Genomic DNA, 461,373 nt, shown 5'->3' on the forward strand with positions numbered 1-461,373 from the left:
GGGCGAGCATGTTGTGATTTTGCATAAAATACCTGCAATTGTTAAATTATTATAGTGATGTATCTTTTATAAAGTTGTACCAAATCCAACTATACACTAGTGGAATGGGCGGTCATATTAGCGGGATCTTAGAGGGTGTCTAGGAATAGTTTACTTTTAGGGTGATTGTTTGCGCCATGTGGTGTTTTTAGAGCTAAATGTTAAATAATTGTATTTTGATTGGGCTATAAATCTGCAGAACTACATTTATTAGACCTAATGTACTGTAAGTTTAGAAATGTAAATGCTCATAGGTAAGAACATTGTGTGCATAAATAGTCGCTTTGCTACCAAATTGAAACAAAAAGCCCCATGTGTTTAACACGGTGGGGCTTCGTCGTTTTAATAAAGCGTATTGTGATTAACTTGATTGGTTTAATCAGTCGCTTTTTTTATGTTTCGGCTTTCTGACTGTACGGTTTTGTACATCTTGGAAAGTTGTTTGCTGTTCGCGCGTTGCTCTGCCAATGAGGCGCCATTTCTGGCTTGCTCTCTCAATAACTTTTGATAGTTAGTAAATCGTCTTTCAGACAAATCACCATCCTCAATGGCTTTGCGTATCTTGCATCCCGGCTCGGATTCATGATGACAATCAGAGAAACGACAATGCATGGCTAACTCTTCGACATCAGAAAAGGTTTCACTCACGCCTTCAGCACAGTCAGCAAGTTGTAGCTCTCGCATTCCTGGAGTATCGAGCAGTAAACCACCCGATGTTAGCAAGTGGAGCGATCGTGATGTGGTTGTATGACGACCTTTACTGTCGTCTTCGCGAATGCCACCCGTCGCTTGCTGAGTTTCACCGAGCAATGAGTTTACTAGCGTAGATTTGCCCACACCAGATGAGCCCATCAAAGCGACGGTTTTGCCTGTTTTACACCAAGGTGACAATACTTGAGTTGATTCTTGGTCAAGGCTGTTCACTGCTTCGATCATCAGCATAGAATCTAAGCTTTGCACTTGCTGTACTTTGTCTTGGTGGTCGTCACACAAGTCTTTCTTAGTCAGTACTATAACGGCTTCAACTTGAGCTTCATTGGCGAGTGCGAGATATCGCTCGATGCGGCTCAGATTAAAGTCATTGTTTAACGAGACCACGATAAAAACGGTGTCGATATTGGCTGAAATATATTGTTCTGCGACGCGACTGCCCGCTGCTTTACGGCTGAAGAGCGATTGACGCTCTAGCAAACGGTCGAATTGAAGCTCAGAGCTCAAGATTACCCAGTCGCCAACCGTCATTGCGGGTTGGTTTTGATGGATAGGCAGAACGATTTCGCCCTGTTCTGACGGCAGTGTATAGCCGCTGCGATGATGTGCGACGATACGAGCAATGACGGAATGATCATAGTCTTCGAGTGTCAGTTGTTGTTGGAATACAGGTTGCCATCCAAGTTGTTGAAGTGACATTGGATGAGAAAATGCGTTTTGTGAATTCATGTTTATTTACCCAGACGTGCGAGCTTTCTTTTCTTATGAGTGCATTAAAGTCTTATGAGAGCATTAACATCTTGTGAGATCTCAGTTTGTTGAGGAGATCAAAAAGTGTTGATGAGATAAAAGCATCGAGACGTCAAAAATGTTTTGAGCTTGGGTCGAATTCAAATAGATAGGACCCCGGATTTAGTCATGCATTGCTGAGCATGCAGGTATTGATCACTTACAGATCAATAGTAAACCGGGTAAAAGTGTGCGGTAGCCAGTCGATGGCTTAAGTTGGTCGTTCGAGATTAAAGTTTGCTTAACCAAACAAATTAACGCGTTACTTTTACTGCCAGTTTTAGTGTTTTCATTACAATCATCTTCTATTCTCCTTGGTTATTAATGTGGTCAGGCTTTGAATAAAAAGCGAGCTCAGTTTAGCAAAAAGCCACGATGGCGAGAAGTCATCGTGGCTTAATTTGTTTCATTGATTGTGAATCCGATTAGTGATGATCGTGATTCATCTTTTTCATGCCGCTCATTACTTTCTTAACTGGCGCTTCAAAGGTTTGCGTTTCACCGTTAGCGAAAGTCAGAGTCATCTCGATCTGCTCACCTTCTTTTAGACCCTCTTTTAGGTCGAACAACATAATGTGCAGGCTGCCAGGTTTAAGTACCGCTTCACCATTCGCAGGAATTGTGATCTCTTGAACTTGGCGCATCTTCATTACGTCGCCATCAACGATAACATCATGAAGCTCTACCTTGCCTGCAGCAGGTGTCGTTGCAGAAACAATAGCGCGATCTTTATCGCTGTGGTTCATCAGAGTCGTGAATACTGCGCTGTTCACTGCTGAAGGTGGTGTTGCGCGAGCGTACGCGTCGTGAACCATAATGTCGCTATTCGCGTGAGCAAAGGGAGTGAGCAATAAGCCTGCTAGAGCAAGTGCTTTTAACTTCATGTTGTTGTCCTTATTTTTATGTTTTGGTCTGGGACCTGACTTTATGTTTGAACTTTATTGGTTAAGTTCTTTGTTGTTGCGTCTTACTGCGTCAGCTTGTTGATAGCCTCAACAATTGGCGCTGGCGTTAACGTGTGCGGTACTTTAGTTATCAAGGTACCGTCGGGCTTTAAAAAATAAAAATATGAGCTGTGGTCAAGGGTATATTCCAATTCTGAACCTTCAAGCTTGGTCTTTCTGAAAATAACACCGTAGTTATGTGCAAGCGTGGTTGTCACGTCTAACGGGCCACTTAATCCTTCCATCATTGGGTGGAAGTATTGTGCGTATTCGTAAGAAGCTTCTGCGGCATCGCGCTCAGGATCAAGAGAGACAAACATTGGGCGAATATTTGCTTTTGCTTCGTCAGAGACTTGGTTAAGTGCTCCAGCTAACATTGCTAGTGAGGTAGGGCATACATCTGGGCAACGTGTGAAACCGAAGTAAACGATACGAATTCTGTCGTCGGTTTCGTCAAAGATTTCCGTTGGCTGATTATCTTTACCAAAAAGGGTTGTTGCGGAGAACTCTTGCTTTGCAGCGTGCTGTTCTTGAGCTTCGTTTTGCCCATCAAGGTAGCTTTTGACACCAAAGCCAAGTACAAACGCTACCACTAATGCTAACGACCAATTCTTACTCATCTTGCCATCCTTATTGCAGGGTTTACGGTTTCAACACCATCGGTGAGTTCGCCAAGCCAAGTCATTTTATCCATGGTACACACAGGTAAAATTACATCACCTTCATAGGTATTGTTGCCAATATTCTTTAATTGAAAACGTGCTGATCCCATTTCCATTTCTAAGCCCGTGAGTGACAGCATTAATGTGTCAGATGCTGCCCCTTCCCAGACTACTTTGATTTTACTTGGAACGAGTGGCTGAGCCGTCTCACTATCGAGTGTCATCGCCACCGCATTTTGCTCACACGATGCGGTTGAAAGCATGCAGTAATCATCCAAGTTGACGTCGGCAGTTGAGTGCTCCATCGCTGATTTAAACTGCTGAATTGCTTGTGGCCCATAAAAGCCTGCCACGAGAGCGATCCCAAGAGCAGCAACCTTTAATGCAGAGTGCATGTCGTGTTCTCATCTAATTTTATAAGAGCCGCGATGTTATCATACCCCTCAATACGTGCTTGTATCAAAAAGCAATTTTGTGCGTATGGTAGATATAAAAAAGCGAAGCCATAAGCTTCGCTTTGATTCATTTCACAAGGTGCATCGCTATCTGAGCTCGGCACCCTAAATGCTAACTTAAGCACGTTTGTTAGATATTAGTCAGCATTACGCTCTGCAAACTTTTCTAAACCTAGCACTAGCGCGATAGCCACCAACATCATGATCACCGATAAAGTGAGCTGAGAAGGTTGAGACGTTACCGCTTCGAAATTGAACGGAGATAGGTTCTCTTGAATCAGTGGCACTTGCTCACCTTTCGAGTTGATGCGCCAGCTGATGGTCTCTTTCCAAGGCCAGATCTTAGGCAGCGTACCGATCATCAAACCTGTTAAGAATACCAATGTGAAATCGCGGAATGAGCGCAATAACCAAGAAAGTACGTGCGAGAAGGTCAGTAGGCCGATCACACAGCCACCAAGGAATAGGGCAAGTACATCGATTTGAAACGATTTAACAGCGCCAAGCACTGGGCCATACATACCAATCAGAAGCAGAATAAAGCTGCCTGAAATTCCCGGTAGAATCATCGCGCAGATCGCAATCGCACCCGCAATGAGAACGTTGATGCTGGTCGGTTCCATTTGTAGCGGCTTAAGCACGGTAATGCTGTAAGCGAAAGCAACGCCAAGCAGCAAAAACACGAATCGAATCATATCGCGCTTCTCTACTTGCTTAAGAATATGGAAAACCGACACCAAGATCAGGCCGAAAAAGAAAGACCACAGCGGAACAGGGTGGGTGACCAATAACCAAGAAATCAGTTTTGCGAATGTCGCAATGCTGGTGAATACGCCTGCGAACAGTGAAATTAGGAAGAAACCATTGATGTGATTAAACGCGGCTTTGAAGCCTTCGCGTTTCCATAAGCCAAGTACGCTAGGGTTAATTCTTCGAATGCTTTCTAGCAGCGTATCGTAGATACCAGTGATGAATGCGATGGTTCCGCCCGACACGCCAGGGACAACATCGGCTGCGCCCATTGCCATGCCTTTGAAAAAAGTACTTAAGTAGTTCATTGCTTCATAGAGTTGAGGATGATTTTGTGCAGTATACAAACTTTAGTGTAAAAAAAGTATGAATATGCTTTTGGGGAAGGGCTTTTATTACTCTATTAATTGTAAGGCAATAAGTTGAAGTGAATATTTGCCTAACATTTAGATAACAACCACTTAGTGATTTATCATTAAGAACAGAGATGAAACTGATCTCTTATCAATATTGCATCTTGGTTGCATTATGCAAATGCACTTTGCAATTCGCATGATGGATTAACGGTTTTTATGCGATGCAGGGCTTATAAAACGTCGAATAAAAGTTGGCACGCTAACTGCATTATATACATTGACCCTTCTTAAGCCGAGGGTCACCTAGCCAACTGACGTTGTTAGTGAACTTATAATTTGTTCACAAATATATAGAGCCAATCGCGATTATTGCGGTTGGCTATTTTTTTGCCTGTCGTTTGGCCATCTCTAATTTCTATCGCTTATTCCCCAATCTCCAAGCGGAAAAAAAGCCAGCCACCATCGGTGACTAGCTTATGTTTTCTCGAATCAATCTTGAATCGTGAACCTGTTTTAGTACCCCATCAACTGCAGCAAGTTCTCTGCCGTGCTGATTGCTTCTTTACGGTTAGCAATATTGAGCTTTTGGTAAAGGTTACGAATGTGAGTCTTGATCGTGGTACCCGCTACATCGAGTTCTTGAGCGATCTGCTCATTACTGAATCCTGAATAGATCAGACCAAGTACTTGCCATTCACGCTGTGTGAGTGGGCTAGTACGCACCAGTTCAGGAATGTTTGGGTGATTAACCAAGTTCTCAACAAAGTCTTCATCGAAGTGAACCGAACGGCTACGTTGGGTGGTCGAGATATCTTTCATGATCTGCTGAGCACGGTGGCGTTCTAAATCGCCCAGACCTGGTTTGTTGCTCAACTTATCTAGGATATGCCCGATAGTCCCACCGTCGACTAAGAAGTTACCGACCATACCGGTTTGGTTGGTCATGTGTAGGGCTTCTTCTAGCAATACGCGCGCACTGTCTTCATCGTTGATCTGGGTGCGTAATACCGCTTCAACGATCAAGTTGCGGTTGGTGTCTGTAATCAGGTGTGAACGTTGGGCTTCACTCTTAAGGAAAGTCAGCGCTTCTTCCGCGTCTTCATATTGCTCAAGGATGATGTGAGCACGAACGATGTTTCGCCACTGAAGTTGGCAGAAGTGGTTGCTTGCCGATTCAGGTCGAACAGCCACACTCAGCCAATCACGAATGGCTTCTTTATCGCCTTTTACTTGCCAAAATAGGATCAGAGAAAGAGAAGCGTTCGCCGTCCAGTCTACATGGTAGGTGGATTGGCGTAATAGGTGCTGAATCTGGTCGATAAATTTCGACGCTTTATCTATCTCGCCGCGGCTCAATGAAATACGAGCCAGCATCGAATAGCTGTGCAGGTGCTTACTTGGTGAGTGGTGGCCAAGGATATCTAAGCCTTTGTAGCAACACTCTTCCGCTTCATCTAGTCGGTTCCAACACCAGAAGATCTGAGCGCGAACACGCAGCAAAAATTCATGCAGAGGCACGTATTGAAGCTGATGCTCTTCAATCAATTTGAACGCACTGTCTTGTAGCTCGAAGGCTGCTTGAACATAACCTTGAGCAATCAAGATTTCGCTTTGTTGCAGAATCGCCCACAGAGCCTGATGGTAAACCTGATACTGACGTGCAAGTTTTTCTGTTTGTTGCATCATCGGTAGTGCGCGGCTTAGGTTACCCATTACGTGATTCACTTCGCCCACAACCGAGGTTGCGACAATGCGGCTACGATAAACGGTGGTGTTCAGTTGGCTCAACGAAAGCTCAGCCAGTTCTAATGCTTTTTCAGGTTCATTGCTGTTAATGGCAACTTGTGCACGTAAGGCGTTGTATTGGCCTTGCTGCTGAGTATCGAGTTCAATGTTTCGAGCTTGATATTGAGTCTCAGCCTCTTCCAACAAAGTACCCACTTGATCATAACGGTGCTGACTTTGTGCAAGCCATGCACGCAACATGGACAGTTTAGGCTCACTGTAAAGTTGATCGGTAGTCAGTTGTTTGATCGCCATCTCTAGTGATGAAAGCTCACCTTGGTTGAACATCGGCCAACCGTGTTCAGTCAGGATTTGAATGATCAGTTCTGGATCTTCAGCGCGTTGCGCATGTCGTAAAGCTTGGTGTGGTGTGTTCTGTTTTATCCACGCTTTTGCAGCACTTCGATGAAGTTCAGCTTCTTGCTGAGGAATTCGAGCTTGGCGCTCATGTGCGAGGAATTCACCAAACAAGTTATGGAAGCGATACCAGTTCTTTTCACCTTCAAGAGGGTAGATGAATAAACCAAATCGGTTGAGTGACTCGATCATCCCTAGCGCGTCTTCACGTTGTGTAAGTGCACATACAAGCTCATCGTTGAAGTGATCAAGCACAGAACATTGCATCAAGAACTGTCGGGTTTCTTTGTCTAGCAGGTCGAATACTTCTTCAACCAAGTAGTCCCAAAGATGGGCGTGGTTAAAGTGAGAGAACGACTCTGCGGACTGTGCAAGGGTGCGTTTTTGGTGCTGTGCTTGTAGCGCGATAAGTTGCAATGCAGAAGGCCAACCCTCTACATAACTACAGATGCTATCTGCCGTGGTGTCATCAATGCCATCCGCTACGCGTTGGTTGAAAAAGCGTGTGGTTTCTTCGGTATCAAACGCCAACGAATCATTACCTAATTCGATCATTAAGTCACGAACGCGTAGGTTTGCTGTACCAAGCGGTGGCGTACCTCGACTGGTGACAACCAAGGTTAGGTTGTCGGGCATGTGTTTGAGGAAGAAGCGCATGGCTTCGTGGATGTCGTCATTGTTGACCAAGTGATAGTCATCCAACACCAGAAAACACTCGTGATGGAATTCCGACATCTCGGCGAACACTTCACTCAATAAAGAAAGCAGTGATGAAAACTGTCGTTTTTCTGCCAGTTTCTGGGCATTAGGACAGGCATTTTGAGTCGCTTTATTAAGTGATTGAAGTAGGTAGTTGATAAAGCGGAAGGCATCGTTGTCACTATCATCAATGCTGTACCAACCCACATTGGGTTTATCTATCAACCATTGTGCAGCCATGGTGGTTTTGCCGTAGCCCGCAGGAGAGCGGAATAACACAAGCTTATAGCAATCTGCATTGTGAAGCAGATCGAGAACCCTAGGTCGTAGGATTGCATTATGTAAGCGGCCGGGACGAGTCAGTTTCGAAGGGATCCACATATCGAAGTTTTACACCTATTCCGTGGCTATGTTCTGGAATATCCCAATCTATCGTTGAGTGCACTCCAATGACACTAGCCTAATTACTTAAGTCTTTACTCATACTACGTGAAGCAAAACGTTACCGACTATGATCCTCCTCAGAAACCTTGCGCTCCTGCATGTTTTTGGGTGTCTACGCCCTTTATTTGAGACCTTGCTCACATTAAGGGTTGGTTTGGGAATGTGACTTCGTTCATCTCTACACGGGAATCTATGCAAAAGATGAGAGCTAGAAATTATTTTCGTGATCTGAATATCAGATTTGACAATGACTTTCATTTGGTTAAATAAAAGTCACATCAATTGAAGTTAAGTTATCGAACGGGAGCTTGTGATCTTAGTCACTTCAAGTTTTTGTTCGAAGTCAGAACATGAGAGTCAGATCACTAACCCTAAGTCGGTACGCCCCCTACGCCCTCCCATCTACTCCTAGTCAGTTGCGTTAGCGGGAGGATGTTTAGTTTATGGTGACCATGCACGATATGTCACAGATGAATTAGAACTATTAAAAGCGAGATTTCTGAAATGAAACCAACTCAGCAAAAAACTTTCGATAAAGTGTCATTCCAAGAGAGTGTTAAGAAACATTTATCTGCAACCTACGCAACAACCGTTGAAACAGCAGACAGCCGTTCATGGTATCTAGCAATGGGTCGTGCTCTTGCAGAGCTAACGACTTTTGACCTGCTAGAAACTGAAAATGATGAAAAAATTAAGAACGCGAAGAGCGTTAACTACCTATCACTAGAGTTTTTGATTGGTCGTCTAACAGGTAACAACCTGATCAGCATGGGTCTGTACGAACAGATCACTCATGCCATGGAAGAGTTAGGTCAAAACCTAACTGATCTTCTAGAAGAAGAACGCGACCCATCATTAGGTAATGGTGGCCTTGGTCGTCTAGCCGCTTGTTTCATGGATTCTTGTGCCGCTCAAGAATACCCAACAGTAGGCTACGGTCTTCACTACGAGTACGGCCTATTCAAGCAATCTTTCCAAGATGGTCGTCAACAAGAAGCACCTGACGCATGGCGTGGTGTTGAAGGTTACCCATGGGAAGTCGCTCGTCCAGAACTAGCACAGCACATTGGTTTCTACGGTCACGTTGAAGTTGAATACATCGACGGTAAAGAAGTACGTACTTGGGTTCCAGGTATGGAAGTGAAAGCAATGCCTTGGGATCTGCCTATCGTAGGTTACGAGTCAAACACGGTTTACCCGCTGCGTCTTTGGGAGTGTCAGGCAATTGCACCATTCTCACTAGCAAGCTTTAACAACGGTGATTACTTCGAAGCGCAACACTCGCTAATCGATGCAGGTAACATCACTAAGGTTCTTTACCCGAACGACAACCACGAGAAAGGTAAGACACTGCGTCTAATGCAGCAGTACTTCCACTCAGCAGCATCGGTTCGCGATATTCTACGTCGCCACGAAGCAGCAGGTTTCTCTTTAGAAGATCTGCCTAAGCAAGAAACGATTCAGCTTAATGATACGCACCCAACGATCGCTATCCCTGAATTGATGCGCATCCTGATTGATGAGAAAGGTTTAACTTGGGACCAAGCTTGGGAAATCAGTGCTCATACGTTCGCATACACGAACCACACACTACTTCCTGAAGCGCTAGAGACTTGGTCTGAATCTCTGATCAACCGTCTTCTTCCACGTCACATGGAAATCATCTTTGAAATCAACCACCGCTTCATGCAAGAAGTTCGTAAGATGTGGCCTGGTGACGGTGAGAAGCAAGCGAAGCTTTCTATCATCCAAGAAGGTTTCCACCGTATGGTTCGCATGGCAAACCTGTGTGTGATTGGTTCTTACAAAGTAAACGGTGTAGCTGCACTTCACTCTCAATTGGTTAAGAAAGACTTGTTCCCTGAGTTCAACGAAATCTTCCCAGGCAAATTGACTAACGTAACGAACGGCATCACGCCACGTCGTTGGTTGAAGTTCTGTAACCCAGGTCTATCTACGCTAATCACTGGCAAGATCGGTACTGAGTGGCCTGCAAAACTTGAGCAGCTTGAAGGCATCGCTAAGTTTGCTACAGACGCGAAATTCCAAAAAGAATTCATGGCTGTTAAGAAAGAAAACAAACAGCGCCTTGCTGATTGGGTTCAAGAGAACATGGGTATCGAGCTAGATACTAACGCTATCTTCGACGTGCAAATTAAACGTCTACACGAATACAAGCGTCAACACTTAGATTTGCTACACATTCTATCTCTGTACCACCGTATTCTTAACGAACCTGGTTTCGAGTGTGAGCCACGCGTATGTTTCTTCGCAGCGAAAGCAGCACCGGGTTACCACCTAGCAAAAGAAATCATCTTCGCGGTTAACAAGATTGCAGAGAAGATCAACAACGATCCTCGCATCGGTAACAAGCTTAAAGTGGTATTCATCCCTGACTACCGTGTAAGCATGGCTGAAATCATCATCCCTGCAGCAGACGTTTCTCAGCAAATCTCACTGGCTGGTAAAGAAGCATCGGGTACGGGCAACATGAAGATGGCTCTAAACGGCGCTCTAACTATCGGTACGATGGATGGTGCAAACGTTGAGATCCGTGAAGAAGTTGGCGATGAAAACATCTACATCTTCGGCCTAGACGTTGATGGTGTTGTTGCATTGAAAGCTCAGGGTTACAACCCATACGATTACTACAATGCAGACCCGCTACTGAAAGCATCTCTAGACCTATTGACTGGCGATGAGTTTTCTCCAGGTCAACCAGGCCTTCTGCGTGCAACGTTTGACAGCCTACTAGACGGCGGTGACCCATACCTATGTCTTGCTGACTTTGCTTCTTATGTGAAGGCGCACGAAGAGATGGGCACGCAATACAAAGACCAAGCAGGTTGGGCTAAGAAAGCGATTCTTAACACAGCATTGGTTGGTAAGTTCACATCAGACCGCTCAATCCGCGACTACGTGAACAACATCTGGAAGCTAGAAGCGGTTAACCGTTAATACTTTCAAAGTAGCCAAGGCAGTTTCTGCCTTGGCTCAATTAGCTTGTGAGCAAACGAAAGGCTTAAAGGTTTGTCGTTTATAAACAAGCTGCTTACAAACCGATTGTCACAAGCTAATTGATTAGTAAAAATTTAAATTAACAACCCTACAAAATAGAAAGCGTCAGAACGTTTTCGGAGAGAGCGATGAAAGAACAGACCGTATTAAAACAAGTCGCAGAAATGGCAAACATTGCCGACAGTTACGTTAGTGCGTGGGGCGATGAAGCACAAGTATCAGACGAGACGATCACGTCTCTATTGGCTTCGTTGGGCTACGATACAAGCAGCGATGATGCATTGCTTAAGTCAGCAGAAAGAAAACACAAAAAAGATGTACTAGACCCAGTTCTTGTCTTGCGTGACGGTGAGCCAGTAGAAGTGGCGCTTAACCTAGGTGTAAGTGCTCGTGAAAGTGAGTTCAGCTGGCGCTTAGAAACCGAGCAAGGAGAGGTACTTGAAGGCTATCTTCAATCTCAAGTCGTTCGTGACGAGCGTGCCGAGGGTGGCCCTTTAGTGTTTGCATTGCCAAGTAATTTGGCATGGGGTTACCACAAGCTCATTGTGAGCCGTAAGCGCCGTAAGAAGCCTTACGAGATGACACTGATTATTACGCCAAAAGCATGTTTCAAGCAGTCGCCAATCGAGCAAGGCAAAAAGCTTTGGGGACCAAGCGTTCAACTTTACACACTAAGAACTCAGCACAACTGGGGTATTGGTGATTTCGGTGACCTAAAACAGCTTGTTGCGGATATCGCATCTCGCGGTGGTGATTTCGTTGGTCTAAACCCAATTCACTCATTGTTCCCTGCGAACCCTGAAGGTGCGAGCCCATACAGCCCGTCTTCTCGTCGCTGGTTGAACATTCTATACATTGATGTGAGTTCAGTTCCTGAATTTGCATTAAGTGCTGAAGCACAACAAACGGTCGGCAGCGCAGAGTTCCAACAGCGTCTACAAAAAGCGCGTGAAGCACACTGGGTAAACTACACCGAAGTGTCTGAGCTTAAGATGAGCATCTTGCCTCTGTTATTCGCAGAATTTAAGACTCGTCATCTAGACAAGAACAGCGACCGTGCTCAAGCGTTCTTAGCCTTCGTAGAAGAGGGTGGCGATAGCCTGATGCATCAAGCCGCGTTTGATGCTCTACATGGTGAACTGCACGCTGAAGATTCTGGCATGTGGGGATGGCCGGTATTCCCTGAGAAGTACCGTACATTCGACAGCCCAGCGACACAGAAATACATCAAAGAGAACCTAGAAAACGTTCATCTGTACATGTACCTACAATGGCTAGCAGATTGCCAGATCAACGACGCACAGTCTCTTGCTGAAGAGAAAGGCATGGCTGTTGGCCTGTACCGTGACTTAGCGGTAGGTGTTGCAGATTCAGGCAGCGAGACTTGGGCTGACGAAGGCAACCTAGTGATGGATGCGAGCATTGGTGCTCCACCTGATATTCTTGGTCCTTTGGGGCAGAACTGGGGTCTACCTCCGTTAAACCCAGAAGTGCTTCAAGAAACAAGCTACGACGCTTACATCAAGCTACTTCGTGCAAACATGAAGCACTGTGGCGCACTGCGTATTGACCACGTTTTAGGTCTACTGCGTTTGTGGTGGATTCCAAAGGGTGAGAACGCAACTAAGGGCGCGTACATCTACTACCCAGTCCAAGATATGCTGTCTATCTTGGCGCTTGAGTCTCACCGTTACCAATGTAGCGTTATCGGTGAAGATTTAGGAACGGTACCGGATGAGATTGTCGACATTCTAGCGGATGCTGGCGTGCATTCTTACAAAGTGTTCTTCTTCGAAACATCAGAAGACGACGGTGGTTTCATCTCACCAAAACACTACGCATCACAATCTATGGCGGCACTGTGTACTCACGATATGCCAACGCTTCGCGGCTTCTGGCACTGTGATGACCTGAAAATGGGCCAAGAGATTGGTTTATATCCAGACGCAGCACAACTAGAAACTTTGTTCGATGACCGTCTTGAGTGTAAGCAAGGTATCTTAGATTCAGTAGCATGGCACGGTTTCCTACCTGAAGGTGTTGGTCGCGATGCAAGCCAAGTACCGATGGATTCTTACCTTGCTGAAGCACTTCAACTGCACGTCGCAGCTGGTGGTTCAACATTGCTAAGTGTTCAGTTGGAAGACTGGCTAGAGATGGATAAGCCAGTAAACATTCCTGGTACTGTCGATGAGTACCCTAACTGGCGTCGTAAACTATCAATGAACTTGGACGAAATCTTTGCTCACGAAGGCGTTAATCGTATCGCTTCTAAGCTGACAGACGTTCGAGAAAAAGCAGGTAAGTAATGACGTTGAGTGACTTGAAATTAAGTGGTTTTTTGCTTACGCGGTACGAAACTATAACCTCGGTCACTCAATAATGAATGCTCATCTGGTAGAATAAACCGTCGTTATATTGCCCGCACTAATAGCGGGCATTTTTGTATTATGTTTTTTGGATGTTTGGTTAGGGAGAAACGTTTTGGAACTAAGTTCGATTTCAAAGCAAAAACAAATATATACCCAACTATCACAGGCTTGCTTCACAGACCCATTTGCGTTTTTAGGGCCATACCTACCTTCTGAGCAAGGTGCATTACGTGTGTGGATTCCTGGGGCAGATAAAGTCGAGTTGATTGTTGGAAAGGAACCTCGTATTGAGTTAGCGCGAGAGGGTGAAAGTGGTTTCATTCTTAAGCAAGAGAGAGACTTACGTTTCACTCACTATAAGCTTGCGGTTGATTGGGCTGGCGTAGAACAGATCATCGATGATCCGTACCAGTACCACGATCTATATGCGAGTTATGAAGATCTTCATACACCGAAAGATATGTATCATCACATGGGGGCTCAGTTTATTACTCTAGAGCGTGATGGACAGACGATCTCAGGTACGCGTTTCTTGGTGTACGCACCGCATGCAACTGCGGCGAGCTTGGTGGGTAACTTCAATGCTTGGGATGGTCGTCGTCACCCAATGCAACGCCTAGATTACGGTATGTGGGGTCTTTTCATTCCTGAACTGGAAGAAGGTGCTCAATACAAGTTTGAATTAAAAGGACCAAATGGCGAAGGCTTACCACACAAAGCTGACCCATGGGGTTTCTACTCTGAGCAATACCCTTCGTTCTCATCTGTGACTTACGATCACGCTCGTTACGAGTGGCAAGATGCTAAGTGGCAGAATCGCCCTGTAACGCAAAAGCGTAAAGAAGCGCTTTCGTTCTACGAGCTGCACGCCGGTTCTTGGAAGCGTAACGCTGAAGGTGAATTCTTAAATTATCGCGAGCTTGCGGCTGAGCTGATCCCATACCTAACTGATCTTGGTTACACGCACGTTGAGCTAATGCCAGTTTCAGAGCACCCATTCTACGGTTCGTGGGGCTATCAACCTGTTGGTCTATTTGCACCGACTAGTCGTTTTGGTTCTCCAGATGATTTCAAATACTTTGTCGATCAATGTCACCAAGCGGGTCTTGGTGTAGTACTTGATTGGGTTCCTGCTCACTTCCCAAGTGATGATCATGGCCTAGCAAACTTCGATGGTACGCCATTGTTCCATGATCCGGACCCGCGTCGTGGTTGGCATCAAGATTGGAACTCGTACATTTACGATTTAGGTAAAGAGCATGTTCGTCGTTTCTTAGTTTCTAATGCACTTTACTGGTTCGAACAATTCCATATCGATGGCATCCGTGTTGATGCGGTTGCTTCGATGTTGTACCTCGATTATTCGCGTAGCCATGACCAATGGATCCCGAACGTAGACGGCGGCAACGAAAACTACGACGCTATCGCAACTCTTAAATGGATGAACGAAGAAGTGTACAAGCACTTCCCGAATGCGATGACGATTGCCGAAGAATCGACGGCTTTCCCAGGTGTTTCTGCACCCACTTTCATGGGCGGCTTGGGCTTTGGCTTTAAATGGAACATGGGTTGGATGCATGACAGCTTGTCTTACATTCAAGAAGACCCAATCAATCGTAAATATCACCACGATACAATTACTTTCCCACTGGTTTACGCACACAGTGAGAACTACGTCTTGTCTCTGTCTCACGATGAAGTAGTTTACGGTAAGGGCTCTATCCACGACAAGATGCCTGGTGATGAATGGCAACAAACGGCCAACTTACGTGCTTATATGGGTTACATGTATGCGCAACCAGGTAAGAAGCTGAACTTCATGGGCGCTGAGTTTGGCCAGACGGCTGAATGGAATCACGATGATCAACTACAATGGTTCTTGCTGGATTACGAGCGTCATCAAGGTGTTCAGCGTTTAACGAAAGACTTGAATAACCTGTACCGCTCTGAAGCTGCAATGCACGATCTTGATTTTGATCCGAAAGGTTTTGAATGGCGTTTACAGGATTCTGCAGAAGCGAGCATCTTAGCGCACGAACGTATCAGTGAATCTGGTGAGCGTATATTGGTAGTATCTAACTTTACGCCAGTTCCTCACGAGCACTTCCGTTTAGGTGTGCCAGTACAAGGTAAGTACTCACTATTGTTGAATACAGACTCGACTGACTACGCCGGTAGTGGTTTTGAAGTGAAGCAGACCGCTGAGATCGAATCAGTAGAAAGCGAAGGTCTGGATACATCGATTGAGTTACGTTTACCGCCACTATCGACTGTCTTCTATAAACTGAATTCGTAATATAATTCACGTAGTAGAAAGTATAAAAAAAGGAGCCTTCTGGCTCCCTTTTTGTATTGAATATAAATGTTCGTTTAGCTTAATGCTGCTTGAAGTTCGTAAGATAGAACATTGAGCGTCCGACGACTGTTTCAAGAATACGAACCGAGTCGGTACCAAAGTTCTCAAACATCTTCTCTCGAAATTCGCCATTTGAGCTGAGGTCGAACTCTTCAGGGCTCTTAACCTGAGATGCGTGGAAAAACATGAGTTTGATCACGTAGCGGAATTGCTCATCACCTAGAGCATCTTGCCAAGATTGAACAAACGCCGCTTCTGACGAGAAGTCTAAGCTTTGGATAACAATCGATAACATGTGCTTGTGAAGCACTGAACGAATAGCGCGGGTCGACGGATAATAGCCCTGAAGCGTCGTTAAACTAATGCCAATTTCTTGAGCAATCCTTGCATAAGTTAGTGCTTCATGTCCTTCAGCCAGAAAAAGGTTTAGTACGATGTTATCGTAGTTTTTTTGATTTTCTAATTTCTGTACTTGAGTTATTCGAGCCATTACAAATCTCTATTGAGTGTAACATTCTGTAAACACAGTATATTAAGAGTTTCTGAATTAAATCTCAAACTCCAAGGGTAAATAACTGGTCAATTTATCGTTAAATATAGTCAGTATTGTGTCATTGGTTCAATTATCAATCAGATCTTGGCATAAATAAAAACACCGCCCTATTGAGCGGTGTGTTATTTAAAGTCTTTGTTTATATTTGCTAATTCAGATGACTAGAACGGATACCAAAATAACTGCGGCTCTAGAATACGTTTCGCAATGGCCAACACCACGATAAAAGCGATGACACTCAAACAAACAAAGTCGATACGTTTCAAGGGTGCATAGCTATACCAAGTGCGTGCTTTGTGTCGACCAAAGCCTCGTAACGTCATTGCGTTAGAGATCTCGTCTGCGCGGTCCAAACTAGAGAAAATGAGCGGGCCTAGAACTTTAGCTACATTTTTAATTCGAGTAATTAGGGGAGCCTTCTTTGAGAGCTCTACACCACGAGCCTGTTGAGCATGCATGATATTGATGAAGTCTTTTTTAACTTCAGGCAAGTAACGCAATGTTAGACTCACCGCATAAGCAATTTTGTAAGGAACACCGATACGGTTGAGGCTCGCTGCAAACTCCGTTGGATGCGTTGTGAAGACAAAAATCAACGCTATCGGGAACATGCTCATGTATTTGAGCGTGACAGTGACTAAGTAAAACAGAGTCTCTTGGCTCAACGAGTAGTTACCCGGCAATGTCAGCAGTAAGGTTTCGCTGCCGATGAGCTCAGTACCTTGCTGTGGGGCCAGCAGATACATGAACAGAGCATTTAGGCTTAATACACTCGCCGTACCCAATAACAAAGGTTTATACACACGTACAGGCACATTGGTCAGCTTTAGCAGGTATAAACCAGTCACAATAAGCAGTGTAATCAATCTTAGGTCGAACGTAGTTAAGACCACGGTTACCCAAGCTAAGAAGAGCGCAAACTTGGTGATGCCGTTGAGAGCATGAAGCGGTGATTTTGTATCAATGTAATTGATGCCGAATTTTACTTTTGATGCGTTCATTGAGCGCTTCTCTCGTAGTCGATGAAGTACTGCATGAATGCATTGGTGTCGTCGATTTTCATCATAGTCGCGAGTTCATAAATGCTGGTGGTACAAAGATTTGCACGTTCTAGAAGTGATGGTTGGCTAAACACTTCCGTCATCGCTGCATTGGCAATCAACTTGCTATCTGCGATTACGATTGAACGTGTGGTGTACTCGAGAACGAGGTGCATGTCGTGTGAGATGATCACAACGGTAATACCCAAATCACGGTTAAGCTTTTGGATGAATGCTAGCATGGATGTGTAGTTGCGGTAATCTTGACCCGCCGTTGGTTCATCCAAGATGAGGAGTTCAGGTTCCAACACTAAGATAGAAGCGATGGTTACACGTTTTTTCTGGCCGTAGCTTAGTGCTTCGATCGGCCAGTGGCGGAACTTACTCAGCCCACACAGCTCGAGAACATGCTCTACTTTTTCTGTGATCAGTTCTTCTGCAATGTTGCGGTTACGAAGACCAAAAGCAATCTCGTCGAAAATCATATGATGCGAGATCATATGATTTGGGTTCTGCATCACGACACCGACTTTCTGACTTCTTTCAAAGATAGAAAGCTCAGATAGGTCTTCACCATTTAGATAGGAAGAGCCTGAATCGGCATCGATCACACCCATGATGAGTTTAGTGATGGTAGATTTACCCGAACCGTTTTTGCCTAGAATCGAAACAAACTCACCTTTGCCAATCTTGAAGCTGACATCTTCGAGTGCGTTTTTCTCGCCGTCGTAAGAATAAGTCAGACCATGAACTTCAAGTAAAGGTGGATATTGCTTATCTGCTACTGGGGCAGGGCGCTCAGCAAACCAAGCTTGAACAGCAGGGCGGAACCTTTTGTAGTCTAAAGCTTTGAGGTTTGACAGCTTGTCTTCGCTGGTTAGTGGGGCTTTCGCCGCCTTAAGCGCCGACAAGTAAAGCGGTTCACGAATACCGTGTGTATCAAGTAATTCAGAAGCCAAGATTTCATCGGGTGTCATGTCTGCAACGATTTCACCACGTTCCATTAAGATCACACGGTCGATATCGCGATGTAGGACATCCTCAAGGCGGTGCTCGATAATCACGATGGTCTTGTTGGTTTCTTTATGCAGCTGGTCGATGATCTCAATCGTTGCCTTACCTGTTTTAGGGTCAAGGCTTGCTAGAGGTTCATCGAACAGCAAAATATCAACGTCATCAACTAAGATACCCGCTAAGGACACTCGCTGTTTTTGACCACCTGAAAGGTCATGAGGTGAACGTACAAGCATGTCCGCTAGATCGACCATTTTTGCAGTCGACTTAACTAACGGGTACATGTCAATGTTCGACATCAACTGGTTTTCGAGTGCGAAAGCGATGTCTTCGCCGATATTTAACCCCACAAATTGGCTATCAGTATCTTGTAATACCGTGCCGATTTGCTCGGTATAGTCGTGCATCGAAAACTCAGAAATGTTCTTGCCGTTGATCTCTAAAGAACCTGTGACTTCACCTTTAATGGCATGAGGTATCAGACCGTTAAGACACTGACCTAGGGTCGATTTACCACTACCACTTGGTCCAATAATGACGATTTTCTCTCCTTTCTCTATCCTTAGATTGATATTTTTTAGCGTCGGTTTATCCAGCGACTCATATCTAAAAGAGAAGTTCGAAAATGCTATAGTCATTATCGCTTATGCCTCAGTCAGGTTGCGGCTTTGTTTGTTGCGCTTAGCGACTGATTTTAGGATCAGGAAGCCCACAACAGCGATCAGAACGGTGTTACCCGCTGCGATGATAGACAGTTGAGTGAAGACTTTAGTAAACGGTTCTGCGTATAGGATGGTGTCAAGGAACGCAGAGCAGCCATAGCCTACAACGTTACCTGCGAGGGCCAGTATCACGAACAACACAAAATCTTTCATTGGCAGCTCGCCTTGTTGAAGGCGGTTCTTAGTCATCATAGGGAATAAGCCGATAACCATACCTACGATACCTGAGCCTAGTACCCAAGTTAACCACACGCCCCAGCCTGCGAACAGATCCGTTACCCAGTGACCGATAAAGCCAACTAAGAAGCCAACAATTGGGCCGAACAAAACAGAAAACAGTGCTAGGACTGCCATCGCTGGTTTCAATGTCGTGTTCGCAAACACTGGGACACCAAACATAGGTAAACCACCAATGCCGTACAGTGCCGCGCCAATGGCAATAACGACCACTGTTTTAGCTGAAAAGTTCATAGATAACCTCGAATACTGAAAGATAAAGCTTAATAAAGAACGAATATTCGCCATTATTAATATGTGTCTCAATGAGAACGTTTTTTGGGCAAATATAAAAAATAAGGCGCGCATTATACAGTAGAACCCTTCCATAAGGGAAGGTAAGTGTCTAGATGTCTAAAATTCCATCTGAACACCGAAATATCGTGTAAAAAGTGCAAGTTTGTGGTTAATCAAGCAACAAAAAAGCCAGGGTGTGGACCTGGCTTTTCATTCCTATTAACAATGTGTTAAGTCATTTATTGACCTATATACACTTGTCTTAGTGATCTAGGTACAGATAGTTCTGCCAACTCTTCATACGAATAAGCACTTTACGCATGATAGAGACGTGGGTGAAGCTGTCAGAATAAACAGCAACCTCTACCGCTGTACCCATAGGCAAATGGTATGGAGCTAGGTCATCTGTGATGCTTAATGTAACAAATACACGACCGCTGGTACGCAGGGCATCTGTACCAAGTAGCGCACCTCGAGCTTGGAATTGGCTCTCACCGATAGCTGGAATCACTTCGTCAATACGTCCTTTAAATACCTTTCCTGGTAAAGCTCTGAACAAAAACTCAGCTTCGTAGCCCGGTTGTAGGCGTTGTAAGGAGTTTTGTCTAAACGCGGCGGTATAGAACTGCTCCTCTGTGTGAACAAACGTCATCACTGGAGCCAGTGGAAGTGGTACTGCCATTACACCTGGTCGCAACGCCAATTGTGTCACGTATCCAGCCGTTGGAGCGCGAACCACGGTCTGCTCTAAATCAAACTGAGCTTTACGCAATTCAGCTAATAGGCTTAACACAGCTGTGTTCTCACCACCAATTTCAGAATCTAAGGCTATTTGGGCTCTTTCTAGACTTGCATCCGTTACTTTTACCGCAGCTTCTGATGCTTTATATGCTTGTCTGCGAGTATCAAGTTGTTGCTCAGTGAAAGCGCCACTTTCGTAACCACGCTTGTAACGAGAGAATTCACGTTGCGCTTTATCCCTTTCGGCGATAGCTTTAATTCTCGCAGCTTCTGCTTCAGCGACTTCTGATTCCATCCCAAGAGCACCTTGACTCGCTTCTTTTACTTTCGCTTCTAACCTTGCCACTTCAGCTTGGAATGGGATCGGATCAATTTTAAAAAGAATATCCCCTTTTTTAAGAGGTGTGTTTGGTTTGACGGGAACTTCAATGACTTTACCTCGAACCCCAGAAACGACTGGTGTTGTTGAGTAAACCTGATTACCAATTTGTGTGAAAGGGTGGTTGTAGTTCATCAGTAAGATCAAAGTACCAATGATGATGACACCACCAAGAACGGCAGTGGGTACAGTCCATTTGTTTAGCGGGATATTGAACACCTTGAAAATGGTGATACAAAGTGCCGCATAGGTCATTATCAGCAGTAAATCCATTACTTAATCTCCTGATCTTGAGCGTTATTCTGATCGTTCTCTTGCTTATTGTGCGTCGGAGCTGCTTGCTTGAGTTCTGAGAGTTCTTCCTGTAGCGCATTAACCTGGTCGATTAAGATATCAACACGGTGATGAATGTCATGTTGTTCTTCTTCGAGCTTGGCAAAGCCCCAGCCGCGATCTTTGCGCCATAGGGTTGCCCAAATCCACAGGAATGGCCAGATAGCGTGTAAGGTGAATAGGCTGACCCAGCCTGAGACGTGAATGGCATCTTGATGAGGGTGGTTGCGTTCTTTCGCAATTTCATAGGGAATATCGTGAATAACGATGATGCCGTAAAAGATGACTAATGCTACGAAAATCAGTAGACCGAGTGCAAAGTAGTCTAAAAACATAACAGATCCTTGTAATGTTAGATATTAGTTATAAATATACTACGCTATCATCCAAGTAATTGTTATAAAAATGATTTACCGAGTTGAAAATAATGTGTTGTCGCTTCTAATGCGAATAAAAGCATTGATGAATCTTATAAAATCTCATCGCGTTTGAAGAGGTTATTTCGGCTTTCTGGTTGGTATTTCAGCTGAAATGATGACAATTACGATTCTAAATGACGTGCATAGCCATAACCATAACAACAAAAAATAAAGGACAAATACGGATGTATATAGGTGAATTGGCCGCTATTGGCGCTGCGATTGTGTGGGCGTGTGCGACATGGATCTATGGGCAATTTGGACATCGCTTCTCTGCGATGCAATTGAACATTGTTAAGGGGGCTGTGGCGTCAGGGATGATGTTGCTGGTGATGCCTCTTATCCCGATGCCGGAGTTTGAACTGAGTACCAACCATTTTCTGATATTGGCAATTTCAGGAGTGATTGGCATTGCGATTGGAGATAGCGCCTATTTTGCAGCGTTGAAAAGAATCGGTGCCAATAAGACGTTGTTACTGGAGTCTTTAGCCCCGCCTCTTTCTGGTGTGTTGGCATTAATGTTCCTTGGCGCTGTATTGACAGTGCAAAGCTGGCTCGGTGTCGTGATTACAACACTGGCGGTGACCTTCGTTGTCTTCCAGCCATCAAAATCGGCGAGCGGTGAATCGAATGACAAAGCGCAGTGGGGTGGCATTGGTTATGGGCTTGTGGCGAGTGTCTGTCAGGCATCTGGTGTGGTTATTTCCCATTATGCTTTGGTGGCTGGTGATATTCCCCCATTGTTAGGGGCGCTGATTCGGCTCACGATAGGTGTGTTTGCCGTGATGCTGATTATCCCTTTTGTTGAGAGTAAGCCTTACTCGTCTATGAAAAGAGATTTATGGGAGATGACCAAATTCGACAAGCTTTGGCTTTTAGGGGCAATATTTGTCGGAACATTTTTGGCGCTGTGGCTTCAGCAGGTTGCGTTGAAAAATGCTAACCCTGCGATTGCACAAACGTTGATAGCGACCAGTCCGGTCTTTATTTTGGTGATTTATGCACTGAATGGAGAAAAGATATCGAAGCAAAGTGTCATAGGGACACTTACTGCGTTAGGTGGAATCTCTCTTTTTTTCTATCAGTAGTTTCGCTTCAATTATTCGGTACAAATCTGGTTACGACCGTTAGCTTTAGCTCGGTACAGCGCTTTGTCTGCTCGGTAGAAGGTACGTTGAGTATTTTCTCCGTCACGATGCAAAGTGATACCAATACTCACGGTCAAACCGCGCTCCCCAAGTATCTCATGCCAACCGAATTGGAAGATGCGCTCTCGATAATTTTCAGAGTGCATTTCTGCTTTAGGAAGATCAGTGTTCTCAAGAATGACGAGGAACTCTTCTCCACCAAACCTGACACACGACGCGCCCCTAAACTTAAAGTATGAGCGCAGTTCTTGAGACACACTAACAATCGCTTTATCACCCACTAAGTGACTCAATTCATCGTTGATGGACTTGAAGTGGTCAATATCGATAACCATGAGTGCAAAAGAGGTATCGTGCAGCAGCATGTCTTTCAGTTTCACATCTAACCAGCGACGGTTGTGTAGCCCTGTTAATGGATCGGTGAATACGTCTTGTTGAAGCTGAGCAACCGCATTCTTGTGTTGCTCAGTCGTCTCTTTCAGCTCTTTGTTCTCTTGTTCAGAGAGAATGAGTTTGAGCTGTAATTCAAAGCGGGACAGGCGGCGTAGCTGGCTTGCACCGAGTTCACTGATCGGGATCCGCTTCATCAGATCGGTTTCAATTCGGTAGCCTTTTTTCTCATAGCTTAGTGCTTCTTGAAAGCGCCCTTGATTCATACACACATCACTTAGCGAATCGTAGAATCGTTTTGCAAGTACTGGCGACGAGTAGGCTTTCATTCGTTTGTCTGTACTCGACAAAATCATACTTGCGTAGTCTTGCTTGCCGGTTGCACTTAGGCAATGTGCTAGCTCTAGACGAGTCATGGTCGCAAGCCAGCTTGCTTGAGTGCTGTTGGCTGGGTATTGAACCTTAGACAGACAACGTAGCGCTTCATGGTATTTTTTCTTAGCGCGCAGCACCTTCGCTTGGTAAAGCAATATTTGAGTTGTGAGCAACTTGTCACTCACCAAAATACTCAGTTCTTCGCACTCATTTAGTAAATCGCTAGCCGCAGTAATACGGTTGAGCAGAAGCAAGCTGGCTACCATATGCAGCTTGAACTTGAGGCGAAGTGAGCGGCTGCTTATCGCATGGTCTATGCTGCTAATTTTTTGATAGTAGCGAAGGGCTTTGTTGTGGTCGCCATAGGAATCACATAGGTTCCCCATGCCTAAAATGGCTAACACATACTCATCGATATGGCCGTGTTCAACCGCGATTGTCGATGAACTGACGAATTCGTTGAGTGCTGACGTGTAATCACCAATTTCAACTAAGCGGTCACTTAAGCTGGTTTTGACTGTCAGAATGTCTTCGATATCGGCAGGAAGGTGGAGCAGGTCGAGTGCAAGTCTCAACTCTTCGATGCTGGTTTGATTTTGTTGTAACTCGGCGCGATATTCAGAGCTGATGATATAGCAGTGCGCTTGTTCTGTTTGCGTTGTCGACACATGCTGACGAATGTGGTTCCAGAAGATGATCGCTTCTTCACCTGATACTGATGAAGGGTCTAAACCGGCGTCTGTGATCTTGCTTAATAGAGTTTCCATTATTCTATGACCTCAGCATCGTCTTCTTCTAGTTGTTCAAGCGTGAACGGGAACGTCAAAATATCATTGAGGCTGACGGTCGGTTTGGAACCCTTTAATCCTTTTCTATGCCATGGATAGATATCGAGCATGGTGCTAAGCGTTTGGAAGGTTTGCTCTGCGGCTTCGCCTTTTTCGGAAAGCATAAGGGCCACACGTTCAGAACTTAGCCTTGCGATGAAGTCATTCTGGTTACATAAAGCATGAGCAATCTCAGTACAGACATCTAAGTAATCAGTATCGACATGATGGAACATGATAATGCTGTGGTTCGAGCGTTTAAGCTCTGTCTTGAACAGCACCAGTTTTTCCCACCAAAAGGTTTCAGAGACAACATAAGAGAGGTGCTTTTCAGGATCGTACTCGTGCTGACCACGAATACGGTTAATCAGTTTTCGTGCTCTCTGTTCAAGCTGGCGCTTGGAGCTACGCGCTTTATCTAACCCAACACGTGTCGTTTGCTCTTTGAGCATTCCGGTAGAATATTTACGGTACTTTTTAAAGGCGACGAGTGCGGCTTGGAAATCTTGGTTTTCTTCCGCCACTAAGGATTGTTGGTAACAGATTTGGCTCAGTAATTCGCCATTATCGAACTCGTTTGCGGATTGTTCCGCGAGCCTTAGTAACTCCGCCGCTTGTTCTGGTCTTTTTCTCAGGAGCTCCAATCGCGCTCGGCTGATGTATGAGTGCGCCTTCATCCAAACTAGGTTGTGTTCAACTGCTAGATTGTGCGCTTTGGCCGTGGCTCGCTCTGCATCATCTAAGCGTTCAAGGCCAAGTAGAGCAAGGCCTCTAAAATCCCACACCTCAGCATGCCAAGTGTTATCTTTATGGTCTTTTAATGCTTCTTCTGCACCGTCCAATACCGACAGCATTTCAACATAGTTGTTGAGCAGGTAGTAATCCCACGCGAGCAGTATTCTGGCTTTGCCCTCTAACCAACCAATGCGACTATTGTTAGCCACTTTGACGGCAAGCTGGTGGGTAGATCGTGCAAGTTTATATTCGTGGGTCATTCGCCAAATATTGCCAAGGCCAATGAGGCATTCAATTTGAATTTCGACTTCATCAACCAACGCGGACTGCTCTAGGGCATTGATCCAGAACTGTTGGGCGGAGTAATACTTGGCTTGTCCCCAAAACTGGAGCGCGTGTAAATGGAGGATTTCAGGGAGAAAAAGGTCGGTATCTAATCGGTTTTGGCGCTTGTAGGCTTCCTTGATGTACTTTAAACCTTTTTGGTAATCCATCAGGTTCCAGCTACACTTTGCCATTAACATCAATGACTGTATAGCACCCTCTTCAAACAGAATTTGCTCTGATCGGACTAGGCATTGCTGCGCAATCTCTAGGATCACCGATGGCTCAGAGTCGACACGAGTTTTGAGTTTTTCTAATTCGGTTTCAAGAAGGTACTGATTTTTGTCCAAGACTTAGATCCATGATTATCGAACATATTGATAACACAATCATTATAAGAGTGTAATTTGAGATAAGCACCAATTATCTTTCTTAGAGCGTCAAAGGAACATCGATCTTTTCTAATTATGGGTGTTACCTCATGTTGTCGCTTTAAAATCAATGAGTTCCCGAATAATTACCTAGAGACTTTGTTGCTATGAAAGTAGTTGCTTTAGAGTTAATGGTCGCTCTGCTACGTCTAAGCGTTGTGCTGCCGTGAGCCCTTGCTTATCTTGGTAGCACAGATTGTGCCAAGCTCTAAATATGTCGAGCAATGGAAGAATGCCTCCAGGACGAAGCTTACGTCTGGGCTCATTAATAAAACTATCAAATAACAGCTGAAAGCGTTGTTGATAGAACTTAGTTTGTTGAATTGAGGCCGTGTTAAGCCACTGTTTTGGTTCCGGATTGTTACCTGTTAGGTAGCAGATGCCTTTCTGGTTATCACCTTGATTCGCAATAGCCCAACGATCTCGCCACCAACTCATGTGAACGATGTCGATTTTTTCAAAACTTTGATCGTCTTGCCAGCCCGAATCTTCTTCTACATACATAAGGTCAATATTTTGACTCTGAATGCGCGGTAAACATACGCTTAAAGCGGCAGATCTTAGTAATGGATCTTGTGGCATATAGATGGTGACATGCTTGTCTTCGTTACACATATCCAACACATGTAGAAAGTGAGCATAAGAGGTATATGGCGGTCGAATTAATGCGCCTTTTGAAGGATAGTTAAATGTGGTGAGGTTACCCATAGGGTCCTCAACGTTACCTCTCGCAAGAATCACTTGGTACTGCTGTTCAATGCGCTCTTTTAGTTTGTCAGAGGGTTGAGGCAGTTCGAGATTCGCTTCTGAAGAGTGGTCTTTGGATACAAAGCGAGCCACATCATCATAAGGGTTGTGGTCAACGTTCCCCGATGGTTCTTCATTTTGAGAGTAGTTAACGTGTTGGCAAAGGATATAGCCAGAATGCGCTTCGCCCGTCGCTATCCAGACAACACCGTTATTACTTTGTGGTTGCAGACGCTGGTAGTGAGATGCGAATTCGTAATCTTTAGCATGGTTAACCCATCGTGCATCGATCATCGCTAATTTACGACGACAACGGCTCGCGATATGGTCAACATGATCATAGAAAGTCTTTGGGTTGATCTCTAATTTTCGGCAGATTTCACGTACGGAATAGCCCATGAACAGTAAGCCCATGAGGTTCTCTTGAAATTGGAGTTTTTTATTGGATCCAGACCATTTATCAACGAAGGTTGATTGGCAGTCTTTGCATCGATAACGCTGCCTGTCGCCACTGTAGCCGAAGGCATGATAAAGATGTTTATGGGTATGAACCGATAAGCCGAAGTTATCGCAATCATCATTACGACAAGCGGGGAGCCCGTCGCTGTGAAGTTGTCTTAGGCGATGAAGTTCGCTTAACACTTCACGATTGTTAAGTAAGGGGGGGAAAGCTCCACATTCACGACAAACCATCGCTGGACGCTTAGGGTTCGCGTGTTGCAAAACATACCGTTTTGCATCGCTCAAGCCAAAGTTGTCACACGCCAATGTTTTACAAAAGTTGAGTTGCAAACCATCCGCATCTTTTGGCAGCTTGTCGTTAGACACGATCTCCCCCTCGGGATTATTTGAGCAGCCAAGCGAGCCTGGCTGCGGGGTAACGCTTTTCAATGTATCTTTTATCAAACTATTAGATGTTGATTGCTGTCTCTAGAGCAACTTTCATCATGTCGTTGAAAGACTTTTGACGCTCTTCAGAACTTAGCTTTTCACCACGGATGATGTGGTCAGATACTGTTAAGATAGTTAGCGCTTTTGCACCAAGGTCAGCAGCAACACCGTAGATACCAGCCGCTTCCATATCAACACCCAGGATGCCTAGTTTTTCCATTTTTTCGAAAAGGTCAGCTTCTGGAGTGTAGAAAAGGTCTGCAGAGAATACGTTACCAACTTTAACTGGCACTTCTTGTGCACGTGCTTGGTTTACTGCTTCTTCTAGAAGACCGAAATCAGCGATAGCAGCGAAGTCGTGGTTGTTGAAACGAATACGGTTTACTTTTGAGTCAGTAGAAGCACCCATACCGATAACAACGTCCATCAGTTTAACGTCGTCACGCACTGCGCCACAGCTACCTACACGAATAACGTTTTTCACGCCGAACTCAGCGATTAGCTCGTGTACGTAGATGCAGCATGATGGGATACCCATACCGTGGCCCATTACAGAAACTTTCTTACCTTTGTAAGTGCCTGTGTAACCAAACATGTTGCGAACGTCACAAACTTGCTTCACGTCATCAAGGAATGTTTCTGCAATGTATTTTGCGCGAAGCGGGTCGCCCGGCATAAGTACTGTTTCTGCGAAATCACCAGCTTGAGCATTAATATGAGGTGTAGCCATGGTCGTTCTCCAAAGTTTAAACAGTAATTGTAGGAACAGGATTTAATCAATTACCGATTCTGTTGAATTGAATTCGTTTTGTTGCGGCAATATTAGCGAGTTAGAACGTAACTCCATGAGACTTTAGTCACAAAACAGGTCTGCCATTATAGTTTTATTAATATTGATAACTAAATCTGTTGAAAGCTTAAAGGCAATCGATTTTGTTTGGTAAGATCGTTGTATATAAAGAGAAGAACGCGCTGATTAGCTCAAAACAGGTTGGCTTTTAGTTGTAACTAACCGTTGTAGAGACATTTGATCAGCGATAATCTAAACTTTGATAAAAGACAAACCAAGGATTTGTATGTCGTATTGCGCTAACTCGACGCCTTTGCCGTCAATAAAAACACGACTACACAGGCTTGCGTCGCTTGTTGTAAGAACTACTTTGCTTGCCAGTGGGATAGCTTCATCGTGGGTGTCTGCGGCGACCTTTGAGCTGCCTCCAGCGGAAAGTCGTATTGTGGGCAGAATACAACACCATGAAGTGGCGGCGGGTGAAACCTTGGCTATCATTGCCAAGCAGTACGATATTGGCTTTCTCTCTTTAATGGCGGCCAACAAAGGGGTCGATCCTTTTCTTCCAGCTGAAGGTTATGTGCTAAGTATTCCTAGCCGTTTCATTTTGCCTGACACCCCAAGAGAAGGGATTGTCATCAATCTTGCTGAATTAAGGTTGTACTATTTTGAACCCGAGAAAAACCAGGTGCATGTATTTCCTGTCGGCATCGGTCGAGTGGGCCGCGATACTCCCGAGATGATCACTAAGATAAGCCAAAAAAGACCAAATCCAACATGGACGCCACCAAATTCAATCCGCAAAGAGTATCTTGAAAAGGGTATTGAATTACCGAGAGTAGTTCCCTCAGGGCCGGAAAACCCATTGGGTGAGTTTGCTTTGAGGCTTGCTTATGGCGCAGGTGATTATTTAATACACGGCACCAATAAGGATTTCGGAATAGGTTTGCGAGTGAGTGCTGGCTGTATCCGAATGGAACCTAAAGATATTGAGTGGCTTTTTGAGCAAGTGAACCGTGGTGAACAGGTAACCATTATCAATGAGCCGATCAAGGTGTCATTAGAACCAGATAGAAGCGTGTTTGTTGAAGCGCACGAACCATTAACCCGAAGTGATGGTTCAAAGAAATCATTACAGATTCCGTTGGAATTAAAATGGTGGCTTGAAGAGGCAGAACTGCCTAATTCAAAAGCGAAAGCGGTTATTTTTGCTCAAAATGGTGTACCTGTAGAAATTGCACCACCGATTATTGAGTTCTAATTCGATTGCCTCTTCTACAATAGGGGCGTTTTTCTCTTCTTTACTAGAATTAATGCCTTCTACTCGAATTAGTATCGCCCAAAAAAAGCACCACATCCTTTAAGAAGTGGTGCTGTCTATATACTGCTTTTTGCGACTTATTTAATCTAAAGCTTAATCGCGATTAGATATCAAACTACTTAGTGTAAGACTCAGCGATGTTGTCGATACGTTCGTTAGCACGATCCGCTTCTTCTTTCGCTGCCATAGCGGCTGCTTCTGCTTCTTGAGCCTTCATTTCTGCGGCTGCTTTGTCACTCTTAAGAGCTTCTACTTCGCTACTTAACTCAGCAACTTGATTAGTTAGTTGATCCATTTCTGATACTGCAGCTTCTTCTGGCTCTGAAGAACAACCGGCTAGAATGAAAACTGAGGCTGCAGCTGCGATTAACGTCTTATTCATAAGAACTCCTTGCTTATTTATCATCAAAAGATGCGCTATACATTCTTTATCATATAGTCGCTTCATTAATGATTGTAGCGACTAATTTTTTAACTGCAAAAACAATAACTAAAGAAATTGCTAAATTTTTGAGGGAATTAGCTAAGCATCACGTTCTGTCTCACTTATGAGATGAAGAATTTAGATACAACTTTGATGTGTTTTTGGAGGGGCATCCTTTTACTAGCAATGCATACGATGTTCTAGCTAAAGATAGATTAAGGGATAAATTTACTGTGATCTATATCCTATAAAGTACTTTCGCGGTATCATGTCACGTTAAATTAATTTTATTCAATACCATCATGACTGGAGAGTCCTTTGCACTTTAAAGATTTAGGCTTAGATAACCGCTTACTGAAGAACTTAAAACATTACGACTTCAAGAAGGCGACAGAGATCCAATCAAAAGCGATCCCTGTTGCTATTGCTGGTAAGGATCTATTGGCTTCATCAAAAACGGGATCAGGAAAAACATTGGCGTTTGTGTTGCCAATGATACATAAGGCATTAAAAACAAAAGCGTTTTCTGCTAAAGATCCTCGTGGTGTAATTTTGGCTCCTACTCGTGAGCTAGCGAAGCAGGTTTACGGCGAATTACGTAGCATGCTTGGCGGTCTGTCTTACGAAGCGACACTTATCTTGGGTGGTGAAAACTTTAACGACCAAGTTAAAGCTCTACGTAAGTACCCTCGTTTTATTGTTGCGACTCCAGGCCGTCTTGCCGATCACCTTGAACATCGCTCACTGTTTTTAGATGGTGTTGAAACGCTAATCCTTGATGAAGCTGACCGTATGCTGGATTTAGGTTTCGCACCTGAATTGCGTCGCATTGCGAATGCAGCTAAGCACCGTCGTCGTCAGACACTAATGTTCTCTGCAACGCTGGATCATGCTGAAGTGAACGGTATTGCCAATGAAATGTTAGACGCACCTAAGCGTATCTCTGTGGGTGTTTCTAACGAGCAGCACCTTGATATCACTCAAAAATTCTACCTATGTGATCACCTCGATCACAAAGAAGCGATTTTAGATCGTGTATTAGAAGAAGCTGAATACCGTCAGGTGATGATTTTCACTGCAACTCGTGCCGATACAGACCGTTTAACGGATAAGCTGAACGAGAAGAAACTTAAAGCGGTAGCACTGAGTGGCAACCTAAACCAAACGCAGCGTAATGCGATCATGAGTCAGTTCGAGCGTGCGGTTTACAAGATTTTGGTAACAACCGATGTTGCTTCACGTGGTATTGATATTCCAAACGTGAGCCACGTTATCAACTTTGATATGCCTAAGCATACGGAAGAGTACGTGCACCGTGTAGGTCGTACTGGCCGTGCGGGTAACAAAGGCGATGCGATTTCTTTGGTGGGTCCAAAAGACTGGGACAGCTTCAAGCGTGTTGAGCTTTACCTTCAACAAGATTTGACCTTCTCTGTACTTGAAGGCCTAAAAGGTAAGTTCAAAGGCATTAAGCCTCGTAAACCTGCGTTTGCTAAAGGCGGCCCTGCGAAGAAGAAAACCAGCACTCAAGCTAAGAAAACGCCGAAGAAACCAGTTAAGCGCGATAAGAGCTTCCACCAGAATGTGGCAGTAGGTGATACAGTATTTATCCCTAAGAAGAAAGTTGCGCCAAAAGTGGACGACGAGTAATCAACTTGCGTGACTTAAAAGCTTAGCTTTGAAAGGTTGATGCAAATAAAAAACCGCCGATGATGGCGGTTTTTTTGTATCTGTACTTTGTGTAAGCCTTAGCTTGCGGTATTTACAGGTAGTATTTGATGATACTCGATGAGCTCTTCCTAGCTAGAAATTGAACGTCGAGAACGAATACGCCAAGATGTGGTCGGCAATGTATTTATGAGCAGCAGTCGTTGGGTGTGTCACGCCCCAGAATACATAACTGTCTGAACCATAGGTCGCGCAATCATTAGTTAAGCTGTGGCTTCGTAAATAGTCTGCAGCTGAGCTTCTATTGAGATCAAGACAGGCGTCACTCGCGTTTCGAAAGCCGTGTTGTCCTGGGTTATTGGTAATGCTGGCGAACAACGCACTTGCATCGAACAACACCACGTTTTTCCCTTGGCTCTGGTAATACTCGGCCTGCGCCTTGATGAATTGGTTGAACTCTAAGATCTTGCCACGAACTTTAATGATCTCTTGCTCCGTCGAGTATTTGAATTGCGGCGCTTTGGTCGCATCGGGCAATGTGAACAGCAAGATATTACTCGCACCAGATTCCGTTAATCGGATCAGAGCGCTGCCGAAATCAGCTTTAACATCGGCGACTTCTCGGTCGTAATTCATAAAGTCATTGAGGCCAAACTCTAGAGTAAACAAAGAGTTTTCTGGGCGATAGTTTTTAGCGACTTTCATGTAGATTAGATAAGAGGTGACTTGATCATAGACGCCAGTCAGTGCGACGTATTGATTGGTACCTGCTGCGCCACCCACGGCCCAGTTATAAAGAGGAACGTCTTTCGCTTTTGCTAAGTACTCAGTCCAGACTAAACCATTCGAAAAGTGCCCTAAAAACCATGAATTCGCATTGGGGAAAACCCATTGAGAGCCATTAAATAGGTTGCCAGTGTCAGAGAGGCTATCACCAAAAGTGACAATGCGATTAATGGTACTGGCTTGAACCGCGTTATCGTTGGTCCAGATGGAGTGATTGTAAGAGAAGCGATTGTCTGCGGCAAAGTAGGTGATGTCTGCGACTTCATGTTGTATGTCGAGCGTCTGTTCACAACGTTGCTTGATTTCAGGTTGTGGAACATCGCTGTAGAACATATTTTTGAAGGAAACAGAAGACCACCAATATCCATTGATCGTGTAGTAATCACCATTCTCTTTCTTTGCCCACTTCCAGTCGGTGGCTGGGGAGTCATGAGACGCATCGGTTCGATACCAACATCTAACGTATGAATAGGTCTCTGAGCCTTGTGTACTCAGTACTTTTGCGGATGTCATCGATTCTAGTGTCGGTATTGAGTCTTCAGCGGCATAAGCGCCAAAAGGCATGGTTAACGCGAGTATTAAAGCCGTATTTTTCATCATTGTGTTCTCTTTTTTATTTTGAGGTGAGCCAATGGAAACGTTGTTGCTTGTTGATAAGTGAATAACTAAATGACTGGTACGACCTATACATAAAATTAATAATTTACGTCAATACATTAAAACTATTGGAGTGTCATTACTGGCATAAATATCAAATTTCCAACGGGTTTATGGTTGATAAATAACGGTTTAAAAGCTCGAACGTTTGCCATCGCGCTTTTGAATTTTGCGAATGTTAGGTTGATATTTTAGTTAGTTTATTGAAAGTGCGAGTTCATTTGATTGCTTTAAATATTAATTTAATCAATTAGTTAATATCTTGACTTCAGGTCTTAATCTGTTTGTGTCGATGTTAATCACTACTGTTTAATTCCAGTTCAATCTCACAAATATTAAGTCGCTATTTTCTGTTTTATAAAATCATCAACTACGGTTCTTTTACTCATCAGAGGTCTAATCTGTTTAAGGAAAGAGCATTGAAAAAGATATTAATTTGGACGATAGCCTGCCTATCCAGTTTTGGTGCCTATGCAGGAACGAGCGCCTTGGCATTAGAAGCCAGCGGATACACAGAAACGAAATATCCCATTGTGTTGGTACATGGTTTGTTTGGTTTCGATACATTGGCAGGCGTCGACTATTTCTATGGCGTACCTGAATCGCTGACAAAAGATGGCGCGAGCGTATACGTCGCTCAGGTTTCTGCAACCAACAGCTCTGAAGTTCGTGGCGAACAGTTACTGGCTCAAGTTGAAATACTTTTAGCGGCAACCGGAGCGAGTAAGGTGAATCTGGTTGGACACAGCCATGGCGGACCGACTGCACGCTATGTGGCATCAGTTCGACCAGATCTGGTTGCATCAGTAACAAGTATTGGCGGTGTTCATAAAGGCTCTAAGGTGGCCGATTTAGTTCGTGGAACCGTACCTGAAGGCTCAGCCACGGAAGGTATTGCGGTCAAACTTGCTGGTGGATTGACTACGCTCATCAACCTGTTATCTGGTGGAACGGATCTTGACCAAGACGGTCTTGCATCTCTTGAAGCTCTTACGACAGAAGGTTCGCTTGCATTCAATCAGTTTTACCCTGAAGGCGTTCCAACATCTGAGTGCGGTGATGGTGAATGGCAAGCCAATAACGGTGTTTATTACTATTCATGGACAGGGTCATCCACTTTTACCAACCTTCTTGATCCTACCGACGGAGCAATGACAATCCTTGGCTTAGCCTTCAATGAACCGAATGATGGGTTAGTAGGCGCGTGCAGCGCACACTTGGGCAAAGTGATTGGTGATGACTATAAAATGAATCACCTAGACGAAATTAATGGGTTGCTGGGGATTCACCATCTCTTTGAGACCGATCCTGTGACGCTCTATCGTCAACATGCTAATCGATTGAAGCTGGCCGGCCTTTAGGTTGTCTACCCATTTATTAAGACCTTAAGGAACACATAATGAAAAAGACCGCTATTTTGTCGATAACCGCGATAGCCCTGATGAGTACAGCGGCGGTCTTTTTGTATCCAACCTTTTTTCCTGTTAAGACAGGCGAGCTAAACTCAAACAAAAAAATGGAACACAGCGCCTCCTCTTTGAAGGCCACCTCTCAACAAGATACCGAAATCGATAATGCATCAGCCAAAGACATGATGGAATATTTCGTCTCAGGCAATACAGAATTAACCCTCGAAGATATTCGTGACAACGTGGCAAAGCACCACGAACAATCACAAAGTGCCGTTGTCGATGAAGCACTGTTTGCCAAATACATTGAATATAAATCGGCACTGACCTCGTTGGATGTTCAGTTCGACACTACATCAATCTCAGCCGAAGACTTACAAGCACTAAATCAAGCGCTGCTCGATCTCCAGGCTCAATTCTTTAGCCCAAGCGAGATAAGTATTCTGTTTACCCATGACAATCGCATGAGAGAGATCGCTTTAGAAAAGTTACTTCTGAAACAAGAGGGCTTAGGTGAGCAAGACTATCAACAAAGGATGGATGCTTTGATGTCAGAACAGCCTGATTACGTTCAAACGAGCCATCAGAATCAGGTCTTGCTGCAACAACTATCAAGTTCTGAAGGGCTTGACCAGCAAGACAAATACTTACAGCGAAATGAACTTGTTGGCGAAGAAGCTGCGCAAAGGCTTGAAGCGCTCGACCAACAAAGAGCTGAATTTGAAGATGCCTTGGAAGTTTACCAAGTAGAACGAAATGACATTCTCAACGATGCTGCGCTGTCACAGGTAGAGCAACAAGAAACGATCGCTGATCTTAGGGTCGCACACTTCCCTTCAAAGCAGATTCGAAGAGTAGAAGCGATAGAAAGGATCTGGGACAAAGATCTTGGTGAGTAGGTTTGCTGAGCCAACTTGTTAGCCAATCTTATAGATTGAGCTTGTTGAATTAAGTCGTTGCTTAAAATTAAGTAAACGATTGCTTATTCTGTAATTGGCCATAAATTTACCGCCAATAAACATTATTGACTAAGTTATCACTCTTATTTGAATATAAATTTTACCTATGGTTGCAATAGCAAGCCATCATTAATTGATGCATTCCTCGTGATTCAAGTTACATTTTCATGTGAATGATAATTGATCTCATTATCGTTTGGGTGCAGTATACGCGAAATTTATTAAATTAGCGTATGGATTTGTTGTATTTATGAAAGCGTTTGTGTTGTTAGTTTTTGCTCTCTTGCTGACGGGAGAGGTTAGTGCTTCTGATCAATTCTCCTGGCTCAGAGATGATTCTCGTAGCGGGAGCAATGTGCTCAAGTATCTTGAACAACAAAATAACAAAACTCAACAGTATCAAGAACGTATCCAATCTTTGAGTGAATCCCTACAAGAAAATTGGTACGACAACCTCCTAATCGAGCTGACAAACCATGGCAAGAAATTAGTGGGTATGAATATGCGATCCTAGAGCGCGATGGTAAGAGATCCTTGCTATCACGGTTAGTTGGGAGTGAAGATTTTACTGAGTTACTTAACATTAATGCTCGATCTGCTGAATTTGACTATTACCAGTTAGGCGCTTGGACACTAGACCCAACCAGAAAAAAACTTGCGATCGCTGAAGATGTTACAGGGGCAGAACAATATCGAGTGAGTGTTATTGATCTTCAAACTCATCAAGTTATCTCTGTAGCCCAAAATGTAGACAGTTCACTGGCATGGTCCAAAGATGGACTGTCTCTGTATTTGATTCAACTTGAAAAACAGACCTCAAAACCTTATGCGTTAGCGAAATACTTTTTAGATCAGTCAGATCCCATTCAGCTACTAGAAGAATCAGATTCTGCTTGGTTACTGTCGTATTACCTATCAAGTGATACTCAATTTGCTGTGGTACAGGCAAACAGTGGTAGTTCAAGTGAGCAGCGCTTATTAAACCTTGATTCTGGCGAAATATCTCAACCCGTTTTGCCACGTAAAGTTGGTGTGGAATATTATGTTGATGTTTCTGGCTCTCGTTTATTCGTCAACAGTAACCATGCACGCAGTCATTTTGCATTTTATTCTGTACCGCTGAACCAAGCTTCACAAGCAGAACAATGGACCACCGTCTTTGAGCCTACAGATGAATCCAGAATCAACAACTTTTATCTGTTTGAATCTGGCCCTGTGGTTATTAGTCAGAGTGGTGCAACTCAGTCTTTACATTTCTTTGATAGCAGCAACAAATATCGTTTAAGCCAACCAATAACAGAGGTGGACCAGGTTGCTTGGGTGAGTCAAGTTGGCGACTACGCGAGTAATAAACTGCATATTAGAAGTATGTCTCTTACCCAACCTGCTACGTGGGAAAGCTTAAATACGGGTTCTCTAAAACGAGAATTACTTTCTCAAGATCATTACCCTCAATACCAACAATCAGCGTATCAAACTGAACAAGTTATGGTGAATTCTGGCGAGGTATCGATCCCCGTTACTCTGGCTTATCGTAAAGATAAACTCACTCAGGATGCTCCTGTATTTTTGTACGGATACGGGGCGTATGGCGTGACGATGAAGCCCTACTTTATGCCTCAAATTATCAGCTTACTTGATGAAGGTGTAATTTATGCGATTGCGCATGTTCGCGGTGGTGGTTTCTATGGTGACTCTTGGTATCAAGCTGGTAAGGGGATTAAAAAAGAAAATGCCATCTTGGATTTCATCGCCGCTGCTCGTGATTTGACTACATACAATCTAGGTCAGCGTTCTATTTATGCGATGGGTGGCAGTGCTGGTGGAACTCTTGTTGCGGCGGCTCTAAATCAGGCTCCTGAATTATTTAATGGTGCAGTCCTCAAAGTGCCGTTCGTCGATGTAGTAAACAGCATGTCTGACTCCTCTTTACCGTTAACCTCTCAACAGTACGGTGAGTGGGGTAACCCTAGTATTGCCGATGAATTAAAGGTGATGGAAGAATACGACCCTTATTTGAATCTTAGAAAACAAAATTACCCACCAATATTAATTCAAGTTGGCCTCAATGACCGCCGCGTTCCTTATTGGGAAGGGGCTAAGTATTACGCGAAACTTAACGAGCTTACGACCGGAAGTGGGCCCTATCTGTTAGCGACAAACTTTACTCAGGGGCACTCGACCGACAGGCGGCGCTCCCAGTCACAACAAGCGTTTGAGTACGCATTTCTTTTATCACTTACCCTGAAAGACATTAAAGCGGAGCAGTAAATGAAGCTTTCCCCCCTATCAGCGGCAGTACTGAGCGTACTTGCTGCCAACCTCGTGCACGCCGAATCCGAGGTTTATCACTTTGAAGAAGTGATCGTAACAGCGAATAAAATTGAACAGCCACTATCTGAAGTTGTAGGTTCAGTTGCCGTGATTACTGGTGAAGAACTCGAAAAAAAGGGCGCAACAGAGCTTTATGATGCAATAAAGAGCGAACCGGGAGTCAGTGTTTCTGGGGGTGCGGGGCGACCTCAAAATATCACTATCCGCGGAATGACTGGTAACTGTATCTTGATTGTTAAAGACGGAATAAAGTCTGCTGACGGCTTTGGCGCCAATGACCTCAATGACAAAATTGGGCGTAACTCGTTTGATATGTCTAACCTCGAAAGTATTGAGGTTATACAAGGGGCGAGTTCGTCTGTATTTGGTTCGGGTGCTATTGGTGGTGTGGTAGTGGTTCGGACTAAAAAGCCGGGGGATTATCTCGACAACGAAGACTTATATAGTGATGTCTCAGCAACCTATACCGGTATCAGTAATAAATACAAAGGCGCGACAAACCTTGCTTTTCGTTCGGGAAAGTTTGAAAGCTTGATAAACCTTTCTTATTGGGAAGGTGAAGAAACTCGTAATTTTGACGAAGACTTATATAACCGAGACATAGATGGTGTCGGTGGTGGTTATACGCTGAATTACTGGTCAAGTGATGGATTGATGCTGAAAGGGAATGTTGAGTACTACAAAGAGAACTTAGGTCGAAAAGAGGGCACCTCTAAGATCCAAAAAGATGGCAAGTGGGATACTGAAGATTTTGAACAACAATCCTATACCGAGACTTTTTCTGCGTATGCGGGCTTTGAGTACCTTCCTTCCAATACTTGGTTCGAGGAATTGGATGCCAAGATCTATTGGCGTGATATGACTAATGAAGATACCACCAATCGTTTGATGTCTCGAACCAACAACAACGTTTCTGAGTTACGCAGAACGATTGATGTACGTGGTTTTACCGATCAGCTTCTTGGTGTAAACGCCGATTTTATTAGTGCATTCCAACATCACAACATGAATCATACCTTGTCTTATGGTGTGAATATGGAAACCAACCTCCATGAGCGTCCAAGTCAATCCTCTGTTTTAGATTGGAACGGAGTGTCACTTAACACGGATGTGCCTTTTGCTCCCGCTCGCTCGTACAATTTTGCCGCCTTTATTCGTGACGCGATTGAAATTGACCATTGGACTGTGACGGCAGGTGCTCGTTTTGATTTACACCAGTTGAAACCTGAGTCACAGAACACGATCAATGGTTATGAAGTGAAGGAACAAAATTCGAGTGAGTTTTCTCCTAGCTTATCGGTGAGTTATCAGTTGACGGACTCGTTAAATACATACCTTTCTTACAATCACGGCTTTAGAGCTCCGGGTTATGACAAAATTTATGGTTACCAGAACCATGATTTTGTCCCAATCACCCCATTTGCCATTGTGCCGAATATGGATCTAGAGGCCGAAACCAGTGATTCGTTCGAATTAGGCAGTAAGTTTGATAATGGACAAACGCAGCTTTACGCGGCCGTTTTCTATCAAAAGTTTGATAATTTTATCGACGTTAAACAGATCACGTTTGTGCCGGACTCAAATACAGGTAACTACTACAAGCAGTATCAAAATGTGAATGGAGTCGAGACGTATGGCATTGAGGCTTCAATTGCGCATCGTTTAAGCGAGTTTTGGAGTGTAAGTACCAAGGTTGGTTACGTTGATGGAGAAGACGAGGATGGAGAAAAAGTTCGTACACTCACACCTTGGGAAGGTAATGCTGAGATAGCTTATGACAACAACGCTATCTCTGCTTATGCGCAGGTCAATTGGGCACAAGCTATGGATAACGTACCTCAATGTGAAGATGACTTAGGTATCGTTACTGATTGTGCGATGACCGCTGGCTGGGCGAGTGTCGACTTAGGTTTGAGTTACTCTTGGAACTTTGGCTTGGATGTTAGCGCCAATGTGATCAACCTATTTGATAAAGAATACATCCGATACCAAGATGTTGCGGGTATTGCGGGTATTGCGGACAGCAATAAACTTTACTCTACAGAGCCTGGTCGTTACTTCACTGTTAACGCCAAGTATGAGTTTTAAGGAGGACATATGAAGAAGAGTTCTCTTTATCTCGCTTTGTGCCTAGCTTCTGCAATAAGCAGTGCCGCTGAGTGGGATTACCCAATTGGCAGCACCGTTGTGACAACGCAACAAGAAGCTAAGGCTTATTTGGAAAATGCTTATCCTGAGGTTGGTACGCTAAGGTTTCGCTATGAAACACAGTCTAAATTGGGGAACCACTACAATTTCGATGTATTGATCGAAGGTGATTATCAACAACAGAAGTCTATGGTTCTTTCCACGAATACTGACCAACAGGTGTTACGTGTTTTCAGAAGCTTAGAAAATACCGTGTTACTCAACGGAAATCCGACAACGGCTGCTGAGTTAGAAGCGCCTCGTTTATTAGAAGCAGAACGTCCGCCGAGCTTAAGCAGTGGGCAAGTTGTTTCGACTCATGTGAACGTGTTCAGTCCAGATTTGAGAACTATGGATAGGTCTGCGCCACCAGAAACGCTATTAACGGATGTGAGCCAGTATCCGAACTCTCCGAGCTATGTCCAAACGGATGTGGAGGTGTTGAACCATAGTGATGGAATCTACCTTACCAATGATCGTGTCTCTCAGGTTGATGCAGCTGCCTTATACTCGATTGACCCTGACTCGGGTGCTGTAACGAACCGTGATGCTTCAAATTTCCTTGCAGCTGAAGGTGTCACTAAGTTTACTGACCTGGCTGATTTACAAAATGTAGATTGGCAAGACACGCGATTCCCACAGTTGATGGTTTTTGCTCACCTTGATCAGTCTTTGCGTTATATCAGTAGCTTGGGCTTTGATGTGTTTGATGCACCTCTTGAGTTCGACGGTAGAGGACTATCTGCAGATAACTCGACTTACTACTACGGCCCTAAAGCAACTCTGTTTGGTGTCGGTGGTGGTTCTCCAGATGCATTAGACGGCGATGTGATTCTACATGAGCTTGGGCATGGGATTCATTATCACATAGTAAAAGATTGGGCTTATGGTCATACCGGTGCAATCGGTGAAGGTTTTGGTGATTACTGGGCGGGTAGCTTTAGCTTTCGTACTCAATATGAAAATGCACAAACTCGTGGACAAGAGTTCGAGATTGATACCGTCTTTAATTGGGATGGCTACTTTGGCGTAAGAAATACCACTCGCAGCCTTTGGAACCAAAGAGCACGGTACTTTAGACAAGCGGAATATCGCCCCCATGAAAGTGTTGCGGGTGAGCTAGGTGATGAGCTTTGGTCAACGCCGTTGTTCCAAGCTCTGAAAGCCGCGGTTGAACAGTATGGTGAGCTCGCTTTTAAAGAGTTCGATTCAATCATACTTGAGTCTATGTACGGGCTCGGTCGAGGGATGAAAATGCATGATCTAGCTGAGAGCACGCTGTTTGTGGCTCAACAGCTCTATCCTAATCGAGATTATGCTGAAATATTGAAGCAAAAGTTTGATATGCATGGACTGATCATCGAACCATTTAAAGTAGAGGTCCCTGATCATTATGTTGATCCAAAGAAGCCGCTGACCATTGAGTTGTACCCGACGTTAAGACAGGCTCAAGTCGATGGCGAAATCAATATTTCAGAACTGGTGAAGTCGTTTGTTACTCCTCCGGTTAACCAACTAACGATCGAAGCGACACTTCCTACAGGCGAGGTGTGTGGTTCTTCTGTCACCATGAATACGAATGTCGATTATCGATACAGCGACACCCTCAAATCACAAAAGTGGCAGCATGATTTGCCCTTTGTATATGGCTTGCCTGTACTCGAATCCGATATCAAAGAGTTGGATAGCTATCTTCCCGATAGCCGATTTAGCTCGACTAATCAGCCGATCGTTGGCTTTAAAACATTCAATTTCACACTAAGTGGAACGGATCAGATCGCAGACGAAAATTTCGGTATGTATTTAGAAATCGAGCATCCTCGTTTAAGCGACTTAGTGGTAACTCTGATTTCACCAAAGGGAACTCGAGTTGATTTACTTAACCATAAGTCGACACGCTTTTCTGGCTTTGAGGGCTACTTCACACTCAAGCATGACTCGGTTCTTGATTCGTTTAAAGGTGAGCCTATTAATGGGGCTTGGCGTTTAGAAATTGCCGATTATGTAAATGGTGAAACTGGGAGCTTAAAGCGTTGGGGTCTCGGTACTATTTCGAAATACGAATGTGGAGAAACGACGACTTCACCTCAAGAACCAATAGCTACCAATAGCTCTTCTGGTGGCTCAACTTCACCTATCTTGATTCTATTTATGTCCTTGCTCGCGTTAGGCAGGTCATTTGCTACACGTTACTTGCCTCAAATGGCAGGGCTCTTTAAAAACAAAACAAGAAGATAACTCTATGAAACCTCAATTGACTATTTTGGCCATCTCTTTGGCCCTAGCTGGCTGTGGTGGTTCGGGCGGTTCCGATACCTCTGCAACGGTAGCACCAACCTACACAGTTTCAGGTACTGTGACAGCACAGAATGTAGATTTACAAAGTAAGGTCTGTGCAGACATCAATCAAAACTACATGTGTGATAGTGGAGAGCCAAGTTCGACGGCTAACGCGAATGGCGAATTTAGTATTACCAGTACTAAGAAGTCGATTTTATCGGTTCCTTTATTAGCTCAAGTGGATACGGGGATTGCAGCCAATAACACGAGCGGTTCTGCATCTTCTTACGCTTATATTGCAGCTCCCGGTCTTCAAAAAAATACGGGAAATGAGATTAATGGTATTAGTTCATTGCTGGCGGGTTATGTTGCAGATGGGCTGACGGTTGCTGAGGCCAACAGCAAATTAAAAGCACAGCTTGCGAAAAGTGGTATCTCTATTTCTGGTGACATACAAGACGATTTATCTGCGTCTGAGCTCGCGAGTTTGGAGCAAAATATCGTATCAACAATCAAGGCGTTTAAGCACTCGAATCGTGCATTCATGCTGGCTCAGTTGAGTGCGAAATTTGATAAGAGTGCGGCTGATTATGTAAATGGCGTGCTCACAAATGATGAAGTTACCGCTTTTGCTAATTTCTTAGAAGGTGAATTGAAAGCTGCCACAGCATTGAATGATACTGGTGTTCTACGCTATTTCTCAGATATCGATGATACACAAAATGTCGCTGAGCCACAGAGTTCATTCCCAGGTCAAGATGTAGAATACGGCTTTGATAAAACAGAGCTGAATAGCAATACGGGCAATGGTTTCCAGTTTGCAAAGTTAGATTCAAGTGGTCAGGTGCTTGCTGATGATGCTGCACAGTGGTCTTGTGTCCTCGATCAACGCAGTGGCTTGATTTGGGAGTCAAAAACGGATGATGAAAACTCTGTTCAATATAAAGATCGGATCTTAGCGCTAGAGTTACCTGGATTAGTAACGCCTTACGATCAGGATGTTGATCTAGCGACGTGTAAAACGAAAGGTGATGCGATATGTACCACTCAAGATTACGTTGAGCATATCAACGCAATGAACTTATGCGGTAAGTCAGATTGGCGTTTACCAACGTTCCATGAGTTCTACAACTTGCTCGACTTCGGTGAAACGGAGATCAACTCAGATGGTGAAGTTTATGGTTTAACTTACAAGTACTTCCCGCATCAAACTCTTGGTATTGACTACACAACTTACACTGGTTCGGTGTGGACTCAATCCATTACTTATAGTCAATACACAAATAGCGCTGTCACGGGTGGCTTCTATTATAACGAGATTGGAAATCAGGGATCAGATAGAAGGGTTGTTGGTTCTATAGAGATCTATTCAGGTGATGTTGATTCTTCAGATAATTATGATTCGTACCAATTCCCAGTTCGTTTAGTTTCACTACAAGGTAAATAGATATGAAAAATTTACTCACTATCACTTTAATTGGCCTATTTTCTGCGGGTGCAATGGCACAAGAGTGCAGCTTAGATATGGAAAAATCGGCGCCGAGCACGCGTTATGTTGCGAATGATAATGGGACGTTTAGCGATGAACTGACAGGGTTAACTTGGATGCGTTGCCAACTGGGGAAAAGTTGGGATACAAAGACGTTAGCTTGTAGTGGGCCGGCTGAAACCTATCATTGGCAGAGTGCGCTTGCTATGGTCGAATCAATCAATGATCAGAGTGGCAGTCATGCGTTACATCAGTTCGGTGGTGAAAAAGAGTGGCGCATGCCAAACATCAAAGAATTAGTGTCATTAAAAGAAGTGGCTTGTCACTCTCCAGCAATGAGTCACAAGGTGTTTGGTGATACGTTTAACGTTGAAGCTGGAAACTTAGCCGTTTATATATGGAGTTCAACTCCTGCGAGTGATGGTCAAAGCGTGATGACGTTTGATTCGATTAATGGTGAGGTTTACCAGTACAACGCTGCGCAATACAAGTTTAGTGTTTTATTAGTTGCAGAGTGATTTAGTTCTTAAGACGTAAATAAAAAGGTTCATCGCGGCTTTCCGGGGAAAGCCGCTTTTATCTTCAAGAAGAAGTAGTCTGTATCTCGATATCCATACCCCATTCGCTTGATTAACTTTATTTTGTTGTTTATCCCTTCCAATGTGCAGGTGTTGAGCGGATAAGTTGCCGATGCAATAATACCGTGAAGATAAGGCCTCAGTTTTCGTGCAAACTCTTTCAATGGCTTAATTCCACTCTCTTGCACTTGTGCCCACCATACCTCCCAGAGCCCCTTAGCATGTGCTTCTGATTTACAGTACCAAAGCTCTTTGAGTTGTGAGCCGAGTATATAAGTGGCCATCAAGTCCTTATTGATATTCAATATTTCAGTAAGATAGCTATCTTGTCGTGCATTTAAATTACCTCTGTTTTTCAGCAGTACCCAGCGTGAGCGCTTCACCCATTGCCTCGCTTTTTTATCCTGCTTGAGTTTGTTAGCTTGGTCGACTCTGACTCTATCCATCACCTCACGACCGAACTTAGCAACAACATGGAATAAGTCGTAAACGATTTTTGCATTCGGGCAGTGCGCTTGAACTTCAAGGTCAAAAGCCGTATTCATGTCCATTGCGACCGCTTCGATATTGTTACCATGCTTGCCTAACTGCTCGAAAAACGGTCGTATGTCCTTGCGGCTACGACCTAACCCTATCCAAATGACTTGGTGAGTCTTAGCATCAGCGATGACTGTGGCATATCGGTGCCCTTTAAAGATGGCGAACCTCGTCCATGACGAGTTGCCTTAGCCCTTCCCATTTCACTGACGGTACCACTTGGCGAAGTCGACGTTTATCTATCTCTTTAATGGTGTGCCAATGAACGCTCGTTAACTGGGAGATATGCTTAATGGGAAGAAGAGGCAGTAGTTGTTCTATATAGCTTTTTAGACGCGTCGTTATACGAGCATAAGGCTCTAACCAAGATAGAAACTCTGTTTTTATGCCGCAGTCACGACACTTGATCCTTCGAGTTTGAACGGAAAGCTCAACAGGAACATTGAACAACATGGCCTCTTTCACATGACGCCATTGATACTCATGGATAGCCTCAGCTTCAAGACCGCAAAGGCATTTAGCCTCAGAATTAGGTTTAAGAGTTAGTGTAACAAGTGATGCTGTCTGGTGAGACTTTACTATTTTAAAGCCTTCCCAGAATGAAGATAGGAAAGTATGATTCGGCATGAAAACGGTAGTTTGTGTATGATTTTTGTTTGGCGACTAAACCATATCACTTACTACCGTTTTTTTGTTTTTAGTTCCCGCTAATCCGCGATGAACCAATAAAAAGGCCGTGGTTTTCCACGGCCTTTTAGGTTCTGGTATATAGGTCTTAACTTAGATCTTGAAGCTTAAACCTTAAACTTTGAAGCTGACACCTAAACCTTAAAATAGTCCAACTGCTGCTTTTGTTGCTCAGCTAGGTTAGATAGCTCGTGGCTTGCTGCTGCAGCTTGAGTGATACCGGTTACGTTCTGGCTTACCAAGCTGTAGATGTTTGAGATATTACGGTTGATGTCTGACGTTACTTGGCTTTGCTCTTCTGCCGCTGAGGCTACCTGAGTGTTAATCTCCGTCATGTCTGTTACTGAGTTAGCAATGCCGGAAAGGGCCGCGCTTACTTCCGCTGCCAGTGTTTGGTTGTGCTCTAGCATTGCTAGTGAGCTGCTCATGCTCTCGTTAGCGTTGCCAGATTGAACCTGCAAACCTTCAATAATGGTTTGGATCTCTTTGGTTGAATCTTGAGTGCGTGCTGCTAGCATTCGAACTTCATCGGCAACAACCGCGAAACCACGGCCACTTTCACCGGCACGCGCTGCTTCAATTGCTGCATTAAGCGCAAGCAGGTTGGTCTGTTCTGAGATGCTTTGAATCACCTCAATAACTTTACCAATTTGCTCTGATTGTTCTTTTAGCGTGCCGACAACGTTCGCTGCTTCGCTCAGTTGAACCGCCATTTGCTCGTTAGCTTGGTTGCTCTCATTAAACAGGCTCATGCTGTGTGTCGCCATTTCGTCAGCTTGCTTAGACGCCGAATCAGCTTGTACTGCGTTCTCGTTCACGTTTGCAGCTGTGCTTTCTAACTGGTTTACGGCAGAAGCGACTTGTTCCACTTCTTGCTTCTCTTGGTCTGAGTTAGCGCTTGATTGTGTCATTACTGCCGCCAGTTCTGTAGATGCAGAAGCGACTTCGATACTGATTCGAGACAATGAACTTACCGTGTCACGCAGTTGCTCAACGGATTTGTTTACGTCTTGGGCAAGGCGTGAAATCTCGTTATCACCATACTCTTCCGCTTTAACCAGTAGGTTACCTTTGGCTACTTCACGCATGGTTTCTTGAATATTGCTCAGCGGCTTAACAATGATACCTGCTAGCGTCCAGCTAATGACTAATGCGATAGAAAGAATCACTAACAGGGCAATGGTCGCCGTACCCAGTGTGCTGGTATGTTGTTGGCCATTGATGTCGACTTCTTGAATGGCAAGCAGGTTGAGCTTCTTAGAAAGTGTGTTGATTGCTTGCACCATGTCATTACCCGCGTGACGGTATTGATCGATGGCAACTTGGTAGCGAGCCTCAAAATCAGACGATAGCGCAGTATCGCCATGCTTTGCTTTTAATAGAGGCAGCATAGTGGTTCGAGAAAAGTCGACATAGTGATTCATCGCTTTGCTCATTGCGGCTACTTCATCTTGCATGCCTGGCACTGTGTCTAATGAATTCAGTAAACGAGTATTCTGGTCACGCTTTTCATTGAGCGTTGCAACCAGTGTCTTCACATCATCAGCATTGAATAGGCTGTAGATCGCTTTGATGCGCATGCCATAGCTGTTGTCGACGATTTCGCTGAGTTCTTCTTTATGTAGGATGAGTTGATCGGTTGCTGTTGATACGTCTTTAAAAGCGTTTTCCAGTTTGTCACCACCGATGATGACACCCGTCAAAAGTAATACGACAGAAAAGAGTACTGGAATGAGAATTTGTATTTTTATCGATAAGCCACTGAGAAGTTGGCGCATGTATTGTCCCTCTTTGAATAAGTAAATGAGCAGAAGCAATTGTTATTATTGTAATTAGCAGGTGATTCTAACTTCTGAGAATGACAATTCAATCAGTAATAGATTCGATTTTGATATATGCGATAGGTATTTGATAAATATTGAGTATTTATTGTGCAATCAAGGCTTTACCCTTGGTTTAAGTGGGGTATTTAATTCAGATAAGAGGCTGGTAGTCAGTAATGACAAGGGGTGGTGAGATATTAAGCGTTTTGGTCTGAAGACGTTGCAATTAATATTTTTCGCCTATGAATTCACTCGTTCTATTAGCTCAATGCTATTTAGTAAGGGAAAACCAAGAAAATAAATTGCAGTTGTCATATAGGCTTCAATTTAGTGAAACACAACTGTCACATTCAGATTCTAAAGTGGGCACCGTTCAAGCAAAACACAACATTACGGCAATAACGCCACTAAAGGAAATTTGTGATGAAAAAGACAGTTATCGGTGCAATCGCACTACTAGGCGCTCTAACAGTGAATACAGCTTCAGCTAAAGAAACTATCTCTGTAGTTGGCTCTAACAGTGCTTCTCCACTGGTTGAAGTTTTTGCAGAAACCTACATGAATAAAGGCGAACCAGTGTTCATCGAAATTCAAGCACCAGGTTCTTCTGCAGGCATCAAAGCAGCAAAAAATGGAAGTGCTGACCTTGGTATCTCTTCTCGTGACCTAAAAGAAGAAGAGAAAACAGCTGACCTGAAAGAGCTAGTTATCGCTCGTGACGGTATCGCAGTTGTTGTTAACCCGAACAACGAAGTATCTGCTCTAACTGCTGAGCAAATCACTTCAATCTACAAAGGCGACATCACTAACTGGAAAGATGTTGGCGGTGCTGACAAGCCAATCGTAGCAATCACTCGTGATACTGCATCTGGTACACGTGGTGCATTCGAAGACATCATGAAGCTTAAGAAGACAATTGGCGATAAGAAAGTATCGGCTATCTCTCAACGTGCACAAGTTGCAAACGGTAACGGCGCACTTAAAGTTTCTGTAGCAAGCAACCCATACGCTATCGGCTTTATCTCTCTAGGTACAGTTGACGAATCTGTTCAAGCTCTAACTATCGACGGCGCTGCTGCGACTGTAGACAACGTTAAGAACGGTTCTTACAAAGTTGCTCGTCCTTTCCTAGTTCTTTACAAAGCAGGCGCTCCAACAGCTGAAACTCAACAATTCCTAGATTGGATGGTTGCAGATGAAGCTCAAGCTATCGCTGACAAAAAAGGCTACATCACAGTTAACTAATCTTAACTGACCAACACTTAATTATTGCTCAGCCTAACTTAGGCTGAGCCTTTTCTTTCAACTTTGTCTATTTCGAGCTCTTGTTGAGCCACAAAGTTTGAGATTTTATATATGACCATCGCAAATAGTGAAAAGCTTATGAATACTGAAGCGACTCAAATCAACAAGCCAAGTCTACGTGCTAAGAAGCGCATCGACTGGAGAGAAAGAATCTTCCACGGCTTGTTCTTATCGAGTGCTGTAATCGGCATCGTATCACTAGCCGTTATCGCTTACTTTATCGTTGCAGAGAGTATCCCTGCATTCCAAGAGGCGGGTGTTTCTGGCATCGTTCTGGGTGTTGACTGGTTACCTCCAGCTCTATTCGGTGTTGCAACCATGATCGTTGCCTCGATCGTTTCGACACTTGGAGCTGTAGTTGTTGGTGTGCCGGTTGGTGTATTAACCGCTATTTTTATTGCTGAGATTGCTCCAAAGCGTCTGGCAGATATTATTCGACCAGCAGTTGAGCTTCTAGCTGGTATCCCGTCGGTAGTTTACGGCTTCTTCGGTCTGGTAATTATCGTTCCAATGATTCAGAACATTTTCCAAGTACCAGCCGGTAATACTATCCTGGCAGGTATCATTGTTCTGGGTATCATGATTCTTCCTACCGTTATCACGGTTTCTGAAACTTCGATTCGTGCTGTACCTCGTACATACAAAGAAGGTTCACTTGCACTGGGCGCTTCGAAAATCTACACAATTTTTAAGCTACTCGTTCCTGCTGCACGTTCAGGCATTATGACTGGTGTGATTTTGGGTATCGGTCGCGCACTTGGCGAAACGATGGCAATCATTATGGTTATGGGTAACGCTCCAGCAATGCCAGAAGGTATTTTGGACTCGGCTCGTACGCTAACAGCAAACATTGCTATTGAAATGTCTTACGCAAGTGGCGTTCACGCTAACGCACTGTACGCAACAGGTGTTGTACTTCTAGTGTTCATCATGATGTTAAATGGTGCTCTACTTTATCTTAACCGTGAAAAATCGAAGTAGGCGAGGATAAGTAATATGGATCTCGTAAAACTAAAACAAGCACGTCAAACCAAAGATAACATCCTGAAAGGTTTTATCTGGGCTGCAGCAGCTGTAACCGTTGGTTTCTTATTCTGGATTATTTGGTACATCCTATCGAACGGTCTGCAATACGTAGATTGGAACTTCATCACTGACGATTACACTCGTACTGGTGAAGAGCGTGGTATTTTCCCAATGATCATCGCCACGATCTACATGGTCATTGCATCGATTGCAGTCGCAGCGCCACTGGGCATCATGACGGCAATCTACCTAACAGAATATGCGAAAGTAGGTAGCCGATTGGTGAAAGTGATTCGATTCTGTACTGAGTCGCTCGCTGGTATCCCATCGATTATCTTTGGTCTGTTCGGTATGACTTTCTTTGTTTCGATTCTTGGCCTTGGCTTCTCGATTCTGTCGGGTGCATTAACGCTAAGTATCTTGATTCTTCCTGTAATCATCCGTACTACAGAAGAAGCATTGATGGCAGTACCACAAACTTACCGTGAAGGCTCATACGGCCTTGGCGCTTCAAAAATCTACACTATCTGGCGTTTGATCTTACCAAGCGCAATGCCAGGTATCTTAACTTCGGTCATTCTTAGTATTGGTCGTGTAATTGGCGAATCAGCACCTGTATTTTTAACAGCAGGTATGGTGGCACGTGTTCCTGAATCGGTATTCGATTCTGGCCGTACACTAACGGTTCACCTATATAAGCTGACAACAGAGCTATTTACTATCGATGAGTGGAACCAAGCCTACGGCACGGCGACTGTCCTAATCGTATTGGTTCTCTTGATCAACATGGTTACAAAACTGATTGCAAGACGCTTCAACACGGCAACTTACTAAGCACATTAGCTGGCTCAACAACAAAGAGAGCCTCCGTGATAAAGAAAGCATCAAGCTAGACACGAATTTAAGAATTTAGAGATTACGAAAATGAACAAATTTGATATTGAGAACCTAGATCTGTTTTATGGCGACAACCAAGCGCTTAAATCTATCAACCTGCCAATTCCAACTCGTCAGGTTACAGCACTGATTGGCCCATCTGGTTGTGGTAAGTCAACGCTACTACGTTGCTTGAACCGCATGAATGACCTAATTGAAGGCGTTACTATCAAAGGTAAGCTGGATATGGATGGCACAAACATCTACGGCAATATTGATGTGGCTGACCTACGTATCCGTGTAGGCATGGTATTCCAAAAGCCAAACCCATTCCCAATGAGCATCTACGAGAACGTGGCTTACGGCTTACGTGCTCAAGGTATCAAAGACAAGAAGCACATTGATGAAGTAGTAGAAAGCTCACTGCGCAGTGCGGCACTTTGGGACGAAGTAAAAGACCGTCTTAAAGCACACGCATTTGGTTTGTCTGGTGGTCAGCAACAGCGTCTATGTATCGCTCGTACCATTGCAATGGAACCGGATGTAATCCTAATGGATGAACCAACATCGGCTCTAGACCCAATCGCGACACACAAGATTGAAGAACTGATGGAAGACCTGAAGAAAGACTTCACTATCGTTATCGTAACGCACTCAATGCAGCAAGCGCGTCGTATTTCAGACCGTACTGCTTTCTTCCTAATGGGAGAGCTTGTAGAGCACAACGAAACGAGTGTTATCTTCAGTGAGCCAAAAGATGATCGTACTAAAGGTTACGTAAACGGTGACTTTGGTTAATTGATTATTCAAGTGCTGTGTTTGGCCCTTTAGCAAAACCAGCACGCTAACTGATACGCAGGTTAGATAATCGAATAGATCGACAGAATTATCACTATAACTATAAGCGATGGAAGTTTTGCCCCACTTTAGGTGGGGCTTTTTTATGGTTCATCGCGGATTAGCGGGAACTAAAAACAAAAAAACGGTAGTAAGTGATATGGTTTAGTCGCCAAACAAAAATCATACACAAACTACCGTTTTCATGCCGAATCATACTTTCCTATCTTCATTCTGGGAAGGCTTTAAAATAGTAAAGTCTCACCAGACAGCATCACTTGTTACACTAACTCTTAAACCTAATTCTGAGGCTAAATGCCTTTGCGGTCTTGAAGCTGAGGCTATCCATGAGTATCAATGGCGTCATGTGAAAGAGGCCATGTTGTTCAATGTTCCTGTTGAGCTTTCCGTTCAAACTCGAAGGATCAAGTGTCGTGACTGCGGCATAAAAACAGAGTTTCTATCTTGGTTAGAGCCTTATGCTCGTATAACGACGCGTCTAAAAAGCTATATAGAACAACTACTGCCTCTTCTTCCCATTAAGCATATCTCCCAGTTAACGAGCGTTCATTGGCACACCATTAAAGAGATAGATAAACGTCGACTTCGCCAAGTGGTACCGTCAGTGAAATGGGAAGGGCTAAGGCAACTCGTCATGGACAGGTTCGCCATCTTTAAAGGGCACCGATATGCCACAGTCATCGCTGATGCTAAGACTCACCAAGTCATTTGGATAGGGTTAGGTCGTAGCCGCAAGGACATACGACCGTTTTTCGAGCAGTTAGGCAAGCATGGTAACAATATCGAAGCGGTCGCAATGGACATGAATACGGCTTTTGACCTTGAAGTTCAAGCGCACTGCCCGAATGCAAAAATCGTTTACGACTTATTCCATGTTGTTGCTAAGTTCGGTCGTGAGGTGATGGATAGAGTCAGAGTCGACCAAGCTAACAAACTCAAGCAGGATAAAAAAGCGAGGCAATGGGTGAAGCGCTCACGCTGGGTACTGCTGAAAAACAGAGGTAATTTAAATGCACGACAAGATAGCTATCTTACTGAAATATTGAATATCAATAAGGACTTGATGGCCACTTATATACTCGGCTCACAACTCAAAGAGCTTTGGTACTGTAAATCAGAAGCACATGCTAAGGGGCTCTGGGAGGTATGGTGGGCACAAGTGCAAGAGAGTGGAATTAAGCCATTGAAAGAGTTTGCACGAAAACTGAGGCCTTATCTTCACGGTATTATTGCATCGGCAACTTATCCGCTCAACACCTGCACATTGGAAGGGATAAACAACAAAATAAAGTTAATCAAGCGAATGGGGTATGGATATCGAGATACAGACTACTTCTCCTTGAAGATAAAAGCGGCTTTCCCCGGAAAGCCGCGATGAACCTTTTTTATGCCTTTAAAAAAGTCCCAATGTCGATGAAATTTTGGGCAGGAAATCCCATTTTTGTAGTCCTTCTCATGCTTGTGATAATGTAAAAAGTGAAATTGCGACCCGCTTAACATCTCATTTTTAGATACATTGATTGCATATCAAGGCTTCTGTATTTTTGCTGTATTCTCAATAGCCAATGGACGGAAGCTGTGCCTGTAAAAGCCTTTGCAAAACAAATATCTGCTACGCGCGATCACCGTTTGTTGGCAGAGTCTCTTTTCGACTACTTAGCTAAGATGCTTGTTCCTAAAGGGGTTGGGATATTTGCTGAGCCAATTCCGGAAAGCGATTCGTTACCCTTGTTTTGTCATGGCGAATTAACCTCTCTTGAGAATTACCCCTCTACATTTTGGCCTTGGGTTTCACAGTTTGATACCGCAGACGGCGTGTTACCTATGGCAATCAATACCTGTAATTGGGAACACATGAAAGTGCTGGGTGGGGAGTCGTTCATCATGATGCTCGACAACGCGCCTGCCTGTAGAACTTATTTAATTGTTCAAAATTGCAATGCTGAGAAGGTAAATCAAACCTTCGACCAAGATCTTGATGTCTTACAGCTCGCGGCTGCCCGTTGGCAATGTATTCGTGCCGAAAAAAATGCGGCCCTTGAGATAAAGCACCGAGACACACGCGAAGCACAGTACCTTGATGAGATAAAGTTACGAGAGCTGTTTGTTGAGAACATGAAACTGGTTCATCAAGTCGCGTTAGAGCTTTCTAACCCTGAATCATTAGATGCCTTGTACAAGGCTTCGGTTGAAGCTGTCCGTGACCGTTTAGGTTTTGATCGTGCGATCTTCATGTTGCTCGATATGAAAAAGCGTTGCTTCAGCGGCACCTATGGCACTGATGAAGCGGGTAAAACAAACAGCGAGCATCATACTCAATACGACTTGCATCAACTTGAAGCCGAATACATTGAAGCACTGTCCGATAACCATACCAATCTCGTCATTATCGAGAACGCGCCCCTATACACAGAAGGGAAGGTCGTTGGGCAAGGCTGGAACGGTATGCTTATCTTGCGTGAAGGGGACAAACCTGTCGGTTGGATCGCCATGGATAACTACATCCATCGTTCTCCCATTACCAATTATCAAAAGCAGATGCTTGAGTCTTTTGGCTCTCTGCTTTCTCAGATCTACATCCGTAAGCGTCAAGAGCAGAACATACGCATGTTGCATTCGAGCATGGTGGAGCTGTCTCGCTGTGACAGCGTCAGTGAAGTTTGTAAGTCCGCGGTCAGTTTTGCTATTCAGCACTTAGGCATTGATCGATTAGCGGTGTTCCTCACTGATAAAAACTGTAGCTACATGCAAGGTACGTGGGGCACAGACATTAAAGGCGATATTGTCGATGAGTCTTATTATCGCTCAGAGCTGGTGGAGCGAGACATTGTAGCCGCAGCGCGTGCTTGCCCTAACCAAGTGGCGTTTGAAGAATCAGTCCCTATTTATCACGATTTTAATATTGTTGGCGTCGGTTGGACTGCAATGACCATGCTCACTACAAACACGGGTGAGCCGATTGCGTTTATCGCAGCCGATAACCTGTTAACTCGCAGTCCTTTAACCTCACAGCTTCGTGAAGTAATTCGTATCTTTGCTTCAAGCCTTGCTGAGGTGCTGCAAAGAACCATGGCTCAAGAAGAGTTGAAAAAGCTCAATGAAACTCTGGAGCAGGAAGTCAGTAAGCGCACTCAAGAGCTAGAGTTGGCCAATGAGCAATTGGATATCATTTCTAAACTAGACCCTCTGACACGACTTGGAAATCGTCGTATGTTGTCGCAAGTCTTAGAAGATTTGAACTGCGACGATCAAGGTGCTTTTGCCACACAACATGAAATTACATTTGGGTTGATCCTAGTCGATTTAGACCATTTTGGTTTGTACAACAGCGTCTATGGGCATACTGAAGGTGACGCGGCTCTGCGAACCATCGGCAAGATACTTAATGCACATGTTTATAGTGATAAGGAAACCTTCTGTCGTATTGGGGGAGAAGAGTTTATGTTGTTGATGATCGGCACTAATCACTCTGAAACGAAGCAGCGTGCCGAGTCTATTAGAAAGTGCATAGAAGAGGCGAAGATCCTTCACTGCGAAAGTAGCACTAGCCCATATTTAACTGCATCGGTTGGGTATGCTTCGATAACTTCTGACCAACACCAGTTCGATTTTGACCTGCTTTATGGCAAGGCAGATAAAGCCCTATATCAAGCCAAAGACTCGGGGCGAAATAGAATTGTCTCAGCCTTAAAGCGAAAAAAGGTCGCAGTTTCAATTTCCTAGTTCGGTATGATTTCTTTTTATCGTAAAAACGAACAAAGCCGTGATGCTCACAAGGTGGTCATCACGGCTTCTTTTCTTCTACCAAATTAGACTTTTCTATTAACTAAAGTGTTTCTAGTGAGCTTTTTCGCGTTTTGCTAGAGACTCGCTTTGGCTTCTTAACTGCTTTGATTGCCTCAGAAGGATCCCATGACGGGTTTGTCGAGCCAGTTTCACCATAAAGGCTTTGGTTTAGCTTGCCTAGCTCAGCTTCAACGGCTTCTAACGTCTCATCACTCAAGTCTGGGTTTTCAGCTTTCCATTGCTCAAACAAGGTTCTGGTCTTCACGCCATCTTTCGTTTTAAGAGCTTCAATAAGCGCTTCTGTTGTATCTGATTGACGTTCAACAGTGTGTGTTGGTTTTGTCGTTACACCACGGCGTGACCAGAAGTAGAAAGCCATTGCTGAGCTAACCAACCATAAAACAGCAAACAGAGCGGTGAGATAAGGCCAGAATCCTGGGTTATCAACAGTCACAACCGTCGGGTTTACTTGTTGGGCTGGTGGTGCTGTAACTGGTGGTGTGCTAGACGTCGCACGGTCACTTGCTTTTACCGCTAACTCTAGTCCAAATGCTTTACTGGTTTGCTTCGATTGTGAATCGGTGTTGAACCAAGCTTGAGAGACCTTCGGAAGCGAGATATTTCCAGCTTCTTTCGGGATCAATACCTGCTTGTAAACCACCACAGCATCGCCTGACTGCGTTGTGCCAAATTGCGGCTTTTCTTCATATACACGAACCGATTTAGGGTAGGTGATATTCAGCTTCGGCAGTTGGTGCTGGGTTAGGTTGCTAGCCGTCATAGTAATGGTACGAGTTAACGAATCACCCGCTTCCATTTCAATGGTTTGCTTGTCGCTTTCTAAACCATTGTTACTGGTTAGCTCGTTACCTTGGCTATCAGACCATTTTTGAATCAACTTGAAGTTCGATGTTGGTAACCACTCACCTTGGTAGCCTTTTGGCACCTCTTTGACGGTTACATCTAGGGTTTCAACGGGAGTGTCGAGTTGAAACAATCGTGTTGTGCTTGAGTTGTTGGTCGAATAGACAACAGCTCCAGTCAGCTTCGGTCCGTTCAGCTTAAACTGTCCGGCCTTTTGTGACGAGATGCGGAAAGACTGTTGAACGACCGTCACTTCTTGTCCATTAAGGACATCTTGAAATTGCTTTGATTCACCAATAGGTTCCACGTCTAAGCCCTGTGAGCTCGGTGGCGCTATTTTAGGATCTTGCAGCCTTCTTGGGTCAGCTTTAATGATGAGTTTTACATCAAGTTCAGCGACTTCTTGTGGATATAGCGAGTCTTTACTCAGATTAAGCTGGAACTCAGCCATATCATGTTGAGTGGGTGCAGCTTCATTAACGGCAACATTGATGGTGATTGGCTTAGTTTTCGCGCCTTCAATATCGAAGCTAGGAATCTGAACCTTGCCCAAACGAAGAGGTGCAAGGCTGATGTTCCATTCACTTGACACCGAACGGCTACCATTGACGATTCGCATCGACGTGCCAAAGCTTGGTGTGCCGACATAGAAATCCTGTTGGAGCGCCGTTAAATCTAAAGCATCAGAAGAGACTTTTTCATCGGTCGCGACTCTAAGTAGGAATACTTGATCTTTGGTGACATTGTTTTGTGAAACGCTCGCTACGGCAGTCGCCGCCAATGCAGAAAAGGACGAGAAAGCGCCCAACAGCAGCGTTAGGAATATGGATAAAAATGGCTTGTTAAGAAATCGCATGGTTACCACTTTTTGTTTTGGTTGTTAGGGGCACTTTTTTGTCGTGCTTGTAAAATCATTTGCGCTTTAAGCAGCTGGCTTGGGTCACGGGCGCTTTCTACTTGCTCAAGTTTTCGCATATCTGGGTCACTTGATAGCGGTTGCCCTGAGGTTTGTGCTACAGCTTGTTGAGCATCTTCTTCACCTTTTTCGCTTGAAGCTTGCTGTGCACTCGCACTTTGAGGTGTTGATTCATCTTGATCTCGTTCCTCTGACTGCTCGGCTTTGCTTGGTTGTTTAGACTGAGCTGTTTGCTCGCCTTCTTGTTCACCTGCATTTGCATCCGGTTGGTTTTTGGCTTGCCCTTGGTTTGCGCTTTCAGCTTGGTCGTCTGTTGGGTTCTGTGATTTTTCACCGCTTGCAGATCTTTGCTGTTGATCCGACGAGTCTTGAGAAGAATCATTTTGCTGACCTTGCTGACCTTGCTGACCTTGCTGACCTTGCTGACCTTGCTGACCTTGCTGACCTTGCTGACTCTGCTGGTCTTGGTCTTTTTGATCTTTGGATTCAGAATCACCTTGCTGTTGCTGTTGCTGTTGCTGTTGCTGTTGCTGTTGCTGTTGCTGTTGCTGTTGGGCTTGTTTGACGATCTCTAGATTCTTCTTGGCATAGGCATGCTCAGGGTTGTTTTCTAAAATGCGTTGATATTCTTCTATTGCTTGATCGTACTTGCCTTGTTGCGCTTGTGCATTCGCAAGGTTGTAGCGAGCATCTTCGCCAGTCAAACCTTGCAGTGTCTGCTCTGCAGCTTCGAAGTCTCTCGCTTTGTATTGTGAGATGCCTTTCCACTCCTGTTGTTGGAACTGCTCTGCAGCTTGTTGGAAGTCTTCATCTTGATAAAGCTGATAACCCACCTGGTCGTCGGTTTTCCACGGATTCGCAAACGCAGTATTCGGTTGGCTGAACGACAAAACCACAGCTAACCCGCACCAAATAACCCCTTTCCTGAACAGCCCAAGTGCAGGGAGTAATAGGAACGGCAGTAACCAAAAGCCATTGTTGACTCTGGTGTTGAGTGAGTTATTGGTCTTGGTCACTTCAGAGGTTGTGGCAACACGGTCAAGATAACTCGCAATGTGTTCAACATCTGAGTTATCAAATTGAACCTCAGTGAACGTGCCACCATAACTGCGAGTAAGGTCTCGCATGTTCTCTAAGTGGGTTCTCGCGACCACGGTTTGCCCTGAGTCGGTTTGCAGCATTGAGCCTGTTGGCAAAGAGATGGGTGCGCCACTTTCAGTGCCTACCGCTAAAATAGATAGCGTCCAATTGCTCCCAGATAGAAGCGAGTCGATCTCTTTCTTCTCTTGGTCATCGATATCATCAGCAATCAATACCAAGTCACCTTGATAGATCTTCGCGCGAGTCATCATCTCAATCGCAAGCTTAACCGCAGCGGGAGCGTTACTGCCTTGGTAAGGCATGATATCCGGGGAGAGATTCGGCACTTGGCTCTTGATGGTGTTGATGTCTGACGTAAGCGGACTAATGGTGTAAGCATCGCCAGCGTACGCGACCATCCCTGTTAAGCCTTCTTTCCACAACGAAAGCAGGTCAAGTGCTTTGTATCGCGCTTGAGTCAGGCGATTTGGTTTTATGTCGGTAGCGTATAGAGACATCGACATGTCCATCATCACAACTCGCGCCTGCGTTTTTTCAAAGCTCGGCTGTTCATTGTTTTGAAAGCTTGGTCCGGCTAGTGCAATAACACCGACTAACCACCAAATACCAAAGTAAGTGCTGCGGTCTTTCGATGGCTTACTTGATTCTGGCGCCAAGTATCGAGCGATATGAGACGCCAATAACCCTTGCTTAGATTGCTTCTTGCTAAGCCACCAAATAGCGGGCAGGGCAGCAAGTGCCAACAACCAATATGGGTAGATAAAAGTAAAGTTAGACATTGTTTCTCCTAATGGCTAACAGCATAAATGCGAAGAACATAGCAGTAGACAAAGGCCATACGAACCACTCTTGTTGTGGTCGCCAAACCTTAGTGGCATTTGTTACGGGTTCTAACTGGTTGATGGTGTCGTAAATGGTCGCCAGCTCTTTACTGTCACGCGCTCGGAAGTATTGACCGCCTGTGCGTTTCGCAATTTCCATTAGCGTGCGTTCATCCAAATCTTGAGCCGTGTTTACTTTGCGAGTCATGAAGAACTCTTTAACCATCATTTCGTCTGCGCCAACACCGACGGTGTATATGGTCGCGTTGTATTTCTTGGCAATGTCTGCAGCCTCTAATGGATCTAATACCCCAGCGGTATTACTGCCGTCACTGAGTAGCACCATCACACGTTGAGGCGCATCGCTATCAACAAAGGTCTTGGTCGCAAGGCCAATGCCATCGCCAATCGCAGTTTGATTACCGATTAGTCTCAGTACTGCTTGATTGAGTTGTTGTGACAATGTGTCTCTGTCTAATGTCAGCGGTGTTTGTAAATACGCATGATCGGCAAAGAGTACCAACCCAACTCGGTCGCCTTTTCGGCGCTCAATAAAGTCACTCAACACATGTTTGACTGCCGATAAGCGGTCGATGTATTCGCCATTGAACTGCATGTCCTCTTGGCTCATCGAATAAGAGAGGTCGACAACCAACATCAAGTCACGGTGCTTCGGTTGAAACTCCACCGGTTCGCCATACCAAACGGGGCGTGCGAGTGCTGTCACCAATAAAAGCCAGATAATTACGGACAACGCCTTTGGCAAGCGAGTGCTTGGCGTTTTGGTATTACTGTCCTCTGGCAGAAATGGAAGCTTGAGGGCGCTGCTTGATTCTGCTTTAGGCGAGAATAAGTAAATGAGAAACGGCAGTGGTGCGAGGAAAAACATCCACCACCAAACGAATTCAATATTTAGTAAGCTCGTGTTTAAAAGATCAGTCATGGTTACCTCGCTTTGGAGGAAGGGCTTTACGAAGCCATGTTTCGCAGTCATCAACCAATTTCTGCTGAACCTTGCGCTGATCGTCATTCATTGAAGTTGGATCTTGATAGAGCGACTGTTGCCACTGAGATTGTTTTTCTACAAACAACGGCTTTTTTAGTTGTGCGTCTAAGAATTTCAACCAATCATCACCCGCTAGACCTGCTACTTTCTCACGTGGGAAGTAGCTCAATGCTGCTTGACGAAGGATGTGTTGTGCTTCGCTAGGTGATAAGCGCTTTGAAGGCTGATTATTGTTGAAGTAAGACAGCGCTTCTTGCTTCGCCTGTTGATTGTTTATTCTGCGTTTTAGAATAAAAAACACCAAGGCAATCAGGATAATGGCTGTGATAATTACGGCCCACCAACCCCATGCTAAAGGCCACCATGTTGGTGCGTCTGGCGCAATAACAGGGCTTAAATCTAAGGGCTGATTCATGACTGAGCTCCTGATATCTGGCTCATCAATGGCTGCGCACTCGACAGCGAGCTATAGGGTATCGCGAGAGATAATCCCATCTGTTGTAGCTGTTGCTGCTTGGCCGAGAAGGCGTGGTTGAGCTTTTCCTTTTCTTTATTTGAGGAGAAGTTGAACCACTGTGTTTTACTGCCATCAGTGACTTGTTTCGAGCCTTTATAGGTCGTTTGACCTTGCTCTAGCGGGTCGTAAAAATGCACTAGACGTACTCGGTTGTGTCTGCGAATTTGACTGATAAGTGAGTAATCACTTTCTTGGTAACGCACAAAATCACTGAGCATAATAATATCGCTTCCTTTAGGGCAAAGCTGGTGCAGAGATTTCAGTCCATGCTCTAAGGTTGTGTCACTATGATTTTCGTGTTCAATCAGTGCTGCATTATTGATTTCTATGACTTTTTGTAAAATACGCAGCGGAGCATGGTTACTTGCACTGGGTTTAATCTCAATGATCTCTTTGCCCGTATCAATCACAGCACCAATTCGGTCTTTTTGAGCTACGGTTAACCAGCACAGTTGGCTAGCAAAGTGGGCAAGTTGAACCGATTTTAGCAATAAGGTTGAGCCGAAAATCATGCTGCTTGATAGGTCCAAGAACAAAATGACAGGCTGTTCTCTTTCTTCAGAGAACAGTTTGGTATGCGCCTTGCCCGTCCTAGCAGTCACGCGCCAATCAATGCTGCGAATGTCATCGCCCGCTTGGTACTGACGAACTTCTGAGAAATTCATTCCGCGTCCTTTGCGGTTGCTCTCATGTTGGCCATTAAGCTGTGACCAGAGGCTTTTTGCCGGAGGCAACCATCGAACAGACTGCGCCTTGTATTGCAGCAGCTCATCCAGATTCAGCATCACGCCGTCACTGTGGTTTGGTAGTTGATTATTCATGCGCGTATCCCTATGCGCTACCAACCAGTGAAATAAGGTGTGCGATCACTTGGTTTGCAGTGACACCTTCAGCTTGTGCGTGGTAGCTACGAAGTAGGCGGTGACGCAGTACAGGGAATGCCATCGCTTGAACGTCTTGTGGAGTAACATAATCTCGGCCAGCAAGCCAAGCGTGCGCACGAGCGCAGCGGTCTAGGGCAATCGTTGCACGCGGGCTAACACCCATATCTAGCCATTGATCCAGTTGGTCGCTGTACTGTTTAGGTTGGCGAGTCGCCATTACCAATCTGATGATGTACTGCTCAATTGTATCTGCCATGTGAATATTGAGCACTTCTTGGCGCGCTTCAAAGATCGTTTGCTGAGATATCTCTTGTGGCTGAACCGATTCGTTGCCTTGAGCTTCACCACGGTTGAGTCGCAGGATCTCAAGTTCACTCTCCATATCTGGGTATTCAACTTCTAGATGCAGTAAGAAACGGTCTAGCTGGGCTTCTGGCAGTGGGTATGTGCCTTCTTGCTCAATTGGGTTTTGTGTTGCCATGACTAAAAACAGTTCCGGCAGAGCATAGGTTTTTCGACCTGCAGTGACTTGTTTTTCAGCCATCGCTTCTAACATCGCGGCTTGTACTTTCGCCGGAGCACGGTTGATCTCATCCGCTAGAATTAGTGAGTTAAAAATCGGGCCAGATTGGAAGGTAAACTCTCCAGTCTCTGGTCGGAAAATATCGGTACCCGTTAAGTCTGCAGGCAGTAGATCCGGCGTAAATTGAATGCGGTGGAAATCCCCCTCAACGCAATCAGCCAGTGACTTTACGGCGCGAGTTTTTGCTAAACCGGGAGGTCCTTCAACAAGGATATGACCATCCGCCAACAGGGCGATCATCAGCTGTTTAACGAGCTCTTGCTGACCAATGATTTGAGACTCTAAATAGTTTTGAAGGACTTCGAAATTTGTTTTGTGCATTTTGGACTCTCTGGGTATCCATTTGATTTTTATTTTGAGTATTGGTCACTTATCCGTAGCAAAAAGTTCCAGTACATCTGCGTAATTTATTTTTTCAAATTTGGAATGATTTACAAGTAGTTAGATAAAAGCACCACTCGATTATGATTTTTACCATATCAACTGGTTTTTACATACTAAAGCTCAAAAGGAGGGGGCTCGTGAGAATTAGGTGAAATCTCAATGCTCAGATAATAAAAACAAATACCAAACCTCCCTGCATTTGCTTGGTTAATAATACCTCCAGCTAAGTTAATTCGGTTGTTACATCACATTTGCAATTTTTTGAGAGAAAAGTCTCTAGTTTTATTGGTTGTGGTCGATACATAACTTAGATTGTGCACTTCTGATTGGAGTGCACTAAAAAAGTCCTGTTCAGGGTACACAAATAACGAGCGATTCTTTTTGAAGGTCCAAATATGTTGAAAACTAACTCTCTGAGTATTAAGCAAAAGGTTGTACTTGGTATTACTTTTGCGGTTCTTGCCTCTACGGTCATTGTTGGCGCGATGGCGCAGCAACAAGCAAGAGATGTCTTGAGTCACCGATTGGTTGATATTGAACTTCCTGGGATGCTTGAGCGAATCAATGGTGAAATTGACCGTGAAGTCTCTCAATTGTTGTTAGCGGCGGAGCAAATTGCGTCAAACGAATTCATCTCTGATGCGATTGAATCGACAGAACGTGACCCTGCATTAGAGAACAAGTTAGTTAAACAACTGAACAACGTTCGTAACCAATATCAGTTAAACGATGCTTCAGTAGCGAACCGTCAAACGGCTTACTACTGGAACCAAAATGGTTTCCTACGTCAGTTAAACCAACAACAAGATGGCTGGTTCTTTGGCTTTACGCAGTCTGGACAGCCAACCATGGTGAGTATGTTCCAAGAAGCCAATGGTGAAGTGAAAATGTTCGCTAACTACCAACAGCCTTCTGGTTTAGCGATGTCTGGTCTATCAAAATCGATGGACGACATGGTGAGCCTACTGAACGGTTTCAAGATTGAAAATACTGGTTTTGTATTTTTAACGGATAGCCAAGGTGATGTACAAATTCACCGCGAACGCTCGCGCAGTGACTCTTCACTTCAACAACTTTATGGCCCTCAATCAAGCCAGCTTTTGAACAAGTCTGGCTTCAACCTGATTACCACAGAAAGCCAAGGCCAAGAGTTGTTCGTGGCAAGTTTATACGTGTCGTCGATGGACTGGTTTGTTATTGGTGTAGTACCAACAGGCGAAGTATTTGCTGAGCTAGATGAGACTGCACAAAAGATGCTGATCATGACTGCGGTTGTAGCGCTAGTGTTCATCCTAATGGGCGTAGTACTAGCAAACAGCATTACTCAGCCGATTAAACTACTGGCTAAACGCTTTGGTGACCTAGGCGAAGGTGATGGTGACCTTGCACAACGTATCGAAGTGAAAGGCAACGATGAAATCGCGCAGCTTTCAAAAGGATTCAACGGATTCATTGAAAAGATTCACGAGTCGATGAAAGAGGTATGTTCAACAAGCCAAGCGCTTCAAGTGGCAGCAGAGAGCGTTTCTAACAAAGCGCACATCACCCACGACAACAGCCAAGAGCAACGTGATCAAACCCTTCAAGTAGTGGCGGCAATCAACCAAATGGGCATGACCATCAGTGAGATTGCATCAAACGCGGCAACAGCAGCAGAAACAGCAACACAAGCTTCGGGTAATACTGAAGTAGGTCGTTCTGTTGTGAACAAAGCAAAAGACGCGATCAGCCGTTTAGCTCAAGACATTGAAAGTACAGGGCAAGTGGTTGAGCAGCTTGCTTCAACAACGCAAGACATTGGCTCTATTCTGGGTGTTATTCGTGATATTTCAGAGCAAACTAACTTGCTTGCACTGAACGCTGCGATTGAAGCCGCACGTGCCGGTGAGCAAGGTCGTGGTTTTGCCGTAGTAGCAGATGAAGTACGTAACCTAGCAAGCCGCACTGCAGATTCAACGGAAGAGATTCAGAAGATGATCAACCAACTGCAAAGCGATGCGAAAGATGCGGTAACGGCAATGAGTGCAGGTAAGGTTATTACCCTTGAGGGTGTATCTGCATCGGATGAAGCGGTAGACGTACTGGGTGGTATCTCAGACCGTATCGTTGATATTACCGACCGTAATACGCAAGTTGCTACGGCAACGGAAGAGCAATCGACTGTAGTTCACACCATCAACCAAAACATTGAAGAGATCAACGCGATCAACGAAGTGACGACAGGTACCGCTGAGCAACTTGCAGAAGCAAGCCAAGAGCTTCGAGACCTATCTTCTCGTCTGGATAAGATGGTTGGTTCATTCAAGCTTTAATGTCTTTAAACTTTAATATCTTTAAGCTTGAATACCTTAGGCCATAGCATGGCTTAGATGGTTACATAGACTAAGAGCTGGATTCATTTAATCGTGGACCCAGCTCTTTTTGTTTTGTGGTTTTATTTTCTTCTAACTGACCTTGGCTTGATCTGGTTTCGGGCTTTAAACTCAATCACCCTAGCATCACAGGGCGTAAATGAGTAAAATCTGATTAGGTTTAATATTTAGGTAAGTATCATGAGCGATTTTGAAAAAGAGCTAGAGCAGATGACTCAAGAGATGGGCGATGAGCCAGAGGTAAAACTGCCATCACTTGAAGAGCAAAAAGCGATCGTTGCTGAATTTAAGCGACTAGAAGCGGAAGGCAAACTGACTCCAGAAGTGTTGGAAAAGCATTTTGGCCAGTTCAACAAAAAAAGTGATACACCAATCCACTAAGCTTAAGATACGTCCTCTCTTTTAAGTCATGGTTTTAAGTAATGGTTTTGAGTGACAGTTTGAAGTGATTGGTTGAGCCGAGGCTCTAACTGAACAGATAAAGGTCTAGCACATGCTAGGCCTTTTTTATTGTCTGTCGATAATGTAATAGTGAAGGCAATGCGTATTACTGATTAAGAGCTTACAGAAAGAAAAATCCCCCTTACAAGGTAAGAGGGATTGGATTTGGACAGTTATCGATTAACAGAGAATCGATTAATCAGTACCGTACTCTTTGTATAGACGACGACATGCTCGGCCATCGCTGTGGAACAAGTGACAACGGTGCGCTGGAATGCCAATCGCTAGTTTGTCGCCAGGTTCAACCGTTAGCGTGTCTGGTTGACGGTAGATAACGTCAGCATCTGCGCTTTCAAGGTTTAGGTAAACTTGAGTTTCATTACCTAGCTTCTCGACGATCATTACTTCGCCTTCAATCGTTGCATCACCTGCTTCAGCAGACATCAAGTGCTCAGGGCGAACACCTAGAGACATACGGTCGCCAACGTTAACGGTTGTACCATCAACAGGGATCCAGAAAGTCATGCCGTTTGAAAGCTGAACCAATACGCGTTCTGCTTCAGCCTGTTCAATGTGTACAGACATAAAGTTCATCTTCGGCGAGCCAATAAAGCCAGCAACGAAACGGTTTTGAGGGTAGTGGTATAGGTCAAGTGGCTTACCAACTTGAGATACGTAACCGCCATCAAGAACAACAATCTTATCGGCCATTGTCATCGCTTCCACTTGGTCGTGGGTAACGTAGATCATGGTGCAACCAAGTTGACGTTGTAGCTTAGTGATTTGTGAACGCATTTGAACACGCAGCGCAGCATCTAGGTTAGATAGCGGTTCATCCAGTAGGAATACGTTAGGTTGAGAAACCAGAGTACGACCAATGGCAACACGTTGACGTTGACCGCCAGAAAGTGCTTTTGGTTGACGCTCTAGTAAGTGACCAAGCTGAAGGATTTCAGCGGCATGCTCAACACGCTTATCAATCTCAGCTTTATCTGCGTTCGCTAGCTTAAGACCAAAAGACATGTTGTCGTAAAGGTTCAGGTGAGGGTAAAGCGCGTAAGATTGGAACACCATACCTACGCCACGCTTTGATGGCTCAACGTCGTTCATGCGTTGGTCGCCAATGTACAAATCACCAGACGTAATGTCTTCTAGACCTGCGATACAACGTAATAGCGTCGATTTACCACAACCTGATGGTCCAACGAATACTACGAATTCACCTTCGTTGATGTCTAAGGTTACGTCCTTAGAAATCTGTACATCACCATATGATTTATAAACGTTTTTTAACGTGACACTCGCCATCTAGCTTGTCCTCGATCGATCAAATTTTAAGTTTTACTGCTTATCATTATAAGAAATTTTTGGGTCAGCAGTAACTGTAGGAATTGGTAAGTATTGAGTGAGTAAGAAAAAAAGTGGGTGAGACTTGGATTCTGTAACCAAGCCCACCCGTCATAGCCAAACTGGTGCCTATTTCCCCCACATCCAGCTAAACCTCCCCCGTGATTCAATCACAGATTTAGCTCGATGCTTAATAAAGACAACAGCGGGCAGTGAAGCCAGCTTAATGAACAATGTGGTTACACACGACACTTGCTGGTAAAGGGTTCTTACTATCCACTCTTGGATGAATGCAGTTTCCGTGAATTGGCGGAAGGGTACATCCTCCTAATAGAAAATTAACTAGGGGGAGTAGGAGGGGAGGAGTAGATATAGGGGGTTAATAATAATTGGCGATCCAGTTCAAATAAATCCACCACATAACGGTGATGTTGATCACGATGAGTATGTGTTTTGTGATTCTAGTCTCTAATCTGACCGGATGGCGATCACGAATTTAAGCCATAATAGCTAGGGCGTAGTGGCTAGGATGATGAGCTAGGGTCTGTTTTCTCAGATCATAACCTCCGAAAACTGGCTCGTCTTGGTAGATGTGCCCTACGTATAAATATAAAAAGGATATTCACATGAAAAACGCTCTAAGCGCTGTAGCTCTAGGTACATTGGTTGCTCTGGGTTCTTTTGGTGCAAACGCTGCTATCGAAGAAGGACAACTAACAATCTGGGTAGGTGGTGACAAAGCTTATGAAGGCATGGCTGAAGTAGGTAAACGCTTCGAAGAAGATACTGGTGTTAAAGTAACAGTTGCTTTCCCTGACAAGCTAGAAGAGAAATTCCCTCAAGTAGCAGCAGCTGGCGACGGCCCAGATATGATCTTCTACGCACACGACCGTTTTGGCGGCTATGCAGAAGCGGGTCTTCTTGTAGATATCAAACCTTCTAAAGAGACTAAAGAAGGTATCGTAGACTTCGCATGGGACGCTGTTTCTTACGAAGGTAAAACAATCGCATACCCTGTTGCCGTTGAGTCAGTTTCTCTAATCTACAACAAAGCACTTGTTCCTAACCCACCTAAGTCTTGGGAAGAAATCCCAGCACTTAATGCTGAACTTCAGAAAGACGGAAAGAAAGCGATCATGTGGCCTCTACGTGGCGGCGCTTACTTCACATGGCCTCTACTTGCAGCTGACGGCGGTTACGCATTCAAACAGACTGCAGAAGGTTACGACATTAAAGATGCGGGCGTAGCGACTGACGGTGTTCAGAAGTCTCTAGGTTTCATCGAGAAGATGGTACAAGACAAAGTTATCTCTGCAGACATGGATTACTCAGTAGCTGAGTCTGAATTCGTTGCAGGTAACGTTGCAATGACAATCAACGGCCCTTGGGGTTGGGAAAACATCAAGAAAGCTGGCGTAGACTACGGTGTAACAACGCTACCTAAGTTCAACGGTAAAGCGTCTAAACCTTTCGTTGGTGTATGGGCTGGTGGTATCAGCACTGCTTCTCCAAACCGCGACCTAGCTGTTGAGTTCATGGAAAACTACCTACTAACTGATGAAGGTATGAAGAGCCTGAATGACGACAAGCCACTAGGCGCTGTTGCTCTTAACTCTTTCCAACGTCAACTAGACAGCGATACTCGTATTGCAGCAACAATGGACAACGCGATGAACGGCGAAATCATGCCTAACATTCCTCAGTTCACAACGTTCTGGTACAGCATGGAAGAAGCGATCGGCAACGTAGTTGACGGCCGTCAATCAGTAGACGAAGCACTAAAAGCTGCTGAAGGTCGTATGACTAAATAACAACCAAGCACTACCTTTTAAGGAGAGGGCAACCTCTCCTTACTTTTCTATTTTTTATCTATATCGCTAGCAGGTTCCTCTATGCAGTCAGTTCAAGGTACAGATGCTATCCCAGCACCATCAAGCCTTCCAGGCAGTAAAAGCGTCTTCATCAAATGGGGGTTGCTTGGTAGCGTTGGCTTAATTAACGGCTACGCTACAATTCTAATGTATTCTCGCGGTGAGCTCGCTTTTGCGTTGCTTACAGTGATCTTAACGGCTTTGGCACTTTACATTTTTGGTAGTAAGAAAACTTACGCCCACCGTTATATTTACCCAGGTATTGCCGGAATGATCTTGTTCATTCTTTTCCCATTGGCATACACCGTAGGGCTTGCGTTTACAAACTACAGCGCAAAAAACCAGCTTTCTCTAGAACGTACTCAAACCGTTCTTTTAGACCGCACTTTCCAAAGTGGTGATAGCTACCCATTCACTTTGTACAAGACTGACGACGGTCACCAGATCGTGGTTAAAGATGGCGATCAACTATTAGCGACTGACGTATTCTCTTTAGACAATATGACAGCGACAGAAATGGACCTATCTGCAATCGAGTCTACGCAAGGTGAAAAAGAGAAGATCAAAGCGATCATCCAAAACCGAGCAGCGATCAGTGGTGTTGATTTCAATCTACCGGACGGTGGTGACATCCGCATGAGTGGCTTACGTAAGTTCGCTTCTGTTGCTCCGCTTTACACCCTTCAGGATGATGACGAAACGTTAATCAACAACGAAACGGGTGATGTTCTTAAGCCAAATATGGACTTAGGTTTCTACCAACCTGTTGATGCCAATGGTGAGTTTACAGGTAACACAATCTCTCCGGGCTTCGTTGTTAGCATTGGTACACATAACTTTGAACGTGTGTGGAAAGATGAAGGCATCAAAGAACCTTTCATCAGCATCTTTATTTGGACGGTTATCTTCTCTGTATGTACCGTAGTGTTCACACTTGTCATCGGTCTTGTACTGGCGAACATCGTACAGTGGGAAGAATTGAAAGGCCGCTCTATTTATCGTGTTCTACTGATTCTGCCTTACGCAGTACCAGCGTTCATCTCGATTCTTATCTTTAAGGGTTTATTCAACCAGAGCTTTGGTGAGATCAACATGGTGCTCGAGAATATCTTCGGCTTAAGCCCGAACTGGTTCTCAGACCCAATTCTTGCGAAAACCATGGTGTTGATTGTTAACACATGGCTAGGTTTCCCTTACATGATGATTCTATGTATGGGCTTGCTGAAAGCGATTCCTGATGACTTATACGAAGCGTCAGCAATTGACGGTGCGAACTTCCTTGATAACTTCAAGCGCATCACATTCCCATTGATGATTAAACCGCTTACACCGCTACTGATTGCAGCGTTTGCCTTTAACTTCAATAACTTCGTAATGATTCAACTATTGACGAACGGTGGCCCGAACATGATTGGTACTTCTGAGCCAGCGGGTTACACAGACTTGCTTGTAAGCTACACGTACCGAATTGCATTCGAAGGCGGCGGCGGTCAAGACTTCGGTCTAGCAAGTGCAATCGCAACGCTTATCTTCCTATTGGTTGGTGCACTAGCGTTACTAAACCTTCGTTTCACTAAACTGTCTCAAGATTAAGGAGCACGACAATGGCTATGGTACAAGGTAAAGGCCTTAAATACCGAGTGTGGGCAACGCATGCAGTGTTGTGGTGCTTCTTGGCAATGATTATCTTCCCACTTCTGATGATCATCGCGATCTCATTCCGTGAAGGTAACTTCGCAACGGGTAGCTTGATTCCAGACAATCCATCACTGGAGCACTGGAAACTAGCACTGGGTATTTCAGTAACAAACGCAGATGGCTCGGTAACGCCACCTCCATTCCCTGTTCTAACGTGGTTATGGAACTCGGTTAAAGTAGCGGGTGTGACGTCTATCTTGATTGTGGCACTGTCTACGACATCGGCTTACGCATTTGCTCGTATGCGCTTCAAGGGTAAAGAAACTATCCTGAAAGCGATGATGATTTTCCAAATGTTCCCAGCGGTACTTGCTCTAGTGGCTATCTACGCGTTGTTCGACAAACTTGGTCAATACATCCCGTTCCTAGGCTTGAACACGCATGGCGGTCTGATCTTCTCTTACCTAGGCGGTATCGCACTGCACGTTTGGACGATTAAAGGCTACTTTGAAACGATTGATAACTCTTTGGAAGAGGCTGCAGCACTGGATGGTGCAACGCCTTGGCAAGCATTCAGACTGGTTCTACTGCCATTGTCTGTGCCAATCCTAGCCGTTGTGTTTATTCTGTCGTTCATTGCAACAGTAGGTGAAGTACCAGTAGCGTCTATCCTGCTTACAGATGTGAACTCTTACACGCTAGCAGTAGGTATGCAGCAATACCTATACCCTCAGAACTACCTATGGGGTGACTTTGCGGCAGCGGCTGTACTTTCAGCACTTCCGATTACTATCGTGTTCTTACTTGCTCAACGTTGGTTAGTTGGCGGTTTGACGGCAGGTGGTGTAAAAGGATAAGCTGTATCCCATAAGAAAGAAAAAGAGCGACCTTCGTGGTCGCTCTATATTGGCATTTTTATTACATCATTTGGTTTGGCCGCCGATCAGTAATAAAAATAACCCTCAGGTTACGCATAGCTGGCTACTAATCAGGTTCCTTACGCTATTAATGATTAGTGGTTTTTGTAACTCTAACCCAGGTATTTACTTGGGTTTTTTTATGCCTGCTACTTTTTGCTTTGTCTTTGCGTCTGCTTTACTCGTCAACTCTTGTATCCATCACCGTTACTGTGCTGATAACCGCTTTAATATTAAAAGCTTCGAGTCACTTCTCTCCTACACCTTTCTTGACTCATTCCTCTTACTTGAAGGCATGAACGAGTCTCACAAATCAGACACTCAGTATAAGGGGCTGTTGATCTATTGATATATTGCTAATAATCCAATGCGTGATACTTCAATGATTTGTATGCAACAAGTGCTGAAATTGCAGAGAAAGTGCATATAGGAACGGGATGTGGCTGTGAGTTTTGAAGAGTCATAATTCAGACTAATTGAATGGTGTTAGATCTATAGCTGAAGGTTAACAATAAAAGCACTAGGCTGGATTAACTTGAAATGGGTAGCGATAAAATGTGAGTAATGAGTTCTAGCCACTAGAACTCTTTGCTTGAAGGTGCACACCCTAGATGCTGCAGCAACACATAGATGCTTTCTTGATCGAGTGCGACACGACGAAACAGATCCGCAAACGTTGGATCACCACCGAAGCACGTCTGGATGTAGTGATTAATTTCATTACTGTCGTAACCCTCGACGTACAAGGTTCTAACCCATTGATACTCAACAGCCTTCAAATTGTTCAGTGTAGATTCGCTAAGAGTGGGGCGTGTGACGCTCAAGTGTGGCTCCGGGAAATTCAAATACATCCATTATGATTGGCGGTATTTAATCAGAGCTAAATGACGACTTTATGACAGTCAAAATAATTCTTTGAACTCGTGTCGATTCATTTCAACCTTTGGCTGAGTATCACGCTCTAGAAGCTGTATTGAGTGCTTCGCCGTTAATTGAGAACGTTAGATAAATAAATGCCAAGCGGCGGCTTGGCATTGAAATAGTGGGTATTGAAAGAGCTTGGTTGCAAGGCAGGGCTAGTGATTAACCCTATTTAAGGTACTTCACGTGCGCTTCCATCTCTTCGCCGATTTGCTTTCGCATGTTCATTAGGCGGATAGCGGAATCTCTCAATTCGATGTCTTCTGGTGTTTCTGGCACCCATTCAGGCACCTTAGTCGGGTTACCGTTTTCATCAACTGCCACCATAATCACGATACAGTGAGTGGTTAGACGGTTATTCAACTCTTTAGGGTCGCTCGCTTGTACATCTATCGCAATGTGCATAGAAGACGAACCGGTATAGATGACTTTCGCACTTACCTCTACTAGGTTGCCTACATGGATTGGGGCAACAAATCGAATACCACCAGCGTAGGCCGTAATGCAATATTTGCCACTCCACCCAGCAGAACAAGCATAGGCAGCTAAATCGATCCACTTCATTGCTGCGCCACCATGAACTTTACCACCAAAGTTCACATCCCCGGGTTCAGCTAAAAAACGCAGAGTAACGTCTCGTTTACCATCTTGTCGGCTATTGTTACTGCTCATCTATCTTCCTTCATTATTATTGTGCTGCATAACATGCTTGTTACTTGCTAATAACAATATACATAAGATGATAGAAATTAAAGCGGATAATCTCACGGTTAAGACTATTTTTTTCAAACGGATGACGAACCGATGAACATTGATGGTTATTGAGTTTCAAGGTGAGAGATAAACACGGAAAGACAATCGAGAGTACGCCAAAAGAAAGGGGTGATTGCAAAAAAAAACACCTAGCGTAATGCTAGGTGTTTCTAAGCCTTTAGGTACTCATGTCGGTACCTTTTATTGTTTGCCAACTAACCGTTGCTTGTTTGGTTTAGTTAAAGTGACTTTATCGTAATTACCACCAAAGTGGTAGCCAAAACTATTTATTCTTCAGCTCACTTTTACTCTTTTATGAAGTATAGATCCTTCGCGTAGATATTTCCTTTCGGATTGTTGTTAGGGAAGCCTTTGAGTGTATTTCGCACTAATCGAGTGTGATTGTAGTGATATAAAGGCATAACTGCTGCTGATTCGTTAAGTAGTGATTCAGCATGCTGGTATAAAGCAAAGCGATTAGCCTGATCTTCCGTTTTGCTCGCTTTCTGTAACAGCTCATCAAAATCAGTGTTACAGAAACCACTCTCGTTAGCTGTGTGGCCACATGTGAAGGCTTCTAGTAGCGCTGAGGGTTCTGGGTAGTCACCAAATGCCCATGAGCGAGCAAGCTGATAATCTCCCGCTCCTTTAGCTGCGACATATGCCTTCCACTCCATATTCTCTAGTTCTACCTTCACGCCAAGCGGTTTCCACATCGAAGCAATCGCGATGGCGATCTTTTTGTGGTTCTCGCTGGTGTTATACGTGAGTGTGAATGTAAGTGGGTTCTCTTTGTTGTACCCAGCTTCTTCGAGTAACTGTTTGGCCTTTGCTTGGCGCTGTGAGCTATCAAGCGCTTCGAATAAAGACTTAGGCGCCGTGTAATTCGGGATATTATTAGGTGTCACGCTGCAAGCTTGAGGTTCGCCTTGGCCTGTTACTTTATCGACCAATATGTCTCGGTCGACCGCCATACTCAGCGCTTGTCGAACTCTGACATCATCAAACGGAGCTTGACGAGTATTGAACGAATAAACATACGATCCTAATAACGCTTGCGCCTTAATCTGTTCAGGGCTCTCTTTGACAAGCTTTTGGTAATACTCAAGCTGAACGCGGTTCGTCATATCAATCTCACCAGACTGATAACGAATCAGCTCTGCGTTTTGAGAGGATAAACCTAGGTAGGTCACCTTATTGATGACAGTTGAAGTGTTATCCCAGTAATTTGAGTTTCTGGTGACTTCGACGTATTCATTGGGTACCCATTTGCTGAGCGTGTAAGCGCCATTAGTCGCGATATTTTCCGCGCGAGTCCATTGGTCTCCCTTCTCTTCAACCAACTTAGAAGGCAGAGGGAAGAAGGTCTTGATACTCATTAAACTCATGAAATAGGGCGTAGGCTTTGAAAGCGAGATCTCTACCGTGCGATCGTCTAGTGCTTGAATACCAAGCTCTGATGGATCTTTATCCCCAGCAAGAATCTCGCTGGCATTAACGATATTTGCCGTCGAGAACACAAATCCGGTGTTGTTACCCGTTTTCGGAGACACGGCACGCTGCCAACCAAACACAAAGTCTGATGCGGTGACTGGTTCGCCATTCGACCACTTAAGGCCGCTTTTTAAAACGAACGTAACCGTCTTACCGCCGTTGCTGAATGTCCAACTTTCAGCTTGTCCTGGAATGATCTGCCCATCGCTGTTTTCGATCACGAAGCCTTCAAACATGTCATTGACGATGATGTCTCCGGGCATGCCTGAATTGACGAAACTTGGGTCGAGAGTATTGGGTTCGGCGCCATTACCACGAACAAAATGTTGCTCTTCAGCTAACGGAGTATCAGCTGTGATAGAGGCAGCGAAGCTTGAAGCAGACGTTAAAGCCAGCAGTGACGATATGATCACAGGCAGCGTTGGTTGGGTCATTGTAATTCCTTTTACAACTTAAACAGTACTCAGTGCATTAAACATGAATCGGTCGTTGGTTGCAACAACAGTAAGTGCGTATTAAAGGAATTTGAAAGTGTTGTGAATAAAATAAAAATGCCTGCGATAAAGCAGGCACTGTGGTGAAAGGTTGATTAGCGCATTATTGGTCGCCTAATTTACTCTACTCTACTCTAATCTAATCTAATCTAATCTAACCTAAGCGAAGTTTAGTTAGCTTGCTGAGGCAGGGGCGCTTCAAGCCTTGGTTTTCGTTTAATTTGAGCAAGAATAACGCCTGAAATCACCATCACACCACCAATGATATGGAACTGGTTAATCTCTTCACCTAGCCAGGTTGCAGCCAATACAATCGCAACAACAGGCAGCAAGTTCATGAACATCGCACTGGAATCGGCACCAATGGTATCAATCGCTTTTACCCACATCCAAGGCGCCAGAATAGAAGCCGCAACCGCTGCGTACGCAATCAAAGGAATTGCTTGTTGCGAAGGAATCAGTTGGTCGCTGGTCAGCCAAAGTGGTGCCAACATTGCGACTGCGAACATCCCCTGCACATAGATCACCACCCAGCTACTGATTGGCATTTTCCAACGTTTCAACAGCACACAGTAAGAGGCGTAAACAAATGCCGCGATTAGCATGTAACCATCGCCTTGAGTCAGTTCTTGATGAATAAAGAACAGCGGGTCACCTTTACCAAGCATTAGGGCTAATCCAGACAGAGACAACACACCGCCGACAATACTTAGGCTAGAAATCGACTTGTTGAGCAGTGGAACGCTCAGGAATACGCTGATCAACGGCACTAATGAAGTGATCAATGCCATGTTAGAAGCTGTTGTAGTTAGGCCCGCGTAGTAACCCAATGATTGGTTTAGCACCATGCCCAAAAAGCCAAGGAATGCCAATTTCGACAAGTTAGGTTTAATGATTGGCCACTGCTTGATAACCGAGCGGATACAGAAAGGCGTCAGGATTAACATTGCAATGAACCAACGGTAAAAACTCATCGCGCTCGGTTCGATAGTGCTTGCGGCCAGCTTATTGACGATCGCATTAGCACCCCAGATACAGACTGTGAAAAATGGTAAAAGATAATGCATGTGGTTTCCGTCGCAAATGAGTTGATGCGGCTAGTTTGACAGGTCGTTATACTTACAGATATCTTTAAAAAGACATCAGGCGCGATAGGAAGACAAGATTGAAAAAACACTCAAGAAACCTTCACCCATCCTTATCAATCGACAAGGCACCATCCAACGTATTTATGAATTTCGAAGCGTTCTTATCGAACACCGAAACTCGTGTGCATAGCCACCCTTGGGGACAGGTTCAGTTGATCAGCGGTGGGATTCTTGAAATGGAGGCAGAAGGAACACGCTTTCTCGCACCGCCACATCTAGCGATTTGGGTACCCGCCGGGGTCATGCACTGCAGTTATAACCGTAAACCATTGGACTACTGTTCTTTGAATATTGCACGTGAGTTAACTCAACATCTGCCTGAGAAAACCAGCCTTATTAAAATTACGCCGATCGTATCTTCGATCATCGATGACTTTCGCCAGCGTGACATCAATGTCGCACAAAGCGAACAAGATCAAAGGCTTGTACAGGTACTATTGGACCAATTGGCAGAGCGCCAAGTCGAGCATCACTTCTTACCCTCAACCGATAACAAGTATCTTGCGCCTATTCTGGCGGCCATCGAAGAGAACCCAACAGACGATATCTCTCTAAAGGATTGGGCAGAGAAAGTGCACGCAACCGAGCGAACTTTGTCACGTCATTGCCAAAGTGAATTAGGGATGAGCTTTACTGAGTGGCGACTGCGAGTGCGTTACTTGTACTCAATGGATCTGTTAAGAAACGGCCAGTCGGTTAAAGAGGTCGCCCTCACATTAGGCTACAACCAAGCGAGCCCCTTTATTAGCATGTTCAAGAAGTATTCCGGTCAAACGCCGGAGCAATATAAGAATCGCTTGTTGTAGGTTTTGTTTCGGTAGACATCAACGTCGAACACTGGATATTTGCTTTTTGAATAATAAATATCCAGCCGGATATTTTTATAAAATAAACAGATTGCATATAAACCCTGTTTTGTAGAGTATGAGTGGCACTCACCAGCGGTGGGGCATTACAACAATAATAAGGATACTCAACACAATGAAAATGCGTTTAAATCTCAGCGTTCTGCTGATTTCAACCGCTCTTAGTCCAGCTTCGCTTGCGAATACTACATACCCTAATGGTTACTACTTAGAAACTGAAGGACTGAGTGGAAATGCGTTAAAAGACATGCTTGGTGTGATTGCTGCTCGCGGGCAAAAGCAATTATCGTATAACCAAGTTTGGTCTGCATTGAAAGACACGAATGAAGATCCGAACAATTCGAATAACGTTATTCTGTATTACAGCGGTCGCTCACAATCTAAAGATTTTACCTCGTCGGGTAACAACGATAAAAATGCTTGGAACCGTGAACATCTTTGGCCTAAATCTTTTGGTTTTAAGCGTAAAGACCAATGGGGTTATACCGACATTCACCATCTACAATCAACCGATGCTGAGATTAACTTAATCCGTTCGAACAAAGACTTCGATTTTGGTGGGGCGCCATTGAAAAAGTCACCGCTTAACAAGACGGGTTACGACAGCTTTGAACCTAGAGATGCTGTTAAAGGGGATACCGCTCGTTCGCTTTTCTACATGGCCGTGCGCTATGAAGGAAATAACGCGAAAATGCCTGACTTGTATCTGGTTGATGATATGTCGAGTACGTCAGGTCAGCCTAAGGTTGGAAAGCTATGCACCTTACTTAAATGACATAATGCGGATCCAGTGGATGATTGGGAACGTAACCGCCACGAAAAAGCCGTTAAGTGGCAAGGCAACCGCAACCCCTTCATTGATAACCCAAGCTGGGTAAATGACATCTATAGCAGTAGATGTAACGGGTAATTGGTCGTTTAAATAAAACTCATCGGTAGCTATACTCCTGAAAAATAAAAAGGCCATCTTAGAGATGGCTTTTAATCAATAGCCTAAACATCAGCTCGATAAACACAACCCTCAATCTGAATGGAATTGCCGAACCTTGAGCGTCACATTGATAGCGGCTCGAACGTTTATTGCGGACTCTTTAACTATAAGAGGTTAATTCCAAAATGTTTGGCCAGCGTATTTACGACACCAAAACAGACAAACGATATAAGACAACTGAGCAATAACGTCGCCCAAAAGGAATATTTGCTCAGCAAATAAGGAAACAGTAAGAACATTGGAAGTGTTGGCACCACAAACCAGAACGTATAGAAAGCGTGGTTTGATAGTTTGTCGGAACCTTGGCCTTCGATATACATCCATATTAACGCGAGAATTGTGACTGTTGGCAAGGCTGCGACCAAAGCCCCAAGCTTGTCGCTACGCTTGGCAACTTCAGAGATAAGAACAACAATTGCAGCTGTCGTTAAATACTTGAAAACAATCCACCACATGTTGCGCTCCAAGCATAAATTAAAAGTTTAGCTGACTGAGTCTAAGTCGTGATACGAATTAGGCCGCTCGAAGCGTTACTAACGTGAGGTAGGAGACAAATTGGTGCTAAAAAGTAGTCTATAGCACCATAGCTATTGATATGTCTAATACCCGGTCAGCTCCATATACCCCGTGCCAGAATGTGTTCCTTTAATTGAGATAGGGCCTTCCCAATAGGGAACCGATAGTGGCATTTTTGCTTTGGGATTGAGTGCCGAGACTGTCAGTTCTATTTGCTGGCTTGGAATTGAAACCTGCCACTCTGTTGGGTAATCGCGTCCGTCGATTTCTGTTTGATTGACGGCAGTTAGGCTGATGTCTTGCTGTGAAATGGCAAGGCCAGAACCATCTTGTTGCATCAACCTTGCGCTAGCATAACTGGCTTCGCCTGTTGTTGAATTTCGTAGTTGGAACGCGACTAAGCTAGTCTCATCATTGAGCCTCAGTGCAAACCAATCCCAGCCTTGTTGTGAGTCGAGCAAGAACTGCGAGCTCCACTCTCTGTCTATCCAGCCTTTGCCTGAAACTTGATGGGTCACGCCATCAATCATCACGTTGCCCGATACATCGATGAATGGTTGGCTGTAGTAGTAGGAGGCGACTTTTCCATCGCTACTTTTGGTGCTGTAGCCTTGCTCACCCTGTTTTTGATAGGGAGCATCGCTGGTGAGTGTCAACGAGTAGCCAAACTGTTCTGACTTGGCGTTCAACGTGGCAGGGAATAGATCATTGCTTGATGAATTCCACTGCCAATCATCAAGATAGACTCGAAATGGTGAAGCACTTACGCCTGCCAATTCTGCTTGGTCGCGCGACCATTTTTCATCGGCATAGTGTTTCTCTTTGGTGGTGACAGCACTGTGCGCCATATAGATCTGCTGGCTTTGCCATACTGTTTGCTTAGGCAGCTTGGTTTGATTATCGTTTTCTTCTGAGGCAGAGGCAAAGCGGAATTGTGTCCATTGCACGCCTAGTTCATTGCCATTTTCATCAGTGAGGTTAGCGGTTAAATACCACCATTCATGGCGAAAGCTTGGGTGCGCTTGGTGGTCAGCAGGGAATTTGATTTCTACGCCTTTGACTACCGGTGTGAATTGATCATTCTGCTTTTGCTCATTGTTACTGCCGAGTATTGAACCCATATTTTGAGCGGATTTTGGATCGGCTTTGTCACAACCCCATAGAAATAACAGGTTAAGCAAGACTACGGACATTTTGATTAGCTTACTCTTCATATCAATGTTCATCACAACACCTCACTTTGCAAGCTAGACACCACAGGTTTACTGACCAAGCGCCATAAGGGGATGAGTGTCGCAATCACCGCCACAACAATCGTGATGAAGGAAATGCTGAGCGCATCGCTCCAATTCCACTGATAATTTAAGCTCCAACCAAAGGCTCGTAGGGTAACGATGTCGGTGAGCACGTAGCCCACCATCGCGCCTAGTGGAATGGCGATAACCAGAGTAAAGGCCACAAGCACAACGATTTGCCCGAGCACCATCACCATCAGTTTTTTTCGACTCACGCCAAGCGCATACAACCTTGCAATAGCGGCCTTACGTGCATCGAGCAACATAAAGCACGCACAGAACAAGCCAATGACGGCGACCATTAAGGTGACGCCATTAAGTGCTCGAGTGATGGCGAAGGTTTGTGAAAAGATATCTAAAGCGAGGGACTTGATCTGTGCTTGATCGTATAGCTGACTTGGGTGCAAATTCAGTTGTTGACGCAGATTTTCGTATACCTGTTGCTGGTCGCCAGATACTTTAATGCCTAGGCTAGTGGGCAAATCCGTAAAGCCGCTTTCAAGCCACAAATTAGGGGCAAGTAACACTTCGCCATTGGGTGAGCCGTAATCATGGAAAATTGCGCCAACCACCAGTGACTTGTCTGGGATGGAATCGAGCTTAAATTCGCTACTCAGTGATAAGCCAAGCTTCACTGCGGTAGGTTCGCTGATCGCCACGAGTTCACCTTGATAAAAACGCTGCCAAAAGTTATCAAGCTGCGACTGGAACACCATGGTTTGCTCTAATGTATCTTTGTCTTTAGTACCAAGTAACGTGGGCAGGCCCTGCAAGTTATCGTCGACATAGTATTGTTTATATACGGTTTCAACGTTCTCAAATTGTTCTAATGCGCGCTCGACATTAGCGATTTCGCCTTGAGCGGGGCTAACGTAAATGTCGGCATGCAAGCGTTGCTCTAACCATTGCTTTAGAGTGGATTCAAAGCTTCCAACTAAGGTATTCATTCCCATGTTGGTGGTAACCGCAAGCAGCAGTGCCATCATCGCGAGGGAGAGGGGAGATATTAGCTCTCGCAGTTCAGCAAACAGGTACTGCATCAATCCCGATTGGGTTCGCTGTTCACTCCAATTTGCTAACACACTGAGCGTTTTAGGTAGATATAAAGGAATCGATACTACTAATACACCAAGCCACGCCATAGTGAAGCGGTGATGTTCACTGAGCCACAAGCCCGCCAATGCGATAACGGTTAGCGTTAAACCAATAACAAACAATTGGTTTTCGTTCGAGTTTTCTGGCGCTTGGTAAAAACCGCCATGAGAAGAAAGCGGTTGTCTAACGCGTTGCTTAAAGTGCTGCCAGCATGCAACAAGCGTAGCCGCTAACGTAAGCAATAAGGCCTGTGCTAACCATGACCACTGCCATGTACCGGGCAAAAGTGTCGCGCCATAAAGTTGTTCAAGGGTTATCGCAACGGTGGGGTGGAGCCAATGGCTTAATTGAATCCCTAAAATGAAACCGAGTGAAGCGCCGAGGGTTACCAAAACGGTAAGCTCAACGAGCAAGGCAGAAAATACGATGCTTGGTGCAACGCCTGCTTGCTGAATTTGTACTAACAGTCGATTACGCTTCAGTAAGCTGTATTTCACGCCATTATAAGCGATGAACAAACCAACCAAGAACGCCAGTAAGCTCATGGCAGTGAGGTTGAGGTGAAAGCTGTCGGTAATAGAGCCGAGATCGGTACTCTGGTTATTGGTGATCCATTGCCCTTGATCGGCGAGCAGATTCTGCCATTTGTCTTGCGCATGGGTCTTGGTATCAAAAACAGCGATGTAGCTCAGTTGTCCTTGCTTGTTAAGCAATTGCTGGGCGAATCCAATGTCCATCAACATCCGACTACCTAGCTGCCATTCATCGGGCAGCACCACAACTTTTGTGATGACTTCATCGAGAAGGAGTGTTTCTACTTCGCCTAAGCTTTGATGTTGCGATTGGCTCATCATCACGATGGGCTTGCCAGCTAACAATAGAGGAAGGGGTAAGGCGCTGTTGAACAGAGATATGTTTTGACTATCTTCTGACGTACCATCGTTTTCGGCTGGCTTGTCGGTAGAATAGCGAGATCTTGAGGTGAGAGCTGCGATTAACTCACTGCCTTGTATCGACCAACGACGACCTTGCTCGTCTCTCACACGCCCTTCAATCACAGGTAGTATTGCGCTGAGTCCGTTTTGTCTTAGCTTGAAGTAGAGCGATTCTGGCAAATAGTTTTGCCCCGCTGGTGGAATTATAAGGTTTTGCGCTTGAGCACTCAGTTGCTCGGTGGATTCCGCATAGCTGCGTTTGGCATTGAGGTTGATCGCTTGCACTGCGACAAACAGGGTGACCGCTAACACGATACCAACCAAGATCGCAGCAGCTTGCAAAGGGGATTGTCGATAGTGCGCAGCGAATAGGTTTAGCGTAAGTTTTGTGTGAGCGATTTTGAGGCGATTTGATTCGGCTGCCCGCTTAGCTTTCAACATAAGAAATGTCACTCGCTTGCTTTTGGTTTAGATAGGCTCGCTTCAGCTTTCCATCATCTAACACCAGTCGTGTCTGCATAAAACTGGCACATTCCGGGCTGTGTGTCACCAGTAGTACCGCGGTGTTGCCTTGTGTGGTGATTTCGTTCAGTAGCCTCATTACTTCTAAACCGGCTTTGTGGTCGAGGTTACCGGTGGGTTCATCAGCAAGCAGCAGTTTCGGTTTATGAGCTAATGCACGTGCGATCGCCACTCGTTGTTGCTGGCCGCCAGAGAGTGCTGATACATGTCTATCGAGCAGTTCACTGATGCCTAGTGCTTCCACTAAATAATCACACCAGTCCCCCCATTTTTGTTGATTCAAATGCAACGGAAAGGCGATATTTTGTTTTACGTTGAGTGGGGTTAACAAGTTGAACTGCTGGAAGATAACGCCCAGTTTTTGATGGCGGAAGCGGCTCCATTGTGGGTCTTTCCAAACCGATGTGTTGTCACCATCGAGCCACAATTCACCTCCCGAAAGCGGTTCAAAGCCCGCGATGAGATTGAGTAGAGTACTTTTCCCGCTGCCACTTGCTCCTGTCAAAGCCACACTAGCGCCTGTCGCCAAAGTGAAGTCGACACTATCCAACACGCTATGGGTGTCTTTGCCGTCAACAAAGCTTTTACTGGCCTGTTTTAGCGTGACAACTGGGTTTTCCATTTCCTCTCCTTGTATCCAACAATGACTATCAAACTGTAGACAACAATTTCAAATAATAGAGCGATTTATATCGAATTATTAATAACTTGTACTTTGATAAGAGAGAAATAGATCAGTGAGAGGTGGAATTCGGACTCTCGTTGGGACTTTGAATTATCACATCGCCTTGGGTTATTTATTAGACGGTTTTTTACGGCATCTAAGGGTAGCCAATTCCAACGCTTGGTATCTGATGGAGATTATTTTGTGTGAGGATAAGGCGAGTGAAAGCTGTATCCCTAACATATTTTTCCCATAGCTTGTTAGTGTTTTTAATACTCAGGTAGAGTGACATATTGAAAATCTCAATCTTTCATTCAACAATAAAGGTGACATTACATGTGTGTAATGTCACCTATAAGGCATTGAGTTGTGAAACGAAGAGGTTTGCTAAAAAGTGTGTATTACTTAGATACGACCGTCCATTTCATTAGAACTGGCTCTGCTTCCTCACACTGAATCAGTTCAAGTGGACGTTTTACCCAAGGACCGGCTTCTTGAGTTTCTGATGTCACAGCCAAACAGTAACTAGAATCCGCTTTCAATCGAATAGTCTGATCATTTTCGCTATAAACAAAACCTTGGTGTTTTGCATCGCTGCACTCTAGTAACGCGAGTTCGCTCTTTCCTTTAGCTAAAAGACCTTGCATACATAACCCTTCAAACGCATAAGATTGAATCTTATTTGTTTCATTGTCGTATTCAAATCTCACATCATGACCAGAATAGTTACGAGGAGAACCTTCGGGCGCTTTGGGCTTACAGGTGTGGGTCTGCATTAATTCGGATTGACCAGGGCCGTAGGTATCAATACAAAATCCATAACCGTTTGGCTCATCTAAATTATCACTTAATACAATGTATGGAGGCTCTGTCGGCACATTCGGCTCTGCTGCAAAGAGAAATGAAGGGGCAGCAACTAAGCTAGATGCCACAATGACTTTGGCTACATTTTTCAGTTTCATATCTATTTCATCCTTTAATAAATTTCGGTGTTGTAACTAAAACGGCTTACTGGTTAAAACTTTCGGTGAACTCTACAATTCGAGCTGCATTGACTCCTTTATCACTGCGACCGATTCGAGACACACTACGAATGTCGACGCGGCTCTCGCTGTTTATCGGTGTGACTTTAACGACCACATCGTCTATAAAGCCAAAGAAAGTTGTTTGAGCTGTCGCTTCAAAGCGTAATGCTTCAGGAAATCTTGCAACAATTTCCCAACCTTTGTTCTGCGCAACATCCAGAGCTTTTTCGTATGCATCTTCAGCAGAGAGGCTAGACGGAATTGGCTTAATGTATGGGTGCAACTTCCTCTGTACTGCTGCAACTTCCTCTCCTGCATAAATCAGAGAGTTTTTGGCACCGGCACGCGTATCATCCAGCACCAAAAATTTAGGTGGGTTTATGGTATCGGTTGTAATGTCATGAATTGCAGGTCCACGTTTCACTGGTTGAATCATGCCGTGGATCATTGGCGCGGTGAGGCTAAGCCCTATGAATACAGCGACCAGAGACTTGAGCGCACCAGTGCGATTACGAGTAATCCATTGGTAGATGAACCCGAGTGTACTTATAGCGAGTAAAGATAGGCCGATGGGGTTGAGATAATTTCGAATGTAGCCAAAGCCAATTATGGGATCCCACAAGCCCAAACGCGCCCCAAAGATCATCACGGCAACCGCTAGCACAGCGGAAAAAGCGATGACTAATAATAGTGTTCCAATACGAGAGGTACGGCTGTTCGTCATTTTCTATCCTTTGAAAGTGTTCAGCGAGTAATGATGAGCCACTCCGAGGCTCATCATCTCCTCATTTTGTTAGTACTCAGTTTGGCTGTTCGGCGTTGTTCGCTATTGCTGCTTTATCATCTGATTTGAACAATTTGCAGATCAAGACAAAAAATAGCGGAGCGAAGTAGATTACCAATAATGTCGCACCCATCATGCCGCCCAGAACAGACGTACCTATCGCGTTGCGAGCATTAGCACCAGCTCCCGTACTTAGTACCAATGGCAACACGCCGAGTCCAAACGCCAGTGATGTCATGATTATCGGGCGCAGACGCATTTCACAGGCTTGTACCGTTGCATCAATAATGTTGACGCCTTTTTCATAAAGCTCTTTTGCAAACTCAACAATCAGAATTGCGTTTTTGGCGGTTAAACCAATCGTAGTCAAAACGCCCACTTGGAAGTAAACATCGTTCTCTAGCCCTCGCAACATGATTGCAGCCAGTGCGCCGAGTATCCCTAATGGAACCACCAGAATAATCGCAATTGGAATACTCCAGCTTTCATACAAAGCGGCTAAGCAGAGGAAAACCATCAAGATGGAGATCGCGTACAGAATTGGCGCTTGGTTTCCAGCTTCGATCTCTTGATAGGACATTCCCGTCCAGCTCACCTGTACATCGTTTGAAATCTCTGCGGCTAATCTATCGATTTCATCCATCGCTTCACCAGTACTGTAACCAGAAGCTGCTTCACCGACGATTTCTACTGCAGGGTTGCCGTTATAACGTTGTAACTGTGGTGAGCCTTGACCCCAGTGATAAGTACTGAAAGCTGAGATTGGCACCATCTCACCGTTGTTGTTACGCACAAACCATAAGTTCAGGTCTTCTGGTGTCATGCGATATTCGGCATCGGCTTGAATGTAAACCTTTTTAGAGCGACCACGATCGATGAAGTCATTCACGTATGACGATGCCCAAGCAATTGACAATGATTGGTTGATGTCATCAATTTCTAGACCTAGCACTTTGGCTTTTTCATAGTCGACATCAAGGAATAGTTGCGCGGTATCCTCAAGGCCGTTTGGTCGTGTACTTTGCAATAATGGACTTTGAGCCGCCGCCGCCAGTAACTGGTTTCTGAACTCAATCAGTTTGTCATGGCCAACAGCACCCACGTCTTCTAGGTAGAAGTTAAAACCCGTTGAAGTACCAAGTTCTCGAATTGCTGGACTACTAAAAGCAAAGATCTGTGCATGTTTGTAATTTGAAAACTCACCCATTACACGGCCGATAATGGAATCAACATCAGTTCCGGGTTCAGTCCTTTCTGACCAATCCTTCATGCCGATGAACGCCATCGCTGCGTTTTGTCCAGAGCCTGAAAAGTTGAATCCAGACACGGTAAACACGTGGTCGACAGTGTGTGATTCGTTATCTTCAAAATAATCTTTGATATCCAACATCACTTCTTGTGTCTTTTGTAACGTGGTCCCCGTTGGTGTGGTCACCATCACCATGAAGTCACCTTGGTCTTCATTTGGCAAAAATGAACTTGGCAGCACGTTGTATAGGTAAGCCGTGCCGGCAAAAAGCATTAGGTAAACAAAAACGAAGCGCAGTGGACGTTGTAAAGCGCGTTTAACTGAACCTCGGTATTGGTTGGATAGCTTGTCGAACCCTCGGTTAAACAGTGCAAAAAACTTATTGCTCGACGTTTTATCGACAGGCTTTAGAAGTGTTGCACACAATACAGGAGTAAGAATCAATGCGACGACAACGGATAGCACCATTGCCGAAACAATCGTCAAAGAGAACTGTTGGTAGATAACGCCCGTTGACCCTGACATGAAGGCCATAGGAATAAATACAACCGACAACACCATCGTAATACCGATTAAGGCACTGGTAATTTGTCCCATTGACTTCTTAGTTGCTTCAAGAGGAGATAGATTCTCTTCATGCATCAACCGCTCAACGTTTTCCACCACAACGATGGCATCATCAACTAACAGGCCGATAGCCAACACTAGACCAAACATGGTGAGTGTATTGATCGAGAAACCCAGCATGGCCATGACACCAAAGGTACCAAGTAGTACGACGGGTACGGCGATGGTTGGGATTAAAGTTGCTCGTAAGTTTTGCAAAAACAGCAACATTACGACAAATACAAGCCCAACCGCTTCAAAAAGGGTTTTGACCACTTCACTGATGGATAAACGGATAAATAAGTTATTGTCGGTGGTTTTAACCAGTTCTAGTCCATCCGGAAAACCTTTTGAAAGTTGTTCAAGTTTTGCATCAACCGCATTTTGTGTGTCTAACGAGTTCGCGCCGGTAGCAAGGGTGATAGCAATACCAGAAGAGTCCTTACCCATGTAAGCAGGAATAGATGAAGATTCTTCACTGGCTAACTCGACACGTGCGACGTCTTTGAGCTTAATTTGAGAGCCGTCACTGTCGACCTTAATTAAGATGTCTTCAAACTCTTCAACGCTGGTTAGTAGGCTTTGCGCTGTGATACTGGCATTAATTAACTGAGAATCAACAGCAGGCGTTCCGCCTAATTGTCCAACCGTGACTTGGCTGTTTTGAACCGATACTGCATTCGAAACGTCAACGGGCGTAAGGCTATAGCTGTTCAACTTTGCAGGGTCTAACCAGATACGCATCGCATAAGATGGGCCGAAAATAGTCACTTCGCCCACACCGTTCACACGGCTTAGGATGTCCTTAATGTTTGAGTTAGCGTAATCTTGAATATCTCCCGCACTCATGCTGCCGTCAGGAGAATATAAGTTGGTTACCGACATAAAACCTGACGTACTCTTGGTGACAGAAGTACCTTGATTTTGTACCGCTGTCGGCAGGCGATTACTCACTTGCTGTAAGCTGTTCTGCACCTGTACCTGAGCGATATCGGGGTCTGTATCTGCACTAAACGTCAAGGTAACGCTCGCACTACCAGAAGAGTCACTTTTAGACGCCATGTATAACAAGTTATCTAACCCTGTCATGCCTTGTTCGATGACCTGAGTCACGCTGTCTTCAATTGTTTTTGCTGAAGCACCAGGGTAAGACGTTGAAATGGTCACGGCTGGCGGTGCAATTGTAGGGTATTGTGCGACAGGCAAAGAGACGATAGCCGCAATGCCTGAAAGCATAATGACAATGGAAATCACCCAAGCAAAGATCGGTCTGTTGATAAAAAAGTTCGATAAGGACATGGTTTATTCCTCGCTCGCCAAAGCAGGAACAGCGCTGTTTGTACTGCTATCGACGACAACCTCAATATCATTTTTCATGTTGATGATATTGGTGATTACGATTTTCTCACCGCTAGATAGTCCTTCTTTAACTACCCAACCGTGGCCAACTTCATTACTGAGAACCACTGATTTTTTTTCTGTCTTGTTGTCTTGGTTGACCACAAAAACGGAAGGCTCACCAGACTGACTTCTTACCACAGCAGATTGAGGAACGACAAGGTAACCACGAGCTTCTGGCATTGAAATATGGGCGCGTACGTACATGCCTGCTAGTAAAGTATTGTCAGGGTTTGGAATAATGGCGCGTAGCGTTACCGTACCTGTTGAGTCCGAGACTAGCGTGTCGGAAAATTCTAAATGGCCTGCTTCATCATACGGACTGCCGTCTTCTAACGTGATTGTTACTGGGATCTCTGCATCTTTGTCTGTGAAGGTCGCAAATTCTTTTTTGATTTTGGTAATCGCTAACGAAGATTGCTGCATATCCACGTAAACATTCGCGGTTTGCACAATTGTCGTCAGGTAAGAAGACTGTTCAGAGGTCAACAAAGAACCTTCCGATACCAAAGAGAGGCCCGCTTGACCTGAGATAGGTGCTTTGATTTTGGTGTAAGACAGTTCAATGTTGGCATAATCCAATTCCGCTTGGCGGATCGCGACTTCAGCTTGAGCTTCTTTGTAAAGAGCATCGGCATCATCAAAATCTTGCTGACTGGTCAGTTTTTTTCTTAATAGTTCTTTATAACGAAGTGCCGTTTTTCGAGCGGTATCTTCGCTCGTGAGTGCTTTCGCTAATTGGGCTTGTGCGCTATTAACGTTGGATTGATAAGTGGTTGGGTCAATTTCATAAAGTACTTCATCGGCTTCTACCTGAGAACCCTCTTTGTATAGACGGCTTTTGAGAATACCCGTTACCTGAGGTCTCACTTCTGCTTGTTTAAACGCAGCAATTCGCCCTGGCAACTCGGTCGTTAAACGCAGTGTTGTTGGGGTCAAGTCTAAAACGTCAACATGAATCGGACCTGGGGCTGGTCGTTGTTCCATAGCTTGTTCGCCACAGCCCAATAATAGAGAACTGGAGAGAAGTAAACCCAAAGGTAATCTTAACGCGTGGGGTAGAGACATAATGAAACCTTATCCTAGAAGCATAATTACAAACATAAGAAAAAGAATAGCAGCTACATGGTTAAGGCAGGGTTAAGACCGAGGATTGTTGTTACTAATAATTTGGGGCTCTGGAAGAGTCGCTTCTTTACTGAACAAAAGCTTAGTATTACGAAAATGTATTGAATACTAATTCAGTAAAGCCACGGACTCACAACTATCCGTTACTTTGGTCTGGAATTAGAAGACGCACTGTTATTTTTATAAGACATTGATTGTAAGTAGAAAGAGACCCAATTTCGTAGGACTCCCATCCATCACCGACAAGCTGCTGCCTCATTGAGTGTTCGAGTGTCTATATTGGCACTTGCAATGAATTTCCCCATTTATCGTAAGGTGCAGCAACTCACGCTCTGTAAATACCGTCTGTCGCAATTATAAGAACTATAGCTAAAGCAGCTTTATCATAGAACTTAAAATAACAGCAGAAGGAAAGCATCATGAATGGTAAGAACATAAGAATAATTTTGAGATGGGTACACATCGCGTTAGCACTATTAGTTGGTGCGGCTTTCTATTCGCTCTTAGGAAACTTTGAAGCATATATTACAGCTACGTTATGGGGGCTAATGCCAGCGCTTGCTTTAACCTGTGTGGGTATGTGGAAACAGTCGTCAGTTATGAAAGCTTTAAAGCCGGTAAGCAAGAAAGTGCACCAGTAAGTGGAAAAGGTTACGCGAGAATCAGTAGATCTCGCGTTTGTTCTTTAGGTTGCTGACTCATTGCTGTCCAAAAACGTTACCCCCCAATCTTTCTCCGGCGACACTTCGATATAAAAGTGCCTCTTTTACCTAAACAGGAAGCAAGATGATCTTGCCATCTAGCCGTGTGGTTTTCGACTCAATAAGATCAATCGCGGTTTGCACCTCATCTAACGGAAGACAGCGGTCGACATCGAGTTGTATGTCGTTCCCGATAAAATGCTCCAACATCGATTCGAACTTGTCGCGGCGAATGTCTTTACCCTCTGCTTCTTCCCAATAGCGCAGGAAGAAGGTACTGAAATCGATAGCTTGGTTTTTTGCGTATTCGAAGAAGCGTGGCTCGTAAAAATCCAGAGAAAGCGTTCCATAGTTGATAAAGCGGCCTTGATTACCCAGAGTATGGATAAGCTCGGTTCCCGGTGAACCGCCAATCGCATCGAAGGCCACAGTTGGTTGAGGCAAACCGAGTCGCTGAATTTGTGCAACCAAATCACTGTTGGCATCCAGCACATAACATGAAGTCGTTTGAGTGCGCTCAGGTTGTGACGTCACGGTAATGATTTGAAACCCAAGTGATTCCGACAACTGAGAGAAAATCTTGCCAATGGCCGAACTGCCAGCATTGATGATCAACACATCTTCTTTGGTCAACTTCGCCACTTCTGTCGTCAGCACCCACGCGGTGAGCGCATTAATATATAACTGACAGGCGTAGCCATTATCTAGGTGTTGAGGAATGTGGAAGAGGTTGTCTGGTGACACATCGACATAGTTCTGCCATGTACCACTTGTAGCTACAAGCACTCGCTGGTTTAGAGGAAACTTAGAATGGCCAGACTCCACAACCCTTCCGACCGCTTCAAACCCCGGAACTCTCGGTGGCTGGTGGCTGTGTTTGTATTGCCCCACACCGTAAATCGACAATAGATCACTAGGGTTGATGTTGGTCGCTTCAATTCGTACTCGCACCTTATCTTTATCAAGTGCGCCTAAAGCGACATGTTCTAGCTTGAGAGACTCTTTCGGCTGCCCGAAACGGAACTGGCTAATTCGGGTATTTTGCTTAGTGTCAGTCATGGTTCGGGCACCTTTGTGGTTTATGAGTACTGCATCGACTTTAAGTGTAGCGTGTTCATAAACAGTCTTGGATCGGTAATATTGCTTAGCATCGCTGGTGTTGGTAAGCAGTCGTCATCAACGTAGTCGGCATAGTCTGCCGCCGAGTCAAAGATCAAAATATCCAATGCTAAACGATCCAGCCCGTATCGACCTCGGTGGATCATATCCGCAGAAAAGACTAATAAGTCGCCCGCCTCTAACGGTATCTGTTTACCGCCAGAGATGTTATCGCTGCTTACCTTTCCATTTACTTCTTGGCGAACGTTGTATTCTTCTTCGTTGTCCCAGCGTTTGTGTGTTCCGGGGATAAGCTCCATCCCAGGCTCATCAAATATTGGTACGCGGAGGTGCAATACTTGGGTTTCCATGATGACTTTCATTTGGTCATCAATGTCGTAGTCGTATTGACAGTCGCGATGCCAGAAGTCTTTTTGTTGTGGGTTTACAGGGTTGAAGAATAGTTGCGTGTTCATGAATGCAGGTTTGTTCGGTATGACCGCATCGACCACTTCCATGACTTTTTTTGAGCTGATGAAGTCAAACAGTACGGTTCTATCGTCGGCGGGTAGATACTCGCTGCCTGTAATCAAAGATGAGTTAAATGCTTCTTCTTGATAGAACTCTTCGTTGTCTGCTTTCCATGATTCATGGAACTTCAGCACCACTTCTCTAAGCGATGCTATCTGAGCTTCATCGAAATAATTTCTGATAACAAAGTAACCATGCTCGTCGTATTGGCTACTTAATTGTTGGCTGTTTTCTACCACTGACTACCTTCGTTCATTCTGTACCGCGTAATAACCACGGATTTCTTGAGCGCATAATGCCAGACAGTCGTCATTCGACCAAGTAACGAGTGCAGAAGCCTGTAGATTCCGTGATGCTATGAAGCCATGTGGGCGAGTTTTACATGCCTATCCAGATCATGGACTCATGCGAAAAAATCTCTGCATATGTGATCTATCCCTTATTTTATAAAATACAAAGATTCATATAGTGAATGTTTCTTTGGTTTGTATGATTATTAACCATGTTGTGATTTGGTTTGCGTATGGAAGATAGAAAATCATGGATGGTTTTTCGCTGGATATGAGAACACTTAATTTCATTATTATTTTGTTCTCTTTCATTTACTGTATTGGCTTATTGTTATTTCAATTCACTCAACAGCCGATTAAAGGGCTTTCAATCTTTTCCATTTCAATATTTGTTATCGGAACAGGGCCGTTGATGTTGAGCCTAAGAGGGGAATTCCCTGATTGGGTCACCGTTATTGGTGCCAATATGGTCATTGCGCTTGGTTTTCATCTCGCCTTGTATAGCTTATGTCTGTTTCGAGAATATTCTCTCAAATGCACCTACCTCAGTAGTCTAATGATGTTGGCTCTTTTGCCATGTTTTATTTACTTCACGTACTATGAGCCTTCCATCAAGGCTCGAATTATCCTCATTAGTTTATATCTGGCTTTTGTGACTTTTTGCACTGCCTTTGCGGTATTAAAGGGCCGGCGTGATGACTTGACCCTAGGTATTCGGATGATGGCCATGTCATTTACGATATATGGCGGGTTTATGGTTTTCCGAGTAATGGTGACGTTGTTTTCAGCTGAGCTGCAGGATTTCATGGCGGCCACTCTCATTCATCAACTTGCCTTTTTAGTGAGCATCGTTCTTATCGTGTCGATGAGCTTTACAATGCTTTGGCTGATTAATGCAAGGTTGCTTAGTTCTATTCACGAGCTGTCCTACAGCGATCCCTTAACAGTACTGGGAAACCGCAGAGCATTAGATGAAATGGTACCAGTCATCATGAAGCAGGCGGGTACTACGCCTGTCAGTGCCATTATGATGGATATTGATAATTTTAAGTCGATCAATGATCAACACGGGCACATTGTGGGTGATCTCGTCATCAAGTCTTTTGCTGAAATTGTTCAAGGTGCGATAAAAACATCGCCCAAAGCCAGTGCGTTTCGTTTTGGCGGAGATGAGATAATGATTTTATTGCCCAATTTTAATTTTCTTCAAGCACAGGCTATTGCCTGCAAGCTGCGATTATCTATTTCAGAGGTATCAGCAGTACAAGAACATGAGATGTTTCTGACATCGAGTTTTGGTGTTGCTCAGCTTCACCCGCATGAGAGTTGGAATGGGTTTATTAGCCGAGCCGACAAAGCGTTATATCAAGCGAAGACAAACGGTCGCAATATGACTTCAATTTGTCCTAGTCATATTAACGAGCTCATCACTGCCACATAACCAATACCGCTGCGATAGAAAGCAAGATGAGCGCAAGAATGTCTTTGCGCGCGATGCTTTGTCCCAACCAGAAATAGGATATCAATACCATGAAGATCACTTCGACTTGCCCGAGTGTCTTTACGTACGGCACGGCTTGAAGCGACATCGCACTAAACCACCCCAGAGAACCGATAACACTCGCTAGGCTTGTCATCACGACCAGTTTAGATTTCTTGAATATCTGTCGCAGCGTGTCTCGCTCTCTGAAAAAGAGATACGTACAGATAATGCATGTCTGAAGAGTAATCACCAGAAACAGCACCCAAGCAGCGCTATGAGGGAAGGGAAGCCCTATGCTCAAGCTTGCTTCACGTACCCAAAGAGACGTTAAAGCAAAAGCGGTACTACACGCCATACCTAACAAAAATACTTTCGGAGACAAGCTTCGCCAACCAGAAGAACTACTCATGATTAGTACGCCTAACGTGCCAATAAGCACGCCGACCCAACCTGTTAGTGTCAAAGCTGTACCAAAAAACAGCACGGATAATACCGCTGAAACTGGGGCTTCACATTTGGCGAGCCCAGCTCCAATCGCATAGTTCTCTAGCTTAAACAGCGTCACCATCAAGCCGGTCGCTAGGATCTGCATAATCGCAGCAGCAACAATGTAGAAAACAAACTCACCGGAAAAATTAGGCACGGAGACTGGTTGCCATTGGTACAGCGAATAGAGATAAATAAGCGCGATTGGCCCTGCCCAAATAAAGCGAGCTAACGTCACGCCAGCCACACTCATTGTGCCGGCTAGCTTGCTTTGAAAGGCATTGCGCCAAGATTGGCTGAAGGCAGCAAGCAGGGTAAAGGCGATCCAACTAAAAGACATGACGCTTCCATGAGTGATGTAATTTGATGATAATACTAACAAAAAATCACATGATAAGAAGTGTCATGATCTGTTTATAGCCACAGGCTCACTTTTACTCTCTATTCAGTATTAGAACGCTCTTCAGAAGATCGGCTGTTTCTTGTTTTTGAAATAGAACAACGCGCTAATCAAAACGAACAATAAAGCGAAGTAGTAGCAGAACGAAGATAGCGATGCTAGGAAGGCGAGGTTCTGTTCTATCTCTTGCTCGGTGTAATTATTAGAGACCAACTTGTAGTAGTAAGCATACAAAATACCGATCAGCCCGTATCCGAGATTAAACATCAAACCTTTAAAGCTGAGAACGGTCGCTCGGTTGTGTGATTCCGTCTTTTTGTTCAAGTGGTAACTGATGAATATGTTCATCGTCATGATGATAAAGATCAGCACCAGTGCAGGAATTACTCCATAAATTGACCACCCTAAACTGATCCAATAATAGGTCGCGATACTTGCTAAGCCCATGACAATAATAAAGGTTTTAGGCTCGATGCTTTCTGCCAATCTACGGCTTTGTCCTGCCAATATAATCTTAAGCAAACTGATACCCGCGCCAATAAAACCGAAGTAGATAATAGGAATATCGATCGCGAGATAGTATTGGCTGTTCATGGTTAGGAACATTCGCGAGGTGTGTTCGAACAGGCTGTAGTACAGCAAGATGAACAGCACATAAGGCGTAGCAAGTACCCACTTACCTGTGTCAGCCGTTAATTTAAGGCTGGCGATGGTGGCTGCTAATTTGGTTTGGTCGCTTGGCATCACCTTTTTCTCTTCGCGCATATTAATCGCGGCATAGATAGCGATCATCGCAACAAATAAAGTGGCGAACACGGGAATACGCATCAGGTCTTTAGTGCTTTCTGGCTCTGCTAATCCGAGGGCATGAAAGATGTTCGTCATAAACTTCACATCGTACATCGCCGCACCAATTAGAGTGACAAAGATACCGACAGTTGAGGCGACACGAAGCTGGATTTGCAGCACTCGAGGCCACAACTCTTCATTGCCTTGTTCTTTCAAGGTGTCGTAAGCCAATGCCTCGTCGGCTCCACTGGCCAACGCCATCGCTAAGCCACTTAATATCCGGTTAACCAGAAAAACAATGAAGACTAGATTGGCATCTCCAGTTGGTACAAGAGCGATCATGGCGATCTCAATGAACATCACAATCGAAGACAGCACTACAAGCTTTTTGCGCCCCAAGGTATCTGCGAATGCTCCTGATGGAACCTCTGCAAGCACAATGGTCGCCGCCCAAACCACATTAAGCATGGCAAACTGAGAAAGGGTTAATCCGTAATCTAAATAGAGTAGGGTGAAAATAGGGTAATAAAAACGCGCAAAGTAGCTGCTTCTAAACATCAAGAAGTAGCGGACATTGGGAATTTTCAGGATTTCTTTGAGCGTCATGATAATTTCAGTACTTTAAATAACACATTATTATGTATAAACCTTTTTACCTTATAAATCATGGAATTGTTGTCATAATTCCAAATCATCTGATTTAGATGATTTTTTAGATTATCTTTCATGGTGGGTTATAGGCTTGATGGTCTGCGTATGATTGGTGGAAGGGGGGACGAGTTTATCTGAAGCTATATGTCGTTCTATTTACGCATAACATGACTTGTCGATGATTCTTAGGCTATTAATTGAAGGGGACAACTCGCAATAAAAAAGCAGCAATAACTGCCGCCTTTATCATTATTTTATTGGGTAATCATTAAACCCTAATTGCTTAGATATATTTTTGCCTGCGTTGTGCAGTAACTCCACATAATGAGCTTTTTTCTCTTCATCAAATCGAATGGTAGGAAATGAAATTGAGACACCAGCAATTACGGTACCAAAACGGTCGTAAACTGGAGCTGCGATACAACGTAAGCCTGGCTCTTGTTCTTCATTATCTTCGCCAAAGTGCTGCAGTTTAACCGCTTTCAGTTCATCGATAAGTTGGTCGACGTTTTCGAGGGTATTTTTTGTGCTTTTCACAAATTCGGCGTCTGCCAGCTGAGTGCGAACGAATTCTTCGTCACGTTCTGCCAATAACACTTTACCAATCGCAGTTGTATGTAGAGGATTTCTTCGACCAACACGAGAATGCATGCGTAGAGCGAAGCTAGAATCGATCTTGTGGATGTAGATGATCGAGCCATGGTCCAGCGCACCTAAGTGAATGGTTTCATTAGTCTCTTCTGAAATCACACGCATCTCTTTCTCTGCAATTGTGATCATATCAACCCACTCGAGTGATTTTGAACCAAGTTCGAACATCTTTAATGTGAGTGAGTATCGGTCAGCTTCGCCTTGTTGAGACACATAGCCAAGCATTTTCATTGTTTGTAGAAAGCGGTAGGTAGTGGCTTTAGACATCATTAGACGTTGTGAAAGGTCTGATACGCCTATTTCCTTTTGTTCCCCCAGAGATTCAAGAATATTAAAAACTTTTAATACCGATGAAACGGCTTCTGGCTGGGTGGACTTCTCCATTTTTCTTCCTTTGAGCTATCTAGTATCAAGACAAAATACCACTTTTCGTAATTTCTAAAAAGCCTTTTCAAAAAAATAAAAAACGAGAACGATCAACTTCAAAGTTTTAAATTAATCAGAAATTATTTTTGAAATGTCGTTTCAAAAATAATTGTCAGCAACGAATTTATGTTTTATTGTATGACTAAATCGAGTGGGCGACATTACAGAAATGCCACAACACTAAACGTAATTGAGGAAGCGAACATGATGTTAGAGTCATTCAATCTGGAAGGTAAAGTAGCGATAGTGACGGGTTGTGATACCGGTCTTGGTCAAGGTATGGCAATTGGTTTAGCTGAAGCTGGATGTAAAGTGGTTGGCGTAAATCGTGTTGAGCCAACAGATACCATCGAGAAAATGAATGCAGCGGGTCATACGTTTTTAGACGTACGTGCTGACCTTCTAAAGCAGGAAGATATTCCTGGAATTATAGATAAAGCGCTGACTGAGTTTGGTCACATCGACATCCTTGTTAATAATGCCGGCATTATTCGCCGAGAAGACGCGATTGAGTTTTCTGAGCAAAACTGGGATGACGTAATGAACATCAATACTAAGACCGTTTTCTTTATGTCTCAGTCGGTTGCGAAGCAGTTTAAAGCGCAAGGCACTGGCGGAAAGATCATTAATATCGCATCAATGCTCTCTTTCCAAGGTGGTATTCGTGTTCCTTCGTATACTGCGTCTAAGAGTGCTGTAATGGGCATTACCCGTGCGATGGCGAACGAATGGGCGAGCGATAACATTAATGTTAATGCGATTGCACCTGGATATATGGCAACCAACAATACTCAAGCACTGCGTGAAGATGCTGCTCGTAACCAAGCTATTCTTGAGCGTATTCCTGCTGATCGCTGGGGTACACCAAAAGATGTCGCTGGCCCATGTGTGTTCTTAGCATCACCTGCATCGGATTACATTAATGGTTATACCATTGCTGTTGATGGTGGATGGTTAGCACGATAACGATTTTTGTAATATAAGATGGTTAACGAGATCGTTGCACAAGCTGTAGGGCTAGTAAGTTTCCTTTTGGGCCTTTCGACCTTTTACCAGAAGGACGACAAAAAGCTCAAAGTGGTTATGTTGATGTTGAACGTTAACCATCTTATTCATTTTTTATTATTGGGTTCCATTACATCGGCAATCGGTGCTTTGATTTCAGCACTCAGAACTGGCACCGCGATGTAAACCAAATCGCTGTGGGCTGCAGGGTTATTTATTGCCCTCGCGGTTGGCAGCGGAATCGGTTTTGCTCAGTATTGGTATCAACTTCTGCCTTTAGCGGGAACGATTATTGGAACGTACTCAATATTTAGATTGAACGGTATTGCACTAAGAGTCGGCTTTTTATTGGGAGCTGTATGCTGGCTAACTAATAATCTGATCATTGGTTCAATTGGTGGCTCGCTAATGGAAATATCAGTGATAGGGATTAACCTCGTTACTATTTTTCGTCTATACCAAGATAACGCCAAGTGCAAAATTACGCCGCAACAACAGGAATAAAAACGACATGTTTGTGTATAACGAAGACGTGAAAATGGAAGATCTTGGCGCGGGAGTTTCTCGCAAGGTGCTTGCTCATAGCGAGAACGTGATGGCTGTAGAAGTTCATTTCGAAACAGGCGCTGTTGGTGCGTTGCATACCCATCCTCATGAGCAGCTCACATACGTTTTGTCGGGAGCCTTTGAGTTCACGATTGGCGATGTAACGAAAGTAGTGCGCACAGGCGACACTATGTACAAAGAGCCGGGTATCGAACATGGCTGTGTTTGCCTAGAAGCCGGCGTATTAATTGATAACTTTACGCCAATGCGTAAAGACTTTGTTTAAGCTCTAAATTTTTTAGAACGAACATTTGAGCACTAATTTTTAAATTTGCAGTAATGCTGCGGGAGAAAGTAAATGAAAATCGCACTAATGATGGAAAACAGTCAAGCAGGCAAAAATGCAATGGTATCAGCTGAACTAGAGTCAGTTGCTGGTGGTTTTGGTCACGATGTCTTCAACTTAGGAATGACAGATGAGAACGATCACCACTTAACGTATATTCATCTAGGTATTATGGCGAGCACTCTGATTAACTCAAAGGCAGTTGACTTTGTTGTGACAGGGTGTGGCACTGGCCAAGGTGCTTTGATGTCGCTGAACTTACATCCAGGCGTGGTTTGTGGTTACTGTTTAGAACCTTCTGATGCGTTCTTGTTTAACCAAATCAACAACGGCAACGCTATCGCGCTCGCTTTTGCGAAAGGTTTTGGTTGGGCTGGTGAACTAAACGTTCGTTACATCTTTGAAAAAGCGTTCACAGGTGAGCGTGGTCAAGGTTACCCGTTAGAGCGAGCAGAACCACAACAACGCAATGCCGCGCTTCTTAACGAGGTAAAAGCAGCGGTAGTGAAGGATAACTTTATTGATTCACTGCGCGCTATCGATCAAGATCTAGTGAAGACAGCTGTGGGTAGCCCTCGTTTCCAACAGTGTTTCTTTGATAACTGCCAAAACCAAGAAATTGCTGATTATGTTCGTTCGCTTTTGGACTAATTCTAACGCTTGACTTTAGAGAGCCAGCCCAATGAGGCTGGCTTTTTTATATCCGGTGTTTGGATAATTAGTGGCTGATATTCAGTCAATACCAAGCGATAGGCGCCTGAGTCATGGCTTGGTATACCTCCTAGGCTCGTAATTTGGTCGCTATATCCCTAGGTTACTTGATCTATTTTTGCCCCTTCTCGCCACGATGTATCCAAATATCCATCAATGAGCTTTTCAACCTAAAAAGCGCCGATCTCAATAATCCAACCTCGATCTCATTTGTATGACTTTTGCATTCTTTGGATCACAAAAATCACAGATTACCCTTAAATAAAATATCGTTAATGTAATAATGAAACGGTATTTTAAAAATTAAATCATTTAAACAGAACAATAATGAAAAGGGGTTCGTAATGAATATCGACATGCTCGTTGTTGGTGTCTACTTTATCTTTATGATAGCGATTGGCGTCATCTTTAAACGTTTTGCAGGCAGCTCTACCAGTGATTACTTTCGTGGAGGAGGCAAGATGTTGTGGTGGATGGTTGGCTCTACCGCATTCATGACGCAGTTTAGTGCTTGGACATTCACTGGCGCTGCGGGTAAGGCTTTTACCGATGGGTTCCCAATCATGGTTATTTTCATGGCGAACGCATTTGGCTTTCTACTTTCTTGGTTGTTCTTTTCATACCGCTTTCGACAAATGCGTGTTGTTACACCTATTGAAGGTGTGCGTCGTCGCTTCGGTGCAACTAATGAACAAGTGTTTACGTGGGCGACAATGCCGACAAGTGTGGTTTACACCGGTATCTGGCTAAATGGTCTCGCACTCTTCGTTAGTGCTGTGTTTAAAGTTGATATCGAAACCACGATTATTGTCACTGGTTTGATTGTTCTCTTTATTTCCGTACTGGGCGGAGCATGGGGGGTGGTTGCTTCAGACTTTGTGCAAATGGTTGTGATCATGGCGGTGACGGTGGTTTGTGCTGTGGCTGCATTGGCAAAAATTGGTGGTCCAACGAATCTTATTGAACAGTTTCCTACCGACAGTGTAATGGGCTCTGATATGAACTATCCATTGCTGTTCATATCTTGGTTTATCTTCATGTTCGTTAAGCAGCTGCAAAACATCAACAACATGCAAGATTCATATCGCTTCTTATCGGCGAAAGATTCAGTTAACGCACGTAAAGCAGCACTCCTAGCGTTTGCATTGATGTTGATAGGACCGGCAATTTGGTTCTTACCACCTTGGGTAACGGCGATTATCTATCCTGAAGCGGCAACTGTGCACGCAGCTGAGCTTGGTAGTAAAGCAGCTGATGCAGTCTATCTAGTGTTTGTCGAAAACGTCATGCCGGTTGGTATGGTGGGACTGCTTATGTCGGCTGTATTTGCGGCAACAATGTCTTCAATGGATTCAGGTTTAAACCGAAATTCAGGTGTGTTTGTGCGTAACTTTTATGCGCCAATCATGAACAAAAACGCGGATGACAAGAAGTTGATGAGAGTGAGTCAGTTTATGACCGTGGTCTTTGGCATATTGATCATCATGGTCGCTCTGTTCATTAACTCCCTACGAGGTCTAAGCCTTTTCGACGCAATGATGTATGTAAGTACGCTATTACAAATGCCAATTCTAGTGCCATTGTTCTTCGGTATGTTTATTAAGAAAACACCTGACTGGGCAGCTTGGGCGACATTAGTGGTGGGTATGATGGTGTCTTACATCGTGAGTTTTGTGCTTACAGCAGACGTCGTTGCCAATCTATTAAACCTAGAAGTTCCGTTCACAGGACGTGAAGCGAGTGACCTAAAAGTTCTGCTTGGGGTTATTGGTCACCTTGTGATTACGGGTGGTTTCTTCTGCCTAACGACTAAGTTCTACAAAGAGCCAGTGGGCAAACGAAACACAGAACTTAAAGAGTTTTGGAGTGATGTTGCGACTCCTGTTATCGAAGAGGAAGGACAAGATGAAATGGATCGCCAACAACGCGACATGCTAGGCAAACTCATTCTGGTTTTCGGTGCACTTGTAACGGCGATGGTACTAATCCCGAACCCATTCTGGGGTCGCATGGCCTTTATCTTCTGTGGCGCAGTGATTGTTACTGTGGGTTCTCTGTTATTGAAGAGTGCGAGGAAAACGCCTCGGTTAGAAGTATCTACATCCAAGTAATCGGCAATAACTAGTTATGTAGAAGTAACAAGAGTATAGGCCAGAGGGGACGCTCTCTGGCTTATATGAACCACCTCGTTGAGGGGCTTTAGGAAACAATTTCATGATTGAATTTTTCCCTAAAGTTTATCAATACAGTTTTCTACAAGAGTTTGAATTATGTCTTCATACATACATAAAGATTTTCTATTGCAGGGGGACACTGCCAAGCGTTTATATCACGATTACGCGGCAGGGCTTCCTATTATTGATTATCACAATCATTTAGATGCCAAAGAGATTTATGACAACCACCAATACGACAATATTGCTCAGGCTTGGTTGAGTTGCGATCACTACTTGTGGCGTGCATTACGAAGTAACGGAGTCGATGAGCATTACATCACAGGTGATGCGAGTGATTATGAAAAGTTTCAAAAGTGGTGTGAGACCATGCCGTATCTTATCGGCAACCCTTTGTATCACTGGTGTCATTTGGAGCTTAAGAAATACTTTGGTCTCGATTTACTGCTCAACCTAGATAATTGCGAGGCTATTTGGCAACACTGTAATCAAAAACTCAGCCAAGAGTCTCTCCGATTCCAAGCTCTGCTTAAAGAGAGCCGAGTCGATACCTTGTGCACCACTGATGATCCACTGAGTGATTTGAGCTATCACGATAAGCTCAATCGTTCAGAATTTACTGTACAAGTCTTACCGACATTCCGTGCTGATAGCCTGATTGAAATAGAGAATCAAAATAGCTTTTTAAAGACGCTCAATTCACTGGCTTCGATCACCGACACTGACGTGGTCGATTTTGCAACCTACGCTCAAGCAATTACCTCTCGCGTGGATTATTTTGCACAGCACAACTGTTGTTTATCTGATTTAGGGTTAAAAGTTGTGGATTTTTCACACTATCACCCTGACGTACTTGATCAAGCTATAGCGAAGGTCAAACGTGGTGATGCGTTGAATAGTGGAGAAATTTCGCAGTTTAAGACGGCCGTTTTTGAAGTGCTTGGTAAGGCTTATCATAAACATGGTTGGTCGATGCAAATTCATATTGGAGTGTTAACTAATGTAAATCAGCGCCGCTTTGATGATCTAGGCGGCGGTACGGGTTTCAGTGTTATCAGTGACAACCCAATTGCAGAAAACCTTAGTCATTTATTGAGTTTGTTAGATCAAGACCGCCAACTCCCTCAGACCATCGTATATAGCCTTAACCCGAAAGATAGCGCAGTGCTTGGGTCAATCATCGGCGCCTTTCAAGACAGTGATGCGCAGCCAGGTAAAGTGCAGCTTGGTTCTGCGTGGTGGTTTAACGATCATAAGGCGGGTATGGAAAAACAACTTCAAGATCTAGCAAATTTAGGGGCTCTAGGACGCTTTGTCGGAATGTTAACCGACTCTCGCAGCGTGTTGTCACTCTCTCGTCATGACTATTTTCGTCGCATTCTATGTAACTTACTTGGTAAGTGGGTCGATGACGGGGAGCTACCGAATGATGAGCCTTTGCTTAAACAGAGTGTCGAGAACATCTGTTATCAAAACGCCAAACAATACTTCAATTTTCATTCATCTAAAGATTTAGTATAGGTATCCATTATGCTGCAGTTTACCTCTCAGGAAATGGCGGTCATTCGTCAAAATGCCAGCCAAGAGATCATCGAACAAATTATTCAAGATAATCAGGTTGTGCTTACTTCAGACATTCTCGTTCCACCTGATGCCCGCGCAACATGGAATTTATATTATTTTTGTCCCACGCATGGAGTTCGCTTAAGTTGGGATAGAGAGCGACCCACTGAACATGTGTGCCCTGTTGATGGGGAAGTGCTTACTGGGGAACCATATGACGGAGCATGGTGGCGTTGGCTTAATGGGCTCAATTCGAAAGCGTGTAATGACCTAGGCTTACTTTGGCACATTACTCAAGACCACAAATACTTCGAAAAAGTTCGTGAGATCTTATTAGGTTATGCAGAATACTACCCGAATTACGAAGAACATGGCGGTATTCCATACAATGGTCCAGGCAAAGCAAACGCGCAGACTCTTTGCGAAGCGAATTGCAATATTGATTTTGCCCGAGGCTATGATTTCGTTAAAGAGCAGTTGAATACCGAAGAGCAATTGTTTATTGAACAGCGCTTGTTACGCGAAGGCGCTGAGTTCCTGATGCAACATCGAGCTGATCAATTGCATAACCATGAAATGAAAATTTCTGCGACTATTGGTGTGATAGGCTTGATACTTGGTGACCGAAAATTCATCGACTTTGCGGTGAGCACACCTTATGGCTTGAAGTATCAGTTAGAGCATGGTGTAAAGGGGGAGGGCTTATGGTTTGAAGGTTCTATCCATTATCATTACTACGCTTTACAAGCACTTCTGAATTTCGAAAAAATGGCATGTAAAACAGAGTACTCACTACAATCGGTGCCAAACTTCCACACCATGTTGGCGTTCCCGCTCAAGCTACTCATCAATACGGGTGACTTTCCACGTCTGAACGATTGTATTGCGGGTCAAGAGAAGTTAACTCATAGCCACCTGTTCGAATTCGGGTATCGCGAGTTCCGAGACCCTTTATTTGCATCTGCGTTACAGAGTATCTATCAAGATAAGCCACGCAACAATATCGACGCGCTGTTGTACGGTGTTGATGCATTACCTGTGGCAGAGCCTCTTATGTGTCAGTCTATTCATGCAGAACAATCAGGCGTCACGATCATGTACGATCGAGAGCACGATAACATGATATTGATTAAGCACTCTCCATATGGTGGTGAGCACGATCATTATGATCGACTTGGGATGATCATTACTCGAAATGGTAAAGAAATTTTGCCTGACTTGGGAACAACAGGGTACGGTGCTGAACTGCATTACGGGTATTATAAAAACACGGTGACGCACAACACCTTGGCGGTGAATCAGAAGAATCAACCGCCAGCCAACCCTCAGGTGAATACGTTTGTAAAAGAACAGTCCTACACATGGTTAGACACACAAACAAATTGGTGTGGTGAGTTACCGACGGTCGATAGCCATACTATTGTTCAGTGGGATTTAGCCGCGTACAAAGACGTTGTGTTTCGTCGTCAAGTTTTATGGTTAGGGGATGTGGCGATTGAATTTAACGCCGTTGAAAATCCTCACCACCAACAATTGGATTTGGTTTGGCATATCAGAGGACAACACAGCGCTTTGGCACAGGCGCAAGGTTGCGACAATCCACTAGATGGGCCTTTAGCAAGAATGACGAGCTGCCATGAGACGCCACTTAAAGCGTCCACTAATTTACGTTATTCGATTGATGAACAAACCGAATTCAATCAACAGCTGATAACGGATAGTTCAGCAACTCTGTTGTTGGGGTATGCGCCAGACAACCCAGCAACCAGTGATTTAGCTTACACGATTTTGCGTAGCCAAGAAGCGGTTCTTAAAGTTGCCACGTTACATAACTTGACGCAAAACGATGAGGTTCGAGTTTCTGATATCGAGTGGCGATCGGACGTTATCAATTTAAAGTTGATAAGAAATGGAGTGGCACAATCCATTTCAATTAACCAAGAAACGGGTGTTACTTTATTCGTTTGATCTGATAATAATATTGAAGATTCATAACCCATTGAATTGCAAGAGTTCACATTAAAATTAAAAGTCCCCTTAAGATAGGTTCTTGAGGGGACTTTTTACGTTTCTTTCTTAATCAATGGCTAACAGCTAACAGCTAACAGCTAACAGCTAACAGCAAGTGAGCGAGTCGCTACTCGTTTTCTGTTTGCTTAGAAGCGTTGGATGTTTTGCCTTGCTTCAACCAGTTGTCGAGTACATGTTGCAGCGCATCCAATGACGTTGGCTTTTCTAGGCGGCCATCCATTAACTTGCTGATCATGTCGAGTTCGCGTTGTCCCGATTCGCCAGACAGAGCAATGATTGGCGTATTAGGCGAGCGTGCCTTGATGATCTGGCTTGCGTCAAAACCGTTCATGACTGGCATCTGCACATCCATCAAGATCAAATCAACTTGATGGGTTCTAAACAGTTCAACCGCATTCTCACCATTCTTGGCTTGTAAGCTGTTTACGCCGAGCCTGCTCAAGTACATCTGAACAAGTGTACGTTGTACCTCTTTGTCATCAACGATCAGCACGGTTGGCGCAAGGTGGTTTGATGCTGGTGGATTTGTTGGTTGCGCCTTTTCTGGCTCAGTTTTGGGTGCAGGTGCTGAGCCAGAAGCGTTATCAGCACTTGGTGTTGGGTTCTCTGGTTGCACTTCTGGTTCGGTTTGATCTTCCGTCGGTTGGTTGTGTTTCCAATCGTTGAAGTAAGGCGTACGCAGGTCATCCGCTTTTGGCGCATTCGGCACAACAGGGAAGTACAGGTGGAATTCAGTAAATTCACCAAGCTTAGATTTGCACTCGACTCTGCCACCAAATGAACGCATCACACGTTGGCAATAACCTAAACCTAAGCCGCTACCGCCACTCTTTTGGTAAGAGAAAAAGTCATCGAAGATCTTATGGGCGATGGTTTCATCAATCCCTGGACCGGTATCTCTGAAAACGAGCACGTTCTCGTAAGAGCCAGTTTTGGTACTGATTTCGATTTGGCTGTCTGGATACGAATCAAAGTAATAGATTGCGTTACGAATCAGGTTAAAGATAACGAAGTTAAACAAGGTCTCGTTCAGCTTTGCCACAAAATCAGCGTGTTGTGGTAGGCGAATTCGCTCAATGATCTTTTCGTTCTCAAAACCATAATGACTCACTGCTTGATCTACGGCTTTGTGGATTGAGGTCATAGTCACGGGGCCATGCTCAGGTGAGCTATCACTGACCTCACGCAAGATGATATCAATCAGCTGTCGGCCGCGTTGAATTGCAGCTTGGCCGTTTTCGATATCAAGTAGGATCTGTTTCGCTGGCGCTTGGTTATCGATGTGCTGTTTTAGTACTTCGAAATGCAGTTGCACTTGAGCAAGCGGGTTACGCATCTCATGGGCAATGGAGTTCGCCAGAGCACGACTTTGGCGAATGCGTCTATCCGCTTCGATGGTACTTTGCACACGAGTTAACAAGGTTTGCAGTGCAGAGATCTCTTCGTTAGAGAACATCTGATCGTTGCTCTTGTGTGATGATACCAACACGTGCGTGACCGATTTCCCCTGACCAAACAGAGGCATTACCAAGGCCGTGTTGTTCGAACTCATCTTCTCATAGAGAGCCTTGATCGAACGTTTTGCTGGCGCAGTGTAATCGAGCTCTTCAGACAGTTCGTCGAAGACCAAAACAGACTTGTTGGTCGATAAGTAGTCTTCGTAGAAAGTCTCGTTGTAGTTGCTGTTAACAAGGCGCAGTTTGTCTTCTGGGATTTGCAGTAGGCTACCCAAACGACGCATCGCATCATCAATTGATAGCTTGAAATCTTCTTCTAAAGCAAGGATTTGCTGTACTGGTGTTTTCTTGTTCCCGTAGACAAAGAAGGAGGCATAACGGCTCACGCGTTTATAAAGTACATGCCAAGTAATGCCTATTAGCGCGCAGATTGGAATGGCGATTAGCCATTGATTATCTTCGGTCAGCGGGATGAATATCGCACCAAACGGTATCACTAAAATAGCACACACTAACAGGGCGTTCAGGCTCATGTACGCAAGGTATTTCACGCTGTAGAAACGAGATGTCAGCAGGGCATACCCAACGAACAACATCTCACTAATAGACAAGGCGGGTGGTAGCCAAGTCAGTGAGAAATCACGCAAGAAGTAAGTCATACCTAGGTGGATCGTTGCTGTAGACAGCATGAACACCAAGATACCTGCAATCATATAGTTGGTTTTGGTCAGCGTGAGCTTACTGCTGTTAGCGCGCATTGCTACTAGGTTACCCAGTGTCAGTACCACAAAGCTGATCATACCGATGAAGAAGTACGAAGTGTGCGGGCCAAATTCAATCACGAACTGACTTGGGCCAACAATGATAACGTCTTCAACGGTTAAGCCCGGGCTTAAATTAATAAACAGGAGTAGACGGTTAGAGTGACGAAAATCGCTTGTTGCCACAGGCGCACCTTACCGTTGCGTTGCTCGGCGGCAAGCTGACACGAGAAGTAATACGCAAAGGCAAACGCAAAGAAAGAGGCGAGGTTGGCAAATTTGGCTGCAAACACAGCCGCTGATGGCCCAAGCTCTGGCAACAAGTCAGTATGGAAGTAAGCATTACTGCTTATCCACGCAACAATACAGACCGAGTAGGCGATGTAGGCAACGTGATGTGTCCCTGCGATCGCTTCGCTTTTTAGTTTCAGACGGTAGCAATAGTAGAGTAACCACATCACGACCACAGCAACCGTCGCAAGAAGCGTTATCGCTTTGGCGTGGATGATGGCTTCTAAGCCGAAATCAAACATGTTCGTCCTTATTTACCGAGCTTGGCTGTTGCAGAGAGTCTGGTTGTTGAACAGAGCTTAATTTTTCTGCTGAGCCAAACTTTCTGCTGTTACGCACGGCGCGTTTGTAGCCCTTAAAATCGGTGTCATTGAATACGTTGACCATCAATTCGAAATTCCAAAAGCCACGGTAAATGGTGGTGCCATCATCGTTCAATTCGCAATATCCCGAATGGAAATACGCTTTTGGGTCAATAGCTTGATAAAACTGAAGCATGAAAGGTTGTTCAATGATGGTGAAGCCAATTTTGTAGCCAACTTGATGTAAGACGCTCATCAGCTCTTTTTGAGCGAGATAGAGGAAGTAGAGTTTTTGTTGGGTATTTCCACTGACGGTTAAGCGCAGAACTTCACATATGGCTCGAGTTTCGGATAGTTGTAACTGAAACTGATTATCGAATTTTGGCAGAGAATCACACTTTGACAATATCGGTGGCGTGAATAGCTGTAACCCTGAAAGTGAATCGTAACCATGATTTGGTAAGCAGTATTGCCAGTGATCATTGCTGAACGGCGGCGCGTAGCTTAGCCAGGTTTCATTTTTTGACCAGTCTTGAATCAATGCGGAAGAGACTAATGTCGGGAAGGCTTCATCGTCTGGGTGTTTGAGCAGAATAAAGTGCTTACCCGTTTGTGACAGATGTAATAAAGGCAGCATCTCAAACCATTTTTCACCCTTGATGAAAACCTCAAGGTTGCTCAAAGCGATGGCATCACTGATAGGCATCCCTTGTGGGTGACTGGGTGTTTGCACCACAAGTTGATCATCTTCTATCTGATCGATGATCGCACTGTAGTAAGCGCTGTCTTTAATCGGCAGAACGATACCAGAGGGGGAACGACTATCGAGCGGCGACTTTGCCTTAATGGCAGCAATTTCGCATTCACACCAAAAGTCTAACCAATGCATGTAACACTGACTTGCCGCTTTCTCTAACAATGCCATCTCGGTCGATAAGCTACTTGGATAGCGTTGAATGAGATCGCGATAGTCCATCAATTCAAATAAAACGGAGAGGCTTTTGTGTTGATGTTCTGGGAAGAACGATTCCAATAGTCGTCTACGGTAGTCTGTGACGGTTTGGAAAAGCGCAGTGCGATCTTGTGGCTGATAAGTGTTGATCACGAGCTCGATCAGCGCGTGTTGTTTCTTTTCGATAGCCAGACTGCTAGCCAACAGTGAGACTAAAGACGACGTTAATTCCATGGTGTTAACCTAGCCTAGGTTTATAATTATTTTTATTGGATTTGCACTCGTTAACCAGACACGAATTGTTATTAAGTTATTTGATATAAAGTTACCTTGTTGAGATTGAGTAACTCTAATTGTGTCTATTGTTTTTAAAAACAAGTTGCATAATCGAGCGCAAGTTTACTACTTGCGCATCCCCTTAACAACAGAACATTCACTAGTTTATAAATTGCTAAATTAGAACATTCTCAATCACTTAGAGCCTAACCTTGCTCCGATTCTGACCTGTATCAATTGAGCATAATCCTTTGAATTTATAAATTAACGTAAAATATCTATTTTTTGAACCAAGCTCATAAATCATACGCAACTGAATTCACCTTGTTAATCGTAAGGAATATAACGGCGAGCCAAAATATATAATTAACTAATGAGTGTTGTATGTCTCATAACCGTTTATTTCCACGTCATCGTTTGGCTCTCGCTTGCATGCTGGCCAGTGTTTCCAGTTTCTCCTTTGCTCAAAGTCAGTGTGAGGTGCTTGATCTTCAGCAGGCGTCTGACCTTGCTCTCGCTGTCTCATCAGCTGATAACAGTTGCTATGGCGCTTGGTTCTCTGCTCAAGAGAGTTCGTTAAACAATATCTATAGCGAAGCGAGCCTAAGCCGTATTCAAGTAGCACTTAACCTAGAAATTGCCCGTTACCGAGGTGATGCTGAACAGGCTCGTAAACTTGAAAACCTTGGCGAATTTGTTCGCGCCGCTTATTACGTTCGTTATAACGCGCGAGCGCAGGATTTTTCCGAGGCGTTGAGCCAGCGTTTCGCTCAATCTATTAATGCTTTTCTGGCGAACCCTAATGCATTCGATCAAGGCCGCGAGCAAGTTGGAGCGATGAAAAGTCTGACGTTGATGGTCGATAATGTTAAGCAACTTCCACTGACTATTGATGCGCAACTTGCGGCATTGAATCACTTTAACCGCGAAACAGCGCAGGATTCACAATGGGTCGATGGTCTTAATAATCTATTCCGAGCAATGGCAGGGCACGCCGCTCGAGATGACTTCTACGATTACATGGCAAACCACACCCAACATATCGATACGCTGTCGGCATTCGCTGGTGATAACACGTGGGCGTTGAATACAGAGGCGAGCTTTCTGGTTTATAACGCCGTGCGTGAAACAGGCCGCTTGTTAGCCAGTCCGGATAAAGCGACCAAAGACAAAGCGATGCGGGTTATGCAGCAAGTGATGGCGCAAAACCCACTGGGCACCGAGCACGATAAGCTATGGCTAGCGGCCGTTGAAATGATGAGTTACTTCGCACCCGAAGGTTTGAATGGGTTAGACCTAGAACAAGCGAAACGCGACTTGGCAACGCGTGTACTTCCCCATCGTTATGAGTGCCAAGGGCCTGCGATTATTCGCTCTCAAGATCTTACCGAGTCACAAGCGGTGGAGGCGTGTGATGTGTTGGCTGCCAAAGAGGCCGACTTCCACCAAGTCGCGAATACGGGTCAACAACCTGTCGCTGATGATAATAACGAGCGAGTTGAAGTCGCGGTGTTTGGCAACAAAGGTAGTTACATTGATTATTCATCGTTCTTGTTTGGCAATACCACAGACAATGGCGGTCAGTATTTAGAGGGTAATCCTGCAGAAGTCGGCAACGTCGCACGTTTTGTGGCTTATCGCCACGCCAATGGTGATGATCTTTCTATTCTCAATTTAGAGCATGAATACACTCACTATCTTGATGCGCGCTTTAACCAATACGGTTCATTCAACGACAACCTAGCACATGGTTATGTGGTGTGGTGGTTAGAAGGCTTTGCCGAATTTATGCATTACAAACAAGGCTACGATGCAGCGATTAGTTTGATTAGCAGCGGGAAGATGAGCCTGTCGGATGTGCTTGCGACTACTTACTCCCATGATTCCAATCGAATATATCGCTGGGGATACTTGGCGGTACGCTTCATGCTGGAAGAGCATCCTCAAGAGGTGCTAGGTTTATTGGCATTGTCTCGCACTGGTCAATTCTCCGAATGGGCACAACAAGTAAAAGTGCTAGGGCAGCAATACAACGGCGAGTTTGAGCGTTGGTTAGACGCGGTTTCAAGTGAACCCACAGAGCCTACAGAACCGACAGATCCTACGCAACCAACAGACCAAGCCATAGTGCTTGCAGCAAACCAGAGTGTGGTGTTGAGTGGCGAGGCGTATAGCGAGCAGTTGTTCTATGTTGATATTCCAGACAACACGACGCATTTTGAAGTGTCTATACAGGGGCAAACTCAAGGTGATGCTGACCTCTACATGAGCTACAACAAATCTGCACATTACTACGACTTTGAATTCAGTCAATACGGCAATGCCAGTAATGAAGTGGTGACGTTTGAACAAGAATCTTCGGGTTACATCAAGTCGGGTCGTTACTACATGAGTGTTACGGGGCGTACCGATTTTAATGAGGTGTCGCTAACGGCATCGGTAGTCACAGAAACGCCAACGCCTCCAACTCAACAGCAAGATGATTTAACGCCCGTGGTATTGGAGTCCGGTCAGGCTCAATTGCTTACGGTGCACCAACGACGTTATGCCGCTGTCTATGTACCAGAAGGCGTACAAGAGGTGCGAGTGTGGCTGCACGATAAGAGCGACAATACGGAAAACGAACAGTCGAATGCGGGTAACGTTGATCTGTTCGCTAGTCATTCATACTGGCCAACAGCAGGGCAGCATGACTACGCGTCTGATTACCGTGGAAGCAATGAGTACCTGCAAATTCCTGTAACAGAAGAAGGCTATATACACTTCTTATTGAGTGCAGAGCAGCAAGGGGATGATGTCGAGATGTTGGTGTATTTTCACTAACAGAACAGGCATTAGGCAATAACACTAGAAAAGAGGCATTGCCCTAAACTGCATTAACGACAACGTCACTAAACTAAATGGTTAAATATCAATAAAGTAGACGGATAAAAGCCGGGCATCAGTGTCCGGCTTTGTTTTTCTGACAATCTTCTGTGTTTATAGAGTAGTTACACCATAATCTCTGATGAAGTGATGACATTCGAGGTTTAAGCTGGTCTGCATATGAAACATCATTGCGAGTAACCTATCGCAAGTGATAGAGGTAGAGATAACTTATGAAGAAAGTACTATTGGTAACCATATTTAGTGTCGCTGCGTTAGCAGGGTGTAGTCAGAAATCTGAGGTCCCAGAACAGTCACAAGAGACTCCGAATCCGATCTGTAGCACTAAGAACCTGACAGGTGGTTGGTCACAAAGCGATATCACCCCAGAAGCCAAGCAAGCTTTAGATGTGGTTCTCGGACAAATGAATACATCAGCAAAGCTCGAAAAAATCTTGAGCGTTCGCACTCAAGTAGTCGCGGGTTTGAACTACGCGATCGAGTTTGAAATGGATAATGGTCAGGTGTGGAATACTGTTGTTTATCGTTCACTTCAAGGTGATCTCGAAATGATGCAGGCTGCACAGCAAGGTCGTTTGTGCCAATAAGCTCGCTTAACGAATAAGAAAAATGGCTCCCAATTGGGAGCCATTTTTGATTCTAATTAAGGTCAGCTTATTACGTCCAATAGAAGACGTTCCTAATCCGTTAGCGCTGGTTCAGAAAGCTCTGGTTCAGAAATATTGGGCTCAGACAGTTCTTGTACACACGCTCGGCTGATATCTTCATCAATGTAAGCCATTCCCAGCTTGTTCAAGTAATCCATACGATCAGCAGTGCGAAGCTCAATATCAGGGCCTGCGACGTTGTTCTCTTGATAAACCTTAGCCATGTGAGCCATGAATTGCTCGCCCACACTCATCATTAACAGGCTCATCGCACCCACGTCCGGTCTTACTTTGGCATGCTGTTTTTCAGACAGGTTTACCGCTAACACGATAGGTTGTTCTTCTCCTTCGAAACGAACACTGCGCTCACGAACGGTTTGTTGCGCCCAGTAATACGCCAGCTCTTTACTCTGAGTCAGGAACACAGGTTCAACCGACTCGGTGTAGTTATTGCCAATCGTTGCCATGGTTTTTGAAGCGGCCTCATTGAGTGCTTTGTCTCCAGAACGTTTCAGTCCTTGTCCTTTAATTGAAGTAAGCAAGGCTGAAGACGTGCCGTGATACCAAGTATCACCCGTTGCGAAACCATTTTCTGATAGCAGCGTTTTTGCATCTTGTAGGTGTTTAGGTATTGAAGTCATAGGCACTCTCAATCAAAAGAAATATCAACAAACAGGAATCTCAACAACATGAATACAGTTAGCTTAAACAGATGTTGCTTAGCTGACCGTGGTGTAGAACACAATTCTTAGACTTTGAGATAAAGCCGGCAGTACAAGCTTTATCTCAAAGCCTTCCCCCGGATCTTACCTAAGTAAGAGAGAAGGGCGGGGGAGGCTTTAGTGCTAGCGATTAATCAAATTGGTTAGACGTATTCGCTTCGCCCGCTGCTTTTAGTGCATTCTCACCAGCGAAGTACTCTTTGTGGTCATCACCGATGTCTGAACCAGACATGTTTTGGTGTTTAACACATGCGATGCCTTGGCGGATCTCTTTACGTTGAACATTTGCAACGTAACCCAACATGCCTTGGTCGCCGAAGTACTCTTTCGCAAGGTTGTCGGTAGACAGCGCTGCAGTGTGGTAAGTCGGTAGCGTAATCAAGTGGTGGAAGATACCTGCTTCACGAGATGCGTCCGCTTGGAATGTACGAATCTTCTCATCAGCACTTGCAGACAGTTCAGTTTCATCGTATTCCGCGCTCATTAGGTTTGCACGGTCGTAAGCAGATACATCTTTACCTTCAGCAACCAATGCATCGTAAGCTTGTTGACGGAAGTTTAGCGTCCAGTTGAATGATGGAGAGTTGTTGTAAACCAGTTTCGCGTTAGGGTGAACTTCGCGAACGCCGTCCATCATCTCTTTGATTTGGCCAATGTGTGGCTTCTCAGTCTCAATCCAAAGTAGGTCAGCACCTGCGTTGATTGCTTCAATACAGTCGAATACACAACGGTCTTCACCAGTACCTTGGCGGAATTGGTACAAACCTGAAGGTAGACGCTTAGGTCGAACTAGCTTACCGTCACGGTTAAAGCAAACGTCGCCTTCTGCCATATCTGCAACATCGATCTCTTCAACATCTAGGTATGAGTTGTAGATATCACCTTGGTCGCCCGGCTCTTTCACTACTGCGATTTCTTTTGTTAGGCCAGCACCTTGAGAATCGGTACGAGCAACAATAACGCCGTTGTCGATTCCCAGTTCAAGGAAAGCGTAACGAAGTGCGCGAAGTTTTGCGTGGAAGTCAGCGTGTGGAACCGTTACTTTGCCGTCTTGGTGACCACATTGCTTCTCATCGGCAACTTGGTTTTCAATTTGTAGACAACATGCGCCCGCTTCAATCATCTGCTTAGCCATTAGGTAAGTCGCTTCTGCGTTACCGAAACCAGCATCGATATCGGCAATGATTGGCACCACGTGTGTTACGTGATTGTCGATTTTGTCTTGGATAAGGTCTTGTTGGTTAACATCGCCCGCTTCACGTGCAGCGTCTAGCTCACGGAATAAACCACCCAGTTCACGTGCATCAGCTTGGCGCAGGAATGTGTATAGTTCTTCTACTAGGCCAGCAACCGATGTTTTTTCATGCATTGATTGGTCTGGAAGTGGACCAAAGTCTGAGCGAAGTGCTGCAACCATCCAACCTGATAGGTATAGGTAGCGGCGATCTGTCTTGCCATCAAAGTGCTTCTTAATAGAAATCAGCTTTTGTTGACCGATAAAACCATGCCAGCAACCTAAAGACTGAGTGTATTGAGAGCTGTCTTTATCGTAAGCCTCCATATCCGCACGCATGATATCTGCCGTGTATTGCGCGATATCTAGACCTGTTTTGAATTTGTTTTGAGCTCGCATACGAGCAGCAGATTCAGCATTGATTGCATCCCATGGAGCACCTGCAGCGCTTTTTGCAACTTCTATCATTTCGATATCTTGTGTAATTTGCGACATAACTATTCCTTAGTTTCACGTGGGGTATGGTTGCCAAATTGGCTTGGATTAAAACTTTGCTATGGACAAAGAATAACCATGCATGTGATAATTTTGTTAATTTATAGTTATTATATTCGGTATTTTTCTTATGAATATTGCTCGTATAGACCTTAATTTACTTGTGTATTTAGACATGTTGCTACGTGAAAGAAACGTTACACGAGCGGCAAATCAATTAGGAATAACTCAACCAGCCATGAGTAATGGACTGCGCCGATTGCGTGATCTGTTTGAAGATCCACTATTGGTGAGAACCAGTGAAGGGATGGTACCGACCGAGCGAGCGCAAAAGTTGCAGCCACTGATTCGAAACATCTTGGCGAATGTAGAGAAGACACTGCAGCCGACCACAGAGTTTAACGCAGAAGACAGTGAACGCGTGTTTCGTATCATGGCGAGTGACTATGCAGAGTCGACCATTATTCAACCTCTTCTGAAAAGGTTAAGTGAGATCGCACCGAAAATACGACTGGATATCATGACGCCAAGTGACGTGAGTTATCAGGATGTAGAGCAAGGTACCGTTGATATAATTATCAACCGATTTGACGATATTCCTCAGTCTTTTCACCAGATGAGCCTTTGGCACGACGGGTTTTCTTGTCTATTTAGTTGTGACAACCCGATAGCCGACAACTTCGATATTTTGTCTTATTTAAAGGCGCAACATATTTGGGTAAGTAAGACCGGCATGGGAACGGGAGTGGGGATCAACCCAAGCGAAGCACAAAAGCTTGGTTGGATAGATGAAGCACTAATGCGCATTGGTAAAACCCGTAACATCACGGTGTTTACGCGACACTACTTGTCGGCGATTCTCTTCGCACAACAGAAGAACCTGATCCTGACTATTCCTACCAAAGCGGCTCAACTGCAGCGCAATAACCCTAGATTGTTGATCAAGCCTGCGCCATTTGCGATTGAACCCTTTGAGGTGAAGATGGCGTGGAGTCCATTGTTACAAACCAATCCAGACCATCAGTGGATGCGTCGTTTGATTAAAAGTGTCGCTAACGAAATCGAGAGTGGAGTGACGGAATAACACAGTTTGTAGGGTATTTTTTATATGAATATCCAATATAACCGGCATAAATTAGCTAAATTCATGTCCGTTAAGTAAGTTTAATTCAGTAAAGTAAATTTGAGCTAGTCACGAAAATTTATTGAGTAGCCATCAGTTAGTTTGAGAGAGATTTTATGAGCAGTCGTATTCAACAGGGAAGCTTGAACATTGATAGCACCCTCTACCAATTAATTAATGAGCAGGTAATTCCTGGAACAGGCATTGTCGCTGAAGACTTTTGGCAATCATTTGCAACCATCCTTGAAGATTTGGCGCCAAAGAATCGCGCATTGCTTATCAAGCGCGAAGATCTTCAACATCAAATTGACGTTTGGCATCAAGAGCGTGCTGGGCAAACGCTAGATCTTGTAGAGTACAAACAGTTCTTACAGCAGATCGGTTATTTGGTTCCTGAAGGCGATGACTTTCAAGTGACGACAGCGAGCGTAGAACCTGAGATCGCAACACAAGCTGGGCCGCAGCTTGTGGTGCCAATCATGAACGCACGTTTTGCACTTAACGCAGCCAATGCGCGTTGGGGCAGCCTATATGATGCGCTCTACGGAACGGACGTGATCAGTGAAAGTGATGGCGCGGAAAAGGGCGGAAGCTTTAACCCTGTTCGTGGCGCTAAAGTAGTGAGCTATGCTCGCGGGTTCCTTGATGACGCCGCGCCGCTGAATGGTGTTTCTCATAAAGACGTGACCAAATACAGCATCAGCAATGTGAGCATTGGCAACACGCTGACAGCAACGCTAGATAATGGCGAAGAAGTCACGCTAATTGATCGCAACCAATTTATTGGTTATCAAGGAGACGCAAGCTCGCCTTCTTGTATCCTGCTTAAACACAATAATCTCCATATCGAAATTCAAATCGACCCGAGCGCACCAATTGGTAGCGTTGATGTGGCGGGTGTTAAAGATGTGCTGGTGGAATCGGCACTGACCACGATTATGGATTGCGAAGATTCTGTAGCCGCAGTTGATGGTGAAGACAAAGCATTGGCTTACCGCAACTGGTTAGGCTTAATGAAGGGCGACCTGCAAGAGTCGCTAGAGAAAAACGGCAAAACCATCGTTCGTAACCTAAACCCTGATCGTCAATACACCAGTGTGACGGGTGGTGAAATCTCACTTAAAGGTCGCAGCATGTTGTTCATACGCAACGTGGGCCACCTAATGACTAACCCTGCGATTATTGATGCCGAAGGTAATGAAGTGCCTGAAGGTATCATGGATGGCATGGTGACATCACTTATCGCAATGCACGATTTAAAGGGTAATAGCCCTTACCAAAACTCGACCGCGAACAGCATCAATATTGTTAAACCTAAGATGCATGGCCCTGAAGAAGTGGCTTTCACCAATGAGTTGTTTGGTCGCATTGAAGATGCATTAGGTTTAGATCGCTTCACCATCAAAGTCGGCATCATGGACGAAGAGCGTCGTACCTCTGTGAACTTGAAAGAATGTATTCGTGCAGCTAAAGATCGTGTTGTGTTCATCAACACAGGTTTCTTAGACCGTACCGGCGATGAGATTCACACCAGTATGGAAGCGGGTCCTTTTGCTCCTAAAACACAGTTGAAAACCATGACATGGATTGGCGCATACGAAGATCAAAACGTTGATCTTGGCTTAGCTTGTGGCCTGCAAGGTAAAGCCCAGATTGGTAAAGGTATGTGGCCAGAGCCAGATAATATGGCCAAGATGATGGACGCGAAAATCGGACACCCACAAGCCGGTGCAAATACCGCTTGGGTTCCTTCTCCAACTGCGGCGACTCTGCATGCCTTGCACTATCACAAGGTGAGTGTTCCTAGCCGTCAGAAAGAGCTTCGTGAGCGTGTGAGAGCAAATGTTGACGATATTCTTACTATCCCGCTGCTAGGCAACCAAAAGCTTACTGCTCAAGATATCCAAAAAGAACTGGACAACAATACGCAAGGTATTCTTGGTTACGTAGTTCGTTGGATAGACCAAGGCGTAGGTTGTTCGAAAGTGCCTGATATTAACGATGTAGGGTTAATGGAAGACCGTGCGACGCTGCGTATTTCAAGCCAACACATCGCTAACTGGTTACGTCATGGTATTTGCGAGGAAGCCCAAGTAATGAAAACCATGAAGCGCATGGCAGCAGTGGTTGATGAGCAAAATGCAGGGGATCCAAGCTACCAAAACATGACGCCTGATTTTGAAAACAGCATTGCGTTTTCAGCAGCGTGTCAGTTGGTATTTGAAGGCTGTGCTCAGCCGAGTGGTTATACCGAGCCAGTGTTACACGCGATGCGTCTAAAGCTGAAAGCGCAGAGTGCTTGAGTCGGAAAGTGCTAAATCGCAGATAAGCGAAAGCACAAAAAGCCTAAATCACTGAAATAGCAAAGTGACCTAATAATAAAAATAGAGAAAGAAAAATACTAAAAAAAGACCCCCCCTTTAACCGAGCCCAAGGTGCCGCGCTTCATAGCGCGGCTTTTTTTTAGCTTTTAGTTAGATACAGGATCTGAGATTGAATGCGGGATCAGAGATTAGAAGTGAAAAACAGTTATCTTTCTCCCACCAAACCTAATTTTCGCCAAAACCTTAGTTACCACCGAAACATAGATACTTAATATCCATGTACTCGTCGATGCCTTCTTTAGCACCTTCACGGCCAATGCCTGACTGTTTAACCCCACCGAAAGGTGCAACCTCAGTTGAGATCATGCCGTCATTAATGCCAACCATACCGTACTCAAGTGCTTCTGCTACCTTCCACACTCGGTGGATATTCTGGCTGTAGAAGTAAGACGCCAAGCCATAAATGGTGTCGTTCGCCATTTCGATCAGCTCTTCATCGCTGTCGAACTTCATAACCGGAGCGACAGGGCCAAAGATCTCTTGTTGAACGATGTCCATATCGTGCTTCACGTCTTTGAGAATGACAGGCTGAATGAACAAGCCCGCAAGCTCTTGAGTTGGGGTGACAGGTTGTGCACCTTGTTCAATGGCACGATCAATCAAACCTTGAATGTTTTGTTTCGCTCTTTCACTGATCACAGGGCCAATGTTGACGCCCGCGTCTAAGCCGTTACCAATTTTAAGTTGCTGTACCGCTTGGTCAAATTTAGCCACAAACTCATCGTGCACTTTGCTATGAACATAGAATCGGTTAGCACAAACACAGGTTTGGCCTGCATTACGGAATTTCGAAGCCATTGCGCCTTGAACCGCAGCATCGATATCGGCATCGTCAAACACGATAAACGGAGCATTACCGCCAAGTTCCATCGAGGTGCGTTTGATGCCTTTTGCCGCTTGAGCCATCAAGATACTGCCGACGCGGGTCGACCCAGTGAAAGAGATTTTTTTGATAAGCGGATGCGAAGTGAATAGGTTGCCCACTTGTTCAGGGCTTTCACCAAGAACGACTTGGAGCAGATCTTTAGGGATACCCGCTTGATAAGCCAGTTCAACCACAGCAAAAGCAGAAAGCGGTGTCTCATCCGAAGGTTTCACTACAAAGCTACAACCCGCTGCTAAGGCAGGAGCCGCTTTACGAGTGATCATTGCAATCGGGAAGTTCCATGGCGTAATCGCACATGCGACACCAATAGGCTGCTTGATGGTCACCAAGCGTTTGCCAGCGACTGTGCTAGGAATGGAATCACCATAAGTGCGCTTCGCTTCTTCCGCAAACCACTCAATGAAGCTCGCGCCATACACGACTTCACCTGTCGCCTCGGCTAACGGCTTGCCCTGTTCCATTGTCATGATTCGAGCAAGGTCATCCTTGTTTTCGAGGATCAACTGGTGCCAGCGATGAAGCAGTGCTGCACGAGATTTAGCAGGAATTTTTGCCCACTCTTTCTGCGCTACATTAGCTCGTTCAATCGCGCTCGCTAACTCTGTTTCTGATGATATCGGTGCGTGCCCGATGAGTTCATCCGTTGCTGGGTTTGTGACTGCAACTGCGTTGTTCGCTTCTGTCACCATAAAAGAGAGTAAGTGCTGGTTATCAATGTTTAGCATCGTGATTCCTTTGTCGTGATTACTTTAGACGTGTTGCTGATGTGCGGGTTGGCGAGTGTTCAGATCACTTCGACCAAATGTTGATTAGTCGCAGATTGTGGTCGTTAATTCGATAGTTTTGAAGCCCTTGTTTGCGCAAGCATTGTTTACCAAAGTAGGGCCTTCGAAATCCATGATCAGCTAAGTCATGGACTTCGAAATTCTTTAAGAAAGTGCTTACTGCTGACTCCAATTATCAGCTTCGATCTTCGCCAGCGCTTTTGCTGCTTTTTGAAGTGCGGGCAAGAATTTTATTGCTTCGTCCGGTTTCACTCGAATCACAGGTGCTTGTATCGCTAAACCTAGGTTTGATTGACCTGTTGGTGAGGGGATCAGCACAGCGATACAGACTAAGCCTGGTAAAAACTCTTCATCATCAATAGCAAAACCTTGGATTTTCGCTTCTTCAATGTCTTTCTCTAGAGTCGAATAGTCGGTAATCGTGTTTACGGTGTATTGAGTTAGCGGCACATTTTCAATTAATCGTCTGCGCTGCGACTTAGACATATGAGCTAAAAACAGTTTGCCAGTAGCCGAGCAGTGCACGGGAACGCGAGAGCCGGGGTGAAGGTGAAAGCGAAGGGGAGCTTCAGTTTCTGCACGATCGAGATAGATGATCTCACCGCTCGATAGTGCGGTTAGGTTGCAGCTCTCGCCGACTTCTGCTCGAAGGTTTTCAAGAATCGTGCGTCTTGCGCTGTGCATGGTGCTGTTGAACAGTAGGTTTTCAGCCAGCTTTCTGAGTCGAATGCCAGAGCTGTAATGTTTTTCATCACCGTCTCTTTGAATGATGCCTGCGGATTCTAATTGTTGCAGCATACGGTGCAGAGTGGGTTTCGGTAGTCCTGTTTCTTCGACGAGCCCTTGAAGGGAAATAAACTCGTCTTTTTGCGCTATCACCTCTAATAGTGCAAAAAGTCGGAGAGTGGGCGTATCTCCTTGAACTTGTGGTGTTTCTGTTTGCATACAGTGATTCATCCTTGCGATATGTCTATGTGTAAGAGTGTACATACCAAATCAATATTCTTCAATTATCTGAATAAAATTTGACCTTTTTTATTATTTCAATAATATAAATGTAAATTATGGAACAATTAATCTCAATAAATGGAATTTTAAGATGAAAGCAATTGGACTGATTATTGATAAGGCGCACTTAGATCGTAAGCGTGTGGTTTTGAGCGAAGCGGAAGATCCTCGTGTACTCAAGGCTGCACGATTAGCGATAGATAAACAGCTCGCTTATATCACGCTGGTGGGCGATGAAAAGGCGATTATCGAAGCCGCTCAGTTGCATCATATTAACCTTGCGGGCATTCATATTGTTTCACCACAAACATCAGCACTGAAAGCTGTGTTGGCTGAACGACTGTATGAGTTAAGAAAAGCCAAAGGCATGACTTATGAAGATGCATTGGAGAAGGTCAAAGACCCACTGATTTTTGCCAACTTGATGGTAAGAGAAGGGCTGGTCGACGGCACGGTCAATGGCGCGGTTTATACCACGTCAGATGTGGTGCGAGCTGCGCTGCAGATCATCGGGCCAGCGCCAGACAGTGAATTAGTATCGAGCTTCTTTTTAATGATGTTGTGCGAGCCTTTCCATAACCTTAAAGGAGGCATGATTTTCAGTGATTGTGGCTTGGTGATTAACCCCAATGAAACCGAGCTTGCATCAATTGCAGTGGCGGCATCAAACAGTGCACAAACGCTGTTGATGGAAGAACCGAAAGTGGCAATGTTGTCGTTTTCGACCAATGGCAGTGCCAAACACGAATCAGTCGATAAGGTGCGTAATGCCGCCCAGTTAGTGAAGCAACGTTGCCCCGGAATTGCGGTTGATCAGGATGTTCAACTCGACGCGGCGATTGTCACTGAAATAGCAGCGAAAAAATTGCCCGATTCCGAGGTGAAGGGCGAGTCTAACGTGTTGATATTTCCTAACTTAGAAGCTGGCAATATCGGTTACAAGCTTGCTGAAAGGCTAGGTGGTGCGGTCGCGATTGGTCCGTTGTTGCAAGGGCTGAATCAACCCGCCAATGATTTATCCAGAGGGTGCAGTGCCGAAGATATCTTTAATGTAATCGCGGTGACTGCCGTGCAAGCACAGCAAAGTAAAACGGCAAATCCAACGACGGATATTGAAGCTGGTGCTCAAAAAGCTCCAGAAGATCAAAACGCAAAAGAAGAGCAAGAAGCTAAAGAGAGAGAAGAATCAAAATTTGAGTTTAGGTACTAAGGCTCAAACTTAAAGCTCGCACTCATACTAAGTAAAAAACACCTAATTAGGATTGCCAATGGAGTTACCTGTTTTACTCGCCATTCTTGCCACCATTGCGGTAGGTACCTATTTCCAAACCGTCACGGGGTTTGGGCTTGGTATCATAGTGATTGGTCTTACGGTCAGTCTTAATCTGGTTTCGTTGCCCGTGATTGCCGCCGTGGTCAGTATCGTGACCTTGTTTAATTGTTTGGTCGCGTTGATGGGTAAGCCGCTGCTTGGGGAACTCAAGATTCTGGTGGTGTTGGTGATCGGTATTATCCCCGGCGTGTCACTTGGGGTGTTTTTACTGGACGAGTTGAGCGAGTCGGCGACGCATATTCTGCGAGGGCTATTGGGGGCAATGGTGTTATTCGCAGGTCTGAGCTTTATGTTCAAACCTAAAACTAGAAAAGACCGCTCGGCAACCGTGTCGTTTTTGTTATCTGGCTTTAGCTCTGGCTTAGCGGGAGGGTTGTTTGGGATGGCGGGTCCACCAATTGTGTATCACCTCTATCGACAGCCTTTTACGCTCGATCTGGTACGAAGTACATTGCTGATGGTGTTCGCTTGTACGTCGATGTCTCGTACCGTCAATGTCTACGCGGCAGGTGACATGGAAGCGAGCATACTGTGGTTGTCTGCGATTGCCGTTCCCTTGGTGGCGCTTGTCACTATGTTTGCTCGGCGCTTCCCGCCGCCATTGTCGAATGACCAACTCAGAAAGTTAGTATTTATGGTGTTGATGTTGATTGGTGGGTATTTGATGGCTGTTTCTGCGTGGGCGTTGTTTGGCTTTTCGTAAAACCACTTTCGGCAAAGGAGGCTAGTGATTCGCTAGCCTAAGCCTCTCTGTTTAAACACGCTTTAGCATCTCAAAGATACTCCTAGATAATCCAAACAAGCAGCTTTCCTGTACATCTAAAGTAATGTTACTGCGGTAGTACGGGCTTAAATCGACGTCCATTCCCACGCCATGAATCTCAATACCATTTTTGGTCGACTCACGCTCAATCACTTGTTTGAGATGGTTATCCAAATAGAACTGATCATTGGCTGTGCTGGTGGCGGTATCCATCGGACAGCCGTCTGAGAACACAATCAACACCTTTCGCTGTGCGCTATGTTGCTGCAAGCGCTGGCTAGCGAACTGAACCGCTTCTCCATCAATCCCTTCTTTAAAGATGTCTGCTTTGCGAAGACTGGCAATGCCAAGGCGAGAGCGTCTCCAGTGGGTATCAAAATCCTTAAACACAATGTGTCGAACTTCGTTTAAACGGCCTGGGTGTTTCGGTTGACCTTGCTTGAGCCACTGTCGATAGACCTTGCCACCATTCCAGTTGTTGGTGGTGAAGCCGATAATCTCGAAAGGGATATTGGCGAGTCCAACGGATTTGAGAATCGTATCCATCAGTAGACTCAGTTTGTGACTGTGTTTTTGCATTGACCCTGAGCAGTCCATTAGAAACGTGATGGCACATTGATGAGATGCGCCAATCTCTGGCTGATAAAAGACAGTACGATCCAACGGCGAAGTGATGAGCTTGGTGATCGTAGTGGCGTTAACAATGCCTTCTTCTAAATGATCCTGACGTCGGTTCCTTTGTGGCGTGGCAACAAAGCTGGTGAGTATAGCGGCCAAGCGGCGAGTGTTTACTTGTCTCGCCATGATGTCATCGGTGAGCTTTTGTCTCAGTTCGAGTAATAGGGCGCGCCTGACGAGTTTGTCTGCCGCGATCACTTGGTCAAATTCTGAATTAAAGACCTGATAATTGGCACCCGACAGTTCAAACACCTTGCTGCTGCCTGTGATGTCGGTATCGACGTCTTCATCTTGAATGTCGCTATCAACGATAAGGGCAAGTTGCGCGAGGATTTTGATGTCTTCTTCAACCGTAGGTGTCGGCGAGTTATTACTCTCTTGTTTTTGGTTGATGAGTTCTTGCGCTAAAGAGGCGAGTTCATTGGCGCAGTGAGCAAATTGCTGTTGGTTTACTCGATATTCCTTCAAGCGTTTCAGGCTACTTCCGAAAATAGGCACGATGCCCGCACGAGTTGATTCAATGGTTTCAGCAATCGGCTCTGAAACTGGAACACCGGTTAAGCGGGTATGGATAACCTGCATCAGTGTGAACAGCAACATACCAATTCGTGATTCAGTAAAGCCATTCTGATGGTACTGATCACTCCAATACGCAAAGTTGAACTGAATACTCTTAGTCACGCCTTTTAGGTAAGACGGGACTTGTGACTCGATTCGTACCTGTTCGCAAAAATCATATAACAGACGTTCGACTTCGTTTGTTGGTCGTAATGAATAGTGAAGATCAGTATCTGAAAACAATAGTCTCAGTGCCGATGAATCGATCTTGCCTTGCATTGAGAGCTTGCTGTTTGTTAACTCATGGCGAGACACAAAGGTGAGATCGTTGGTGTGTGCAGACTGATAATAGCAGGGGCTATTGCCGTTATAGAGACGCTCTCCCCGATAATTCAGGTTCAATTCTCCACTGATCGCTCTAGCGACAGACACACCAAGGTCGAGGATCTTTTTCTGCTGAGAAGAAACATTGGCCATGGTTTACGACTCCGACTGCGCATAACTCTGAGTAGGCGTTTCTAGGGCCTCACCAAAGCAGCGGAAGTAATATTCGTTTACCAACTCTTTCTCTTCGTCTTCACAACGGTTTAGGAATGAAAGCCTAAATGCCGTGGCTACGTTATCGAATATTCGGATATTTTCGGCCCATGTAATCACGGTTCTCGGAGACATTACCGTCGACAAATCACCTGCTCTAAAACCATTTCGCGTTAAACCAGCGGTTGCGATCATTTTCTCAACTAATTGCTGACCACTTTCATTGTTCAGCTCTGGGCGCTTTGATAACACGATCTTGATTTCATGTTGCGGATCTAAATAGTTAAGCGTGGCGATGATGTTCCATCGGTCAAGTTGGCTATGGTTAAGCACCTGAGTACCGGAATACAAACCCGAGAAATTACCCAAACCAAGTGTGTTACAGGTAGCAAAGAGGCGGAAAGAAGGGTGAGGCGTGATCACTCGGTTTTGCTCTAAAGAGGTGTATTTGCCGTCTTGCTCTAAGAGTTGTTGAATCACAAACATCACATCTGGTCGTCCTGCATCGTATTCGTCTAATACCAGAGCGATGGGCTGCTGGATGCTTTGCGGAAGAATGCCTTCTTTAAACTCTGTCACCTGCATTCCATCTTTAATGACGATGCTGTCCTTTCCTATGAAATCCAATCGGCTTAAGTGCCCGTCTAGGTTGATCCTCAAACACGGCCAGTTCAATCTCGCGGCGATTTGCTCAATGTGGGAAGACTTGCCCGTTCCGTGTGTACCTTGTATCAACGTGCGGCGATTAGAGGTGAAGCCCGCCAATATCGCTAGCGTTACTTCAGGATCAAAACAGTAGTTAGGATCGACCTTGGGTACATACTCTCCCGCATGCTCAAACGCCAATACCGTTAGGTTGCTGTCGATGCCAAAACACTCTCTCACACTTACTGCTTGCGTTGGTATCAATTCCGCATCATTCATTTTTCTTCTCTCTTAATAGCTTCCATTGACTGCCGCGATGGGCGATATGTCATCGATTATTAACAGCTCACTCTAAGTTAACGGCACTTTTTGTACAAAAAACTATCAATAATGTGATCCAGTTTTATTAATTAGAATGAATTGTTCCAATTTAACATAAAAAGTTGACGCGCAAAAAATCTACTACTAAGGTGAAAATGAATTCGAAAAAGAGACAATTCATTCCGAAAAATGAAATTTTGGTTAACTCAAGGAGAATGGAAGAATGAGTGAGCAAGAAAAACGTACGGTTGTTTCCGGCACAGTAACAATGACACCATCAGAAGCGTTCGTTGAAACTATGGTTGCTAATGATGTTACTGACATGTTCGGCATCATGGGGTCAGCATTTATGGACGCAATGGATATCTTTGCTCCAGCTGGCATTCGATTGGTCCCAGTGGTACACGAGCAAGGTGCTGCTCACATGGCAGATGGCTACTCTCGTGTATCTGGTCGCCATGGTGTGGTTATCGGGCAGAATGGCCCAGGTATTAGTAACTGTGTAACTGCGATTGCAGCGGCATTCTGGGCACACAGCCCGGTCGTGATTGTGACGCCAGAGACTGGTACTAAAACAATGGGCTTAGGTGGTTTCCAAGAGTGTAACCAACTTCCAATGTTCCAAGAGTTTACTAAGTATCAAGGACACGTAACGCACCCAGACCGTATGGCGGAATACACGGGCCGATGCTTTGACCGCGCAATGAGCGAAATGGGTCCGACTCAACTGAATATCCCACGTGATTATTTCTACGGCGAAACTCAAACCGAGATCCCTAAGCCAGCGCGTTTAGACCGTGGCCCGGGTGGTGAGAAGTCTCTGAATGAAGCGGCAGACCTAATTGCTGAAGCGAAATTCCCAGTCATCATTTCTGGTGGCGGCGTGGTAATGGCTGATGCAGTTCAAGAGTGTGCGGCATTGGCAGAAAGACTAGGCGCACCCGTAGTAAACAGCTACCTACACAATGACTCTTTCCCTGCTAGCCACCCATTATGGTGTGGTCCTTTAGGCTACCAAGGTTCGAAAGCAGCAATGAAGTTGATGGCTCAAGCGGATGTGGTTATCGCTTTGGGTACACGTCTTGGTCCATTCGGTACTTTGCCTCAACATGGCATGGATTACTGGCCGAAAGACGCGAAAATCATCCAGATCGATGCAGACAACAAGATGCTTGGCCTCGTTAAGAAGATCTCTGTTGGTATCTGTGGCGACGCAAAAGCAGCGGCTGTGGCATTAGCTGAAAGACTGGAAGGTCGTGCACTGTTGTGTGATGACAATAAAGGTGCTCGCCAAGACACAGTGGCAACAGAAAAAGCGTTGTGGGAAAAAGAGCTTGATGAGTGGACGCACGAACGTGACTCGTTCAGCTTGGATATGATTGAAGAAAACTCGCATGAGACTCCGTTCTCTGGTGGCGAATATTTACACCCACGCCAAGTACTGCGTGAACTAGAAAAAGCGATGCCAGAAGACGTTATGGTCTCAACGGATATCGGTAACATCAACTCGGTGGCAAATAGCTACTTACGCTTTGAAAAACCACGTAGCTTCTTTGCGGCAATGAGTTTCGGTAACTGTGGTTACGCGTTCCCGACCATCATTGGTGCGAAAGCGGCAGCTCCTCATCGTCCAGCTATTTCTTATGCAGGCGACGGTGCGTGGGGCATGAGCTTGATGGAGACCATGACATGTGTTCGTCATAACATTCCAGTGACAGCCGTGGTATTCCACAACCGTCAATGGGGAGCAGAGAAGAAGAACCAAGTCGACTTCTACAACCGACGCTTCGTTGCTGGTGAACTGGACAACCAAAGCTTTGCGGAAATCGCACGAGCAATGGGCGCTGAAGGTATCACGGTTGATCAGCTAGAAGATGTAGGTCCAACTCTGCAAAAAGCCATCGATATGCAAATGAACGAAGGCAAAACAACCATCATTGAAATCATGTGTACTCAGGAATTGGGCGACCCGTTCCGCCGAGATGCACTATCAACGCCGGTTCGTTTCCTAGATAAGTACAAAGACTACGTATAAGTCATAGGAAGTTTGCCCGACCAAAACCGTCTCGTGAATGCTAGATAAAGAGTTATCGAGAATGTGGTTGGGCAAACAAATTAAGCTCTAACACTAGCCACTAATTTTAAATTGGATGATGAAACAGAACGGGTCAACGACCGAGTTGTTTTTAAAGATTCTTAATAGTGCAGATATCTAAGTATTGGGTCATATATTTCTATTATTTCGCTCTAAATATTAGAGCCCTAATGAAATAACCAAGGTGAATAGGTGTTCGGTTTCATTAATAGAGACTTATCAATAATTATTATGAGTTGCTTTTAAATAGTAATTACCGATAAGTCGATAGAGTTATTAGACTTTAGTCTGTGTATTTTATTACACGTCAGTTTTTAACGAATAAATTTTAATTTAGTTATTTATATTGTCGAGTGGTTGGAACCAAATATGAACAATAAACGTTATATCAGCACACTCGGAGAACTGTATAAAATAATCGATTCATTAATGACTGAATGCAGTGACCAACTTGGTTTGATGTATAACGTGTGTGATTATGAAAATAATAATCTAATGCCAAGTTTAGGGCGTTCCAATCGTAAGAACATACGCCGTGTCGAACAAGAGCTGCTTTCAACGGTGAGAGTTTACGGTGGTCACTCGCTGAGTTCTAACGACATAAATGACTGGTTATTGATGTGTTTAGCCAAGAAGCAGGGCTTTCCCACCCGCTTACTGGAATGGACCGATAACCTGTTAAATGCGCTTTGGTCGGTGTGTCACAGCCAAAGTAAAGACTGCATAAACATAATTCAAGCTATTGATTATCAGAGGGTTAGTGTTTTTCACTCGCCGTGTGATCTCAACAAAACTCAGATATTTAATGTGGCGGATTGCGATCAGCAAGAGCCACGTAAGGACAAGTGGTATTCCATTCACCCATTTAAGGAAGGTGGCAATGATGCCATTCAGCCTTTGTACGATGAGAAAGAATATTCAAACGGTCTAGTGTCCGTTCATATTCTTCCATCAGTGAAAGTAAACCTGATAAAGGAGTTAATATCCATGAACGTTTTAAATGAACCGACAGAGTATGTCGAAGAGAAACTAACGGATTTAAAAAACGAAGCACATGCAGATAACAACCAAGTCATAAATAAAGGTGACGGCAATATCGAATTGCAAGTTAATACTCATGATCGTCAACTTGAACAGTATGGTCGAAAGTATCATCAAGACTTTGATTTCGACTAAAGGCTAACACGTTCTAATTTAATTATACCTCTTATATCGTGAGCGAAAAATCGAGTAATTAAAATTAGAACACTAATTAATTTATAAAAAGATGAAATCTGTGAGCTTAGAGATTGTTTATAACCTAACTCGAAGTTAGAGTGACGAACCTTGTTATCAAGTTGTTAAATTTTCACAGATCTAGTTTAAACACTCTAATAAAAAAGTGGCGCAAAGCTACTGAAATTTAAACCAATAACGAAAACATAAAGGATTCTGGAATATGAATATGCAAACCAATGCAGCGACATTCGTGCTGGAAAACCAAGTCGATACCGCCTTTTTACAGTCTTTTAGTGATGCGTGGAATAACCATGATATTGAAGCGCTGATGTCTTTCATGACAGAAGACTGTGTATTCCACACAGTGGCAGGAGAAGGCTTGCTTGGAAACACTATCGAAGGGTACGAAGCGGTTCGAAATAGCTTTGAGTTGGTTTGGCAGAACTTTCCAGATGCGGCTTGGAGCGACCCTGTCCACTTTGTATGCGGTGACCGCGCAGTGAGTGAATCAACGTTTTCTGCGACGAACCCAGATGGCAGCGTCATCGAAGCTCGCATGGTCGACGTGTTTACTCTGAAAGATGGAAAAATCAGCGTAAAAAATGCCTTCCGTAAAACACGACCTCTTTTGACTCCTAACAACACTCCCAAGAGCTAGACACGAAACCACAACCCGTTCACGTGTTATGACTAGGAGAGTCGAATTATGAGTTTAGTAATTGAACAACCGGCAGCCGATGTGCCGCCAAAGGTGAAAAGCACCCAAGCAAAAGATAAATACGATCCAAAATACGATCCACTTAAAGACAAGAGCCCAGGTCACGGTAAGGAATACGCCCCGACTTATTGGGTAGATACCGCTGGCGCACCACCTGAAGATGATGGCCCAATCACGTCAGACATGGATGTCGATGTGGCAATAATCGGTTCAGGCTACACAGGCCTAAGTACCGCGATACACCTTGCAGAAATGTACGGCATTAAAGCGACTGTGATTGAAGCTAACCGTATGAGTTGGGGCTGCAGTACCCGAAATGGTGGCCAAGCACAGTGTGCTTCTGGGCGTTTGAAGCGTTCTCAGTGGATTGAACGCTGGGGCTTAGAAACGGCGCTAAAAATGCACCGCGAATGCGTCGATGGCATGAACACCTTTAAGTCTCTAATCAAAGACATCGATTGTGACCCACAACCGGGAGGCCATTTATATGTCGCTCACCGTCCAAAAGTGATGGCAACACTCGAGAAAGAGGCCAAGTTGCTGCGTGACACGTTCGATTACGATGCGCAGATCTTAGATGCGGAAACCGTAAAGCGTGATTACGTTGGTGACCAAGAAGCGGCAGGCGCAATGCATGAGCCAGAAGGGATTGGTATTCATGCAGGGAAATTGGCGTTTGGCTATCTAAGAAAGGCGCGAGCACTCGGCGTGAAAGTTCACCCGTCTAGCCCGGTTATGGGATGGGAAACTCGTGGCGGTGTGCATTACCTGAAAACGCCTGGTGGAGTTGTGAAGGCGCGCTCAGTCGGTGTTTGTACGGGTGGGTACACCAGTCAAGGTTTGCATTCCGAGCTTAAGAATCGCCTGTTGCCAGTGCTTTCGAACTCGATGGTGACACGTCCCTTAACTCAAGACGAAATCGCCGCGTGTAACTTCAAAACCAATCAAGTGATTACTGATACTCGAATTCTGCGCCACTACTACCGTTTGTTGCCAGATAACCGAGTACAGATTGGTACACGCAGTGCCATCAGTGGCAAGAACGCACCTGAAAAGAAATATGAAGACATGTTGCGAGCGGATTTAACCCGAAAATTCCCGTCTCTCGATCAGATCCAAATCGATTATTCATGGTGGGGCTGGGTGGATGTTAGCCACGACATGATGCCGAGAATTTATCAGCCGAATCCGAAACAATCCATCTTCTACGCACTGGGTTATGGCGGCAATGGTGTGATGTACTCCGCTCAAGCAGGTAAGCGCCTTGCTCAGTGGATAGCAGGCGAAGGTCACAAGCTCGACCTACCAATATTTGAATCAAAACTTCCGTTCCCCAACGTGAGGGAAGTGGTGGAATCAGAGATGTTTGCACCGTTTCGAAGAATGGGGCAGCGGTTCCTTTATCAGTGGTATTCGTTAAAGGATGAAAGGCTGTAACTACCCGAACATTGTTTCCAAAATAGGGAAATAGAATTACGACCAGGAAAGTTGTACCAGGTCACCTTGTGAGCAAAGTACAGGCAGGAAGTCTGTATGATAGGAAAGGTTAAGACTATGAAATTGATTAAAAATAAAATTATTGCTGGTGTCACTATTGTAGCAACAGCGGTGCTATCTCATACCGCGGCAGCTGCGAATTTTAAAATGGCCATCGGCGATGCTGCTGGTGGTACGCAGTGGGAATTAGCGACCTCATTCTCTGAACTGATGGAGCAAAAAACAGACGGTAAAGTAAAAATCGATCTGTTCCCGAATGGCCAATTAGGCAACGAGCAAGACACAGTCAACGATGCGGCAATCGGGCTTCTCGACTTCTCTGTACTGGCGATCAACAACGTGACGCCTTTCTCTCCAACCGTTGGTCTATTGACCATGCCTTACGTGATTCAAAGCGCAGAAGAAGCAGTGCTACTGACTCAAGGTCAGGTAGGCCAAGACTTAGTCGATAACACGATTCGTGATGCTGGTGTTCGTATTGTCGGTTGGGCTTATTCTGGCTTTAGGGTTTTGACCAACTCGAAAAAGCCTGTTGCTTCACCAGAAGATTTGAAAGGGCTAGTGATTCGTGTTCCTCGTAACGAAATCATGATCGCATCTTATCAAGCATGGGGTGTAAACCCAACGCCAATGGCGTGGTCTGAGACTTTCACTGGCCTGCAACAAGGCGTGGTAGATGGACAAGATAACCCTTACATCACAGTCCACGCGATGAAGTTCAACGAAGTACAAAAGTACGTGACCAACATTCGCTACATTTTCTCTCTAGAACCTCTAATCGTGAGTGAAACGGTCTTCCAACAACAGACACCTGAAATGCAAAAGATCATTCTTGAAGCGGGTCAGGAAGCGACAGAGCACAGCTTTGCTTATCTAGAAAACACGGAAAACAAGATTCGCGAAGAGCTACAAGCGAAAGGCATGGTATTCACAGACCCAGCAGACAACGAGCAAGAGTGGATCAGCAAGGTGACCAAGTCAGTTTGGCCTAAGTTCTACTCAAGCATTGGAGGCAAAGACAAGCTAGACGACGTTCTTGAGTTACTAGGTAGAAAGTAACGATTAGATTCGCCCTATCTGCTGTTCTCCGCTACTTAATCACCTAGCGTTAGAACAGTGAGATAGGGCATTTACATGGCTGTACTCGTTGATCTGTTCTGTACCTGATCTTTTTAGGACCGTGAGCGACTGGTTGTCATGTGGAAATCAACATTGGAGGTTATATGTCAGTCGCTAAAACAATAAAAAAGCACCTAAACAACATTGAGGAATATACGTGTTGTCTGCTGCTCGCAAGCTTTGTCCTATTGCTGTTCACACAAATCCTTACTCGCCAGTTCTTTGATTACTCCATTCCTTGGGGGGATGAGGTTGCTACTTACATGTTCGTTTGGTTTGCCTATCTAGGGGCTGTTGTTGCGGCCAAGATGTCGGCGCACAACCGAGTAAGCTTTCACTTTAAATTTTTTCCGCCAATCGTGCAGACCGTGAGTGAAACCATCGCTGACTTCTTATGGCTCTGTTTCAACGGCTACTTCGTTTACCTCAGCTACGACTTCGTGTTCAACAAAATGAATCTGTTTTGGAAGTCTCAGACTACAGGTATCCCGATGAAGTACTTCTACATGATTTTACCTATCGCGTTTTCACTGATGATGATTCGAATTATCTGGAACAACTATGAGCGTCTATTCAAAGGCGCAACCAACGAAGATCCAGAAGTCAAAGAATTGCGCAAAATGACGGCACAAAAGTCCGCGCAATAGTCATCACAGAGAATAGTCGTAATAGAGAGATGTAATAATGGAATCCTATTTAACTCTAATTTTATTTGGTGGCTTCTTAACCCTGTTAATTCTAGGTGCACCAATCACAGTATCACTGGCCGGCGCTTCAATGGCGGCCTATATGTTGCTCGACAAAAATCCCATCGCTTTAGTACAAATTGCGTTTACTTCGGTGGGTAACTTCCCATTAATGGCGCTGCCAGCCTTTGTTCTTGCTGGCGCGTTAATGGAGGCGGCGGGGATCTCCAAACGTCTGGTGGATATCGCCGAAAGCTTGGCCGGGCCCGTAACGGGTGGCCTTGGCGCGGCAACGGTAATGGCGTGTCTTTTCTTTGGTGCTATCTCAGGTTCTGGTCCTGCAACAACCGCAGCGGTAGGCATGCTAATGGTGCCCGCGATGGTTAAGCGTGACTACGATAAGAGCTACGCATCGGCAGTAACGGCCGCATCAGGTGGCTTGGGCATCATCATTCCTCCATCCATTCCCTTAGTTATTTTTGGCATTTCTGCGATGGGATTAATGGCACCGCCAGAAGCCATTGCTCAGCATGGGCAGTTTGCTTCTTTGTCTATTCCAAAACTGTTTGTTGCTGGGGTTGTGCCGGGTTTCATTATGGCGTCGACGCTAGTGGTCACTAACTATTTCATTGCTAAGCGTGAAGGCTATAAAGGGCTTACCGAAACATGGTCGTTTGGTGATGTAAGGCATTACTTGCGCCGCGGTTTATGGTCGATATTAGCGCCATTCTTGATTCTTGGTGGTATCTACAGCGGTATGTTTACACCAACAGAGTCTGCGGTTGTGGCGATTTTTTATTCGCTATTTGTGGGTGTGTTTATTCACCGAGAGTTGTCGTTCAAAAGCGTGATGAAATCTTTGTCGACCACCACATGGATCACCGGACGCGTATTGTTAATCCTCTTTGCTGCCACTGTGTTCGGACGCCTGTTGATAGAACAAAAAATCCCAGTTGTTGTGGCGGAATCGCTACTTAGTTTTACCGACAACATGTACATGGTGTGGGCACTAACGATTACCTTGCTGCTGTTCATCGGCATGTTCATGGAAACCTTGGCGGCGATCATGATCATTGTGCCTGTTCTGCTGCCAATCATGTACATGCTGGGCGCCGATCCTACCCACGTTGGTATCGTGGTGGTGTGTACCTTATCGATAGGTTTTGCGACACCACCGCTCGGTGAAAATATCTTTGTCGCCTCGGGGATTGGTGGCTCTACGGTTGAGCAAATCACCGCGAAGATCCATCCCTTTGTTCTTGCTTCTGTTGTGGGCGTTTTCGTAATCGCTTTCTTCCCACAAATTACGCTTTGGCTACCGTCCTTAGTCGGCTATTAGGAGAGATAACCATGAATTTATCCAGAATCATCCTCATTGGTTGTGCCGTGTTTGCAGTGGTGAGTGGCATTAGTTTACGTGCCGAACACTCTGAAACAGAGAAAGAAGCCAAGCCTGTTAATGTGCTTGATATTTCTGAACCACATGTTGTTAGTAAGGCTGAAAGAAGAGCTAAAACCTTGTTGGCAAAAGCGGTGGTGCACGTTCAAAAAGAAGGTGACGACAGCGTCAAAGACTTCATGAGTGATGCCGAATATATAGACGGTGAGCTCTATGTGTTTGCTCTTGGTATTGATGGCCAATTCCTTGCCAGTGGCGGCTCTTCCATGGTGCTGGTGGGCGACAGTGTGTTGGATACCCAAGACGTTTACGGCAATCCTTTTTTCCGTGAAATGATCACCAAAGCGGTACACAAGGGTTTTGGTCAGGTGAAGTACCACTGGACTAATCCTACTGACCGAATGGGCGAACCTAAAACCACTTTTTTCGAGCGTGTTGGTGATGTGATCGTGGCCGTGGGGTATTACCCAGAACGTTCCAGTGCTGCAGAAGCTAAGCGATTATTGGCGAGAGCCATGACTGCGATGGTGGAGTCTGAGCAAGACAGCATTACTGAATTTAATGATACCGAAGGCAGTTTTGTAGAAGGGGACTTGTATGTGTTTGTGATGGATATGAGTTCAGGAAAGCTGCTCGCACATGGTGTGTCTCCTGAGCTTGTTGGGCGTTCACACAACGAAATTCTAAGTCCTGACGATAAGCCGATTCTCACTGAGATGTTAAACCTAGCCAAAGAAAATGGTCGTGGCGTTTACACCTATCGATGGTTAAATCCGCTGTCGAGCAAAGTGGAAACTAAGCACACTTACTATCGAGTTATCGACAATAAGTTAGTTGGGGTGGGTTATTACACAAATTCAAACAATACGTAAACGCGTTTCTACGGAACCCTCAACCCAGTTAAATAAAGGGCTGGGGGCTCGAAATGCCGGTTTGTGTAAAAAAGCAATTTAGTAAAATTCACACTGTGTAATTTTTGTTGTGAAATTGTTTCAAAAATAACAGTAGTATGAAAAACATGGAAACCACACAGTAAAGAACAATTTTGAAAAGGGTCTATTGGGATGTTTGACCTAAATGAAATTTAAAGCCGTACGAGGGATAGACTATGAATATGCTGACACTAGACAAAACAGAACTTCACAGAAACCATTCAACATTTATTGCTGAAGCTGTCTTTGCCGTCGAAATGGTGAAAGCAGACAAGCAACTCGAAAAACAAAAAATGGCGAAACAGTTGCTTGATACTCTATTTCCTCTAGAGACGGGTTCACATGAAGATGTAGTGAGCTACGAGATCGATTACCGACACGTTCAGGTTTACTTCAAGAATGGCGAACATACTGGACTGAAACGCGCTAAACACTTTGTGGCTTACACAGGTGATAAATCTAAGCCTTCAGCAATCCTATTCCGTGATGAAAGCGGTACGCACGTTGAAGTGACAATCGGTGCTCGTAAAGGCACTGGCCGCCTGGAGTTAGTTGATATTCAAGATATCCAATTAGAGACATGCACCACGTTTGGTCAAACTGAGGCCAGCCGCTCTTCAGGTATTCGTCACTGGGTGAGTTTAGTAAAAGGCGATGAAAGTGGCCGCCCGAATGCATCAAGTGAAGACAAAGAGTTCACGGCGAAAAATGGTGAAGACTATAACCTCGGTTTTTGCTTCGCGATCTAATGTACTGTCTTTGAAATGTGCAGTGCTGATCTGCGAGACGCAGCACTGATATTTGAACACTGATTTCTCTTTTACCTTTGGTAACTTTCCCCGCCCCTATAGCGGGGCTTTTTTATTAGAGCTATAAGTAAATTGGGTGGTTATTAAAATTATCTGTAGAAACTTTGAATGATATTTTACGGTGCGTTATTTTAATTTAATACTCTGTATTTAAAGGTTTTTATTTGTTTATTTTATTCTGTTTTTATTGCCTCAACTATCATAATTGACGGTGGTTTGGGTGACTATTGAGCGAAAACTCAGTCAAAATGCTTCGTGCTGTGCTATTATGCGCGTCCTGGGATTGAGCTAGTAAGTCCATTTATCACCTTGCTCGGTGGTTTTTATCACGTTTTATTTTTGTGAAATGGCGAGCCAATCAAGTTGTAGTTGGATATGGAGAGCGTCCTTATATTCGTTGATTCGGATATGCGAACATCATAATTTATGAGTTTTAAATCAAAAAAATACAGTATCGATTCTACTGATTATCAAGTTGGTCAAGATAACGTCAGTAAATGGGGCATGGATGTCCATAACACCGTCTTCGTAGCCTCAGTAGGCTTATCTCTTCTCTTCATCATCACTCTTCTTGCTCTTCCTCCTGCAGACGCTAAAGCTGCGATTGATTCTATCAAGGGTGCTGTTTTATCAAAGTTTGACTTCCTCTTTATGTGGGGAGCCAACATCATGTTAGTTTTTGCCGTTATTCTTGCATTCTCACCTCTAGGTAAAGTTCGCTTAGGTGGCGAAGACGCGACTGCGGACTATTCAATGTCATCTTGGATTGCGATGTTATTCGCAGCCGGTATGGGTATTGGACTTATTTTCTGGGGTGTTGCAGAGCCAACCGCGTTCTTCTCGAACTGGTTCGGAACGCCGCTCGATGCAGAACCTTTCACTGCAGCTGGTCGTGAACTGGCACTCGGTGCGACCGTATTCCACTGGGGATTCCATGCTTGGGCTATCTATGGCATGACGGCACTTTGTCTTGCGTATTTTGTTTACAACAAAGGCTTACCGCTATCAATGCGTTCTGTGTTCTACCCAATTTTGGGTGAGCGAGTATGGGGCAAAACGGGTGATGTGATCGATGTACTAACGGTACTGGTTACTCTGTTTGGTCTTGCGACCTCACTAGGCTTAGGTGGTACACAGGCAGCAAGTGGTATCAGCCACGTGTTTGGTTTGGATAACAACATCTTCCTTCAGCAATCTATCATCGTTCTGATCATGGGCTTAGCGATCATCTCAGTACTACGTGGTATGGACGGTGGTGTTAAATTCCTAAGTAACCTGAACATGGTTATTGCGTTTGTATTCCTTGGTCTGATCGCTGTTTTGAACTTCACAACTGTGCTTGATTCTGTCGCGACTGCTGTGACGGGTTATGCGAAAAACATCATTGCACTGAGCCAAAGCTCTGGCCGTGAAGACACAACATGGCTGCATGGCTGGACAGTGTTCTACTGGGCATGGTGGGTTGCGTATGCACCATTCTTCGGTATGTTCGTAGCGCGTATTTCTAAGGGCCGTACGGTTCGTGAATTCCTACTTTGCGTATTGATTATCCCAACACTGGTAACGTCTGCTTGGATGTCTATCTTTGGTGGCGTGGCTATCGAGCAAGTGATCAGTCATGTGGGGCAACTTGGCCTCGACCAAGGCATCACAGACGTATCTCTAAGCTTGTTCTACATGCTAGATGCTTACCCGTTTGGTAGCATCCTATCGGTTATCGCTGTGGCACTGATCATCGTGTTCTTCGTTACAACCCTAGATTCAGGTTCTATCGTTATCGATGGCATGACGGCGGGTGGTAAGCTTGAAGTTCCTGTTAAACAGAAAGTGGTTTGGGCGGTTATCTCAGGCGCTATCGCAATGGTGATGTTGTGGATTGGTGGTACTCAATCAATTCAGGCACTGCAATCTATTACGATTATTGCAGCACTGCCGTTTACGATCATTCTTCTGCTTGGCTGTGTAAGCTTGCTGAAAGGCCTCCTGACTGAAGTCGGTAGAGGGCAAGAAACGGTTACTCCGGCAACTAAGTAAATCGCGAACTGAGTAAGTTTCTAGATAGGGACTTACTCGAGTCAGCAGATTCAAAGCTCTCTTGCACCGCGTGCAAGGGAGCTTTTTTTATGCCGTAGAAGAAATTAGCGAAAGAGAAACAAAAAAGAGCCACAAGTGAATAGTCACTTGTGGCTCTTTTAGTTCTTAGCTCTTGCTATTAGGTACTGATTAGCGGGTTTGCGCTTAGGCGTTCAATTCGTGCTGAATAACGTAATCTAAAGCACCAACAACAGCAGCAACTTGAGCATCGTTACACTCTTCGTCTGTTACTTTGTCGCTGTCTGGGTAAACCTCAGTAGTCGTGCCGTACTTACAATCCGTCACACCGCCACATAAACCAAGCTTCTTCATTGGGTAATTGATTACGCCGTGTTGAGTGACGTCTGAACCAATGATCTTGCCTTCGTCATCCGCTGGTGCGATGTGCGTTACTTTTTCAACTGAAGCGATGACAGCGGCTTGGAATTCAGGTTGAGGGTTTTCAGTGTCACCCACTGTGTAGAAACCGTCTGGGATCATACCTTCGATGTACTCAATACCATCACGTGCAGCGAGTGCAGGGCGGAATTCAGTTTCATCAGAGTCGGTTGTCTCGTGAAGATCAACGTGAACCAATACTTCTGGCAGAGACGCCACTAATGCACGTAGGTTTGCTGATTCTTCAGCAGGCGTACCGTCATAGAAAGAGCGGTTTGGATCAACTGCATTTGGGTTCCAGCGGTTGATGACTTCGTAACCCCAAGGGCTCACACAAGGTGCAACAACAATGTTGAAGTGCGCTGTGTACTTTTCCGCTTGAGTTGCAGCGAATTTGATTGCGCCATGTACACCACTGGTTTCGTAACCGTGAACACCACCTGTTACGAGGATAGTTGGCTTTGATGCATCCCAGTTTTTGCTCTTGATAGCAAAGAGTGGGAAGCGAGCTTCGTCGTAGCTCAATGCACCGTATTGCTCGATGTCAAAGCGGTCTGCAAGTGCTTTAATCTTTGGCACGACTTCTTGTTGGTATTCACGCTTAACCGTTCTTTGAGCAAACCATGCTTGACGCTCTGCTTCTTGCCATTTTTTTCCTGGCTCACCAATAGGGTAGGTGTAGGTACTTTCCATTGTTTTATCTCTGTGGGGTACGTTGTGATGAAGTGAGAATAATCAGCAGAATGGCATCGTGCAACTCTTATTGAACCTGTGTATGTAAATGACGGCCAACATTCCAAATAACATATGTCAGTACAAGTCAGGTTGATGACTATGGAAGAGGAACTTTTGATATGCTTGATAGCAATGTTTGGGTTAAGCCGAGACAGTTCCTTCGAATTCGCCTTTACATACAGTGTTCCGACCTTGTTCTTTTGCGTGGTACAAGGCTTTATCTGCGCGCTCAATCAGATTAGTTCGCTGGTCATTAGGGTGTAATTGAGCGACCCCAAAGCTCGCCGTTAATGGCTTCTCTTGTTGTTTCCAGAAGGTGTGACTTTCTATTAGTACTTTTAGTTTCTCTGCTGCTGTACATGCATCATTAATGGCAGTGTCTGGCAGCATGATTAAAAACTCTTCACCACCGTAGCGAAATGCCACATCATGTGCTCTTAGATTGTTGATGAGTATCTCACCTAGGTTATGTAACACACGATCACCCACTTGGTGGCCATAAACATCATTAACCTGTTTGAAGTGGTCGATGTCTAAAATGATCACCGACAGAGCGTGTTTATGCCGCAGGCTACGTGTCAATTCTCGGCTGGTCATCTCGTTCATCGCTCTTCGATTATAAAGCTGTGTGAGACTGTCTTTTAATGAAGAGCTATAGAGTGACTCCATCAGTCGAGCATTAAGAATCCAGTTGTAAGTAAAGCCAAGGGTACTTAGAAGAATCGCAGTCATGATGATGGCGAGCTGGTGGACATTACCGGCATGAAGGAAATCGCCGATATTAGGCTCGCGTAGGGTGCACCAGATTCTAAACAGCATAAACAGAGAGTGAATAATAAGCACGCCTGTGAGCAGCATGATCGGCAGTTTCAGGTCTTCTACTTGGTTTTTATTGACGACAATCGCACTTGAAACCGTACAAAGAGTGGCATACACAGAGATGACAACCACACGCGCATTGGTAGAAGGTTCGATGACGGAGTAATAGATCAACGCAGCTAACGCCAGTGGTAAACAAGAGAAAACAACCAGTGGGTAGATTAAGGGAGCATGTCTGATTTGATGCAAACTGAGTACGACCAGAGCGAACCCTAAAGCAATACAGAAATTGGCAGCGACTTTTGAAAGCCAGAAGGAAATATCATCGCCAAAGCTGAGCAGGGAAAATCCTGCCATTAAAAAAAATACGGCATAGAACAGGCTCCGAGTACCTTGAGCCGGTGCTTGATTTCTTTGTTTAATTATTAGCCCGATGCAATAGGTCCCAGAAAGGAACACCATAATTAAACATAGAGTACGAACGTCTAAGCCTAAACTCATCACTATCCATGTAAATTTATGCATTGTATGGAATAAGATTAGGCGCTAATGGCCTAGAATCAAGGGAATTAAGACATAATTAAAAAAGGTTCATCGCGGCTTTCCGGGGAAAGCCGCTTTTATCTTCAAGAAGAAGTAGTCTGTATCTCGATATCCATACCCCATTCGCTTGATTAACTTTATTTTGTTGTTTATCCCTTCCAATGTGCAGGTGTTGAGCGGATAAGTTGCCGATGCAATAATACCGTGAAGATAAGGCCTCAGTTTTCGTGCAAACTCTTTCAATGGCTTAATTCCACTCTCTTGCACTTGTGCCCACCATACCTCCCAGAGCCCCTTAGCATGTGCTTCTGATTTACAGTACCAAAGCTCTTTGAGTTGTGAGCCGAGTATATAAGTGGCCATCAAGTCCTTATTGATATTCAATATTTCAGTAAGATAGCTATCTTGTCGTGCATTTAAATTACCTCTGTTTTTCAGCAGTACCCAGCGTGAGCGCTTCACCCATTGCCTCGCTTTTTTTATCCTGCTTGAGTTTGTTAGCTTGGTCGACTCTGACTCTATCCATCACCTCACGACCGAACTTAGCAACAACATGGAATAAGTCGTAAACGATTTTTGCATTCGGGCAGTGCGCTTGAACTTCAAGGTCAAAAGCCGTATTCATGTCCATTGCGACCGCTTCGATATTGTTACCATGCTTGCCTAACTGCTCGAAAAACGGTCGTATGTCCTTGCGGCTACGACCTAACCCTATCCAAATGACTTGGTGAGTCTTAGCATCAGCGATGACTGTGGCATATCGGTGCCCTTTAAAGATGGCGAACTCGTCCATGACGAGTTGCCTTAGCCCTTCCCATTTCACTGACGGTACCACTTGGCGAAGTCGACGTTTATCTATCTCTTTAATGGTGTGCCAATGAACGCTCGTTAACTGGGAGATATGCTTAATGGGAAGAAGAGGCAGTAGTTGTTCTATATAGCTTTTTAGACGCGTCGTTATACGAGCATAAGGCTCTAACCAAGATAGAAACTCTGTTTTTATGCCGCAGTCACGACACTTGATCCTTCGAGTTTGAACGGAAAGCTCAACAGGAACATTGAACAACATGGCCTCTTTCACATGACGCCATTGATACTCATGGATAGCCTCAGCTTCAAGACCGCAAAGGCATTTAGCCTCAGAATTAGGTTTAAGAGTTAGTGTAACAAGTGATGCTGTCTGGTGAGACTTTACTATTTTAAAGCCTTCCCAGAATGAAGATAGGAAAGTATGATTCGGCATGAAAACGGTAGTTTGTGTATGATTTTTGTTTGGCGACTAAACCATATCACTTACTACCGTTTTTTTGTTTTCAGCCCTAAACCACCTACTTCAGTAGGTGGTTATCATTCAGTTTGGCTTTGCCTGTGGTTTCTACCCATGTTAAATGCTCCCTTGATTTTTAGCGAAGTCAAAGAGGACAAATAACATGAGCAGATATAATCAAGCTTCCACGTATTTTGGAGATGTCAATATCACATAGTGTGGACACCAAAGTATCGATTTAGGATTTTGAAAAACAATGTAGGTAAAGAAGTTTATCGATGTATAAACGTTTACTGTAATCAACTTGGATGTGAAGTCGTTGAATTAAACGTTCAAGTTGACCACGTGCACTTGGTAGTAAAAGTTCCGCCTAAGTTATCGATATCCAAGTTGATGGGCGTATTGAAAGGCAAAATAGCTTTAAAACTCTTTAGTAAATTTCCATATTTAAGGAGAAACAAACTCTGGGGTAACCACTTTTGGCAAAGGGGCTATTTTGTCGATAGCGTAGGGGTTAATGAAGAAATCATTCGACGCTATGTAAGACATCAAGAGAAAAAAGAGCGCGTGGAGCAGCAGCAATTGGCGTTGGACTAAACAAAGGCCCCCTTTTAGGGGGCTCACATAAAGCCACCTTCTTTAGAAGGTGGTAATTTACTTTTAGTTCCCGCTAATCCGCGATGAACCTTAAAAAAGCCCCTCACTTAATGTGAAGGGCTTTGAAGTTTTTGATTTAAACAAGAAATATCGTTTAAAACGGTGCTGCGCTATTTAACTGTCCAAGCAATCGTCTCGCCGCCACGGATTGGCACAACAATGTCTGAACCGAAAGGCATTGTCTCAGATACATTCCACTCTTCTTTTACTAGAGTGATGGTATCTGTGTTACGTGGGATGCCGTAGAAGTCAGGGCCGTTGTGGCTCGCGAAACCTTCTAGGTTCTCAAGCTTACCTTCTAGCTCGAATACTTCTGTGTACAGCTCTACTGCAGCGTGCGCAGTGTAAGAACCCGCACAACCACATGCTGACTCTTTAGCGCCTTTCGCGTGTGGTGCTGAGTCTGTACCCAAGAAGAACTTCTTGCTGCCGCTTGTTGCCGCTTCAATCAGTGCTAATTGGTGAGTGTTACGCTTAAGGATCGGTAGGCAGTAGAAGTGTGGCTTGATGCCGCCAACCAACATGTGGTTGCGGTTGTAAAGCAAGTGGTGAGCGGTGATAGTCGCAGCAACGTTGTCGTTCGCGTTTTTCACGAAAGTTGCAGCATCTGCTGTTGTGATGTGCTCTAGAACAATCTTAAGGTTAGGGAAGTCGTTCACAATCGGTGCTAGTACTGTGTCTAGGAACTGCTTTTCACGGTCAAAGATATCAACATCGTGAGTCGTTACTTCACCGTGTACCAAAAGTAGCATGCCAACTTCCTGCATTGCTTCTAGTACGTGGTAGATGTTCTTAGCAGAGGTTACGCCTGAATCAGAGTTTGTGGTTGCGCCAGCTGGGTAAAGCTTAGCTGCAACGACAGCGCCAGACTCTTTCGCTTTGCGAATTTCATCAGGTGTTGTGTTGTCTGTCAGGTAAAGTGCCATTAGAGGCTGGAACTGTTCACTTGGTTGCTCTGCCATGATGCGTTCACGGTAAGCAAGAGCCATTTCGGTATCGGTTACCGGTGGGATGGTGTTTGGCATGATTAACGCTCGACCATTGTAGCGGCTGATATCGCGCACTGTATCTTTTAATACGTCGCCATCGCGTAGATGAACGTGCCAGTCGTCAGGACGAGTAATCGTAAGTTGTGTCATTGAAGGCTCCCACCATTTGAAGTGTTATGTAGTTGGAGCCTAAACTCGGCGAAATCTGTGAAAGCAATCGCTTACGTTTAGGCGACAGGATGATAGTGGAAAAGCACTTTCATTTCATCCTATTTTTAACTCTTCAGGGTTAGGAGCTTGTTTTTCTAAGTATTTTATTCGGTATTTATTTTTGAAGACGGGTTAGCGGGTGGCTACCCAGAGCCCGTGAATCATTCCTGGTACCCAGAAGAAGAAGGTAAGGACAATGTTGATCAGCAAATCTTTACCTGCGCCACGAGCGAAAAACACCCCAACAGGCGGAAGCAGTACACATAAAATGATAATGACGAGTTTATTCATGATAAATCCTTTTTATTCAATGAAAGTTCAATGCGGTAACCGTGTTCATATTATAGAACGTCTGGAGAGTGTTAATGCATTGCTGTCTTTATGTATAGAAGACAGTCGTTTAAACATCTCAAGATATTAGCTTAGTATCAAGTGTTTAATGCCTGCCAGTTTATCTATTTATAACCATTTGTTAGCATTGGGACAAACAACAAAACATTGGAATCGTTATGTCGCAGCTATCTTCAGGTCAAAGGGCTTTAGATCAAAAGGCTTCAGGTCAACAGCCTTCCTTATCTCAAATCAATGTGTTTCCGGTAAAATCAGTGGGCGGCATCTCGCTCTCTTCTGCTTGGGTTGAAAAACAAGGCCTTACCTTCGACAGACGTTTTATGTTGGCATTGGCTGATGGTTCAATGGTCACGGCACGTAAGTACCCGAAGATGGTCAAGGTATCTTCAAGCTTGCAACCAGACGGTTTGATTTTCACTTACGAAGGCAAAGAACCGCTGCGCCTAAAATACGCGAACTTCAAGATGCAAGAAGCGCCAGCAACGGTTTGGAAAGACAGCTTCACCGCTTACACCACTAATGATGAAGCCGATGATTGGTTCAGTGACGTGTTGGGTGTTCGTGTTGAGTTACTGTTCTCTGGTGAACAATCGAATCGTGTTCGTGAAAAGCTCGGCCAGAATGTCAGTTTCGCTGATGGCTACCCAATGTTGGTGATCAGCCAAGCATCCCTTGATGAGCTGAACCGCCGCAGTCCTGAAGTCCATTCGATGGATCAGTTCCGCACCAATTTTGTTGTTTCCAATACAGAAGCATTTGCTGAAGATGGTTGGAAGCGTATTCGAATCGGCGAAGTTGAGTTCGAAGCAGTGAAACCTTGTGAGCGCTGTATTTTGACGACAGTTGATGTCGAACGTGGCGAATTTAGAGCAACAAAAGAGCCGCTGAATACCTTCTCGACTTTCAGAGCCAATGAGCGCGGTGGCGTGTTCTTTGGTCAAAACCTAGTGGCAAAAAATGAGGGTTTAATCAAAGCCGGTGATGGGGTTGAGGTGCTCGAAACCAAAGAGAAAGAGCATTACGAAGACACTTGGGTTGAGTCGCTGCACTTAACTTGTGTTGAACGAGAAGAGATCGCTCGCGACTTTACAACGTTTTGGCTAGAGCCTGCGAAAGAGAACCACTCACTACCCAGTTATCAGCCGGGACAACATCTACCGATTGAAATGGTGATTGATGGCGAGAAGGTCTCTCGTCGTTACACCTTATCTTCTAGTCCGTCACGAGCGGGTCGCTTAGCGATTTCAGTGAAGCGTGTCGATGATGGCCAAATCTCTAATTGGTTAAATGATCAATTCCAAGTAGGTGATACCTTAGTCGCTCAAAATCCAGATGGTGCATTCTATTTGGAAGATAACCCAAAACATCCATTACTACTGTTGTCTGCGGGAAGCGGCATCACACCAATGTTGTCGATGCTTCGTTACTTAGCCGACCACGGTCAAATTGATGATGTGGTGTTCTATCACCAATGCAGCAGCGAAGAAGATATCCCGTATCAAGCTGAGATTGATAAGATCGCTCGTGAACATACTGGGCTTCGCGTGATTTATTCACTAAGTCAACCGACGAAAGAGTGGGATGGTCTGTCTGGTCGTTTGAGCGTATCTCATGTCGCCAAAATTGAAGATCTTCATAAGCGCCAAGCATTCGTATGTGGCCCTGACGGCTTTATGGATAATGGCAAGAAACTGCTGATTCAAATGGGGCTTAACCCTCAGCATTATCATCAAGAAGCGTTTGGCGTTGCTCAGTCTACCGAAGAGGCGGTGAAGCAACTGCAGTTGAGCGTTAACGGCTACCTGTTCGAAGGCAATAACCAATCAACACTACTAGAGCAAGCTGAATCGGCAGGTGTGTCTATCGCATCAAGCTGTCGCGCGGGTTTCTGTGGTGCTTGTAAAGTGACCCTTGAGTCTGGGCAAGTTCATCAACCGGATGTACCGGCGTTGCAAGAGCATGAACGCAACATGGGGCAAATACTGGCGTGTTGCAGCGTGCCTCAAACTGATATCGAAGTCGTAGACTAACTCGGTAGGTCGAAAGACCAGAAAGAAATACGCATTTAATAGAAAGGCCGGAAGTTCACTGAAATGAACTTCCGGCCTTTTTGATTCTGAGACTAATCCAGCAAATTAATCGTAGATCGTTGGGATCGGTTGACGCTTGTGCTGTGTTGCTTTGTAGATACCTACTAAGAGGTCAGACACGTCTTGAGGGACTTCTTTACCTTCAAGGAAATCATCGATTTGGTCGTAAGAAAGGTTCAATGCTGCTTCGTCGGCTTTCTGTGGATCAAGCTCTTCTAGGTCGGCAGTAGGCACTTTCTTAACCAATAGCTCTGGCGCACCTAGCGTTGCTGCAAGTTCACGAACTTGACGCTTATTAAGGCCAAACAAAGGCGCTAAATCACAGGCACCGTCACCGTGTTTGGTGTAGAAGCCAGTGATGTTTTCTGCTGAGTGGTCAGTACCAATCACAAGACCGCCAACGTAACCAGCAATTTCGTATTGTGCGATCATGCGAGCGCGAGCTTTCACATTACCTTTCACAAAGTCGATCTTTGCTGAGTCTGTTGGTAGTAAGCCTGTACCTTCAAGCGCCACGTGAGATGCAGCATGAAGCCCATCAACACCTGCTTTAATGTTTACAGAAACAGATTGAGAAGGCTGGATGAAAGAGAGAGCAAGTTGTGCTTCATCTTCATCTTTTTGCTCGCCGTAAGGTAGGCGAACCGCAATGAATTGGTAGTCGTTGCTGCCAGAGTTTTCGTTCAGGCTATCAACGGCCATTTGTGCCAAGCGGCCACAGGTCGTTGAGTCTACACCGCCACTGATACCAAGGATCAGAGACTTGCAGCCTGACTGCTGAAGTTTCGTTTTAATAAAGTCCACACGACGAGTCACTTCGAAGTGAGGGTCAATTGAAGGTAGTACGCGCATTTCGTCACGAATTAACTGTTCCATTCGTATTCCTTTCCTGCAAGCAAATTAAAAATCTAGTGTTATCATACCTAAATCATCCGATTTAAAAACCTCTTTGCACAAGCTTAGAAAGAGAAGGCAGTAATAAATAATGGAAAAAATAGCCATTTTCGGTAGTGCGTTTAATCCACCGAGCCTAGGGCATAAAAGTGTGATTGATTCGTTGGCTCACTTTGACAAAATTCTACTCGTTCCAAGTATTGCCCATGCTTGGGGAAAAGAGATGCTAGACTTTGATACGAGATGTCAGTTAGTTAACGCATTTATCAGTGATCTTTCACTGGATCAAGTTGAGCTTTCGTTGATCGAAAAGAGCCTATTTACACCCGGTGAAAGCGTAACGACTTTTGCTGTGCTCAGTGAACTGCAAAAGTTACATCGTGACGCTGAACTGACGTTTGTGATTGGGCCGGACAACTTCTTTAAGTTCTCGTCTTTTTATAAGTCCGATGAGATTACTGAACGGTGGTCTGTAATGGCTTGCCCTGAAAAAGTGAAAATTCGCAGCACTGACATACGTAATGCGCTGATAAGTGGAAGCGATGTTGCAAAATTGAGTACTAAGTCAGTTACAAAGATGTTGCAAGATAGTGGACTGTATCAGATAATGTGAGCTCACTAATCAAGAGGTCAGAGGACTATGCTAAAGAGCGCGATACCAGCGACGTTGATCATGGCAGCATGCAGTATGCCTGCTTATGCTGAATGTGATTTTTTTAGCTTAGATTCGATCATGCTGACTTCTGATGACGACAACTGTTTGGATTTTTCTTCGAGCATTGAGTCTTTTGGCCAACGTATGATGGAAATTAGTGGGCTGAGCGATGAAGAAGCGCAGAGTACACCTGACTATTGGTCTGACTGGGTACTTCAAAGTAAAGACGCACCGCTACTGACACAAAGTATTGAATCAAACTATGTAGGTTTGGGGATGTGGTTTCCTGAAGATCTGGAAGACGAGCAGTATGATATGTCTACAGAGGAGTGGCTGCTAAACCATGGCTTACAACTCAGCATTGGTTTTGGTGAGAAGGTCGAAGGGCAACCTCGTATGCGCTTTGACTACCGTTGGCACGACTCGCGTGATGCTGACCTAATGATGCAGGTTGAATTGCCTTTTTAAGGGAAGAAGCCGAATGTTTGCTCTGAAGCTAGAGCAGATATTAAAGAATTAAAAAAGGTTCATCGCGGATTAGCGGGAACTAAAAACAAAAAAACGGTAGTAAGTGATATGGTTTAGTCGCCAAACAAAAATCATACACAAACTACCGTTTTCATGCCGAATCATACTTTCCTATCTTCATTCTGGGAAGGCTTTAAAATAGTAAAGTCTCACCAGACAGCATCACTTGTTACACTAACTCTTAAACCTAATTCTGAGGCTAAATGCCTTTGCGGTCTTGAAGCTGAGGCTATCCATGAGTATCAATGGCGTCATGTGAAAGAGGCCATGTTGTTCAATGTTCCTGTTGAGCTTTCCGTTCAAACTCGAAGGATCAAGTGTCGTGACTGCGGCATAAAAACAGAGTTTCTATCTTGGTTAGAGCCTTATGCTCGTATAACGACGCGTCTAAAAAGCTATATAGAACAACTACTGCCTCTTCTTCCCATTAAGCATATCTCCCAGTTAACGAGCGTTCATTGGCACACCATTAAAGAGATAGATAAACGTCGACTTCGCCAAGTGGTACCGTCAGTGAAATGGGAAGGGCTAAGGCAACTCGTCATGGACAGGTTCGCCATCTTTAAAGGGCACCGATATGCCACAGTCATCGCTGATGCTAAGACTCACCAAGTCATTTGGATAGGGTTAGGTCGTAGCCGCAAGGACATACGACCGTTTTCGAGCAGTTAGGCAAGCATGGTAACAATATCGAAGCGGTCGCAATGGACATGAATACGGCTTTTGACCTTGAAGTTCAAGCGCACTGCCCGAATGCAAAAATCGTTTACGACTTATTCCATGTTGTTGCTAAGTTCGGTCGTGAGGTGATGGATAGAGTCAGAGTCGACCAAGCTAACAAACTCAAGCAGGATAAAAAAGCGAGGCAATGTGTGAAGCGCTCACGCTGGGTACTGCTGAAAAACAGAGGTAATTTAAATGCACGACAAGATAGCTATCTTACTGAAATATTGAATATCAATAAGGACTTGATGGCCACTTATATACTCGGCTCACAACTCAAAGAGCTTTGGTACTGTAAATCAGAAGCACATGCTAAGGGGCTCTGGGAGGTATGGTGGGCACAAGTGCAAGAGAGTGGAATTAAGCCATTGAAAGAGTTTGCACGAAAACTGAGGCCTTATCTTCACGGTATTATTGCATCGGCAACTTATCCGCTCAACACCTGCACATTGGAAGGGATAAACAACAAAATAAAGTTAATCAAGCGAATGGGGTATGGATATCGAGATACAGACTACTTCTTCTTGAAGATAAAAGCGGCTTTCCCCGGAAAGCCGCGATGAACCTTAAAAAAGCCGCAAAAACTCAGTTTTTGCGGCTTTTTAGTATCTGGACGTGATTTTCGGCCTTCTTAGTCTCTTGGCGCTTATAGATCGTCACCAAAAACAAGCATGCACAACTGTTCGAACTCTTCTTCTTTTCCTGAGAACAAATCATCGATCACAGCTGCTCGCTTCTGACCTGACTGCATACGCTTCTTCGCTTCACGCATTACCATCACCAAGGTATGCTCTTGGGGCAGGTTAGAGTCATCAATATTCCATTGATTGAATCGCTGAGACAGGGCACTTTCACAAAGCAGTGGCTTAAACGACAACACTTCTTGCTTCAATACAGACAGCATATCTTTACAGGCTTGCTCGGTATTGTTGGCACTTGAAGTACGAGACTTAGTCAGTTCTAGCTTTTCGAGTAGTGCCAAAGATAGGTTGGTTTGCGTGATGTAACCCGCTTGTCTCGGGAATGAATCCGTCAAACGCACAGAAAAATCGACACGGTTAATCTGAGTGTTTGGAAAGTAGGTCAGTGATGTTAAGCAGTCGTATGGGATCCAGACGCTTTGCCCTGGTTCAACGGCGTACTCTTGTTTACCCAGCTTTATCAAAACCAAGCCACTTTGAACCGATACAAGGCTATGTTTAAGTACTTTCTTGCGTGGTGTGATCACCAAGTGTGAAAAGTAAGCCGATGTATATTCAATAGCGAAGTTCATAGATAGTACCTTAATTTTGGGGCGTCAAGATTACCGTTAATCTCAAAGAATGCCAACAATAACAGGGGATTTTCAATGTTTCTGGTCTGACCTTGTCAAAAGTATGGGCTCTGTAGCTGCGAGAAGTCAAAACAACGCGTAGAATGAGCCAGCTTTTTATTATATGAATTAAAAAATGACCTCTCCAACCGATCCATATGTTGATATTCGTCCTTACGGCGATGATGAAATTCCAGCGGCACTAAACCGCCTTATTAATGATGAAGAATTTATCAGTGCGATACTGCACTACCGTTTTTCAAACCATGCGTCTTGGTTCAAAGCATTAATGAGTCCAATTTTACGTGTGTACTTAAAAATGAAATGGAGCAAGCTGACTAGCGTTGAGTCCATTCAGATTGAAGTGAAAAAGTACTTACGTGACACGCTTGCTAAAACTACAAACGGTGTGACGTACACGGGTGTAGAGTCACTGGATGCGAATCAAACTTACCTGTTTGTATCAAACCATCGTGACATTGCTATGGATCCGGCGTTAGTAAATTACGCTCTGCATCAAAATAATCATCAGACTTGTCGCATTGCAATTGGTGACAACCTGTTGAAGAAGCCATGTGCGACTGAATTGATGCGTTTGAACAAGAGTTTCATCGTTAAGCGTTCTTTGAAAGGACCGCGTGAAATGATGAAAGCGCTAGGCCAACTGTCTTCTTACATTAAGCACTCTCTAGAGACAGGTAACTCTATCTGGATCGCTCAAAAAGAAGGCCGAGCGAAAGACGGTAACGATTTTACAGAGCCAGCTATCTTGAAGATGTTCCATGTTGAAGGACGTAAGCAGAAGATCGCTTTCCCTGAGTATGTGAAATCATTGAAGATCGTACCAGTCGCTATTTCTTACGAAAACGATCCGTGTGACACGGCTAAAGCCATCGAACTTTTTGAAAAAGACGTTAACGGCAGCTACGAAAAAGGTGAGTTTGAAGATATCGAAAGTATCATTCAGGGCATCATCGGTAATAAGGGGCGCGTGCACGTTGGTTTTGGTCAGGTAATCGACCAAGATTTTGATACGCCAGAAGCATTGGCTGAAGAGATCGATCGTCAGATCCACGAAAACTACAAGCTGTTCCCAGTAAACCTATTGGCGGCAGAAAAAGAAGATGAGTTGATTACCGCGGCGGTTAAGCAAGAATTTGAAGAGAAACTATCAAGCTTGCCAAAAGGTGCGCGTCAGTATCTGATTGATAGCTATGCGAACCCAGTGAAGAACATTGGTTAGCGGAGCTCTTGCTTAATAAGCATCAGTTGATTGAACGGAAAAAGGAGCCTTGAGCTCCTTTTTTGTTTTTGCTGCTTTATCTTTGCATTAAAGATGCTGAATTATCGGATAGATTAGCGAGCGACTGCGCCACCTAGCTCTAGATTGGTTGGCCATGTGGTCACGGTGTTTCCACCTAGGTAGATATTGCCTCTGACTGTCATGGTATCGGGAAACGCGGTAATAGCTGAGCCTCCGATGTATAAATCACCGTCAATCACGATTCCATTGGGTAGCTCTGTTAAAGGAGTACGAATTACGCTCAAGTCACCTTTTACTCGAAAGCCGTTTGGTAGCCTTTGCAGCGGGGTGTCGGTTAGGTTAATGAATCCGCCCACTCGTACACCTCTGGGCCAGCTTGTGATTTGGCTGCCAATCAAGTCGGCATAGCCTTTTATCTTAACCCCAGTCGGAACTCTTGCGAGTTGGCTGTTAGAGGCTTTTAGGCTGCCGTTAACTTCTAACCCTTTAGGTAGGCGTGTGATCGCCGTGTTTTCGATATTGAGATTGCCATCGACCACTAAGCCCGTTGGAAGCGAGGTATAAGGCTTATTACGTAGATATAAGTTTCCGTAATTATCGAGATGGTTCAATATATGATAGTGATCGAGTGGTTCAGCACTGACATTTGTTATGGTTAGAGAACCAATAATAAGTGCAATTATTCTGAGCATAACGGGCTTCTTATTACGATAGACACTAACACTATAATGGAAAAATTATTCTCGCATAGTGTTTTACCCATTTGGCGGTAGGTGGAAGAGGAATTAAGCGACAATGGCAGGTAAATCAATGATTAGAGTAAACACACAAATAATTAAGGTCTTTCTGGTTACAGCTTCGATGTTTGGCTCTATGTCTGTAAGTGCGAACAAAGTAATTTCAACACCCGCAAAGGCTGCGGTATTGGTGACTCAAGGTGGACAACAGCAACGAGTTTGTTATTACGATGATAAGGCTTATAGCATTGGTGCAGTGTTAGAGGTTGGGGGCGTAGTGATTCGATGCGCTGCAGAAAACGATTTTGAGCAAAACGGTTCACTGGCTTGGGTTGAAATAAAAAAAGACGAGTAAAGCTACTCGTCTTTTAATAAGAATATGAATGCTTATATTAACGCGCTAGAGAGCGAGTCTTAAGTTCAAAAATAATCTTTTCAGCGCTGACTTCAAATTTAAAGCGAGCATGCAATTCCGTGCTTTCTTCAGTCATCTCTGACGTTTCAAATTCAACGTTGCTAGACACTTGTTTAGCAAGCTCAACGTACTTAGCAAACTCAGATTCAATTAGTGCTTTTGAGTTTCCGTAAACCGTTACTTCAGCAACATCGTCGCCTTCTTTGATGATGAACCCGATTTCGCCTGCACAGCCGCAAGCCTCACATACATCGTTGTTACCATTATCTTGGCTCATAAATAATCCTCTTACAAAGTCTGAGGTTATTCTAACGAGCAATTTGAACTGTATCTACAAAAATTAAAATCTTTGAACTAATTTATACTGGTATGCTATGTTGTTTGTTGAAGGGGTTAAATGAATGTGTACATTCGCGTCGCTAAATATGTATGTGATCTATCTCATGTTTTGTTGATAAGCCGTGTCATTAATTTGTTAGAATATCATTCAGTTAGTTGCGCCATAACTAATTTTATAAGACTATCTATTGCTTGATAGGTATTTATACAATGAATTTATTGTTGGGTATTTGATATTCTAAGTTGTTATTTTAGATTAACCACTTAGAGAGGTAAGGTAACTTTCGAAGAATAATTAGACAAAGTGCCCAAAGAGGCAGCACTGTAAAATTGTTCGTACAAAGTATTTGTAGGTATTTAATGGAAATACTTGCGAAAAAATACCTTGCTCACATAATGCTGATAACGATTTTCATACTGACTTCATTTGATTGAGTTAGATGGATTTACAAAGAGAAGAGCCTGAATATGCCAAAGCGTAGTAAAGAAGATACAGAAATCACGATCCAGAAAATCATGGATGCCGTTGTAGACCAATTACTAAGATTGGGTTACGACAAGATGTCATACACGACGTTAAGTCAGCAAACGGGCGTTTCTCGTACAGGTATAAGCCACCACTTTCCAAAGAAAACAGATTTCACAGCTGCTCTAGACGGTCGAATCTTCAAGATGTTCATGGAGCACATTGATTTCGAAAACGGTCTGGATGCATTCTCTGCTAGCTGGGTTACAGCACTTGAAGACGCTGAGTTCCTAGCAATCTTACGTTTACTTTTCCACCATATCGTTACTGCTGAAAGCGCACATGAGTTCGCGGCAAACGGTATTGATCGTCTATATAAACTGACCGAAACTCAGTTTGGTGATACTAGCGGTAAAGAACTTGAGTGGTTGATTGGTAAATCATTGATTCGTATGAGCCAATAATCAACACACAATGAAAGAAGCTCCCAAGGGGGCTTTTTTTGTGGTTCATCGCGGATTAGCGGGAACTAAAAACAAAAAAAACGGTAGTAAGTGATATGGTTTAGTCGCCAAACAAAAATCATACACAAACTACCGTTTTCATGCCGAATCATACTTTCCTATCTTCATTCTGGGAAGGCTTTAAAATAGTAAAGTCTCACCAGACAGCATCACTTGTTACACTAACTCTTAAACCTAATTCTGAGGCTAAATGCCTTTGCGGTCTTGAAGCTGAGGCTATCCATGAGTATCAATGGCGTCATGTGAAAGAGGCCATGTTGTTCAATGTTCCTGTTGAGCTTTCCGTTCAAACTCGAAGGATCAAGTGTCGTGACTGCGGCATAAAAACAGAGTTTCTATCTTGGTTAGAGCCTTATGCTCGTATAACGACGCGTCTAAAAAGCTATATAGAACAACTACTGCCTCTTCTTCCCATTAAGCATATCTCCCAGTTAACGAGCGTTCATTGGCACACCATTAAAGAGATAGATAAACGTCGACTTCGCCAAGTGGTACCGTCAGTGAAATGGGAAGGGCTAAGGCAACTCGTCATGGACGAGCCATCTTTAAAGGGCACCGATATGCCACAGTCATCGCTGATGCTAAGACTCACCAAGTCATTTGGATAGGGTTAGGTCGTAGCCGCAAGGACATACGACCGTTTTTCGAGCAGTTAGGCAAGCATGGTAACAATATCGAAGCGGTCGCAATGGACATGAATACGGCTTTTGACCTTGAAGTTCAAGCGCACTGCCCGAATGCAAAAATCGTTTACGACTTATTCCATGTTGTTGCTAAGTTCGGTCGTGAGGTGATGGATAGAGTCAGAGTCGACCAAGCTAACAAACTCAAGCAGGATAAAAAGCGAGGCAATGTGTGAAGCGCTCACGCTGGGTACTGCTGAAAAACAGAGGTAATTTAAATGCACGACAAGATAGCTATCTTACTGAAATATTGAATATCAATAAGGACTTGATGGCCACTTATATACTCGGCTCACAACTCAAAGAGCTTTGGTACTGTAAATCAGAAGCACATGCTAAGGGGCTCTGGGAGGTATGGTGGGCACAAGTGCAAGAGAGTGGAATTAAGCCATTGAAAGAGTTTGCACGAAAACTGAGGCCTTATCTTCACGGTATTATTGCATCGGCAACTTATCCGCTCAACACCTGCACATTGGAAGGGATAAACAACAAAATAAAGTTAATCAAGCGAATGGGGTATGGATATCGAGATACAGACTACTTCTTCTTGAAGATAAAAGCGGCTTTCCCCGGAAAGCCGCGATGAACCTTTTTTTGTGCCTGTCGTTTGTGCGTTTGCTCCTTTTCTATCGTACTCACCGCGCTTTCTTCATCTGTTTTTTGTGTCCAAGGGCGTTATTTCTTTTCTTTTTAACCGCTTACATTCATGCCCTTCCTTCGCCCTTAATGTAAAAAACTAAGTAACCCTAATTGATAATGTTTATTTATAGAGCCTCAAACGTTTGGAGTGAGGCGTTTTGGAGTTCATTGCTATGGTAGCTAGTAAAATTAAGTTTAAGGCGTGAGAGAGGCTATGAGACAATAAAAAGCCTCGAGAAAATCGAGGCTTATAATGACTTAATTGTTATTAGGGGCGAATGCTCAAAACGAGCAGGTTCTAAATCGAGTCTATTGGGCGGGATGTACCTGTGGGAAGCTCATGGTTGGGTGCTTTTCTACAATACTTTTGTAGCCGTACACACCCTCAATCATAGAAGGTTCAAGCGCCTCCCAAGGGCTGCCATCGCAAACCAAGTTACCGTCTTTTAAGACTACGAGTCGATCAGAATATTGAGCGGCTAGGTTTAGGTCGTGCAGAACCACGATAACGGCAGCATTGTGGTTGTCGGCTAGTTCTCTCGCAATTTTTAAAGTGTTGTGCTGGTGGGCGAGATCCAGTGCTGATGTCGGTTCATCGAGCATTAATATGCATTGATCACCAGAGTGGTGAAGCTGAGTTAACACTCGAGCCAAGTGAACACGCTGTTTTTCACCGCCAGATAGGGAAGGGTAGAGCCTTTCACTCAGGTGAGTGACATCAGCCACATCCATTTTTTGGCTAGCGATGCTCGTGAGCTGTTTGTTTGATTCTTGTAGAGGAATACCACCAAGCTCGACAACTTCGTGCGCCAGAAATGGGAAGGTTAACGTACTGTGTTGAGGAAGCATCGCCAAGTGTTTCGCCAACTTCTGCGAAGGCCACTTGTCTTTGGTGTGTCCAAAATATTGGATATCACCCGTGCTCGATATCTCCTGACATAAAGCTTTAAGCAGTGTACTTTTTCCTGCGCCGTTTGGCCCAAGCAGTGTGGTTACCTTTCCTGCTTCAATCTCAATAGATACGCCATCTAAAATCACATTGCTGCCGAATTTCACTTCGATGTCTGTTGCTTTTAACGCTGCAGGAAACATTAAAGGATTCTCCCTTTCTGTTGGAATAGTAGATACAAGAAGAATGGAGCGCCGATGATTGCAGTGACAATACCCACTGGCAATTCAGCTGGTGCCAGTGCCACGCGAGAGAACATGTCTGCAGCCGTTAGTAGTAATGCGCCTAGAACCGCTGACAGGGGAAGTAGCACTCGATGATCTGGACCCGCTAACATGCGACCTAAATGAGGGATAACAAGCCCGATAAAACCAATCATGCCTGATAAACTAACGGTGATACCAACGCCTGCAGCGGTTAATAGAATCAGCTTTCGTTTTAGCTTTTGTACTGGGATGCCAAGGTGTTGCGCCTCTGATTCACCCAGTAATAGAGCATTCAAAGACATCGCTTGGCGATAAAACACGACAAACAGACCAACGAGTGTAATCGCAGCAAGCAAAATACCCGACCACTTTGCTCCTGCCAGTGAACCCATTGACCATAGTGACAGATCACGCAGCATTTGGTCATCTGCAATGAAATTTAAGAAGCCAATACCTGCGCCTGATAGTGCACTGATTGCCACACCTGCAAGCAACATGATGGTTACTGAAGTGCCGAATTTGCCAGTACCCAGTTTGTAAACCAGCAGCGTGGTTAAGGCACCGCCCAGAAAGGCAAACACAGGTACCGCTGCAAAGTTCATGAAGGCAGGGTATTGAAGTGAAAGCTCAGAGAAAAGAACGATAGCCAGTGCAGCACCTAATGCTGCGCCCGCAGACACACCTATGATGCCAGGTTCGGCAAGTGGGTTTCGAAACAAACCCTGCATTACCGCGCCACATAAGGCGAGGATTGCACCAATCAGCATGCACAAGATGGTTCTAGGTAAGCGAATTTCTTGAATGACTAAATTGATGTGAGGTGCTAAGTCATTGTTTGGTCGAATTAAGCTCGTAGCGCTGTCGGCTAAGCTAATGTTCATTGGCCCAACAGTGATCGAGTACAGTGCGACAAAAGCTAAGGTAGCACCTAGGCCTAACATCGATGTTTTCAGTGGGACGGATCGTAACAACATAAAGGGCCTCAATATCTATCGCTAATTTTAATCACCTTCACCAACAGCGTGAATCAGTTGGTGAAGGGAAATGAACTAGCGATAGCAGAAATAGGATGGTTGAGTTATAGCGGGTAGATAAGTGCGTTTAGACGCTTTGCTTCAGAGAGGCTTTCTAGGCCAAGCCCGCCAACCAAAGCACTGCCATTTACGGTAATGATTTGCTTGTTCATACCTGCAGGCGTTGCCGCTAGCATCGGAAGTGATTTCAGGATGGCATCCGCGCCGCCCATTTTTTGATAGCTACGGCCGCTTACTAAAATGACATCAGGTTGCATCTCAACGAGTGATTCCATTGAAAGTGGCTTGTAAGACGTTAGGCTCTGAGCGGCAGGGTTGATTCCGCCAGCTAATTCGATGATTGCGTTTGGTGATGTTTCGCCACCAGCAACGTTCGCAGGGCGACCTTCATGCAGTAACAGGAACAGAACTTTCTTCGCTTCGTTGCTTGGTACTTGGTTCGCTTTCAGTGCTGCGATCTTTTGATTCACTTCAGTTTTCACTTGCTGTGAGTGGTCTTCGGTATGGGTGATCTTGGCGATTTGGTCGATACGCTTCAATAACCCTTCAACGTTTGCTTCAGTGTTCACGATCTCGACATCGACGCCTGCCGATTTTAATTGAGAGATAGCGTTGTCTGGCCCCATTTCATCAGAGCCAATCAGAGTGGTTGGCTCTAGGGCAAGCAAACCTTCAGCAGACAGGTTTCTGTGATAGCCAATCTTTGGCAGGTTTTCAGATTGAGGGAAGCGACTGGTTACATCAATACCCACTAATTGTTCTTCTGCGCCAAGCGCCAAAACTAATTCTGTAACAGCACTACCGGCACTGATGATACGAGGTTGTTCAACATCGTTTGCCATCGCGGTTGGTGCAGTCAATGCCAAGCTCATAGCGGCCACTGAAAGGAGATGTGTCTTGGTCTTTAATTTATTGAGCACGTTTAAGTTGTTCATAATAAGTTCTTTATATTTTCTTTTTGTATCGCGAAGATACTCAGTGAGCAGTCCGTTCGCATTGTGAGTTCGAGTCGATAGAGAGGCTTAGCTCTGATTGTTTAGTCTTATCGGTCAGAAGCCAAACCTCGTGAAAATTGAGTCTTGTTCTAACCATCGTCAGTGAGCAGTTGAGTTGCTGGAATTCCGTTCTCTTGAAGGAATGAAAGCAGCTTCACTAGGTTCTCCACGTTGGCGGCTTTGTCCGCGCCAATGATGATCGGCTTTTTATCTGTTGAGCCTGTCTCTTCTAACAAGGCAATCTTGAAGTTTTCCCAGTCGATGTACTCTTGGCCGTTAATCGCCCAGTAGGGTTCATGGTCTAGGATGTTGACGCTAATCGAGTCTTTGTGGACTTCAGAAACGTTTTTAACGTCAGAACTAGGCAGTTCAACTTCCAGTGACTCCAGTTTTACTGATGCCGTAAGTAATAGAAAAACCATCACGATAAAAATGATGTCGAGCAACGGTGTTAAGTCCGGAACTAGGCTTTGTGTGTGAGATGAGTGGGGCGTCTTAATCATGCTTGGCTCACATCACCAATAGAGGTTTTGTTGACAGGCTTACCTTGAGCATCATCAGATTGATTGGTTTGAATCGACATACCTTCTAGCCACACATTCACATAGTTCAGAGTATGTTCTAGCTGAGCAAGCACTCGGTCAGCCCAAAGGCCTAATAGTTGTGCACCTGAAATTGCTGGAAGTGCGATCATCAAGCCAGCAGCCGTCGTTCTCATTGCTAAACCAAGACCGTCTGCTAGGTCGTTCGGTGTGATGCTGCCAGTAGTCGCGGCAACACCTTTGAACATTTCAATAAGGCCAAGTACCGTGCCAAGCAGTCCAATCAGCGGGCTAATCACACCGATTAAACCAAGCAGTCTTAGACCAGCGTGCAATTGGTGGCGTTTCTCTTGTAGCCAGATCCCAGCTGCATCTTCACGTAAACCTTTTGAGAAAGAGTGGTGAGCAAGCAACATCGACACGCCCTTGTACAATAGCGGTCGTTTACCTGAAATCGACTGAGCGAGCGCTTCAATCTCTTTGCTATTGGTTGGCGAGATCTGATTGAGCTCACGACGAATGGCACGTTTGCCAACGCCAATGCTTAACATAACTTGGAATATACGTTCTGCGATGATCATTGCTGTTAATGCAGAGCAGATAAGAAGAGGCCAAGTCATTAAGCCCAGTTGATCTTGTAAGTGACTGATTTGTTGCATGATTAATCCAACCTAAAACGAACAGGTATTTGTACTCGGTGAGCAATCGCTCGACCATTGACAGTATGAGGTGAGAATTTCCATTGTTTAATGGCGTCTAAAGCGGCGTTATCGAGCATTTGTGCGCCTGATGAATTTACTAATGCTTGTTTAATTTGTTTGCCTTCTGCGTCTAACCAGATCTCATAAGTTGCGACACCTTCAACGCCACGACGTCTGGCTTGGCGAGGATAATTCGGCGGTGTAGGGCGTGCAGAGAAAGAAGGCTTAGTGACTAGCACCGGCTCTTGGTTTGATACGCCTTGGTTTACTTCCTGAGGCTGGTTGGCAGACTCGTCCATATTCTTATCGACTTTTTTGTTGGCCAGCTTCTCTGGTTGCGGTGCTGGTTCAGGGCGTTCTTTCTTCACGACCTTTTTCTCAGTCACCGGTTTCTTTTGAACCGGCTTCTTCTCGACTTTCTTTTCAACAACCTTTTTCTCTACTTTCTTAGGTTGAGGCTTATTGGTGATCGCTTTTTTCTTTGGTGTCGGTTTGGCTTGCTTTGGCTCAACGACCTTCGGCTCGACAGGTTTAGGTTCAGCTTGTGAGACAGTTTCCTCAATTGGTTTTGGTTCAACGGGTTCTGTAACCGTTTTTTGCTGAGCTTGAGAAGGAGCGCTTTTAGGTGTGAAGTTGATCGATACCGTGTTCGATTGGCTACCTGCAGGCATCGCAAATACTTTGGATTCTTGAGCGACAAACAATAGCGCCGCATGAATCACCAACGATGCACCGCCTGCAATAACATATCTAGGAACGTTCACAATCAATCCTTTACCAAATCAAAATTCTGTATCGGATTATCGCTTAGAATCTAAATAAGATCAATTATCAATTGCATTATCATTTGGCTCTATTTATGATTCTCTCAGTTTTTAGCGAATAGTCTTCCAGACTTTGCTATGTAAGTGTTTAGAGAGATTATATGAGTCTTAATATTTATAAATTTGACGAATCAATCTTGGGTATTTCTAGCCCTGATCCGCTTCGTTTTGCGTTTGCGAAAAAGCATTCTGCACATGCCGGAGGAAGTTCAATTCCGGTCGACCCGAGCAAGAAGTTGGAGCTCTTTGATGAACTGATGCTAAGCGAAGGGAAGAAACAGGATAAGCGTTGCCTGTATATCCACATTCCTTTCTGCCGTGTGCGCTGTACGTTCTGCAACTTCTTCCAAAATGCCGCAAGCCGCAAATTAGTGGATGAGTACTTCGATGCTCTGATGGTTGAGTTGAAGCAAAAAGCCAAAACGCCTTGGGCTCAGTCTGGATTATTTCACGCCGTCTACATTGGTGGCGGAACACCTACCGATCTATCGCCTCAACAGGTAGAGCAACTAGGTAAGGCTATTCGCCAATATTTCCCGTTAGCAAACGATGTGGAAATGACCTTAGAAGGGCGCATCAATCGCTTTGGCGACGAGATGTTTGATCGTGCGCTTGAAGGTGGTTTCAACCGTTTCTCCTTTGGTATTCAAAGTTTCAACACTCAAGTTCGACGCAGCGCCAAGCGCTTAGATGACCGAGAGGTTGTGCTAGAACGTATCAGTTCACTAAGTCGTACAGAGCAAGCGCCCATCGTTCTGGATTTACTGTACGGATTACCATACCAGTCTATGGAAGTGTTCCAACAAGATTTAGAAGACTACATGTCTACTGGTGCGCACGGTATTGACCTCTACCAACTGATTGTTGGGGGTAATGCACCTATGCTTAATCTTGTTGAGAAAGGAAAAATCCCACCACCGGCCAATACGCCTGATAAGGCGAGCATGTACCTGGCGGGTGTTGAATTCATGGCTAAGCACAAGGTTAAACAGCTGAGCGTGAATCACTGGACTCGCGATAACCGCGAACGCAGCATTTACAATAGCTTAGCGAAAACTTATGCCGAAGTGCTGCCAATTGGTTGTGGTGCTGGTGGCAACATTGGCGGTCATGGTGTGATGCAACATCGAACTTTAGACAGCTACATGGAGTCTATAAAACAAGGTCAGTTGCCGATTGCCATGATGACGAAGCAAAGCTCATTAGAGCCAATCTTCTCGACATTAAAGGCAGGCTTTGATTCTGGTGTTGTTAGAAGAAGTACGTTGCCGACCTTTATGGGACAAGACACGTTCGATTACTTGAAGCCTCTGTTCTCACATTGGGAAAAGAATGGCTTGGTTGAGCTTTCAGAGGATTACTTGAGCCTGACTATTGCAGGCAGCTTCTGGGCAGTAAGCCTGGCTCAGAGTGTGATTCAAGTGCTTAACGCTGAATACCAAGCAATGCACCCAGCACCGAAAGCATCAGGTTCGGGCGTTCACCCGCATGCAAGCTTGAAGCACGCTTAATATCGAATTTTTAATTTAAAACTTACGTAAATTACTCGTTTATACGGAAACATATTCAATGACAGATACAACATTAGAAATGACAGAAACTCTAGAACAACGTGTCGCTCGCATTCTAGAAGAAGAACCAAAACTGCTTCCTACTGCGATTGCTGAGAAGCTAGGTGTTTCAGAGGTTGAAGTGGTTGCTGCTTTTCCAAACGACATGGCAGTGATGCTAGATGGTAGCCGTGCTCAAGAAATTCTAGAAGGATTAGTGGGTTGGGGCCCTGTGACCACAATCGTGCATTCATTCGGATCAATCTTCGAAGTAAAAGCGCCGTTCCCTAAAGGTAAAGTAGCACGTGGTTACTACAACCTGATGGGCAAAGAAGGCGAGCTTCATGGTCACCTAAAGTTAGACAACGTTAAACAGATCGGTTTGGTGAGCAAAGCGTTCATGGGCCGTGAAAGTCATTACTTCGGTTTCTTCAGTGAAACGGGCGAGAACATTTTTAAGATCTACCTAGGCCGCAACGAAAAGCGTGAGCTAATTGCCGACCAAGTAGAACGCTTCAAAGCGCTAAAAGCACAAGCTTAAACAGAATCAGCAGTAACAGTTAATAAGACATCAATGCTCGAGGATCGTTTAGTTCGCTAATGATCGCTCAACCTCGGGCAAAAATAATAAATCAGAGAAAGTGAATAAAGGAATTACCCATGGAACAGCAAGTAAAACAAGAACGTCTACAAGGTCGCTTAGGTCCAGAAATTAAAGAGTTTCGCCAAGAGCGCTGTACCCTTCAACTTGCAACGGTTGATGAAGAAGGTCGTCCAAACGTAAGTTACGCACCTTTCGTTCAGAACCAAGAAGGTTACTTTGTTCTAATTTCTGATATTGCTCGTCATGCTCGTAACTTGAAAGCAAACCCTCAAGTGTCTTTGATGATGATTGAAGACGAAGAGAGCTCGAAGCAGCTTTACGCACGTAAGCGTCTAACGTTTGATGCGCAAGCGAGCGTTGTAGAACGTGAAACGGAGCTTTGGACTCAAGTGATCGGCCAGATGCAAGAGCGTTTCGGCGAGATCATCGATGGTCTGAGCCAGCTTCAAGATTTCTCTCTGTTCAACCTTAAAGCAGAGAACGGCCTGTTCGTTAAAGGCTTTGGTCAGGCATACCAAGTATCGGGTGACGATCTAGTAGATTTCGTTCACCTGCAAGAAGGCCACAAAAAAGTATCTAACGAGTAATCTCGTTTAACTGGTTATTTAAGAAACCCTCCAATGTGAGGGTTTTTTTACGTCTAAAAATCGTTATAAACACACTAGCGTTGATGTGAGAAAAAGCAGACTAAATCAAAGAGTTTGGTATATTGGCGTTTGATTAATATTTATGTGTAAGGATCGCTACGTGAAGCCAATAAGTCGAGATTGGGACGAGTTCTGTTACCCGTTCATTTATGAAGACAGTCCTATCTGTGATTTTGAGATTCTATCGGACGAGCTTTGCTGCCGAGTTGGATTGGTTCTTTCATTGGAATTGGAACCACAAGTTCGCGAGATCCTGCAACGCCTGCAACCGAACATCTATCATTTGAATGGTTCCGTGCGTGGGAAGTTAGCGATTACTGAATCCGAATTGGTCGAGCTTAAGCAAGATTACCACCGTATCCGTGAGCAGCTAGAAGGTGGCTTCAAAGGGTTTGTATTACCGGGTGGGCATCGAGTGTCGAGCGAGCTTCACTTGTGTCGTTGCCAGGCTAAGAAAGTGGTGCGAGCTTTGGTGAGCATTGAGCATCATGAAAGTAAAAAATCACCGGACCCGATTCTTTTTAAATACGCTAACTTAGTCGCGAACACACTGTATGCATTGGCATCTTTCACTAATCATGTCAATGAGGTAGAGGAAGTGGAATTCGTGAGTAAGAGCTATTCGATGCCCAAAAAGAAAGACTAGCTGCGAGCTCTATTTGGGTTAAGAGATGAAAAACTACGAATTGAAGAAGCTAAACCATTGAACTTGATGTTGGCTTAGCTTCGTGAATAGCCCTAAGCAGCCGTAGAGGCGTCGTTTAAGACTTTTGCGCCGCGTAGCATGGCTTCGATTAACTCACCCGCATTGAACTTCTCAAGCGCTTCGTGGGCACCTACCTGATTAGCACGATCCACACAGATCTCACTTGAAAGTGAGGTATGCAAAATGCAGTAAGCATGGCTCAATGCACTGTCGTTCTGTACTTCAAATGCAAGTTCGTAACCATCCAACCCCGGCATCTCAATGTCACTCACAAGAAGGTCAATCGCTTTGCCTACGCTAGCTTGGCGTCTCATCAGGTCAATCGCATCCAAACCGTTATTGCAGATGCTATAAGGAATGTTGATGCTGTCTAGGGCATCAGATAACTGCTTACGTGCAATCAAAGAGTCATCCACTAATAAGATGTTTAGCGCTTTGAGGCGCTCCCTTTCTACGTCGGTCAGCATTGGAATATGCGCATTCTCGTAATCTGGGTAGATCTTAGAGAGCAGCAGTTCGACATCGAGCATTTGGACGATGCGATCTTCAAAGCGAGTAATGCCTGTCACAAACACGTTGCGACCGACACTCGCTGGCGGTGATTCAATACTCTTCCAATCACATTCAATGATTTTATCGATTGAGCGAACCAAGAATGCCACGACCGTTCTTAAGCAGTCGGTCACGATGAGCACACAGTCATTGTATTCAGCTGGGGTGATCGGGCGAAAGCCAATCGCGGCAGACATATCAATCACAGGCACCGTAAGATCGCGAATGGTCACGGTACCAATCACATGGTGATGAGAGTAGGGGATTTGAGTCATCGGTTGAAAAGGAACGATTTCCCTGACTTTAAGCGTGCCAATCGCAAAACTTTGAGTGAGGGACAATTTGAACATCAACATTCCCTGTGACTGACTCGCTTTACTGATCGGTTTGGCCATAATTGGCTCCTATTTACTACACGCTTAATTTATAAAGAATAATTTAAAGGGAAATAGCAGTCGCGGCAAGTAACTCTACTGTTTTTAGGGGCTTTAAGACGGTTGTTTTCGGTTATAGAGTGAAGAATGGTGTTTCTTGGGTTAAAATCACGCTAAATACTCGCTGTCGATGGTTAGTCGACAAGCAGACAGCAACAAACTGAGAATTATCATGGCAAGAACAGCAGCAGCGCTTCATATTCTGGTGAAGCATAAAGAACTAGCAGAAGACATCATGACGCAGCTTAAAAAGGGCGCTAAATTTCAAACGCTAGCGAAGAAACATTCAACCTGTCCATCTGGTAAAAAGGGCGGCGACCTTGGCGAGTTCAAGAAAGGTCAAATGGTGCCTCAGTTTGATAAGGTTTGTTTCTCTGGCGAGACGCTTGTACCACATCTTGTAAAAACTAAATTCGGTTGGCACGTAGTTAAGGTTCTTTACAGAACCTAGTGTAAGATATGTGTTAGATGGAATAAAAGGAGCGTATATACGCTCCTTTTTTGTGACTTTTTGGTGCATTTAAAAGCACGATGGCTGAGTGTTCATCCCAGACGTTATGCGATAATTGGTGCTACGCCCTCAACTATCCACCGTGAGTAATTGGTAGGAGGAGGAGGGTTTTTAATGAGTAACTCATATAATAAATGCCATTCTTGAGGAAATTTATGCAGCTTTGCCTTTTAGCCTTTGCCTTTTCTAAAAAGCTGTCAACGAGTTTGGTAGGAGAACAACATGGAGAGTTCAGCTATGTTAAGCAACCCAGCGACAGATGTCATATTGCATGCCTTTGACTGGTGCTACGCTGACGTAATGAAGAACGCCCCACTGATCCAAGAGTTGGGTTATAAATCTGTTTTAGTTTCACCGGCAATGAAGTCGTTACGTGGCCCTAAAGGTTGCGACCGAGATTCTGGTACTCAATGGTGGCAGCGCTATCAGCCACAAGACTATCGTGTGATCGATAATCAGTTGGGTGACACGCAAGATTTTAAAGCGATGGTCGACACGTTAAAGCAACATGGGCTTCGTACCTATGTGGATGTGGTGTTCAACCACATGGCAAACGAATCTGGCATTCGCAGTGACTTAACGTATCCGAACCTTCAAGATATGGCGTCTTACCAAAAAGACGCTGATTATTATGAATCGATCCGCTTGTTTGGTGATCTTTCTAAGCCTTTATTTGATGAAAACGACTTTGTGGAAGCGTTTGGTATCAAAAACTGGAAAGACACTTGGGAAGTGCAGAACGGGCGTATTACTGGCGGAGCCAGCGATCCTGGTTTGCCAACGCTGTTAGACAACGACAATGTGGTTGCACAACAGCGAGCGTACCTAAAAGCCTTGAAAGCGATTGGTGTGAAAGGTTTCCGCATTGATGCTGCAAAACACATGACACTGTCACACCTGCGCAAAGTATGGACTGATGATATCTGCGAAGAAATGCACATCTTTGGCGAGATCATTACCGATGGCGGTGCGACGGAAGAAGAGTACGAGCTGTTCCTTGAGCCGTACCTGAAACACACGCGCTTAGGTGCGTACGATTTCCCTCTGTTCAATACCATCTTCAAAGCCTTTGAAGAGCAGGGCAGCTTTAAGTCTCTGATCAACCCTTACTGTTTTGGTCAGGCTCTATCGAACATGAGAGCCATCACTTTTGCCGTGACCCATGACATTCCAAACAACGAGGTGTTTTTGGAACATGTGATGGACGAAGTGGACGAACGATTGGCTCACGCCTTCATTCTTGGTCGAGATGGCGGTGTACCACTGGTTTATAGTGAATTAAGCACGAGCGGTATTTTGGACCAGAATGGTCAGCCTCGTTGGCTTAACGACTGGCAAGCGCCTTACATGAAAAGCATGATTCAATTCCATAATCATGTTCATGGCGAAGCGATGCGTGTGGTTGAAGCGAATGATGATTTGTTGGTATTTGTCCGCGGTGACAAAGGCATTGTGGTGATTAACAAGTCGAAACGCAGCAAAACCGCCTCATTAAGTTGGACAGGTGCGGTAACCGATTTATTGTCGGGTGATGTGTTTGAATGTGTGGGTGAGGATTTAACCATCAAGGTGGAATCGAACCAATGCATGATGTTGACGACGAATGAACTGAAACCTGTCACGAGTTAACTCTGTTAGGTTACAAAAAGAAGCCCCGCTTACTGGCAATCAGTAAGCGGGGCTTTTTATTTTAAGCTATTGCTCGGGAGCTAAAACGATCGGTGACTCAACCAAACGGCGACTGAGCCAAACCGTGGTTAAACCGTAAACTTATTCAATAGCTCGTCTTGTTGGCGAACATTGTCAGTTTGCTGCTGCATTGCCGTGTTCGCTTCTTGAGCTGCTGTAGATACTTGTGTCGAAAGGTCTTTGATCTTAACGGTGTTGTTGTTGATCTCTTCCGCGACTAAGCTCTGCTCTTCTGCTGCTGAAGCAATCTGAATATTCATATCAGAGATACGCTGAATCGCGTCACGAATACGGTCAAGTGAAGAGTTCGCTTGCTGAGCACGTTCAACGGCGTCAGTTGCGGTGTCTTTACTTTGGTTCATCGCATTCGATACTGAGCTTGCGCCTGCTTGAAGCTGCTCGATCATGTTACGAATTTCAGTGGTCGATTCTTGAGTACGTTGCGCCAGAGTACGAACTTCATCGGCTACGACTGCGAAACCACGACCCGATTCACCCGCACGCGCTGCTTCAATCGCTGCGTTTAGTGCTAGTAGGTTGGTTTGGTCTGCAATGTCGTTGATTACCTTAAGAATCGTTTCGATGTTTGCAGTTGCTGATTCAAGTACTTGTACTTCTGCAACGGCTTGGTCGATACGCTCAGATAAGTTATCAATCGCTTGAGTGGTTTCACTAACTACAGAGGTGCCGTCTAGCGTTGCTTCGTCAGCTTCACGAGCCGCAGCCGCAGCACCTTGAGCGTTGTTTGCTACTTCTGTTGCGGTAACCGCCATCTCGTTCATTGCGGTCGCGAGCTGTTCAAGCTCTTGCAGTTGCGTGTTCATCGCATTTGCAGATTCGCCAGCACCTTTCACTGTGAATTCCGTACCACGTTTAATCTCAACGCCAATCGCTTTCGATTGAATGATTTGATTTTGCAGGTTTTCGGTAAAGGTGTTGAAGCCTTTCGCTAGGTCAGAGAACTCTTGGTCTGTGTTGGTATCCAGACGCTTAGTTAAGTCACCTTGTCCGCTCGCCACATCTTGAATCGCTTGGTTAAGTGCATCCAGTGGACGCATCAACACGCGGATCAGAACCGTTAGCGCAACGACACTAAGAATTACAGCAAGCAAAGAGTAGATCATTGAACTGTTTTTCAAGTCTTCGACCGTTTGGTAAGCGATCTCTTCATCTAGGATTGCGCCGATGTACCAATCTTCACTTGGGATGTGTGTGAAGTTAACTAGGAACATTTTGCCGTCGACTTCAATCTCCTGAGAGCCTTCACGAATAGTCGCTTGAGGCATGTAGCTTGAAAGCGTTTCTCCGTTGTTTTTAGCATTCGGGTGAGCAATCGTTGTGCCGTCGGCTGTCACTAGGAATAGGTAGCCCGCATCAAACAGGTTTACTTGGTTCACCAAGGTGGCAAGGTTGGTCAGTTCTAGGTCGTAGAACATACCTGCAGTAAAGCGGCCGTTGTCTTTAACTGGAGTACCCACTGAGATAATGACCTTCTTACTTGATGCATCCACATAAGGCGCGGTAACAACTAAACTGTTTTTGGATTTAGCATCAATGTACCAAGGACGAATTCGTGGGTCGTAATCTGGCCCCGCTTCCCAGCCGTCATCATTTTCAATGACGAAACCGTTTGCTTCATAACCAAAACCAACCGCAAGGAAGCTGTTTTTAAGCTTTGGCTTTTCTAAAATTTCTTTTACGTAAGTACGATCTTGAGGATTGATCTCGATGACTTCAGTCGTCGATTGCGCCAAAGCTTTCTTGGCATTCATCTCGGATACTACTGTATTTTTTACGCCCGAGACCATCTCTTTAAGACTCGCATTGACGTGGTTCTCTACAGCACTTCTAACGGTGTAAAGTTGTTGTATTGAAAGCAATGATACTGTCACTAGCAGCAAGGCTGATGATGCAGCAACCACCTTATGGCTAAATTTCATTGAGTTTTCCCCTTCTCACAGGCTTTGCGAAGACTAAAGTTAATCGTGTTTTTCTAATTATATATATCGACGAGATTGAAATTTACTTGAATGTAATTTCACAAAATAGACTACAAAAATACAACAACCCAAACAATACAAAATTCACTAAATCACATATTTGTTACTTTTATTATTGGGTTCAATGAGTTGGGGAATGGCGCTAGACGGGGTTTAAGGGGGAATTAAGAATGTATTAATTTGCAGATTATGCGTTCAGTTTTCTATTAACACGAGGTGATGTGAATAAACAATATGAAATTAAATGATATGCAGAACTTATATATTGATTAGAATCCAAATAACGCTGTGTATATATTTTGTGCAAATAAAAAGCCCCACAAAAGTGAGGCTTATAATTCTATCTGCTTATTTACTTATATAAGTAGCATCTAATTTAGAATATTAGGTGAGCTACACCAGCGATAACTGGGAGTGTAATTAGAGTACGCAGAATAAAGATGATAAACAGTTCTAAGATGTTTACTGGGATTTTACTACCTAGAAGCAGAGCGCCTACTTCAGACATGTAAATCAGTTGAGTTACCGACATTGCTGCAATAACAAAGCGAGTCATCTCGTTGTCGATAGAAGCTGCAAGGATTGCTGGGATAAACATATCCGCAAAACCAACAACGATCGTTTCAGAGGCTGCAACGGCTTCAGGTACACCAAGTAGCTCTAGGAATGGGATGAAAGGCTGACCTAGGAACGAGAATACAGAGGTGTATTCCGCAATCACCAACGCCATGGTACCAAGGCCCATAACAACAGGCAGTACACCAAAGACCATATCAACAGCGTTACGAACGCCTTCGCCAAATACAGACTTAGCCGACTTCACTTGTGATGCTTTGTTTACTGCTAGCTCAAGGCCCCAAGAGAATGTTGAGTGACCTGCAGGAATCGCGTCAGCGTCTTTGTGCGGCTTGCTACCATCAATGAAGGTGTCTTTTTTCATGCTTAGTGGTGGAAGGCGAGGGATGATTACCGCTGCTACAATACCCGCTAGACAGATTGCTGCGTAGAAAGGTAGGAACAAGTGCTCTAACTCTACTTGTGCAATGACCACAAGGCTGAACGTAATCGATACTGCCGAGAAAGTCGTACCAACAACCGCAGCTTCACGTTGAGTGTAGAATTTCTTTTCGTACTGTTTGCTTGTAAGCAGGATACCAACGCTGCCATCACCTAACCAAGAAGCCATACAGTCGATAGCACTACGACCTGGTAGGTTGAAGATTGGGCGCATGATTTTGCTTAACAAGGTGCCAAACAACTCTAGCAAACCGAAGTTAAGTAGAAGAGGTAGTAGCAAACCCGCAAAGATAAATACTGAGAACAGTGTAGGAAGTAGGCCTTCTAACACTAAACCACCGGTGTTTTCTTCCAAAATAAACTCTGGACCTACTTGGAAGAACGCCATGAATGCCGCAGCACCACCAATCAAACGAACCAACAACCACAGTGGAGATGGGTTGAAAAGGCCGTTTAAAAATGAATTCGATGTAATGAATGTAGGCTTGAAAATGGTGCTTAAAACGGAAGCTACAGACATGAAAGCGACGATCGCAGTGATAATAGAGACTAGGTACTCACCGAAAACCGCTTGAATTGACTTGGCTAAGATCGCTACAGGGATGGTGAGATCGCCTTGATAGCTGATTGGTGCCATGAAAAGGAATAAACCAATCAATGATGGGATTAAGAAAACCCAGAAACTGCCTTTAGATTTCTCTGTTTGAGCAGTATTCGTGTTGTTAGACATGTTATTGTTCTCGAATTTCTACACGTAAAAAAGCCACATCCTTGGCATTTTTATTCACTAAACGTCCGTATTTTCTCATTGGGTGCAAGATTACCCAGTATTAATATCGCTTGCAATACTATTCATCAAATATCGCTAAGTATTCACACTGGTTATTCTGCAACTCCTTAAGAGTTTAGAATAAAGTGTTGCGGATGTTACGTAGTTTGAGGATATATTGCCAGATATTTATAAATTTACTGGCGTTTCAGTTCGATAGGTCAAGTATAGCCAATAGCTAAACGCAATGATGAAGGCGAAAGAAGCAGGGAACGCCAGAGCTAATATTTCGAAGCGTTGGAACAAGCAAGCGCCCGTTAAGCCTCCAAATAGAAAACCGACAACGATGAACATCAGCAGTTTGGCTTTGCGGCGGTCAAAGGGCATGCCTTTAAGGCGAGCACCAATCATGATCCCAAGATCCGTGATGATCCCGCTCATGTGTGTGGTACGAATGATCGCACCGCTATAAGTCGTGATCATTGCGTTTTGCAACCCACATGCGGCTGAAGCGAAGTATTGGCCTGACATGTAGCCTTGTAATAGTGCCCAAAGTGCCAAGAATAACAACCCACCTTCAATACATAGCGCGACACCGTAGCGGCGTCCTAGCTTTAGTGCTTGGTTTTCAATAAAGAACCCACTAAAGGCTGCGCCTAACATAAAGCTCATGATCACCAATAGAAGGTGCACTGATGCCGAAGTTGGGGTGAGTAGGCTGCTGCCGAGTAAAGACATGGTGCCAGAGATGTGCGAGATGGCTTGATGTTGGAAACCAAGTAACCCAATAGCATTTACGCTGCCAGCAAGGCCTGCTAGCAGTAGCGCGCCGTATTCAACCCAGCGAGGTAGCTTAGAAATCATGTGGTTCACCCTGGGTTAGAAAGAGGAGCAGATTATAACGCTAGCGAAAAGATACGCTAGCGTTGCGGGGCTTTCATATTTGATCTTGGGCAACAGTATTGCAGTTTGTTTCTTTACAGGTGTTATCGCAATACTTGAGGGTTGTAGCCACTAATTATAGTGACTCATTTGATGGTCAAATTTGACCCAACCATGTTTGCGCTCTTCATAAACTGAAAAACTTGGCAGTGGAAAATCTTGTTCTTTAAATAGCCCGAGAGGGACGATATAAAAATCGGCAGCGGCAACAGATTGTAAAAGCATAGTGGTGCCACATTGAGGACAAAACTGATAGGTGACTTCATTGCCTGTATCGCTAATGCGTGAGAAAGAGGTGATCTCCCCGCTGAGTGTGACTTGTTCAATTGGGAACCGAGCTTGAACGCCGAACACGCTTCCTGTGCGTTTTTGGCATTCATAGCAATGACACACAGAGGTGCGTTGAGGCTCACCGCGGCATACGAGATTGACGGCTCCACAGCGACATTCGCAACTTCTGATATTTCTGTCTTTAATATGATTGATATCCATCCATGCTCCACTTCTGGTTAACCCTGTATTGATAATTATACTAAAGCCCTTTATGGTCTGCACAACTGGATGAAAACAAAAGAATATAATTGCTCATGAAAAAGAAAATCTTGCCTATACCTCTGATTTTACTGATTCCAATTGTCATGCTGGTCGTGGTGATATTGGCGGGTGTTTATCGTTTTAGTTTAAGTGATGAAGAAATCTTAGCTAAGTTTCCTTCTTCTCAAGTCAGTTATGACCCAGTCGTAGAAACCGTTTTTGATTTGAAGACAACCAACCCATGGACAATCAAAGTACCTGAAACCAACGCATACGCCTTTATTAATGAAATCGATGCGCCAAAAGCAATCGCGTTTGGTCGTTATGATTCTGGAGTAGAGCGTGGCGTGGTGACTGTTGATACGAAAAGCCTTTCTGCGGTGACCTTGGGCAACGCGAGTTTTTTCGTTGCGCCAATGTGGATATCAAACCAAGGCAGTGGCGTATTCTATTACCTTGGTCTGTTTAAACATGATCAGCAGCGAAGCCGTGTGGTGCTAGTTGACCAGCTTTTCTTGGGCGACCGCGTGCAAATTCAGACTTTGGATGTCGTTCAGCAGCCAGATTCGCAATCACAGAAAAAACTCACAGGGGAAGGTTTTATCGGCTTTACTCAGCATTCTGCGGAACAATCATTTGCAGAACCCCCTTCTGAAAAGGTGTTGATGAGCTTTTCTTTTGATACGCAATCAATTGGTAAGCAATAGCGTTTTCGTTAGTGCAAGGATTTGTTGTTTATGTGAGCCAAATTACATATTATCTTAATAAGATGAATGAAATTTAGACACTTTTTTGTGCTTGTGTCTGCTTACTTTTACAAATGGAGCTTGCGAATGATTAATAAACGTTTTTTTAAGACGAAAGATGAAGTGGAAGTGACCTTCGAGCTAGAAGCTCAAGAGGCGAACTCTGTATCCATTGTTGCTGACTTCCTTGACTGGAAAGCCACGCCAATGAAAAAACTGGCGAAAGGAAAAGTCTACAAATTCAAAACTCGCTTACCTAAAGATGGCGAGTTTCAATTTCGCTACCTAGTTGATGATCAGCAATGGGTAAACGATTCGAATGCCGACCGTTACATTCCAAATGAATTTGGCGAAGACAACTGCCTAGTGTCGACGGTTAACGCTTAATCGCGATCGTTTGTTTTAGGTAAAAAGTCGCGTTTTTCGAACTCAGCCGTCTTGCTTCAATCGTGATAATGGATTGAGTTGTTTAAGCGCTTCATTTTCTAAAAACGGCGACTAATTCGCTTCGTTTATTAATTATTCGAAACGGAATAACGTAAATTAATAGAAAGCAGAAACTAGCCGTTTCTGCTTTTTTATTTTCAAATTTAGCGGTTAATTTTATTTGGAGAGAAGTGAACGTTCACTTACGGCAACTCAATGACTTAGCTCTACGTAGACAGATTCACGTCATATTATGACAATGCATTGATGATTTATGCGTTTGAAAAGCATATCCTATGCCTTTATATCGTAGAAAGACCTGTTTACCGTGTATTCAAAAATATTTCCCTCTCCGTTTGCTGAGCTTTCACCTGTAAAAAAAGTAGCTATTTTGGGACTGCCACTTATTGCTGCGATTGGTGTTGCTTTGCAATCGTCACAATCGGATCTGACGAAAACGATCGATCTTGATTTACCCGACTCAACTGTGATTGAGTCTATTCTGTCACCTTCTTCTGTTACTGTTATCGAGCCGCCAACGTTTGAGTACCAAATTCAAACGGGTGATAACTTAAGTAGCATCTTCACTCAGCTTGGGTTTTCTTATAAATCGATGATGAGCGTGATGGAAACCGATTTAAACTTCCTTGCGTTGGACACGCTTCGTCCAGGTAACACATTGCGTTTTTGGCGTGATGAGGCGACGGGCGATCTTTCTAAAATGGAACTTCAATTTAGTGTTGCGGATAAAGTGGTTTATCGACTGCTTGAAGACGGCACATACGAGTTTGAAGATATCTCTATTCCGGGCGAATGGAAGCAGCGACCTCTCGTGGGTGATATCCATGGCAGCTTCTCAATGTCGGCGAATAAAGCTGGCCTGAACAGCCTTGAGATTGACCATATTGTGACCCTTCTTAAAGACAAGCTGAACTTCAGCCGTGACTTACGTGCCGGCGATCAGTTTGAGGTGCTTCAGAAAGCGCAATTTGTTGATGGTGTTGCTACGGGCAAACGCGAAATTGAAGCAATTAAGATTATAAACCGCAATCGTGTTGTGTCTGCGTACCTTCATACTGATGGTCAATACTACGACGCAGACGGTGATAGCCTTCAACGTGCTTTCCAACGTTATCCTGTAAACAGCAGCTGGCGTCAGAGTTCTCAATTTAACCCTAAACGTCTACACCCGGTGACTGGCCGAATCTCACCGCACAATGGTACGGATTTCGCGACACCAATTGGCACGCCTGTTCAATCAACGGGTGACGGCAAAGTGATCATGACCCGTAAACACCCTTATGCGGGTAACTATGTGGTGATTCAACAGGGTAGCACTTATAAAACGCGTTACTTGCACTTAAGCAAGATCCTTGTTCGTAAAGGACAAACGGTATCTCGTGGTCAACGTATTGGTCTATCGGGTAAAACGGGTCGAGTGACAGGTGCTCACTTGCACTATGAACTGATCGAACGTGGTCGCCCTGTTGATGCGATGAAAGCGAATATCCCAATGGCCGATTCTGTGCCTAAAAAGGAAAAAGCGACATTCACAGCCGCGAGAGATGAAGCCGACAAGCTATTGAAGGCAGCGTTAGAAACGCGCAATCTAGCAATGGTTAATAATGCTAGTAAGTAGCTAACCATTAAACTGTTTTAAAGCCGCAAGAGCATCACAAAGCACAGTCAGTGTTTAATGAAGATCTTGCGGCTTTTTTAGTTCTCGGTAGAAGAGTCGGCAAGGGTTTTAAACTAAAGGCTCTGAGTGCGCGACATAGCTAACGATAGCTTCAGGTCGCATTGGAGGTGAGTAGAGGTAACCTTGGATCTTGTCACATCCCATCGCGTGCAGTTTTTCTAATTGCTCACGTTTTTCAACCCCTTCCGCAACCAAAGATACATCGAGCCTATGGGCCAATTGAACAATCAGCCACACTACGCTCTCTGAGGTCGAGCTAGTCAACAAGTCTCGAATAAAGGTCGCATCAATTTTAATGCAATCGATAGGGTAGCTGTGGATGTAATTCAAACTGGAGTAGCCTGTACCGAAGTCGTCGAGGGCAATCGTGAAGCCTTGTCCTCTCAGAAAGTTAAGAGCGGATTTAGTCTCTTGTGTTGGCGATAACAGAACTGTTTCGGTTAACTCGATAACAAACTCATTCGCCTTAAAATGGTGCTGTTCAATGGTCCGAGTCAGGTAGGAGATATAACGTTTCGAATCAGTAAGCTCATGCGCAGAGCAGTTGATTCCAAGCTTAACCTTATAGCCTAAACCTTGCTCTAGTGTGGTTTTAGCGCGGCACACCAGTTCAATAATGCGTTCGCCTAATTCGACAATCAGCCCCGATTCTTCAGCCACTTGAATAAACTCTACGGGTGAGATGTCACCATGTCTGGCTGTTTTCCAGCGAGTCAGTACCTCGAAGTACTCCCATTGCGTTTCACCTTGACCCACAATTGGCTGTACCACCACGTACATGCCATTGCTGTCGGGGATATAGCTTTGTGAAATTGGGTTTTCCAGTTCACTTCGTAGCGCAGCGACTAGCTCGGTTTTTCTTTGGTAACGAACTCTTAAGTGAGTGTCATAACATTGAATATGGGTATCTTGGCTGTGTTTACACTCTTTAAGCGCCAAGCTGGTATTGAAGATTATCTGCTCAACGTCTTTGTTGTCTCCATCCGAACTGGCAATTCCGATGCTGATGTCGAAATCTATCTTGATATCAACGCTACTGTAGCCTTGTTTAATTTTGGCCAGTATTTGTTCGCACACGGCTATCGGGTCGGAATGGTAGGTGATGAAGGCGAACTCATTACCCGCAGTTCGAAAAGTCAGGTTGCTTTCAGGTAAAGTTCGGCGCAATGTTTCTGCGACAAACTGCAGCACCTTGTCACCAATATAATTACCGTACATATCATTAATGGCTTTGAAGCTATTGATATCGAGTAAGGCCAACGTAAAAGGGGTAACACTCTGTTGAGTGATTGATTCTAAGGTATCGGATAAGCAGCTGCGATTTAACAAACCAGTTAAGCTGTCGTGTGATACCTCGTAACTCAGCTGATTTACCAGTTGTTCAGAGCGATCATTGAACCACATCTCTCTTAGCGTGTGGATGATGATGTCAGCAAATAGCTGATGGTGCTTGATCACATCATTTTGTTGGTCTGGGCTAAGAGGAGAGGTGAACGTTGAGAACAGCACTCCCATGACCTCACCACTTTGGGTACGAGTAGGAATTGCGATCGAGTTTTGTGAGGTGATTTCCTGCCTAAACGCCGACGTAGGAAGCGACTGAATGACATATTGCGCAAACGAACAATCTGGGTGACGTTGATTCACCGCCTGTTGGTAGATATGACCATGACGCGCGTTGATCTTGTCATGCAGTACATGGTCGGAATGGGCAATCACCAAGGGAACCGTTTGGTCTGGGAAGTACTTCTTCTCAATGATACTGGTGTATTGAGTACCAAATGTTTGGTGCAACGTGAGCACAGCCGACTCTAAAAGGTCGATACCTTCCAACTTAAGTAAACGCCCAATGCGCTCTGTATCTATCATGCTGTTGTGGGTATGTTGAGTCATAGTCACCATCCATAGCTAACCAGAATCATTGTGTAAGCTGTTTATGTAAGGTCTTGTCTATCTGTGCATACAAAACAATATGCGTCTAGTTTATTATTGGTCGTGTTGTATAACTTTTCAAATTTAAATGTGATTTATTTCACAGAATCTGAGTGCTTCGCTCTCGATCCAGCCTCTCTTTGAGGTGGTCCAAAAACAGCTTGGTTCGAGTGTGTGAGTAATCAAGCTTAGGGTAGTACGCGTAAACCATCACTTCGTCTGCTGTTATATTTGGCAATACTGGAACTAATGTCCCTTGTTTTAGATCTTCTTTGATCATCGCTTTGATGGTTAACAACACGCCCATCCCACGCTTCGCCGCATGAAATAACGCCTCTGGATTGGTAGTGGCAAAGTTACCGTTTAACGTGATTCGCTGCCCTTTGGTGAGTGCTACTTCACGGGTCGGACGCTCTCCCCAAATCAACGAGTTGTGTTGCTCTAAATCTTGCTCACAAGTGGGGTAGCCGTACTTGGCGAGATAGCTTGGTGCTGCATAGAAGCTGGCTCTATGCTCGAACAATGGCGTTTTTTTGAAGCTTAATGAGTTGAGTTGTTCTAGTTCACGACTGATTACCAAGTCCAAACCAAGCTCGGGTAATTGACCGGGCGTAGTGGTGATGAGTTGAACCTTAATATCAGGGTACTTTTCTAAGAAGTCGTCCATGTATTGCACAAGAAACTTAGAGCCAACCGCAATGGTCGCGCCTATCTTTAGCAAGCCCGCAGGGGTTTGGTTGACCGAGCGAGTTTCATCAATGATCGACTGCCAATTGTCGAGTTGATCTTTTGCTCTTTGATAGAAGAGTGCGCCTGCTTCGGTCTGGCTAATTGAGCGAGTGGTGCGCTTTAAAAGTTGAGTGCCGATGCGTTCTTCTAGCCAGTTTACTCTTTTGCTAATTGCTGAGCTGGTGGTATTGAGTTTACGCGCAGCGCCATTAAAACTGCCTTCTTCAACCACTCTAACGTAGCTTTTTACGTTGAGAATCCAATCCATATTATTTCCTGTTGGGACTTAATTAAATTCCAATTTGGTTAATTATCAATTACTGGTTTTGAATATAGACTTATATCATGAACAAATATCAAACGAATAGGGAATTTTTTGAGCCAATCGACCTTTAAAAAAACGCCATTACTGTTAGCAATGATGATCATTGCGACGGGACAAGTGGGTGTCAGCATCTACTTGCCAGCACTGCCGCTGATTGCTACTGACTTAAGTGTTACCCAAGTGGATGTGCAACTGCTCGTCACACTGTTTCTTGTGGGTTTCGGCTTATCGCAGCTGTTTTATGGACCGATGTCCGATGCGGTGGGAAGAAGACCTATTTTCTTGTTAGGTCAGGGTGTTTATTTGATTGGTACTGTCGTTTGTTTTGCTTTTTCTGACAACATGACTGCGTTGGAAGTAGGTCGATTACTGCAAGGATTAGGGGCGGGCAGTGCCTCGGTGCTAGGGCGAAGCGTACTTCGTGACAGTTATGATGGCCCTCAGCTGACTAAAGCCTTGTCCTACATTTCCCTAACGGCTTCGATCATGCCGATCATTGCACCTGTATTTGGTGGCTGGATTTCATTCCACCTTGGTTGGCAGGCTGTGTTCCTTTTCGTTCTATTGTATTTATTGGCGATATTCACATTGGGTTACTTCGTGTTGCATGAGACTCTGCCATATGGGAAGAGCCGTTTTGAAGTAAGCCAAGTGGTAAAGAACTACGGACGCTTGTTAACGAATCGCCAAGTGATAAGCAGCGCCAGCTATAACTGGATGAGTTATATGGCGAGTTTGGTATCGTTATCTCTATTCCCATTTTTAATGCAGGAGCAACTAGGGCTGACAGCGGCTGAATATGGATCTTTGATGATTGTGCCTTCGGCAGGATTGTTGATTGGTAGCGTGGCGTTGAACATACTCAATCGTCGATTCAGTACGCCTCAGTTAATGAGCCTCGCGATTTTGATTATACTGGCGTCTGGCTCTTGGTTGTTAACACATGAACTCTCCATCTTTAACCTAGTGTGGGCATTTACTTGGCTGGCGATCGCACAGGGTATTTCTTTCCCTCTTTCTATCAGCATGTTGTTGGAGCCCCACAAGAAGCAAGCGGGCGCGGTGTCTGCTCTATCCGGTTCGATTCAAATGTGTTTGGCGGGTTTGCTAGGTGGATACTTGGTTGAAAGTTGGGTTACGACTCATCTACAACTTGGCGTGTTCTATCTTATCATCGGCGCAGGTATGGGCAGCGTGCTTTGGTCTTCAGCGAGAATGAACAAGAAAGCGGACAACGCGGAAGTAGAATTCAGCTAAATGAATAAGTGTGGCTCGGTTACTCAGCTCTAAAAAGATGCGATACTTTAAGTAACTGATTGATAGTGAGCTGAGATACTTATGGAAATCAAAGTGCTTCGTAGTTTTGTGGCCGTAGCAACCCACCGTAGTTTTTCGAGGGCAGCGAAAGAGCTGCATACGGTACAGCCTGCTATTAGTCGCCACATTACCAGTCTTGAAGATGAGTTGGGTGTTAAGCTTTTCTTCCGCACATCGCGAGAAGTCACGATTACCGCTGCGGGTTCAAGGTTGTTGCAAGATGCGCTCCATCTGATTGAACAAACCGAGAGCACCAAACAAGCCGTCATCCAAGCCGCCTCAGGTGTGGTAGGTAGCCTCAAGATAGGGTATCTAGGAGGAGCAACGCTCGGCTTTCTTCCTGCTTTAGTTCGAAACTATCTCCAACATAATCCAAATATCGATGTCGGTTTGTATGAAATGACCGTGTCTGAGCAAATTGAAGCGCTTGAGAAACATGACATTGATATCGCTTTCTCGCGCGTTTTGCCTGCTGGTTTCGAAGATAGCTATATATCGACCAATATCTACACCGACAAACTGGTGGCAGCGGTTTCTATCACGCACCCTTTAGCAAATCGGAATGAAATCAATCTCAGCGAACTAAAGTATGACCCTTTTGTTGTGTTCGAGCGCGAGCAGGCTGTTGGGCTATTTGACTCGATCATTACTCAGTGTCAAATGTCAGGCTTCTCACCCAACATCAAAAAACAGCCGAATCAGATGCAGGCCGTGCTTACTCAGGTCGCTGCTGGGTTAGGGGTGACCATTGTGCCTTATTCGGTAAAAGACCTTAGGTTCGATGAATGTTCATTTATCTCTATTAGATCCAATCAAGCTATTGATTCAAAGCCCGTTGAGATCCCTTTGGTCATGACGCATCATCGGCATACTCTCTCCCCAACGGCTCGAGTGTTTGCCGAACTTGTATACAGCGAGATTGATAATATCCGTCGTAAAATGACCTAAAATCTATCTATGCAATAACGGTATAGATTCTAGATTAAATGGCTATTTCTGTTATTTTAAGCGTCCCCTTAAACTCTACTCATCAACGCAATGAGACAGAATTTAAGGGTTAAACATGAAACAAACTCAAAGAGAATTATTAGGCACAGGTCGTTTACTGTTAATGTCTAGTGCAGTATCTGCAACAGCTGCCAACCTTTACTACAACCAACCAATATTGCCGAAAATTGGTACTGAACTGGGTTTATCAAGTGAACAGCTCGGCTCTATTCCTGCTGCGGGTCAGATAGGATATGCAGCGGCATTATTGTTTCTCTCGCCATTAGGGGATAAGTTACCGCGTAAGCAACTCATCTCGATTCTCTCTGTATTACTTGTTTTCTCTTCATTAGTGGCTTCAAACGCTTCCAGTTTGTTGGCAATGGTGCTTGCTTGTTTTGCTATTGGTCTTAGCGCCAATATTACTCAACAACTCATCCCTTTTGCGGCCTCTTTAAGCACACCTGAAACTAAAGGTCGAGTAATCGGTACCTTAATGACCGGTTTAACTGTTGGTATTTTGCTTTCTCGTACAGTCAGTGGCTTTGTAGGAGAGCAATATGGCTGGCGCGCGGTGTTTATTATGTCTGCCGTTTTAGCATCATTGTTTGGTGTATTGCTTTACGTGTTTTTACCGTCCAATAAACCGACCAACAACATGCCTTATCTAAAGTTAGTAGCGAGCATGGCGACGTTAGTAAAACAGCATGCGATTTTACGAAAATCAGCGCTGACTGGTGCGTTGTGGTTTGCTTCTTTTAATGCGCTTTGGGCAACGTTGGCACTGCACGTAAGTGAAGCTCCGTTCAATTACAACGCTCAACAGGCGGGTTTATTCGGTGTGGTGGCACTGGCAGGTGTGATTGGTGCAAAGGTATCTGGCGCGATTGTGAGTAAGTTCGGCTCTCGCAAGATGATCAATATGGCGTTAGTTTTGATTGTGGTTGGCTTTGCGGTTTCAGGTATGTTCGGCGATCACTTAATGGGTCTCATTGCTGGCATCATTTTAATCGACTTAGGTGTGTTCAGTGCACAGGTCTCTAACCAAGTTCGCGTGTTTTCTATCGACCCGCAAGCGCAAAGTCGTATCAATGGTATTTACATGCTGGGTTACTATTTAGGTGGCGCGTTTGGTTCGTTTGCTGGCGTGTTGTCGTTTGAACACTTTGGTTGGCATGGCGTTGCGGTATTCAGTGCTCTGATGGTCGTCGCAAGCTTGGTGGTTAACAACCGAAAAGACAAAGGCGCTGCGATTCAGGCGGAGCTTAGTGTCTAAGTGAGGTCGCTGAGTCTAGATGAATAGAGTTCGTGGTATGAATAGAGCTCTTCGGGATAATAAGAAGTGCTTTATCGTTAAGACGTTGTATTTGTCTGACTGGTTTTCTACAATACTGGCGTCCATTTAATAGGTAAAACAAAATGCAGCAAAATGAATTTGAAGTACTGGTAAAAGCTATCTGCGCACTAGATGGCCTACCTCAAGCACTTGAGCTATTGAAATCCAATGAGGATACTGAAGTTGCTGAGGCTGCCGCTTCACTGACTGGTCAATTTGCGCTAGCGGAAGTGGAAGGCGAAAAGCGCATTTACCACGTGACGCTTCAAGAGAATGAACAAGGCGAAGAGCAAGAGTACATCGAACATGTAATGAATGAAGGCGATGACTTAATCAAATTTGCAGCTTGGTTCTTCGAAACTATGTTCGAACTAAAGCAAAAAGATACTTACCAAATTGCGGGTAAAACTTACCGTCAGCCAAAGCGTAGCTAAGGCTTTAGTTATCGTTAATGACTTCAGTATCAAAGCATGAAGTTTAAGCGAAGCATTTAAAAAAGCAGCTCACATGAGCTGCTTTTTTTATGGGTGTTTCAATCTAGATCCCAAGAGACATTACATGTATTGCACCAAAGTCAAAACGAGTAATAGCTTAAGTTATTGATATATAACTATACTTTTGATTGTGATTACAACGGGAATACTCACGCTGTAATAAAATTCATCAACTTGCATTAAAGTGTGATTTAGATCTTGTTTTTGGGTGTTTTAAGTGTAGAATCCGCGCTTAAGAAAGTTGATTATGTGCGGAGATAAGCATGAACTACGAACTAGGCCACGTATACCTTGGTCAAATGGCAGCAAAGAACATGATGCACGAAGCATTGTATGGCAAGTCAAAGCCAAAAAAAGTATCATTCTTTAAGCGAATGATGAAGAAAATGGCTAAGTAAGCATTTTCCAAAACGGAATTTTAAAAGGCCTTAAACTCATTGAAGTTTAAGGCCTTTTTCGTTTTAGCGATTGATGACTTTCATCGCTTTGTTTTGTTGTGGATGGACACAAGAAAACACTGATTAGTAAATGATCGGAAGTTTAACTCTATCTAAGCGAGATCAGCTTGCCGATTGATTGGATAAGTCGACCACATTGTTTGGAATGGAATCTAGACCATTTTCTTTCATCCATGCTTCCAAGTTGTCTGCTCCGCCGATGTATTTGCCATCAAGCCAGATCTGAGGAACGGTCACCGGTGTTTTTTCACCAATGTGTGCTTTCACTTCTGGAATCATGCGATATAAGGCAGCACTGTCTTTAACGACATCGTGATAGGTATATTCGACACCCGCTTCATCAAGCATTTTCTTAGCTTTCACACAGAATGGGCAGGTCGCTTTGCCATAAACGATATTGCCTTTTAGGCTGTCTCGTTTGGTCCACTCTTTGATTACTGATTGAACCAATACACCACGATTGAGTGCTTCACCTTGGCTAACAACCTTGCCTTCAACAACAAGGATAGGCGCATGCCAAGAACCTAGTTTTAGCGGTTCCCACCAGTGAGATAACCAATCTTTCACTTCTAGTTCGACATCAACGTCAGCCAATTCATTCTCAAAAGTATCCTTAAGAATGTCTTTGGTAAGGGTACATTCTCCACATGGGATGTTTACTTTAAATGGACCCCAGCTGCCTGCCCAACGGTATAGTGTAATCTTGACTGGTTTCTTCATGGTTACGACCTCGCTTAAAATTCTCTTATCAATATAGAACGGACAGTAGAACTATTTATTTCATCGACTTTAAACTTTCTTAACTTTCGTCGGTTTTTTCGTTTCCCAATGGGTAATGAACGCAACAGACGCAATGATAATCGCAGCCCCTAGCCATAAACGACCTGGTGGAACCCAACTGAATACCAGCCAACCAGCCAAGACATTAAGTGGTAATTTCGCGTGATCAAACGGTTGAACGAAAGAAGCATCAGCCACCGAGTACGCTTTTACAATAGCCCACTGAGCCAATGCTGTCATAACACCGATAACGATTAAGATAGCCCAAATAGTGCCGCCACTTGGCATTTGCCAATCAGGAACGGCCAGTAAGATGTTAAATGGTGTAATCAATAGCAGAAGGTAAACCACCATGGTTGAAGGGCTGTCTTGTGAAGAGAGCTTTTTCACCATCAGTGAGTAGCATGCCCAGAAGAAAGCTGCACCAACGGGTAGCAACGTCGCCCAGCTAAAATCTTCAGCCCACGGTTCGAGAATGACCATAGCACCTGCAAAGCCTGCCAAGGTTGCACCCCAACGAGCTGCGCCAACTTTCTCTTTTAGGAAGAGACCAGAACCTATGGTTGCAAACAGTGGCGAAGTCATAAGAAGGGCTATGCCTTGCCAAATCGGCACAGGGTAAGCCAGAGCCCAAATCCAAAGTTGGATACCAATAACTGATAGGAAGACACGGAATACGTGTAGCTTGAGATTATCAGTTTTTAGTGCGCGGCGAATTCCTAACGTTTTCAGGTAAGGAAGGATAGCGAACAATGCGATTGAATACTGAATGACGGCAACGGTAGTAGAAGTCAGTCCGAAATGAATGCTAGCGATTTGAGTTAGGCTGTTGATCAAAGCAAAGGCTAAACCTGCGGTTAGCATCCAGCTAGCGCCTTGGATCGGATGGTGTTGTGACATGATGCTTCTAATTATTTGATGTGGTTCACCTATGATACGGATTTAACACCACTTAACCAGAAAAAGCATTGATGAAGTTAGTCAGAATATTTGAATATGAAAAAAGGTTGAGCGATTGCCCAACCTTTTTAGCACTTATCTAAAGTAAATTTAGATTAGAAGTCGTAGCGTAAACCTAAGCGAAGAGAGTCTTCACTTTGTTTTTCTAAACCTGCAACTTTAAAGTCGTCTAGGTTGTTTAATTGGTAAGCAACGTATGTACGGATAGATTTGTTGAACTTGTAAGTACCAGTCAGCTCAAAGAAGTCAGCTGTGTCTACAGTTAAGTTCTGTGTCACGTCTTTTTCTTGTTTTTGGTACAAACCTGCCAGTTCAAATTGGTCTGTTAGCTTGTACTTAGCAGCAACTTCCACACCAGAGAACTCAGTTTTTGCTTTGTCGTCTAGGTCACCCATTGTGTAGGTAGCACCTAGGTATAAAGCATCCATTTTGTAGTTAATACCAGCAATCAATGCTGTAGCTGAACCATTACCAGTACCGTTGTCGTTACCTGAGTAACCAAGACCGAAACCTAAGCCCATAGGTAGTGTATAAATGCCAGAGATACCGTAACCGTCAGTATCTTTGTCTTCACCAGCAATCAAACTTGCTTTAAGAGAAAGTGCGTCTGCGTCGTAAGCGTATACAAACGTGTTATTGATTTGCTCGTCACCTGCATTGATGAATGCTTTTTGGTCACCAGAGTAGATAGTAACATCCGACATTTCTGATATTTGAGCTGCAGCTGTATCTTGACGACCTACTGATACTGCGCCGAAGTTACCTTCAAAACCTGCATACATGTAACGTTGCTTAAAGTTTTCAGTCTTACTGTTATCAGCAGAAGATTTTACGCTTTGTTCTGCTTCGTAGAAACCAAAACCAGATAGGTCGCTAGTGATTTCTGTAGTACCACCAACATTCAAACGAAAACGGCTTTTGTTTTCCATTGTACCTTCGATTTCTTCACCACCTGAACCAATGAAGTCACCACGGAATTCAGCACGACCGCCAATCTTAAGCTCAGTACCGTCAGAGCTGTAAACTGTTGCTGCTAGAGATGAACCTGAAACTAGTGCTGCTACCACTGCAGAAGCTAGAACTGCCTTTTTCATAATCACTTACCTTGTATTTTAAAATCCGTGAGCAATGCGCTCTCCGTTTCGATATGAAGCTAATTTAGAGCAGATAAATTAAGCTTTCATTTCTATAAAATTACATTTCCGTGAATAGGGAACTTTTTTAAATGTTGATTTTATTGCACTTTTATTTCATTTGGCTGAGTGGCTTGTGAATAATTATCTAAATTGGAAGTTTTAGAACAGCCATTTGTGCAAGTTTCACTTTGAAAGAGGTGAGGATGTTATGAGTGAGTTTTACGGGCTGAACTGTACTTGTTAAATCGATTAACTGCTTGTACTGGTTAAGATATCCTCTATGATGCAAAAACTTACAAGAGAATAGATTTTGCTCAACAAGATGGAGTAGTTGGATGAAAACAGAGTACTTAGGCGATGTTTTACAAGGTAGACAGGTTATTGGCTCCTTGAATGTTGAAGACTTACATGTTGGAGAGCATCAGTTTTGGTTTCAAGTGACCAGTGATGGACTCGGCCAACCTAAAAACATGCCGGTTTCTGTTTTCAAAGGCAGCCAAGATGGCCCTAAGTTGATGATCACAGCAGGTATTCACGGCGATGAACTGAACGGTGTATTGGCTGCTCAGCAAATTATCAGAGATTTGGTGGGAAAAACACTGAAAGGTACGGTGACAATTGTACCTACGGTGAACTTATCCGGTTTGTTAAATCACAGTCGTGACTTCATCTCTTCCGATCCGGGTTCATGCCCTGCAAATCTCAATCGCCTCTTTCCCGGTGATGCTCACGGACTAGCAGCAGAGCGCTTTGTTGCGTCACTTTGGGAGCGCTTACTCAAGCACAATGCCACCTTCGCCGTTGACCTTCATACCCAAACTCGCGGTGCAGTATACCCACTTTATGTGTTTGCAGATTATCGGATAGAGCAATGTTTAAACATGGCGAGGCTGATGCAACCCGACTGTGTACTTAATGATCCTGGCGACCCTGGAATTCTTGAAACGGTTTGGAATCGCAGTGGTATACCTAGCATCACCGTAGAAGTAGGGATGGGGAAGTTCACTCAACCTGACATGATTCAAAGAGCGGTAGACGGCGTTTTGAATATGCTTTCCTATTACGAGATGCTTGAGGTCGATGGACAAGATCCGTCAGAGGAAAAGCAACTGCCGAGCATGGATTGGATTGAAGGTAACAATGTCGTGTCTATTCGAGCTGATATTGGTGGTTTTGTACTGCCTCAGGTCGAGCTTTTGCAAAGCGTGGAGCAAGATGATCTGTTAGCCATTCAATATGATGCGTTCGGCAATGAATGTCGTCGTTATCATGCGCCATCTTCTGGTCGTGTACTCAGTTATAACGTGGACGCATTAAGAGAGCCGGGGGCGTTGGTGTGCCGTTTATTGAGCTAGTAATTAGTTAGATGGTCGCTAGGTTTGCTATTTGAAATGCCCCAAAAAAGACCGAGCTAGGCTCGGTCAAAGGACAGTTGTCTAGAGTTAACACGTCTTGGACTCGTCGACAGAACTGTTTTTAGAGTAAATAGGATAAATTAAGAACCCATTGCGAGATGGTGACACTTCGACTGCTTTTTTGTTTCAAAACGATTATTTCAAATCCTGACCTGAAATCGTTGTATCTTAAAATCTAGTATTCAAAGCCATAAAAAGCCTACTGCGGGTTAACGCAAGTAGGCTTTATCAATTTCGTCTTCAATTTTAGCTAAGGCTCACAACCTTAGTAGATTGGATTAGAAAGCGTCATCCACAATGTCTTTTAGTCGGTCGTAAGGCACATACCCCGGTAATACCTGACCATTCATCATTAGCGTTGGTGTACCTGTTAAGCCGAGTGCGCTAAAGGTTTGGTGGTTAGTCATTAACGTGTTGCTTTGTTCTGTCGTTGTCTCTAACTGCGCTTCAGTACCTGTTTTTTTCGCTACCGCTTGCAGTGACGATTTTGTGTGACTGCCGCTTTTCGCCATCAGTAATCGATCGACTTCAGGGAAAGCTTCTGGGTTGTCTTTCCATACTTTCATCGCGTATAGCGCTGCATTGGTATTAAGGCCGCTCACTTGTTGCTGCTTAAACGACAGGTAGACATTGATGATCTTGATGTCACTGTTTTCAGAGGCTAGTTTAACCAAGCCTTTCTCCAAGCGTTTACAGAAAGGACAGTTGTAGTCGGTGAAGTTGATGATTACCGATTTGCCGTCAGGGTTACCCGTTATTGGGTGAGCGTCATTGTTGTACAACCAATCATGGCTTTCTGCTTGTGCTTTCTTCGCTTGTTCTTGGCCGGCCACATACTGCTCTAGGCTGGTATGCAAACCCGATATAGTCGAAGGGTTTTCCTTCAGAAACTGATTAATTTCTTCAAGTTGTTGGGTTTGTTCTTTGCTTAGTTCAGCGAAGGCATTGGTGCTCATTAGTGAGCTTAAAATCAGTGCGCTAATCAGATGTTTTTTCATGTTATTTGTTCTCTAATTCTTGATAATCGTGAGCGCTCATTAGGTCACGCTCACGGTATTATTGTTTGTTAAATTGGCTTAAGTCGGTTCATTTGCTTGGCTTTTTCTTGGTAAGCGAGTTATGCAAAATAGGTTCTTAACCACAGCCCGATTGGAGAAGTCACGCCAGTTGCGATACTGCTGATCTTTCCGTCTTTGATGATGACGATACTTGGAGTGACATTGACGCCCCAACTTCTGCTGATTGCCCCAGAAAGATCATTGATCACAGGGAAGTCATACTCTTTTGCATCCAAGTAGCGTTGCACTCGTTCATCGGGTCCTGATGAAAGGGCGACCGTAACGACTTGGTGAGAGTCATTGAAGCTATTGACGGTTGGACTCACGAATTTGCACGCACCACACCAAGTTGCCCAAAAATAGACAATGACGGGCTTACCGTTTTTACTGAGCTCGATAACATCAATATCCTCACCTTGCAGTGACTGACCCACGATTGGAATCGCATCTCCTTTAGGCATGCTTCTGCTGTGATAAAAATCCATAGCAAACGAAACCAGGCCAACGATCAGTATCATTGAGACCAGTTCCTTTCCCCACTTCTTAAGACGACTTGGCTTTCTAGCATCACCTTTTATAGGCTGGTCTTTGGTCGTGTGAGGCTTCTCTTCATTGTTGGGAGTCTTCATCACTTATCTCGCAGCATCGATGGCTTGAACGACAGTGTCACTGTCCAGAATCACGGGCAGTGGAATACCGCTTTTATAGCTTGGGCCATACACGATATTAAATGGCACACCAAATCGTCCGTTACTTTGTAAGTATTGAGTGACGCTTTCACTTGGTGTTGTCCAATCGCCTTTCATCAAAACAATGTCTTCTTGTTGCAGGTGGCTGTATACAGGATCTTGAAGAATCACGCCGATCTTGTTCGCCTTACAGGTGATACACCAGTCAGCAGTCACATCGACAAATACGGTTTTACCTTCATCGACCAATTGAGGAATTTGTTTCGCATCCAGCTTTTGCCAAGCAAGATCATCAACGATAGGCGTTGCCCAGTTATCTGCAGTAACACTGCCGACAATAAGAGCTGCACCAAACATCAAGGTAGTGGTTGCCATGATAGGTATGAGTACTTTACGTCCCAATTTCATGCCAATCCAAACCAGTACTGAAATCACGATAAACAGTGACAACAAGATGGTTGGAAACTTGCCAATGAATGGGCTAAGTAGGCTTGTTAACCACAGGCTGGTGATGAACATCATTAAGCCAAATACCAGCTTAACCTTGAACATCCACGCGCCCGGCTTTGGTAGCAGTTTGGTGAGGCTAGGGAACAGCGCGAAAATTAGCCAAGGTGCACTCATACCAATACCAAGCGCGATGAAGATAGCCCACAACTCTTGGTAGCTTGCGCCCAGCGCGTAAGCCACGGCGGTACCAAGGAACGGAGCACTACAAGGCGTTGCTAACAGCGTGGCAAACATACCTTGAACAAAGTGACCTGAGTATGAGTCATCGCCTTTGGTTGCCATCCAAGTGTTTAAACCCGATGGCAGTCTGAACTCGAATAAACCAAGTAGGTTAATTGAGAACAGTAGGGTAATGATCAGCATAAACCCAATAAACCAAACGTTTTGGAATTGGATTCCCCAACCAATCGCATTACCGCCCATTTTGAGCACTGTCATGCCTAAGGCTAATAGCGCAAACGAGGTGATGACACCCATCGCCGATGCTAGGAATGAGATTCGGATGTGTCGGTTTGATGCTCCTTGATTTTGAATGATGCTGTTTAGCTTCATTCCTAATACAGGTAAAACACACGGCATGATATTAAGGATCAAGCCACCAATTAAGGCAAAGCCAATCATCGCAATAAAGCTGGTGTTACTTGATTGATAGGCGATAGGCTCTGAGCCAACCTGAGCAGTCATCTCTTCAGCAAAGTTAGTATCTGAAACCGTGACGCTAACGGTGCGATCCGTTAAGTCGACGTCACCAATCCAGTTACTCACATCGAAAACGGCCGTCATTGTGTTGTCTGTGATATGAATGGCTGGCTGAGAGAAGAAGTCGTCAATTACTTCTTGGCCATCAATCAACACCATCGGCTTATCCCAGCCTTCTATACTTGTTAGCTGAGTCACCAGTTGCTGCTTGCTCTTGTCCCAAAACAAGCCATTTACTGAAGTTCGGTTTGCTTCGCGCGGTGACTGGCTCATGCCTTGATTGAACAAGAACATGGCTTCTTCATCGAGCTCTAATGTTTGTGGGTCGATCGGCAGTTCGATGTCGTAATCGGTTAACACACAAATATTCGTGCACGACGGAAAAGTGAACGAAGCCTTGAAGATGGCTGGCTTAGTGTTGTCTTTCAGTGTGAGTGTGACCGGAAAGCTGACGTGCTTTTTGTAGCCCAACGTCATTACGTCTAGCTGCTCGTAGTACTTCGGAATTGGCCAATGCCACTCTACCGACTCAATGTTTGTTGAACCAGACCAGTCCCAGCTTGGAGGTATGCCACCTTCGCCTGGGCTGCGCCAATAGGTTTTCCAGTCGCCGTCGAGCACGACATCCAGCACGGTTTGAATCTTAGAACCGTCATCCGACTGTTCACCTGTCGACATCATTCGCATTTTGACCGGTGGGTGTTCAGGCACGCTGAGCCAGCCTGTAGTCTGTGCTAAAGCATTAAATGATGTCATGACCAAAATGGCAGTGACTAAAGTTTTCGCGCATGTACGCATGCAGAATGCCAATGAATCGACAAACTTAGTTAGTAGTGTGTTGTACACAAATGTATCTCCAAAAAATAAATAAAAGGGTGGAATAGCCCGGTTATTTACTCTCTAAATATACAGTGCTTTAGGTGTAGGCGGTGTTTTGTTGGTCGAGTAGAGCGATGGTTGTCTCTAGATAATCTCGATATATGAGGTGAAAGGCTGAATGCGACAGCAATAAATAAAATGAAAGGGATCAACCAGCCTGTTTTCGGCGTGGCGAAGATGAGCATTTTTGAGCTCAGGTCACAGGCGCTAGAATTCGGTGCCGTCAGTGATTTAGACGCATCTGAACCAAAAACGCTGACATAAAGCTCAGACATTTTTTTAAATGAAGCGATAGTCGCTTGTGGGTCGCTGGTTTCAGAACCTATGTGTGTTGATTGGCTAACCGAAGCCTTAGAAAACGTCACTTTATTTGCAGACAGCGTACTTGCCAAACAAGTTACGATAACCAGTCCGGTAAGAAGAAGCGCCCAAAGCGATTGCTTTTGTTGGCGGTTCTGTTGGGATAAAGAAAGTAGCGATGTATTCAGCAAATCAGTCAGTAATCGAATCAGTTAGTATTTAAAACGGGTTAGAAGCAGGCTAGCTTAGATAACTTTGCTGCGTGCCACAAGTCATAAAATTGTCAAAGTCAAAGGGGCACATAAACGCCAAACTCAGAGGCTAAGGCATCGCATTTTCACTTAAGTTCATAATAATCTGTTCTTTTTTTCTATTCGCTGTTTTGTTGACCAAAGCCGTGACTTCCCTTGAGCAGTATATAATTAGCAAAGGTGTTCGATTGAATAAAAAAGAGCGATAAAACAGAGACAAAAAAGCCCAACCGTTCGTTAGGAACTCGATTGGGCTTCTTTCGCTAGCATTGAAGTTCAGAACTCCAACGCCTTCTAATGGGTAATCTTAGTGACTACGACGTGGGCCGTTACGCACTAGGTCTTTACCATTTTCAAAGACTTCTTGAGTGATCCAACGAGCAAGTAGAACTTTGTGGCTGCTGTTGAATACAGCAACGAAGTGACGACCATCTGAATTATTGGTTGCCATGCCTACGCCTTCAACCCCTTCAAGGCCCAAACCGCCAGCTTCCACTGAAATTAGGAATTTTTCTAGCTCTTCTAGAGACTCAATAACATCAAGTTCGTTGTTCATTTTTCTATTCTCTTGCTGTGAGCCAACATCGGATTCAAGGCATTTTAATGCATGTACCTAGGTGAAGATATTGGCCGTTGTTCTTTGTTGGTTGCGTACTCTACAGGTCATAAGAGGGGATTGGAACTCTCAAATATTAGATGCGGACTGATATTTTGCGAATTTTTAACACAACATACCTTTAAATGCTTGTTATCCATATTCTTTTTACTACTATTTATAGGGTCAATTTAGACAATAATAGGAATTAATATGATGAAGGTTTGGCGTTGTCTATTGTTAATGTTGGCGTTTGTCGCATTTGGAAGTTATGCACAAAGCGTCGAGAAAATAGCACAAGTACAAGATCAGTTGATGCTCGATTTGGCAACACTAGAAACGGCGCACGATGCTGAGAAACCCTTTCTTGAAGATATATTAAGGCGTAAGAACCAAGGCTTGCGCGAAGATATATTCACCCAGTTATCATCCGATAAGAAAGAAGAGCTCAATATTGTTCTTGCTCAGCAGGTTGAACTATTACAAAAATTATTGTCATTGAATGATATTAAAATCGTTTCAATGAGCAAAGAAAACCGTTCGACAGAGGGTGATGCTAAGAAACGTCTTGAGCTTCGCATTCAAAAACGAATCGGGATGATGGATGTTTATTATCAGCAATTGGCTAAGACACTCGACTGGTCAAAAGAGCGTGGTATTGATGTAGCCGTCCCTGAAGCTGATCTCAAAACGGCGCTGGTGGCTCGTTCTAAATATCTGACTAATGCCATTCTTTACACTGATACACAGCGACAAGATCTTGAAGCGCGCCTGTCTTTCGTGAATGAAGAAGAGAAAGCGGTCATTAAAAAAGAACTGGAACGCTTCAGCGAACGTACCAGCGTTATGGTGGCGAGCTTAGAAGAAACCATCACCTTGATGGAACCGTTTGGCGTCGATGTGACCTCTTACAAGCGTGTGCTACTAGCAACGACGGGCGACATTAACGCCGATGTATTGGATGTCGATGTCGCACTAGAGCTACTAGACGGTTGGCTACGTTCCTTCAGTTCATGGGCTTTTGAAAATACCCCTTCTTTTATCGTTAAACTCGCTCTGTTTCTCGGTATTTTGTACGTCACTCGCCTAATTGCTAACGTAGCTCGTAAGACGGTTCGCAAGAGCGTTTCGCACTCTAAAATGGACTTTAGTGTATTGATGCAAGACTTCTTTGTATCAATCGCATCCAAAGCGGTCGTGTTTGTTGGCCTGCTTATCGCTTTGTCTCAAATAGGGATTGAGCTAGCGCCGCTATTAACAGGTTTCGGTGTCGCGGGTGTCATCATTGGTTTTGCATTGCAAGATACGCTGTCTAACTTTGCGTCTGGTTTGATGATCTTGATTTACCGTCCTTACGATGTCGGTGACATGGTAAAAGTCGCGGGCGTTCAAGGCACAGTAAAAGACATGAGCTTAGTATCGACAACGGTTCAAACCATCGATAACCAACGCTTGGTGATCCCGAACAACAAGATCTGGGGTGACGTTATCAATAACATCACGGCAGAGCGCGTGAGACGTGTGGATATGGTGTTTGGCATCGGTTATTCAGATGACATCGATAAAGCAAAAGCAGTATTGAACGACATCATTATTGCGCACCCTCTAGTGCTTAAAAAGCCTGAGCATATGATTAAGCTGCATACCTTAAATACGTCTTCTGTAGACTTCGTGGTAAGACCGTGGGTTAAGACAGACGATTACTGGGATGTATATTGGGATGTGACGGAAACTGTGAAGAAACGCTTTGATGAAGAAGGCATCACGATTCCATTCCCGCAACGAGATGTGCATATTTACAATCACGAAGAGAGTTAATTCGTCTAAAAGTCGATTTTTTCATGTGACAATCAAATGGACGCCAAATAGGTGTCCATTTTTGTTGGAAGCCAGTTTATCTGAATCTCGTTCTTTTATGTCACTCCACGCTAGTCAGAATTGCGTTATCATGGGGCAGGCTCAGTCTGGATAGTTGAAATCGAATGGATGATTCACAGCAAAACCCAAAAACGAGAAATACAACGGTAAGAAAAGCGACGCGAATCGAAAGTGTCATGAACTCGGCGATGTGGCATTTAACCCAGAGGGACATGACGGAAAGCGAGTTGATTGCGAAGTTAAAAGTGAAAACGGACAATCAAGATTGGATCAATGAAACCTTGAGCAACTTGAAAGGTTACGGCTATCTTAAATCCGACCAAGATTTTGCTGAGCAATTCGCAGAACAAGCCTTCTTTGGCGAATTTGGATCTCGATACATCGTAGAGAAATTGAAGAAGAAGGGACTCTCTGATTCGATTATTGCTGATGCTATTCACAAGGTTTCTTCAGAAAAAAATATCGACGAACAAACTATATTGATAGAGCGAATCAACAACTACTATACAAGCTTTACCATGAGCCGTGAAAAGTTGGTCGCCTCACTGCAAAAACGTGGCTTCAGCTATCAACAGGTCAAAGTTGCCATCGAGCAGCACCCACAAGCGCATGAACTGAAAAGCAATATCCAAATCAAGGCCGACAAAGCGGATTTGGAGAAGGAAGTGCTCAAGTATGCTCGCAAAGGGAAAGGCTTAACCGCTATCCAACAAGAACTTAGACAGCGACAAATCGATACCACTGAACTTTCAACGTTGATCGACCGATTGATCAATGAAGAGCAATTGGACTTTTACTCTTCTTGTTTGGAACAGCTTCAGAAAAAATCTTATGACCTTAACGATCATAAGGAACGCTCAAAGGCTTACGCCATGTTGAGCCGCAAAGGCTTTTCATCCGATGAGATTAAATTCGCATTAAGTGAAGGCAACGAATAAGCCAGATACAGACTAAATAAGCTTAACGAGTGGTGTGTTGGTTTTCAGTGATGCCTAATCCGTTACGTAAGGCGAACTGCACTAACTCGTTGTGATTATTGAGCTCCATTAGCCCAAGCATTCTGTATTTATGGGATTCAATGGTACGTGGGCTCAAGTGCAACCTATCGGCACACTCTTTGGCGGTAAACCCCTGAGCAATAAGAGAAAGCACGGTGGTTTGCTTCTTCGTCAGTAACAGCAATTTATCGCTATCATCTTCCCACAAGTTTTCGCTTTGATTCAGTGTTCTCGCTAAGGTTGAATGCTGCCAATAACAAAGCCACATTTCACAGACTAGTTTCAGGCGTTTGATGTCTTCGAAACCCAAGGTGGTTTTGTTGTCATGAAAGTTGGTAAAAGAGAGAGCGCCCCAGCGTTGATTGAACAGTTGCAGAGGGATAATACAGTGCCATTTTCCACCTTGTTTATGTATTTGACTCAACACATCGTTTTGGCTGATCGCGAGTTGTGCCTCTGAAAACTCCAAGTAGGTTTCGGACGTTTTAAGAAGTTTTAGATATTCAAGGTGGTTACAACCAACAAAGTCTCTTTTGTTGATTGAAGGGATGTGCGATTTGGAAACGGAACAGGTTTTCCCATCTTCCAGTAACACCATCGAATTCGGGTAAAGTGTGAGCCTATCAATATCGAACCAGTCTAGAACATCAAAGCTTGCTGTGGACCAAGTCGCGTTAAAATCCCTTGGGTCACTATTGATCAAAGTTGCAGACTGACTCATCAACAATTGCTCAAAGCTCTGGTTAGAGGCGTTCACATTTTATCCTTATTAAAAATTTGGCTATTCATTCACGCGGTGAAGATATTCGCTAACTCGTGGCAGCGCAAGTTAACGGGATAAGATAACTAAGGTGTTCTTAATTCTCTTTTTTTATAACACTTTGTTCTATCTATTCTAGTCAAAAGCAGTACATTTTCTGCATAAATCAGCCTGTGATTTTAAGAGAATCGGACGTTTTATATCATCGAGCAGAACCGTGATAGCGTTTAGAGTCTTACTCACTTCATCCATACTGATCCTCACTTTTCCTAGCGCCATAGCGTCGCCAATGTTTGTTTACGCTCAGTCTCCAATTCATTCAAACGTTCTCTCAACTCAGCTGCGTTCTGCCCAACCGAATAGAGCCGGCACTATAGAGTTCAAGTCATCTTATACACAGGCCAGTATATGGGCTCATACGGAAGCCTATTCTCTAGACTACTACCAAAACCAATCCAATATTGCTGTTGAGTGGCAAGCGTCTCCCATTTGGAAAACAGAACTGGATTATCGTGTCGTCACTGCCAAAGATAACGGCTTAGATAGTTTTGTGATGGGGTTTCATGACCTATTTGGCATTGGGCAGAATGGACGTGATGAGGTAGCAGAAGATCAATTCACCATGGATTTTCATAATGCTGGCGTTCATGTCTCTGATTTTGAAGGTGATGACTTAACCAATGCACTGACTTTTTACAATGAGCTGTTGCTGTATTCCAGAGGGCCTATGTCGCTCTCTGCTGGTGGTTCTTTGTATTACAACAACGTAAGAATTGGCCAATTTGCGAGAACAAGTTTTGAGCAAGGCATTCAACTTAACTACAGCTATATCACACCCAAACACAGTATTTTTTCGACCGTCGGTTTAGTGCATCGAAATGGCGATAATTCTTTTGTTGGCCTAGAAGACTTAAGTTTTGAAAACGTAAGCGCGAGTTGGGCGATAGGGTATGAGTATCGACTGAATCAGCGTCATAGTTTGCTTATTGAATCTCTCAACTATCAAGGGTGGGCGAGCAACGATCCAGATTTTTCTGAACCTTCCAACGAAGTGGTCGTGGGTTACCGTTATCGCCTACATCAACTTGCGATTGAGGCTTTGATGATCGAAAACATCCGTAACATGGACAACAGTACCGACATCGGGTTTACGCTCGGGTTGCGTTTCTCAATATAAAAGCCATATCAACATATCATTATGTAATTTAATTCATCAAAGCTATAAAATTTCAGTAAATTTACGGTATATCAATAACGTGATTTTTTGAACAATAGTGCCACTCCAAAAGGCCGGACTAACAAGGCCGAATCAATATATAGGTAGTGGTAACCATGAAAAAAACATTAGTAGCACTTGCGATTGCAAGCATTTCAACTTCAGCATTCGCTGTAAACACAAGCAGCCAAAACAGCCAGAATGAAGAGATGTTTGCTTTTGATTCTATGCACAAAGATCAATTCTCAGTAGCAGGTTCTTTCGGTGTTGGTGGTTACTACGACACAGGTTCTAAAGCATTTTACGATGATTGGGCGACAGGCCTAACGCTTGCGGTAAGTTACCGTAACAACCGTTTTGTTGGTTACTTCGAAACTGACATGATGCTGAACTACACAACTGACAATAACGTTGCAGCGAACGACGCAGCGACATCTGCTTGGGTGAACGGTATTGATACTGGCCCTGCGACAGACGTAGATAAAGCGTGGTTAGGTTTCGACACTGGTTACGGTATCGCTTCATTTGGTTGGGAAAATGACACGGCGCTAGATAAAGTCGATGGCGCAGGCGACAACACTTATGAGTTTGGTGCTTCTGCTGGCGATGCTTCTGATGCATTCAACGTAGTTAAGTTCCAAGGTGCAACAAGCGGCATTGCTTACGGTATCTCTTACTTTGAAACGAAAGATTCTCGCAACGATGATAATTTCGACAAAGGTGTGAACGGCTACATCGGTCTAGAGCAAGAAGTATTCAACCTATACGCTGGTTACGAGAACCGTGACTACGAAGATGATTTCGAAGTTTACACAGTGACAGGTAACGTTAAAGTTGGCGCGCTTAAGTTAGGTGTGAACTCTTGGATTGAAGAGAGTGATTCTGAGAAAAACACAGGTTACTACCTATCTGGTGGCTTCACAGTTTCTGAAGACCTAACGCTTGCTGCTGGTTACGCATCTAGCAACAACGAACTTGACGGACAAGCGGATGTAGATGCTTCTTACATCAACATCGCTGCAATGTACCGTATCGCAGAAAATGCAGACATGGGCATCGATATCAAACAAGACATTGAAGGCTCTCGCATTGGTTCTACTGGTATGCAATACGACGAAGAAACACACGTATTCGCCGCTGCTTACTACTACTTCTAAGAACATAAGTAATTCTAAGAGCTTAAATTTACTTAAGAACTTAAGCCCTTAGAACTCAAATACTCGAAATTGAACGCTATGGTGTAATTGCTGCCCGGTCTTTACACCATATTCTCTTCTTTGTGCGGCTTAAGCATCCACTGTTCGACATGTGGTATGCCACTCAAGTTTGACGAGTGGATTATTATCTGGAGAAATACAATGGTTAAGAGCATGACTGGCAAGGGTGTCATTTATGGCAATGACACCCTGTTTACGTGTAAACCTAATCGCAATGGATTGTTTGAATTAGCACGTAAGCACGGAAGAGTTGCTGGTACTCGCCCGCAAGATTCGCAAAACAAGGTGTACGTTGAATCTCTAGATGAAGCGTGGGAGCTACTTAAAACTGAGAAGTTTTATATTGTTTTGACGGGGCAGGTGTACGGCATCCATAGAAAGTCTTTGAGAAGCATTGAGTCAGTTGATATTGAGTTTGATACCGAAATTCTGTCAGCTTGCGTTTCGATGTAGTGCCAAGATTTAAAAGAAAAGGACGATGAAATATCGTCCTTTTTGTTTTTTGCTTCTGATTTTTGAGCGTAAGGCTTACTTAACTCGCCCGCTGATTATCGTCCGTATTGTTCTACAATAAATTGCTCAAAATCATCACACATCTGGTCATTCGACTTTGCGTTGTTCGCTAATTCAGTTGCACCATCAACGATCGATATCTTCGCATTTAAATCAGCTACTTGTGCACGTTCACGAGAAGACAGTTTTTTGATCTTTTGCTCTTCAATCGCCCATGCCTGTTCTGGTGATAAGTTACACTCGTCAGCAAGGTATTTGGCATTGAAGCCTTCCCCAGTAAGGCTTTGTATTGTCCCGTTATGGTTCACGCTATTGCCTTGATGCCAATAGTGCTCAGCCAACAAAGGCCCGATCTCTGGGTTATCTGTTAAGTAGCCAAACTTCTCGGTGAAATATGCACGCGTTTGGTACACCGCCATATGAGCCAATAAGTAACCTTGATATGCGCAAGATGCTTCATCAGACAATAAGTGCGGGATCGCCATCAGTGGGCGAGGGCTGCAATCTAATCCTAGAATCTTCTTTTCACTGCTGCGAGCAAGCGCCGTGATCTTTTCAGGCGTCAGATCTTCATCAGCCATCTCGTATAGAGCTCGCTCAAAATACGGAACCACGAGAATGCTGCGTTCTTGGTAAGCGCGGAACGGTTGTTTGTTATCAATGATGGCCTTTATTAATTCATCTGGTACAGCTTGGCCTTCTGAATTAAGCGCGTACTGTTTTAGCCAATCAGCATCATTCAACAAGCTATCGCAGAACATCGATTGAGTTTCCGCATAAGCCATTGACGTTGGGGCGAACTCTTGAGAGAAACACGGAGCGTTCATTTTTACGTTGGCAAAGTGCGCAGCATGACCACCTTCGTGGAACAAGGTGTTAATCCCGTCATAACCACTACCTATTTGATCGGGTTTAGCATTGCTAGTGAGGTTCACTTGAGCGGCAACCCATTCACCTTGATCATAGAAAGAAGGGATTGGTCCATGACAGAAGCCATTTGGGTATTTTCCTTTGCGATCAAGCAGGTCCAATTTCAATGTTGCTTGAGAATATTCGATGTTCAGTCGGCCGAAAGATTCTATCCAGCGTCTCAGTGATTTTGAAAAGGGAACATAAGGGTCTAAGTCATTCATAACGTCACCAGCAAAAGAGTAGGTAAAGTTATGCGCTTCGAGTGCACTTGTGCCTTTCTGCTTAGCTAAGTTCGTTAGACTTTTTTGATGGCTATCGCGTGTACGAGCTTCAAAATCATACAGAATCGTAAACAGTTGCTCGGTCGTCATCTGTTCAGTTTTCACGACGGAGTAATCAAAAAAGGTCTTAAAGCCAAGTGATTGAGCAAATTGATTACGCTTTTTGATGAGCTCAATGAAACCATTAGCCAGAAGCCATTGCTCAAGTCCTAATAGTGTTTGATGCGCTGATAGCCTCACTTTTTCATTGTTATTCGTTCTTACTGTTGAACCTAGAACCGGTAACGATCCTTCTGTTTCCTCACCCGCTTCATTAACGTATGTCATCACGTGATTCTGTTTTTTCTCAAACAGCTCTGCCTCGAACTTGATGAGATCTGCTTTTAGCGCCTGAGATTGTTGGGATTCGATAGCGTGAGATTTAAAGGTCGCTAACCAGCCATTCAGCCCTGTTAATGTGCTCTCTTTTTCTTGAACGTCTTGAATCTCGTCAATGGCAGAAATGTGCTTTTTTATAGCCGTAATTTGTTCAGCTGCACTAAGAAACTCGGTCCACTGAGTTTGCGCTTGTGTCGAGCCATCATGGTCGTCACTTATTCCCATGTAAGTATCCCAAAAGAAGTCTTCTTTTGCTTTATGAGTCGCAAGATACTTTTGATTCAATTCGTTGAGATAGTTCGTAGCAGTCATGATATTCCTTGAAAATAACGCTTGAATTTCAAGATTATGACACATTCATACGATGTATTTTGTGACATTGCGTATATCGGAATGTAAGTCACAAGATGTCGGTTTACATTACGGCGTATGAGTGATAATTAATGAACTGTTAATGTTTTGTTTTTTGCTAGTATTGTTTAGGGAATGTTCGCTGATTTTTCTCCCCTTTTATTGAGTAAATTGATGTTCTCAATGTCAGCGTTTTTGTAAGGAAGAGGTTTAGGATGGATCCTATTTTATATATCGAAGTTGGTGGCGTTGTATGGCAGGTGCTGGCTGATGGTACTTGGCTTCAAGTGCCCGCATCACAACCCAAAGTTGAAGGTGTGCAAGTTGTGAGCATTGAGCCTCAGAATTTGGACCAAACTCAACCTCTTACTGAGCCGCAAATAGCCGCTGTAGAACAACAGTTGGAAGAGGTGGTGACTCAGCTTGTCAATAATATCGAAAGCGCGCCTCAGCAACAGAACTCTGCCAACGATCAGCCTAGCTCCAGTGCTTCTTTTATTGCTTATGTCCGCTCTACATTAGACGAAACGCTAGCGGAAGCTGGTTTTGACACTCGCCCGACTGAATATTTTGAAGAAGATACAACATCCAACGATGGCGAACTCGATGTATTGTTACCTAGCGCAATATTAACCGTCGATATTTTGGATGGTGGTGACGGTTATGAAAACCAATTCGAAGTACCTGCTGTCACGATTACGGGGACCGCCGTTGATGTTCGAGATGGACGTACGGTTGTTCTGACTATCACAGATGTTAATGGCAACACAGTCACCACGACCGCAATCACAAATGACGAAGCCTATGTCGTCAACGGTGTTGATCTTTCTTCGCTGGCGGAAGGTGACCTTAAGGTTGACGCGATCATCGCCGATGACTTTGGCAATAGCATTACTGCTAACGATTCCACAATCAAAGACACCCTAGCCACAATCGATGTCGATTTTGATGGTTTTGGTGATGAGTTTTATAACCAGTTCGAAATTGCTAACGGAGCGCTAGTCGGCACCGTTGCCAATGTTGAAGATGGTCAGACGATAAGCATTTCCATTACTGATAGCCAAGGCCTCACGCAAGAATACACAACGACCGTATCAGGTGGTACATGGACTCTCACCCTTCAAGACTACTCAAGTTTTGCGGAAGGGGAGCTGACGGTTATTGCTAACACCATAGATGTCGCTGGAAACCCAACCACAGCGACTGACACCATAATCAAAGATACGTTAGCGAGTATTACAGCAAGTGTTGATGATGGCGGCGATGGTGTTCTCAACAGTTTCGAAGTTCAGTCTGCCAAGTTCTTCGGTACCGTCCAAAATGTTGAGAATGGCCAAACGGTCAATATCCGTATTTCAGACAGCACCACCAACGTGCTCGTGCTGACGGCAACGATAGTCAATGGTGCTTGGTCTGTGGAAGGAGTCGATCTAACGAGCTTTGCTGATGGCAGTATTACCGTCGAGGCTGACACTATTGATATCGCAGGTAATCCAGCGACTGCAGTTAATAGTGCAGGGGTCATTGTTATTGATACCGTTTCGCCAGTTATTGATATTGATACGTTAGATGGTTTTAGTATCTTGGCATTTCGTAGTGGCCAACTTACAACCATGCAGGGTACAACCAATGTTGCAGAAGGGCTGCCAGTTTACATTGAAGTAAGCGACGGGGTTCAGACTCTAGTCTTTGAAGGCGTTGTTGATTCTGCGGGTAACTGGCTGGTGGCGAATATTGATATTTCTGCCCTAGATTCGTCTTTGGAATGGACGATTGACGCAAAAGTTTTCAATACAGTCGGCAATGAAGCCATCGATGACATGCCAACGATTATTCTTCCAGAGTCTGTGGTGTTTTCGGAAAACGTCATCGGTATTTTTGGCGATGAAACACAAACATCCGATATTCGCATCGATTTTGCAGACTTCTCGTTTGGTGATGATCAAAGTCTAGCTGAGTCATTAACCTCTCAAGACTTAACGATCACTGTCGCGGTATCGGCTGACAAGCAAAGCCTAGTTGGAACACGAAGCGATGGCCAAATTGTATTTGATGCGGCTATTTCAGGTAGTAACGTAAACATCAACTTTTATAAGGCGATCGACCAAGAGGCCGGTTTAGATTCAATTCAGACCGCGTTGGTCATTGAGGGTTTACAAACGGATGCGGACGGCACCACAGAGCTCGTTATTGGTCATCTGCCTATTGTTATTAAAGATTCGGACCCACTCATTTTTGATGAATCTTATGAAGTTATTGAAGGTGAAGTGGTATCTGGCAATGTACTTAATAACGACATCGATCTTGATACCCTGCTAACTATAAGAAGCGTTGAAGTTGATGGGACGACACAAACAATATCAGGCAGCGCTCCAGTATCATTTACTCTTGATGAAGGTGTTTTAACCGTCTTTGCAAATGGACACTGGACGTTTGTCGCCAACAGAAACTTAGATCACACGGTAGCTCAAAATATCAGTTTCAACTATGTCGCTGGCGATAGCAGTAACGACTTCGGAAATGGCACTGCGGTTATCGATATCTTCGATGGTGATGCGGGATTAGTGGTAGATGGGATAACGACCAGTACGGAAGGTGACGTATCTGATGGAGTCCAAACTGTAGTCGGTCAGTTTACTGTTTCCGCAGGTTCAGACAATCCAGATCCCGCCTCGATTGTATTTAATGCCAATACCCTTGTGCAGCTAGACGCCTTGGGCTTAACGACTGGCGATGAGGAATTTCCTCTAACTTACACGTTAGCCAATGATGGTAAAACGATTACCGCACAAGCAAATGGTGAAACGATATTTACACTAACGTTGAGTGCGGTTGCTAGTGGTATTAATGTTCTAGCAGATGTCACATTAGTTCTAGAGCAGCCTATAAACCACCTGATCAGTAACGATTCTATTACCCTACCACTTATTATTGATGGGGAAGATTTAGATGGTACTACTATAGAGCAGGGGCAGTTTGATTGGATTATCCAGGATGGGGTCGACCCGGTACTAACTTCAACTAGCAATGCTGCTGTGGACGAATCTGATCTTATTAATGGCAGTGTTTCTGATACTGGTCTGTTTAATCTCAACGTCGGGAGTGACTTTGTCGAGTCCGTATTTTTCGATGCTGCAGATCAGCCGCAGTTATTTAGTGGCGGTGTACAGATCATTTATGTGGTCTCTGCGGATGGAAGTGAACTTACTGGCTATGTTGGTTCTGAAAGTGCTGACAATAAAGCATTCACCCTGAGCTTTACCTCTCCTTCAGGTGAGGCGGATACTGATGTTACTTATACCTTTGAACTCTTTAAGGGGCTCGACCAAGATAACATTACAGACGAACTTCCATTCGTTGTTACCGCTAGAGATGATGACAACGATGAAACCAAATTAACCTTGAATGCATCAGTGACTGATGGGGGTGAACCAACGATTGGTTCAGGAACGGTTGAACTGAGTGAAATTCCCGTTGCTGATAGTACTCCATCGGGAGTTGGGTCAACAGCAAACGTGAGCTTAGCCGTTACCGCAGGGAATGACCCTCTGGTTTTCTTAGGTTTGGATGTGACCACGGGCCAAGCTGTTCTTGATAGCGATGGTGTAGCAGTAACCAGCAATGGTGAAGCACTGACTTGGCGTGATAATGGTAATGGTACCTTTGATGCGGTTCTTGGTAATGGCGATGCTGTTTTCAGAATCAAGTTACCAGATAGTTTCAGCCTTGAAGCCAATGATTCAACCAGCGTTGATGTCGTTATTGAGCTGTATCAGTCCATTGATCATGGCTTTGGTTTTAAAGACACCGAGCTGACGATTCCTGCTTCTATCGTCACCATTGATTCCGATGGTTCGAGAGACACGCAAGAGTCTGATATAAAAATCTATGACGGTAAAGATCCTGAAATTTCGGTGACTGGAAGCATCTCAGTTGATGAGGATGGTTTGCTAGGAGATTGTCAGCAAGTTGGAGTTGAAGATAGCAGTCCTTCTTTGGGTATTATTGAAGGCTCTGATGATGTTGTTTCTGTCACGGTCAACACCGCTGCTTTTGATTCACTTGGCTACACCAGTGCCGGTAAGGCGATATCCCTTCAAGCTGTTGATTCTGATGGTTGGTATTACGGCCAAGATACTGATGGCAATAACGTATTTAGAATTCGCTTTAATAATGATGGGACCACTGAGTTTGATCTCTATGCACCACTAGATCACGAATATGGAAATAATGGTGAGAACGAGTTAGATCTGAATTTTGAGTTAGTGGTTAACGATGCGGATGGAGACAGCTCAGATCCTGCTACTTATTCCGTCAACGTAAAAGATGATGTGCCGACTGCTCGAGATGGTTCTATTGAAATAGTTGAGGGTGATAACCTTACTGGGCAATTCTTAACCGAAGAATTTGCAGGCGCCGATGGTGCAGAAATAATTAGCTTCACTTATCGTAATGTCACTTATACGTTTGATAATGCAGGCACGCCAATCACGATCGACCTGATTAATGATTATGACAATGGGTCAATTTACGGTCAGTTTACGCTTTCACCTGATGGTAGCTACCAGCTAACGACGAACCCGAATGTAACGACTGACCCTGCCGATCCCAAAATCGTCGATGACATTGACTATTTGGTGCGAGATGCCGATGGCGATGAAGTTATTAGTAACGCTGAGCTTTTGTTGGACGATAACGAAGGCTTTATTCGTTATGAAGATTCTGAAACCACAGAAGATAACGACGCGATTATTGTCGTCAGTGTCTCAACAGGAGATATAGACCAAAGCGAAACCGTTACGGCTATCGAGTTCTCAGAAACATCGTTAAACGGTGGTAGCTTGTATCTTGATGGGGTATTGCTTCAAGTTGTCGACGGCAAGGTTACCCTATCTGGAAGCCAGCTGACGATGATTGATAGTCAGTTTACGGGGCCGAACGGGCAGTTAACCTATCGCCCTGCGCTTCATGAATCGAATACTACGTCGACGGTTATTTTGGCAATCAATGCCATCATTAGTACCGACACGGTACCAAAAGAGCTTACCGCTGATATTGCTGTTTCCGTCTTACCCGTGGCTGATGCACCGGATTGGTCTGATTCGGTCTTTACTTATCAATCTGTGGAAGATGACGCCGACCCTATCAAGCTCGATATTACCGCTCAACTCGTTGACCAAGATTCGTCGGAAACATTGACTTATACGATAAGTGGAATTCCAGATGGTCTGAATATCACCTTGAACGGAAATGCCGTTAAAGAAGGTAAGGAGTACACTCAGAATCAAATCGACAAAATGGAAATCAGAGCCGATGAAAACTTAGCGGGTCGATTTGAATTTGAAATTACTGCAATTGCCACTGAATCCGGAAACTCCTTCGCTGATCCTGCCGATAAAACGGCTGATAATGTTCATACTGTCATCGTAGAGATCTCTCCTGATGCGGATAAACCAACTCTATCTGTCAAAGATTACAAAGGTCTTGAAGATGAAAACATCTTCTTAAAGAACGTAATCAATGGTGCGTTGACTGATACCGATGGTTCTGAATCGTTGAGTTATCAAATTGAAGTACAAGACGGCTGGGCGATTCAAGGTGGATTGTTTGACCTAATTGGTCCTAATACTTATCTCGTTTCTGCTGAAGCGATAGAGAACGGCACCGCTTATTTAATACCAAAAGAAGACATCAGCTCTTTTACAGAAGACCTATTCATTAACGTGACTGCCGTTTCTTATGAATCGACCATTGACTCATTAGCCCCTGTTAATGTGACTGCGCTTAGCGACACTAAAACCATTAATATTTTCCTCAAAGGTGTGGTGGATGAGCCTGTTGTCGTGGACGGAGGTAATGCACACTGGGAGTATGATAGCGATACCAAAGTCATCAGCAATCAATCTGTTCTCAATGAAGATGGTTTGATTCGACTCGACTTTGTTGTTCAAACCTCAGATGACGATGTTTCAGAAGAGATCAACATACTTCTGACCAACATCCCTGAAGGCACTTTGCTGGTGGATGCATTAGGTGAACCAGTGTCGCTGACGATTGCTTATATCGATGATGTTACTGGCGCAGTATTCCAAGTCTCTAATGCACAATTGAATGATTTGTATCTCAAGCCAGTTGCTGATTTCAGTGGCGAACTGGAACTTACCGTTATCGCTATCTCAACTGAACCCGATGGTGATTCGGGCGAATTCCCGATGACCTTAAAGGTGGAGTTAGCACCTGTTGTCGATCAAGAAGATGGCCAAACGGTGAGCACGCAAGGTATTGAAGACAGCCAAATTGGATTGAACCTTGAGCCATCTGTGAATCAAGATGTCGATGGCAGCGAGTCTTTAACTGGGTATGTGATTGATAGCCTTCCTGCTGATCTGACTCTCTATTTCGATAGCAGTGTGATTGCCGTTCCTGCTTCAGGTTTGGATTTAGAAACCCTATTGGATAGCACGACGCCAACATTATCGGAGCTTTTAAACAGCGGCAGATTGTCGGTAACGGCAACGGAAGATTTGAGCGGCACGTTCTCAATCCCAATTACTTATGAAGTTACTGATACATCGCCAACGGGCGCGACTGACGTAGAAGATATCTCGGGATCCATTAGTGTTACCGTTGATGCGAGGGTCGAGTTAGATACACGTTTAGAAAGTTCGGGGCAGTTATACACCAGTGATGACGGTTCTCCGGTCAACGTGTCAGATGCGGTTACTTTTGTTGACGCAGATATGGATGGCTCTGAGTACTTAGATTATATCTTGATCGATGTACCTGATGGTTATTCTTTGATTATCGACCACCCTAACGGAGCCGCTCAAGATATTTCAGGAAACTGGATTATCTCGGCGAACGGCCTAACGAGTGATTCTATCCAAGAGTTGGCGCAAGAAATCCTGAGCGGAATGACGATCTCCAGCCCAAGTGACACCCCTGTGTTAGATATTGTGGTTCGTGCTCGGGTTATTGATGGTGAAGATTCGAAATATATTGATACCTCATTCCAAATTCAGATTACAGGTCATGACGGCGGGGGCGGTTCTTGTGACCCAGTTGGTCCACCAAGTCCAATCCAACCAGATGGTGATATTAAAATGCCAGAAGGTGAAGATATCGATCTAACGGGTTTATTAAATACTGATGTTGCTAGTGACCCAGACAACACCATCTCTTTCTATATTCCGGCCGATTCTCTGCCTGAAGGCGTTGAGATTTCAGGTGATGGTGTTATTGCAGAATATGATGCAGCTGGCGAAGTCGTCGGTTATTCGATTACGGCTGATGGTCTATCGAAGTTAACGCTAACTGGGTTAGATGAAGACTTTGCAGGGTGCATTGATTTTACTATAGAGACGGTCGAAACCTCACCGTGTAATGGTGACACAGTCACGACAAATCAAACGATCAGCATTCAAGTGCTGCCTGTTGTCGATGACATTACGGTTGCAACGGATTCGACAACAATCCAAGAAGACATCACTACGGATCTTAATCTTGAGCTTGTTCTTGGAGATAGCGTTGAGGAAGGACAGTTAATCACGGGTGAAGGCAACAGCGCTACTGGTAAAGAGACCGTTAACTCTCTGACCATCACAGTATCAAATGGTGTGACACTGTCGGAAAGCCCTGCTGATACTGGCTTGTTGGTTGATAACGGCAATGGTACCTGGACGGTAACCGATCCGAGCCGATTGAGTGATGTGTTGGTGACACCACCAGAACACTACAGCGGTGAAATTACTTTGACGGTAACGGCCAATATTACCGATAAAGCGGATTGCGTGACTGAAACGGATACACAAGATAAAACGGCCGTAGTGACGATCACCGTTGAACCTGTCGCTGACGCGGCAAACTTGGTAACACAAGACATTGTCGGTGATGAAGACAACTATATTTCATTGTCTTCACTTAGCGCAGAGCTGATTGACCAAGACGGCTCTGAAAATATGTCTTTGGCATTGAAAGGTGTACCTGAAGGCGCAATTGTCGCGATAAAAGTGGGCGATGGTTACGAATTGGTACCGAATAATGGCGTCGATGGCGGTACCTTTGATGGTAATCCAACTTATGAGTGGCAGCTGGATCCGAGCCAGCTCGCCGATCTCGTTATCATGCCGCCACGGGATTTCAGTGGTGACATGAATCTTGTTCTTGAGGCGATTACCCAAGAAATCGGCACCACAGAAATTCGTTATACCGAATCTGAATTTTCGGTTGGTGTGAACCCTATTGGTGACAAGGTTGAGTTCTTTGATTTACCTGAACAACTGACGGGCAGTGAAGATGAAGGCATTGTTATTCCGCTTGATGCGAATAGCTTTGAGACGAATAGTGATGAATTCTTGTCAATTACGGTAACGGTAAATGGGACTTCGGACCCATCAGGGTTAGTTGGGCTAGACCGAATTCGAATTGGCTCTGAAACCAGTTCTTTCACCAATGTTGGTGGCATCATACAGGCGACATTGGTGAAAGCAAGCTCTGTCGATGAGCTCGAGTTCTTTGCAGGCGATGCGTTTGGCAATCTCGATATTACGATTACAGGCCGAACGGTCGACCAAAACACTGTACTTGGTGAGTTAGTGGTCGACACGGGTGACCCAAGCTCGCAAGACATGACGCTTATTATCACACCAGAACCTGATGCTCCGTTACTGAGCGTTGAATACCCATCGATAGTCGCGGAAGCGAGTGACACGATTCCTCTAGGCTTAGATCTATCTTTGGTTAACCCAGCGGATTCAGAAGAGGGTTTTATCACCATCTATGACATACCTGCAGGTTTGACCTTCTCACATGGTTCGATGGTCGGCGGACAGTACGTGGTTGACCTGGCAGATGTGCCTAACCTAGCGATAACAGGGGGCTACAACAGTGGTGATCAATTTGAGCTAACGATTGAGCCGTCGGCAGAGATAGGCAACAACCAAGCGGTAGGTTTGCCTCAAACAGTATTGGTTGAATTTGTCGCTGAAGGAGACTCTACGATTACCGCAACAGAGGATAACGATCTGCTGATTGGTGGCACAGGCTCGGATAGCTTTGTATTTGAATCGTCTGGTTTAGGGAGTGCAGAGGCCCCAAGCTACGATGTGGTTCAAGATTTTGATGCGTCTCCAAATACGGATGCAATTGACCTATCAGGTATTCTAGGCAGCCTTGGACTGAATACCGGAGTAGGGGCAACACAATACCTAGATCTAGAAGAATCTGGAGAAGGCGTGACCATTTCAATCAAACCGAATGGCGATGAAGACGTTCAACAAAACATCTTACTTGCCGATGTCACGTACGACGATCTGTATCAAGGTAACAGCAGCAGTGCATTAGAAGCACAAATTTTGCAAAAAATGATAGAAGACAATAATTTAACGCTGTAAGTTAGATGTACAGTCTATAAAAGGAAGTTTAGATTGGTAGAACAAAAAGACAGCTGGCTAGATTGTGTTGAGTGGCTGTGTGAGCATTTTAATGTTCGCAGCCACCCTTCCAAAATAGTGTCTGGCCTACCTTTAGATGAAGGCCGGCTCAATGAATCCCTTTTTCCAAGAGCGATTGAGAAGTCGGGGTTAACGCTGAGCCACGTTAAGAAAGAATTACTGACTCAATGTCAGTTCCCTGTTGTTGCCATTAATTCTGCGACAGGGACTCCTCTTGTCGTAACCCAAAGTTCCGGTGGCGACTTTCATGTATTGGATTGCGAAACCAATTCAAGCCAACAAACCCTCTTAAAAGACTTGGTTACTCAAGTGGAACCGTATGTGTGGCAAGTGGGTGCTCAAGCGCTTGATGATGCCCGTGTTCAATCCCATGAACGTAGTGACAGTAAATCCAATACTCGTTGGTTATGGCGTGTCGTCAAAGAAGTGAAGCCTTGGTATCGAGACCTGTTTATCGCTTCATTCTTGATCAATTTACTCGCGTTAGTTGTACCTCTGTTTACCATGAACGTGTACGACCGCGTGGTGCCAAACCAAGCGTTTAATACCTTGTGGGTGTTGGCGGCAGGCGTTGGTATTGTCGTTATTTTTGATTGGGTTTTGAGAAGTTCACGAAGCTCTGTGACTGACATGGCTGGGCGCTATATTGATAACAAGTTGTCTTCTCAACTGTTCTCTAAAGTACTCGGTATGAAGTTGGAAAATCGACCTCAATCGGTAGGTGCATTTGCCAGACAACTTCAAGATTTCGACAGCGTTAAAGATTTCTTCACTTCCATATCTTTGGTCACGTTAGTCGACTTACCATTCACCTTGTTGTTCCTTTTCCTTATCGGTTGGCTTGGTGGTGCGATGATGTTCATCCCAGTTGCAATCATGTTGGTGTTGATTGTGTTGAGCATAGCGATGAAAGGCAAAGTCGAGAAAACATTCGACGAAACCGCACGGTTATCAACACAAAGACAAGCGCAGCTGTTTGATTGTTTAACAACGCTTCCGGACATCAAGCAAAACAACGCGGAAGGTATTACTCAAAAGCGTTGGGAGCAGACTATTTCATCGCTCTCTCAATGGCAGACTCAATCTCGCCACTATTCGAATATCGTGACGCATTCCATCCAGTCGAGTCAGCAGATTGTTACCATCACGCTGATCATCTTCGGCGTTTATCAGATCTCTGAAGGCTTATTGAGCATGGGGGGCTTGATAGCTGTGGTGATGTTGAGTGGACGCGCTGCAAGCTCGGTGAACCAACTTTCTCTTTTAATGCTGAGATTCCAACAAACACGGTCGGCCGTCGAAGGCCTGAATCAAATCATGGAGCTACCTCAAGAAGAGTCTAAACACCAAGTGATCGATAAGGGGGACTTTGATGGCGGGGTTAGGTTGGATGAAGTCACGTTTACTTATCCAGAGACTCAAAGCCCAGCGCTAAAGGAAATCTCTCTTGAGATAAAACCGGGTGAACGAGTTGGCCTTGTGGGCGCGGCTGGCGCGGGAAAAACAACCCTACTATCGATTGTTGCTCGTCAGTATTTACCCACAACAGGCCAAGCTTTCTATCAAGAAATCGATGGGCAATTATGGCCAACCAGTGTGCTACGCAGTGGCATGGGCTGGGTAGGACAAACCACCAACCTTATCTTCGGCAGTGTTTACGACAACGTTACGCTTGGAGCGACTAATGTTGATGAAGAGAAGCTAAGACAAGCGCTACAACAGTCGGGTTTGAATGGCTATATGGGGCGCTTAAGCAATGGCTTAGAAACGCCAGTTGGTGAAGGTGGCCGATTGCTTTCAGGAGGCCAACGCCAAGCTGTGGCTATCGCAAGGGCGCTTTATCGTTGTCCAAAACTATTGATCATGGATGAGCCGACCAGCGCACTTGATAATCAAGCTGAGATACAGTTCTTCAATGCACTACAGAGTATGCCGAGAGAAACGTCCATGCTGATCAGTTCGCACAAATCTTCGTTCTTGATGATGTGTGACCGAGTGATTGTGTTGGATAAAGGTCAGATCGTGGCTGAGGGTGAGCCAAAAGATATCCTCTCTCTACAGAAGAAAAGCGCTCCGAAAGGAACAAGTCGCTTTAAGACGGTTTCAGTGGTGAAGGGAGGTCGTCATGAGTAATGATATTCAGTGGACCAACAATCACTTGGCGTTCCGCTCTCGCAAGCTGATCTGGTTAAGTGCGCTATTGATTGTGTCTATCATCGGTTGGGCGACATGGGCAACATTAGAAGAAGTGGTGATCGGTGAAGGCAAAGTTGTGCCGAGCCTTTCAGTTCAAACCATTCAGAGTTTAGAAGGCGGTCTTGTCCAAGAAATCATGGTGCGACAAGGCCAATCAGTGGTGAAAGGACAGCCTCTGGCTAAGCTGGAAGACACGCGTTTTAAAGCCGCGTTTTTAGAGTCGGCCCAACAAGCGGATACCTTACTTGCTCAACAATTAAGATTAAAGGCTGAACTGTCGACGGTTGTTTTAAACAACGATGCGAAAGAGTGGTATGAGCGAGTGGTCTTGGTGCCACAAGATATTACTGTTGATGTATCAAGCCACCCCGCGTTAATGAACGCAAAAGCGAACTACCGAGAGCGTTTAGGTCAGTTGAAATCGGAACTCGAAGAGGCGGCACTTCGTATTGAGCAACAAGACCAAGCGCGTGTTGATACGCTGAATAATATCCAGACCTTAGAAAGTAGTCTCGATATCGTTATTCGTGAGCGCAACATGCTCAAAGACGTGGTCGCGAGCGGCGCAGTTGCTGAGGTTGAACTGCTGAAGCTTAATCGTGATGTGGTGAAGCTTAAAGGTGATATTGCCAGTTCAAAAGTAGCGGCTCAAAAACAGATAGCCGCCTACTCAGAATCGATAGCGGATCATCGCAGTATCGCACTCGATTTTCGTGCCAAGGTACAAGGTCAATTGAATGAAGTGACCAGTAAAATCGCGCAATTGAACGAAAGCCAACAGGCGATTGCCGACCAGTTGAAACGAACTGAAATCTTAGCGCCTGTCGATGGCACGGTGAAAGAGATATTTGTACGTACTATTGGCGGTGTAGTAAGGCCGGGTGAGCCGATTATTGAGCTGATTCCGTCGAACAGTCAGTTGATTGTGGAAGCCAGAATATCGCCACAGGATATCGCCTTCGTACATAAAGGTTTGGGCGCCACGATTAAATTCACGGCTTATGATTTTGTCATATATGGCGGGCTTAAAGGCGAGGTGACTTATGTCAGTGCTGACGCCTTGCAAACGGAAGATGGCAACGCCTATTACCGTGCCCATATTCAGTTAAACGAAGACCAGCAACAAAACTCTGCCTTTAGCATTATCCCAGGGATGCAAGTCGCGGTTGATATCTTGACCGGCGAAAAAACAGTATTGAGTTATTGGTTAAAACCTATTTTACGAGCTAAGGAAAACTCACTTCGCGAACGATGAAGTGGGTTAAAGCATAAATATAAAAGGAAGTGTAATGCATTCAAAATTCTTACTCTCTTCTTGCTTACTGATGAGTGGACTGTCTCAAGCAGCCTCATTAGAAGAGTCCGTGGCCTTTGCCATAGACTATAGCCCAGAGATATTGGCGCAGTACTCCCGATACCAATCGGTTGTCAGAGACGGAGATGCTGCAAGTGGTTTGTATATGCCACAAGTCAATTTGTACGCGGCAGCAGGTTATGAAGAGACGCGCTATAACAGCGGTAGTAAACTCGACACTGATGACCGTGGGCTAACGCGAACAGAAGTTGGCGTTAAGGTTTCTCAGTTACTATTCGACGGTTTTAAAACGACCTCGAATGTCGACCGACTAACGTTCGAAGCTGAAGCCGAACGATTAACCCTGATTTCACGCGCTGAAAATGTCTCGTTAGATGTGGTGAGAAACTATCTCGATATTCTTAAGGCAGAGACGTTACTTGAACTGTCTAAACGTAACGTAAAAGAACACCAAGAGATCTATCAAGATATCCAAGACAAGAAGAGCAAAGGTTTGAGCAGTAACTCGGATCTGGCTCAAATCTCTGCTCGTGTTGCGACGGCGCAATCTTCATTGATAGCTGCTCAGAATAACCTGTTTGATTTGCAAACTCAGTACCTACGTTTAGTGGGCAAGCCTGCTGTGAACTTGGTTTATCCCCGTTTTGATTACGCTCTATTACCAAGCTCAGCACAGGTCGCACTTGAACAAGCTGTCGAGAATCACCCAGAAATCAAAGCCTCCTTGCTTGATATCGACGCAGCTCGTAAAGAGATGCGTAGAGAGAAAGGCGATTACTATCCAGAAGTAAAACTGGAACTTCATGCCAACAAAAATGACAACGTGTCTAACCCACCGGGCGGTGTTGATGAAGACGCGAGAATCATGCTGACCATGGATTATGATCTGTTTAACGGCTTCTCTACCGACTCTCGTGTCGAATCGTCAGCGTGGCGTGTCGAAGAGGCAAGAGCAATTCGCGTGAGAACCGAGCGTGAAGTGAAAGAGGGTACCCAGCTTGCTTGGAACGCTTACAAGATGCTTGAACAACAAAAGTCTCTACTTCAACAGAACGTAGATGCGGCCAAAATTGCAGAACTGGGTTACATCCAACAATTTAATGTAGGCAGACGAAGCCTATTAGATGTGTTGGATGCAAAAGTGGAAGTGTTCCTGGCTCGAAGAAACTTCATCAGCACAGAATACGACCAAACGTTAGCGGCATACCGCGTACTGAACGCGATGGGCATGTTGACCTACGCATTAAGGGTTGAACACCCAGAAGAGTGGCAAGGGGAGAACAAGTAATGAGATATTTTAAACTAGCGCTACTTAGTTCTATCTTGCTAATGGGTTGTGCAGAAACGCCCGACACGACAATGACTCGCCATCAAATTGATGATCTAGCGGATGACGACCGTGACGGAGTCATTAACCAACGCGATCTTTGTGCCGATACTCCAGAAGGCGTGACGGTAGATATTAAAGGCTGTGCCAATTGGAAAATCGTCGAAGATGTTGAAGTGTTAAGCGTGGCATTTGATTTCGATAAGTATGACCTTAAATCTGATCATACCGCTGTACTAAATGAATTGGTGCGTTTACTAGGAGAGCAGCCTGATGCTTCGGTTACCTTGGTCGGAGATACCAGTGCTGAAGGTACAAACGTGTATAACAAAGCATTGGCCAAGAAAAGAACGGGCGTGATTCGAGATGCATTGATTGATAGAGGCATCAATGGTGAGCGAATCTTCGAACAAGAGTTTACTCAAATAACCAGCTTAACTCAGCATCTTCACAAGCGTAAGCGCAGAACGATTGCGGTGATTAAGACAGAAAGCATGGAAGTGAACCCATCTTGGAATATCTTCACTTCAGAGATGCAGCTCGACAGTAACAGCGATGTTGAATCTAAGACATCGATTGATCCAGTAGGAGGCCAGTAATGAAACGTCTATCGAATAAATCGGGCTTACTGCTTGCTGCTGTACCTATGTTGTTCTCTGCAGCGACGCTTGCGAATGATGCCAGTGAAATGGGCTTGGTCGCGATTGAGCCGAATATGCAGGGCCTTGTTGAAGACTTACTTAAGAGCCAAGAGATCGACCTAGAGATCTTGTTGAGTGACAGCGTACCAGAGCAGATGATCATGCAACGCTCACGTGTTGGTATTACTTCCAAAAAGTGGACTGACAAAGAGATGGCTAGGTTCGACATGCGCTACGGCTATAGACCGACAGAGCTAATGTTTACCGCTGACGTGATTGCGATTCTAGCGAATGAGAATAACCCAGCAACATCCATCAGTGTCGCTGAACTTATCGATGTGTTTGGTTGCTCTAATGACCCTAAACATCCCAAATGGTCACCAAGCAGTGATATCCGTAATGGTGAAAGCCTAGATACTCATATGCTGCCCTTCGCCATTGATCATAACCTTAAGGGGCATACCACCTTTTCAAGTTGGGTCGAGTGTGGAACGGAGGGAGAATATGCCCATACTCAATTCTTAGCGGATCTGCCTGACTTGATTAACAAGATTGAAGACGAGGATGCCGCCATTGGTTATACCGTCTACTCAGATCAAATCTCGGATGTGAAATGGCTGAGTGTGGTTGATAATCTAGGTGTGAACTACGACTTAAACAAAGAGACGATCCTCTCTGGTCGTTACCCATTAGCCACGGTTTATTACATGTACCTGAATATTCCAGCGCATCGTAAAGGGTTTACTGAGCAAGAGAAGTTCTTTGTTGGGCTTACTTTGTCGGAAGAGCATCAAAGCGTGTTGAATCAATACGGCTTCATCAGTTTGCCGCCAGAAGCCATTCAACGTAATAAAGTAAGACTATCGCTTGAAGAGCCAGCAATAGAAGGTGGCTATAAATAATTGATATGATGTGTTTTATGTGAGTCATCGGAATGGTATTGTTAGTTCCGTAATGGTTCTCAACGTGACGGATTACGTTATTCGGCGATAGAATTTATCTAGCGGGCATGTATGCCCGTTTTTTTTCGCCTGAAATTTGTGGTTCAGGGGTTTGTTTACTGATCGGTCGCGTATAATGGACGGTTCTTATCGCGCAAAATAAGCACAATCAATGAGAACTTTTCCTGTCTTAATCTTACCTTTGCTACTGGTTTTGAATGCCATAGCATTCTCCGCACAAGCAACCGAAAGCTGGTGGCTGCGAACTGTGTTCAATACGAGTTCAGCTCAGCCAAGTTCTCAAAACTATATCAACGATATCGATCTCATGGATTGTGGTGACATAGAAGGCACTCTGCTTTGTAGCGACCAAACCAAATATTACGATCTGGATGTTTATGTTGAACTGGAGCTAGGTGAATCAAGCATTGAAGTGGTTCGCTTAAGCTTGCCGTATTCAAACTTAAGTTATACCAAGCTTCAGGCTTACCTTCGCCAAGATGGCTTTGCTCTCAGTTCAATTCGTATTGGGGAAGATGGGTTCGATGTCGTCACTCAACTTGAACATGCAAAACGCGAGGGCGTTGGTTTTGATGAGGTAGATAAGCAGCTCGTTGAATTTATTAATGCGCCACACCATTCATCCGATCAAGTGAGTTTATGGGACGTTCCTAACTCATCGTCTGCTAGTTCGCCTTCTCCTTGGGTTCAGTTACAGAGTGATGGTGATAACTTAACGGTTGAACTAAATCGCTTTTAATTGCTCAAATTTATAGATGCTTTCGTAATTCATTAGAGAGAACAAGCCTTTTGGAATAACGGTTCACGGGTAGACAGCAAGTTATTATTCATTTAAGTGTTCGTTTTTCTGTGGCTCTCACATTTTTGGCAAGCGTTTACTTTTGCCATTTGTTATACGTTGAGCCTTCGGTAAAACGAGCTTAGGATACGTTCAGTATTGATAAAGGAGACAACCCATGGTTGCAAGAGTAACGACAGCGCCACAAGGCCCAGAACTTTCTGAGTTGGTGCAAGGATACTGGCGTACAGCAGAATGGGGTATGACCCCGCAACAACGCCTGACTTTCCTTAAGCAGCACATTGATCTTGGTATCACAACTGTTGATCACGCGGATATTTACGGTAACTACCAATGTGAAAAGTTGTTTGGTGAAGCATTAGCGCTTGAGCCAAGTCTTCGTGATGATATTCAAATCGTCACCAAGTGCGATATCAACTTGTGTGGTGACCACACTCCTGATCGTAAGATCAATCACTATGACACCAGCGCGCACCACATTTACCAATCAGTGAATAACTCACTAGAGCGCTTAGGTGTTAACGATGTCGACGTATTGCTGATTCATCGCCCAGACGTACTGATGGATGCAGATGAAGTAGCTGAAGCGTTCGCAGAGCTGCATAAGGTCGGTAAAGTTAAGCACTTTGGTGTTTCTAACTTTTCACCGCGTCAGTTCGAACTGCTTCAATCTCGCCTTGGTAAGCCATTAGTAACCAACCAAGTTGAAATTAACCCACTGAACTTCGAAGTTGCCCATGACGGTACTTTAGATCAACTGCAGATGAACCGCATTCGCCCAATGGCGTGGTCTTGCCTTGGTGGCGGTAGCATCTTCAGTGGTGATTCAGCACAAGCGGTTCGTGTTCGTGATGAACTCGAAGCGATTCGCAAAGAAGTGGGTGCAGACAGCATTGATCAAGTGATTTACGCCTGGGTTCGTCGTTTACCGTCTAATCCAATTGCGATTATTGGTTCAGGTAAGATTGAACGTGTGAAGACTGCCGTTGATTCACTGAAAATTGAACTGACTCGCGAGCAATGGTACCGCGTATGGGTAGCATCTAAAGGTCACGGTGTGCCATAGAAAGCAATTCGTATTGAAGTAAAAGCCAGCTAAGAAAGCTGGCTTTTTTGTTTTGAGGTGAGTCTATTTTTTGAAGAGTAGCGAGTTATCAGACAGTTATTCGTTGTATGGCGGGGGAGTCGCTACCGAGTATTCTTGAAGCTCATTAGCCCAACTAAATCCGTTCGATAGGTTCTTTGTCCCCGAGACCATAGTTCCATCAACTGCATTGTAAAGTAGATAAGGTGCATTGCTTAAGTCACCTTCAATGTTGTAGTAGTGGCAGTATGAAAAGTATTTCGATCTTTGATGGATATACACTTGATAACCAGCATCACGAGCAGCTATCAACTCACTTTCTTTAACCGTTTCCCCATTTTTCCAACCACCATTACCAAAATTGATATCTTCGAAGTGATCACTGTTGACGACATCTTGGAATAGCTCGTAACAACCTCTCGCATTGTTAATGTCTCTACGAACGCCTGCGTTGCTATTGCGAACTGGGTAACAGCTTCCTGAAAAGTTAGAATAGATACCATCAATATTGAAATCTGATGTGTTTTGTCCTTGAAGCTCAGTGACATCTCCGCCTCGCGCTAAACAAGCTCCTTGATAGATCTCTGCTCCTGCACGGAAGTTGTCAAACAGTGCTCGGCTAGTCGCTTCTCTAGCGTCATCAGCAATAGATAAAAAACGTGGTGCCGTAACGAGAGCGATAACGGCGAGTATGACAATGACAACGATCAGCTCTAATAGTGTGAAGCCTTTGTGCCACGAAGTTTTTTTCATACTGATGAATCCTAAGGAGTTTACGAGTTTCTAACTATTTTATAGTATCCCGTATTTTATTATTAATTAACACTGTTAATTGATAAATATTTGTTATGGTTGTTTGTTTCTTCAAAACTGTGATTAAGGTGGAATAATTTTCAAAAACACTCATAATGCACTCTGTTTTTCACCAGTTGGATATTTCCATTGAGCACTTCAAAATTCTCTTCAATCGCCCTTAAACCAGAGCTTCTAAATACGTTAGATTCTCTTGGTTATACTGAAATGACGCCGATCCAAGCGTTAAGTCTTCCTACTATCCTAAATGGCAAGGACGTTATCGGTCAGGGTAAAACGGGTTCAGGTAAAACAGCTGCTTTTGGTTTAGGCGTGCTGCAGAACCTACGCGTTAAGCGTTTCCGTGTTCAATCTTTAGTGTTATGTCCGACTCGTGAGCTTGCAGACCAAGTAGCAAAAGAGATCCGTACTCTTGCTCGTGGTATTCACAACATTAAAGTGCTGACACTATGTGGCGGTATGCCTATGGGCCCACAGATTGGTTCACTAGAGCATGGCGCACACATTCTTGTGGGTACTCCTGGCCGTATCCTTGACCACCTAGAGAAAGGCCGCATTGACCTGTCTGAGCTGAACACACTTGTGTTAGATGAAGCGGATCGCATGCTAGAGATGGGTTTCCAAGACGCTTTGGACGCAGTGATTGAAGCGGCGCCAAAAGAGCGCCAAACTTTGCTATTCAGTGCCACTTTCCCTAAACAGATCAAATCTGTTGCAGACCGCATTATGCGTAACCCAGAAATGGTGAAGGTTGAATCAACGCACGATCACTCAAGCATCCAGCAACACTTCTACAAGCTAGAAGGTTCTGAAGCTCGTGATGACGCTCTAGAGTTGCTGCTACTTCATCACCAACCGGAATCTGCAGTTGTGTTCTGTAACACGAAGAAAGAAGTACAGAACGTAAACGATGAGCTAAGCCACCGTGGTTTCAGCGTTATCGAACTTCATGGCGACATGGAGCAGCGTGAACGTGACCAAGCTTTGGTTCAGTTCTCAAACAAAACGATCTCGATTCTAGTCGCGACAGACGTTGCGGCCCGTGGCCTTGATGTTGATAACCTAGACGCTGTATTCAACTTTGAATTGTCTCGCGACCCTGAAGTTCACGTACACCGTATTGGTCGTACTGGCCGTGCAGGAAGCAAAGGCGTCGCTATCAGCTTCTTTAGCGAGAAAGAGGTGTACCGTGTTGCTCAAATTGATGAGTACATGGATATGCCGATTGAGCCATCTGAGCTTCCAGCAAAACCTATTGCTAAGCCGTACTACTCAAACATGGTAACCATTCAGATTGATGGTGGTAAGAAAGCTAAGCTTCGTGCAGGCGATATTCTTGGTGCATTGACTGGTCAAGGTGGTATTGATGGTAAATCAGTAGGTAAGATCAACTTGTTCGCAATGCGCGCGTACGTTGCTGTAGAACGCTCTGTCGCTAAGAAAGCACTGAACAAGATCGAATCAGGTAAAATGAAGGGTCGTCAATTCCGCGCCCGAATCCTGAAGTAATTCGAGACTGAAGCCCTTTACTGCGATATGTCTAATTAACGACATTGCTAATTCATGACATTGCAGTAAAGGGTGTTCCACAAAATGCCACTCAAGTTTCTTCTCTTAGGTTTATCGACCTAGTCCTCTAGATCAAAGCATTATTCATCGGGTCTTATCGAATAAAGATCGTTGATATGTTTTCCTTCGCTAACATACCAATTCATCGCTTCCTGTCGATTGTGAACGAATATCGTGATTGTGGTTATTGAACCATCGTCAAAATAACAAAGCTCATATTCTAAATCGCTCGGGTGCTCAGGAATAGCGGCCATAGCTTGCCTCCCAAATATCAATCATTTGAAAATACGCTAACCCGTTTTCTTTTATAGGGGGCGTATTACGTCAAATGAGTAATAAAAATCAAGTTATATCACTGCCGTTAATTATTTTTAGTTTAATCATTTGCCTAAATAGACGGTTTAGCAAGGTGAAGTCTCAATTTATCTGAAAGTTTTTACGATCAGCTGCTTTTATAGCTAATGTTATAAGATCAAGAGTGAAACTGATAAAGCTGTCTACAGGTTCGCAGATCAGTAAAGGGTTGTGAGAGGGTGTAATGAGAAGATGCCGTTGGTTAATGTTATTGCTGTGCTTTCTATTTGCTGGGTGTGGAACGAAATTCGCCTATAACAATATCAGTTGGTTTGCGGTCAGCTATATCGAAGACTTTGTTTCGTTATCCAATAACCAAGAGTCTGAACTAGAAGCCCGCCTAGACTCATTGCAAGCTTGGCATAAAGAAACTCAACTCCCATTGTACATTTCGCAATTAGAAGCGATTCAAAGTATTACTCGTCCTGATATGAACTCTGCGTTTATCGTCGACCAAAGTGAGCAAATTAAAAATCATATTCGCGCGATCGTTAATGAGTTTGCACCTGATGTTTACGCGTTAAGTATGCAACTTACCCCTAAGCAAGATAGCGAGTTCTTAAAAAACTTTAGAGAAAAGCAGCAAGACTATTACGAAGAAAGATTGTCGTTGAATGACGAAGATTCCAGAGAGCGATATCGAAATCGAATAGAAGAGAGACTAGAGCGATGGCTAGGATCGGTCTCGAAAGAACAAAAGCAGATTATTTACACTTGGTCTCTAGAGTGGGTAAATACCAACGATAACTGGCGTCAATATCAAAATAACACCTATCAAGATCTCACAACACTGATGGAAAAGAAGAGCGACCTACATATCGCTCAGCCAATTATTATGAACTTGCTTCTGAATAACGAAGCTTATTATCCAGACGAATTGGAATCTAAGCTTAATAAGAATATGCAGACATCAGCCAAATTCTTGGTGGATATCGCCGCAATCAGTAGTGATAAGCAATGGTCTTATTTCATGAATGAATTAGAGAGTCTCAAATCAACGCTGGTGACACTGCAGGAGTAGGGCTCGAGTAAGCTTCGTTAATAACTAAAAAGGCTGATCGTGTTAAACCCATCAGCCTTTCAAACATCATCGTATGGTAAGGGTTTTAACCTCGGTTACTCATCAACAGCTTTGGAATAGAGCCTTTCGCTGTCTTCGATATTTTTTGCATCAGTTGAAAGCTTGGCTGTTGAATGCCGTGGTCGCTTTGCAGTTCATCAATCATTAACAACCATAAGCGTGCTGTCATTTCTGAATCGGCTAACGCTCTGTGGAAAGTGCCATCGTTGTCGATATTCTTGAAACGCACAAGGTCGCCTAGCTTATGAGTCGGTGCATCTTGGATTAGACGACGAGCAATTAGCATTGAGCAGGCAAATTGTCCATTGTAATCACGACCAATATTATCTAATTCTGCATCAAGAAAGCGCTTATCAAATGAAGCATTGTGAGCGACAAGTTGGCTGTCTTGAATGAAGTCTGCAAACTCATCCATCACTTCACTGCAACTGGCCGCAGTGCTCAGCATACGGTTAGTAATGCCGGTGTAGCTTTCAATGAATCCACTAACGCGAAATCCTGGGTTCATCAGTTGTTGGAAGGTGTCGACGACTTCGCCGTTAACGAGTTTCACCGCACCGATTTCAATCGCTCGATCGCCCATATTGGGTGATAAGCCTGTGGTTTCGAAATCGAGAACGATAACGGAGTCTGCGGAGTTTGGAGCCATCGTGTTTCCTAATTGCTATTGGGTGGTATCGCTTTATATGAGGCGTTTGGTAGTGCTATCAGTGAAGCTATTGCATGTTACTGCTGATAGTGAGCTCAGTGTAACCCGTCGAATCATCATGCTCTCTGTTGAAGGTCAAGGTATCGTAACGGTGAACAATCAATTCAGCGGTGGTCGCGATAATCGTTCCCTCCAACAGGTGCCCGCCAATCACGTAGCCATTCTCATCAGCAACGGATATATGAACGTGCTGGTGGTTAGGCGTTAGCGTTGCCATCACAGATACGATTTCGAACGGAGCTTGAACTAGCTTGGTATTGTTGGCATTAGCTAAGCGAATATTGAGTTGAGAAACACACCCGACACAAGATGCGATAGAGCCTGCCGAGATATTGTGCGCTGCCACTAGCCTCTGGATCTCAAGCTTTAGGTCTTGGCCTCGGGTTAATCTCGTTACGATAGGAGTAATCATCTCAATACCTCTGTTTTATCTGTGTATCAAAGAACAAAACGAAGCCACATGGGGCTTCGTTTAAGTAATTCGTCGGCTAACACGTTATCGCTGCTAGTTACGCTTTGATAGTTTACTTGCCTTCTTTCTCTTGCTGTTCTCTTTTCTTCTTAGGAACGAAATTCAGCACTGAAATCGGCACTTCTTTACGTGGCTCGAAACCTTCCACTACACGGCGCTCAATCAGGTGACCAAGACGCTTTTCAATAATACACAGGTTTTTGAAGTTGTCTTTTGATAGGAAAGAGATCGCTTCACCAGATGCATCAGCACGGCCAGTACGACCAATGCGGTGAACGTAGTCGTCTGCTGGGAAAGGCAGGTCGTAGTTCACTACGCGGCTTAGGTTATCGATATCGATACCACGAGCAGCAACGCCAGTCGCTACCAAGTATTTTAGGCGACCTTTCTTGAAGTCAGCCAAGATCTTTTCACGGATCGCTTGGCTGCGTCCACTGTGGAAAGCTTCAGCCTGAATGCCACGTTTTTCAAGTTGAGCAACCAACTTAGCCGCGCCGTGCTTGGTCTCGATAAAGATAAGCGCTTGATCCCAATTACCTTCGGTAATCATGTGGCTCAATAGTGCTGATTTGCGGTCTTTATCTACCGTTACCAACCATTGCTCAATGTTCGCTTTAGACGCGTCAGTTTTGGCAATCGAAATCTCTTCCGCTTCACTGATAGCACTTTTCGCTAGCGCACGAACTGGCGTTGAAAGCGTTGCTGAGAACAGAAGGTTTTGGATGTCTTGTGGTAGACGCGCAATGATCTTGTTGATGTCTTCAATGAAACCCATGTCTAGCATGCGGTCTGCTTCATCAAGAACCAATACCTCAACTTCATCAAAGTGAACGGCACGTTGTCCGTACATGTCGATCAAGCGACCTGGAGTTGCAACCAGAATATCAACACCTTCAATCAGACGATCTTTTTGATGTTGGTAAGACACGCCACCGTACATCGCTAGTGATGTGAGGTTTAGGAACTTCGCGTACTTAGTGATGTTCTGTTCAACCTGAACAGCCAGCTCACGAGTTGGTGTAAGAATCACGGCGCGAATACGTTTTTTACGCTGCGTTTCACCTTTGCTTAGCATTTCTAAGATAGGGAGAACAAAGCTCGCAGTTTTACCTGTACCTGTTTGTGCTGCCGCAATAAGGTTCTTACCAGAAAGTACAATTGGAATTGCTTTTTCTTGAATCGAAGTTGGCTTTTCATAGCCTTGTTTTGCAACGGCTTTAACAATAGGTGAGCTTAATCCAAGCTTGGAAAATGGCATAAGTTTCTCGGTATGATTTGGCTAAATAGCGATGGAAAGTTTCAACAATCTTATACAAGGATAAGATTAATGGCGGCATTCTACCATGTTGCTTGTGTACCGCTAGTGACATAGACACTTTAGTTGGATAATACTGGCTCAAGTACGCTATATAGGGGCTTTCAGTGATATGTAAAAACAGTTAGATGTGGTTCAACCAAAGTCTGTAATGCTCTCTCTATAACTTTAATCACTTATTGTTATTGAATATGGACAAGTGGTTGGAACAATTGTCGTTGTTAACAATACTATGATTTTCAGTCATTCAGAAATCTCGGAGTTGCTCAAAGAGCCCGACTACTTTGGGGTTTAAGACTTGCTAGAAGTCAGTAAGATAGCCAGTGAAAAGGTGTTTGAGGTCATTGAAAGTGCAGCGTTTAGGATAAGTTAACCAAAGAATCGTTGATTTGGATATAGAGATTACATTAATTTGGATGATTTCTTTTGTGTTTTTGAGTTGCGTGGTATTGTTTCTGAAGAAAACTTTTGTTGAGTTTAGGTATATGATTACGTTGTAGCCACTCATAGTACACAGTTCTAGGTCGAGCGTTGAGCTATCAGATACTTAGAAGGACATTATGTATAACAAATGTTGACAAGTGAACGTGAATTTAAAATGCTATATGGTGGATTGAATACTGTGTAGCTTCACTACTTAAGTAGGCGTTAGGCGTAATCAGGAATCAGGAATTAGGATTTATTGTGTATATATCAAATGTCGAGATATTAAACCTTTGGGGCAAAGAGAAGATTAGTATCCCTTTTAATGAGGGGTTACATTTCTATATGGCCCCAATGGTGTGGGTAAAAGTACAATTTTGAACCTTATTTCTGATGTTGCGAATGGTGACTCAGATATAAATAATGCATCGTCATCAAAAGAAAGATTTGTTTCGACTAAGCTAATCTTTAATCGTGATGATGAGTTTTATAAAACCGGCGTTGTCATTCCAGCAGTAACTAAAACCATGGAAAAGGAAGAAAAGTTATTAGATTCCATTTTAGAAAATAAAGACTCAACTATTGTTGCCCATGATATAAAAACGTTAAAGTTGATAGAAAGTGAAATTTCTAAAATAGATGAAGGTAATAATATTTTCATTTCATATGAAAACCAGCCTTTAGGTGAAATAGCAAGATTTAAAAATTCAGCACCTTCTAATTTAAATAAAAATATAGCCCCATATAAAACCTATCTTTATCAAGAGGATAGAAACGCAAATAAAATAAAGTTATTGCGTGATAAAAATGTAAATACAATATTTAATTATATGTACGGGGTAAATATTGATGACATATTTTTAAATATTAGGAAGGAGTTTCATTCATACGAATCGGTAATTAATGACACATTACTGGGAGAGAATGATTTACTTTTTGAAAGTGATATTACTCTCGAAGATGCGAAAGAAATAAAATCAGAAATAATTATTTTATTCTCAAAGATGAATGAATACTTTAATTATTCTGGGAAGAACATAAGAAAAGACAAAGAAGGTCGCATAACTCTTTCAACGAAGGATAAATTAATCCCATGTGATAAATTATCTCGTGGAGAAAAAACAGTTATTTATTTGTTTCTTTCAATATTCTTAGAGCGTAATAGTGAATTGTTTATAATTGATGAACCTGAGATTGGTTTGCATATAGACTGGCAGTTTAAATTGATTAAAGATCTTATGTCAATTGTTCCCGGTAAGCAGTTCATTGTTGCAACTCATTCGCCAAGTATTATTGAAGATGACTGGTTCGACAGTTGTGTAGAGTTGACACCGGAGAACAGTTAATCATGAATGCGTTTCCAGCTAGTACTAAAACTCAGCGAAGGTATATTCGATCAACTTTCAGAAAGGGCAGCAGTTTGATGTCGCAAGACAAAACTCGTCGTGGTCATAGAACTATTTGGGTTGAGTCGTATGCTGATATACCTTTTTGGGATGGTTTGTTTCATTCCCTTGGAATGAAAAAGGTTACAGTTAAAGCAATTAGAAAGCACGATGAAGCAAAAGCTTTCGGAAAAGATGCAATTTTGTCAGTGCTAAAAACAGAGGATGACAAAAAGGTATTAGGCGAGTATTCACTTTTTTGTGTCGATAGTGATTATGACTATTTGCTTAACAAAGATCATGAACTTTATCAAAAAGGCGGCGAAAAATTTACACTTTATGGGAGTGTTTTTTGTTTTCAAACTTATTTTTATGCAATTGAAAGCTACTATTATGCGCCTGAAAGGCTAGTTAACTTAACGAAAAAAGCAGCCTGTAGTGATGCACAACATATTCCAGATAACTTGTATGAAGTGATGCTTGGTAATTGGTCAAGGCAGCAATATGGTAGCTTTATAAACCTTATCGAAATGTTATCTAATGGGCATGAGACAGAAAAAGAAACTCTAGATTTTAAAAAACCATAGTCAAATCCTTAAAGCTCATCAAAGATTATGACCATGAAATAACAGGTGAATTTACCGAGGTTCATAATAAAAAATATGAGCAATTCCTAAGAGGTAATCACGGCCTAGACTATGATAATGTTCATAGCTATTTTTGTGGTCATGATATTGAAGATGCTATTAAACCTACGTTATTAGGGGATAAAAAACTTAAGATCAGTGGCTTATTTAAGGACCTTCAAAATTTAGAAATATCCGAGATTCAGAATGCTGCTAAAGATGATAAAGATGAAAGTAATAGACGTGGACATTACTTTAACAGCTGTAGTAAAGATTTAATAGCGCACTTGAAGGAAAATACTAACCACTCTGAAAGTCATTGTTTTAATCGTTTGAAGCAAGATTTAATTAAGTTTAAAGCGGATTTTTATGATAAAGAAAGTCAGGTCAAACAAGTACGAATCTAAAATTTCTTGCTTTCTTAATCGGGTGTGGCGTAATTGCCGCATTATAGCCCCTCGCCTAACCAGCGTTTTTTCATTTCGACTATTTATAACTGACAAAGCACTTATTTTCATGTCAAGGCTAGGTGCTTTTTTTGGTTCATCGCGGCTTTCCGGGGAAAGCCGCTTTTATCTTCAAGAAAAAGTAGTCTGTATCTCGATATCCGTATCCCATTCGCTTGATTAGCTTCATTTTGTTGTTTATCCCTTCCAATGTGCAGGTGTTGAGCGGATAACTTGCCGATGCAATAATACCGTGAAGATAAGGCCTCAGTTTTCGTGCGAACTCTTTCAATGGTTTAATTCCACTTTCTTGCAATTGTGCCCACCATACCTCCTAGAGCCCCTTAGCATGTGCTTCTGATTCACAATACCAAAGCTCTTTGAGTTGTGAACCGAGTATATAAGTGGTAATCAGTCCTTATTGATATTCAATATTTCGTAAGGTAGCTGCCTTGCCGTGTATTTAAATTGCCTCTGTTTTTCAACAACACCCAGCGTGAGCGTTTGACCCATTGCCTCGTTTTTTATCTTGATTGAGTTTGTTGGCTTGGTCGACTCTGACTCTATCCATCACCTCACGACCAAACTTAACAACAACATGGAATAAGTCGTAAAGGATTTTTGCGTTCGGGTAGTTCGCTGAACTTCAAGGTCAAAAGCCGTATTCATGTCCATTGAGACCGATTCGATATTGTTGCCTAGCTGCTCGAAGAACGGTCGTATGTCCTTGCGGCTATGGCCTAACCCTATCTAAATGACTTGGTGAGTCTTAGCATCAGCGATGACTGTGGCATATCGGTCCTTTTAAATATGGCGAACTCGTCCATGAAGAGTTGTCTTAGCCCTTCCCATTTCACTGACGGTACCACTTGTCGAAGTCGGCGCTTATCTATCTCTTTAATGGTGTGCCAATGAACGTTCGTTAACTGGGAGATATGCTTAATGGGAAGAAGAGGCAGTAGTTGTTCTATATAGCTTTTTAAGCGCTTCGTTATACGAGTATAAGGCTCTAACCAAGATAGAGACTCTATTTTTATGCCGCAGTCACGACACTTAATCCTTCGAGTTTGAACGGAAAGTTCAACAGGAACACTGAACAACATGGCATCTTTCACATGACGCCATTGATACTCATGGATAGCCTCGGCTTCAAGACCGCAAAAGCATTTAGCCTCAGAGTTAGGTTTAAGAGTCAGAGTAATAAGTGATGCTGTCTGGTGATACTTTACTATTTTAAAGCCTTCCCGGAATGAACATAGGAAAGTATGATTCGGCATGAAAACGGTAGCTTGCGTATGATTTTTGTTTGGCGACTAAACCATATCACTTACTACCGTTTTGTTTTTAGTTCTCGCTAATCCGCGATGAACCTTTTTTTGGGTGCTATATGCAAGGTAAACTCAGTGCATTTTTTCATACGTTAGTCTCTTTATCTGTGCGGGCTTTGGTGTACTAACACTGAAAGTTTGGGTGAGCGTTATCGGTTTGTTAATTGTGAACACCACTTATTTTTCCAATGGTTATTACAGCAAAAAGACCCTAGGCCTAATGAAAGTTAACTCCAACCTTAAAGTGCAAACTAGCCAATGAGGCTTTAAGCACATTACCATCTTAGAAGGGGGTCGAAACCAAGCCTATCAATGTAACGTACATTGAAAACACGCCGTTCGATTATACTCAAACGATAACGTCTAGATATTCTCAAGGTAACTGGACTAAAGGTTATTACTACCAGAATGGGACAAGTCGATTTGAGTGTTCAGATGATGGTGTTAACTGGTCAAAAGAAAGCTGCGAGTAAGGCTACTCGAGTGAGTTCTTAGCACCGATAAATTGTTCCCAATAAAAAAGCCAGTGTCTACCGACACTGGATTTTTTGTTTTGGTTAATCGCTGTTTAGTAGCTTTGAAGTGAGACCTTAAGCGATTTCAATCTTCTCAGCTTGGTTCTGTTCTGCCATAGATAGCGCAAGTGCTTCCGCAACCTTAATACCGTCGATACCAGCAGACAGGATGCCACCTGCGTAGCCTGCGCCTTCACCTGCAGGGAAGAAGCCCTTAAGGTTGATGCTTTGGTAGTCTTTGCCGCGCTTGATACATACAGGAGAAGACGTACGAGTCTCAACACCTGTTAGTAGGCCGTCTGGTGTAGAGAAACCTTTAATCTTCTTCTCGAACGCTGGGATGGCTTCACGAATCGCTTCGATAGCAAAATCAGGTAGCGCTTTTGAAATGTCTGTTAGGTGGATACCCGGTGTGAAAGACGGTTGTACTTCACCGATTGCACTTGGATCGCGACCTTTCAGGAAGTCACCGATTTTTTGTGCTGGTGCATCGTAGTTTTCGCCACCAAGAACATAAGCGCCGCTTTCTAGTTCACGTTGTAAACGGATACCAGCCAGTGCGTCACCTGGGTAATCGCGTTCTGGGTCGATACCAACAACGATCGCACTGTTTGCGTTACGCTCTGCGCGAGAGTATTGGCTCATGCCGTTTGTTACTACGCGGCCTTCTTCAGACGTTGCAGCAACCACAGTACCACCTGGGCACATACAGAAGCTGTATACAGTGCGGCCATTCTTACAGTGGTGAACCAGTTTGTAGTCCGCCGCACCTAGAATTGGGTTGCCTGCGTTCTTGCCGAAACGAGCTTCATCAATCATTGATTGCTTGTGTTCGATACGGAAACCCACAGAGAAAGGCTTCGCTTCCATGTAAACGCCACGGTCGTGTAGCATTTCGAACGTGTCACGAGCACTGTGACCAACTGCTAGTACAACGTGGCGAGACTTAATCTCTTCACCATTAGAAAGCGTTAAGCCAGTGATTTGACCGTCTTCCATGTGAACGTCATCTACGCGAGTGCTGAAGCGAATTTCGCCACCTAGCTCAATGATAGAAGCTCGCATTTTCTCGATCATGGTAACCAGTTTGAAGGTACCGATGTGCGGCTTACTTACGTATAGAATTTCTTCTGGTGCGCCAGCTGCAACGAACTCTTCGATTACTTTACGGCCGTAGTGTTTTGGATCTTTCACTTGGCTGTAAAGCTTACCGTCAGAGAAAGTACCTGCGCCGCCTTCACCAAATTGTACGTTTGATTCTGTGTTCAGAGTACGCTTACGCCAGAAACCAAAGGTATCTTTAGTACGTTCACGAACTTCTTTACCACGTTCAACGATGATTGGGTTGAAGCCCATTTGAGCAAGCACTAGACCAGCGAACAAACCACAAGGGCCAAAGCCGATAACAACAGGGCGCTCAGTTTGGTTCTCAACGGCTTTAGCAACGAATTTGTATTCCATGTCTGGAGTCACTTTTACGTGCGGGTCACTGATGAATTGCTCTAGCAGCTCAGCTTCGTTTTCAACGAGAACATCCAGCGTGTAGATAAGTAGGATCTTCGATTTCTTACGAGCATCGTAGCCACGTTTAAAGATATTAAAAGAAAGTACCTGATCAGAGTTAATACCAAGCTTCGCTTCAATCGCGTCTTGAATGGCAGACTCTTCGTGGTCTAGTGGAAGTTTAATTTCGGTTAAACGTATCATTTCGATGTCTCGTTTTTTATAGGTGTCTTAGCTAAACCACTTCTAAACTCAGGTTTGATGAAAACGCTGAGGTTGAAAGAAGCGATAAGCTCACAATGGCGCGCATTTTACGAGAAATTGATTTATCTGTCATACTAATTTGGAAACATGGAGCAAATAGACACGATATTAGAGCCGTATGGTGTTGAATTTTGCTTTGGGATGAGTATTATCCCCATTCTTCAATTTTGACTAACTTATAGAGCAGAGCATCATGGCATTTGTCGTAGGCGATAATTGTATTCAATGTAAATACACAGACTGTGTGGCCGTGTGCCCCGCAGATGCGTTCCATGAAGGCCCGAATTTCATGGTAATTAACCCAATCGAATGCATCGATTGTGGTTTATGTGTACCTGAATGTGATGCTCAAGCGATCTTCCAAGAAGACGAATTACCAGAAGATCAAAAGATCTTTATTGAAGTGAATGCTGAGCTTGCTGAGATTTGGCCTGTGCAAACGGAAGTCAAAGCACCGATGGATGACGCTGAAAAGTGGAATGGCGTGTCTGATAAGTTGGCAATGCTAGAAAAGTAATTGTTGAAAAGAACTCAAATAAAAAGGCGTACTGATTTAATCAATACGCCTTTTTTAATATCTGAACACTGTCGATTGGCTCGTTAGCCTAGAGGTCTAGCTATGCTGACGACGCATGTTATCGAGGATGATACCTGTCGCCATCGCCACGTTTAGAGATTCTGCGCCACCGAATGCTGGAATCGTAATCTTATCGGTCACGAACTTAGCGGCGTGTTCACGGATACCGTGAGACTCGCTGCCCATCAGCAAAATACCGTTGGCAGTGAAGTCAGTCTTATGAACACTTTCACCTTCTAAGAAAGCACCGTAAACCGGTAGGTTCGCTTGCTCTAAGTAAGCTGGTAAGTCCGTTTGGCTTACGTGTACTCGGCCAAAGCTACCCATAGTTGCACTGATCGTTTTAGGGTTGTATGGGTCTGCGCAATCGCTGCTCGCAACGATATGCTTAATGCCATACCAGTCTGCCACGCGAATAATCGTACCTAGGTTACCTGGGTCAGAAACACCATCCAGCGCAATCATTAAGCCTGTCGCTTCTGGTAATTCAACCTTTGGAATCTCAACCACAGCAATCGCGGCATTGTTACTTACTAGAGTGCTTGCTTTGGTTAGGTCGTCTAGCGAGGCTTCAACACAATCAAACTCAATCAGTGATGCGTGATTCTCGGATAAGAAATCAGCAGTAGCAAAGACGTTCTTTACGACTAAGTCACTATTGAACAGTTCAAGAACGTTCTTTTCACCTTGAACTAGAAACAAGCCGTGGGCTTTACGTTGTTTCTTTTGGCCCAAAGCACGAAGGAGTTTTAATTGGTTTTTTGAAATCATGTTTTTATCCTAGATATAAGCCCGCGCATTATAGAGCAAAGGTTGGATAACCAAAAGCGTGATGACTCAATGCGATCTACATAAAAAGCAAAAGCAACCCACTTAAAAAAGAAAAGCGCACTAAATAGCGCGCTCTTATGGGATTACTTACCTAAGTTACGTTGAACTGACAGCTTAATACGGAGCAGGGTAGCGCTTAAACACCGTGTTGATATCAGTCAGAATCTCTTCTGATAGCGGTTTGCTGAATGCTGCTACGTTTTCTTTCAACTGTTCCATGGTGGTTGCGCCAATAATGGTCGAGGTAACACCGTCGACTTGATTACACCACGCTAATGCCAATTGGCTTGGTGTAAACCCGTGTGCGTTCGCCACTTCCACGTATCCTTTAACCGCTTCGTTTGCAGATTCAGTGTCACGGAAAATGCCTTTACGCTGCATGTACGTCCAGCGACTGCCTTCCGGTCTTGCACCATCAATGTATTTACCACTCAACATACCTGCAGCCAAAGGTGACCAAGGCAGGTAAGCGACATCTTCGTGCACACAGTTCTCAATCAGATATGGCCAGTCTTTTGCGTGCAGTAGGCTGAATTCATTCTGAATAGAGACTATACGTGGCAAATCGTGCTTCTCACTCAGTTTAAGGTAGGTGTTAATGCCCCAAGTCGTGTCATCTGAAAGGCCGACATGACGAATCTTACCCGCCTTAATACAGCTCGCTAATGCTTGAAGGATCTCCAACATCTCCGCTTCATGCTGCTTTCGGTCGATATCGTTGAATCGAATGTGATTAGGAAAGTGCTTACCAAAGTGAGGTGTAGTGCGATTTGGCCAGTGAAGTTGGTAAAGATCAATATAATCGGTTTGTAGGCGTTGTAATGACGCATCAACCGCGGCGATTACGGCTTCACCCGTTATCGGGCCGCCATCTCGAACCCAAGGCAGGCCTGGCCCCGCAATTTTACTCGCAATGAGTAATTCTTGGCGGCGCTGCGGATTACGAGACAACCAGTTACCGATAATCGCTTCTGTTTTGCCGTAGGTACCTGGAGAAGGCGGAACCGCGTACATTTCTGCTGTATCAATAAAGTTAATACCTTGGCTTAGTGCGTATTCGATCTGTTGGTCGGCTTGCTGTTGCGTATTTTGCAGCCCCCAAGTCATGCTACCAAGACAGATTCGGGAAACGGGAATTTGACTACTTCCTAGTTTTGAATATTCCATTGAATTCGGGATTCCTGTGGTTAAGTTCTCTGGTGCTCGCATAAAAGTATTTGAAAAGAGGGCGAGTGAGGAATGAAAACGAATATGAATTATTAGCACAAAATGGCACGACAAGGTATGGCTTGGGGAAGTTTAATGAGTCATTTCTCAGCGTGTGAACTGAGATGGCTATGTACTCGAGTAGCTATAGATACAGGTATAGGCGAAGGTCGGAAAGCAAAAGAGTGCGGATAGGCTGACGCCTGAATAGGGCTAATCGGAAATAGAGAAAGGTCTAAAGACAAAGAGCTCTACATCATAGAGAAGTAGAGCTCTTTATTAGGTTCATCGCGGATTAGCGGGAACTAAAAACAAAAAAACGGTAGTAAGTGATATGGTTTAGTCGCCAAACAAAAATCATACACAAACTACCGTTTTCATGCCGAATCATACTTTCCTATCTTCATTCTGGGAAGGCTTTAAAATAGTAAAGTCTCACCAGACAGCATCACTTGTTACACTAACTCTTAAACCTAATTCTGAGGCTAAATGCCTTTGCGGTCTTGAAGCTGAGGCTATCCATGAGTATCAATGGCGTCATGTGAAAGAGGCCATGTTGTTCAATGTTCCTGTTGAGCTTTCCGTTCAAACTCGAAGGATCAAGTGTCGTGACTGCGGCATAAAAACAGAGTTTCTATCTTGGTTAGAGCCTTATGCTCGTATAACGACGCGTCTAAAAAGCTATATAGAACAACTACTGCCTCTTCTTCCCATTAAGCATATCTCCCAGTTAACGAGCGTTCATTGGCACACCATTAAAGAGATAGATAAACGTCGACTTCGCCAAGTGGTACCGTCAGTGAAATGGGAAGGGCTAAGGCAACTCGTCATGGACGGGTTCGCCATCTTTAAAGGGCACCGATATGCCACAGTCATCGCTGATGCTAAGACTCACCAAGTCATTTGGATAGGGTTAGGTCGTAGCCGCAAGGACATACGACCGTTTTTCGAGCAGTTAGGCAAGCATGGTAACAATATCGAAGCGGTCGCAATGGACATGAATACGGCTTTTGACCTTGAAGTTCAAGCGCACTGCCCGAATGCAAAAATCGTTTACGACTTATTCCATGTTGTTGCTAAGTTCGGTCGTGAGGTGATGGATAGAGTCAGAGTCGACCAAGCTAACAAACTCAAGCAGGATAAAAAGCGAGGCAATGTGTGAAGCGCTCACGCTGGGTACTGCTGAAAAACAGAGGTAATTTAAATGCACGACAAGATAGCTATCTTACTGAAATATTGAATATCAATAAGGACTTGATGGCCACTTATATACTCGGCTCACAACTCAAAGAGCTTTGGTACTGTAAATCAGAAGCACATGCTAAGGGGCTCTGGGAGGTATGGTGGGCACAAGTGCAAGAGAGTGGAATTAAACCATTGAAAGAGTTCGCACGAAAACTGAGGCCTTATCTTCACGGTATTATTGCATCGGCAACTTATCCGCTCAACACCTGCACATTGGAAGGGATAAACAACAAAATAAAGTTAATCAAGCGAATGGGGTGTGGATATCGAGATACAGACTACTTCTTCTTGAAGATAAAAGCGGCTTTCCCCGGAAAGCCGCGATGAACCCTTTATTAGGGGTTCTATAAATACGTTCTGAGTATTATCAAGTTACGAGGTCGCGTTGGTATCAAATCCACCTTGGGATTGCGCGAGCCTTAGAGCTTCCTGCCTTTGAACTTCTTTCTCAGTCAATACTGGTTGAAGTGCTTCCTCAGAGGCTTGAGGAGAAAAAATAAAATACTTATTAATCGTCATAACTGTGTCTCCGTGTAACGTATGACAGATTCTGCATCAGGGATAAATTGTGATCATCATCCACTTTGTACTTTTTTTAGGCTGAGAGCGAAGGGCGTAGAATGCGTACAAAGCGATCGCTTATCATCCGTATGCAATATTGGAACTGACGAAACCCTCTGATTTCAAGTATAGGAAGCTCGTCTAATTTCGCACAATAATGATTTAGAGCAATTACATTGATGGTCAGGGGCGTAAGATGAAAAACCTCGCTACTGACTCTGCGTACGTATTTATTTAACAATACATCGCCTATCTACATAATAATTAGGTCAGTAAATCAATTACTTAATCCATGGTGAGATGAATTATGGAAAAGCTAGTAGAACGTTTTCTGAATTACGTTACTTTTGATACCAAATCCGATCCTTCTAATCAGCAGTGCCCAAGTTCACCGGGTCAAATCACCTTCGCTGAAGCCTTGAAGTCAGAATTGATCGCATTAGAGTTAGTGGATGTATCTTTAGATGAAAATGGATATTTGATGGCGAAACTGCCGTCGAACGTCGATTTTCCAGTACCTGCAATTGGTTTTGTCGCGCACATGGATACCGCTCCTGATGCATCAGGGGCGAACGTGAAACCGCAGGTGATTAAAGATTACCAAGGTGGAACGATTGAGCTAGGCACAAGTGGAGAATGCTTAAACCCAAGCCAATATCCAGATCTTGATGCTCTGCATGGTCATGACCTTATTACAACCGACGGCACGACGTTACTGGGTGCCGATAACAAAGCGGGTATCGCTGAAATCATTAGTGCGATTGCTTACTTAAAGGCGAATTCTGAAATTAAACACGGTGACATCTGCATTGGTTTCACGCCAGATGAAGAGATCGGCCGTGGTGCAAACCTGTTTGATGTTGAGAGGTTTGGCGCTGAGTGGGCGTACACCATTGATGGTGGTCCAGTCGGTGAGTTGGAGTTTGAGAACTTCAATGCCACAAGTGCTGATGTTATTTGCCATGGCGTAAACGTTCACCCGGGTACTGCGAAAGGTAAGATGGTGAACTCGATGAACATTGCAGCGCAGTTCCAGTTGATGATGCCGGCGCAAGAAACACCGGAATGCACAGAAGGCTATGAAGGTTTCTACCACCTGAAATCGGCTGAAATGGGCGTTGCTCGTTCCGAACTAGGCTACATCATCCGTGATTTTGAGCGTAAGGGTGTAGAAGCGCGTAAGGTGTTCATGCAACAGAAAGTCGATGAACTGAACGAGCGCCTAGAGAAAGGCCATGTTGAGTTGGTACTGTCTGATAGTTACTTCAACATGAAAGAGATGGTTGAACCTCATCAGCACATTATTGAGTTGGCGAAGCAAGCGATGATCGAGTGCGATGTAGAGCCAATGATCAAACCGATCCGAGGTGGTACAGACGGTGCTCGCCTATCGTTCATGGGGCTACCATGTCCGAATATCTTTACTGGCGGCTACAACTTCCATGGTATTCATGAGTTCATTACCATCCAAGGTATGGAACAGGCGGTAAAAGTGATTGTGGAACTGTCTCAGCGTACTGCTCTGCATTACCAGAAATAGCAGCCTATAACGCGATATCTCTTTGTATTTTTGAGAGTATTCAATAATACTCTCTTTAAGCATAAGGGAGTACGCGATGAAAAAGTTAGTTTTATTTTGCACCCACCTAGCTGTGGGTGCTGTTGGTTTTGGGCTTGGTGTTTATGCACTGCCTATCTTGATTGAGCCTGATTCTCCATCTTCGAGTTCAGTTGAAGCGATTTCACAACAAGCTATTTATACCGGCGAATTCAGTAAAGATCGCCAAGACAGTGATTTCTTGCATTGGGGAGAGGGCATCGTCTCGGTTTCTGAAAGTGCGATTGCGTTTGAAGGCGAGCTGGCGCCGGACTACAAGGTTTACCTCTCTCCTAAGTTTATTGAAACCGAACAAGCCTTCAATGACAGCAAGAGCGAGTTATTGAGAGTGGGAGATGTGAAAACATTCGACCGATTTATGGTTGAGCTTCCAGAAGGTGTTGATCTTAATCGCTTTAATACCGTTGTGATTTGGTGTGAAACTTTTGGCCAATTTATTACTTCTGCCCAGATAAAATGATAGCCTTAGCTAGGCTGATTTAAGCACGTAAAAAAAGCGCTCTATTTTTGAGCGCTTTTTTATAATGCTGTTTACGGCTGCTTTGTTGTTAAAGCTAACTGTTGTAATGCTAAGGATTAAGTAATGGAAAAAGTGTGGCAAGTAATAGATTTCCTACTCGCTCATAAGTTTATTTTTAGTGCGCTGATTATCAGTCTCATTTTAATCATCCGCCGAATCACCCTGTCTCGAATTAGAGGTGATGTCGCTTTCCTTAGCGAAGACCAACGTAACTGGATGTCCCGTACCAAAAATGGCACCTTTGCGATTATTGTTATTACGCTGTTTATTCTCTGGAAATCTGAAATCAGTGAGTTTGCTCTGTCTGTGACTGCGATTGCCGTTGCGATAGTTGTGGCTTCGAAAGAGATCATCTTGTGTTTTACTGGCTCGATTCAACGTGCGAGTTCACGTTCATTCCGAATCGGTGACTGGATTGAGGTGGGTAAAATCAGTGGTGAGGTGATTGAACACAATCTGATGGCGACTGTGATTCAAGAAATCGACTTGTATCATGGGCAATACCACTTCACTGGCAAGACCGCTACGCTGCCTAACAGCATGTTCTTTACTTATCCTGTAAAGAACCTCAATTTCATGAAGCGTTACGTTTACCATAGCTTTACAGTGACAGTGAAAGACTTCGTTAACCTGTACCCAATGGTGCCGAGTCTTATCGTCAAAATTGAAGAGCATTGTGAAGAGTTTATCGATGTTGCACGTCGTTATAACGGTGTAATTGAAAAGCACGCTGGCGTCGACCTTCCGGGCTCTGAGCCGCACATCCACATCACGAGCAGTTCAACGGGTGAACAAGAAGTCCACTTTATGATTTTCTGCCCGACGGAAAAAGCGATTCACCTAGAGCAAGACATCCGCAAAGACTTCATGGAAGCGTACGCTGAAGAGTTTCCAGCTATCGCATAATCCTCGCTTCATTTGTGAATGAACTAGCCGAATAAAAAGAAAGCCGAGAGCGATATTATCGACTCTCGGCTTTTTTGTATCTTCTTTATCAATCAATAAACAGATTAACCAACCGAAGCTAGTCTAAGTCTGCAATTGGCAACCAATCGACTTGCACGCCAGCTTGTTCAAACATATCTTGGCTTACCTTGATCTTGTCTCCCCAACGAGAAAGGAAATCTTCACTTTGCTCAGGGCAGTGAACCGCAGAGATACCTGTTTGAATGATCTTCGCTGCACAGTTTGGACAAGGGAAGTGAGTCACCCAGATTTCACAGCTGTCTAAATCACGCTTAGCAAACAAGATTGCGTTTTCTTCTGCGTGTAAGGTTTTTAGGTATTTCATCTCACGATCATCAGTATCAGCGCTATCTGATACACCATGAGGATAGCCGTTAAAGCCTACTGAAACGATACGGTTGTGTTTGGTGATCACAGCGCCAACTTGAGTGGATGGATCTTTACTCCAAGAGCCAACCAGCTCCGCCATTTGATAAAAACGTTTAGCCCATTTTGAAATCATGTGAATTACCTTAAGTAATTAAATATGAATACTTATCTACGAAGATACATGATGTTAATCAATATACCTAGTTTCTAAATGTGAGAAAGGCTCATTTGAGGTAATTTTGTTATCTACTTGTAAGTGTTTTATAAGCATCAGGTTTCTCGTTACACGTTGAAACACTTTTCAAGTAATAATTGATATTCCTCGGACATTGTAGATATTTGTGTTACGTAACTTTTATGCTGTTCAATTTCTCATAAGTGACGGTATAACCATGCGTAAAAAGTTAATCCTTACGGCTCTTGCAAGCTCTCTTATTCTTGCTGGATGTGGGCAAGATGCTCAGAATGCCAAGCAAGCGCCTTTACCTCTCGTAGCTGTACAGGATGTTAGCGTTGTTTCTCATCAGCAAAGTAAGTCGTACATCGGTCGTATTGAAGCCGTAGAAGACACGGCGATCACGGCGCAGGTTTCTGGCTATCTACAAAGCCGTCACTTCAAAGAAGGCCAAATGGTCGAGAAGGGTCAATTGCTTTACTCAATTGAGCCTTCATCATTTGAAGCAGAAGTAGCAAGCGCGAAAGCGGCTGTTGCTCAAGCGAATGCCAACCTTAAAAAAGCCGAACTTGATTTCAACCGTGGTAAGAACCTACTTCCTAAGGGCAGTATTTCTCAATCGGAATTTGATGCATTAACGGCAAACCTATTAGGTTCTCAAGCACAGCTAGAAGCAAGCCAAGCTCAGTTAAACGCCGCGAATGTCCAACTTTCTCACACCCAAATTATCGCGCCTTTCTCTGGAAGAATCAGTGACACTAAAGTAAGTAAAGGTGACCTCGTTTCACCGTCTTCAGGTGTTCTGACAACTTTGGTTAGCCTAGACCCAATCCATGCATCGTTCAGCATCAGTGAGCGTGAGCGTATTGAGTTAGGTATGGACCGAATTGAAGGTGACGGCAGCAGCGATTCTGATCGTGTTGAAGTGCAAATCATGCTTGAAAATGGTGAAGCATTCGAACACTTAGGTCAGCTCGATTTCTTGGGTAACCGTATCAACTTAAACACTGGTACGATCGCGATGCGTGCGATTGCCGATAACCCAGACCAGCAACTTCTTCCTGGCCAGCACGTTCGTGTTGATCTACGTGAGAAGCAATCTATTGATGTTGTCACTATTCCTCGCCGCGCGGTTCAAACCGACCTTGAAGGCGACTTTGTTATGGTGTTAGTTGAAGGTGAAGCGGCACCTGTTGCTGAGCGTAGAAACATTGAGATGGGTCGTCAGGTTGAAGGTGGTGTGATTGTTCACTCTGGACTAGAGAAGGACGATGCAGTTATCACCCAAGGCTTACAGCGTGTACGTAATGGTATGTCTGTTCGTATTCAAGTTTCTGCTGAACAAGCTGGGTAGGGGGACTATTTATGTTAAGTCGTTTCTTTATTCAAAGGCCTAAGTTTGCCCTTGTAATATCCATAATCTTGACGCTGGCGGGTGCGATCTCTCTCGCTATCTTGCCAGTCGCGGAATATCCAAAAATCAGTCCGCCTTCTGTGAGTGTTACCGCATTCTACACAGGCGCAAGTGCTGAAGTAGTCGAACAGGCGATAGCCGACCCCATAGAAACGTCGGTTAACGGCGTTGAAGATATGATCTACATGTCTTCTAAGAGTGCTAATGATGGTTCATACAACCTTAACGTGACCTTTGATGTTGGTACTGATCCCGATATGGCTCAGGTCAACGTTCAGAACCGAGTTGCTCAAATCGAATCGAAGCTTCCTCAAGAAGTTCGAATGGTGGGCGTTACCGTTAAAAAGCGTTCACCAGACCTTTTGATGGTATTGAACTTCTATTCGCCAAACGGTGAGTACGACGACCAGTTCCTGATCAACTACGTTAACCTAAACATTAAAGACCAACTGGCTCGTGTGAAGGGCATCAGTGAAGTTAACGTGTTGGGTGGTGGTGAATACGCGATGCGTGTTTGGTTAGATCCTGAGAAAATGGCTAACCTGAATATTACCACCTCTGACGTGAATCGCGCGTTGGCGGAACAGAACGTTCAGGTTGCTGCTGGTCGTATTGGTGCTGCACCTTATAACAACGCACAAGAAGTACAATTCAACTTGGTAACAAAAGGCCGACTAGAAACGGCGGATGAATTTGAAAATGTCGTTCTTCGTGCAACTCAAGACGGTTCAACGGTTTACCTAAAAGACATTGCACGTGTTGAGCTTGGTAAAAAATTCTACGATGGTAATGGTAAATACCGTGGTCAAGATGCGTCGATCGTAACGCTGTCACTTCAATCAGACGCTAACGCACTGGAAAGTGGTAAAGCCGTAATGGCGATGCTCGACAACCTAAGCAAAAACTTCCCTGAAGGCGTTGCTTATGAAGCGAGCTACGACACGACAGTCTTCGTTGCTGAGTCGATTAAAGGGGTAGTAAAAACGCTGATCGAAGCGATCTTGCTGGTTATCGCCGTTACTTACCTGTTCTTGGGTAGTGCGCGTGCAACCTTGATTCCAGTAGTCGCGATTCCAGTATCTTTGATCGGTACGTTTGCCATCATGCAGATGACGGGCTTCACCATTAACACGGTAACCCTGTTCGGTCTGATATTGGCGATTGGTATTGTAGTAGATGATGCGATCTTGGTTATCGAGAACGTTGATACCACGATGGCCAAAGACCCAACGATTTCACCGCGTAAAGCCACGCTTATCGCGATGAAAGAAGTAACGGGTCCGATCATTACGTCTACCTTGGTTCTACTTGCGGTATTCATCCCAGTGGCGATGCTGCCAGGTATTACCGGCATTATGTATCGTCAGTTCGCCCTGACTATCTGTATCGCCGTTGTTATCTCTTCTATTAACGCACTAACGTTGTCACCAGCATTGTGTTCATTGGTTCTTAAGCAGGGTGGTGGTAACACAGCTCGTTGGTACCAAGCGTTTAACCGTGGTCTAGAATCCGTTACTAACAAATACGGTCAAATTGCTGGCTTCTTGGTTAAGAAAGGCGTTCTGCTGTTCACTTTCTTCGTTGTTGCTTTGGCTGCTGTTACTTACTTCGCGAAAACAACGTCTACGGCGTTCGTACCTCAAGAAGATAAAGGCATTTTGCTGGTTAACGTGCAGCTTCCTGACGCGGCATCACTGTCTCGAACAGAAGATGTGACTGCGCAATTACTAGAGATGGTTGAACAAGAGCCGGGTGTTGATGGTGTAACACTGGTTAACGGCTACGCATTCATGACAGGTGCATCTGCATCGAATGGTGCGTCGATGTTCATCAAGCTTCACGATTGGGACACACGTAATGCACTGGATGGTCAACATTCAGCGCAGGCTATCTCACAGCGTATAAATGGTCGAGCGGCCACTGAGCTGCCTCAAGCGATTGTATTTGCTATGGGGCCGCCAGCGGTACCGGGCATGGGTGCAGCGTCTGGTTTTGAGTTTGTGCTTGAAGATACGTTAGGTCGTAGCCGTACAGACCTTGCGATGGTAATGAATGATGTGATTACTGAGGCGACGAAACAGCCTGAGATTTCACACACATTCAGTACTTTCCGTGCGAACGTACCTCACTACTATGTCGATATTGACCGTGAGAAAGCGCAGCAATTAGGTATTCCGCTGTCGGAAATTTTCCAAACACTACAGGGCAACCTTGGTTCGTTGTACGTGAACGACTTCACCATGTTTGGTAAGAACTTCCGCGTAACCATGCAAGCTGACAGTGATCACCGTAGCAGCATGGACGATCTACAACGATTCCACGTACGTTCGTCTAATGGTGAGATGATCCCGCTAAGTACGCTTGTGACTTACGACCAGATCTTCGAACCTGATGTAGCATGGCGTTACAACATGTACCGCAGTGCAGTAATCCAAGGCCAACCAGCACCGGGTTACTCAAGTGGTGATGCGATTGCGGCGATGGAACGTGTAGCTGCAGAAGTTCTGCCACAAGGTTACCAGTACGAATGGACTGGTATGGCTTACCAAGAAGTACTCGCCGGTAACCAAGCGATCTTTGCGTTTGCATTGGCACTGATCTTTATCTACTTGTTCATGGTGGCTCAGTACGAGAGTTGGACCATACCGATTGCGATTATCTTAGTAGTACCGGTCGCAACCTTAGGTTCTTTCTTGGCGTTGAACCTAACAGGCACACCGTTGAACCTATATGCACAGATTGGTTTGGTTCTCTTGATAGCCTTGGCCGCGAAGAACGCAATTTTGATTGTGGAATTCGCGAAAGTTGAGCGTGAAGAGAAAGACGCACCAATTGAAGATGCGGCAGTGAAGGGCGGTACGTTGCGTTTCCGTGCTGTAAACATGACGTCTTGGTCGTTTATCTTAGGTATCTTCCCGCTTATCTTCGCTGCGGGTGCCGGTCACGTGAGCCAGAACTCTCTGGGTATTTCACTGATTGGTGGTCTGCTATGTGTGTTACTAGCGGGTACGTTCCTAATCCCTGGCTTCTACGCATTCGTGCAGCGTAAGCGTGAGAAGGCACACGGTGGTAATACCAAACTGATTCCACTGGATGACGAATAGGATAAGTTAATTTCAAGGGAGGTGGCTTGCTTGTAAAAGTAAGCCCCCAACGAATCCCTTGTGAAAATTAATCCCTTATAAAAACTGAGGCTTAGTATCGCGCTAAGCCTTTTTTATTCCACTTGTGAATAAAAACGCTATTTATATAATCAAATGTTTATTATGTGATAGAGCTAACACTCTAAATTGGGTTTTGTAATAAAATGATGTTTTATTAGTAAGTGCCTGTTTATTATGAAAATAGCAAGGTTCAGCTAACGGGTGTATGCTCGAAAACATTTGCACAATAGTGTGAAGTGTTTCAAAATTACGAAGTTATATTGAAGTTTTTTGTGCATTGAGGTTCTTATGAAAGTCATTGATTTATTTAAACACCGAGGCGACAGCGTGTCTTCGCAACACTCAGAGTTTATGCAATGGATGTCTCCAGCTCTTAGAGATTACTGGGGTGACTTTCTTAATCGTACGCAAAATAGCCATTTCTTTGCGTGGGTTCGTGATCACCACAAACCTGCAGTAAACGAAGATGCACCAGAGATGCCTGTGGAGCAACCGATCGTATTAAAGCCTGAAGCACAGCTTGTGTTTGACGAGCTTAATCAGCAGATCGGTGAAGTTATCCATACTGGCGACTGGATCAATGTAAGTCAAGACCGTATTAACCAATTCGGCCTTGTGACTGAAGACATGCAGTGGATCCACACTGAGCCTTCTAAGGCTGAAACAGACTCTCCGTTCAAAACAACCATCGCACATGGTTTTTTAACTTTGTCTCTGCTTCCTCGCCTTACTGACAGCGTTGATCCTGACAAGTCTCAATTCCCAACAGCGAAGATGGTTGTAAACATTGGTCTTAACCAAGTACGTTTCCCATACCCTGTGAAATCAGGCAGCAACGTTCGTGCTAAAAGTACGTTAACAAAAGTGACGCCAATTAAGAAAGGCCTAGAGATTGAGCGCGAAATCCGCGTAGAAATCGAAGGTATTCGTCGTCCTGGCGCTGTTATCGTTTCGGTGATTCAACTTCACTTCTAAGTGATTTGTAAACAAGCGATTCATAAAGATTCAAAAAAAGAGAGAGCATTATGCTCTCTCTTTTTGTTTTCATTAGATAAAACTCACTCACTCACTTATTTAATGCGAGTGTAGCCGTACTCTTCGATAAGATCTTGCCCTTGCTCTGACTTCACGAACTTAATGAAGTCTTTGCTTTCTTCAGAAACAGAGTCTGTTTTGTGCAGCAATAAGAATGGGCGAGCTAATTCATAGCTGTGGTTGGCAATGTTCTTAGATGTCGGCTCTACGCCTTCAAATGTGATTGCTTTAATTGAACGGTCGATAGAACCTACAGAAATAAAACCAATCGCGTGTGGGTTATGGTTAACAATCGTCTTTACCATGCTGTTGCTGTTCACAACCAAGTTATTTGGGTTGATGTCAGACACTAGACGGTCGTTAATGATTTTTGTTAAACCAAGCAGGCTTTCGAAGCTGTAACGTGAACCAGAAGACGCTTCACGAGTCACAACCGCGATAGGCTGATCTGCACCACCTACGGCTTTCCAGTTGGTGATTTTGCCCTTATAGATATCGAATAACTGTTCGCGAGTAACGTTACTTACACCGTTCGAACGGTTAGTTACGACAGCTAGGCCATCAAAAGCAATCGGGAACACTTTCAGCTTGTCGCTCTGTTCACGGTCCGTTAAGTAGCGTGAGCTCATACCGATATCAGACACACCTTTATTAACCATGGTAATGCCCGCTGTAGAACCGATGCCCTGAACCGCAATATAGTTATCAGGGTGAGTCTTGTTGTACTCCTCAGCTAATACATCCATCACTCGTGATACCGAAGTGGAGCCCGAAATATTGGTTTCTTGTGCAAAAGCAGCGTGAGAAGACAGGGCTAAGGATAAAAGAGAGGCAAGCGCGACTCGTAACATAAACAACTCCTAGTTAATAACATTTGTCGCATATGATAGGTCGGTTATATGACACTTTTGTGAAATTCTATATGCTCGATGTATAGCTGGCGGGTTCGTCTTTGAAAGTAAGATAACTTTGGATAAGAAGGATTCGTTTCTGGGAGCAGGGAGGGTATTTTGTTTTCGCTGGTTCGCTAAAATGTTCGTTGAGTCCTAAGCTAAGTAGAGGAATTCACTACTTAGAAGTTTCTATGAAGTTACAAGGGGTGTTATGTCCGTTATTCATATAGAACTGAATCGTCTTTTAATTGGAGCTGAGAGGCTCTGTACTTCTCGAAGTAGCAATTTACCGGTAGAGCTAGGCAAATCCCTATATGAAGAGTGTGAGGGCGGTGTGCTGTTTTCTCAGGCCCATTACCTGCTCGACTCATCTCATAGTGATTACACAAATGAGATCGCCTGCGTGACCTTTGATGAATCGTTATCTTGTTGGTTGGTGATGGTGCCGCTTGAAGACGATGCCGAAACTGATTCCGTGAACTGGGGACCTTATCCCTACCTTCCTAAATCGAAGGAGCTTGATGCTATTCTGGCTGAAATAGAAAAAGATCCTAAGTCATATTTTTGGTCATAACCGATCATTTTAACGTCGTTGGTGGCTTGACCTCATAGTAAGTGGCGCAACGCCAAAGCTTTACTACTTGCGCCTTATTAACTTGTTTCCCTACACATTAGACTGGCGGTTTAATGCCTTGTTGTTGCGCTCGTGCAATTAACGAACGGAAGTCCTTTGGCGTTTTTCCGTGATAAGTTTTAAAGGCAGTACTGAAGTGAGCGGCGCTTTTAAAGCCAGATTCATACGCAATTTGAGTAATCGACTTATCCGATGTTCTTAACTGCGTAGCGGCGTGGGCAATTCGCTTGATCTTCAATAGATTCGAAAACGAAAGGTCTTCAGCCGACAAACGACGTTTGAGCGTTGCTGGCGACATTCCCATGTAACTCGCGAGTGTGTCCAAAGATATGTTGTTTTCTATGTTTTGTTCGATGTAGTGAATGACTTTTTGCGTCACGGTTAATCTCGAAGCTCGAGCAATGATGACCAAAAGAGCAGGATATTGCTCTACCATCAGTGACAGCAAACTTAAGCCTAATTGAGTGAGTGCGTAGTCATTCTGAGAAGAAGAATTGGCGAGCGACATGATGAGCTCTTTCAACTGGTAGATTTCAGTATCAGTTTGATTGAACTTGATGTATTTGTCTGGGATTCGAGTGGATTCTAAATCGCTGAACTGATTGATGAACTTCTGAAAAATAGCCAAGTCGAAATCTAAGCAGGTTGCGCTAAATTCGCCATTTTCAGTGTTAACCGTGATGTCTTTAATCTGACCAGAATTGTAAAGTGTGAAATCGCCCGCTTGTAACGAGGCTTCAGTGCCATTAGGTAGCACGAAAGAAATGCTGCCCTTCGATACCATGAAGATACCGTTTTTAGAGGCGGGGTAGCGTTCTCGTTTCCTGGGAATGAAGTTTCTGAACTGAGTAACTGTGATTGATGACATAGTGCGCTTCTTTGACGTTGTAAATTGGTTGCTTATTGATTGTTTTTTTAAGTATTGTTTAAGCATGAGACATTTACAAAAAAGGCGCTAATAATTAGCGCCTTTAGAAGTGAACCTTGAAGCTTTAAAGCTTTTGACCTTGAAGGCCCTAACCTTGCAAGCTGTAACCGTTAAAGGTCTTAAGCTTCGGTTTCGTTGGTTGTTTCAGGCTCGCTAGGCAAGTCCGCAAATACTTGAGTCGGTTTTGCGACTAAGTTACGGTTTTCCTGATTAACTTCTGAGAGAACTACTTCTAAAACGTCTCCCAGTTTGTATACCATTTCTTTATCGATAGATACAGTGCCCATATCACTGTTGCACTCGATTCTCTCTTTATTATCAAGAATGAGAGAACCAGGGATAAATGCCGCAGCACCATTCTCTAGTAAACGAACACGCATACCCGCACGGTTAATGTCGAAGATCTCTGCTTGGAAGCGAGTTTCTTCTGCTGGAGCGTTCGCTAGAGTGCGAGCATACAACCAATCGCCAACATTACGCTCAGCCATACCGTGGTGACGGCGGTGCAGGGCAAGTTCATCACCGATGGTTTCATCTGGTGTTTGAATTGGCGCTTTACCTAGGATGTGCGCCTTAAGCATGCGGTGGTTAATCATGTCGCCGTATTTACGGATTGGAGATGTCCAAGTCGCGTAAATGTCTAAACCCATTGCGTAGTGTGGTGCAGGCTCATTGCTGATCTCGCTGTACGCTTGGAATTTACGAATACGGTTGTCGTAGTAGCTGTTGTCTAAAGAACCCAACCAACGACGTAGCGTCGCGAATCCTTCAAGAGAAACAATTTGCTCTTCAGTGAATGGTGTTTCCGCTTGTGGGTTAACTAGCTCAAGAACGTCAGCGACTTTCTCAGCCTTGAAACCAGAGTGGCAGTTGAACACACCTTGGTTGAAGCTCTCTTTTAACACGCGACCTGCACAGATGTTTGCGCTGATCATCGACTCTTCAACTAACTTGTTCGCGCTACGACGCATGTCTGCATGAATAGCAACAACATCGTTATCTTCGCTAAGTTCAAAGCGGTAATCAGGACGGTCAGGGAACACAACAGCGTTTGCTGAGCGCCATGCTGAACGTGCTTGAGCGAATTGGTGAAGGTCAGAAACGATCGCAGCGATCTCTTCTGATGGCTGCCACTTCTCTGATGCACCTGTTTCTAGCCAGTCTGATACGTTGTCGTAAGCAAGACGAGCGTGAGACTTGATGTTTGCAGCGAAGAAGTTGATGTCGTCGCCGATAACGCCATCTTTAGATACCGTTACTGTGCAGCAGAGAGCAGGACGAACTTCGTTTTCGATCAGTGAACACAAGTTGTCTGCAAGATCACGAGGTAACATTGGGATGTTACGACCCGGAAGATAAATCGTGAAACCGCGCTCACGAGCCACTTTATCCATTGCATCATCAGGAGAGATGTAAGCCGTAGGATCAGCAATCGCAATCGTCAGTTCAAAATCACCGTTCTCTTTCTTCTTCGCGTAAAGCGCATCGTCCATATCTTTTGTGCTTTCACCATCGATGGTCACAAAAGGTACGTGCGTCATGTCTACACGTTCAAGATCAGCATCGTCATTGATCTGCCAGTTGTCGATGCCTGCAGGCTCGCTGTTTGGTAGGTCGTTCTGTGCCAGCGTTACCCACCAAGGTGCGATCTTGTCATCAGCGTCTGTTATTTTTTCAGAAATCTGAGCCAAGAAGCCGTTGTCACCCTTTAATGGGTGCTGAACGATGTGAGCAACAACCCAGTCACCTTCTTTAAGCGTTTCAGGGTTTAACCCCTTCATTGCTTTCGCTTTAAGTTGCAGCTTTTTCAGTTGCGGGTGATCAGGAACAACGTTCAAACGGCCTTTGAAAAGCTTAACTCGGGCAATAAAGCGAGTAAGACCTTGTTCCACCAATTCCTCTGGCTCTGCTACTTCGCGCTCTTTCTCGGTGCGAATGATGGCAATCACCTTGTCACCGTGAACACATTTCTTCATGTATGGAGGCGGGATAAAGAAGCTTGTTTTGCTATCAACTTCGAGAAAACCAAAGCCTTTTTCAGTAGCTTTGATAGTACCTTCCTTTTTAGGGAGGGTTTCTTGGATTTGCTGCTTGAGCTGAGCGAGTAGAGGATTATCTTGAAACATCTTACTTTTATCTAACGAGAACAATTGAGCACACTATAATCATTGCGAGACCCGATTACTACTTAAAGCCGAAGTGAGCGTAAATTAATTGTCGGCTTATTTAACTAGGTCAATTTGGTGGATGTCCTTCGCTATGACGAGATATTCATCAAGTTTGACGATATGATAGCCAGTATTGATATAAAACCGAAAAATATGTGATGTATTTCAATTTTTTCTGGCTTTTTTTATGCATTTAGGGAATAATCCGCCTCCCTTAGACGTCCCTAATGGCTTGAAGTGTTTTATTACTGCTTCGTAACTCTGAATGGAATCAGTATCTGATTGGATCAGTATTGGAATTGATAGAGCTCCCGGGACCTTTTGTTTACTTATATATAGTGGGATCCCAATGTCCGAATCTGTAATTCAATTTAATGAATTAGCCCTAAACGATAACATTCTTTCAGCTCTTGATAGCATGGGTTTCGTTTCTCCGACTCCAATCCAAGCAGCAGCTATTCCTCTTCTACTTGAAGGCCGTGACGCACTAGGTAAAGCACAGACTGGTACTGGTAAAACAGCAGCATTCTCTCTGCCTTTACTTAACAAAATCAACCTAAACCAACACAAACCACAAGCAATCATCATGGCTCCTACTCGTGAGCTAGCGATTCAAGTTGCTGCGGAAATCAAAAACCTTGGCCGTGATATCAAAGGTCTTAAGGTTATTGAAATCTACGGTGGTGCTTCAATCGTTGACCAAATGCGCGCTCTAAGCCGCGGTGCTCACATTGTTGTTGGTACTCCAGGTCGTGTTAAAGATTTACTAACTCGTGACCGTCTACACCTAGATGAAGCACACACATTTGTTCTTGATGAAGCAGATGAAATGCTAAAAATGGGCTTCGTAGATGACGTTACTTGGATCCTAGAGCAAGCTCCAGAAACTGCACAACGTGTACTTTTCTCTGCAACTATGCCTCCAATGGTTAAGACTATTGTTGATCGTTACCTACGTAACCCTGCAAAAGTTGACGTTGCTGGTACTAACCACACAGTTGACAAAGTAGCGCAGAACTTCTGGGTTGTTAAAGGCGTAGAAAAAGACGAAGCAATGTCTCGTCTTCTTGAAACTGAAGAAACTGACGCGTCAATCGTATTCGTACGTACTCGTCAAGACACTGAGCGTCTAGCTGATTGGCTATCTGCACGTGGCTTCAAAGCTGCTGCACTGCACGGTGATATTCCTCAGTCTCTACGTGAGCGCACTGTTGATCACATCAAACAAGGTGTTATCGACATCCTAGTTGCAACTGACGTTGTAGCACGTGGTCTTGATGTTCCACGTATCACTCACGTATTCAACTACGACATCCCATTCGATGTTGAATCTTACATCCACCGTATCGGTCGTACTGGCCGTGCTGGACGTAAAGGTAAAGCGATCCTATTAGTTCGCACTAACCAAATTCGCATGCTTCGCACTATCGAGCGCGTTACTAAGTCATCTATGGAAGAAATCCAACTTCCTCTACGTGACCAAGTTGCTGCAGCACGTGTTGCTAAGCTTGGCGCTGAACTTGAAACAGAGAAAGAAAGCAAAGCTCTAGAAAACTTTGCAGGTCTTATCTCTACACTTCAAGAGTCTCTAGAAGTTGATGCTGCTACTCTAGCTGCAATGCTTCTTAAGCGTCAGCAAGGTAAGAGCCCACTATTCTACGTTGGCGAAGACCCAATGATTGCTGCTATTGAGCGTGACAAGAACCGTCGCAAAGAGCGTCGTGAAGACCGTGAAAATGGTCGTGGCGATCGCAACTTCAATACGCAAGATTGGGATACTTACCAACTACAAGTTGGCCGTGAGCAAGGCGTTCAGGTTAAAGACATCGTTGGCGCACTAGCAAACGAACTTGGCCTAACTAAAGGTTCTATCGGTGCTATCAAGCTAGACCAAGGTTCTACTTACGTTCAACTGCCAAAAGCAATGAACTCTGAAACTGCTGGTAAACTAAGCAAACTACGTATTCGTCAAAAAGAAGCTGGCGCTGTTGTTGTTGATTTCAACGACTTCCGTGAGCCTCGTCGTGGCGGCGGCGGTCGTGATGGCAACCGTGGTCGTGGCGGTCGTGATGGCGGCGGCTACCGTGGTAACCGTGATGGTAACCGCGAAGGTGGCAACCGTGAAGGCGGTCGTGGTGGATACCGTGGCAACCGTGATGGTGCACGCGATGGTAACCGTGAAGGCGGCCGTGATGGCGAGCGTCGTTTCGACCGTAACCGTGGTGGCGATCACCGTGGTAACTACCGTGGCGAACGTGGCCATGGTAACGGCAATGGCGGCGGTAACCGTGGTCGTCGTCCAGAGCGTAACGAAGGTTAATCAACCTTTCGCTTAGACGCTTTAGTCTAGACACTGAATTTAAAAGCCGAGCGTAATGCTCGGCTTAATTATATGGTCCGCCTCACTCTCAAGCCCTTAAGCTTAGAGTAGGCTCTCAGAATGAGGTGAACCATATGTCTTCTATTCATATTTTAGGTATCGACCTAGGTAAACACTGCTTCCATGCTATCGAACATAACCGTTGTGGGGTGGAGGTGCTTCGTCGTAAATTTAATCGCAATCAACTCTTAATCTTTCTTAGTAAAATAGAACCAACAACTATTGCTTTCGAAGCTTGTGGCGGTGCTCATTGGCTTGCTCGAAAGTGTGGTGAGCTTGGTCATCAACCCCGACTTATTCCTCCTCAGTATGTAAAGCCTTATGTCAAAGGCAATAAAAACGATTTCATCGATGCTTCAGCGATCGCAGAGGCTGCGAGTCTACCGACCATGAGATTTGTGGCTGTAAAAAGTGAAGAGGCTCAAGTCATCGCAGCGATTCATCGAGTCAGAGATAGTTATATCAAGGAGAGAACCGCCACTATGTCGCGGATCGGCGCGATCTTACTTGAGTTTGGCCTTAGCTTTCCCAAAGGGCATGCAAAGATGAAGTCTCTGTTTCAATGGTTAGCAGAACAAACAGTATCACTACCAAAAAGCTTGCTATGTGAATTGATATCTATCCATGAACACTACAAGTACCTCAATGAACAAATCAAAACCCAAGATATCAAGCTTCAAACTATTGTTTATAATAACGAAAGTGCTCAATTATTAAAAACTATCCCTGGAATTGGCGATCTTACCTCCACATTGTGTATTGCTGATGTAAGCTCTCCGAGTAACTTCACCAATGGCCGCGAGATGGCGGCTTGGTTGGGACTTGTACCAAGGCAATTCTCAACGGGAGGAAATACCAAGCTACTTGGTATGAGTAAACGAGGAAATAAGCACCTCAGAACTCTGTTTATCCATGGCGCAAGAGCTGTACTCTCTAGGCTAGAGACGACAGGGAAAGTGTTTGGAGAGTGGCTTGTGAACCTACGAGCCACCAAACCATTTAATGTAGTGGTAGTTGCATTAGCCAACAAGCTAGTGAGGATAGCTTGGGCGGTGTTATACCACCGCCAAGCTTTTAAGGCTGTTTAGCTATAACCAAGTTTGCAACGCCAATGAACGTGATGACAAAACGGTCAATCGGCCAGATTAAGAACCTGACACAAAAATAGCAATCAATGCTTTGGGCTTTTAAGGATAATCTGGCGCGGATATCATCGTGGAGCTGGGAAGCTAGTGCTCCCAACAAGGACTCCGAATACATTAGCGCAAACCAACTCCGTTATTACTTAATTGTAGTTGCAATAACGGGGCGGACCATACATTTTTGTGCCTGCTCATTCATCTTTCCGATTGTGCTGCCCGCATTTAAAGCAAGCCATTCAAACTCCGCGATTGACTGCTTTCATCGATAGTTCAGCTCAAAATGATTAAACCAACTTCAAGACGACGTGAAGTGAGCATCAACTGCCGTTAGCGTGGCTGTATGGCGTTGTAAGACTATACTTAAATCACGTGCTACAGGTTTTGCCGAAATGTATGAAAGTCACTTAATTTGCTGTGTAGAAGGTTTATTGGAGCGGGGGAGTTTTTGGGAGTCTCAGGTGTTTAATGGGGGGGGGGATTTTACTGTTTTCTCTCGTGAAATGAGCTTACTCACCGAATCCGCCAAATCGAGCAAATCAAGTTAAAAATAACGTTAGCATTCGTTTGCGGTACTCGTTTATCAATTTTCTTATTCAACTATTTTTTAATTTCGCTCTCGAAATAAATAAATTAATGACTAAGATCAACTTAATTGTGTTCATTTAGTGATTTTTTCAAAACAAAAGTTGAAAGATTCAAAAATTATTGAATAATGGGCTTAACTAAAATTGAAGTAAACACTTCATCCAATTCGTACTGAAACAGGATCCATATCCAATGTCTAATTCGTTTGTTCTGGTTATTAACTCGGGTAGTTCATCCCTAAAATTTGCTGTAATCGATTCTGTTTCTGGTGAAGCAGTATTAAGTGGCCTAGGGGAGTGTTTTGGTCTTGAAGATGCTCGCATGAGCTGGAAATTCCAAGGCGAGAAAACTGAAATTGCCATTCAAGGTGAAGATAACCACCACAAAATTGCCATTGGCAAATTGGTTGGCCTGATGGAAGATCTAGGCTTCACGGCAGATATCGTAGCTATCGGTCACCGTATCGTTCACGGCGGCGAGAAGTTCACTCAAACGGTTCGCATTACTGAAGAAGTAACGAACGAGATTGAAAGCCTATCTGACCTAGCTCCACTTCATAACCCAGCAGGTGCTATCGGTATCCGTGCTGCAGTTGAAGCTTTCCCTTCTCTACCTCAGTTCGCTGTATTTGATACTGCTTTCCACCAAACAATGCCACAGCGTGCATTCACAGGTGCAATCGCAAAAGAGCTATACACAGATTTCGGCGTACGTCGTTACGGTTTCCACGGTACTAGCCACTACTTCGTTAGTCGTGAAGCTGCGAAAATGGTTAACAAGCCAATCGAGAAGTCGAGCTTCATCTCTGTTCACCTAGGTAACGGCGCATCTGTATGTGCTATCAAAGACGGTAACAGTGTTGATACTTCTATGGGCTTCACACCGCTTTCTGGCCTAATGATGGGCACACGTTGTGGTGATCTAGACCCAGGCATCATCGAGTACCTACTTAAGAAAGGTTGGTCACAAGAGCAAGTCTTCAACTCTCTTAACAAGGAGTCTGGCTTCTTAGGCGTGTCTGGTCTTACGAGCGATGCTCGTGGCATTTTAGAAGCAATGGAAGAGGGCCATGAAGGCGCTAAACTGGCTTTTGAGGTGTTTACTTACCGTGTAGCTAAATACGTTGCTTCTTACCTAGCAACGCTAGATTCTTTAGACGGTATCATCTTCACAGGCGGCATCGGTGAGAACTCTCTACCAATTCGTCGTGAGATCTTAAACAACCTTAAGATTCTTGGTTTCGTTGAAGATGTAGCTGGTAACGAAGCTGCTCGCTTTGGCGCTGAAGGAATCATCGCGAAGTCTGAAATGCTAGATGCTGTAGCAATGGTTATCCCAACCAACGAAGAGTTCGTTATTGCTCAACAGTCGGTAGAGCTTCTGTAATCTAGGCTCAAGCCTAAGCAAGACAAATATTTAAAAGCGAGCCTAAGTGGCTCGCTTTTTTGTTTGCCCAGCGAAGCTGGCAAACCCGTTAGGTTGAAAGAAACCTGAATCACCCCGACTGAGGGGAAGATAATCCGAATCGCAAGGGCGTTGCTGGCTAACGGCAGGGTCTGAAGGAAGCGATAGGAAGTTAACAGTACACAACGCAAGTAAACCTGCTTCGGCAATATAGGTGGGTAAGCGTCCGAAATAGCGCGAAGCCCTATACTCAGTCAGACCTATGCTGTGCTTGAGGTGGCATTGTTAACAGGGAGCCAGTGCAGTAACTGGGGAAGCCTGACACCACAGCCAAAGTCTGGAAGCACAAACTCGAAGCGAAAGCTAAGAGCTGTGTTGGTGCGAGGTGGCAGATGAATCCGTAGTAGTGAGTAAGGCTAAGCCCGAGAAGCCCAGTAATGGTGTGGAGGAGAAAACTTAGCTGACCATCAGCATCAAGTCTGATGGAGCACTGAAATGCCAAAAGCACTCAGTGCTGCGAAGGGAGGAAGTACACTTTAAGTCTGTGATGAACAGATGTTTTTTTCAGTGATACCCAAACCGAATCGCTATCGGGGTATTCCTAGTTTGGTTGATTGTGGAAGCAAGATACTGAGCTAAGAAACCGTATAGGGGAGTAACTCTGACACACTTCAGTAAATTGCCATTGAGCTAGAAGGCTGAATAGCAGAGAGAAATAACACCCACACTGGACATGAAACACTTGTCCCCACACAGCACACAACCCAAGGAGAGAAAGTGCGAGTTTATTACAGTTTATATGGTCATCTGCTCAACAAAGAGAGGCTGTATAAAGGGTTTAAAAAGGTAAAGAAAGCGAAAGGCGCGGCTGGAATAGATGAGCAGAGCCTGAGCGACTACGCCGAAAATCTGAGTGATAACCTCGATCAACTCCTCTCTGAACTCAAAACCAAGCAATACAAACCTCAGCCAGTCAAACGAGTAGAGATACCCAAAGAAGACGGAGGGGTACGATTGCTTGGGATCCCAACCGTTAGGGACAGAGTTGTCCAACAAGCACTCAATGATATCCTCACTCCCATCTTCGAAGAGCAATTTCACCCATCAAGTTTTGGGTATAGACCGAATCGAAGTTGTCACGATGCAATCAACAAATCCACGATGTTTATCCGCCGATACGGATTACAGCACGTCGTAGATATGGACTTGTCGAAGTGCTTTGACAAACTCGACCATGAGTTGATCCTCAAGAGCATCAGAAGGCGAGTCACAGATAGCAGCGTGTTAGAGCTGATAAAACAGTTTCTGAAAAGTGGCGTGATGATAGACGGTAGTTGGCAGGAGACAGAGCTAGGAAGTCCACAAGGTGGTGTTATCAGTCCTTTGATTGCCAATATCTACCTTGATGCGTTCGATCAGGAAATGCGAAAGCGTGACCATAGGCTCGTTCGTTATGCGGATGACATACTCATCTTCTGTCGTAGCAAGGCAGGAGCAGAGAATGCCCTTGCACAAGCGACGAAGATCCTAGAAGGAGAGCTTAAACTCACAGTGAATCAGACGAAATCACATATAGCGCACAGCCGTGATGGCGTGAAGTTCTTAGGTGTAGAAATCGGGAGTCAATTTACCCGCATTCAAACTAAGAAACTGAAAGGGTTCAAAAGTAAGTTAAAGCGACTGACAAAGCGAGGGTGCGGTAAGCCACTTGAGCAAGTCATAAAAGCTTTAAACCCAGTGTTAAGAGGGTTCAGTCAATACTTCAGGATCACCAATAACAGCAGAGAGTTCTCAAGGTTAGCAGGGTGGCTACGAAGAAGACTTCGTAGTATCCAGTTGAAACTTTGAAGAAGCCTCAACGGTTACACCGAAGGTTAAAACAGTTAGGGTATAAGCCGCCGTTCCAACATATCTCAATGACAAGTTGGGTCAGTGCAGCGAGTCCCCTATCAAGCTATGCGATGCCAAATCAATGGTTTAATGACCAAGGATTGGTAAATCTTGGAACAATAAGGACAGGGCATGTGTTCAGCCAATATGCTGAATGGAAGTGTGCATGAGCCGTATACGAGGTCCGTACGTACGGTTCTGTGAGAGGGATGAGGCGGTAACGCCTCACCCTACTCGATGTGTCTTTTGTAGTTAGTTGAAAGCTATTTAACTTCGTACCTTAGAAGTACTTCATTATCGAGAACAACGTTCGTAGACCAGATAAAGCTTGCTCCGGCGCCACTGAATTTTTCAATGAAGTTCATGTATGCCTTTTTATTGTTTACGCCAATATCGTCTTCTGAGTAGACCGATGCTTGAGGCCATGAGGCTGAATCAAACTCTTGATCCATCCAATTACTTGGCGTTTCCCAGTGAGCGGCGTACGCATCTTGCCCGTGATCAGTACCTTCGGTAGTGCAACTTTCAGAAAGACGTTTTCCGTCTACTTCACTCAAGCAAGTTAGGTCGTAAATCGGTGCGGTATAGAATGTTTGAGCTTGCCAATCTGCGCTTGTAACGGTTCCATCACTAAAGCTCGCGATAAAACCACCATCACCCGCGTGATACGCTTTACCACGGTTGTCTTCTGTACCTAGGCCTAGGTTTTCTTCCCAATCAATCACCTTTACTGCAATCGTGTAGGGCTTGTTAACTTTGAACTTAACAAGGTTTGAGTTAAACGGCGTAAAAGGAACCGTATCGACTGCGACTAGCGTGCCGTTGATGTACAGTTCAAAATAATTATCGGCAAAAATATAGCCTGTCACTTCTTCGCCGTCAGGGTCAATTTCGACTACCGGAACCAAAGTTTGGTCAACATCCGCTAGGCTGCTTGGTGTGTTGTTTGAACACTCTTCATAAAGATCAAAGGCTTTTGGACCGCTCGCAAAGTTGTTTTCGGCAGGAACTGTCCAAACCTTTCCTTCAGAGTCTGTAATTTCCCCAACACCGGCGACTCGGCCGCGCCCGTTTTCACATTCAAATAGATTCGACTCAACGGTAGTGGCTCTGCCTTGAGTAATGCTTGCTAAGCCTTGGTAATCGTTGATGTTGCTGACAGACGGTGTGTCTGATGATGGTGAGCACCCTGTCACGAGTAATGCGATAGATGAAATGGCAAGAGCCTGATGTTTTGTGTTGATCATTGATAGAGATCCAATGTGGGATGATGTAAGTAAGCGTGGTTCAAAATAAGCCAAGTGCAAGTAAGTTAAGCCAAATACAATTAAACTGAGCAGAAGCTAGATCATCTGCTGGGATGCCATGCTTGTTCTTGAATAGGACTTATAATAACGGCACGAATGTAAACAAGCGTAAAGCTGAGTAATAAATGGTAAAACAGCGTTTGCTTGGATAATGGCACCGGCTTGCGCCGTGTTCGTAAAAATAACCCTCACGAATCAGTCTCTGGTTGTGATTGAGATAGTATTTTGCTACAAAACGCGCATAATCTCGCTATACAACATTTAAAGAAGAAATTACCTATGACTACCTTTCAATACTACTTTCACCAACTGCCTTGCTTCGATTGTAAAAAGACATCTGTAAGTACTGATCTTGGTTGGTTAACGCCTGCGATGAAAGATGCTGCTGTAGCACAAGTCACTGCGACGCTTGCTCAAGGTGAAGTTACGCCAGATCTTTCTGCAGATGTGGTTTGTACGAAAGAAGAAGCTCGCGAATATTTGCTGCTGAACTTCTTTGGTTATTCAGAAGAAGAGCTAGCAAGCGGCATCGAAGCGGATGATGAGAAAGAAGTCGCTGATGAAATCGCAGAACTACTAGAAGAAGGTAAAGACACAATCACTTTCGAGCATGAAATTGCACTTCAGTGTTGTGCTGACTGTGATGTTGAAGACGAGTCAAACTAAGCACTCGTATTAGACGATACATCCATCAATAGGGTGTAATGTTCAAATGATTAAAGGCGTTAGTGGATTAAAGTTCACTAACGCCTTTTTCATCTTTAGGTCGTTAAGACTTTTGAGCTTCTATAATGCCTTGCTCACTCAGTTGAGAAAGGATCTCTGCGGTTTTCTCGCGGAATAGATCTCTTAATAGGCGAACGGTCGGAGTGATGGATTGACGACTCGGGCACACTAACCACAGTTCGGTTGAGGTTGGCTTGAACTCAGGCATGACTTTAACCACTTCGCCAGAAAGCAAATGACTCGACATATCTAAACAAGACTTTATCGCCACGCCTTTCCCAGCCACACACCAGCGCCTAACAAGGTCAGCATCATTCGAGGCGCGATTCCCTTTTAGCTTCACTTTATGATCTTGTTTACCGTCGTTAAACACCCATTCGTCTTGCAACATATCATGCAGCTGATACAGCAAACCATTGTGATCAGCTAGGTCGCTTGGTTGATTTGGTGTTCCTATCTCGGTCAAGTATTCAGGCGCTGCACACAATATTCTCGGCACATCGCAGATCTTAAAGCCGTACATGTTGGCATCATTCGGAGAACCATAACGCAAAGCCATGTCTACAGAATCACGGTAAAAATCGATGTTGCTGTCACTGATGCTGGTACGAAGCGTTGCCTTTGGGTATTCAAGCAGAAATTCATCAAGCCAAGGAGTAATGAGATTACGTCCTAAATCTGAAGAAAGCGCGATACGGATTTCTCCGTCCAAGATACCAAGCTCTTCACGCATGTTGAGCTTTGCTTGCTCTAACATCTTCAAGGCTTGCTCACACTCAGGTAAATAGCGTTCGCCAGCAGAAGAGAGCCTTAAATGGCGAGTGGTTCTTACAAACAGTTCAGCACCCAGTGCGGCTTCGACACGTTTGACGGCAGCACTCGCGGTTGCGGTACGCATGTCTAGGTTGGTGGCTGCTGCGGTGATACTACGAAACTCCGCTACTTTTAAAATGACCTGCAAGTCTTCAAGAAGCATATTATCTACCTGTGTTTGATAATGTTCTAAACATTGTATTGAAATATTTTCTAATCACAAAGTGGGTTGATCCCAATTCATCTCTTTTAAGCTAGTTTTATACGCTTGATTGTCAAAATATATTTGAGAATAATTCAAATATTAGGCTGTTTTTCGCTGATTTTTAGCCGTGTACTATCTCTATCAAGCCGAACAAAAGGGGATAACAACATGACTAAGAAAATCACAATTGGCGTTACAGATTTGTCGTTTCACCGCACTACAGCATCATTGGTTGCCAATGTATTAAACGCAATGGGCTTCGAGGTGGAGCGTGTCTTTTCTCCTCATCAAGAAAATTTCGAAAAGCTAAAAGCGGGTCAAGTAGACATGCTCTCTTCGGCTTGGTTGCCATCCAGCCACGGTATCTATAAAGCGGACGTTGAGGAAGTTGAACCACTTATCGAACTTGGTCTTCACTATGAACCTTACGCGTTGTGGGGCGTGCCTGATTATGTCCCTGAAGAAGCCGTTTCTGAAGTCGCTGATCTATTAAAACCTGAAGTTATCGAGAAAATGAACTCTACCATTCAGGGCATTAACCCCGGTGCAGGCATTACGCGCTTCTCTATTCAGATGATGAAAGAGTATGGCCTGAGCGACGCGGGTTACGAGTTTTTCCCTGGTAGTGAAGACGATTGTTTTAATGCTTTTGAAAGCGCCGTAGTGAACAGTGAGTGGGTTGTTGTACCGCTGTGGAAACCTCAATTCTTGCACTATCGCTATGACATTCGAGAGCTCAAAGAGCCAAAAGGCTTACTCGGTATTGTTGATAGAGCGGTACTTCTTTTACGAGATGACAAGAAGCATTTGTTTAACGAACAACAGATCCAGACGTTAGATTCATTGCGCTTTTCGAACGATATTATCGCAGAGCTAGATTATAAAGTTTGCCGTGAAGGTAAGTCGCAAGACGAAGTAACGCATGACTGGTTGGTTGAGCAAGGTCTAATTTAACCTCTATGCCTCTATGCCTCTATGCAGCAGCTCACAGAGTTACTTGTTCGTGTTGTTCAATCAGTGGCAACACGATTATCAAAAAATAATTGAATATGATTCAAACATTAGGCGGTTTATCTAAATTGAGAGTCAACTAAGATTAACTTGTCTAATTCAAGGAGAAAGCACAATGTCAGTACCATCAAAAATGAAAGCTATTGGATTTACTCAGTCACTTGCGATTACAGAGCAAGACAGCTTAGTTGAGTTTGAAACAAACCTTCCACAACTAAAAGAACATGATCTGCTTGTGAAAGTGAGCGCAACGTCTATCAATCCAGCAGATGCAAAAATTCGAATTCGTAGTGCTCAAGATAAAACACTTGAGCAACCAAAAGTCCTTGGTTATGACGCGGTTGGTGAAGTTGTCGGTAAAGGTACAGACGTTGAAGGCTTTGAACTAGGCGACCGTGTTTACTATGCAGGTGACATCACTCGCATGGGCGCTAATGCAGAATACCAAGCCGTGGATTACCGTATTACGGCGAAAGCACCAAAGAGCCTTTCTGATGAAGCAGCTGCAGTTATGCCGCTAGCAACACTTACTGCGTGGGAAGCCTTGTTTGATCGCCTACGTGTACGTCCAGAAGAGAAAAAATCGATTCTGATCATTGGCGGTGCTGGTGGTGTGGGGTCGATTACTATTCAGCTAGCGAAGCAATTAACCAACCTTAATGTGATTGCGACAGCTTCAAGACCTGAAACTGAACAGTGGGTAAGGGATATGGGAGCCGACCATGTGGTGAATCACCGTAACTTGGTAGAGTCTGTGCGCGAACAAGGCATTCAGCATGTCGACTACATCTTCAATGTTGCCGATACCAAAGGGCACTGGGAATCGATGGTCGAGCTTATTGCACCTCAAGGCATGATCAGTTCTATTGTTGAGTTTGATGGCGGAATAGATCTGTCTGCACTGCAGGGTAAGTCTGCAGGGTTTGTGTGGGAGTTGATGTTTACACGTTCACTGTTCAACACAGACGATATCCAAAAACAGCAAGATATTCTGTTCCAAGCAGCGAACCTGATTGATGCTGGCCGTATCAAATCTACGCTTACCACCACATTGAATGGCTTTAGTGTTGAGACACTGAAAGATGCGCACCAACGTATTGAAAGCAGCGCCTCGATTGGTAAAACAGCCATCAAATACTAAGTACGGTTGATTTAGATCTTTGAAGCGTTGAGCTTTTTAGCTGTTTGAGCGCTTGAATAGAAAGCCCCTGATACTTGTCGTAAATCGGTAAGATATCAGGGGCTTTTTTTATTAAGTGATTTACTGTGTTTATTCCAACAAAGCTTTACTCAGTTTATTGCGAGGCTTTGAATTGAATCTGAATGAGATTTAACTCAAAGGGCAGAGGTTGTTTATCTGCAATCAAAAAGCCGACCTGTTTGATGTCTTGAGCTTTGAGTTCTGGTGCTCCGCTGAGTAATCGACCTCTGAACACGGCTTGAAAGTCCGTTAGTTGGAACACTTTCTTGAGTTGCTCGCCTTTGATGGTCTCAAAGTTGTGCTTGTAGTTGGTTCGATAACCGTCTTTCCATGTGGTGAACCTTAATTGGTAAGTGCGACCATCACCAACAAATGTCAGTTCTAGGTTGTCTGCTTCAGATTTTAGTGATTCAACCGAGCGGTTGATTGAGCTAAAGCCACCATTATTCTCTAGTGAAAGCTCGCCCTTGAACTGACTCATACCACCGTCATAAATAAGCCCGCCAGTTGAGATTCCACCCATCACGTTGTCGTTGGTTGCTGTCCAGTTCTTATGTTCGTTCGCTTGTGTGAAATCAATCATCTCTGTTCCTGCTGTTGACCCTTTAGACCATAAAAAAGAAAGGCTGAGCATCAGCCATAAAGGAGCTGCCCGCGTACGTAATGAAGATACTTTAAAAGCCGTTTCGCTCATGATTTTCTCTGATAGCTGATAGCTGATAGCTGATAGCCGTTAGTAGTGATGAGTCTATTCGCGTTTTATGGAGAAGGTTCAGTGGCTAGCATACCCAGACAGTGTTCGATGAATTCAGAGTAGTTTGCAGCGTTGTCGTACTCAATTTTCAACGAGCCATGGAACATCAACGTCACAGTAACGTCTTTATAGCTTAGCCAACAGGTGTAACCATCGTAATCATGCCACGCTGTCATTTCGCCAACTTGATATTTATTGTCCCGTTGCTCACCGGAAGAGCGAATAAACTCAAACACTCTGAGAAACTCAATAATGGTGATTCTATTGTCCATGTGTTGCTCCCGCTGCGTCATCTTTGAGAATAGGTTGATCTTTGGTGTTTAGACTAACTACGTCTTTCATATCCTTACGGATTACCTCTGTGTCCCGATCACTGAAAGGGACTTATCTTCGCGATAAACCGCTGTTTTGTAATATTTTCATCGTCATTCCATACACTCAATCAATCCAGAGCAAAACGGGCGTAACAAACTCGAATAACGATGTTAACCCTCAAGATAAAGACGAGCTTAATTTGCGTTTATGGTGGTTAATTAAAATTAGAGTCGATAGGATAAATGGCATCGGAGCCGAGTTATTGGCTGAAATGGAATCTACAGAAAGTGCGTGTCAACATGATAGAAAAACTGAAAAAGGAATGGTTTCTTGTAGGGATGGTGGTGGCTATGGTCGTTGCTGTTTTTACGCCAGATTGGGGTAAATCGGGTGGGGTACTTCATCTCGATACGGTGACTGTTCTCGGCATCGCTTTGGTGTTTTTCTTACACGGTTTGGGTTTGTCACCAAAAGCTATTCTTGAGGGGCTTTCGAATTGGAAGCTGCATGTTTTTGTACAAAGCGCGACCTTCTTAGTTTACCCGCTGCTTTGGGTGATATTCGGGCAAGGCTTTGTCACTTATATGCCTGCAGCTCTGGCCTTTGGTTTCTGTTATCTCTTCGTTTTGCCGAGTACGATTTCGTCTTCGGTCGCGATGACGGTGATCGGTAAAGGAAACCTACCGGGTGCGATATTCAATGCATCGCTTTCTAGTATTTTAGGTGTGTTCATTACGCCTCTGCTGATCCAACTCTTTATGGGTTTGGAAGGTGCAGAGCTAAACTTGATGGAGTCGGTGGTCTCTATATCTAAAATGCTGCTATTGCCAATGATTGTCGGCCAGTTGATGCGCCCGTTACTTTTTGAATGGACTCAGAAATACAAGTCAGTGGTCAATAAATTAGACAAATACGTGATACTTCTGATCGTCTACAGTGCTTTCTGTGACTCTATTGAACACGGTATTTGGAGCGACTTTTCACCAATGCTGTTGCTGGTGTCTGCGGTGATTTGTTTAGTGGTGTTGATGGTGATGGTACACGGCATTCAATGGAGTGCTCGCAAGGTTGGATTCAATCATCAAGATGAAGTGGCGGCTGTGTTCTGCGGTACCAAGAAGACCTTAGCGGCTGGTATTCCTATGGCTAAGGTGATCTTTGCTCACAACCCTAATCTAGGGATGATATTACTGCCAATCATGCTTTATCACCCGATTCAGATCTTTTACTGTGCAGTGCTAGCCAATCGTTATGCCAAGGTTGATACTCAATCTAGTTAAACTTGTTTGTTGTTACAAGTACAACAGAAAAACGCCTTTCACTTCGCAGTGAAAGGCGTTTGTATTTGAATCTATTTCACTTTAACCAATGTACTTGAATCGGTATGAGCAAAAGCGTTGTCGTAGATCTCTAAGCCAGTTGTTTGAGAGTAAGTCAGCGTGTCGTCTGAAATACTGATGTTCATTGTGAAGCCAGTAGTGGTTGCGTTGTCTGTCATGTATTCAGACTCAGCGATACCGCGCTTAGACGCGACTAACGTCATTGTATCGCCAGCAGGACCTTCTGCCGTGACACATGTGGTGCGTGGTACACAGTAAGAGTTGTACACGACCTGATTTTCTTGGTCGTAGATGAAGTAGCCACGTTGATCGTGGAATTTAGAATCGTCGGCCTTTCTGAATACTTCCTGCTTGTAGTACAGAGCAACAAGGTATTGGTCGCTGGCATTGGTTGCGTCTGCGGCAACCTCGAACGTCATCACTTCATAAAACGGTGTGACCGCAGGGCCACCCGCACCCACTTCGGTGCCTTCTTGACCTGGGGATACATCAACGCCGCCAGTTTCGACTGATTTCCATGTGCCGACTAGCTTTGCCAATGGACCGAAATCCATTCCGTTGATTGTATTGTGGTCGGCTACTGCTGGAACCGAGATTACTGCTGCAATACTAAGTGCTAATAATTTTTTCACTGTAACTTCCTTTTTTGTAATTATCTGACCTCATTAAAAGTAAAGTTATTGTGAAACCAGTTTATTAACCCAGATCAGTGTTCTTGGTTAATATGAAAGCGATTTGTAACTTGATGTATCAGTCAATAAGAGAATATTAACGTGATTAAATATTGAGCGGAGAACCGTAATTTGCTCATCGAGGTTTAATTGTTTTCAGCCCTAAACCACCTACTTCAGTAGGTGGTTATCATTCAGTTTGGCTTTGCCTGTAGTTCTACCCATGTTAAATGCTCCCTTGATTTTTAGCGAAGTCAAAGAGGACAAATAACATGAGCAGATATAATCAAGCTTCCCACGTATTTTGGAGATGTCAATATCACATAGTGTGGACACCAAAGTATCGATTTAGGATTTTGAAAAACAATGTAGGTAAAGAAGTTTATCGATGTATAAACGTTTACTGTAATCAACTTGGATGTGAAGTCGTTGAATTAAACGTTCAAGTTGACCACGTGCACTTGGTAGTAAAAGTTCCGCCTAAGTTATCGATATCCAAGTTGATGGGCGTATTGAAAGGCAAAATAGCTTTAAAACTCTTTAGTAAATTTCCATATTTAAGGAGAAACAAACTCTGGGGTAACCACTTTTGGCAAAGGGGCTATTTTGTCGATAGCGTAGGGGTTAATGAAGAAATCATTCGACGCTATGTAAGACATCAAGAGAAAAAAGAGCGCGTGGAGCAGCAGCAATTGGCGTTGGACTAAACAAAGGCCCCCTTTTAGGGGGCTCACATAAAGCCACCTTCTTTAGAAGGTGGTAATTTACTCAAAATTGCATTAATCTGAGCCTTAGTAATTTTGCTATTACACATTTTAAATTCTCATGTATGATGTGCGCCCATAATTGTATGACAAATGTGTAATCTTCCTTCTGTATGAATAAAGCTGTTAACCACGCCATTTTGCTTTTGGTGTTCGCAAACCTACTTGCGTCCTTTTCAGATGTATCGTTGAAGATACTGAATGGCGAAGTCCCTACGTTCCAGTATGTGTTTATCCGTCAGCTATTGAGCGTGATCTTGTTGCTTCCATTTTGGTTAAAATTACCGAGAGAGACACGTATGCAAGGCGGTTGCCGAATCAACTTCTTAAGGGCTCAATTTATCTTGGTGGGGAGTGGCTGCGCGATGATCGCCATTACACACCTTACTTTGGCGACAGCAAATGCGATGTTCTATGTTGGACCAATCCTTATGCTGCCTTTGTCGATCGTGCTGTTGAAAGAAAGGCCAACATCATCAAAAGTGATCGCAACCCTGATTGGTTTTGTGGGCGTGTTGATCGTGTTACGCCCTGAACAATTTCACTGGGCGGCGATTGCTGGGCTAGGCAGTGCGCTAGCGATGGGCGTGGGTAACATCTTGATCAAACGCTTGAACGCAGAGCAACACATCATCTCCACTCTGTTCTGGACCAGCATTATGACTCTGCCACTCGCGCTGATATTCGCACTGCCAACTTGGTCTGCGATTGAATGGCGCCATGTGGGTTGGATCATGGCAATCAACTTGTTCGTACTTGGCTACCATGCGCTTGTGGTGGTGGCTTACAAAAAAGCACCGGCCAACCAAATTGCGCTCGCAGAGTATTCCGGGTTGGTGTTTGTGACACTGTTTGGTGTTATGTGGTTCGATGAGATTCCAGACATCTTGACGCTGGTGGGCATTAGTCTCATCGTTATTCCAATGATGCCGATTAAATGGAAGAAGGTTTTCAAGTGGAGAGACCGAGCCGCTTTAGAAGTTGAGGTTACTCAGTCGAAATCATAGTAGCTTGTCTCTCAGTTATTCTGGATTCCAAATAACTCACATAGGGAAGGTCGTCTAAACTTAAGGTTTGTATCGCTTCAAAATACGACAATTTGGGCTCTAAAAACGTTCTCGAAATAAATGGTAATTAGTGCTTTACCTCAACTTAACTTGAGGTATTAGGATGTGCAACGTTGCTTACGAGAATACTTTAAGGAGAGAAGAATGATCCAACTTGAACATGTGAATTTAGTCGTTAAGGACATCTCTGAAATGCTGACTTTCTACAAAGCGGCGTTTCCACACTGGTATGTTCGTGATGAAGGAAAAGGCGAATGGTCAGGCAAGCCACGTAACTGGCTGCACTTTGGCGACGAGTACCAATACATTGCATTGAGTGATCACGGAGAGGGTGAAAATAGAGATTTGGCAGGGCACTCTGTTGGCCTCGCACACTTTGCTTATGTGACCAATAACATCGAAAGCGTCACTCAACGCCTTATCGATGCGGGCTTCCCGATTGCTAAACCCGGCGCTGAAGAACCTTACCGTAAAAATGTCTACTTTGTGGATCCGGCTGGCTTTGAAATAGAGTTCGTTGAATACCTAAGTGATGACCCTAAACTGCGTAATGCTACAAGCTAATAGCGTCTCTGGGTTGAAAGTAACAAAAAGGGCATTGTGGAATATTCCGCAATGCCCTTTTTAGATTCTATTTATTAGCTGATATTGAGTGGATTACTTACTTAGCCTTGAACGGAACTAATAGTTGTTTACCAAACACGTTAATGAGTGCGCCAGTGACAATCAGGCCACCACCTAGATAAGTCCAAACTGATGGGATTTCATTAAAGATCCACACGCCTAATAGTGCTGAGAAGACAATTTGAACGTAAGAGTAAGCCGAAGCCTTACCCGCTGCTTGTGTCTGCATTGCCTTGGTCAAACCGTATTGGCCGATTTGCGTGAAAATACCGACGAGCACCAGCATCACGGTTAAGAATAGGCTCGGCCACACAAAGTCGTTCCAGATAAGGGCTGTTGAGATTGGTAGAGCAACCAATGGGAAGTAGAAGATGATGACAGAGCTGTCTTCCGTTTGGCTAAGCTTTCTCACAATCACATAAGCGATTGAGCTAGCAAACGCGCCACATAACGCCACCATAATGCTGAATAACGGCAGTTCGCTGCTCGAACCGCTGTTCATACTTGGTTGTACCATCACCAACAAGCCCGCAAGGCAGAATGCAATGCAGATCATGGTCGACTTTTGGACGCGCTCTTTTAGGAATAGCACACCGAGCAATGCGGTAAATACGGGATGTACGTATTGTAGAATGGTCGCCTCGGCTAACGGTAGTGTGGTCACAGCGTAGTAAACACACATCAATGCAGCGGTGCCGACTGCGCCTCGAACGAACAACAGAGGTTTGTTATTACCCCAGATAGAAATGCCTTTTCGTTTTACGTCGATGTAGCTGATGATCAAAGACACCAACGCCCTTGCTGCAACAATTTCAAATACCGGTATGCCGTAGTTGCTGATGTATTTCACACAAGCAGACATCAGTGCGAATCCAAAAGCAGAAAGGATCATGAATCGAACCCCAACAGGGATCATTGAAAAAGAGAAAGAAGGCATAAAAATATCAATCGGTTGAGGGAGAAGGAATGATAGCTTAGTTTAAGAGAGGCGACCAAAGTCTTTGTCCTGTTCTCGTCAACTTGATTCATTTAATTCTCATTTCCACTCTTTGCGTATACGAGAACAACACCGCAAAACGCACATCACATTTTTTCCCACATAATATCGGCTATAGCTCAATTTTATAAAATCAACATCAACAGAAGGTGACGCTAATTCAACTCTGTTCTATCGGTCGTTTTAATTGTCTCTATCGCTCATATCATTCTTGTGAATTTATAATGAGAGATATGTACTATGAAACCAATAAATACCCTACTCATATCCACGCTCGCGCTTTGCTCTTTTAGTTCAGCGACTTACGCCGACACCATTTTGCATGCTTTCAATTGGAAATACTCAGATGTGACAGCCAATGCCAACCAAATAGCCGAAGCTGGCTATAAGAAAGTGTTGGTTGCTCCGGCAATGAAATCCAGTGGTAGCCAATGGTGGGCGCGTTACCAGCCACAAGATCTGCGTACTATTGATTCTCCGTTGGGGAACAAACAAGATTTAGCTGCAATGATCACTGCACTTAAAGGTGTGGGTGTTGATGTTTACGCGGATGTTGTACTCAACCATATGGCAAATGAAAGCTGGAAGCGAAGTGACTTGGATTACCCGGGCACAGAAGTGCTAAATGACTATGCCAGCCGTTCAAGCTACTATGCCGACCAGACTCTGTTTGGCAACTTAGCGCAAGGTTTTGTCTCGGCTAACGATTTCCATGCCGCAGGCTGTATTACTGACTGGAACGATCCGGGTCATGTTCAATATTGGCGTTTGTGTGGTGCCGACGGTGATGTGGGTCTTCCTGATCTAGACCCAAATAACTGGGTCGTGTCACAGCAACGTTTATATCTAAAAGCGTTAAAAGACATGGGCATCAAAGGTTTCCGTATTGATGCGGTGAAGCACATGAGCCAGTACCAAATCGACCAAGTATTTACCCCTGAGATCACCGCGAACATACATGTGTTTGGTGAAGTGATCACCAGCGGTGGAGCCGGAAACAGTGGCTATGAGTCGTTCCTAGCGCCTTACTTGAACAACACTAATCACTCTGCGTATGATTTCCCGCTGTTTGCTTCAATTCGATCAGCCTTCTCTTTGAGCGGCGGTTTAAACCAACTGCATGATCCTAAAGCGTACGGCCAAGCATTGGATGATAACCGCTCGATCACTTTCGCGATCACGCATGATATTCCGACCAATGACGGCTTCCGTTATCAAATCATGGATCGACAAGATGAGCAGCTCGCTTACGCTTATATCCTTGGTAAAGATGGTGGTACACCGCTGATCTACAGTGATGATCTTCTTGATTCTGAAGACAAGGATAACGGTCGTTGGGGCAATGTTTGGAACAGTTCGACAATGAAGAACATGCTGAGTTTCCATAACGCGATGCAAGGCAAAGCAATGACGATGATTTCGAGCGACCAGTGCACCTTGTTATTCAAGCGTGGTAAAGAAGGGGTTGTGGGTATCAACAAGTGCGGTGAAACTCGTGGAGTTACTGTAGATACCTACCAGCATGAATTTAACTGGAATGTTCAATACCAAGATGTATTAAGCAGAGCGACAGAAACTGTGACTTCTCGTTATCACACCTTCAACTTACCACCACGCAGTGCGCGTATGTTTAAGCTTTAGTGCTTATTTTATAGAGCGAACACGACTGGTAAAAAGAATAAGCCGCAGCACGAGCTGTGGCTTATTCGTATCTGGGCTTAAGGTCTATCGCTCTTGTTAATCGGTAATTACACCAAACCAATGGTTCTGATGAGATAGTGCCTTCAACAATTCGATCTCTTTCGCCGTCTCTATTTTAAGCCAATCAATCAAACCACTGATCACAGGTGAGTGAGTGCGCTGGTGGATGAAATAGGTCCACGCACTGTGTTGGATCTTGGCATTCTCTGGGCAGTGCAAGAAACCGCGTTGCAGATCCTGCAAGACCAACAGCAGATCCGTCACCGTGACACCTTCACCAGATAAGCACGCACTGAGCGCCATATCCAAAGACAAGAAGCTGGTATTTCTGACGGGCTTTTTCGGAGGCGATTCGACATCGGCTAGCCATACTTTCCAGTCATGGTGATCTAAAGTCGGGTGCAGCCGTGGCATGGTTAAGATCGAATCGAGGTCGGTATCTTTCTTAGTTAAACCAGCAGCATTCGTTAAGCTCGTGGAGCATACGGGCGCCATAAACTCTTCACGCAAGAAAGTGATGTCAGGAGCGTTGTCATAGCGTTTTTTGAATCGAGTATGGAAGATCAACAAGTCGTATTCGCTGCTGTTGATCGCTTCATCTTCTTCGATCACAGGAACGATTACGATCTCGTAATCTGGGTAACGCTCGTTTAATTCACGAACCTTAGAGATCAACACGCGCGTAGCAAAACTCAGGGTTGCTTTGATCACTATGCGTTTCTGTTTCGGCTCACTCCAAGAAGCGATAACCGATTCGATATTGCCGTAGCTTTCTCGTAAAGCGACATACAAATCATGACCTTGCACTGTTAATTCAATCGCTCGATGTTTCCGAATGATCAAAGATGCGTTCAGCTCATCTTCAAGCTGTTTGATCTGACGGCTGATCGCACTCTGTGTCACGTTGAGCTCATCGGCAGCCAGCGTAAAGCTCATCAGCCTTGCAGCTGCTTCAAAGGCTTTTAAGCCATTATGGGAGGATGGCAAGCTAGGATATGGGGTCATAATTCGTTCGCATGAGTTTTTGGAATGTTAGAGTCGCAAATTTATCAATTGAACGCCAGCCCCATCGATCGTATTTTGGGCGAAATTAACTGAGGCGCTCATGAAAAAAATACTCACTCTTGCATTCCCTTTGATCATTTCACAGCTGATATCCATGGCTTTAGTCCTTACTGATGTTTGGATGATGTCGCGAATCAGCGTGTCAGCCCTTGCGGCTGGTGGCTTAGGTGCCTCTATTTACTTCTTCATCTTCATTATTGCGAGCAGCACCGTCGGTTGTGTCGCAAACCTGATCGCTATCGCTTATGGTCAGCGCGTGGCTCGCCCAGAGTTTGGTAACACACAAATTAGATTGGCGGTGAAAGGTGCAACCATGCTGGCGTTCGTGCTCAGCGTGACCTTAATGGCGAGTTTCTGGTTTGCGCCACTTGTGTTGGAAGCTGCGAAACAACCTCAAGAAGTGATTACCTTAGCGATGGAATATGTGCACGCCCTAAAATGGGTGATGTTGCCTTCACTTATCTTGTTGGTGTTGCGTGGCTTAACCAGTGCGTTTGGTAACGTGCGTTCTATTCTGGTGATGTCGATTATCACTGTGATTTTGAATGTTCCCGTGAGCTACTTCCTCACGTTCCAGCTCGATATGGGACTAACAGGCTTAGGCTTAGGCACGGCTATCGCGGCATTTATAGTGATGGTTGGATATACGGTTTGGGTGTTTAAACGTGACGAGTTCAAACAGTTCGCCCCTTGGCTCAATACCGAAGAGTACTCCATTAAGCTAATGAGCCCATTGTTGTTAATGGGTTTACCTATCGGCTTAGCGGCCTTGCTTGAGCACGGTTTAATTTACGGCGGAACCTTGATGGCGGGAACGATCAGTATTGCCTCTTTAGCGCTGCATCAAATCTTACTGCAATGCTTAAGCTTTACTTGGAACTTCAACTTCGGTTTCTCGCAAGCTGCCGCTATTTTGGTTGGTCGTGATTTTGGCGCGGGTAACTATGAAGGAATCAAAAGAACCTCGATTCAAAGCTTTATATTAGTTTCGGTGTTGAGTGTGGCCTTGTCTGCGGTGTTCATCCTATGGCCTGAAATGATCGCTTCTATCTTCAAGTTAGATGACGGCACTGGCACAATGACATCGCTATTGGCTTCAGTTATCTGGGTCGTCGCTCTGTGCTTTATTGTTGATGCTTGGCAACTGTTGGCGATTAACCTGCTTAGAGGCATGAAGATTGTCTCTATGCCAACGGTGATGACAGCCATTGGTTACTGGATGTTTGGCCTGCCTGCCGCTTGGTATTTGATGCCAGAATTCGAGCTAGCAGGGATCTGGGGTGGAATCGGCGTTGGTTTGGGTGTGACGGGGATTCTGCTGCTTATTCATTTGATGGTCGTTCTCAATAAGAGCAGCAAGACACCAGACTTAGATTGTTCAGCTTACTCTTAAGTGAGTTAATAAAGAAAAAGCCGTAGTCATCATAACGACTGCGGCTTTTTCGTTTTTAAATGTGGGATTCTTTTAGGTGGTTAATAGCCATTGAGCATGAACTTCATTGAGGCTTTGAACCTATTTTTTTGTTCGTTCGTTAGAACATTGTATATCTTGTTTTTCAAACGCATGTCATCCATAGCAATAGCTTTCTCTTCTGCTTGGACTGAATCAATGATGGCTTCAAGTTCCGACTCATCAAAGTCTGGTTGCGTTACGATGCGTATTTGCTGTCTTTTAACCTCTAGCGCACGATCAATGTCAGCGGGAGAGCGGTTTGATTGATACTCGTCTACTAAACGGAATATTTCAGCTTGTTGCTCTGCCGTTAAGTCCATCGAAGCTATGACCATCTGGATCGGGTTGAGTGCTGGCATTGAGTGTTGTGTATTTGATGCGAATGCAAGGGGAGCCATAAGTAGTGCTGATGCACTTAAAGCACAAAACGATCGTTTTAGTAATTTCATGAGTTCATCCTCTTAATGAACTTTCGATTATAAAAGTTCAAATTGAAATCAAAATGATTTACCTTTCTGATTTTGTAACTAAGTGTTTGTTTATCTGATTAGTTCTTTGAAATTTTCGATGACTTATCACCTTGGGAGGTAGGTTAATTCGAGAAGAATGAAGGCTCGCTATAGACCTTGGTCTTACAGAAACATCGAACAAAGGTGACTAGAATGATTTGAGTTGCTCACCGTTTTATCAAGGATTACACAAATGGAAGTTGGATTGTTCTGGGCTGAAAAAGGGATGCTAGTGCTTGGCGCACTGTTTGTTTTGACGAGCATGATGCAGTACGGAAGACGCAGTAGCGATTGGAAAGGCGTAATTACGATGTTCTACAAGCGTATCCCAATGAATATTGCGGAATACAAATGGTACCGACTCGGTATCGCGTTATTGGTTTTTGCCGTGATTATCCGTTTCGCCTTGCTGATTCTATGGCCTACCTACCAGTTCTAGCTTTTTTGTATTTGCTCTGATGTATAAGATACCTGGCATTCGCTCTCACGTGTTGGATATATAGAAGCGAAAAATGCATGAATAAACCGAGCCTTAATAAACTCACTTATTGAGGCTATTATTTAATAAAATAGTGCTAATACTCAATAATGTTGAGTTGCTATTGTCTTTGTAGCATATTGTTTTTCATAAAGAATAATGCGAGATAATAGCTTACCTACTTGTTTCATCATTCTTACTAATAATCTACACATAAATCCATTCACTCCGTACCTGATACCATAATGATCTGTTACACTCGTCCGAATTAGCTTTAATTTGTCGGTGGTGCATTTATGTCGTTCCCAGTTCTTATATGTGATGATTCTGCGTTAGCAAGGAAGCAGATGGCTCGATCACTGCCTAGTTCTCTAAATGCAGATATAACTTTTGCTGTTCATGGGCTTAATGCACTTGAAGAGTTAGCTCAAAACCAGTTCAAACTGATGTTCCTCGACCTCACCATGCCGGAATTAGATGGCTATGGCACATTGGAAGAAATGCAACGTTTAGGTGATACCACGCCTGTTGTGGTGGTTTCTGGTGATATCCAACCAAAAGCGCAGCAGAAGGTCATGGACCTTGGTGCCAAAGCGTTTTTGCAAAAGCCGATTGATAAAGAAGCGTTAAAAGCCATTTTACGTGAGCATGTTGAGCCGCCAAAACAGCCTCAACTCATTACGCCTTCACCTTTAGAACTCCCAATACTTCGCCGACGTGATATCTACATGGAAGTCGCGAACGTTGCGATAGGCCGTGCAGCCGATGCATTGGCGCGCCACTTTAATGTATTTGTGCACTTACCATTGCCTAACGTGAACATCTTCGAAGTGAGTGAATTGCACATGGCACTTCGTGACCTAGCAGACAACGACCAAGTATCGGGTGTTTGCCAAGGCTTCAGCGGAGAAGGTATCGCAGGTGAAGCATTAGTATTATTGAGCGACTCCAGCGTGAGCGATCTTAAGAAGCTCATGAAGGTGCCAACCGAAAGCGAACAGCTTGAAGAACTAGAACTGCTGATGGATGTGTCGAATATCCTAGTCGGCTCATTCTTGAATGGGCTAGGGGAGCAATCTGAGGTTCGCTTCTTCCAGAGTTCTCCTGTTCTGCTAGGGCAACACATCTCGATTGATTCTGTGATTGAGAATACCAGTGGCTCGTTCAAGAAGACCATGACCTTCGAAGTCAGCTATAACATTGATGGCACTTCCATCCGTTGTGACCTTCTGTTTATGTTCGTTGACGAATCTTTGCCTCTTCTAGACAACAAATTGGCCTACCTAATGGAGGAATTTTAATATGCTGAATCTTCCTGCTGAATTTGAACAGTTCCACTGGATGGTGGACATGGTTCAAAACGTCGATATGGGGTTGGTGGTCATTAATCGTGACTTTCAGGTACAAGTTTGGAATGGCTTCATGACGCACCATAGCGGTAAGCAATCGCATGATGCTATTGGTAAGTCTATCTTTGAACTGTTCCCTGAGATTCCTGAAGAGTGGTTTAGGCTCAAAACTAAGCCCGTTTATGATTTAGGCTGTCGTAGCTTCATTACATGGCAACAAAGGCCTTATCTGTTTAAGTGTCGTAACGTTAGGCCTGTAACTCAACAAGCCGATTTCATGTATCAGAACGTGACGCTAAACCCAATGCGCTCGCCAACAGGCCAAGTCACTTCATTGTTCCTGTCTATTCAGGATGCAACGGCAGAAGCGCTGATGTCTCAAAAGAGCTAACCCATCTTGCGATGACTAAATAGCTTTAGAAGAGCAATCCAAACATCGAATAAAAATGGCTAAGGTGAATCACCTTAGCCATTTTTTTGTTTGCCCAGCGAAGCTGGCAAACCCGTTAGGTTGAAAGAAACCTGAATCACCCCGACTGAGGGGAAGATAATCCGAATCGCAAGGGCGTTGCTGGCTAACGGCAGGGTCTGAAGGAAGCGATAGGAAGTTAACAGTACACAACGCAAGTAAACCTGCTTCGGCAGTATAGGTGGGTAAGCGTCCGAAATAGCGCGAAGCCCTATACTCAGTCAGACCTATGCTGTGCTTGAGGGTGGCATTGTTAACAGGGAGCCAGTGCAGTAACTGGGAAGCCTGACACCACATCCAAAAGTCTGGAAGCACAAACTCGAAGCGAAAGCTAAGAGCTGTGTTGGTGCGAGGTGGCAGATGAATCCGTAGTAGTGAGTAAGGCTAAGCCCGAGAAGCCCAGTAATGGTGTGGAGGAGAAAACTTAGCTGACCATCAGCATCAAGTCTGATGGAGCACTGAAATGCCAAAAGCACTCAGTGCTGCGAAGGGAGGAAGTACACTTTAAGTCTGTGATGAACAGATGTTTTTTTTTTTCAGTGATACCCAAACCGAATCGCTATCGGGGTATTCCTAGTTTGGTTGATTGTGGAAGCAAGATACTGAGCTAAGAAACCGTATAGGGGAGTAACTCTGACACACTTCAGTAAATTGCCATTGAGCTAGAAGGCTGAATAGCAGAGAGAAATAACACCCACACTGGACATGAAACACTTGTCCCCACACAGCACACAACCCAAGGAGAGAAAGTGCGAGTTTATTACAGTTTATATGGTCATCTGCTCAACAAAGAGAGGCTGTATAAAGGGTTTAAAAAGGTAAAGAAAGCGAAAGGCGCGGCTGGAATAGATGAGCAGAGCCTGAGCGACTACGCCGAAAATCTGAGTGATAACCTCGATCAACTCCTCTCTGAACTCAAAACCAAGCAATACAAACCTCAGCCAGTCAAACGAGTAGAGATACCCAAAGAAGACGGAGGGTACGATTGCTTGGGATCCCAACCGTTAGGGACAGAGTTGTCCAACAAGCACTCAATGATATCCTCACCCCCATCTTCGAAGAGCAATTTCACCCATCAAGTTTTGGGTATAGACCGAATCGAAGTTGTCACGATGCAATCAACAAATCCACGATGTTTATCCGCCGATACGGATTACAGCACGTCGTAGATATGGACTTGTCGAAGTGCTTTGACAAACTCGACCATGAGTTGATCCTCAAAGAGCATCAGAAGGCGAGTCACAGATAGCAGCGTGTTAGAGCTGATAAAACAGTTTCTGAAAAGTGGCGTGATGATAGACGGTAGTTGGCAGGAGACAGAGCTAGGAAGTCCACAAGGTGGTGTTATCAGTCCTTTGATTGCCAATATCTACCTTGATGCGTTCGATCAGGAAATGCGAAAGCGTGACCATAGGCTCGTTCGTTATGCGGATGACATACTCATCTTTTGTCGTAGCAAGGCAGGAGCAGAGAATGCCCTTGCACAAGCGACGAAGATCCTAGAAGGAGAGCTTAAACTCACAGTGAATCAGACGAAATCACATATAGCGCACAGCCGTGATGGCGTGAAGTTCTTAGGTGTAGAAATCGGGAGTCAATTTACCCGCATTCAAACTAAGAAACTGAAAGGGTTCAAAAGTAAGTTAAAGCGACTGACAAAGCGAGGGTGCGGTAAGCCACTTGAGCAAGTCATAAAAGCTTTAAACCCAGTGTTAAGAGGGTTCAGTCAATACTTCAGGATCACCAATAGCAGCAGAGAGTTCTCAAGGTTAGCAGGGTGGCTACGAAGAAGACTTCGTAGTATCCAGTTGAAACTTTGGAAGAAGCCTCAACGGTTACACCGAAGGTTAAAACAGTTAGGTATAAGCCGCCGTTCCAACATATCTCAATGACAAGTTGGGTCAGTGCAGCGAGTCCCCTATCAAGCTATGCGATGCCAAATCAATGGTTTAATGACCAAGGGTTGGTAAATCTTGGAACAATAAGGACAGGGCATGTGTTCAGCCAATATGCTGAATGGAAGTGTGCATGAGCCGTATACGAGGTCCGTACGTACGGTTCTGTGAGAGGGATGAGGCGGTAACGCCTCACCCTACTCGATGCTTTCTATTCTTGAATTGACCTTAAAGTCTTCGATCTTTTTCGTCTGCTCACTACAAATCTCCACCATTTACTCTGTTTTTCAGCTCAGCGAACTCTCTTTGTTCGAGCCTCATTGCTCTAGAATCTAGGTTGAATGAACTACCAGGTGATGAAGAAGCATAATTTCAGTTATTGGTGGTTTATAAATTTCGTTGTTTTAGGTGGCTTTTAATAGAGGGCGAACTTTGAATTTTCGAAACCAAATGCACCTTGCCTTTAAGAAAGAGCGAATTGAGGTGTATTTTTCATACTTGATGCTAACCAACAGCAAGATGAGTTTGCCGAATTTGGTCGAAAACAGAAAAAATTTGGAAAAAAATCGAATTTATTTAAGAAAAAAGGCATTTTTTTGTTGGAGAAAAGTGTGATTTTTATGTGATCTCGAGGCACTTTCTTCACATATTTGCTTAATGAAGGCGATAATGTGTGAAAAAGAGAGGAAAACGATTGCGCAATAAACCGACAGCGTTTGCGTGATTGGTTCGCTAAGTTATTAATTAGTAAGAATTTAGTAGGGAAGTGTTACTTGGGAGGTTTTACCAGATATGGAATCTTCGAGAGGATAGCATAAAAAAAAATGAAATATCAGACTTGCTGTTACTAAATCACGACCTATAATGCTGAAAACCGGAGCGTCTGCCAACGCTCCGGTTTTTTTGTGTCCGAAGAAAAGTAAACTCGTCTGCCAACGGTTTTACTACGCATTTCGCGAGAGACACATAATTTTATGAATCAAGGAAAACACCATGCGTATCGAACAAGAACTTAAGTTAGGTTTCAAAGATGTACTCTTCCGTCCGAAGCGTTCTACCCTTAAAAGCCGTTCTCAAGTTGAATTAACCCGCGATTTTACATTCAAGCATAGCGGTCGTCAATGGTCTGGTACTCCAGTAATTGCAGCTAACATGGATTCGGTAGCAAGCTTTGAAATGGCAGCTGCTCTAGCAGAGCACGGTGTAATGACTGCAGTACACAAGCACTACACAGTAGAGCAGTGGGCTGAGTTCGCTAAAACAGCAGACAAGAAAACACTGAACAACGTATTTGTATCAACAGGTACATCTGAAGCCGAGTTTGAGAAGACTAAGCAAATCATGGCACTTAGCGAAGACTTCGTATTTATCTGTATTGATATCGCTAACGGCTACTCAGAGCACCTAGTTGAGTACGTACAAAAAGTACGTGCAGAATTCCCGAACAAAGTTATCTCTGCTGGTAACGTTGTAACAGGTGACATGGTTGAAGAGCTAATCCTAGCGGGCGCAGACATCGTTAAGGTTGGTATCGGCCCTGGTTCGGTTTGTACTACTCGTGTTAAAACAGGTGTAGGTTACCCTCAACTTTCTGCAATCATCGAGTGTGGCGACGCGGCACACGGCCTTGGCGGCATGATCATCGGTGACGGTGGCTGTTCATGTGCGGGTGACGTATCTAAAGCGTTCGGTGGCGGTGCTGACTTCGTAATGCTAGGCGGCATGCTAGCAGGTCACTCTGAGTCAGGCGGTGAAGTAGTAGAGCAAGACGGTAAGCAATACATGAAGTTCTACGGCATGTCTTCTCAGTCGGCTATGGACAAGCACTCAGGTGGTGTTGCTAAGTACCGTGCTGCGGAAGGTAAAACTGTTTTACTTCCGTTCCGTGGTTCAGTTCACAACACAATTTCTGACATCCTTGGTGGTGTACGTTCAACTTGTACATACGTAGGCGCAGCGAAGCTTAAAGAGCTAACTAAGCGTACAACTTTCATCCGTGTACAAGAGCAAGAGAACAACGTATTCGGTAAAGAGTAATTTGAACGAGTTCGAATAGTGTTGAAACATCCATAAATTGATATTTACAACCATATATTGATTTTTGGTACAGCCATAATTTGATATTGCCTCTTCATGGTCTAAACTTGTGTAAGTTTACGACAAAATCGTGAAGAGGCAATATTATGTCTGCTCTACCTTTCCTTTCTATAGCCACCCTGCTTGAACTTGAAACTGCGTTTGACACTCCTGCTAGAAACTTAACTAAATCACGTGGAAAAAACATACACCGTTACGTCAGTGCTAAGATGGGAAAAAGAGTCACGGTAGAATCTTTTTTAGAATGTGCCGCTTGTTATCATTTTGATTTCGAACCTAGTATCGTTCGCTTTTGTTCTCAACCGATAAGGTTTTCATACAGCCTAAATGGTAAGACCCATACTTATGTTCCAGACTTTCTAGTTCAATTTGATACTGGTGAATATAGGTTGTACGAGGTAAAGTCCGACAAGGAAAGTTCAAAAGAGGAATTTCATTGTGAATGGGAAGCAAAAGTTCAAGGTGCGTTTGAGATAGGGTTAGATCTAGAGCTGGTTGTAGAGGAAGAAATACTGGATGTGGTCATATTTAACAACCTTAAGCTTTTGCATAGATATGCCTCAAGAGATAACTTGAACGACTTCCATCAAATTCTCCTTACTACTTTGAAACGGAATGGTACGCAAACAGCAAAGAGTTTAGGGCACCACCTTGGCTTAAATGGAAGAAAAATATTACCATTCCTGTGTGATTTACTCTCTCGAAACCTCCTCCAGACGAGCTTAAAGACCCCACTATCACTTGAGTCTGAATTTGAATTGGGTTGTTATGCCTAAGAAATCATTTTCAAGTTTTCATAGGAAGTCAGCACTTCAGCAAGAAAAACTTGAGCAGAATGATAGAGTCGTTGATTCCAACGATGTCGATGAAGCAACATATCAAGATATATCCGCATTTCCTGAAAATATAGCCAATCAGATTACTTTTCGTCTAAGCATTCTTCGTTTTTTAGCTGGTAAGTGCGAAAAAATCACTCCCAAGACAATCGAACCATATCGCGTCGCACTGCAACAGTTACACGACAAAAATATTCCAAGTGCGATATCAATATACAGGTGGTGGTTAGTTTTCAGAGCCTCCGGTTATAACCCGGTTAGTTTAGCTCCTGACTTTAAAAGTAGAGGAAATAGGGGGGCTAAAGTTTCACCAATTGTTGATTCGATAATAGAACAAGCAGTTGAAAGAGTTATTTCTGGTCGAAAGATCAATATCAGCTCGGCACACAGGCGAGTTAAGCGTAAAGTTCGACAATATAACTTAACGCACGGTACAAAGTATCCATACCCTAAATACGAGTCTGTAAGAATACGGGTTAAAAAGAAGACTCCCTTCGAAGTATTAGCAGCAAAGAAAGGCGAACGAGTTGCTAAAAGAGAATTCCGCCGTATGGGAAAGAAGATAACAACCTCGGCCGTATTAGAGCGGGTGGAAATAGACCATACAATGGTTGATATATTTGCGGTACACCCAGTACATCGAGTTACTTTAGGAAGACCTTGGCTCACGCAGTTAGTAGATTGTTATAGTAAAGCCGTAATTGGTTTTTATTTAGGTTTTGAGCCACCCAGTTACGTATCGGTATCGTTAGCCCTAAAAAATGCAATACAACGCAAAGATGACTTATTGTCTTCATATGAATCAATTGAAAATGAATGGCTATGTTACGGTATCCCTGACTTGCTCGTAACTGATAATGGTAAAGAATTTTTGTCTAAAGCCTTTGATAAAGCATGTGAGTCACTGTTGATCAATGTTCATCAAAACAGAGTCGAAGTGCCTGACAATAAGCCTGATGTCGAACGTAAATACGGGACGATCAATACTTCTCTATTAGACGATTTACCAGGGAAAGCTTTTAGTCAATACCTTCAGAGAGAGGGTTATGATTCAGTGGGTGAAGCTACTCTTACACTAGATGAAATTCAAGAAATTTACTTAATTTGGTTAGTAGATATTTATCATAAAGACTCTAACCAGAGAGGCACTAATTGTCCGAATATCGCTTGGCGAAATGGGTGCCAAGAATGGGAGCCTGAAGAGTTTTCTGGTTCTAAAGATGAGTTGGACTTTAAATTCGCTATTGTTGATAGCAAACAACTAACCAAAGCAGGTGTAACCGTCTACAAAGGACTGACATACAGCAGTGAACGTTTAGCTGGGTACAGAGGTAAGAAAGGGAATCATAAAGTGCAGTTCAAATATAATACAGAGTGTATGGCGGTCATTTGGGTGTTAGATGAAGATGTGAACGAATACTTCACGGTTAATGCTATAGATTATGAATATGCTAGTGGAGTCTCTCTGTGGCAGCATAAATACAATATTAAGTATCTAGCAGAATATGACGAAGATAAGGAAATCGATGCAGAGATCAAAATTGAAGAAATTGCTGATCGTTCAATTCTTGAAACAAAGAAAATTAGATCTCGGAGGCGTGGAGCTAGGCATCAGGAAAATAGCGCAAGAGCAAAGAGCATCAGCAATACTAAGCTAGTCCCACCCCAGAAAGACGAAGAAGAAATTGTAATTGTAGATAATGAAGATTGGGATATTGGTTATGTTTGAGAAATCATTAGATGAATGAAACTCGAGAAGCGCGCATCTCAAAAGCCAAAAGAGCATTTGTATCAACGCCGAGTGTTACGAAAATTTTGGGCTATATGGATAGATGTAGGGATTTGTCAGATTTTGAATCCGAGCCAACTTGTATGATGGTCTTTGGTGCATCGGGAGTAGGCAAGACGACGGTTATCAAAAAATATTTAAGTCAAAATAATCGTGATTCTAAAGTGCGAGGAGAGATAGTTCCTGTTCTGCATATCGAATTACCAGACAATGCGAAGCCTATTGATGCAGCAAGAGAGTTGTTGCTTGAAATGGGTGACCCATTAGCGCTTTATGATACTGATCTGGCGAGGTTGACGAAAAAACTGACTGACTTGATACCTTTGGTTGGTGTTAAGTTGATCATTATTGATGAATTTCAGCACTTAGTTGAAGAGAGGTCAAATCGCATTCTTACACAAGTAGGCAATTGGCTCAAAATGATACTCAATAGAACGAAGTGCCCAATTGTTCTTTTTGGTATGCCGTATTCTAAGGTTGTATTGAAAGCAAACTCACAACTGCATGGACGATTCTCAATTCAGTGTGAACTCCACCCATTTAGCTATCAGGGTGGTGAAGGTGTATTCAAAAAATTTCTGGAAAATCTTGATAAATTATTACCTTTTGTCAAAGAGGCTGGGTTAGCAGAGAAAAACCTTCAGAAAAAACTATATGCTTTTTCTGAAGGTAATATGCGTTCGCTGAGAAACCTCATCTATCAAGCATCGGTTAATGCCATTGATAATCATCGGGCCACGATTATTTATGAAGATCTAGTTGTTGCTGCTGAGCTCACATGTAGTAACAAGACCTACACATGGAAAAACCCTTTTGAAAACGGAGTCAAGGTGACGGAGGAAATGTTGCGTCCTCCACCAAAGGATATTGGATGGGAGGATTATCTGAAAAACATTAATTCAAGATCAAAAAGTAAGCTTAATGGTGGGAACATGTTTGAGTAATGTAATGGTGTTCACAACACTACTTAAGGAGCGTTGTCCTTATTTTCTGGGCAAAACCTACTACAAAAGGTCACGAAAACACTCCGTGCTCTAAACGACCGATTAAACTAATTACGACTTGAGTGTCTTCAGTTGTTGAAAGCATGTCAATTGGCCGTTTGTTACTTAGTCCTCTAACTGGGTGTTTAAGCCAGTAATGAGTAGCTTCTTCACTTCCAAACAGCGCTAGTGCTTCCTGAAATACTCTATCAAAATTCTTTTTCGTTTCTTTATTCACCTTAAACTCCACCTAAATGGATGTAGTAAGTGTAATACATAATACTACGTTAAGAAAAGTAGGCCAAATAATGATTAGGCGAACTGATAAATAACAATGGTCTAAACAAGAAGTGGCCAAAAGTCAGATTGTGGAGGGTTGATTCGCTGAAAATTCGACGTGTCACTTATAAGATTTAACCACACTGGATCAAAGATATTGGAAAGCTTCAATTACTCGTTGTTTAAAGCTTGTCAGTGTTAGGTCCGCGATCTCGGCAGAATTGCTTTCCGATTCTGTGCTACCACTCTGATCAATTCGTCCAGAGAAATTGATGGAGACAGTATCGGTATTGTCTCCATTATCACTAAGGGGGAGATTTGAATTTGTAGCTATGTGTTCTAGTGCTTGATTTGGTTTTTTCTGAGGCCTCCTCAAATAACGACAGCTATCTGGAATATCTCGTTCAACTTCTTCTGCAAATTCGATGAGTTTTGGGGCGGCAAAAGTATATAGCCATGCTTCTTGGTTCGGGCATGAAGTCATACGGAGTATACGACCAAGGATTTGGCGAAAGTAGAGTTCGGTCTTTATGTTGCTCAGATGGCAACATACTTGGAGTCTCGGAATATCTGTGCCCTCACTGACCATACCAACACTCACAATCCACTCGGTGTAGTCGGTTCTAAATTGTTTAATTCTGACTTGGGAGTCATCATTTTTGTTTTCAGCCCTAAACCACCTACTTCAGTAGGTGGTTATCATTCAGTTTGGCTTTGCCTGTAGTTCTACCCATGTTAAATGCTCCCTTGATTTTTAGCGAAGTCAAAGAGGACAAATAACATGAGCAGATATAATCAAGCTTCCCACGTATTTTGGAGATGTCAATATCACATAGTGTGGACACCAAAGTATCGATTTAGGATTTTGAAAAACAATGTAGGTAAAGAAGTTTATCGATGTATAAACGTTTACTGTAATCAACTTGGATGTGAAGTCGTTGAATTAAACGTTCAAGTTGACCACGTGCACTTGGTAGTAAAAGTTCCGCCTAAGTTATCGATATCCAAGTTGATGGGCGTATTGAAAGGCAAAATAGCTTTAAAACTCTTTAGTAAATTTCCATATTTAAGGAGAAACAAACTCTGGGGTAACCACTTTTGGCAAAGGGGCTATTTTGTCGATAGCGTAGGGGTTAATGAAGAAATCATTCGACGCTATGTAAGACATCAAGAGAAAAAAGAGCGCGTGGAGCAGCAGCAATTGGCGTTGGACTAAACAAAGGCCCCCTTTTAGGGGGCTCACATAAAGCCACCTTCTTTAGAAGGTGGTAATTTACATGTGACTATCGTGGTTGTTTGATTGAATGTATTTTTGAGTAGTGAAGCTATTTCTATGGCGTGATTGACAGATGTAGCTACGATTAAGCCTCCGGCATATGGGGATTGACTTCGAATTTTCTTCAAGCGATTAACGGCTGTTCCCAAAACATGAATCAAAGCAGGTTTGTTGTTGAGAATAGTAGAGTAGTTAATTTCACTCTCAGATATAAGCTCATTGAATGAGTTGAATGATTCAATATAATTATCTAACTTAATCGTGGATTTATCACAATCAATAAGCGTAATCGTTGGTTTACGGCAAACGCCGTCTTGGACAGCTTGCGCTAGTGTGTATTGATAATCACATACAATCGTCCCCTCAGGATCGCTGTATGACGAGAGTACAACGGGGGTCAAATTTGAACGCCAAGGTGTACCAGTTAAAGCGAGTGTATAAGTGGCTACTTTCTTAATCTTGCATAGAATCAGTTGGCCCCAGACATTGCTGTTCTCATTATTATCACCACCGCAGTGATGTATTTCATCAAAAACACAAAGTACACGATATTTTAAAAGCCTATTCCAGAACTTGTCATCTAGGTGTGTTATTGATTGGTAAGTGATAGATGTACCTAGAGAGCCAAACTTTCCATCCATTTCATCTTGTAGTGTTTCGGAGAAGTTACTTTGTATACTCGATGACACAGTCTTTGATGGAGAAAAGCAGATAACGAAATCGATCATAGAGCGTTCAAATAAGCCTTTAGCTAGATTGGCGGCCATAAATGTTTTGCCTGCACCTGGTGTGGCTTGTGCTAAAAAATGTTTGCTTCCTTGAATGTAGTGGGCCATTGCGTTTCCAATACACTCTGATTGCCAACGCCTTAACATTCTTTTTTACCACCAGTATTTTGATTAATTAGAGATATAGTGTTTGTCCACACATTCAATTGAGCCATTAGCTTTGCCGACTTGTTAGTTGCTTCTTGGTAACTCGGTTGTATGAATGGTTGTAAGGAATTGAAGCGTCGCATAAGGCTTTGGTATTCATCAATCTCAGCAAGAGTTACTGTGAGCTGCGCAGTTATGTCTTGTCGTTCAACCTCTAATTGGGCTTTTGCTATATTTAATTCGGATATTTTTAGTCCCTGTTCTTTTGCTATGACCTTTTTGCGTCTAGGAACAATGTTAAATTGCGTTGAATCAAAATTATCTGATTTTGAAAACGTTCTGTTTCGACCCTCCCCCGTTGCCTGTAATACACCTAACGAGAGAAGTCGCTCCAATGACCTCGCTACAAAAAGTCGAGCAACGCTACTGTTCTCATACTGGTCAGATTCTTTTTGAATCGAACTTCTAATCTCAATAATGCTGAACTGGTTTGAATTGCATCGATTAATTGCATCGATTAATTGCATCAAAGATATCTTGATTAATTTTTACTTTTGAACTCATTGTTGAATCTATTTGTGAATTTTTGCGGTTTATAGTCCGTGGTAATAAATACATCAAGAGGCGATAGTTTTTGTTTTTTAGAGTCGTTTTAAATGAAAGACTTAGCAAAGCGCTTTGGGGCCAAATTACGCGGGAAACGCAGGGACCAGAAGGTTTCTCAAGACCAACTAGCTTTGTTGGCTGATATCGATCGAAGTTATATTGGCAGGATTGAGCGTGGGGAAGTAAACATCACACTCGAAAAAGCCTATCAGTTGGCTCAAGTTCTTGAGTGTGATGTGAGAGATTTGCTGCCTTAAGGTACCAGTTCTTAAAGTATCTACTTATTCAGCAGTAAACTGTTATTGAACGCGAATGAAAGTGGTCCGTTTGTTATCAACTACTTTACAGTAGAGTTGAGGATTATAGTCCTCAATGATTTCTAAAGCAAACCACAAGGTAGTGGTTTGAGATTTGAAGCAACAGCAATTGATATTGAATTGTCTCCTACCTATTCGGCAGTTCACTGTTACTAATTAAATAATAGTATATATTTATCAATCAGTTAATAGATTTAGTGTCAATTAACCCTATTTTTATCACAGTGATAAAGTTTTTATAATTCAATGACTTAAAATTGTCGATAAAAATAGGGTCAAATTAGGGGGACGGGTTGAGATGTGTTTTCAGTATTCGCAAGACCATAGCTGCTAAATAGTGCATCTCCGTCTAAGCGAGCTTCTTTGAATATTCTTATATTGAGTCGAAAACTACCGCCACGACTTTTACTGTCTTCCTTAAGCGAGTGGTAGTGATGGAGTGCAACAACTTCATGTTGTTTGAATGAGGATAAGTCAAATTCTTCCCCTCTTGCTTCAGCGCGCTTTTTTAATCTTTTCGCTTTCCTAGCTTGTCCAGCAGGTGTTGCTTTGTCTATCGACTGGCAACGCTTAAATGAAACATACTCGCAGCCGTCAGGGACAACCTTTGTATTTGATATATCAAAATAGTGCAGCTCTTTCATTTGGGTGAAGTAGTGCTGTTTGAGTCGCAAATCGAGTTCGATTTTATTTGTGCTCACAAAAGAAATTTTATTTCCGATGGTATCGTCACTCCAAAGAGGAAATGAAACGCCAATATTTCTTGTTTCATACTCATAGTTAAAGCCATGAAGAATCCGAAGGCACTTAGCGGCTAATGATTCATTGTTACAACGCGCTGGCAGAAAAGTAATCGTTTTGTAGTACCACTTCATACTTAATCCCCCTTATGTTGGAACATTCCACCCTTGATGATGTTTGCGACCAAAAAATGCAGGTCGTTTATGGTCTCTTGATTTGGTTTATCTGAAGACGTTAGTGCTTCAATATAAGACTCTGTTTGCTTAAGGATAGAAAAGAAATCTTTTTGCGTAGAAGGGTGACGGTAGCAAGTGACATCTTCTTTATGAACCCCAAACCGACCGACACGTAGTGCCTCAGTTGCATCGGGGTACCAGTCGTCTATGGTCGCAATGGCGGCACCAGTTTTATAAATACCCAATATTGGGCTCCGTTCACCGTCAACCGTTGTGCTTTGAAAAATTCGTCCCTTGCTTTGTTTCTTTGATTTATTAGTGTTGTTACTTTCATTTTCGGTGAATGCTTGGCTCGGAAAAATCTCTTTATTAGTCGGTAATTGCAAGGTGGCTTTCACTTCAAATATGGCCAAACCATTAGAGTGAGAAAAAGCATTTCTGGTCATTTGAGCAATAGCTTCCCAATCTTTATGGTTCTCAAAGTCATTTCTTTCTAGGTAGTTAGCCTTTATGTCTTGAAATTTGACAGCACCTCCCGCCCAGGGCCAAGGGGTTAACTCTATATCCCAGCAATAGGCTTTTTTAGTATTTTTCCACAGCCATGAGCCATTACATATATTGACTAGATATCGAGAAACCAATTCATTCCAACCAATATTTTCTTCATACGCTTTGATTAGCTGCATTAGTGTGTGTTTAACCGTAGACGAATTACACTTGTAAGGTTTGCGTAGCTCAGAAGAAAAAGAGACCGAAAAGTAGCATTCAATGTGGCTCGCACCGAAAGGAGCATGACAAAAATCGACTTGATGTGGGTTACCTTGAGCCAGTTTTTCAGCGGTTGCACTCTCTTTGGTCCGCCCCGACGGCTCATAAGCTAAGGCTGCGGTTTCCATTTGTCCTAGTACAGTACGAGAAGTGTAGGTTAAGGGGGTCTTTCGCCCATCTGGCCACACAACTACAAAGCACACATCAGAAGGATCAATAGAACGTTCATAGGCTAGGTTAGTCGGTAGTTCCATGATAGGTACTCCTTGGCTGCACAGAAAGGTAGTTTTGATAGCGCTTGTGATGCCACAAAATAGTAGTTGTGTCGGTGTTTTGATCAAAAGTGATTGGCTCAATCAGACCAATGATGCACTCAGAAAAAGCATGTTTATAACCTCGAAGAGAGTTAGGTTTGTCGGTCGGCTCTTCAAGAAAATGATACCCAACACAGCTTGGGGTTAATTTTCGGTTCTCTTTAACTTCCGATAAAATATCACTCATGTTTTCGATAGGTTCAGTATGCATCGATAGCCATTTGCCGGTTTTCTGAGGAAAGGATTGAATCGTCTTTTCTAACGTTGAAAATGACCGGATGTATTTGAAATCTGCAATGGCTATTTTAGCGGAACCTCTGGCAAACCGCCTCGGCAGAGCTCGAACAATCGCACTTTCATCAACGCTCAAGCTACGATTAAACCTAATCACCAAACTAAAGACCAAATCACACTGCCAGTCATCGTGTGTAGCGGGTGGCGATATGGTGTGGTTTGCTTTTTGTATATATTCTTTTGTTAAACCGCGTTTTTCAACGTGTAGTTGATGGACACAGATGGCAAACGAATCAATTGTGAGCGTAGGAAAAGACTCATTTAAGTTACGTTCAAACGCGTGAGTAAACCCCAAGAAAGCAGTGAGTGATGGAAGACCGACCGTGATAGGTGAACTCAACGCGCTTGCTCCACAAACTCTTATATTTGGAATCGCAAAGAATGAATCCTTTTTTTCACTGCCGCTAACGTTAGTTGAATCGGATCTACGTTCGTTGAGTTCACGCTTTATAAGCCCAAGTAGGAGTTTGGTCATACTCGGTTCGTAAGCAAAACACTTAGCTAATTTGATGCGGGATAGATCATGGTTTAGATGTTGGACAAGAGTATTCACATCCATGGTCCTGTCCTGTATAGGCAACCAAGCCTTAACCATCTCTTGTATCTCGTTTTTGACTGTTCTGCGGTAAGCCACTCGCTTGTTTTTTGGCATTAAATATTGAGTATGCGTTTGGTACTGTGTTAACGATTGAATATGACTTGAGGTCAACCAAGATTTTCCAATGTTTATCTGATAATGATGTGTAAGGGAAAAGTTAGGGACAGTTTTCAACATCTTCAAAGCACCACCACATGTCATAGGTAATACTCCCATGTTAGTACTGCGGCTGTAACGGGTTAACGCTGTATAGCGATACTCATTTTCTAGCGCTTGATAACAGTGACTTTGCATCGATTGAGAAGCCACTGGCGAGAGTGAAATATAAGAACTGTCGTTATCAGGCAAAGATAGTTGAGTTAAGTAATTTGGAGCGAGACTGACGTTAATCGTTGTTTGAGAAATCTGAGCCAATTGTTTAGCGATAGCCTTACGTGTTTTCTGGTAGCAGCCAAGCGTATTGAGTTTTTGCCACAACGGGTGTTCTACATCTTTAAGTAAATCCCCAAGGCATGAAATCACACAATTCCAACTAAATTCATTGGTTAATAAGGCGCTTTTGTTAACATCACTCGAATCATGGCTGTACGCCCAGTGGTGTGGTTTTAATTTAGAAGATGAGAGTAAAAATTCAGGTAACTGCCCCAAAGGAGTCGCGCGAATAACACCTTCAGAGTGTATGTCTGGAAATTTTAGGTTGTGGCTTTGTCTATACTCAACCGTTTTTAGACAGCGAGCCCACCATTTTTCATCTCGAAGTTTTTGCTTGCATTTGACTCGGTCTAGCAGGTCTTTCTGATCATCTGTCTTATCGGTTAAATTGACTAATATCGTCAGTGCATCAAGTCTTTGCCATCAATCGCAATATGCGGTGTGAGTGGACGAAATGCGCGCTTTAGTGCTGTTTTTAAGTCGTCAGGATTTGATGCGATTAGCTTTTTCAGAATTTGCACTTACCACCTCGATACATAGAACGAGCGGTTAAACTCATCAGTTTGAAATTCGGCTAACCAAAGGCAGAAGATATCGCCGAAATAAAATAGGTAATCGTTAACTTCTAGGGGCGTGTTTGGCTTAGTTTTGCGATTTGGCTTTAAGATGCGCTGTTCTACCATTGAAGCTACCTCATCCATACTGCAATTAAGGAATACAGCAGCCTCTAAAGAGTTCATGCGCAGGTTAGCGATCAGACCGTTGCTATCCCATAAATGCATCTCTGTATGCCGTAGAAGCTCTCCTAGAACGATATTGTGCTGCAGGTTGCGTTCTGGTAATCGAATGGAACTAAAAAATATCCGCCCCATAAGATCTTTTACCCGAAATTCTTTTCTTCCAACAATTGCGTGATCTAGGTTGAATTCGATTTCGCTATCAATCATAGAATGAAACGAGCTAGGCCAATTCGAGAAAAATTGGGTGAATAATAGATGGTCGAACTTATTGTCATTAAGATGGACCCACCAATGAACCAACCCCCAACGGTAGCTTTTGGGGACGTCAGGTAGATTTTTAGACTCATTACCGGCGAGCCAATTTGCAACAGTGAATACTGCCTCATGACTCACCTCTGAACTCTTTATGGCTATAGGTTCTTTGCAATTACTGCAATTTCCTTTCAACCCCGACTCTCGGTAGTCAAATTCAGCGCCACAGCTACAGCTGTTGACTAAGGGCACATCATGAATGTGGCAGTGATCGTAACCCTCGAAATGCCAAAGGTAAGAAGCGTAGCCATTTTGTTGTAAACACAATGGGCAGCAGGGGGTGGATTTAGTTCGAAGTAAACTACGAGGAAAAACTTCAGAGCCTCGTATCACAGCACTGGTAGATGGAGAGTATTTTAAATTTGTTCTGTTTATTGCTAACCCAAGTAGTTCAGTAGGCTCATTAAACGTCAATTGCGCAAGTTTCAGTAATGAGGCAGTACGGGCACTGGAACTGCTTTTGGCCGAGCAGGGGTTAATCTTTGTGATATCGGTTGGAAAGGTTTGATAGCCGTTATGGTCAATGTCTTGTAGGAAGCGTTTGGTCGCTTCTAGGAAACGATGGACATCACCATATCCATTGTTGTTGGCCACACGGATAAAGAAGCTTTCTAGTGATTCATCTTTGCATGGTGTTGGACGCTGAAGAAACATAATTAAACTACAGGCTCCTTAAATACCCATAGTATTAATTTAGTCTATTGAACTATAAGAAAAAGGTTCTATTTCAATTCTGTGGGTAGCTTCTCATCCCTAGCTAATAGAGGTTGTAGTGTAATTAGGTTTAAACACGTTTTTGCCCCAAAACCTGTTAGATCAAATACTCTACAAATATTAGAGGCGTGCGTTTTCCCTAAATCGGCTCATGCCTAGAGTTCTAACTTTGTCCCCCTCCCCAAAAAATTTTCTAACCCACTAGAGACTGATCTTCAATGACAGCTACACACGAATACGTTGTTTAAGTGTTTATAAGCTATTGAATATCTGTGATAACGTGCCTTGAATAGGAAGCAATGTGTGTTTGCACGGTTTTCACCTGAAAAGTCGGATTTATAATGTATTATATGATTGTTTTCAGTTGGTTAGACAAGGCGTTTGGGATATGCTGAAAGTATAAATTCGTGCCTGCAAGATGTTAAGCAACTACTCTGAGTGAGGTGAAAATGATTAGATATGTTGACCCATTATCCTGTACGTCTTTGTTCATTGAACCTTGTTTTAATGAAATAGGATTATCAGTTGCCACAGGTTTTTTACTTAAATATTGTGAAGATACATACCTAATTACTAATTGGCATGTAGTGTCTGGAAAAGACGCTGATTCACTGGAGTGTTTAGATAAAAAACATTTAGCGATTCCAAATAATTTGATGGTTTCATTTCATAAAAAAGGTTCCTTAGGCGAATGGGTTAAAAAACGAATTGACCTATTAGATGATAATGAAGAACCTCTATGGCTAGAGCACCCTTTAGGTAGTGAAGTTGATGTTGTTGCAATAAAGTTAGATGAAACTGATGATATTGAAATATATACATTAGATTTCGAGTTAAAAGACAAAGATATGGTGCCAGTAACAGCCATGCCTGTATCAGTAATTGGCTATCCATTTGGATTGTCAGCTGGTGCTAATTGGCCAATATGGAAAACGGGAAACATCGCTTCTGACCATGGTATAGATTTTGAAGTAAATCGACCTGCATTTTTAATTGATGCCACGACTCGTGCTGGCATGTCTGGCTCTCCGGTTGTTCTTCGGGCTGATAGTTATCAAACATCGAATGGCAATTTTGCAATGGCAGGTGGTATTCAGACTCGTTTTCTTGGCGTCTATGCTGGCCGGATTCATGGTCAATCAGAAATTGGTAGAGTTTGGCGTCCATTTGTAATAGAAGAAATCATAGAGAGCCGACTTTCATTTAACGATGAATCTATGCGTTTTCCTCCTTCTCGAATTGCAAAATGCCCTTGTAATAGAGGCTTACGATTCAAGGAGTGTTGTGGAAAAGTTGCTTAACAAGGCAATTAAACGGACTAAAACAGTTGGTTAGGTTCCGCTTCGCTCCACATTGTAACCAACTTTTTAGTCCGCTTATTGCGGCGTTATGCTTCACAAACAAGGTAGATATGAAGAATATAGATTATCCAGTCGGAGCTGCTTTTATCGCATTAGTGCTTACTTGTTTTGGTGCAGGATTCTTCTTTGGTTCTAGTAAGATAGGAGAAGCATTAAGTGGTTTAATACTCTCCATATTTTCAAGTTATGTTTTTTTCTTTTTGACGGTAACTCTTAAAGATCGCTCCGAGAAAAAGAAAATAATGAACATTATTCATCCTAAACTTGAACGCATGGTCTCAAGCATGGATGTCGCTATTCATAATTCAATCTTGTTTCCAAACCAATCTTGTCGACCGATGCCTAATGCAAATAAACTTACGGTTGAAGACTTGGAAAACTTGATAGAGGTGGACGCTCTAAATATATCGTTGAAAGGGTTTAGGTCTTTTTATTATCAATATGATGTAAAAGCAGAAACGTATATAGATCAATTGATTCTGGATACTACATTGCCATTTGAGTCTCAATTGGAAGATATTAAACCTTACTACTACATGCTTGAGCATGACATTGTCAAAATTCTTACAGACATTGAGAACTCACCATACTTGAAATTCTCAGGTCACCGCCTGAAATATGACAAGTCTTTTGTTTTTGATAAGCAAATATTTATAGATTACTGGCTGCTAGTAAAGACATTAGAGACGTATGTTAAGGTCAAGTGGCATTGAGTGAAGCATAACGAATAAGGATTAAGGTGTTGCGTAGCCAACACTAAATCCCGAGTGTTGAACAAGCCCGAAGCCACTTTATTAAGTAAATTATTCGATGATCGTCTAGGGGCATTGCGACTCGAACTAGTCTATTCACACATGGCACCAGGTTAGTGACTTTCCATACTTGTAGTTATTCATGAATTGCTAATTTAGCAAAACCACTGACACGGAAATGTCCAGAACCTTCTTAGGCTGAACTTTCCCCGTGTGTGGTTAGGTGATCGTGAATAATCACAAATTTGTACCAAATTCAGCAAATTCATTGTTTTTACTTATCATTTTGGCTCGTTAATTGCTTGTCTTACTAAAAAACATAGAAGCGGCAAAGAGATACCATGTTATTGATAAGAAAACTCTTAGGAATTCAAACAAAAGAAGAAAAACATCTAGCTTTAAAGGCGAGATTGGATTTTGCAATGAGTCAGACCGTAGCAAGGTGAGATGCTTGATGTGACCCTGTACTGAGCCGCCATGCCCGTAAGGCAATTTAATTTGGAAGAGGTGGTGTGTTGAGTGGTTGGGGTGTTGTATAAAATGTTACAAGGATAAGTTATGGAAGAATATTGGAATCCGATGGTTCCCGAGTTATCAGTAAGTAACTTTGAAGAATCACTTTCTTTTTACGTGGATGTGCTTGGGTTCTCTGTAAGAATTAAGCGAGAAAATCCCGATTTTGTTTATCTTGAACAAGAGCAAGTTCAGATCATGCTAGAAGAAATCACGGACTCAGGTTGGGTCACAGGTGAGTTAGTTGCTCCGCTAGGCCGTGGGGTTAATTTTCAAATTGAGCTTTCAGACTTAGAACCTTTAATCGAAAGGCTAAAAAAGGCTAACGTACATTTCTTCCGAGACTTAAAGGAAACATGGTACGACATTGGTGAAAAGTTGTCTGGTGAGCGAGAGTTTTTAATACAGGATCTAGACGGTTATCTATTAAGGTTTACCCAGCATCTTGGAGAAAAAGAGAAACTATAAACGACTGTTATAAAATGTTTATGCCTGTTCGCGTTTGGTACTTATAGTATTACCGCTGGTTTGCATGGGTAACTAGTAGTAACCCGCATCATATAAATTAGAGACACTGAGTTAATTAAGGTTGCTATATTTTTGCAAATGCTCGGGTTCCCCTCGAAACTTATTTATGTCCAACAATGAGTTGACGGGACAAATCGTCCCATGTGAACATGGTTAACACTTTTTTGCCTCTTTTCATTAACGTATATTTTCAGAGGCTATACATCATCTATATAACATTAGCAGCGAATGTAGAAAAATATTTGAGAGTCGACTATGAAAGTAACCTTACGTAAAGCTCAATCGTGTGATGTGGATTACCTTGTACATCTACGTGATGTCACTATGCATGATTACCTTATAGAAGTTGGGGGGGATGTATCACGCGAAGCCTACGAACGTAATATTATGTGGAAGTATGAAGAAGCAGCGCAAATCATCCAAGTAGATGGTCAAGATGCGGGCTTCTGGCGGGTGGTATTTGAAGAAGATAAGGACCGCTACTACTTAGACCTAATTCAGGTTCATCCCGACTTTCATGGTATAGGTGTTGGCGGAACTTTAATTCGCAACCTAATCGAACAAGCTCAGCCAGAGGGCAAAGATGTAGCTTTGTCCGTTTGGAAGATAAATTTGGCAGCTCAACGGCTATACGAGAAGTTAGGTTTCGTAGTTTATGGTGAAGACGGCGACGAGTGGTTACTAAAATATCAAAAAGAAATTTTCGATTAGTGCAAAATAACAATTGCTGAATCGCTATTTCGACCGTTGACTTTTTATGAGGCTAGTGGCTAAAACAGATCTGCCCCATTGTTGGTTTCATCAAAAAGCCTACGCACTCAGTTGGGTTAATTTTGACCAAATATATATATAATCCGACACCCAAAACTCATAAAGTACGAAAATGGGTGTCAGAGTGCAGTTTTTGACTCAAATGAACTCGCTGGTTTTTGCTCTGTAAATCGCACTGAAATCGTTACAAACCATAGCTAAAACCTTCGTTAAGAGCGTTTGACTTGCTATAAGTGCTGTTTCTGAGCGCAAATTGACGGATTTTACATAATAGGAATAATGAACACCTCAAATTCATCATATACTTCGCTTTTGAAAAATCATTAGGGTGCAAATTATGGTTGATACAAAGGGTGAAGTTCTAACTGACATTTGGAAGAGTGCTCAGGAACTACAGCAAGACATTGAGCTTGTAAAAAGGTCTTTTGAACAATGGGTCTCTAAGAATGATACGGGACGTAGTTCAGAAGATGCCGCATTTGAATCTCTTTGTGAGCATTGTTGCTCTGCATTAGCCTCTAAAAAATTAGACCTAATTTTAGAAAATTGCTTTAAGAAGCCTACGGATGAAGACTGTGGTTGGGTAAGGAATTAAAGTAAGAACGGCTCCCAATCGGGAGCCGTTCTTCGTTATAGGCAGATTTCTTAATTTTAATTGAAATCTTGTGTCCAATACGATTGAATGCCTGATTTTGCAGGTTGAGTGTCTCTAGATGCAATTCCGACCTTCGTATGACTTGCCCCCATAACGTTCTGGCAATGCCCCTCATGACCAGCCCAGCTGCTATGACCTGCATTATTTACTTGTCCGTCACTTCTAGGGGCCGTGTAACCAATAATCGGAGTGATTGCTGACTTAGATTCGAGTACGAATGCGTTTTGCCCTGCACTAAGAGCCACGAAGTGCCCTAGTTTGTTTTTATTGTATTGTTCATCCGAATTTAATTGAGCATTGTTTTTCGAAGCATCATCCCAAGCGACAGGAGGAACTGCTGGATAGTTACCTGCTGAATAGCCTGTGGTTGCATCACAGTAACGGACAGTAGATCGCGCACAGTTAGTTGCAATGACAGTTTGATATTGAAGGGCACTACTTGATACACCTTTAGGTATGTTTACAATCTTACACCAATTTTGACTTGCAACCCCAACACCTGGAGCCCCACCAAAAATGTGACCAGATAAAATATCTTGTTTGTTCAATGAATTAAAATCAACCAAGTTGTTACTTGAAGTGAAGGAGAGCTTTACGTTTCCGTTACTATCAACTGTGAAAAGCTTCTTGCCAGAAACTGTTGCTTCAGACATTAAATTTTGTGACAAAATACCCAACCAAGAATCACCAAAATTAGAAGTTAATTGTTCACCATACTTTTTCGCAATAAATTCATAGGTTTCAATAGGCGTACTAGAACCATATTGGTCTAGTGAAAAAGCTGTGTTAGGTTGATCTAACTTTAACTCTTCATCGATAATGGCATTATTAAAACTATAAGAATAATCAAGGGTGTTGGTACATGTGTTTGCAATATAATCAAACTTATATTTTTCTATTTTCCCATTCACGACAATCTTATTATTATTACGCTCAGCAATGAGGTTGGTAGCTTTGTAACAGTCCCAATGCCCATTATCGTCTTCAATTACCGTGGCACCATTAATTTGACTCATTGTAGGGTACTTTGATGTTATAAGTGTAATTGGCGTTGAAGTAATGTCCGCTCCTTGGAATGGCGGGAATTTAGTTGATGTAGATATCTTGTCAGTGTTTTCGAATGTACTCACTCCTGAAGAGTTAGCCTTTTCTAAAAAACCTTCAATCAGAGTAAAAACATTTCCTTTAATGTTCGAATAGTTGTTACCACTCGTTGTAGTGTTACCACTCGTTGTAGTGTTTGATGTGGATTTGTTTGAGCTGCCACTACTAGAGTTACAACCAGAAACTAAAATAACAAGTAGAGTGCTTACTAGTAATTGATGTGATTTGTTCATCTTAATCTTTCATAGTGATATAAATTTAGTTTCAAAATACACACATATAAATCATATCGCATTAGAATAAAGTCATTTATCAACAGTGTCTCACTTTTGAGACGTGGTTGTATATGGAGCTATAGTTTTCAGTAACAGAAATAAGAATCACATGATTAAATTGAAGATAAAGTTCACTCTATGACATTCTATAATGAACAAACCTCATATCTAAAAACTGGGTTATCTGACCTACAAGGGGCATGGACTTTATTGAGAAATGAAGTAGGTTGAGTCTCTTTGTTTTCGGCCGTAGGCCGCTCAGGCGACACTGTCGCCGGTTCAGTCGAGTGTTAATTGAACACTTTCACGCTGTTTCCGCTATTTAGTTATTCGTAATATTTCAGTTCAATCTGAAGTTCCAGATAGTGTTAAAAGTCTGATTGATGATGTTTATGAGTGTTTGGCTGATTTAGATTTTACGTAATGGCACTTAGTCCGTACCTAAACATGAACCAATCTTTTTGCTAGTACGATTTTACTCATCGTACTAACTCTCCACAACTAGCTTTACCATACCTTTAGTTATCCATGAATTACTAATTTAGGGAAGTCACTGACAAACTTTTGCCCCATTTCCACTTATAATTAATAAGCACACACGTGGCACTTCGTAACACAGAAGTGCCCCAAAGTGAGCCAGATAGGGATTGAACTCAGGTTCAAACTCAGGAACTTGCCTTACTTTTCCTCAGACCTAGAGTTTTAACTTTGTCCCCAAATTTCTAATCCACTAGACCATTAGATACTGATCTTCAATCACAGCTACGCACGAATACATTGTTTAAGTGTTTCTAAGCTATTGAATAGTCGATAACTAAATGGAAGTTCTTCAGTGATAACGTGCCTTGAATAGGAAGCAATGTGTGTTTGCACGGTTTGCACCTAAAAAATCGGATTTATACTGTATTATATACTTATTTTTCAGTTGGTTAAGCAATGATTTGGGGGTATGCTGAAAGTGTAAATTCGTGCCTGCACGATATTAAAATGTTATGTTTCATTTCCATTTTCGTAGTTGCAAATTTAAGGAATAGATTTGATAAATAGACATTCATGCAACGGTTTTATATTTGATGTAGATGCAACTCTTGTAAACACCACACTGGTTATAAATAATATTTGGAAAGAATGGGCCGGACTAAGCGGAATAGAGTTTTCAATTGTATATCCACACGTGCACGGAAGAAAAATTTGCGAAACTTTAGAATTAGTTGGTTCTCAATACGCAAATTTGAATGAAGAAAATGTAGTTAAAAAAATCGCAATAAAAGCAATGGAATCAGCTACTGCAATTGATGGTGCATTAAGTTTTGTAGAAAATATACCTAAGTGTTCATGGGCAATAGCTACGAGTGGTCCAAGGAAAGTTGCAGAGACAAGTTTGCGTGCATCTGGTTTTAAGTTGCCTACGAACATGGTATGTGCCGAAGATGTTAAATTTGGTAAGCCACATCCTGAACCATTTATACTTGCATCTAAAAAACTAGGTGTGAATTCGATGAGCTGTGTTGCTTTCGAAGATTCTCCTGCTGGTGTCAAATCAGCTAAAGAAGCAGGGTGTTTTACTGTAGCTATATTAACTAGCCATAAAGAATCTGAATTAGCTTTAGCTGATCTAATTGTTAATGGCTTTTCAGATCTAGCAATTGAAAACAAAAACGGTTCGTATGAGCTATGTTGGTAAAGACATAACAAGCTGTTTAAACTGATAAAAAACAGCTGGCCATCGCTTCGCGATTATAGCCAACCGTTTTTGAATAGAAACGCTATATTTGGTCTTGAATTTATACGCATGGTTATTTGGGCTACAGTCCTTTTCTCCGCAGCTTATTTATCTAGTCAGTACTACATACCACTTCTCAAATTGTGATTTATTATACGAAGGCCCTTTCGGGCCTTTTTTATTCAAGACCTATGTTCTTCATCTGATAGCCACTCGTCGCTAAACCTCTATTTTTTGTCGTATTCCATAGAAATCATACTTTGGTTGTTCTATTTCTTAATGTTAGCTATAGCTCTCGCTAAGCCAAGTAAATGAGTGGAAGTCTTAATTTCTAGCTCAGACTAGATCCCCAATAGCGCTATTCCTGCCAATATTTGCTGCGGTTTAACCACTTGTCCAGTCGGCAGCTCCATAGTGTCGTATAACATTTTAAACTGTATCCAATCTTCATTAATGCTTAGTTCTTGACCTTTTCCCATTATCATAAGCCTTTTGCACACGGGTGGAGTTGGATTTCCCTCATCCCAACCTGTAACTGTTCTCGCAGATTTAAACCACAGTTCAGTAACCTCTTCCTTGGTTATTTGGCATTCTCACTTATTTCGCGATACTTCAATGATAAAACCTCAAAGAGCAAAAGGTCGCACTGTGTTAGAGCTGTGTGCGTAATTAAACATAATATGCACTAGTAATCTTTCTGGCATTAAAATAAATCCATGATTTAAATTTATTGCATACAGACTGATTGCATAAATACGTTGACCGACACCCTACCGCCATAGTGCTGTACAAATAATCAGCATGTTTATTTGTACATATAACGCTAATAAGCATAAATACATTCATAAGGGACCTAAAATGAAATCTCTGTTTTGTACATTAATAACTCTTTCTATCGTAGGTTGCTCAGTATCAAACGATGAAAGAACCACCTATATTGAAAACTCTAGTCCTTCACTAACTGTTGGGACTGAGACAAACGCTGTCGCTCAAATCGTATTTGACATACAAGAGCAAGGCTCTGCTAGACAAATGCTTGTAGTTAACTTCCCTAGCGTCCCTTATAAATCCGAGTTTGATTTATGTGCTGAGTCTGGCTTGTATAAAGACTTAGAGTCAGTTACTACAAATAAAGATGGGAAAACGTACCCAAAATATAAGGACGCTAAGTTTGATTGTAATTCGAGCATGACTCTTCAAAAAGGATTCAATGGTGGGTATAAGCTTGATTACAATTTAATATTTTTAAAGGGCTACAACGTCGCAGACATGAAAGGCTACGATAAGCTATTGCCTGAATCTCGCCATATGGCTAATAACTCATATTCCGTCACAAAAATTGGAGCCGAACTAATCCAGAGCGTAATGTCTGAGGGGACGGTGAAGAAAGCGATAACTGTCACAGCTACTAAGTTACCTTAGCCAGCACCAACCATGGGCAAATGAAATGATTTTCGCTTGCCCATGTGTTGCAATTGAAACGTAAACAAGGACCGAAAATGCAAAAATACTGGCTTCTTTTCGAAAAGTCATCAGACAACATTTTCACACCCAATATCGAGATCTACTAAGATATTACGGGAGAGGTATATTGTAATGATAACGCTCTACCAAGCCATAAGTCATTGAAAGCGAGACTTAAGTAGTCGAGTGACTACCTTTCTCGATACTGCATTCAAAGCCAGACCTTCTTCAAATCCCTGTCATTTTTGCTAATACTCTTGCCAACTTATAAGCTGAGTAGAGGTTTAATTTCCAGTTCAGATTGAATTCCTAACAATGCGATTCCTGCCAATATTTGCTGCGCCTCACGGCCTGTTGGCGGCTCTTTATGTTTGAGTTTTAGCTATCACTCAATAGAGCGTTAACTTTCAATTCTTCTACTTCGCATAATTCGAAGGAAACAGTGCTCTTTTCGCTTCTTCATCACGTTCGGTTTTAAATTCAACGTCTTTGCCGGTTTCGCGGGCACGTAGTGCGGCTGGGCGGGTGTTGATTGCGTTAAACCAACGCTTTAAATTCGGGTAAGGTTCTAAGCCTTCTTCACCAAGCACAACAGATGCTTTATCAATCCAACCCCATGCGGCTACATCGACAATGGTGTACTCATTTCCGACGATAAATTCACGACCTTCCATATGCTTTTCTAACACTTCGTAATGACGTTGTGCTTCACGTAGGTAACGGTTTACAGCGTAGTCTAAGCCTGCCGGCGCAGCATGGCGGAAGTGTACAGATTGGCCTGAATAAGGACCAAGACCACTCGCGATAAACATCATCCAAGAGAGCAGTTCGGCTCTGTCTTCAGGTTGTCCACCTAGCTTGCCTGTTTTCTCTGATAGGTACAGAAGGATAGCGTTCGAATCGAAAACACGTTGTCCTTCGTCTTCAATGGCTGGTGTTTTTCCGTTCGGGTTTATTAAGCGATATTCCGGCGTGTGTTGTTCGCCTTTTAAGGTATCAATGGGAACGAGTTCAAAATCTAGACCTGTCTCTTCTAGAAACAGAGCGATCTTCATTGGGTTTGGTGTTTGGTGAAAATAGAACTTAAGCATGGGGTAACTCCTTGTATTGGTAATTCATTAAAGCACCGCTTGAACGATCGTTCAATAATTGATTTTAAATTATTTGAAAATCGGTTGATGTGTGTTTTAAATCTATGTACCTAAAACTTCGTTATTTGAGCGAGGATTAACATCGCGCGATTCAGTGTGTTGAGTTTTAAGTTTTTGAAAAAATTAGCTTAAATCTGCTTCTTTGATACGTTGTTTTATGTGGAGTTCGGATTTGTGATGGGTGTTTTTTGGCGGGATAGGCGTATGGAATCTGCAGTCAGATATTCCAACAAAAACGTTGAGCACTGGTTCAAACCAGAATTATCTGGATACACAGGCTTATCGGTAAGTTCAAAATCGTGATCTGCTGCCACACCTTATGCAACAAATGAATATAAACGTTAGAAAATAAGGTGTGCTTCACGGTTTTTTAATCTTAGGGACTTACATTGGTGAGCAAATCTGATGTGAACACTTAACGACACAGGATCTTTCCATGAAAAAGAACATTATCGCCCTCGCTCTTGGTGGCATGCTCGCTTTTGGCGCAATACCTTATTCTTTTGCAGCTAACGATGGCGCAGTTCAGGCTTCTGCGGATTACGCGCAGTTGGTGACTAAGCGACAAGTTGTCGACCAATTACTTCTTGATGCGTTGCAGGCGTTTAAGTCTCCGGCAAGAATTTCTCACGCGGGCTTCACGGCTAAAATGCCAAGCAACATGGAAATTGTGACGAATCGATTGCTAGAAGCTTATCAGCTAGAACCTTACCGTACTGACTTGCTGATCTCGGCAGCGAACGCTCAGATCTACAACAAGAATGCAGAGCGCGCGATTGAATTGTTTGAACAAGCGCTGACGGTTGCACCAGATGATGTTGACCTTCACGCTTACCTTGCGGTTTGGCAGCGATTTGAAGGCAATGAAAGTGAATCCAATAAGCACATGGAGAAACTGGAAAGCCTGAACAAAGGCAAAGCAGAAGACATCAAACGAATTTTTGCTACGGTCGACCGCGTATTAGAAACACCGTTGAAAGAGTCTGCGAATAAAGGCTTGCTCGATGATCATGGCGCAATCGTTACATTGGGTTATGCGCTTAACCCAGACGGCTCAATGCATCAGATCTTGATTGAGCGTCTTGAGACAACATTGGCGATGGCTAAAGCGAACCCAGATGCGATGATCGTGTTAACGGGTGGTGTGCCGAAGAACCATAAGACTGAAGGCAAGTTAATGGCGGATTGGCTTATCGAGAAAGGGGTAAGCAAAGATCGCATCATCGAAGAGAACTACGCGACCAGCACGGTAGGTAATGCCTTGTTTAGTAGCTATGCACTTGCACGTCATGATATTAAGCATGCGACTATTATCAGCTCGGCAAGCCATGTTCGTCGTGGTCAAACTCTATTTGAAATCGCTAGCTGGCAAACCGGCCCTCAGGGTATCACCTTTGATACGGTTTCGTACCCAGACAAACCACTCGCAGATCTTAAGAAGGCGAGTGATGGTGAGCTACTAGGTATCTACCGTGACGCTCTTAGAACGTATGGTATGTGGAGCTATCGCTCTTACCCATTAGAGTCTCGCTAGGCTTAGGGTTACTTCACAGCAGGCAAAGTATAAGTTGCTAGTACAATCGAGCACAGCTAGATGGTATGCTGTGCTCCTACTTAATTTAGTGTTTCAAAGGCAAAAAAATGAACCCGATTTTAGCAATGTTGAAAGAGAACAATATTAGCGACGAGCAGATCAGCGAGCTATTCAAAACGTTGACCGAGAACCCTCTTGCAGCAATGGCGACGATCAGCCAACTTGGTTTACCACAAGATAAGCTTCAAATGCTGATGGGTCAGGTAATGCAAAACCCTGCGCTAATCAAAGAAGCAGTTGAAGAACTTGGCCTAGATTTTTCTAAGGTTGAAGCCGCTAAAGAGCAACTTCAAAAATAATAGAGTGTGAATGAGCGATTTTGTTAGCGAGCAATAACCAATTCGGTTAACTGTTCTTGAGATCGCGAATTAGACTTGAGTAAAAAGCCGTTTGAGTATCAATACTTAAACGGCTTTTTTGATCCTGCATAGAACAGGTTAGACAGGGAGACGACAAAAACACTAGCTCGATGTGACTCCCTCGCTTAAATCATGTAATTTCGTTTTAACACTCATGTTTCAATAAACTGGAATTCTGGCGTTGCTCATGAAATCTAACTTAAGCATTCGATCTTACACCAAGCAATTTAATACTCATGCCCATGATGGTTACCATCAACTGGTGCTGCCTATTCAGGGGAGTATTAGTATTGAAATGGTGGGATATGTTGGCAAGGTTTCTGTCGGTGAATGTGTGGTGATTCCAGTCACCACAGCGCATGCGTTTAAGGCGGATGAAGCGGCACGGTTTATTGTTGCGGATATGATGGAGTTACCGCAGCACTTGTTAGAGCATGAGCTATCAGTTTTCACGATAACGCCACCTTTAATGAGCTTCTTGTTGTTTGTTGAAAAGCAGTTGGAATATCAAGTCGATAGTGGCATTGAGTCATCTATTTTGGATGTGTTTTCACTTTTATTAGAGCAACAAGAAGTGAGTAAGAGTATCGATCCCCGTATTCGTGCGGTGCAAAGGCTCATTGCGGATAATTACGCCCAACCTCTCTCTATTTCTCAACTTGCAGAAACGGCATGTTTGAGCCCGACTCAGTTTAAGAAACGCTTTAAAGAGTGCATTGGAATCAGTGCGCTTAAATACATCACTCGCTATCGTATGGAGAAAGCACAAGCCTTGCTAAGCCATACCGATTTACCCGTTCAATTGGTCGCAGAAAGTGTGGGTTATAGCGACTTGTCTGCATTCAGTCGTCGTTTCTCTCAGTACTTTGGCATGTCTCCAAGGGTGTTTTTGGGCTCGATGAAAGAGAGTCTTCCAAAACAATAATAGCGTCCTTTTGGCAAACTAAATTTAGTATATGTTCACTATTATCTATATCAGAAATGAAAATAAACTAGGTAATAGCAATGAACCTTGCCATCAATCGCGTTAACGAATTCCAAACGGGCACTTTAGCCATTGTGTTTGCGTCTGTTTTATGGGGCACGACAGGCACAGCCGCAAGCTTTGCGCCTTATCTCAGCCCATTAGCGATTGGCGCATTTTCGATGGGTGTTGGCGGCTTAATGCAAGCGGGCTTGGCATATCGAAAGATCTTATCTTCACTTGATAAGCTTTTGCTCAGCAAAAAGCTGTTAGCGGTGAGTGCTCTGGCTTTGGCGATCTATCCTTTGGCTTTCTACTCTTCGATGAAATTATCGGGTGTCGCGATGGGAACGGTGGTGTCGATAGCTACAGCTCCGTTCTTTTCTGCACTTTTAGAGTGTCTTATTAGCAAAAAGAATAATATCAACAAACGTTGGCTCATGAGCTTTGCCATTGGCGTGGTTGGTATTGGGTTACTGGTGTTTTCAGAATCATCATCGACGAGTGAATCTGGCGACGACCTGAAGCTTTTGGGCATTGGGTTAGGGTTGGTTGCTGGTTTGTGTTACGCCATTTATTCGTGGGCGACAAAAGCTCTGATAGACGAAGGCATCAAGTCGCAAGCGGCGATGGGCAGCATATTCGGATTAGGAGCGATGCTGTTGCTGCCAACGCTGTGGTTCACAGGGGATAACCTGTTCGCGTCAAATACCAACATATTAGTTGTGAGTTATTTGGTGTTACTTCCTCAATGTTTGGGCTATATCGCTTTCAGTTTTGGGTTGCGACATGTTACTGCAAGTAGCGCAAATTTGATTACCTTACTTGAGCCAGTTGTTGCCGCTGTATTGGCTGTGTGTATTGTAGGTGAGCTTATTCCATTGGTCGGATGGCTAGGTATGTTCTTGATAGTGATGTGTTTATTCCTCCAATCTCAGCCGACTAAAAAGCCGTATAAGTATTTGTTAAAGCGAGATTTATTGAATTAAATTCATGCGTGAATCTTATAATTGAATAAAATGAGTATCTCAGTTGCGAGAGTACTGTTACTATCGCTATCAATAGTCGGGGGGCATATACCTTAGTTGGTGTTTGCTGAGATCGTTATTCGAGACCCGTTGAACCTGATTCAGTTAACACTGGCGTAGGGAACTATGATTACTTTGCCTACGTGGTTCAACAATGATCTCTCATTGCTTTCACCTCCACACTCTCTTTGCGGCCAAAGTTCGGTTCTCTTGCGTCTTTTAGACAGTAGGAGCGACCATGACACAGCATTCCAATTCTCAAGTATCACCTAGCAGCATTCAAACACCAGAAAACCCATCTTCTTCGATCAATACTCCGGTTGTTTTGACCATTGCGGGTTCTGACAGTGGTGGCGGCGCGGGCATTCAAGCTGATATTAAAGCCATGTCAGCTACGGGTAGCTTCGCTTGTTCGGTGATTACCGCTATTACATCTCAGAACACCCAAGGCGTGTCCGCTATATTTCCAATCCCGCTTGAGCATGTCGCTAGCCAGCTAGACGCAGTGTTTACCGATTTGAATATCGTGGCAGTAAAAGTTGGCATGTTGGCCGATTCGCAAATTATCAAAGTCGTCGCGGACAAAATCAAACAATACCAACCTAAACATTTAGTGATTGACCCTGTAATGGTCGCGACAAGTGGCGACCTTCTTCTAGAAAACTCGGCTATTACCACGCTAAAACAAGAGCTGATTCCGCTCGCAGACATCATTACTCCTAACTTGCCAGAAGGTGCAGCACTTACTGGTAAAGCCGTTCCTGAGAGCGAAGTGGAAATGCAGGATATGGTTGAAGACCTGCGCGCTTTAGGTGCTAAAGCAGTCCTGCTTAAAGGTGGTCACTTGGAGAAAGATGAAAATAGTAACGACTTACTGATTCTGCCAACCACATCTGCTCTGATTAGCGCGAAGCGTTTTCCTACCAAAAACACTCATGGCACGGGTTGTACGCTCTCTTCTGCTATCGCTTCTTTCTTGGCTCAAGGCAACACGCTTCCCGAGGCTGTCGACTTAGGTAAACAATACATTTCACGCGCGATTGCTCATGCAGACGAACTTCAAGTTGGTCAAGGTCATGGCCCGGTAAATCACTTCTTCGCTGGGCACGGTAATGTCTGTTAATACGATTGGCGTTCAACTCAGCAACGCGACTTTGCGTTACCGAGATAGTGAGCATGCGACCTTATCTGGGCTATCACTTAGCCTAAACGCAGGTAAGTGGACTGTGCTGCTTGGTCGCAGTGGTTGCGGGAAAACCACGGTATTGCGATACCTAGCAGGTTTACTCGATGACAAAGTTGAGTGGCAGGGCATATTGGCAACGTCTGATGAACTACCTCTAACCGATCGCATCGCTTACATGGCGCAGCAAGATTTATTACTGCCGTGGTTGTCGGTTATCGACAATGTGTGTCTGAGCTATCGTTTTCAAGATTCCGCAGGTAAGCATCAAAGCCAAACATCCAATAAACAAGCTCAAACTAACCAAGCATTGGAGTTGCTAGCGTCGGTTGGTTTAGCTGATTACGCGGATGCTATGCCGGATCAATTGTCTGGTGGTATGCGTCAGCGTGTTGCTTTGGCTCGCACCTTAATGCAAGACAAGCCAGTTGTGTTGATGGACGAACCTTTCTCAGCGTTGGATGCGGTAACAAGACACAAGTTACAGACCTTAGCGTGTGAACTGTTAAGAGATAAAACCGTTGTGTTGATTACCCATGATCCACAAGAAGCGGTACGTTTGGCGGATAACCTGTATGTGTTGCAAGGCACACCGGCGAGTGCTCACTCTTTATCTGTGCCTCACACGTCAACGCCACGAGTACTCGATGGGGAATGCGCTGAGCTACAACAAGCGATTTTAGATCAGTTGGAGCGTGATTATGAATGATTTAACGCGAAGTGAAGCTGTGGCTCGTTCAACCAACAGGCAAGCTAGCACAGCACATCCTCGTCAGATGAATCCCGTGATGCGTTTGGTCATCAGCAGTGCTGTGATTCTTGGTTTGTGGCAAATGGTGGTTGTTATCTTCGAGATGCCAAGCTTCATTCTGCCAGCTCCCGCTGAAGTCTTCCTCAAGCTGATTGAACGCTACGATGTGTTACTCAAACACACTTGGGTGACCGCGCAAGAGATCTTACTTGGACTATTGCTGGGCTTGTCCATGGGGCTGTTTTTCGCCTTGCAGATGTTGATGTTTGATCCGTTGAAACGTTGGCTGTTGCCTATCTTGATTGCCAGCCAAGCGATTCCTGTGTTTGCGATTGCGCCAGTACTGATGCTGTGGCTTGGCTATGGTATCGCCTCCAAAGTGGTGATGGCGGCAATCATTATCTTCTTCCCTGTGACTACCTGTTGCTACGACGGCCTGCGTAATACTCCGACGGGTTATCTTGATCTCGCCAAGACGATGGGCGCATCGAAATGGCAACTGCTTCGTCATATCCAACTGCCTGCAGCACTGCCAACATTAGCGTCTGGTATTCGTGTCGCTGTAGTTATCGCCCCGATTGGTGCGGTTGTCGGTGAGTGGGTGGGTTCGAGTGAAGGGCTAGGTTACTTAATGCTGCAAGCCAACGCGCGCATGATCATTGATGAGATGTTTGCGGCCTTGTTTATCTTGGCGGTGCTCTCTATCTCGCTCTACTTCATCACAGACAAATTACTCAAAAAAGCTATCCCTTGGGAGAACCAGTGATGGCTAGCTCAATAACTCTTTGTTTAATAAAGCTTCGCTCAAGGCTATTTATCTAAACAAGCCTCGTTAGAAGTTAGATCGACAAACACAATAATAATATTCAAAAGGAAAGGTTAACTATGAAAAATACCAAATTGGTAGGTGCAGTGGCACTGCTTGCTTCGCTAGTTTCAGGTCATGCATTAGCGGATTCTGAACAAAAGAAACTGACACTGATGTTGGATTGGTTTGTGAACCCGAACCACGGCCCAATTGTGATTGCTCAAGAGCGTGGTTACTTTGCTGACCAAGGCTTAGAGGTTGAAATCCAAGAGCCAGCTGACCCAAGCACACCAGCAAAACTGGTTGCAGCAGGTAAGGTCGATCTTGCAGTCACTTACCAACCAAGTTTAACCATGGATGTTGCGGCAGGCTTGCCTCTCGTTCGTGCATCAACCCTTATCGCGACACCACTGAACACACTGATGGTTCTGGATAACGGCAAGAACGATTCTTTAGCGGATCTGAAAGGCAAGAAGATCGGTATCGCGATTGCGGGTAACGAAGAAGCGACGATCGGCACTATGCTGGCTCAAGAAAATGTTGATTTTACTGACGTGCAAACCATCAATGTCGGTTGGGCACTGTCGTCTTCACTGGCATCGGGCAAGGTAGACGCAATCTGGGGGGGCTTACGTAACTTCGAAACTAATCAATTAGCGCTTGAAGGCTTTAAAGCAAAAGCTTTCTTCCCTGAAGAGCATGGTGTGCCAGCTTACGATGAGCTGATCTTTGTGGCGAACGCAAAGAAACACGACGACGAAGCCATCAAAGCATTTAACAAAGCACTTGAGCAAGCAACAACTTACATCGTGAACCACCCTCAAGATTCATGGAGTGAGTTTGTGGCGTATTCACCAGATACGTTGAACAACGAACTTAACCAACGCGCGTGGAACGACACACTGACTCGTTTTGCACTTCGCCCTTCAGCTGTAGATATGAAGCGTTACGATGATTACGCGCAGTTCATGTTCGACAAAGGCATTATCAAATCACTACCAAAAGCCGCTGATTACGTACCGACTTTTGACTAAGGAATCTCATGAAATACCAAGACTTAATCCAAGCCTGTCAACAAGATTGGCAAGACTACACCGAGCATGATTTTGTTAAAACGCTGGCAAACGGCACTCTCGCTCAGCCGTGTTTTCTGCATTATTTGAAGCAAGATTTTCTATTTTTGAAGCAGTATGCCCGCGCTTATGCATTAGCCATTTACAAGGCTAAAACCTTGGCAGATATGCGCCGTGCTCTGCCAAGTGTTCATGCTCTATTAGATTCTGAAATTTCACACCACGTGACTTACTGTGGTCAGTGGGGGCTAACGGAATCTGATTTAGAAAACGAACCTGAAGATTTCGGCACTGTTGCCTACACGCGCTACGTTCTAGATGCCGGTATGACGGGTGATCTTGTCGATCTCTATGCGGCACTGGCTCCGTGTTCAATTGGTTATGCCGTGATTGGTAAAGCGCTATTAGAAAGCAGCGATACTGTTTTAGAAGGCAACCCATACGCGAGTTGGTTACAGCTTTACGGCGGAGAAGAGTTCCAATCGAGCGTGGCAACGGGTGCTGAGTATTTCAATCAGCTACTGGCTGAAATTGATATTAACAGCGAACGCGGTCAGAACATCGTTCATATCTTTAAAACGGCAACACGTATGGAAGTGGCTTTCTGGCAGCAAGGTCTGAATGCACTTGATGACTCGACAGCGGCTTAAAAGCGATTTTCACGAATAAGGATTAATCCATGCTAACTGAACAAATCATCCAATTGCTGCGCGCAGTACGAGACCAAAAGCCACTGGTTGTGAACATGACCAATTACGTAGTGATGAACAACACGGCCAATGCGTTATTGGCAATTGGCGCTTCGCCTATCATGGCGCACTCACAGCAAGAGTTGGCAGAGATGATGTCTTTCTCTGGCGCTTTGGTGATCAACATCGGCACGCTCGACAGCGTTTGGACGCCAAGAATGTGCTTCGCGGTTGAACAAGCTAATGCGAACAACAAGGTGGTTGTTCTTGACCCTGTGGGTTGTGGCGCAAGTACACTGCGCACCGAGACTTCTCGTGAAATCGCACGTTTAGCGGATAAGTTGATCATTCGTGGTAATGCGTCTGAGATTATCGCACTAGCGGGCGAGCAAGCGCAGAGCAAAGGCGTTGATGCGCTTGATAGCAGTGATGCCGCATTGGGCGCTGCACAGTGTTTAGTGGCTGAATACGGCGCGAATGTGGTGATTTCTGGTGAGACAGATTACGTTGTCACCAAAGACAGCGTGGTGACGTTAAACAATGGACACCCAATGATGCCGTATGTGACGGGCATGGGTTGTACCTTAACGGCATTGACGGGCGCATTTGCTGCTGTTGGAGATGAAAGTGGTTTGGCGGCAGCGGCGGTATTAGGCGTAGTTGGTGAAATCGCGGCTGAAAACTCACGTGGCCCGGGTAGCTTGCAAATGAACTTGCTTGATGAGCTATATCAGTTGGACGAAGAGACTCTGATTCAACGATTGAAGATTCAGTAGGGTTAATCTAACTCTACGCCACAAGTTAGAAGCCTAACTTAAAACGCTTAAGATAAAGAAAAGCCCCCGACACTTATGTGCTTGAAGTGACCCCGTAAAGTTGGACATTTCTGTTAAGCGGCTTTCAAGGCCTGAGTTCGATATTCCATCGGAGTCAGGCCTTTTAGTTTCACTTTTATACGTTTGGTATTGTAGTACTCGATGTATTCTTTAATTTGCTCTATCAGAGCATCTGCATCTTCAAAGCTTTGGTTGTGATACATCTCTGTTTTGAGTAAAGCAAAAAAGTTTTCAGCAACAGCATTATCCAAGCAGTTACCTTTTCTCGACATGCTTTGCGTTAACCCACTCTCCGCTACCTTTTTCTGATAGTGTCGATGACGATATTGCCAACCTTGATCGCTATGTATAATTGGCTTTGAGTTGGGTTTAAGCGTAGATATAGCCTCCGTCAGCATATCCGTGACAAGCGGCAAACAAGCATTTTTGGCCACTCTATAAGCAACCACTTCCTGAGTAAACAAGTCGACAACGGGAGACAAGTATACTTTCTGCTCTTTGACTTTGAACTCCGTGACATCAGTTACCCATTTTTCATCGGGTTGAGTCGCACTAAAATCTCTTTCAAGCACGTTAGGAGCAGTTGTTCCAGACTCACCTCGGTATGAACGATACTTTTTAATCCTGACTGTCGATTTAAGGTTGAGCTGAGCCATAAGCCTTTGAACCGTTTTATGATTGAGCACGAACCCCTGATTTTTTAATTCCAAGTGAATACGGCGGTAGCCGTATCGGCTCTTATGTTCATGATAAATTGACTTTATCAACTGCAGCTCGTTCGTAGCTATTTGGGCGCTTGCTTGTTTGAGCCTGATAATAAAAGACACTTTTTGCCAGCTGTAGAGTGTGCAGTAAGTGCTTCAACGGGTACTGGCCTTTAAGAGTTAGAGCTATGACCGCTTTTTCTTTGTTCGACGGTTTTTCCTGCTCCAACTCTTCCAACTTTTTAGAACGGCATTCTCGGTTCGTAAGTAGACCAACTCCTCTTTTAGCTCCTCAAGTGTCATTTCATTATCAGGCTTAGTGGTACGTTGAGGTTGCTGTTTCATTGAGGGTCTTCCTTTCTGGCGCATTTTGAGCCCCTTGATACCGAGCTCATTAAATCGTTTGAGCCAGACAGAGAGTATCCCAGGGGATGAGAGGTTTAATACTGCGCTAGTGTGCGTGAGAGACCATTCATTCGTCCACATTAAATTCAATGCTTTTCGTTTTGTCTGAGCAGTAGCAGCATGCTTAGTTGGTAAAAATGAAGCAGTGCCGTGGATGGCAAACACTTGAGCCCAATACCGAACCTGTCTTGACGAAATTGAATATTGTTTGGCTAAGTAGAGATGACGTGCCATCTAAGTATTGCTTAGCAATGATACATTTTAGCTCTCGGCTATATTTGGACATAAAAAGACCCCCAATAATTGGTGTCCAACTATTGGGGGTCAGTTCAGCTTGGGGCTTTTTATTATTGGTTTGGAACTGTGCTAGCTGTGTATAGACTGGCTAGCTAGGTTCTAAATCGATTCACTTGGCTCTCTAGATGATGGGCAACCTCGGTCAAGTCGCTTGCTGCACCTGAAATGCTGCTCACTGACTCTTGGTTACTTTGCGCGATGGTATTGGCACCTTGCGCATTCTCACCCAGTGATTTGGTGAGACGATCCTGCTCATCAACCGATACTGCGATTTGGCTGTTGGCCTGATTCAGATCTTGGATGTGTTGATTAATCACATGTAAGTTCTGAGAAGCTTGCTGTGCCTGAGTTGAGGCATCGGAAACCGTGCTGTGGCTCTCTTTGATCGACTCTAACGCATCTTTAGCGCCACGCTGTAGCGAGGTGATGAGTTCATCAATCTGGCTAGCAGAGTCTTGAGTACGCTTAGCGAGCGTTCTTACTTCATCGGCTACTACTGCAAATCCGCGACCTTGTTCACCTGCACGCGCAGCTTCAATCGCCGCATTCAATGCCAACAGGTTGGTCTGCTCAGAAACGCCTTTGATTACTTCAAGAATGGCACCAATGTTCATCGACTCTTTGTGTAGGTCGGTCACCTTCTGGCTGCTGACCTGCATGCTTTCATCGGCGCTGCCAATCTCATGCAGTGTCTTGTCGACTTCTTTCAGACCCATTGCGACATTCTCGGTCGCTTGGTTCGCCACTTGAGAGGCGTGGTTAGCACTTGAAGTAATTTCTGATGTGCTTGAAGCCAGTTGGTCAACCGCGGATGAGATGTTCATTATCTCACTGTTCAACTGTGTTGCGTTGGTCGAGCTGTTATTAGTCACTTGGTTAAGTGATTCAGACATCTCGCCAATACGCACACTAGAGCGGTTCACTTGACCTACGATGTCGCGCAGAGATTCAATGGTGATCTCCATGTTTGTTAGTAGTTCGCCAATCTCGTTTTTGCTCTCAATGTTCACTTCAACGTTCAGGTTACCTTGAGAAAGCTCATTGGTGATCTGTTTAACCTGTGCGATGCCTTTGGTAATAGAACGAGTCACTAACACGGCACTTGTCATGCCGATAACCAAAGCGACGCCCGTTAGCAAAATGATGATCTGAATCGAACGCTTTTCGCTGGCTTGCAGCTCTGGTGTTAACGTTTGTTTCTGTTGCTCTAGAATGCTCTGAGCATCAGCTACCGAAATCGCTAAGCTGTCGCCAATAGAGGCGAGGGTCGCGGTTCTTTGAGTGTTCTCAATCATCTGTTGATGAACTTGCTCAAAGCCTTTCGCGTACGCTTCACGTTGGTTAGAAAAATCTTCAATCAGTTCACTTTGATAAGGAGATGATTTAAGAGATTCAATATCACCTTCGATACCTGGCAGAGCATATTCAAAAATGTCTTTACCGGCTTCATAGGTTTTGAGGTCGTTGTTGTTTGAGTAACTCAGCACAGTGATCTTGGCGGCGAGGAAGTTCTCCATCAACATGCCCGCGTATAAGCTCGCGTTTGGATCATTGTTATTGTATGACTCATACAACAAGCTCTGAGCCGCTTTCAGTGCATTGGTTTCTCGTTTGACCATCTCAACGTTGACCAGTTGGTCAATGAGGAGCTCACTCTGTTTCATTGACCCATAAGCCACATCAAAGGCCGCCACGCTGTCTTGCACTAATTGCAGGCTAGCTAGGCTATCGGTTTTGGTGGTGGATTGGATTAAGTTGTTGAGCAGATCATCAATCGCAAGTTTGCTTGATTGATAATTCGTTTCGTACTGTTCATCCAATGACTCTAAGTAACGTTCAGAAGCTAAACGCATCTGAAGAAAGTGCACTTGAATGTTGCTTGATAATGTCGCTTTTTGGCTGAGCTCACTGTATTGGCTAAAGCCGTTCGACAAGGTTTGGATACCTTTGTAACTCACAAAGCCTGAAATGACGAAAAAGAGCAAGCAGATGGCATAACCCAGCTTGATCTTGAGCGCTATAGAAAGGTGGCGCATAACTATCCCTATATTTACCTGATTCCTTCACTGTGGAGTATTTCATAAAACAGCGTTCTGGGCATGCTTGAAGTGAATTCTTTGTGTAATAAGTAACGCTTTAGTTAAAAAATTCAGATTTTTCGGCACGCTTTCAACGAGTTGCGTATCTGATGGTGCGTGTGTCATTGAGCTAATTTAGTATTAACTTCCATGCACATGATGTGATTTGTCGGTAAAATGGTGCAACGCCAATTTTAGACATCGACTCCAAAGGTACGAAATGAACCCTTATAAGCTCTACTTAGTAACGGATGACCAACAAGATTTAGAAACGCTTAAGTTCGTGGTTGAACAAGCGGTCGTGGGTGGCGTCACTATGGTCCAAGTAAGAGAGAAGCATGGGGACGTAAGAGCCTACATTGAACGAGCACAAGCGGTTAAGTCGATTCTGGCTGGCTCCGGTGTTCCGCTGATCATCAATGACCGAGTGGACGTTGCATTGGCTGTCGACGCCGATGGTTTGCATCTGGGTCAATCGGATATGCCTGCAGAGTTAGCACGTCAGTTGATTGGTCCGGATAAGATTCTCGGGTTATCGATTGAAACTGAACAACAGCTACAAGAAGCCGATAGTTTACCGATTGATTACATTGGGCTCAGTGCGCTTTTTGACACACCGACCAAGACGAATCTAAAGAAACACTGGGGTTATGAAGGCATTCAAATGGCTTTGGAAACAACGAAGTTGCCAATTGTGGGTATCGGTGGAATCAACGAGTCGAACATTCCGCAGTTGGTTCAGACAGGTATTCATGGATTGGCCTTGGTGTCAGCGATATGTCACGCTGAAAGCCCAAAACAAGCGACGCAGGATTTGCTATCTCTAATGGGAGAGTGAGTGTAGAGAAGCTAGAAAACAAATGAAATGAGTCATTTGTTTTCTAGTTAGAGCGCATTAATGCACTCGCAGTAGTAGCCAATAAAATATGTGCCTATCTTACTGAATACAAAGAGCAACCGTGCCGATAATCATCAGAGCGATGGCAGCATACCAACCGTATTGCGAGGTTTTATCAGCAACAAACACCTTAATGTAGTTGATCTCTTCATGCGCCATCGCAATAAAGTCTGTGTAGTTAATCGACAACTCACGGCTAGCTTCTTTCAGGTCTTGTTGAAGCTTGTTGAAAGACTCATCGATGAAGCCTTTTGTTTCCGACGCAGACGGAGTAGCAGTTAACGCTAGGCTATTCCAAACAGCCATACGCGATTCATATTCGCTTTCACTGACACAATTAAGTACGCGTAAATCATACTCTCGTTTGTTACGCTCTTTACCCATTTTCTCAGGGCAAATATTTCTTAAAACGTTCACGACAAATTTTCCAAAAGGTTCATTTAGATATAGAAAAGCACTCAAAGAGCGCTCATAAACTGGGGCGAATTAAATTCAAAAAGTGATCTAATTGAAGCTGTCATCAGTGGCTGCAATGCACAACACTCATGTGGGAGATTTGAAGTTAGGTCAGTGGTGTTAAAGAGCGATTTGGGTCTGTCTACATTCTTTTGAAAAGACAAACCCGTTGGGATCGCAGTGTAGTTAGGTCACTTTGGGACATCAACTAGGGTGTTTTGTCCAGACGACAAAGATATTTATCGGTGAAACGTGTAGAAATGCGGTAGTACGGAAAAATGCACTACCGATATTGAATCTCTGAATTGACGACTTTTTCAAAAATAGAGAGGCTTTGAAGAGCAGAGGAGTTTTGAAAAATAGGGGAGCTTTGAAGAATAAGGTGCAACTAGTTTGCCTGCCATTGATTGTATTGCAGTGAGTATCCTTCTAATTTCTCAATTAAACTGGTTAGCACAGGTCCGTTAATGTGGCTTCGTGATACTAAACAACCGACAGGGGTTATCCAGCCGCCATGCTCATGTGCCACTGGCAGAGCAACTAAGTCACCTTTCTGAATACCTTCCATCACCATCATTTCAGGCACATTGGCCCAGCCAACGTTTTGCTCAACGAGATCAATAATTGTTTTATGATTATTGGCATACCAGAGCATTGAGCTAATTCCATAGGTGAACCACAGCTCTCGTTGTTTTGAGCTACGATGCACGCATTGGCGGTAACGTTTTAGGTCTGAATCCTGCACCACGGGCATCTGGCTGAGTTCGTGTGTGGCGGAACTGACGGTCAGAAAGCGTGCTTGGCCAAGTAAGAAAAAGTCCATATCTACCTTAAGCTCACCATCCGCATAGATGATGCCTATCTGTGCTTTTCCGCGCCTTACTAGGTCTTCCACATCGAAGGTAGAGGTCGTAATAATATCGAAGTGCGTAATTGGAAATTGATCCGCTAGTGAACTGATTATCTTGATGAAATTCTTATCTATGATGCTCTCATCCACAGCAATGACCAGTTCGTGCTCATCTTCTTGTGTCAGTGATTCTACTTTTTGATCGAAGTACTTTTGTTGGTCGAGAATCGACTTGGCGACAGGCAATAACGCTTTACCTGTGTTGGCCAAAACGGGGATGTTTTTCTCTCGGTTAAACAGTTCTTGGTCGATGGCAATTTCTAGGTTAGCGCTCGACTGACTAACGCCGGATTGAGCGCGTTTCAGCTTGCGTGCGGCTGATGAAAAAGAGCCACTTTCACACACTGTGACGAAGACTTTTAGTTGCTCAAAACTGTACATGCTACTTCTCGCTCAATACCAAATGGGGTGATAATGTTCAGGCTATCACTATTCGTGATGGCTGTTAACTTTCTCTTATTATTTCCGATGACATAATCCTAGCTAATCCAACACATACTAGATTATTTAGAGGAATGTATGAGTACGTTAGAAAGATTGTTCCACTCAGTGTTATTCGAAGTCTTGGCCGTAACACTTTCAATTATAGGCTTGGCGATATTTACCGATCACGATGTGAATGCCTTATCAGGAACCATGATAGTTGTTGCGACCATCGCGATGATGTGGAACTACTGTTTCAATCGCATTTTTGATCGCTACTTCACGGGTGAAAAATCCAAGCGTTCGCTGAAATTGCGTATTTTTCACGTGGTGTTGTTCGAAGCTGGTCTGTTGATAGCGACTATCCCTGTGATGGCTTACCTGCTTAACGTGGGTATATGGCAGGCGTTCTTAATGGATATCGGCGTGACCATTTTTATTACTATTTACGCGTTTGTATTCAACTTGATTTACGATCATGTTCGAGCATTCTGGGTACGCAGAGCCGATTTGGCCGTTCAGTAACCTGCCAAGTCAGTAGACGCTAGTTTGGCTACTAACCGATTGTTTATTCGTTACTTTGACGAAGGCATTCGATTGGTAAGCCTAGGTTACTCGTCATTTATTCTGCTATCTTAAATAAGGTGATAATTTGAGTTCGTGAAAGAATAGATTAAGAGGAAAGGATGCCTAATACCCCTCAAATGACGGTTGTAGACAAGAAAGAAGTCGAGCTTTTTGCTGAGCTTTTTAAAAATATCGACGGCGAAATCTATACCTTGCTACGCAGTGCCAAAATTCCCAATGACATTCTCACCAGCAGTGATAATTACGAGTACCTCCCTGAGACCACCATTAAAAATGTGGTCAATATTATGGGTGAGTCGGCGTCACGAGAAGAGTTTGCGCTGTTTATGTGGAGCTTTTGCAAACAAACCTATGTTCCTAGGTTTGTTGCTAAGCTGAGTCATCAGGATTCCCTAAAAAGTGCACTCGACCAATTTTCCGATCAATTAAAGCAGGTCTCAAATGGAGCAAACCTTTATACCAAGCAGTCTGGTGGCAAATGGTGGTTTGTTCGCGAGAAGCCATTTACTAACGCACCTTGGTTTAAGTTCGCTGAACTGTTCTCTGTTATTTTTATTTTCAGCCCTAAACCACCTACTTCAGTAGGTGGTTATCATTCAGTTTGGCTTTGCCTGTAGTTCTACCCATGTTAAATGCTCCCTTGATTTTTAGCGAAGTCAAAGAGGACAAATAACATGAGCAGATATAATCAAGCTTCCCACGTATTTTGGAGATGTCAATATCACATAGTGTGGACACCAAAGTATCGATTTAGGATTTTGAAAAACAATGTAGGTAAAGAAGTTTATCGATGTATAAACGTTTACTGTAATCAACTTGGATGTGAAGTCGTTGAATTAAACGTTCAAGTTGACCACGTGCACTTGGTAGTAAAAGTTCCGCCTAAGTTATCGATATCCAAGTTGATGGGCGTATTGAAAGGCAAAATAGCTTTAAAACTCTTTAGTAAATTTCCATATTTAAGGAGAAACAAACTCTGGGGTAACCACTTTTGGCAAAGGGGCTATTTTGTCGATAGCGTAGGGGTTAATGAAGAAATCATTCGACGCTATGTAAGACATCAAGAGAAAAAAGAGCGCGTGGAGCAGCAGCAATTGGCGTTGGACTAAACAAAAGCCCCCTTTTAGGGGGCTCACATAAAGCCACCTTCTTTAGAAGGTGGTAATTTACTAACGAGCTACTTTCAGTATTAACGAAAGGTCGTTGGAAGCCGTCTGAGGTCGGAATTCAGAATGGCGACCTCGAATGTTTTCAATCTCTACCACAAATGGGCAGTGCTCAGTTTTATACGCATAGACCGGTCACAGCTTTTGAGATCCCTGAAGAAATCATGCTTGCGCCTATCGTGTTGTCAAAGAGCGGCCATACACCTGAACTAACCACGCCTCTACCCAGCTCATTTCTGAGCGCATTCAAACTTGTGATTAAACCTTATCTCACGATGGGGAAACTCCCAATTAGCTTGGCATCTGAAATTCTGAATATTCATGTCAGAACCATCCAACGCAGACTAGAAAACGAAGGTGTCGTCTATAAAACCTTGATAGAAGAGATGGTGCTCGAGCAGGTTTTGGAACTGCTCACGCAGTCGGATTTGTCGATTACTCAAATAGGCACAAAGATGGGCTACGCTGACTCCTCTCATTTTACACGTGCCTTCAAACGACAGATGAACATGACACCAAGACAGTATCGAAAAGAGCGGCTACAACAACGCTAATAGAAGTTGTAGCCGAAATAACGACTGTATCGAAATCATTACGTAAGCAGGACTTGATCCGCATAATTAATCATTGTCACCAAATGGCCATTTTTCAACATTGAATACTGTCAGTATCACTACTAAGTTATTGAATGTTGGTGAGTTGTTTTATCTTGTTGTTTGCGAGTGTCGCGGGTAATGAAAAACACCTTTGAAACCTCATAACACTCATTAGTAGTTACGGAATCGTTATGGGAAGTGGATTCCACTCATTTATGGATAACAAGGTGTAAAAATGAAAAATACTGGCTTAAAGCTCTCTGTTGTGGCTCTTTCGTGCTCGTTTGCTCTTTCTGCAAATGCAGCATCAACGCTATTTACTAACGTCGATGTGTTCAATGGTACGGAAAACAAATTGTACGAAGACCATCATGTATTAGTCGAAGACAACTTAATCAAACAAATCTCGGCAAACCCAATCGAAGCCGGTGAAGCTACCGTCATTGAAGGTGAAGGTAAAACGTTAATGCCTGGCTTAATCGATGGCCATGCTCATGTCATGATTAACTATAATTTTGGTGATATCGAATCTAATAAAGACCTCACTGACATTTCAATTCATGCGACTCAAGTTGCTAAACGCTACTTAGATGATGGTTTTACTACCGTTGGTGATATGGGCGGCCCAGCCTTCGGTCTAACTCGTGAAATTGAGGCGGGTAACGTTGTCGGCCCACGTATTTACCCTTCTGGTGCATTTATTTCTCAAACCTCCGGTCATGGTGATTTCCGAGATAGAGGTGACCCAGGTTTTACTCCGAATTCTGTGGGTGACATTTCCAACTTTGAACGTATGGGAATTGGTGCGGTTGCCGATGGCGTACCAGAAGTGTTGAAAGCGACACGATTGAACTTAAGAAATGGCGCTACTCAAATCAAGATCATGGCTGGTGGTGGTGGTTCATCTCGATTTGACCCAATAGATACGACTCAATACTCGGTTGATGAGACATGTGCGATTGTTGAAGCCGCTAAAGATTGGAACACTTATGTTGCCGCACATACGTTTAATGATCGTTCAGTAAATCGCTTGCTTGATTGTGGTGTTAAAACCTTCGAACACGGGTTTTTTATTAACGACGATACGATGAAGAGAATTGCAAAAGAGGGCGGATATGTTGTTCCACAGATGTGGGGACTATCACCAGATCTAGCGAAGAATCCGCTTATGCCAGCAGAAAAACTGCCTATGGTTGCTCAGCTTCAAGAACAATATGGCGACTACGGTAAACGTCTACTTGAAAACAACGTGAAGGTTGTTTTTGCATCAGACTATGTGGGTGCAGATTCCGATGCCGAGCGAGCTCGTCGTTACGAAATTTACTGGCGCACACAAGCTTTCGGTAGCAACTTTGAAGTGTTGAAACAAATGACTTCAACGGCTGGTGAAATGTTGGCGATGTCAGGCCCTAGAGGCACCACACAAGGGAAATTAGGCGTTATTGAAAATGGAGCGGTTGCAGACATCTTATTGATTGATGGTAACCCGTTGGAAGATATGGCAGTGATAGGCGCGACTCAGGAATGGTTTGACGCTGATCCTGAATACAAGACTATCGATACTATCAAATTGGTAATGAAAGATGGCGTTGTATACCGCAACGAAATGTAATCTTTGGTTCGATGTTTAAGAGTTAGGTAGGGGAACTCCTCTTCTACCTAACTTAGTTTACGATGCTTTTTTGAGGTAAAGTTTCATGGTTATTTTGAAGCCAATTTGTTCGTTGTTTGTATTGTTCTGTTTGTCGTTTTCATCATGGGCTAACGAAGTGAAAGTGACGTATTGGGACGAACTAGTTCCCAGTATGGAGTTAATAGAAGATCCATTTCAAAAGCTCGACCGAAATCAGATGTTCGACATGGCGACCATTGCCCGTTTTAAAGAAGCTCAGGCAGAAGATGGTTTTGTCGCTAGTGATAAAGCACGACAAGAAATCGCCGAAGTTACTGAAAGACTTAAAAAGCAAGACGTCGATGTAGAAGCATTGTTCGTTGCTCGTGCTCAGATCATGAAGCAACGTGAAGCGTTAGGTAGTAAACCTAATAATGATGTTGTGGGGAGCAAGCATCGAATCCCAGGCTACATCACGCCGATTGAGATGGATGGAACTAAGGTGACAAAATTTTTCTTAGTGCCTTCTGCAGGTGCGTGTATTCATACACCACCGCCTCCAGCAAACCAACTCGTATTGATAGATTATCCCGAGGGTATTGAATTAGTGAGTTTAATGACTCCCGTTTGGGTTGAAGGACAGTTAACGGGTCATCAATCGCAAGAAAATGTGAATTATTCTGACGGCGCTGCCAACGTACAGTCGGTGTATGCGATGAAAGCTGACGGTATAGAACAATACCAACCTTAAGCACGCTCCAATCTCATGTTGGAAGTATTTAAATCACCCAGTGTCATCAAATGACAATTTTCAATGTGAGTAATAACTAAAATAAAACGAACTTCAAAAGTACTGGTGACATGATGAATTCAAGATTTTCTAAAGTAAGTATGGCTGCGATGGTGGTTGCAACCTCAATGAGCCCTGTGGTTCACGGCGCAAACTTCGAAGGCCCAGATTCTGTTGAAAATACAATCGCAGAACAGAAAGCACAAAAGGAAACTTGGAGAGAATCGTTAGCTCAAGATGGTTTTACATTTGGTGCGGATTACTTTGCTTTAGGCCTTGCTTCTGGAGATGGCGTTGGTGGTGATAGCGTTAATGCATCATCAGGCGTCGCACGACTATACGGTTCATGGCACCTACTAGGAAACGGCACAGAGAACTCAGGTAGCTTGGTATGGAAGGTGGAACATAGGCATGCTTATGGTGATACTTCACCAAAAGAGTTTGGCTTTATAGGTTCAGACCAAATTGGATATGTAGGTATGATTGCTCCAGCTTTCAGTGACCAAGGTTTTCGAGTTACGGATTTAAATTGGAAGCAAAAAATCAATGATGGCAAGGGTACTATCGTTGTCGGTTGGCAGGATGTGACGAATTATGTTGATGTTTACGCTCTCGCGAGCCCTTGGTCTGGTTTTACGAATTTAGCGTTCTCGACAGGCTCAGGTGCGATGGGTTTACCTGACGATGGCGTACTTGCTCTTTCTGCGGGTCATATGCTGGGTGAGAATTTTTACGTAGTCGGTGGCATTGCCGATGCAAATGGCCAGTCAGATGATATTTTCGATGGCTTTGATACCGCTTTTGGTAGCGATGCGTCTTACTTTACTACTCTGGAATTAGGTTGGACGGCTTCGCAAGAGCAAATCTATACCGACAACTTCCATGTGACTTTCTGGGACTTTGGTGACGATACTCGCCATAGTAATAGCCTTGCAACGGAAGGTGGCTCGGGTGTCAATTTCTCATGGAGTCAGTTCATGACTTCGCAGATGATGCCGTTTGTTCGCGGTGGTTTTTCAGAAGGGGATGTTGCCCTTTACGATAAATCGATTTCCGTTGGTATGGGTTACTTCGGATTAGGAAAACCGACCAACAATTTAGGCGTAGCGTTGAACTGGGCAGAAGTGAATGGTGATTCTTTTGCAGCTGATGCGAAAGCAATAAGCGGTAGCACAGAACAATGGACAGCGGAGATCTACTACAACATGCAGTTTGGCGACCATTTCCAAGTAACGCCTGACATCCAGTACATAAAGGATCCTGCATTCTCCAATGAAAGCAGCGCTTGGGTGTTTGGTATTAGAGCAAGAGTCTTTATCTAACTTATCTGCTTGTTAATAGCTTAAACGTAAAGAGTAGATGTAAAAAGTGAGTCTTGATTGGCTCACTTTTTGCATTCAGTCTGCTTAAAGTTAATCGAGCAGTTAGGCTTTTCGGTTTCCTATGTGCCATTCAGTGTTAATTGGTTCTTATGAACAATCACTTCGCCTATCAGAGTTGTAAACAGTCATTTAACTGGGTATGGCGTATTATGGTAAGTTCCCGGTTTTAGAATGATCCAAGATAAGACTCCAATTTAGATAGAGGCGCATATGATTATTCATTTTAGAATCCAAGACGTAGAAGAGCTTTGGGGATCCATCGATTTGGCAACGCTCTTGCAGTTGGAACTGAGAGCAGTATCAACCACACCGTTAACTCTCTGATTGAAATAGTTAAGTTACCAATTACACTTGAAGCATAAGTTTGAATGGAGTCAACTTAATGCTTTCACCCCAATCGCCGTATTCCTCTTCCATTGCTCTGATCTTAACTGGCCTTTTTTCATCCTCGGCCTATGCCTCAAATGAAGCGATTCAAAATCGTTTAGAGAAGATCTTCGCGGCTTCTATTGCGTTGACTGACAGTGATGCGGTTTCCATTGGCTTTGTTGATTTTGACCCAAATTCATTTATCAATTTGAACGACAATGGTTTTGGCTCCGATAAAACCATCGATACTCGAAGCCAAGTGAGTGTGGGCTCCATTCCTTATTCTTCGGTGATTAACACCGATGATCCTGATCTTGACCTTATTTGGTCTGTGCGAGGGTCTTATGCGCTTTCTGAACAGGATATTGAAATCTCATCAGACGTGACCTCTGATCGTCGTGTTAACCCGAATAAAGACTCAGTGTTGGGCCTGTATGGCTTTTTCGGCGTTCAAAACCATTTAACCCAACGTTGGTCTATCGCGTATGGCTTAGGCACTCACTTGCTCTATTACCGCAATAAATACGAATACAACAACAGCTACTCTCAAGCATTCCAATCTCAGCTAGACGGCTACGCGCTAAATACCTCAGCGTGGGTATTGATTGGTGAGCCGTCGGTAAAACTCAAGTATTTAAAGCAGCAAGAGTGGGGAAGCTGGAATGTCTCTTCTCGAGTGCGTTATTTCTATGGAACTGGATGGGGTGAAGCGAACGATGGTGATATCGGTAACCCTGAAGGGATGCGATTTATTAATGAACTAGAGTTTAGGCAAAATGTTGCGCTCGATGCTTGGTCGTTAAACAACCCTCAGATCCACTATAACTTTAGAAGAATCGATATAGCGGGGGATTTAACGGATCCTTTAGATACACACTATTACTATGAATTCGGCGCTGGGTTGGTGTTCGATGTCCCTTACGACTCTTACTTCTTTGATAACTTTGGTGTTGGGATTAACTTCAATTATGGCAGCTCACTCAGCGGTGGTAGTTTGCTCTTCTTACTCAATAATTAGCATAAGTTGTTGATCTTCAAAGTACCCATATAATTTGAATTTGTATGTGTCGTAAAATGGTAAATATCTTAATCAAAACTTAGCCATCATAGTCATTCGCCCATCACCAGAGCAAACTATGAACAAGTTAAGTTATGACCGAAAAATGCCACTATACGTGGTGTCTGCACTTGTCCTCAATATGGCATTTAGCTTGTGGTTGCTGAGTATTGCTTCTACGCCAGCCATGGTTTTTTCGGTGTGTACGTTGTTATTACTTAGCACTCTTATTACCGCACGCCTTTATCGACATGAAATGGCTCAAAGCAAGAATAACTTGTCGGAAGCGATCATTGATGGTGTCGCAGGTTTTATCGTCCTCGATAGTCAATTGAGGGTCATACAAGTGAATCAACAGTTTTCTCGGGTTTCAGGTTATGCCTTTGAACAAGTTGAATCTCGTCCGATTTCTGATCTCTGTTTTATGAATAACAGTGGCTTGATATCGACCATTGCTACCTCGCTTAAGCAAAACCATAGATGGAAAGGGGAGCTGAGTGGTGTCAGCCGACTTGGTGAACATTTTACGGTCAACGTGGTTGTCGAAAAGCTTACCGAGTTACTGCCACACAACGAAAAATACGTGGTCACTTTTACCGATATTAGCCGACGTAAGATCTTAGAGCGTCGATTAAGAGTGCTGGTGGAAACAGATTCGCTGACGGGGTGTTGGAACCGACGCCGTTTCGATAAAGATCTAAACCACTATTCAAACCTGGCGGAGCGTTATGGTTACACACATTCTTGTCTCGCGTTGATTGACTTGGACCATTTTAAATCCATTAACGATAACCATGGCCATGACCAAGGTGATGCGGCACTTAAAGAGGTCGCAGAACTATTGAGAAACAACAGCCGTGATACCGACATTGTAGCTCGTGTTGGTGGTGAAGAATTTGCCATCCTAATGCCAGAAACCAACTTGGCCGATGCGTTTGAAGCCATGTATCGATTGAAAGAAGTGATTACCAAAGGCACGACTTTGAATCTAACCGTGAGCAGTGGAGTGTCTGAAGTACAAGCGCAAGCCGAAGCGACCTATCGCAGTGCGGATAGGGCGCTTTATCGTGCCAAAGGGAATGGTCGAAATAGGGTGTGTAGTTCGAGTTCAGGCATCCCAACTCCGATAGTGCTTGGTTAATCTATCTAACTAACGAACTTAACGATGTCTAAGCCGAGATTGACCGTTGGTAAATCTTTGGCGTAAGACCAGATACACGCTTAAAGGCTCTAGAAAAATGTGAGATGTTGGTGTAACCCAGTTGGCTAGAGATATAAGTCAGCGTGTGGCCTTCTTCCATCAACTCACAGGCTACTGAAAACATCAGGTTTTCTTTGATCTTTCTATAGGTGGTGTTTTCGTTTTTAAGCTTGCGTTGAAAGGTTCTCACCGAGAAATTAAGCAGCTCTGCGGCCTCTTCAAGTGAGAGGTCTTGCTCTTTCATGTAAGGCTTAAGTAACTCGTAAACACTGTCAGTAAAACTGGTGTGCTATTCAATGATTGCGGGCTTATTGCTTAAGTCTTTTGTGGTGAGACGAATAGGAAGCTGTAGGATCTCATCAGGGATCATCACAGCGGTTGAACTGTGGTCGATGAACAGTTGGCAATGGCTTGGAACCAGTGTTTTGACGATGTCGGTGTCGTGTCCTTGCAAACGAATCTTGGTAGGTTGCCAAGGGGACTTAGATAAAATGGTTATTAATTCAATGATATAGGTGATCGAGAAAACTTCACCCCATTGAAACATAGGTGAGCTATCTTCAGGAGCGGTTCGACAAAACCAACTTTGCCCATGTTCTTGAATAAAGTCGACACTACTGCCCGGCGAGTCATAAGAGAAGATGGTGTTGATGTGTTTTAACGAGTCGCCAATGGTTTCGAACTCGGTAAATTGATGCAAGACGTATGGGATGATTCTTCGTCTAAAAGCAAGGCCAAGTACATCCGTAAATCGAGAAACGCCCAATTGTGATGAGGTCAGATAAATCAATCGTTTGATGGATTCCGACGGCACAAAGTCACTTTCTGACTCAATAAGATCAGGTGGTAGGCCCGAGTCTTCGAGCAGTTTGTGTAGGTCTAATCCATAGTCAGTAAAAATTTGGACTAAGATCTTGGCGTAACTGGTTTGTATAACGGGTACTTGATAAGAGCTGTTGGCCATGATCAATCAATCCTTGTGCATTGATACATAATTGGACGTGCATATCATTTACGACACTTTGTTTAGTAAATCTAACCCTATTTACTTGAGTTTTCCATGGTCAGGTTTATTTTTAAGATATTAATTTTGTTGATGTTAGTTATTGAGAAGGGAGTTCCATGTCTGAAGTTAAAGGGAACAAGCAAGACGACAATGAAGAAAGTAGCCAACCAGAGAATGGCAAAGATAAGGTAAGAAAGGTAACCAACTACCTGCTTGGGTTTGTGGCATTCACGCTGCTGTTCAGCATTGTTGCTGATCGAATTATACCCATCACCGATAATGCCCGCGTGAAGGGTTACATCGTTCCTATTAAGCCTGAAGTGTCAGGTAAAGTGCTTGATATCTTAGTTAAGCCGAATCAATTGGTTAATCAAGGTGACACACTCGCGATTCTCGATGAATCTGATTATCGAATTGCGGTGCAACAAGCCGAGCAAAATCTTGAGATTGCTGGGCAAAATGTTGGAGCTCAAACTGCAAACATCGCTTCTGCACAAGCCAAATTAACTTCTGCTTTGGTCGAGAAACAAAACACTCAGCTTCAAGCGAAGCGTGTGCTGGAAATGGCAGAGAAAGGCGTGATGTCTAAATCGGACGCTGATGAGGCTCGAGCTGCATTAGCAACTTCTCGTGCAGGCGTGACTAACGCTGAAGCGGATTTGGAACGTGCTAAACAACAGATGGGTAAAGAGGGTGAAGAGAACAGCCAAGTGAAGGCGGCGTTATTGGCGTTGGAACAGGCTCAATTAAACCTTGAACGTACCGTTATCAAAGCGCCAACCCAAGGCGGTGTGTCTAACTTTAGTCTTTCTGAAGGTTTCTATGCTTCTGCAGGGCAAGCGATCATGACGTTTGTATCCACGGAAGACATCTGGATCGAAGCTTACTATCGTGAAAACAGCTTAGGTAACGTTGCGGTGGGTGATGAAGTGGAAGTCGCGCTCGATTTTGCTCCGGGTCAGATTGTCAAAGGGCGTGTCAGCAGCATCGATTGGGGTGTTGATTGGGGACAGAACGATCAAGCGGGTAAACTTGCTCAAGCTAGCCAACAAACGGGCTGGTTGCGCCAAACTCAAATGCTACCAATCACTATCGAATTTGAGCGTGACACCATGCAAGGCATGTTACGTGTAGGCGGTCAGGCTGATGTGATTGTTTATAGCGGCGATAACTTTGTTTTCAATGCGATAGGCAAGCTTTGGATTCGATTTATTAGCGTATTGTCTTATGTCCGATAAGCCCGTACTCGACCAACAAACACAGCAACGGATCCTGCGGTATACCGTCGGGGTCACGTTGGCTGTATTTTTGGCGGCGTGGATTAACTGGCCACTTGCGTTCGTTGCGCCAGTGTTCACCGCTAAGTTCTTAATCGATAAACCTAATCTGCACAAAGAAACCGTCTACGAACTGTTGTTGGCGGTGGTTGCCACGATGGCGCTCGGTTTGTTGCTGTCTCGTGGTATTACACATTATCCAATCCCGCTATTGGTTTTAGTAGGGCTGATGATGCTGTGGGGCTACTACTTGTTTGTCGATCCAAAGTGGAATCTGTTCGCCACCATACTGCTGATTGCCGTGTTGATGCTGCCATTCATGGCCATTGATAATCCGGGTGTTTCGGTATTGTTGGCATCTGGCTTGGCAACATCGGGCGTAGTTTCGGTGATGATCTTTGCTTTGGTGCATGTGTTCTTTCCTGAGCCTAAATCGGAGTTTTCAGGTTTCGCGGCTGCGCCACTCGAAAAGAAACAACGTTGGTATGCGGCCTTTAGAGCGATGATTATCTCGTATCCTGTGGTGTGCTTTTTCTTTATCTTTCAGATATCTGAAGCCTTGCTAACCATGATGTTTATCGCGTTGTTGTCATTAATGATCACTTCTGAAAAGTCTGTAAAGCTGAGTGCGTTTCTTGTGATCAGTAATGGTATTGGAGGCTTGTTGGCGATTGCTGCTTTTTCAATCCTTTCTATTGTTCCCAATATTGTCTTCTATTCTTTATTTATAGGACTTATCGCCATCCTTATGGCTACTAAGATCTATACCGTTCCAGAAAAAGCACCGATTTTCGCCACTGCATTCAGTACTTTATTGGTACTAGTAGGAAGCACATTGATGAGCTCAGGCGATATCGACAGCAACACATTCATACGTATATTCCAATTAGTGTTAATTGGAGTTTATATGATTTTGGCTTCACTCTTCCTTGAAACCAGGAATTGGAAGTTTCTACAAAATCAGCCCTAATTTTGCCCTAACAAGGACGTCTCATGAAGTTAACCGATGATTTTTCAAAACAAGCGATTGATGCCGCAATAAAAATTGCAGCCATTGCCATGCTCGTCTATTGGTGTTTTTCAATTCTACGCCCATTCATTCTGTTGGTAGTGTGGGGCGCGATCATTGCGACTGCGCTATACCCAGTGGCAGTGGCGATTTCAAATAAAACCGGGATGTCGAAAGGCAAAGCCAGTGCATTACTGAGCTTTATTGGTGTGCTGTTGCTACTGATTCCCTTGGTTGCGCTTTCATCTGGTATTTACACCAGTGCATCAGATCTAATGACAGGGCTACAAGATGGCACTTTGTCTCTGCCTAAACCGAAAGAATCTTTGCAAGACATTCCGTTGATTGGTGAAAAAGTTTATGCAGCCTTGGTTCATGCTTCATCCAATATAGAAAGTGTGTTCATCAAGTATGCGGAAGAGCTGAAGATATTCGCGACCAAAGCAGCGTCAGTTCTGGGTTCATTGGGCGGTGGTTTCATGCAATTTATCATCTCAACCATCATTGCTGGTGCGTTCATGAGTAATGCCGATAAATGCCAAACGGGTGTGACTCACTTGGTGGCGCGCCTAACGGACGGCAAAGGTGAAGAGCTAGTACAGCTTTCTAAATCGACCGTTCGTAGTGTTGTACAAGGTGTCATCGGTGTTGCTGTGATTCAATCTATGATGTCGGCTGTTGGTTTGGTGATTTCGGGCGTGCCTGCTGCTGCGTTTTGGGCGCTAGCGGTACTATTAATTGCAATCATCCAACTTCCACCGATTCTTGCTCTGTTACCAGCCATTATCTACATGTTCAGTGTTGAATCGACTCTGGCGGCAAGTTTGTTCTTAGTGTGGTGTATTTTGGTGAGTGGTAGTGACGCTATCTTGAAGCCTGTGCTACTAAGCCGCGGCTCTCATATTCCAATGTTGGTTATTTTATTGGGTGCGTTGGGCGGAATGGCGATGTCAGGAATCGTCGGTTTGTTTGTTGGTGCTGTGATTCTGAGTTTGACCTACGAACTGATGATGGCGTGGCTTGGGCTTGAAGATAAAAACCAAGAAGAAGCCGAAGAAAACAAAGCAGAGATAGAGGAGAAATAGATGAAGGCAGTCTCGAAAGACGACAACTTCTACTTCTTATTCTATGCACTTTTGGTGTTGTTTTTTGGTTGTGCGGTGATGCAGCAGTTTTATCCGCAAGGCCAAAAAACGATTCTATTTTTGATCATTATTACCTTAGCGGTTTCGATTGTCGGCATTCATAAAGAGCGTTCTTTGTATCGTTCTTGGTATGGTTTGTTGTTGATCACGGCGTCGGTGTCGGGTGTGTTTTCTTTCTTAGAAGGCTACAACCTATCGATTGTTACTCTAACTGCATTGGCCATCTTTCTGTTTTCACATATTTACTCGGCGTTAAGGCAGGTGATACAAGCGAAAACAGTCACACCCAATCACATCATTGGATCTATCTGTATTTATCTGTTGTTGGGGTTTGCTTGGTCGACCATCTACTTGTTGATTTTGGAAATCTTTCCCAATGCATTTAACGGCTTAGAAGAGCAAATTTGGCTTACGAACTTGTTCAATGCGATGTATTTCAGCTTCATTACTCTGACTACTGTGGGCTATGGTGACATTTCACCTGCTTTGCCTATTGCTCAGTTCTTTGTGTTTATGGAGTCGATCATCGGCAGTTTTTACTTGGCGATTATGGTAGCGAGCTTGGTGAGTATTCGACTTGCGCAATCTCAGTCCTAATCGAGCAGATACAAAGAAGCCCGGCAATCGTCGGGCTTCTTCTGTTTCAGACTGTTAAAAGTCAAACGTAGCTTTGAGTTGAGCTCGATATGAGCACGAACCTTAACTCTCAATACTAGCTAAAAACCTTAAGCCTCAGAGCCTTGTATCTTCTCTAGCTCAGCGATAGTCGTTTGAGACACTAACTGACCGTCCATGTAGTAAGTCACGTTCTGACCTTCTTTGATACCAGTCAGCGTTGCGGTTTCACCACTGGTATAGACGATATCCATTTGGATAGTGTTTTCGTCAATCTTGATCATCTCATCAGTCTCGATAGTACGGTTGTTTGAGATTGGACCGACAGGCGCCTCTTTTAGGCTTGGGTCAAGTTCATCATTAACTTTGAAGTGTGTGTCTGTTTTTGTATCGAACACGTGTGGCGCACCGCTGATTGGGTTTTTACCCGTCCAGAATTCAAGTGAGTTGAATACCACGTAGTCGGCTGCGGTAGTAATACCGTACACAGGCGCTAATAAGAAGTTTACACCTGCACGAGCATAGCGGTTATCGACAACTTCAACGTTAAATTTCATCACTTTCCCTGTTACGGCGTTACTGCCGATACAACCAGTTAGCGCAGAAGCCAAAACCGTTAGTCCTACAATTTTAAGTGCAATCTTTTTCATTTTAGTACCTGTATAAGTTAGAAGTCTGTTTCGTTGGAACAGGTGTAGTATGGTTTTTATTCGATGGTCAGTTTTACCATTTAACGCCATTGGCGATATAAAATGGTCACGCATTTGAAGCATCAGATTTGGTTATGGGAAACTTAACTACGGAAAATACAGGCATAAAAAAAGGTTCATCGCGGCTTTCCGGGGAAAGCCGCTTTTATCTTCAAGAAGAAGTAGTCTGTATCTCGATATCCATACCCCATTCGCTTGATTAACTTTATTTTGTTGTTTATCCCTTCCAATGTGCAGGTGTTGAGCGGATAAGTTGCCGATGCAATAATACCGTGAAGATAAGGCCTCAGTTTTCGTGCAAACTCTTTCAATGGCTTAATTCCACTCTCTTGCACTTGTGCCCACCATACCTCCCAGAGCCCCTTAGCATGTGCTTCTGATTTACAGTACCAAAGCTCTTTGAGTTGTGAGCCGAGTATATAAGTGGCCATCAAGTCCTTATTGATATTCAATATTTCAGTAAGATAGCTATCTTGTCGTGCATTTAAATTACCTCTGTTTTTCAGCAGTACCCAGCGTGAGCGCTTCACCCATTGCCTCGCTTTTTTATCCTGCTTGAGTTTGTTAGCTTGGTCGACTCTGACTCTATCCATCACCTCACGACCGAAACCTAGCAACAACATGGAATAAGTCGTAAACGATTTTTGCATTCGGGCAGTGCGCTTGAACTTCAAGGTCAAAAGCCGTATTCATGTCCATTGCGACCGCTTCGATATTGTTACCATGCTTGCCTAACTGCTCGAAAAACGGTCGTATGTCCTTGCGGCTACGACCTAACCCTATCCAAATGACTTGGTGAGTCTTAGCATCAGCGATGACTGTGGCATATCGGTGCCCTTTAAAGATGGCGAACTCGTCCATGACGAGTTGCCTTAGCCCTTCCCATTTCACTGACGGTACCACTTGGCGAAGTCGACGTTTATCTATCTCTTTAATGGTGTGCCAATGAACGCTCGTTAACTGGGAGATATGCTTAATGGGAAGAAGAGGCAGTAGTTGTTCTATATAGCTTTTTAGACGCGTCGTTATACGAGCATAAGGCTCTAACCAAGATAGAAACTCTGTTTTTATGCCGCAGTCACGACACTTGATCCTTCGAGTTTGAACGGAAAGCTCAACAGGAACATTGAACAACATGGCCTCTTTCACATGACGCCATTGATACTCATGGATAGCCTCAGCTTCAAGACCGCAAAGGCATTTAGCCTCAGAATTAGGTTTAAGAGTTAGTGTAACAAGTGATGCTGTCTGGTGAGACTTTACTATTTTAAAGCCTTCCCAGAATGAAGATAGGAAAGTATGATTCGGCATGAAAACGGTAGTTTGTGTATGATTTTTGTTTGGCGACTAAACCATATCACTTACTACCGTTTTTTTGTTTTCAACCCTAAACCACCTACTTCAGTAGGTGGTTATCATTCAGTTTGGCTTTGCCTGTAGTTCTACCCATGTTAAATGCTCCCTTGATTTTTAGCGAAGTCAAAGAGGACAAATAACATGAGCAGATATAATCAAGCTTCCCACGTATTTTGAGATGTCAATATCACATAGTGTGGACACCAAAGTATCGATTTAGGATTTTGAAAAACAATGTAGGTAAAGAAGTTTATCGATGTATAAACGTTTACTGTAATCAACTTGGATGTGAAGTCGTTGAATTAAACGTTCAAGTTGACCACGTGCACTTGGTAGTAAAAGTTCCGCCTAAGTTATCGATATCCAAGTTGATGGGCGTATTGAAAGGCAAAATAGCTTTAAAACTCTTTAGTAAATTTCCATATTTAAGGAGAAACAAACTCTGGGGTAACCACTTTTGGCAAAGGGGCTATTTTGTCGATAGCGTAGGGGTTAATGAAGAAATCATTCGACGCTATGTAAGACATCAAGAGAAAAAGAGCGCGTGGAGCAGCAGCAATTGGCGTTGGACTAAACAAAGGCCCCCTTTTAGGGGGCTCACATAAAGCCACCTTCTTTAGAAGGTGGTAATTTACTTTTAGTTCCCGCTAATCCGCGATGAACCAAAAAAAAGCGCGACCTAAAAGAGCGCGCTTTATGTTTTGAAAGGAAGAGTCGTGATAATAACAGCGGTTACTTCATGACATAGTTATAAGTCTTCACGGCAAGCCAACGGAAAAATCGGAATAAAAGGGTGGTGGCTTTAAAGACAAACTTGGCAATTGAGACTGTTGCTTCACCAGCAATGCTCACGCACTTATGTAAATCGGATTCTTTGTATTCTGAATAAGTAATGGTGTTCTCTCACTTCTCGCTGTTATTTTGCATATATAAGTAAAGACTCCTGTCTGGCTGTATACCCTTAGTGCGTAATGTACGAATATTCGCCGATCGTGACTTACCATTTAATGCCATGTGGTCTAAAAATTAGTCGAATGAGAATGTGTTGAGCGAATTTAAGCGCCTACCTAGGGATAGCGCCTGAAGTAACCGAAAAACCGTGGCTAATAATGGTATGATCTCAGGTTCAGCACCGCGAGTTATAAAGAATAGGAAAGAGAATGAGCAACCTTACAGAACAGCAAGAAGCCGCAATGGCGACGTTTAAAGAAAACTTACACCTACCCAATGGTGGTTTTCATAAACTGATTATCGAGCTAAGTAAGGAATTCCAGTTGCCTTTTCAAAAGGTGCGTGCCGTTTTAAAGAAAGCTCAAAAAGACGTTGAACGTCAAATCCGCGAAGATTTTTCGAGTGTCGATGAGGCAGCTCTTAGCCAAGGAAATTGGCTGAGTATCATTAAATCGAAGCTGGTCGAACTGGCGGAAGATAACCAAACGGTTATGGATAAACTGCAACTCAACCTGAAATATCAGAAAGTGTTGGCTGCAACCAATGGTTCAATCGCAAGTGAAGACGAGCGTGACGAATTGATCGAAGAGTTGATTCAAGCTTATGAGAAAGAGGTGTTTAAACCTTTACTGGCGATGCTGCATACAACAAAGCTGTATTGGAAGTTAATGCTGATGGATGAGACATGTAAGATGAATGAGGAGAATCGTGAGAAGTTCAGTGATTACCCTCAACACATGCAAGCTGCAGAACACTTATATACGCTGGATCAGAAGTTAAGGTCGATGCCGTTAACTTATTAGTCCATGAATGCACTGATAATGACGCAGTGGTGATTCAGAGTTTGATACAAGTTGGTTTCAATAGAAGCACGATAACCTAGCTAGCGTTAGCCGCGTGTGAAATGCAAAAAGGGCTAGGTTCTAATCTGTTTTACTTCTACTCTATTTTGTTCTGCTAGAGCGAATTGAGGGTGACATCTTTTATATCTTTGGAGCTAGGCGATGTTTCTTTTTGTCGCCTTTGGGAAATGCTATAGGAGTGTGAAATGTCCTAGGGTGTTTCCGTTGCGCGAAACGATAGTTCCGATGCTGTCTCTTTCATTAAATTCAAAGTCGATGAGATAACTATTGTGTTGTAGCTTGGGCAATATGTGGCGGTGGAGTATATCGCTATTGAGCTGTCGAATCTCGGTGACCCATGAAAGTTCTTCTTTGTGTAAATCTATTTTGATCTTGAGCATTTATTACCTTTTAGTTTATTGACTGTTTTTTCGCGTGATAGTTGGTACCAATGGGTTTGTCTTGTTGTTCTGCGTGACATAACTGTGCCTTGTGTTTATTACATTTATATTTAAGTGATCGATCTATTTTGAATTCGCTAAAAAGAAAGCAAATGACGAATAGAACGGTAGTGGGATCTAATTGAGAAGCTATTGAATGACTATCTGGGTGAAAGCTGACGCAGAGATGGTGTAACGAGGAATCGAGAACTGTCTTTGTGGAACTTGGACTTACTTTAGCATTAACAGCTCTATAGATTAGAGCCAGGTGGCGAACTATACGCCTAGTTTTTAGAATTACAACCCTATTTTAAAATTAATTTGAAATAATTTTGATTTAAATATCACCATAATTTTAGCGTTAAAGAGAGAAATGAGTAGCGAACTTACTCTTTCTTTAGCAGTCCCACCGGCTATGCTGTTCCAACATAAGTCCTCCTCAAGAACTTTAGGCCTACTCATTTTGTTATTTGCAATTAACTCGCTGTTATATCGTCGTTTTACATTGTAAATTTCTCGCCCTCTTCAAGGCTCAAAGCTCGTATGTTGCGACTTTATGGTGATGTCACTCTTTGAAATTGTCACCCTTGCCTACTCATCCTTCATTTCTTCCTTCATTTGATTACTATTTACCCTTTCTGTTCTTCAATGCTGTTAAGCCATGTTCGTTTTGGATAGTGGTTTGGCAAAACATGAATAATCACTTTTACGTTTCTGAATAATAAAGTTGTTGTGTACCTTAATTACTGCAAATATAATTGATAACAATTCTCACTTGCGTTACAAGTTTGTTGTCAAATCAATGACAGACTTTAAATTATCGTTATTTAGCAGTTGTGTAGGCCCCATGCTCACCTATGAGTGATCTGACTTTCATTGTCATGAGTGGTGGTTTGTCTCAATGGCAAAGGAAGAAACATGAAGAAAACAATCAATTCAGTTCGCCAGCTATTGAGCGGGCTTGCTATCGTTCTTGCATCATCATTCATGATTACTGCTCAAGCAGAAACCGTAACTATTGAACACGTAAAGGGTACAGCGCAGTTTGATGAAGTGCCACAACGAGTCGTCGTTCTGGGTTTTGGTAGCTTGGATGTGCTAGACAAAATAGGTGTGAAGCCAGTCGGCGCGCCTCATAGCTTAATGCCTGATTACCTAGAGTCTTACAAAGAAACGACAGCAAACACTGGCTCGTTGAGCGAACCTGATTTTGAAGCTATCTACATGTTGAAGCCAGACGTGATCATCGCTGAAAACCGTATGCTTAAGGTTTACGACAAGTTGGCACAAATTGCTCCGACGATCATGTTCTCTATTGAAGGTGACAAGTACTGGGCTGACGCTCAAGAAAACTGGCGTGCACTAGGTCAGCTATTTGATAAGCAGGCTGAAGTTGAAGCGATCATCACAGAGACTCAAGATTCTATTGTAGCGGTAAACGACAAAGTAACGTCTGGCGAAACCACAGCAATGATGCTGATGAACAACGGTAACAACATTGCGATGTTCAACAAAGGCAGCCGCTTCTCAATCATCTTTGACGACTTCGGTTACGTTGAATCAAAGAGTGCAACAGTAGCGCCAATTAAAGGTACACACGGTAACCTCATCTCTTTCGAATACATTGCAGATGCAAAACCTGAAGTGCTTTACATCCTAGACCGCGAGAAAGCGATCGGTAAGTCAGAAGGTCGTGCACCACAACTGTTTGATAACCCATTGGTAGCAGCAACACCAGCAGCGCAACAAGGCAACATCGTTTACCTTGACTCGAGTGCTTGGTACCTAGCTGGTGGCGGTGTGACAGCGATTCACAGAATGTTGGGTGACATTGAACGTACCATTCAACAGTAACCAATAATTAGATTTTCGGGCTTATAAGAACGTTCTTATAAGCCCTTTTTCACTTTTCATACGGGCTATCCGAGACCTACCTTTAGTATTATTTCTATGTTGAAACCCATTGCAGCTGCTGTATTTCTTGTTGTGTTATGCGTTGCGTCATTGATGATTGGGGTCGCTGAAATCAGTTTTAGCGACTTCTTCAATGGCAACCAACACGCCAACTCTATTTATATTGTTAGTCGAATCCCTCGATTGTTCGCGATTGTACTGGCCGGCGCCGGTTTAAGTGTCTCTGGCTTGATCATGCAGCAAATCGTTCAGAACAAGTTTGCCGCGCCTTCAACGATGGGAACGATCGACTGTGCCATGTTGGGTTACATCGTTGGTATTCTAGTGCTAGGTAATGCCGCTCAATGGAGCTACTTAGGTTTCATCTTCGCGTTTGCTGTGTTCGGCACCATGCTATTGGTTCGCTTCCTACAACACCTCAAGTTTAAGAATGCGGTATTGGTGCCTTTGATTGGTATCATGTATGGCAACGTGGTTTCCGCGCTAACAACATTTATCGCCTACAAACACGACTTAGTACAAACCATGTCGGCATGGACGATGGCGAACTTTGCGAGTGTCTTGCAAGGCAGCTATGAAATTCTTTATCTCGCAGTGCCTGCTTGTGTGTTGGCTTATTACTTCGCGAGCCAGTTCGGTGCGGCGAGCATCGGTGAGAGCTTCGCGAAAAACATCGGTTTGAATTACCAGAAGATCGTTTTCATTGGCGTGGCTCTTGTCGCTATCTGTGCTTCTTCTGTGGTGATGATTGTTGGTGTTATTCCATTCCTTGGCCTTATCGTGCCGAATGTTGTGTCGCTGATGATGGGCGATAACATGAAGAAGATTCTACCTTGGACGGCCTACTGGGGCGTGATCTTGGTGTTGGCTTGTGACTTGTTAGCGAGAATCGTCATCTTCCCTTACGAGATTCCAATCTCAATGGTAATCAGCATCTTTGGTGGCTTGATTTTTATCTACCTAATCATGAGAGACAAGTCGAATGCGTGATTCAGTAAAAATTGCGATTCTGGCTATCGCGTCTTTGGGTATGACCGCGGTTTTTGTGGGGCAGGGACTTACGTGGGATAACTACGAGTTCTTCCTGTCTTTGCGACTACCAAAACTGTTGTCGATCGTGTTGGCTGCGGTGGCGATCTCTGCATCGTCATTGGTTTTCCAAACCATCACTAATAATCGAATTTTAACCCCGTCCATCTTGGGTTTTGATAGCTTATACATGCTGGTTCAAACGGTGCTTCTGTTTGTATTTGGCAGTACGAGCTTCTGGGTAATTGATTCCATCGCAAACTTCTCGATGTCTGTGACTGTGATGATCTTGTTCTCTTTTGCTCTGTTTCACTTCTACTTTAAGAGCAAGAGAAACAACGTATTCACACTGCTGCTGATTGGTATCGTGTGTGGCAGCGTATTCTCGAGTTTGTCTAACTTCTTGGCGATGTTGATTGATCCGAACGAGTTTGCGGTGCTGCAGAATGTGATGTTCGCAAGTTTCAATAACGTGAAAGGTGAACTGGTTTACCTCAGCCTTGCTCCGTTAGGTTTGAGCTTATTGGGATTATGGGTGTTGGCGCCTAAGCTCGATGTGCTTTGGCTTGGTGTCGATAACGCGACAAGCTTAGGCGTGAACACCAAGCGACTGACTCAGATTACCTTGGTGATTGTGTCGGTAATGGTGGCAGTTTCTACAGCCTTGGTTGGCCCAGTGCTTTTCTTTGGTTTAATCACCGTGAGTTTGGCTCGTCAGATATTCAGCTCTTATCAGCACCGCACTCTTATCATTGCTAGCAGCTTATTGGCAGTGGTGTTACTCGTTTCTGGCCAATGGTTCATCGAAAAAGTGATGTCGTTTGAAACCACAGTGAGTGTGATCATTAACTTGGTCGGCGGTTTGTATTTTATGTTCTTGTTGTTACGCACCAGAATTCAGTAAAGGTAGTAAGTAGTGATTAAATTAACAGGTTTAAGTAAGAAGTATGGCAAATCACTCGTGGTGGATGATGCCAGCGCTATGTTCCCGAAAGGGGAAGTGACTTCTATTATTGGCCCAAATGGTGCGGGCAAAAGTACGCTGCTTTCAATGGCGAGTCGCTTAACAGAGAGTGATGCCGGTGAAGTGATCATTGGCGATAAGTTACTGGCTGAGTGGGATACCAAAGAGCTGGCTAAGCACCTTGCGGTATTAAGACAGTCGAACAACATCAATATGCGATTTACGATTCGCGAATTGGTGTGTTTTGGTCGTTTCCCACATTCACAAGGTCGCTTAAAAGACGAAGATCATAAGATCGTTGATACTGCGTTAGAGCACCTTGGTATTACCGATATTCAAAACAAATACCTTGATGAGTTGAGTGGCGGTCAGCGTCAAATGGCGTTCATCGCCATGGTTGTGGCGCAAGATACAGACTATGTGTTCCTAGATGAGCCTCTGAACAACCTAGATATTAAGCACTCTGTAGAGATCATGCAGACGCTGCGTCGTTTAGCGCATGAGTTTAATAAAGCAGTAGTGATCGTTATTCACGACATCAACTTTGCTTCTTGTTACTCAGATAACATTGTCGCGATGAAGAAAGGCCAAGTGGTTAAATCGGGTAAGGTTTCGGAAGTGGTTGAAAAATCAGTGATGGAATCGATCTACGAGATCCCATTTGAGATTCGCGAGTTCGATGGTGTTCGAATCTGTATGTACTATTCAGGTCGTTAGACTTATTAGTATCTGACTATAAAAGTGAAAAGAGCTCCTACATCAGGAGCTCTTTTTGTTTCGAGTTATCGGATCTTTTGCTAACGCCTCTTCATAGTGAAAGCTCGATTAACCGAAGTCACCCGAAATATAACGTTGGGTTCGGTCGTGTTTCGGCGCTTTGAATATCTGTTCAGTTTCACCAAACTCGATTAACTCGCCAAGATACATGAAGCCAGTGTGGTCAGAGATACGCATCGCTTGTTGCATGTTGTGAGTCACGATAACGATGGTGTACTTTTCACGAAGCTCGGTAATGAGCTCCTCAATCGCCGCAGTCGCTATTGGGTCTAGTGCCGACGTCGGTTCATCCATTAGGATTACCTCAGGTTGCAGGGCGATGGTACGTGCGATACACAAACGTTGTTGCTGTCCGCCGGATAAACCCATCGCGTCGGCATTCATTTTGTCTTTCACTTCTTCCCATAAGTGTGCACGCTTGAGCGCCTTCTCTATTTGAGTATCGATTTCATCCTTATTGAAGCCACCTTTAAGTTTTAGTCCAAAGGCCATGTTCTCGTAGATAGACATTGGGAAAGGGGTAGGCTTTTGAAAAACCATTCCTACCTTTGATCGAAGTTCATTGAGGTCGATAGAACCTAGAATGCTTTCATCATCAAGTAGGATGTCGCCTTCTGCATACTGAGTGCGGTACAAATCGTAGATGCGATTCATGGTTCGCAATAGCGTTGATTTACCACAACCTGATGGACCGATTAGTGCCGTTACCTTGTTGTTGTAAATCGGCATGGTGATGTTCTTTAAAGACGCTGGTAGATTCTTGTTGTAGAAGAAGCTCAGGTCTTCAATTTGCATGCGACAAGTCATTGCTTGGTCATTCGCTGCCTCGGTAGACAGGGTATCAAGACCTTTTGAGAAAGAGTTGTCGTTTACTAATGAGTTAGTCATTGCAGTCATTATGCTTTTCTCGCTTTCAGGTATTTAGGCAAGCTTGTCGCTAGGATGTTGATAAATAGAATGAATGAGGTAATTAGAAGGGCACCAGCCCACGCTAATTCTTGCCACGATGAATAAGGGCTCATCGCAAATTGGTAAATCGTCACTGGCAAATTCGCCATGGGTGCGCCCATGTCTGTGGTCATGAAGCTGCTGTTTAACGCTGTGAAAAGCAGGGGAGCGGTCTCACCTGAGATTCGTGCGATAGACAATAAAATAGCCGTCACGATGCCCGGACCGGCAGCGCGGTAGCTGAGCTTAGTGATCACTCGCCATTTAGGGGCGCCCAAACCACTGCCTGCCTCTTTTAGCGCTGGTGGCACCAGTCGTAACATCTCTTCAGTTGAAGATATGATCACAGGCAAAGCCAGAATAGCTAATGCAATCGCGCCAGCCCATGCCGAGTAAGAGCCCATTGGAACCACGATAACTGCGTAGATAAACAAGCCAACCAGAATAGACGGTGCACTCACCAACATTCCGTTAAGAAAACGCAGTGTTTCTGCGGTTTTGTTCTCTTTCGGTGCTTCTGATAACCAAGTACCTGCAAGCACACCGAGTGGTGCCGCAATCGCGATGCCCATACCAGTTAGAATTAAGCTACCGTAAATCGCGTTCTTTAGGCCGCCTTCGCTGCCTGGAGCTGGGGTTAGCTCAGTGAAGAGGCTCCATTTCAGGCCTTTGATTCCTTCACCGATGAGGGGGTAAAGAATACTGGATAGCACAATAAGCCCCGTTGCAGTTGCAGCAATACAAAATGCGTAGAACAGGCCATTCTTAAACTTTCTCAGGTTCATGCTTTACCTCTTTTCAACAGGTAACGGGCAGCGCCCATAACAACGAAAGTGATCGCAAATAACACTAGCCCAAGTGCGATTAACGAAGAGATGTGAACTTCATTGGTCGCTTCATTAAATTGCTGAGCAATAGTCGACGAAATAGAGCTCGCAGGCATAAACAGTGAGGTCTCGATTCGGTTTGCACCACCGATAACAAATGCCACTGCCATGGTTTCACCAAGAGCACGTCCTAAACCTAGAATGCCTGCACTGGCTACGGCGCTTTTTACTTTAGGAAGTAACACTTTAGTGATCACTTCAAAGGGCGTAGCGCCAACACCGTAAGCCGCTTCTCGTAGAACATCGGGTATTGAGCGAAGTGCGTCACGGGTTAGTGCCGTCATGATAGGTAAGATCATGAACGATAAGATGATGCCAGCACTCAGTAGGCCGATGCCGATTGGCGGACCGCTAAACCAAGTACCAAGAATAGGGATGTCTGATAAGTTGGTTAGCGCCCACATCTTGAAGCCTTCAGAGAACCAAGGAACAAAAACAAACAAGCCCCACATGCCGTAGATGATGCTTGGAATTGCTGCTAGCAGTTCAATAGCCTTGCTAACAGGGCTGCTGATCCACTTGGGTGCTAATTCAGCTAAAAAGATTGCAGTGCCTAAGGCAACAGGAACCGCTATACATATTGCGATGAAGGAAGTAATTAGTGTGCCGTAAATCGCAGAAGCAGCGCCAAAGTTACTGTTAATAGGATCCCAGACATTGTTGAAAACAAAGCCAGGACCAAATTCAGAAAATGCTTTCCAACCGCCATCAATTAAAGAAATGATAATGCCAGTTAGTGCAATAAAAATAAGAATAGAGGAAGTGAAACTCAATTTTTCAAAAATTGAATCACCATCTAGTCTTTTAATAGTCATTATTTTATTCATAGGTAAGATAAATACCGCCAGCAGCTATTCATAAGATGCTCTTCTAAAGAAGCTATTTCAAAGAAGATGTATTCAATAAAAATCACAACTGGCGGTATTGGGTCTCAATTAAAAGTTGATATTAGTTTCAATGAACGAATTCATCGATTAATTAAGAATGGCTTTGCCATCGGTAGTTAGCTCTTGCGACCAAGTGTCATTCACCATTTTAGTCACGGCTTTAGGCATTGGAATGTAATCCAACTCTTCCGCCGCACCGGCGCCATTCTCATAACTCCAGTTGAAGAAGTTAATGATCTCTTGAGCTTTGGCAGCGTCTTTTTGATCTTTATGCATCAAGATAAAAGTTGCTGCCGTCATTGGCCAAGAATCAGCACCTGATTGGTTGTTCAGGAGTAGGTGGTAGCCAGGAGCGCTTGCCCAGTCACCATTTGCAGCCGCAGATTGGAACGTCTCCATCGTTGGTTGCAAGAATTTACCTTCTGCACTGTCCATTTGTGTATGAGTAAGGTCGTTTTGCTTCGCGAATGCATACTCTACGTAGCCGATCGCGCCACGAGTGCGGCTCACGAAGTTAGCAACACCAGCATTACCATTACCGCCGATGGTTGTTGCCTGACGCGGCCAAGTGATGTCTTTACCAACGCCTACTTGGTTTTTCCAATCTTCGTTTACCTGAGCAAGGTACTCAGTAAAGTTGAAAGTCGTGCCAGAACCATCTGAACGGTGGACAACGTAAATTGGTTGAGAAGGAAGGTTAAGATCACTGTTTAACGCAGCGATTTCTTCACTGTTCCAATTGTCAATTTTGCCAAGGTAAATATCCGCGAGGACTTCACCTGTTAGTTTCATTTCACCTGCTTCAATGCCAGGGATGTTTACAACCGGTACGATTGCGCCCATCACCATTGGGAACTGAATCATCTCTTCCTTGTTGAGTTCATCAATTGTTAGTGGTGCATCTGTTGCACCGAAATCAACGGTTTTAGCTGTGATTTGACGAATGCCACCGCCCGAACCAATCGCTTGGTAGTTGATTTGAATACCAGTTGCTTGTTGGTATTGCTCAGCCCACTTTGCGTAGATTGGATGAGGGAAGGTAGCACCTGCACCATTGATCGTCGTGTTCGCAGAAACGTTGAAAGTTGCCGCAACCAATAAAGACGACAATAGTGTAGATTTAATCAATTTCACGGTATATCTCCAGTTAATCTATTATTCGTTCGAATAATTTCGGTGTTTGAATAAAGGGGTTTTAGTGTTCAAGTAAAACATTTGTGATTATTCAAGCTCAGTAAAATATGACTAGACTTATTAAGTTGTCGAACTGGAGACTATTAATTGAATATTTCAGTTTTATTAAACCGAATTTCAAATGGAAATAAATAGAAAAGGTTTATCTGAATGCGTTTATTCTGATAAGAAAACTTCACAGAATTAAGCCGATTTTGATTTGACGAATGCAGCCATGTTCATCAAATAAGGGTTAACGTACGCCACGTATTCAAGGGGTGCTCCTTAACTATTCTGTTGCTCTAAGGTGAGTTGCATACAGGGTGAACAATTGAACCTAACTGTGAATTGTTCAAACATTGTCCGCCGAGTTTCTGACATGCATATGAGCTCACCGTTAGTTTGATGTCACTCGAAGATCTACTCTTCATTTTTAACAATCATTTGTCATTTTCATGTTGAGTGGTGCGAAAAGCCATCTACACTATGATTATAACTGTTTGATTTTTATACGAGGCATCAATGAGTCGTAAACCAATAGTGTTAGTAGTAGATGACACGCCAAGTAACTTGGATGTGTTAACTGCAATACTCAAAGATACCTACCAAGTAAAGGTAGCCATTAACGGTACCATTGGCATCAAGATAGCGAAGATGGTGCCACAGCCTGACCTAATCCTTCTCGATATCATGATGCCCGACATCGACGGCTACGAGGTATGCAGTCAGCTAAAAGCTCAGCCGAATACCGCGCATATACCGATTATATTTGTTACTGCCAAAATGGATCCTGAAGCCGAAGTGAAAGGGCTGTCTTTAGGTGCTGTTGATTATTTAACCAAACCTATTACCCCTGAAATCGCTCTTCAACGTGTGAAGACCCATATTGCGTTGTATGACCAACAACGCGCCTTGTTCAGCCAAGTCAAAGAGAAAACCCGAGAGATCAATCTTGGCAAGTTAGAGACTCTGAATATCTTGGGCAGGGCGGCTGAATTCAAAGACAATGAGACGGGCATGCACGTTATGCGTATGAGCCATTATTGCGAAATATTAGCCAAAGCCTTGGGCATGACAGACGAAGACGCAGAAACTTTGCGCGATGCTGCGCCGATGCACGATATTGGTAAGATTGGTATTCCTGATAGCGTGTTACTTAAGCCGGGCAAGTTGGATGCCGACGAATGGACGATTATGCAGAAACACGTTGAATTCGGTGTCGAGATACTTGGCAGGCAGAGTGATTCCAAATTAATGCAAATGGCCATTCAAGTCGCGCAATATCACCATGAAAAGTGGGACGGCAGTGGTTACCCAAATCAGATAGCAGGCGAAGATATTCCTTTAGTCGGTCGTATCGCAGCGGTTGCAGATGTATTTGATGCTCTCACCGCAGAAAGACCTTACAAAAAGGCGTGGAGTGTCGATGAGGCGTTGAGTTTGTTTGAAGATCAGAAAGGCAAACATTTTGACCCGAAAATCGTAGAACTGTTGTTTGAAAACTTACCTCAGATTTTAGCTATTAAAGAAAAATTCAAAGATGATTAATCTCTTCACTAGACGTTGTGCATTCGTGTTGGAGTTAAAAAACAGAGTCGTTTTATTTACGATGTGGTTATTGGCGGGGCTATGCTTCAACGGGAGTGTTAACGCCGCCGAAGTGACAGACGCGCAGTTAAATCGCTGGCTCGACAACAAACCCACGATCACTTTCATCGCACTGGCTAACCATTATCCTTACTCATTCATCGATGATGATGGAAGAGTGTCTGGCATCATCAAAGATTGGGCAATAGATCTTGAAGACAGATTCGGTGTCCATGCTCGCTTCATCAGCGTTAATTCACGTGTAGAAGCAAAAGCCGCACTACTCGATGGGCGAGGTGATGTGTTCCCTTTTCAACAGTTTGATCCAAGCGAAGGTGGCCGCTTTTTAGCAAGTGCCCCTTATGTTCCGTATCAAGTGGCTGTGATTGTGCCTATCGACAACGTCATCGATACTAACTTAGACCAAACCCACAAACGCCGCATAGCGATGGTTAATGAGAACATCGACTTACAGAAAGCAGGCGTTCAATTGAATTCTATTGAAAGAGTCGATTTTGATAACGTTATTGATGCGGTGCGCGCCCTAGGTGAAGGAGACGTCGACGGGATTGTTGGTGAACCCATTACGACCATGGATCTTGCGAAAAATATTGGTGTTCATGACTTAACGATCAATTACGTGCTTGAGCACTGGAAAAGACTTGAAGCATCAATGGTCGTTCGAACGGATGAGGAAGAGCTACTGACGCTACTCAACAAGCAGGTAGCGACCTTCGATATCGACAAAAAGAATAAGATTTTATCAAAGTGGTTAGACAGTTCGCCTTATCGAGTGCCGCTAAAGGGCGTATTTGGCTTTGGTAATCCTCCGTATATGTACCCAGACAGTACAGCAGTAGGCCTCGAACACGACATTATCCAACGTGCACTGAACGATATGGGCTATAAATTGGGTGACGTTGTCACTTTGCCTCCTAGTGCAGCCAGAAAAGCCATCGATAACAACAACTCAATATCGTTTGTTTCTGGTGTTCAGTTTGATGATCCTGAAGCGCACTTTTTAAGTGATAGCGTACTCGATGTCGAGTTCGTTCCTGTGTCGCTGGTGCGACGCAAGCTCAAACTTCAATCTCAGACAGATCTTTCAGTAGGCGCGCTTTTATTTGATGACACCTCACCAATAAAAAAATCCGTTGAAACGCTTAGAGACAAGTTAGATATCGATCGTGTTGAAGATTATGAGAGCCTTGAATCGGCGTTTTCACAATTACGCGCACAAAACGTCGATTTATTAATGGTTGAGAAACGAGTACTGAGGTGGTTTGTCACGAATACCCGTTTCATTGAGATGCGTGAAATCGAACTACATGAAGATTTTAAAGTCGACTATCCGATTTATGTTGATTTTAGAGTAGCTAAGCTAAGAGACAGCTTCAATGAAGCGATTAAGTATCTAAAGCAAACTGATGACGAGTTTCAGAAAATACTTGAAAATCAAGTTAAGAATGATCTTACAGCCGTGCTGAGAAAGGCCGACATTATCGCTCAAATATCGGCTTATTTTATTGTGAATGACCGCTTTGAAGAACTCCCTAGGATCTTCGATATATTCGATGCTGAACATACTTTTAGGGTGATTTCTGCACAAGCGGATAACAACAAAAGACCTATTGAATCTTGGTATTTAGGCGAAGAGCTAGATTCTTCATTAAGTAAAAAAAATACGTCCACATTCTCATCTGTCACTAAAGGTGCTGGCTATAAAACGCAAACAGGCAGTATTAATGCGGGCTTCATGACGTTTTATTTTGATGTAAATTCGGTTGAAAGGAATTATGTATATTTCCCTTCCATTGAACAATTTGAATCGTTTGGAGAAGGAGCACAGCGTTATATCGCCGGTGTCTATCAATCAAACAACTTGACTGGTGAGCTTCTAAATCTCAGCCAAAAAGAGCGTCAATGGATCAAGAACCATCCCGAACTAAAAGTAGGTATCGACCCCAATTCATTACCTTATGAAGCCTTGTCTAGTAAGGATGAATATATCGGGATGATTGATGACTACTTAACCTTGGTCGAGCAGAAAACAGGGTTGAGGATTCACCATGTTGATGTGGCGAATTGGTCAGAGACTCGAAGCTTGGTGGATCATCATGAAGTCGATGTCGTCTCTGCAGCTCAAGAGAATCGCTCGTTGGGGGATAATGTAAAACCCGTTAAGAGCTTCTTTTCAAGCCGTTTGGCTCTCGCATCAAGACGAGACGTGAGTAGCTTAGTGCTTGAGGAAGCGACGGGGTGGAAAATCGGTATTCTTAGGAATGCCGCCAACACTGATGCGATTGTCGATAAATATCCGAATGTTGACTGGGTGTTGGTCGACTCGACCGCAACAGGCCTTACCATGCTGGATGATAAGAGCTTGGATGGCATGATCGATACCGTCGATGTTCTCAACTATCTTATCGATTCATACGGACACCGAGAGGTGGGTATTATCGGGCGACTGGACTTTTTCCTTTCTCCGACCTTACATGTGACCAAGTCAGAACATTTGCTCTATTCAATTTTGGATAAGGCAATTACCAATATTTCCGCAGAAGAACATCAGAAGATCTCAGCAAAGTGGGCGGCACCTAAAGCGATAGAAAGGGTCGACTACCAATTGGTTTACACCATTTCGGTTTTCTCGCTGGTCATCCTTCTGCTTATTATTTTCTGGAACCGTAAATTAGCGAAGCAGATCAGTATTGCTAATGAAGCGACTGAAGCGCTCAAAAAGGCTCAGAATCAACTCTACAATATGCTCAATAGCTCTCCGATTGCCGCTGCGGTGGTATTTGAGGAGCAGGTTCGTTATGCCAACGACACAGCAAAGCGCTTGTTCGTCGTAGAAGGCGAAGAGCTTGATGATATTGATGTGGCAGCGATTCATGACTCGTTAACGGTACGTGAAGAGGTACACAAGGAGCTTAAACTCAACGGCAAGGTGGAAAACCGAGAGTTAGTGCTTAGAAAGTCAGATGGCACCCGCTTTGTGGCGCTCGTGAGTTACTACCTGTTTGAACTTGATGGCGAGATCGCCACACTGTTTTGGGCGTTCGATATCTCGGAAATGAAGTATCTCAACGAGCAGTTGGCCGAGGAGAAGGAGAGAGCGGATCTCGCAAGCCAAGCGAAATCGGAATTCTTGGCTAACATGAGCCATGAAATTAGAACGCCAATGAACGCGATTATCGGCCTGTCTTATCTGGCGATGGGAGAGATCGTTAACCCAGTAGCAAGAACCTATGTTGAAAAGGTTCACCGCTCAGGTCACTCACTGTTAAGCATCATCAATGACATTCTCGATTTTTCTAAGATTGAAGCAGGTCAGCTCTTTATCGACAATATCCCATTCAACTCTCTGACAACTTTCCACGATGTGATTGAGTTGATGGACTCGAAGGCAGCAGAGAAACAACTAAGCTTGTCGATATCGATAGACCCCGAGTTAGACACACCCCTTCGAGGCGATCCACTCAGGCTGTTCCAAGTTGTGCTCAATCTTATTGGCAATGCGATTAAGTTTACGGCAAAAGGCAGCGTGGCGTTAACTGTGTCTCATGTCAGATCAAACGAAGACAGTTTGACCATGAAGGTGAGTGTGACAGACACCGGTATTGGTATCTCAGATGAGAACCTACACAAGCTGTTTGAAGCGTTTAGCCAAGCGGATACCACTACAACACGTCGATTTGGCGGTACTGGGTTAGGGCTTAACATCAGCCAGAAATTGGTTCACGCGATGGGAAGCAAAATAACGGTTGAGAGTGTGCTAGGACAAGGCAGTGAGTTCTCTTTCGAGCTGACATTACCTAGAGCGACTCATGAAGAGTTAACGCAGTTTAAAGCCCAAGAGCTGCAGTTGGATTATCAGATAGAGTTCAAAGGGCAAAAGGTACTTCTGGTTGAAGACAATGAACTCAACCAAGACCTTGCTTTGGCTTTCTTCAGTAATTCTAAGTTAGATGCTGACCTTGCACAGAACGGTCGAGAAGGGTTAGAGATGGCTCGTAACAATGATTACGAGATGATCTTTATGGATCTTCAAATGCCGATTATGGATGGCTTTGAAGCGACAAGTTTGATTCGCGAGTTTAATAAAGAAGTGCCTATTATTGCAATGTCGGCCAACGTGTTTGCTGATGCCAAACAAAGAGCAAGGGAGGCGGGTGTCACGGACTTCTTGGATAAGCCGATCATTATTGATAAAGCGACCTCTTTGATTTCTAAATACATTGTTCCTGAGTTACTGGTTGAAGGGAAATTAGCAGCCAATGCAGCTGCTAAATCACAGCAGACAGATAATTCGAACCAAAGCCAAGAGGTTGAGTTAGGCTCTAGTAGCGCAAGTTCGCCTATTTTTTCTAAGCTTCGGTTTGAACAGCTCACCAATCATGACGTTGAATTACAGGACAGGGTGCTGAATAGGTTCTGCCAAGGTGCGCCTGAGATTATGGCAGAAACGTTCGATAACCTAACGCAACTTGAATGGGTGACGTTAGAACGAAATCTGCATACGCTGAAAAGCATGGCGGCTTCGATTGGGGGATTGCGATTGGCCGAACTACTCAGCGATTTAGAACACAAGGCTCATAACAAGACGTGTGGTGAAGAGGATCTTAAACAAGGTGAGCTTGGGTTAATCGAACTGATTAAAGCGGTTGAGAGTAACTTTGATGTGTCTGGTGCTTCAGGATCTAATGCTACAGGGACTGAAGAAGCTGATGCGAGTATAGCTGATACATCTGACTCACTAAGCATCACTCAAGAACAGCGGGCTCAGTTGTTATCTCTGCTGGATGCTTATGATAACGATGCAACTCAATACGTGACTGAGTTACTGGTGCAGTATCCACATTCTGCGGTTCTCAAAGATGTTCGAAGTGTGTTAGATAATTACGACTTTGAACGAGCCAAAGACAGGCTCGGCGCTTCTGAGTAGCTGTCTTTTATAAATATCACTTCAACATTAAAGCCTTTAGCTCGTACAGCGAAATAACGAGTTAGCTAAAGGCTTTAAATCTATCTATACCGAGCTAACCACTCACGTTCTGTTTGATTAGTTCAACAACCGTATCGTATCGGTGCGGAAGTTTTCGGTTTCGTTTTTGAACCAAATACAGCGTTTCTTCAACTTCTACCTTTGGTGGCACAACGTGTAGCTTGTCTCTTTCAGGGAAGTGTTCAACCGCGCCAGCTGGTAATACAGTAAAGCCTAACCCTTTTGATACTGGCAACAAGATCTGGTGAAGCTGATTGACGTAGCCAGATCTTGGTATTTCATTAACGTTAATGTTCGCTAAGTCTTTATCTCCGCAAAGGTCGAAATACAAAGACAGATAGTGTGCAGAATCTGGGTGAGCGATCAGGCCAATCTCGTGCAGAACTTGTGGGGTAATTTCTAGATCAGCAAGGCTGTGATGGACAATAAGACACAAGGCTTCTTTGCCTATCACTTGGCTTTGGTAGTAACTGTCGTTCGGGGAATGCCTAACAATGCCGATATCGGTTGTGCCTTCAATTAGGTCATTCAATATCTTTTTGTTTGGAGCGGCTTCTAAGTTAATGCAGAGTTCTTGGTGTTGCTGTTGAAGTGCGAGAAGCTTGGGATACAGACGTAAAGAGAGTGAACCAGAGCAAGATAAGTGACATTGTCCAGCATAAGGGTTGTCAAAACTCAGAGACTCAAAAAGATCTTCTTGGTCTTTCTCAAGCTTGAGCGCATAGCGATACATAATCCGACCTTGTTCGGTCAGCTCGAAGCTCTTATTTTCTCGAGAGAGTAGGTCACAGTTACAAGCTTGTTCAAGCTTCTTGATGTGTTGGCTGACTCCAGGTTGTGTCATATACAACTTTTCTGCGGTTTGGGTGAAATGACCCACTTCAACCAGAGTCTTAAACGTATTGAGCCAAAGTGGATTAATCATACTCACCTTCAAATGCTAAAGCCTATAAATAACAGAAAATTATTATTATCTTAAGTAATGATAATTTCAACTCTAGCGTTTTAAATAACGCTAATCAAAGTCATATGGTGGTAACACTTATATTGGTCTATTGCCCGCTTTGTAGAGTTGCTATGAGTAACAAAGTGTTGCGACTTTGTTGAATTTTTGGTCTATTGATCAACTGTGCTCATATTTAGGAACGAAGATGAATAGAAATGTTTGGCTGCTTTCACTGTGTCAGGCCTTATTGATGACGGGTAACATCTTACTAATTTCGGTGATTGGCTTGATAGGCAAACAGATCGCCCCCAGTGTCAGCATGATTACTTTGCCTGTTGCGCTGCAGTTTTTAGGCTTAATGGCAGCCACGATTCCTGCGTCTTTAATTTCAGGAAAACTAGGGAGAAAGCGAGGATTTAGTATTGGTAATGTGGTCGGTATTACAGGGGCGAGTTTTGCCACTTACGCGTTATCTCAACAACACTTCTATCTGTTCTGTTTCGCCACTTTCCTTCTTGGGATAGGCATAGGTTTTGGCACGCTTTATCGTTTTGCTGCAATCGAGGTGTGCGATGAAAATGCTCGCCATCGTGCGATTTCTATATCAATGGCTGGTGGCGTTCTTGCTGCCGTATTAGGGCCTAATTTGGCGATTATGTCGCAACAATGGTCGCAAGATGGTTTATACATTGGTGCTTTTGCTTCTTTGATTGGATTGAACATTCTTGCGTTACTCATCTTACAAACCATTCAATTCCCAAAAGTCTCTTTTAATAGTCAGGCGCCTAAATCCGATCCTCTCAGTGTGATTGTGAAAGCGCCTAACTTTATTGGCGCAGTGTTTGCTGCCATGGTCGCTTATGCGGTAATGAATATCCTGATGACAGCAACGCCATTGGCAATGATTGGCTGTGGCTTTGACTTTACTAAGGCGGCGGGGGTGATTGAGTGGCACGTATTGGGCATGTTTGTGCCTGCATTCTTTACCGGATCGCTTATCGAGAAGTTTGGATCAAGAATGATGATCTTAGCGGGTGGGGTGCTGTTTGTTGTCTGTATCGCGATTAACATTCATGGCGAATCTATCTGGCACTTCAGAGCGGCTTTGGTCGTGCTAGGTGTAGGTTGGAACTTCATGTTTATCGCGGCAACAGGCTTGTTTAGTCAGTCTTACCAATCGCAAAACAAAGCCAAGGCTCAAGCATTCAATGAATTTGTTGTCTTTGGTTGTGTGACTATCACAGCGATGCTTTCTGGTTGGCTAGAATCAACAGCAGGGTGGCAGAACCTTAATATCTATGTCTTACCCTTCGTGTTAGCCGTTATCTTGTTGTTCGCTTTTAGCGCGCGTAAATCGCGTGTTCAAAAGCAGCCTGTATAACGAGTATCGAGTGTGAATCAGTATATCTATTGCTGAGACCAAATAACGATTCCTTGGAATACAGACCAATAAAAAGCCCTACCATGTCGGTAGGGCTCTTGCTTACGGCTTAAATAATGACGTTTTCTTAAAACTGCTGTCTTAGCTTACTATCCTATGACAACAGTACTTAAGCTTGGTTTATCAGTACGCACGTTATTGGTTACGTACTTGTTTCAATGACTTGAGGTTGGAGCGACTTACAGGTCGACCATAATGGTCTTAGCCGTAATCCCCCCTTGGTCATCGATTATCTTAAGTGTCACCTCGTGCTTTCCGTATGAAGGGAAAATAGAAGTGTATGTGCGACCTCGTTTCACTTTTCCGTTTGGAAGTGTCCACTCGGTATCAACGATACGACCATCGCTGTCTGAGCTTGTTGACCACATGGTGACCCAGCGTCCCAAGTGGATGTACTTCGCACTTGCTTCCGGTAGGGCGTTTGGAGATTCAACACCCACTACAGAGCTGAACGAATCAGTGGCGCCTTTGTCGTCGACAACCGTCAAGCTCACCGTGTAATCACCGGCTTGCTCGTAAGACCAAGTTGGTGCCATTTCGTTGCTTGTTGCACCGTTACCAAAGTCCCATAGGTAGCGAGTAATCTCACCGTCTTGGTCAGAACTGAAGTTGTTTGCAGACACATTCAGGCCATTAACGTTAAGCTCGAAGTTCGCAGTAGGAGTGATGTTGTGTTGGCTTACTTTAGATAAGCTCACCACACCGTACTCGTTGTTGTCACTCTGGTTCACAATATCAACCGCTAAACCAAATTCAGTCAGAATACGCCCTGAATCGGGTGCTTGAGGTGATGTGTAATCTTGGTCGTCAGAGAAGCTGGCATTGCCCACCAAACTGGTGTCTTCAAGTACGTCATTGTCACTGTTTACAAGTCGCATTGGCGTGTGATCTTTGAGTGAGAACGCAGCATCACGAACTTGGTAGCGAGTTTGAGCAACTTCGCCTGAGTTTTCCCATACCATGGCATTTTGGTCTGCGTCTACAACACCTAACCAACCTTCACCAGGGTGCTTGCCAACCCAGTTATCGGTAAGAGATTCGTCTACATACCAAATGATCAGACCCGGATCGAATGACATCAATTGACCCATGCGTTTGATGTTAGCTAGGCCTTCATCAACGTCCATGTGGCTACGCCATTGCAGTAGGTAGTAGTGCTGAGCTTGATGGAATCCATTACTCAGCTTGTAACCATTAAGGGCGAAGGTGGAGTTGCTTTCACCATCGTCTATCTCAGTCACTTCACCATCGACAACCACAGTAAGGTTATCCAGATAGAAACCTTCCATCGCCAAGCCACCGTCTGTGATGTACTCAAACGAAAGCTCTATTTCTTGGCCTGTCCATTGTGAAACGTCAAACTCAGCATCAATCCAACCGCCAGACTCACCACCAATCGCAGGGACTAGACCCGTGTTGTATGGGTCATCCATTGAGGTGATGTTGCCTGCGATGGCTTGTCCATTCACGAGCACGCGTGCAAAGTCGTAATCTTTCTCGATTTCGTACCAAGTTTTAAACGAAAGCAGCGCTGAATCACCCGCTGGAATCACCAACTTACGAGTCATGCTGTTTTTCAGATCATCGCCTTTTTGAGAGTGGAAAGAGTACTCACCAGCAAACGGTTTTAAACCCTCGATCTGTTTCTCCGGAAGATCCACTTTAATCATGTTCGGACGGCTGTTATCTGTGGTTTGGAACAGCGTATAAACCTGTGGATTGTCTTCTAGGTCGTCAATTGAGATTTGATCATCGTTAATCCAACGACCACCAATCGACTTTTGAAGGAAATGTTTTGCCCAAGAGCTGAATGCGGTTGGTTGAGTACCGCCAATTTGACCAGCCCAACTGCCAGAAGACATGATAGACCAGTAAGACACGGGCTCACCTTTACCTGTGTATTGCGTGTCGTACTCGTCTGGCAGACCTAAATCATGGCCATATTCGTGAGCACAAACACCCGCTGCCGCATCGATCGGTTGAATCGTGTAATCAAATGCTGCGTATTGGCCGTTAAAGCGATCTGGAAGTGAACTTGAGGTGCCTTCTAGCACATGTGTGCGACCAAGGTTGAATCGGTGAGACCAGATTGCATCAGGGCCCAACACGCCACCACCGGCTTCTTCGCCTACGGATGCGTGGAATACCATTAAGTGATCAATCACGCCATCGGGTTCGCGGAAATTTCCGTCGCCGTCATAATCGTAACGATCTTCGATGTCGTAATCGGCTAAGTTGATGCTCGGATCTTGAGCCAATTGATTGAGCGCTTCGCGAACCAGTTCTTGTGCGTTCAAGTCATTGTCGGTAGTCGGGGAGTTGCCACCATAGAATGATGCAGGCTTAGAGGCGCGATACCAACCCGCAGCTTGGCCCGCAACGCTGTAACTGTCACCCGATTCGCTTTGGTAATACTGACGCATCGAGATTAGGTTTTCGCCATTTGGCCCTGTGTAACCCGAGTTTGAAAACAACAATTCTTGATAATGTTCTGGGTTGTAGCTCTCGTAGAGCATTTGCGTGTGCGCTTCGGTTAGCCTGTTGTCATCCCAGTTCAAATCCGGGAAATCAACCAATAGCGCGAGCACTTTATCGGTACGCTTGGTGCCGACTTCCAAAGCAAAGACGCTCGCTTTTTTAACGCCAGACCCTTTTTCGATGGCTTTGAGTATTTTCGCTCGTTGCTCTAACGCTTTTTTACCGAATTGAGCATCACCTTTAAAACCGGAATTGATCTTATTTTTTAAGTAACGGTCAAGAGCATCGTGTTTTGCAACATCGCTTGCATCTTGATCGACTAAGCCTTGTCTTACTAGCATTTCAATCAGTTTGTCTTCATTAACAACACCTAAATCAATCGGCGTTTTAGCATAACTACTGACGCTAAATAGAGTAAGCATTGCTGAAGCTAGCAATGTTTTTCTCATTATCTTCATTACATTTCCTTTTTGTATTTCCATGTCGATATCAGAATCAACTCGCCTTATTCAGAATGGTTGTCCGAGTTTGGCTTAATACACTCTTTTGGTGTTTTAGGTATCTGACGTTTATTAGTTAACTTGCTTTTTCTTTCTATCTCGTTTGTATTACCAGATTCATAGGTACTTTCTATTTCTCGCTGATTTTTTAAATCAAACTGATTGCCTTTCACTTGCTTTGCGTTGAGATAGGTACGTAAAGCTTCGTGGTTGTCCTCGTAGGTTAAGCCAGAACAAATAACGCCTCGTTCAATCAATGACTTGAGTAACAGTTCATCATTCTCAATGGTGGAAGCCTGTGACAGTGAGGAGAAAATTAGAACCATTAAAGTCATTGTTTTGTGTGACATTTTTATATCAAGCCATCAGTTTTGATTATGTAACAAAATATATTTATAAAATTAACCAATCAAACTGATAATTATCACAAATCATTATCCGTTCCGGTTTCAACATTAAGAGTTAATATCAAATAAGATCGGCTATTTATTTTATTGTCAGCTATTTAGTGAATTTGTACGCATTAATAGTTGATAGTATTGATAATTAATAACAATGTTAGGCTTATGGTTACTATGCTGGAGAGCGCTTTATATAAGGTATCGGAGATTAATTAACTAACGCGATGTTCTATATTTGATGTTTAATAAATGCACGTAATAATTGAGTGTTTAGTAAATAATCACTCTCAAATTATTTTCACGAGAAATAGTATCAATTAGTTGTTCAAGCATGATTTAAAGTGCTTCACGAAAGGGGATTTGACATTTGAACAGCGATACGGGGTGATGGAAGAGAGAAAAGAGCCCAAGTTGAGGCTCTTTGGTAGCAGGTAAGCGAGTGTTTATCGCTTCTAAGATTGGGATACATCGCGATAAAAGTATCGCTCACAAACACTTGGGTTTATACGCTTGATGACGTTAGATATCAGAGCGATAACGAGCACTGAGAATACGAGCCTTCCCCAGAATATGGTGTAGAAATCGGCTCCTATCAGTAGGATCAACAAAGTATCCTCTATCAGGCTGTGGAGTAGGTTGAGCAACATGATCGCTGTGAATACGTCTCTTGCGGAGATGTGTCCCTTTTTCGCTTCATTGATTAATAATCCGCCCCCAAACGAAAGGCCAAGAGTAATCCCTATGATGGTTAGGTTGGTCGCGTCTTTGCTGATTCCCAACAACCTCAAGAATGGTCTCAACATGACTGCCATCAGTTTTTCAATTCCAACAAGCTTTAAGATCTTGAGTAGCAGTAATAGCGCTGAGATCACCATGAAGATAACCGCAAAACTCTTAATCTGATCCAAGGCCCAGGTGAGGTAACTGGTATCCGTTGATACTTCCGGTTGCCAAAGCACAGTCGCGGGGTAGTTGAGTAAGTCACCATATTGATAACTGAGGTTCAGCAGCCATGCTAATACCAAGCTGCCGCCGACTCTGACTGATAACGTTGCCAACCAACTCACGCCTGCTTTTTTGGCTATCGCACCTTCAATTGGCAGTGAATGGGCGAGAAGCATCATGCTGCCTAATACGGAGGCTTGAGCGACAGTAAGGGGAACATCGGAACTGATGAGAATGATTAACCCAGCATAGATGTTAGTGAGTATGGTGGTTGCCCATACCAAGCCCATCTCTTTTGGTAAGCCAACGCTTTCCATTATAGGGCTTAACCATTCGCTAAGAATCACGATACCGCCGAGCTCTTCGATCACTTTTATCACGATAATGATTGGAATCATGATTCGAAAAAGCGTCGAGGTGACATCGAAAATCTCTTTAAAGAGTTCTTTAAAAAATTGATAAGTGAATTTCATTGTTACGACCATTATTCGATTGTGTTGTATGAGAAGATCTTATCGCGATTGTTGTGATCGTAATTTTGAAATGGCTTTGTAAAGTTGCGTTAGATTTTTTAATTATCGTAGTATTAGAAATTATAAGTCACAAAACTATGGTTCTAAGAAATTATGGAAATAGACCGTATAGATCGAAGCATACTGGTAGAGCTTCAAAAGAATAACCGAATTCCTAATCAAGCGCTGGCTGAGATTGTTGGCTTATCACCGCCTGCTTGCTTGAAGCGAGTGAAGCGCCTGAGAGAAGAGGGCGTGATTGTGGGTGATGTGTCTATCATCAATCCTGAGCTTACTGGCAGTAAGATGACTTTGGTTGTGTCTGTGGAAATGGAGCGAGATCGAGGGGACATCTATCAGATATTTCGCCACTCTATTTCAAAGGCTGCGGAAGTGACTCAGTGTTACCAGATTTCCGGCAGCTTTGACTTTATGTTGATTGTTACGGTCAAAGACATTCAAGCCTATGAAGATTTTGTGGAGCGAGTGTTGCGTAAAGACTTAAACATTCGAAAGTTCCACACCTCTGTATCAATGAGAACGGTGAAGTTTAGTACCGCAGTGAACTTAGATGAGTCATAAACGCTAGCTTGAAGATATGTGATGCATTGAGGTTTGTGAGGTCACTGGCTTATTTTTGTTTAAATAGCAGGCATTTACACAAAATGTGATGTTCACATTTTGTCATAACTTTAATAATTGTATATATTCCTCGCCTAAAATAATAATTAACAAAAGTTAATATAATGACTGTCAGCTCATCTTCTCAATCTCGTGAAACGCTTCTCAGCGAAAACGAACAACTTGTCTCGACGACCGACCTTAAGGGCGTGATTACTTACAGTAATGATGCTTTTTGTCGTATCGCAGAATACAGCCAGCAAGAATTGCTAGGGCAACACCACAATATTGTGAGGCATGGTGATATGCCTAAAGCGGCGTTTGCCGATATGTGGGTAAACCTTAAGCAAGGTAAGGCGTGGCGCGGGATCGTAAAAAATAAGACTAAATCTGGTGGATATTACTGGGTTGATGCTTACGTTACCCCAATCTACGAGAGCGGCAAGGTGAGTGGCTATCAGTCTGTTCGTGTTAAACCGAAGAATGAGTGGGTGCAGATTGCAGATAAGGCCTACCAAGGTTTATTGAAGGCTGAGAAGTCTGGTCGCCAATGGTCATTACAGATCAGTGACAGTGTTCGCTATGCTGTCTTATTGGGCTCTCTGGCTGCGCCTCTGATTTCAAACCTTGTCGAAGTAGGGCAAGTATCCCAATGGCTTCTTAGCTTGCTGCCTGTTTCTGCATTAGCTCTGCTTTTCCGACAAGAGCTGATTGATACTCCTTTACAGCTGAAAAAACTGCAGTCGAAATTCGATAGTGTGAGCCGGTTGGTTTATTCAGGTAACAGTAAATTCTCAGTGGCCGATTTCCACTTAAAGCTGTTGTCTGCTCGAATTCGCACGGTACTCGGCCGTATGACCGATTCTGCGAAACCACTGCAAGACTTAGCCGATAATCTGAATGCTACTTCGTTTGAAGTATCAGAAGCGTTAGATCAACAAACCAAAGACATTCTACAAGTTCGTGAAGCAACGGAAGAGGTTGAAGTCACGGCGAATGAGGTCTCTTCTCGTACTGAAGAAGCGCATCAGATTGTTGATGTGACTCTACAAACCTGTGCGGGTGCTAAAGAGAGTATTAACCAAACTCACCGCAACCTTGAAAACCTAGCTTCACAGGCCGAGAAAGCCACACACACGACGTACCAGTTGAGCGACCAAGCACAGAGTGTCAGCAAGATCATGGAAGAGATCGGCGGTATTGCCGAACAAACCAACCTGTTGGCATTGAACGCTGCGATAGAGGCGGCGAGAGCGGGTGAGCAAGGTCGAGGCTTCGCAGTGGTTGCTGATGAAGTCCGTGCGTTATCCGGTCGAACATCTAAGGCGACGGTTCAAATCAAAGAGAGCATTGATACCATGCTCGCAACGATTGAGGGCTGGCAAAAAGATATTCTGGCTAACAGAGAGCAGACAGACGCGTGTGGCGATGTAGCAAAGGTAAGTTCAGAACGTTTATCGGAAGTTGAGAACCTGATGCAATCGATGAACGAGTTGATGCAGTCGGTAGAAAGCTCTGCGCATAAACAGCGTCAGCTATCGAGTGATGTAAACCTTCATATGCAATCTATCGCTTCAACGGCCGAGCAAAACCTGGTTGCGACGCATTCTGTTAAAGACCATTCAACAGAGCTGAAAGAGCAAGTGAACGAGTTCTATCAACTAGCGAAGCGTTTTGAAGAAAAATAGCTCTCAAAGATAATTAGAATGAGAAATAAGAGAAAGCCTTGCGAAATTAGCAGGGCTTTTTTGTAGCTCAACGCTTCGTTTTGAAAATCTTTGAAACAAAAATAAAACACCGTTCAATTACGAATGGGTTACACTTCTACTATTCCAATCAAACTTTGAGTTACTGAGATGCGCCCCCTTATTTTTACCGTTTTTTGTTTCAGTTTTATGAGCTTCCCAAGCTTAGCTTCAAAGGGGTCTCACTATCTCTATACGGGATATCAGAACACACGAGTTAGTGATGATGGCTTTCAAGATTACTTTGAAGGTTCTTACAACAATTCAGGCAGTAAGCAGCTTTACGGCGGCTATTTCGGAGGGAATTATGCAGTAACGGATTCTCTGTTTGTTGGTTTCGACTCTTCAAAGACGACACGATCTTCAACGACTTTGTCCGATCTGTCGATTCAATTGGGCTGGTACCATTCGGTCACTCAACAGGTTGAACTGTACGCATCTGGAGGCGTTAATTGGGTGAAACCTAAGAGACGTTCTTCGTGTCGTAATGACAGTATTCTTGACCCATGTAACAGGGAAACCAACAAAAACTACGATGAAGGATTTATCGGTGAAGCGGGCGCTGTGGTTTCGATTAACGAACGTTGGTCGCTGCAACCGTTTTACAGTTATACAGATACCTATGAACATGGTTTAAATAGCTTAGGGGTTGTGAGCTCGGTTAATATTATCTCGTGGCTTGCCGTTGATGCTGGTTATGACTACACCTATAGCAAAAACCTAAAGCAAAACACGGTTCGAGTCGGCGCGCGGTTTAGTTTCTAGTCTTTCATCTCTAACAGACAACAGACAACAGACAACAAACAACATATACAAAAATGTATGGTCCGCCCCGTTATTGCAACTACAATTAAGTAATAACGGAGTTGGTTTGCGCTAATGTATTCGGGGTCCTTGTTGGGAGCACTAGCTTCCCAGCTCCACGATGATATCCGCGCCAGATTATCCTTAAAAAGCCCAAAGCATTGATTGCTATTTTTTGTGTCAGGTTCTTAATCTGGCCGATTGACCGTTTTTGTCATCACGTTCATTGGCGTTGCAAACTTGGTTATAGCTAAACAGCCTTAAAAGCTTGGCGGTGGTATAACACCGCCCAAGCTATCCTCACTAGCTTGTTGGCTAATGCAACTACCACTACATTAAATGGTTTGGTGGCTCGTAGGTTCACAAGCCACTCTCCAAACACTTTCCCTGTCGTCTCTGGCCTAGAGAGTACAGCTCTTGCGCCATGGATAAACAGAGTTCTGAGGTGCTTATTTCCTCGTTTACTCATACCAAGTAGCTTGGTATTTCCTCCCGTTGAGAATTGCCTTGGTACAAGTCCCAACCAAGCCGCCATCTCGCGGCCATTGGTGAAGTTACTCGGAGAGCTTACATCAGCAATACACAATGTGGAGGTAAGATCGCCAATTCCAGGGATAGTTTTTAATAATTGAGCACTTTCGTTATTATCAACAATAGTTTGAAGTTTGATATCTTGGGTTTTGATTTGTTCATTGAGGTACTTGTAGTGTTCATGGATAGATATCAATTCACATAGCAAGCTTTTGGTAGTGATACTGTTTGTTCTGCTAACCATTGAAACAGAGACTTCATCTTTGCATGCCCTTTGGGAAAGCTAAGGCCAAACTCAAGTAAGATCGCGCCGATCCGCGACATAGTGGCGGTTCTCTCCTTGATATAACTATCTCTGACTCGATGAATCGCTGCGATGACTTGAGCCTCTTCACTTTTACAGCCACAAATCTCATGGTCGGTCGACTCGCAGCCTCTGCGATCGCTGAAGCATCGATGAAATCGTTTTTATTGCCTTTGACATAAGGCTTTACATACTGAGGAGGAATAAGTCGGGGTTGATGACCAAGCTCACCACACTTTCGAGCAAGCCAATGAGCACCGCCACAAGCTTCGAAAGCAATAGTTGTTGGTTCTATTTTACTAAGAAAGATTAAGAGTTGATTGCGATTAAATTTACGACGAAGCACCTCCACCCCACAACGGTTATGTGCGATAGCATGGAAGCAGTGTTTACCTAGGTCGATACCTAAAATATGAATAGAAGACATATGGTTCACCTCATTCTGAGAGCCTACTCTAAGCTTAAGGGCTTGAGAGTGAGGCGGACCATATAATTAAGCCCCGTATTTTCATGCGGGGCTTTCAGTATGCATCACCCATTTAAGGGCGGGACAATTTAATCAAGATTAAGCAAGAAGCTCTTTCGCTGTGTTTACTACGTTTTCAGTAGTGAAACCGAACATCTTGAATAGTTCGCCTGCTGGTGCAGATTCGCCGAACGTTGTCATGCCGATGATCTTGCCACCGAAGCCAACGTACTTGTACCAGAAGTCAGCGATACCAGCTTCTACTGCGATACGTGCTGTAACGTCAGATGGAAGTACAGACTCGCGGTATTCTGCGTCTTGCTTGTCGAATGCGTCAGTAGCAGGCATAGATACTACGCGTACTTTCTTGCCTTCAGCTGTTAGTTCAGCAGCAGCGCTAACCGCTAGCTCTACTTCAGAACCAGTTGCGATAAGGATAAGCTCTGGTTTGCCTTCGCAATCTTTCAGGATGTAACCACCCTTAGCGATGTTAGCTACTTGCTCAGCGTCACGGTCTTGCTGTGCAAGGTTTTGACGAGAGAAGATAAGCGCAGAAGGACCATCTTTACGTTCGATTGCCAGTTTCCAAGCAACTGCAGATTCAACTTGGTCACATGGACGCCATGTGCTCATGTTTGGAGTTAGACGTAGAGAAGCGATCTGCTCAACCGGTTGGTGAGTAGGACCATCTTCGCCTAGGCCGATAGAATCGTGCGTGTAAACTTGGATGTTCTGAGTTTTCATCAGAGCTGCCATACGCATTGCGTTACGAGCGTATTCCATGAACATTAGGAACGTTGCGCCGTATGGTACGAAACCACCGTGCAGAGCGATACCGTTCATGATAGCCGTCATACCGAATTCACGTACACCGTAGTGGATGTAGTTACCAGAGAAGTCGTTTGCTTCAAGCGACTTAGAACCAGACCACATAGTCAGGTTAGAAGGCGCAAGGTCAGCAGAGCCGCCCATGAATTCAGGTAGCATAGCACCGAACGCTTCTAGTGCGTTTTGAGATGCTTTACGTGATGCGATGTTTGCTGGGTTAGCTTGAAGATCAGCGATGATTGCCGATGCTTTCTCTTCCCATTCAGCAGGAAGATCACCGTTTACGCGGCGTTTGAATTCAGCTGCCAGCTCAGGGTATGCTGCTTCATAAGCTGCAAGTTTCTCGTTCCACGCTGCTTCCTTAGCTGCGCCTGCTTCTTTCGCATCCCACTCTGAGTAAACTTCCGACGGAATTTCAAAAGGACCGTGCTCCCAACCTAGTTGCTTACGAGTTGCTGCGATTTCGTCAGCGCCTAATGGTGCACCGTGACAGTCGTGCGTACCTGCTTTGTTTGGAGAACCAAAGCCGATTACTGTTTTAGTACAGATTAGAGTCGGACGAGGATCTGCTTTAGCTGCTTCGATAGCCGCGTTGATAGCGTCAGCATCGTGACCATCAACTGCTGGGATTACGTGCCAGCCGTAAGCTTCAAAACGCTTAGGTGTATCGTCAGAGAACCAACCTTCAACTTCGCCATCGATAGAGATGCCGTTGTCATCCCAGAAAGCAACCAGCTTACCAAGACCTAGCGTACCCGCTAGAGAACATGCTTCGTGAGAGATACCTTCCATCAGACAGCCATCACCCATGAATGCATAAGTGTAGTGGTCTACGATGTCGTGGCCTTCTTTGTTGAACTGTGCCGCCAGTGCTTTCTCAGCCATCGCCATACCAACAGCGTTGGTGATGCCTTGACCTAGAGGACCTGTAGTCGTCTCGATACCAGGTGCGTACCCGTACTCTGGGTGACCAGGCGTCTTAGAGTGCAGTTGACGGAAGTTCTTAAGGTCTTCAATTGAAAGCTCGTAACCTGCTAGGTGAAGCAGAGAGTAAATCAGCATTGAACCGTGGCCGTTAGACAGGATAAAACGGTCGCGGTCAGCCCACTCTGGGTTTGCTGGGTTGTGGTTTAGGTGAGAACGCCAAAGTACTTCAGCGATGTCAGCCATACCCATAGGTGCGCCTGGGTGACCAGAGTTTGCTTGTTGTACGCCGTCCATGCTTAGAGCACGAATAGCGTTAGCTAGATGTTTGCGATTCATAAGAACTTCCGAATAAAAATTAAGAAAAACAAAATTGATAAAAGTAGGGGAACTGAACGTTCCCCTATTTGAATTTGGTAAGAATGATTACAGCTTAGCTGCGATCATGTCTTCTAGTTTGCCTTGGTCAACGGCGAAGTTGCGGATGCCTTCAGCCAGCTTCTCTACAGCCATTGCGTCTTGGTTGTGGTCCCATAGGAACTCAGCGTGAGTCATCGCTGCTGGACGCTCTTTAGTACCGTTAGAGTCGATTAGCTTCTCTACTACTTCGCCTTCTGCTGCTTCTAGGTCAGCTAGAAGTTGAGGTGCGATAGTTAGACGGTCACAACCAGCAAGTTCAAGGATCTCGCCGATGTTACGGAAGCTTGCGCCCATAACAACAGTTTTGTAACCGTGGTCTTTGTAGTAGTTGTAGATATCAGAAACAGAGATTACGCCTGGATCTTCTGAAGCCTCGAAATCACGACCTTCTTTCGCTTTGTACCAGTCCATGATGCGACCTACAAAAGGAGAGATTAGGAATACGCCAGCTTCAGCACAAGCACGAGCTTGAGCGAAAGAGAATAGAAGCGTTAGGTTACAGTTGATGCCTTCTTTCTCTAGGATTTCAGCAGCACGGATGCCTTCCCAAGTAGAAGCCAGTTTGATAAGGATGCGGTCGTTAGTGATGCCAGCGTCATTGTACATTTTGATAAGTTGACGAGCTTTAGCAACGCTGCCTTCCATGTCGTAAGAAAGACGAGCATCTACTTCAGTAGAGATACGGCCAGGTACAACTTTCAGGATTTCTTTACCGATGTTTACGTTAAGCATGTCGCAAGTGTCTTGAACTTGCTGTGCTTTGTCATCGCTTTGCGCTTTAGCGTATTCGATAGAAGCATCGATTAGAGGTGCGTACTCAGCAATTTGAGCAGCTTTAAGAATTAGAGATGGGTTAGTTGTTGCATCTTCAGGAGTGTACTTGCTGATAGCTTCGATATCGCCAGTGTCAGCTACAACAGTTGTTAGTTTACGAAGTTGCTCTAATTTATTGCTCATTTTGATCATCCTATGTATCGCATAACACCTCGTTAATGGGAGAGGTGTGGGCATTTGCAAGCTAACTAATGAAGTTCTCAATGGTTGTACCAGTGAGCCAAACTTACATTAATTTAAATTTTTCTCCGAACGAACATTTGCACAGAACATTTGATCGCTCGATGAGTAAATGATGTAGCCATATTTATCCGATCTAGCACCAAAGTCAACGGTAAATAGTCCTGTATGGTGACTTCAGTCAAATATATTTCGCTCTAGTAATCATGGGGTATGCAAGCAAACGTTTAACGGGCAGAGTGAGGTGAATTCATCAACAATAAAACCAAGGCTATCACCGTGAACAAATGTTCCTTGTCGTTACATATGTTCACAGTGTAAACTTGTGTATCACTTGCTGATGCCTCGAATATTTGTTCTCAAAGCAGGTAAAATAATTGTTAAATATAGGTTGCGTGGTATATGAGTAAGAATATCCAAGATGTTTCCGAAGAAAACACTGATCTCCTCACTGAAGTGGCAGTTGCTTATTATCAGGATGGCGCGACACAAGAAGAGATCTCCAAAAAGTACTCTATCTCTCGTGCAAAGGTTGGTCGAATGCTCAAACAAGCCCGAGATGAGGGTATTGTGGAGATCACGGTGAAATACCACCCTGTCTTTAGTGCGAAGATCGAGCAACGCTTGATTGAACGCTTTGGTGTGAAACGTGCACTTGTGGCACTAGACCAACCGAACGAAGAGAAGCAGCGACTCCAAGTTGCAGGTTTAGTGTCTAACTATTTAACCAGTACCTTGAAAAACGGCATGGTGGTGACAGTAGGACAAGGGCGAAACGTATCGTCTGTTGCTCACCACACTGGCGTAATTACGCCACGTGACTGTAAATTCGTGTGTGGTATCGGCGGTATTCACCCAAGAGGCGGTATGTTTAATGCCGACCATATATGTAGGCAGCTAGCCAAAAAATACGGCGGCTCTTCTGAGACCTTATACGCGCCTGCTTATGCAGAAAACAAAGCGCAAAAAACCGCGTTCATGGAAAACAGCACCGTTAAGCAAACACTCGATTTAGCTCGAAAAGCAGACGTTGCTTTAGTCGGTATCGGTGACATGAGTGAAAACAGCTACATGGTCGACCTAGGTTGGTTTACTGCAGGCGAGGTTGTTCAGTCTCGATTACTACAAGGTGTGGTCGGTGACTTTGCAGGTTACGACTTTTTTGATGTACACGGCAAAGCAGCAAACACAGTAATGAGTGACCGAGTCATAGGCTTAGGTTTAGAAGAATTTCGACCAATAGCAGAAGTGATCGCCATCGCCGCCGAGAACAGTAAACCGTTAGCTTTATTAGGTGCATTAAGAACCGGCGTAGTCGATGTTATAGCAACCAGTGTAAGCAATGCTTTGACAGTACTTAACTTGGATGAGCAGATGAAGCACGCTGAGTTAGACGAAAACTGCTAAAGTATGAATGCTATTGAGAAACGAAAGGGAGCCCATTTGGGCTCCCTTTTTTGATTCATCGCGTTATTCGCGAGCTGGGTGAGATTAACTGACAGTTATGCCGTCGGTTCTGGTTGTTCTATTGTCTCAACCTGAGTTGGTGCTAGATACTCACTCAGTTCATCGTAAGGGATAGGGCGTGAGAAGTAATAGCCTTGCATTAAATCACATCCACAAGCCTTTAGAATCGAGAAGTGCTCGTTTGATTCTACGCCTTCTGCCAATACCACCATGCCGAAGTTTTTACCGATTGCGATAATGTTTTGCACCATAGTCAGTGACTGCTGGTCTATAGCTATGTTCTCAATGAAACTCTTATCAATCTTAAGTTCGTCGATAGGGAGTGCTTTCAACATGCTCAACGATGAGTAGCCAGTACCGAAGTCATCCAGAGAGATCTTAATATCGTTTTCTTTAAGCGCTTCAAACAGTGGTTTCACTATAGCCACATCTTCAATGAACAAGCTTTCGGTAATCTCTAGTGTTAAACAGCTTGGAGAGAACTGATACTTCTCAAGCGTAGCGAACAAGTGGTCAGAGAACGACTTATGTGAAAACTGACGTACAGATATGTTAATCGACAGCCCGATCTTCTGTTCTGTCGTTCGATGCAAATGAGCGATCTGCATAATGCTCGATTCAATAATAAACGTACCGAGTTTTTGCATTAAGCCCGTACTTTCTGCGACTGGAATAAACACATCGGGCGGGACAAAACCTAACTCGTCATCAATCCAGCGCACAAGTGCTTCGACACCATGAGTGCTCTTATCGGTACGCACTAAAGGTTGAAAAGCCATGAACAGCGTCTGCTTCTCGATAGCGATACGTAGCCTCTGTTCTACTCTCATTTTGTAGAGGTGAGCGTCTTGCATCGCCGTGGTGAAAATGCTGTACGAGTTCTGTTGTTGCTTCGCTTTGTACATCGAAATATCGGCAGAACGGAGCAAGCTATCCAAATCTTTCCCGTGTTCAGGGAAGCGCGCAATACCGATGCTGCAACCTAGTAAGAACTGAGAGTGTTCGACTTCATAAGGTTGAGAAAGCACTTCAATAATTCGCTCGGCGAGTCGTTTAATCTCAGATTCGTTCGTTAACGGCGTTAAGAATAGAAACTCGTCGCTCGATTCACGTACCAACAAGCTGAGTCGTGAGCGGAATCGCATCAAACGTAACGCAATCTGTTTGAGTACCTTGTCACCGAAGTCGTGCCCGTGAGTATCATTAACACATTTAAAGTTATCGATATCGATAAACAGCAGTGAGAATTGCTCAGACTCATCTTCAATCCATTTATCAATATTTCGACGCATGTATAAGCGGTTTGGCAGAGAAGTTAATGGATCGTGATTCGCTGGTAGATCAGCTGGCTTCGCGTTCTTTGCTCGTTCTTGGCAATCGACTTAACCAAAATGTAGAAACCAAATTGAAGGAAAATAAAGGCGCCGAAAAGAATGCCAAACTCTTGGATGAAGATGCTATCAACGTGAGTAAGATCTGTGCGTCCAACGACCCAGAGTTTGTAATCTGGAATGTATTTAGCGCTGACCAATGAGTGGTACATGTCGTCATCGACGCTGAAAGAGTATGTGTTATTTCCTGTTTTCGCTTCTTCGAGACTGACGTTCACTTGTTGTGCAAAACGATGAATGATGCGTGTTACTGCATCATTATCAACCGGCTCAAGATAAGCTTCGAGCGATTCAATATCGCTCGAATAAAACTGTCGGTAATTGTCGGGTCTTAGCAAGGTTAGGGTGTTGTAACTACCAGCGTGTGCATTATTTTCGAATACTATTGTGCTATCTAAGCGTAACCCCGCAGTCATTACGGCATCAATGGTCTTACCGTCCACTGAAATCGATTTTCTTAATGGGATGACTAGGCTATCTAGAGACTTTTGAAAATAGGTACGCCCTAGAACCATCTTGTCACTTGAAAGTGCTTCTAGAAAGGAGTCTCGAGTTTGTGGAAGCTCAAGTAAGTTGTCTTGGTCTGCCAGTTTGAGGTTTGAGCTAACAGACAAGTAGTCGCCCTGTGTGTTCAGCAGACCGAATGCAGTAATCGCTGGATGAGTCTCAAGCAGTTTACCCAATATTGGACGAATTTGAATGGCGGCAGTACGAGTGAAGTCAGACTGTTGAGCCAATTGATGACCAACAACTTCAAGAAGGGCTTCTTGACTGGTGAGAAGCGAGCTTACAGAGCTAGAAAACAGCTCAACTTGGATATGCTGTTGCTCAATGAAGTCATCTCTGTTTGCTTGCCACTTGGTTACGCCCAACACGGCGAAAAGTATCAAGGTAAGCAGTACGATCAGAGCGTACAGCGACCAGATATTTTTCTTGAATAGAGCCATGAGATGCCTTTTGTTGGTTACTACTTCTAACAGAGTGCAAGTGACAAACTATTGGGTCGTCAGTGTGATTCATGCAATGAAAGAGACAAACGCCAATGATGAAAGTATCAATGATTAAATAGTGTAACGACTACGAACGAAGATTCTTGAGTGAAATATTAATATTCACACGAGCAATAACGATTAGTGCATGATTGCTCACGATTTATGCTTTGCAAATTTATACAGATTAATAAAAGAACAGTGCTAATCTAGATTTGGCCTCAAACGAATATAGCGTTACCACAAAGAAAGAGCTTATTCAGTGAGATGTTAAGTCGTCACTAACAGTAAGCCCTTTATGCATGCGCAGTATATTCTAACAGTAGCAGTAAGCGAAGTTGAATTACTTTTTGGTCACAGCGATAGGTAATTGCTCGTTAGCACCCCATTCAGTCCATGAGCCGTCGTAAACACCCATTTCGCTCGAATATCCTGCTAGCTTGGCGGCAAGAAGAATGATGCAGGCTGTCACACCGGAACCACAACTAAAAAACATTGGTTGAGAGGGGTTTAAAGCTAACATTGAAAAGATGTCGGATAGCTCTTCTTGGGATTTCAATTTGCCTGCATTTAATACTTGTGCGAAGGGCAAACAAATAGAATTTGGAATATGGCCACTGCGCAAGCCTTCACGTGGCTCTGGTACTTCTGAATCGAAACGAGCTTGTGAACGTGCATCTAGAATGTTTGCACTCTTAGCATCGGAATAACTTTGGATTTGTTGAGCATTTACGAAGTAGTTGTCTTGAATATGACCTTCGAAGTTACCCGGTGTTACCTGAGTTCTGTACGAAGTGTCTGTGGCGTAACCGGCTTCGATCCATGCAGGTAGACCACCATCTAAGATGTAAACGTTTTTGTGCCCCATTGCCATAAACATCCACCACGCACGAGGTGAAGCCAAGGTTCCTGAGTTATCGTAAACCACAACTGTACTGTCTTGATTGATACCAATTTCCCGAGCACGAGTGTTGAAGTGTTTTTCGGAAGGGAACATATGAGGAAGCAAGGTATGCTTGTTGCAAAAATCTTTGTCGTAATCAAAACGAATAGCACCAGGAATCATTTGTCCTTTGATCTTTTCCGACTCACTTGGGATCTGAAATTCGATACTGGCGTCTAGGAGGATGATGTTGTCTTGTTCTAGCAAACGTTGTTGAAGCTGTTCCGGTGAAATGAGTGGCTGATTCATTCTTCTTATATCCATTCTTGTTGTAGTTATTACTGTGGTTATATCGACGACTAAGGCGCAGTTCTACAGTGGATGAACTGATAACTGCTTTGCCCGGTTATTTGATTGTTTAATGTATCAAGCGCGACCACAGAATCAATAGGGCAGTCTGTGGTAGGTGCAATGGAAACGCGAAATACTTGATTATCTTCTGTCTGAACGGTGAGGTAACGTCGGTGCCCGTCTAGTGACTGAGTGAGAGTATTGGAAATCACTTTGGCTTGAATACGTTGTCCTGTCTCAGAGGTCAAAGGGAAATAGGTAAGAGCCAACAGTACGCCCACACCACACATTAAGATAAATAGACCTATTTTTAACTGTTTCATGAGAGTAAGTCTTTGAAGGTTATCTTGAAAATATAAGTGAGATCGGCGTTAAAGTGAATCAAGTCAATCAGAAACAATGAACTCACTCTAGATTCGAACCCAAACAAAAAGTGAGCATTTCAGCTCACTTTAAAATTATCAGTAATGAGTTATGAAAAACTCTTAACTAAGATCTTTACCAAACGATTTGAGAATCCGTGCTAGATACCACTTGTTGTAATGGTGGCTGACCATCGTAAAACCAAATTTCGACCAAGAGAGAGTCGTGGTTCACAGGAGCAGTAAAGTTAGAGGCAAATACGCCATTGTTTAACGAGCCTGCAATCACTTTACTTGAGTAGTCCGGTTTCAATGTAGAGTCATCTCGCGTGCTAAAACGACTATAAACGGTGACAAATGAGCGAGCGGTAGAAATGCTACTGATGTCGATGTCGAGATCAAATTGCTCTATTGAGCTGTAATCAAAGCCATCGGGCACAACCACATCACTCATTGTATAGGTTGGTGTTGCTGCCGCACTTGTTACCGGAGAAGGCGTTGTCGTCACTGGCGTTGAAGGCGCAGCGGGAGTCGACGGTGTTGCTGGTGATGGCGTAGATGCACTGCCTCCACCACCGCCCCCACAACCAACTAATACCAGTGGAGTGACAGCTAAAATAACAGCCAACGATTTCTTCATATTCCAAGTGCTTTGTGCAGACATACGATTTTCCTCCGATAGATTGCGACTTGAATCAACGCAATGAGCTTTTCGATATTGTTTATTTTGAATAGTCATAGCATTTCTCCTTATGGCACGTAGCATTGGTTGTCTGCAGGTGATTCATGCCACGTTTGATTCGTGTCACCACCGGACTCTGCGTATTGTTTGAACTCTGGATAAGCGGTAACAATATCCACATACTCTTGAGGCCATTGCCACTCATCGGTTGACGTGATGATCAGTGCCCAAGGGTGGTTCTCTGCCGTTTTGAAATATTTACCTGTTGATGGGTTACTGTCATCGACACCTAATCCAGCTTCAAAGAGGTTATCGGTATCAAAGGCTTCCGTTGGTGCTTGGTCTGTTAGGTGAATTTCCCAACTGCGTCCTGGGTGCAGAGGTAGGTTTTCACCGTGATAGTAGCCAGGTGTTGCAAAGATAAACGGGTCGTAAGGCATATCTGTCCATGTATCAGTACTGATACCATCGCCCGATAAGCTGATTCCTATTTGGAAAGAGAACTGTTCGTCGTCTTTACATGAGTTACTGGTTCGATAGAAGGTACATGATGTCTCTGTTTTAGACGTTAAATCTTCGGCGGCAATAAATATCGCTTCACTACGTCCGTCCTCCATGTCTAAGTCAGTAAAGACGCCATTGTGTTTCATGTAAGAATTACCGCTGTCTACCGAGCTTGGAGCAAGGTTTGGTAAGCGAACAGCGAAACCATTCCTATAGGTTGCACCAACAGCAGCTAGGCGACCGTCGATAGTGGATTTCACTACTTTTCCGTCTTTTAGGATTTCTGTGATTCGATACATAATTACGGCATCACTCATGTCGTAGTCGGCTTTATACGGCCAGTTGTCTTCATACGCCAAGGTTGCGTAACCCGAAGCGCTTGGGAAGTAACGAGCTGTGGCACCGTCATTAAGAACATCGACTTGAATATCAACTACCTCGCCAGATGTTGAACCACCAAAGTAGCTCAGGTTGGTTTGTTGACTGAATCTGAAACGAGCCCAAGTTGTCCCTGTTAGTGCGTTGATATCAACATTAAGGAACAGGTCATTCTCACCCGCATCCAATTGGTAGTCGGTAAATACTTGCTCATTAGCGCCATCGAAGCTGCCATCTTGGTTCCAATCAATCCAAGCTGAAAGGTAACCGGTTGTTGAAGCTTCAATCACAACTTTTGAATCGAGTCCGGCTTCAAGTGCGGTAACAAAACCGATACCACCGTTTGCCCATTCATCATCAATGCCAACACTTTCATCAGATTGCGGTGTTACGTAGCCATCAAGGTCTGCGTCGGGTGCGTCTGTACCTAACCAAGTGATGCCATCCAGTTCATGTCGAGGGCCATTGCTTGCTAATAGAGTAAGGTAGCTGTTTGGTGCGTCACCGAAGTCGATGTTTGAGTCTTCATCAACAACAGGAGCATTGGCACAACGAGCACCATCATTTTGATTGGAAGCAGGGCCGTTTGAGACAAACTCAACGGCTGGAACAATCCCGGCAGCGATATTGGCCGCATTGTCTGGAGATAGGTTGATACGGTAGATCTTACCGTCTTGATTTCGAGATACGTAGTAATAGCCGTTTACATCGAAATAACCTGCACCGAACGTACCTGTTTCTCCAGTATCACCGATGTAGGTTTCTGCACCCGTTGTAGGATTAAAGCTGTACAAGCCACCAGAGTTGTTGTCGATACCATATAAAGAGCCATCACTTGGGTGGAAGGCAAAATCAGTTAATTTCACCGTTGCTGGGCTGCCTGCGATTTTGTTGACCGTTACGGTTGCATTAGGATCTGAATCGAGAGGGGATAGATCAACCGTGAACAGCCCCTTACCGGTGCGGTACAGGTAGTAAACATGGTCGTAGACATCGCCGACATAGAAGGTATGGTCGGTTGGTAATCCGCTGGTATTGATGACTTCTGCTTAGAAGTCTTGCCCAAGACGTACTAGGCGTTTGTTTGTGGTGTCATATCCGTAGATGTATCTGTCTTCGAAGTCAAAACCGACACCGTTGATGTTAGCGTTCATCCCCGTATCGTCTTCTAGTAGGGTAGTTGAACCAGTAACGAGGTTGACTCCCCAGACTTGAACTGGAGTGGATTGAAAAAGGTATGCCTTACTAGGGCAAGTATCGAATGGCGCTGCGTTGGCGACCAGTGGCGCACTTAATAGCAAACTTAACGTTGTAATTCTCATATCTACATCCTTGTGATGGAAGGTCTAGATACTTAATCAAGTAATGTGCCATTTTTAAATTATTGATTTTAATGCTTTTTATTTTTGATAATTCAAGTTTTTGTTGTTTTCTCAAAATGAGAATTCAAATGAAACTAATCTCTTAATAACTATTTCAATTTGATAACCCTGAGTAGAAGCTAAACTTCAGACATAAAAAGCCCTGACTTATCGTCAAGGCTTAGGTTCTCGATAGGGGGATATGGTTTAGTCTATCCACACACCGAACAGTTAGGCATGTTCATTAAATTCATTTCACGCCAGCTGTGTGACATGGCATCGAGAATCAGAAGCTTACCTTGTTTTGGCTGTCCAAATTTAGCAATCACCTTAATGGCTTCTAGAGCTTGAGCAGCGCCCACCATGCCGACAACAGGAGCCATCACACCGGCTTCGACACAACTTAGTGCCGCATTGCCGAACAGAGCGCTTAAGCATTGGTAACACGGTGCATTTTCGTCTTGATAGGTGAATACGCTAATCTGACCTTCCATACGAATCGCAGCACCAGAAACCAATGGCGTTTTAGATGCGTAGCATAAGCGGTTAAGTTGATTGCGCGTTTCAACATTGTCACTGGCATCAAGCACTAACGAATGCGCTTCAATGAGCTTCGCTAGTGTCTCGTCATCAAGCCTGTGATCGACGGTCTCAACTTTAAGGTGAGGGTTCAATACCTGTAGCGACTCTGCGGCTGAATCGACCTTCTTCTTACCAATATCAGCATCGGTGTGAAGCACTTGTCGCTGCAGGTTTGAAAGCTCAACAACATCATCATCGATTAACGTTAGCTTACCAATGCCTGCTGTCGCAAGATATTGGGCAGAAGCGCAGCCTAAGCCTCCTGCACCTAACACCAGTATTGAGCTTTGTTTCAGCGCTTCTTGGCCCTCAAAATCAAACTGTTTAAGGATGATCTGGCGGTTGTAGCGAAGCATCTCTGCGTCAGAAAGTATTTCCATCAGCAAGCCTCGTTAGTAAAGCGTAGAGTTAAACAGTTGAATTTGAACTGTTTCGCCGACTTCTACACGACCACGTTCGCGCTCTAGTACCACAAAGCAATTGGCTAGGCTCATCGAGCGGAAAGCACCTGAGCTTTGGTTACCCGTTGTTTCTACTACAAATTGACCGTTTTCAATCGAGTAGATGCCACGTTGGTAATCCGTACGGCCTGGGCCTTTTTTGAATGCCGACTTAGTTGTCGCTGGAATAGATTCTGGCGCTGTCCACGCTGTATGACCTGCCAGTTTAGCCAGCATAGGTTGAACCAACACGTACATAGTCATCATTGCAGAAACTGGGTTACCCGGAAGGCCACAGAACCAAGCGTTGTCTAACTCACCAAAAGCGAATGGCTTACCCGGTTTGATTGCTAGTTTCCAAAAGCCGATTTCGCCAAGTTCTTCAAGAATGTCTTTGGTGTAATCAGCTTCGCCTACACTTACGCCGCCAGAAGTCACGACAACGTCTGCCAACTCCTGAGCTTTTACAAAGGTCTCTTTAAGCGTTGCAGGGCAATCAGGAATAATGCCTAGGTCAATCGCTTCGCAACCAAATGCTTCAATCAGCGGTTTGATACCGTAGCGGTTGCTGTCGTAGATCTGACCATCTTCAAGAGGCTGACCTAGCGGTTTTAGCTCATCGCCAGTAGAGAAGAAAGCGATTTTAGGTTTGTGTACAACAGTCACATGGCTCACACCGAGTGAAGCGATCATTGGAATGTCGCGAGGTGTTAAACGTTCGCCACGGCTAAGAACGATGTCACCTTGTTTGATGTCATCACCAGTAGGGCGAATGTTGTTATTCAGTTTGATGTCGTCTTGCTGAATCTCAATGCCCGCATCCGTCTCGCGAGTATTTTCTTGCATGATGACGGCATCACAACCTTCTGGGATTTTTGCGCCAGTCATAATGCGAATACAGGTATTACTTGGCCATTCACCTTCAAATGGCTGACCCGCAAAAGACTTGCCCGCCAATGGTAGTACTTTACCGTTCTCTAGGTCCGCTAAACGCAGCGCGTAACCGTCCATTGCTGAGTTATCAAAAGGAGGTACAAAAATAGGGGAGAGTATGTCTTCAGCAAGAACGTAGCCTAATGCATCGGCCAATGGCAGAGTTAGAGTCGTTTGAATAGGTTTGATTGGTGACAGCAGCTTATCTAGTGCTTCTTCAATTGGCATTAAGCCCGGAGCGTCGCAACAGCCCATAATTGAAATCCTTTGATCGTTATTGTTTTGATTTTGTGGTTGGCCATGGTGGTTGAAGAATGATCAGAACACCTGATTTGCCAACGAAATTCTATCCACTCTAGCACAGTTTAAGCCCCGTAAATAATGACCTCCCTTAAAATATGGGTGTATTTATTCAAAATTCCGAGTATCCTTGTTTGCCATCCAGAAGGGGTAATAAAAGAGGAAGTTCAATGTCAGGTCTTAGCGAATCAGCGAAGTTGGTTAAAGATGCGCTAGCAAGCCGTGGTTTAGAGACACCAATGAGTCCAAACCAGGTTAGCCGAGAAGAGAAAAAGGAACGAATCGAACACCATATGCGTGAGATTCTCACTCTACTCGAACTTGATCTTACGGACGATAGTCTGGAAGAAACACCACACCGTATTGCAAAAATGTATGTGGATGAGATTTTCTCTGGTTTGGATTACGCTAATTTCCCTAAAATTACCGTAATTGAAAACAAGATGGGCGTTCACGAAATGGTACGTGTAAAAGACATTACCGTGACCAGTACTTGTGAGCACCACCTAGTGACGATTGATGGTAAGACTGCTGTCGCTTATATCCCTCGTGGCAAGATCATTGGTCTGTCTAAGATCAACCGTATCGTGCGCTTCTTTGCACAGCGTCCACAAGTTCAAGAGCGTATGACTCAACAGATCCTTGTCGCTTTGCAAACCTTGCTTGAAACAGAAGATGTTGCAGTTACTATGGATGCGGTTCACTACTGTGTTAAATCACGCGGCGTGATGGATGCAACCAGTGAAACGACAACGACGGCTTTGGGCGGTATTTTCAAATCTAACCCAGCAACGCGTCACGAGTTTTTACACGGCCTACGTTAATCGCCTATGATGCGATAAGTACGATTTAGCCTCAGTAAATCGGCAACCAAGATTCTAAGCCTCGCACTCGCGGGGCTTTTTTGTACTTGTAGTAAAGTTAATTACAATGACTGAGAATGTCGTCATTCCCTAGAGTGAAGAATGAGCGAGTAGGGAATCTGTTTGTCTGCGCGGTTTTCTGACTTTGTATGAGCTCCCCGACTCAGTAGCTCCTCCTTCTCGAGGATGACGGCGGTTATTGGCGTGTTAATGCAGAAGTGTTTCGGCGAGCTTACACCGGAGCATCTTAAGAATATTAGTGATCATTGGTTTATCTGTGTAAGTGTCTAGGTGAAGCACACTCAATAAATTTGGAGCACACACGTTCGTCATTCCCTAAAGCGAGGCACGAGCGTAATAGGGAATCTGCTTTATGCTCTGAATTGATAGTGAAAACGGTGGTTGGAAATAGATGCGCTCTACAGGGTGTAAAGCGCAACTTGGATACAGCAGCTGGTGGAGTGCTTACGATAGGTTAAACAAACGCTTTAAGCTATGAATGAAACCAGACGGCTTATTCTCTGCTTGGTAGATGTTCAAACCATCATAGAAGCTCGCCATGAACTCAACACGGATTTCATCATCTGTGCTTCTTGATAAGCGAGACAGCAGTTTGGCGGTTGCTGCAGCGTGATCATTGGCTAGGCTGTAATCCATTCCAAGTCGACCTTGAATGAACAACCATAAATGCGTCACTAACTTTAACTGCTGGGAGCTAGAGTTTTGAAACTTGTCGCCGTGCTCACTGCCTACTGTGTTATCGAATATACTTTGCATCGCTTCGCTAGCATCTTTATTGCTCTCAAAGCGATAGCTAGCGTCGATATGCTCTTTGGTTAACAAGCCTAACAGTGTCTGACGCGCCGAGTTATCAGGCTTATTCTCACAAGCGTGTTTAAACAGGGCATGGTTTTCGTCAATAAAAGACGCTAGCTCTTTCTCAAAACCTGTCGCAATCACAGTTACTGAGTCTAAACCAGACTCTTTCAAACAAACGTGAAGTTTGGTTTTGGCTTGCTGGTTTGCTTCAAGTTTCTGCTGACTGTTAGTTGGTAGCTCAGTCATTACTCTGTAGCTCTTCCCACGTGACTTCAGCTGATTGCGTGTCGCTATTTACGAACGCCGAGTTACCCGTCAGCATCACTGAAAGATCCATTGTACGTTGTGTCATTGCGGCTAATTGCTCGATACCGTCGTTGTCTAAACGAACGATTTGAGCTTTTAGGTAACCGAACTTACCTTTGTTCTGTTCCCACCAAACGTTTGATTTAGTGTTGAAGCTGAATACGCGCACAGATTTAGATAGACGAGTCGCTTTCTTAACTCGTTCTGGATCCGGTTCGCCCACATCAACCCATTCTAGGATCTGGTCATCTAAAGACTTCTGCCATAAATCTGGTTCTTCAATGCTAGACAACCCTTTAGTGAACTCAAGTTCAGGAGAGGCATTGATACAAAAAGCCATGATACGAGCCATCATTCGCTGTTCTGTTTCAGACGGATGTTGTGCAACCGTTAGATTAAAAGAGTCGTAATAGTCGCGATTCATATCGGTTAAAGAGATACGAAACTTGTAGATTGTCGGTTTAAGAGCCATTGAGGAGGTGTCTTAGGTAGAAATAGTGAAGGGGAATATTACCTTAAATCTCTGAATAGCGGGTAAAAAAATAGCCAGCAGAGGCTGGCTATTTTTAGAAAGCTTTAAAATACTAAATTAAAGTACTTTGATGCTGTCAGCTTGTGGGCCTTTTTGACCTTGAGATACTACGAACTCAACTTTTTGGCCTTCAGCAAGAGTTTTGAAACCGTCGCCTGTGATAGCAGAGAAGTGTGCGAATACGTCTGGGCCGTTTTCTTGTTGAATGAAGCCGAAGCCTTTAGTTTCGTTGAACCACTTTACTGTACCAGTAACTGTGTTAGACATGATGATATCCTAAAATTAAATTTTTATTTTGAGCCAATTGTGGCACTGATAGCGCGGAAAAGTTTATTGCTATTGCGTACAACACAACGGGGTTACTAGTAATCCAACGAAATGTTTATATACAAAGAACTTTCTTTCTAGCCGGAAACGAGTCTAAATCAAATCAGGGGATAGTCAATCGAATACATAGGGAAAGGTTGCAGAAACTTGGGGGTAGTCAAACTTTGCATTCCTTAAATATCATGGAGTTACAGTTGTATGGTGATTTCTTGTCGTTTTTGTGAAAAACATAGGTATGTTTGATGACAAAATTAGAGTCGTTGCACTGTTTTGGTACATTTTATTTTGCAGTGAGTAAGCCGTTAATTGGACTTTGAGCCCAGTTGTAACGGCTTTTATTTATAAATTTTTTTGTCAGTATCGTGTCTCTATTCTAAAGAGAGTCAGGCTATTTTTTCAGGCGATAAAGGTTGCCATTATCTGTACTAAAGAAGATGTCGCCGCTTGGTGAGGTTTCGATGTCTCTAATCCTTTCCCCTAAGTCTTCTAGAATGCGCTCTTCTTTTATTGCCTTACCTTGCTCGTTGACTGTGACAATATTGATATGGGTAAGTTTAAGTGCCCCTGCCAACAATTTACCTTGCAGTTCTGGGTATTTTTCACCTTGGTAGACGATCAAACTTCCCGGTGCGATTGAGGGAATATAGACCTTTTTGGGCGCTTCGATGCCTTCTTTGGTTTCCGAATCACCAACGCTGATAGGGCCCCAATACTCTTTGCCGTGCGAAGTAACTGGCCATCCGTAGTTGGCTCCCGCTTTTATTAGGTTAATTTCATCACCGCCACGCGGACCGTGTTCAATAGACCAAAGCTTTTGACTTGGAAAATCATAGAAAAGCCCTTGTGGGTTGCGGTGACCGAAGCTCCAAATCTCATTGAGAACCTTGTCGTTATTTGTGAAAGGGTTGTCGCTTGGTGCGCTCCCGTCAGCATTTAGCCGCAATATCGAGCCTGCATGGGTTAAGGTATTTTGACCATTGTCTCGGTCACCACGGTCGCCAATGGAAAAGTACAGATGACTATCGTCAAAGGTAATGCGGCTCCCAAAGTGACGACCTGTGTCAGTTTTCGACTTAGAAACAAACACATCTTGCCAATTGGACACTTCATCATTTTTGTATGTAGCAGAAGCGAGTGTGGTTACGCCTTCGCCATCGACGTCTTTACTGTAGGTAACATAGAACTTGTCTTCTTCAAAAGGGGATAGCGTGATATCCAACAGGCCACCTTGACCTTTTGCCCATACATTAGGCAGCCTGAACAGTGTATTTTGCTCTCCTGACTTCAAATCAATGTGTTTAATGACGCCTGCTTTTTCTGTGAGAAGCATAGAACCGTCATCGACATAAGCTAGCCCCCATGGGATTACGAGACCGTCTGTGATCTTCTCAGCTTGCCATGCAAACGCTGGGGTTGAAGTGATGAAGCCTGATGCGATGATTGCAAGTGCAGAGGAGAGAATGCGGTGATGAGTGTTCATTGAAGTCCCTTCATTATTACGAACTAGTGTTAGTCTAGCGTGTTTGAACGACAGGCGGAAAGTTAAGGAGTGTGAAAAGTCACTATTCACATATTTAGTTCAGTCAGTATTGTATGATTATACAAGCTCACGTATGTTTACCCTGCCAAACTCTAATTGATTCCTTTCGGAGAACCATGAATACCACACCTGCAACATGCTCACTACTTTATGCACCTTCATGTTGTCAGGTTGATGACCCAAGTCTCTTTTTAACCCCGCGTGCAGCATCATGAGTCGTCGATTCGATTTTAAGTCGATTTTACTGGCGTGTTTGGTTATCAGTATTGGCCAACTCAGTATGGGTTTGGTGTTTCCTTCATTACCTTGGATCGCCAAAGACTTTGATGTCTCGCTAGAGCAAGCTCAGCTTCTGGTGAGCGTGTATTTGTTGGGTTTTGGTCCGTCTCAGTTTATCTATGGCCCAATCTCAGACGCTTTAGGACGTAAAAAGGTTCTGTTGAGTGGCTTGTTGCTCGCCATGCTTGGTCTGTTGATGATCATCTTCTTCAGTCATTCGTTTACCAGCATGGTGTTGGGGCGATTTCTGCAAGGCTTAGGTACAGGCTGCTGTGCCGTGCTTGCTCGCGCTTCCACAAGGGATAGGTTCAGCGGAGCTGACTTACCATTGGCGATGTCCTATATCGCCATGGTGGCGTCTATTACTCCCCTGATTGCGCCCGTTATCGGTGGGTTTATCAACTTCCACTTTGGCTGGAGTATGGTATTCATCTCGCTACTTGGGTATGTCTCATTGGCTTGGGTGGTCTTGGCGTTCAAATTCAAAGAAACCGTTACTCAATTCTCTGCGATTCCTTCGCCGAAGAAAATGGCGTTGCAATACAAAGAGCTACTCACTTCTCGCTACTTTATGAGTTTTGCGAGCATTGGCTGGCTTAACTTTAGTTTGATGATCACCACTGTGTCGGTGATGCCATTTATCATGCAGAACCAGATCGGTATGACGTCCGACGAATACGCGATGTGGGCGGTGATTCCTGCATTGGGCATGCTTGGCGGAACTAGCTTGTGTAACCGTATCCGCCCAATATTAGGCAATAAGAAAACACTGTTATGCACGCCTGTGTTACACATCTCTGCTGCGTTGTGGCTTTTCTTCTGCCCACTTGAGCCTTTGTATCTAATGATAGGCCAGTTCTTGATGATATTGGGTAATGGTATTGCACTGCCTTGTGCTCAAGCTTTGGTAATGCTGCCTTACAAGAAGAATGCAGGCGCGGCTGCTGCGATGTCGGGCGGCGGTCAGATGGTCGTGTCTTCGATTGTCAGTATGGGACTGGTTAAGCTTGGATTAGGAGAGGCGTGGCATTTATCACTGGTCATTGCGTTATTCACCGTGATTACGCTGTTTAACATTCTGCGTGGCTTTAGTAGCCAAGAAGCCAGGGATTCTCAACTTAGCTAGTGAGTTAAGATTAGTTAGCGAATTTAAACAGAAAAGGCCATTGAAGTGATGAATTTCAATGGCCTTTTTAATGTTCAGCGTTTGGTTTTAAGTTGCCAGAATATTGGCTATTCGCAGACGACGGCGACTTTCTCGCTTGCCGCTGTTTTAGCTGGAACCGGATGGTCGATCAGTCGGATAGGGGACTCATACAGTGCAGACAGTGCCTGTTCATCAAGTAACTTATCGGCGCTGCCTTCAAATGCAATTTGGCCTTTCTTCAGAGCAACGATGTGTGTCGCGTAGCGCAGTGCAAGGTTCAAGTCGTGCAGAATCACGATAACGCCAACGTCTTCCTTTTTGTTCAGTTCAGACAGTAAACCCATCAGTTGGAATTGGTGATGAACATCCAATGCTGATGTTGGCTCGTCGAGGATCAATACCGGAGACTGCTGAGCAAGCAACATCGAGACCCACGCACGCTGGCGTTCACCACCGGACAAATCGTCGGCTAATGCTTGTGAAAATTCGGCGACGCCCGTTCTCTCCATCGCTTGTTGGATGATGGATTTGTCTTCAGAGTTCCAACGACCTAACGCACCTCGCCAAGGAAAACGCCCTAAACGAACCAGTTCTTGCACCGTTAAGCCAGCCGAAGCAGGGAGCTTTTGCGGCAAATACGCAATCTTCTTGGCTAAGTCTTTGCTTTTTAATGAAGAAAGAGACGCATTGTCTAATTCAACAGTACCGTAGTCTGGCGACATCTGTCCTGAAAGCAAGTTAACAAGAGTGGATTTACCAGAGCCATTGTGACCAAGAACCACGGTAAGCTCATTCGTCGGAATTGAAAGCTCATTAATTGCGAGAATGGTTCGCTCATCACGAACGATTTTGATGTTTGAAAGCTGAAACATGTCAGTCCTGTTTTTAGACCAATAAAGTTGCTCAATAAAAGCCGCTTTACTGGTCTCTAAAAATAGAGGGTGAAATTAAGCGGTTTTCTTGTTGTCTGGGTGTCTAGGGCAATCGTCGCAATACTTCCTAGAGTTGCATTTGTAGACTAGGCAGCAGCTTACTCTAATCAGTTTAAGCATCCCAGAATCGGCATCGACCTTGAGGCTGTCTAAGTGACTTTCAGGTAATTGGCATGCGTCTAACCAAAGCTTAGCTTGTGCAGTGATGTAGTCGTTGGTCAGGCTCGGTTCATGTTGCTGCAATTTGATCAAACTGCTTAACAGTAGATCCGCCAACAAATGGTTAGTAAAACCAGGGCGGATGCGTGTCCATTCACTTATTTGGCTGCGATAAAACTCAGTAAGTGCAAGTATGGCTTCGCCCGCTTTAGGTATCAATTCTTCAGGTGAGCCGTGTTGATGATCACCATTAAAGAAGCGATACCCTGTGACGAACTCTTTGTACCTAAACTGACCGATATTCTTGATATCAGGCAGCGAGTGAAGGCCGTAGATAGACACGAAGGTCACATAGATGGGCTGCCAGCAGACGAGATCCCAAGTCCGAGTCAACCAATAAGCTTTACCTGCTTCTGTGTGATTTTCCGCTAAGCCGTCGTAAACACGTTTGATCTCGATATGGCTCTTATCATTCGTCATCGCGATGGTTCTGCTGCTCAGAGAACCATAACTGCCGCTTAAATAAGGCGTGACTTGTTTAGAGTAAGCGAATATTTTTTGGTGTAGAGAAGGGGCTCTCCGACGAGTGATGATGTTGTGCAGCTGGGAAAGCATCTTAAACCATTAAATGAGAATCAATTTCGTTATCATAGCGAACCTTTTCGAGGATAACCATACAAAATGGAGCATATCCGCGGAGAACACGTCATATAAGATATTTATAAATTGAGCATGCCTTAGTCATTTTTAAGTGATAAAAGTCGCTTTAAATGATAAAAAGTATTTCTGAATCTAATATGTTGTTGCCACTACCGAGAGTTTGAAAGCTTGACTATGAACACACCTGCATTTGACCGTATTAGCCGCGTATTGGCTTATATCCATGCGAACCTTAGCTCGACACTATCGCTAGAAGATATTGCGAAACAGAGCTGTTGGTCTCGCTGGCAGCTGCAAAGGGTGTTTCAAGCTGAAACGGGACTGACCGTGGCAAACTACGTGAGAGAGCTAAAGCTAAGCCAAGCGGCTGAAGAACTGTTGGACAGCAAAGAGCGAGTGATTGATATCGCGCTTGAACTCGGATTCAATTCAGAAATTAGTTTTAGTCGTTCTTTTAAACAGATGTTTGGCTCCAGTCCTAGTCAGTATAGAAAAGCGGGTAAAAGAGCAGGGCTTAGAAAACCGATACAAGTCTCTGAGACGGTAAGCGCTGCTGATAACGGTCCACTCAGTTTTGTTGAGGTACGCATTGATGAAAGAGAGTCATTCCTTGTTAAAGGTATTACCTCAGAAATAAGCGGCTTGTTTTCACTGACACAAGACTTTGCAGAGAAAGTCCCTCAATTGTGGTCACGCTTAGAAGGGGAAGTGACACTACCAGACGATAACGCACTTCAGTTTATTGGTGTGATTGACCTGACCCAATCTTGCTTTGATGGTACCAATATTCATTATTGGGCCGGAGTAGAACTGAATGACGAGATTTCAATTCCTCAATTGCCGAGCATTATCTCTGATAAGTTAGACGTATTAACCATTCCAAAGCAAACCTATGCTGTGGTTAAACACTGTGGTCCGATTGAGAACCTTAGACACACACTGAGTTGGTTTGTACTTAACTGGCTGCCGAGTTCTGGTTATCGAGGTGTTGACGGTTATGAGCTTGAAGTATACCCATTAGCCTATCAAGCTCGTGCTACAGATGCTGTCATGGAATACTGGGTTCCTATTACTAAATCCTAACCATACCTTCGTTCCACCCTTTCGTTAAACCTCATCTAAAATAGGGTCAATTGTGCTTTTAATCAGCAATTGACCTAATTCCATTAAAAATAGGCCAAGTTCTTTGTGAGTTTGCACCAAATTGTTAATTATCCCATTCATAGATACATACAATGCAAATGAGATTTATTATTATTTATATTAAGCATTGGTACCGAGGGAATCATGACCACTCACACTCGTTTTAAGTATTCATCACTTGCAGTAGCGTTGCTCACTGCATTTTCAGCGCAAGCCTTGGCGGAAGAGACAGCTACAGCAGCAGATTCGAATGTAGAAACTGTTACGATTATGGGTAAAGCCTATCGTAATACCGCGACTAAGTCGGCACTTGAGCCAGAAGAAACGCCTCAAGGTATTACCGTTATTGATGAAGAACAGTTAGAGCAACGAGGTGTGAAGTCTCTCAACCAAGCGCTTAGATATGCGCCGGGTGTTGTAACCGAACAGAAGGGCGCATCCGTAACCATGTACGATACGTTCTCTATTCGTGGCTTTAGTAATAACCAAAGCTATTATGATGGTTTGGTGCTTCCGTTCCTAACAGGTTGGAACCTACAACCTCAGATAGATCCAATTGCGATCCAACAGGTTGAAGTGTTTAAAGGCCCTACATCTGTGTTGTATGGAGCGATGCCACCAGGTGGTATGGTCAACATGATTGCAAAGACACCGCAAGAAGATGGGTCTACGAAAGTTGGTGTATCTACAGGTTCAAGAAACCTTATGGAAGCGTCAATTGATACGACAGGTCAATTAGGTGACAGTGATTTTTCTTATCGCTTGGTAGCACTTGCTCGTAAACAAGACAGCCAAGTAGATCACGCCGAAGAAGAACGCTATGTGATTGCTCCTTCACTAGATTGGCAAGTATCTGATAGAACACTTATTAACTTCAACCTTTACTATCAGAACGATCCTTCAATGGGTACTAACTCTGCTATGCCATTAGAAGTGCTGAAGGCAAGTGATCCATCTGTGTCCATGGGCGACAAGAATTGGAGTACCTTTGAACGTGAAGTCTTAATGTTAGGCTATAAGATCAATCACCAAATCAACGATAATTGGACTTTCCTTCAGAACGCCCGTTATTCAGATGCTTCGTTGTATCAAGAAAATACATACCATCTAGATGGTGCTTTTAATCCGTCGACTGGTCAATTACAAAGAAACGTATATAGCACGGATGAAGAATCCCAGAGTTTTGTTATTGATAACCAGGTGTCTGGTCGCGTTGAAGTAGCAGGCTTAGAACATAACTTATTGTTTGGTGTTGATTACTTGAAACTAACAGGTGACTCTTTGTATAAAGAGTTTGATGCGAACAGTAGTTTCGGTGATTTCAACGCATACAATCCAAATAACGACCTTTTGGATAAAAGTCAGCTTCAAGATAATTACCGTGAGTCCCACGACATTACTACCGAGCAGTTAGGACTATATTTCCAAGATCAAGTTCGCTATGACGCGCTAGTTTTATTAGCTGGTGGACGTTACGACATGTTTAAAGCAAGTGATGAGAAAACGAGCATTTATCCAACAAGCGATGGCACAGAAAAAGCGGATCATAACCAGTTCTCTTACCGCTTAGGTGCTTTGTATGAGTTAGATAATGGCATCTCTCCATTTGTAAGTTACGCAACGAGCTTTGAGCCTGCAGCAGGTACTGATATCAACGGTAACTCGTTGAAGCCTCAGTTGGGTGAGCAAGTCGAAGTAGGCGTGAAATATCTTTCTGCTGATATGGCGCAACAACTTACCGCATCATACTTTCACATCACTAAGAAAGACTCAATTGCTGCCGATCCGTCGGATCCAACATATCGATCTAAGATTCAGTTAGGTGAAGTGCGTTCTCAAGGTGTAGAAGTCGAAGGCCGATGGTTTGTAACGGAAGATTGGGACGTTAATGCGAGCTACACCTATGTCGATATGGAAGTGACGGAGGATGTGAATCCTGATTTAGAAGGAACGACACCGATCTACGTACCGACACACGCAGCAAATATCTGGAGTAATTATTATGTTTACAGTGGTGCTCTAGCCGGTACGCGTTGGAGTGCAGGAGCTCGTTACATGGGCGAAATGCAAATGGATGCGGAGAATAAGCAAGGTAAAGTACCATCTTACACGGTTGTTGATTTGTCTGTTGGTTATGACTTAGGGGCTGCTAGTGACACGTTATCTGGTGCAACCGCGAACTTGCTAGTGAACAACCTATTCAATGAAGAGTACTACACCTGTTATAACCAATCGAACTGTTGGTTCGGTGCTGAGCAGTCTGTAGAGCTAAGCGTAAACTATGAATTCTAACTAAGTTAGTGTTCCCAATTTTAAAGCAGCCTTTTCTGGGCTGCTTTTGTCGTTTGTAGAAATATCGAATTTAGATTAAGTAGGCAAAAATATGAGCTTAAAACCAATAGCTTCTCATTTTTCTAAAGTAAAAAATTTGAATATAAAACTCGTTCTAACGATGTTAGCGAGTGCTTTATCGTTTAACGCGATGGCGGATTTCCAAGTCGAAGACAGTGAGGGGATTAAAACCCTTGAAGCTCAACCTGTTAGAGTGGCGGCGCTTAACTGGGATATTGCAGAGCAAGTGATTGAACTCGGCGTAACTCCAGTTGCGGTGCCAGATATTGCTGGGTATAGCGATTGGGTTGTTCAACCGGCGATTCCAGAAGGCGTGGCGGACATTGGCACTCGAACTGAACCTAACTTTTCTGCACTCAAGAAGTTAAACCCAGATGTGATTCTTATTGCTTCACCTCAGAAAGATCTTCAGGAGCGACTCTCTGAAATCGCGCCAGTACTTTACTACCAAACGTATAGTGAACAGCACAATAATGCGGCGGCGGCTATCGAGAACTTTAAGAAGATAGGCCAGTTGCTTGGTAAAGAAGAGCAAGCGAACAAGAAACTGGCTGCGATGGATGAGCGCCTTGAGGTTTTAAAATCTGAGCTAGATAAAGCGTATCCGGGCGACAAGCCAAAAGTCACGTCTTTCCGTTTTGCGAGCACGACTTCGGTTTACATCTACGGTGATAACTCTATTCCGCAATATGCGCTTGAGCAGCTAGGCTTTGAAAATGCGATGGACCTTCCTGCGAGTCAGTGGGGCATCAGTCAAAAGCGTATGACCGAGCTTAAGAACGTCAAGGGTGGTATTGCGCTGTACTTTGAACCTTTCCCATATCAAGACAAGTTAGATCGCTCTCCGGTTTGGAAGAGCATGCCTTTCGTTCGCAATGGTCAATTTAGCCCTGTAGCAGCAAGTTGGAGCTACGGCGGTGCTATGTCGATTTTGTATAACGCAGAAGCGATGGCGCAATCGTTGTTGACGTTAGCGGAGCAGTAATGAAATCTAGTGGTTTGATGATGGGGGCGTTGTTATTTATCGCCGCCCTTATTCATTTATGGTTAGGCCAGTCTGAATTTGGCCCTATCGGTGAGTTGTTCCAACAAGTCTCACAGATCAGTGACATCGTTACATTCAATAAAATGGTCGATGATTCATTCGAGTTGATGGCATTAATCTATGTCAACTTACCTCGTTTAGTGATGGCGATTCTGGTTGGTGGAACACTCGGCACTATCGGTAGTCTGTTCCAACAGTTAACGCAAAACCGCATGATGTCTCCGCTTACACTCGGTACATCATCAGGGGCGTGGCTTGGTCTGGTCATTCTGAACGTGGTCGCGCCAATGTTGGTTGCTCAATATTCGGTTTGGTTTGCGCTGATAGGCGCGCTGCTTGCTATGGGGCTGATTGTCTCTATTGTTGGCATCAAAAACATGAGCGGTTTACCAATTGTTTTGGCGGGCATGGCGGTTAACTTACTGCTAGGCGCATTTGCAACTGCAATTATTTTACTTAACGATCAATATGCGCAGAACTTGTTTGTTTGGGGGGCTGGCGATCTTGGACAGAACGGTTGGGAACAAGTGCTTTGGCTGATGCCTAAGTTACTGCCAATCTTTGCTATTTTCCTGTTGGCTCCAAGAGTTTTGACTCTGCTTTCAATTGGTACAGAAGGGGCTGCGGCGCGTGGTCTTAACATCGGTACGACCTTCTTTGTACTGATGGCGATTGGGGTTTGGCTGGTTTCCGTGTCGATTACCTCGGTGGGTGTGATCAGCTTTATTGGTTTGATTGCACCAAACATCGCGAGACATTTGGGCTTTTTAAAGGCGAAATCTGAACTCATCGCAAGCTGTGTATTAGGTGCGCTATTGCTTTGTGTGACCGACAGTTTGGCGATTTTCTTGGCACAGTGGTCTTTGGATATGATTCCTACAGGAACAGCAACCGCGGTGATCGGCGCTCCAGCTTTGATCATTATTGCTCGAAAGCAGATGTCAGCTCAAGATCAGCTCTTCTTCTCGATGCCTAAAGGGCCAAAGTCTATTTCACCTTTGGCTTATTTCTTGTTGGGCGCGATGATCTTCGGTTTATTGGCGTTAAGCACATTGTCACAACCTTCTGCAGATATGGGTTACTTCATTGTCCCAGATGCATTTGAGTGGTCTATTCGCTGGCCTAGAATGTTAACTGCAATATTTGCTGGTGGTGGTTTGGCAGTGGCGGGTGTAATTTTACAAAGGTTGGTTTATAACCCACTTGCAAGCCCAGACATTCTTGGTGTATCGGCGGGTGCGGTGTTAGCGCTGATTTTCAGTAGCCTGTTTATGGGGTACTCGATTCATTCGCTAAGCCCTTGGGTTGCGTTTTTGGGCAGTGCGATTGCACTCTGTTTGTTGCTGTTCCTTGGTAAAAAGCATCAGTTTGCTCCGTCTATCCTAATTCTGACCGGTATCTCGCTGACCGCAGTGTTAGAGGCTTTAGTGCAGTTTTCCTTAACACGAGTTGGTGAGGGGAAATACACCTTATTGGCGTGGTTAGCAGGCTCTACGTATCGTGTTGAACCTGATGCGGCAACGACCATGGCTATCGTGATCACCGTTTGTATTAGCGTTGCTTTACTGTTGAGTCGTTGGGTGACGTTAATTGCGACTGGCCGTCAGTTTGCTAGCGCTAGAGGGTTGAACATCAACATAGCCTATGTGGCTCTGTTGTGTATTGTCGCGGTGTTATGTTCGATGGTGACAACCACCATGGGACCGGTCGCCTTTGTTGGTCTATTGGCTCCACATATTGCGGCCATGGTTGGTGCTCGTTTGGTTCGTGAGCAGATCATCTTATCGTTTTTGATTGGTGCAGCACTGATGTTATTTGCCGACTGGCTAGGGCAAGTGGTGGTGTTCCCTGCACAGCTTGCGGCAGGCACACTAGTTTCCATTATTGGTGGTAGTTACTTCATCTTCTTGTTATTGAAATCTCGAAGAGCGTGAGTTAACGGCTACCAAGTTAAGCGCTAAGTTCTTTGCTCACCGAAACAAGTATGAAAGGCAGTGATTGGAATTATTAACCACTGCCTTTTTTCTTGGGCTTTGTGTTTTCGAGACCAAGTGTTAGCCAACACAGATCTCGCTTCTAAAGCGTTAATTTTGCATATGTGATTAAGATGGCTACGCTAAAGGTCTGACCACTTAATTGGATAGCCAAATGCCTGAACTTGAACGCCTTACATGCTCTATTGATGAAAACCAGATCGCGACAGTTGTACTGAATCGTCCTGACAAATTGAATGCTATTGATATGGCGATGTTTCAAGGGGTGAACAACATGGTCAGTCAGTTGAAAAAGAACACTGAGATTCGAGCGGTGATCGTAAAAGGCAGTGGGACAGACTTTTGTTCAGGGCTTGATGTGAAGTCTTTGCTGACCAGCAAATCAGGCGCGATGAAGCTTCTGTTCAAATGGCTACCGACATTACCAAACGCTGCCCAGCGCTTTTCTTTAGGGTGGCGACATATTCCATGCCCCGTGATTTTTGCGATTCACGGACGTTGCTGGGGAGGTGGTCTTCAACTCGTCAGTGGTGGTGACTTTAGAATCGCCAGTCCAGACGCCAACTTTTCTATCTTAGAAGCTAAGTGGGGGCTAATTCCTGACATGGGCGGCGCGATTGCCTTCAAAGAGTTGATGCGAAAAGATCACACCCTAGAAATGGCGATGACCGCCAAAGTGATCGACAGTGAAACCGCAAAGGAATATGGGCTGGTCACAAAAATAGCCGAAGATCCGTACGCGGAAGCTTATGCTTTGGCACTGGAGTGTGCGAATCGATCGCCAGATGTGGTCGCTGCCAATAAGAAGCTTTATAACAAAACTTGGTGGTCTAGCCCCGGTATCGCCTTGTTTTATGAGACTTGGTATCAGATTAAAGTTGCCCTAGGTAAGAACCGAGCGATAGCCGCTCAGCGTGAAATCCACAGTGACAAACCACGCACTTATGTGGCTAGGAAGTTTAAATAGTATTTGTACAGGAATAATCGATATTCCCTTTGTTTATCGGGCTTTGCGGTAACCTTAGCGCAATTTAATGTCTAAGGCTGAATGAGCACTCTGATGAACAAAACTTTTACCTACTCTCTAGCTGCCACCGCAATATTTACAAGTTTGAATGCTTTCGCAAGTGGTTTGTTTTTACAAGAGGCCGTTGTTGCTAACGCGGGTACTACTGGCGCTGGTGACGGTGTTTACACGCGATCTGCTGCTGCGATGTGGACGAACCCTGCCACCATGTCTCACATGGGCGAAAGCAAAACCACAATCAACACCATGGCGTTTGATCTTGAGATGAAATATCAAGACAACGGTGATAAGCAAGATGGTAAAGCTCATTCTATTATGCCTTCATTCGGTGCCTTTCATGCACACCAAGTGACTGACAAGTTACACCTTGGTATTGCGCTGGGTGCAGTAGGGGGTTCTAGCCTTGATTACGGTAGTGAGTGGGCGGGAGCTGGACTTCTAGAAGATATCACCCTCACTGCGATGCAAGTGAACCCATCACTGAGCTACAAATTGAACGATCAATGGTCTGTCGGTGCAGGTGTTCAATTTAGCTGGGGTGCTTTCCAACAGACAACATCTGGATTTACAGCAAAACAAGACACTGATTGGGCTTATGGCTATAACCTTGGTGTTATGTACACTCCGACAGAAAAACTCAAGTTGGGTGCGAGTTATCGTTCTAAATTGGAGCACGAGTTTAATAACGACGTTAAGGGCTTGGGGAGTGTTAACTCACTGTCGACAGATCTCGCACTGCCTGAGATCGTTGATTTAAGCGCAAGTTATGCATTGAACTCTCAACTTGATCTCTTGGCTAGCATTCAATTCCACCGCTGGAGCGAATGGGATGAGACAGTATTAGATTTTGGAGTGACAGATAGAGACGGGATCCCAATTAAACGTAATTGGGACGATGTGTGGAAGTTCGCGATAGGTGCGGACTACCAACTTAACTCTGATTGGCGCTTAAAAGCTGGCTTCTCTTACGAAACTTCCCCACAAGACGACCCTTCAATGCAGTGGGTTGACCTTCCTGTAGGCGAGCAGTATCGCTACTCAGTGGGTGCATCTACCTACTGGGACGACATCTTAATTGACGTCTTCTATGAATACGCAGATTTAGGTTCAGTTGATATGAATCGATTAATGGTTGATGGTTCATTCGATGGTCGTATCCACTTTATTGGTGTTAGCGCGACCTTCTAATGACATTACGTAATCTATTAATCGTTAGTTCGGTAATACTAGGCTCAACAGGTGCTTTGGCTGAAGAGAAGCATCCAGATGATCCGACTAAGATCGTAACCAAAGCGGGCATTGCTTATAACGAAGAGCTAAAGTTTTCGGGCTCTATCGGGCTTGATGAAGCACGAATGATCAACGCTCGTGTCAATGCTGATGGCGAAGAGTGACGAGTGGGTGGTTCATGGCTATTGCCTTTGGGCATCGTCAATTTCAACTTTAGCCGCTCTGAATACGACAACGATGCTTATAAGAATAACTACAGTATTGGGACATTTGTTCCTCTGAGCTATTTTGATATTGAACCGTTCGGTTGGCAAATCTTCCCGATGGCTGGGTACAGCTATAACGATGGTGAAGTGGCGGTGTTTGACGATCAGAATGTAGGCTCTGATTATGTGTTGATGCCAAGTTCTACGCATGGCGGTTACATTGGTGCGTTTGGTCTAAAAACGATAACCGAGGAGTGGTCAATCATGGGTTTTGGTGGCGGTTCAATGGGCTCTGATGATTATTCAGGTTATTGGACAGGCGTCGGCGCGAGCTACAAATTGAGTGACGCTCAGTCGTTCAATTTCTTCACTATTTTTACTGAAGATGATTTCGGCGAGAACAACAGTGTCGGCGCGTCTTATACCTACGAGTTCAACTAAACTTCAATCCATTTCCTATAAATAAAAAGCTGAGTGTAGGCCGGCCTAAGTCGGTGAATTTACACTCAGCGTTTATCATTTCTCTATGAGATTTTTAGCTGCTGTTCGGAGTTAGCAAGTCGCTTGGTAGCGCTCTACGTAGCTTTGCATGACCGCATTCATCGCTTGAGTGATGTTGGCGTATTGCTCTTCTTCTAAGTTCGCAAGTGACACACGTAGCGACCATGTTGGAGCATCAAACCCTGCGCCCGGCATGACAATTACTCCATGCTCCTCAGCAAGACGAACCAAGAAATCCAGAGGCTCATACTTTTCTTCTAACCAAGAGAAGAAACCCTCGCTATGAATCGTTTGAGCAATTTCTTTCAGATCAATCTCTACATAGTAAAACGCGCCGGTTTGATCGCCCTCGGCAATGATTGGAGCTGCCAAGTTTTTCTGCATCAATGTATGGTAACGGCGACGCACAATCTGTTTAGCTAAGCGCTTATACTCTTCACCACCTTGCATTAAAGACAACAACGAGAACATCGTCATCTGAATTTGTTGAGGAGTAGAAAGACCAGCAGTGTGGTTCAGTGCTACAGCACGGCTGTCTGCGACCAAGCGATCAATGAATTTAATTTTACTTGGCTCTAGGGCAATGCCTTGGTATCGAGTCGACAACGTAGTTCTGGTTTCTTCTGGTAGATCGCCGATCATGCGGTCGAAGTTGTTGTCTTCATGCACACCGATAACCCCTAAACGCCAGCCAGTTGCACCGAAGTACTTAGAGTATGAATACACCAGAATCGTGTTCTTCGGAGCAAGCATCGCTAATGAAGTGAAGTTATCCGCAAAGGTGCCGTATACGTCATCAGTCAGCAGAATTAACTCAGGACGACGGTTAGCAATTTCTGCGATTTTGTAGAGTGTCTCATCACTCAGTCTTACCGACGCCGGGTTACTTGGGTTCACCAAGAAGAACGCTTTCACGCTTGGATCATTTAACTTCTCTAATTCAGAATCAGGGATCTGCCACGCTGATTCCTCTGTTGCCATGATTTCCACTTTGTTTAGCGAATAATCTTCAAGCTCTGGCATCTCGATGTAAGGCGTGAAAATCGGGGCGCCAATCGCAATCGTGTCGCCTTTGTTTAACAAGCGGTTACTCTTCAAGGTATTGAAGATATACACCATGGCTGCGGTGCCCCCTTCAACGGCAAACAAGTCAAATTTTCCAGCAGGAACGGGTTGAGAGCCCGCCATTTCTTGCTCAATGTATTTGCGAGCAATCAACTCTGAATACTTCAGCATACGGTCGGGAACAGGGTAGTTATTACCTAGAATGCCGCCAACCCACTCATAAATCAGCTCATCGCTGTCTACCTGATATTGATCGGTAATGAATTGGAAGGCTTCGATAAGGAATTGAACGCCTTCTTGCTCTTCGTGTTTCTCACAAAATTGGAGGAAACGTAGGCTAATGTCTTCTTTTTCGCCCATGCCGCCAAAGCCTTGGTAGCCAGAGAAGGTTGCTTTTGACTCTTCCAGTGCAAACATACCGAGTTGGAAGAAGGCTTCACGTGGCGCTGTTGCTACCCAGTTTGGATTGCCGCGACCCGCGTTGATCATCGTTTTTTCATGTGAATGTTGAGCTAAGTCGATCAGTGTGTTTTTTACTTCAAATGGGCTTAGTGTTTCTAGGCGTTGTTCATCAGTGCGTTTCATGGTCTGTTCTCTTTAAATTTTTGATTCGTAAATGCGTTAATTAGATATTGGGTGCTTGCTCAAGAGGCGTGCTCTTGAACAAGCGGGAATTCTCTTCGAGGAGTAGTTGTGCTCTTCAAGGAGCGGCTGCCCTAGGAAATCTTGGTAATTAGGTTGACGATGATTGGCCCCCACAAGGTGAGGAAGATATTGGCAACCGCGTAAGTCATTGTGAAGCTTGGTACGGGTGTGCTGTTCTGTGTTTTTTCTAGCAGCGATGCGAAGGCTGGGTTAGCACTGCGGCTACCTGCGACAACGGCTAGGGCTTCTACCGGGTTCTTGATTTTCAACACGTAGTAGTTGAATAGGAACGTCAGTATTTGTGGAATCATGGTCACCAGCACGCCGAGCAGTAATAGCGTCACGCCATTTTGTTTGATTGCCGTAAGGGCAGGAGCACCAGCATTGATACCAACCACCGCAACGAACACAGCAAGGCCAAACGTCTGCATAAAGTTGGCAGCGCCATGGTTAATGCTTCCTAAGCGTGGAGTGCGCATTCTCAGGTAACCAACAAGCAAGCAAGACACCAAACAACCTAAGCCAGAACCCAAGGCGATATGAGAACCGCCAATCGAGAAGCCAATCTCACCGATCAGATAACCCAAAACCATGCCAAATGACATCGTCACAAAGTCAGTCACACTTGGAAGTGGGCTGTTGTAGCCTATTTTCTTCTCGACTTTGGCGAGATCGTCTTTCTGGCCGACAAGCGTGATTTCGTCACCGAGGTGCAGTTCTGTCTCTGGTAATGTCGAGATGTCATGACCCATGCGAGACAACTGAGTGATGTAAACACCACGACGAATACGTGCGTTGGTTTCATCGTGAAGCTTGCGCAGAGTTACGCCCGCTAACTTTTTGTTGGTGAGTACGATTTTTTTCTGCGTATGAATAACGTTGGTTTCGTCGCTAAACTCGCCAAGCTCGACACCGAGTGACGTCACTTTCGGAAAGGCTTGCGTGAGGCCTGTCAGATAAACTTTGTCATTCGCGGCTAGGATAGGGTTCTTTGCAATGTCTAACGTTGTTTCTGACTCTTCACCTGGGCGATAGATAGCTTCTATTGTTAGGTCAGAATCGAATGCTTCTTCTAGCTCAGCGACACTTTTGCCGACAAACATAGAGTTGGCGGTGACTTGATAAGCGCGAGAAGATACTCGATTTAATGCTGAGAACTCACCTTCATTAAGTTGCTTGCTGCCAGAGCCCATTTGTTCTGCGAGCTTTTTCGCTTCTTTGGTGATGTTCCAACCCATTACCATTGGGATTAGGGACATCATCAAGATAGGGCCAAGAGAGCCGAAGATGTATGTGATCGAGTAACCCACCGCCACATTGGTTTTCAGCGTAGAGGTAACATCGGGTGCAAGGTTGAGCTGATCAATCGCGTTACCCGCAGTACCAATGATGGCTGATTGTGTTAAACCACCCGCCGCAAGACCTGCCGCTAAACCTTTATCGAGGCCAGCCCATTTTGCGAGTACCACAACGGTAATCAGTCCAACAAACGTCATTACGAATGAGGCGAATAGACGTGTTAGTGATGAAAGGCGGAATGACGAGAAGAACTGCGGTCCGCCGTTGTAACCCACCATGAAAATAAATAAAGCAAAGAAGATGCTTTTCACTTCATTGGAAATTGCAATTCCGCCGATTTGGCCAAGCCCAACGGCGACCAAAAGTGAGCCTGCGATCCCGCCTAATTCAAACTTACCGATTTTAATTTTACCGATTAAGTAACCGAGTCCCAATGATAGGAATAGAGCTATAAATGGATAGTCTCTTAATTGTTCAATAATAAATGACATGATAAACCTTTAATGAAATACCACTGATATTTCATAACTAATAATATATTGATGTTGAATGACAGAATGTTCTGTCTATCTGTGATTATGCGAACTTAAGAATTACTTGTCTTATGGTGTAAGCGAGACGATTTTTTATGAGCATGAGTTTTGTCTTTGTGGTGCTTATTATGATGACCATCTGGGTGATGATTCACTAAATGCTTATGGCCTTCAGGTTCACCACCGTGTGGCTGACCAGAATGAGAGGGCTGATGTGCTCTATATTCTAAATGGTCCTTATTGTGTTTATGTTCGATTTCCTCTCCATATACACGTTTCATTTTTTCTTTAATAGCGACTTTCGTATGGTGTGTTTGATTAGACATATTAATCTCAGTTAGTTGTTTAAGGAACGATGAGAATTATATCTATCGGTGAAGGATATAAATCATGTTAAAATAAAATCGACATAAAGCCATGAAATGATTTTTGCTTGATAGATCTTTATCAAGTCACTGTATTTATTGATTTTATTTTTATTTTATATAGATTGGCTTCGATGTTATATCAGTTTGATTTATTGGTGTTCCCGATAGCTAGAATCCCCGGACTTCAAAAACAAGGTGAACACATGAGTAAGTATAAAGGCGTAATTTTCGGGTCAGCTTTATTTATATTATTGTCTTTTGTATTTGACTTTCATTATGTGAAAAGCGAAATAATAAAAGAGAAAGTAGCAAGCTTTAAATTGCCAGCAATCTCTGTAACAACGGAGTCAGTAAAAGAAGACGTTTGGAATGAACATTTAAATGTTATTGGTAATATTCATGCTAACCAATCAGTTGATGTGAAAAGTCAAATGTCTGGTCAAATAAAAGAAGTGCTTTTTAAATCGGGTCAATTTGTTAACAAAGGCGATGTTCTTATTAAGTTAGATGATGCTTTATTAAAAGCGAACTATAAAAGCCAGCTAGCAAAGGTTGAGTTAGCGAGAACAGAATTGAAGCGAAATCGAAAGCTGCTGAATAATCATAGTGTCTCTCAGAATTCGGTAGATAAACTTGCTGCGCAATTTAATGCTGAATCAGCAAAGCTAGAATACATCTCTACTCAGGTTGAATATATGAAAGTTAAAGCACCTTTCTCTGGCCATGTTGGAATTAGAAAAGTGGATGTCGGTGATTTTATCAACTCAAGCACAGCGATTGTTGACCTTGAAGATAGCTCTCAACAGTATGTCGATTTCTCTATTTCGGAGCTTTATCTTCACAGTGTGCAAGTAGGGCAGGTTCTCCAGTTTAAATCTGACGCAGCGAACGATGCTGAGTATCACGCGACGATTACCGCGATTGAACCTAGCTCAGACGCGAACACGCACAATATCGAACTGCGAGCAGTGACGACTGAATCCGTGCCGTTGGAATCTGGCATGTATGTGGATGCAACACTAACCACTTCCGATTCAAACACGGTGATCAGTGTGCCATCAGTGGCGATCAGCTACACCTTGTCTGGCGATACTGTGTTTGTTCTAGATACTTCAACGAAACAAGTGAGCACGAATTCAGGAAGTGCAAGTTCAACGAGCACAAGTTCAAACAGCCAAGATTCTGAAAAATCAGAGACACCATTTTACGAATACAAAGTGGTGCAACGCACTGTGGAAATTGGCCCGAAACAGGGTGGCTATGTCGGTGTCCTTTCTGGTTTGAAAGAAGGGGATGTGGTGGTGACGTCGAATCAACATCAGCTCAAAAATGGCGGTTTGGTTTTGGTGAACAATCAACGACCGCTTGTTACTCCTACTCAGCCAAGTAAATAGGATTCTCCCATGACATTTACTGATGTATTCATCAAACGCCCGGTGCTGGCGACGGTATTAAGCCTCGTGTTGTTGGTATTGGGGCTTAAAGCTTTTACCTCATTGCAGGTGCGCCAATACCCAGAAATTGAAACGGGTGTTATCACCATTACCACCAGTTATCCCGGTGCCAGTGCGTCGAGCGTACAAGGTTACGTTACCCAACCTCTACAGGCTGAAATCGCCCAAACCGCGGGCATTGACTACATGACATCAGACAGTGCCTTGGGTAAATCTGTGATTACGGTGTATTTGAAGCTGGGATACCCATCAGATGGCGCACTGACGGAGATTTTGTCTCTGGTGCAGCAAGTGAAATACAAACTGCCTTCAGGGGTATTGGATCCGAGCATTCTTAAGTCGACGTCTCAATCGCCGATCTTATATGTCTCTTTCTCAAGTGATACGCTGAAAACCGAGCAGGTGTCGGATTATGTGAGCCGAGTGGTGAAGCCAACATTCTCAACGGTAGAGGGTGTGTCTAAAGTCGATATGTTAGGCCAACAAGATTTCGCGATGCGTATCTGGCTTAAGCCTCAAAAGCTGGCGTCTTATGGTTTAACCGCGACCGATGTACAAAATGCACTGCGAGCAAACAATATTGTGAGCGCAGCGGGTAAGTTACAAAACCCGTATATCGAAGTCGATATCAATGCTCATACCGATTCTAGCTCTGTAGAAGACTTTAAAAACATGTCGCTTAAAGCCCATGACGGACAACTGGTGCATTTGAAAGATGTTGCCACAGTCGAGCTAGGCGCAGCGACTTATGATTCAGACGTTGAATTTAATGGCTTAACGACTGTTTCAACGGCGATCAGCAATACCGCGACATCGAACCCGTTAACCGTGGTTGAGGGCATTTACGAGTTGCTTCCTCAGATAGAAGCTGGCTTACCTGACGGTATTAAAGCGGATGTGGTGTATGACTCAACCAAGTTCATTGAAACATCGATTGATGAAGTAGCAAAAACGTTGATGGAAGCGGCACTGATCGTGGTGATTGTTATCTTTGCGTTCCTTGGCTCTATGCGTGCGATGTTGATCCCGTTGGTGACCATCCCATTGTCGCTGATTGGCTCGATGTTCTTCATGTTGAGCATGGGTTTCAGTATTAACTTGCTGACGTTATTGGCGATGGCGCTCGCGATCTCTTTGGTGGTGGACGATGCGATTGTGGTCGTAGAAAACACGTTCCGACACCTAGAGGATGGCACTAGCCCAATTAAAGCAGCGATTAACAGTGCGCGTGAAATTGCAGGCTCTGTGATTGCGATGACCATTACCTTGGCTGCGGTTTATGCACCGATTGGTTTCATGGGTGGTTTAACCGGTAAGTTGTTTACTGAGTTTGCTTTCACCTTGGCGGGCTCTGTTCTGATTTCAGGCTTTATCGCGCTGACGCTAACGCCAATGATGTGTTCAAAACTGCTTAATAAGTCGGTATTGGATGGGAAACTGGTTAAGAAGATTGATGTGGTTATTGCGGGTGTCACTGAGCGTTACCGCAAGGTGCTTGAACATGTGCTTAATAACCGAGTTTATATCTGGCCAGTGGTCGGGACATTGCTTATCAGCTTGGTGTTCATGTTTATGAATACCGCTTCTGAATTAGCGCCGGAAGAAGATCAAGGCGTAATGATTGTGATGGGACAAGGGCCTGCCCAAGCCAACACCGATTACATTCGTCATTTTACTCCGGCTCTTATCGACGCCATCGGTAAAAATGACGAAGTAGAAATGACCATGCTGGATAACGGCTACATGAACAACAATGCGTTCTTTGGCTTGGGTGTATTGAAAGATTGGGATTCTCGCGAAGCAACGGCAAAAGAGGTGATGCAACGCTTCGAAAAAGAGAGCTCGGTATTACCAGGTTTGCAGGTGTATACCTTCTCTCCACCGGATCTACCTGGCACACCGCAAGGCTTGCCGTTCCAAATGGTATTGAAGACGCCAACTGGCTCGTATCAAGACCTTTATCAGTACGCTGAAAAGCTAAAAGAATACGCACAGAAGAGCGGCAAGTTTATCTACGTGCAGAACGACCTCAACTTCAATAAACCGCAGGTTGAGATTCAAATTGACCGTGATAAAGCAGCGCAGATGAATGTGAGTGCTCAAGATGTTGGTACTGTGCTGTCTCGCTTTATCAGTGAAGGCTTCGTGAACTATTTCTCGATGGATCAACGCAGTTATCAAGTGATTACGCAAGTGCCGAACGAGAATCGTAACTCTTGGGATGATCTGAAGAATTACCACGTACGCTCGAATACAGGGGAAATGGTTCCACTGGCATCTTTAATCGAGATTAGCCAATCGGTACAGCCATCAAAAGTGGATCAGTTCCAGCAGCTGAACAGTGCCATGATCGAAGCGAAGATGATGCCGGGTATCAGTATTGGCGAGGCTTACCAAGTGATGGAAGAGGGTGCAGCACAGATATTGCCTAAATCATACAGCACGGATACTTCTGGGCAGCTACGTCAGTTCTTGCAAGAAGGGTCATCATTAGTCACGACGTTCTTCTTAGCTTTGGTGATTATCTACTTAGTATTGGCAGCGCAGTTCGAAAGTTTGCGCGATCCGCTGGTGGTATTAACCAGTGTGCCGCTGTCGATCTTTGGTGCCTTAATGCCACTGTACTTGGGCATTGATACGCTCAACATCTACACAGAAGTCGGGTTGGTGACCTTAATCGGACTCATCAGTAAGCACGGTATTTTGATTGTTGAATTCGCCAACCAGATGCAACAAGAGTTGAAATGCAGCCGCCGCGAAGCCGCAATCCGTTCGGCGACCGTGCGAATGCGCCCTGTATTGATGACAACTGCCGCTATGGTAGTAGGTGTTGTACCGCTGCTAATTGCAAGTGGTGCAGGGGCTCAAAGTCGATTCTCAATTGGCTTGGTGATTACGGTGGGTATGTCTGTGGGCACGCTGTTTACGCTGTTCGTAGTTCCAACGATTTAGCGGCGGATCATACCGTTCAGGAACAAGAAGCTTGAGCAACGTGAAGAGCTAATTATTACTAAGGTTCATTAAAAAAACATCATTAATACGAAAATTTAATCAACACGAATCCCATTTATGAGCCTGACCGCTTAGGGATTCGTGCATTCAAAATTCAGGAAATTAGAGGTTCACATGAAACTACATTACTTATATCCACTACTTGCGTTATTCACTGTTGGCTGCGCAAGTTCAGTCCCGAACAAAGAAGAAATCAAAAGCGTCGATTCAGAGCATTACTTTGTAGATAGTCAGTTTGATGACGACATGGCAGGTATGTCGTGGATTGCAAAAGACAGCGCTTCTCATCATTTTAATCAGTTCAAATTCAATAGCGTAGAGATCAAAAATGCCAGTATCGAAAGAGGTTCAAGAGCAATTTAAGGCGCGGATCCTTAGCAGTATGAACGACAAGTTGAAGCATAAACTACAAGGCTATGAAAACGTGATGTTGGATAACCAAGTGCTCGATATTAGCGTTGCCTTGTATGGCATTGATGACATCCCAGAAGATATGCGTTTAACAGAGTTCATCCCTTTTGGTTCTATTATCGGTGCGGTCAAATACGCTGCGGGAACACGAGACCGATCAATTCGAGTATTGGCAAGCGTCGACCTAAAGGACCATGATTCGGCTGAGTTGGTTGGCCGCCGTATCTTCGTGGTCAATGACAATGGCGCACTAGAGAACGAAAAGTCAGCAATCACCATCGAAATGCTGGATAAAAATATTGAGCAGATTACCAAACAGGCTGTCGATTTTGCTTTTGAAGTAACTTACTTAAACAAGAAGCAAGGTTAAGCTTGTGGAAAGGATCTTCAACAAAAGCGGCGATAGTAGAACCTATCGTCAGCTCGCTGTGTTTATGCTCGGCTGTAGCTTAAGTGCTTCTGCGCTTGCCAGTGTTAGCCGCTACGATCAATGTATTCTGGATTCACTGGCTAACGCGACCAATCAACAAAGCATTGAATGGTTAAAGCAACAGTGCAGTTCTGAGGTCGGTGATTCCAACGCCGAGGTGAAGACTAAGGGCAATGAGAACAATGCAAAGGCTGGCACGACTGAAATGTCACCCGAGCAAAAGATCTCACGCTTGAAGTTGGAATACTCAACAGAAGATAACCCATTTGTGATTACGCCATATCGACTGAATTACATTTTGCCCGTCACCCATATGACAAGTGTGAATACTCAACCTTATGGCGATGATCGATTTGGTGGTAAAGCGGATGACCTCAGTGACGAAGAGATAAAACTGCAGTTGAGTTTGAAGATCCCCATTGTTGATGATGGAGTGTTTAACCAAGAAGATAAAATCTATTTCGGTTTTACCTTGAAATCATTCTGGCAGGCGTATTCGTCCGATATCTCGGCTCCTTTTAGAGAGACAAACTATCGCCCAGAAGTGTTCTATGAGACGCCTTTAGATATAGAGTCGACAGAAGGAGTATGGTTTTCTCGTTTCGGGCTTGAACATGAATCGAATGGTCGAACCGCTGAATTGAGCCGCAGTTGGAACCGTGTTTATGCAGGGTTGGGTTACATAGAAGATGACTTTGCGGTGTACTTTCAGCCTTGGTATCGCATACCAGAGTCAAACAGCAGTGACGATAACCCCGACATTCAAGACTATCTCGGGCATTACGAACTGTCGGGCGCTTACAAGTGGGATGAGTTTGAGTTAGCAGCACTTGGGCGTTACAACTTTCAAACGGGTTATGGTGGCGTTCAAACTTCGCTCAGTTTCCCATTGTTTGGTCGCTTGAAAGGGTACGTTCAATATTACAAAGGCTATGGTGAAAGCTTGATTGATTATGACTATAACAGCGAGCGAATCGGCTTAGGTATTCTGCTGACCAACGCCTTATAGAACGTCTTCTTTGGCGTTATTTCTTGGAGTCGGAGTCTAGCGAGATAAAAGCACCGCCGCAGTATGGCGTTGAGTGGCGGTGTTTAGGCTATTTTGCTATCTCGACTTTGGATTCAATTTCAGAGATGTTGCTATTGAAAAACAAGGTCTGCGCGACTTTCAGAACGACCGGATAACCGGATTCTAAAATGGTTTCATAATAGTACTCTTCAGCAGCCGCAGGGTTGCCTTTCGACTCTTCCAATTTTGCTAAGATAATCATCGACATGACGTTGTATTCACTTCTCGGTATTAAGGTCATGTAACGCTCAGCGGCGTTCGGGTTATCTTGGGTGAGCGAGTAGGCAGCCAATGCATCGTATATGCGATAAGAGGTTGGATTATTCTCTGCTAAAAGAAGCTTCTTACCGAATCGATCGTTAAGCTTTTGAACCAGCTTTTCCTTTTTTGAAGACTTCAATAAAAAGATGTCCGCAAGCTCATACAAATATCGGCTCGACATGACAAAATGATTGTCAGGGTCAAGCTCGTTGGCGGCGATGATCTTTTTCAAAGTATCCGTTCTGTCGAGAGTCATGAAGGTCAGCCCCAGCGATTCAAGCGCCAGTTGCAGCGACTCTTCCTGTTTTGGCAGCTCTGATATTTGTTGTTTTAAGATGGACTTCTGAATGTCGATATTGAATGAATCCAAGAGGTCATCGAGCATGGTGCGCATTGTGCTGTGCAGTGAAGAGGCATCAATCAGGTAATCACGCCCTAAATGCTTGAAGTTGGAGATACGGTTGAAATAGGTAATATCCAGATACTCTCTGTCGCCATCAACTTTGCTTTTAAAACTGACCACGTTCGCGGAGTTTGGCACTAAGGTTTCGTCAACGATGAGGCGAAAATCTCGATAAGTCGTAAGATAACTCATCAGCTTATGAACGATGCCGCGCTTAAAGGCATCATTTTTCAAACTTTCATCAATTCGCACATAGATGTAGCGTGGTTCGAGTGATAAGTAATGAACAGAAGCGTGCGCTTTATGATCTTCAATCACTTGGTGATTCGTTGCTTGATTTGACTTGCCAACAATCTCTGTAGATTGATTCTCAGAGTCAAATAGCTCGGTCATATTATTAACGGATACGCCATTACTAGCGTCTGTTGATGAAGATGAACCCCACCAAGACACACCAAGCGCGATGCCGATTGTTCCTATTACCAGAGCGCTTATCGCAATGCCCAAACGGGATGATTTGTTAGCGTTTTTCTCTGAGGGATTAGTAGATGAATAGGCTGCGTAATTGTCACCACTTTTCGGGACTAGTTGCTGTTTTAACGGGGCATTATCGGACGAGTGGTTGGGTGTAACTTCTGGCGTTAGCTCTGCAGCTTGTTCATGTGCGGTTTGCTCGTATGAAACGGTCTTGTCACTTTGTGTGGACGAAGCTGAGTCTTCAGGATGAAGTTGCGTAGCTGGCTCTTGAGAGGCTGTTTCGTCAGAGCTGACAGTATCAGCGAGTGAAACGGTATTGGTCACAATAGGTGGTGGAACTAATACGGTCTTTTGCACCTCGACATCAAACTTATACCCTCGTTTCGGTACAGTGGTGATATAGCCCATCGAGTGGCGTTCTGCTGACTTCAACGTTTTTCGAAGCTCAAAAATCGCTTGAGTGATTACTTGATCCGTTAAGATCGAGCCGTTCCAAACCTCATTAATTAACTCATCTCGCGAGAACACTATTTTTGGATTCTGGCAAAAGAAGTCCAGTAGCTTGGACAAACGGTTGTCGATAATCACGTCTTCGTTATCCATGATGAGTTTGTCTTCATCTGGGATAAACAACCACACGTCGAAAGAATACTGGATACGTTCTTTTTTCATAGCTACCGATACTAAGTCATTGTATTAAAATTACTTTAGTAGACAAGTTAGGGCAATTCAATCAAGCAATGTTCAATTGTGATAAGTAGGCGTGCTTTTAAGTTAATCAATGAATTATGATAGATGCTTACATTTAATATTGAGACTTATTCGCATTTATTGATCTGAGCGAAAGAACCGATTAGATTGTGTCATTAATATTAGGAACAACATGATTTTTTTGAGGTATTTATGAGTACAGTCGTAGTATGGGGAGCAGGTAGCGGTTTGGGTGCAGCAATGGTCGAGCACTTTCATCAACAAGGTTTTGAAGTGATTGCGATTGCTAGAAACCCAGAGAAGAACCCGCGCTTGGCAATTCTTGGCGTAACTTCACTTAGCTGCGATGCGACCGACAAGCAACAAGTGGCAAAAACGGTTGCTGAGTTGCCGAAATCGGCGTTGGTTGTTTCAAGTATGGGCAGTTTTAGAGCGGATGTTCCTGTCGATTACATTGGTCACCGATATGTGATTGATGCTCTGGAAACGAATGAAATCAAACGCTTTGTGCTGGTGACGTCTTTAGGTTGTGGTGATTCATGGCAGTACCTATCAGAACGCTCTAGAAAAGGGGTCGGCGCTGCAGTTCGCGAAAAATCCTTGGCGGAAGCTTGGTTAATGTCGAGCTCGCTTGATTACACGATTCTTCGCCCAGGTGGCTTACTCGATGGCGAGGTGACTGGTAATGGTGAGCTTTCTCAACAAGTGGAAGTGCATGGTGTGATTTACCGACAAGAAGTAGCACGCCTCATCGAAACCTTATTGGCGAACGAAGCGAGTATCGGCCAAGTGTACCAATGTATCGACCCTACGGTTAAATACGGCTAACTCCTTTAAAGCGTTAGTCAGAGGTATATCTACCTTGTCATAAACTTCTAAAGCCGTTTAGCCTGACTGAACGGCTTTTTGTTTGCTTCCTATTGTTTCTATCTCCTCTCTTTTGAATCCATTTATTGCCTGTTTCTGTGTGAGAGTGCCGCTCTCTTAATCTAGATTAAGTTTTGCTTGTCATATTCTCTGTAGTATCCGCGTCAATCAGCCCCGTTAGATGGGCACTTGCGTAACACGATTGAGTGAGGAATAGATTTGAGTACTTTGTTTGCAGAAACCCGCATTGGCACCATGACGCTTAAAAACCGCTTTATGAGAAGTGCAACGTGGGAAAATATGGCGACTGAAGATGGCCATATGACAGATAAACTTTACGCTATCTATGAAGAGCTAGCTCAAGGTGAGGTTGGCTTGATCGTGACGGGTTACGCGAACATCGTTGAAGAAGAAAAGCCAAATGCTGGCATGATGGGCATGTATAACGACTCGTTTATCGAGGAGTATAAAAAGCTGACTCAACTGGTCCATGACAACGATTCTAAAATCGTGATGCAATTGGCTTATGGCGGCACCAAAACCATGCATGACCTTGGCGAGCGAGTGATCTTTGCACCGAGTGAGGTTCCTGAAAAAGGGACTCAAACACTGGGTAAAGCGATGACCAAAGAGGAAATTGATTACATTGTTGATGCTTTTGCCAAAGCGTCACTAAGAGCTAAACAGTCGGGTTTTGATGGTGTTGAGATTCATGCGGCACACACGTACTTGATCAACCAGTTCTTAAGCCCTTACTACAACCAGCGTGAAGATGAATACGGCGGTAGCTTAGAAAATCGCATGAGATTCTTGCTTGAGATTTACACAGCAACACGCAAGTTGGTGGGTGATGATTTCCCTATCTTGGTTAAACTAACAGCCTCTGAATTCTTTGAGGGTGGCGTGACCTTTGATGAAACACGCTTAGTTTGTAAAAAGCTCGAAGAAGTAGGCGTTGATGGCATTGTGGTTTCTGGCAACATTCACGGCAAAGCCGACACCATGATTGGCGAGTCTCACGATGGTTTTACCATTCAAGCGGAAGGCTACTTCCATGAATACGGCCATGCAATTAGCCAAGATGTCGACATTCCTGTTATCACGGTAGGCGGCTTAACCGATTTTGATGCCATTGAAGCTATCGCGAACAATACGGGCATTGAATACTTCGCGCTTTCACGTCCACTACTTTCTGAACCGCATCTAGTGAAGCGTTGGAAAGAGGGTGACCGAAGCCCAGTAGAGTGTGAGAGATGTTCTAAGTGTCGTACTAAGCGCGGTAACTTCTGTGTGGTAAACAAAGACAGAAAAGTACAGCTGGCGCGCATGTAGTCGCTGAATCCAGATCCAAGCCTGAGCCTGTGTAATATTGCAGGCTCATGTCTTTTATGGACATCCATGAACCGATATTTGAAACCTTATTAATCACATATCTCTGTCAAATTAGTGCGATTAAACAGATACAATTTACCTGTAAATCTTCCAACCGAGTTATCGTTACTATACTGAGCACCACGTGAAATTACTTCCTCTCTTAAAGCAACCTCGAATCCACTGACGCCTTTTCGTTTTAGCGACATTGCTGTGATTTAAGCGTGATACTGACTATTCACCCCACTTAGCTTCTATGTTGATGGGGAACTCGTTTGTGCACCTTAGATCAACATTGTCGATTTTTTGATATTAAAACGAATAAGTTAATCAGAGGTAGAAATGCAAAGTAAGCATTGGTCTAAATTCGAATTGCTCCATGAAGTTGTCACTAATCCCAATATTCATATTAAGGGTAAACACAGTTATTACAGCGATTACTGGGATAACGGGTTTGAGCGTTCTGTCGTCCGCTATTTGCATGGTGACGAAGTTAGCCGTCAGTGGGAGCCGCGTTGGGAAATTGATGTGCTCTGCATCGGTGATTACGTCTGCATAGGTGCAGAGGTCGTGATTCTAATGGGTGGCAACCATACCCACCGCGTTGATTGGTTCTCTTTGTATCCATTTATGGATGTGATCGAAGAAGCCTACATTGGCAAAGGTGACACTCATATCAAAGATGGCGCTTGGCTAGGCATGCGATCCATGATCATGCCGGGCGTAACCATTGGAGAAGGTGCGGTTGTTGCCGCGAACAGCGTGGTAACCAAAGACGTTAAGCCATATAGCATTGTGGCTGGCTCGCCTGCAAAAGTCGTTAAACATCGCTTCGATAAGGCTGTTATCGAAGAGTTGATCTCGATGAATATATACGACTGGCCAGAAGAGAAATTTGAAGCATTGAGGAAGCACTTGTGTGGTTCTGATTTAACGGCACTTAAGAATGCGATGGCTGAATATGATACTCATAAGTCGTTGAATACTTAATCGTACCCAATGGAAGGAGCACTCTATTGGTTGTGGAGTGCTCCTTTTGTTCATCTATGCAGCAGTCACTGCTATTTTTATCAAATATTTACCCTTCATCATTGACCTTACCCTAAGGGTAACCTTTATAGTTACTCTATAAATTTAAAGGTTAGCTATGACAAACACACTCCGAACAACTTGGATTACTGTTTTCAGCACCATCGCGATGTTGATGTCTAGCTATGCCTCAAGCTCATCAGCCATGATGACTGAAGTAATGATGATGGAAATGAGCTTGAGCAAATCGGCTTGTTACCACAGCTATACGTCGGTTAATGATTCAATGGCAGGATGTCATGTGACGAGTGAAAATCCTCACGCTGAACACTCTAATATGAGTGGCCATGACTTGATGGCTCAATGCGATATGTCTTCAATGAGCGAAGACGGCGGCCACATGATGGGTAACCATTGTTCGAGTGCCGATTGCTGTGCCTCAGTGTGCTCTGCTACTTCTTATCCAATTCAGGCTGTTCAAGCCGCCAATCCCTTTGTCTCTTCCTTAGCTCGTTTTCAATCTGTCATTATTGGGCAGAAAGTCGCACGCGCTCAATCTTTGTTACGCCCACCCACCGCATAAATCTATATCTAAAAACATAGCGATATCAGAGTTATAAGTCTGATACGCCAATCTTTTATATGCGTCATTTAACGCTAGATATGGACATTCATTGTGAATATAAAACCAACAACCTCCGTGTTTGGAATAAACGCGAGTGCTGTGGTCGCTGCTGCTTTTGTTTCGAGTGCTGCTTTGATTTCAGCCAGTGCTTTGGCTGCTGCTCCTGATTCAACACACGCTGATCAACAGAGCTCAACACAACAACTCAATACATTGATTGAGATAGCATTGAGCCAAGACAGCAATCGCAAACAGTACTTTGCTCAGTCTCAAGCGATGCGTGAAACCGGTATTGCGAGCGCTACCCTGATGGATCCGAAACTCAAAGTCGGGTTCAGTGGCTTACCAGTCGATAGTTTTCAGTTTGATGAAGACCCGATGACCAATATCTCGGTCGGTCTGATGCAGCAATTCGAGCGTGGCGATACGCTCGATCTTCAGCAGAAAAAGGCGGGTCAGCAAGCGGATGGATTAGCGCTTCAAGTTCAGGCTCGTGAACTTACCGTTGCCAATAGCATGACGCAGTTATGGCTTGAACTGGGCTATCAGCAAGTCGCAGAAGGTGTGATGCGTGAAAACCGACGTTTGTTGGTTGAGCTAGAGAATTATGTACAAACTAATTACTCGATAGGTAAAAGCGAAGCGCAAGATTTACTTAATGCTCAGCTTCAAGTCAGTAAGCTTGATGAAAAACTGCAAGCCAACCAACAAGTTCAACGCCGTCTCATCTCTCAACTGTCTGAGTGGTTAGGATCAGATTGGCTAGGGACTCAAGCGATTAGCTCTCAGGTTCTTGATTCTCAGACCCTTGATCCTCAAGGAAGGCTTCATGCGACTAATCAAATTGATTGGTCGCTATTAGAAAGTAAGTTAGCGACCAACAATGATTCAACCAAGCACTATCAACTGTTGATGGAGCATCCGCTCGTTAAGATCACGGACGCGACTATCTCGTCTAATCAAACTCAAGTAGAACTGGCTGAGCAAGCTTATACGCCGCAGTTTGGTGTGGAAGTGATGTATGCCCATCGACAAGCGAACAACATGGCGGGCGAACCTGCTTCTGATCTTGTGAGTGCTTATCTAACGGTCGATATCCCTCTGTTTACGGGCAACCGACAAGATAAGAATTTGTCTGCGGCTCAGTACCAAGTTGGCGCGGCTAAATCCCAAAAAGACACCTTACTTTCCCAAATGAACGCGCAAGTGAATGCGTTATTGGTGGATAAGGCGAACCTCACCCAACGTTTAGAACGTTACCAAAATTCCTTATTACCTCAGACGACGGCACGAATCAGCGCTGTGGAGCGAGGCTATCAAAACAACACTGCACAATTTAACGATGTGATCTCTGCAACTGCAGATGAACTCGCCCTGAAGTTAGAACAACAGCGTTTGATTACCGATCTCAACATCGTAAATAGCAAGCTTGCATCTCTGGTCAGTGCTTTTGGCTATCAAGTTAATCAACCGCAACTCAACCCCTCCGTAACTCGAAACAACAGCCAATCAATAAAGGAATAGACAATGAATACAGTAAAAGTAGCGACTATCGCTTTGTTGGTCGGTGGTGCATTGGGTTTTGGTGCAAATCATTTTGTCGTTGGATCAGCGCATAACATGTCAGCGATGGCAGGCTTGGAGGAAGTAGAACCTCAAGCTGACGAAAGTGATGATCCACTTTATTGGGTTGCACCAATGGATCCAAATTATCAGCGTGACAAGCCGGGTAAATCTCCGATGGGCATGGATCTGATTCCTGTTTATGCCGATGACTTAAGTGGTGGCTCAGACAAAGCCGGAACCGTGTTTATCGACGCTTCTGTGGAAAACAACCTTGGCGTTAAAACAGCAAAGGTAGGGTTGGAAGCTTTGTCGCCACGTATTGAAACGGTCGGTTATGTGGCGTTCGATGAAAGTACATTGTGGCAAACCAACGTCCGCGCTGCGGGCTGGGTGGAGAAGCTGTATATCAACGCGGTTGGTGAGAAAGTAAATAAAGGCGATGTGCTGTTCACGCTTTACTCTCCAGAGCTGGTTAAGGCACAAGAAGAGCTGCTGAGTGCATATAAAACAGGTCGCAAAGGATTGATCAAAGGATCGACCGAACGCTTGGTTACGTTAGGCGTTGATAAAGCGCAGATTCGCTCGATTACTCGACAGGGCAAAGCTTCACAAACCATTGAAATCAAAGCACCTGCAGATGGCGTTATCGCAAGCCTTAACATTCGTGAAGGTGGTTACCTTTCACCTGCACAAGCGGTAATCAGTGCAGGGCCGTTAGATGAAGTCTGGGTTGACGCAGAAGTGTTTGAGCGCCAAGCACACTGGATCTCGTCTGGCAGTAATGCAGAGATGACACTTGATGCGATTCCGGGTAAAGAATGGCAGGGCAATGTGGATTACGTGTACCCGATTCTTGACCCTAAAACTAGAACCTTACGCGTTCGTTTGAAGTTCTCTAACCCTAATGGCGAGCTCAAACCGAACATGTTCGCCAATATCGCTCTGAAACCAATCAGTGATGATCAAGTTCTTACCATTCCTCGATCATCGGTTATCCACTCTGGTGGCATGACTCGTGTTGTGTTGTCTGAAGGCGAAGGTAAATACCGTTCAGCTCGCATTGAAGTGGGTCGTGAAGCGGGTGACAAGATCGAAGTGTTGCAAGGGCTCACACAAGGTGAACACATTGTGACTTCAGCTCACTTCATGCTGGATTCTGAATCTAGCCAATCAGCTGATTTATCCCGAATCAATGGTGTGGAAGATCAAGTAGATACAGCTTGGGCAAAAGGTGAAATTGCAGATGTAATGCAAGACAGCCGTATGGCAACCATCAATCACCAACCTGTTCCTGAATGGGATTGGCCGGGCATGGTGATGAACTTCACCTTTGTTGAAGGTTTGGACATCAGCCAGCTTAAGCGCGGACAAGTGGTTGATTTTGAAATGATGAAAACGGAATCAGGTCAGTATGAAGTTGTTGATTACAAGGTCAGCGAGCATCAAATGGCGGGTGAAGTGTGGGTGAAGGGCGACATCACCATGCTAATGCCGGATTTCGGAATGATCACGGTGAGCCACAAGCCAGTACCCGAGTGGGATTGGAAAGCGGGTGAGGGCACATTATGATCAATGCAATTATTCGTTGGTCCATCAGTAACCGATTTTTGGTTCTGGTCGCGACCCTCGCAATCGTGTTTGGCGGGTTATACAGCGTTAAAAATACGCCCGTCGATGCGATTCCTGATCTGTCTGATGTGCAGGTGATCATCAAAACCAGCTATCCGGGTCAAGCGCCGCAAGTGGTTGAAGACCAAGTAACGTATCCACTCACCACTGCGATGTTAGCCGTGCCGGGTGCTGAAACGGTTCGTGGTTACTCGTTCTTTGGCGATTCCTACGTCTATATTATCTTCAATGATGATACTGATATGTATTGGGCACGTTCTCGCGTGTTGGAATATCTGAGCCAAGTCGCGCCTAACTTGCCATCAAGTGCTAAGCCAACATTAGGGCCAGATGCAACCGGTGTGGGCTGGGTTTACAGCTATGTACTGCAAGATAAAACCGGTAAGCACGACTTAGCGGATCTTCGTAGCCTGCAAGACTGGTTCTTGAAGTATGAGCTGCAAACCGTTGAGGGTGTGTCTGAAGTCGCAACGGTAGGCGGCATGGTTAAGCAGTATCAAGTGCAAATAGATCCAGCCAAATTACGTGCTTATGACCTAACGCTTCAGAAAGTCAACAAGGCGATCCAAGATGGTAACCAAGAAACGGGTGCCTCAGTAGTTGAGATTGCTGAAGCGGAGCACATGGTTCGTACAACGGGTTACCTCACAAGCATTGAAGATATTCAATCACTGCCACTAAAAGTGACCGATAAAGGCACACCGCTGTTATTGGGTGATATTGCTGACATTAACCTTGGCCCGCAGATGCGTCGTGGTATCTCTGAGCTGAATGGTGAAGGCGAAGCCGTTGGTGGCGTTATCGTGATGCGCTTTGGTGAGAATGCCAGTGAAGTGATTGATTCTGTTAAGAGTAAACTCGCAGAGCTGCAAGCGGGATTACCAGACGGTGTTGAAATTGTCGCGACTTATGACCGTTCAACCTTGATTGATTCTGCGGTTGAAAACCTATGGAAGAAGCTGGCTGAAGAGTTCATCGTGGTTGCGATCGTGTGTGCATTGTTCTTGTTCCATATTCGTTCATCACTGGTTATCGCGCTTAGCTTGCCTGTCGGTATTTTAGGCGCGTTTATCGTGATACATTGGCAGGGTATTAACGCCAATATCATGTCTCTCGGCGGTATCGCGATTGCGATTGGTGCCATGGTCGATGGTGCAATCGTAATGATAGAGAACGTTCACAAACATATTGAGCGAACGCCTCTGACCGATAAAAACCGTTGGCAAGTAATTGGCAAAGCGGCAGAAGAAGTGGGTGTGCCGCTGTTCTTCTCGCTGATTATCATTACCTTAAGCTTTGTTCCTGTATTCGCATTAGAAGGCCAAGAGGGCAAGATGTTCTCGCCACTCGCGTTTACTAAAACGTATGCAATGGCGGCCGCTGCAGGCTTGGCTATCACACTTGTTCCGGTGCTAATGGGTTACTTCATTCGTGGCAACGTGTTACCTGAACACAAGAACCCAGTGAACCGCAGTTTAGTCGCGATGTATAAACCATTGCTCAACTTAAGCCTCAAGTATCCAAAAGTGATGATTGTGATTGCACTGGGTTTGATGGCTTCTGCGTATTACCCAACCAGTAAGCTTGGCAGCGAGTTCATTCCACCTTTGGATGAAGGTGACTTGATGTACATGCCGACTACTTATCCGGGGATCTCGATAGGTAAGGCGCGTGAATTGCTGCAGCAAACCAACAAGCTGATCAAAACCATTCCAGAGGTTGAAACCACATGGGGCAAGATTGGACGTGCGGAAACGGCAACCGATCCTGCACCATTGACTATGATTGAAACGGTTATTCAGCTTAAACCGCGAGATGAATGGCGTGACGGTGTCACTAGTGAGTCACTGCGTAAAGAGTTCGATGATCTGATTCAGTTCCCGGGTTTGACTAACGCATGGGTTATGCCAATCAAGACTCGTATCGACATGTTAGCGACCGGTATTAAAACGCCAATCGGAATCAAGATAGCAGGGCCAGAGCTGAGTGTTATTGAGGATATCGGTTCTCAGCTTGAGCCTACCTTGAACGGTGTAAGTGGCACGGCCTCTGTGTATGCCGAACGTGTGGCTGGTGGTCGTTATGTCACGATAGACATTAAGCGCCGCTCTGCTGCTCGTTACGGGTTAAGCATTAAAGAAGTGCAGCAGGTTATTTCGACTGCAGTTGGTGGGATGAATGTCGGTGAAACCGTTGAAGGACTGGAGCGTTACCCAATCAACGTTAGATACCCGCAAGATTACCGTGACTCTGTAGTGAAGTTACAGAACTTACCACTCGTTACGCCAAACGGTGCTCGTATTGCTTTGTCTGATGTCGCTGACATTCGTTATGAAGATGGTCCACCAATGATCAAAACAGAGAACGCGCGTCCTAACGGTTGGGTATTCGTGGATATTGATGGTCGTGACCTTGGTTCTTACGTGGCAGAAGCGCAGCAAGTAGTTGCCGAGCAAATTGTATTGCCTGCAGGTTACTCGCTCGCTTGGTCGGGTCAATATGAATACATGGAGCGCGCAAAAGACCGCTTGAGTGTCGTTGTTCCAATTACCATCGCCATCATTATGTTGCTGCTGTATCTGAGCTTCCGCCGTGTCGGTGAAGTGATGATGATCATGCTGACATTGCCTTTAGCCATGGTCGGAGGCCTATGGTTGATGCACTACCTCAATTACAACTTCTCTATTGCGGTTGGAGTTGGCTTCATCGCGCTAGCGGGTGTTGCGGTTGAGATAGGTGTGATCATGTTGGTGTATCTCAACCAAGCGTGGCACTACAAAAAGCTCGATGCAGAGCAGAACCAACAAACACTTCAACAAGCTGATCTCACAGATGCCATTCGTGAAGGGGCAGGGCTTCGTGTACGTCCAGTGATGATGACGGTTCTTACGGTGATCATTGGCCTAATTCCAATTATGTACGGAGAAGGCACTGGCTCTGAAGTGATGCAACGAATCGCAGCGCCGATGATAGGCGGAATGGCGTCTGCACTGCTGCTTACTCTATTGGTGCTGCCCGCAATTTTTAAGCTTTGGAAGCAGCGTGAGATTACCCGCAGCCAAAGCGAGACAAGTAAATAACGTACTGACTATAAAGCCCTTACTTGCGAAATAGAAGTAGGTAAGGGCGCACCACATGAACATGTGAAACTCACAAAACAAACAGAATAAACCTAAGGAACGACCATGAAAAAGACACTGATTGCTATCGCCCTAACACTGACTACTGCAACAGCTTTTGCTGCTATGAACCATTCAACTAGTGACCATTCAAACATGGAACACTCAAGTATGGACCACTCGATGATGAAGAGTGGAGAAATGGATCATTCAAAGATGAATCACAGCATGATGAAGGGTGGGAAGATGGACCATTCAATGATGATGAACATGGACGGAATGATGGATATGGAAGGCATGTCTGAAGTGGGTATGCCAGCAACAGGCGCGAAACCCGATAAAGTGGTTCATGTTTTATTGAGTGATGACATGAAAATCACCTTTAAAAACAAGGTCGATATTGAGCCCAATGATGTAGTTCAGTTTGTGGTGATGAACACAGGCAAGATAGACCACGAATTCTCTATTGGTTCTGCCGCGGAGCAGTTAGAGCATCGTGAAATGATGAAGAAGATGGGCAACCACCACCATGATTCTGGCAGCACAGTGACGGTGAAACCGGGCAAAGCGAAGCAGATGCTTTGGCATTTCCATGGAGACAATCATGTAGAATTTGCCTGCAATATTCCAGGACACGCAGAAGCGGGCATGGCGAAGTCGATAACGCTTTAGGCATTATCTAATAGAGCTAGAAGTAGGTGCTAGACAAACACAAGAAAGCTAAAAGATAAGTCTTAGCTCATCCGTAGTTGAGACTTATCTTTCTTGGCGACTACTGTAATAGGATCGATGTTTCCAGTAGATGCTGAGCTTCACCACTTAAATGCGGCAACTCTGACATGATCTTCTTAAGCTTGTCGTCGATCGATTCCACTTCATTCAAAGAGCGAAACGCAAGCACGGCCTGCTCTGGTTCGCTGCTCACATAACCCTTCAACGTATTAAGCTGAATTTTGTTCGCATTTTCGACTTTTGACAGTGCGACATTGATTGCTTCGATGTTTATTGTTAACTCATTGTTTTTAAACATTTTTATTATTTTTTGGTTGTTTCTAATTGGCGCACATTAACACAACCATTTTTTCGGATATTGACCGAGATTATTAAATTGGAACAATTTCGAAAACGACTAAAAGTAGAACAGTGGCATTAGCTATAAAAATACGAAGCAATAGAGTGAGTTAACGGGTTTATCTAGAGACAATAAAATTGATGTTGAAACGTTTGATCTTTGGGAGAGTTTCGGCTGAATAAAGCCTAAGTAGGATTGGAGCGTGCAGCGGGAATCGAACCCGCATCATCAGCTTGGAAGGCTGAGGTAATAGCCATTATACGATGCACGCACACTGTCTTAAGAGTAAGACTGAGGCATCAAGAAGACTGGAGCGTGCAGCGGGAATCGAACCCGCATCATCAGCTTGGAAGGCTGAGGTAATAGCCATTATACGATGCACGCACATCGTCTTAACGAGTTTGATAATGCCACATCTAACTGAAAACGAAACCTTTTTCTTTCATTTTTATTCTAAGTGCTCGCATAACCACCACTCCGCTAGTTTTTCAATCATGTCTGGCGTTTAGAGAGTGAATAAAATGTGACTAAACTCTCGTTAATCCCAAGATTCAAACGGGTGCTGACTTGATAGTTTAAGAAAAGGGGAAAGGGATGAATTTATAAACTGATATCGGGTGTTATTTCCTCATCAACACAGGCAAAATCTATGGTTTAACGTGTTAACACAATCGAAATTTGAGCTGAATTTATAAGTGCGTTTATAACAATGTGGGTGCATAGATTTAACTTACGAACGATTCGTATCATTCATTAAACTAATCCCAAATGAGTAGAGTAATACACGCCTCTGTGCGTTCACAGAAAAAAGTAACGAATTTAGTTGATAATTCACGCAAAAGTCTCGTCATTCCGTCTGTCGTTTGGTACATTTGCCGCACATTTTGTCTCGCCTAAAATACCCATGCCTTCTCAGTTCAGAATTAACAAAATTGTTGAAATTGGTGACACTCTTCACCGCAGCGGTTGTGCTCCCTATAAGCTTGAAAAATACACACAGTTCTATGCAAAAAAGCATGGTGTCGATGTGATGATCCAAGCAACACCAACCGCGATTAACTATCAATTTCCAGATGATAACAACGCCGTTATTCTTAAGCGCCTAAAGCCTGCTTCAATTAATCTGAGTTTGTTGGCAAACACCATCATTCGTATTAACCAACCGAGCAGTGAGCCAGTACCAGAGCCTGTCGGCTACTCTAAGTTTGTGACTGCACTAGCTAACATGGGTATTCCACCTGCGTATTTGATGTTAGTCGGCAGTACGTTGGAAGCGGTTGGCTTTTCTGCGTTATTGGGTTTGATGGTTTGGGTATGTCAGCAAGTCCTGCATTCACGTCGCGCAATTGCGGTTGAATTTATCTCAGCATTATTGACGGGTATCTTTGTAGCGTTTTTGGCAAGTACAGGTTTGCCGATCCCGGTGTGGGCGTTGTGTATTGCGTCAATCGTCTTATTTGTCCCCGGATTATCTATAGCCAACGCATTAGAATGTTTGGCTTTCAATGATCTTGTCTCGGGTACCAGTTTGCTAGGGCAGAGTGCCTTAACGCTGATCAAGCTGTTTGTTGGGATTATCATGGGTCTCAATATTGGTGAAGCGATATGGGGACAAGCGGTCTCCATCGACTATACCAATGCGGTGCCAGTGTGGATGCACATATCTGGCTTGGTGTTGATCTCTGTGTCTATCGGCGTGATGTTCAATGCGCGCCCTAAAGACATCTTACTTGGTTTGCCAGTTGCAGTTTTGGGTATGTGGGGTCCGTTCTATCTAGGTTTTGACAGTGGTTGGGTTGTCGGTACTTGGGTAACAACAGTTCTTATTACTTTATACGGCACTTGGATTGCTAAAAAGATGGAGCTCACGGGGTCTATTTACATCGTGCAGGGTATTATCATCTTGGTTCCAGGTAGTCGCGTTCTAGTGAGTGCGAGTCAATCGGTGTTTGAACAATCTATCTTGCCGATCCCAAGTATCGGTTTATCGGCGCTGTTTATGTTCTCTGCGATTGTGGCAGGGCAAATCACCGCGTATTCGATCTACTCACCAAAAGTAGAGCGTTAATCTGATTAGATTCTAACTGGCGCTCAGGTAACTTCGTTTCTTCAACAAACACAGCTTAGCGGCTGTGTTTGTTCGTTTTAGAGCCGCTCTTTTCCTACTTTAAGTTTATCTTCAGACAATCTGGTAGATTTGTACTCGCTAAGCCTAGCAAGAGTCATTAAAATGGACGCAAATTCTATTTAAATGAAGTATTAACGTATGTCTTTACCTCCTTGTCCGCAATGCCAATCTGAATATGTCTACCCAGACCAAAACAACCTAATCTGTCCTGAGTGTGCCTATGAATGGAACCCAGAAGAAGAGCGTTTAGAAAGAGAAGCTGCACGTGTAAAGGACGTTAACGGCGCAGTGTTAGATACCGGTGATAAAGTTACCTTCATTAAAGATTTAAAAGTGAAAGGCAGCTCTAGCGTACTGAAAATCGGTACCAAAGCGGTGATTCGACGCATCAATGAAGGCAAAGATCACCAGCTAGATTGCAAGCTTGATGGTGGCGGTGAGATGCTGGTGACTGCAAAATACGTGAAAAAGCAGTAACCACTCTTTCGGACGATTGTCGTAAATGTTCAATGCTTTTGGGCCGTTATTGAGCATACTGACTAGCAAACAGAGTCAAACTCAAACGTTAGAGAATCAAGATGATCAGAGAATACAGCGCAGCCGACACCGAAACGGTCCTAAATATTTGGCTCACCGCCTCCATTAAGGCGCACAACTTCATGGCGCCTGAATTTTGGGAGTCACAAGTGGGCAATATGCGCGATATCTACCTTCCTGCGTCAAAAACCTATTTGTTCCAAGTTGACGGGGAAGTTTGCGGGTTTTATTCACTCTATGAAGGGTTATTAGCGGCGATCTTTGTCTGCCCTGAGCATCAAGGGAGTGGTATCGGGAAACAGCTCATGCAACATGCCAAGCTTGAATGCCCAAACTTGTCTTTGAATGTGTACAAAGAGAATCATGCGACCATTGAGTTCTACCTTTCTCAAGGCTTTACCATCGTCAGTGAACAAGCCGATGAGCACACAGGACACCAAGAGTACACCATGCATTTAGCCTAGCGTCGGGCTTAGTGAATAGTCAGACGAGCATTAGGCAGGAATAGAAGTTATATGGATATAGTTAAAGCCGACATGGCGCACTCGACTGCGTTCCACCATTATTTAAACGCTTGTATCGATGATGGACTGGAAATCTATATCGGTATTTCTGATGGCAGTGATAGTTACTTAGAAAGGCGAATAGCTTATTCAAAAGGTGAGTGTTTGCCTGAAGGGTGGACGCCAGCTTCTACTTACTTTTGTATTGATTCTGAGCAGATTCTTGGTGTGATTAGAGTTCGTCACGGTACCAGTGAATACATTCATGACGTTATCGGGCACATCGGCTATGAGACTTTGCCACAAGCAAGAGGACGAGGAGTCGCGAGTCATATGCTGTCTTGGGTTCAGCGTCACGTGCTTATAGAAAGCGCTATTATTACCTGTGACTGCGACAATGTTGCGTCGCAAAAAGTGATTGAGAAGTGCGGCGGCCAGTTCTTAAATACCTTTTATTCAGAGCAAGATCAGCAAGAGGTGTTGCGCTATCAGCTAGACCCAAAATGAACACTAAAGTATGGCACTTTCTTAAGTTCGCTTACTTTCCGTTAGCGAGATTTTATTAAATAGAAGCCACCATTGATGGTGGTTTCTTTGGTTATAGTTCATCGATTATTGTTGGAGATATTTTGAAGTATTCGACAAGACCTGCTCAGTCATCAGATTATGAATTTCTGTTCCAGCTAAAAAAGGCAGCTGAATTTGAGCCAATCAAATCTGTTTTTGGCTGGGATGAGCAAGTTCAACGAGATATACACGCCGAAGAGTGGGCAGAAGAAAGGCCTGAAATCATTGAATATCAGGGCAAAGCGATTGGCAGTGTGTTGCTGCAAGACAAAGGTGACCACTTCTACTTTTGCCGATTCTTTTTGCTGCCTGAATATCATGGCAAGGGTATCGGTAGCCAAATCCTCACCGATTACTTAGCTCACGCAGATAAGCTCAGGAAGCCCGTTGAGTTGTGTTATCTGCAAGGTAATCGAGTTGGAGAGCTCTACTTGAGGTTTGGTTTTGAAATCACCTCGCAAAACGACCAGTTTGTATATATGTGGTGTAAATAGACATTCATTCAAAATGATCACACCGTGTCTGTAACTTGATAGGCACCTGACACCCATCTAACGTAAAACCTTGTAAAGCTCCCTATGCTTGATGACTAAGCGATTACACTTAGAACAGATCGAGCGTAAGGGAGTGTGCAATGAATTATTACCCGACTTCAAAAATCGTGGGTGAACAAAGGTTTGGTTTTGGGCCTAGATTAGGTCAAACAGCCTATTATTCGCCTTTAGAACAGTTGGATAAAAAGCCATTTATTCATCAGTCCATTCAAGCTTTGCCCACAACCGAATCTATCCTTATAACCGTCGGTGAGAATCGTGAACAGCGAAAGAAAGCCAAGGGTGATGAGCAAAAGATGCAAGCAATGAAGAAAGAGGCACAGTCTTTTCTTCGTACTCACTACCGACAACAAGCTCAAGCTCGTCATCTGCAAAGCGTTGAAACGCCTTATGGTTTTCAAGAGCGCATCATTCAGTTTTGGAGTAACCACTTCGCCATCTCGGTCGATAATCGAAAATTGATGCCCTTGGCCGCCAGCATCGAAAACGATGTGATTCGCCAACATTGGAATGGCAACTTTGGAGATATGCTGATGGCTTCTTCAAAGCATCCAGCCATGCTTTTGTATCTAGATAATCAACTCTCGATTGGGCCCAATTCCAAAGTCGGTAAGCGCCGTGATAAGGGACTCAATGAAAACCTCGCTCGTGAAATTCTAGAGCTTCATACTCTCGGTGTAGATGGCTCCTATATTCAACAAGATGTGATTGCATTGGCGAAGGCGATTTCGGGGTGGGGTATTAAATTCCAATCCCCCAATGCCGGTTTTCGATTTGCTAATAATCTCCATGAGCCTGGTAGCATTACCTTACTTGGAAAATCCTACGACCAATTAGGTATCTCACAAGGGGAGTCGTGTTTAGGAGCCTTAGCTAACCACAAAGACACGGCCAAACATTTGGTTGATAAGCTTTGCCAGCATTTTATTGGTGACACGCCTAACGATCTTTCAGAACAGATGGTTGCTGCATACTTAAAGGGCAATGGTGATTTACTGCCTGTTTACCGATTGTTGCTGGGAAGCACAGAAGCAAACGAACCCAAACCCAATCGGTTCAGACCGCCGAAAGAGTGGCTATTTGCGGTACTTCGCAGTGTCGACATTCCTCTTAACGATAAGCAAGCGCTGAACACTCTCAACACACTAGGCCAACCACCCTTTAAACCGGGTTCACCTGCAGGATGGTCGGATCAAGACAGAGACTACAATAGCCCTTCGGCATTAACCCAGCGTATGCAAGTCGCTAATCGGCTAGCCTCAATCGCGATAAAGTCGGCTAAGGCCTCGGGTACAAAACCAAAGGTGGTAGTAGATGACGTGATCGCAGCTTTATATGGCGATGCGATTGATGAACATACTCAAATTGTATTGAGCAAAGCCGACAGCGCTGCAATGCAACTTTCCCTGTTGTGGTTAAGCCCACAGTTTCAATATCGTTAGGTGTGGGTATGAAAAAGATAAACGGTTCGCAGAGTAATAAGCCACACAATCACGGCCTACAAAGTATGAATCGTCGCCAGTTTATGGGCCTTGCCGCAGCTGTTGGTGTGAGTGCGATGTTGCCATTTCCAAGCTTTGCCAAAACACGTTCAGACAATATCTTTGTTTGGATATCACTGCGTGGCGCGATGGATGGGTTAAACGTTGTGGTACCTCATGCTGATCCTGATTATGCAGATCTAAGACCGAATATTGGCTTGAAGACTAAGCAACTACTTAAGCTAGATAGTTTCTTTGGGTTACACCCTTCGCTTAAAAGTTGTCATCAATGGTATGAAAATAAAGAAGTCAGCTTTGTTCATGCTTGTTCAACCGCTTATCGCGAGCGTTCTCATTTTGATGGGCAAAAGATATTAGAAAATGGCACTTCCGATCCTTTTAATACAGAAGGATGGCTTAACCGTTTGCTCACGCTGAGCTCAGAACAATACGATGGAATCGCGATTGATTCCGGCCTGCCGCTCATCATGCAGGGGGAATCTACCGTGGCAAGTTGGTATCCAAACCGCTTGAAAACACGCGACAAACAAACAGAGCTACTTGAAGAACTTTTTCAGAGTGACCAAATGCTGTCTGCTAATTTCGAAAGCGTCATGAAGATAGATGAGTTGGTGGGTGACCAAGGTGTTGGCAAACAATTTAAGTCATTGATGAGTAAAACGGGCGACATCTTATCTGCTGATAACGGGCCAAATATCGCAGCATTAGAATTAGGAGGTTGGGACACGCATGCCAATCAAGGCAGCGTTAACGGTAGGTTGAGTAACCAACTTAAAATTCTGGATGCAGGGTTAGCGGCACTTAAGGAATCGTTAGGCACACGCTGGAATAACACAATGATCATCGCCGCCAGTGAGTTTGGTCGAACAGCTAAGGAAAATGGCACAAAAGGCACCGATCATGGCACTGGCAACGTCATGTTGGTTGCTGGTGGTGCGATGGTTCACAAGGCTTCAAACATATCGAGTTCAGGCACATCTGGGGGACAAGTTATCGCAAACTGGCCGGGGTTAAGTCAAGAGAACCTGTATCAAGGGCGAGATCTCAAACCAACCACCGACATACGAGGTGTAATTAAAGGTGTGCTAGGCGAGCACCTATCTATTAATACGAAGCAGCTAAACACCATCTTCCCTGATAGTGAAAGGGTAAAGCCACTGGAAATCATCTAGTAGGGCGTTTCCCTTAACAATTAATGTAACTTGGGAGTAGATTTAATGTCGTTTAACCGAGAAATGATCTGCTCTTCAGTTTGCTTGATCCAGTCATAGCGTTTTGTGTACAAGCGGCGTTTAGTCTTTTTTAGTGCGTCGGTATCTTTACGAAGAGGCTTAATGGGCAAAGAAAACCAATGTTTATCGACCAAAGCTCCGCCATTTTCAGTCCACAAAGTGTCGTAATCAAAAGTTATAGCTCCACGTTTAGAACCGATATAGCGCATTGCTTGGTAGATATGACCTTTATTCGAAACAGCTAAAATCTCATCAACTTTCATATAATTAGCAAACATAATTGCGACTTCAACCATGAGTGACTTTGGTCTTAGTCCGTGCAATGAACGCGTCAGTTCTTTGATCTTCTCTTGGCTGTTGGCAATACGCTTGTTTGTACCTTGTAGACAGCCGATGTGCATGGTGCGGCGCCCATTATTACCGGAGATATTGAAGGTGACCGAGTAAATAGTCAGCCCAGTAATGGCCTCGACGAGTCGGATCCCTAGTGAGCCTTCACGAGACTCTCCCGAGAAAGTCTCAATTCTGAACTCATCCCCATTCCTGTCTGCGAAGGTTAGAAGTTCTATGTTAGAAAGATGCAAATGCACTGTATTTGAACCAAATGTTTGTTCTAAAAGTTCGAAGTGAGAATGCAGTAACGAAGCTCGTGCTTTAGGCTTGATGCCAACACAGATAAATGGTTTTAACGGCTTTTCAAAGATCTTGGGATTCTGCTCTAACAGGTTTGAAAGGTTGTTTTTCTCTTTAAGCTGACGCACCTTGTGAATGATCTTTGGGTTCATAATGCCCCATAGTGTAAAGCGCATATTTTTCTTGATTCGGGTTAAACCTTTGGTATTTGGGTGTACAGCATTTGAAAGCTCAACGATTTGACGAAAGTTTTGCACGTTTACCTCGACTTAGAAAACAAAAAAGCATCGTTGAAAATAAAGAACGACGCTCCATAAAATGATAAGTAGGTGTTAGTGAAAAAATCGTGAAACCTGATCAAGTTGGTTTCTTTCAACCAAGATAGTTAAACGCGATTAGGGAGAGTTTGTTTAGAGGGGAGATAAATAAGAGAACTGTTAGTCTTCTTATAAAATAATGCCAAGCATATCAATATTTTATTAATTGGGTTTTCGGTTTGATTTTTTAATGATAGGGTCGCCGAATAATTATATTGATAAGAATAAAGGCTTTATATGAATAAGTTTCTGAGTGTCGCGTTAGTTGCAGCTACGAGTATTTCAGGTTGTAAAAGTATTCCTACTTCGGCTACGGACACCTTGTCAGAACCGCAAGGTAACGGCGCATTAGCTATCGCGACCGATATATCAAAGCACGATTCAACTTACCCGTGTGTAACATTCTCGTTTGATATACAGGAAAAAGTAGATGGTAAATTGGTTGGTTCTGAACCACAAACCTTACGTGTATTTGTGTATGAAGATACAAAGTACGCACTGTTTGATGGTATTAAACCGGGAAATTATGTATTAACACAGTTTCGATGCAATATGCGTCGTGGTCTTGTTGCTAACGATGGAAGATCGTTTCTTAGTCTTGATCTAGAAACTGAGCATACCATTAAGGCTAATACAATAACGATGTCTTCAAACTTCATTCACGCGACTCAAGATGAAGATCGTTCCTTTGCTTTACACGTTGGTATTTGGCAACCGAATGATGCTGTGCATTTCCAGAATCTACTGACGAACGAAGTGAGTAACAAATGGGAAGTGAGTGACTTTGAAGGTTAGTTAAGTACGTCACTATGGCAGCTTCCATTACTGCCATAGTGACTGTGACTGAACGAGTTGTTTTAATGCTAGCGCTAAACCAAAGGATACCAATCCAACTCCGCACGCTTGATTGAGTCTTTTCTTGGCTTTCAACAAGTGTTTTTGCAGCGTCTTCGAAGTAAATAACATTGCGACTATCCCAAACCACAAGCCGTGAAGAATAATCATATAAAGCCCATAACCGAGTGCGACATGTTGGTTCGTAGCATCGGGTGAGATCACTTGGCTGAAGATACTCAAGAAGAACAACATGGTTTTAGGGTTGAGTACGTTACACAGAAAGCCTTGCGCCAAGTAGCGCCAAATACTGATGTTTTGCGTCGTTCCTTCCATAGGTGCGAGTTTACTGTCTGCGCTTAAGATGCCTTTTATGCCGAGGTAAATAAGGTAAGCGGCACCTGCGTATCGAATAATGTCGAAAAGCTGCTCATTCTGTGAGATTAAGTAACTAATACCTAGCATCGAATAACTGATGTGAACACAAATCGCTAGGCTGACCCCTAGTGCTGTCCAAATGCCAGCTTGTCTTCCTTGATTAACACTGTTCTTCAAAACCAAAACGAAATCAGCACCGGGGCTTATAACAATTAATAGTCCTAACACCGCTAAGCTTATCCACTCCATAAATACTCCAACTCTCTTATTTGACGAGCCGTCATTGTATGGTTTTTAATTGCTGCCTATAATCGAAATGAATTCCATTAATATGTGAGAAAAAATCACACATGAGGCACCTTAAAGCATTTCATGTTTTCCATATCGCAGCCCATTCTACGAGCTACAGTGAAGCGGCAGAAAAACTCAATATTACCCATGGTGCAGTGAGCAAACAGATCAAGGTCCTGGAAAATCACCTGTCTCAAACTTTGTTTTATAAGCAGGGTCGTAATGTGTGTTTGACCAAAGAGGGTGAGTTACTCAGAGAGTACACAGAGCAAGCGTTTCAGGCGTTGGATACCGGAGTCCAAAAGCTCAACCAACTCAACAACCATGCATTAGAGGTGTCGTGCGAGCCAACATTAACCATGCGTTGGTTGATGCCGCGTTTAGGTGATTTTTACGCCGAGTCGGGCATTGATGTTCGTTTGTCTACCGCTGGTGGGGCTGTGAATTTAGATGCGACTGGCCTCGATATGGCGATTCGCCGAGATGACTTTAAATTAACCGAGAGTTACAAACAGATACCGTTAGTTGAAGAGTGGGTAGGTCCTGTGTGTTCTCCGGATTATTGGCAACAGGTAAAAGATAACTTAGGTGATGTGAAATTACTGCACAGTAACACGCGACTAAATGCTTGGAGTTATTGGGGAGCTATCACTGAAGACACAGTTAATAGCGCAGAGTTGTTGAAAGCTCCTGCGAACCAAACATTTGCACACTTCTACTTTTGCTTTCAAGCGGCTGTCGATGGGTTAGGCATAGCGCTTGGGTCGTATCCACTTGTCGCCGACGATATCGAAAGAGGTAACTTGATCGCGCCGTTTGGATTTGTTCCTTCTGGCCATCAGTACATGTTGCTCACGCAAGATAGCAATCAGGACGAGTCAGGTAATTCATTTGTCACTTGGTTGAAGAGCGAGTTGGCGCAGTGTGTTCCAGTTATTAAAAACAAATAGACTCTTTACGTCAGAAGTTAATTCCCCCTTGTTGTGGAGTGCTTAGCAAGCGCATGAGGTGGAACACCGAACGCTTTCTTAAATGCATTGGTGAAGTTAGAAGGGTGCTGATAACCTGCTTCATAGGCTGCTTCGGTTATTGAAACTAAGCCTCGTTCTAAGTGCTGACGCGCGATATCTAAGCGTCGGTGTCGTATATAACCGTTGATCGTCAGGTTGTAAGACTGCTTAAATCGACGTTGTAAGTTGGAGATACTCATCGAGAATCGACCTGCGATGCTTTCAAGGCTGAGTGGCTTATCCAAGTTGATTTCAATGTAGCTGATGATGTCTTCTATCTTAGCGTCGAACCCTTTTTCAGCCGACACTTGGTTATCTTTTTGGTCAAGACCAACGTTCTTATCCGTGCCATTTGGACTAGCGTTAATGTCCTCAGAAGTGCACTCTTGGCAACATTGAATCGGCATCTGAGATAAGGTTTGAGCAAGTAACTGCTGGGTTAGCGTCTCTACGACAAGCTTGTCTTGAAAGTTGGTCGGTGTCGCTTGGCCAGTGAGTGTATTAGCGAGTTGAATGATGTCAGCGTTGAACTGCACATTGTAAGACGCCTTGTGTGAATCTAAGAGCGATTTACTTGAGCAGTGGTCACTTAAACGTGGTTTTACCCATTGTGGCTTAACCAAGATGTTGATCTTATTCATCTTATTATCTTGAATTAACGAGCGCCTGAAGTTGGCAGGTTTAGCTAAGTTGACTACCACGCCTTGCGGCCCATTACTGGCATCGAGATCGAACTCAAGATCATCGTAGCCAAAGGTGAGTTTTCCTTCGAGAAGAATGGTAATCAAGATCGCTGAGTGGGCTGTTGAGACGATGTTGCTGTCGACCAATTCAATACAGCGGCCGCCATGCACGAAAATTTGGTCATTGTATTGATAAGAAAGGAATTTACCTTCAGCGAGCGAGGTCTGCTTGGTTTGACCTTGTGTCACAATGATCTGCTTTTCAGTCTGTTCTAGCTTTTTGGTTAGAGCGACTTTTTTCGTTAACACTGGTTTATTCGCTAACACAGCTTTCTTGTTTAACTCGACTCTTCCAGTCATAGCCGTTTCGGCAAGTTTAGTTTGCTCTGACGCTACTTCACCCATTTGACCTTTCCTCATAACAGCTATGCGTTTTCGCATAAGCAAATCATCTGTGCATTTATAAACTACAACCCTATCATGTTTGCGAATTATTATCATTTACATCTAGGATTGAATTATGGAAAGCCCAGTCAGCTCAACAATCAAGCTTTCAACCCTCTGTATTGCCATAGCCAGCGCGTTTAGCAGCCCTGTTATGGCAGAAGAGAGCGCATCGCACTTTGATGAAGTCGTGGTGTGGGGAACGAAGGTATCTAGTAACACAGAATCTATCATTGCCGATGACATGTCACTCAAGCAAGCTGACCATATGTCGGACTTGCTGCGTGAGATTCCCGGTGTTGATGTTGGCGGAACGCACTCGGTCAACCAACGAATTACCATCCGTGGTTTAAGCGAAACTGATTTAGATATTCGACTCGATGGTGCTTCTCAGCACGCGAACATGTTCCACCATATTGGTAACCTCACTCTTAACCCAGACATCTTGAAATCGGCTGATATCCAAGTGGGCAACAACTCGGTTACGCAAAATGGGTTAGGCGGTTCCGTGCTGTTTGAAACCAAAGATGCAAAAGACCTACTTCGTTATGATGAGAGCTTTGGGGCTCGTGTTTATGGTGGTTATGCCACGAACGCAAGCCAGCAAGGTTCATTAACTGTGTATGGCTTATTGTCGGATAATGTCGATGCCATGCTCTACAGCCACTACATGAGCCGTGATGATTTTAAAGACGGTGATGGAAATGAAACCTTTGGTTCAGAAGGGGATGTATACAACATTCTCGGTAAGATTGGTTTTGAGCCGAGTGACTTACACCGATTTGAATTCTCTTATGATCTCTACCGTGATAGCGGTGACTACAGCCCGCGTTCAGACATGTCGGGTGGTGCGAATGAAGGCCTGTCTAACGATATCCTAATTCCCACGGATTATGATCGTGACACAATAACGGCTAGCTATGAGCTGCGTGGTGAAAGTCATAAGGGTAACGTTACTCTGTATAACACAGAGACTGAGATTCAGCGCGATGAAAGCGTTATGGCACCGCGTTGGCCATCGAATCGCTTGTCTAATAACACTGCGAAGAACCAAAACTTTGGCTTGAATGCTAAGTTCCAATCGGACTACCGCTTGATGTCGTTTGATAACATCGCGACCTATGGCTTTGACTACATGGACAAGTCATCAAGCGGCTATTATGGCAGCAGTAAGTTTATGGACGAGTCAGCAATTTCTACCGCACTTTTTGTTGAAGACCAGTTCTACTTTACTCAAGCCTTTTCTATCACCGCAGGTGTTCGCTTTGATGATTACCAGCGTAAAGCTGAGACAGGAAACGACGATTTTGACGACGTAACATGGTCGTTGGCAACACAATGGGATGTGGCTCAAGATTGGACCTTGTTTGCGAGTACGCGTTCATTGTTCAAAGGCCCAGAGTTGATGGAAACCTTTATTGCTTACCAAGATGTTGCTTACTTAGCGGACGACATCAAAGCTGAAACCGGGCAGAACACACAGGGTGGCGTGCGTTTCGATAAGCGAATAGATGATCACTTTGTTGGTGCTAACCTAACCGTGTTCCAAACCAATATTGATGATTACATTATTGAAGAGTACCAGGCCGCAAGCCAGAGTTACTTGATTTACAACTTGGGTGATGTTGAGATTAAAGGCTTCGAGGCAAGCTTGTCTTACGGCTACGAGATGTTTAACAGCAAACTGTCTTATGCGCGTTCAGATACTAAAAACAAAGACACAGGCGGCGCTGTCGCGGGTGGCAATGGCCGCAGTATTGATATGGGCGATAGCATCACGTTAACTCTGGATTACCAGTCTGAAGCGTTAGAAACGATCTTTGGGTGGAACTCGATGTTTGTTAAAGACGAAGACAATGTATTCGATGGTCAGCCAATTAAAGAAGGTTACGATGTTCATAATCTTTATGCCCAATGGGTGCCATCAAATGTTGACGGATTGTCTGTTACCTTTGGTGTCGATAACGTATTTGATGAGCAATACACCTCACATGCTTCTCGTTCAGGCACAGCAAGAGGCTTTACCTTGGATGACTATGAACCGGGCCGTAACTACAAGCTTTCTGCCGCGTATCAGTTCTAGGAAAGGTTTAAACTCATAGGTTTGGTTGGAGCGATAAACTCACGGTCGTAGGGATCCGGAAAGTTTATTGCTCGAAATTGAAGTTATCCGTTTAAGTCATTCGTCTTAGTGAAGAGAAAAGCGCCTCTCGAGCAAGGAATCGAGAGGCGCTTTAGTTTTAGATTGCCTGAACAGTTAATCAGGCTCCACAATGCTATTCAATTGGCAGAGACAAGACACCACCATTGAGTTCGACTTGGTTTAGCCATTCTGTTGGAATCGCTCCGTCGTCTTCATAGAAGCAAGCCGCTAATACCGCGCCAATTACAATCGCACGCCCGCAGCTATCGCCACCACATAAAATGTTGTCACGGATACCTTGTTTAAAACTCTGAGCGCCAGCAATGATGCGAATCAGTAGTGGGAACGCGGCACTCAATTCACAATGCAATCCGAACTTTTTCGCGGCATCTGTTATTGAAAGTTCCGGTTCAGCCAGTGCTTCATCGATTTGATCGTGTATAAACTTGCTGCAGGTTTGTCGTACCATTTCTACCGATTGGAGTGGAGAATTACCTTGTATCGCCGCTTGAATCAGCAGGGTGATGGCTTGTGCCCACTCTACCGCTTTATCATTATTATTAGTGACTCGAACCGCACTCTCGACCATAGCAGGTAAGGTGTGAGAGGTGTAGGTACATGCCACTAAAGGAATCAGTTTTGAAACCGCAGGTAATTGGGTGTCATCTGCGCCACAGGCTGTGATTGGAGCATTTGCTAGCTCTAGTTGATGTATGTTCAGCAAGCTCATACGAGTCGCTTTATCAATGTAACCTTGCCAACTACCACCAAAATCAAACCAGAAACGGAAGTGCTTAATGTAACTCGCTTCGTCGTAGTGTTGATTATCGACTAGGCTATCGACCATCGCCAATAACTGAGCACCGTATTGTGATTGGTCGCCAGCGGTTTTACCTTGGTGGGCGAAGTAGCCCTTGTCTTGATAATCGAACTGGTTTGGCGAGCGAAATTCTGGTTCAAACCCTGCCACGTGTAAGATCCTCTCTTGGTCATACAACCAATGCAGCCCCATGGAAGCGGCGTCTCCAACCAATGCGCCAACAACGGCGTAAAAAGCTCTTTCTTTATGATTGTCCATGCTGAGTGAAGTCCTTGAGAAGATCCAATGGAATTTGATACTTCAAGTATAGTGTCTAAATGATGGGTTTGCTGTGTTTCAGTAGAGAGTTTTTAAGCAATTAATCCTGATTGGTCAATGGGTTAAACCAATCAGGGTGAGTGGATGAATATTATGAATTAGGTGGCTATTTGGGCATCTACCAGACGCTTGAATACACGTCTAAATAAACAGTGACACTAGCGGTTAAGGTAAACACTCGATCGTTGTTCAATGACTTTGAAAATACGTGAAAGGGTGAAACATAACGCAAAGTAAACTGCGCCAACAATCAGCCAGATTTCGAAGATCAAACCGGAAGAGTTCGCCATTTCAGTACCAACAAATGTCATTTCTTGAATCGAAATCAGCGACACAATCGATGTATCTTTTACTAATGAAATTGCCTGACCCGCTAAAGGTGGTGTAATCGCGGTTAATACCTGTGGGCCGATAACATATCGATATTTAGAGAATGCAGACAGCCCTAGTGAGTCAGCCGCTTCCCATTGGCCTGTGGGAATGCTTTCTAAGCCAGCTCGGATAACCTCGGCGATATAAGCGGAAGAGAGCAGGCCAATACAGATAACGCCAGAGGCTAAGTTTTCCCAAAGGTTTGCAGGCCCGAATAGGAAATCTTGAACTGCGTTAATTTCGCCATTGTGTTCACGTAGAAGGGTTTCTAAACCAAGTAAAGGGATCAACTGGTTAGACACAAAGAAGTAAAAGATAAACACAAACACCAATGGTGGAATGTTTCGAACCAACTGGATGAAAAGCAGCGCCGGCGTTTTGAATAAAGCGATCTTAGAGTGTCTTGCTACCCCTAACAGTGTGCCGAAAGAGAGCGCTAACACCATGCTCCATAAGCTCAAACGCAATGTTGCGACCAAGCCTTGGAAGAAATAAGGAATACTGCCTTGAGAAGGTGGAATAAAGATTAACGTGAACGCGTCTTCCCATCGCCACTGATAATTAATACCGGCAGCAGAGCGATAATAAAGCCAACCTGCAAATACACAAATGATGGTAAACAACACTCCATCTAATAGATTGAGGCGTTGATACCAAGGCTTCGTGTGAAGGTTGGGCTTGGGCGTTGATAATGTGCTAGTACTACTCACGTCATTCCTGTTTAAACAATGATAATTAATATGCAGTGAGAGTGGGCTATGAGTTTATAGCTATCTCGGGTGTTTCTTAAAAGGCAGTACCAGCAAGGTACTGCCTTGATTGGTTCTTTAGCGTCTAATTGGCAGTCTATTACTGACCTTGAGCAATCTGATCTTGCCAATCTAGAGTAGAGAACCAGTACTCGTAACGCTCTTTTAACCAACCGTCTTCAGTACGTGCTTTGATCCACTCGTTGAAGAACTCAGTTTTGTCTGTTTCACCTAGGCGCACAGCAAATGCTTCGTTACCTTTAGAAAGGCGCTCTTTAAATGGGATGAATAGCGTGTCTGAGTTTTTGATCGCTTCGTGTTCTGGTTTAGGGCTAGAGGCGATAACCGCGTGTGCATTGCCGTTTAGCACTTCTTGGAACGCTTGAGCATCGTCATCGAACTGAAGTACTTTAGCTTTCGGGAAAGTTTCACGAGCCACTTGAACCGTGAATGCTCCGCGACGTGCTGCAATTTTCACACGGCGAGAATCGAAATCAGAGATTTGAGTAAAACCTTCAGCCAATTCTTTGTTTGCTGCTAGTTGAACACCAGAATGAGAGTAAGGTTCAGTAAACAACACACTCTTAGAGCGTGCTTCAGTGATCGACAAACCGCCGATGATTACGTCGAACTTGTTCGACAGTAGAGAAGGGATAATGCCATCCCATGCCGTCGGTACGAACTCAACTTTCCAGCCTGAATCTTCAGCGAGGCGTTTTGCCACATCGATTTCAAAGCCAACAAGATCACCTTGTTTGTTACGCATCGCCCAAGGTACAAAAGTCGACATACCAACACGCAGAGAGCCACGTTCGTTGATTTTATCTAGGTTAGGCGTTTCAGAAGCAAGTGCAGGCAAACTTACGGCAAGCGCAAGTAGAGCTGTAATTGCGGTTTTAAATAGCTTCATGCTGATAAATCCTTATTGTGTTCGCCAGTTAGCTCCGAGCTTATGCTCAAGCCAAGCTGCAACGGCAGAAAGTGAAAGTGTAAGTGCGAGATAAATGATCGCCACAGAGAACCAGATCTCAAATGGCATCGCGGTTTCAGAAACAATGTTTCTGGCTTCGGTTGTCAGGTCGAAAATTGCCATGACACTCACAATCGAAGAATTTTTGATAAGGGAGATAACCTCATTCGTCAAAGGCGGCAACGTGCGTTGAATCACCTGAGGAAGAATCACATCCCAATAAGTATAGGTCTTTGATAAGCCCAAAGATTGAGCCGCTTCAAATTGTCCTTTAGCAATGCCGTTTAAACCGGCTCGGAATATCTCGGCAGTGTATGCCCCTTGGAAAAGTGCCAAGGCTAAAACAGCCGTGCTAAAGCGATCCAACCCTAACACGGGGCCAAACACAAAATAGAGCAAATAGATTTGTACTAATAACGGCGTATTACGGATTAACTCAACATAGCTGGTGGCGAGGGTTCGCCCAACCACAGAATTGGAGTTGCGTAATAGGGCCGTGGTTAAACCAATAGCCAGCGTAGCGACCAAAGAAATCAGAGAGATATTGATGGTGACGAGTAGCCCTTCCATCAATTCTGCAGGCCACCATTCGCCATCTTCATAAAAGGCGATGTAGTCGGGCACGCGTTCCCACTGCCAGCTGTATCCCATGGCTTGTGCGCCAGAATCGAGGATCCAGACAACCGCAGCCGCGAGCACAACAATTTGTACCAAGGCAGATAGAGCAGGTTTTACAATTTTAAGTAGCATCAGTAAGTCAGAATCTGATTTAGGAACGCTTGAGTACGCTCGTGTTGAGGATTCTCGAACAGGCATTGTGGTGTATTGGATTCCACGATTTGTCCTTCGTCCATAAATATGACACGGTCGGCAACACGTTTCGCAAAGCCCATTTCGTGTGTCACACACACCATGGTAATCCCTTCACTCGCAAGCTCAACCATCACATCAAGCACCTCATTGATCATTTCCGGATCAAGAGCAGATGTTGGTTCATCAAACAACAGTAGTTCAGGTTTCATACAAAGAGAACGAGCAATCGCAACACGTTGTTGTTGGCCACCAGAAAGTTGAGCTGGGTACTTATTCGCTTGCTCTGCAATGTGCACACATTCGAGATAGTGCATCGCCGTTTTCTCTGCTTCTTCTTTGCTTTTCTTGAGCGTACGAATTGGGGACAGAGTCAGGTTTTCAAGCACAGTAAGGTGGGGGAACAAGTGGAAGTGCTGAAACACCATTCCGACTTGACCTGGCGTGTTGAATTTGCACGGAAGCGCTTGTTCTAGCACGGAAAGCTCGCCACTTTCGAAGGGTTCTAGCTGATTGATACAGCGGATCAAGGTTGATTTACCTGAACCAGACGGTCCGCAAATCACCACTATTTCTCCCTGTTCAATATTTAAATCGATATCCTTTAGGGCATGAAAATCACCATACCACTTGTTAAGTGACTTAAACTTAACCATTTCCTTGAGATTGTTCAAATCGTTGTTCATACCTAGTAAAGAGACAGGTTTACCTTAACAATATAGAAATATGATTGCACATAAAATTAGGGACTTATGAGAATTTAATAGCATCTTGTAGGGCAAATAAAAAGCAGCGCCCAATATGGACGCTGCTTTTGATATACGTAGGGCCAAAGTATTTGGTTCAGTGTGATGTCATAAATCTTGTTTACGGCACTTCACTTGTTCAAATTGTCTTTGTAATTCTACTTTGTTCGGCCTTCTTTAAGCTTTAACGAGCTTAGTGAATCGCAGACTCTAGAATCTCACGTGTTTTCTCTGGCGTTATTGCTTGGTTCTCACCAAGTTGCAGGTAACCGTGTGATTCAAGCTGAGCAACAACGTTGTCGATTGCTGCCGCTTTAGTTGCTTCGTAGCCGTCGAACATAGTTGCAACGTCTAGGCTGTTGTAGAACGCTTCGATTGCATCGATAGTGCGCTCTGCCAAGTCAGTACCCGCTTCTAGGCCAAACACGTTACGCCCCATTTGCTCTAGCTTGCCACGCTTCGCTTCGATTTGGTTGCGAAGTAGTGAAGGTTGAACAATCGCAAGAGAACGCGCGTGGTCTACGTGCCATAGTGCTGTGAACTCGTGGCCAATCATGTGTGTTGCCCAATCTTGAGGAACACCCGTACCAATCAGGCCGTTAAGTGCTTGGTTTGCTGTCCACATTAGGTTTGCACGCCATGCGTCGTTGTCACGCTCGTCGTATTGTTTACCTAGCACAAGTAGGTTTTTCAGCAGTGTTTCTGCGTAACCGTCTTGAACCATCGCGTCTGTTGGCATTGTGATGTATTGCTCACATACGTGTACCCAAGCATCAACCAGACCATTCACTAATTGGCGCTCTGGTAGAGACTTCATTACATCTGGGTCCATTACCGCAAACTTAGGCTGTACCGCAGGGTTCATGAATGCCAGCTTCTCTTGAGTCGCCTTACGCGTGATTACTGCACCCATGTTAGATTCAGAGCCTGTAGCAGGAAGCGTTAATACTGCGCCGATTGGCGTTGCTTCTGTTACTTGGTGTTTGCCCGCTAGGATGTCCCAACCGTCACCGTCGTATTTAGCCGCTGCAGCCACATACTTAGAACCATCGATTACCGAACCACCGCCAACAGCGATAATGAATTCTACGTTTTCTTCTTTAACAAGAGCGACGGCTTTGTCTAGCGTCTCTTTCGTTGGGTTGGCTTCAACACCAGAAAACTCAATCCAAGCATGATCTTTAAGAGATGCGACTACTTGGTCGTAAACACCATTGCTTTTGATTGAACCGCCACCGTAGATGACAAGTACTTTCTTTGAAGTATCAACCGCTTGGCTGATAGCGTTAATTTGGCCTTGGCCGAAGTGAATTACTGTAGGGTTAACATAAGTAAATTGCATTGTAGGTTCCTTGTGTAAAGCTAGATTTTTTATTCTGATGTGTTGCTCAATTTCTATATTTGCATATTAGTACAGGAATTTAGGGTGGTGAAGGCCAGTTCCTCCAAATTAATTGCCTATTTCTACAAACTTGTTATTCTTTTTGGGCTTTTGTGCAAATACACTCTGCACCTTGAATGGAATATCACCAGTTATGAATACACTCGCTCAGTTAATGCAGTCTTACGTTGAATACAAAGGTTGGGATGATCTCGAAGGGATCAGAGAAACTGAGATCGAGGGAGTCTGGTTTTACCGAAGCAGTGGTGGTAACCAGCGCCAACCTTTTACCTATCAGTCTGGCATCATCATGCTCGGGCAGGGTAAAAAGAACATTTATATCGGTGAAAGGCCCGTTACTTACGCCGCGGGCGATTACCTCGTTGTTGGTGTGCCAATGCCATTAGAGTGCGAAGCCTTACCCGTCGATGGAGAACCCTTGCTTGGTTTGTCTATTAACATTGATTCTCAGCGTTTACACAGCTTGGTGAAAAAGCTCGAAGACCAAGGCTTTCTCGAAAGCTACTGCAACAAACATAAGCAGAACTCGAGTGGTTTAGAGTCGACCCCTATGGAAGATAGGATGCTAGAAAGCTTTACTCGACTTATCAAGACGCTGCATTGTGATATCGAAGCCAACATATTGGGCGACGCGCTTGTTAGCGAAATTGTTTATCGTGCGCTAACCGGTTCAGAAGGGCGTGTGTTATTCGATCTTGCCCATCACGACGGCCATTACGCACGTGTTGCCAAAGCACTGTCTAAAGTACATGAAGAGTATGACCAAACCATTACCGTTCAATCGCTAGCCGATGAAGCGAACATGAGTGTGTCTGCTTTCCATAATGCTTTTCGTAACGTCACCTTTGAATCGCCACTTCAATACTTGAAAAAGGTCAGGCTCAACAAAGCCAAAGAGTTGATCCAGTTAGAAGGCCTACGAATCAACGATGCTGCACGCCGAGTCGGCTATTCCAGCCCATCTCAATTCAGCCGAGAATTTAAGCGCCACTTTAATACCACCCCTAGAGCTGTTTAGCCTTTACTCAACATCTATGTTCCGAAACGTGCGGTATTTCATGATATACGATATCACACGTATTTTTCGGTTGATCGAGAAGTATTTATTTTATAAATACTTGTTCGTATACAAATCATAGTCATTTGAAGAACACCTAAATTACATACTTTTTCTAGGAGGTAGTTTGCTCGATTTATTGAAGAAAGTAGCGCTAATTAATTTAACAGCAGCGTTGATTGTTTTAGCGCTTTCTCAGTTTTTTCCTTTCTTTGCCACGACAAGGCTCGTCGACTTCTTGTTTTTTGTGGTCATTGTTATTTGGGTTCTAGCAAAGTTAATGTGGGAGGGTGGTGTTCATAGTAAAACGACACGCCTTGATGACCCAATTACAGATAAAGTCTACAAAATGGTCGAAGGGCATGACTTTGATAAAGACCAACAAGAACACTACCGAATGAATTACCAGACAGGCTTAGTGTTGTTCATCGCTGGTTTACCTGCTTTCATTGCTTGCTTTGTTCTGCAATTCCTTTGAATTGAAGGTTCACCAGACACAATGGCGTCTATGGCTAGTCTTGGCGCCATCTTAATTTCAGAAAACAGCACTTCTTAGTATCACAACCAACTTTCTCACGCAGTTATCCTAAACATGTCGCTTGTTTAATTATATGAGTAAATGTATCTAACCATGGGCTTTGTCCGATTGTTGGCATTTGATTATCGAACATATTATTAACTTACTCGTATAAAATAGCCTCTTTAAAATAATTAGTTAAATAGCTTAAGAGTTCATTCATAATTTTTTATTAGTAGTTCAGTGGTCCTGATAATAAGGCTGTTTTATTGTGAACAACCTATCAAACTGCATCTAAATTTCGTAAATTACTTATCACACTACTTGAGAGAGTATTCAGGATTATTGAATAGTTTAAAAATTAAAGAGAATTTAACAGTTGATAAAGCCAAATATGACGGATATTTAGTCGTGTGATGACTAATTATTCTGTAACTTGCTGAGTTATAGTTACCTTAGAGTCTGACGGGTATCACATTTACCCTAAAATAATTCACTTAACATGGCGCTACTTTAATCATTCTTTCCAATACGATTGTTCAACATAAACACGTATTCCTATAATATTAAAAGGATAATTTCGATGAGTAGCGATATCATTAAATTTTCAAGAAATACTGAAAACGCACCAACAAATTCTGTATCTACACAAACGGTCGCTTTTTCTCATTATAATAACTTTTCAGCTCAATTACCTGTCGATCCTAAAACAGGTGAAGTTGTGATTGGTGATATTAAAGACCAAGCAGCACAATGCTTAAATAATATTAAGGCTATTGTTGAAAGCATCGACCATGTTATGGATGATGTTGTGAAGATTAATGTTTTCGTTAAGAATATTTCTGATATCGATGCTATCGATGAAGTTTACAAAAGCTTCTTCCAAAACAGTCTACCTACACGCACTGTTGTGGGCGTAGCTGCGCTTCCAAACAGTGACGCTTTAGTTCAAATGAATGCGCTTATTTCAAACGGCGAAGGCACTAAACCACAAGCACCTTGCGCGCTGGTGAAGGTATCAAGGAATACAGATAACGCTCCGCAGAGTGTTGTCTCTACTCAGACAGTGGCTTTTTCTCACTACAACAACCTTTCAGCTCAATTGCCGATTGATGTGAGCACAGGTGAGTTGGTTTCAGGTGGTATCACAGAACAAACGACACAATGTTTAGCAAACATTAAAACGATTCTAGAGAGCATCGGTCATGTCATGAATGATGTTGTTAAAACCACGATTTACCTTAAAAATATTGAAGATGCAGACAAGGTAAATGAAGTTTGCGCTAAGTTCTTCCCAAGTTATGTACCAGCGCGAACGATTGTTAATGCTGCTGAGCTACCAAAGGGCGCTTTAGTTCAAATCGATACGTCCGTTTCACACGGCGATGGCACACCGCCACAACTGCCAGAAGACACTCGCTTACTGGTTATTGAAGCTAATAATACGGTTGATGCGCCATTTATGCCTTATTCGCACACTGTTGCTTTCTCTCACTACAATCATATTTCTGGTCAACTACCTGTAGATCCGAAAACCAATGAAGTGGTTGCTGGTGGCATAAAAGAGCAAGCTGAACAGTGCCTACAAAATATTAAGGCGATCATTGAAAGTGTTGACCACAGCATGGACGATACGGTAAAAATTAATATTCAGCTTAAAGATGTTTCAGATATTGATGCGGTGAACGAGATCTACACTACGTTCTTTAATGCTGACTTACCGGCAAGAACGGTGGTAGGGGTTTCAGATATTCCTATGAATGCTTTAATCCAAATTGATGCCGTCGTATCTAACTGCGAAGGCACACCTCCACAAGACGTTGTTGCTTAATTCACTGAACCCAATTCGATAATAACGATCCAATGTCGGCTCTAACTTCTGAACAACGAGTTAGAGCCGATTCTCTGAATAGCGAGCCCCATCTCAAGATATAGACCTATCGTTAAGCCTCACTACACAAATCACTCTAAACAAGCTTCTGCCAACTTATGGCGTTTATTGATGCGAAGTGTTTTAATATTAAAAACAGACTCTTAACGTAAGAAAACCAGTTTATGCAATTTCGAGTTATTTTAATGTTGTGCCTAGCTATGATGGGGTGTTCATCCAATCAAGTGTTAGCACCCGACCCAACCAGTATCACGTTGTTTTATGGCGATACATCGATCTCCGCAGGTGTGCTAGAAGATAAAACATTTAATTCGGTACTCGCGGACAGGGTTGAAAGTGTGACTTTTTCGGGTTCAATACGAAAGCAAGACTCTGGCTACTTGGTCGATATGCTTGTGATTCGAGAAACGAAAGAGCCACGCTCAACTCGGCAACTAAACACGTCACTTCATATGAAAACTGGAGAATTAGTGGACGTGGGTGGTGTGAATAACGATGTCTTTAGGGTAATCCTTGAGTAACAAAATAAAGTGTTCAATTAATCTGAGTTTTTGCTTTACCTCAACCTAACTTCAAGTCTTAAGCTTCTCTTAACCATTGAAAAGGAGCTTATTATGCAAAATAACTACGTAAAAGAACTCGCCGTCAAAACTTATCAAGAAGAGCTTCAGAAAGAGTACGTAAAATCCAAAGCTCGCCCATTTCATACCCCTAGCTTTATCGGAGGCATACTGTTGTCAGTCGTGTTGGTCGGCTTGTTTTAATTTATGCGGAATCTTTGATCCATTGCCAACTCTCAACATCTCTATTTGATGCACTTTAATGCATACGGCACAATCGCTTAGGTTGAATTGTGACGCTAATGTCGAGAGGAAGTATGGCAAGTCCTAGAGTTCTAAAGGCGCAGATTACTGATATTACATGTGGTGAGAATGTCACTATCATAGAGCCAAGCAACGTTTATGGCTGTGAGCTTAAAGACGATGTGTTTATTGGCCCATTTGTCGAGATTCAAAAGAACTCCGTGATAGGTGAGAGAAGCAAGATTCAGTCCCATACCTTTATTTGTGAGTATGTGACCATCGGGAGTGATTGTTTTGTTGGGCACGGTGTGATGTTCGCAAATGATTTGTTCAAAGAGGGTAAACCAGATCCAAACCCAGACAGTTGGGGACGAACCGTTATCGCAAATAACGTAACCATTGGTTCTAACGCGACAGTGTTGTCTGTCAGTATTTGCGAAGGGGCGGTTATTGGTGCAGGTAGTGTTGTAACAAAAGACATCACCGAGAAAGGTATCTATGCAGGTAACCCTGCTAAGAAGTTAAGAGACTTACCTTAGTTTCGAGAAGACAAAGTTACCGTTTATGATTCATAATATATGGCATCAATAGTGATTGTTAGAACAGAGAGTTACTTATGAACATTGTGACAGTCTATAGTGGTAATCAACAGGTATACGCGAATCTATATCAGGGTTATGCCGCCGAGTTTTCAAAGATCATCGGAGATAAACCAGACGAGTATGGCTTGTTTGAGATTTACCCGACTCTTGGTGAGAGCGTAACGGGTTACTTACTCTACATTGATGGAGTTCCTGCTGCGTTGACAGCCATTGAAACCAAAGCGCCAAATGAGTTTGAGATCTGCGATTTCTATGTCGTGCCTTATTTTCGGAAAAACAAAGTAGGGAAACGGTTTATCTGTGAGCTGTTTGAACACCTAAAAGGCAGTTGGGAGATCAAGCAAGTACTCGGCGCAGAGCATGCTGTTAAGTTCTGGAGAGAGGTCGTTAATGACTACACATCAGGTAACTACGTGGAAGATCAATATCAGGACGAAAAATGGGGCTTGGTAACGAGACAATGCTTCAATCACGATGCTAGTGCAGAGTAAAACTTTATACATCAGAAGCTGGTAGCGTCCTTCTAGCCAGCTTCGAGCATTTTTATTTCAAGGTTGAAGGTTACTTCTAGTTACGGCCACTTATAGATTTACGGTTACTTCTGAGGTTTGTTACGTTCGATTACGCTAATAGCGATTGCCAAGAACAGGATGTCTTTCACTAGGAAGAAGTTAGTGACTAAGATGCCATCCGATACTTTCCAAGCATTTGGTGTTGTAATTAGGAAGCTGAGTGTGACAACAAAGATAGCCGCTGCAGCAATACCTGAATAGAAGGCAACTGTCGGCTTCTTAAATCCAACGATCAATCCAATCGCGACAATGATCTCTGCGCCACCCACCATGTTAGACACAGCTTGTACTGAGAACAGATTGTAAAGCCAGTTCATGGCAGGGTGATTTGCGATTAGCGGTTCAATGAGCATCGCTTCGGTTGGCGTAAACTTATAAATACCAATCCAAGCGAGCACCAATGCTACGCCAATCACACCAAGGTTATATCCCACATTACTCTGTTTTAAATCATAGGTTTGAACATGCATAAAAGTACTCCATTTAATAAAATCCCTGAATATGACCGCACTAGTGCAAAATTAATTTCGCTATGAGAATAATACTTAACCTTTTAAAGTAAGCGCTGGTTCAAGACTTCATGAATCGGCTCGAAAAGTGGTTGGCTGCAAAGGAGAGGTTTAAGTTGGGCAAAGGCACGTTTTAATTTTTGTTTTCAATATTAGGAAGTTGGATTAGATTACGCTGACGTAAATCCTAATTATAAGAAGAGAATCGCCCGTGAAAATCCATAGAATAAACCCGACCAAACGTTGGTCTGATGTTACTGTATTTAATGGCATCGCAAGCTTTGTTGAAGTACCAGAGACGGACACATCGGCAGGAATTAAGAGTCAGGTTCAGCAAATTTTTGACCAAGCTGAAGAAATGATGAGTTTGGTCGACAGCGATAAATCTCGCGTACTGTCGGTGACTATTTACCTAACAGATTTCGCTAACTTCGATGCACTGAACGAAGTGTGGGACTCGTGGTTCCCTGAAGGCAGCGCACCAAGTCGTGCATGTGTAAAAGCTGAACTGGCAAACCCAGAACTGTTGGTTGAGATGTCGTTTATGGTTGCTGCGGGTGAAAAGTTTCAATAAGCCGAACTATCGGTAGAAATAAGCTTCGTTAATACAAGTAACGAACAGATAAAACAAAGCCACTCAGGTGAATCACTTGAGTGGCTTTTTCGTTTGCCCAGCGAAGCTGGCAAACCCGTTAGGTTGAAAGAAACCTGAATCACCCCGACTGAGGGGAAGATAATCCGAATCGCAAGGGCGTTGCTGGCTAACGGCAGGGTCTGAAGGAAGCGATAGGAAGTTAACAGTACACAACGCAAGTAAACCTGCTTCGGCAATATAGGTGGGTAAGCGTCCGAAATAGCGCGAAGCCCTATACTCAGTCAGACCTATGCTGTGCTTGAGGGTGGCATTGTTAACAGGAGCCAGTGCAGTAACTGGGAAGCCTGACACCACAGCCAAAAGTCTGGAAGCACAAACTCGAAGCGAAAGCTAAGAGCTGTGTTGGTGCGAGGTGGCAGATGAATCCGTAGTAGTGAGTAAGGCTAAGCCGAGAAGCCCAGTAATGGTGTGGAGGAGAAAACTTAGCTGACCATCAGCATCAAGTCTGATGGAGCACTGAAATGCCAAAAGCACTCAGTGCTGCGAAGGGAGGAAGTACACTTTAAGTCTGTGATGAACAGATGTTTTTTTCAGTGATACCCAAACCGAATCGCTATCGGGGTATTCCTAGTTTGGTTGATTGTGGAAGCAAGATACTGAGCTAAGAAACCGTATAGGGGAGTAACTCTGACACACTTCAGTAAATTGCCATTGAGCTAGAAGGCTGAATAGCAGAGAGAAATAACACCCACACTGGACATGAAACACTTGTCCCCACACAGCACACAACCCAAGGAGAGAAAGTGCGAGTTTATTACAGTTTATATGGTCATCTGCTCAACAAAGAGAGGCTGTATAAAGGGTTTAAAAAGGTAAAGAAAGCGAAAGGCGCGGCTGGAATAGATGAGCAGAGCCTGAGCGACTACGCCGAAAATCTGAGTGATAACCTCGATCAACTCCTCTCTGAACTCAAAACCAAGCAATACAAACCTCAGCCAGTCAAACGAGTAGAGATACCCAAAGAAGACGGAGGGGTACGATTGCTTGGGATCCCAACCGTTAGGGACAGAGTTGTCCAACAAGCACTCAATGATATCCTCACTCCCATCTTCGAAGAGCAATTTCACCCATCAAGTTTTGGGTATAGACCGAATCGAAGTTGTCACGATGCAATCAACAAATCCACGATGTTTATCCGCCGATACGGATTACAGCACGTCGTAGATATGGACTTGTCGAAGTGCTTTGACAAACTCGACCATGAGTTGATCCTCAAGAGCATCAGAAGGCGAGTCACAGATAGCAGCGTGTTAGAGCTGATAAAACAGTTTCTGAAAAGTGGCGTGATGATAGACGGTAGTTGGCAGGAGACAGAGCTAGGAAGTCCACAAGGTGGTGTTATCAGTCCTTTGATTGCCAATATCTACCTTGATGCGTTCGATCAGGAAATGCGAAAGCGTGACCATAGGCTCGTTCGTTATGCGGATGACATACTCATCTTCTGTCGTAGCAAGGCAGGAGCAGAGAATGCCCTTGCACAAGCGACGAAGATCCTAGAAGAGAGCTTAAACTCACAGTGAATCAGACGAAATCACATATAGCGCACAGCCGTGATGGCGTGAAGTTCTTAGGTGTAGAAATCGGGAGTCAATTTACCCGCATTCAAACTAAGAAACTGAAAGGGTTCAAAAGTAAGTTAAAGCGACTGACAAAGCGAGGTGCGGTAAGCCACTTGAGCAAGTCATAAAAGCTTTAAACCCAGTGTTAAGAGGGTTCAGTCAATACTTCAGGATCACCAATAACAGCAGAGAGTTCTCAAGGTTAGCAGGGTGGCTACGAAGAAGACTTCGTAGTATCCAGTTGAAACTTTGAAGAAGCCTCAACGGTTACACCGAAGGTTAAAACAGTTAGGGTATAAGCCGCCGTTCCAACATATCTCAATGACAAGTTGGGTCAGTGCAGCGAGTCCCCTATCAAGCTATGCGATGCCAAATCAATGGTTTAATGGTAACCGTTCACCAAGGCAACTTGACTTCTCATGACTGAGAGGAACGATACTACAGATTAAAAACGTTCGGGTACGGTTTCTTCTCAACAACAGAAGTGATGATTTCACTCAGAACTGACATTGCTGATAGACCGCGCTTTTTGCAGGTTTCGATAAGTGTATGAATACGGCTACGGAATTTATCGCCTGCATCTGAGGTCGTTCCGAAGCTGATTTTCCTTTGAATGACAAAACCTCTAATACATCGTTCAGCTTCATTATTGGTTAAGGGGATTGATGTTTTCTTGAGAAAAACCCACAAGCTCTCTATGTTTGAGCAGTAACTTGCATCGGCCCCGATACCGCTTGACCATGACATCTGTCCCTTTGCTCAACCAATGATCGAACGATTTTTGTAGCCTGTGCATTCGCCGCAAGTACAGTGAATAATCCAATTCACCTTGCTCATAACGATGCCGAGTATGGAAAATGGCGTTCGTTAACAAACAAAGATGTTTACCAATATAAGCAGTGTGGCCACCGCCACTATAATCCGCCATTTGCTGAAGGTTGCGCTTCACATGTGCCCAACATAACTGATGACGGTCTGCGGCTATCCAGTTATAGCTTGGACACTGGTCGCTCACCACAATGCCTGCATAGTCTTCATCAATGACCTTTTTCGCTGAGGAGGTCGAGCGCGAATAGAGTATTTGTTCATAGACAAGGTCATCACTTGCCACTAACCAACACCAACGCAGGCTCGTTTCATCATTTCGGTGATGAGAGGTTTCGTCAGCATGAATCAAAGGCGCTTTCTTTAACGCCTTTTTATCGCTTGATGCAATGGCGTTAACATTGAAGCGACTTTCGTTTGCGCTTCACTAATCGCGCCGACCGAAAAGGTTGTGCCAAGCTGTTCTTTGAGCAGTGATTGGATTTTCCGAACACTGAGGTGATATTGCCCCGCAAGAACCCCAATGTAACTTAATAAGTTCGGCCCTATAATCCCTTGAGATGCATCGTCAGGCTTTTGAGCCTTTACGGTTTTCTTTGCAGTGCCGACATTGACCTGAAAACAAACGGTATTCGGTGATATCGACAGTGGGTTTTGGAATATCGAAGACCTGATGGCGATAGTATGGCCCACCTTGTACCTCAATGTCAGATTGAGCGCAGCAAGGACAAGTTTCAGGGAAACAGTCAATAATGACATCCGTTTTCTTTAACGGTGAGAGCTTTCGTTGATGCCCTGTGTGGCCTTGTTTAGCTCCTCTCGAATTGCGACCACCAGAGCTTTCAACTTTTTCCGGTCATGGCGATCTTTAGGATTGTCTGATGAAGGAGATTTTGAAGAGTTTTTGGAGCTAGTGGTTAGCTTATCTTCATAATGTCGGAGCTGTTCCCACAGCTCATCAATAAGCACCTTAGCCTCATTCAAATCCGAGACTTCAGGTGGTGCTTCTTGGTATTTAGGTGCTTTTTTTCTAGTCATGAAACTATGATGGCTTCCTAGAAGGATCACTCAATACTAAAAGTGGGATCAAGTGCGTAATGTCACACTTTTTGTGTCAATAGGGTTTGGTGAACACTTACGTTTAATGACCAAGGATTGGTAAATCTTGGAACAATAAGGACAGGGCATGTGTTCAGCCAATATGCTGAATGGAAGTGTGCATGAGCCGTATACGAGGTCCGTACGTACGGTTCTGTGAGAGGGATGAGGCGGTAACGCCTCACCCTACTCGATGTTTTACACGCTAACCGAAACTAAATCGGGTTAGGTATTAAGCGATGCCTTGATCTCTTGCCATCTGCTTCGCGATCTTCGGTGCGTGCCATAAACACGGCAGCAAGATGAAGGATACAGGAACGGCTGTAATCACAATGAATGACTGTAGCGCAGATATGCCACCAGAGCCCATCGAGATAAGTGCAATAGCTACCGCACCCATGATGATACCCCAAAAGGTACGCACTGCTGCATTCGGCTCTGTTGTGCCAGTCATTACTACACTGATTGTGTAAGTCATTGAGTCACCTGTCGTCACGATGAATGTGGTCGTCAGGATAAGGAACAGAATCGCAATCAGAGTAGGGAACGGCAGTTGCGCAGTAATTGCTAGAAGAACTGCTGGAAGGTTGAACCCTTCGAACGCGCTAGAAATCACACCTGGGTTCTCTAGTTCAAACGCTAAACCACTACCACCGACGATGCTGAACCAGAAACACGTCACAAGTGGTGCAACGATGCTAATAGAAACGATCATTTGGCGAATGGTACGGCCACGTGAGATACGAGCAATAAAGATGGCCATCATCGGACCATAGCCTAAGAACCAGCCCCAGAAGAATACTGTCCAGCCACCTAGCCACGCCGTATCTTGGCGGTAAAGTGCCATTGGGATGAAGTTATCAACCATTTCGCCCATGCCTTGTAGATAACCGTCAACGATGAAGCTCGTTGGGCCTACTAGAAGGATGTAGCCGATTAGGCACACAGACAAGATGATGTTGTAACGGCTAACCAGTTGGATGCCCTTGTTCACGCCACTTAATGCAGACAATGTGTACATTGCGATTGCAAAAAGGATAACCACGCTTTGAGTTGCAAAGCTGTCTGAAATACCAAACAGTTCGCTCAATGCGTAGCTGATTTGTAGGCCAAGGAAACCGATAGGGCCGATAGTACCTGCGGCAACAGCAACAATGCTGCATGCGTCGACTACGTTACCCACCCAGCTGTTGATTGCCTTGTCGCCAAGTACAGGGTAAAGCAGAGTGCGAGGCTTAAGAGGAAGACCTTTGTCGTAATGCAGGTGCATTAACACGATAGAAGACAAGCCACCTAAGATTGCCCATGCAAGGAAACCCCAGTGCATGAAAGATTGTGATAGAGCGTTAAACGCCATCGCTTGAGGATCAGCGTTGCCATAAAGTGGCGGAGCTGAAACAAAGTGAGCAATAGGCTCTGCTGCTGCCCAGAACACACCGCCGCCAGCTAGCAGCGTACATAGGACGATAGACATCCATTTAAAGGTGGTCATTTCAGGAAGGGCAAGCGTTCCTAAACGAACGTGGCCTGTACGTCCTAGTGCAAGCACTAAGCCGATAATGAAGTTGAGTAGTAATAGGACTTGCCAGAAAGCACCGAACCACTTAGTTGAGTAACTAAAGCCGATGTTAACAAGTTCGGACAACACGGAGGTGTTGGTGAAAGCGAGGATGACAAAGAGGGTTAAAAAACTGCCACTAAGCCAAAAGACTGGGTTTCCGAGTTCCAGTTTTTCACCCAAAGATTGAGCTTTATTGAAATCGATAGAAGTAGATTCTGCGTTGATGTTTTCGTTGGCGACTTGCGTCAAGTTGGACATTATTTCTTCGCTATATTTGGCTCTTTCAAGCCTATGTATTTCTCCCACACTCGCATAGAAATGTGAGGCTCGTCAAAAAAGCCGCCGATACTAACACATTTGTTATCAAAAAGTGGGCGAATTCTAAAAAGAACATCAAATCGCCTATAAATCTCTACTTTTTGGTTAGATTTAATGCGAATTTTTTTCTCAAACCTGAGTTACATTTCCGATTTTTGAGACATTATTTTTTAGCTTTCCGAAATAAATTAATATTAGTTGTTGGTGCAAAATAAGTGTCGACTCATTGCATGCTATAAACAAATTAATGCGAGTCATTTTATAAATACTGAATATTTTAGGTGTTTAATTGGCGCTGTTACCTACAGTTGTTTTGCGAAGAGATTTAAGTGGTTAGGAAAATGCCATTTAGATTAAACATCTTGAAACAACAACTTAAGGGATAGCTAACATGCACCTAAACCAAGGAAGAGTGGCCAAGAAGGTTTTTACACTCAGTACTCTCACCGCGTCATGCTTAATGGCGTTCAACAGTTATGCGGCTGTTGATTGTTCAACGTTAGAAACGTGGGATTCTGCCACGGTTTACACCGGTGGTGATCAGGTTTCACATGACGGCAGCGCGTACTCAGCGAATTACTGGAATCAAAACAACAACCCGAACCAATTTGAAGGTGATTACGCACAGTGGAAAAAACTGGATGTGTGTAGCGGTAATGGAGGTGGTGGTACACCAAACGAAGCACCAACGGCTTCATTAACAACGCCTACAGCATCAGATGTGATTGTTGAAGGCGACAATGTCGTATTAAGCGCAACAGCACTGGACGCTGATGGTAGTGTTGCTTCCGTAGAATTCTTTGTTGATGGTTCTTCGGTCGCGGTTGTGACAGCGGCACCATTTGAAGCAACGTGGGCTGCAACGTCGGGTAACCATCAGGTTTCTGTTGTCGCGACAGACAACGAAGGTGCGGCAAGCCTTGCTAGTGAAGTTTCAGTGGTTGTTGATTCAGCTATGCCAGGAAATGAAGCACCGACAGTTTCGGTTGCGCTTTCAGCAGCTTCGGTCGATGTTGGTGGTGTAGTAACGCTTACCGCAACAGCAGCAGACAGCGATGGCACGGTTGATAAAGTAGATTTCTATGTGGCAGGCGCTCTTATTGGCACAGCTGCAACTAACCCTTACACGCTTGATTACACAACCACTCAAGCGGGTTCTTTAGCGGTTTACGCAAAAGAGACTGACAATCAAGGCGCAACGACAGATTCAGCGCTGGCTTCTTTGACGGTGAATGGAACACCAACGGTGAGCACATGTCGCCCTGATGGCTTGTATCAAACGCAAGGCATCGATGTCCCTTACTGTACGATTTACGATGATGAAGGCCGTGAGAAAATGGGTGCGGATCACCCACGTCGTGTAATTGGTTACTTCACAAGCTGGCGCGCCGGGGATGACCCACAAGCCGCTTACCTAGTAAATGACATCCCTTGGGAACAACTTACACACATTAACTACGCGTTCGTGAGCATCGGTTCAGACGGCAAAGTAAATGTGGGCGATGTAAACGATCCTAACAACGCAGCGGTAGGTAAAGAGTGGCCGGGCGTGGAAGTTGATCCTGCATTAGGTTTTAAAGGTCACTTTGGTGCACTCGCAACCGCGAAGAAAAAACACGGTGTTAAAACGTTAATCTCAATCGGTGGTTGGGCTGAAACAGGCGGTCACTTCGCGACTGACGGCAGCCGAGTGGCTGATGGTGGTTTCTACACCATGACGACAAATGCTGACGGTTCTATCAACCATCAAGGTATCGAAACATTCGCGACTTCAGCGGTTGAAATGCTTCGTAAATACCAGTTCGACGGCCTAGATATTGACTACGAATACCCAACCTCAATGGCGGGTGCTGGTAACCCATACGACAAAGACTTCATGGAACCACGTCGTCAGTATCTATGGGCATCTTACCAAGTGTTGATGAAAGTGCTGCGTGAGAAGCTTGATGTGGCGTCTGCTGAAGATGGCAATCATTACATGTTAACAATCGCTGCTCCTTCTTCTGGCTACCTATTGCGCGGTATGGAAACATTTGATGTCACCAAGTACCTCGATTACGTAAACATCATGTCTTACGACCTTCACGGTGCCTGGAACGATCACGTTGGTCATAACGCTGCTTTGTTTGATACAGGTAAAGATTCAGAGCTAGCACAATGGAACGTTTACGGCACTGCGGCTTACGGTGGCATCGGTTATCTGAACACGGATTGGGCTTACCATTACTTCCGTGGTTCTATGCCAGCAGGTCGTATTAACATCGGTGTGCCTTACTACACGCGTGGTTGGCAAGGTGTAACGGGTGGCGAAAATGGTCTTTGGGGGCGAGCTGCGCTACCAAATCAATCTGAATGTGCGGCGGGTACAGGCGAAGGCGAGAAGAACAACTGTGGTCATGGCGCAATTGGTATCGACAACATGTGGCATGATACCGATCCGAAAGGCAACGAGATGGGCGCGGGTTCAAACCCAATGTGGCACGCGAAGAACCTAGAGAAAGGTATTTGGGGTTCTTATGCGGATGCTTACAAACTTGATCCGGTCAACGATCCAACGGATGTTCTAACGGGTACTTACACGCGTAACTACGACAGTGTGGCGGTTGCGCCTTGGCTGTGGAATGCAGAGAAGGGCGTATTCCTTTCTACGGAAGATAAACAGTCTATCGATGTGAAAGCGGACTACGTTATCGATAAAGAAATCGGCGGCATTATGTTCTGGGAACTAGCAGGGGATTATAACTGTTATGTACTCGATGCGAGCGGCAACCGAACTTCAATCGATACCACTGAGCAAGCATGTAACAGCGGTAACGGTGAGTTCCACATGGGTAACACAATGACGAAAGCTATCTACGATAAGTTTAAGTCTGCAACACCATATGGAAACAAAGTAGCGACGGGTGCTATCCCAACAGAAGCGCTCGATATTGCGGTATCGGTTGGTGGCTTCAAAGTCGGTGACCAAAACTACCCAATTAACCCTAAGATCACGTTCACGAACAACACAGGGCAAGCACTTCCGGGCGGAACTGAGTTCCAATTCGATATCCCAGTATCAGCTCCTGATAACGCGAAAGATCAATCGGGAGGTGGTTTGTCTGTGATTGCTTCAGGTCATACTCGTGCGGATAACATCGGCGGTCTAGACGGTACTATGCACCGCGTAGCGTTCACGTTACCTGCATGGGAAGATCTTCCAGCCGGTGGTGTGTATGAGCTAGATATGGTGTATTACTTGCCAATTTCAGGCCCTGCAAACTATGCAGTGAGCGTGAATGGCGTCGATTATGCCTTTAGCTTTGAGCAACCAGACCTACCATTAGGTGATATCAGTTCAGGTGGCGGTAACCCTGGCGATGGTGGCACAAACCCGGGTACATGTGATACAGCTGGTTTAGCGGTTTACCCAGACTTACCTCAGAAAGATTGGGCGGGTAACCCAAGCCATGCAAACACTGGCGACCAAGTGGTTCATAACGGTAGTATTTACCAAGCGAACTGGTGGACAAGTTCTGAACCGGGTAGTGATGGTAGCTGGACTCAGGTTTGTTCTTAATTTAATGCTAACTAATCCATTTATAAACAATAGATCGCAGTAATAGCCAGTAAATACGAATGCTTTTAAGTCTATTTATCAGGGTTTTAGTGTAATTTAAGTCATCAACTTCAACGTAAAATTAAAACGCCGAACTGAATCCAGTTCGGCGTTTTTGCTTTAAGTCACAGATTGCGTATAGAAACCCTTAAAAATATCGACACTCGTTCAGTAAAAAATAAAACCATGATATAAAACAGTCTGTATATAAGAGAAGTCACAGCGTTACCTAAAATTATAAATCTATGGGGTAATCTTGAAAGTCAGACGTAAATACATTCTTAGTTTTTCCATTGCGCTCGCCATTGTGTCGATGATTCTTTCGGCCTTTCAATTTAACCGAACTGAAAGGTCACTGTTGGAATCCAACCAGCTATTTTTTCGAACGATTGTGAATGCGAGTTACGATATTGTCGACACAACAGTTAATGAGGCGATAAAGACATATCTCAAAGGAATTACCGATACCGTTGCGTCCCATGTATGGCATGCCACTCCGGAACAAGAAATTGAACAAGTAAGCCAGATCGCCAGTGAACTGCACATTGGACAATCAGGTTATATCTATTTGATGTCACCACAAGGCGTTCACCTCTACCATCCTTTCTTGCAAGGCAAGAAGCGCGGGCATCTTACTCATATCCAAAAACAGCTCAGTATCGACTCTGGTATGATCGAGTACTTTCACGCTAATCCTCATGAGATAAGTCGGCGTGCAAAAGTTGCCTATTCGATGACGCTACCGAGTGGCAATACTTTGGTCGCGACGACCTATAAAGAAGAATTGATGTATTTGGTCGATCTTGAAGGCTTAAAAGACAAGCTGAGAAAGTACGCGTTCGGTGATAGCGGATATGTGTACATTATTGATCTTCAGGGTAACTTAGTGCTTCATCCTGATTATGAACACAAGTCATTGAAAGCCTTGGTCGGCTACTCGTCGGAACTGCTAATTGACCGAATCGCAACCAAGCCAGAAGGTCACTTTAGCTATTCAATTTCCAGTGACAATGGTACGACCAACAAAAACGTCTTCTATAAGTTTTACCCCTATCTGAATTGGGTCATTTCCGCGGGTATTTTAGAGCAGGAGCTCAATAGAAATCATAGTTTGCTGTTCATTAGTTTGATGGCTTTAGTCGTGAGCCTATTGAGCATTACCATCGTGTTGGTGCTTTACCTGCGGCATCGTCATCTCAAAATCTTGGATGTTGCGAGCCTCGATTACCTCACTGGTCTTCCTAGCCGACGGAGTTTTATCGAGCAGTTAAAGCTGAAAATTGCTCAAAGGTCGCCTTATCCGCTAACAAATGTCGGTGTCACTTTGCTTGATATTGACCATTTCAAACGGGTGAACGATCAATATGGTCATGCTCAAGGCGATAGGGTTATCTGTGAGGTCGCAAAATCACTGAAGAGATTTGTTAATCGTCGTCGCTTGATTGCACGCTATGGCGGTGAAGAGTTTATTTTGGTGACGTTTGATTGTGATGAGCGTGAGTTATTCGAATTGTCTGAGGAACTAAGACGAAGTGTAGAGCAACTGCAAGGTTTGGTGTCACCCGTCACAATCAGTGCTGGCTGTTGTCACGATCGAGCGCTCACTGATATTGAAACAGCGATCGATAAAGCTGACAAAGCGCTTTATCAAGCAAAAGAGAGAGGACGTAACAACACTCAGACGTATCAAAAGAACGATTATCGCGTTGCTTATATGTGATCAGTTGAAAGAATCGATGTATTCAAAGGCTGGAATATTGGAAATCATGCTCTTGAGAACGACAGACACAAAAAAGCCCAAATAGATCACTCTATTTGGGCTTTTTCAGAAATATTTGAAATGCTAATCGCTAATTTAAGCTTTCGCTGCTTTCATCGCTTCCGTTTTTTTTTCCTTTTGCATTTTTGCAAGGAAGTAGATGTTTACACAAGCGATGAAACCGTTGGTCGCGACCACTGGCCATGCGTCAATCATAACGCCGTATGCTGTAAAGAGAGTACAGCCAATAAAGTTAAGGACACGCAGACGAACGATATCTTTCATTGTTAATGAAATTGCGACCATAATAGATGCCGCGTAACCTAAAATTTCAACCATATTGAATTCCATTGTTTGACCCTCTTAAATTTGCCGATACTTTGTCGGTACCAATTCTTCTCTTCATGAGATGATTGAGGAAGCTCCGTGCCTCGAATGGTCTGGTTATGTTTAACGAGGTAGACTATACCAACTCTGTTTTTGTGATTAAACCCCCAAAACGGGCAGAAGTGAAGGTTAGCGATTACGCAAACGTTTAATGACCTTTCTATTAACATAATTACTATTTATGTTGGGAGGCTAATTGGTATTTATTCTTATATAGGTAAGGAAGCCGCGAATGATAAAACGATCCATTTGTGCAACAAAAAGCATAAAAAAAGCAGCGTTATTGGCTTTGATAGCGATTGGACTGACAGCATGTACCACACAAGAAATGCCGCCAACGCACAATTATGGTGTGGTCACCAGTGGTGATTTTGAGTTCATGGAACACGGAGTAACGACGTATTCGTGGCACCCTGAATCAGAGCAGGTTTATCTTTCTCAAAAATACGATGAGACCGTAGTAACCGATCTAGTGCGTGATGCGATTGAAGTTCAACTCGCTACGAAAGGTTATCAACTGAATCAAAATGGTGCAGTTGGTGATGTTGTTGTCGGTTTTGGACTGGCCGAAGAATCAGAGTTAAATGATGACTCGATTTTCGATGCGATTAAGCTTTCAACAGGGGTGCTATTTTATGATGGTGACGGAAAAGTCGCCGAGAAAGGATCTCTGTACATTGCTTTTTTCGTACCTAACTCTCAGGTCGTACAATGGCAAGCATTGGCACAGTCTGGCATTCAACCTGATTTAGAGCCAAGCGAGAGCAAACAGCACATTACTGGCTTTGTTGAAATGTTATTTAGACGCATGCCTGAGCGATAGGATAAGGCGTTGGATGCATTCGTTGAGTCAATATTAGTTGTTGAAAATATGGTCAGATCGCAGATTATACTTTTTTATTTGTAACGATTGGTACAAATACGTAAAGCAACGTAAAGTTCGCGCTTCTTTTGCTAGCATTTGTCTATACTGCTCAAAACGTTAACTTAGGTTTGATTCAATGAAACTGTTTTCCAAATACTCTCTCCCTCTATTAAGTATATTCATTGTAAGTAACGCAGCGATGTTAAGTAATACAGCTATCGCAGCACCTTCTATAGTGCCAAGCCCACCTAGCCTAGGCGCAAAAGGGTATGTGTTAATTGATTTTAATTCTGGTGATGTGCTGGTAGAAAAAAACGCACACACTAAGTTAAACCCAGCGAGTTTGACCAAACTGATGACCAGCTATGTGGCTGGGCAAGAGATGAAGCGAGGCAACATCTCTGCTGACGATCAGGTACGAATCAGTGAGAACGCGTGGGCGAAGAACTTCCCTGACTCTTCAAAAATGTTCATCGAAGTGAATACCGATGTAGCAATGATGGACCTTTACCGCGGCTTGATTATTCAATCAGGTAACGATGCGAGTGTTGCGATTGCGGAACACGTTGCGGGCTCACAAGATGCATTTGTGGATCTTATGAACTCTTGGGCAACATCTTTAAAATTAGAAAATACCCACTTTGCTAACGCGCATGGCTTAGACGCTGACGATCTTTATTCGACTCCTTACGATATTGCATTACTAGGTCGTGCGATTATTCGTGACTTACCGGATGTTTATGGCTTATACAGCGAACGTTCGTTCAGTTATAACGGCATCACACAACACAACCGTAATGGCTTACTGCGTGATAGAAGCTTGACGGTTGATGGAATGAAAACGGGCTATACCTCTGGTGCTGGCTACAGTTTAGCGAGTTCGGCGACACAAGGTGAGATGAGACTTATCGCGGTTGTTATGGGCGCATCAAGCGTTAAGAGCCGTGAGTCAGACAGTAAACAGTTGTTGAGCTATGGCTTCCGCTTCTTCGATACGCTAAACCCACATCAAGGTGGAGATGAAGTCGCTGAAGAGAAGGTATGGTTTGGTGCCAAAGATACATTGAAGCTGGGTGTTGCAGAAGACACGTTTATCACACTGCCTAAATCAGACAGTAAAAAGCTAACGGCATCGATTGAGCTTGATTCTGAGTTGAAGGCACCGATTGCAGAAGGTCAAACACTAGGTGTGATTCATTACACAGTCGATGGTGAAGATGTGCAAACTCAGCCATTGATTGCGCTAGAGGCTGTTGAACAAGGTGGAATATTCAAACGTCTGATGGATTACGTTAAGTTGTTTTTCGCGAGCCTATTCTAAATAGAGTCTTTACCGAGCTAAAAAATAAATTAATGGGTGTTGTGAGTGAATCATAGCGCCCATTGTTATTTCTACATCCATGAAAACACCGTCATCTACTTTCTTTATTAGCCGTAGCGGACGGTTTAGATTACTATACGCAAAATTTAGCAGTGTAGTCACTTATGACCATAGAGATAAAGAACGTAACCGAACCTGAAGTAACTTGTGCCAATTGTCAGGCATGCTGTTGTCGTTTAGAGGTTATGATCATCACAGATACCGGCGTTCCTGAAGAGCATATTGCTTATGACGAGTGGGGCGGCGAGACCATGCTGAGATTAGACGATGGCTGGTGTTCGGCAGTTGATCGAGAAACACTGATGTGTACTATTTACGAAAACCGACCTTGGATCTGCCGTGAGTTCGAAATGGGCTCTTTTGAATGCGTTGAGCAACGTACAGATGTGATGGGCTAAGTACGTACCATCTTAATGTTTGATTGGTCGTTTATAGAGGCTTGATGCGTTATTGATCGATTGGTTGATTGATTTCTGGTTGAGCTCTAACTGTTTGTGGAACTTAAACACTCCGCAATAAAATCAATAAATACTCGAATTCGTTGGGGCAAATATTCACTTGCATGGTACACCGCGTACATCGGCAAGTAGTCATTGCTCCAATCTTCTAATAACTGCGTTAACTCCCCAGTCTCTACAAATTCTTTGCCCATCCAATCCGGTAAAGCAACCACACCTAAACCTTGTCTAGCCATCTTAAGTAACATTTCTGGACTGTCTGAGGTTAAAATTTGGTTTACTTTTACGCTGGTGCTTTGGCGATCTTTGTCGGTGAAACGCCATTCGTTTGCTGGATTCATCAGAGAATAAGTTAAGCACTTATGCTGGCTAAGATCTTGCGGACGTATAGGTTTCCCGTGATTTTTTAAGTAATCGGGCGATGCAAAGTACTGAACTTTATTGTTGAAAAGAAAGCGAGCTTTTAACCCTGAGTCTGCAAGTTGTGATGCTCGAATGGCGACATCTATATTGTGCTCATTAAGGTTAATAATGCGGTCGTCGACACTGAGGTTAATGCGGATACCTGGATGTCGCTCAATAAAGGCTTGAAGTGGTTCGCTCAATAACATTGTAGAAAAGGCACTTGGTGCTGAGATTTTAATCTCGCCTTCTACGGATTCAGTCTCACGCTTTAGCTTACTTTCTACGCTAGACATTTCTTCGAGTAAACGGGAGCAATAGGTGAGGTAGTCTTTTCCTGCATGAGTGAGGGAGATTTTTCGGCTGTTTCGTTGAAACAAAGTGATTCCTAAGTCATTCTCCAACCACGCGATCTTCTTACTCACCGCACCTTGTGTTATGTCTAACTTGTTGGCCGTTGCGGTGAAGCTATTCAGTTGCGCGGTTTCCACAAAGATGCGAATGCATTCGATCTTATCCATCTTACTCGCCTTTGGATTATCTATTCCATTTTGGAATCTTAACTATCCTGAAATTAGCATTTATCACCCAAATTATGAATGATTAAATGACATCGTTGAAATTCATGATTCTTAATAGAGGTAGACGAGATGAATACAGTAGTAAGCATTTTGATGGTGATGTTCTTTGTATTGGCGAGTTCGATTAAAACACTTGGTTGGCAAAAGAAGGTATTTGAAATCCAGCTTGGTTTCTTTAAAAGTTATGGCTTGAATAGAATGATTATGTTTCTGGTGGGTTTGGTCGAACTGACAGGAGCAGTACTTTTGATTTTAGCTCTAAGTGACATTTTACCAGAACAGACTCAAGTGATGGGCGGTGCAATACTGGGAGCGACTTCGATAGGAGCACTTTACTTCCACTTAAGATTTGATACTTGGAAATACGGTATTCCTGCGATAGTCACCTTGTTGTGTTCAAGTTTTCTAGTATTAGGTCTCTGGTACTAATGATTTAGTATTAACTTCTATGTAGTGTCTCAAGAGGTAACTTGCAGTCTATGTGAGAAGAGTAGGGCTCGAAAGCCCTACGCGAGATAGTAGATTTAGAACTCAGAAGGCACTTCAAACTCGATCCACTTGCCTGTTGTTGGGTGAACCAGTTTAAGGTAACCCGCATGAAGGTGTAGACGTTCCCGCTTGTAGCCGTAAAGGTCATCACCTCGAATCGGTACGCCAAGCCCTTGCGGATGAGCACAGTGAACACGCAATTGGTGGGTACGGCCTGTTTTAGGATACAAGTGAACTTTGGTTTTTCCATTGTTGGTGCTGACGGCTTGCCAATGCGTTTCTGCGTTACGCCCATGTTCATGGCAAACGAGTTGTCTCGGTCTGTCGGTGATGTCGCCGCGTAACGGCAAGCTAATATCGCCAGAATCACCGTGGATTTCACCATCAAGCAGAGCTGTGTAACGCTTCTCGACGGTTCTATCGATGAACTGTTTCTGTATATGTTTGTTGGACTCAGCTGTCAGCGCCAAGATCAACAATCCAGATGTCGACATGTCTAATCTATGGATAATCAACGGGCCAGTGGCGTCTGGGTAGCGTGCTTTAATACGTGTATAAACCGAGTCTTCAATGAACTTACCCGGAACAGACAAGAACTCCTCGGGCTTATTCACAACCACGATCTCGTCATCTTCATAAACAATATCAAACGACTTACCCACCGCAGGGTTTACGATAAGCGGATTATCTTCTAACTCAACGCCAGCTAGTTGGTGGTCGAGAATCTCGAAGCTTTTGCTCTGACAAACAGGGTAAAGGTTTCCGTGTTGTCGAATGATATCTGTTGTCGGTAATCCCCACCAAAACTCAGATAAAGCTAATGGTTTAAAGCCGTGCTCAAAGGCAAAATTAAGCAACTTGGGTAGGCAGCAGTCACCTGAATCCTCTAGTGCGTCTTTGCCATCTAATAATTCAAGCAGGCTCTTTGGTTCTGCTGCTTGGTTGATAAAGCGATAATGAGACAAACGCTGAGTCTCTAACTCTGCGGAAATTGTTTGGTAGTCTTGCTTGTGGCTTTTGAGATCGTTGTCTATGGCATCAACTTGAAACTGACGTTCTGCGATCTTTTGCTTCCACTCAATTCGAAGTGCTTTTAAGTCTCGCTTCTCTTGGCTGCTTTGGTTGCCCAACTGTTTAAGCAGGTCAGCCGCAGAGTCTAGGTTCCCCAGTTCTTTCTCTTGGTTAGCTTGCTCTCTAAGCTGATTACGCTGTGCTTTGTTGGCAGCCATAGTGAGCTGAAATGCTTCGATTGCTTTGCTCGCGTTGTTTTTAAGCTCGCTCAGCGTTACAGTCAGTTCATCTAGGTTGTGAGTTTTCTCTAGGTTCGCAATGTCGTTAGCTAATGTCGCTTGTTGGGTTAATACTTGCGTGTTTAGGGCTTCAAACTGCTGATTATCAAAAGCAGAAGGAACGAAGGCGATACTCGATAGCAGAGGTTCCAAAGACGCATCTAACTGCAAACCTGAAAACGCAGAAAGGTAACCCAATTCTTGAGTTTGAGGATGTTGAACCAGAAGAACGGCATAGAGGTTACCTTGTGATGTTTCATTCACACCACAGTCAAGCAGTGACTGTTGAAGCTGCTGCATCGCTAATTCGCACACTGGATGCGGAGTATAGTAATACGGGAATGTAAAACGCTCTGGCAGAGCCAACGCTTGATTCGCTGTTTGGTTTAACGTGCGCAGTGGTGTGTATTGAGCAAGGTTTGCTGACATGAAGATCAAACTCTATGGGTATTCGGTTAGAGCTCGGTATTGTTGTCGAAATGAAGGCAAATGAGAAGCCAAAGCGGAAGATAAATCGGCTTTGGCTTCATTTAGGTTGTCATGTTCATGCTATGGAAGCATTGAAGATGACAAATCTGGATTAGTTAGAGTGTTCTAACTCTAGTTGCTCCGCTTTTTGGTAAGCAGGCTGACTTGCCAAAAGATCACCGTATTTAGCAATGTTAGGGTAGAGCGCAGTCGCACCAAAGTTACCCACAATTTCTACGATGAACGACATCATGAAATCGGCACCAGTGAGTGTTTCGCCTACAAGATAGGTTTTGCCTTCAAGTGCTTCGTTAACGAAGGTTAAAATCTTTTGATTTTCGTCGTCGGCATAACCACCAAGGAAGTTTGTCTCGCAGCCGTCTTTCATCACGAAAATCTTAAGCAACATTGGCAAAATGCCCGAACTTTCAGCAAAGTGTAGCCACTGAGAATACTCAACGTATTCAGCTGTACCACGTTCTGGTGCAAATTTACCTTCGCCAAACTTGTCGATAAGGTACTCAGTAATTGCGCCAGATTCACTGATCACGACGCCATCGTCTTCAATGACTGGAGATTTACCAAGAGGGTGAACAGACTTCAATTCTGGTGGTGCTAAAAACGTGACACTGTCTCGTTGGTAAGGTTTGATTTGATAGTCGACACCAAGCTCTTCCAGTAGCCAGATGATACGCTTCGAACGCGATTTATTCAGGTGATGTAAAGTAATCATAATTCTTCCTATTCTATCCTTGAGCTATTTTGGTTCGTTAGTTTTGATAACAAGTTTGCCGAAGTTCTGACCTTCTAATAGACCCATGAATGCTTGTGGGG

At 44.1% G+C, this 461,373-nt stretch carries 361 protein-coding genes, 2 tRNA genes, 26 pseudogenes and 1 riboswitch (2 of these 390 only partly in view); of the genes and pseudogenes, 215 read left to right on the plus strand and 174 right to left on the minus strand.

What is annotated here, in order from left to right:
* The 7 genes from sstT to malT all read right to left on the minus strand — a co-directional run.
* Positions 1-25, minus strand: partial view of a serine/threonine transporter SstT gene (gene sstT / locus ITG10_RS19890; protein WP_017630197.1) — the 5' end (the start) only. 1,193 nt of this gene lie to the left of the window's left edge; the window shows 25 of its 1,218 coding nt (coding positions 1-25); it begins with the start codon at positions 23-25; its stop codon lies off the left edge, out of view.
* Between the two features lie 389 nt (positions 26-414).
* Positions 415-1,479 carry a ribosome small subunit-dependent GTPase A gene (rsgA, locus tag ITG10_RS19895; RefSeq protein ID WP_017630198.1) on the minus strand — a complete coding sequence of 355 codons (1,065 nt, stop codon included), beginning with the start codon at positions 1,477-1,479 and terminating at the stop codon, positions 415-417.
* A gap of 485 nt (positions 1,480-1,964) precedes the next feature.
* A complete protein-coding gene (locus ITG10_RS19900; protein WP_017630199.1) occupies positions 1,965-2,423 on the minus strand; it encodes a copper chaperone PCu(A)C in 459 nt (152 codons plus the stop codon).
* Positions 2,424-2,506: 83 nt separating this feature from the next.
* On the minus strand, positions 2,507-3,103 hold the full coding sequence (locus ITG10_RS19905; protein WP_248387095.1) for an SCO family protein: 597 nt from the start codon (positions 3,101-3,103) through the stop codon (positions 2,507-2,509).
* Positions 3,100-3,540, minus strand: a complete 441-nt coding sequence (locus ITG10_RS19910) for a hypothetical protein (protein WP_017630201.1) — start codon at positions 3,538-3,540, stop codon at positions 3,100-3,102. The genes ITG10_RS19905 and ITG10_RS19910 overlap by 4 nt, the downstream gene beginning before the upstream one ends.
* A gap of 197 nt (positions 3,541-3,737) precedes the next feature.
* Entirely contained in the window at positions 3,738-4,658 is a 921-nt protein-coding gene (locus ITG10_RS19915) for a DUF368 domain-containing protein (RefSeq protein ID WP_017630202.1), read from the minus strand.
* A gap of 561 nt (positions 4,659-5,219) precedes the next feature.
* Entirely contained in the window at positions 5,220-7,928 is a 2,709-nt protein-coding gene (gene malT / locus ITG10_RS19920; RefSeq protein ID WP_017630203.1) for an HTH-type transcriptional regulator MalT, read from the minus strand.
* A gap of 567 nt (positions 7,929-8,495) precedes the next feature.
* On the opposite strand from malT, the gene ITG10_RS19925 reads away from it, so the two are divergent.
* The 3 genes from ITG10_RS19925 to glgB all read left to right on the plus strand — a co-directional run bounded on the left by ITG10_RS19925 (position 8,496) and on the right by glgB (position 15,677).
* Positions 8,496-10,949: a glycogen/starch/alpha-glucan phosphorylase gene (locus tag ITG10_RS19925; RefSeq protein WP_017630204.1), complete on the plus strand. Its 2,454-nt coding sequence runs from the start codon at positions 8,496-8,498 to the stop codon at positions 10,947-10,949.
* Positions 10,950-11,137: 188 nt separating this feature from the next.
* Positions 11,138-13,318 carry a 4-alpha-glucanotransferase gene (gene malQ / locus ITG10_RS19930; protein ID WP_017630205.1) on the plus strand — a complete coding sequence of 727 codons (2,181 nt, stop codon included), beginning with the start codon at positions 11,138-11,140 and terminating at the stop codon, positions 13,316-13,318.
* A gap of 175 nt (positions 13,319-13,493) precedes the next feature.
* Entirely contained in the window at positions 13,494-15,677 is a 2,184-nt protein-coding gene (gene glgB, locus ITG10_RS19935; RefSeq protein ID WP_017630206.1) for a 1,4-alpha-glucan branching protein GlgB, read from the plus strand.
* A 79-nt stretch (positions 15,678-15,756) separates the two neighbouring features.
* Here the strand turns inward: glgB and ITG10_RS19940 are convergent, their stop codons facing one another.
* The 6 genes from ITG10_RS19940 to ITG10_RS19965 form a co-directional block, all read right to left on the minus strand.
* Complete coding sequence (locus ITG10_RS19940; protein ID WP_017630207.1) at positions 15,757-16,227, minus strand: hypothetical protein; 471 nt, start codon at positions 16,225-16,227, stop codon at positions 15,757-15,759.
* A gap of 224 nt (positions 16,228-16,451) precedes the next feature.
* Positions 16,452-17,291, minus strand: coding sequence for an energy-coupling factor transporter transmembrane component T (locus tag ITG10_RS19945; protein WP_017630208.1), 840 nt, complete (start codon positions 17,289-17,291; stop codon positions 16,452-16,454).
* Positions 17,288-18,982, minus strand: a complete 1,695-nt coding sequence (locus ITG10_RS19950; protein WP_017630209.1) for an ABC transporter ATP-binding protein — start codon at positions 18,980-18,982, stop codon at positions 17,288-17,290. The genes ITG10_RS19945 and ITG10_RS19950 overlap by 4 nt, the downstream gene beginning before the upstream one ends.
* A gap of 6 nt (positions 18,983-18,988) precedes the next feature.
* On the minus strand, positions 18,989-19,537 hold the full coding sequence (locus ITG10_RS19955; protein ID WP_004732085.1) for an ECF-type riboflavin transporter substrate-binding protein: 549 nt from the start codon (positions 19,535-19,537) through the stop codon (positions 18,989-18,991).
* Positions 19,538-19,841: 304 nt separating this feature from the next.
* Complete coding sequence (locus tag ITG10_RS19960; RefSeq protein ID WP_248387097.1) at positions 19,842-20,972, minus strand: HlyD family secretion protein; 1,131 nt, start codon at positions 20,970-20,972, stop codon at positions 19,842-19,844.
* On the minus strand, positions 20,972-21,367 hold the full coding sequence (locus tag ITG10_RS19965) for a DUF3302 domain-containing protein (protein WP_017630210.1): 396 nt from the start codon (positions 21,365-21,367) through the stop codon (positions 20,972-20,974). Before ITG10_RS19965 ends, ITG10_RS19960 begins: the two co-directional genes overlap by 1 nt.
* 269 nt (positions 21,368-21,636) lie before the next feature.
* Between ITG10_RS19965 and ITG10_RS19970 the strand changes: the two genes are divergently transcribed.
* A complete protein-coding gene (locus tag ITG10_RS19970; protein WP_017630211.1) occupies positions 21,637-22,539 on the plus strand; it encodes a DMT family transporter in 903 nt (300 codons plus the stop codon).
* Between the two features lie 11 nt (positions 22,540-22,550).
* Here ITG10_RS19970 and ITG10_RS19975 read toward each other — a convergent pair whose 3' ends face one another.
* The 4 genes from ITG10_RS19975 to deoD form a co-directional block, all read right to left on the minus strand.
* A complete protein-coding gene (locus ITG10_RS19975) occupies positions 22,551-24,131 on the minus strand; it encodes a GGDEF domain-containing protein (RefSeq protein WP_017630212.1) in 1,581 nt (526 codons plus the stop codon).
* Positions 24,131-25,600 carry a hypothetical protein gene (locus tag ITG10_RS19980; RefSeq protein ID WP_248387099.1) on the minus strand — a complete coding sequence of 490 codons (1,470 nt, stop codon included), beginning with the start codon at positions 25,598-25,600 and terminating at the stop codon, positions 24,131-24,133. Before ITG10_RS19980 ends, ITG10_RS19975 begins: the two co-directional genes overlap by 1 nt.
* A gap of 186 nt (positions 25,601-25,786) precedes the next feature.
* Positions 25,787-27,256 (minus strand): hypothetical protein, encoded by a 1,470-nt coding sequence (locus tag ITG10_RS19985; RefSeq protein ID WP_017632967.1) that lies wholly within the window; start codon positions 27,254-27,256, stop codon positions 25,787-25,789.
* An 82-nt stretch (positions 27,257-27,338) separates the two neighbouring features.
* Positions 27,339-28,049: a purine-nucleoside phosphorylase gene (gene deoD / locus ITG10_RS19990; RefSeq protein ID WP_017061880.1), complete on the minus strand. Its 711-nt coding sequence runs from the start codon at positions 28,047-28,049 to the stop codon at positions 27,339-27,341.
* A gap of 346 nt (positions 28,050-28,395) precedes the next feature.
* Here deoD and ITG10_RS19995 point away from each other — a divergent pair, with 346 nt between their 5' ends.
* Complete coding sequence (locus ITG10_RS19995; RefSeq protein WP_026084461.1) at positions 28,396-29,370, plus strand: L,D-transpeptidase family protein; 975 nt, start codon at positions 28,396-28,398, stop codon at positions 29,368-29,370.
* Positions 29,371-29,545: 175 nt separating this feature from the next.
* Here the strand turns inward: ITG10_RS19995 and ITG10_RS20000 are convergent, their stop codons facing one another.
* Positions 29,546-29,812: an Lpp/OprI family alanine-zipper lipoprotein gene (locus tag ITG10_RS20000; RefSeq protein WP_017632965.1), complete on the minus strand. Its 267-nt coding sequence runs from the start codon at positions 29,810-29,812 to the stop codon at positions 29,546-29,548.
* Positions 29,813-30,172: 360 nt separating this feature from the next.
* On the opposite strand from ITG10_RS20000, the gene ITG10_RS20005 reads away from it, so the two are divergent.
* A complete protein-coding gene (locus ITG10_RS20005) occupies positions 30,173-31,504 on the plus strand; it encodes a DEAD/DEAH box helicase (protein WP_017632964.1) in 1,332 nt (443 codons plus the stop codon).
* A gap of 153 nt (positions 31,505-31,657) precedes the next feature.
* Here the strand turns inward: ITG10_RS20005 and ITG10_RS20010 are convergent, their stop codons facing one another.
* Positions 31,658-32,905, minus strand: coding sequence for an SGNH/GDSL hydrolase family protein (locus tag ITG10_RS20010; protein ID WP_026084460.1), 1,248 nt, complete (start codon positions 32,903-32,905; stop codon positions 31,658-31,660).
* A gap of 479 nt (positions 32,906-33,384) precedes the next feature.
* Here ITG10_RS20010 and ITG10_RS20015 point away from each other — a divergent pair, with 479 nt between their 5' ends.
* The 7 genes and pseudogenes from ITG10_RS20015 to ITG10_RS20045 all read left to right on the plus strand — a co-directional run bounded on the left by ITG10_RS20015 (position 33,385) and on the right by ITG10_RS20045 (position 44,141).
* Complete coding sequence (locus ITG10_RS20015; RefSeq protein WP_128644443.1) at positions 33,385-34,326, plus strand: triacylglycerol lipase; 942 nt, start codon at positions 33,385-33,387, stop codon at positions 34,324-34,326.
* A 38-nt stretch (positions 34,327-34,364) separates the two neighbouring features.
* Positions 34,365-35,273, plus strand: coding sequence for a lipase secretion chaperone (locus tag ITG10_RS20020; protein ID WP_248387101.1), 909 nt, complete (start codon positions 34,365-34,367; stop codon positions 35,271-35,273).
* Between the two features lie 310 nt (positions 35,274-35,583).
* A pseudogene (locus ITG10_RS20025) lies at positions 35,584-37,604 on the plus strand (prolyl oligopeptidase family serine peptidase).
* Positions 37,605-39,755 (plus strand): TonB-dependent hemoglobin/transferrin/lactoferrin family receptor, encoded by a 2,151-nt coding sequence (locus ITG10_RS20030; RefSeq protein ID WP_248387103.1) that lies wholly within the window; start codon positions 37,605-37,607, stop codon positions 39,753-39,755.
* A 9-nt stretch (positions 39,756-39,764) separates the two neighbouring features.
* On the plus strand, positions 39,765-42,092 hold the full coding sequence (locus tag ITG10_RS20035) for a proprotein convertase P-domain-containing protein (protein WP_017632959.1): 2,328 nt from the start codon (positions 39,765-39,767) through the stop codon (positions 42,090-42,092).
* 4 nt (positions 42,093-42,096) lie between these two features.
* A complete protein-coding gene (locus ITG10_RS20040) occupies positions 42,097-43,581 on the plus strand; it encodes a DUF1566 domain-containing protein (RefSeq protein WP_017632958.1) in 1,485 nt (494 codons plus the stop codon).
* 2 nt (positions 43,582-43,583) lie between these two features.
* Complete coding sequence (locus ITG10_RS20045) at positions 43,584-44,141, plus strand: DUF1566 domain-containing protein (RefSeq protein WP_017632957.1); 558 nt, start codon at positions 43,584-43,586, stop codon at positions 44,139-44,141.
* 29 nt (positions 44,142-44,170) lie between these two features.
* Here the strand turns inward: ITG10_RS20045 and ITG10_RS20050 are convergent.
* Together ITG10_RS20050 and ITG10_RS20055 are read right to left on the minus strand one after the other, a co-directional pair.
* Positions 44,171-45,365 (minus strand): annotated as a pseudogene (locus ITG10_RS20050) (ISL3 family transposase).
* A 194-nt stretch (positions 45,366-45,559) separates the two neighbouring features.
* Entirely contained in the window at positions 45,560-47,203 is a 1,644-nt protein-coding gene (locus tag ITG10_RS20055; protein WP_017632261.1) for a methyl-accepting chemotaxis protein, read from the minus strand.
* Between the two features lie 468 nt (positions 47,204-47,671).
* Here ITG10_RS20055 and ITG10_RS20060 point away from each other — a divergent pair, with 468 nt between their 5' ends.
* The 6 genes from ITG10_RS20060 (at position 47,672) to ITG10_RS20085 (ending at position 55,036) form a co-directional block, all read left to right on the plus strand.
* The gene (locus ITG10_RS20060; RefSeq protein ID WP_248387104.1) at positions 47,672-48,493 is read left to right on the plus strand and encodes a phosphate ABC transporter substrate-binding protein; all 822 of its coding nucleotides are present in this window, start codon (positions 47,672-47,674) and stop codon (positions 48,491-48,493) included.
* 111 nt (positions 48,494-48,604) lie between these two features.
* The gene (pstC, locus tag ITG10_RS20065) at positions 48,605-49,534 is read left to right on the plus strand and encodes a phosphate ABC transporter permease subunit PstC (RefSeq protein WP_017632260.1); all 930 of its coding nucleotides are present in this window, start codon (positions 48,605-48,607) and stop codon (positions 49,532-49,534) included.
* 15 nt (positions 49,535-49,549) lie between these two features.
* On the plus strand, positions 49,550-50,413 hold the full coding sequence (pstA, locus tag ITG10_RS20070; protein ID WP_017632259.1) for a phosphate ABC transporter permease PstA: 864 nt from the start codon (positions 49,550-49,552) through the stop codon (positions 50,411-50,413).
* Between the two features lie 90 nt (positions 50,414-50,503).
* The gene (gene pstB / locus ITG10_RS20075; RefSeq protein ID WP_004732036.1) at positions 50,504-51,253 is read left to right on the plus strand and encodes a phosphate ABC transporter ATP-binding protein PstB; all 750 of its coding nucleotides are present in this window, start codon (positions 50,504-50,506) and stop codon (positions 51,251-51,253) included.
* 244 nt (positions 51,254-51,497) lie between these two features.
* The gene (locus tag ITG10_RS20080; RefSeq protein WP_248387105.1) at positions 51,498-52,691 is read left to right on the plus strand and encodes an ISL3 family transposase; all 1,194 of its coding nucleotides are present in this window, start codon (positions 51,498-51,500) and stop codon (positions 52,689-52,691) included.
* A 200-nt stretch (positions 52,692-52,891) separates the two neighbouring features.
* Complete coding sequence (locus ITG10_RS20085; protein WP_017633177.1) at positions 52,892-55,036, plus strand: GGDEF domain-containing protein; 2,145 nt, start codon at positions 52,892-52,894, stop codon at positions 55,034-55,036.
* A 103-nt stretch (positions 55,037-55,139) separates the two neighbouring features.
* Here the strand turns inward: ITG10_RS20085 and ITG10_RS20090 are convergent, their stop codons facing one another.
* Genes ITG10_RS20090 through ITG10_RS20115 form a run of 6 tightly spaced genes read right to left on the minus strand, consistent with a single transcriptional unit; the run spans position 55,140 to position 62,112 of the window.
* Positions 55,140-56,819, minus strand: coding sequence for a BatD family protein (locus ITG10_RS20090; protein ID WP_017633178.1), 1,680 nt, complete (start codon positions 56,817-56,819; stop codon positions 55,140-55,142).
* Between the two features lie 2 nt (positions 56,820-56,821).
* The gene (locus ITG10_RS20095; protein ID WP_248387106.1) at positions 56,822-58,759 is read right to left on the minus strand and encodes a VWA domain-containing protein; all 1,938 of its coding nucleotides are present in this window, start codon (positions 58,757-58,759) and stop codon (positions 56,822-56,824) included.
* Positions 58,752-59,744 (minus strand): VWA domain-containing protein, encoded by a 993-nt coding sequence (locus ITG10_RS20100; protein WP_017633179.1) that lies wholly within the window; start codon positions 59,742-59,744, stop codon positions 58,752-58,754. The genes ITG10_RS20095 and ITG10_RS20100 overlap by 8 nt, the downstream gene beginning before the upstream one ends.
* Positions 59,737-60,222 (minus strand): DUF4381 domain-containing protein, encoded by a 486-nt coding sequence (locus tag ITG10_RS20105; protein ID WP_017633180.1) that lies wholly within the window; start codon positions 60,220-60,222, stop codon positions 59,737-59,739. The genes ITG10_RS20100 and ITG10_RS20105 overlap by 8 nt, the downstream gene beginning before the upstream one ends.
* Positions 60,219-61,145, minus strand: coding sequence for a DUF58 domain-containing protein (locus tag ITG10_RS20110; RefSeq protein ID WP_248387107.1), 927 nt, complete (start codon positions 61,143-61,145; stop codon positions 60,219-60,221). The genes ITG10_RS20105 and ITG10_RS20110 overlap by 4 nt, the downstream gene beginning before the upstream one ends.
* A 10-nt stretch (positions 61,146-61,155) precedes the next feature.
* Entirely contained in the window at positions 61,156-62,112 is a 957-nt protein-coding gene (locus ITG10_RS20115) for a MoxR family ATPase (protein WP_017633181.1), read from the minus strand.
* A 458-nt stretch (positions 62,113-62,570) separates the two neighbouring features.
* Between ITG10_RS20115 and ITG10_RS20120 the strand changes: the two genes are divergently transcribed.
* Both ITG10_RS20120 and ITG10_RS20125 read left to right on the plus strand, forming a co-directional pair.
* Complete coding sequence (locus ITG10_RS20120; protein ID WP_017633182.1) at positions 62,571-64,487, plus strand: methyl-accepting chemotaxis protein; 1,917 nt, start codon at positions 62,571-62,573, stop codon at positions 64,485-64,487.
* 240 nt (positions 64,488-64,727) lie between these two features.
* Positions 64,728-64,928, plus strand: coding sequence for a hypothetical protein (locus ITG10_RS20125; RefSeq protein ID WP_017057910.1), 201 nt, complete (start codon positions 64,728-64,730; stop codon positions 64,926-64,928).
* Between the two features lie 255 nt (positions 64,929-65,183).
* On the opposite strand, the gene malK is transcribed toward ITG10_RS20125, so the two are convergent.
* Positions 65,184-66,296, minus strand: a complete 1,113-nt coding sequence (gene malK, locus ITG10_RS20130; RefSeq protein WP_017633183.1) for a maltose/maltodextrin ABC transporter ATP-binding protein MalK — start codon at positions 66,294-66,296, stop codon at positions 65,184-65,186.
* 665 nt (positions 66,297-66,961) lie between these two features.
* On the opposite strand from malK, the gene malE reads away from it, so the two are divergent.
* From malE to malG, 3 genes are all read left to right on the plus strand, one after another.
* Positions 66,962-68,146, plus strand: coding sequence for a maltose/maltodextrin ABC transporter substrate-binding protein MalE (malE, locus tag ITG10_RS20135; RefSeq protein WP_017633184.1), 1,185 nt, complete (start codon positions 66,962-66,964; stop codon positions 68,144-68,146).
* A gap of 81 nt (positions 68,147-68,227) precedes the next feature.
* Positions 68,228-69,799, plus strand: coding sequence for a maltose ABC transporter permease MalF (gene malF / locus ITG10_RS20140; protein WP_017633185.1), 1,572 nt, complete (start codon positions 68,228-68,230; stop codon positions 69,797-69,799).
* An 11-nt stretch (positions 69,800-69,810) separates the two neighbouring features.
* Positions 69,811-70,701 carry a maltose ABC transporter permease MalG gene (gene malG, locus ITG10_RS20145; protein WP_017633186.1) on the plus strand — a complete coding sequence of 297 codons (891 nt, stop codon included), beginning with the start codon at positions 69,811-69,813 and terminating at the stop codon, positions 70,699-70,701.
* Between the two features lie 638 nt (positions 70,702-71,339).
* On the opposite strand, the gene ITG10_RS20150 is transcribed toward malG, so the two are convergent.
* The 4 genes from ITG10_RS20150 to ITG10_RS20165 all read right to left on the minus strand — a co-directional run bounded on the left by ITG10_RS20150 (position 71,340) and on the right by ITG10_RS20165 (position 75,490).
* Positions 71,340-71,585, minus strand: a complete 246-nt coding sequence (locus tag ITG10_RS20150; RefSeq protein ID WP_026084480.1) for a hypothetical protein — start codon at positions 71,583-71,585, stop codon at positions 71,340-71,342.
* Between the two features lie 265 nt (positions 71,586-71,850).
* Positions 71,851-72,354, minus strand: coding sequence for an acyl-CoA thioesterase (locus ITG10_RS20155; RefSeq protein ID WP_008215795.1), 504 nt, complete (start codon positions 72,352-72,354; stop codon positions 71,851-71,853).
* A 386-nt stretch (positions 72,355-72,740) separates the two neighbouring features.
* Positions 72,741-74,363, minus strand: coding sequence for a peptide ABC transporter substrate-binding protein (locus ITG10_RS20160; protein WP_017633189.1), 1,623 nt, complete (start codon positions 74,361-74,363; stop codon positions 72,741-72,743).
* Between the two features lie 230 nt (positions 74,364-74,593).
* Positions 74,594-75,490 (minus strand): DMT family transporter, encoded by an 897-nt coding sequence (locus ITG10_RS20165; RefSeq protein WP_017633190.1) that lies wholly within the window; start codon positions 75,488-75,490, stop codon positions 74,594-74,596.
* A gap of 98 nt (positions 75,491-75,588) precedes the next feature.
* On the opposite strand from ITG10_RS20165, the gene ITG10_RS20170 reads away from it, so the two are divergent.
* Together ITG10_RS20170 and ITG10_RS20175 are read left to right on the plus strand one after the other, a co-directional pair.
* Positions 75,589-76,377 carry a helix-turn-helix transcriptional regulator gene (locus ITG10_RS20170; RefSeq protein WP_026084481.1) on the plus strand — a complete coding sequence of 263 codons (789 nt, stop codon included), beginning with the start codon at positions 75,589-75,591 and terminating at the stop codon, positions 76,375-76,377.
* A 307-nt stretch (positions 76,378-76,684) separates the two neighbouring features.
* Positions 76,685-77,347: pseudogene (locus ITG10_RS20175) on the plus strand (endonuclease).
* A gap of 185 nt (positions 77,348-77,532) precedes the next feature.
* Here the strand turns inward: ITG10_RS20175 and ITG10_RS20180 are convergent.
* The 8 genes from ITG10_RS20180 to ITG10_RS20215 all read right to left on the minus strand — a co-directional run bounded on the left by ITG10_RS20180 (position 77,533) and on the right by ITG10_RS20215 (position 88,585).
* On the minus strand, positions 77,533-77,883 hold the full coding sequence (locus ITG10_RS20180; RefSeq protein WP_017633194.1) for a DUF3147 family protein: 351 nt from the start codon (positions 77,881-77,883) through the stop codon (positions 77,533-77,535).
* A gap of 144 nt (positions 77,884-78,027) precedes the next feature.
* A complete protein-coding gene (locus ITG10_RS20185) occupies positions 78,028-79,158 on the minus strand; it encodes a lipocalin-like domain-containing protein (protein WP_026084482.1) in 1,131 nt (376 codons plus the stop codon).
* Positions 79,159-79,169: 11 nt separating this feature from the next.
* Positions 79,170-81,710, minus strand: coding sequence for an ABC transporter permease (locus ITG10_RS20190; protein ID WP_017633196.1), 2,541 nt, complete (start codon positions 81,708-81,710; stop codon positions 79,170-79,172).
* Positions 81,697-82,413 (minus strand): ABC transporter ATP-binding protein, encoded by a 717-nt coding sequence (locus tag ITG10_RS20195; RefSeq protein ID WP_017633197.1) that lies wholly within the window; start codon positions 82,411-82,413, stop codon positions 81,697-81,699. Before ITG10_RS20195 ends, ITG10_RS20190 begins: the two co-directional genes overlap by 14 nt.
* A 443-nt stretch (positions 82,414-82,856) precedes the next feature.
* Entirely contained in the window at positions 82,857-83,417 is a 561-nt protein-coding gene (locus tag ITG10_RS20200) for a ricin-type beta-trefoil lectin domain protein (protein WP_017633198.1), read from the minus strand.
* 46 nt (positions 83,418-83,463) lie between these two features.
* Positions 83,464-84,204 carry a DUF1499 domain-containing protein gene (locus tag ITG10_RS20205; protein ID WP_017633199.1) on the minus strand — a complete coding sequence of 247 codons (741 nt, stop codon included), beginning with the start codon at positions 84,202-84,204 and terminating at the stop codon, positions 83,464-83,466.
* A 76-nt stretch (positions 84,205-84,280) separates the two neighbouring features.
* Positions 84,281-87,418, minus strand: coding sequence for an efflux RND transporter permease subunit (locus ITG10_RS20210; RefSeq protein ID WP_248387108.1), 3,138 nt, complete (start codon positions 87,416-87,418; stop codon positions 84,281-84,283).
* A 3-nt stretch (positions 87,419-87,421) separates the two neighbouring features.
* A complete protein-coding gene (locus ITG10_RS20215; protein ID WP_026084495.1) occupies positions 87,422-88,585 on the minus strand; it encodes an efflux RND transporter periplasmic adaptor subunit in 1,164 nt (387 codons plus the stop codon).
* Between the two features lie 479 nt (positions 88,586-89,064).
* On the opposite strand from ITG10_RS20215, the gene ITG10_RS20220 reads away from it, so the two are divergent.
* Positions 89,065-89,286, plus strand: coding sequence for a hypothetical protein (locus ITG10_RS20220; RefSeq protein ID WP_017633344.1), 222 nt, complete (start codon positions 89,065-89,067; stop codon positions 89,284-89,286).
* Positions 89,287-89,415: 129 nt separating this feature from the next.
* Here ITG10_RS20220 and ITG10_RS20225 read toward each other — a convergent pair whose 3' ends face one another.
* Positions 89,416-90,405, minus strand: coding sequence for a zinc-dependent alcohol dehydrogenase family protein (locus tag ITG10_RS20225; protein ID WP_017633345.1), 990 nt, complete (start codon positions 90,403-90,405; stop codon positions 89,416-89,418).
* A 20-nt stretch (positions 90,406-90,425) separates the two neighbouring features.
* Entirely contained in the window at positions 90,426-91,214 is a 789-nt protein-coding gene (locus ITG10_RS20230) for a phytanoyl-CoA dioxygenase family protein (protein WP_017633346.1), read from the minus strand.
* A gap of 301 nt (positions 91,215-91,515) precedes the next feature.
* Between ITG10_RS20230 and ITG10_RS20235 the strand changes: the two genes are divergently transcribed.
* Positions 91,516-92,706: a GGDEF domain-containing protein gene (locus tag ITG10_RS20235; RefSeq protein ID WP_017633347.1), complete on the plus strand. Its 1,191-nt coding sequence runs from the start codon at positions 91,516-91,518 to the stop codon at positions 92,704-92,706.
* On the opposite strand, the gene ITG10_RS20240 is transcribed toward ITG10_RS20235, so the two are convergent.
* The 3 genes from ITG10_RS20240 to kdgR form a co-directional block, all read right to left on the minus strand.
* On the minus strand, positions 92,693-93,574 hold the full coding sequence (locus ITG10_RS20240) for a DMT family transporter (protein ID WP_017633348.1): 882 nt from the start codon (positions 93,572-93,574) through the stop codon (positions 92,693-92,695). The genes ITG10_RS20235 and ITG10_RS20240 overlap by 14 nt on opposite strands.
* A 123-nt stretch (positions 93,575-93,697) precedes the next feature.
* Entirely contained in the window at positions 93,698-95,029 is a 1,332-nt protein-coding gene (locus ITG10_RS20245; RefSeq protein WP_017633349.1) for an MFS transporter, read from the minus strand.
* A 294-nt stretch (positions 95,030-95,323) separates the two neighbouring features.
* Positions 95,324-96,109, minus strand: a complete 786-nt coding sequence (gene kdgR, locus ITG10_RS20250; RefSeq protein ID WP_248387109.1) for a DNA-binding transcriptional regulator KdgR — start codon at positions 96,107-96,109, stop codon at positions 95,324-95,326.
* Between the two features lie 246 nt (positions 96,110-96,355).
* Between kdgR and kduD the strand changes: the two genes are divergently transcribed.
* The 7 genes and pseudogenes from kduD (at position 96,356) to ITG10_RS20285 (ending at position 104,464) form a co-directional block, all read left to right on the plus strand.
* Positions 96,356-97,117 carry a 2-dehydro-3-deoxy-D-gluconate 5-dehydrogenase KduD gene (kduD, locus tag ITG10_RS20255; RefSeq protein ID WP_017633350.1) on the plus strand — a complete coding sequence of 254 codons (762 nt, stop codon included), beginning with the start codon at positions 96,356-96,358 and terminating at the stop codon, positions 97,115-97,117.
* A gap of 18 nt (positions 97,118-97,135) precedes the next feature.
* Positions 97,136-97,660, plus strand: a pseudogene (locus tag ITG10_RS20260) (YgjV family protein).
* A 7-nt stretch (positions 97,661-97,667) separates the two neighbouring features.
* Positions 97,668-97,988: a cupin domain-containing protein gene (locus tag ITG10_RS20265; protein ID WP_017633352.1), complete on the plus strand. Its 321-nt coding sequence runs from the start codon at positions 97,668-97,670 to the stop codon at positions 97,986-97,988.
* A 72-nt stretch (positions 97,989-98,060) separates the two neighbouring features.
* A complete protein-coding gene (locus ITG10_RS20270; protein ID WP_017633353.1) occupies positions 98,061-98,699 on the plus strand; it encodes an RpiB/LacA/LacB family sugar-phosphate isomerase in 639 nt (212 codons plus the stop codon).
* 404 nt (positions 98,700-99,103) lie between these two features.
* Entirely contained in the window at positions 99,104-100,870 is a 1,767-nt protein-coding gene (locus tag ITG10_RS20275; protein ID WP_017633354.1) for a sodium:solute symporter family protein, read from the plus strand.
* A 159-nt stretch (positions 100,871-101,029) separates the two neighbouring features.
* A complete protein-coding gene (gene uxaC, locus ITG10_RS20280) occupies positions 101,030-102,454 on the plus strand; it encodes a glucuronate isomerase (RefSeq protein WP_017633355.1) in 1,425 nt (474 codons plus the stop codon).
* 9 nt (positions 102,455-102,463) lie between these two features.
* Positions 102,464-104,464: a heparinase II/III family protein gene (locus ITG10_RS20285; RefSeq protein ID WP_017633356.1), complete on the plus strand. Its 2,001-nt coding sequence runs from the start codon at positions 102,464-102,466 to the stop codon at positions 104,462-104,464.
* A 169-nt stretch (positions 104,465-104,633) separates the two neighbouring features.
* Here the strand turns inward: ITG10_RS20285 and ITG10_RS20290 are convergent.
* Together ITG10_RS20290 and ITG10_RS20295 are read right to left on the minus strand one after the other, a co-directional pair.
* A pseudogene (locus ITG10_RS20290) lies at positions 104,634-107,278 on the minus strand (hybrid sensor histidine kinase/response regulator).
* Positions 107,271-108,524: an acyl-homoserine-lactone synthase gene (locus ITG10_RS20295; protein WP_017633357.1), complete on the minus strand. Its 1,254-nt coding sequence runs from the start codon at positions 108,522-108,524 to the stop codon at positions 107,271-107,273. Before ITG10_RS20295 ends, ITG10_RS20290 begins: the two are co-directional and overlap by 8 nt.
* A gap of 426 nt (positions 108,525-108,950) precedes the next feature.
* Here ITG10_RS20295 and ITG10_RS20300 point away from each other — a divergent pair, with 426 nt between their 5' ends.
* Positions 108,951-111,389 carry a M9 family metallopeptidase gene (locus ITG10_RS20300; RefSeq protein WP_017633358.1) on the plus strand — a complete coding sequence of 813 codons (2,439 nt, stop codon included), beginning with the start codon at positions 108,951-108,953 and terminating at the stop codon, positions 111,387-111,389.
* 275 nt (positions 111,390-111,664) lie between these two features.
* Positions 111,665-112,039 carry a cystatin domain-containing protein gene (locus ITG10_RS20305; RefSeq protein ID WP_017633359.1) on the plus strand — a complete coding sequence of 125 codons (375 nt, stop codon included), beginning with the start codon at positions 111,665-111,667 and terminating at the stop codon, positions 112,037-112,039.
* Positions 112,040-112,131: 92 nt separating this feature from the next.
* On the opposite strand, the gene ITG10_RS20310 is transcribed toward ITG10_RS20305, so the two are convergent.
* Together ITG10_RS20310 and ITG10_RS20315 are read right to left on the minus strand one after the other, a co-directional pair.
* On the minus strand, positions 112,132-112,752 hold the full coding sequence (locus ITG10_RS20310; RefSeq protein WP_128644455.1) for a hypothetical protein: 621 nt from the start codon (positions 112,750-112,752) through the stop codon (positions 112,132-112,134).
* Positions 112,753-112,951: 199 nt separating this feature from the next.
* Positions 112,952-114,550: an isocitrate lyase gene (locus ITG10_RS20315; RefSeq protein ID WP_017633361.1), complete on the minus strand. Its 1,599-nt coding sequence runs from the start codon at positions 114,548-114,550 to the stop codon at positions 112,952-112,954.
* A 130-nt stretch (positions 114,551-114,680) separates the two neighbouring features.
* Here ITG10_RS20315 and ITG10_RS20320 point away from each other — a divergent pair, with 130 nt between their 5' ends.
* Both ITG10_RS20320 and ITG10_RS20325 read left to right on the plus strand, forming a co-directional pair.
* Entirely contained in the window at positions 114,681-115,634 is a 954-nt protein-coding gene (locus tag ITG10_RS20320) for a LysR family transcriptional regulator (protein ID WP_026084496.1), read from the plus strand.
* Positions 115,635-115,789: 155 nt separating this feature from the next.
* Entirely contained in the window at positions 115,790-117,976 is a 2,187-nt protein-coding gene (locus ITG10_RS20325; protein WP_248387110.1) for a malate synthase G, read from the plus strand.
* A 264-nt stretch (positions 117,977-118,240) separates the two neighbouring features.
* Here the strand turns inward: ITG10_RS20325 and ITG10_RS20330 are convergent, their stop codons facing one another.
* Both ITG10_RS20330 and ITG10_RS20335 read right to left on the minus strand, forming a co-directional pair.
* Complete coding sequence (locus ITG10_RS20330; protein ID WP_017633364.1) at positions 118,241-119,668, minus strand: NAD-dependent succinate-semialdehyde dehydrogenase; 1,428 nt, start codon at positions 119,666-119,668, stop codon at positions 118,241-118,243.
* Between the two features lie 216 nt (positions 119,669-119,884).
* A complete protein-coding gene (locus tag ITG10_RS20335) occupies positions 119,885-120,673 on the minus strand; it encodes an IclR family transcriptional regulator (RefSeq protein ID WP_017633365.1) in 789 nt (262 codons plus the stop codon).
* Positions 120,674-120,827: 154 nt separating this feature from the next.
* Between ITG10_RS20335 and pta the strand changes: the two genes are divergently transcribed.
* Positions 120,828-121,946, plus strand: coding sequence for a phosphate acetyltransferase (gene pta / locus ITG10_RS20340; RefSeq protein ID WP_017633366.1), 1,119 nt, complete (start codon positions 120,828-120,830; stop codon positions 121,944-121,946).
* Between the two features lie 58 nt (positions 121,947-122,004).
* Complete coding sequence (locus ITG10_RS20345) at positions 122,005-122,772, plus strand: sulfite exporter TauE/SafE family protein (RefSeq protein ID WP_017633367.1); 768 nt, start codon at positions 122,005-122,007, stop codon at positions 122,770-122,772.
* 51 nt (positions 122,773-122,823) lie between these two features.
* On the opposite strand, the gene ITG10_RS20350 is transcribed toward ITG10_RS20345, so the two are convergent.
* A complete protein-coding gene (locus tag ITG10_RS20350) occupies positions 122,824-124,545 on the minus strand; it encodes a cobalamin biosynthesis protein CobT (RefSeq protein WP_017633368.1) in 1,722 nt (573 codons plus the stop codon).
* A gap of 3 nt (positions 124,546-124,548) precedes the next feature.
* Positions 124,549-125,529: an AAA family ATPase gene (locus tag ITG10_RS20355; RefSeq protein ID WP_017633369.1), complete on the minus strand. Its 981-nt coding sequence runs from the start codon at positions 125,527-125,529 to the stop codon at positions 124,549-124,551.
* Between the two features lie 265 nt (positions 125,530-125,794).
* Here ITG10_RS20355 and xsc point away from each other — a divergent pair, with 265 nt between their 5' ends.
* The 10 genes from xsc to ITG10_RS20405 all read left to right on the plus strand — a co-directional run bounded on the left by xsc (position 125,795) and on the right by ITG10_RS20405 (position 138,078).
* Entirely contained in the window at positions 125,795-127,606 is a 1,812-nt protein-coding gene (gene xsc / locus ITG10_RS20360) for a sulfoacetaldehyde acetyltransferase (RefSeq protein ID WP_017633370.1), read from the plus strand.
* A 429-nt stretch (positions 127,607-128,035) separates the two neighbouring features.
* Entirely contained in the window at positions 128,036-128,842 is an 807-nt protein-coding gene (locus ITG10_RS20365) for an FRG domain-containing protein (protein WP_017633371.1), read from the plus strand.
* A gap of 262 nt (positions 128,843-129,104) precedes the next feature.
* Positions 129,105-129,542, plus strand: coding sequence for a nuclear transport factor 2 family protein (locus ITG10_RS20370; protein WP_017633372.1), 438 nt, complete (start codon positions 129,105-129,107; stop codon positions 129,540-129,542).
* 48 nt (positions 129,543-129,590) lie between these two features.
* A complete protein-coding gene (locus tag ITG10_RS20375; RefSeq protein WP_017633373.1) occupies positions 129,591-131,039 on the plus strand; it encodes an FAD-binding oxidoreductase in 1,449 nt (482 codons plus the stop codon).
* Between the two features lie 117 nt (positions 131,040-131,156).
* A complete protein-coding gene (locus ITG10_RS20380; RefSeq protein ID WP_017059971.1) occupies positions 131,157-132,158 on the plus strand; it encodes a TRAP transporter substrate-binding protein in 1,002 nt (333 codons plus the stop codon).
* A gap of 164 nt (positions 132,159-132,322) precedes the next feature.
* Positions 132,323-132,865 (plus strand): TRAP transporter small permease, encoded by a 543-nt coding sequence (locus tag ITG10_RS20385; RefSeq protein WP_017064289.1) that lies wholly within the window; start codon positions 132,323-132,325, stop codon positions 132,863-132,865.
* Between the two features lie 37 nt (positions 132,866-132,902).
* Positions 132,903-134,243 carry a TRAP transporter large permease gene (locus ITG10_RS20390; RefSeq protein ID WP_017064290.1) on the plus strand — a complete coding sequence of 447 codons (1,341 nt, stop codon included), beginning with the start codon at positions 132,903-132,905 and terminating at the stop codon, positions 134,241-134,243.
* 11 nt (positions 134,244-134,254) lie between these two features.
* Complete coding sequence (locus ITG10_RS20395; protein ID WP_017633375.1) at positions 134,255-135,175, plus strand: cache domain-containing protein; 921 nt, start codon at positions 134,255-134,257, stop codon at positions 135,173-135,175.
* Between the two features lie 236 nt (positions 135,176-135,411).
* On the plus strand, positions 135,412-135,984 hold the full coding sequence (locus ITG10_RS20400) for a malate synthase (RefSeq protein ID WP_017064292.1): 573 nt from the start codon (positions 135,412-135,414) through the stop codon (positions 135,982-135,984).
* Between the two features lie 486 nt (positions 135,985-136,470).
* Positions 136,471-138,078 carry a BCCT family transporter gene (locus tag ITG10_RS20405; RefSeq protein ID WP_017633376.1) on the plus strand — a complete coding sequence of 536 codons (1,608 nt, stop codon included), beginning with the start codon at positions 136,471-136,473 and terminating at the stop codon, positions 138,076-138,078.
* A 204-nt stretch (positions 138,079-138,282) separates the two neighbouring features.
* Here the strand turns inward: ITG10_RS20405 and ITG10_RS20410 are convergent, their stop codons facing one another.
* The 3 genes and pseudogenes from ITG10_RS20410 to ITG10_RS20420 form a co-directional block, all read right to left on the minus strand.
* The gene (locus ITG10_RS20410; RefSeq protein ID WP_017633377.1) at positions 138,283-139,209 is read right to left on the minus strand and encodes a M14 family metallocarboxypeptidase; all 927 of its coding nucleotides are present in this window, start codon (positions 139,207-139,209) and stop codon (positions 138,283-138,285) included.
* 183 nt (positions 139,210-139,392) lie between these two features.
* Positions 139,393-140,427: a GGDEF domain-containing protein gene (locus ITG10_RS20415; protein WP_017633378.1), complete on the minus strand. Its 1,035-nt coding sequence runs from the start codon at positions 140,425-140,427 to the stop codon at positions 139,393-139,395.
* A gap of 234 nt (positions 140,428-140,661) precedes the next feature.
* A pseudogene (locus ITG10_RS20420) lies at positions 140,662-141,856 on the minus strand (ISL3 family transposase).
* Between the two features lie 237 nt (positions 141,857-142,093).
* On the opposite strand from ITG10_RS20420, the gene tnpA (ITG10_RS20425) reads away from it, so the two are divergent.
* A complete protein-coding gene (tnpA, locus tag ITG10_RS20425; protein ID WP_248387172.1) occupies positions 142,094-142,477 on the plus strand; it encodes an IS200/IS605 family transposase in 384 nt (127 codons plus the stop codon).
* A 170-nt stretch (positions 142,478-142,647) separates the two neighbouring features.
* Here the strand turns inward: tnpA (ITG10_RS20425) and pyrC are convergent, their stop codons facing one another.
* Together pyrC and ITG10_RS20435 are read right to left on the minus strand one after the other, a co-directional pair.
* Positions 142,648-143,676, minus strand: a complete 1,029-nt coding sequence (gene pyrC / locus ITG10_RS20430) for a dihydroorotase (protein WP_017633383.1) — start codon at positions 143,674-143,676, stop codon at positions 142,648-142,650.
* A gap of 192 nt (positions 143,677-143,868) precedes the next feature.
* On the minus strand, positions 143,869-144,027 hold the full coding sequence (locus ITG10_RS20435; protein ID WP_008215717.1) for a YqaE/Pmp3 family membrane protein: 159 nt from the start codon (positions 144,025-144,027) through the stop codon (positions 143,869-143,871).
* A 218-nt stretch (positions 144,028-144,245) separates the two neighbouring features.
* On the opposite strand from ITG10_RS20435, the gene ITG10_RS20440 reads away from it, so the two are divergent.
* Positions 144,246-146,117, plus strand: a complete 1,872-nt coding sequence (locus ITG10_RS20440) for a hybrid-cluster NAD(P)-dependent oxidoreductase (RefSeq protein WP_017633382.1) — start codon at positions 144,246-144,248, stop codon at positions 146,115-146,117.
* Between the two features lie 105 nt (positions 146,118-146,222).
* Here the strand turns inward: ITG10_RS20440 and nadE are convergent, their stop codons facing one another.
* The gene (gene nadE, locus ITG10_RS20445; protein ID WP_017633381.1) at positions 146,223-147,053 is read right to left on the minus strand and encodes an ammonia-dependent NAD(+) synthetase; all 831 of its coding nucleotides are present in this window, start codon (positions 147,051-147,053) and stop codon (positions 146,223-146,225) included.
* A gap of 109 nt (positions 147,054-147,162) precedes the next feature.
* On the opposite strand from nadE, the gene ITG10_RS20450 reads away from it, so the two are divergent.
* The 3 genes and pseudogenes from ITG10_RS20450 (at position 147,163) to ITG10_RS20460 (ending at position 149,540) form a co-directional block, all read left to right on the plus strand.
* Entirely contained in the window at positions 147,163-147,684 is a 522-nt protein-coding gene (locus tag ITG10_RS20450; RefSeq protein WP_017633380.1) for a nicotinate-nicotinamide nucleotide adenylyltransferase, read from the plus strand.
* A gap of 27 nt (positions 147,685-147,711) precedes the next feature.
* Entirely contained in the window at positions 147,712-148,194 is a 483-nt protein-coding gene (locus ITG10_RS20455) for a hypothetical protein (protein WP_017633379.1), read from the plus strand.
* A gap of 153 nt (positions 148,195-148,347) precedes the next feature.
* Positions 148,348-149,540: pseudogene (locus ITG10_RS20460) on the plus strand (ISL3 family transposase).
* Between the two features lie 83 nt (positions 149,541-149,623).
* Here the strand turns inward: ITG10_RS20460 and ITG10_RS20465 are convergent.
* Positions 149,624-150,250 (minus strand): hypothetical protein, encoded by a 627-nt coding sequence (locus ITG10_RS20465; protein ID WP_017629457.1) that lies wholly within the window; start codon positions 150,248-150,250, stop codon positions 149,624-149,626.
* A 175-nt stretch (positions 150,251-150,425) separates the two neighbouring features.
* On the opposite strand from ITG10_RS20465, the gene ITG10_RS20470 reads away from it, so the two are divergent.
* Entirely contained in the window at positions 150,426-151,532 is a 1,107-nt protein-coding gene (locus ITG10_RS20470; protein WP_017629456.1) for a 1-acyl-sn-glycerol-3-phosphate acyltransferase, read from the plus strand.
* Positions 151,533-151,645: 113 nt separating this feature from the next.
* Here the strand turns inward: ITG10_RS20470 and ITG10_RS20475 are convergent, their stop codons facing one another.
* The gene (locus ITG10_RS20475) at positions 151,646-152,245 is read right to left on the minus strand and encodes a hypothetical protein (RefSeq protein WP_017629455.1); all 600 of its coding nucleotides are present in this window, start codon (positions 152,243-152,245) and stop codon (positions 151,646-151,648) included.
* A 103-nt stretch (positions 152,246-152,348) separates the two neighbouring features.
* Here ITG10_RS20475 and ITG10_RS20480 point away from each other — a divergent pair, with 103 nt between their 5' ends.
* Positions 152,349-152,645, plus strand: a complete 297-nt coding sequence (locus ITG10_RS20480) for a YnjH family protein (RefSeq protein WP_017629454.1) — start codon at positions 152,349-152,351, stop codon at positions 152,643-152,645.
* A 37-nt stretch (positions 152,646-152,682) separates the two neighbouring features.
* Here the strand turns inward: ITG10_RS20480 and ITG10_RS20485 are convergent, their stop codons facing one another.
* Positions 152,683-152,982: a YfcZ/YiiS family protein gene (locus ITG10_RS20485; RefSeq protein WP_017629453.1), complete on the minus strand. Its 300-nt coding sequence runs from the start codon at positions 152,980-152,982 to the stop codon at positions 152,683-152,685.
* 530 nt (positions 152,983-153,512) lie between these two features.
* On the opposite strand from ITG10_RS20485, the gene ITG10_RS20490 reads away from it, so the two are divergent.
* Entirely contained in the window at positions 153,513-153,974 is a 462-nt protein-coding gene (locus ITG10_RS20490) for a TetR/AcrR family transcriptional regulator (protein WP_017105619.1), read from the plus strand.
* 140 nt (positions 153,975-154,114) lie between these two features.
* Positions 154,115-155,303: pseudogene (locus tag ITG10_RS20495) on the plus strand (ISL3 family transposase).
* A 362-nt stretch (positions 155,304-155,665) separates the two neighbouring features.
* Here the strand turns inward: ITG10_RS20495 and ITG10_RS20500 are convergent.
* From ITG10_RS20500 to ITG10_RS20525, 6 genes are all read right to left on the minus strand, one after another.
* On the minus strand, positions 155,666-156,448 hold the full coding sequence (locus ITG10_RS20500) for a heme ABC transporter ATP-binding protein (RefSeq protein WP_248387111.1): 783 nt from the start codon (positions 156,446-156,448) through the stop codon (positions 155,666-155,668).
* The gene (locus ITG10_RS20505; RefSeq protein WP_017630851.1) at positions 156,448-157,485 is read right to left on the minus strand and encodes an iron ABC transporter permease; all 1,038 of its coding nucleotides are present in this window, start codon (positions 157,483-157,485) and stop codon (positions 156,448-156,450) included. Before ITG10_RS20505 ends, ITG10_RS20500 begins: the two co-directional genes overlap by 1 nt.
* A gap of 104 nt (positions 157,486-157,589) precedes the next feature.
* Positions 157,590-158,480, minus strand: a complete 891-nt coding sequence (locus ITG10_RS20510) for an ABC transporter substrate-binding protein (protein WP_017630850.1) — start codon at positions 158,478-158,480, stop codon at positions 157,590-157,592.
* 149 nt (positions 158,481-158,629) lie between these two features.
* Complete coding sequence (locus ITG10_RS20515) at positions 158,630-159,043, minus strand: biopolymer transporter ExbD (RefSeq protein ID WP_017630849.1); 414 nt, start codon at positions 159,041-159,043, stop codon at positions 158,630-158,632.
* Positions 159,040-159,741: a MotA/TolQ/ExbB proton channel family protein gene (locus ITG10_RS20520; protein ID WP_017630848.1), complete on the minus strand. Its 702-nt coding sequence runs from the start codon at positions 159,739-159,741 to the stop codon at positions 159,040-159,042. Before ITG10_RS20520 ends, ITG10_RS20515 begins: the two co-directional genes overlap by 4 nt.
* Before the next feature lie 2 nt (positions 159,742-159,743).
* The gene (locus ITG10_RS20525) at positions 159,744-160,547 is read right to left on the minus strand and encodes an energy transducer TonB (protein ID WP_017630847.1); all 804 of its coding nucleotides are present in this window, start codon (positions 160,545-160,547) and stop codon (positions 159,744-159,746) included.
* A gap of 161 nt (positions 160,548-160,708) precedes the next feature.
* On the opposite strand from ITG10_RS20525, the gene hutW reads away from it, so the two are divergent.
* From hutW to ITG10_RS20545, 4 genes are all read left to right on the plus strand, one after another.
* A complete protein-coding gene (hutW, locus tag ITG10_RS20530) occupies positions 160,709-162,118 on the plus strand; it encodes a heme anaerobic degradation radical SAM methyltransferase ChuW/HutW (RefSeq protein ID WP_017630846.1) in 1,410 nt (469 codons plus the stop codon).
* Between the two features lie 58 nt (positions 162,119-162,176).
* Positions 162,177-162,698, plus strand: a complete 522-nt coding sequence (gene hutX, locus ITG10_RS20535) for a heme utilization cystosolic carrier protein HutX (protein WP_008215687.1) — start codon at positions 162,177-162,179, stop codon at positions 162,696-162,698.
* A 119-nt stretch (positions 162,699-162,817) separates the two neighbouring features.
* Positions 162,818-163,348 (plus strand): heme utilization protein HutZ, encoded by a 531-nt coding sequence (gene hutZ, locus ITG10_RS20540; RefSeq protein WP_192852769.1) that lies wholly within the window; start codon positions 162,818-162,820, stop codon positions 163,346-163,348.
* A gap of 160 nt (positions 163,349-163,508) precedes the next feature.
* Positions 163,509-164,054, plus strand: a complete 546-nt coding sequence (locus ITG10_RS20545; protein WP_026084165.1) for an ATP:cob(I)alamin adenosyltransferase — start codon at positions 163,509-163,511, stop codon at positions 164,052-164,054.
* Positions 164,055-164,146: 92 nt separating this feature from the next.
* Here the strand turns inward: ITG10_RS20545 and ITG10_RS20550 are convergent, their stop codons facing one another.
* Positions 164,147-165,061 carry a chemotaxis protein gene (locus ITG10_RS20550; protein WP_017630084.1) on the minus strand — a complete coding sequence of 305 codons (915 nt, stop codon included), beginning with the start codon at positions 165,059-165,061 and terminating at the stop codon, positions 164,147-164,149.
* Positions 165,062-165,272: 211 nt separating this feature from the next.
* Here ITG10_RS20550 and ppiC point away from each other — a divergent pair, with 211 nt between their 5' ends.
* Positions 165,273-165,551, plus strand: a complete 279-nt coding sequence (gene ppiC, locus ITG10_RS20555; RefSeq protein ID WP_017062750.1) for a peptidylprolyl isomerase PpiC — start codon at positions 165,273-165,275, stop codon at positions 165,549-165,551.
* Positions 165,552-165,833: 282 nt separating this feature from the next.
* Positions 165,834-167,240, plus strand: a complete 1,407-nt coding sequence (locus tag ITG10_RS20560; RefSeq protein WP_017630086.1) for an alpha-amylase family glycosyl hydrolase — start codon at positions 165,834-165,836, stop codon at positions 167,238-167,240.
* Between the two features lie 128 nt (positions 167,241-167,368).
* Here the strand turns inward: ITG10_RS20560 and ITG10_RS20565 are convergent, their stop codons facing one another.
* The 4 genes from ITG10_RS20565 to ITG10_RS20580 all read right to left on the minus strand — a co-directional run bounded on the left by ITG10_RS20565 (position 167,369) and on the right by ITG10_RS20580 (position 172,583).
* Complete coding sequence (locus ITG10_RS20565; RefSeq protein WP_017630087.1) at positions 167,369-169,240, minus strand: methyl-accepting chemotaxis protein; 1,872 nt, start codon at positions 169,238-169,240, stop codon at positions 167,369-167,371.
* A 436-nt stretch (positions 169,241-169,676) separates the two neighbouring features.
* A complete protein-coding gene (locus tag ITG10_RS20570) occupies positions 169,677-171,047 on the minus strand; it encodes a YjiH family protein (RefSeq protein ID WP_017630088.1) in 1,371 nt (456 codons plus the stop codon).
* A gap of 228 nt (positions 171,048-171,275) precedes the next feature.
* Positions 171,276-171,950, minus strand: coding sequence for a YoaK family protein (locus ITG10_RS20575; protein ID WP_017630089.1), 675 nt, complete (start codon positions 171,948-171,950; stop codon positions 171,276-171,278).
* Between the two features lie 150 nt (positions 171,951-172,100).
* A complete protein-coding gene (locus tag ITG10_RS20580) occupies positions 172,101-172,583 on the minus strand; it encodes a GFA family protein (protein ID WP_206598099.1) in 483 nt (160 codons plus the stop codon).
* A gap of 32 nt (positions 172,584-172,615) precedes the next feature.
* Between ITG10_RS20580 and ITG10_RS20585 the strand changes: the two genes are divergently transcribed.
* The 3 genes from ITG10_RS20585 (at position 172,616) to ITG10_RS20595 (ending at position 175,373) form a co-directional block, all read left to right on the plus strand.
* Positions 172,616-173,269: a hypothetical protein gene (locus ITG10_RS20585; RefSeq protein ID WP_017630091.1), complete on the plus strand. Its 654-nt coding sequence runs from the start codon at positions 172,616-172,618 to the stop codon at positions 173,267-173,269.
* A gap of 126 nt (positions 173,270-173,395) precedes the next feature.
* The gene (locus ITG10_RS20590; protein WP_017630092.1) at positions 173,396-173,695 is read left to right on the plus strand and encodes an isoamylase early set domain-containing protein; all 300 of its coding nucleotides are present in this window, start codon (positions 173,396-173,398) and stop codon (positions 173,693-173,695) included.
* Positions 173,696-174,062: 367 nt separating this feature from the next.
* On the plus strand, positions 174,063-175,373 hold the full coding sequence (locus ITG10_RS20595) for a peptidoglycan DD-metalloendopeptidase family protein (RefSeq protein ID WP_026084167.1): 1,311 nt from the start codon (positions 174,063-174,065) through the stop codon (positions 175,371-175,373).
* A 108-nt stretch (positions 175,374-175,481) separates the two neighbouring features.
* On the opposite strand, the gene ITG10_RS20600 is transcribed toward ITG10_RS20595, so the two are convergent.
* Together ITG10_RS20600 and ITG10_RS20605 are read right to left on the minus strand one after the other, a co-directional pair.
* A complete protein-coding gene (locus tag ITG10_RS20600; protein WP_017630094.1) occupies positions 175,482-177,326 on the minus strand; it encodes a bifunctional diguanylate cyclase/phosphodiesterase in 1,845 nt (614 codons plus the stop codon).
* A gap of 139 nt (positions 177,327-177,465) precedes the next feature.
* Positions 177,466-178,362 (minus strand): LysR family transcriptional regulator, encoded by an 897-nt coding sequence (locus ITG10_RS20605; protein WP_017630095.1) that lies wholly within the window; start codon positions 178,360-178,362, stop codon positions 177,466-177,468.
* Between the two features lie 108 nt (positions 178,363-178,470).
* On the opposite strand from ITG10_RS20605, the gene ITG10_RS20610 reads away from it, so the two are divergent.
* The 5 genes from ITG10_RS20610 (at position 178,471) to ITG10_RS26375 (ending at position 182,951) form a co-directional block, all read left to right on the plus strand.
* Positions 178,471-179,676, plus strand: a complete 1,206-nt coding sequence (locus ITG10_RS20610; protein WP_017630096.1) for a multidrug effflux MFS transporter — start codon at positions 178,471-178,473, stop codon at positions 179,674-179,676.
* An 81-nt stretch (positions 179,677-179,757) separates the two neighbouring features.
* A complete protein-coding gene (locus ITG10_RS20615) occupies positions 179,758-180,684 on the plus strand; it encodes a LysR family transcriptional regulator (protein ID WP_017630097.1) in 927 nt (308 codons plus the stop codon).
* Positions 180,685-180,799: 115 nt separating this feature from the next.
* Complete coding sequence (locus tag ITG10_RS20620; protein WP_017630098.1) at positions 180,800-181,999, plus strand: MFS transporter; 1,200 nt, start codon at positions 180,800-180,802, stop codon at positions 181,997-181,999.
* 143 nt (positions 182,000-182,142) lie between these two features.
* Positions 182,143-182,493 carry a hypothetical protein gene (locus ITG10_RS20625; protein WP_017057980.1) on the plus strand — a complete coding sequence of 117 codons (351 nt, stop codon included), beginning with the start codon at positions 182,143-182,145 and terminating at the stop codon, positions 182,491-182,493.
* Between the two features lie 323 nt (positions 182,494-182,816).
* Positions 182,817-182,951, plus strand: a complete 135-nt coding sequence (locus ITG10_RS26375; protein ID WP_017630099.1) for a hypothetical protein — start codon at positions 182,817-182,819, stop codon at positions 182,949-182,951.
* Positions 182,952-183,113: 162 nt separating this feature from the next.
* On the opposite strand, the gene ITG10_RS20630 is transcribed toward ITG10_RS26375, so the two are convergent.
* The 3 genes from ITG10_RS20630 to ITG10_RS20640 all read right to left on the minus strand — a co-directional run bounded on the left by ITG10_RS20630 (position 183,114) and on the right by ITG10_RS20640 (position 185,845).
* A complete protein-coding gene (locus ITG10_RS20630; RefSeq protein WP_017630100.1) occupies positions 183,114-183,731 on the minus strand; it encodes a glutaredoxin in 618 nt (205 codons plus the stop codon).
* Between the two features lie 69 nt (positions 183,732-183,800).
* The gene (locus ITG10_RS20635) at positions 183,801-184,691 is read right to left on the minus strand and encodes a DMT family transporter (RefSeq protein ID WP_017630101.1); all 891 of its coding nucleotides are present in this window, start codon (positions 184,689-184,691) and stop codon (positions 183,801-183,803) included.
* A 155-nt stretch (positions 184,692-184,846) separates the two neighbouring features.
* Entirely contained in the window at positions 184,847-185,845 is a 999-nt protein-coding gene (locus ITG10_RS20640) for a porin (RefSeq protein WP_248387113.1), read from the minus strand.
* A 377-nt stretch (positions 185,846-186,222) separates the two neighbouring features.
* On the opposite strand from ITG10_RS20640, the gene ITG10_RS20645 reads away from it, so the two are divergent.
* The gene (locus tag ITG10_RS20645) at positions 186,223-187,242 is read left to right on the plus strand and encodes a succinylglutamate desuccinylase/aspartoacylase family protein (RefSeq protein WP_017630103.1); all 1,020 of its coding nucleotides are present in this window, start codon (positions 186,223-186,225) and stop codon (positions 187,240-187,242) included.
* Between the two features lie 338 nt (positions 187,243-187,580).
* Here the strand turns inward: ITG10_RS20645 and ITG10_RS20650 are convergent, their stop codons facing one another.
* The 5 genes from ITG10_RS20650 to ITG10_RS20670 all read right to left on the minus strand — a co-directional run bounded on the left by ITG10_RS20650 (position 187,581) and on the right by ITG10_RS20670 (position 192,244).
* Positions 187,581-188,300, minus strand: a complete 720-nt coding sequence (locus ITG10_RS20650; RefSeq protein WP_017630104.1) for a DsbA family protein — start codon at positions 188,298-188,300, stop codon at positions 187,581-187,583.
* A gap of 119 nt (positions 188,301-188,419) precedes the next feature.
* Positions 188,420-188,989, minus strand: a complete 570-nt coding sequence (locus ITG10_RS20655; RefSeq protein WP_017630105.1) for a protein disulfide oxidoreductase — start codon at positions 188,987-188,989, stop codon at positions 188,420-188,422.
* A 3-nt stretch (positions 188,990-188,992) separates the two neighbouring features.
* Positions 188,993-191,056 (minus strand): protein-disulfide reductase DsbD domain-containing protein, encoded by a 2,064-nt coding sequence (locus tag ITG10_RS20660; protein ID WP_128644347.1) that lies wholly within the window; start codon positions 191,054-191,056, stop codon positions 188,993-188,995.
* 95 nt (positions 191,057-191,151) lie between these two features.
* Positions 191,152-191,628, minus strand: a complete 477-nt coding sequence (locus tag ITG10_RS20665) for a hypothetical protein (RefSeq protein ID WP_128815165.1) — start codon at positions 191,626-191,628, stop codon at positions 191,152-191,154.
* Positions 191,629-191,995: 367 nt separating this feature from the next.
* Positions 191,996-192,244, minus strand: coding sequence for a hypothetical protein (locus ITG10_RS20670; protein ID WP_017630108.1), 249 nt, complete (start codon positions 192,242-192,244; stop codon positions 191,996-191,998).
* 252 nt (positions 192,245-192,496) lie between these two features.
* On the opposite strand from ITG10_RS20670, the gene ITG10_RS20675 reads away from it, so the two are divergent.
* Entirely contained in the window at positions 192,497-194,101 is a 1,605-nt protein-coding gene (locus tag ITG10_RS20675; RefSeq protein WP_017630109.1) for a mechanosensitive ion channel family protein, read from the plus strand.
* A gap of 164 nt (positions 194,102-194,265) precedes the next feature.
* A complete protein-coding gene (locus ITG10_RS20680; protein WP_248387115.1) occupies positions 194,266-195,099 on the plus strand; it encodes a RecX family transcriptional regulator in 834 nt (277 codons plus the stop codon).
* A 22-nt stretch (positions 195,100-195,121) separates the two neighbouring features.
* On the opposite strand, the gene ITG10_RS20685 is transcribed toward ITG10_RS20680, so the two are convergent.
* Positions 195,122-195,916 carry a LuxR C-terminal-related transcriptional regulator gene (locus tag ITG10_RS20685; protein WP_017630110.1) on the minus strand — a complete coding sequence of 265 codons (795 nt, stop codon included), beginning with the start codon at positions 195,914-195,916 and terminating at the stop codon, positions 195,122-195,124.
* Between the two features lie 259 nt (positions 195,917-196,175).
* Here ITG10_RS20685 and ITG10_RS20690 point away from each other — a divergent pair, with 259 nt between their 5' ends.
* The 3 genes from ITG10_RS20690 (at position 196,176) to ITG10_RS20700 (ending at position 198,805) form a co-directional block, all read left to right on the plus strand.
* Complete coding sequence (locus ITG10_RS20690; protein ID WP_026084168.1) at positions 196,176-197,096, plus strand: DUF3187 family protein; 921 nt, start codon at positions 196,176-196,178, stop codon at positions 197,094-197,096.
* Between the two features lie 155 nt (positions 197,097-197,251).
* The gene (locus tag ITG10_RS20695) at positions 197,252-198,292 is read left to right on the plus strand and encodes a hypothetical protein (RefSeq protein WP_017630113.1); all 1,041 of its coding nucleotides are present in this window, start codon (positions 197,252-197,254) and stop codon (positions 198,290-198,292) included.
* A gap of 201 nt (positions 198,293-198,493) precedes the next feature.
* Complete coding sequence (locus ITG10_RS20700) at positions 198,494-198,805, plus strand: hypothetical protein (protein WP_017630114.1); 312 nt, start codon at positions 198,494-198,496, stop codon at positions 198,803-198,805.
* A gap of 95 nt (positions 198,806-198,900) precedes the next feature.
* On the opposite strand, the gene ITG10_RS20705 is transcribed toward ITG10_RS20700, so the two are convergent.
* Complete coding sequence (locus ITG10_RS20705; RefSeq protein WP_017630115.1) at positions 198,901-200,748, minus strand: M3 family metallopeptidase; 1,848 nt, start codon at positions 200,746-200,748, stop codon at positions 198,901-198,903.
* A gap of 254 nt (positions 200,749-201,002) precedes the next feature.
* Between ITG10_RS20705 and ITG10_RS20710 the strand changes: the two genes are divergently transcribed.
* From ITG10_RS20710 to ITG10_RS20745, 8 genes are all read left to right on the plus strand, one after another.
* Positions 201,003-210,179 carry an RTX toxin gene (locus ITG10_RS20710; protein WP_017630116.1) on the plus strand — a complete coding sequence of 3,059 codons (9,177 nt, stop codon included), beginning with the start codon at positions 201,003-201,005 and terminating at the stop codon, positions 210,177-210,179.
* Positions 210,180-210,212: 33 nt separating this feature from the next.
* A complete protein-coding gene (locus ITG10_RS20715; protein WP_017630117.1) occupies positions 210,213-212,372 on the plus strand; it encodes a type I secretion system permease/ATPase in 2,160 nt (719 codons plus the stop codon).
* Positions 212,365-213,690, plus strand: coding sequence for an HlyD family type I secretion periplasmic adaptor subunit (locus ITG10_RS20720; protein ID WP_017630118.1), 1,326 nt, complete (start codon positions 212,365-212,367; stop codon positions 213,688-213,690). The genes ITG10_RS20715 and ITG10_RS20720 overlap by 8 nt, the downstream gene beginning before the upstream one ends.
* Before the next feature lie 34 nt (positions 213,691-213,724).
* Complete coding sequence (locus ITG10_RS20725) at positions 213,725-215,038, plus strand: TolC family outer membrane protein (RefSeq protein ID WP_017630119.1); 1,314 nt, start codon at positions 213,725-213,727, stop codon at positions 215,036-215,038.
* Positions 215,038-215,676 carry an OmpA family protein gene (locus ITG10_RS20730; protein WP_017630120.1) on the plus strand — a complete coding sequence of 213 codons (639 nt, stop codon included), beginning with the start codon at positions 215,038-215,040 and terminating at the stop codon, positions 215,674-215,676. Before ITG10_RS20725 ends, ITG10_RS20730 begins: the two co-directional genes overlap by 1 nt.
* On the plus strand, positions 215,676-216,620 hold the full coding sequence (locus ITG10_RS20735) for a substrate-binding domain-containing protein (protein ID WP_017630121.1): 945 nt from the start codon (positions 215,676-215,678) through the stop codon (positions 216,618-216,620). Before ITG10_RS20730 ends, ITG10_RS20735 begins: the two co-directional genes overlap by 1 nt.
* Positions 216,621-216,831: 211 nt before the next feature.
* Positions 216,832-217,419 carry a hypothetical protein gene (locus ITG10_RS20740; RefSeq protein WP_017630122.1) on the plus strand — a complete coding sequence of 196 codons (588 nt, stop codon included), beginning with the start codon at positions 216,832-216,834 and terminating at the stop codon, positions 217,417-217,419.
* Positions 217,420-217,636: 217 nt separating this feature from the next.
* Entirely contained in the window at positions 217,637-218,545 is a 909-nt protein-coding gene (locus ITG10_RS20745) for an aldo/keto reductase family oxidoreductase (RefSeq protein WP_017630123.1), read from the plus strand.
* A gap of 96 nt (positions 218,546-218,641) precedes the next feature.
* Here the strand turns inward: ITG10_RS20745 and ITG10_RS20750 are convergent, their stop codons facing one another.
* Positions 218,642-219,316: a prepilin-type N-terminal cleavage/methylation domain-containing protein gene (locus ITG10_RS20750; protein ID WP_017630124.1), complete on the minus strand. Its 675-nt coding sequence runs from the start codon at positions 219,314-219,316 to the stop codon at positions 218,642-218,644.
* A gap of 189 nt (positions 219,317-219,505) precedes the next feature.
* Here ITG10_RS20750 and dbpA point away from each other — a divergent pair, with 189 nt between their 5' ends.
* Complete coding sequence (dbpA, locus tag ITG10_RS20755; RefSeq protein WP_017630125.1) at positions 219,506-220,885, plus strand: ATP-dependent RNA helicase DbpA; 1,380 nt, start codon at positions 219,506-219,508, stop codon at positions 220,883-220,885.
* A gap of 140 nt (positions 220,886-221,025) precedes the next feature.
* Here dbpA and ITG10_RS20760 read toward each other — a convergent pair whose 3' ends face one another.
* The gene (locus tag ITG10_RS20760; RefSeq protein ID WP_017630126.1) at positions 221,026-221,199 is read right to left on the minus strand and encodes a hypothetical protein; all 174 of its coding nucleotides are present in this window, start codon (positions 221,197-221,199) and stop codon (positions 221,026-221,028) included.
* Between the two features lie 284 nt (positions 221,200-221,483).
* Here ITG10_RS20760 and ITG10_RS20765 point away from each other — a divergent pair, with 284 nt between their 5' ends.
* Positions 221,484-222,320, plus strand: coding sequence for a DUF6279 family lipoprotein (locus ITG10_RS20765; RefSeq protein WP_026084169.1), 837 nt, complete (start codon positions 221,484-221,486; stop codon positions 222,318-222,320).
* Between the two features lie 85 nt (positions 222,321-222,405).
* On the opposite strand, the gene ITG10_RS20770 is transcribed toward ITG10_RS20765, so the two are convergent.
* The 3 genes from ITG10_RS20770 to ITG10_RS20780 all read right to left on the minus strand — a co-directional run bounded on the left by ITG10_RS20770 (position 222,406) and on the right by ITG10_RS20780 (position 224,819).
* Positions 222,406-223,029: a 3'-5' exonuclease gene (locus ITG10_RS20770; protein WP_017630128.1), complete on the minus strand. Its 624-nt coding sequence runs from the start codon at positions 223,027-223,029 to the stop codon at positions 222,406-222,408.
* A gap of 67 nt (positions 223,030-223,096) precedes the next feature.
* On the minus strand, positions 223,097-223,501 hold the full coding sequence (locus ITG10_RS20775; RefSeq protein ID WP_017630129.1) for a DUF296 domain-containing protein: 405 nt from the start codon (positions 223,499-223,501) through the stop codon (positions 223,097-223,099).
* Positions 223,502-223,613: 112 nt separating this feature from the next.
* Positions 223,614-224,819: a DEAD/DEAH box helicase gene (locus ITG10_RS20780; RefSeq protein ID WP_017630130.1), complete on the minus strand. Its 1,206-nt coding sequence runs from the start codon at positions 224,817-224,819 to the stop codon at positions 223,614-223,616.
* Between the two features lie 839 nt (positions 224,820-225,658).
* Between ITG10_RS20780 and ITG10_RS20785 the strand changes: the two genes are divergently transcribed.
* Both ITG10_RS20785 and ITG10_RS20790 read left to right on the plus strand, forming a co-directional pair.
* Positions 225,659-226,645: an AAA family ATPase gene (locus tag ITG10_RS20785; RefSeq protein WP_248387116.1), complete on the plus strand. Its 987-nt coding sequence runs from the start codon at positions 225,659-225,661 to the stop codon at positions 226,643-226,645.
* Positions 226,646-226,722: 77 nt separating this feature from the next.
* Entirely contained in the window at positions 226,723-227,271 is a 549-nt protein-coding gene (locus tag ITG10_RS20790) for a DUF4435 domain-containing protein (RefSeq protein ID WP_248387117.1), read from the plus strand.
* Positions 227,272-227,853: 582 nt separating this feature from the next.
* On the opposite strand, the pseudogene ITG10_RS20795 reads toward ITG10_RS20790, so the two are convergent.
* Positions 227,854-229,033: pseudogene (locus tag ITG10_RS20795) on the minus strand (ISL3 family transposase).
* Between the two features lie 641 nt (positions 229,034-229,674).
* Positions 229,675-231,306 (minus strand): NAD(P)/FAD-dependent oxidoreductase, encoded by a 1,632-nt coding sequence (locus ITG10_RS20800; protein WP_017631335.1) that lies wholly within the window; start codon positions 231,304-231,306, stop codon positions 229,675-229,677.
* Between the two features lie 253 nt (positions 231,307-231,559).
* Here ITG10_RS20800 and fdxA point away from each other — a divergent pair, with 253 nt between their 5' ends.
* Positions 231,560-231,883 (plus strand): ferredoxin FdxA, encoded by a 324-nt coding sequence (fdxA, locus tag ITG10_RS20805; RefSeq protein WP_017631334.1) that lies wholly within the window; start codon positions 231,560-231,562, stop codon positions 231,881-231,883.
* 96 nt (positions 231,884-231,979) lie between these two features.
* On the opposite strand, the gene ITG10_RS20810 is transcribed toward fdxA, so the two are convergent.
* Together ITG10_RS20810 and ITG10_RS20815 are read right to left on the minus strand one after the other, a co-directional pair.
* Positions 231,980-232,714 carry an RNA methyltransferase gene (locus ITG10_RS20810; protein ID WP_017631333.1) on the minus strand — a complete coding sequence of 245 codons (735 nt, stop codon included), beginning with the start codon at positions 232,712-232,714 and terminating at the stop codon, positions 231,980-231,982.
* A 174-nt stretch (positions 232,715-232,888) separates the two neighbouring features.
* The gene (locus tag ITG10_RS20815) at positions 232,889-233,941 is read right to left on the minus strand and encodes an aldo/keto reductase (RefSeq protein ID WP_128644380.1); all 1,053 of its coding nucleotides are present in this window, start codon (positions 233,939-233,941) and stop codon (positions 232,889-232,891) included.
* 418 nt (positions 233,942-234,359) lie between these two features.
* Here ITG10_RS20815 and ITG10_RS20820 point away from each other — a divergent pair.
* Positions 234,360-235,552: pseudogene (locus tag ITG10_RS20820) on the plus strand (ISL3 family transposase).
* Between the two features lie 45 nt (positions 235,553-235,597).
* On the opposite strand, the gene ITG10_RS20825 reads toward ITG10_RS20820, so the two are convergent.
* A complete protein-coding gene (locus ITG10_RS20825; protein WP_008215590.1) occupies positions 235,598-235,744 on the minus strand; it encodes a hypothetical protein in 147 nt (48 codons plus the stop codon).
* 349 nt (positions 235,745-236,093) lie between these two features.
* On the opposite strand from ITG10_RS20825, the gene pepT reads away from it, so the two are divergent.
* The 3 genes from pepT (at position 236,094) to ITG10_RS20840 (ending at position 238,830) form a co-directional block, all read left to right on the plus strand.
* A complete protein-coding gene (gene pepT / locus ITG10_RS20830; RefSeq protein ID WP_017633332.1) occupies positions 236,094-237,326 on the plus strand; it encodes a peptidase T in 1,233 nt (410 codons plus the stop codon).
* A gap of 76 nt (positions 237,327-237,402) precedes the next feature.
* Positions 237,403-237,864 (plus strand): DM13 domain-containing protein, encoded by a 462-nt coding sequence (locus tag ITG10_RS20835; protein WP_017633333.1) that lies wholly within the window; start codon positions 237,403-237,405, stop codon positions 237,862-237,864.
* A gap of 123 nt (positions 237,865-237,987) precedes the next feature.
* Positions 237,988-238,830 (plus strand): mechanosensitive ion channel family protein, encoded by an 843-nt coding sequence (locus ITG10_RS20840; RefSeq protein WP_017633334.1) that lies wholly within the window; start codon positions 237,988-237,990, stop codon positions 238,828-238,830.
* A gap of 118 nt (positions 238,831-238,948) precedes the next feature.
* On the opposite strand, the gene ITG10_RS20845 is transcribed toward ITG10_RS20840, so the two are convergent.
* Positions 238,949-239,392, minus strand: coding sequence for a cytidine/deoxycytidylate deaminase family protein (locus tag ITG10_RS20845; protein ID WP_017058015.1), 444 nt, complete (start codon positions 239,390-239,392; stop codon positions 238,949-238,951).
* Between the two features lie 259 nt (positions 239,393-239,651).
* On the opposite strand from ITG10_RS20845, the gene ITG10_RS20850 reads away from it, so the two are divergent.
* From ITG10_RS20850 to ITG10_RS20860, 3 genes are all read left to right on the plus strand, one after another.
* Positions 239,652-240,788 carry an efflux RND transporter periplasmic adaptor subunit gene (locus tag ITG10_RS20850; RefSeq protein ID WP_248387118.1) on the plus strand — a complete coding sequence of 379 codons (1,137 nt, stop codon included), beginning with the start codon at positions 239,652-239,654 and terminating at the stop codon, positions 240,786-240,788.
* Between the two features lie 11 nt (positions 240,789-240,799).
* On the plus strand, positions 240,800-243,952 hold the full coding sequence (locus ITG10_RS20855) for an efflux RND transporter permease subunit (protein ID WP_017633335.1): 3,153 nt from the start codon (positions 240,800-240,802) through the stop codon (positions 243,950-243,952).
* Positions 243,953-244,300: 348 nt separating this feature from the next.
* The gene (locus tag ITG10_RS20860) at positions 244,301-244,987 is read left to right on the plus strand and encodes a MaoC family dehydratase (RefSeq protein ID WP_123300660.1); all 687 of its coding nucleotides are present in this window, start codon (positions 244,301-244,303) and stop codon (positions 244,985-244,987) included.
* A 95-nt stretch (positions 244,988-245,082) separates the two neighbouring features.
* On the opposite strand, the gene ITG10_RS20865 is transcribed toward ITG10_RS20860, so the two are convergent.
* Positions 245,083-245,898 carry a phosphate ABC transporter substrate-binding protein gene (locus ITG10_RS20865; protein WP_017633336.1) on the minus strand — a complete coding sequence of 272 codons (816 nt, stop codon included), beginning with the start codon at positions 245,896-245,898 and terminating at the stop codon, positions 245,083-245,085.
* Between the two features lie 253 nt (positions 245,899-246,151).
* Between ITG10_RS20865 and ITG10_RS20870 the strand changes: the two genes are divergently transcribed.
* The gene (locus ITG10_RS20870) at positions 246,152-246,514 is read left to right on the plus strand and encodes a DUF3024 domain-containing protein (protein ID WP_017633337.1); all 363 of its coding nucleotides are present in this window, start codon (positions 246,152-246,154) and stop codon (positions 246,512-246,514) included.
* A 97-nt stretch (positions 246,515-246,611) separates the two neighbouring features.
* Here ITG10_RS20870 and ITG10_RS20875 read toward each other — a convergent pair whose 3' ends face one another.
* Together ITG10_RS20875 and rnb are read right to left on the minus strand one after the other, a co-directional pair.
* On the minus strand, positions 246,612-247,442 hold the full coding sequence (locus ITG10_RS20875; protein ID WP_017633338.1) for an AraC family transcriptional regulator: 831 nt from the start codon (positions 247,440-247,442) through the stop codon (positions 246,612-246,614).
* 179 nt (positions 247,443-247,621) lie between these two features.
* Positions 247,622-249,628 carry an exoribonuclease II gene (gene rnb, locus ITG10_RS20880; protein WP_017633339.1) on the minus strand — a complete coding sequence of 669 codons (2,007 nt, stop codon included), beginning with the start codon at positions 249,626-249,628 and terminating at the stop codon, positions 247,622-247,624.
* A 307-nt stretch (positions 249,629-249,935) separates the two neighbouring features.
* Between rnb and ITG10_RS20885 the strand changes: the two genes are divergently transcribed.
* The 4 genes and pseudogenes from ITG10_RS20885 (at position 249,936) to ltrA (ITG10_RS20900) (ending at position 257,241) form a co-directional block, all read left to right on the plus strand.
* Positions 249,936-251,990, plus strand: coding sequence for a DEAD/DEAH box helicase (locus ITG10_RS20885; protein ID WP_128644454.1), 2,055 nt, complete (start codon positions 249,936-249,938; stop codon positions 251,988-251,990).
* A gap of 134 nt (positions 251,991-252,124) precedes the next feature.
* Positions 252,125-253,138 carry an IS110 family transposase gene (locus ITG10_RS20890; protein WP_248387119.1) on the plus strand — a complete coding sequence of 338 codons (1,014 nt, stop codon included), beginning with the start codon at positions 252,125-252,127 and terminating at the stop codon, positions 253,136-253,138.
* 831 nt (positions 253,139-253,969) lie between these two features.
* Complete coding sequence (locus tag ITG10_RS20895; RefSeq protein ID WP_248387120.1) at positions 253,970-255,163, plus strand: acetate/propionate family kinase; 1,194 nt, start codon at positions 253,970-253,972, stop codon at positions 255,161-255,163.
* 795 nt (positions 255,164-255,958) lie between these two features.
* Positions 255,959-257,241, plus strand: a pseudogene (gene ltrA / locus ITG10_RS20900) (group II intron reverse transcriptase/maturase).
* 93 nt (positions 257,242-257,334) lie between these two features.
* On the opposite strand, the gene ITG10_RS20905 reads toward ltrA (ITG10_RS20900), so the two are convergent.
* Positions 257,335-258,318 (minus strand): hypothetical protein, encoded by a 984-nt coding sequence (locus ITG10_RS20905; RefSeq protein ID WP_017633126.1) that lies wholly within the window; start codon positions 258,316-258,318, stop codon positions 257,335-257,337.
* 339 nt (positions 258,319-258,657) lie between these two features.
* Here ITG10_RS20905 and ITG10_RS20910 point away from each other — a divergent pair, with 339 nt between their 5' ends.
* Positions 258,658-259,044, plus strand: coding sequence for a hypothetical protein (locus ITG10_RS20910; RefSeq protein WP_017633125.1), 387 nt, complete (start codon positions 258,658-258,660; stop codon positions 259,042-259,044).
* Positions 259,045-259,147: 103 nt separating this feature from the next.
* On the opposite strand, the gene ITG10_RS20915 is transcribed toward ITG10_RS20910, so the two are convergent.
* The gene (locus tag ITG10_RS20915) at positions 259,148-260,080 is read right to left on the minus strand and encodes a LysR family transcriptional regulator (protein ID WP_017633124.1); all 933 of its coding nucleotides are present in this window, start codon (positions 260,078-260,080) and stop codon (positions 259,148-259,150) included.
* A gap of 210 nt (positions 260,081-260,290) precedes the next feature.
* Between ITG10_RS20915 and ITG10_RS20920 the strand changes: the two genes are divergently transcribed.
* Together ITG10_RS20920 and ITG10_RS20925 are read left to right on the plus strand one after the other, a co-directional pair.
* Positions 260,291-261,076, plus strand: coding sequence for a glycine betaine ABC transporter substrate-binding protein (locus ITG10_RS20920; protein WP_017633123.1), 786 nt, complete (start codon positions 260,291-260,293; stop codon positions 261,074-261,076).
* A 172-nt stretch (positions 261,077-261,248) separates the two neighbouring features.
* Entirely contained in the window at positions 261,249-262,274 is a 1,026-nt protein-coding gene (locus ITG10_RS20925) for a zinc-binding alcohol dehydrogenase family protein (protein ID WP_017633122.1), read from the plus strand.
* 154 nt (positions 262,275-262,428) lie between these two features.
* On the opposite strand, the gene ITG10_RS20930 is transcribed toward ITG10_RS20925, so the two are convergent.
* Both ITG10_RS20930 and ITG10_RS20935 read right to left on the minus strand, forming a co-directional pair.
* A complete protein-coding gene (locus tag ITG10_RS20930) occupies positions 262,429-263,028 on the minus strand; it encodes a CIA30 family protein (RefSeq protein WP_017633121.1) in 600 nt (199 codons plus the stop codon).
* A 65-nt stretch (positions 263,029-263,093) separates the two neighbouring features.
* On the minus strand, positions 263,094-263,360 hold the full coding sequence (locus ITG10_RS20935) for a DUF3081 domain-containing protein (RefSeq protein WP_017633120.1): 267 nt from the start codon (positions 263,358-263,360) through the stop codon (positions 263,094-263,096).
* A 381-nt stretch (positions 263,361-263,741) separates the two neighbouring features.
* On the opposite strand from ITG10_RS20935, the gene ITG10_RS20940 reads away from it, so the two are divergent.
* Positions 263,742-264,683, plus strand: a complete 942-nt coding sequence (locus ITG10_RS20940) for a bile acid:sodium symporter family protein (RefSeq protein WP_241430390.1) — start codon at positions 263,742-263,744, stop codon at positions 264,681-264,683.
* A gap of 71 nt (positions 264,684-264,754) precedes the next feature.
* Here ITG10_RS20940 and ITG10_RS20945 read toward each other — a convergent pair whose 3' ends face one another.
* Positions 264,755-265,375 (minus strand): heme-binding beta-barrel domain-containing protein, encoded by a 621-nt coding sequence (locus tag ITG10_RS20945; RefSeq protein ID WP_017633118.1) that lies wholly within the window; start codon positions 265,373-265,375, stop codon positions 264,755-264,757.
* Between the two features lie 311 nt (positions 265,376-265,686).
* Between ITG10_RS20945 and tnpA (ITG10_RS20950) the strand changes: the two genes are divergently transcribed.
* The 3 genes from tnpA (ITG10_RS20950) to ITG10_RS20960 all read left to right on the plus strand — a co-directional run bounded on the left by tnpA (ITG10_RS20950) (position 265,687) and on the right by ITG10_RS20960 (position 267,809).
* Complete coding sequence (gene tnpA / locus ITG10_RS20950; RefSeq protein ID WP_017633274.1) at positions 265,687-266,121, plus strand: IS200/IS605 family transposase; 435 nt, start codon at positions 265,687-265,689, stop codon at positions 266,119-266,121.
* A 170-nt stretch (positions 266,122-266,291) separates the two neighbouring features.
* A complete protein-coding gene (locus tag ITG10_RS20955; RefSeq protein ID WP_017630830.1) occupies positions 266,292-267,185 on the plus strand; it encodes a DMT family transporter in 894 nt (297 codons plus the stop codon).
* Positions 267,186-267,389: 204 nt separating this feature from the next.
* A complete protein-coding gene (locus tag ITG10_RS20960) occupies positions 267,390-267,809 on the plus strand; it encodes a VOC family protein (protein WP_017630831.1) in 420 nt (139 codons plus the stop codon).
* A 97-nt stretch (positions 267,810-267,906) separates the two neighbouring features.
* On the opposite strand, the gene ITG10_RS20965 is transcribed toward ITG10_RS20960, so the two are convergent.
* On the minus strand, positions 267,907-268,806 hold the full coding sequence (locus tag ITG10_RS20965) for a DMT family transporter (RefSeq protein WP_017630832.1): 900 nt from the start codon (positions 268,804-268,806) through the stop codon (positions 267,907-267,909).
* 300 nt (positions 268,807-269,106) lie between these two features.
* Between ITG10_RS20965 and ITG10_RS20970 the strand changes: the two genes are divergently transcribed.
* Positions 269,107-270,507 carry an alpha-amylase family protein gene (locus ITG10_RS20970; RefSeq protein WP_026084241.1) on the plus strand — a complete coding sequence of 467 codons (1,401 nt, stop codon included), beginning with the start codon at positions 269,107-269,109 and terminating at the stop codon, positions 270,505-270,507.
* 96 nt (positions 270,508-270,603) lie between these two features.
* Here the strand turns inward: ITG10_RS20970 and ITG10_RS20975 are convergent, their stop codons facing one another.
* Positions 270,604-271,572, minus strand: coding sequence for a LysR family transcriptional regulator (locus ITG10_RS20975; RefSeq protein ID WP_026084242.1), 969 nt, complete (start codon positions 271,570-271,572; stop codon positions 270,604-270,606).
* A gap of 100 nt (positions 271,573-271,672) precedes the next feature.
* Here ITG10_RS20975 and ITG10_RS20980 point away from each other — a divergent pair, with 100 nt between their 5' ends.
* Positions 271,673-273,025, plus strand: a complete 1,353-nt coding sequence (locus ITG10_RS20980; RefSeq protein ID WP_026084243.1) for an MATE family efflux transporter — start codon at positions 271,673-271,675, stop codon at positions 273,023-273,025.
* Positions 273,026-273,105: 80 nt separating this feature from the next.
* On the opposite strand, the gene ITG10_RS20985 is transcribed toward ITG10_RS20980, so the two are convergent.
* Entirely contained in the window at positions 273,106-273,534 is a 429-nt protein-coding gene (locus ITG10_RS20985) for a Spy/CpxP family protein refolding chaperone (protein WP_017630836.1), read from the minus strand.
* Between the two features lie 253 nt (positions 273,535-273,787).
* On the opposite strand from ITG10_RS20985, the gene ITG10_RS20990 reads away from it, so the two are divergent.
* The 8 genes and pseudogenes from ITG10_RS20990 to ITG10_RS21030 all read left to right on the plus strand — a co-directional run bounded on the left by ITG10_RS20990 (position 273,788) and on the right by ITG10_RS21030 (position 283,451).
* Entirely contained in the window at positions 273,788-274,033 is a 246-nt protein-coding gene (locus ITG10_RS20990; protein WP_017630837.1) for a hypothetical protein, read from the plus strand.
* 335 nt (positions 274,034-274,368) lie between these two features.
* A complete protein-coding gene (locus tag ITG10_RS20995) occupies positions 274,369-275,373 on the plus strand; it encodes a response regulator (protein WP_010430576.1) in 1,005 nt (334 codons plus the stop codon).
* 1 nt (position 275,374) lies between these two features.
* On the plus strand, positions 275,375-275,812 hold the full coding sequence (locus tag ITG10_RS21000; RefSeq protein WP_017630838.1) for a PAS domain-containing protein: 438 nt from the start codon (positions 275,375-275,377) through the stop codon (positions 275,810-275,812).
* Between the two features lie 827 nt (positions 275,813-276,639).
* Positions 276,640-277,922, plus strand: a pseudogene (ltrA, locus tag ITG10_RS26520) (group II intron reverse transcriptase/maturase).
* Between the two features lie 856 nt (positions 277,923-278,778).
* Positions 278,779-279,822, plus strand: a complete 1,044-nt coding sequence (locus tag ITG10_RS21015; RefSeq protein ID WP_048659894.1) for a GMP reductase — start codon at positions 278,779-278,781, stop codon at positions 279,820-279,822.
* A gap of 146 nt (positions 279,823-279,968) precedes the next feature.
* The gene (locus ITG10_RS21020; protein ID WP_248387121.1) at positions 279,969-280,658 is read left to right on the plus strand and encodes a Tn7 transposase TnsA N-terminal domain-containing protein; all 690 of its coding nucleotides are present in this window, start codon (positions 279,969-279,971) and stop codon (positions 280,656-280,658) included.
* A complete protein-coding gene (locus tag ITG10_RS21025) occupies positions 280,651-282,447 on the plus strand; it encodes a DDE-type integrase/transposase/recombinase (RefSeq protein ID WP_017631551.1) in 1,797 nt (598 codons plus the stop codon). The genes ITG10_RS21020 and ITG10_RS21025 overlap by 8 nt, the downstream gene beginning before the upstream one ends.
* Before the next feature lie 11 nt (positions 282,448-282,458).
* Positions 282,459-283,451, plus strand: a complete 993-nt coding sequence (locus ITG10_RS21030) for a TniB family NTP-binding protein (RefSeq protein WP_248387122.1) — start codon at positions 282,459-282,461, stop codon at positions 283,449-283,451.
* A gap of 70 nt (positions 283,452-283,521) precedes the next feature.
* Here the strand turns inward: ITG10_RS21030 and ITG10_RS21035 are convergent, their stop codons facing one another.
* Positions 283,522-283,728, minus strand: coding sequence for an antitoxin Xre/MbcA/ParS toxin-binding domain-containing protein (locus ITG10_RS21035; protein ID WP_086712132.1), 207 nt, complete (start codon positions 283,726-283,728; stop codon positions 283,522-283,524).
* An 822-nt stretch (positions 283,729-284,550) separates the two neighbouring features.
* Between ITG10_RS21035 and tnpA (ITG10_RS21040) the strand changes: the two genes are divergently transcribed.
* Positions 284,551-284,985 (plus strand): IS200/IS605 family transposase, encoded by a 435-nt coding sequence (gene tnpA / locus ITG10_RS21040; protein ID WP_017633274.1) that lies wholly within the window; start codon positions 284,551-284,553, stop codon positions 284,983-284,985.
* Positions 284,986-285,008: 23 nt separating this feature from the next.
* Here tnpA (ITG10_RS21040) and ITG10_RS21045 read toward each other — a convergent pair whose 3' ends face one another.
* Positions 285,009-285,881 (minus strand): DEAD/DEAH box helicase family protein, encoded by an 873-nt coding sequence (locus tag ITG10_RS21045; protein WP_248387124.1) that lies wholly within the window; start codon positions 285,879-285,881, stop codon positions 285,009-285,011.
* Positions 285,882-285,913: 32 nt separating this feature from the next.
* Positions 285,914-286,447 carry a hypothetical protein gene (locus ITG10_RS21050; RefSeq protein WP_017631275.1) on the minus strand — a complete coding sequence of 178 codons (534 nt, stop codon included), beginning with the start codon at positions 286,445-286,447 and terminating at the stop codon, positions 285,914-285,916.
* Positions 286,448-286,576: 129 nt separating this feature from the next.
* Between ITG10_RS21050 and ITG10_RS21055 the strand changes: the two genes are divergently transcribed.
* Complete coding sequence (locus ITG10_RS21055; RefSeq protein WP_017631276.1) at positions 286,577-286,783, plus strand: helix-turn-helix transcriptional regulator; 207 nt, start codon at positions 286,577-286,579, stop codon at positions 286,781-286,783.
* Between the two features lie 335 nt (positions 286,784-287,118).
* Here the strand turns inward: ITG10_RS21055 and cas6f are convergent, their stop codons facing one another.
* The 4 genes from cas6f to ITG10_RS21075 all read right to left on the minus strand — a co-directional run bounded on the left by cas6f (position 287,119) and on the right by ITG10_RS21075 (position 291,872).
* A complete protein-coding gene (cas6f, locus tag ITG10_RS21060; RefSeq protein WP_248387126.1) occupies positions 287,119-287,718 on the minus strand; it encodes a type I-F CRISPR-associated endoribonuclease Cas6/Csy4 in 600 nt (199 codons plus the stop codon).
* A 2-nt stretch (positions 287,719-287,720) separates the two neighbouring features.
* On the minus strand, positions 287,721-288,782 hold the full coding sequence (csy3, locus tag ITG10_RS21065) for a type I-F CRISPR-associated protein Csy3 (protein WP_017631278.1): 1,062 nt from the start codon (positions 288,780-288,782) through the stop codon (positions 287,721-287,723).
* On the minus strand, positions 288,766-290,382 hold the full coding sequence (locus ITG10_RS21070; protein WP_241430326.1) for a type I-F CRISPR-associated protein Csy2: 1,617 nt from the start codon (positions 290,380-290,382) through the stop codon (positions 288,766-288,768). The genes csy3 and ITG10_RS21070 overlap by 17 nt, the downstream gene beginning before the upstream one ends.
* Before the next feature lie 305 nt (positions 290,383-290,687).
* Positions 290,688-291,872 (minus strand): TniQ family protein, encoded by a 1,185-nt coding sequence (locus ITG10_RS21075; RefSeq protein WP_248387128.1) that lies wholly within the window; start codon positions 291,870-291,872, stop codon positions 290,688-290,690.
* Positions 291,873-292,381: 509 nt separating this feature from the next.
* Here ITG10_RS21075 and ITG10_RS21080 point away from each other — a divergent pair.
* From ITG10_RS21080 to ITG10_RS21100, 5 genes are all read left to right on the plus strand, one after another.
* Positions 292,382-293,233, plus strand: coding sequence for a trypsin-like peptidase domain-containing protein (locus ITG10_RS21080; protein WP_248387130.1), 852 nt, complete (start codon positions 292,382-292,384; stop codon positions 293,231-293,233).
* Positions 293,234-293,343: 110 nt separating this feature from the next.
* Positions 293,344-294,006: a hypothetical protein gene (locus ITG10_RS21085; protein WP_248387132.1), complete on the plus strand. Its 663-nt coding sequence runs from the start codon at positions 293,344-293,346 to the stop codon at positions 294,004-294,006.
* A gap of 597 nt (positions 294,007-294,603) precedes the next feature.
* Entirely contained in the window at positions 294,604-295,026 is a 423-nt protein-coding gene (locus tag ITG10_RS21090) for a VOC family protein (protein ID WP_016766815.1), read from the plus strand.
* Between the two features lie 315 nt (positions 295,027-295,341).
* Complete coding sequence (locus ITG10_RS21095) at positions 295,342-295,797, plus strand: GNAT family N-acetyltransferase (protein ID WP_017630762.1); 456 nt, start codon at positions 295,342-295,344, stop codon at positions 295,795-295,797.
* Between the two features lie 397 nt (positions 295,798-296,194).
* Positions 296,195-296,452 carry a hypothetical protein gene (locus tag ITG10_RS21100; protein WP_017630761.1) on the plus strand — a complete coding sequence of 86 codons (258 nt, stop codon included), beginning with the start codon at positions 296,195-296,197 and terminating at the stop codon, positions 296,450-296,452.
* Between the two features lie 56 nt (positions 296,453-296,508).
* On the opposite strand, the gene ITG10_RS21105 is transcribed toward ITG10_RS21100, so the two are convergent.
* The gene (locus tag ITG10_RS21105; RefSeq protein ID WP_248387134.1) at positions 296,509-297,849 is read right to left on the minus strand and encodes a CAP domain-containing protein; all 1,341 of its coding nucleotides are present in this window, start codon (positions 297,847-297,849) and stop codon (positions 296,509-296,511) included.
* 1,081 nt (positions 297,850-298,930) lie between these two features.
* Between ITG10_RS21105 and ITG10_RS21110 the strand changes: the two genes are divergently transcribed.
* Entirely contained in the window at positions 298,931-299,575 is a 645-nt protein-coding gene (locus ITG10_RS21110; protein ID WP_026084348.1) for an HAD-IA family hydrolase, read from the plus strand.
* Positions 299,576-299,883: 308 nt separating this feature from the next.
* On the opposite strand, the pseudogene ITG10_RS21115 reads toward ITG10_RS21110, so the two are convergent.
* Positions 299,884-300,198, minus strand: a pseudogene (locus ITG10_RS21115) (regulator).
* A gap of 274 nt (positions 300,199-300,472) precedes the next feature.
* Here ITG10_RS21115 and ITG10_RS21120 point away from each other — a divergent pair.
* Positions 300,473-301,036, plus strand: a complete 564-nt coding sequence (locus ITG10_RS21120; RefSeq protein ID WP_248387136.1) for a hypothetical protein — start codon at positions 300,473-300,475, stop codon at positions 301,034-301,036.
* Between the two features lie 458 nt (positions 301,037-301,494).
* On the opposite strand, the gene ITG10_RS21125 is transcribed toward ITG10_RS21120, so the two are convergent.
* Complete coding sequence (locus tag ITG10_RS21125; RefSeq protein WP_017632160.1) at positions 301,495-302,169, minus strand: glutathione S-transferase family protein; 675 nt, start codon at positions 302,167-302,169, stop codon at positions 301,495-301,497.
* 496 nt (positions 302,170-302,665) lie between these two features.
* Here ITG10_RS21125 and ITG10_RS21130 point away from each other — a divergent pair, with 496 nt between their 5' ends.
* The 10 genes from ITG10_RS21130 (at position 302,666) to thiM (ending at position 311,454) form a co-directional block, all read left to right on the plus strand.
* Positions 302,666-303,763 (plus strand): YdcF family protein, encoded by a 1,098-nt coding sequence (locus tag ITG10_RS21130; protein WP_017632161.1) that lies wholly within the window; start codon positions 302,666-302,668, stop codon positions 303,761-303,763.
* A 107-nt stretch (positions 303,764-303,870) separates the two neighbouring features.
* On the plus strand, positions 303,871-304,122 hold the full coding sequence (locus ITG10_RS21135; RefSeq protein WP_004731647.1) for a DUF2999 family protein: 252 nt from the start codon (positions 303,871-303,873) through the stop codon (positions 304,120-304,122).
* A gap of 247 nt (positions 304,123-304,369) precedes the next feature.
* Positions 304,370-305,107, plus strand: coding sequence for an AraC family transcriptional regulator (locus ITG10_RS21140; RefSeq protein WP_017632162.1), 738 nt, complete (start codon positions 304,370-304,372; stop codon positions 305,105-305,107).
* Positions 305,108-305,187: 80 nt separating this feature from the next.
* A complete protein-coding gene (locus ITG10_RS21145) occupies positions 305,188-306,135 on the plus strand; it encodes an EamA family transporter (RefSeq protein WP_017632163.1) in 948 nt (315 codons plus the stop codon).
* Between the two features lie 67 nt (positions 306,136-306,202).
* A riboswitch (TPP riboswitch) is annotated at positions 306,203-306,314 on the plus strand.
* A 98-nt stretch (positions 306,315-306,412) separates the two neighbouring features.
* Positions 306,413-307,297 (plus strand): bifunctional hydroxymethylpyrimidine kinase/phosphomethylpyrimidine kinase, encoded by an 885-nt coding sequence (gene thiD / locus ITG10_RS21150; protein WP_017632164.1) that lies wholly within the window; start codon positions 306,413-306,415, stop codon positions 307,295-307,297.
* Positions 307,287-308,066: an ABC transporter ATP-binding protein gene (locus ITG10_RS21155; RefSeq protein ID WP_248387137.1), complete on the plus strand. Its 780-nt coding sequence runs from the start codon at positions 307,287-307,289 to the stop codon at positions 308,064-308,066. The genes thiD and ITG10_RS21155 overlap by 11 nt, the downstream gene beginning before the upstream one ends.
* Positions 308,059-308,874: an ABC transporter permease gene (locus tag ITG10_RS21160; RefSeq protein ID WP_017629737.1), complete on the plus strand. Its 816-nt coding sequence runs from the start codon at positions 308,059-308,061 to the stop codon at positions 308,872-308,874. Before ITG10_RS21155 ends, ITG10_RS21160 begins: the two co-directional genes overlap by 8 nt.
* A gap of 119 nt (positions 308,875-308,993) precedes the next feature.
* Positions 308,994-309,950 (plus strand): ABC transporter substrate-binding protein, encoded by a 957-nt coding sequence (locus ITG10_RS21165; protein ID WP_017629736.1) that lies wholly within the window; start codon positions 308,994-308,996, stop codon positions 309,948-309,950.
* An 8-nt stretch (positions 309,951-309,958) separates the two neighbouring features.
* Entirely contained in the window at positions 309,959-310,639 is a 681-nt protein-coding gene (gene tenA, locus ITG10_RS21170) for a thiaminase II (protein ID WP_017629735.1), read from the plus strand.
* A gap of 29 nt (positions 310,640-310,668) precedes the next feature.
* A complete protein-coding gene (gene thiM / locus ITG10_RS21175; protein ID WP_017629734.1) occupies positions 310,669-311,454 on the plus strand; it encodes a hydroxyethylthiazole kinase in 786 nt (261 codons plus the stop codon).
* Between the two features lie 113 nt (positions 311,455-311,567).
* On the opposite strand, the gene ITG10_RS21180 is transcribed toward thiM, so the two are convergent.
* The 3 genes from ITG10_RS21180 to ITG10_RS21190 form a co-directional block, all read right to left on the minus strand.
* The gene (locus ITG10_RS21180; protein ID WP_248387138.1) at positions 311,568-312,341 is read right to left on the minus strand and encodes an IS3 family transposase; all 774 of its coding nucleotides are present in this window, start codon (positions 312,339-312,341) and stop codon (positions 311,568-311,570) included.
* 63 nt (positions 312,342-312,404) lie between these two features.
* Entirely contained in the window at positions 312,405-312,857 is a 453-nt protein-coding gene (locus ITG10_RS21185) for a helix-turn-helix domain-containing protein (protein ID WP_248387139.1), read from the minus strand.
* A gap of 155 nt (positions 312,858-313,012) precedes the next feature.
* Positions 313,013-314,956 carry a methyl-accepting chemotaxis protein gene (locus ITG10_RS21190; RefSeq protein ID WP_017631331.1) on the minus strand — a complete coding sequence of 648 codons (1,944 nt, stop codon included), beginning with the start codon at positions 314,954-314,956 and terminating at the stop codon, positions 313,013-313,015.
* A gap of 262 nt (positions 314,957-315,218) precedes the next feature.
* On the opposite strand from ITG10_RS21190, the gene thiE reads away from it, so the two are divergent.
* Positions 315,219-315,836 carry a thiamine phosphate synthase gene (thiE, locus tag ITG10_RS21195; protein ID WP_017631330.1) on the plus strand — a complete coding sequence of 206 codons (618 nt, stop codon included), beginning with the start codon at positions 315,219-315,221 and terminating at the stop codon, positions 315,834-315,836.
* 99 nt (positions 315,837-315,935) lie between these two features.
* Here the strand turns inward: thiE and ITG10_RS21200 are convergent, their stop codons facing one another.
* Positions 315,936-316,280 (minus strand): hypothetical protein, encoded by a 345-nt coding sequence (locus ITG10_RS21200; protein WP_017631329.1) that lies wholly within the window; start codon positions 316,278-316,280, stop codon positions 315,936-315,938.
* Between the two features lie 460 nt (positions 316,281-316,740).
* Positions 316,741-317,643, minus strand: coding sequence for a LysR family transcriptional regulator (locus ITG10_RS21205; RefSeq protein ID WP_248387140.1), 903 nt, complete (start codon positions 317,641-317,643; stop codon positions 316,741-316,743).
* A 138-nt stretch (positions 317,644-317,781) separates the two neighbouring features.
* On the opposite strand from ITG10_RS21205, the gene ITG10_RS21210 reads away from it, so the two are divergent.
* The 9 genes and pseudogenes from ITG10_RS21210 to ITG10_RS21250 all read left to right on the plus strand — a co-directional run bounded on the left by ITG10_RS21210 (position 317,782) and on the right by ITG10_RS21250 (position 326,386).
* Entirely contained in the window at positions 317,782-318,210 is a 429-nt protein-coding gene (locus ITG10_RS21210) for a PACE efflux transporter (protein WP_017631327.1), read from the plus strand.
* Positions 318,211-318,389: 179 nt separating this feature from the next.
* Positions 318,390-318,830 (plus strand): annotated as a pseudogene (locus ITG10_RS21215) (AraC family transcriptional regulator); the annotation flags it as partial.
* Between the two features lie 117 nt (positions 318,831-318,947).
* Complete coding sequence (gene tnpA / locus ITG10_RS21220) at positions 318,948-319,382, plus strand: IS200/IS605 family transposase (RefSeq protein ID WP_017633274.1); 435 nt, start codon at positions 318,948-318,950, stop codon at positions 319,380-319,382.
* Positions 319,383-319,444: 62 nt separating this feature from the next.
* Positions 319,445-319,993: pseudogene (locus ITG10_RS21225) on the plus strand (helix-turn-helix transcriptional regulator); the annotation flags it as partial.
* Positions 319,994-320,270: 277 nt separating this feature from the next.
* On the plus strand, positions 320,271-321,647 hold the full coding sequence (locus ITG10_RS21230) for an amidohydrolase family protein (protein ID WP_017629913.1): 1,377 nt from the start codon (positions 320,271-320,273) through the stop codon (positions 321,645-321,647).
* Positions 321,648-321,732: 85 nt separating this feature from the next.
* Positions 321,733-322,398, plus strand: a complete 666-nt coding sequence (locus ITG10_RS21235) for a DUF3299 domain-containing protein (protein ID WP_128644339.1) — start codon at positions 321,733-321,735, stop codon at positions 322,396-322,398.
* A 110-nt stretch (positions 322,399-322,508) separates the two neighbouring features.
* Entirely contained in the window at positions 322,509-323,759 is a 1,251-nt protein-coding gene (locus ITG10_RS21240; protein WP_248387143.1) for a carbohydrate porin, read from the plus strand.
* A 442-nt stretch (positions 323,760-324,201) separates the two neighbouring features.
* Positions 324,202-325,206, plus strand: coding sequence for a Solitary outer membrane autotransporter beta-barrel domain (locus ITG10_RS21245; protein WP_248387144.1), 1,005 nt, complete (start codon positions 324,202-324,204; stop codon positions 325,204-325,206).
* Between the two features lie 118 nt (positions 325,207-325,324).
* Positions 325,325-326,386, plus strand: a complete 1,062-nt coding sequence (locus ITG10_RS21250; RefSeq protein WP_017629917.1) for a sensor domain-containing diguanylate cyclase — start codon at positions 325,325-325,327, stop codon at positions 326,384-326,386.
* Between the two features lie 28 nt (positions 326,387-326,414).
* Here the strand turns inward: ITG10_RS21250 and ITG10_RS21255 are convergent.
* Positions 326,415-327,410, minus strand: a pseudogene (locus ITG10_RS21255) (AraC family transcriptional regulator).
* A gap of 158 nt (positions 327,411-327,568) precedes the next feature.
* Between ITG10_RS21255 and ITG10_RS21260 the strand changes: the two are divergent.
* The 4 genes from ITG10_RS21260 to ITG10_RS21275 are packed head-to-tail and all read left to right on the plus strand — an operon-like array spanning position 327,569 to position 331,480.
* Positions 327,569-328,690: an HlyD family secretion protein gene (locus tag ITG10_RS21260; RefSeq protein ID WP_017629920.1), complete on the plus strand. Its 1,122-nt coding sequence runs from the start codon at positions 327,569-327,571 to the stop codon at positions 328,688-328,690.
* The gene (locus ITG10_RS21265) at positions 328,680-329,699 is read left to right on the plus strand and encodes a DUF2955 domain-containing protein (protein WP_026084145.1); all 1,020 of its coding nucleotides are present in this window, start codon (positions 328,680-328,682) and stop codon (positions 329,697-329,699) included. The genes ITG10_RS21260 and ITG10_RS21265 overlap by 11 nt, the downstream gene beginning before the upstream one ends.
* Before the next feature lie 23 nt (positions 329,700-329,722).
* Complete coding sequence (locus tag ITG10_RS21270; protein ID WP_248387146.1) at positions 329,723-330,823, plus strand: AI-2E family transporter; 1,101 nt, start codon at positions 329,723-329,725, stop codon at positions 330,821-330,823.
* Entirely contained in the window at positions 330,824-331,480 is a 657-nt protein-coding gene (locus ITG10_RS21275; RefSeq protein WP_017629922.1) for a potassium channel family protein, read from the plus strand. It begins immediately after the preceding gene.
* A gap of 128 nt (positions 331,481-331,608) precedes the next feature.
* On the opposite strand, the gene ITG10_RS21280 is transcribed toward ITG10_RS21275, so the two are convergent.
* Together ITG10_RS21280 and ITG10_RS21285 are read right to left on the minus strand one after the other, a co-directional pair.
* Positions 331,609-332,148 carry a DUF3332 domain-containing protein gene (locus ITG10_RS21280; RefSeq protein ID WP_017629923.1) on the minus strand — a complete coding sequence of 180 codons (540 nt, stop codon included), beginning with the start codon at positions 332,146-332,148 and terminating at the stop codon, positions 331,609-331,611.
* 176 nt (positions 332,149-332,324) lie between these two features.
* A pseudogene (locus ITG10_RS21285) lies at positions 332,325-333,519 on the minus strand (ISL3 family transposase).
* 186 nt (positions 333,520-333,705) lie between these two features.
* Here ITG10_RS21285 and tnpA (ITG10_RS21290) point away from each other — a divergent pair.
* Positions 333,706-334,138, plus strand: a pseudogene (tnpA, locus tag ITG10_RS21290) (IS200/IS605 family transposase).
* 586 nt (positions 334,139-334,724) lie between these two features.
* The gene (locus ITG10_RS21295) at positions 334,725-335,318 is read left to right on the plus strand and encodes a hypothetical protein (RefSeq protein WP_017631720.1); all 594 of its coding nucleotides are present in this window, start codon (positions 334,725-334,727) and stop codon (positions 335,316-335,318) included.
* Positions 335,319-335,548: 230 nt separating this feature from the next.
* Here the strand turns inward: ITG10_RS21295 and ITG10_RS21300 are convergent, their stop codons facing one another.
* Positions 335,549-335,758, minus strand: a complete 210-nt coding sequence (locus ITG10_RS21300; protein WP_017631719.1) for a hypothetical protein — start codon at positions 335,756-335,758, stop codon at positions 335,549-335,551.
* Between the two features lie 957 nt (positions 335,759-336,715).
* Between ITG10_RS21300 and ITG10_RS21305 the strand changes: the two genes are divergently transcribed.
* The 4 genes from ITG10_RS21305 to ITG10_RS21320 all read left to right on the plus strand — a co-directional run bounded on the left by ITG10_RS21305 (position 336,716) and on the right by ITG10_RS21320 (position 340,421).
* Positions 336,716-337,651, plus strand: coding sequence for an ABC transporter substrate-binding protein (locus tag ITG10_RS21305; protein ID WP_017631718.1), 936 nt, complete (start codon positions 336,716-336,718; stop codon positions 337,649-337,651).
* Between the two features lie 96 nt (positions 337,652-337,747).
* The gene (locus tag ITG10_RS21310) at positions 337,748-338,701 is read left to right on the plus strand and encodes a siderophore ABC transporter permease (protein ID WP_017631717.1); all 954 of its coding nucleotides are present in this window, start codon (positions 337,748-337,750) and stop codon (positions 338,699-338,701) included.
* Positions 338,694-339,644, plus strand: a complete 951-nt coding sequence (locus ITG10_RS21315) for an iron chelate uptake ABC transporter family permease subunit (protein WP_017631716.1) — start codon at positions 338,694-338,696, stop codon at positions 339,642-339,644. The genes ITG10_RS21310 and ITG10_RS21315 overlap by 8 nt, the downstream gene beginning before the upstream one ends.
* A gap of 12 nt (positions 339,645-339,656) precedes the next feature.
* Positions 339,657-340,421, plus strand: a complete 765-nt coding sequence (locus ITG10_RS21320) for an ATP-binding cassette domain-containing protein (RefSeq protein ID WP_017631715.1) — start codon at positions 339,657-339,659, stop codon at positions 340,419-340,421.
* 108 nt (positions 340,422-340,529) lie between these two features.
* On the opposite strand, the gene pstB (ITG10_RS21325) is transcribed toward ITG10_RS21320, so the two are convergent.
* From pstB (ITG10_RS21325) to pstS, 4 genes are all read right to left on the minus strand, one after another.
* Positions 340,530-341,288 (minus strand): phosphate ABC transporter ATP-binding protein PstB, encoded by a 759-nt coding sequence (pstB, locus tag ITG10_RS21325; protein ID WP_241430347.1) that lies wholly within the window; start codon positions 341,286-341,288, stop codon positions 340,530-340,532.
* An 89-nt stretch (positions 341,289-341,377) separates the two neighbouring features.
* Positions 341,378-342,214, minus strand: a complete 837-nt coding sequence (gene pstA / locus ITG10_RS21330; protein WP_017631713.1) for a phosphate ABC transporter permease PstA — start codon at positions 342,212-342,214, stop codon at positions 341,378-341,380.
* Positions 342,211-343,131 (minus strand): phosphate ABC transporter permease subunit PstC, encoded by a 921-nt coding sequence (pstC, locus tag ITG10_RS21335; protein ID WP_017631712.1) that lies wholly within the window; start codon positions 343,129-343,131, stop codon positions 342,211-342,213. The genes pstA (ITG10_RS21330) and pstC (ITG10_RS21335) overlap by 4 nt, the downstream gene beginning before the upstream one ends.
* 159 nt (positions 343,132-343,290) lie before the next feature.
* The gene (gene pstS / locus ITG10_RS21340) at positions 343,291-344,337 is read right to left on the minus strand and encodes a phosphate ABC transporter substrate-binding protein PstS (RefSeq protein ID WP_017631711.1); all 1,047 of its coding nucleotides are present in this window, start codon (positions 344,335-344,337) and stop codon (positions 343,291-343,293) included.
* A 561-nt stretch (positions 344,338-344,898) separates the two neighbouring features.
* Here pstS and ITG10_RS21345 point away from each other — a divergent pair.
* The gene (locus ITG10_RS21345) at positions 344,899-345,924 is read left to right on the plus strand and encodes a two-component system response regulator (protein ID WP_017631710.1); all 1,026 of its coding nucleotides are present in this window, start codon (positions 344,899-344,901) and stop codon (positions 345,922-345,924) included.
* 61 nt (positions 345,925-345,985) lie between these two features.
* A complete protein-coding gene (locus ITG10_RS21350; protein ID WP_248387156.1) occupies positions 345,986-350,911 on the plus strand; it encodes a transporter substrate-binding domain-containing protein in 4,926 nt (1,641 codons plus the stop codon).
* Between the two features lie 94 nt (positions 350,912-351,005).
* Here ITG10_RS21350 and ITG10_RS21355 read toward each other — a convergent pair whose 3' ends face one another.
* Positions 351,006-351,896 carry a LysR family transcriptional regulator gene (locus tag ITG10_RS21355; RefSeq protein ID WP_017631709.1) on the minus strand — a complete coding sequence of 297 codons (891 nt, stop codon included), beginning with the start codon at positions 351,894-351,896 and terminating at the stop codon, positions 351,006-351,008.
* A 226-nt stretch (positions 351,897-352,122) separates the two neighbouring features.
* On the opposite strand from ITG10_RS21355, the gene ITG10_RS21360 reads away from it, so the two are divergent.
* Complete coding sequence (locus tag ITG10_RS21360; protein WP_017631708.1) at positions 352,123-353,298, plus strand: MFS transporter; 1,176 nt, start codon at positions 352,123-352,125, stop codon at positions 353,296-353,298.
* Positions 353,299-353,537: 239 nt separating this feature from the next.
* On the opposite strand, the gene ITG10_RS21365 is transcribed toward ITG10_RS21360, so the two are convergent.
* The 3 genes from ITG10_RS21365 to ITG10_RS21375 form a co-directional block, all read right to left on the minus strand.
* Positions 353,538-356,294 (minus strand): immune inhibitor A domain-containing protein, encoded by a 2,757-nt coding sequence (locus ITG10_RS21365; protein WP_017631707.1) that lies wholly within the window; start codon positions 356,292-356,294, stop codon positions 353,538-353,540.
* Positions 356,295-356,341: 47 nt separating this feature from the next.
* Positions 356,342-356,686 carry a hypothetical protein gene (locus ITG10_RS21370; protein WP_017631706.1) on the minus strand — a complete coding sequence of 115 codons (345 nt, stop codon included), beginning with the start codon at positions 356,684-356,686 and terminating at the stop codon, positions 356,342-356,344.
* 503 nt (positions 356,687-357,189) lie between these two features.
* Positions 357,190-358,155, minus strand: coding sequence for a hypothetical protein (locus tag ITG10_RS21375; RefSeq protein WP_026084336.1), 966 nt, complete (start codon positions 358,153-358,155; stop codon positions 357,190-357,192).
* 153 nt (positions 358,156-358,308) lie between these two features.
* On the opposite strand from ITG10_RS21375, the gene ITG10_RS21380 reads away from it, so the two are divergent.
* The 3 genes from ITG10_RS21380 (at position 358,309) to ITG10_RS21390 (ending at position 361,325) form a co-directional block, all read left to right on the plus strand.
* Positions 358,309-358,776, plus strand: a complete 468-nt coding sequence (locus ITG10_RS21380; RefSeq protein ID WP_017631704.1) for an Lrp/AsnC family transcriptional regulator — start codon at positions 358,309-358,311, stop codon at positions 358,774-358,776.
* Between the two features lie 164 nt (positions 358,777-358,940).
* On the plus strand, positions 358,941-360,503 hold the full coding sequence (locus tag ITG10_RS21385; RefSeq protein ID WP_017631703.1) for a PAS domain-containing methyl-accepting chemotaxis protein: 1,563 nt from the start codon (positions 358,941-358,943) through the stop codon (positions 360,501-360,503).
* 207 nt (positions 360,504-360,710) lie between these two features.
* Positions 360,711-361,325, plus strand: coding sequence for a hypothetical protein (locus ITG10_RS21390; protein WP_017631702.1), 615 nt, complete (start codon positions 360,711-360,713; stop codon positions 361,323-361,325).
* 289 nt (positions 361,326-361,614) lie between these two features.
* Here the strand turns inward: ITG10_RS21390 and ITG10_RS21395 are convergent.
* The 3 genes and pseudogenes from ITG10_RS21395 to tal all read right to left on the minus strand — a co-directional run bounded on the left by ITG10_RS21395 (position 361,615) and on the right by tal (position 365,794).
* Positions 361,615-362,626, minus strand: a pseudogene (locus tag ITG10_RS21395) (IS110 family transposase).
* 138 nt (positions 362,627-362,764) lie between these two features.
* Positions 362,765-364,756, minus strand: a complete 1,992-nt coding sequence (tkt, locus tag ITG10_RS21400) for a transketolase (protein WP_017631684.1) — start codon at positions 364,754-364,756, stop codon at positions 362,765-362,767.
* A gap of 87 nt (positions 364,757-364,843) precedes the next feature.
* Positions 364,844-365,794, minus strand: coding sequence for a transaldolase (gene tal, locus ITG10_RS21405; RefSeq protein WP_046209277.1), 951 nt, complete (start codon positions 365,792-365,794; stop codon positions 364,844-364,846).
* A gap of 459 nt (positions 365,795-366,253) precedes the next feature.
* On the opposite strand from tal, the gene ITG10_RS21410 reads away from it, so the two are divergent.
* Positions 366,254-367,258: a sugar-binding transcriptional regulator gene (locus ITG10_RS21410; RefSeq protein WP_017631121.1), complete on the plus strand. Its 1,005-nt coding sequence runs from the start codon at positions 366,254-366,256 to the stop codon at positions 367,256-367,258.
* 95 nt (positions 367,259-367,353) lie between these two features.
* Here the strand turns inward: ITG10_RS21410 and ITG10_RS21415 are convergent.
* The 7 genes and pseudogenes from ITG10_RS21415 to moeA all read right to left on the minus strand — a co-directional run bounded on the left by ITG10_RS21415 (position 367,354) and on the right by moeA (position 376,429).
* Positions 367,354-369,656 (minus strand): annotated as a pseudogene (locus tag ITG10_RS21415) (EAL domain-containing protein).
* 385 nt (positions 369,657-370,041) lie between these two features.
* A complete protein-coding gene (locus ITG10_RS21420; RefSeq protein ID WP_017631122.1) occupies positions 370,042-370,890 on the minus strand; it encodes a sulfurtransferase in 849 nt (282 codons plus the stop codon).
* Positions 370,891-370,940: 50 nt separating this feature from the next.
* Positions 370,941-371,255 carry a hypothetical protein gene (locus ITG10_RS21425; RefSeq protein WP_017631123.1) on the minus strand — a complete coding sequence of 105 codons (315 nt, stop codon included), beginning with the start codon at positions 371,253-371,255 and terminating at the stop codon, positions 370,941-370,943.
* Positions 371,256-371,430: 175 nt separating this feature from the next.
* Entirely contained in the window at positions 371,431-372,033 is a 603-nt protein-coding gene (locus ITG10_RS21430) for a hypothetical protein (RefSeq protein ID WP_017631124.1), read from the minus strand.
* A gap of 11 nt (positions 372,034-372,044) precedes the next feature.
* Positions 372,045-374,180: pseudogene (locus ITG10_RS21435) on the minus strand (LruC domain-containing protein).
* A gap of 251 nt (positions 374,181-374,431) precedes the next feature.
* A complete protein-coding gene (gene moeB, locus ITG10_RS21440) occupies positions 374,432-375,181 on the minus strand; it encodes a molybdopterin-synthase adenylyltransferase MoeB (RefSeq protein ID WP_017631127.1) in 750 nt (249 codons plus the stop codon).
* A gap of 12 nt (positions 375,182-375,193) precedes the next feature.
* Positions 375,194-376,429, minus strand: a complete 1,236-nt coding sequence (gene moeA, locus ITG10_RS21445) for a molybdopterin molybdotransferase MoeA (protein WP_017631128.1) — start codon at positions 376,427-376,429, stop codon at positions 375,194-375,196.
* 215 nt (positions 376,430-376,644) lie between these two features.
* Between moeA and folE the strand changes: the two genes are divergently transcribed.
* Positions 376,645-377,298, plus strand: coding sequence for a GTP cyclohydrolase I FolE (gene folE, locus ITG10_RS21450; protein ID WP_017631129.1), 654 nt, complete (start codon positions 376,645-376,647; stop codon positions 377,296-377,298).
* Positions 377,299-377,802: 504 nt separating this feature from the next.
* On the opposite strand, the gene ITG10_RS21455 is transcribed toward folE, so the two are convergent.
* The 4 genes from ITG10_RS21455 to ITG10_RS21470 all read right to left on the minus strand — a co-directional run bounded on the left by ITG10_RS21455 (position 377,803) and on the right by ITG10_RS21470 (position 380,801).
* Positions 377,803-378,402 (minus strand): hypothetical protein, encoded by a 600-nt coding sequence (locus tag ITG10_RS21455; protein WP_017631130.1) that lies wholly within the window; start codon positions 378,400-378,402, stop codon positions 377,803-377,805.
* Complete coding sequence (locus tag ITG10_RS21460; protein ID WP_017631131.1) at positions 378,395-378,934, minus strand: YaeQ family protein; 540 nt, start codon at positions 378,932-378,934, stop codon at positions 378,395-378,397. The genes ITG10_RS21455 and ITG10_RS21460 overlap by 8 nt, the downstream gene beginning before the upstream one ends.
* A gap of 117 nt (positions 378,935-379,051) precedes the next feature.
* Complete coding sequence (locus tag ITG10_RS21465) at positions 379,052-379,261, minus strand: cold-shock protein (protein ID WP_010430417.1); 210 nt, start codon at positions 379,259-379,261, stop codon at positions 379,052-379,054.
* 448 nt (positions 379,262-379,709) lie between these two features.
* Positions 379,710-380,801 carry a PQQ-dependent sugar dehydrogenase gene (locus tag ITG10_RS21470; protein WP_017631132.1) on the minus strand — a complete coding sequence of 364 codons (1,092 nt, stop codon included), beginning with the start codon at positions 380,799-380,801 and terminating at the stop codon, positions 379,710-379,712.
* Between the two features lie 271 nt (positions 380,802-381,072).
* Here ITG10_RS21470 and ITG10_RS21475 point away from each other — a divergent pair, with 271 nt between their 5' ends.
* A complete protein-coding gene (locus tag ITG10_RS21475; protein WP_017631134.1) occupies positions 381,073-382,266 on the plus strand; it encodes a multidrug effflux MFS transporter in 1,194 nt (397 codons plus the stop codon).
* Between the two features lie 107 nt (positions 382,267-382,373).
* Here the strand turns inward: ITG10_RS21475 and ITG10_RS21480 are convergent, their stop codons facing one another.
* Positions 382,374-383,159, minus strand: a complete 786-nt coding sequence (locus tag ITG10_RS21480) for an ABC transporter ATP-binding protein (protein ID WP_017631135.1) — start codon at positions 383,157-383,159, stop codon at positions 382,374-382,376.
* Between the two features lie 75 nt (positions 383,160-383,234).
* Positions 383,235-383,993 (minus strand): siderophore ferric iron reductase, encoded by a 759-nt coding sequence (locus ITG10_RS21485; protein ID WP_017631136.1) that lies wholly within the window; start codon positions 383,991-383,993, stop codon positions 383,235-383,237.
* Positions 383,994-384,212: 219 nt separating this feature from the next.
* Between ITG10_RS21485 and ITG10_RS21490 the strand changes: the two genes are divergently transcribed.
* From ITG10_RS21490 to ITG10_RS21520, 7 genes and pseudogenes are all read left to right on the plus strand, one after another.
* Positions 384,213-385,121, plus strand: coding sequence for an AraC family transcriptional regulator (locus ITG10_RS21490; protein WP_017631137.1), 909 nt, complete (start codon positions 384,213-384,215; stop codon positions 385,119-385,121).
* A gap of 204 nt (positions 385,122-385,325) precedes the next feature.
* Positions 385,326-387,473, plus strand: coding sequence for a TonB-dependent siderophore receptor (locus ITG10_RS21495; RefSeq protein WP_017631138.1), 2,148 nt, complete (start codon positions 385,326-385,328; stop codon positions 387,471-387,473).
* Between the two features lie 91 nt (positions 387,474-387,564).
* The gene (locus ITG10_RS21500; RefSeq protein ID WP_017631139.1) at positions 387,565-388,518 is read left to right on the plus strand and encodes an iron-siderophore ABC transporter substrate-binding protein; all 954 of its coding nucleotides are present in this window, start codon (positions 387,565-387,567) and stop codon (positions 388,516-388,518) included.
* Positions 388,518-390,512 carry a Fe(3+)-hydroxamate ABC transporter permease FhuB gene (gene fhuB, locus ITG10_RS21505; protein ID WP_017631140.1) on the plus strand — a complete coding sequence of 665 codons (1,995 nt, stop codon included), beginning with the start codon at positions 388,518-388,520 and terminating at the stop codon, positions 390,510-390,512. The genes ITG10_RS21500 and fhuB overlap by 1 nt, the downstream gene beginning before the upstream one ends.
* A 214-nt stretch (positions 390,513-390,726) precedes the next feature.
* A complete protein-coding gene (locus tag ITG10_RS21510) occupies positions 390,727-391,539 on the plus strand; it encodes a crotonase/enoyl-CoA hydratase family protein (protein WP_017631141.1) in 813 nt (270 codons plus the stop codon).
* A gap of 93 nt (positions 391,540-391,632) precedes the next feature.
* Positions 391,633-392,787 (plus strand): outer membrane protein transport protein, encoded by a 1,155-nt coding sequence (locus ITG10_RS21515; protein WP_017631142.1) that lies wholly within the window; start codon positions 391,633-391,635, stop codon positions 392,785-392,787.
* Positions 392,787-393,476: pseudogene (locus tag ITG10_RS21520) on the plus strand (hypothetical protein). Before ITG10_RS21515 ends, ITG10_RS21520 begins: the two are co-directional and overlap by 1 nt.
* A 111-nt stretch (positions 393,477-393,587) precedes the next feature.
* On the opposite strand, the gene ITG10_RS21525 reads toward ITG10_RS21520, so the two are convergent.
* The 3 genes from ITG10_RS21525 to ITG10_RS21535 all read right to left on the minus strand — a co-directional run bounded on the left by ITG10_RS21525 (position 393,588) and on the right by ITG10_RS21535 (position 397,404).
* Positions 393,588-395,186 (minus strand): bifunctional aspartate transaminase/aspartate 4-decarboxylase, encoded by a 1,599-nt coding sequence (locus ITG10_RS21525; protein WP_017631145.1) that lies wholly within the window; start codon positions 395,184-395,186, stop codon positions 393,588-393,590.
* Positions 395,187-395,317: 131 nt separating this feature from the next.
* A complete protein-coding gene (gene aspT, locus ITG10_RS21530; protein ID WP_017631146.1) occupies positions 395,318-397,036 on the minus strand; it encodes an aspartate-alanine antiporter in 1,719 nt (572 codons plus the stop codon).
* A 95-nt stretch (positions 397,037-397,131) separates the two neighbouring features.
* Entirely contained in the window at positions 397,132-397,404 is a 273-nt protein-coding gene (locus tag ITG10_RS21535; RefSeq protein WP_017631147.1) for a hypothetical protein, read from the minus strand.
* Between the two features lie 245 nt (positions 397,405-397,649).
* Between ITG10_RS21535 and ITG10_RS21540 the strand changes: the two genes are divergently transcribed.
* The 5 genes and pseudogenes from ITG10_RS21540 (at position 397,650) to ITG10_RS21560 (ending at position 403,762) form a co-directional block, all read left to right on the plus strand.
* Positions 397,650-398,840, plus strand: coding sequence for an efflux RND transporter periplasmic adaptor subunit (locus tag ITG10_RS21540; RefSeq protein WP_017631148.1), 1,191 nt, complete (start codon positions 397,650-397,652; stop codon positions 398,838-398,840).
* 9 nt (positions 398,841-398,849) lie between these two features.
* Positions 398,850-401,887, plus strand: a pseudogene (locus ITG10_RS21545) (efflux RND transporter permease subunit).
* A gap of 139 nt (positions 401,888-402,026) precedes the next feature.
* Complete coding sequence (locus ITG10_RS21550; RefSeq protein WP_017631150.1) at positions 402,027-402,275, plus strand: hypothetical protein; 249 nt, start codon at positions 402,027-402,029, stop codon at positions 402,273-402,275.
* Entirely contained in the window at positions 402,241-402,693 is a 453-nt protein-coding gene (locus ITG10_RS21555; RefSeq protein WP_241430319.1) for a hypothetical protein, read from the plus strand. Before ITG10_RS21550 ends, ITG10_RS21555 begins: the two co-directional genes overlap by 35 nt.
* Positions 402,694-402,757: 64 nt before the next feature.
* Positions 402,758-403,762, plus strand: coding sequence for a phospholipase A (locus ITG10_RS21560; RefSeq protein WP_241430320.1), 1,005 nt, complete (start codon positions 402,758-402,760; stop codon positions 403,760-403,762).
* A gap of 88 nt (positions 403,763-403,850) precedes the next feature.
* On the opposite strand, the gene ITG10_RS21565 is transcribed toward ITG10_RS21560, so the two are convergent.
* A complete protein-coding gene (locus tag ITG10_RS21565; RefSeq protein WP_248387150.1) occupies positions 403,851-405,635 on the minus strand; it encodes a winged helix-turn-helix domain-containing protein in 1,785 nt (594 codons plus the stop codon).
* A 231-nt stretch (positions 405,636-405,866) separates the two neighbouring features.
* On the opposite strand from ITG10_RS21565, the gene ITG10_RS21570 reads away from it, so the two are divergent.
* From ITG10_RS21570 to ITG10_RS21605, 8 genes and pseudogenes are all read left to right on the plus strand, one after another.
* Positions 405,867-406,502: an SDR family NAD(P)-dependent oxidoreductase gene (locus ITG10_RS21570; protein ID WP_017630415.1), complete on the plus strand. Its 636-nt coding sequence runs from the start codon at positions 405,867-405,869 to the stop codon at positions 406,500-406,502.
* Between the two features lie 315 nt (positions 406,503-406,817).
* Positions 406,818-407,873, plus strand: coding sequence for an NADH:flavin oxidoreductase (locus tag ITG10_RS21575; protein WP_026084197.1), 1,056 nt, complete (start codon positions 406,818-406,820; stop codon positions 407,871-407,873).
* A 381-nt stretch (positions 407,874-408,254) separates the two neighbouring features.
* A complete protein-coding gene (locus ITG10_RS21580) occupies positions 408,255-408,902 on the plus strand; it encodes a CatB-related O-acetyltransferase (protein ID WP_017630413.1) in 648 nt (215 codons plus the stop codon).
* 157 nt (positions 408,903-409,059) lie between these two features.
* Positions 409,060-409,524, plus strand: coding sequence for a hypothetical protein (locus tag ITG10_RS21585; RefSeq protein ID WP_017630412.1), 465 nt, complete (start codon positions 409,060-409,062; stop codon positions 409,522-409,524).
* Positions 409,525-409,623: 99 nt separating this feature from the next.
* The gene (locus tag ITG10_RS21590; RefSeq protein ID WP_026084196.1) at positions 409,624-411,090 is read left to right on the plus strand and encodes a TolC family protein; all 1,467 of its coding nucleotides are present in this window, start codon (positions 409,624-409,626) and stop codon (positions 411,088-411,090) included.
* 3 nt (positions 411,091-411,093) lie between these two features.
* Positions 411,094-412,689: pseudogene (locus tag ITG10_RS21595) on the plus strand (efflux RND transporter periplasmic adaptor subunit); the annotation flags it as partial.
* 8 nt (positions 412,690-412,697) lie between these two features.
* A complete protein-coding gene (locus tag ITG10_RS21600) occupies positions 412,698-415,841 on the plus strand; it encodes an efflux RND transporter permease subunit (protein ID WP_017630409.1) in 3,144 nt (1,047 codons plus the stop codon).
* 105 nt (positions 415,842-415,946) lie between these two features.
* Positions 415,947-416,552: a cupredoxin family protein gene (locus ITG10_RS21605; RefSeq protein WP_017630408.1), complete on the plus strand. Its 606-nt coding sequence runs from the start codon at positions 415,947-415,949 to the stop codon at positions 416,550-416,552.
* Positions 416,553-416,652: 100 nt separating this feature from the next.
* Here the strand turns inward: ITG10_RS21605 and ITG10_RS21610 are convergent, their stop codons facing one another.
* From ITG10_RS21610 to ITG10_RS21620, 3 genes are all read right to left on the minus strand, one after another.
* Entirely contained in the window at positions 416,653-416,910 is a 258-nt protein-coding gene (locus tag ITG10_RS21610) for a hypothetical protein (protein ID WP_017630407.1), read from the minus strand.
* A gap of 238 nt (positions 416,911-417,148) precedes the next feature.
* Positions 417,149-417,223 (minus strand) — tRNA-Gly (locus ITG10_RS21615).
* 38 nt (positions 417,224-417,261) lie between these two features.
* A tRNA-Gly gene (locus ITG10_RS21620) sits at positions 417,262-417,336 on the minus strand.
* A gap of 520 nt (positions 417,337-417,856) precedes the next feature.
* On the opposite strand from ITG10_RS21620, the gene ITG10_RS21625 reads away from it, so the two are divergent.
* The 7 genes from ITG10_RS21625 (at position 417,857) to ITG10_RS21655 (ending at position 423,915) form a co-directional block, all read left to right on the plus strand.
* Entirely contained in the window at positions 417,857-419,020 is a 1,164-nt protein-coding gene (locus ITG10_RS21625) for a threonine/serine exporter family protein (protein ID WP_076654024.1), read from the plus strand.
* A gap of 198 nt (positions 419,021-419,218) precedes the next feature.
* Positions 419,219-419,557 (plus strand): zinc ribbon domain-containing protein YjdM, encoded by a 339-nt coding sequence (locus ITG10_RS21630; RefSeq protein ID WP_132745611.1) that lies wholly within the window; start codon positions 419,219-419,221, stop codon positions 419,555-419,557.
* A gap of 101 nt (positions 419,558-419,658) precedes the next feature.
* Positions 419,659-420,081, plus strand: a complete 423-nt coding sequence (locus tag ITG10_RS21635) for an N-acetyltransferase (RefSeq protein WP_017631262.1) — start codon at positions 419,659-419,661, stop codon at positions 420,079-420,081.
* Between the two features lie 51 nt (positions 420,082-420,132).
* Positions 420,133-420,627, plus strand: coding sequence for a GNAT family N-acetyltransferase (locus ITG10_RS21640; protein WP_017631261.1), 495 nt, complete (start codon positions 420,133-420,135; stop codon positions 420,625-420,627).
* A 122-nt stretch (positions 420,628-420,749) separates the two neighbouring features.
* A complete protein-coding gene (locus ITG10_RS21645; RefSeq protein WP_248387152.1) occupies positions 420,750-421,181 on the plus strand; it encodes a GNAT family N-acetyltransferase in 432 nt (143 codons plus the stop codon).
* 140 nt (positions 421,182-421,321) lie between these two features.
* Positions 421,322-422,683, plus strand: a complete 1,362-nt coding sequence (locus ITG10_RS21650) for a DUF1800 domain-containing protein (protein ID WP_017631259.1) — start codon at positions 421,322-421,324, stop codon at positions 422,681-422,683.
* 8 nt (positions 422,684-422,691) lie between these two features.
* Entirely contained in the window at positions 422,692-423,915 is a 1,224-nt protein-coding gene (locus ITG10_RS21655; protein WP_017631258.1) for a DUF1501 domain-containing protein, read from the plus strand.
* Positions 423,916-423,935: 20 nt separating this feature from the next.
* Here ITG10_RS21655 and ITG10_RS21660 read toward each other — a convergent pair whose 3' ends face one another.
* Positions 423,936-424,865: a VirK/YbjX family protein gene (locus ITG10_RS21660; protein ID WP_017631257.1), complete on the minus strand. Its 930-nt coding sequence runs from the start codon at positions 424,863-424,865 to the stop codon at positions 423,936-423,938.
* Between the two features lie 297 nt (positions 424,866-425,162).
* Between ITG10_RS21660 and ITG10_RS21665 the strand changes: the two genes are divergently transcribed.
* The gene (locus ITG10_RS21665; protein ID WP_017631256.1) at positions 425,163-425,720 is read left to right on the plus strand and encodes a hypothetical protein; all 558 of its coding nucleotides are present in this window, start codon (positions 425,163-425,165) and stop codon (positions 425,718-425,720) included.
* 27 nt (positions 425,721-425,747) lie between these two features.
* Here the strand turns inward: ITG10_RS21665 and ITG10_RS21670 are convergent, their stop codons facing one another.
* Positions 425,748-426,386 (minus strand): LysE family translocator, encoded by a 639-nt coding sequence (locus ITG10_RS21670; protein WP_017631255.1) that lies wholly within the window; start codon positions 426,384-426,386, stop codon positions 425,748-425,750.
* Positions 426,387-426,487: 101 nt separating this feature from the next.
* Between ITG10_RS21670 and ITG10_RS21675 the strand changes: the two genes are divergently transcribed.
* The gene (locus ITG10_RS21675) at positions 426,488-427,378 is read left to right on the plus strand and encodes a LysR substrate-binding domain-containing protein (RefSeq protein ID WP_017631254.1); all 891 of its coding nucleotides are present in this window, start codon (positions 426,488-426,490) and stop codon (positions 427,376-427,378) included.
* 17 nt (positions 427,379-427,395) lie between these two features.
* Here the strand turns inward: ITG10_RS21675 and ITG10_RS21680 are convergent, their stop codons facing one another.
* Positions 427,396-428,622, minus strand: a complete 1,227-nt coding sequence (locus ITG10_RS21680) for an AraC family transcriptional regulator (protein ID WP_026084287.1) — start codon at positions 428,620-428,622, stop codon at positions 427,396-427,398.
* A 19-nt stretch (positions 428,623-428,641) separates the two neighbouring features.
* Between ITG10_RS21680 and ITG10_RS21685 the strand changes: the two genes are divergently transcribed.
* On the plus strand, positions 428,642-430,648 hold the full coding sequence (locus ITG10_RS21685) for a TonB-dependent siderophore receptor (protein ID WP_017631252.1): 2,007 nt from the start codon (positions 428,642-428,644) through the stop codon (positions 430,646-430,648).
* A 193-nt stretch (positions 430,649-430,841) separates the two neighbouring features.
* On the opposite strand, the gene ITG10_RS21690 is transcribed toward ITG10_RS21685, so the two are convergent.
* The 6 genes from ITG10_RS21690 to ITG10_RS21715 all read right to left on the minus strand — a co-directional run bounded on the left by ITG10_RS21690 (position 430,842) and on the right by ITG10_RS21715 (position 436,835).
* Positions 430,842-431,786: an ADP-ribosylglycohydrolase family protein gene (locus ITG10_RS21690; protein ID WP_017631251.1), complete on the minus strand. Its 945-nt coding sequence runs from the start codon at positions 431,784-431,786 to the stop codon at positions 430,842-430,844.
* Between the two features lie 218 nt (positions 431,787-432,004).
* Entirely contained in the window at positions 432,005-432,928 is a 924-nt protein-coding gene (locus ITG10_RS21695; RefSeq protein WP_248387153.1) for an amino acid ABC transporter permease, read from the minus strand.
* Between the two features lie 139 nt (positions 432,929-433,067).
* Positions 433,068-433,877 carry a transporter substrate-binding domain-containing protein gene (locus tag ITG10_RS21700; protein ID WP_017631250.1) on the minus strand — a complete coding sequence of 270 codons (810 nt, stop codon included), beginning with the start codon at positions 433,875-433,877 and terminating at the stop codon, positions 433,068-433,070.
* Positions 433,878-433,889: 12 nt separating this feature from the next.
* Entirely contained in the window at positions 433,890-434,687 is a 798-nt protein-coding gene (locus tag ITG10_RS21705; RefSeq protein ID WP_017631249.1) for an amino acid ABC transporter permease, read from the minus strand.
* Positions 434,687-435,433, minus strand: coding sequence for an amino acid ABC transporter ATP-binding protein (locus tag ITG10_RS21710; RefSeq protein WP_017631248.1), 747 nt, complete (start codon positions 435,431-435,433; stop codon positions 434,687-434,689). The genes ITG10_RS21705 and ITG10_RS21710 overlap by 1 nt, the downstream gene beginning before the upstream one ends.
* 253 nt (positions 435,434-435,686) lie before the next feature.
* The gene (locus ITG10_RS21715) at positions 435,687-436,835 is read right to left on the minus strand and encodes an iron-containing alcohol dehydrogenase (protein ID WP_017631247.1); all 1,149 of its coding nucleotides are present in this window, start codon (positions 436,833-436,835) and stop codon (positions 435,687-435,689) included.
* Positions 436,836-437,028: 193 nt separating this feature from the next.
* Here ITG10_RS21715 and ITG10_RS21720 point away from each other — a divergent pair, with 193 nt between their 5' ends.
* The 7 genes from ITG10_RS21720 (at position 437,029) to ITG10_RS21750 (ending at position 442,256) form a co-directional block, all read left to right on the plus strand.
* A complete protein-coding gene (locus ITG10_RS21720) occupies positions 437,029-437,913 on the plus strand; it encodes an AraC family transcriptional regulator (RefSeq protein ID WP_017631246.1) in 885 nt (294 codons plus the stop codon).
* A gap of 166 nt (positions 437,914-438,079) precedes the next feature.
* On the plus strand, positions 438,080-438,430 hold the full coding sequence (locus ITG10_RS21725) for a hypothetical protein (protein WP_176679549.1): 351 nt from the start codon (positions 438,080-438,082) through the stop codon (positions 438,428-438,430).
* Positions 438,431-439,052: 622 nt separating this feature from the next.
* Positions 439,053-440,300 carry a Rid family detoxifying hydrolase gene (locus ITG10_RS21730; RefSeq protein WP_017632785.1) on the plus strand — a complete coding sequence of 416 codons (1,248 nt, stop codon included), beginning with the start codon at positions 439,053-439,055 and terminating at the stop codon, positions 440,298-440,300.
* A gap of 224 nt (positions 440,301-440,524) precedes the next feature.
* Positions 440,525-440,881, plus strand: coding sequence for a hypothetical protein (locus ITG10_RS21735; RefSeq protein WP_017632784.1), 357 nt, complete (start codon positions 440,525-440,527; stop codon positions 440,879-440,881).
* Between the two features lie 93 nt (positions 440,882-440,974).
* Positions 440,975-441,124: a hypothetical protein gene (locus ITG10_RS21740; protein WP_017632783.1), complete on the plus strand. Its 150-nt coding sequence runs from the start codon at positions 440,975-440,977 to the stop codon at positions 441,122-441,124.
* A 113-nt stretch (positions 441,125-441,237) separates the two neighbouring features.
* A complete protein-coding gene (locus ITG10_RS21745; protein ID WP_017632782.1) occupies positions 441,238-441,702 on the plus strand; it encodes an acyltransferase in 465 nt (154 codons plus the stop codon).
* Positions 441,703-441,779: 77 nt separating this feature from the next.
* Positions 441,780-442,256 (plus strand): hypothetical protein, encoded by a 477-nt coding sequence (locus ITG10_RS21750; RefSeq protein WP_017632781.1) that lies wholly within the window; start codon positions 441,780-441,782, stop codon positions 442,254-442,256.
* Between the two features lie 104 nt (positions 442,257-442,360).
* Here ITG10_RS21750 and ITG10_RS21755 read toward each other — a convergent pair whose 3' ends face one another.
* Positions 442,361-442,807, minus strand: coding sequence for a DUF417 family protein (locus ITG10_RS21755; protein ID WP_017108085.1), 447 nt, complete (start codon positions 442,805-442,807; stop codon positions 442,361-442,363).
* A gap of 250 nt (positions 442,808-443,057) precedes the next feature.
* Here ITG10_RS21755 and ITG10_RS21760 point away from each other — a divergent pair, with 250 nt between their 5' ends.
* Both ITG10_RS21760 and ltrA (ITG10_RS21765) read left to right on the plus strand, forming a co-directional pair.
* Positions 443,058-443,420 carry a RidA family protein gene (locus ITG10_RS21760; RefSeq protein WP_017632780.1) on the plus strand — a complete coding sequence of 121 codons (363 nt, stop codon included), beginning with the start codon at positions 443,058-443,060 and terminating at the stop codon, positions 443,418-443,420.
* A gap of 824 nt (positions 443,421-444,244) precedes the next feature.
* Positions 444,245-445,483, plus strand: a pseudogene (gene ltrA, locus ITG10_RS21765) (group II intron reverse transcriptase/maturase).
* Between the two features lie 15 nt (positions 445,484-445,498).
* Here the strand turns inward: ltrA (ITG10_RS21765) and ITG10_RS21770 are convergent.
* Positions 445,499-446,923, minus strand: a pseudogene (locus ITG10_RS21770) (IS66 family transposase).
* A gap of 292 nt (positions 446,924-447,215) precedes the next feature.
* Positions 447,216-448,802 carry a BCCT family transporter gene (locus ITG10_RS21775; RefSeq protein ID WP_017631810.1) on the minus strand — a complete coding sequence of 529 codons (1,587 nt, stop codon included), beginning with the start codon at positions 448,800-448,802 and terminating at the stop codon, positions 447,216-447,218.
* A 451-nt stretch (positions 448,803-449,253) separates the two neighbouring features.
* On the opposite strand from ITG10_RS21775, the gene ITG10_RS21780 reads away from it, so the two are divergent.
* Both ITG10_RS21780 and ITG10_RS21785 read left to right on the plus strand, forming a co-directional pair.
* The gene (locus tag ITG10_RS21780; RefSeq protein ID WP_026084349.1) at positions 449,254-452,421 is read left to right on the plus strand and encodes a glycosyl hydrolase family 18 protein; all 3,168 of its coding nucleotides are present in this window, start codon (positions 449,254-449,256) and stop codon (positions 452,419-452,421) included.
* Positions 452,422-452,716: 295 nt separating this feature from the next.
* Positions 452,717-454,180, plus strand: a complete 1,464-nt coding sequence (locus tag ITG10_RS21785) for a sensor domain-containing diguanylate cyclase (protein WP_026084350.1) — start codon at positions 452,717-452,719, stop codon at positions 454,178-454,180.
* A gap of 135 nt (positions 454,181-454,315) precedes the next feature.
* Here ITG10_RS21785 and ITG10_RS21790 read toward each other — a convergent pair whose 3' ends face one another.
* Complete coding sequence (locus ITG10_RS21790) at positions 454,316-454,570, minus strand: YgjV family protein (RefSeq protein WP_010430226.1); 255 nt, start codon at positions 454,568-454,570, stop codon at positions 454,316-454,318.
* A gap of 268 nt (positions 454,571-454,838) precedes the next feature.
* On the opposite strand from ITG10_RS21790, the gene ITG10_RS21795 reads away from it, so the two are divergent.
* The 3 genes from ITG10_RS21795 to ITG10_RS21805 all read left to right on the plus strand — a co-directional run bounded on the left by ITG10_RS21795 (position 454,839) and on the right by ITG10_RS21805 (position 457,250).
* Positions 454,839-455,429: a DUF4136 domain-containing protein gene (locus tag ITG10_RS21795; RefSeq protein WP_248387154.1), complete on the plus strand. Its 591-nt coding sequence runs from the start codon at positions 454,839-454,841 to the stop codon at positions 455,427-455,429.
* A 178-nt stretch (positions 455,430-455,607) separates the two neighbouring features.
* The gene (locus ITG10_RS21800) at positions 455,608-456,792 is read left to right on the plus strand and encodes a D-alanyl-D-alanine carboxypeptidase family protein (RefSeq protein WP_017631816.1); all 1,185 of its coding nucleotides are present in this window, start codon (positions 455,608-455,610) and stop codon (positions 456,790-456,792) included.
* Positions 456,793-456,956: 164 nt separating this feature from the next.
* Positions 456,957-457,250: a YkgJ family cysteine cluster protein gene (locus ITG10_RS21805; RefSeq protein ID WP_017085602.1), complete on the plus strand. Its 294-nt coding sequence runs from the start codon at positions 456,957-456,959 to the stop codon at positions 457,248-457,250.
* A gap of 86 nt (positions 457,251-457,336) precedes the next feature.
* Here the strand turns inward: ITG10_RS21805 and ITG10_RS21810 are convergent, their stop codons facing one another.
* Complete coding sequence (locus ITG10_RS21810; RefSeq protein ID WP_017631818.1) at positions 457,337-458,233, minus strand: LysR family transcriptional regulator; 897 nt, start codon at positions 458,231-458,233, stop codon at positions 457,337-457,339.
* A 129-nt stretch (positions 458,234-458,362) separates the two neighbouring features.
* Here ITG10_RS21810 and ITG10_RS21815 point away from each other — a divergent pair, with 129 nt between their 5' ends.
* Positions 458,363-458,722: a DoxX family protein gene (locus tag ITG10_RS21815; RefSeq protein WP_017631819.1), complete on the plus strand. Its 360-nt coding sequence runs from the start codon at positions 458,363-458,365 to the stop codon at positions 458,720-458,722.
* A 95-nt stretch (positions 458,723-458,817) separates the two neighbouring features.
* Here the strand turns inward: ITG10_RS21815 and ITG10_RS21820 are convergent, their stop codons facing one another.
* From ITG10_RS21820 to ITG10_RS21830, 3 genes are all read right to left on the minus strand, one after another.
* Positions 458,818-460,500, minus strand: a complete 1,683-nt coding sequence (locus ITG10_RS21820; RefSeq protein WP_017631820.1) for an RluA family pseudouridine synthase — start codon at positions 460,498-460,500, stop codon at positions 458,818-458,820.
* Positions 460,501-460,651: 151 nt separating this feature from the next.
* A complete protein-coding gene (locus tag ITG10_RS21825) occupies positions 460,652-461,272 on the minus strand; it encodes a glutathione S-transferase (RefSeq protein ID WP_017631822.1) in 621 nt (206 codons plus the stop codon).
* Between the two features lie 24 nt (positions 461,273-461,296).
* Positions 461,297-461,373: the 3' portion of an NADP-dependent oxidoreductase gene (locus ITG10_RS21830; RefSeq protein ID WP_017631823.1), read on the minus strand. It continues 955 nt past the right edge of the window; only the last 77 of its 1,032 coding nucleotides appear in the window; its start codon lies beyond the right edge, outside the window; it ends in the stop codon at positions 461,297-461,299.

It is taken from the genome of Vibrio sp. ED004 (assembly GCF_023206395.1).
Classification (GTDB): Bacteria; Pseudomonadota; Gammaproteobacteria; order Enterobacterales; family Vibrionaceae; genus Vibrio.

What these genes read in the sequence shown, in the direction of transcription:
- ITG10_RS20210 (WP_248387108.1), bottom strand. Translation starts at nt 87,418, where the DNA reads ATGTCCTTATCGAACTTTTTTATCAACAGACCGATCTTTGCTTGGGTG.
- ITG10_RS21050 (WP_017631275.1), bottom strand. Translation starts at nt 286,447, where the DNA reads ATGCAATTAATCGATGCAATTAATCGATGCAATTCAAACCAGTTCAGC.
- ITG10_RS21370 (WP_017631706.1), bottom strand. Translation starts at nt 356,686, where the DNA reads ATGTCACACAAAACAATGACTTTAATGGTTCTAATTTTCTCCTCACTG.
- kdgR (WP_248387109.1), bottom strand. Translation starts at nt 96,109, where the DNA reads ATGGAGAAGTCCACCCAGCCAGAAGCCGTTTCATCGGTATTAAAAGTT.
- ITG10_RS20320 (WP_026084496.1), top strand. Translation starts at nt 114,681, where the DNA reads ATGAATATTGCTCGTATAGACCTTAATTTACTTGTGTATTTAGACATG.
- ITG10_RS21425 (WP_017631123.1), bottom strand. Translation starts at nt 371,255, where the DNA reads ATGAAACAGTTAAAAATAGGTCTATTTATCTTAATGTGTGGTGTGGGC.
- ITG10_RS21205 (WP_248387140.1), bottom strand. Translation starts at nt 317,643, where the DNA reads ATGTACAGTTTTGAGCAACTAAAAGTCTTCGTCACAGTGTGTGAAAGT.
- ITG10_RS21630 (WP_132745611.1), top strand. Translation starts at nt 419,219, where the DNA reads ATGTCTTTACCTCCTTGTCCGCAATGCCAATCTGAATATGTCTACCCA.
- ITG10_RS20185 (WP_026084482.1), bottom strand. Translation starts at nt 79,158, where the DNA reads ATGAAGAGTAAGCTAATCAAAATGTCCGTAGTCTTGCTTAACCTGTTA.
- pstC (WP_017631712.1), bottom strand. Translation starts at nt 343,131, where the DNA reads ATGACTATTAAAAGACTAGATGGTGATTCAATTTTTGAAAAATTGAGT.
- ITG10_RS21550 (WP_017631150.1), top strand. Translation starts at nt 402,027, where the DNA reads ATGAAACTACATTACTTATATCCACTACTTGCGTTATTCACTGTTGGC.
- cas6f (WP_248387126.1), bottom strand. Translation starts at nt 287,718, where the DNA reads ATGAAGTGGTACTACAAAACGATTACTTTTCTGCCAGCGCGTTGTAAC.
- ITG10_RS21085 (WP_248387132.1), top strand. Translation starts at nt 293,344, where the DNA reads ATGAAGAATATAGATTATCCAGTCGGAGCTGCTTTTATCGCATTAGTG.
- ITG10_RS21600 (WP_017630409.1), top strand. Translation starts at nt 412,698, where the DNA reads ATGATCAATGCAATTATTCGTTGGTCCATCAGTAACCGATTTTTGGTT.
- ITG10_RS20740 (WP_017630122.1), top strand. Translation starts at nt 216,832, where the DNA reads ATGAGAACTTTTCCTGTCTTAATCTTACCTTTGCTACTGGTTTTGAAT.
- ITG10_RS20475 (WP_017629455.1), bottom strand. Translation starts at nt 152,245, where the DNA reads ATGCTCAGAATAATTGCACTTATTATTGGTTCTCTAACCATAACAAAT.
- ITG10_RS21580 (WP_017630413.1), top strand. Translation starts at nt 408,255, where the DNA reads ATGCAAAGTAAGCATTGGTCTAAATTCGAATTGCTCCATGAAGTTGTC.
- ITG10_RS20955 (WP_017630830.1), top strand. Translation starts at nt 266,292, where the DNA reads ATGAATAAAGCTGTTAACCACGCCATTTTGCTTTTGGTGTTCGCAAAC.
- ITG10_RS20510 (WP_017630850.1), bottom strand. Translation starts at nt 158,480, where the DNA reads ATGAACAACTTAAACGTGCTCAATAAATTAAAGACCAAGACACATCTC.
- ITG10_RS19910 (WP_017630201.1), bottom strand. Translation starts at nt 3,540, where the DNA reads ATGCACTCTGCATTAAAGGTTGCTGCTCTTGGGATCGCTCTCGTGGCA.
- ITG10_RS20925 (WP_017633122.1), top strand. Translation starts at nt 261,249, where the DNA reads ATGTCAGTACCATCAAAAATGAAAGCTATTGGATTTACTCAGTCACTT.
- ITG10_RS20410 (WP_017633377.1), bottom strand. Translation starts at nt 139,209, where the DNA reads ATGGAAAGTACCTACACCTACCCTATTGGTGAGCCAGGAAAAAAATGG.
- ITG10_RS21585 (WP_017630412.1), top strand. Translation starts at nt 409,060, where the DNA reads ATGACAAACACACTCCGAACAACTTGGATTACTGTTTTCAGCACCATC.
- ITG10_RS20265 (WP_017633352.1), top strand. Translation starts at nt 97,668, where the DNA reads ATGTTTGTGTATAACGAAGACGTGAAAATGGAAGATCTTGGCGCGGGA.
- ITG10_RS21375 (WP_026084336.1), bottom strand. Translation starts at nt 358,155, where the DNA reads ATGAAATTCACTTATCAATTTTTTAAAGAACTCTTTAAAGAGATTTTC.
- ITG10_RS21605 (WP_017630408.1), top strand. Translation starts at nt 415,947, where the DNA reads ATGAAAAAGACACTGATTGCTATCGCCCTAACACTGACTACTGCAACA.
- pta (WP_017633366.1), top strand. Translation starts at nt 120,828, where the DNA reads ATGAAAGCAATTGGACTGATTATTGATAAGGCGCACTTAGATCGTAAG.
- ITG10_RS21105 (WP_248387134.1), bottom strand. Translation starts at nt 297,849, where the DNA reads ATGAACAAATCACATCAATTACTAGTAAGCACTCTACTTGTTATTTTA.
- ITG10_RS20325 (WP_248387110.1), top strand. Translation starts at nt 115,790, where the DNA reads ATGAGCAGTCGTATTCAACAGGGAAGCTTGAACATTGATAGCACCCTC.
- ITG10_RS20735 (WP_017630121.1), top strand. Translation starts at nt 215,676, where the DNA reads ATGAAACGTCTATCGAATAAATCGGGCTTACTGCTTGCTGCTGTACCT.
- ITG10_RS20835 (WP_017633333.1), top strand. Translation starts at nt 237,403, where the DNA reads ATGAAAAAGTTAGTTTTATTTTGCACCCACCTAGCTGTGGGTGCTGTT.
- ppiC (WP_017062750.1), top strand. Translation starts at nt 165,273, where the DNA reads ATGGCAAGAACAGCAGCAGCGCTTCATATTCTGGTGAAGCATAAAGAA.
- ITG10_RS20105 (WP_017633180.1), bottom strand. Translation starts at nt 60,222, where the DNA reads ATGAATCAGCCCTTAGATTTAAGCCCTGTTATTGCGCCAGACGCACCA.
- hutW (WP_017630846.1), top strand. Translation starts at nt 160,709, where the DNA reads ATGAGTCTTAATATTTATAAATTTGACGAATCAATCTTGGGTATTTCT.
- ITG10_RS21155 (WP_248387137.1), top strand. Translation starts at nt 307,287, where the DNA reads ATGTCTGTTAATACGATTGGCGTTCAACTCAGCAACGCGACTTTGCGT.
- ITG10_RS21680 (WP_026084287.1), bottom strand. Translation starts at nt 428,622, where the DNA reads ATGATAATAATTCGCAAACATGATAGGGTTGTAGTTTATAAATGCACA.
- ITG10_RS20970 (WP_026084241.1), top strand. Translation starts at nt 269,107, where the DNA reads ATGAAACCAATAAATACCCTACTCATATCCACGCTCGCGCTTTGCTCT.
- ITG10_RS19915 (WP_017630202.1), bottom strand. Translation starts at nt 4,658, where the DNA reads ATGAACTACTTAAGTACTTTTTTCAAAGGCATGGCAATGGGCGCAGCC.
- ITG10_RS21740 (WP_017632783.1), top strand. Translation starts at nt 440,975, where the DNA reads ATGCAAAATAACTACGTAAAAGAACTCGCCGTCAAAACTTATCAAGAA.
- ITG10_RS20810 (WP_017631333.1), bottom strand. Translation starts at nt 232,714, where the DNA reads ATGATTTCAAAAAACCAATTAAAACTCCTTCGTGCTTTGGGCCAAAAG.
- ITG10_RS20615 (WP_017630097.1), top strand. Translation starts at nt 179,758, where the DNA reads ATGGAAATCAAAGTGCTTCGTAGTTTTGTGGCCGTAGCAACCCACCGT.
- uxaC (WP_017633355.1), top strand. Translation starts at nt 101,030, where the DNA reads ATGTCTTCATACATACATAAAGATTTTCTATTGCAGGGGGACACTGCC.
- moeA (WP_017631128.1), bottom strand. Translation starts at nt 376,429, where the DNA reads ATGGGCTGTTGCGACGCTCCGGGCTTAATGCCAATTGAAGAAGCACTA.
- ITG10_RS20675 (WP_017630109.1), top strand. Translation starts at nt 192,497, where the DNA reads ATGATGAAGGTTTGGCGTTGTCTATTGTTAATGTTGGCGTTTGTCGCA.
- ITG10_RS20870 (WP_017633337.1), top strand. Translation starts at nt 246,152, where the DNA reads ATGTCCGTTATTCATATAGAACTGAATCGTCTTTTAATTGGAGCTGAG.
- ITG10_RS20315 (WP_017633361.1), bottom strand. Translation starts at nt 114,550, where the DNA reads ATGTCGCAAATTACACAAGATATCGAAATGATAGAAGTTGCAAAAAGC.
- ITG10_RS21455 (WP_017631130.1), bottom strand. Translation starts at nt 378,402, where the DNA reads ATGACTGAGCTACCAACTAACAGTCAGCAGAAACTTGAAGCAAACCAG.
- ITG10_RS20885 (WP_128644454.1), top strand. Translation starts at nt 249,936, where the DNA reads ATGGAATCAGTATCTGATTGGATCAGTATTGGAATTGATAGAGCTCCC.
- ITG10_RS21315 (WP_017631716.1), top strand. Translation starts at nt 338,694, where the DNA reads ATGCGTGATTCAGTAAAAATTGCGATTCTGGCTATCGCGTCTTTGGGT.
- ITG10_RS20110 (WP_248387107.1), bottom strand. Translation starts at nt 61,145, where the DNA reads ATGAATAATCAACTACCAAACCACAGTGACGGCGTGATGCTGAATCTG.
- ITG10_RS20710 (WP_017630116.1), top strand. Translation starts at nt 201,003, where the DNA reads ATGGATCCTATTTTATATATCGAAGTTGGTGGCGTTGTATGGCAGGTG.
- ITG10_RS21310 (WP_017631717.1), top strand. Translation starts at nt 337,748, where the DNA reads ATGTTGAAACCCATTGCAGCTGCTGTATTTCTTGTTGTGTTATGCGTT.
- ITG10_RS21265 (WP_026084145.1), top strand. Translation starts at nt 328,680, where the DNA reads ATGTCCGATAAGCCCGTACTCGACCAACAAACACAGCAACGGATCCTG.
- ITG10_RS21135 (WP_004731647.1), top strand. Translation starts at nt 303,871, where the DNA reads ATGAACCCGATTTTAGCAATGTTGAAAGAGAACAATATTAGCGACGAG.
- ITG10_RS20910 (WP_017633125.1), top strand. Translation starts at nt 258,658, where the DNA reads ATGACTACCTTTCAATACTACTTTCACCAACTGCCTTGCTTCGATTGT.
- ITG10_RS20115 (WP_017633181.1), bottom strand. Translation starts at nt 62,112, where the DNA reads ATGCACAAAACAAATTTCGAAGTCCTTCAAAACTATTTAGAGTCTCAA.
- kduD (WP_017633350.1), top strand. Translation starts at nt 96,356, where the DNA reads ATGATGTTAGAGTCATTCAATCTGGAAGGTAAAGTAGCGATAGTGACG.
- ITG10_RS19960 (WP_248387097.1), bottom strand. Translation starts at nt 20,972, where the DNA reads ATGGATTTACTGCTGATAATGACCTATGCGGCACTTTGTATCACCATT.
- ITG10_RS21230 (WP_017629913.1), top strand. Translation starts at nt 320,271, where the DNA reads ATGAAAAATACTGGCTTAAAGCTCTCTGTTGTGGCTCTTTCGTGCTCG.
- ITG10_RS20515 (WP_017630849.1), bottom strand. Translation starts at nt 159,043, where the DNA reads ATGATTAAGACGCCCCACTCATCTCACACACAAAGCCTAGTTCCGGAC.
- ITG10_RS20655 (WP_017630105.1), bottom strand. Translation starts at nt 188,989, where the DNA reads ATGAAGACTCCCAACAATGAAGAGAAGCCTCACACGACCAAAGACCAG.
- tnpA (WP_017633274.1), top strand. Translation starts at nt 284,551, where the DNA reads ATGAGCAGATATAATCAAGCTTCCCACGTATTTTGGAGATGTCAATAT.
- ITG10_RS21345 (WP_017631710.1), top strand. Translation starts at nt 344,899, where the DNA reads ATGAGTCGTAAACCAATAGTGTTAGTAGTAGATGACACGCCAAGTAAC.
- ITG10_RS21045 (WP_248387124.1), bottom strand. Translation starts at nt 285,881, where the DNA reads ATGGCCCACTACATTCAAGGAAGCAAACATTTTTTAGCACAAGCCACA.
- ITG10_RS20840 (WP_017633334.1), top strand. Translation starts at nt 237,988, where the DNA reads ATGGAAAAAGTGTGGCAAGTAATAGATTTCCTACTCGCTCATAAGTTT.
- ITG10_RS20000 (WP_017632965.1), bottom strand. Translation starts at nt 29,812, where the DNA reads ATGAATAAGACGTTAATCGCAGCTGCAGCCTCAGTTTTCATTCTAGCC.
- ITG10_RS21500 (WP_017631139.1), top strand. Translation starts at nt 387,565, where the DNA reads ATGAGCTTAAAACCAATAGCTTCTCATTTTTCTAAAGTAAAAAATTTG.
- ITG10_RS21825 (WP_017631822.1), bottom strand. Translation starts at nt 461,272, where the DNA reads ATGATTACTTTACATCACCTGAATAAATCGCGTTCGAAGCGTATCATC.
- ITG10_RS20060 (WP_248387104.1), top strand. Translation starts at nt 47,672, where the DNA reads ATGAAAAAGACAGTTATCGGTGCAATCGCACTACTAGGCGCTCTAACA.
- ITG10_RS21090 (WP_016766815.1), top strand. Translation starts at nt 294,604, where the DNA reads ATGGAAGAATATTGGAATCCGATGGTTCCCGAGTTATCAGTAAGTAAC.
- ITG10_RS20705 (WP_017630115.1), bottom strand. Translation starts at nt 200,748, where the DNA reads ATGACTGCTACGAACTATCTCAACGAATTGAATCAAAAGTATCTTGCG.
- ITG10_RS21485 (WP_017631136.1), bottom strand. Translation starts at nt 383,993, where the DNA reads ATGCTTTCCCAGCTGCACAACATCATCACTCGTCGGAGAGCCCCTTCT.
- ITG10_RS21540 (WP_017631148.1), top strand. Translation starts at nt 397,650, where the DNA reads ATGAGTAAGTATAAAGGCGTAATTTTCGGGTCAGCTTTATTTATATTA.
- ITG10_RS20815 (WP_128644380.1), bottom strand. Translation starts at nt 233,941, where the DNA reads ATGGAATATTCAAAACTAGGAAGTAGTCAAATTCCCGTTTCCCGAATC.
- ITG10_RS19975 (WP_017630212.1), bottom strand. Translation starts at nt 24,131, where the DNA reads ATGGAAACTCTATTAAGCAAGATCACAGACGCCGGTTTAGACCCTTCA.
- ITG10_RS21555 (WP_241430319.1), top strand. Translation starts at nt 402,241, where the DNA reads ATGCCAGTATCGAAAGAGGTTCAAGAGCAATTTAAGGCGCGGATCCTT.
- ITG10_RS21795 (WP_248387154.1), top strand. Translation starts at nt 454,839, where the DNA reads ATGATAAAACGATCCATTTGTGCAACAAAAAGCATAAAAAAAGCAGCG.
- ITG10_RS20440 (WP_017633382.1), top strand. Translation starts at nt 144,246, where the DNA reads ATGTCGCAGCTATCTTCAGGTCAAAGGGCTTTAGATCAAAAGGCTTCA.
- ITG10_RS20350 (WP_017633368.1), bottom strand. Translation starts at nt 124,545, where the DNA reads ATGGCCAATGTTTCTTCTCAGCAGAAAAAGATCCTCGACCTTGGTGTG.
- ITG10_RS20200 (WP_017633198.1), bottom strand. Translation starts at nt 83,417, where the DNA reads ATGAAACTGAAAAATGTAGCCAAAGTCATTGTGGCATCTAGCTTAGTT.
- malG (WP_017633186.1), top strand. Translation starts at nt 69,811, where the DNA reads ATGGCTATGGTACAAGGTAAAGGCCTTAAATACCGAGTGTGGGCAACG.
- ITG10_RS19995 (WP_026084461.1), top strand. Translation starts at nt 28,396, where the DNA reads ATGTCGTATTGCGCTAACTCGACGCCTTTGCCGTCAATAAAAACACGA.
- ITG10_RS21020 (WP_248387121.1), top strand. Translation starts at nt 279,969, where the DNA reads ATGTCTGCTCTACCTTTCCTTTCTATAGCCACCCTGCTTGAACTTGAA.
- ITG10_RS21365 (WP_017631707.1), bottom strand. Translation starts at nt 356,294, where the DNA reads ATGAAGATAATGAGAAAAACATTGCTAGCTTCAGCAATGCTTACTCTA.
- ITG10_RS21130 (WP_017632161.1), top strand. Translation starts at nt 302,666, where the DNA reads ATGAAAAAGAACATTATCGCCCTCGCTCTTGGTGGCATGCTCGCTTTT.
- ITG10_RS21420 (WP_017631122.1), bottom strand. Translation starts at nt 370,890, where the DNA reads ATGAATCAGCCACTCATTTCACCGGAACAGCTTCAACAACGTTTGCTA.
- pstB (WP_004732036.1), top strand. Translation starts at nt 50,504, where the DNA reads ATGAACAAATTTGATATTGAGAACCTAGATCTGTTTTATGGCGACAAC.
- ITG10_RS20345 (WP_017633367.1), top strand. Translation starts at nt 122,005, where the DNA reads ATGGAGTTACCTGTTTTACTCGCCATTCTTGCCACCATTGCGGTAGGT.
- pstC (WP_017632260.1), top strand. Translation starts at nt 48,605, where the DNA reads ATGACCATCGCAAATAGTGAAAAGCTTATGAATACTGAAGCGACTCAA.
- ITG10_RS21635 (WP_017631262.1), top strand. Translation starts at nt 419,659, where the DNA reads ATGATCAGAGAATACAGCGCAGCCGACACCGAAACGGTCCTAAATATT.
- ITG10_RS21125 (WP_017632160.1), bottom strand. Translation starts at nt 302,169, where the DNA reads ATGCTTAAGTTCTATTTTCACCAAACACCAAACCCAATGAAGATCGCT.
- ITG10_RS20205 (WP_017633199.1), bottom strand. Translation starts at nt 84,204, where the DNA reads ATGACGAACAGCCGTACCTCTCGTATTGGAACACTATTATTAGTCATC.
- ITG10_RS20365 (WP_017633371.1), top strand. Translation starts at nt 128,036, where the DNA reads ATGAACAATAAACGTTATATCAGCACACTCGGAGAACTGTATAAAATA.
- ITG10_RS19970 (WP_017630211.1), top strand. Translation starts at nt 21,637, where the DNA reads ATGTATATAGGTGAATTGGCCGCTATTGGCGCTGCGATTGTGTGGGCG.
- nadE (WP_017633381.1), bottom strand. Translation starts at nt 147,053, where the DNA reads ATGGAACAGTTAATTCGTGACGAAATGCGCGTACTACCTTCAATTGAC.
- hutZ (WP_192852769.1), top strand. Translation starts at nt 162,818, where the DNA reads ATGGAACAGCAAGTAAAACAAGAACGTCTACAAGGTCGCTTAGGTCCA.
- ITG10_RS21640 (WP_017631261.1), top strand. Translation starts at nt 420,133, where the DNA reads ATGGATATAGTTAAAGCCGACATGGCGCACTCGACTGCGTTCCACCAT.
- ITG10_RS20090 (WP_017633178.1), bottom strand. Translation starts at nt 56,819, where the DNA reads ATGCGATTTCTTAACAAGCCATTTTTATCCATATTCCTAACGCTGCTG.
- ITG10_RS21145 (WP_017632163.1), top strand. Translation starts at nt 305,188, where the DNA reads ATGAACCTTGCCATCAATCGCGTTAACGAATTCCAAACGGGCACTTTA.
- ITG10_RS20045 (WP_017632957.1), top strand. Translation starts at nt 43,584, where the DNA reads ATGAAAAATTTACTCACTATCACTTTAATTGGCCTATTTTCTGCGGGT.
- ITG10_RS21200 (WP_017631329.1), bottom strand. Translation starts at nt 316,280, where the DNA reads ATGGGTAAAGAGCGTAACAAACGAGAGTATGATTTACGCGTACTTAAT.
- ITG10_RS20850 (WP_248387118.1), top strand. Translation starts at nt 239,652, where the DNA reads ATGCGTAAAAAGTTAATCCTTACGGCTCTTGCAAGCTCTCTTATTCTT.
- ITG10_RS21810 (WP_017631818.1), bottom strand. Translation starts at nt 458,233, where the DNA reads ATGGATAAGATCGAATGCATTCGCATCTTTGTGGAAACCGCGCAACTG.
- ITG10_RS21190 (WP_017631331.1), bottom strand. Translation starts at nt 314,956, where the DNA reads ATGCGCCACCTTTCTATAGCGCTCAAGATCAAGCTGGGTTATGCCATC.
- ITG10_RS20500 (WP_248387111.1), bottom strand. Translation starts at nt 156,448, where the DNA reads ATGTTTCCTGCAGCGTTAAAAGCAACAGACATCGAAGTGAAATTCGGC.
- ITG10_RS21650 (WP_017631259.1), top strand. Translation starts at nt 421,322, where the DNA reads ATGAATTATTACCCGACTTCAAAAATCGTGGGTGAACAAAGGTTTGGT.
- ITG10_RS21525 (WP_017631145.1), bottom strand. Translation starts at nt 395,186, where the DNA reads ATGAAACGCACTGATGAACAACGCCTAGAAACACTAAGCCCATTTGAA.
- ITG10_RS20270 (WP_017633353.1), top strand. Translation starts at nt 98,061, where the DNA reads ATGAAAATCGCACTAATGATGGAAAACAGTCAAGCAGGCAAAAATGCA.
- ITG10_RS20895 (WP_248387120.1), top strand. Translation starts at nt 253,970, where the DNA reads ATGTCTAATTCGTTTGTTCTGGTTATTAACTCGGGTAGTTCATCCCTA.
- ITG10_RS20650 (WP_017630104.1), bottom strand. Translation starts at nt 188,300, where the DNA reads ATGAAAAAACATCTGATTAGCGCACTGATTTTAAGCTCACTAATGAGC.
- ITG10_RS21750 (WP_017632781.1), top strand. Translation starts at nt 441,780, where the DNA reads ATGAACATTGTGACAGTCTATAGTGGTAATCAACAGGTATACGCGAAT.
- rnb (WP_017633339.1), bottom strand. Translation starts at nt 249,628, where the DNA reads ATGTTTCAAGATAATCCTCTACTCGCTCAGCTCAAGCAGCAAATCCAA.
- ITG10_RS21355 (WP_017631709.1), bottom strand. Translation starts at nt 351,896, where the DNA reads ATGATTAATCCACTTTGGCTCAATACGTTTAAGACTCTGGTTGAAGTG.
- rsgA (WP_017630198.1), bottom strand. Translation starts at nt 1,479, where the DNA reads ATGAATTCACAAAACGCATTTTCTCATCCAATGTCACTTCAACAACTT.
- tal (WP_046209277.1), bottom strand. Translation starts at nt 365,794, where the DNA reads ATGAGCAATAAATTAGAGCAACTTCGTAAACTAACAACTGTTGTAGCT.
- ITG10_RS21655 (WP_017631258.1), top strand. Translation starts at nt 422,692, where the DNA reads ATGAAAAAGATAAACGGTTCGCAGAGTAATAAGCCACACAATCACGGC.
- ITG10_RS21385 (WP_017631703.1), top strand. Translation starts at nt 358,941, where the DNA reads ATGACTGTCAGCTCATCTTCTCAATCTCGTGAAACGCTTCTCAGCGAA.
- ITG10_RS21710 (WP_017631248.1), bottom strand. Translation starts at nt 435,433, where the DNA reads ATGAACAACGATTTGAACAATCTCAAGGAAATGGTTAAGTTTAAGTCA.
- ITG10_RS20400 (WP_017064292.1), top strand. Translation starts at nt 135,412, where the DNA reads ATGAATATGCTGACACTAGACAAAACAGAACTTCACAGAAACCATTCA.
- ITG10_RS21430 (WP_017631124.1), bottom strand. Translation starts at nt 372,033, where the DNA reads ATGACTATTCAAAATAAACAATATCGAAAAGCTCATTGCGTTGATTCA.
- ITG10_RS20995 (WP_010430576.1), top strand. Translation starts at nt 274,369, where the DNA reads ATGTCGTTCCCAGTTCTTATATGTGATGATTCTGCGTTAGCAAGGAAG.
- ITG10_RS20180 (WP_017633194.1), bottom strand. Translation starts at nt 77,883, where the DNA reads ATGTGGTGGATTGTTTTCAAGTATTTAACGACAGCTGCAATTGTTGTT.
- ITG10_RS21700 (WP_017631250.1), bottom strand. Translation starts at nt 433,877, where the DNA reads ATGAAGCTATTTAAAACCGCAATTACAGCTCTACTTGCGCTTGCCGTA.
- ITG10_RS21670 (WP_017631255.1), bottom strand. Translation starts at nt 426,386, where the DNA reads ATGGAGTGGATAAGCTTAGCGGTGTTAGGACTATTAATTGTTATAAGC.
- ITG10_RS20570 (WP_017630088.1), bottom strand. Translation starts at nt 171,047, where the DNA reads ATGTCTAACAACACGAATACTGCTCAAACAGAGAAATCTAAAGGCAGT.
- ITG10_RS21570 (WP_017630415.1), top strand. Translation starts at nt 405,867, where the DNA reads ATGAGTACAGTCGTAGTATGGGGAGCAGGTAGCGGTTTGGGTGCAGCA.
- ITG10_RS20695 (WP_017630113.1), top strand. Translation starts at nt 197,252, where the DNA reads ATGAAAAAAACATTAGTAGCACTTGCGATTGCAAGCATTTCAACTTCA.
- ITG10_RS20505 (WP_017630851.1), bottom strand. Translation starts at nt 157,485, where the DNA reads ATGTTGTTACGATCCGTCCCACTGAAAACATCGATGTTAGGCCTAGGT.
- malQ (WP_017630205.1), top strand. Translation starts at nt 11,138, where the DNA reads ATGAAAGAACAGACCGTATTAAAACAAGTCGCAGAAATGGCAAACATT.
- ITG10_RS20235 (WP_017633347.1), top strand. Translation starts at nt 91,516, where the DNA reads ATGGATGGTTTTTCGCTGGATATGAGAACACTTAATTTCATTATTATT.
- ITG10_RS20165 (WP_017633190.1), bottom strand. Translation starts at nt 75,490, where the DNA reads ATGCATTATCTTTTACCATTTTTCACAGTCTGTATCTGGGGTGCTAAT.
- ITG10_RS20395 (WP_017633375.1), top strand. Translation starts at nt 134,255, where the DNA reads ATGAATTTATCCAGAATCATCCTCATTGGTTGTGCCGTGTTTGCAGTG.
- ITG10_RS20275 (WP_017633354.1), top strand. Translation starts at nt 99,104, where the DNA reads ATGAATATCGACATGCTCGTTGTTGGTGTCTACTTTATCTTTATGATA.
- ITG10_RS21465 (WP_010430417.1), bottom strand. Translation starts at nt 379,261, where the DNA reads ATGTCTAACACAGTTACTGGTACAGTAAAGTGGTTCAACGAAACTAAA.
- ITG10_RS20190 (WP_017633196.1), bottom strand. Translation starts at nt 81,710, where the DNA reads ATGTTGAAAGCTAAGCGGGCAGCCGAATCAAATCGCCTCAAAATCGCT.
- ITG10_RS20385 (WP_017064289.1), top strand. Translation starts at nt 132,323, where the DNA reads ATGTCAGTCGCTAAAACAATAAAAAAGCACCTAAACAACATTGAGGAA.
- ITG10_RS20620 (WP_017630098.1), top strand. Translation starts at nt 180,800, where the DNA reads ATGAAACAAACTCAAAGAGAATTATTAGGCACAGGTCGTTTACTGTTA.
- ITG10_RS20890 (WP_248387119.1), top strand. Translation starts at nt 252,125, where the DNA reads ATGTCTTCTATTCATATTTTAGGTATCGACCTAGGTAAACACTGCTTC.
- ITG10_RS20100 (WP_017633179.1), bottom strand. Translation starts at nt 59,744, where the DNA reads ATGACTGATCTTTTAAACACGAGCTTACTAAATATTGAATTCGTTTGG.
- ITG10_RS19925 (WP_017630204.1), top strand. Translation starts at nt 8,496, where the DNA reads ATGAAACCAACTCAGCAAAAAACTTTCGATAAAGTGTCATTCCAAGAG.
- ITG10_RS20120 (WP_017633182.1), top strand. Translation starts at nt 62,571, where the DNA reads ATGTTGAAAACTAACTCTCTGAGTATTAAGCAAAAGGTTGTACTTGGT.
- pstA (WP_017631713.1), bottom strand. Translation starts at nt 342,214, where the DNA reads ATGAACCTGAGAAAGTTTAAGAATGGCCTGTTCTACGCATTTTGTATT.
- pepT (WP_017633332.1), top strand. Translation starts at nt 236,094, where the DNA reads ATGGAAAAGCTAGTAGAACGTTTTCTGAATTACGTTACTTTTGATACC.
- ITG10_RS20195 (WP_017633197.1), bottom strand. Translation starts at nt 82,413, where the DNA reads ATGGAAAACCCAGTTGTCACGCTAAAACAGGCCAGTAAAAGCTTTGTT.
- ITG10_RS21280 (WP_017629923.1), bottom strand. Translation starts at nt 332,148, where the DNA reads ATGAAAAAGATTGCACTTAAAATTGTAGGACTAACGGTTTTGGCTTCT.
- ITG10_RS21685 (WP_017631252.1), top strand. Translation starts at nt 428,642, where the DNA reads ATGGAAAGCCCAGTCAGCTCAACAATCAAGCTTTCAACCCTCTGTATT.
- ITG10_RS20865 (WP_017633336.1), bottom strand. Translation starts at nt 245,898, where the DNA reads ATGTTACGAGTCGCGCTTGCCTCTCTTTTATCCTTAGCCCTGTCTTCT.
- ITG10_RS21235 (WP_128644339.1), top strand. Translation starts at nt 321,733, where the DNA reads ATGGTTATTTTGAAGCCAATTTGTTCGTTGTTTGTATTGTTCTGTTTG.
- ITG10_RS21610 (WP_017630407.1), bottom strand. Translation starts at nt 416,910, where the DNA reads ATGTTTAAAAACAATGAGTTAACAATAAACATCGAAGCAATCAATGTC.
- ITG10_RS20560 (WP_017630086.1), top strand. Translation starts at nt 165,834, where the DNA reads ATGGAGAGTTCAGCTATGTTAAGCAACCCAGCGACAGATGTCATATTG.
- ITG10_RS19945 (WP_017630208.1), bottom strand. Translation starts at nt 17,291, where the DNA reads ATGAACGCATCAAAAGTAAAATTCGGCATCAATTACATTGATACAAAA.
- ITG10_RS21675 (WP_017631254.1), top strand. Translation starts at nt 426,488, where the DNA reads ATGAGGCACCTTAAAGCATTTCATGTTTTCCATATCGCAGCCCATTCT.
- ITG10_RS21015 (WP_048659894.1), top strand. Translation starts at nt 278,779, where the DNA reads ATGCGTATCGAACAAGAACTTAAGTTAGGTTTCAAAGATGTACTCTTC.
- ITG10_RS21460 (WP_017631131.1), bottom strand. Translation starts at nt 378,934, where the DNA reads ATGGCTCTTAAACCGACAATCTACAAGTTTCGTATCTCTTTAACCGAT.
- ITG10_RS20960 (WP_017630831.1), top strand. Translation starts at nt 267,390, where the DNA reads ATGATCCAACTTGAACATGTGAATTTAGTCGTTAAGGACATCTCTGAA.
- ITG10_RS20725 (WP_017630119.1), top strand. Translation starts at nt 213,725, where the DNA reads ATGCATTCAAAATTCTTACTCTCTTCTTGCTTACTGATGAGTGGACTG.
- ITG10_RS21490 (WP_017631137.1), top strand. Translation starts at nt 384,213, where the DNA reads ATGAACACACCTGCATTTGACCGTATTAGCCGCGTATTGGCTTATATC.
- ITG10_RS20355 (WP_017633369.1), bottom strand. Translation starts at nt 125,529, where the DNA reads ATGAATGATGCGGAATTGATACCAACGCAAGCAGTAAGTGTGAGAGAG.
- xsc (WP_017633370.1), top strand. Translation starts at nt 125,795, where the DNA reads ATGAGTGAGCAAGAAAAACGTACGGTTGTTTCCGGCACAGTAACAATG.
- malF (WP_017633185.1), top strand. Translation starts at nt 68,228, where the DNA reads ATGCAGTCAGTTCAAGGTACAGATGCTATCCCAGCACCATCAAGCCTT.
- ITG10_RS20845 (WP_017058015.1), bottom strand. Translation starts at nt 239,392, where the DNA reads ATGATTTCAAAATGGGCTAAACGTTTTTATCAAATGGCGGAGCTGGTT.
- ITG10_RS20760 (WP_017630126.1), bottom strand. Translation starts at nt 221,199, where the DNA reads ATGGCCGCTATTCCTGAGCACCCGAGCGATTTAGAATATGAGCTTTGT.
- ITG10_RS21665 (WP_017631256.1), top strand. Translation starts at nt 425,163, where the DNA reads ATGAATAAGTTTCTGAGTGTCGCGTTAGTTGCAGCTACGAGTATTTCA.
- ITG10_RS20390 (WP_017064290.1), top strand. Translation starts at nt 132,903, where the DNA reads ATGGAATCCTATTTAACTCTAATTTTATTTGGTGGCTTCTTAACCCTG.
- ITG10_RS21030 (WP_248387122.1), top strand. Translation starts at nt 282,459, where the DNA reads ATGAATGAAACTCGAGAAGCGCGCATCTCAAAAGCCAAAAGAGCATTT.
- ITG10_RS21095 (WP_017630762.1), top strand. Translation starts at nt 295,342, where the DNA reads ATGAAAGTAACCTTACGTAAAGCTCAATCGTGTGATGTGGATTACCTT.
- ITG10_RS20550 (WP_017630084.1), bottom strand. Translation starts at nt 165,061, where the DNA reads ATGGCCAAACCGATCAGTAAAGCGAGTCAGTCACAGGGAATGTTGATG.
- ITG10_RS20780 (WP_017630130.1), bottom strand. Translation starts at nt 224,819, where the DNA reads ATGCCATTTTCCAAGCTTGGATTAAGCTCACCTATTGTTAAAGCCGTT.
- ITG10_RS21565 (WP_248387150.1), bottom strand. Translation starts at nt 405,635, where the DNA reads ATGAAAAAAGAACGTATCCAGTATTCTTTCGACGTGTGGTTGTTTATC.
- ITG10_RS20745 (WP_017630123.1), top strand. Translation starts at nt 217,637, where the DNA reads ATGGTTGCAAGAGTAACGACAGCGCCACAAGGCCCAGAACTTTCTGAG.
- ITG10_RS21360 (WP_017631708.1), top strand. Translation starts at nt 352,123, where the DNA reads ATGAATAGAAATGTTTGGCTGCTTTCACTGTGTCAGGCCTTATTGATG.
- ITG10_RS20750 (WP_017630124.1), bottom strand. Translation starts at nt 219,316, where the DNA reads ATGAAAAAAACTTCGTGGCACAAAGGCTTCACACTATTAGAGCTGATC.
- ITG10_RS20215 (WP_026084495.1), bottom strand. Translation starts at nt 88,585, where the DNA reads ATGTCTCTACCCCACGCGTTAAGATTACCTTTGGGTTTACTTCTCTCC.
- ITG10_RS20030 (WP_248387103.1), top strand. Translation starts at nt 37,605, where the DNA reads ATGAAGCTTTCCCCCCTATCAGCGGCAGTACTGAGCGTACTTGCTGCC.
- ITG10_RS21745 (WP_017632782.1), top strand. Translation starts at nt 441,238, where the DNA reads ATGGCAAGTCCTAGAGTTCTAAAGGCGCAGATTACTGATATTACATGT.
- ITG10_RS21470 (WP_017631132.1), bottom strand. Translation starts at nt 380,801, where the DNA reads ATGAACACTCATCACCGCATTCTCTCCTCTGCACTTGCAATCATCGCA.
- ITG10_RS21055 (WP_017631276.1), top strand. Translation starts at nt 286,577, where the DNA reads ATGAAAGACTTAGCAAAGCGCTTTGGGGCCAAATTACGCGGGAAACGC.
- ITG10_RS20285 (WP_017633356.1), top strand. Translation starts at nt 102,464, where the DNA reads ATGCTGCAGTTTACCTCTCAGGAAATGGCGGTCATTCGTCAAAATGCC.
- ITG10_RS20930 (WP_017633121.1), bottom strand. Translation starts at nt 263,028, where the DNA reads ATGAGCGAAACGGCTTTTAAAGTATCTTCATTACGTACGCGGGCAGCT.
- ITG10_RS20565 (WP_017630087.1), bottom strand. Translation starts at nt 169,240, where the DNA reads ATGAAATTTAGCCATAAGGTGGTTGCTGCATCATCAGCCTTGCTGCTA.
- ITG10_RS20055 (WP_017632261.1), bottom strand. Translation starts at nt 47,203, where the DNA reads ATGCGCCAACTTCTCAGTGGCTTATCGATAAAAATACAAATTCTCATT.
- ITG10_RS20160 (WP_017633189.1), bottom strand. Translation starts at nt 74,363, where the DNA reads ATGACCCAACCAACGCTGCCTGTGATCATATCGTCACTGCTGGCTTTA.
- ITG10_RS20630 (WP_017630100.1), bottom strand. Translation starts at nt 183,731, where the DNA reads ATGAAGAAACCAGTCAAGATTACACTATACCGTTGGGCAGGCAGCTGG.
- ITG10_RS20295 (WP_017633357.1), bottom strand. Translation starts at nt 108,524, where the DNA reads ATGGAATTAACGTCGTCTTTAGTCTCACTGTTGGCTAGCAGTCTGGCT.
- hutX (WP_008215687.1), top strand. Translation starts at nt 162,177, where the DNA reads ATGACAGATACAACATTAGAAATGACAGAAACTCTAGAACAACGTGTC.
- ITG10_RS20765 (WP_026084169.1), top strand. Translation starts at nt 221,484, where the DNA reads ATGAGAAGATGCCGTTGGTTAATGTTATTGCTGTGCTTTCTATTTGCT.
- ITG10_RS21625 (WP_076654024.1), top strand. Translation starts at nt 417,857, where the DNA reads ATGCCTTCTCAGTTCAGAATTAACAAAATTGTTGAAATTGGTGACACT.
- pstB (WP_241430347.1), bottom strand. Translation starts at nt 341,288, where the DNA reads ATGACTTGTCGCATGCAAATTGAAGACCTGAGCTTCTTCTACAACAAG.
- moeB (WP_017631127.1), bottom strand. Translation starts at nt 375,181, where the DNA reads ATGGAAATACTTTCTGACGCAGAGATGCTTCGCTACAACCGCCAGATC.
- ITG10_RS21160 (WP_017629737.1), top strand. Translation starts at nt 308,059, where the DNA reads ATGAATGATTTAACGCGAAGTGAAGCTGTGGCTCGTTCAACCAACAGG.
- ITG10_RS21140 (WP_017632162.1), top strand. Translation starts at nt 304,370, where the DNA reads ATGAAATCTAACTTAAGCATTCGATCTTACACCAAGCAATTTAATACT.
- ITG10_RS20720 (WP_017630118.1), top strand. Translation starts at nt 212,365, where the DNA reads ATGAGTAATGATATTCAGTGGACCAACAATCACTTGGCGTTCCGCTCT.
- pyrC (WP_017633383.1), bottom strand. Translation starts at nt 143,676, where the DNA reads ATGACACAACTTACGATTACTCGTCCTGACGACTGGCACGTTCATCTA.
- ITG10_RS20860 (WP_123300660.1), top strand. Translation starts at nt 244,301, where the DNA reads ATGAAAGTCATTGATTTATTTAAACACCGAGGCGACAGCGTGTCTTCG.
- ITG10_RS20225 (WP_017633345.1), bottom strand. Translation starts at nt 90,405, where the DNA reads ATGACTGACACTAAGCAAAATACCCGAATTAGCCAGTTCCGTTTCGGG.
- ITG10_RS21780 (WP_026084349.1), top strand. Translation starts at nt 449,254, where the DNA reads ATGCACCTAAACCAAGGAAGAGTGGCCAAGAAGGTTTTTACACTCAGT.
- ITG10_RS20375 (WP_017633373.1), top strand. Translation starts at nt 129,591, where the DNA reads ATGAGTTTAGTAATTGAACAACCGGCAGCCGATGTGCCGCCAAAGGTG.
- ITG10_RS21075 (WP_248387128.1), bottom strand. Translation starts at nt 291,872, where the DNA reads ATGTTTCTTCAGCGTCCAACACCATGCAAAGATGAATCACTAGAAAGC.
- ITG10_RS21025 (WP_017631551.1), top strand. Translation starts at nt 280,651, where the DNA reads ATGCCTAAGAAATCATTTTCAAGTTTTCATAGGAAGTCAGCACTTCAG.
- fdxA (WP_017631334.1), top strand. Translation starts at nt 231,560, where the DNA reads ATGGCATTTGTCGTAGGCGATAATTGTATTCAATGTAAATACACAGAC.
- ITG10_RS21820 (WP_017631820.1), bottom strand. Translation starts at nt 460,500, where the DNA reads ATGTCAGCAAACCTTGCTCAATACACACCACTGCGCACGTTAAACCAA.
- ITG10_RS21270 (WP_248387146.1), top strand. Translation starts at nt 329,723, where the DNA reads ATGAAGTTAACCGATGATTTTTCAAAACAAGCGATTGATGCCGCAATA.
- ITG10_RS21295 (WP_017631720.1), top strand. Translation starts at nt 334,725, where the DNA reads ATGAGCAACCTTACAGAACAGCAAGAAGCCGCAATGGCGACGTTTAAA.
- ITG10_RS20010 (WP_026084460.1), bottom strand. Translation starts at nt 32,905, where the DNA reads ATGAAAAATACGGCTTTAATACTCGCGTTAACCATGCCTTTTGGCGCT.
- ITG10_RS20125 (WP_017057910.1), top strand. Translation starts at nt 64,728, where the DNA reads ATGAGCGATTTTGAAAAAGAGCTAGAGCAGATGACTCAAGAGATGGGC.
- tnpA (WP_017633274.1), top strand. Translation starts at nt 265,687, where the DNA reads ATGAGCAGATATAATCAAGCTTCCCACGTATTTTGGAGATGTCAATAT.
- ITG10_RS21165 (WP_017629736.1), top strand. Translation starts at nt 308,994, where the DNA reads ATGAAAAATACCAAATTGGTAGGTGCAGTGGCACTGCTTGCTTCGCTA.
- ITG10_RS20680 (WP_248387115.1), top strand. Translation starts at nt 194,266, where the DNA reads ATGGATGATTCACAGCAAAACCCAAAAACGAGAAATACAACGGTAAGA.
- ITG10_RS20825 (WP_008215590.1), bottom strand. Translation starts at nt 235,744, where the DNA reads ATGACGATTAATAAGTATTTTATTTTTTCTCCTCAAGCCTCTGAGGAA.
- ITG10_RS20470 (WP_017629456.1), top strand. Translation starts at nt 150,426, where the DNA reads ATGACCTCTCCAACCGATCCATATGTTGATATTCGTCCTTACGGCGAT.
- tenA (WP_017629735.1), top strand. Translation starts at nt 309,959, where the DNA reads ATGAAATACCAAGACTTAATCCAAGCCTGTCAACAAGATTGGCAAGAC.
- thiM (WP_017629734.1), top strand. Translation starts at nt 310,669, where the DNA reads ATGCTAACTGAACAAATCATCCAATTGCTGCGCGCAGTACGAGACCAA.
- ITG10_RS21390 (WP_017631702.1), top strand. Translation starts at nt 360,711, where the DNA reads ATGAGCTTCCCAAGCTTAGCTTCAAAGGGGTCTCACTATCTCTATACG.
- ITG10_RS20905 (WP_017633126.1), bottom strand. Translation starts at nt 258,318, where the DNA reads ATGATCAACACAAAACATCAGGCTCTTGCCATTTCATCTATCGCATTA.
- ITG10_RS19955 (WP_004732085.1), bottom strand. Translation starts at nt 19,537, where the DNA reads ATGAACTTTTCAGCTAAAACAGTGGTCGTTATTGCCATTGGCGCGGCA.
- ITG10_RS20605 (WP_017630095.1), bottom strand. Translation starts at nt 178,362, where the DNA reads ATGGATTGGATTCTCAACGTAAAAAGCTACGTTAGAGTGGTTGAAGAA.
- ITG10_RS19965 (WP_017630210.1), bottom strand. Translation starts at nt 21,367, where the DNA reads ATGTTTTTAGACTACTTTGCACTCGGTCTACTGATTTTCGTAGCATTA.
- ITG10_RS20520 (WP_017630848.1), bottom strand. Translation starts at nt 159,741, where the DNA reads ATGCAACAAATCAGTCACTTACAAGATCAACTGGGCTTAATGACTTGG.
- ITG10_RS21805 (WP_017085602.1), top strand. Translation starts at nt 456,957, where the DNA reads ATGACCATAGAGATAAAGAACGTAACCGAACCTGAAGTAACTTGTGCC.
- ITG10_RS19940 (WP_017630207.1), bottom strand. Translation starts at nt 16,227, where the DNA reads ATGGCTCGAATAACTCAAGTACAGAAATTAGAAAATCAAAAAAACTAC.
- ITG10_RS20585 (WP_017630091.1), top strand. Translation starts at nt 172,616, where the DNA reads ATGAAAAAGAAAATCTTGCCTATACCTCTGATTTTACTGATTCCAATT.
- ITG10_RS20020 (WP_248387101.1), top strand. Translation starts at nt 34,365, where the DNA reads ATGAAAAAGACCGCTATTTTGTCGATAACCGCGATAGCCCTGATGAGT.
- ITG10_RS21185 (WP_248387139.1), bottom strand. Translation starts at nt 312,857, where the DNA reads ATGGCACGTCATCTCTACTTAGCCAAACAATATTCAATTTCGTCAAGA.
- ITG10_RS20800 (WP_017631335.1), bottom strand. Translation starts at nt 231,306, where the DNA reads ATGATACGTTTAACCGAAATTAAACTTCCACTAGACCACGAAGAGTCT.
- ITG10_RS21715 (WP_017631247.1), bottom strand. Translation starts at nt 436,835, where the DNA reads ATGCAATTTACTTATGTTAACCCTACAGTAATTCACTTCGGCCAAGGC.
- ITG10_RS21210 (WP_017631327.1), top strand. Translation starts at nt 317,782, where the DNA reads ATGAGTACGTTAGAAAGATTGTTCCACTCAGTGTTATTCGAAGTCTTG.
- ITG10_RS20575 (WP_017630089.1), bottom strand. Translation starts at nt 171,950, where the DNA reads ATGATTTCTAAGCTACCTCGCTGGGTTGAATACGGCGCGCTACTGCTA.
- malK (WP_017633183.1), bottom strand. Translation starts at nt 66,296, where the DNA reads ATGGCGAGTGTCACGTTAAAAAACGTTTATAAATCATATGGTGATGTA.
- ITG10_RS20875 (WP_017633338.1), bottom strand. Translation starts at nt 247,442, where the DNA reads ATGTCATCAATCACAGTTACTCAGTTCAGAAACTTCATTCCCAGGAAA.
- ITG10_RS20975 (WP_026084242.1), bottom strand. Translation starts at nt 271,572, where the DNA reads ATGACCCCATATCCTAGCTTGCCATCCTCCCATAATGGCTTAAAAGCC.
- ITG10_RS21515 (WP_017631142.1), top strand. Translation starts at nt 391,633, where the DNA reads ATGAACAAAACTTTTACCTACTCTCTAGCTGCCACCGCAATATTTACA.
- malE (WP_017633184.1), top strand. Translation starts at nt 66,962, where the DNA reads ATGAAAAACGCTCTAAGCGCTGTAGCTCTAGGTACATTGGTTGCTCTG.
- ITG10_RS20490 (WP_017105619.1), top strand. Translation starts at nt 153,513, where the DNA reads ATGCCAAAGCGTAGTAAAGAAGATACAGAAATCACGATCCAGAAAATC.
- folE (WP_017631129.1), top strand. Translation starts at nt 376,645, where the DNA reads ATGTCAGGTCTTAGCGAATCAGCGAAGTTGGTTAAAGATGCGCTAGCA.
- ITG10_RS21690 (WP_017631251.1), bottom strand. Translation starts at nt 431,786, where the DNA reads ATGGACAATCATAAAGAAAGAGCTTTTTACGCCGTTGTTGGCGCATTG.
- ITG10_RS21705 (WP_017631249.1), bottom strand. Translation starts at nt 434,687, where the DNA reads ATGCTACTTAAAATTGTAAAACCTGCTCTATCTGCCTTGGTACAAATT.
- ITG10_RS20040 (WP_017632958.1), top strand. Translation starts at nt 42,097, where the DNA reads ATGAAACCTCAATTGACTATTTTGGCCATCTCTTTGGCCCTAGCTGGC.
- ITG10_RS20435 (WP_008215717.1), bottom strand. Translation starts at nt 144,027, where the DNA reads ATGAATAAACTCGTCATTATCATTTTATGTGTACTGCTTCCGCCTGTT.
- ITG10_RS21120 (WP_248387136.1), top strand. Translation starts at nt 300,473, where the DNA reads ATGAAATCTCTGTTTTGTACATTAATAACTCTTTCTATCGTAGGTTGC.
- ITG10_RS21245 (WP_248387144.1), top strand. Translation starts at nt 324,202, where the DNA reads ATGCTTTCACCCCAATCGCCGTATTCCTCTTCCATTGCTCTGATCTTA.
- ITG10_RS20700 (WP_017630114.1), top strand. Translation starts at nt 198,494, where the DNA reads ATGGTTAAGAGCATGACTGGCAAGGGTGTCATTTATGGCAATGACACC.
- ITG10_RS20600 (WP_017630094.1), bottom strand. Translation starts at nt 177,326, where the DNA reads ATGACTCAACATACCCACAACAGCATGATAGATACAGAGCGCATTGGG.
- ITG10_RS20485 (WP_017629453.1), bottom strand. Translation starts at nt 152,982, where the DNA reads ATGAGCCAAGATAATGGTAACAACGATGTATGTGAGGCTTGCGGCTGT.
- ITG10_RS21480 (WP_017631135.1), bottom strand. Translation starts at nt 383,159, where the DNA reads ATGTTTCAGCTTTCAAACATCAAAATCGTTCGTGATGAGCGAACCATT.
- ITG10_RS19950 (WP_017630209.1), bottom strand. Translation starts at nt 18,982, where the DNA reads ATGACTATAGCATTTTCGAACTTCTCTTTTAGATATGAGTCGCTGGAT.
- ITG10_RS21560 (WP_241430320.1), top strand. Translation starts at nt 402,758, where the DNA reads ATGCTCGGCTGTAGCTTAAGTGCTTCTGCGCTTGCCAGTGTTAGCCGC.
- ITG10_RS20465 (WP_017629457.1), bottom strand. Translation starts at nt 150,250, where the DNA reads ATGAACTTCGCTATTGAATATACATCGGCTTACTTTTCACACTTGGTG.
- ITG10_RS20790 (WP_248387117.1), top strand. Translation starts at nt 226,723, where the DNA reads ATGTCGCAAGACAAAACTCGTCGTGGTCATAGAACTATTTGGGTTGAG.
- ITG10_RS21100 (WP_017630761.1), top strand. Translation starts at nt 296,195, where the DNA reads ATGGTTGATACAAAGGGTGAAGTTCTAACTGACATTTGGAAGAGTGCT.
- ITG10_RS20095 (WP_248387106.1), bottom strand. Translation starts at nt 58,759, where the DNA reads ATGTCTAACTTTACTTTTATCTACCCATATTGGTTGTTGGCACTTGCT.
- ITG10_RS20240 (WP_017633348.1), bottom strand. Translation starts at nt 93,574, where the DNA reads ATGTCTTTTAGTTGGATCGCCTTTACCCTGCTTGCTGCCTTCAGCCAA.
- tnpA (WP_017633274.1), top strand. Translation starts at nt 318,948, where the DNA reads ATGAGCAGATATAATCAAGCTTCCCACGTATTTTGGAGATGTCAATAT.
- thiD (WP_017632164.1), top strand. Translation starts at nt 306,413, where the DNA reads ATGACACAGCATTCCAATTCTCAAGTATCACCTAGCAGCATTCAAACA.
- ITG10_RS21800 (WP_017631816.1), top strand. Translation starts at nt 455,608, where the DNA reads ATGAAACTGTTTTCCAAATACTCTCTCCCTCTATTAAGTATATTCATT.
- pstA (WP_017632259.1), top strand. Translation starts at nt 49,550, where the DNA reads ATGGATCTCGTAAAACTAAAACAAGCACGTCAAACCAAAGATAACATC.
- ITG10_RS21275 (WP_017629922.1), top strand. Translation starts at nt 330,824, where the DNA reads ATGAAGGCAGTCTCGAAAGACGACAACTTCTACTTCTTATTCTATGCA.
- ITG10_RS20335 (WP_017633365.1), bottom strand. Translation starts at nt 120,673, where the DNA reads ATGCAAACAGAAACACCACAAGTTCAAGGAGATACGCCCACTCTCCGA.
- fhuB (WP_017631140.1), top strand. Translation starts at nt 388,518, where the DNA reads ATGAAATCTAGTGGTTTGATGATGGGGGCGTTGTTATTTATCGCCGCC.
- ITG10_RS20935 (WP_017633120.1), bottom strand. Translation starts at nt 263,360, where the DNA reads ATGGACAATAGAATCACCATTATTGAGTTTCTCAGAGTGTTTGAGTTT.
- deoD (WP_017061880.1), bottom strand. Translation starts at nt 28,049, where the DNA reads ATGGCTACACCTCATATTAATGCTCAAGCTGGTGATTTCGCAGAAACA.
- ITG10_RS21730 (WP_017632785.1), top strand. Translation starts at nt 439,053, where the DNA reads ATGAGTAGCGATATCATTAAATTTTCAAGAAATACTGAAAACGCACCA.
- ITG10_RS20645 (WP_017630103.1), top strand. Translation starts at nt 186,223, where the DNA reads ATGAAAACAGAGTACTTAGGCGATGTTTTACAAGGTAGACAGGTTATT.
- ITG10_RS21305 (WP_017631718.1), top strand. Translation starts at nt 336,716, where the DNA reads ATGAAGAAAACAATCAATTCAGTTCGCCAGCTATTGAGCGGGCTTGCT.
- ITG10_RS21380 (WP_017631704.1), top strand. Translation starts at nt 358,309, where the DNA reads ATGGAAATAGACCGTATAGATCGAAGCATACTGGTAGAGCTTCAAAAG.
- csy3 (WP_017631278.1), bottom strand. Translation starts at nt 288,782, where the DNA reads ATGGAACTACCGACTAACCTAGCCTATGAACGTTCTATTGATCCTTCT.
- ITG10_RS20940 (WP_241430390.1), top strand. Translation starts at nt 263,742, where the DNA reads ATGGTGGTGGCTATGGTCGTTGCTGTTTTTACGCCAGATTGGGGTAAA.
- ITG10_RS20660 (WP_128644347.1), bottom strand. Translation starts at nt 191,056, where the DNA reads ATGCGTACATGCGCGAAAACTTTAGTCACTGCCATTTTGGTCATGACA.
- ITG10_RS20220 (WP_017633344.1), top strand. Translation starts at nt 89,065, where the DNA reads ATGAATGGTAAGAACATAAGAATAATTTTGAGATGGGTACACATCGCG.
- ITG10_RS20770 (WP_017630128.1), bottom strand. Translation starts at nt 223,029, where the DNA reads ATGGCTCCAAACTCCGCAGACTCCGTTATCGTTCTCGATTTCGAAACC.
- ITG10_RS20480 (WP_017629454.1), top strand. Translation starts at nt 152,349, where the DNA reads ATGGCAGGTAAATCAATGATTAGAGTAAACACACAAATAATTAAGGTC.
- tkt (WP_017631684.1), bottom strand. Translation starts at nt 364,756, where the DNA reads ATGAATCGCAAACATCTAGCTAACGCTATTCGTGCTCTAAGCATGGAC.
- ITG10_RS20305 (WP_017633359.1), top strand. Translation starts at nt 111,665, where the DNA reads ATGAAGAAAGTACTATTGGTAACCATATTTAGTGTCGCTGCGTTAGCA.
- ITG10_RS20405 (WP_017633376.1), top strand. Translation starts at nt 136,471, where the DNA reads ATGAGTTTTAAATCAAAAAAATACAGTATCGATTCTACTGATTATCAA.
- ITG10_RS21300 (WP_017631719.1), bottom strand. Translation starts at nt 335,758, where the DNA reads ATGCTCAAGATCAAAATAGATTTACACAAAGAAGAACTTTCATGGGTC.
- ITG10_RS26375 (WP_017630099.1), top strand. Translation starts at nt 182,817, where the DNA reads ATGAACTACGAACTAGGCCACGTATACCTTGGTCAAATGGCAGCAAAG.
- thiE (WP_017631330.1), top strand. Translation starts at nt 315,219, where the DNA reads ATGAACCCTTATAAGCTCTACTTAGTAACGGATGACCAACAAGATTTA.
- ITG10_RS21755 (WP_017108085.1), bottom strand. Translation starts at nt 442,807, where the DNA reads ATGCATGTTCAAACCTATGATTTAAAACAGAGTAATGTGGGATATAAC.
- ITG10_RS19905 (WP_248387095.1), bottom strand. Translation starts at nt 3,103, where the DNA reads ATGAGTAAGAATTGGTCGTTAGCATTAGTGGTAGCGTTTGTACTTGGC.
- ITG10_RS20245 (WP_017633349.1), bottom strand. Translation starts at nt 95,029, where the DNA reads ATGACGCTCAAAGAAATCCTGAAAATTCCCAATGTCCGCTACTTCTTG.
- ITG10_RS20415 (WP_017633378.1), bottom strand. Translation starts at nt 140,427, where the DNA reads ATGGCAGGATTTTCCCTGCTCAGCTTTGGCGATGATATTTCCTTCTGG.
- ITG10_RS21410 (WP_017631121.1), top strand. Translation starts at nt 366,254, where the DNA reads ATGAGTAAGAATATCCAAGATGTTTCCGAAGAAAACACTGATCTCCTC.
- ITG10_RS20300 (WP_017633358.1), top strand. Translation starts at nt 108,951, where the DNA reads ATGTCTCATAACCGTTTATTTCCACGTCATCGTTTGGCTCTCGCTTGC.
- ITG10_RS21790 (WP_010430226.1), bottom strand. Translation starts at nt 454,570, where the DNA reads ATGGAATTCAATATGGTTGAAATTTTAGGTTACGCGGCATCTATTATG.
- ITG10_RS20450 (WP_017633380.1), top strand. Translation starts at nt 147,163, where the DNA reads ATGGAAAAAATAGCCATTTTCGGTAGTGCGTTTAATCCACCGAGCCTA.
- ITG10_RS20330 (WP_017633364.1), bottom strand. Translation starts at nt 119,668, where the DNA reads ATGCTAAACATTGATAACCAGCACTTACTCTCTTTTATGGTGACAGAA.
- ITG10_RS20985 (WP_017630836.1), bottom strand. Translation starts at nt 273,534, where the DNA reads ATGAAATTACTAAAACGATCGTTTTGTGCTTTAAGTGCATCAGCACTA.
- ITG10_RS20590 (WP_017630092.1), top strand. Translation starts at nt 173,396, where the DNA reads ATGATTAATAAACGTTTTTTTAAGACGAAAGATGAAGTGGAAGTGACC.
- ITG10_RS20035 (WP_017632959.1), top strand. Translation starts at nt 39,765, where the DNA reads ATGAAGAAGAGTTCTCTTTATCTCGCTTTGTGCCTAGCTTCTGCAATA.
- ITG10_RS21735 (WP_017632784.1), top strand. Translation starts at nt 440,525, where the DNA reads ATGCAATTTCGAGTTATTTTAATGTTGTGCCTAGCTATGATGGGGTGT.
- ITG10_RS19900 (WP_017630199.1), bottom strand. Translation starts at nt 2,423, where the DNA reads ATGAAGTTAAAAGCACTTGCTCTAGCAGGCTTATTGCTCACTCCCTTT.
- ITG10_RS21080 (WP_248387130.1), top strand. Translation starts at nt 292,382, where the DNA reads ATGATTAGATATGTTGACCCATTATCCTGTACGTCTTTGTTCATTGAA.
- ITG10_RS20965 (WP_017630832.1), bottom strand. Translation starts at nt 268,806, where the DNA reads ATGCCTTCTTTCTCTTTTTCAATGATCCCTGTTGGGGTTCGATTCATG.
- ITG10_RS21350 (WP_248387156.1), top strand. Translation starts at nt 345,986, where the DNA reads ATGTGGTTATTGGCGGGGCTATGCTTCAACGGGAGTGTTAACGCCGCC.
- ITG10_RS20990 (WP_017630837.1), top strand. Translation starts at nt 273,788, where the DNA reads ATGGAAGTTGGATTGTTCTGGGCTGAAAAAGGGATGCTAGTGCTTGGC.
- ITG10_RS21535 (WP_017631147.1), bottom strand. Translation starts at nt 397,404, where the DNA reads ATGTCTAATCAAACACACCATACGAAAGTCGCTATTAAAGAAAAAATG.
- ITG10_RS21510 (WP_017631141.1), top strand. Translation starts at nt 390,727, where the DNA reads ATGCCTGAACTTGAACGCCTTACATGCTCTATTGATGAAAACCAGATC.
- ITG10_RS20980 (WP_026084243.1), top strand. Translation starts at nt 271,673, where the DNA reads ATGAAAAAAATACTCACTCTTGCATTCCCTTTGATCATTTCACAGCTG.
- ITG10_RS20080 (WP_248387105.1), top strand. Translation starts at nt 51,498, where the DNA reads ATGCCGAATCATACTTTCCTATCTTCATTCTGGGAAGGCTTTAAAATA.
- ITG10_RS21000 (WP_017630838.1), top strand. Translation starts at nt 275,375, where the DNA reads ATGCTGAATCTTCCTGCTGAATTTGAACAGTTCCACTGGATGGTGGAC.
- ITG10_RS21260 (WP_017629920.1), top strand. Translation starts at nt 327,569, where the DNA reads ATGTCTGAAGTTAAAGGGAACAAGCAAGACGACAATGAAGAAAGTAGC.
- ITG10_RS20455 (WP_017633379.1), top strand. Translation starts at nt 147,712, where the DNA reads ATGCTAAAGAGCGCGATACCAGCGACGTTGATCATGGCAGCATGCAGT.
- ITG10_RS21240 (WP_248387143.1), top strand. Translation starts at nt 322,509, where the DNA reads ATGATGAATTCAAGATTTTCTAAAGTAAGTATGGCTGCGATGGTGGTT.
- ITG10_RS21475 (WP_017631134.1), top strand. Translation starts at nt 381,073, where the DNA reads ATGAGTCGTCGATTCGATTTTAAGTCGATTTTACTGGCGTGTTTGGTT.
- ITG10_RS21495 (WP_017631138.1), top strand. Translation starts at nt 385,326, where the DNA reads ATGACCACTCACACTCGTTTTAAGTATTCATCACTTGCAGTAGCGTTG.
- ITG10_RS20640 (WP_248387113.1), bottom strand. Translation starts at nt 185,845, where the DNA reads ATGAAAAAGGCAGTTCTAGCTTCTGCAGTGGTAGCAGCACTAGTTTCA.
- ITG10_RS20155 (WP_008215795.1), bottom strand. Translation starts at nt 72,354, where the DNA reads ATGAGCAGTAACAATAGCCGACAAGATGGTAAACGAGACGTTACTCTG.
- ITG10_RS20670 (WP_017630108.1), bottom strand. Translation starts at nt 192,244, where the DNA reads ATGAACAACGAACTTGATGTTATTGAGTCTCTAGAAGAGCTAGAAAAA.
- aspT (WP_017631146.1), bottom strand. Translation starts at nt 397,036, where the DNA reads ATGTCATTTATTATTGAACAATTAAGAGACTATCCATTTATAGCTCTA.
- ITG10_RS20920 (WP_017633123.1), top strand. Translation starts at nt 260,291, where the DNA reads ATGACTAAGAAAATCACAATTGGCGTTACAGATTTGTCGTTTCACCGC.
- ITG10_RS20730 (WP_017630120.1), top strand. Translation starts at nt 215,038, where the DNA reads ATGAGATATTTTAAACTAGCGCTACTTAGTTCTATCTTGCTAATGGGT.
- ITG10_RS21575 (WP_026084197.1), top strand. Translation starts at nt 406,818, where the DNA reads ATGAGAAGTGCAACGTGGGAAAATATGGCGACTGAAGATGGCCATATG.
- ITG10_RS20625 (WP_017057980.1), top strand. Translation starts at nt 182,143, where the DNA reads ATGCAGCAAAATGAATTTGAAGTACTGGTAAAAGCTATCTGCGCACTA.
- ITG10_RS20635 (WP_017630101.1), bottom strand. Translation starts at nt 184,691, where the DNA reads ATGTCACAACACCATCCGATCCAAGGCGCTAGCTGGATGCTAACCGCA.
- malT (WP_017630203.1), bottom strand. Translation starts at nt 7,928, where the DNA reads ATGTGGATCCCTTCGAAACTGACTCGTCCCGGCCGCTTACATAATGCA.
- ITG10_RS21775 (WP_017631810.1), bottom strand. Translation starts at nt 448,802, where the DNA reads ATGTCCAACTTGACGCAAGTCGCCAACGAAAACATCAACGCAGAATCT.
- ITG10_RS21720 (WP_017631246.1), top strand. Translation starts at nt 437,029, where the DNA reads ATGAATACACTCGCTCAGTTAATGCAGTCTTACGTTGAATACAAAGGT.
- ITG10_RS20915 (WP_017633124.1), bottom strand. Translation starts at nt 260,080, where the DNA reads ATGCTTCTTGAAGACTTGCAGGTCATTTTAAAAGTAGCGGAGTTTCGT.
- ITG10_RS20370 (WP_017633372.1), top strand. Translation starts at nt 129,105, where the DNA reads ATGAATATGCAAACCAATGCAGCGACATTCGTGCTGGAAAACCAAGTC.
- ITG10_RS20855 (WP_017633335.1), top strand. Translation starts at nt 240,800, where the DNA reads ATGTTAAGTCGTTTCTTTATTCAAAGGCCTAAGTTTGCCCTTGTAATA.
- ITG10_RS21250 (WP_017629917.1), top strand. Translation starts at nt 325,325, where the DNA reads ATGAACAAGTTAAGTTATGACCGAAAAATGCCACTATACGTGGTGTCT.
- ITG10_RS20380 (WP_017059971.1), top strand. Translation starts at nt 131,157, where the DNA reads ATGAAATTGATTAAAAATAAAATTATTGCTGGTGTCACTATTGTAGCA.
- ITG10_RS21815 (WP_017631819.1), top strand. Translation starts at nt 458,363, where the DNA reads ATGAATACAGTAGTAAGCATTTTGATGGTGATGTTCTTTGTATTGGCG.
- ITG10_RS20775 (WP_017630129.1), bottom strand. Translation starts at nt 223,501, where the DNA reads ATGATTACTCCTATCGTAACGAGATTAACCCGAGGCCAAGACCTAAAG.